The sequence below is a fragment of the Synechococcus sp. JA-2-3B'a(2-13) genome, assembly GCF_000013225.1.
GTDB lineage: Bacteria > Cyanobacteriota > Cyanobacteriia > Thermostichales > Thermostichaceae > Thermostichus.
Genome location: NC_007776.1, coordinates 738,439 through 1,196,399, shown reverse-complemented (window position 1 = coordinate 1,196,399; position 457,961 = coordinate 738,439). Strand labels below are relative to the sequence as shown.

The window sequence follows — 457,961 nt, the reverse complement described above, 5'->3', positions numbered from 1 at the left end:
GCGTGCTGGGGTTGAGCACCGGCATGGAGACCATGGCGTGGGTGGTGTAGCCCAGTTGATGCTTCAGCAGCGTCGGCAAATAGAGATGAGGCAGCAGATGCTTGAACTCAATGGGTTGCCGGGTGCCGAGCCGCTCGTTGTAGCGCAGATAATCTTGCTTGTAGTGCTCGGACGCAAAAACGTGGATGGGGCTGGTGTGGGGCAGCAGGCCCATGAGCAGGTTGTAATGGGCAGGGGCCGTCCAGGAAGCGTAGCTCCAGCGCTTTTCCAGAGGGCCCAACTTCAGCAAGTGCTTGGGGTTGGCCGCCAGCAGGCTGTCGAAGCGGCAACTGTCTAGGACGATGAGCAGATAGTTGTTCTGTCCCCGCGGTTCAGGGCGGGGGTCGGGCTCAGACGCAGGAGCGGCAGACGATTTCCACCAGTTTAGGAATCCCATCCTTCCTCCTCCTCGTCGGCGTAGGGCCGCTGGACAATCCGCCAGTTGGGAGCTGCTGCCGCATCGTCGTCCTCAGGAGCGGGATCGCGAATGCGTTCCGGCGGGATATTGGAATAGGAATAGCGGCCTGCTTGGGGATCCGGCTCGTACTCCGGCAGATCTTGGGGCAAATAGTGGTCGGGGGGAATCAGCTGGGCTTCCAAAAAGCGAACTCGGTCGCTCAACTGAGTTAACTTACGGATGGCCTGTCGCTGGAACACCCGGTCGTGCAATCGCCAGGAGCCTACATACAAAAATCCCAGCCCCATCCCTGCCCCATAAGAGGCCAATAGCACCAACGATAGAGGAAGCGGGGATCCCGATTGCCCACCCACCACAACCCTTGCCGGGGATCCCCAGTTTTGGATGAGGAGAACGAGCAGGCTCAAGATCCACAAGCCCAGGAGTATGAAGCGAAGGTTTCTGATCGCGTTAGCGGGACGAAATTCTTGCATGGCCTCAACCCTACCCTTTATTAGGCTACCATTCTTCCCTTTCTCCACTGGCCTGGCAGCAAAGACGCTGGAAGCTCAAGCGGAGTTGTTCTCAACAGCCATTAGCCCTCTCCCTAAGGCGCGCTTCAGGGAGACCCCGGGGCGGAAAAAGTCGTTTCTAGCCGCCTGTATCTCTCCTCCAGGAGAAGGACTTGGACTGTTGAAGCTCGCTGCAGGAGCAGGTTTGCGGGTATGGGCGGTACAAGATTCGAACTTGTGACCCCTTCCGTGTGAAGGAAGTGCGCTACCACTGTGCTAACCGCCCGCAGATACCACTCTAGCAGCTATCGACTAGAGCAGGATCTCTATATTACCACGTCAGCGATTGAGCCAGAGGATTCGGATCGGCATGGGAGATGGCTAGAGATAGCCGGGATCCGGCCTGAGGGCTACAGTAAGGGTCAGGGAGCTGTGGGGTGCTATGGCCTACTCACCGACCGAAGAGGCAATTGCTCTGCTCATTGATTTGGCAGAACGAGGCGAGATCGATCCCTGGGATGTGCAGGTCATCGAGGTTATCGATCGCTTTCTGGCCCGTATGGCTCCCACCAGCAGCAGCCATGACCTGTCTGAGTCGGGACAAGCCCTGCTCCACGCTGCCATGTTGGTCTATCTTAAGGCGATGGCTTTGGCAGAACCAGAAGCAGAAGAAAGTGAGCCCAGCCCGGTGGAGGTAGAAGTGGATCCCTGGCCAAGCTGGTCTTTGGCGCACTTGGATCGCGTGTTGCAACCCAGGGCAGCACCCCGTCTTCAACGTACCCGGCCCATCACCCTCAAAGAACTCATCGCCCACCTGCAAGAGCTGGAAACCCTGCTGGAACACCAGCCCGAAGCTGCCCCAAAGCCGCTGGCCCAACGGATTTCTCGCCAGCAAGCGCTGTCGGCCATCACTCAGCTAGCCCACCCGGAAAACCTTTTGGAAACCACCGCCGAGCTAGAATCTCTGCTGGCTCAGCTTTGGCAGCAGGGTCTGACCCAGATCAGCTTTGCCGATCTCCAGCAACACTTTTGCCAAAAAAGCTATCAAAACGGCAGCAGCGGGACCATTCACCCCATTCAAGTCTTCTGGTCATTGCTGCTAATGGCTGCCCGCTCTCAGGTGGAGCTGTGCCAAGAGGAGTTCTACGGCCCACTGACCATCCGACCCTGCACAACTGAGGGCCTGGCAAAGTAGATCCCGCCCTTGGGATCCCCTTCATCTGCCAAGGTGAACTCTAGAGAACTTTTCTGGCCGTGGCCGGGCCATCCACCTCTAGGCTTCTGAGCTGGCGTCTGAACCTGAGGATGTCAAGCGCTCTTCTGCGCCGCTCTGGCAAACGGAGAACTCAATCCGTGCCTTCAGCATCGTGCCGGGCACGATCCGCCCGTTTGAGATCTTCCCCACTGGAGCGCACCGGCAGCTCGGCAGGAGCCTCCCGATCCAGGTAGTAATCCTCCACGAGGCGCTCGCTGCTGGGATGATCTTCTCCTTCGGTAGGCAACAGTGGCGGATGCAGCAATTCAGCCGGAGGGCAGTCTTCTGAGGTGAGCAAATCTGACGTGCTGAGCATCCCCTTGGGAATGGTGGAAAGGCGCTGAGCAACAGCTCCAATGCTTTCCAGGCGAATCATCTCCTCCCAGGAGCAGATCTCCTCCTCATCTTCTGTCTCGTAGCGAACTAGGATGGTGTCCCCTTCGATATCGAGGATCTTGGCCCGTTCCAGCCAGCGTCCCTGATCCCGCAGATAGATCCACACATCCTTGCCTTCGCGGCTGAGTTGATAGATCCTACGATGAAGCACGGTCCCCTCCTGAAGTGAAAGATCCGAGTGAGTTGTGGGGGCTACCCAGCTCATCCCTCCATCTTAGCGGCTGGACACCGAGGCTGTATGCCTTTCCCGAGGCCAGACAGAGTCTCTTTAGGTTGGGTCGGTTTCGGCCAGAGAGACCCCTTCCATCGCCAAGGCTGTCTCCGCTTCTTCTGCCTGCACATCCCGCAGAAAGGATTCCAGAGAGGCATGGGCTTCCGCCTCCAGTTCTGCTCCGCCAAGGGTTATGCTCTCTTCCGGCAGCCAGCCCAAAAACGGCAGGGGCAAGAGGGTGGAAAGGTTGGTCAGGATCAGCAGCAGCCCCAGCCGGCTGAAATCGGTCTCCGTTACCCCCAGCCCATGCATCAGCAGGGATCCCAGCTCTTGGGAGAGAAACCCCGCCAAATTAAAGGCCGACATCAGCAGAGCAAAGAGGGTGGCCTCGATCCCAGGGGGGCAGAGGCGGGCGGCCAAGACCAGCACTGGCATAAAGGCAATTTGTCCTGCCACCGTCAGCACCAGGCTGTCCCCCAAGCTAAACCAATGATCGTCGATGCCCCAATCCCGGTTGAGGTGATAGACCAAGATAAGGCTGGTCAGGCCCAACCCTGCCGAGATCACGGTCATCCAGCCGAACAGGGGCCGCAGTGGGATCCGCCGCAGGTACACTTGGAAGATCCCTACCCCCAGCAAACTGGCGATGCTGGTAACCAAGCGCACCTGACCCAAAAATTCCGGCCCAAAGCCGAGATCGTTGGTGACAAAGTAAAAAAGAGCCGCATCGGCGCTGGGAGTGGCCTGCCAAACGAACACAAACAGCACCGGCAGCAAAATGCTGGGTTGCCGCAGCGCCCGCCACACCTGCCCCACCTGTTGTTGCAAGGGATCCCAGCCCTGGGACAACGCCACCGGTTGATCGGCAATAACCCAAGCTGCCAAAGCGATGAACAACGGCAACAAGGCTGTCAGGCCAAACACCACCTGCGGCGGATAATGGGCTAAGAGCGCTCCTCCCAAATAGGCGGTGAGCAGGGATCCCAAGGCCGTTGCTCCCCAAGTTAAAGATTGCAGCGTGCCCGTCCCCGCCCAGTCACTGCCGTGTACCCGCTCCACCACCAGCGAATCTACGATTACATCCCCTACCGCCACCGCCAGGGATCCCAAAACCATCCACAGGGTGGCCAGACCAGCCGTCGGTGCCCACAGGGCCATCCCCAGCCAAGCCCCACACCCCAGAAGCCCTGACAACAAGAGGTAGGGACGACGCCGATAGCCCGCCACCGGTACGGTATCCGACAGCAGGCCGTAGAGGGGCTTGAGGATCCAGGGGCTCATGGCAACGCCCATCAACGCCGCCACCTGAGACGGGCTGAGGCCCAAGCTATCCTTCAGGTAAAAGCTGGTGGCCAGCCGTGCCAGCCCCACCGCCCCCTGCACAAAGTACACCAAGAGGATTCCGAACAATTCCGGCGTCCAGTGGATATCCCGCAGCGGGGTCAGGGTGGATTGGTGCAGCCGTTGCAGCAGAGGATGAATCATGAGCGGTCGCAGTGTAGCGAGATGTTAGTTGGTGCGGTGTTGCCTTGGCAACAGCAAAACCATAAGAATCTTAACAGTCTCTTCACCTTAACCTGTCCAACTGGCTTCCGGCTCCGACCTCCTTGGACGGGTTGCGCTTCCCAGCGCTCTTTCTGCTCAACCCAGCCGAGCTACAAAATCTACAAAATAATGAGGTCGAAATGAGGTCGAAAGGTAAACTACCCGGCTCCGACCGCTAAGCGGTACGGAGCGGGCTTTCAGTAGCCCTGGGCCTGCTCTGCTCTACCAGAGAACAAAACAGGCCCGAACCTCTAGGCTGGTTTACGACAGCCCCCAAAAGCGCAATCACATTCGCACCATTCAAATCCGCATCTCCTTCCCATCCACAGTGCCCACACTTGAACGACTTGCCACTGCGGTAGGACTTGCCCTGCTCAGGATGGATGTGCAAACATCGGTGGCAGGTCTGCGACGTGTAAGCAGGCGGCACAAGAATCAGAGAAACCCCTGCAGCCCTCGCCTTGTATTCCAGAAATTGACGTAGTTGGTAGAACGCCCAACTGTTGGCCCTGCGCCGCTCGGCTTTGCTGCGCGGCTGTTGATTGACTCTTTTCCGGATCCCTGTCAGGTCTTCCAGGGCAATAGCGCTGTTTGTCGCCTTTGCCCTAGAGACAATAGCTTTGGAGATGCGATGATTGACCCACGCCTGAAAGCGCCTCTCCTTGCCAGACAGCCGTTGCAGCAGTTGACGGCATCTGCGCCGCGAACTGCGTGTGCCCTTACTGGCTTTGCGTTGGAGTGCCGCCCTCAGCTTGGAGTAGTGGTCGCGGACTCGGTTCAACTGCTGTCCATTCCAGTTGTCCCCCTCTGACGTATGGGCAATATCCGTCCTCCCCAAGTCCACCCCGATCACCTTGTCGGTATCTTGTTGCTTGGGTGGTTTTTTCTCTACGCAAATCTGGATGTAGTAGGAGCCATCTTTGCGCTTGACCAGGGTGGCAGATTTGGGGTTGGAACCAGCCAGCATCCCACGCTGGTAGTTGCCAATGGCCAGTTCAAAGCGTTCTCTCCCTTCCACCGTGGTCAGCGACACCGTCCAGTCTTTTTGACGGAACGAAAAGATACGGGCGTCGTAGGTAACAAAGCCGCTCTTAAACTCCTTGACGGGACGCTTTTTCTGCTTAGCCACTTTGCGGGAACCCGCTACCCGTCTGCATACCTGTTGAGCCAAGTTACTGGACAAGCCAAACCGGGCTCGAATCTCGTAGTAGCAAAGGGATTGGAGTTTGACTGCGTTGACTACTTTTTCTGGTGTGTTTTGGTTGACCCAGTTCAATGCCTGTACAAAGGCATCCATCGTCGCGTCCAATTTGGCGGCTTGCGACTGGGCTACCTTGAGCTTACAGGATATGGTCAGGACTTGGCTCATAAGTTCATTGTACTTCATCAAAGCGCATTCCTCCCGACACCGACCCTACGGGTACAGTGCGGGGCTCCTGCGATTTCTAGCTGATCCCCGGGTGCTATGCCATCCAGCCAAGGGCGGGGATCCCAAGAAGTCCAGCATGCTTTCGTCCCATGTTGACCGGCCCAACCCCACCTCGGCGGCACCTGAACCCGCAACTGCAGCAGCAGGCAGGGCAGTAGAGACGGGAGACAAAGGCATTCCGAAGCTATGATGAACAGGGATGGCTCTGAGTTTCTGCCTACATCTTTAACTGGGTCTGTTTTCAGGCTGTGCTGACTGCTTCTTCTGCCGGTTCTGCGGTTGATGCCATTGCTCCTTTTGCTCCCCAAGTCTGGAGCTGGCGCGGACATGCCATTCGCTATGTGGTGCAGGGATCCGGATCCCCGCTGGTCTTGGTGCATGGATTTGGGGCTTCCATCGGCCATTGGCGGCACAACATCCCCGTGCTGGCTGCGGCAGGATACCGGGTCTATGCCCTGGATTTGCTGGGGTTTGGCGGCTCGGCCAAGCCTGTTCTCCCCTACACCTTGGATCTGTGGGCGGAGTTGCTGGTGGATTTTTGGCAGCAGCACATTCAGCAGCCTGCTGTATTTATCGGCAATTCCATCGGTGCCTTGCTCAGCTTGATGATGGCTGCCCGGCATCCCCAGTTAACAGCAGGGGCGGTGCTGCTCAACTGCGCCGGGGGATTGAACCATCGCTCCCATGAGCTCAACCCGATGTTTCGCCTTTTCATGGGTGTTTTCACCGCTCTGGCGGCTTCTCCGGTGACGGGGCCATTTTTGTTTGATCGGGTGCGGCAGCGGCAGCGTATCCGCGCAACTCTCAAGCAGGTGTACCGTAACCCCGCCGCCATTACCGATGAGCTGGTGGAGATTCTGTATGCCCCTTCCTGTGATGTGGGCGCTCAGCAGGTGTTTGCCTCGATTCTTACCGCTCCCCCCGGCCCGACTCCCGAAGCCCTATTGCCTCAGGTGCGCTGCCCGCTGTTGGTGCTCTGGGGAGAAGGGGATCCCTGGACGCCCATTCAACGGGGTCGCGGCTTTCAAAACCACGTGAAAGGGATCGACTACCAGTTCTTGCCCATTCCCAATACAGGCCATTGCCCCCACGACGAGCGCCCAGAGGTGGTCAACCCTCTGATTTTGAGCTGGCTGCCCAGAGCCTTTGCGGCAGTCTAGCCTTTTTTAGAGGTTCCTTTGCCGGAGAGGCCCAACCAACCTCGGATTTTGGCCATCCAGACTTGAAGGGGTGAAGGCTGGGGACGGATCGCCACCTGGATCGGCTCGTCCTGAAAGTCCTTGTCCTTGAGGCGAAACCCAAACTCCAGGTCATCTTTCACCTTGCCGAGACGGGGAAACAGCCTGACGGCTGCTTTTTTGAGTTCTTCCTCATTTTGGAAAATGGCCTGGTGAATGGCGCTGGAACGCCCCACTGCTAGGGATCCCACCGGCAGCCAAGGGTTGGGCTGGCCAGGCGCGGGCTGGCGACGGCGGGCAAAGATGTTGAACTCCGGCATCCCCTTGGCTTTCAGCTCGTCGTACCGTTTGGCGGCTTCCTTGCGCTTGGCAGTGTTGGAGCTGGCCGGTTTTTTCTCAGGCTTGGATTTGCGGAAACCCTTAGACTGACTCATACTTGGGCTGACGAGAGGGGGGATTTTTGCAGCTTAGCGCAGATCGGATCCCCTTCTCTGCTGGGGATCCCTTGTCCTCATTGTTCGTAGCCGGCGTGCTATACTTGTTGAGCTTCGGCGGGCGGTTAAAGGGGCCTGTCAGTCGGGATGTAGCGCAGCTTGGTAGCGCACTTCGTTCGGGACGAAGGGGTCGCAGGTTCGAATCCTGTCATCCCGATGGCTTTAAAGTTCACTGAGCTCTCAACTTAATCTTGGGGGTTTAATTTTGGGGGTGTAGGTGACGCAGCCAGGCATTGACGTTGACCCGAATTCGCTGCCCAACCTGTAAGAGGCGGTGCAGGTTTTCGGCAGAAATGTCTCGGCAGTCTTCTTGGGGCCAAGCTGGGCAACGCGGGCCAATTTGACGCTCCAGCGCTGTCAGATAGAGCTCTTGCAGGCGATCCAAGTTGATGGGCAGGCGCAGGTCTGCAGCCAATTGCAGCCATTCTTCCAGGTTGTAGAGCTGTTCGCCGAAGGTCTCCGGCTCAAAAGCGTGGGCAAGGTGCCACATCCCCCGCTGTAGGAGCCGATCCAAAACGCGGGCTGCTTCTTCCCGCCGCAACTGGCACCCCAACTGCTCGGCCTCACGCACAATTGCCCGCAATTCCAGCAGATGATCCCGCTTGCCCTCTTCCATTTCCATTGCCCGCAAACTGCTCAACAGGCGTTGGTTGAGGGTAATCTGGGCAGCAGCCAACAACTCTTCCGGGATCGGCAGGCCATCCGCTCGGAAGGCCATCAAGACTCCGTAATTGTCCAGGTAGGTTTGGCGGTAGAGCTGGCCTAGGCGGTCTAGGGTATCTTGGGTGAGCCAGCGCATCATCTGCTGCCGATCTTCGTCGTTCAGGGTGTTGAGGTCGAAGGTCTCTGGCCCAAACAGCTCTTGCAGAGTCAGGATCATCTGTACCCGGCTGTGGGATCCGGCCAGTAGGCGCACTTTTATCTGCTCATAGAGGCGCCGCCCGGCAAATGGCTTGACCCCACATTGAAAGTCCCAACCGCCGAGATGGAGCATGGCGTAGATCAGGTCGTGCTCTTCGCGGGTGGTGGGAAAGGTGAGTTTCACCCGCCCGATGGCCAGCGTCGATCCCCCTATCCTCAGGCGCTCTTGATCCACCTGATCCAGCACATATCCTTGGGAACGGGGGATCCCGTTAAACAGGGAAAACATGGCGTGCTGAGCCACCAGCCGTTGCGGGCTGATCAAGCTGGGGCGCACCAAGGCGCAATAGACCCCCTTGCCGTCTCTGTAGAGGTCGAGGTTGCTGGGGGCCTTGCTCAGGCGCTGCAAAAACTCCTCTTCTAGGTTGACATCCGCCACTGCTGCTGCCAACTGGATAGCCCGTGCCGCGTAACGCAGGATCTGCACCCCTTCAGGACGGGATAGCTCCTCGAAAAACCAGCCACAACTGGTGAACATCAACTGGCTGTAGCGCTGCATCTCCAACAGGCGCAGCACTTGCACCCGATCTTCGGCGGTGAGGCGGTGGCTTTGGTGCTCCTGCAAAAAGGCATCACAGCGCTCCCGATCCAAAATCACCTCGATGTAACGATCCCGCGCCAGCCAGGGATCCCGCAGGTAGGCTCTGGCTTCTGTCTCGTAGATCTCGGCCAGCTGATCCCGCAGCCAGTTGAGGGCCTCCCGCAGCGGTTGCCGCCAGCGTTGGTGCCACCCTCCCACCGCTCCGCAGCCACAGTCTCGCGACCACCGTCCTACCCCGTGGGCGCAGCTCCAGGCGGTGACCGGTTTCAGTTGCACCTCCCAAGTGGGGGGATGTTGGCTGAGAAAATGGCTGTAGTTGCCCACCTGCCAGCCCCGGCGGGGAAATTCCTCGCAAAAGGCATAGGCCAGCGTGCGTTCTACACCCCGCTTGTGGTGGCCAAAAGTCTCTCCATCGGTGGCACAGTTGATCAGATAGGCTTCCCCCTCTTTGTCCGAGCGCAGAGCGGAACGGATCCGCTCCGCCAGCGAATAAGTACTGTAAACGATATCCCCAAAGCCCAAGTCACGGGAAATGGGGCCATCGAAAAAGAAAATATCCAAGTACCCCTCCCGATCGGGGGTAAAGCAGCGGTAGGGCCGACGGGGATCGATCTGGCCTTGGCTAACTTCGATCCACTCCGTTTGTCCCAAGGGGCGAATGCGCTGCGCTTGGCTGGGGGCCAAAATGACGAAGCGGATCCCACATTCGACCAAGGCCGTGACCGTTGCTGCATCAATGGCGGTTTCGGCCAGCCACATGCCCTGGGGATGGCGCCCAAAGCGGTGTTGAAAATCGGCAATTCCCCAGCGGATCTGGGTGTACTTGTCTCGCTCGTTGGCCAGGGGCAGGATGACGTGGTTGTAGACTTGGGCGATGGCATTGCCATGACCCTCCAGCCGCTCAGCGCTGAGACGGTCGCCGGCCAAAATGCGTTGGTAAACTTCAATGTCATGCTCCTCTAGCCAAGAGAGGAGAGTAGGGCCGAAGTTAAAGCTCAAGAATTCATAGTTGTTGACAATGCGCACCACCCGTCCTTGGTCGTCCAGAACGCGGGCAAAGGCGTTGGGGCGGTAACATTCCGCCCAAATGCGTTCGTTCCAGTCGTGAAAGGGGCTGGCGCTCGGCTGTCGCTGAATGCGGTTGAGGCAGGGATCCTCTCGGGGCGGCTGATAGAAATGGCCGTGCAACACCACGTACGGCCGCGCAGAGGAAAGCTCAGCAGCACCTGCCGGAGAAGGAGCCGCTTGCATCGGCGGGTCGGAGACCAAATCGCTGTGCCCTGACTGTGCCGCTGGCCTATCGGAATTTTTGGAGCCACTCGGCATCATGAGATTACACTCCTTTTAGAGGCCTCCAACTGGGTTACAGGGGAAGGCAATGTTAACTTAAGTTCATATCCATACGTTACAGCGATCCCCGATCTGCAACGGTGAATGTAAAAGATTCAGTTGGAAATTTGACAGGGAACAAACATCGGTCAGTAATCTTTGCGTTTTCCTCACAACAGAAGGGATCCCGGGACTTAGCGGGTGGGGGCCGATCTGCCGGTGGCCATTTCCCACGCCGAACAACCCGTTTGAGGTCAGGCCCCCATTGGAATCCCGGTGGATCCCCAGCTCGAACTCACATTCCGGTCCAGTGCCACCAGGCCCAGCCCAGCCCCACCAGCAGCGCCGTTACCCCGTAGAAGGATCCCACCACCTGCACCTCCGACCAGCCCCCCAGCTCCAGATGGTGGTGCAAGGGCGACATGCGCAACAGCCGTTGGCCTGTGCCGGTTTTGCGTTTGGTGTATTGGAAGTAGCCCACCTGCAGCATCACCGACAGCGCCTCGGCCACCAGCACGCCCCCCATCAGGGCCAAGGCCCAGAGCTGATCCCCCAGCAGCGCCAACCCGGCCAGAGCGCCCCCCAACCCCAGGGATCCGGTATCGCCCATGAACAGCCGCGCCCGGTGGTGGTTGTGAACCAGGAACCCCAAGCAGGCACCGCTCAGTGTGAAAGCCAACACCGATAGCTCTGGATCCCTGTGAAGGAGCCCCAGCCCAATCAGCAGGATGGCCACCACCCCTGCCGCCAAGCCGTCCATACCATCGGTGAGGTTTACGGCATTATTGGTGCCCACCAACACAAACAGGGCCAAGGGCCAGAACAGCCAGCCCAGAGAGAGGGTGCCTATCCCCGGCAAGGTCAGACTGGTCGGGATCCCCTGCCAGGCCAGGTAGACACAAAACCCAAGGGCAACTCCCACCTGGAGCAACAGCTTGTGTTGGGGAGACAACCCCTTGTTGGATTGCTGTCGGATCACCAGCCAATCGTCCAGCCAGCCGACAAAGCTGTAGGCCAGCGTGAGCAGCGCGACGGCCAGCCAATGGGGATCCCAGCCGCTCCAGATCCCGGCCACCAGTAGCCCCACGGGCAAAAAGCTGATCCCGCCCATGGTGGGTGTGCCTGCTTTTTTCTGGTGGGATTGGGGCCCCTCCTGGCGGATCACTTGCCCCGCCTTCCAGCGCCGCAACCCAGGGATGAGCAGGGATCCCAGCAGGGCCGAACCCAACGCGCTCAATCCAAAAGGAACGACCACCTGGGGGCGGATCCCGATCACAAGGGCCGAGAGGGCTAAACCCAGCCCCAGCGAGAGCGCCATCCCGCCCCACTCTGTTTCTTCCACCTCCAGATCGGGAAGGGTATCCGCATCCACCCTTTCTGAACCCCTCACACTCTCAACCTCCAAACCCTCAAAAACTCTATCCTGCCAGAGCTCAGAGGCGAAAGTTAGTTGAGTGGGGATCCCTTCAATAGGGCCACTTCCAGTTGCGCACCTCCGGCAGATCTTCCCCGTGTTTGCAGATGTACTGCTTGTGCTCCACCAGCTTGTCCCGGATAAGCTGCTGGACGTGATCCCGCCGGTACTTGAAGCGATCCACCCGCTCCAAGACGTCGTTGGCCAAGTTAAAGCGATCCACCTGGTTGAGAACGCACATGTCGAAGGGGGTGGTGGTGGTGCCTTCCTCCTTGTAGCCGCGCACGTGCAGGTTGTGGTGGTTGGGACGGCGGTAGGTGAGGCGGTGGATGAGCCAAGGATAGCCGTGGAAGGCAAACACGATGGGCTTGTCGGGGGTGAAGATACTGACAAACTCCTTGTCGCTAATGCCGTGGGGGTGTTCGCTGGGCGGCTGCAGCTTCATTAGGTTCACCACGTTCACCACCCGGATCTTGATCTCCGGCAGGTGCTGCCGCAAAAAGTCCACCGCCGCCAGGGTTTCCATCGTCGGCACATCGCCACAGCAGGCCATCACCACATCCGGCTCTGAACCCTGATCGTTGCTGGCCCATTCCCAGATTCCCAAGCCCTGGGTGCAGTGTTTGATGGCCGCATCCATGTCCAGGTACTGCAGGGCCGGCTGTTTGCCTGCCACGATCACGTTCACGTAGTGGCGACTGCGCAGACAGTGGTCGGCCACCGAGAGCAAAGTATTGGTATCCGGGGGCAGGTAGACGCGGATGATTTCGGCCTTTTTGTTGACCACGTGATCCAAAAAGCCGGGATCCTGGTGGCTGAAGCCGTTGTGATCCTGCCGCCACACATGGGAAGTCAGCAGGTAGTTGAGGGAAGGAATGGGCCGCCGCCAAGGAATGTGCCGGGTGGTTTTCAACCATTTGGCGTGTTGGTTGAACATCGAGTCCACCAGGTGGATGAAGGCTTCGTAACAGGAAAAGAACCCGTGTCGCCCGGTCAACAGGTAGCCTTCTAGCCAGCCCTGACAGACGTGCTCGCTGAGGATCTCCATCACCCGTCCATCTGGGGAGAGGTGCTCGTCGCAATCGTAGATGGGAGCTACCCAGGTGCGGTCGCTGGCCTCAAACACAGCATCCAAGCGGTTGGAAGCGGTTTCATCGGGGCCAAAGAGGCGGAAGTTGTGGGGGTTGAGCTTCATCACATCCCGCAGAAATTGCCCCAGCACTCGGGTGGCTTCGGCTTCGGTGGTGCCGGGGCGGGGGACAGGCACGGCGTAGCGACGGAAATCCGGCATTTTCAGCTCCCGCGTCAGCAGGCCGCCGTTGGCGTGGGGCAAAGCCCCCATGCGTTTTTCCCCTTTGGGGGCCAGCTCTTGCAGCTCCGGCAGCAGACGGCCATTTTCATCGAAGAGTTCTTCCGGCTTGTAGCTGCGCATCCAGTCCTCCAGAGCCTTGAGGTGCTCCGGTTTTTTGGCCAGATCCGCCAGGGGCACTTGGTGGGAGCGCCAGAAATCTTCCACCTTTTTGCCGTCCACCTCTTTGGGGCCGGTCCAGCCTTTGGGGGTGCGCAGGATGATCATCGGCCATTGGGGACGAGTGGGATCCCCTTTGCTGCGGGCATGCTGCTGGATTTCTTGGATCTCGTGGATCACCGTGTCCAAAGTGGCGGCCATCAACTGGTGCATCTCTGCCGGCTCGCAGCCTTCTACGAAGTAGGGCTTGTAGCCGTAGCCCACAAACAGGCTTTGCAGCTCGTCACGGCTGAGGCGGGCCAAAACGGTGGGATTGGCGATCTTGTAGCCGTTCAGGTGCAGAATCGGCAGCACTGCTCCGTCGTGGATGGGGTTGAGGAACTTGTTGGAATGCCAGGAAGCGGCCAAGGGGCCGGTTTCCGCTTCTCCATCCCCCACCACACAGGCCACCAGCAGATCGGGGTTATCAAAGGCAGCCCCAAAGGCGTGGGCCAGGGCATAGCCCAGTTCTCCCCCCTCGTGGATGGAGCCAGGGGTTTCCGGAGCCACGTGGCTGGGCACGCCGCCGGGGAAGGAGAATTGCTTGAAGAGCTTGCGCATGCCTTCGGCGTCTTGGCCGATGTTGGGATACACCTCGCTGTAGGTGCCTTCCAAGTAGGTGTTGGCCACCAGAGCAGGGCCACCGTGGCCGGGGCCGGTGATGTAGAGGATGTTGAGGTTTTCCCGTTTGATGATGCGGTTGAGATGCACGTAGATGAAGTTCAACCCGGGTGTGGTGCCCCAGTGCCCCAGCAGGCGTGGCTTCACATGTTCCAGTTTTAGGGGTTCTCGCAGCAGCGGGTTGTCCATCAAATAGATTTGCCCGACCGACAGATAGTTGGCGGCCCGCCAGTAGGCATCCATTTTGCGAAGCTCGTCGGCGGTGAGCGGTTTTGTCGAGAGCTGTTCTGCCAGAACCATAGCTGTACCCCATAGGTATCTCTACTCCTATGGTGATCCGGGTTTGCCCAATTGCCGGGGGATCTTGGGATTCCTTTGGATTTGGCTCATTGGGTGAGCGGTAGGCACCTGTTACCACCACCAGGGCTTGATCGGGGTGCCGTCGGGAAAGATCAGGCCGGCAATCCGGGATCCGCTGTGCTTTAACCCTTCGATCTGAGCTCCTTCCAGGTTGGCTTGGGTTAGGTTGGCCCCGCTGACATCGGCCCGCCGCAGGTTAGCCCCCTGAAACTGGGCCTGACGCAGCTCGGCGCCGCTGAGATTGGCCCCTTCCAGGTCGGCATTTTGCAAGTTGGCCCCCCGCAAGTCCGCTCGCTGTAGGTTGGCTCCCCCCAAGTCCGCTCCCTCTAGGTTGGATCCGCGCAGATCGGCCCGGTTCAGATCCGCTCCCCTCAGCCGGATCTGACAGAGCACCAGTTCCCGCAGATCGGCTTTGCTCAGGTCTTGGCCGGAGAAATCCTGTCCCTGTCCCCCCCAGTTCTGCAACTGCCAGATGTGGCGCACCCGTTCTTCCAGGTGGGTCTCTTCCGAAAGCCGGGATCCCCGCAGGCTGGTGCCGCTGACCTTGGCCCCTCTGAGGTCGGATCCCCGCAGATCGGCTCCTTCGAGGACGGCGCCGCTTAGCTTGGCCTCTTGCAAATTGGCCTGGCGCAGATCCGCCCGGCGCAGGTGGGCGCCGTTGAAGTTGCAAAGGCGCAGGTTGGCCTTTCTCAAATTGGCTTCGTAGAGGTTAACGCCCCCTAGCCGCGCCTCTTGCAGATCCACTCCCTCCAGGTCGGCGTAGGCAAAGTTCCGCTCCCCACGCCGATAGGCCACGATCACCCCTTGCGCTCCCCCCACCGGGCGAAAGGGGCTGTAGGTGCAACAGGCCTGTTCTGCCTCCGGCTGGCCAAGCTGAGACAACAGCCGCCAAGCTTCCAGCCGCACCGCCCAAGAGCTGTTGCCGGCGAGGGCTGCAATGAGTTCGGCCAGGCCCGCCGACCCGTACTGCAGCAACTGGGATAGCGTGGCTAAGCGCACGGCTTCATCGCTATGGGCGAGTCGTCTCCGCGCCCCCTCGATACCTCCCAACACCAAGGCGTGGGCAGGGGCGCTCCCGGTTGCCATTTGCCCCCCCAACACCAGATCCCAAGGTTGGGGCCGGGATCCCTGGCCAGTTCTGACAGCCGGCTGAGGCTTACCTACCATGGGCAGATCCCGATGAACCTGGCTTATAGCCAACGCCCCACCACCACGCGGATGGTGCCATCCTCCAGCACTTCTTCGGCCTCGATGGTATAGCCCTGCTCACGGGCTGAGCGCAGCAAACTTTTGTGGGCGTAGCGCTGCAAAATCGGCTCCAGGAAGGTCTTGGGATCGATGCCCGCCCCCCACAGATCGGCCACCAGCTCGTAGTGATCCCCGTTGCGACGAAACCCGATGTCGAAGCCATTCTTTTGCCGGATCACCAGATCGGCGCGGGTGCGGTTCCAGAGATAGCCCCGCAGGCTGGCATTCCGCTGCACAGCGTAGCCCAATTCCTTCAGAGTCTCTTCCAGGAGATCGGCGTCTTTGATTTGCACTTGCAGGGTGGTGAAGTGAGACATGGCCCTTCCAATCCTTTGACCGATGGAGACCGGATCCTCACTATAAAGCGCCCTTGGGGTGGTGGAAGAAATGTAAACCATCCTGCGGTGGGTCGAGCGAGCGGAACGCAGCTCCCCCTTTCTCCCGCAGGAGTGCAACACACCTGGGCCTGGAGGGTCGCTGGGCTGGCCTGACCTGCCTTCTTATGTAGGCGCGCGCTGCGGCATTCGCGATAGCGGTACGGAGCACCAAGGCTGAGGCATCCGCGCCTGGCGTGTTCGGTAACACAGAAATCTTGGATCTACATCTAGCGTCTAAAGTCAAGAATTGACGATAGTCTCCACTATGTTTGGAGGCAGCAGCAAAAATCTGTCCCACAGGGATCTGTTCTCGTCTGTCTCCGGCTGGAATTGCCGGCGATGAGGTACCAAACCAGCCCCAAGCCGTTCCAAAAACCCGCCGATGACCCTTGCTGTGCCTTGCCAAGTAAGCTTTTCCGATGGCTCTGCGAACAAAAATACTCATCTCTAGTCCCACAAATTGGATGAAAAAATTGCTTTTTTGTCTCTTGAAGATCTGATTTGGTACCAAAAACTGGTCAAGCAAGTGGAATAATTTTTTCAATCTATCTAGAACTTAAGATTGAGTTTATAAAATAGTTGATCTCTTCCCTCCTACTTAAGGTAGAGTTACTACTCAATAAAAAAGGACTTAAAGCACTGCCGGTAGTGTCTAGTGAAGCAGCCTCAATAAATTTAGTGAGTCAAACACCGAGTTCTGGATCAGATTTTTCGAAGTCAAAGCCTTTACGAAAAGGCTTTTGTGCTGGTATGAATAAGGTGCTGTTTGCAGAAAGGTCAGCTTCGTGTGTAGGAAGAGGGCCCGATGCAGCAGGAGAAGTAGAGATTCTGACAGGACATGAATTTATGGTGTGGGGTTTGATATGTCAGAAAGTCTTGACTTGCAAGATGCGGTGGGGCGTTTCTTAAAGACGATTGGCCGCTACTCGTTGCTCACCGCTGAAGAAGAGCTCCGCCTGGCTCACCAGGTGCAGCGGATGGTGACGCTCTTGGAGCAACGGCAGCCCCATGAGTCTGTGGAAGGTTGGAGCCAGCGGCTGGGGATCCCTTTAGCAGAGCTGCAGCAGATCCTGCGGCAGGGGGAAGCAGCCAAGAAACGAATGGTGGAGTGTAACCTCCGCTTGGTGGTGTCGATTGCCAAGCGCTATCGCAATCGAGGCTTGCCGTTTCTGGATCTGATTCAGGAAGGCACCATCGGCCTCACCCGCGCCGTGGAAAAGTTCGATCCCACCCGTGGCTACAAGTTCTCCACCTATGCCACTTGGTGGATCCGGCAAAGCGTGAACCGGGGCATCCAAAACAAGGGGCGGATGATCCGTCTGCCGGCCCACATGTACGAAAAGGTCTCCCAGGTGAAGCGGCGCTACCGCGAGTTATCTGCCGAAAGGGGATCCCGTCCCCAAGCGGAAGAAGTTTTTGATTCTCTGGATATTGGCGATAACTACCGGGAGCTGATCACCCGCCACATGGCAGAGATGCGGTCTTTGAATGTGGGGGTAGGGGATGAAGACGGCACCGAGCTGCAGCACTTCATCCCAGATGAAGACAACGACCCTGTTGAACACCTAACCCAGCTTGCCCGTCGAGAGGAAGTCCGCGCGCTGGTGGGCCAACTGAGTGAACGAGAACGACAGGTGATCGTGGCTCGCTATGGGCTGGATGGATCGAGGGGCCTAACGCTGCGGGAAATTGGGGAGCACATCGGCCTTTCGCGAGAGCGAGTCCGACAAATTGAGCGGCGGGCCTTGCGGAAATTGCGGCGGCTGCAACAGGAATACTCCACGCCCAAAGCTGCCAAACCCTGGGTTAACGGGAACCTGTAACCGTTTGCGTCAGCGGTGCGCAGCACTGTAGAAAGGTTTTTTCACCACTTCGGCAGGCTGGCGCTGCCCCCGAATTTCAATTTCCAGCCGGGATCCCACCTTGGCCCAAGCCGGAGCGACATAGCCCAAGCCGATGCCGTAGCCCAAACTGGGAGAATGGGTGCCGCTGGTTACCCGTCCGATCGGCTCAGGGGAGTTGGGAGCGTAGATGGCATAGCCGCTGCGGGGGATGGCCGGATGCAGCATGCGAAACCCCACCAGGTGGCGAGGGATCCCTTGCTGCCGTTGGCTTTCGATGGCGGGCTTGCCGATGTAGTCCCCTGGGTTGTTCACCAACCAGCCCAAGCCGGCTTCTAAGGGAGTGGTGCTCTCGTCCATGTCCTGCCCGTAGAGATGGAGCGCGGCCTCCAGACGTAGGGTATCGCGGCAGCCCAGCCCACAGGGTTGCACGCCGGCCTGGATCAGTTGCTCCCAAAGGCGGATGCCGTCTTCGGGGCTGAGCATAACTTCAAAGCCATCTTCTCCGGTGTAGCCGGTGCGGGCCACAAAGATAGTCTCTCCCGAGGTTCCCGCTGCTGTGGCAAACCGACCGTGCTGAAACCGGCGCAAAGCCTTCAGGGATCCCTCTAAAAAGGGCTGGAGAACCTCCTCGGCTGCCGGCCCCTGCACCGCCAACAAGACCCGAGTGTCGGAGTGATCCTGAAGGTTGACTCCGGGGATCCCTTGGAAGTGGTGGTTGAGCCAATCCCAATCCTTCTGCCGGGTAGCTGCATTGACGATCACGCTCCAGTGCTCCAGCTCACCCTCCGGTGGATGCCGGTAGAAGATGACATCATCCAAAATGCCCCCCAGCGGATTGAGCAGGACGGTGTAGCGACCGGATCCCACAGGAACAGCGCTCAGATCGCTGGGAACCAGACGGCTGAGGTGGGATCCCAGCTCCGGCCCCCAGAGGGTGAACTTGCCCATGTGGGAAATGTCGAATGTCCCCACCCTCTCCCGCACTGCCCGATGTTCTGCTATCACTCCCCGATACTGCAGCGGCATTTCCCAGCCGGCAAAAGAGACAAATCGCGCCCCCAAAGCTTGATGAAGGGGGAACAAGGGGGTGCGCTGCAGCGGGGTTGAACTCATCAGGGATCCCTTTGGCGTCCAGCGTAACGACCAGAATAAACTCACCGTCGCGCATTTTGGGGATCCTGTCCATCGACGACGGTGGGAGCTGGTACCCTGGGTCTTCTCCACACCCTGAGCTGCGTTGGCAACCTGTAGGGATCCCTGCGGTTTTACCGAAAAAACGCCGTAAAGCCCTGCCCTTGAGGGCAGGGATGTAAGGCGCAGACCGTTTTATCCCTTCAGGAACGCTGTTCGCGGTAGCGGTGCGTAGCACTTTAAAATAGCAATATGTTGGTCAGAGAAGCCAAGCTGCTCAACGGCACAGCAGAGCAGTACCAAGCTCTGGATGAAGCCATTCGCACTGCGCAGTTTGTGCAAAACAAGTGTCTGCGGTACTGGATGGATAACCGGGGCGCGACCAAAGCGGTTCTGTATTCCCTCTGCAAGGACTTGGCCAAAGAGTTCCCCTTCGCCCGCCAGCTCAATTCTGCCGCCCGTCAAGCTAGTGCCGAAAGAGCTTGGTCTGCCCTCTCCAACTTCTACCGCCGTTGCAAGAACAAAGAGCCAAGGAAAGGCTATCCGCAGTTCAAGAAGAACTGTCGGTCGGTCGAGTACAAGCTGTCCGGCTGGAAGCTGTCTCCTGACGGCATGTCCATCACGTTCACCGACGGCTTCAACGCAGGAACATTTGCCTTGTACTGCAATGGTGAGGCAAGACACCATATCCTAAACTCCAAAATCAATCGGGTGCGGGTGATACGCAGGGCAGATGGGTACTATGCCCAGTTCTGCTTGGATGTGGAGCGCAAGGAGCAGGGAGAATACACAGGCAATGTTATTGGCATTGACTTGGGCTGGAAGGCTTTCTACACCGACCAGAACGGCAACTCTGTAGAGTGTCCAAAGTTTCTCAGACGCAGCGAAAGGAGGTTAAAGCAGCACCAGCGCAGATTAAGTCAGTATCGGGAGGAATACACAACTTCACTTGCCTTGTGATATAATAATAATACTGCGGACACCAGGAACGGTTGTTTAAGGCACTGGTAACGGTCGATTGGGGGTGTCGTAAACCATCCCAGAGGTCCGTGGTTAGTTTACTAACTGCAGGGCTACTAAAAGCCTACTCTGTACCGCGAAGCAGTCAGGGTCGGGTAGTTTACTTGGCGGATCCCCCTACAGTCAACTGGCCCAGCACGTTGATATCAAAGGTGAAATTAATTGTCACCGAGTTGCCCTCATAAGCCTCAGGCAGGGGCAGGAAGGGAGCTGCCCTCTGGATAGCCGTCAGCGCCGCATCGTCTGTTTGTTGGCTGCCGGACGTGCGCCCCAGGCGAATGCTCTGCAGATCGCCAGCTCGACCCACTGTAAAGATCACCACTGTGCGGCGCGAGGTACCGGTCTGCCCAGGGATCCAATTTTGCTCCACTTTCCGCTGCAAAGCGGCCAGCCAGGGGCCCCAATCCACATCGGCCCGCGCTGCCACACTGGGGGGATTGGGAGCGGATTGGGTGGGGTTGGCCAATCCACTGGCTCCACTGCCCTGGATCCCGGCTCCATTGCTGGGAGCAGAAGCACTGACCGGAGGTCCCAACTGGGAAGAATCAGAGGGCCGCTGGGCGGGAAGAACCTCTGTCACCGGTTGCGGAGCGGGCGGAACGGGAGCCAATTGGCTGGGATCCGAAACCCGCTCGCTTGGCTGTATGGGCAAGGGCTCCGCAGTTGGCGGGGGAGTGGGCCTTGGGGAGGGAGCAGCCGCCACAGGCGGTGGAGTTTGGGTCGGAGTAGGTCTGGGGACAGGCGTGGGAGGGGGCGGTGCCGCAGTCGGGGTCGCGGTGGGCTGAGGGGGAGCGGGGGTTGGGGTAGGCGTGGGCTTGGGTGGAGGGGTTGGAGTTGGGGTTGCCAGGGCAACTGCAGCCGGGGCAGGTGGTGGTGGAACAGGGGCAGGCGGTGGCGGTGGTTGGGGTCTTGGCGGCGGCGGCGGAGGGGCCTCCTGGGGAGGGGCGGCCTGAGATTGAGGTGGACTGCCTTGAGACGGAGGGGCTTCTACCCGCTCACCCCCATCGCGGGAATCAACTTCTGAAACCAGATCTGCTTCCTCTGGGGGCTGCAGATCTTCTGGATCCAGAAGGATAAACTCAATGGCTTCTTGTTCTGGCTCGCGAGTGAGCCAAAGCCGCCCCAAGTGGAGCAATCCCAGCAGCACCAGCACGTGCAGCAGCAGCGACAGCGCCACCATCCAAAAAAAGTTGCGAGATTCATCCTCGCGGCGGCGCTGCTCAATCCAGATGCTGGTCATAGCCAAGATTGCCCTTTCCTTTCTTCAACGCTCTCAACACACCGAGTTGTCTGTTGCAGACTGGGCCACGGGGGTAACACCCCAGCTAGTGTTATAGCATCCGAGCAGTTGGCACTCCTGCGCAAAGGCGTATAGTCTATCTCGGGCTCGGGAAGGGATCCCACCTTGCAGCAGCTCTAAGATCGCCTACCTTGAAAAGAGCGGGGATCCCATTAGCCGGGGAAAAGCCCCACAGCTCGGGGTGCTGGCTCTGATGTTGGCTGGTGGGGCACTTTTGGTGGCTTTTTAGGAGCGACGTTATGGAACCCATCCGCTTTCATCTGGCCTTTCCAGTTGCCGATATTGCCTTGGCCAAGGCCTACTACGGCGATGGCTTGGGCTGTGAGATCGGTCGAGAAACCTCTGCTGCCGTTATTTTTAACCTGTACGGCCATCAACTGGTGGCACACCTCACCCACGAAGAGCTGACGCCCCAGCGGGGCATCTACCCTCGTCATTTTGGCCTGATCTTCCCTACCCAAGGGGATTGGCAGGCGCTGGCCGACCGTGCCTTGGCGCGGGCCTTGCCCTTTTATCAAGAGCCGCGCTGGCGCTTTGTTGGCACCCCCTTGGAGCATGGCACCTTCTTTTTGCAGGATCCCTTCTACAACCTGCTGGAGTTTAAGTACTACCGCCACGCTTCCGCCATTTTTGGGGAGCGGGAGTTGGCCTTGGTCGGGGACAGTGCTTCCCACCGCTCGCGCGAACGATCCCCGGCCCGCTCAAGTGGCATGTAGTGCAAACAGGAGGAACCTTTGGCCACTCAACCCCTGCGTTCTGGCCCTGCGCGCGGCCCTATCTGGCAGATGGATTTCAACGCCGTCCCCCTGCGGGATGAGCAGAACCGAAGGGTTTGGGAGCTGTTGGTATGCGATCCCACCGGCCGGTTTCGCCAAGCGCAGTATTGCAGTAACCAAGAGGTGAATAGCACCTGGGTGGCACGACAGTTGCGGAGCTACCTCGAAGCGGCTCCCCAGCCTCCCTCGGCCATTCGTGTGTTTCGAGCCCGCATGAGTTCCATCCTGCAACGGGCCTGCGATGCGGTTGGGATCCCGATGCTGCCCAGTCGTCGCGTTTACACCCTCAAAGCTTGGATGCGAGAACGGGCAGAGCAGGTTTACCCTCAAGAGACTCAGTTTACCTACAGCCCCGAACCTCCTGTGGATCCGGATCCGCCGGATCCCATCCGTCTGCCGGACAAGTTGCAGGGAGAACGCTGGGCCTTCGTGACCTTGCGAGCTGAGGATCTGCGGGAAGCCGACGCCTGGCCGATAGAATTTGGCGAGCTTTTTCCGGTTGCCTGGGACACTTTGACGCCCGACACATTGGCACCAGTGGTGCGGAGCACCCTCATTCCCGGCTTGGTGATTACCTCGCAGCGGGCTTTGCCGATGGCAGCCTGGATGAGCGGTATGGAACCCGCCTACTTGAGTGTGGCAGACGGACGGCTACTGCTCGAGGCGGGCCTCAACGATTGTTATCTGTTTGCACAATTGAGAGATGAAACACTGCGAACAGAGGCAGAAGTCTTTGCCCAGCGCCAGCAGCAGGCCCAGGGGCTCCACTTTCTTGCCATTCAAACCGATCTCAGGGCCCAGTCTTTCGCCGGCTTCTGGCTGATGCAACATCCGCTGTAAGTAGCAGCCGTTACAGCCTGTTTGTAAATTACAGTCATTTCAAACTAGATTGAGACACTCCCCAAACGCTCCGCGCCGCTGCCGCGACCACCCCCAGCTCCTCTCCCAGAGGGAGAGGGGAGTTAGAGACCAATGCGACAGAAATGTTTCATTACCTGTTTAAAAAATGACTACACTACTTGAAATGACTGCGTTTTCGATTCAAACTAGGGCCCTGCATCCGCACCCAAAACCTTGAATGCGCAGGGCCAGAAGGCTTTTCAAGGACTCCGTCCCGCTGGCGCGATCAGTGGCCCAGGCGTCTCACCCTAACCTGAAACGACGCTATTCGCCAAAGAGAGAAGGGATCCTCACTAGGAAAACACAGCCTCCAGCGCCTGCAAGGTCTTTTTCACCTTGGCCTGGGCTGCCTCCACCTCGGGTTGGTCATAGGCTTTGGCGGCAAAGTCTAGTTGTTCTAAGCTGCGGCCCATCTCCTTAGCCAGGCGCAGCACTTCCCGCTTTTGTTTATCTGGCAGGGTAGCCGCCAGGCCGGTCAAGGTCTTACGAGTGAGTCCCATCGGCCCGTGGATGTAGGAGCGGATCTCCAACCAGTCCTCCGCCTCCACCAGGCTTTGCAGCCGCTCTACCTGTTGCTCCAGTTGTTGCAGCTCTCGGGGCAGGCCAGCAGCCGCTTGCACAGAAAGGGATCCCAGCCACAGCCCCAATGTCAGGATGGCAACCAGCAACACACTCCGCCAGCGACAGATCATCACATACCTCCCACATGCCTGCAACAGGCTTGACTTCTTGGCCATGATTGCCATCAGCTTTTTGGCAATCATTTGGTAATCAAATGAATAGTTTACCCGCTGGCTGCACCTCAGCCCCTTGGCTGCCTCTCGAAGAGCACAGCAAATCGGTTAGGCTAGGGATGTAAAAGAATGTAAATGGCACTCTCATGCAACGCATCATCCTCATGACCGGCAAGGGTGGAGTCGGCAAAACCTCGATGGCGGCGGCGACCGGCTGGCGTTGTGCCGAGATTGGCCTGAAAACTTTGGTGCTGAGCACAGATCCGGCCCACTCTTTGGCCGATAGCTTCGATCAGCCCTTGGGCCATGAGCCGGTCGAGGTCAAACCTAACCTTTGGGGAGCGGAGTTGGACGCCCTCAACGAACTGGAGCTGAATTGGGGATCCGTCAAAACCTACATTACCCAGGTGTTGCAGGCGCGAGGGCTAGATGGGGTGCAGGCACAGGAGCTGGCGATTTTGCCAGGGATGGATGAGATCTTTGCCCTAGTGCGGGTGAATCGCCATTACGACGAAGGCAAGTTCGATGTGTTGATCATCGACTCGGCCCCTACAGGCACGGCCCTGCGCCTCTTGAGCCTGCCGGATGTTTCTGGCTGGTACATGCGCAGGTTCTACAAACCCCTGCAGGGGCTGGCGCAAATGCTGCGTCCTATTGCCGAGCCGATTGTGAAGGGGCTGACCGGGATCCCGCTGCCCAATGACCAGGTGCTGGATGCCCCCTATGAGTTCTATCAGAAGATTGAGCGGCTGGAGCGCATCCTCACCGATAACCGCATCACCTCCGTGCGGCTGGTCACCAACCCGGAAAAGATGGTGATCAAAGAATCGCTGCGGGCCCACGCCTACCTCAGCCTCTACGGGGTGGCCACCGATTTGGTGATCGCCAACCGCATTTTGCCGGATGGAGTGGTGGATCCCTACTTTGCCGCCTGGAAGGCAGCCCAACAGAAATATCGCCAGGAAATCCACGAAAACTTTGCCCCCCTGCCGGTCTTCGAGATCCCGCTGTACTCCGAGGAGTTGGTGGGATGGGACGCCCTAGCCCGCCTGAAAAAAGACCTCTGGGGGGATCGCAACCCGGCGGACGTGCTCTATGCCGAGCAAACCCTGAATGTGGTAACCGACAACGGCCAGTACCGGCTGGATCTTTACTTGCCCGGGATCCCGAAAGAGCAGGTGGAATTGACCAAAACCGGGGATGAGCTGAACATCCGCATCGGCAACCACCGCCGCAACTTGGTTCTGCCCCAGACTTTAGCGGCCATGACCCCGGCCCGCGCCAAGATGGAAGAAGACTACCTGCGCATTCATTTTGCTGCTTGAGGCTGTAGCTGCTCTTGGTTGCGTCAGTGTTGAACGGCAACGGGGCAGCGTCAGCGCCAGATGGCACAATGAGGGTGTTCCCTACTTCTAAAGATGGATCGCCGAGGATCCCTTCTCAGAAGAGGATGAGATCATGCTGTTGCTTCGTATCTTCCTGGTGGCTCTGCTCATCGCTTTGACAGGTTGGTTTTCCCCTCCCGCCAGCGCCCTGCTCAACGACGACCGTTACGATGGCAACATCTTTGCCCTCTACGGGGCCAATGGCGGCATGATCCCCCCCCGCGTTTCCTTGAAGCAGGCGAAAGAGCAAGGGATCCCGGCCCTCCTCGTGTATTACATCGATGACAGTAGCGATTGCAAAAAATACGCCGCCACCATTGCCAACCTGCAGGTTCGCTACGGGCTGGGGGTCTATTTCATCCCCTATTCCGTCGATTCCCTCCTGCCCGGCGACGAGCGCGGCCAATACTACACCGGACAAGTGCCTCAAACCCTCCTCTTCGACCCAGAGGGAAATATCGTCTATCAATCCGTCGGCAACCGCCCCATCACCGAGGTGGAAAACGCTATTCGCGCCCTCTTCAAGTTGGATCCCGTTCCCCCAGGGCTGATCAAAGCCAAACCCTTCAACGAGATCCAAACCGGATTTGCCGGATCCCGTTCTCCCCAAGCCTACCCCCCCACAAAAGCCCAGCCGTGACGGCCAATCCCGATCCCTTTGATCCTCTCGAGGCTCTGCAGGAAAAACTCCAGAGTCTCCAGGCTCGTCTTGCCGACCTCAGAGAATTGGAGCGCATAGCCCAGCTTTCCCCTGAACAATGGGCCGAAATCCAAGCTGAAGCCAGTCAACTGGAGCAACGCCTGCAGGCTTATGTGCTAGAGGTGTTTAATCCTGTCCCCGCTACCTTTTGGCAGGTGGTACGCTTCGGCGGCCTTGGCCTGCTGCTGGGCATTGCCCTGCAGCGCTGGGTGCTGAGCTAGCCAGCACACCCCTTAAGATAAAAAAGCTCTTGGATCCCGGAGCCCTTGCCCATGCGCATGCGACGCCCTAGACCATTTAGTCTTGACCGCAAGACTTCGCGCTTTCTGCCTCTGCTGGGCCTGCTTTTGGCGCTGCTGACCCTCCTGCCCCGTTGTCTGCTGGTTGTCCAACCCGGCTACGAAGCCGTCATCTTCAACCGCCTCACGGGAGTGGAAATGACTCCCCGCCGCGAGGGGATCCATCTGCTGATTCCGGTGCTGCAGTTCCCCACCCTTTACGATGTGCGCACCCAAACCTACAACATGACCAGCCGAAGTGAAGAGCGCAGCGTCAAAGCCGACGATACCCTCACCGCTCTCACTGCCGATGGGCAACGGGTGGATCTGGATGTTTCGGTGCGCTATCGCCTGGATCCGGATCGGGTTCCCGAAATCCATCGCAATGTAGGCCCCGATTACCTGAACAAAATTATTCGCCCCGCCTCCCAAGCCGTGGTGCGCAATGTTATCGCCCGCTATTCGGCCATTGGCGTTTATTCTGAGCAACGAGCTGAAATCCAAGAACAAATTGCCGCTGAGCTCTCTCGCCTAATGCAGCCAGAAGGGCTGGTGCTGCAGAGCTTGCTCTTGCGCAATGTGGAATTTTCCAAAGAGTTTCAGTCGGCCATCGAAGCCAAACAAATTGCCGAGCAAGAGAAGCAAAGAGAAGTGTTTCGCGTAGAGCAGGCTCAACTCATCAAACAACGAATGATTGTCAAAGCCAGCGGTGAGGCCCAAGCCATCGCCCTCAAAGGGGAAGCGCTGCGCAGCAACCCGAACGTCATCCAGCTCGAGTATGTCCGCAACTTGCCCGACGACATCCAAGCCATCGTCAGCGAGCAAAACACCATCCTCAATCTGGGGGACTTTCTCAACAAGTAATCGATTCGAGAGTCCCAAGTTAGGATTGGATCCATCCAGTTCAGGTGCATCCACTCCAAGCCCGTTCTCAACAGACCATCAGCCCCAGCCCCTCTCCCAGAGAAGTGTTGCTGCTGTGCCCCTTAATTTCTTGATGGGCCGTAATTCTCGGCCTTTGCATTCATTTTGCATTCATAGAGAACCCAGCACTCTCCGGTACTCCGGGGGCCAAATACCGGGCCCGACACTCAACTGGCAAGCTGACGTAGGAGCCTGGGGAGTTGACTGGGGCATCCACTCTCCGGAGCATCTGTATCAGACTAAACAGAAGGAGGCTGCCAGGATATCTAGGCTTTGTACAATTGCTCACAAAGCCCTGGGTTGATGGGAGCATGACTCTAGTCAATAATAAGCTCAACTATACTGAAAATAATGTATAATATGTTCAGTACGGATTACTACCAGTTGATCTTTCTGTTTACTTTCGAGTCTGCCAACATGGTAGCCAAAGCAAAGCAGAAAATTGGTAGTAAGACGACACGGAAACTGCGCTTTGGGTATTCTACTCAAAGCTTTGCGGGATACCGCCATTCTGGTTGGAAACAAACAGAATGCTATCGCTGCATAGTTGAACAGTGATGTTCAGCAGTGTTCAGCGTAAATGTATCAGAAAACCCTTCCCTTTCCCGGAGCAGCTCAGTGTAAAGCCTGATGCTCTTTTTTCTCTGATGGGATTACCGTAGAGGTGTTGCTACTGGGATCCTGCAGTGACCAGCTTTTCCTGTGCCCAACTCGCCAAACTCGAGATGCCCAAGATGCCCGTGACAGTTGGGATCCCTGTCACACCTTCTGCGGATGAGGCGGATGAGACAGAGATCGGTCATCTTTTGATCGTCGATGATCAGCCCAACAGCCGCCTGCTGCTGGGGGATCTGCTGCAGAGCATTGGCTATCGGGTCAGCGAGGCCGAAAGCGGCAATCAAGCCCTGCAAATGTTGAAAACCTTCCAGCCGGATCTGATCTTGCTGGATGTCATGATGCCGGGGTTAGATGGGTTCGAGGTCTGTCGACGCATCAAAGCGAATGACGAGACACGCTTGATCCCGGTGGTATTGGTTACAGCGGCCAGCGATCACAAAAATCGCGTGCGCGGTATTGAAGCTGGGGCAGATGATTTCTTGAGCAAGCCCTTTGACGAGTCGGAATTGTTGGCGCGGGTGCGTTCCCTCGTTCGCCAAAAGCACCTCAATGAAGACTTGGATCATGCTGCTCAGGTTCTGTTCGCCATTGCCCGCAGTGTGGAAAGCCGGGATCCCACCACCGGGGATCACTGTGAGCGCCTGGCACAAATGGCCAAGAGCTTCGGCGAGTTTTTGCATCTGCCCCGTCCCCTGATCAAGGTGCTGATGTGGGGAGGTTACCTGCACGACATCGGCAAAGTGGGCATACCCGATGCCATTTTGGGTAAAACAGGCAAGCATACGCCGGAAGAGTGGGAGGTGATGAAATCCCATGTCTTGATCGGGGAGCAAATCTGCCGCCCACTACGCACCATGAAAGAGGTGTTGCCCCTCATCCGTCACCACCACGAGCGTTGGGATGGCAGCGGTTATCCCGACGGCCTCAAGGGGGAAGAGATCCCTCTGGTGGCCCGTATCTTCCAGATCATCGACATCTACGACGCCCTCACCTCGGAGCGACCTTACAAGCGAGCGTTCACCGTTCAAGAGGCCATAAGCATCTTGCGGGAAGAAACAGACAGGGGTTGGCGGGATCCCCAGTTGGTGGAGTATTTCTTTGAGTTTCTGCGATCGCGGGCGCTGGATTTGGAGTAGGCTAGATAGGGCTTACTTGTAGTGTACCAGCAGGATAGAGTCTCTTGCCGGGTGCCGATCCGCTGCGTCGTTGTGTAGGGTGTCGCCAGTTGTTTCCTCGCTCACAACTGTGGCGGCTGGTCAGACAATTTGATTCCCACCAAGTGCTTTTGGGCGGGGGTATGGGGCGCTCTGCCTATGTCTGTCGGCGGCTGGAATGTCTGCAAGCAGCCCGGCGCAAGCAACAGATAAACCGAGCCCTCAAGGCACCTGTGCCTGACTCGTTGTTCCAACGGCTGCTGGATTCTCTTGAGCAAGATTCCCAGGGACATCTCCTCCAAAAGCCTGAGCCTTAGAGGTATTCCCAATGTAGGTAAGATATTCAAAGCGCCTCTTCAGGTTCGCTAAGTTGCGAACCACACGGCAGCCCCTCTCAACTGTCAGAATGGGAGTTGGCTGGAAAACTGAGGCCAAGTGGGATGAACTGCAGAGAGGTTATTCTGGAGGCGCTGTTGACATTTGCTCGTTCTTCCTCGGTTGCTTTACTGGATGTCCCCTGTGGATGTTGCCAGAGCAGCTTCAGACCTGGGTTCCCTTCAGGCCGGATCCCCGGAGGATTGCCGAGCTGTTCTCGATGCGCCGGAGGAAGCCCCCGCAAGCCCGAAAGGTTCGGCTCAACCCAATAACTTGGTTCCCATTGAGTTTGGATAGTAAAACTGACGAGAAGTAAAGGAGCAGAGGCTAGCAGACGAATGACCGATAAAGTTCGAATTTATGATATTGCCCGTGAGATGGGGCGTGACAGTCGGGATGTGCTGGAGGTTTGTGAGCAACTGGGGATCCCTTTCAAAACCCACAGCAGCACCATTTCTCCGGAGCAAGCTGAGTTGGTGCGCAGCAAGCTGGGCGCCCCCCACATTGTGAAACCTCCTCGACCCCGGCCCAAACCCCCATCTGAAAGCCTGCCGCCGGAGCCTCCTGCTGAAGCCAAAGTCGGTGAGCGCCCTCAGCAGAAAGTTCCCGGCACCGCCAGCGCGATCGTCGGCATTCGTCGGCCCGCGCCTGCTCAGCAGCCAGCTCCAGTTGGCGAAGCCAAGACTGCTGAAACTCTGCCGGCTGCCAAGCCCTCGCTGTCTCGACCTGAGCGAGTCTCCCCCGAAAAGGGATCTGCTGGTGGTGCTCAGCTCATAGGCCCACCGCGGCGGCAGGTTACCCCTCTTGTCCGCTCGTCTGAGGCCACCCAAAAGCCGGAGACTGTTTCTCAACCGGCAACCCCTCCCACTCCCTCTGAGTCTGCCGCGGCCAAAGCCAGCGGCTCGGAGCCCAGTCCTGTGGCCAAGCGCCCAATCGTACTCTCGCCCCCTCAACGAGCTACCTCCGGGACAAAACCGCCGGCAGAGCGGCCTGAACCGCCGCAAAAAGCTCCCGAGCCCAGTCGCCCCAGCCCCTCAGAAGCACCATCCCCCAGCCACGCCCGCGTTCCTCAGCCTGCGGAAGAAAAAGCTCCTTCTCCTCCACCTGCGCAGCGCCCCCGTCCACAACTGGTGAGCGCACCCGTTCGCCCTGGCACGCGCTCCCCGGCAACCAAAGAAGACAGTGTCAGCAGCGGCAAAGCCGGTGAAGCCCCTCGTCCGCAGCGGCGGATGGAATTGGTGGGGCCCCCTACCCGTCCTGTGGCCAAGCCGGCTCCCCCTGAGCCAGATGCCGCCTCTCCCTTGCCAGAAAGAATCCCTGGGGAACGTCCCAGCCCGGTGTTGGTAGAGGCTCCTGTAAGACCTACCCCACCCAAGGTCAAGCGCAAAACGGAAGAAGAAGAGGACGACGAGCTACAAGCTCTCAGTCGGCGGGCTGCCCGCGTCCAAGCCAAACGCAAACGCAGTCGGAGACGGGGGGAAGGAGATGGAGATGGTTTGGATTTGGATCCCATGACCATCATTTCAGCGGTCAAGCAGGCTGAGCTGAACGCCCTCAAGCCCTTGGCTCGCCCCACCGCCAAGCCTCCTTCCTATCGCCCACCCGCGGCAACGGCTGCTCCCCCTGCCCGCCCCCGCCCTGCTGCCCGTTTGCAGCAGCAACCCACCTCCGCTGAGGCTGGTGCTGCCGATCGCGCTAGCGGGACAGAGCCCTTGCCCGAAGAGAAGGTGTTGCTCTTGGATGGCAGCCTCACCGTTCAGGAATTGGCCCATCGCCTGCGCGTGGCCGAAACTGAGATCATCAAAACCCTCTTTTTCAAGGGGGTGATGGTGACCATCAACCAGGTCTTGGATGAGTCGCTGGCCGAGTCGGTGGCCAAAGAGTTGGGCTACGAGATTCGCCGGCCCAAGGCAGAACCCGAGGCTAAAAAAACCGAAATGCTGGACGTGGAGGACATCGACCATCTGGTCTCGCGTCCGCCGGTGGTAACCATCATGGGCCACGTGGACCACGGCAAAACCACCCTCCTCGATGCCATCCGCGACACCAAAGTGGCGCAGGGAGAGGCTGGCGGGATCACCCAGCGCATCGGTGCCTACCATGTGGATGTGAACTTTGAAGGCCAGAAGCGGCGCATCGTTTTCCTGGATACTCCTGGCCACCAGGCTTTTACCGCCATGCGCGCCCGGGGAGCCCGCGTCACCGACATTGCGGTTTTGGTGGTGGCCGCCGACGATGGGGTACAACCGCAAACTCTGGAAGCGATCAGCCATGCGCGGGCGGCTCAGGTGCCGATCATCGTGGCCATTAACAAGATCGACAAGCCCGGCAGCCAGCCAGAGCGCATCAAGCAGCAGTTGGCGGAGCACGGCCTATTGCCAGAGGAGTGGGGTGGGGATACCCCGATGGTGGAGGTGAGCGCTCTCACCCGCCGTAACCTGGATGCTCTGCTGGAGATGATCCTATTGGTGGCCGATGTGGCGGAGCTGCAGGCCAACCCCAATCGTCCCGCTCGCGGCACGGTGATCGAGGCCCACCTGGACAAAGCTCGCGGGCCAGTGGCCACTTTGTTGGTGCAAAACGGCACCCTGCGGGTGGGGGATACCCTGGTGGCCGGCGCAGTGCTGGGCCGGGTCAAAGCGATGATGGACGACCGCGGCCAGCGGTTGCAGGAAGCTGGGCCGTCTTCGGCGGTACAACTGCTGGGCTTGGATGAAGTCCCGGCAGCCGGGGATGAGTTTCAGGTTTACACCGACGAAAAAGAGGCCCGTCGCATTGCCCAAGAGCGGGCGGAGGTGCTGCGGCAAACCCGTCTACAACAGGCGCTGCTGTCTCGTCGCGTGAGCTTGGGTAGCGTTTCCGCTAAAGCCCAAGAAGGTCAGCTCAAGGAGTTGAACTTGATCATCAAGACGGATGTCCAGGGATCCGCCGAAGCCATCCAGACAGCGTTGCGGGATTTGCCCCAAGAGGAAGTCCAGTTGCGGGTTCTGCTGGCGGCCCCTGGCGAGATCACGGAAACCGATGTGGATTTGGCTGCGGCCAGCGACGCCATCATCCTCGGTTTCAACACCACCCTGGCCCCCGGCGCCCGTCAGGCTGCCGATGACAAGGGTGTGGACGTGCGGGAGTACGACATCATCTACAACCTGCTGGACGATCTGCGGGCAGCGATGGAGGGCTTGCTGGAGCCGGAAGAAGTGGAGGAGCCGCTGGGCCAAGCGGAAGTGCGCCTGGTGATCCCCATCGGGCGCGGTGCGGTTGCCGGCAGCTATGTGCTCTCGGGCAAGGTGCAGCGCAATGCTCTGGTGCGAGTTCGCCGCAGAGGGGAGGTAGTTTACGAGGGACGTCTAGACTCCCTGAAGCGCTTCAAGGACGATGTGCGGGAAGTGGCTGCGGGCTTCGAGTGTGGGATCGGCATCGACAAGTTCCAATCCTGGCAGGAAGGCGACATCATCGAGGTGTACCAGATGGTCACCAAGCGGCGGACGCTGGCCTCTGTCTAGCTTCATCAAGGCACTTCAGGTTGGCCTGCCGGTCAGGCCTGTGTTCTCGGGCAGGGGATCCCAAACAGGGCGGGAAAGTTTGAGCTGATCGTGCGAGCGGGAGGAGTCCTCAGAGGGAGGGAAGGGATGCAACAAAGCCAGAGACTGAGCCAGATGCTGTTTGTAACGCTGCGGGAGGATCCCGTCGAGGCCGAGTTGCCCAGCCACAAATTGCTGCTGCGGGGCTGCTTTATCCGGCGGCTCTCCCCAGGGATCTACACCTATCTGCCGCTCCTCTGGCGGGTGCTGCAAAAGATCTCGGAGATCGTTCGCCAGGAGATGAACGCCATCGGTGGGCAAGAGTGTCTGCTGCCCCAGTTGCAGCCGGCGGAGATCTGGCGGGAATCGGGGCGATGGGATGTGTACACCCAAGCCGAGGGGATCATGTTTGCCCTCAAGGACAGGCAGGGGCGGGAACAGAGCCTCGGCCCCACCCACGAAGAGGTGATCACCCTACTGGCCCGCGACCTGATCCGTTCTTACCGGCAATTGCCCCAAACCCTCTATCAGATCCAGACCAAGTTTCGGGATGAGATTCGGCCCCGCTTTGGCCTAATGCGAGGGCGGGAATTCATCATGAAAGACGCCTATTCCTTCCACGCCAACGAGGAAAGCCTGCGCCAGACCTACCAAGATATGTACCGAGCCTATAGCCGCATCCTCAGGCGCTGTGGGCTGGAGTTTCGAGTGGTGGATGCCGATGCGGGGGCAATCGGGGGTCCATCGGCGGCCTCGCAGGAGTTTATGGTGCTGGCCTCTGCGGGAGAAGATGAGATCCTCTACACGCCCGATGGCTCCTATGCTGCCAATGTGGAGAAGGCCGTCTCCATCCCGCCGCCAGCGGCAGAGTCTCCCTACACCGCCTTCCAGGTTCTGGATACGCCGGGAACCGAAACCATCGAGAAGCTGGCCGCTTTCCTAAAAATCTCCTCTACCCTGATCGTTAAAAACGTCCTCTACCAAGCCCTTTACGACAACGGCCTGCGGGTGGCAGTGCTGCTCAGCATCCGCGGGGATCAAGAAGTCAATGAGGTCAAACTGGCCAACCACCTCAGCCGCCTGGCAGAGCGCTACCAAGCCAGCAAATTGCTCAAGCTCGCCTTGGCCGATGCCGAGATCCAAAACAGTTGGCAGGGGGATCCCATCCCGGTGGGCTACATTGCCCCCGACTTGCCGGATAGCTGTCTGGGCCGGCAAAAAAACCTTGCCCCCCAGATCCTGCGCTTGGCCGACCAGACGGCAGCCCTGCTGCAGAACTTCGTAACCGGCGGCAACCAGGTGGGGCAGCACGTGGTGGGGGCCAACTGGGGCGAGCAATATCCCCTGCCGGAAGTGGTGGATGTGCGCAAGGCACAGGCGGGGGATCGGTGTTTGCTCAACCCCGACCAGATCCTGGAAACGGCCCGTGGCATCGAGATCGGCCATATCTTTCAGCTAGGCCTCAAGTTCTCGCTGCCAATGCGGGCCACCTTTACCGACGAACAGGGATCCGAGCAGCCCCTCTGGATGGGCTGTTATGGCATTGGGGTATCCCGCTTGGCCCAGGCGGCGGTGGAACAGTCCCACGATGCCAACGGGATCATCTGGCCCGTGGCCATTGCCCCCTATCATGTGGTGGTGGTAGTGCCCAACATCTCCGACCCCGAGCAGATGAGCGTGGCGGAAAAACTGGTGCAAGATCTCGCTACTGCCGGCATCGAGACCCTCTGGGATGACCGGGACGAGCGGGCCGGGGTGAAATTCAAAGATGCGGATCTGATCGGGATCCCTTACCGCATCACCACAGGGCGCAGCCTCAAACAGGGCAAGGTGGAACTCACCGAGCGGGCCAGCGGCCAAGCCACGGAAATTCCCATTGAAGAAGTGGTGACTACCCTGAAAGAGCGGATTGAAGCAGCCCTAGCTGTGCCGGACTGAGCGTGGCTTCTCCTGAACCCGATGCTGAACATCTCCATTCTTAAAGAAGACGAATCCTATACTTTTCGCTCTTATTTTGAGATGCCCTACGAGCCAGATGAAATCTTGGCTCAGTTCGGCTATCAACTGGAAATTGGGGAGTGGACATGGCCTGTTGCCCCTGCGCCGCCGCAAACCCCAGTTTTGAAAGATCGGATCCGACAATTGTTACCTTTGGTTAGCCTCACCAGCGAAACAGCGCGGCGGGAATTGCTGGTGGCTCCTGTGCTGACCGAAGTGGCTCTCCATTGTCGAGTTCCTTTGCGGCTGGAGTATCCCCTGATGGTCAACAATTGGTTGAAGGGCAGCCTCGATTATCTGTTGCGAGGGAAGAACATCCTGCTGGTGGTTGAAGCCAAAAAGGACGATCTAACGCGGGCCTTTGTGCAAATGGCTGTAGAAATGATTGCCCTGGCGCAGGTGGAGCAGCAGGCTCAGATCTACGGTGCAGTGACGATGGGGTCTATCTGGCAGTTCGGACAAATTCTTGCCCATCAGCAGGTGATCAAACAAGACTTAACGCTGTATCGGGTACCTGAGGAGCTAGAAACCATTGCCGGCATTCTCACTGCCATGGTCAGCAACCCCAGCCCATCGTGAATTAAAAGCGTGAATTAAAAGTAAGTCATGGATCGAAAAACAGTCTGGTTTGCCCTAAAATTGATGCTGGCTGCTGCCGGGATCAGCACAGCCATCAAGTATGGTGGCCCTTACTTGGCCTTGCCGGAGCAAATGCCAGTGGTGGTCGGGATGATCGTTTTGCCCACCTTGATCATGGCCGGGATCCTGTGGCGCTGGCAAATGCAGTCTCCTCTATCCAAAACTCCCCTACAAGCCGGCAAGGGATCCCTGGGAATTGAAGATGATAGAGCCTTCACCCCCAGCCCTTCTCCCAGGGGAGAGAGGGAAGTCTGAACTGCTGGACATGGAAGGCTGCCCAGATCCCTTGATGGGTGGGGGGAAGTCTATCGGGATGGGCTGGGATCCCTTGAACCCCTACTGCTGGGTAAGGCGCAGGGTTACCGTTGGGCTGGTTTGGTTGCCGGAAGTGGCCGTGAGATTCACCTGATACACCGTGCCAGAGGCCGGAATGGGAGGCCGAACGGTGATGGTGAAACGGCCCTGGGCATCTGCCTGCACCGTTTGGTTGGTCACGGTCTGTTGGGCGCTGATGATGCCCCCCAGAGAGGTCGAAGCCGTTACATTCACCCGCACCGAAGCATTGGGAGCTGTAGTGCCCTGCAGCGTAAACGAAGAACCGGAAACCCGATCCCCATCCTGCAGGTTGGTGATTTGAGGCAAGAGGGGGCTGGGGGCGCTGACTGTAGCGGAAACCTCTTGGGTGGTCAGCCGCTGGATGCCCCCGGTGGCCCCTTCGATCAGGCGGGCCGGTTGTTCGGCGGTCATGAAGCGCACTTGGCCGCCATTTTCCAGGCGGGCGACGACGATCCCTTCCCGGGTGGTATCTTTCGCCTCGATTAGGGCGTTCACTACATAGGTGCCGCTGGAAACTTCCTGAGCCGGCAAGGTTTGCACTTGCCGTCCATCCTGGATGAGGTAAACCGTTACCCGGCTGGAAGGGGTACCTTTGACGGTGACCAACAGGATTTCTCCCGCTGCCAAAGGGCGACTGCCGGCATTGTGATCCACTAAGTCGATGGAAGCGCGGACAGGGCTACCCACGGTGAAGCTCCAAGTCACGCGGCGGGTCACCCCCTGGGTATTGGTGAACTCCAGCAAGACTTCCCGACGCCCCGGCGGCAGAGGTTGGGCAGGGCGATAGGTGAAGAAATCGCGGGTAATCACCGACTGGGAAGTGACGTCTTGGCCATCCAGGAAAACCCTCACCGTTTCCGGACGCACGCTGACTCCATCTTGGCTGCGAAAAGAAGCCGAGATTGGGGAGGTAGGTTCAACATTGGTGGCCGCTTGAGCTGGGCTGGGATCCGTAATTTGCTGAGCCCTTGCAGGCAAGCTCGACAACCCCACAACCGCAGCGCCAATCACCAAGGCCCGGGGAAACCAGGAATACAAGTTATCGCTCATGAGACCATCCAAGAAAAAGATAGACTACAGACAGACTACACAGGCAACAAGCCCAGAGAAAGGCTAAACAGAGTCCGGCAGAACATCGGCCTCGATATCCTGTTCGAATCCTGTCACAGGGGATGGCCCCTGTCGATACGCCTAAACCTCTGATCGGCTCTCCAATAGACTCAATCCCAGCGTCAAAACCGGGCAAAGTCAACTGCCATCTACCGTGTGGGATCCCATGTCCATCCTGGCAAAATCCAGAAGATGACTGTAGGTGAGGATGTAAGGGATCCCTTTGATCAACTAACTTGTGTCGTGACCGCCGATCGCCGATCGATTTATGTCAGTTTATTGATATCAATTCACAAAAATAGCCCCTGTCTCTTGCAGATCGAGGCAATGATCGCCGGAGACATCGTTGACCAGCCGCACCTCTACGGTGATCACATTCAAGGGATCCACGCTCACCTGGTAGCCCACAGGAGCCAACATCGGCGTGTTGATGGCCATGCAATTGGGGATCAACAGGTTGCTCAGGCGCAACGTTTCGCCGGCAGGCAGTTCCGAGACTTTCTGGCGGGGATCGGTAAAGCCGTATTCCAAAGGCAGACCGGTGCGATTGCGGATCACCAGCTCTGCCGGCAGGTCGGGGTTGAAGCGGGCCACTGGGCGATCAAAAACCAATTGATCGACACCCACCGGTAAGCGCGGCAACGGCACTGTCTGAAAGGTAGGCTGAGCGGCAACCCAGAGGGATCCCTGCAACAACCCTCCGCCAACCCAGCCGCCCAGCAGAGTCGCCAACGTCAAAACCATTCTTTTGCTCCGTTCTGCATAGCTCATGGCTTTCGCCTCAGGATGTGCTTCCAGACTGGTGGGAGTTGGATCCCTTGCCTGCTTGTATTGTTCCCAAAAACGGCTGGCCGGGCCAGATGGCTGCTGTTTTTTCCAGGGTATGCCCCAACCAGCTAAGATCCCGTGGGGGGGAAGTTAAGTTAGAGTTGGCAATGCAAAGGGAGGCATGGCCATGCCAGCAGAACCGAAAAAGTCGGAGAAAAACTTCTCGTGGAAGGGCAGTGCCGACGCGGGCCGGGCGCTGACGATTTTGGCTGCCGTGGGAGCCGCGGTGATTTTACTGGCGGGGTTCCTACAGTAGGCAAACAGTAGGCAAAGCTGTTTGTGTCTGCAGCCGGCACAAGCACCTCAGCACGGCGGCGGAAGCCAAAGTTTCTTCTTCAAGGCGATTTCAAGGCGATGGTGGCAGCCTGCTCGACTTCCAACTTGCCTTCAAGGATCATCCCCGCCATGGTTGAAGATGTCCTCAAGGCAAAGGTGTTGTCTGCGGGGCAGGAAGCCGCCCTCGACTGCGTTCTCCGCCATGGCTGCCCTACAGAAAGAAGCAGATCCGGATGCTTTGGAAGTCCTGCTGATTGGTTGATGCGAGGTTCGCTACGCCTGTCCGGGTCACGCCGCTGGGCAGCAGGCTCAACAGGGAAAAAAGCCCAGCAGAGAAGGGATCCCTGCTGAGCCCCTTGAAAGCGCCGAGGAAGGGGTAAAGTGCCCTCAGCCCAGCAGCCGGCGGGCAGTGTTGACCACGTTTTCCACCGTGAAGCCGAACTTCTCCATGCACACCGGGCCGGGGGCAGAGGCGCCAAAGCGATCGATGCCAATGGCCACCCCCTCAAACCCCAGGTACTTGTGCCAGCCGAAGGTGCAGCCTGCCTCGACGGAGACGCGCTTGGTGACGTTGGGGGGCAGAACGGAATCGCGGTAGCTCTGGGGCTGGGCCTCAAACAGCTCCATACAGGGCATAGAGACCACCCGCACGGCCCGGCCTTCCTGCTTCAGTTGGGCTGCAGCTTTCACTGCCAGCTCCAGTTCAGAGCCGGTGGCGATCAAGATCAGCTCTGGGTTGGGGGCATCCACCACCACATAGGCCCCTTTGGCTACGCCTTCAACAGAGGTGCCCTCCACCGGGTTGACCGCCTGCCGGGTGAACACCAGCACAGAAGGGGTGGTCTTGGCTTCTAGGGCCACCTGGTAGGATCCCACCGTTTCGCGGGCATCTGCCGGGCGCAGCACATAGAGATTGGGAATGGCCCGCAGGGAGGCCAAAGTTTCCACCGGCTGGTGGGTGGGGCCATCTTCTCCCAAGGCGACGGAGTCGTGGGTCATGACGTGCAGCACCCGCACTTGCGAGAGGGCCGATAGGCGGATGGCAGGCCGCATGTAGTCTGTGAAGATCAAAAAGGTGGCGTCGTAAGGGATGAGACCTCCATGAAGCGCCATGCCGTTGGCAATGGCTCCCATGCCGTGTTCCCGCACCCCAAAGCGGAAGTTACGCCCCTCGTAAGAGCCGGCCTGAAACTCTGGGATCCCCTTTAGATAAGTCATGTTGGAGTGGGCGAGATCTGCGGATCCCCCCAGCAGTTCCGGCACCGCTTTGGCCAAGGCATTCAGACAAAACTTGGAGAGGTTGCGGGTGGATTCTCTGCCGGTTTCGGCAATGGGGGCCAGCGCTTCTTTCCAGCCCACCGGCAGCTCCCCGGCCATGATGCGCTTGAACTCGGCGGCCTCTTCGGGGTAAGCCTTCTCGTAGGCGGCGAAGCGCTCGTTCCACTCGGCCTCGGCCTTGGCCCCTTTTTCGATGGCCTGGCGGAAGTGGGCCAGCACCTCGTCGGGAATGTAAAACTCCGGCTCCAGCGGCCAGCCCAGGTTTTGTTTGGTGAGCTTCACCTCTTCCGGCCCCAGGGGTGCCCCATGGACGCTCTCGCTGCCGGCCTTGTTGGGGGATCCGTAGCCGATGGTGGTCTCGACAATAATCAAGGACGGCTTGTTGGTGACTTCCTTGGCTCTCTGGATGGCCTCGGCGATCCCCTTCAGGTCGTGGTTGCCGTCGTCTACCTTTTGCACGTGCCAGCCGTAGGCTTCATAGCGTTTGCCCACATCTTCCGTAAAGGCGATTTCCGTTCTGCCGTCGATGGAGATGTGGTTGCTGTCGTAAAGCATGATCAGCTTGCCCAGTTGCAGGTGGCCGGCCAGAGAAGCTGCTTCAGAAGCCACCCCTTCCATGTTGCAGCCATCGCCCAAGATCACGTAAGTGTAGTGATCCACAATGGTGTGGCCGGGCTTGTTGAAGCGGGCGGCCAGATGGGCCTCGGCAATGGCCAACCCTACCGCATTGCCCACCCCTTGCCCCAGCGGGCCGGTGGTCACCTCCACCCCCGGAGTTTCAAAGTTTTCCGGGTGGCCGGGGGTTTTGGAGCCCCACTGGCGGAACTGCTTAATGTCCTCCAGGCTTACATCGAAGCCGGTTAGGTGCAGCAGCGCGTACTGCAGCATGCAGCCATGCCCCGCCGAGAGCACAAAGCGATCCCGATCCACCCACTTGGGGTTGCGGGGGTTGAACTTCATGAACTGCTGCCACAACACATAGGCCATGGGTGCTGCTCCCATCGGCAGGCCAGGGTGGCCGGAGTTGGCCTTCTGAACAGCATCCACCGCCAAAAAGCGAATCGTATTGATGGCAAGTTGTTCCAGAGAGGGAGGAGCAGCAACAACCATGTGGGATCCCTATCGCTCGACATTTGCTTTCCAGTATGCCGTGTTTTGGGTCTTGCTTCCGAGGCGCTAGGGATCAATTGGGCCGGGAAATTGGCTTTGTCCAAATTCCAACGGGGCCAAATGGCAGGCTAAGCTGAGTGATACCGTCGCTGCTGTTTTGTGTTGGAGCACTTCTTTGACCGTTGTTTCTTCTGGTAGCAAACCCTCCTGGCTGCGGGCCAAGGCCCCTCAACGGGTGGGATCCGTCAAACAACTGCTGCGGGACTTGGGCCTGAACACGGTTTGCGAAGAGGCTTCCTGTCCCAACCTGGGGGAGTGTTTTGCCAACGGCACCGCCACCTTTTTGATCATGGGCCCGGCCTGTACCCGCGCCTGCCCCTACTGCGATATCGACTTCACCAAACGCCCTCTGCCCCTGGATGCCACTGAACCCCGGCGGGTGGCAGAAGCAGTGGAACGCTTGGGATTGCGCCATGCGGTGATTACGTCGGTGAATCGGGACGACCTGCCCGATGGGGGAGCCAGCCAGTTTGTGGCCTGCATTGCGGAAATCCGCCGCCGCATGCCCCAGACCACCATCGAGGTCTTGATCCCAGACCTATGTGGTAACTGGCAGGCGCTGCAGCAGATCTTGGCCGCCCGACCGACGGTGCTCAACCACAATACCGAAACGGTGCCCCGCCTCTATCGCCGTGTACGCCCGCAGGGGAATTACGAGCGCTCCCTCAAACTGTTGGAGTTGGCACGGCAATGGGATCCTGGCCTGTACACCAAGTCGGGGGTGATGTTGGGCCTGGGAGAAACTGCCGAGGAGATCTTGCAGGTGATGCGGGATCTGCGCCGGGCAGGGTGTGACATCCTCACGCTCGGCCAATACCTGGCGCCCAGCCCCAAACACCTGCCGGTGGAGCGCTACGTTCCCCCCGAAGAGTTCGACCATTGGCGACGGGTGGGAGAGGAACTGGGCTTTTTGCAGGTGGTGTCTTCGCCCCTAACCCGCAGCTCCTACCATGCCGAGGCTGTGCAAGAGTTGATGCAGCGCTTTCCCAGGAGGAGCTCCTGAGCGCTGGGGCCTCGCCGGCTGCCCGACCTTGTGGGTTGCGCGAGAGAAGAACCCTACTCTGAGATTGGCTCAAGGCCGGGTTTCAGGGCGGCTACAACGTCAGGGATCCCACCTTGTGCTCTATGAGCTGCGCCAGATCCTGCAGGAAAGCCGCTGCATGGGCGCCGTAGATGACACGGTGATCACAGGTGAGGTTCACCTGCATTTGGGAACGGATGGCAATGGCTTTTTCCGGCGTCGCCACCACCGTGGGGCGAGAAGCGCCGATGGCCAAAATGGATCCCTGGTTGGGGGGCAAAATGGCATCGAAGCGATCCACCCCGAACATGCCCAGGTTGGAGAGGGTGAAGGTGCCGCTATTGTACTCTTCCGGCTGCAGTTGCTTGCGCCGCGCCCGCTCCACCAGATCCTTCCAGCGGCGGGAGATCTCGTACAGATCGAGCCGGTTGGCTTGCTTTAGGACAGGGGTGATCAGCCCGCCATCCTCCATGGCCACGGCCACGGCGATGTTGATATCCGATTTGTAATGGATCCCGCCTTCTGTGTAGCTGGCATTCAAAAGGGGATGCTTCTCCAGGGTCATGGCCACGGCTTTGACCAAGAGGGCCGTCAGGGTCACCCCCTTAGGCTTTACCTGTTGGTAGAGGTGATCCAGGCTATCGGTGGTGATGGTGTAGCCCACGTGGAACACCGGCACGCCAAGGCTGGCGTTCATGTTGCGCACCACCGCCGCTTGTAAAGTGCTGAGGGGAACCGTTTCTCCCAAGGGGACAGCTACAGGAGTTGGAGGCGCGGGGGCTGGAGCAGAGGGGGCAGCCACTGCAGGAGCGGAAAGGGCCGCAGCTCGCTCCACGTCTTCGGCTATGATGCGACCGTTGGGGCCGGAGCCGCGCACGGTGCGCAGATCGATCCCCAGGCTTTCCGCCAATTTTTTCGCCCGCGGGGAAGCCACGATCCGCTGGGATCCGGCGCCATCCGATCCATTTGGCAGTGTAGAGGTGGGGGTTGCCGCAGGGGCAGGACTTGTCGGCTGAGCTGCAGAGGCGCGGTCTGCGCTAGGTGGAGCCGCAGGGGTAACGCCAGCAGCGAGGGCTTTGGCTTTTTCCTGAGCTTGGGCCACTTCCGCTTCGCTTTCGGCAATCAGGGCAATGGGGGCGCCCACCGGGGCTGATTCCCCTGCCGGCACCAGGATACTGGCCAGGATGCCGCTGTGGAAGGACTCCACGTCCATGTCCGCTTTGTCGGACTCCACCACCAGGATGTTTTCTCCTTTCTCCACGCGGTCGCCGGGGTTTTTCAGCCAGGTGACGATCTTGCCCGTTTCCATGGTGGAGCTGAGGGCCGGCATGGAGAGTTCGTGGATCATCGATGGGGATGGGAACACAGCAGAAGAGATTGTAACCCAGGAGACGGGATCCCCGCGCACGTCCCTGGGCCGGCTTTGGGCTCACCGGGCGCCAGCCGCTTCTGCTTCGGCCACCACCAGCAGGGTTTTCAACAGGGAATCGGGGTTGAGGCTGATGGAATCGATCCCTGCTTGCACCAGGAAGCGGGCGAAGTCGGGGTAGTCGCTGGGGGCCTGCCCGCAGATGCCGATCTTGCGGCCATGGCTTTTCACCGTCTGGATTACCTGGGCGATCATCCGCCTGACGGCCTCGTGGCGCTCGTCAAAAAGGTGGGCCACCAGGGCTGAGTCGCGATCCAGGCCCAGAGTGAGCTGGGTGAGGTCGTTGGAGCCGATGGAGAAGCCGTCGAAGATCTGGCAGAACTCGTCGGCCAGGATAACATTGCTGGGCAATTCGCACATCACGTACACCTGCAGGCCGTTTTCTCCCCGCACCAGGCCATGGCGGGCCATCTCCTCCAGCACCTTGTGCCCCTCTTCCGGCGTGCGGCAGAAGGGGATCATCAAGATGACGTTGGTCAGGCCCATCTCATCCCGCACCCGTTTCATGGCCCGACACTCCAAGGCAAAGCCCTCACGGTAGCGGGGATCCGTGTAGCGGGAGGCCCCCCGCCAGCCAATCATGGGGTTTTCCTCGTGGGGTTCGTAGCGGGATCCCCCCAACAGGTGGGCATACTCGTTGCTCTTGAAATCCGACAGCCGCACGATCACCGGCTTGGGGTAAAAGGCGGCAGCAATGGTGGCCACCCCCTGGGCCAGCTTGTCCACAAAGTACTCCGGCTTGTCGGCATACTGGGCGGTGAGCTCTGCCAGGCGCGGCTCCTCTTTCACCGCCTGCTCATAGTTGAGCAAAGCCAGCGGGTGGACCTGAATGTGGTTGGCAATGATGAACTCTAGCCGCGCCAGCCCCACGCCATCGCAAGGGATCCCGCTGAGGCCGAAGGCTTTTTCTGGGTTGCCCACATTCATCATCAGCTGGGTGCGGGGACGGGGCAGCTCCTCCAGCGGGATCTCCGTCACCTCATAGGGCAACAGGCCCGGGTAGACCCGCCCTTCTTCCCCTTCAGCGCAGGAGACGGTGATGGGATCGCCGGAACGGAGCACCTGCGTGGCGTTGCCGCAGCCAACAATGGCCGGGATCCCCAGCTCGCGGGCGATGATGGCCGCATGGCAAGTTCTGCCCCCCTGGTTGGTGACGATGGCGCTGGCTTTCTTCATGATGGGCTCCCAGTCGGGATCCGTCTTCTCGGTCACCAGCACCTCGCCGGCCTGAAACTGATCCGAGCGGCGCACATCCAAAATGACGCGGGCTGTGCCCTGGCCAATGGCCTCGCCTACGGCCCGTCCCCGCACCAGAGGCTCGGGCTGCGCCCCAGGCTGGGTGAAGCGATAGGTGGTCAGCTGGTTGGCCCCTTTTTGCGACTGCACTGTTTCGGGGCGGGCCTGGACGATAAACAGCTCGCCGGTGATCCCATCTTTGGCCCACTCGATGTCCATGGGGGTGAAGCGGCCCCGCTGTGCCGAGTAGTGCTCCTCGATCAAGCAGGCCCACTGGGCCAATTTGAGGATTTCCTCATCCCTGAGGGCATATTGCTTGCGCAGGCTTTCGGGGACAGCCACGTTTTTGGTGGAACGGGATCCCCCCTCGTCGTAGACCAGCTTCAGGGCCTTGCTGCCCAGCTTGCGGGAGAGGATGGGGCGCAGTCCCTGCTTGAGGGTGGGTTTGAAGACCACGTACTCATCGGGGTTGACGATCCCTTGCACCACGTTTTCCCCCAGGCCGTAGGCGGCGGTGATCAGCACCGCATCTTTAAAGCCGGTTTCTGGGTCGATGGAGAACATCACCCCCGAGCAAGCCAGATCCGAGCGCACCATCTTCTGCACCCCCACCGAGAGGGCTACTTGAAAATGGTCAAAGCCCTTGATTTGGCGGTAGGAAATGGCCCGGTCGGTAAACAGGCTGGCAAAACAGTGGTGGCAGGCGTTGAGCACCGCCCGCACTCCACGCACGTTCAGGTAGGTCTCCTGCTGGCCGGCAAAGCTGGCATCCGGCAAGTCTTCTGCCGTGGCACTGGAGCGCACCGCCACATCGGTGTCGGGGCCGTAGCGCTCGCACAGCTTTTGGTAGGCTTCGGCGATGGCCTGCTCTAGCTGAGGGGGGAAGGGAGTTTGCAAGATCAAGGTGCGGGCAGCCTTGCCCCGCTCGCGCAAATTTTGGACATTCTCAATGTCTAAGTCTTTGAAAATCTCCTGCAACTTCTCCTCTAGGCCCGCAGAGGCGATGAACTGGCGATACGCATGGGCGGTGGTGGCAAATCCTGTCGGCACCTGGATCCCCTTTGAGGTGAGCTGCTGCAGCATTTCTCCCAAGGAGGCGTTTTTCCCGCCCACCTGGGCAACGTCCCGCAGCCCCACCTCCGTCAGGGGCAAGACCAAAGGCGGCTCTGAGCCAAGCTGGGGTTGAGAGGGTTGCTGAAGCTGGGATCCCCTGGTTGCTCCATCCGACATGCCTTACCTCCTTCTTAGATCCATTGAGCGATCCATTGAGCCAACGCCAATTGCTGGGGTGTGCTGTGTTGTCGGCTTGGGATCGCTCCCGGCTCTCCTATGCCAACACTCGGCCCAACTCATTCTTGGTGGGCCATAGCCTCACTCTAGTCAGGATTTTCTGCCCCTTAAAATTGCCCAGGGATCCCCCCAAGAAGGCTTAGAAGGCGATGAGACAAGGCAGATCCCCCCACCACCTGCCTGCGGAAGTTGCTGCAAATCTTCGACCTTTTTTACTCAGTGCAAAAGTAGCCGGGCTGCCACAATGGTCAAAGAAGGCAATTTGGGCAACAACGGCATGGAGGGCCACAAGGAGGCTGCAGCAGACATTCGCCAGATCAGGGTGACGGAAAAACAGCAGGGCTTGCGGCTGGATCGAGGATTGGCAGAGCAACTGCCGGAGCTGTCGCGGTCGCGCCTGCAGCAGCTTATCCGCCAGGGCCAGGTTTGGCTCAATGGGCAGCCCTGCCGGGATAAGGATCGCCCCCTGCAAGCTGGGGATGAAGTCGAGGTGCGGATCCCGCCAGCCACCCCGACTGCCCTGCAGCCGGAGCCGATCCCCTTGGACATTCTTTACGAAGATGACGATTTGCTTGTGATCAACAAGCCCCGCGGTTTGGTGGTGCACCCCGCCCCCGGCCACGCCAGCGGCACACTGGTTCACGCGCTGCTGGCCCATTGTCCCCGCCTGTCGGGCATCAACGGCGAACAGCGTCCGGGCATTGTGCATCGCCTCGACAAAGACACCACCGGCGCGCTGGTGATCGCCAAACACGATCAAGCCCACCAGCATCTGCAAGCCCAAATTCAAGCCAAAACTGCCCGGCGCCTCTATTTGGGGGTGGTGTTCGGTCGTCCGGCTCAAAGTCAGGGCACCGTCTCTGCCCCCATTGGGAGGCACCCGGTGGATCGGCAAAAGATGGCCGTCCTGACCCCTGGCCAAGGGCGAGTGGCGGTAACCCACTGGCAAGTGTTGGAGCGGCTGGGCAACTACACCCTGATGCAGTTTGAGCTGGAGACGGGGCGCACCCATCAAATTCGGGTTCATGCTGCCCATTTGCGCCTGCCGATTGTCGGGGATCCCCTCTACACCCAGAGCAAAACCAGCCCTGTTAAGCTGGGCGGCCAAGCTCTCCATGCCTGGAAGCTCTCCTTTGTTCAGCCGCGCACAGGCCAGCCGCTGCAGTTTACCGCTCCCCTGCCGGAGGAGTTTGAGCGGCTCTTGCGGCAGTTGCGCAGCCAGGCGGGCTAGGCAGCCTCTGGGGTTTCCCCCTTGCTTTGCCTGGTCATTGCAAACGGCTGTGGAACAGCTGGTTGGTTGATCCCCAGCTCCCCTCGCCCACAAGGGGTGAGGGTCAGCGGCGAAGGGTCTTCATCTTGTTTGAAACGAGTATGCCCAGTTGTCCCCACACCCGTGGGGGTGAACCCGGCCAGAGAAGAGAATTAAGACAATCTCATGTCTACCGGGATCCCTGAATGGGATGGGTAACACTGAAACTAGGTCGCAGAAGCGGCGCGTAGCGCAATCTCAAGGAGCCGAACATGAGCAAGAGCTTGCTGGAGCAATTGCGACAGATGACTGTCGTGGTCGCCGATACGGGGGATATCAACGCCATCGAGAGCTTTAAGCCGCAGGATGCCACCACCAATCCCTCTTTGATCACAGCGGCTGCCCAAATGCCCCAGTACCAGGGCATTGTCGATGAAACCTTGCTCAAGGCCCGCCAAGAACTGGGATCCAAAGCCGACATCAAAACCGTGGTGGCCCACGCCATCGATCAACTGGCCGTGGCCTTTGGCGTGCGCATTTTGTCCATCATTCCTGGCCGGGTCTCGACGGAGGTGGATGCCCGCCTCTCTTACGACACAGAAGCCACAGTTGCCAAAGCCCGCCATTTGATCGAGCTCTACAAGGCGGCAGGAGCGGATCCCAAGCGGGTGCTGATTAAAATTGCCTCGACTTGGGAAGGGATCCGAGCTGCCGAGATCCTGGAAAAAGAAGGGATCCATTGCAACCTCACCCTGTTGTTTGGCTTGCACCAGGCCATCGCCTGCGCCGAAGCGGGGGTGAAGCTGATCTCGCCCTTTGTGGGCCGCATCTTGGATTGGTACAAGAAACACACGGGCCGGGAGAGCTACCCTCCTGCCGAAGATCCGGGGGTGCAGTCGGTGACCCAGATTTACAACTACTTCCGCAAATACGATTTTCCGACGGAAGTGATGGGGGCCAGCTTCCGCAACATCGGGGAGATCATCGAGTTGGCCGGCTGTGATCTCCTGACCATCTCGCCCGCCTTGCTGGCGGAGCTGCAAAACACCGAGGGTTACCTGGAGCGCAAACTGGATCCGGAAAAAGCCAAGAAAATGGACATCCCGCGCCTGGTGATGGATCGAGCTACCTTCGACCAGATGCACCGGGAAAACCGCATGGCCTCAGAAAAGCTGGAAGAAGGGATCCAGGGCTTCTCCAAAGCGCTGGAGGTGCTGGAAAAACTGCTCACCGAGCGGCTGCAGAAGCTGGAGGGTGCCAAGGAAACCATTACCCACGCCGCCCAGGATGTCTTCCGCCTCTACGACCTGGATGGGGATGGCTTCATCACCCGCGAGGAGTGGATGGGGGCAGATCGCGTTTTCGATGCCCTGGATACCAACCAAGATGGCAAAATTACCCCTGAGGAAATGTTGGTCGGCCTAGGGGCGGCGGTCTATCTGAAGAATTAGCCGCTGGCAGCCGGCCTGGGAAAACCTCAAGGTCTATGGGCGAGAACTTTCGCCACATCGGAGACGGGGTGGCCGCCCTGGAGGCACAAGCCCGCCTGTGGATTGCCCAGCGGCTGCAAGGGATCCCTTACGATCCGCCGCCGGGGCCAGCAGCCAGGCAGGTGCTGTATTGGATCGAGACGGATCTGCTGCCGCGCCTGCAGCAAACCCCCCAGGAGCTGGAGAACCTGCTGCATGGGCTAGGGGGCGGCTATGTGCCCAGCGGCCCTTCCGGCGCCCCCACCCGAGGCCGAGTGGACGTGTTGCCCACGGGGCGCAACTTTTACTCGGTGGATATTCGCGCCATCCCCACCCCCACCGCCTGGCAGGTCGGCTCACTGGCCGCCGAGCGGCTGGTGGAGCGCTACGTGCAAGAGCAGGGGGAATATCCCCGTCGCCTGGGCCTATCCGTTTGGGGCACTTCAACTCTAAGAACTGGCGGCGACGATTGGGCCGAGGCCCTGGCGCTCTTGGGGGTCAAACCCCGCTGGGATGGAGGACGGGTGGTGGACATCGAGATCCTGCCTGTAGCGGTTTTGGGCCGCCCCCGTGTGGATGTAACCCTGCGCATTTCTGGCTTCTTTCGCGATGCCTTTCCCAATCTGATTGCCCTGTTTGACCGGGCCGTGCAGGCCGTGGCTGACCTGGAGGAGCCAGAAGCCGACAATCCCCTGCGGGCCCACGTGCTGGCCGATACCCAGTACTGGCAGGAGCAAGGGATCCCAACGCAAGCAGCGGCGGAGCGGGCGCGGCTGCGCATCTTCGGTTCCAAGCCAGGGGCCTACGGGGCCGGCCTACAGGGGCTGATCGAGGCGCAAAACTGGGAAACAGAAGCGGATCTGGCCCGCGCCTACCTCAACTGGAGCAGCTACGCCTACCGGGCCGATGGCGAGGGAGAGCCGGCCCCCGAAGCCCTGCGGCGGCAATTGGCCCACCTGCAAATTGTGCTCCACAACCAAGACAACCGCGAGCACGACCTGCTGGACTCCGATGACTACTACCAGTTTCAAGGGGGGATGGTGGCGGCAGTGCGAACGCTCCAGGGCCGCAACCCGCGGATTTACTTCGGGGATCACGCCCGTCCCCACAACCCTAAGATCCGCACCCTGGCCGAAGAAATTGACCGCGTCTATCGCGCCCGCGTGATCAACCCCAAGTGGATTGCCGGCGTGATGCGCCACGGCTACAAAGGCGCTTTCGAGATGGCCGCCACCCTGGACTACCTCTTTGCCTACGACGTCACCACCCATGCTGTGCCGGATTTCATGTACGCCGGCCTGGCCCGCGCCTACCTATTGGATCCCCAAGTCCAGCAGTTCCTGCGATCCCGCAACCCCTGGGCGCTGCGGGACATGAGCGAGCGGCTGCTGGAAGCCCACCAGCGGGGCTACTGGCAAGAGCAGGCCCTGGAATTGCTGCCTCAGATCGAAGCCCTGATGCTGGAGATGGAAGCCTACCTGGAATCCCGCTCTCCCGTGGCGAGAGAAGGTTAAGTTCTGCTAAGATTTTTTCATCCAAACCAGTTGTGGAGGGATCCCAGGCCATGAGCAAATCTGAGCTGTTGCGAGAGATTCTGGGGCCACTGTTGGAGGACTACCGCTACTGGTTTGAGCGTTCTCGCCGCTTTTTGCAGGAAGAGACCCTGGAATTGATCAGCCCAGAAGAGCAGCAGTCCTTGCTGGAAGAGGTTTTGGCTGCCCAGGCGGAGCTACAGGTAGCCAAAGCGCTTTATCAGGCCTCTGATCAAGAGGTTGGCATCGACCCTGGGCTGATGGCAAAATGGCATCGCCTGCTGATGAAATGTGCCGAATTGGGCCGTCAATTTCGCCAGATTCACCCCTCCCCCGACCTGTAATGCTGCAGATTCTCTACCTCATCGCTTTTGTGGCCATTGCCTTTTTGGCCCTGCGCAACTTGGTTGCCAATGTCATCACGTTGGGCGTGGAAGAGCGCAAGGCCTCTCCTCGTCGTGCCCGCAAGCGGATCCCTCACCCAGAGCTGCTGGATGAAGATGGCAACCTCACCGAGGAGCCTCTACTGGTGATTCGCTCGGCCAGCTTGGAAGAAGCTCGCAGCCGTTTGGAAGATCTCTATTCCGGCTCGCCGGACGAAGATTAGGGGAGTTTCTTGGGCTTTCTCTCTTGGGCGTGGCTGCACTAGCCTGGGAAGGTACTGCGCGCCATTTGCCCGAGCGTCTGGTGGGCTAGTCAACGGAGATGGGATCCGACTTCAACGTGGAATCGGTGCTGGAGGCGGTGCTCGGCAAGCTGAAGGTTTTGGCGGAAACGGGACAAACCTTTGGTCAGCCGATCACTATTGGTGAGACGATTATTGTCCCTTACATGTCCTTGCATTTTGGCTTGGGTGGGGGAGGGGGTAACTTTGGAAAGACTGCTCCTGGCTGTCGCGGCAACGGCGGGGATCCGGCCAGTCTGTTCGGGGGAGCGGGGGGTGGGGTGCGCATCGAGCCAGTTGGCTTTCTGGTGATCCGAGGCGAGCGAGTGGAGCTGCTGACCACCGTCCAGAAGCCCGACCAGTGGAACCAACTCAGCGAGACTCTGGTGCCCCTGTTGCAGCAGTGGCTGCAAAATCGTGCCGGCAACTCCTGAAGGGACTAGCCGCGAATGGAGAGGCGGGATCCCTGGGGAGAGGGCTGTATCTCGATGCGGTGGGGGAAAGCATCCTGCAGGCTGGGGATGTGGGTAATCACCAAGATGCAGGCAAAGTCCGGGGCGATGGCGTTGATGGCAGCCAGCAGTTGGGCGCGTCCGGTGGCATCCTGGGATCCAAACCCCTCGTCGATGATTAAGGTTTGCAGGTCGGATCCCGAGCGCTGGGTGAGCAGGCGGGACAAGGCCAGGCGAATGGCGAAGTTGATGCGGAAGGCTTCTCCACCGGAGTAAGTCTCGTAGGGGCGGGTGCCGTGGGGATCGGCAATGAGAATGTCGAGGGTGTCATAGGGACTCCGTCCCGCTACGGAGGACAGCTTGGCCGGTGAGCAATAGCGTCGCCCGGAGCGCTGGGTAACCAATTGCAGGTGCAGGCGGTGTTGGGTAAGGCGGGCCAGGATCTGGTTGGCCTGGGCTTCCAGCTCGGGCAGGACATTTTCGACGATCAGGGCGGGGATGCCGTTGCGGCCGTAGGCATTGGCCAGCTCTTGGTACACCTGCTGCTGGCGGCGGGCCTGTTGCAGTTGCTGTTCCAGCTCGGCCTGTTCCGCTTGCTGTTGAACCGCCTGTTGTAGCCGTTGTTGGGCGGCCCCTATCTGAGACAGCACCTCATCCAGCCGCCGGCGGTGCTCCCGCAGGGTTTGGCGGATCCCTTCCAGCTGAGCAGGCAAAACCTCGGGATGCTCCGCCAGTTGTTGCTGAAGCCGTTCCAACTCTTGGGTGGCCTGGGCAAAGTGCTGGCGGCTTTCCTGTAGGCGTTGGGATAAGGCTTGGGTGCGGGCTGCCACCTCCGGCAGTTCCTGGCGGGCCACCTGTAGGGCTTGCAGGCGCACCGGCCAGAGTTGCGCTTGGGCCAGTTCGGCTTTCACCTGCTGGTGCAGGGATCCATCGTAGCCCAGGTGGTTTAACGCCTGTTCCACCTGAGCCAACCGCTCCGCCAGGGGAGAATCCGATCCCACTGGCGGGACGGAGTCCTTGGATCCCACCTGTTGCAGGGTTTCCAGTTGTGCCTGTAGGGAGGCGATTTGCTCCCATAGGTGAGAGCGGCGCTCCTGGGCCTTGCGGAGTTCCTGAGAGCGGCCCAGTGCCCAGCGCCAGCGCTCCAGTTCTCCTCGTTGTAAGGCGTGCTCGCGCTCGTCATAGCCCAGTTGTTGCAGGGCCTGCTGGATCTGCTGGAGCTGTTGCCGAGCTTCTTGAGCGTAAGCTTCCCGGTCAAGGATTTCCCTCAACTCTGCCGCTTCTGCTTGCCAGAGCTGGATTTGCCGGCGGCGTTCCTGCTCGGCTTCCCACTGCTGTTGCAATCGCCCTTGCAGATGCAGGCGCTCATCCCAGGTGGCCAGTTCTTGGCTGAGACGGCGGTATTCTGCTTGCAAGAGTTCAATCTCCCGGTCGGCCACCGCCAGTTGTTCGCGGATAACAAACAGTTCGCCGGCAATTTCTTCTTGACGCTCGCGGTGTTTTTTCAGCACCACATCCCGCAGGCGCAGGCTGAGGGGACGGCTACAGAGGGGGCAAGTCCAGTGGCGACGGCGCTGCGGAGCCATAAGGCTGGATCCCTGCGGCTCTGGTGTTGGCGTTGCGGGGGATGACTCGGCAGGTTGACCGGCGGAAGATAGGGCCAGGGATCCCTTCTCTTGTTCGGCTGTCTCCTCGACAAGGGCTGTCTCCTCGACAAGGGCTGTCACCCTCGCCAAAGTGGGGGTGACCTGATCTCGTTCGCTGCGCGGAGCACTTTGAGCGGAAAACACCTCTTGACCTTCCTCCCAGGTGGTCACCAACAGGCGGCAGCGTTCTTCCTCCTGTTGCCACTGTTGCTGGAGAACCCGCTGGCGTTCCTGGAGCTTTTGCACGAACAGCCGCCGTTCTTGGACTTTTTCCAACACCCGCTGCTGGTAGAGACGCCGTCGCTCCAGCTCTGCCAGGGCGGCCTCTCCTTCGGCAATTTTCTGCTCCAGGTGCTGCTGCTGCTGGGCTAGAGTTTCCTGGCTTTGCAGTTGCTGGCTGAGAAGCTGGAGGCGGGCTTGCAGACGTTCCCGCTCGCGGCGGATTTGCTCTTGCCAATGCTGTTGCTGCTGGAGAAGGATGGCGGCTTGCGCTTGGGCTTGGTTCAAGGCCTGGAGACGCTCTTGAGCTTGCTGGTAGTGGCGCAGGCCGATTTCGATGCGCTCCTGTTCTGCCAGCAATTGGGCATCGGCTTGGGCCTGGGCTTGGCAGGTGGCCAACTCCTGTTGCAGCCGTTGCATCTTGCGCAGTTGCTGCTGTTGCTGCTCTGCTTGCTGGGCTTGCAGCTTTTGGCGTTCTTGGAGCAGATGCTGCTGTTGCTCGAAGAGGTGGTGGAGATGGCGATCTTGGGCCATCAGGGCTTGGTAGCGTTCGTAACCCGCCAGGATGTCTTCACTCTGGGCGATCAGCTCTTCCAACTGGAGCAGGTGCTGTCGCTGGGCACGCCACTGTTGCTCGGTGTGCTGTAGGTTGGTGCCGAGCTTTTGCAAGTGTTGGGTAAGGTGTTGGTGGCGCTCCTGCAGGATGCAGCGATGTTCGTAGAGGCGCTCTAGGGCTTGCAATTCCTGCTGTTGCTGGGCTAGGAGCTGCTGCAGATGAGTTTGCCGTTGTTGGAGTCGCTCCAGCTCGGCTTGAATTTGGCCAAGGTGGGCCTGTTGTTGGTCAAGCTGCTGCAGGCGCTCTTGGAGCAGATCGGCTTTGAGCTTGGCGCTGCGTGCCCGTTCCCGACAGCGCTCGGCCAGCAAATCGTACTGCCCCAACTTGAGCATGTCGGCCAAGATCTGCTTGCGCTCGCCGGGACGCTTCAGAGTGAAGGCATCCGCTTGTCCTTGTCGCAGATAGGCGGAGTGAATAAAGGTCTCGTAGTCGAGGCTGAGCTGACTTTGAATGGCCTGTTGGGTGGCGCGCATGCCGCGGCGGGTCAAGCTACGCCAGCGAGGTTGGCCGTCGGTTTCTCCGGTTTGAATTTGCCACTCCAGGGATCCCTCGCCCGATAGATGACGGCTGCGCAGGATGCGGTAGGTTTGTCCTCGCGAGCGGTAGATCACCTCTACCCAGGCTTCGCTGGCCCCCTTGCGGATGAGATCGCTATCGTTGCTGGCCCGGCTTTGCCCCCAGAGGCCCCAGGTGAGGGCGTCGAGCAGGGCGGACTTGCCTGCCCCATTGGGGCCACAGATACAGGCGGTGTGGATCCCGCGCAGATCCAAAACGGCGTGAGCGTAACAGAGAAAATTGTGCAAGGTTAGGCGAACCGGGATCACAGAAAACTCTGAGGGGCTCTGGTTGCTGGAAAAAATGAGGTTGAGCCATTTGATCCAGAGTATCGCGTCAGCGGTGGGGAGCAACAATGAGGAGTGAGAAGTGAGGAGAGAGGAGTGAGGATACTCCCTTCTCACTACTCTCCGTTCTTTTCTCTTTTCTCTCTTGTCTCTCTTGAGAGGGGATCCGATTGCATTAGCCGCTGACACAGTTGGGCAATCTGGGTGAGGCTAGCCTCGTCCAGCCAGCGGTGAAAGGCTTGGGATTCCTGAAGGCGGCCCATCAGCAGCGTGGGGATCTGCTCCGGACTGTCCAGTTCCGCCAGCCACTGCCGGGGAAAGCCGGTTGCCGCAGCCAGCTCGTCGGGATCCCGTCGGCCTGCCTGCCACTGTTGCATCAGCCAGTTGACTCGGGCGGGGATCTGATCCCAGGGGGAGGCAGAAGCGGCCAGGATCAGGGTTCGGGGCTGTACCTGTTGCAGCAGTTGGGCCAAGTCCGCCGGTAGCCAGGGCCAGCGGGCCAGCACCAGCTTTGCCCCTTTTGGTGGTGGAACAAGGTTCTCGGCCTCCTGCCCGTCGTAACAGATGGCCCCTTTCAGCGAATCCGGCAGGGGTTTCTGCCGAAAATCTTGGATCTCTATGGGGGGAGCAGAAAGGGTGGGTGCCTGCCACTCTCCCGAAGGGCGCACTGCCAGCACCTTGCCCTGCCAAGGCTGTTTGCCCCGGTCATCCGCTTCCAACTGGAGGGCGATGTCCAAAGCTTGGCATTTTTGCCAACGCTCCAGCTCTTCTCCGGCCTGCCAAAACCACAGGGTACGGGATCCCGGCGAGCCTTGGAGTTCAAACTTGAGGTGGCGGCCATTGCGGGAGACTCCCAGGTTGGAGCTATTGGGACGGAAGTTCATCAAGGCAACGACGGGGTTGGGGTTGCCGTGCCCAAAGGGCTGCAGAAGCTGCAATTGCCGATACACCTCATCCAGCTCTGCCACCCCATCCCGATCCTGAGAGACCAGTAGCTCCCAGTCGAGGATAATCTCCACCGCCAAGGCGCGAGCCTGCTGATCCGGGCTAACCCGCGCGGCCAGCTCCCGCTGCAACGCCAGTTGCACAGCGGCCAGGCAAGCCAGATCCACTTGGATCCTGGCGGCCATGGGGTGTCCGCCTCCCCGCCGCAAGAGGGGGCGCACGGCCTCGATGGCCTCCACCAGGTTCACCCCTGGCAGGGAACGGCCCGACCCATAGCCCCGTCCCGCCGCTTCGTCTTTGGCGATCAACACCGTTGGGCAGTTATACTGCTCCACCAAGTGCGCCGCCGCGATCCCTAGAACCCCTGGGTTCCAGCCGGCTTCCGCCAGAACAATGGCTCCTTCCCGGGTCAGATCCAAGCTCTCTACCTGTTGGCTGGCCTCTTGGATCACTTGCTGGGTGAGCTGCCGGCGCTCTTCGTCAAGGGCAACAAACCGTTGCACCAGCGCCTGGGCCCGCTCTGGATCGGAGGTGGTCAGCAGCTCCACTGCTAAGCTGGCGTCTTCCAAGCGGCCAATGACGTTCAACTTGGGGGCGATGCGAAAAGCAATATCCTGGGCTGTCGGCACCCCCTGGGATTGGCCGTTGTCAACCCGAGCCAGGAGAGCCTGCAGCCCCGGACGCTGCGTACTGGGCTGCGTACTGGCCAGCACCGGCAGGCCCCGCTGCACCAAGTAGCGGCACTCCCGCTGCAACACCGCCACATCGGCCACAATTCCCACCGCCACCAGATCCAGGTGCTGCTCGACACCAGGGATCCCTAGGGCTTGGTAGAGCGCCTCCGCCAACTTGTAGGCCACTCCCACCCCCGGCAAGAAGCGCAGCGGATGTTCAGCCGGCAATCGCAAGGGGTTGACCACCGCATAGGCAGCGGGCAAGGGATCCGGCAGCATGTGGTGATCCGTCACGATCACGTCCACCCCCTGGGCTTGGGCCATGGCAATTTCGGCAGCATTGCCCACCCCGCAATCCACCGTCAGGATCACTTGGCAGCCCTGGGCCAGCACCTGCTGTAGCCGTTGAGGATTGAGCCCGTGCCCCTCGGTGCTGCGCAGCGGTATGGAGAACTGGACTCGGAAGCCCAAGGGTTGTAACGCCGAGAGGAGGAGACTGGTACTGGTGACACCATCGCAGTCAAAGTCCCCCCAAATGCACAGGGTCTCTTCCCTTTCCCGTGCCTGCAGCAGCCGCGCCACCGCCCGCTCCAGATCCGGCAGGGATGCTGGTGGTGTGGGGGAATAGTGTTCGGGATCCACGAAGGCCTGCGCCTGCTCCCAGGTGTGCAGACCCCGCAGAGCCATCACCTTGGCCGCATACTTGCCATATTCCCGGCTCAGTTGCGGATTGAACTGGGGGGGAGTGGGCAGCAGCTCCCAGCGGTATTCCATGCAAGCTCGACAGGGATAAAGGTTCCTAGGAGCCTATCAAAAACGGCCCAGGGGGGAAATGGATCCCAGAGGAAAGGGCTGGGGATGATGGGCTACCTTGAACCCTACTGGCAGCAGTGAGAAGCCACACAGCAGGCGGAAGGGTGCTCGTGATTGTGGGTGGCACAGGCTTCGCTGCAGTAGAGTTGACCTTCGTAGCGATAGCCTTGGCTGCTCTCGAAGCTGCAGTTGCAGTGTTCACAGGCGCAACGGACAAGGGTGCTGGCAGACATGATTTTCTCTCCTTCTTTCTCGTTTTTTCCTAGGGATCCTCTTGTCGAAGATCCGCGTCTCTACACCCTAGCGGTTGCTCAGCAACGATGCTGAAACAAGAATCAGAATCATTTTTGGCAATTCACCGATTACAGCCTATGAATTAGGATACAAGTATCCAAGAGAAAAGAGAGATATATACCAACCTATTTGTTAGATTTATCCCAAAGAGTTGTGGCAGCTTATCAGGCAGGCAAGACCTCCACTTGCCAGGTAGCGGAACAGTTCATGGTAACCCAAAGAACACTGCACCACTGGGTGCATCAGTATCAACAAACTCAGGATTTATCCCCCAAGAAAGTCGGCACAAAGCGAGTAGGTATTCTGGAACAACACCGGCAAGAAGTTATGACGGTCATTGAAAGGCGCCTGAACTATTATCCGTGGTAGTATCAAGAACTGCTACGAGAGCAACTGGATACTGATGTGAGTGCTGTTACGATAGACAACTTTTTAAAAAAGCGAGGAATGACGCTAAAAAGAATTACCGCAGTGTAAAAATCAGAGAAGAGGAGGTGCAAAGGCAACAATTAGCCTATAGTTAAGAAGTCAAGAATATACCAGTGGAAGATATAGCTATTCTAGACCAGACAAGGGTGTGAGAGGCAATGGAACGGAGGGGTATCTCGGAGTTTACGCAGTCGAAGAGCTTACAGTTACCGTCAGAGATGCAAAGGGAAAAAACATAAGATTATTGAAGCTATTTCCTGGAGAGAGGCAGTAGGCTGTTGTGTTATCAAGGGTGGAATGCGGAAGAGCAATTTTCTGGAGTTTTTGCAAAGTGACTCATGTCCGGAACTGGATGCGCGGAAGGTGGTGATTAGAGTTCGGAAGTGGAGGGTTTGATTCAAGGAACAGGTGCGCGGATCATAGACCTGCCCGTGTATGCACCAGAGTTGAATCCGATTGAGAGGATGTGGTCGGTATTGAAGCCTTTTATCCGGCAGTTTTCCAGAGCCGGGAAGTATGGGATGGAGCAGATAGCAGAGACCTCTTGACTACTCATCAATCCATTCTGCTTCCGAAGTTGGTTTGCTAGGTGTTGCTACTGTGCCCCTTGATTCCTTAACAGGCTGTACTGCTCCATCCCTATGCACGAAGAGGGATGCCGCCGCCCTAATTACTGGGAAGAGACTCCCAGATACTTTGTCCCTCTAATGTCCCTCTAGTAAGAGGTACTGCACCACGAAGCACTCAGTGCCGCCGCAGGCGAACAAGCTGGCGGAGTTCGCAGTTACTGTATCAAGAAGCCGTCATAAAGGGCGGGGCTTGTAACCCAGTTTTCTGGTCAATGTGGCGTTGGCATCTCTTTGTGCTTTATCCTGAGGGGCGATAAGCTAAAGTACAGCAACAACACAGTCCTAAACTGGGAACTTTATTGATGCCTCCGCGCTCCTCTTCCTCCCAGAGTGGCTCTACCCCATTCCCCTTTCTGGAGGGGCGGGGTGCTGCTGCCGACGGGGCTGAGTCGAGCTTACCGCTGGGACAGCGTTTGCTGCGGGCGGGTCTGATCTCCCAATCCCAGTTGGCTCAGGCTCTGCGAGAGCAACAGCAAAACCACCTCAAGTTGGGAGAAGTGTGTCTCGAGCGCGGCTGGCTCACTCTGGCTGATCTCTACCGCTTCCTGCCCAGCCAGTCTCTTTCTCTGGGAGAGATTTTGGTGGCACTGGGCCATTTGGATTTCGAGCAATTGCGGGTTGCTCTGGCTCAACAGCGTCGCTATGGGCGGAAATTGGGGGAAATCCTCACCTGGAAAGGTTGGGTACAGCCCGCCATTTTGGATCGCGCCTTGGATGTCCAGGTGCAACTGCAGCGGATGGCTTCCCCCAATGCGTGGGAGGCGCTGCAGCCTTTTTTGGCCAGGGATCCCAAACCCGAGGTTCAGCTTACCCCCCAAAGAGCGGCAACTCCTGGCCGAGAAGCTCTGGCCCAGGATTTGGCTGTACCCGAAGAGGCCAAGATCCCTTGCGAGGGAACAATTCAGCCATCGAGTCTCGAATCCGCAGTTGGGGGAGATCCCATCCCTGGAACATTGGCTGCGGCGGCCTCGGATCCCTTTGCCGATGAGCCTCAACCGGCCACCTTGGCCGACTACCGCAAGCAAGTGGAAGCCTTGCAGCTACAAATCGAGCTCCAGGAACAGGAATGGGATCGGATCCTGGCCAACATGAACCAGCAGATTGCCGATTTTCAAAACCAGTATCAGCAGCGCATTCAAAAACTGGAAGCCACCATTCGTCTCCAGCAGGCGGAGCTCCAGCACCAGGCTACGCTGCAGCAGGATTTGCGGGTTTGGCGGGAACAACTGCAACGTCTAGAAACGGAGCTGGCCCTTGCCCGCGCTGCCGAGCAGAAGGCGCAGCGGCAGTTGCAAACCCAGCGAGATTGCTATCAGTCGGAACTGGAGCAGTTGCAAGAGCAAATCCAGATTCTGCAGAAACGCCAGTTGGACTCGGTGCCCAGCAGCGTTGTGGCTGACCTACGCGCCCAATTGGAGGCAGCGCTTCATCAAATCCAGCAGCTCCGATCGGAGCGGGATCAGTTGCAGGCCCAACTTGCCCAGCAAGCTGCAGAGTCAGAGGCTGCTCTATCCCGGCATCTGGATTCCTTCTGGCCAGAGCAGGTTGCCGCCTTGGAGCAACAGATTGCGGAGCTGAGGGCCGCTTTGCAGATGTGGCAAGAGCGCTACGCTCAGTTACAGCAAGAGCACGAGGCCCAAATGGCGCGGCTTTCCGGCTATGTTCCCCCAGAGCAGGTGGAAAGCTTACAGGTGCAGCTACAACAACTGCAAGCGGAAATGGCGCGGCTGATGGCAGCCAACCGTGACTACGAAGCGCACATTGCCCAACTGGAGGAGCAACTACAGCAGAGCCAAGCCCTGATCCTTCAGCTCAGGACAGAACAGGCCGAAGCCGACCAGCGCATTGTCCAACTGGAGGGATCCCTGCAAGCCCGCCAAGAAGCCTTGGAGCAAGCTCAACAACAACTGAAAACCACGGGATCCCGCCTCAGCGCCCTTCAACAGCAGCAGGCCAACTTGACGGTGGAACTGCGAGACGCGCGAGAGCTGCTAGCGGCCTATCGGCAGAGCCTGGAGACTTTACAGGAGAATCTCAAGATTGAGCAGAAAAGTGCTCCGCACCGCTAACGCGATCGCAACCGTCTGCTGCAGGTGAGTTACGAACAGCAAAAGCTGATCGCCGAGGCAGCGCAGGCTCAGTTGAGAGCAGCCAACTTCTCTGGTTCAACCGCCAAAGATGAGCCAGCACGCTTGCGTGAGCGAAACGCAGTCCTTACGGGGAGACCGGAGGAACCCGAGACCGACGCCGACACTCCTGAGGATACGCCGACGGATCCCTTGTTGGCAGAACTCACCCCATGGGCCAGGCATCTGTTCCAAAACTTGCAGGCAGCGGGCTTGCTGGATCGGCCCCAGATCCAAGACATCCTCAGCCGCTGGCAACAGTCGGGGGGCAAGCTGACCGCGGTCATTGGCGAGTGTACCGGCCTGAAGGCAACCACGGTCGCGGTAGCGGTGCGGTTCCCGGTAGGGTGCCGGAGGCATAGCACTTTCAAGTTCTTTGCGGATGGGGGGTATTCTGCCCGTTTGTCGGGGTGCCGCACGGTGGGAGAGCATGACTCTAGTCAATAATAAGCTCAACTATACTGAAAATAATGTATAATATGTTCAGTACGGATTACTACCAGTTGATCTTTCTGTTTACTTTCGAGTCTGCCAACATGGTAGCCAAAGCAAAGCAGAAAATTGGTAGTAAGACGACACGGAAACTGCGCTTTGGGTATTCTACTCAAAGCTTTGCGGGATACCGCCATTCTGTTTGGACTCCGTCCCGCTAACGCGAATGGAAACAAACAGAATGCTATCGCTGCATAGTTGAACAGTGATGTTCAGCAGTGTTCAGCGTAAATGTATCAGTTCCTCAAGGCTGCCGACTTGTTGGCTGCTGAAGTGCTGGAGTCCTTGCCGCCGATGGATGAATCTTCGCCCCACTGGGGGGATCCCTTGGTGGAGCGGGGGTTATTGCGACCGGAGACGCTGCAGTATTTTCGCAAACATTTCCTGCCAGCTTCTGCCAGCGGATGCTGAGATATGCCAGAACTCCGTCCGAGCGCCGAGACCGTCAAGCGGATGAAGGTCTTGCCTCCACAGCACATTGTCGGGCAGGAGATGGCGGCACGACTGCTTGTGGCGGCCCTGGAGAAGGAGCGGGTGACTTCCAGCTACTGCTTCTTGGGCCCCCAAGGGGTGGGGCGGAAGCTGATGGCCCGTTGGTTTGCCCAGGCCCTCTTGTGCGAATCCAGCTCCGGGATCCCTTGCGGCAAGTGCTCCCACTGCCGTTGGCTGCTGGCGGGCAACCATCCCGATCTCCACTGGGTCAGCCCCACCTACCTGCACCAAGGCCGCCTAATTGCGGCAGACTCCCCGGAGGCGCAAACCTTGCAACGGCGCTCGCCGCCCCAAATTCGCCTGGAGCAGGTGCAGGGGGTATCCCGCTTCTGTGCCCGCAAGCCGATTCGAGCCCAGCGAAAGGGCTCCGCCCCGCTAAAGGACTCCGTCCCGCTTACGCGAACGGGAGCGGTGGTGGTGCTGGAGGGAGCCGAAACCTTGGCGGAAAGCGCTGCCAATGCTTTGTTGAAAACCCTGGAGGAGCCAGGCCCAGCCCATATTATACTCATCGCCCCCCAGGCGGCCTCGCTGTTGCCGACGCTGTTGTCCCGCTGCCAGATGGTGCCTTTTCGCCGCCTCAGCCCAGAAGAGGTCGACCGGGTGCTGAGTGGGTTGGGTTGCCCAGATCTGGCAGGGATCCCTCGATCCGAGCTGATTGCCTTGGCCCAGGGCAGCCCCGGCTTGGCCTTGCTGGCCCACCAGCACCTGCAGCAGATCCCGCCGTCGCTCCTTGAGGAACTCAAACGTTGGCCCTGGCACTCTTCTCTCCAGCAGGCATTGGAATTGGGCAGAGCGGTGGCCAGTTTGGAGCTGCCGGCACAACTGTGGCTGATCGATTATTTGCAGCAGCATTTTTGGGCGCAGGGATCCCGTCAGCCGTTTGCGCCAGGGGTGCAGAGCGCCATCCGGCAGTTGGAACGCATTCGCCAACACCTGTTGCAACTGGTGCAGCCCCGTCTCTGTTGGGAGGTCAACCTTGCCAGCATTAGCCCGGGTGGGTGATGTGGTAGCTGCCGTCGGCTTGTACCCAGGCGATCTCCGGGATCCGACATTGGCGGGCATAGGCTTCGATCTCTTCAGGGGCCCGATCCAGCAATTCCAGCTCCACCGCCTCCGTTCGCGTCAGCGGTGCGGTGCACTCTTCTCGCCAGCGGGCGGCCAAGGCCAGCGCCGCCGGGATCCCTGCCGGCACCAGGGGCACCACCAACCGTTTGCAGCCCATCTCCTCGGTTTGGGGATCGGGGGGCAAGAGCCGCAGCAGCGTATCCGGCAGAAGGGTAAAGCCAATCCCCGGCTGTTCGACCTGCTGAGGGCTGTAGAGGGCGTACAGCCGGTCGTAGCGTCCCCCCAGAGCAATGATCTCCCCGCTCGCCACCGCCTGAAAAACGATGCCGGTGTAGTAGGCCAGGGTTTGCAACAAGCTCAGATCCAGCACCACCCGCACCCCATGTTCCTCCAGCACCTGGCAGAGCTGCCGCAGATCCCGCAGCCGCTCAGGCGGGACAGGCAACTGAGCCAGGTCAGAAAGAACTGAGCCGGGCTGGCCCCGCAGCCCCAGAATCTGCAAGCCAATCTGGCGGGCGGCTTCCGGCAGAGGGGCCGATTCCAGGTAAACGTAGTCGAGCTGGGCAATGGCACGGCGTACTGCCGCTTGAGCCGTGGGGGCAACGGCGCTGAGCAAACTCTCGGTGAGGCTGACATCTCCCAGCAACAGCGTCCAAGAGAACTCACAAGAGGAGATGCCGACCGAGCGAATGCAATCGGCCAGCAGCAGCAGAATCTCGGCATCTGCCAGCCATCCCCCTGCCCCGATCAGCTCCACTCCGGACTGAAAAAACTCCTGGCTACTGTAGGATCCCTCCTCCCGCCGGCTGTTGCGAAAAACGCTGCCGTGGTAGTAGAGCCGCAACGGCAAAGGCCCACCGGCTAGACGGGTGGCTGCCGCCCGCACAATGGAAGCAGTGAACTCGGGGCGCAGCCCCAGCATCGTCCCTTCGCCATCCCGCAGTTGCAGCACCGACTCAGCGCGGATGGATCCCCCCGCCAGCAGCGTTTCCAGCCGCTCTAGGGTGGGAGTGATGATGCGCTGGTAGCCATGGCGCCGGAAAACCCGGGTCAGCTGAGCCTCCAGCTTCTCCCGCCGTTGTACTTCCCGCGGCAGGAGATCCCGGGCACCGCTGGGGGGGCGCAGACTGCTGGAGACGGTGGAACTGGCCTCAGGGCGGGGATCCCAAAAGTGCTCCGCACCGCTACCGCGAGAGTGCTCCGCACCGCTACCGCGACCGTACACAGGGCTGCTCCAGCAGAGGATCCTGCTGCATCATACCGGATGTTGGAGGTCAGCTGGGATCCCGGGGAAACTCAGGCCACTCCCAGATGGGATCCGTGGAGCGCACTCGGTGCATTCCTGCTTCCGCAAAGCGGGCGAAAGCGGCCTCCGCCTGTTCGCTGAAATCCACAACGCCGGGGATCACCACCGCCGAGGTGCAGTCCTCCAGAAGGTAGACTTTCTTGGCCAAGCTGGGATCCGTGGCCTGGATCTCTTGCAGCAGGTCGCTCACCGTCCAGGCCACGCAGTGGCTTTTGGCTTGGCCAGCCACGATCAGGGCGTCAAACTGCAGCAGGTGGTGGATGAGGAGCTCATTTTTCTCGTCGATGGGATCCCCTTCCGGCCCAGTCAAAACCTCCGGGCTAAGCACGGAATAATTTTCCGTCAAGGGATTGGCTCCCTTGAGCTGCAGGCTGGGCTGGCTGCAGCGGGCCATGCCGTGAAAGAAAATCGCCTCCTCCACCGCTGGCACCAGGGCATGGCCAATCCCCCCCAGCATGGAGTGGTAGGGCCAGACGATGAGGGGATATTTTCCCCCCTGCTCCAACTGCTCGGCGTAGTGCAGAGCGTAGACCTGCAACCGCGTCAGATCCCCCTGGGTGAGGTTGGCAGCCATGGCGGGGTTAACCCGCCAGCGTCCGCAGCGGATATCGGCTGCCGAAATGGCCGTGGCCGGCTCAGGATGGGCTCCCTGCGCGTCCACCCAAAAGACGGGGTGGAAGATCTGCATGGCCGTGTGGGTGTCGAGAGTGGCAATGATCTGGGTGAGGCAAGCCAAATTGCGGTAGATGAACTGACAAAGCCGTCGATTGTCTTCCACCGCTCCCAATCCGCCGGAACCGGCCACAAACAACTCAAAGCCGGGAATGCAAAAGGTGTTCTGCACATCAATGAGCAGCAAGCCCACCCGCACCCGATCCGCCTCTGCCGGCGGGATCCCTTGCTCCTTGGCCCAGAGCTCGGCTTCTGCTGCCCGCTGTTGGTAGGGCACGCGCCAAATCTCTCCCACCCGCTCCGGATCAAAGTGGGGGGGAAGGCCCGCTGGAGCCTTAACAGTTAGCTCCTGTAGAGTGGTATTCATGGCGTTCTTCCGGTGGGGGCTGGATTGACCAGGCTTGCACCCGCTCGATAGAGTTGGACGGGTAACACTTATGGTTGGTTTCACTATAAGTTGGGGGCAAGATTTTGTCCAGATGGCCGCCTGTATTTCTGGCTGAGTTTGGGTTTGGTGTCTTGTCGAGGCCGATTTTTAGGGTTTTTTGGGGTTGTGATGCTTCTGGTGGATCCCTACAAGCAGCCTTACTTATGGTAAGTTTCACTATAACCTTCGCAACAGCCCTCTGCTCGATCCCGCCGTTCCCCACTGGCTTCTGCCCCGAGGTTTTTCATGTTGAGCCCTGATTTCTCGTCGTTGCGGCCCCAAGACTATGGCCTGCTAACCGACCTGTACCAGTTCACCATGGCCGCCTGCTACGTGGGGGAAGGGCTAGAGTCTCAGCCCGCTGCCTTTGAGCTGTTTGTGCGGCGGCTGCCCACCGACTATGGCTACCTAATCGCCATGGGGCTCACCCAGGCAGTGGACTATCTGCAGCAACTGAGCTTCGCCCCCGAGGCTTTGCGAGCGCTGCGGGAAACGGGCATTTTCGCCGATGCGCCGGAGCGCTTTTGGGAGCTGCTGGCCCGCTGCCGGTTTGAGGGGGATGTGTGGGCGGTGCCGGAAGGAACCGCCATTTTCGCCAACCAGCCCCTGTTGCGGGTGGAAGCCCCCCTCTGGCAAGCCCAACTGGTGGAAACTTACTTGCTGTCCACCTTTAACTACCAGACCCTGATCGCCACCAAGGCGGCCCGTATGCGAGATGCAGCAGGGGATGAGGCCATTTTGTTGGAGTTCGGCACCCGGCGAGCTTTTGGTCCCCAGGCGGGGCTGTGGGCAGCCCGGGCGGCTCTGGCGGCAGGGTTCAATGCCACCTCCAACGTCTTGGCAGCCCTGAAATTGGGGCGCAAGCCGGCAGGAACCATGGCCCATTCCCTAGTGATGGCCATTGCTGCTCTCTCGGGAGACGAAACCCGCGCCTTTCAATCCTTTCGGCGCTACTTTCCCCAAGCTGCGCTTCTAATCGATACCTACGATCCCATCCAAGGGGCGCGCACAGCAGCCCAGCTCTTTGCGGCCAGAAGCCCAGATCAACTGGGATCCCAGGGGGAAATCGGCGGGGTGCGCATCGACTCGGGAGATTTGGAAGATCTCTCTCGCCGGGTGAAACAAATTTTGCCTCAAGGCGCCCCGGTGTTCGTCAGTGGGGATTTGGACGAATACGAGATCGAGCGCCTGCATCGCTCCCAAGCCCCCATCAGCGGTTATGGGGTGGGCACCCGCCTGGTAACTGGAGAAGGCGTAAACGGGGTGTACAAATTGGTGGAAATCAATGGGATCCCAGTGGCCAAAGCTTCCTTTGCCAAAGCCACCCTTCCCGGTCGCAAGCAGATCTTTCGCGGCCCTGAAGGAGACTTGTTGGGCCATGCTGACGAGCCCCCGCCTCCTGGCTACGAACCGCTCTTGCGCAAAGTTATGGAAAAAGGGCTGCTGCTGGATCCCTTGCCGGATCTGGAAGCCATTGCCCGCACCAGCCGCGCCTCTGTGCTGTGCCTGCCCCAGGGAGTGCGACAACTGCGCCAGCCGGATCCCTGGCCCACAGCCCTGACTGCCGCTTTGCAACGGTTGAAAGACCACACCCTTGGCCAGGAATGTGCCTCGGCGGGCCCTGCCTGAGGAGAAGGAGTCCCGCTGCACTATAATGTTCTAGCTTCAAGGTCTCCGCTTTGAGGTTTGAGTTTTGCCATTGGACTTGAGCCTCAGGCCATTTTGATTTTTGGTGTTTTCCTAGTCTTTGCCCCCAGCTCTATGACCCAACGTGCCCTAATTACCGGCATCACCGGACAGGATGGCTCCTATCTGGCCGAGCTGTTGTTGAAGAAAAACTACGAAGTTCACGGCATCATCCGCCGCGCCAGCACCTTCAACACCGACCGCATCGACCACATCTACGTGGATGCCCATGACCCCCAGGCTAGGCTATTCCTTCACTACGGGGATCTCACGGATGGCACCACCCTGCGCAGGATCCTGGAACAGGTGCAGCCGACGGAAGTGTACAACCTGGGGGCCCAATCCCACGTGCGGGTGAGCTTTGATGCGCCGGAATACACTGTTGATGCAGTGGCCATGGGTACCCTGCGTCTCCTAGAGGCCATCCGCGACTACCAGCAGCGCACCGGGATCCGGGTGAAGTTTTACCAGGCAGGCTCCTCGGAGATGTTCGGCCTGGTGCAGGAGATCCCGCAAAAGGAAACCACCCCCTTCTACCCGCGCAGCCCCTATGCCTGTGCCAAGGTGTACGGCTACTGGCAGACGGTCAACTACCGCGAAGCCTACAACCTCTTCGCCTGCAACGGTATCTTGTTCAACCACGAAAGCCCACGGCGAGGGGAAACCTTTGTAACCCGCAAGATCACCCGCGCCGTCAGCCGCATTGTGGCCGGCAAACAGGACAAGCTCTACCTGGGCAACCTGGATGCCAAGCGGGACTGGGGCTACGCCAAAGACTACGTCGAGGGGATGTGGATGATGCTCCAACAACCCCAGCCGGATGACTATGTGCTGGCTACCGGGGAAACCCACACTGTGCGCGAGTTTGTGGAACGGGCCTTCGCGCTGGTGGGCCTGCCGATTACCTGGAAAGGCTCCGGCCAAGCCGAACAGGGGCTGTACAAAGACCAAGTGTTGATCGAGATCGATCCCCGCTACTACCGCCCAACCGAGGTGGATCTGCTGTTGGGGGATGCTTCAAAAGCCAAGCGAGTCCTAGGATGGGAGCCCAAGGTGAGCTTCCCGCAGTTGGTGGAGCTGATGGTGCTGGCCGACTTGGAAGCCATCGGCCTGGATCCGGATCCCATCTTGGGGGAACGGCGCACCCTCAACGGCCTGCTCAGCGAAGATCGCGCTTTCATCCGCACCCAGCTGGGGGTTCACTACGACTGACAGGGTGAATACAACGGTGGAGACGGGATCCCAAAAGACAGCCTTGACCCCTTGTCCAAAGCAGGAACTAAACGCTTAATATAGTAGATCGCCGATTCTTTTGGTGCCTCGTCCTCTTGCTCCCCAGCTGACCATCTCTTGCTGACTTTGTTTGCTGATTTTGGAGAAATGCCCGCATGTCCCGCTACACAGGTCCCCGCCTAAAAATCATTCGTCGCTTCGGGGGACTTGATCTGCCCGGCTTGACGCGCAAGCGCCCCAAAAATACCAACCCGCCCGGTATGCATGGCGCCGAGCGCAAGAAAAAATCCGAATATGCCATTCGCTTAGAAGAAAAGCAGAAGGTGCGCTTCAACTACGGGCTGAGCGAGCGGCAGATGATCCGCTACATGCGCAAGGCACGGCGCTCCAAGGGATCCACCGGTTTGGCCTTGCTGCAAATGCTGGAAATGCGGTTGGATTGCATCGTGTTTCGTCTGGGCATGGCTCCAACCATTCCGGCAGCTCGGCAGCTCGTGAGCCACGGCCACATAGAGGTTAACGGCCAAAAGGTAACCATTCCCAGCTATGGCTGCAAAGTGGGGGATGTGATTACAGTAAAAAACAAGGAATCTTCCCGCAAGCTGGTGGCCGCCTACGCGGAGTATCCGGGGTTGTTTTTGCCGGACTACCTGGAGTTTGACAAAGAAAAGCTGCGCGGACGCATCAAGGAATTGCCCCCCCGCGAGCAAATTTGCGCCCCGGTCAACGAGCTTTTGGTGGTTGAGTTCTATTCCCGCAAGCTCTAGGTTGTGTTGATCTTTCATTTGAGCCAAAAGAGAGCACTGACGAGATAGAGAAAACTCAAGAAGTTCCTGGCCAATTTGTCAAAACGAGAAAATAGATGCCGGTACTGCTTTAACTTATGAAAAAAGCATTCGATTAAATGCCTCTCTTGATACAGATGCTTGTCATAATGCCGCTGCGTCTTTCTATTCCTTTTAGGCGGAATAACCGCTTGAGCTTCCCCTATCTTCTCAATCAACTTATCCGCATCATATCCTTTATCCCCAATTACTTTGGTATCCTTTCTCTGCCAGCCCTCTATCAATTCTTCCCCTTGAGTAATATCGCTCTTTTCTCCGCCAGTTATTCTCAATTCCAGCGGATTTCCCAACCCATCTACACTCACATGAATCTTGGTGCTGTATCCGCCTCGGCTTCTCCCCAAAGCTTGCTCCCCTTTTTTCCGGCAGCACAGGAGTGCGCTCGAACCATGGTTGAATCAATAATGAGATGCTCTAAATCAGGGTCGTCAATAAAATACTTGAACATCCGTTCCCACACTCCAAAACGACTCCACCGGTGGAATCTTTGATAGATGGTGTACCATTTGCCATATCCTTCTGGGAGGTAGCGCCAAGGAGCACCGGAACGGGCTATCCAAAGAACTGCTTCAATAAACTGTTTGCAGTTTGCTTCTTTCCCAATGTTAACTCTCTCTTCTGTCTGTAAAAAAGCCAATATCTTCTGCCATTTGTTTTCATCTAAAAAAACCAACTTCATCCTCTTTCCTCTATAAATTATTCCCTCTATCCTAACATAAGATCAACACGACCTAGGGATCCCCTTTTGTGGCCATTGCAAATTGCAGGGGAATTTTGGGCAGTTTGACGTTCTCCTCACCCTTGAGGCCGGGGGATTTTTCACGGTTTGTTTTTTGTAGCGTTTCCCCTGCTCATCGCTCCTGTTGGCGATGCGTAGCGTTAGCTAGACCGCCGGGAAGCCCTGCCCTCTGTTAGTGACTAGTGGCTAGTCACTATCCACTCACCACTATCCAGGGTGAAGGTCGGGATGAGAGGCGGGGACACTTTGGTTTTCAATGGACTGGCCTAAAACCGAGACGGTAACCCCACCGCATGAAGCAATAAGGTAGGATTCATTCCAGTAGATTACCCTTGCCTCAATGAGAACTGCTTACCAGTACCGTTTGCGACCTACGCCCAGCCAGATTGCTTTGATGAGCGAGTGGCTAGACTTGTTACGCAAGCAGTACAACTACCGCTTGGCAGAGCGCTTTGCGTGGTGGGAACACAATCGCTGTGATAGCAATGCTTGTCCCCTAGTCTGTCATTTGCCCCAGCTGAAAGACAAGCCCGATTTCTACTCCCAGAAACGGGACTTGGTGAAGACGAAAGCCCTGTTTCCGGAGTACAGAGCCATCCATTCGCAAGTCCTGCAAAACTGCATAGAGCGAGTGCACAAAGCATTCGACCGCTGGCTGAAGGGGGACGGTAACGGCAAGCGGGCATGGAAACCCAGATTCAAGGGAGTTGGGCGGTATCGCTCCTTCAGTTTCCCCCCAATGCAACAGGACTGCATTTGCGGGCAGTTTATCCATCTGCCCAAAATCGGTGCTGTTCGGATAATTCAGCACCGTCCTTTGCCTGAGGGCTTTGTGATTAAGGCGGCTACCATCAGCCGCAAGGCAGACGGGTGGTATGTGACCTTGAGCCTGCAAGATTCGTCCGTCCCTGAGTTTACTCCTGAGTCTGCAACGCTGGAAAACACTACAGGGATCGACGTGGGACTGGACTCCTTTTTGGTGACCGACGCGGGGGAGTCTGTTCCAGTTCCCCAGTACTATCGCAAGGCAGAGCTCAGGCTCAAGAGGTTGCAGCGAGCCTTGTCTCGCGAGAAGAAGGGGTCAAACCGCCTATGGCTAGTGACTAGTGGATAGTGACCAGTAGATAGTGAATAGTGACTATCCACTAACCACTATCCACTAACCACTATCTCAGCGCAAAGATTTTCATGACAAAACAGCGAACTGGCTGGTAAGCAAAGGCAAGCATATTGGGTACGAAGCCCTGAATATCAAAGGTGTTGCTAGAACCCGACTAGCAAAATCTACCTATGATGCTGGGTGGGGACAATTTCTGCAAATGCTGGCAGTCAAGGCTGAAAGAGCTGGGCTGAGGGCGATTGCAGTGAATCCCAACGGCAGCAGTCAAAACTGCTCTCGGTGCGGTCAAAGAGTACCGAAAGCGATTCAAGACAGGTGGCATTCTTGTTCCCATTGTGGGCTAGAACTAGGACGCGACCACCATGCGGCCATCAACATCAAGTACAGGGCGGTGGGGCATCCCGTTCTTTTCGCGTCAGCGGGACGGAGTCCTTGAAGCCCGCACTCTCTCGCTTTGGCGGCGCGGAGCGCTTTGCGTCAGCATGAGTGTGGGAGTATGTCACGCTGAAGAAATCTACAGGGATCCAGTTGGGGACATGTCGAATCCTGCTGCTGTCCAGGACTTGTCTGCCAGCCTGAAGATCGGCCAGGTGGCATTGGCAGCTGGCTTGTCCGTGCGCACGGTGCGTTACTACGAGTCGATTGGCCTGCTGAAGCCAACGGTGGAACGGGCGGAGTCCAGCTATCGATTGTTCGACCCTTCGGTTTTGGTTCGCCTGGCTTTTATCCGCCGCTGCCAGAGCCTGGGCCTGAGCTTAGAAGAAATCCGCCAAATCCTGGATGTCCACGACCGAGGGGAGCAGCCTTGTCCAGAAATTCGCCAGCATCTGCAAGGCAAGCTGCAGGAGATTGAACAGCGAATTGCCGATCTGCAAGCGCTGAAAAGCCAAATTCAAGGTCTCCTCTCCGATTGGCAAATCACCCCTGCGGCTGCTGATGAAAAAGAGGTGATCTGCCCGATTTTGCAAAAACCAGAGGCCAGGGGCGGCAAGGGCAACAGCCGTTACTCCACCGTTACCGACTTGGCCAAGTTGCGCGGCTGATCCACATCGGCTCCGCGGCGCAAAGCCATGGCGTAGGCGAACAACTGCAGGGGGATCACGTTCAGAACCGCCGACAACAGGGGTGTCGTGCTGGGCACCTCGATGATGTGGTCGGCTTTCTCCCGCACCTGGGTGTCTTCGGGGTTGATGAGGGCGATCACCCGTCCCCCCCGCGCCCGCACCTGTTCGATGTTGGAGAGCATTTTTTCGTAGACGGGATCCCGGGTGGCAATGCACACCACCGGCACCCGCTCGTCGATGAGGGCAATAGGGCCATGCTTCATCTCGCCTGCCGGGTAGCCTTCGGCGTGGATGTAGCTCACCTCTTTCATCTTCAAGGCTCCTTCCAAGGCAATCGGGGCGTTAACCCAGCGGCCCAGGTAGAGCATGTTGGCAACATGATGGTACTGCTCCGCCAGTTGGTCGTAGAGGGCGGCGTCCTTCAGCATCAGGCTGATCTTGCCCGGCAGCTCAATCAAGGCTTGCAGGTGGGCTTGGATCTGGGCCGGGCTGAGGATCCCTTTGGCTTGGGCCAGTTGCAGGGCCAGCAAATACCCCGCCACCAACATGCCAGTAAACACTTTGGTGGAAGCCACGGCAATCTCCGGCCCGGCATGGATGTAGAGGACTCCGGCATCCGCCAGACGGCTGGCCTGGGATCCGATGGCGTTGACAATCGCCAGAGTCGGGATCCCTTGGGTGCGGGCCTCGCTCATGGCTGCCAGCGTATCGACGGTTTCTCCCGACTGGGTTAAGGCCAGCAACAGGTGGTTGGGGCGCAACACCGGCTGGCGGTAGCGAAACTCAGAGGCGTAATCCACCTCTACAGGGGTACGGGCCAAGCTCTCGATGAAGTACTTGAGCACCCAGCAGGCGTGCCAGGCAGTACCACAGGCTACGGCGTGGATGTGCTCAATGTGGGCCAGTTGCGCTTCAGAAAGCGTTAGCCCCTCCAGTGTCACCCGGCCCTGTTCCAGATCCACCCGCCCCCGTAGCGTATCGGTGGTGGTGCGGGGCTGCTCAAAGATCTCCTTTTGCATGAAGTGCTTGTAGCCTCCCTTGGCGGCTGAGACGGGATCCCAGGCCACGGTGATGCTGGATTTGCGCAGCTCCTCGCCGGTAATGCGCAGGTAGCGCACTTGAGACTCCGTGAGAACCGCCATTTCCCCATCTTCTAAGAACACCACCTTGCGGGTATGGCGGACAATGGCAGGCAGATCGGAGGCCACGAAGTTTTCTCCTTCTCCCTCTCCCACCACCACGGCTCCGGCATTGCCCAAACGGGCTGCGATCAGCCGATCCGGCGCCTCCCGATCCAGAGCCACCACGGCGTTTCCCCCCCGCAGTTGCCCCATGACCTGGCCAAAGGCCGCCTCAAAGGAGCCCAGCTCTTCTGTATAGAGGCCGAGCAGTTGGGCGATCACTTCCGTATCGGTTTGGGAGCGAAATGGGATCCCCCGCTCCAGGAGACGCTCCTTTAGCTCCAGGTAGTTTTCCACAATGCCGTTTTGGATCACCACAATGCGCCCGCGCTCGTCGCAGTGGGGGTGAGCATTTTCTTCGGTCACGCCGCCGTGGGTGGCCCAGCGGGTATGTCCGATCCCTACCTTGGCCGTGGGCATGTTGGCCGTCAGCTTCACCAGCAGGTTGTGCAGCTTGCCGGTGGCGCGAACAATCCTCAATCCCTCTTCGGGATCCACCGTGGCGATGCCGGCAGAATCATAGCCCCGATACTCCAAGGTGCGCAGGCCCTCCAACAGGATGGGGGCAGCCCACTGAAAACCCACGTAGCCGACAATGCCACACATTCCTCACACCTCAACCTCAGTCGCGCCAGCGTTGCGTAGCAATACAGGCAACACCTTATCCGCAAAGCCTACCCCAGGTTGGGGATCCCTTCAACGGCTTTGGCCGCCGTTGTTACCTCAGCGGGTCATCTCAGGGATCCCAGACTCCCGCTAGAGAGAGGGGAAAGGCAGCCAACTTATGGGGAAGTCTGCGGCTGCCATCCTTGGGATCCAGAGACAATCCCCTGGGCAAAAGAGACGGGCGCAAAACGAAAGTGATACCCTTCGGCCACCGCGGGCTGGATCCCATCTTCCCCAGGGACGCTGGAGACCAAGTTGCTCAGCCCTAATACCAACTCTCGAATGCCGCGGCGAAACTGGGGATCCCCGGTCAGCTCGTCGATGTCGGCGGTAATTTTTTGCATATTCTGAAAGGTGATGCGGGCGGAATCGAGGGTTTGGCGCAGAGTAGCTAAAGTGCCCGGATCGTTGAGGCTGGCGGCAATCTGCTGCAGATCTTCGGTAGCTTGGGCCACGTTCTCCGCAGCCGCTCGCACCTCGGCCAGGATCTGGCGCACATCGGCCTGGAGTTGTGGATCGGTAACCAGCGGGCGCACCGCGCTCGACATGGCCTGTAGATCGGCGCTCACCTGCTGAATGTTCTCCAGGGCGGCGTTAAGGGAAGTGCGGTTTTGATCCACCAGGGCGGTGAATTGATCGGCAGCCGCTTGCAAACTGCGGGCAGTTCCCCTCACAGCTCCAGCCGCGTCTTGGATGGCTGTGGCAGCGGTCGTGAATTGCAACAAGTCCAGATCTTCGGTGCGCAGGGCAGCTACTCGCTCTTCCACGGTTTCTGAGAGATCGGCCACGCTATTGGCAACGCGGGTGAGCCCTTCTAGGGTGGCGTTAAGGGTATCGAAGAGCTCATCGTCGTTGATCCGTGTGAGCAACTGATCCAGCCGGATCAATAACTGGCCAAAATCCACTCCAGGTTTGCCCTCCACCACATCCCCATCGCAGATGATTTGACTGCTGTCGCAATCCGCTGCCAGAGGGGATCCCGTTGCCGCCTGACCCCTCCCCTGGGGCAGGATGTCCATCACCGTTTCCCCCACCAACCCCGTCTGTTTGGTAAGAAACAGGGAATCGCGGGGGATGACTAGGGGCTGATCAATGGTCACCTGTACTTCTACTTGGCTGGGTTGAGGCACAATCCGCTCCACTCGACCTATGGTTACCCCCCGCAGCCGCACGCTGGATCCCTCTGTCAGGCCGACCACGTTGGTATAGGTGACGGTAAATTGAAAGCCGCGACTGCCAAAGCGCAGGTTGTAGATCCACAAAAACAGGCCGGCAAAGCCCAGCGCCCCCGCCAGGATCAATAGGCCCACTGCCCCTTCTCGCACTGCTCGCGAACGCATCACACCTGCCCCGCCACTTGAATTGGCCCTTCTACGCTACCGCTGAAAAACTGCCGCACAAAGGGGTTATCGCACGTTTCAATCTGCTGCACGGATCCCTCCCACTGCACCCGCCCCTGAGCCAACAGGACAATGCGGTCGGTGGCGCGGTAAATGGTGCTGTGCTGGTGGGTCACCACAATGTAGCTCTCACAGGCTTTTTTCACCTGCTGCAGCTCCCGGATGAGATCTTCAATTACCGTGGAGGCAATGGGATCCAAGCCCGCTGTGGGCTCGTCGTACAGCAGCAATTGGGGCTCATCCTGGGGCAGAGAAGGATCCTCCATAATGGCGCGGGCGAAGCTGGCCCGTTTGCGCATCCCCCCCGAGAGTTCTTCTGGCAGGTTGTGCTCTTTGCCCGCCAGTCCCACCGCCTCCAGCTTGGCGGCCACCAATTCCCGAATGCGGGAGTGGGGCAACTGCGAGTGCTCGTAGAGCAAAAACCCCACGTTTTCTTCCACCGTCAGGGAGTCGAAGAGGGCGGCCTGCTGAAACACCATCCCTACCCGCAAAGGGGGAGTTGCATGATGGGCTTGAATCTCCGGGAGTGGGATCCCGCACCAGAGCACTTCTCCAGCGTCTGGCTCCGTTAGGCCGGCGATGATGCGCAGCAGCGTCGATTTCCCGGTGCCCGAAGGCCCCACCAGGCCCAGGGCCTCACCCCGGTACACCTTCAGATCCACGTGGTCAAGCACCACCGTCGAGCCGAAGCGCTTGGAAACTTGGCGCAGCTCCACCAAGGGGGCAGTGCTCTGCACTGCTGGCATGCTCAGAACCTCCGCCCTCGCCAAAGGCTGGAGCCTATTTTCCGCGGCCTGCTGCTCCTTTGGGCTGTCTATGCTGCTTCTGAAGCACTTGACCAATGATTTCAAGCAAAACTGGGGGCTCAGGATGCTTCCCTCCTTGAGTCGGCTTCACTGCTAGTTTAGGAGTCGGCAGGGGCCAAGGCAATGAAGCAGCCCACAGCCCTATCAAGGCAGATCAGGGATCCCTGGCGATAGGCCCAAGCCGTACCTCTCCTCTCCATTCTCTCTGCTCTGGGGCTCAGGGGCGAGGTCTTCCTCAAGGGCAGTCACCCAACCGGAGGGGACGATCTCCATCTCGTCTGTAACCCCTGCTCTTTTCTCTTCCCTCTTCTCTCCGTCAGCCAGCTCCGGCTGTTCATCCTGCTCCGAATTGAGTTTCACGCGCCGCGAGAAACCCCAGACAAATAGGGGGATCACAGCCACCACCATCCCCCACTCCGGGAGCTCGATTTGGGGGAAAAACACCTCCAACAACATGGTGCTCCCCACCAAGGCGATGATGGCAAAAGCGGCGTCTTCCAGGTGAGAGAACTCGTCCAACCAACGCAAAAACAGAGAAGCCATGTAGCGCATCAGGGTAATGCCGAGAATGCCGCCGAGGATGATTACCCAAGCCTTGCGGGAGACGCCCACCGAAGCGGCGATGCTGTCGAAAGAAAAAACCAGATCCGTCAGTTCCACCATCACCAGGGTCTGCCAAAAATTGGCGTGGCGGGTGATGTCCTGTTCTTGGCCTTCTTCCTCGCCCCGAAAGTGCTGCCAGGCTAGCCAGAGCAGATAACAGGCCCCCAAGAATTGGGCGGGCGGATACTCCACCAACCAAACTGCCGCGAAGACAATGGCAATGCGAAAGCTGTAAGCGCCGATGATGCCCCAGCGCAAGGCCCGATTTTGTTGCTGAGGGGTGGGCAGATGCTTCACCAGAGCTGCTAGGGCAACGGCGTTGTCCGCAGAGAGGGCGGCCTCCAAAAACACCAAAGCCACTACCAAGAAAATATCTGTCCAGGTGAAGGACTGAGTCATCCCTTGCGCCAGGATCAAGGTCGCTCCCATCGCATCTGTTGCATTTTTGACAAGTGTTGCATCAATTAGCATATTCGCGCGTTTTGTCCGCCCCAGTCAGTCCAACACAGCAGTTAACCAGCGTAGGAACCCTCCCCATCTTCGGATAAAGGTACCCCAGAAAAAGGCATGAACCCAGTTAGGTGACCAGAGGCAACACCCTCAAACTCCCGAAGGATGGGAAAGAGAAAGCCCAAGCCTAAACTATGGCCTGAGTATAGCCTGTTTGGCTCAGGATCTATTTACAATTCTTAACCTTCCGAAATCTGTCGATTCCCTGTTGGATCTCCAGTGGGGCCGCATGAACTCAATCGAGCTGCCAGCCGTTGTCCGCAACGCAGGATCTGGCCTGCCAGAATCGCCGCCCCAAAACCGTTATCAATGTTCAGCACTCCCACCCCCGCTGCGCAAGAGTTGAGCATCGTGAGCAGGGCAGCCAAGCCCTGGAAGCTGGCCCCGTAGCCAATGCTGGTGGGCACAGCGATCACCGGACAATCCGCCAGACCCGCCACCACACTGGCCAAGGCCCCCTCCATGCCCGCCACCACGATCAGCACGTCCGCTTGCAGGGCCGCCCAGTTGTGCAGCAGCCGATGGATCCCGGCCACCCCCACATCCCAGAGGCGCTTCACCTGAAATCCGGAAAGCTCCAGCGTGAGGGCGGCTTCTTCTGCCACCGGTAAGTCGGCAGTGCCAGCGGAGATCACGCTGACCTGTCCAGGATGGCTGACCACCTGCCGGGGCGGGATCCAACACAAGCGGGCCAACTCGGAATACTGGGCCTGGGGCAAGCGGCTGCGGATCTCGGCATACACCTGGGCTTCGATGCGGGTGGCCAAGGCCAGGGATCCCCGCTGGTGGAGTTGCTCCAGGATCTGGGCAATCTGATCTGGGGTCTTGCCCGGCCCCCACACGGCTTCGGGAAAGCCCGTGCGCAAGGGACGGTGGTGATCCACATGGGCGAAATCTCCCACCGGCTCGAAGGGCAGAAAGCGATAGGCCTGCAGAGCTTGCTCTGGGGTGAGCTTCCCTTGGGCCACCGCCCGAAACAGATCCTGCAGCGCTGTCGTAGAGGGGGGGGTCATGGAGGATGAGTTAATCTGCAACACTCGGCTTGGATCTTGCCTGGATCTACTGGGCCAAAGACCCGCGCGGGAAAAACAACACCGGATGCCAACTTTGCCGCAAAATCTCGCCGGTTAGGCTGCGAACCGACCACTCCCAAAAGCTGCCCACATGGGGGGAGGCAGTGGCGATGGCCGTCATGTCTTCATCGGCAGCAGTAGCCAGGATCTCTTTGAGAGGGGATCCCACCCGCACCAGGGTGCGCAGCTGTACGGGCTTCACCTGCTCGCTCAGGGGTTCAAGCACCTGGGCCAGGTCAGCCTCGGCTTTGCGTTGGAGCACCTCCACCGGAGTTCCTTGGTTGCGGCGGGCGCTGGGATCCACCACGTAGAGCAGGGTAAGCGTCTGGCACTGGGAAGTACCGGGCAGCAGGTGGCCGAGATGGTTCAGCAACTGCTGACGCGGCTGCTCAAAGTCAAAGGGCACCAAGAGGCAGCGAAACAGGTGGCGACTGCGCAGGCGCAGTTCCTCCAGGGTAAAGGTAGCCAGCAGCTGGGGGCGCATCACCAGTAGGGGGATTTTCAGCTTCGGCAACAGCGTCATGGTGGTGCTGCCGAACAATTTTTCGGCGAGCAGGTTGTGGGTACCCATGCCTGTAATCAGCAGATCGGAGCCATAGGTTTGGATGCCTTTTAGGATTAGATCGGCTGGCCTGCCCACCTGCACCAGAGCCTCGACTTCCAACCCTGCTGGGATCGGGTTCAGCAGCTTCTGCAACTGGGTCTGCTCTGCCTGGACTTCGGGGGTAATGTCGTCGGGAATGCCGATGTCGTCCTCTTGCCAATCTACGCTGCGGACGAAGGTGACGCGCTCGATGCCATTGCTGTGCAGATCTTCTAGACACTTGCCAAAACGCTGCAGGCCATCTCGGCGGTCGGTGGCAATTAACACGTTTTTAAACATATCGTTTTGAGCATTAGGAGAGAGGGTAGCCGGCTCAAGAGCAACGCTTTGGCCCGCAGCGATCCTAAGCTAACACCTTGCGGGGTTGTTCCCAAGGCAGCAGCTCCGGATCTCTCTTCGGCATCGGTTGCTCAGCGGTTGGGATCTGCCAGGTTGCGAAACTGGGTGTACTGGCTTTCGAACAGCAGGCGCACAGTGCCGGTGGGGCCGTTGCGATGTTTGGCGATAATGACTTCGGCAATGCCGCGATCGCTGGTGTTGGGATCGTAGTACTCCGGGCGATAGATCATCATCACCAGATCGGCATCCTGCTCGATGCTGTTGTGAACTAGCAGCCCGTTGGCCACAAAGTTGTGGTGGCGGGGCATCTCGATGTCGTAAACCGGCTGAGGCTCCCCCGGCTCGCTGATGAGCACCACCGGATCCCAGATCAGCCCCTCCTGCACTACCACCGCCACCTCTTCCTCCAATTGCAGCTCGTCGAGGGTTTTCCAGCCGTCTGGGGTCAAGAAGGGATGGTTGCCGGTGGCGCGAATGGAAAAGTTGAGGCGGGTCTTCAGAACACAGGTGGGCTGCCGACCACTGCAAAACACTTTCACAGGCTGTTGGGGCACCAAGCGCCCGCGCCCGTTCAAGCTGAGCAGGCGGGGCAGTTCCGCCGCAGCCGGCAGGGCCGCCAGTTGATCCAGCCGCCAGATCTTGCCGCGATCCGCATCCATCACCTGCGTATCCCCGGCCAGACAGCCCGATTCCCGCAGGTCTGCCAGTTGCGGGCGCTTATCGGAGCGAGACTCAACAGCTCGACTGAGCTGAGAAAGCACCAGCACCGGCACCATCAGCTCTTTGGCCATGGCCTTGAGGCCACGGGTAATGCGCGACAGCTCCTGCACCCGGTTGTCAGCAGCGGATCCCTGCATCAGTTGTAGGTAGTCGATCAACACCATCCCCAACGTTCCCCCCTGTTCCGCCTGCAAACGCCGCGCTTTGGAGCGAATTTCTGTAACGGTACAGTCGGGGGTATCGTCGATGAACAGGGGCAATTGCGATAAAAAACCAATGGCTTGTCCCAGGCGCTGCCACTCGTGTTCGCTGATGCGCCCAGAACGCAGACGGCTGCTGTCGATGCGGGCTTCGCTGGCCAAAAGCCGCTGCACCAGTTGCTCTCGTGACATTTCCAAGCTAAAGATGGCGACCGGCTGCTTGGCATAGGCAGCCACATTTTGGGCAATGTTGAGGGCAAGACTGGTTTTCCCCATCGAGGGACGACCGGCCAGAATCAGCAAATCGGATCGCTGCAAGCCCTGGGTCAGGTTATCCAGGTCGATGAATTTGGTCGGGATCCCCGGAAGCTGTGCCCCGCTTTGGAACTTCTCTTCCAAGTCCGAGAAGATATTGACCAAAACCTCAGAAGCCGGGATGAGGCTACGCTGCACTCGCTCTTGGGTGAGGCCAAACACCTGCTGCTCGGCTTGATCCATCACCTGAGACAGGGGCTGACTGGTGTCGTAGGCCAAACGAGCCAAGGTATTGCTCACCTGGATCAACTGGCGGCGCATGTATTTATCCATCACCAGGCGAGCATACTGGTCGATGTTGACGCTGCTGACGGTTTGCTCCAGCAGACGACGGATCGCCCCTGTTCCTCCCACCCGCTCCAGAAGATGATGATCCGCCAACCAGGCAGACACAGTCATCAGGTCAGTGGGTTGGCCTTGGCTGTGCAGTTGGAGAGCAGCCCGGTAAATCTCTTGGTGGGCAGAGATATAGAACATCTCTGGACGCAGAAACTCCGCGACCCGCACCAACGCATCCGGATCGAGGAGAATGCCCCCCAGGATTTCCTCCTCGGCTTCAATGTTTTGAGGAGGAAGCCGATCCCCACCCGTTAAGTCGTAATCGCTGATCACCACAAGCCAGGATAGGAAAATCAACCCAGCCCTAGGGCAACCGGCCTCTCAGCCAGTCAGCTCCAATCGTCAGGCGGGTCAAGCTCTAGGCTGAGCATACCCGCTTGTTGCCTAAGGCAAAAACCCTACTCACCCCGGGATCCCTCACGGGAACTCAGGGATCCTCGAAGGTGAGTCCTCATTCGGGAGTAACCTGAATGCGCAGCGTAGCGGTAACTTCGGGGTGTAACTTTACCTGCACGGGATAAACCCCGGTTTTTTTGATTTCCTCGTTGAGGAGAATGTTGCGGCGGTCGATATCTAGACCGCTGGTAGCCAGCACCACCTCGGCAATATCGCTGGTGGTCACCTGCCCAAATAGGAGGTCGTGTTCTCCCACTTTCTTACGGATGACAAAGCGACCGATGGTCTCCAGAGCAGTCTTGTAGTTTTCCGCCTGTTGTCTTTCTGCCAGTTTACGAGCTGCCTCCTGCTCCAGACGCACCTGCTGCTCTTTCAATATGCCAGGGGTAACCCGCACCGCCATCTGCCGTGGGAAGAGGTAGTTGCGAGCATATCCGGGCTTGACGTTGACAATCTCTCCGGGCTTGCCCAGCCCTGGGATCGCCTGGCGCAGCACAACCTGCATGTTACGTTTCGACATTGGGAAGACACTTCTTTTCTCGACAGCCCTCCATTCTAGAGGCTCAGTAGAGCCATTGTCAGCTTATGGTCATTTCGATTCAAACCAGGACACTGCACCCCCACCTAGAACGTTGGTCGCGCCGTCGCGTCAGCGTTACGGAGCAATAATGTACGGGGGAAGAAGGCTTTTCTCAATAGCCCAGGCGTCTCACCCTAGCCTGAAACGACTATAAACTCCAAAGCAAGCTGCCCCCTACGCCTCAGCCCTTTGGCATGAGGGATCCCTTCTCGGAGCTCATTGCCGATGAAGCTCTCTTGCCGCTCGCAACCCCGGTAGGAAGACAAGAAGCCACCTTGTTTCTAAACCAAAAATGCGGAAGGTTATTTGTTTCAGGAAATACTTAGCAGAGGGTATAGAGTGGCTGACACCAAAGGGGATCCCTTGAGGGGTTTGCAACATTTGGCGGATATCCCCAAGGATAACCTGGGCTTAACCTCGATTTAACCAAAAACAACTGACCTTTACGTTATAGTAGCTGGACGAATTGGTGAAGTCTTCGATGGAGCGTTCCGTGGGAAACCTTGCGTGCTCGGAGGGAGCCTTGGGGCGCTGCGATCGGTTGAAGGCTTGTTGAGGATCGCAGGGTTAGCTTGAGGGTTGCCTCCAAGCTTCCAGGCGGTAGTGGCATACCCAGCCCGACGAGTTTTGATTGGGTTGGGTAAGGTTCTCGAGTGAAGTAGCCTTTTTTAGATCTGGGCTAGGATTTTATCTTCATCTGGGAGAGGAGATCTGTATGGTGACGTTGCACCCCTTGGAGCGTCGTTCTTTCCTGAAGTTTCTATCTGCCACTGTTGCCGGCTTTGCGGCCAGTCAGACGAATTGGCAGCGGGTGTTTGCTCGGCAGACCATCACCATCAATGGCGCTGGGGCGACCTTCCCGGCCCCCATCTATCAAACTTGGGCCCAAGAGTTTGGCAAGAAAAACCCTAACATCCAGGTCAACTATCAGTCTGTAGGAAGCGGTGCGGGTCGTCGGCAGTTTGTAGCCCGCACGGTCGATTTCGGTGCCAGTGACAGCGTGCCCCGTCCTGAAGAGATCAACCAAATTGAGAATGAGGCTAACCCTCCCAAAGGGATGGTTTCTGTACCCATGGTGGGCGGAGCGTTAGTTGCAGCGTACAACATTCCTGGGGTGGGCCCCGAAATCCGCCTTTCCCGCCTGGCACTGGCGAATATCTTCCTGGGCAAGATCAAGAACTGGAACGATCCCCTGCTGGCTGGCCTTAACCCACAGGTGACTTTCCCGAATTTGCCGATTACCGTCGTGCATCGCTCTGATGGAAGTGGTACCACCGATATCTTCACCACTCACCTCAACGCTATTAGCCCAGAGTGGAAGCAAAAGGTGGGTCGCGGCTCTTCGGTAAACTGGCCAACCGGCGTAGGGGCGCGTGGGAACGAAGGGGTTTCCGAGCAGATCAAGCAAATTCCTGGCTCGATTGGCTACGTGGAATTCGGCTTTGCCAAGCTCAACAACCTGAACATTGCCCGTCTGGAAAACCGGGCAGGCAAGTTTGTAACTCCCAACGTCGAGACGGAGAAAGCGGCGCTGGCCAGAATTCAGCTCGACGAGCGTTTGCTGGGGGTCGATCCGGATCCTAGTGGGGAAGACTCTTACCCTATTGCAGGCTACACCTGGATCCTTGCCTACAAGGTTTACCCCAAAGCCGAGACTTCCAAGGCCGTTAGAGAGTTTCTCCGCTACGGCCTCACTGAGGGGCAGGCTTTCGCTGAGCAGTTGGGATATGTCCCTCTGCCGGAAGAAACGCGGCAAAAAGCTCTGGCTGCGCTGGAAGGCATTACCCCGTAAAAACTCTTACCAACCACTTCTGGCTTCAGGCGGATGAATACCTTTTTTTCTGACAGCAGTTCTATGTTTCGGCCTCGGCCGGTTTTCCAGCGCCGGCGCGACCAGGTTTTTATCTGGGCTACGCGGATTGCCGTGTTTTTCTCGGCCTTCCTGCTGCTCTGGATTGCTCTGGAGATCGGCATTCAGTCTTTACCTGCTATAGACAGGTTTGGACTAAGCTTTTTCTGGAACACCACCTGGGATCCGGTCGAGGATATCTATGGGGCCTGGCCACAGATCTACGGCACGCTAGTGACTTCTCTCATCGCTCTGATTGTGGGGGTTCCTTTTAGCTTTGGCATCTCTATTTTTCTGAGCGAGGATTTTCTTCCGAAGTCCTTGCGTCTGGCTCTGATCATTGTGGTTGAGCTGTTGGCGGCTATTCCCAGTGTGGTGTTCGGCATTTGGGGATTGTTTGTCTTCATCCCCTTCTTCCGCCCCGTTCAGATGTTCCTGTACGAGAACTTCAATTGGCTTCCCATTTTCGGCACACCACCGATTGGGCCGGGGATGCTGACGGCAGGGGTTGTCTTGGGGATCATGATCATCCCCATCATCACGGCCATCGCCAGAGAGGTTTTGGTGGCTGTTCCTCCTGAGCTGCGCGCGGCTGCCTATGCGATGGGGGCTACGCGATGGGAAGCCATTTTTGGAGTGGTACTACCGGCTGCGATTGGGGGTATGTTGGGGGCTGTGGTGCTGGGTTTGGGACGCGCCCTGGGCGAGACCATGGCGGTGGCAATGCTGATTGGCAATGCGCGGGGGATTAGAGTCTCGCTTTTGGCCCCTGCCAGCAACATCCCTGCATTGCTGGCCAGCGAGTTTGCAGAAGCAGCCGACGAGCAGATCTCGGCTCTGATGTATGCGGCTTTGATCTTGCTGGTCATTACGCTGGTGGTCAACATCATCGCTGAGCTATTGGTTCGGCGCGTCAAGTTTGCTTTGACAGCTTCTCGGGAGTAGAGGAACATGGCGACACAAGTGGCAGCACAGGCCAATTTGTTCAAACGCAAAGTCAGATCCAAGCGCGTCGTGCTGGACTGGGTGATGACAGGCCTGATCTTTGCTTCCAGCATTTTTGCGATTGTTGTGCTCGCTTCCATCCTTTACTATGTTTTCGTCAATGGCATTGAGCGCTTCAATTGGCAGACCTTAACCCAGCTTCCTCCTCCTCCTGGCGATCAGGTAGGCGGCTTTGGCAACGCTGTGCTGGGAACGATCATTGTGGTATCGATTGCCATTACAATCACTTTCCCTATTGGTCTATTTGCTGCGATCTATCTCTCGGAGTTCGGCCAGAACAGTTCTACAGCATCATCTCTGCGTTTCATTATCAAAGTGCTGACGGGGGTTCCTTCCATCATCGCTGGCGTGTTCGCCTATGGGGTGCTGGTGCTTTCCACCAAGACCTTTTCTGCCCTTTCTGGCGGAGTAGCTCTATCGGTATTGACTTTGCCGATCATCATCCTCTCCTGCGAGGAGGCTCTGCGCTTGGTGCCGGCGGACACTCGGGCTGCCGCCTACGCCTTGGGAGCTTCGCGGGTGCAGACTGTGTTTCGGGTCGTTTTGCCAGCTGCTTTGCCGGTCGTTCTGACGGGAGTGACCTTGGCCATTGCCCGAGCAGCTGGGGAGACTGCACCTCTAATTTTTACTGCTCTGTTCAGCTTTCTATGGCCTGATGGTCTGCTGAAGCCAGTAGCCTCGTTGGCGGTGCTGATCTACAACTTTGCCATTGTTCCCTTCGAGAACCAGCAGAAAATTGCTTGGGGAGGAGCCTTGGCTTTGGTGATTCTGGTTTTGATCACCACGATCAGTTTCCGGCTGCTGCTGAGTCGTCGTCAGGAAACCATTACTATCTGATCTGGTTCTTCTGAGATTTTTGCCTCACTATTCTTCGATTTTGAGTTTGGGTTCTGAAGCAACGTCTACCTCTGGTATTCCTATGCGCCCTCCATTTCCCGGCACTCCTGATTCCTCTAAGAAGTCTGCCAACTTAACTGTTAAGCTGGAAACGCAAGCAGTCAGTGTTTACTACGGCTCTCATTTGGCGGTGAAGCAGGTTTCTCTGAAGATTCCCAAGAATCACATCACTGCTTTTATTGGCCCTTCCGGCTGCGGCAAGAGTACTTTGCTGCGCTGCTTTAACCGCATGAACGATCTGATCCCGGGGGCGAGAGTAGAGGGATCCGTAATTTTTCACGGGAAAAACATCTACGATCCCGATGTAGATCCTGCTGAAGTGCGGCGGCGAGTTGGCCTGGTGTTCCAAAAGCCCAACCCCTTCCCGAAGTCCATCTACGACAACATTGCCTTTGGGCCACGGGTCAACGGCTACCAAGGAGACTTGGATGAGCTGGTAGAGCGCGCATTGCGTCAGGCCGTCCTCTGGGACGAGGTGAAAGACAAGTTGAAGACGAGCGGCCTCTCCCTTTCGGGGGGACAGCAGCAGCGCCTCTGCATTGCCCGCACCTTGGCCATCCAACCAGAGGTGATCCTGATGGACGAGCCCTGTGCCTCGTTGGATCCAATCTCCACGTTGCGCATTGAGGAGTTGCTCAAGGAACTGGGCCGTCGCTACACGATCATTATCGTTACCCACAACATGCAGCAGGCAGCGCGGGTCTCCGACTTTACCGCCTTCTTCAACACTGAAGTCGACGAAGAGGGGTTTCGCTACGGACGGCTAGTGGAGTTTAACCGCACTGAGAAAATCTTTAACTCTCCCGCCCATCGGGAAACGGAAGAGTACGTGAGCGGACGGTTCGGCTAATCTGCTGTTGGCGATCCCTCAATTCTGGTCAGTTGGGATCCCGCTCGCCTATTCTAATGGGCGGGAAGATCTATGCAAGGTGAGGCACCGGCGAGATGGCCAAGCGGGTGCGTCTGGATAGCTGGTTGGTGGAGCGCGGATATTTTTCCTCACGCCAGCAAGCGCAACGCTCCATTTTGGCAGGAGAAGTCTTTCTAAATGGGGTGCGGGCGGAAAAGCCTGGAACCTGGGTGAGCGGGGATCCAGCGGTGCAAGTCCAGTCTGGGCCTGCTTTTGTCTCACGGGGGGGAGAAAAGCTACAGGGGGCGCTGCAAACTTTTCCTGTTCAGGTGCAGGGTCGTATTTGTTTGGATGCGGGCATTTCCACAGGAGGTTTTACAGACTGCTTGTTGAAACGGGGAGCCCAGCGGGTCTACGGAGTGGATGTGGGCTATGGGCAACTGGCCTGGTCTTTGCGAACGGATGCGCGGGTGATCCTAAAGGAGCGGGCCAACTTGCGCCATCTGCAGCCGGAGGATCTGTACGGAAGCGAGGCACCTCCCCAGAGCTGGCCGGATTTGGCGGTGGTAGACCTGTCTTTTATTTCCCTGACTAAGGTGCTAGCTCCGCTGTGGAACCTATTGCGTTTCCCACGGGAGGCGCTGTTGCTGGTGAAGCCCCAGTTTGAGGCGGGCCGAGACCAGGTGGGTAAAAAGGGGGTGGTACGGGATCCGGTTGTCCATGCCCGCGTGCTGGAGACGGTGATGCGCTCGGCCGTGGCCCAGGGTTGGCAGGTGCAAGGCTACACGTGGTCGCCCATCACTGGCCCTGCCGGCAATATCGAGTACTGGCTCTGGCTGGCCGAAGGAGAAGGGATCCCTCTCCCCAGCGGCAGTGCGCTACAACAGATGAGCGAGCAGGCGAGAGCGACTTTACATGCATAGATCGTCGATTTTGTCAATAAGCTAATGTGCTGGGTTGGGGGAGATGAGCCAAAAAATTGAAGAATTGTTTCAGGAAGGGATTCGGCGCTATGAATCCGGGGAAGCAGCCAAGACGTTAATTCCCTCTTTTGAGTCGATCTGTAAGGGATCCCCAAAGGCGGCGGCGGCTTGGACGTGCTTGTCCTGGCTCTACCTTCTGGAGGGGCAGGCGGAAAAAGCTCTGAAGGCCGCCCAGACTGCTGTGAAGTTGGATCCGGTGGATGCCCAGCCCCGTGTGAATCTGACCCTAGCCATGCTGGAGCTGAAAAAAACCGGGGTACGCCAGCAGGTGGAGGCCATTAAGCAAATCTTGGCACGGGATCCCGAGCAGATTGAGGGTGTCAAATCCAACCTGCAAGAGGGAGGGAACCGCCGTCCTGCTTGGCCCCACTTGAGCAAGATTTACAACTGGCTCTTTGAAGAAGATTAAGTGACCCTATTCCTGGTTTTGCAACAAGACTTTAGGAAAATCTAGAGCTTTTTATTTTAATCTACAACTCTTAGCGATGTTCTCATGGAGTTGGTGCTAAACTTCTTGTACCCAATAGCAATATGGGATCCATTTATCGATAGAGGTTAGCTCTCGTCGCTTCTCTTCCCCGGCCTCAGTTGATTGATGAGATTGAACTCCGGGCTGGCGCGAGATGCTTAGCTCGGCGGTGGCTGCACTTCATTATATTGCAGTGGTGTTGCACTGCCGCCGCTTCCACAGCCACTGAATCGAGTCCCGTTTTCCAACCTCACTTTTTTGACCCCTTTGACTGCAGATGGGAGGAACTTTAAGATGAACTGTCAGACCGTTTGGGTTAAGAGCGATACCCGAAACCACCAAGGCTATTTCATTCCCCAGTGTGAGTATACTTTGGTCGAGGCCGACCAAAACGGCTGGGCGCTGATCTGTGCGGACAATGCCCGCTGCTATTATGTGGATCCCGAACAACTCTGGTTTGAGGCGGGATGAGAACTGTTGCTGCCTATTCAGGGCTGCTTGACTTCGAGGGAGTTCTGTAGAAACGCGGGCTCCCCATCATACATCCTCCCCATGCCGTTGGGCAGGGGTTTTTTCATGGGATGAGGATTGGCCCGTCATGCCTGTACACAGAACGGGCTTTAGGCTGGTACCTTGGGGCTTCTTCGACCGCAACCCGACAATCAATCTAGCGGAGCCGGCCTAATACTCGACTGGAATCTGGTTCAAGTTCAACTTTCAATACAACTTTTTTCAATACAACTTTCAATACAGAGGGTCTGGTCTGTCCCAGGCCCTTTTTGACTGCCACTTAGGGAGATTCCCAGGGTTAACCCCGCTCTCGCATGGCTTCGGCCAGCAGCCGGGCCACTTCTGGTCGAGAAAACTCCGGCGGGGGCACTTCACCGCGGCGCAGCATTTCCCGCACCTTGGTACCTGAGAGGTGAATGCGCTGGTGAGGCTGGCTGGGGCTGGTCTTGGCCGTGGCCATGGTGCCGGTGACGGTGCAATAGAAAGCATGTTCAAACTTCAAGGGAATGATGCCCAGCTCCCCCGGCTGGAACTCATCGAAAATGTGTTGGGCATCGTAGGTACCGTAGTAGTTCCCCACCCCGGCGTGATCCCGCCCCACAATGAAATGGGTACAGCCATAGTTTTTGCGAATGAGAGCATGGAAAATAGCCTCGCGGGGGCCGGCGTAGCGCATCGACGCAGGATTGATGGCCAAGATCACCCGCTCCTTGGGGTAGTACTTTTCGATCAACACCTCGTAGCAGCGCATACGCACATCGGCGGGAATGTCGTCGCTTTTGGTAGCCCCCACCAGCGGGTGCAAAAATAGCCCGTCCACAATCTCCAAGGCACATTTTTGGATGTATTCATGGGCGCGGTGGATGGGGTTGCGGGTTTGGAAGCCTACAATGGTTCTCCAGCCTCTTTCCCGAAACAGTTGCCGCGATTGGGCCGGGTCAATCTGGTAGGCCGGAAAAAGAGGGTGGGGATCCCGCTGCAGGAGGGTGACGGGGCCGGCCAAATAGACGGATCCCTGCTCGTAGAGCACCTTTACCCCTGGATGTTGCTCATCGGTGGTGCGATAAACTTGCCGGGCTTCGTATGTTTTATCGTAGGTGAACTTCTCGGTCAGCTCCAGTAAGCCCAGGATCTTGCCCTCGGCACTGGCCAAGGCGATCATTTGCCCCTCTTTCAGACCCGCTGCCACTTCTGAGGAGACCGGCAGGGTGACCGGCAGCGACCAAGCCAAGCCATTGGCCAGGTGCATTGTTTCCAGAACGGCCTGGTAATCTTCCCGCCCCATAAACCCCGTTAGCGGGCTGAAGCCCCCAATGGCGATCATCTCCAGATCCGATTGGGCCCGCTCGTCGAGATAGAGGATGGGGCAATGTTCGGCTTTGGAACGCAGCTCCTGCGCCTGCTCAGGCGGGGCAATGCAGTTGATCAGGGTGCCCCCGTGGGGCGGAATGGTATCACCAGCAGGGAGAGTCGATTGAGATTGGCTCATGAGAAGGGCAGCGAGAACGACGGTTGTCCAAATCCAATATCCAGCTATCGAATCCCGGATCTCCAGGAAGCAGGGAAAAAAGCACAGGTCGGGCTGAAAACAGGAGGGAGCAGAACAGGTGGAGACCCCATCCAAATCACGCCCTCAGGGATCCCTTCCATCCCGGTCAATCCAACAAATAGGGGGGCATGCTTTCATCGGTGGCCGATACGTTGTCGAAGATGGGCCGATTCATAATCTTCTTTTGCGCGTGCAGAGGTGAGGATTGGGGTTTGGGCTGAATGGGGGCTTGTCCTCTGGGGTTCTGTAACTCCTGGATGGTTTTGGCCCGCTCGTCCGCAACCGCTTGCAACTGCGCCAGCGCCTTTTGCAATTCGTCCCGATGGGCAGTAACCTGCTGCAATTGAGCTTGCAGGGCAGAGACTTTGTTTTGGTAGTCTTGCAAGAGTTGTTGAGCTTCGGCCAGTTGGCTTTTGAGGGCTTCCATTTCCGGCGATTCTGGGGTTGGTTCTGGGGGAGACTGAGAAGACATCGTTGTCGGCTCCTCGCCTGTGGGAGTAGACTCTGCGGAGGTGGGCTCTGAACTGGTTTTAGCACCGGCCTTGCGCCGAATTCCGCCGGAGCGGCGGGAAATTTCCCCCGACGAAGGAAAGAGGCTGCGGTCAGATCCAGTCACAAGAGCACCTCGCGTTCAACAAACTGCAGCAGCCGCTGACACACCGCCGACCCAGGCCGATAGTCCATCACCGTCAAGCCGTAGTCAAAGGCGATGCGCAAATCGCTGCTATCTGGAATGGTAACGGGTGAAAGCACATCCGCAAAAATCTGTTGCGCTTGCACGTACAATTGCCCGGTGTGGGATCCCGACCAAATGCCCCCCGGCAGATAGCGGTCGTCCAGCATCGTCAAAACGGCGCGGGCGTGGCTGAGCTGGCCTTTCAGGGCCTCAATGTAGCGCAAGGTCACTTCCGTGCAGGAGAAATCGGCGCGGTTGAGCCGCGTCGGGATCAGTACCCGCTGGGCCACCCGCAGGGCATTGGCGGTGAGGGCATTCAGTTCTCCCGGCGTATCGAGAAAGATGAAGTCGTAGTCCGGCAGCAAGGGATCCAGTTGGCGCTGCAATAGATTCTGCCCCATCTCTCCAGCAGCAGCCAGTTGGGCCGCCACTTCCGCCATGGTGCTGTGGGAGGGCGCCACATCCACTCCCTTGTCCGTGCAGTAGATCACCTCTTCCAGAGGACGTTGGTGTTGCGGGTGTAAGCTGGCCCAAACCGTTTCCGGTGCCGGCAAGGATCCGGCCCCTTCCAGGTAAAGGTTGCTGGCGGTGGCCTGGGACGTGAGATCGATGAGCAAAACTCGGTATCCCCGTTGGGCCGTCAACTGAGCCGCGTGGACGCAGAGGGTGGACTTGCCAGTGCCCCCTTTGTTGTTGGTAAAGGCCAGGATACGCGCCATCAGCTCTCCCTGCATTCTGTCTTGCCAACTTGTTCCCCTTCCCGAGCAGCTTGGCCAGATTGAACAGGACAGTCGTTGAGGTGGCCCCGCAGCAGTCTATGCTATTGGGTGTAGCCTGGTGGAGGACAACCATGCGCGATGTACTGGCGATCATCTTGGGAGGTGGGCGTGGCACCCGACTTTATCCCCTGACCAAGCGCCGCGCCAAACCCGCTGTGCCCCTGGCCGGCAAATACCGCCTCATCGACATCCCGGTCAGCAACTGCATCAACTCCGACATCGAAAAAATCTACGTCCTCACCCAGTTCAACTCTGCCTCTCTGAACCGCCACATCGTCAACACCTACCGCTTGTCCCCCTTCACAGGCGGCTTTGTGGACGTTTTGGCGGCCCAACAAACCCCTGACAATCCCGATTGGTTCCAAGGCACCGCCGATGCTGTCCGCCAATACCTCTGGCTGATGGACTCCTGGAAGCCGCGGGACTTCCTCATCCTATCTGGGGATCACCTCTACCGCATGGACTACCGCCCCTTCATCCACCATCACCGGCAGGTGGGAGCCGATGTGACGCTGGCGGTGCTCCCCTGTGAAGAAAAAGTGGCCTCGGGTTTTGGCTTGCTCAAGCTTGGCGAGAACGGTCGCATTGTGGATTTCAAGGAAAAGCCAACAGGAGATCTGCTGAAAGCCTGCCAGGTGGACACCCAAGCCCTCGGCCTCAGCCCGGAAGAAGCCAAAGCCAAGCCCTACATCGCCTCCATGGGCATCTATGTATTCAAGCGAGAAGCTCTGATCGAGATGCTCAAAGTCAAGGAGCACACCGACTTTGGCAAAGAGGTGCTGCCGGCAGCCATCGGCAAGTACCATCTGCAAGCCTACCTCTTCAAGGGTTACTGGGAAGACATCGGCACCATCGAGGCTTTTTACCGGGCCAACCTGGCACTGGTGCAGCAGCCCAACCCGCCCTTCAGCTTCTTCGACAGCGAAATGCCCATCTACACCCGCCCGCGCTTTTTGCCCCCCAACAAAATCCTCGACTCCCAGATTGTCAACTCCATGATCGCCGATGGTTGCATCATCAAAAACGCCCAAATTCGCAACTCCATCATCGGCATTCGCAGCCGCTTGGAGGCCAACACCATCATCGAAAACACCCTGGTAATGGGAGCCGATTACTACGAGTCGGCAGAAGAGCGACAGGCCAGGCTGGAGGAAGGGATCCCACCGGTGGGCATCGGGGCCAACTCTCACATTGTCAACGCCATCGTGGATAAGAATGCCCGCATTGGGCGCAATGTCCGCATCCTCAACAAGGATCACGTCACCGAAGCGCAGCGGGAAGAGGAAGGGATCTGGATCAGCAACGGCATCGTCACCATCATCAAAGACTCGGTGATCCCGGACAACACCATCATTTGAGGGGGAAACAGGCCGGCCCTGGCCGAGAAGGGGGCAGGATGGGGCTGACAGGCCCTTGCGCAGAAACGGCGAGGCTTTTTCTGTTAAGATGGATACCAAGAGCTTCAAAACAAAAAACTGTGAGATCGCTGGAGTGTGTTTAGTAGAACTTCGCCCATTGCCGCTTTGGAAGTTTACGATCCGCAATTGATCTGCCGCTATTACCGCTGGCGCCTGCCCCAAGTGATCGGTCGGGCGCTGGCCATTCTCTGGCCTTTCTTGTGGTTTGTCCTCTGTTTGCGCTGGGATCAACTGTGGGGACACACTGATCGCAATGTGGGACGGCGCTCGGTGCAGTTGCGAAAGCTGCTCACCGACCTGGGGCCAACGTTCATCAAGGTGGGTCAGGCCCTCTCCACCCGCCCCGATCTGGTGCGCAAAGACTACCTAGAAGAACTCACCCAACTGCAAGATCAACTGCCGCCATTTCCTTCCGAGCAAGCATTTGCCCGCATCGAATCCGAGTTGGGCCGTCCGATTGCCGAGATCTTTGCCCAGATCTCTCCAGAGCCGGTGGCTGCTGCCAGCCTGGGGCAGGTCTACAAAGCGCAGTTGCACAGCGGCGAATGGGTGGCGGTGAAGGTGCAGCGACCCCATCTGCGAGAGCAGTTGAGCCTGGATCTGTACCTGATTCGCTGGGCCTCGACATGGCTGGGCCCCTGGCTGCCCTTAAACCTGGGCAGTACTTTGACGGCGGTGGTGGATGAGTTTGGCCGCAAGCTTTTTGAAGAGATCGACTACCTGCACGAAGGGCGAAACTGCGAGCGCTTCGCCGAATACTTCCGCGACGATCCGGATGTGTACGTGCCGCGCATCTTTTGGGCTTACAGCACCCGCCGGGTTCTGACCCTGGAGTGGATCGACGGCATCAAGCTGACGGATGTGGAGCGCATTCGAGCAGCCAACCTGGAAGTGAAACAATTGGTGCGCATCGGGGTGGTTGCTGCCCTCAAGCAATTGCTGGAATACGGCTTTTTCCACGCGGATCCCCATCCAGGTAACTTGTTTGCCCTCACCGATGGCCGTATGGCCTACATCGATTTCGGCATGATGGATCAGCTTACCGAGGAAATGAAGGAGTACTTGGTGGATGCTCTGGTTCACCTGGTGGATCGCGACTACAACGCCCTGATCGATGACTTTATTCATCTGGGCTTTTTGCAGCCGGATGTCGGCCGCCAAGAGCTGATCCCCGCCTTGGAAAAGGTGCTGGCAGACGTGCTGACCCAAGAGGTGGTCAACTTTAACTTCAAAACGGCCACAGATCAGTTCTCCGACTTGATGTACCGCTACCCCTTTCAGGTGCCCTCCCACTTTGCTCTGGTGATCCGATCTTTGGTGACCCAAGAGGGAGTAGCCCTCAGCCTCTATCCCCAGTTCCGCATCGTCGGTGTGGCCTATCCCTATGTGGCCAAGCGCCTGCTGACGGATGAATCGCCGCGTATTCGCCAACGGCTGCTGCAAGTGTTGATCAAGGATGGTAAGTTCCGCTGGAACCGCCTGGAGAACCTGATTCAAATTGCCCGCAGCGATGGGGGATTGGATTGGTTACCCACTGCCCAAACGGGTTTGCGCTACCTGATGTCGGAAGAGGCCCGCGATCTGCGTCGCCAGTTGGTGCTTTCCCTCACAGAAGATGATCGCCTTCACTTTGAGGAGCTGCAGCGTTTGTGGCAGTTGCTCAGCCCTGAACTTTCCCCAGCTTACCTCTGGCAGGCAACGCTGAGATCCCTACCCTCGACCGGCGATCTGCAACACACGCTTGTCGAGTTGAGGGAGCAGGTGCAAGCCCATCTGGAACATCTCAGCCGCTGGCGGCTACCTCAACCTTGGTCGGATTTGCTGGCAGGAGTGGGACAGGAAAGGTAGAACGGAAGAAGATGACTCAAGTTTATTGTTATTGAGCTGGACAAAAGCGTGGCAGATCAGAAAGGTGACTTCATTGCGGGTGTAGTGACTGGCGCCCTGTTGGGAGGGATCATCGGCGGGGTCATTGGGTTTGTGCTTGCCCCTCGACTCAGAAAGGGATCCGCCGAAGGCCAACGCCGGGATCCAGATCGCCTCAACGGCACCTCGGTAGCCCCTGAACGACCGCGCCTCAGTGCTTCGGGTGAGTCGGCCATGTCCAGCGACTGGAGGAAGTGGGAAAATGAGGCAGAACGCATTGCTCAAGCCCGCCGCACTCTAGAGGCCAAGATTGCCGAGTTAAACGAGGCGATCCAGGCCATGCGCACGCAATTGCTCGTCAAGGAAACCTCTTCCAGGGCTGTTGAGGAAAAGCCTTGAGCAGGGGATCCCTGTCCATGCCAAACTAGAGGCGGCAGCGGCTTTCCTCTCTAGGTTCTGCCATCCTCTCTCGGCTGAGTTGCGATCCTGGGCCAGGTCTGCCTCTGGCGAAGGTGCTTCAGCTTAATGGATGTTGAGTTGATCGAGTTGTTTCCCTACTTTTCCCAACCATGATGCTCAGTCACTTGTTGTCTCCTCTCGCTTGGGTGGACGGCCTCTCCCTGGGGTTGGTCTACGGCACTGCCGCGTCTTTGCTGTTCCGCTCCCTTTACCAGTTCATTGTCATTTACAATGCTCTGCTGATCGTGCGGATTTTGCTGAGCTGGTTCCCGCAACTGAACTGGTCTAACCCCATCCTGTCGGTGCTCAGCCAACTCACCGATCCCTATCTCAACCTGTTCCGCGGCATCATTCCCCCCATTGGTGGCTTGGACTTTTCCCCCTGGTTGGCCTTCATTTTGCTCAGCTTTGCCATGCAGGTGGTGGGCCAGTTTGCCTAGCTGCTGTAGCACTGGATTCCTCCTGAGGGGCTCGGATCCCCTTAAGATTGGGAGTCACTTTTTCGTTGCCCGCCATGCAGATCCCCGGCGTTGCCCACTACTGGCTGCTGAATGCTCAGGTTCCCCTGTCGGTACTGAAGGAGGCGGTGCCAGGAGCTGTCCCCAACCGCGATAACCTGGTGTTGCTGGATCTGGAAATCGAAGGGGGGCAGATCCGCCAAATCCAGGCGGCAACAGGGATCCCGCCCCAGGGGATCCCCAGCGTGGATCTAAGGCGGGGCCAAGTGTGGCCGTGTTTTGTGGACATCCATACCCACCTGGACAAGGGGCATGTGTGGCCGCGCACCCCCAATCCCGATGGTACCTTTGCCGGGGCGAGGCAGGCCGGCCAGGAAGATTGGGTGAAGATGAAGCAAGCCTATGACGGGGATCCGGAGCAGTTTCGGGAGGATCTCTACCGTCGCTTCAGCTTTGGTTTGCGCTGCAGCTATGCCCATGGATCCCAGGCGGTGCGCACCCATCTGGTCTGTGAGAACCCTCAGGTTATGGGGGCCAGCTGGGAGGTGTTTGTCCAGTTGCGCCGAGAGTGGGCGGGCAAGCTGGAACTCCAGGCGGTCACGCTTTTGAGCTTGGATGCCTTTCTCACCCCTGCAGCAGAAAAGCTGGCGGACAAGGTGGCGGAAGTGGGCGGGATCCTGGGTGGGGTGGCGGCGATGGGGCCGGAACTGGATCGGCAATTGGATCGGGTGTTTGCCCTGGCCAAGGAGCGGGGCTTGGCTCTGGACTTTCATACGGATGAGACGGACGATCCGGGATCCCTCACGTTGAGACACGTGGCAGCGGCGGCCTTGCGCAACGATTTTCCCCATCAGGTGGTGTGTGGCCATTGCTGTAGCCTGGCCGTGCAACCGCCGGAGGTGGCCCACAAGACTATGGCCTTGGTCAGAGAGGCGGGAATTGCCGTGGTCAGCCTGCCCATGTGTAATCTCTATTTGCAAGCCCGTAACCCCGGCCATACCCCCCGTTGGCGGGGAGTGACCCTGCTCCACGAGCTGAAAGCCTTGGGCGTGCCGGTGATGATAGCCAGCGATAACTGTCGGGATCCCTTTTATGGCTTTGGGGATCACGACGGCCTGGAGGTGTTCCGGGAGGCCACCCGCATTTTGCACCTGGATACCCCCTATGGGGATTGGCCCCAGGCGATTACCACCACCCCTGCCCGCATCATGGGCTTGACCGAGCGAGGGCAAATTGGGGTGGGCTTGCCGGCAGATCTGGTGCTGTTCAAGGGACGTGGCTTTGACGAGCTGCTCTCGCGACCCCAACATGACCGGGTGGTGTTGCGTCAGGGGCAGGCCATCGACACCACTTTGCCGGACTACAGCGAGCTGGACGACCTAATGGAGAGGGTGGGAGCAGCGGTTAGTTCTGGCTCCAAGCAGTAGAGCAGGGTTACTTGAATTGCAGCGAAGCAGCTTGGGGATCCCTGGCGTTTCTCCCCAGAGTGGGAAAAATGAAATTTGGAGTCATGGGGTGGGTCGGTTATCCCCAGATTAGGGTGAGATCCATAACAAAGCCAGGAAGAACGGGATCCCCAGACAAACTCACAGGCTGCTCCAAAACTTGTACCGGCTGACCGGGGCGATAGACGTGGACTTGGCGACTTTCCGGGTCAATTAACCAGCCCAGTTGGGATCCGTTGTCTAGGAACTCCTGCAACTTGGCCTCAAGGGTGGCCAGCTCATCGGTAGGGGACTTCAGTTCCAGCACAAAGTCAGGGCAGAGGGGAGCAAAACGACGGCGCTGCTCTGGGGTGAGCTGCTGCCAGCGCTCTTTGGCAACCCAGGCGGCATCGGGAGAGCGAATGGCCCCATTGGGCAGGGCAAAACCTGCAGAAGAGTCGAAGACAAGACCTAAGTTCTTGCGTCGATTCCACTGCCAAAGTTGGCCCAGTAGGTCGGCATTGCGGAATCCACTTTCGCTGCCTGCAGGGGCCATGGCGATCAGTTCTCCTTGGGCGGTGCGTTCCAGGCGCAGCTCAGGATTCTGCCGACAAAGCTGCTCGAAAACTTCATCGGTTAAATTCACAGCCGGCTGCAGGTTGAGGGCAATCATGAGCTCATCCTGGTGGGCAGTTTTAGAGCGTGGGGAGCACTATTCCCAGATTAAGGTGAGATCCACCACAAAGCCAGGGAGAACGGGATCCCCAGACAAGCTGGTAGGTCGCTCCAAAACTTGCACCGGCTGACCTGTGCGATAGACATAGACCTTCCCGCTTTCCGGGTCGATTAACCAGCCCAGTTGGGATCCGTTGTCCAGGTACTCCTGCAGCTTGGCCTGAAGGATGGCCAGCTCGTCAGTAGGAGACTTCAGTTCCAGCACAAAGTCAGGGCACAGAGGAGCAAACCGACGGCGCTGCTCTGGGGTGAGCTGCTGCCAGCGCTCTTTGGGCATCCAAGCGGCATCGGGAGAGCGAATGGCCCCATTGGGCAAGGCAAAACCGGCGGAAGAGTCAAAGGCCACACCAAGCTGAGTTTGCCGGTTCCACTGCCAGAGCTGGGCGCTAAGGCTCAAGTTTTGACGACTGCTTTCGCTGCCTGCAGGAGCCATGGCGATCAGTTCTCCTTGGGCGGTGCGTTCCAGGCGCAGCTCAGGATTCCGCCGGCAGAGCTGCTCGAAAACTTCATCGGTTAAATTCACAGCCGGCTGCAGGTTGAGGGCGATCATCATCCTTCCTGTGCAAAACTCTCAGGGTATGGGGCCTGTGGCTCGTATTGATCCCCTAGGATGGAGCGTATTTTTTGGCGAGGGGCGCGAAGGGCTGGACTTCTACCCAACTCTCGGCTTTGGGCCAAGACTTCTGGTACCCACTGTGACATACTCCCGCACTCATGCTGACGCAAAGCGCTCCGCGCCGCTAAAGCGAGAGAGTGCAGGCTTCAAGGGCTCCGTCCCGCTGGCGCGAATGGGAGGGCAACCCGACAGAGGAAGTGCCGTAGCAGAACCAGGAACCGGAATCCTCGCCCTTTATGACGGGGAGTATGTCAAAGGGGTCAAGTGCCATCAGGTGAAAGTCCTCCTATTGGGGATCCCTGTGGGCAGCCAGAATGGCCTGAGCAGCCAGGTGGCCGGAGAGAGTGGCCCCTTCCATGCTGTCGATGTAGTCTTGGGCGGTGTAGCTGCCGGCAAAAAAGAAGTTGGGCACGGGAGTCTTTTGCTGCGGGCGATAGGGATCCATGCCCGGCGCTTCTCGATAGAGGGAGTGGGCCAGTTTCACCACGCTGTACCAGGTCATGTTCAGCTGCCGGGATGAGGGAAACAGCTCGTGGACTTGGTGCAACACGTGCTGGGCAATTTGCTCGTTGGGCATGGAAATGAAGGGATCCCCCGGCGTGAGCACGCATTGTAGCAGGGATCCCTGGCCCGGCTTGTAGTAGTCGGCGGGGCTGGTGAGGGCCAGATCGGCAAAGCAGGAAAAATCGGCATCGGCGGTGTAGAGGAGATTGTCGATACCCAGAGCCTCTGGGTGTTGGCTGGCTCGTTTGGCCTGGCCTTGGGGGTTCAGCTCCGTCACCCAGCCATCGAAGCGCAACTGCACCGTGGCCACAGGTACGGATTCCAGCTTGTAGAGGTTGTCGAACTGAGGCCACTGCCGCCATACTTCCGGGATCAGCCGTTTGGCCCCTTCCACTGCCGTTGCACACACATACACATCTGCCTCCACCCGCTCTCCATTGGCCAAGAGCAAGCCGGTCACCGCGTAGGGAGGAGAGTCGTTCACTTCAATGCGGCTGACCCCTCTGCGGGTGTGGATCTGGCCCCCACGGGCTTGGATGTAGCGGACGATAGGCTGAGTGAGATAGGTGTCCGGGGATCCCTTGAGGAAATTGAGCTTGGAGGCCTCTGTTTTGCTGGCAAACATCTGAAAGATCGTCAGCATGCAGCGGGCAGAAATCTGCTCCGTGTCAATAAAGCCCAAGGCATAGGCAATCGGGTTCCACATCCGCTTCAGGCTACCTTCGGATCCCCCATGCCGCCGAAACCAATCGGCAAAGCTCATCCGATCCAAGGCGCGAATTTGCCGCATTGCCCCTTCATAGTCCAGCAAGCCGCGAATCAAAGGGCTGGTGCCCAGCGCTAAGGCGTTGCGCAGCTTGTCCGCCCAAGAGAGCTGCTCGGTGGTGAAAAAAGCTTTGAGGCCGTTGAAAGGCGCCCCCAGGGGAAAGCGAAAATCCAGACTGGCCGTTTGCCCACCTCGGTTGACAAAGGTGTGGGTGTGTTGCTTGGGCAGCAGGTTCTCGTAGGCCCCCACCTTTTTCATCAGGGCAAACAAATTGCTGTAGTTGCAGAAAAAAACGTGCAGCCCCATCTCGATGTGGTTGCCATCGGCATCCTGCCAGGATCCCACCTTGCCGCCGACAAAAGGCCGCGCCTCGTAGAGCTGCACCTCGTGTCCTGCTTCAACCAAATCGACTGCCGTCACCAACCCGGCCAATCCGGCCCCAATAATGGCTACCCGCATAGCAATACCCTCAAACAGGCGCTGCCCGGGATCCCGCCCAGACTTTGCGCAACTGCAAAGAAAGATGAACTTCTCTCATTCTGGAACAAAATGCGCCAGGGATCCCTGACTTGACAAACCACCGCAAAACTTGCCATCATAAATTTCCCGACGCGGATGTAGCTCAGTGGTAGAGCTTCTCGTTGCCAACGAGACGGTCGCGCGTTCGAATCGCGTCATCCGCTTGCTTAGGCTTGTGAACCCATTCAAGAGGGGAATGAGATCCCTGCAAGGGAGAGGGCCGTGACGGTAGTCCCAAGGAGCTCCCCCTTTCCTCTCTCCCCAAAGGAGTCAGCCCTCACTCCCAGCTCTTCTCCCTCTGGAAGACGGGAGAGTAGGGGTCTCGGTTTGATTGGGCTGATTTGGGAATGGTTTGATTTGGGGAGCGTAGAAGGTCTCCAGGCTGTCACGGTCGCCCACAAAGCGCCAGTGCCAGGGTTCGTAATTCACCCCCTGAGGGTTGTTTCTGGGGAAAGACAGCTCAAAGCCAAAGCGGGCCGCGTTGCTCTGCAGCCACTGGAAGGCCGGGGTGGTCTCAAAGGCTTCTTGAGTATCCCACTGCGGAAACCCGGCATCCCCAAGGTCGATGGCATAGCCAGTGTGGTGCTCGCTGTAGCCAGGGGGAGCACTGACAGCAGCTCGTTCCTCGGGTCGCAAGGCTCGGGATTGAGCCAATTGAAAAAACAAGAATTCCTGCTCCGCCATGGAGCGAAACCCGGAAATGGGGACAAGGCGGATCCCGGCAGCTCGAGCTGCTTCGCTCATGCGTAGGTAACTTTCAGCAGCCCCCTGGCGTAGGCGCACCTCGCGACCGCGGTAGTGGCCCACCACCCGCAAGCTGTCTGCAGGGGCTTCGGAATAGGCATAGTGCCCCAACAGAGAAGGTCGCCCATTCTGCACAGTTGGCTGCGGCAGAGAGGGCTGACCGGTTTCTTCCAGAACTTGGGGATCCGCCGCCTGCTGGGATCCCGGTAACTTCTCTATCCCCCAACCCGCCAGGAGCACTAGCCCAACCAGCACCAGGCCCAAGACTAGACGGGACCTCAGGGCAGGCACCGAACTTTGCGCTTTTTTCGCCGGAGTGGACTGGCGACGGGCGACCGGAATGTCGTCGTTCATGCGCAAAGGCCGGGATCTAGCGAGGAGTACTGAAAAGAGGCAGCGTTTCTACAAACCCAAATCCGCCAAAATATCGCGGGCATGGGTTTCGGTATTGATGTTCTGGTAGACTTTGGCAATTTTGCCCTCGCCATCAATGACGTAGGTCACCCGCTTGGCATAGCCGCCCCCATCCACATCGTAGGCGCGGGTAATCACCCCACTGCTATCCACCAGTAGGGGGAAAGGCAAGTTGTACTTTTCGGTGAACTTTTGGTGAGAAGCTTGGTCGTCCATGCTCACCCCCAGCACCACCACGTCCTTGCTTTGGTAGTCGGCGTAGGCGTCGCGGAATCCACAGGCTTCTTTGGTACAGCCGGGGGTGTCGTCTTTGGGGTAAAAATAGAGGACAACGGTTTTGCCGGCAAAATCAGCCAGCGAAACCTGGTTGCCTTGGGTGTCAGTGGTGTTGAACCCAGGAGCAGGGGTGCCAACAGCGAGAACCATAGGTGCGTGACCCAAAAAGTGTGATGAATAGGGCTGCCCTCAGCATTTTCTTCAGCCCTGCTTGTCTCTGTCAAGGCATTACCGCTCCAGCTTGGCATTGCAACTCAGCCACCAGCTCTTGAAGCTCCGCCGATAGATTGCCGGGCAGCCGTCGCCTCAGAATCTCTGCCAACGATCGATAATACCACAGGGATCCCTCTTTTCCGGCGGAAAACCGCTGCCAGAGTTCATCCCCCAGTTGGCGAAAATCCCGCAAGATGCAGCGGGCGTTGTGCAGCTTGTCAGAGGCGGCCACCAACAAAACCGAGGCATTTGCCGTTTCCAGGTGCTTCAGGTAGGCGGTTTTGCGCTCTTTCCAGTTTTCTTTGGGCTCGCCTCGGGAGCCATCGCTTTCGGTATCCGTACATCCCAGGATGATCTGCAGCACCCGTTCTCCAAAGTGCTCCCGGATCTGTTGCTCAATCTGGGCCCGGGGCTCGCCTGTGTTGTGGGGGCCGTCCTCTAGGCTGTCGTGGAGCAGAGCGGCAATCGCTTCATCTTCATCCGCCCCATGCTCCAGGGCGATGGCTGCTACGGCCAACAGATGGCTGAGGTAAGGGATCCCGGTTCCCTTGCGGGTCTGAGAAGCATGCCAGCGATGGGCATAGTGCATTGCCTGCACAAACCGCTGTGTGAGTTGCGTTGACATCTGGACTCTCCAATTGGGGTTAAGTTGACCAAGAAAACTGGGTTGCAAGCCCTGCCCTAAGGCCTACAGCCCGCTGACGCGGCAAGGGCGGCTTCGTGCTACGCTGTTGGTTGAACTCCGCCAACTTGAGTATGGCGCAGTGTTAGCAAGAGCAATGTCAGCAGGAAAAGTATCTGGGAGTTCATCCCAGTAGTCGGGGTTATGGCATCCCCCACCACTCGCAAGGGTGGTGTAGCCCAAGAAGTAGGAATTATCCTGTGGCCTGGGAAAGAATCCTTGCCTTTTAGGGCAGGGAGAATGCCAATTTTTGGACAAGGTTGATCCAAGCGAGGTTCAGGCGCTGAGATGGCAAGGTTCAGCCGGTGGCCGGAGTCTGTTTTGCAGGCAGCGGCACCAGCGTTCCTGTTCCCTGCCAAGCGCACAAATCCACGAACTGGTCGGCTATCCGAATTAACGCCGGGTTCGTGTTCGGCCTGTAGGCGGCTACCTCCAGCCGGCAGCCTTGGCGGCGGATATGCTTGAGGGCCGGCACAAAATCTCCATCCCCACTCAGCAGCAGCACCGTCTCGTAGTGGGAGTGCAGCGCCATCAAGTCCACGATCAGCTCCCCATCCAGATTGGCTTTGCGGCTGCCGTCGGCGTGGATCACCACCGGCTTGGTGACCACCCGATAGCCCTGTTTTCTCAACTCCCGCAGGAAACGACGCTGAGCTAGGTTGTGGCGATCTACCCCGCTGTAGACATGCACTTCCATCTCGGATCTGCCCTGGGCCAGCCAGCTGAGCAGACTGGGATAGTCGAGATGGGATCCCCACTGCTGGGCGCTGGCGTGGAGATTGGCCGCGTCGATGAACACCCCCAGGGCTTTGCGGGGAAAAGCAGGGTTCGGCTGGGATGCCACCAGCTGCTGCAGGTGTTGGAGTTGCGCCTGCACCAACTCCAGTTGCTCCAAAGTCACTTGGGGCTGGGATACCGGCAGAGCATTCAACCGCAGCTCCACGGCTTTTAACCGCTGCTGGATTTGCTGGATGGCCTGGGTGATGGGGGCCAGCTGTTGCCGCACGGACAGATGAGACGTGGGCCGAGCTTCGAGGGCGTCGATCCGCCCTTGTAATGTTTCCAGTTGGGCCGCCGTCTGCTGCTGCTGTACCCAGATGGGCTCCAAAACCTTTACTTTCTGCTCGAGCTCTTGAATGGCTTCAGCCGGGGAAGCCAAGGTCTGCTGCAGAAGGGACGGTTCAGCAGTGAGCCGAGCGTCCAGCACCTCGAAACGCGCTTGCAGGGTCTCCAGTTGGGTTGCTGTCTGTTGCTGCTGTGTCCAGGTCTGTTCCAGAACTTGGCCAAGCTGTTCTTCGCGGCGGCGGATGGCAGGGTAGGCTGCTGCCAAAGGTAAGAGCCCCCAGATCACTTGGCGGGTCACCAGGGCCGTCACCCCCAGGGCCAGGGATCCCGTCCACAGCCAGGTTAAGGGGAAGGCAGAAGCCCTATTCATACTCATACTCATAGTCAGCTCTCCTCAGTTTGGGTTATCGATCTGCTCGGTTGCCAGGATTTCACCTCACTCACATGGGCCACCTCAGGGATCCCTCTCGAAGATCGAGATGCCCAGAACTCCCAGAGGCATCGAAGAGGAGCCATTCAGCAACTGCAGTATGCCTTCTATTGGAAGGAGGATCTTCCAATTGTTGGACAAACCCATTCCCCTTGTTGATCAGATGGCTCGGTTATCGAAAGCGGGCCCAAACTGGTTCCTCTCAACCGACAGGCCCCGTCCCAGCATGGGCTACAGAGGGCGCGAACCTTGGACGGGGGAAGGTCAGTTGGGGATCTCGAGGGTTACCAAAAAGCGCCGTAAAGCCCTGCCTTTCAAGGCAGGGATGTAAGGCGCTATCTTCTTATCCAAAGGCTTCCGTGATAAACTAGAGCTATGCGTGTCCTGGAAGCCAAGCTCCTATACGGCACACCTGAGCAGTACCGAGCTTTGGATGAAGCCATTCGTACTGCCCAGTTTGTGCGCAACAAGTGCCTGCGCCACTGGATGGATAACCGGGGCATAGGCAAAAAGGAGCTGTACACCCTCTGCAAGCATCTGGCCCAGGAGTTCGAGTTTGCCCAAAAGCTCAACTCCCAAGCCAGGCAAGCCAGTGCAGAACGAGCCTGGGCAGCCATCTCCACCTTCTACCGTCGGTGCCGTGCCGGTGAGAAGAAGAGCTACCCGCAGTTTAAGAAGAACTGCCGCTCTGTGGAGTACAAGCAATCCGGCTGGAAGCTGTCGGCAGATGGCATGGCCATCACTTTCACCGACGGCAACCAAGCCGGCACTTTTGCCCTGTACTGCAACAGCGAGGCCAGACAGCTCATTCTCCACTCCAAAATCAACCGGGTGCGAGTAGTCCGCAGAGCGGATGGGTACTACGCCCAGTTCTGCCTGGACATGGAGCGCCAGGAGCAGGGCGAGTATGCGGGGAAGATGATTGGTATTGACCTGGGGCTGCAGCACTTCTACACCGACCAGGACGGCAACACGGTGGACTGCCCCAAGTATCTGCGCAAAGCAGAGAGGCGGTTGAGGCTGCACCAAAGAAGACTGAGTCGTAAGTTGAGGAGGGGATCCAAGGAACAGTCGAGGAACTACCTTAAACAGAAACAGAGACTTGGCAAGGTACACCTCAAAGTTCAACGCCAGCGTAGAGACTGGGCTATGAAGTTGGCCCGGTGCGTGGTGGCGTCTCACGACGTCGTGGCGTACGAGGACTTGTCGGTGAAGAACCTGATGAGGAACCACCACCTGGCCAAGTCGATTCAGGATGCGGCCTGGTCTTTGTTCACCCGGTGGCTGGACTACTACGGGAAGGTGTACGGCAAGGTAGTGATTGCTGTGCCGCCGGAGTACACCACCCAGGAGTGTTCGGGGTGTGGTCACCTGGTGAAGAAGACGCTCTCTACTCGTACCCATCAGTGCCCTAAGTGTGGGTTGGTGCTGTGTCGAGACCAGAATGCGGCACTCAACATCCTGCGGCGGGCATTGAAGATGTTGGGCATGGAATGGAACGGTACCCAAGGGCATTGGGGAACCGCCTCGAAAGAGGGAACGCCTGGGGAGACAAGCACCTCTGCCATGGAGGGGCAGCCTAACATGGTAAGTGCTGTCGTGGAACCAGGAACCAGAATCCTCGCTCTTTAGGGTGGGGAGTATGTCAAATTGGCCAACTGCACATCGTCATGATCCACCCAGGCTCCGCCGTGCCGGACGACCGTATCACCTCCCACCGGCACCGAGATGTGCAGGGATCCGCCAAAGAGGGGAATACCAACAAGCACTTGGGGGCCGCGGGTGACCATGCTGGGCTCAATCAGGGTTTTACCGGTGCGCAAGGTAACAGTGTTCAGGCCCAGGCGCAGAGGTTGCAGAGGCAGGGGAATCTGTAGGTTATCTCCCCCCAGGTGAATCTGTTCGATTTCCACCCCGTTCAAGATGACTTGCATGGGAGACATGTTGGCGCTGGGGATCCGGGATTGGCCGGCCCGATAGGCGGCGGCAGTATCCAACCCAATCAGGGATCCAATCCGCAAAACCGGTGGGCGCGAAGGCAGGCGTTGCAAAGTGAAAGAGCGGGTCATCTCCACCCCTTGGGCAGGGCCCAAAAATTGCCCGGCGGCAGCCGATTCCGGTGAGTACTGGTTATCCCCCAGGCGGATGACATTCGCCTCCAGTACCAAAGTCGTGTTGGGATCCCAGCGCTCCAACTGCAGTTGCCAAGGCCGATCCCCGCTGGCTTGACCGCTGCCTGTACTTTGGGAATAGGGCAAATAATTCTCCAGCCGCGCCACCAAAATTTCCTCTGCCGGCAGTGGCCCTGGCAGGCGAAACCGACCCTGGGCATCGGTGCGCACCGAAATACCCGCCCCTGGAATGGCCACCTCCGCCCCGGCCAAAGGCTGCCCTGTCAGCCGATCCACCACCTGTCCCGAATAGGCGGAATCCAACTGCACCTGTCCTGTGGGCACATCCGTTGCTGCCTGAATGCGCTGCTGCAACACTTGCCAGTCGGCTTCTGTGATCCGTCCATCCTGGTCGACATCGGCAGCTCGGATCTGGTCGTCGGTCAATCCCCGTTCTCCCCGCAAGTAGGCCCCCAACAGGTTGAGATCCTGCACCGTCAAACGGCCATCCCCGTCCAAATCGCCCGCTTGAAAGGGCTGCGCTTGGGCAAAAGACACGCCTATCCAACCCAGGCCAAGGGATCCCAGTAGCAAAAGAGAATGAGCCAAACAGGAGACCCTAAACATGGCAACTCTCCTGGGAGTTGTTCATGTTCTAACGTAATTCACCTCCTCGCAGCAGGGTTGACCGAGCCGGTGTAGAGTACTCTTGAGCGCAATTTTGCCGGTTCGCCTTTGGCTGCAGGAGCCGAAAACTTAATGGTAGGATAACCGTGGTGGCTTGCCTGTTCTATGGCTCGATACTCTTGCGTTACCCAGCTTGTGGGCTCAGCCGAGCAGCTCAGCGAGTCGATCCGCGCTGTTTTGGAGCGCTGCCAACTCAATATCCTCCACAACAGCCTTGATTATTGGGTGGCCGGCGAGCCTCCCGGAAAAAATCCCCACACCAAACTGGTGACGGTGGAAGTGTTTGTGGATCGCACCCGTCAGGCTGCCGACGGCTCTGTACAGGTGACCTGCATTGCCAAAAACGAAGAGCTGCCCCTCAGAAGCGTTAACCACTGCCAACAAACCTTTGACCGACTGAAGGCAGAGCTAGCCCAGTTGCAAAGTCAACTTCAGCTTGCTGCCCAACAAAAAGATGCCTTACGATAGCTAGGCTGAGTTTGCTTTGATCCCATGGCGCGTCGCTGCCAACTAACCAACAAGAAACGCAACAACGCTTTTGCCATCTCCCACTCCCACCGGCGCACCAAGCGCCTGCAGGAAGTCAATTTGCAGTGGAAGCGCATCTGGTGGGAAGAGGGTAAGCGGTTTGTTCGTCTGCGCCTTTCCACCAAAGCCTTGAAGACTCTCAAGGCCAAGGGTATAGGAGCCATGGCCCGGGAAGCCGGGATCGACCTCAACCAGTTTTGAGTTTTCTCTTTAGCCCGGTTGTCCTTGACGGCTCCAACCTCACAGCAAGCCAAAAAGCTTACGCGACTTGGGTTGCAATCCCGCCAGCAAGGTGTTGAGGGTATCCCGTTGGGTAAGCTCGTTGGTGCCGCTGGCCCGCTCGATTAAGAGCTTGCGCGTCTCATCGGAGAGCTTGGCATCGGTAAAATCGGCTCCACTGAAGAGCGTATCTTCAATCTGAGCGTCCCGTAGGTTGGCCCCCACCAAAATGGCTTGTTCTAGGTTGGCAAACTGAAGCTGGCAACTCACCAAGGCAGCCTGGGAGAGGTTGCAGCGAGATAGGTTGGCCTGGCGGAAGTCGGCGGCAAAAAAGTTCCCCTCCGCCAGATTAGCAGCCACCAAGCTGGCTTCGCGAAAGATGGAATGGCTGAAACGGCCCCCCTGAAAGCTGCTTTTGTCCAGTTTGGCGGCGGTAAAGTTGCTGTAGTCCCCCAGAGCCTGGCTAAAGCTGGATCCCCGTAGATCTGAGGCGGTAAAATTGGCCCGCTCTAGCTCAGCGCGGCGAAAGTTGCACAGACGTAGGTCGGCTTGCTGCAGGCTGATCGAGCGCAGGTTAGCCCGCGTCAAATTGGATTTGGGCATCTGAATGCGGTCGAACAAGCCCCGCGAGAGGTAGGCATTCTCCAGGTTGGCACCCACCAGGGAGCGCCCCTCACGCAAGGCTTCCAGCAAGTCCCGCGTGGTTTCAATGCGAACCGGCTCTGAGGGTTGAGAAGGGGGAGCACTCACGGATGGAGCATTCCTCACAGTTAGGCCAGAAACCCGGCCAACCCAGCCGTAAACTGGGGGCCAACAGGGATCCCACCTATCAAGCTAACGTTTGCGCCGCCTGCCGAGGTTAAGAGGATGTTAAAAAGACAACCCTGCATCGAGCTTTCCAGAGGGGGCCTTCTCTTGTGGAAACAGCCTACCGGGGGAGAGCCATCGGCTCCGATTTGTTGCATACTCGGGGCAGCCTTTCGTCAGTGAACCACACCTCCCATGCAGGTAGCTTTTATTGTCGATCCATTGCCTCAGTTGCAGGTGGGCCATGACACCAGCATTGCCCTGATGGAAGCTCTGCAGAAACGGGGACACCGCATTTTCTGCCTGGGCCTGGCGGATCTCTACTGGGATCAAGGGGAAACTTGGGGATCCCTTGAGGAAATCCGGTTGGATCTGCAAGCGGATCCCTGGTATGAGGTCAAAGACCGGCAACTGCTGCCCCTGAGCCAAATGCAGGCGGTGTGGATGCGCAAGGATCCGCCGGTAGATGCGGCCTATCTCTATGCCACTTACCTTTTGGATCGTCTCTCTCCCAGCCGCACACTGGTGCTCAATCATCCTGCCGGGATCCGCTCGGCCAACGAAAAGCTCTATGCCCTGCAATTTCAAGAGTGGATCCCGCGCACCCGCGTCAGCAGCAACAAGCGTCTGCTGCGTCAGTTCGTCGAACAGGAAGGACAGGCGGTGCTCAAGCCCTTGGGTGGCAAAGGTGGGGAAGGGATCCTGAGGGTCAATGCCGGGGATCCAAACCTCAACTCGTTGATTGAAATGAGCACCCAATTTGGTCGGCTGCCTGTGATGGTGCAGGAGTATTTGCCACAGGCGGCCGCAGGAGATAAACGCATTTTGTTGCTGGAAGGAGAACCTTTGGGCGCCGTCAATCGGATCCCTGGAGAGGGCGATTTTCGGGGCAATGTTGCTGCCGGCGGTCGAGTGGAAAAAACCAAGATTACCGAAAAAGAACGGGCTCTCTGCGGGGCTTTGGCACCGGTGCTCAGGCAGGAGAAGCTGTATTTTGTCGGGATTGATGTTATCGGGGAACGACTAACCGAAGTGAACGTGACCAGCCCAACAATGCTGCGAGAACTCTGTCAGTTGGAAGGAGTTGACCTGGCAGATCAAGTGGCTCAGTGGCTGGAAAAGAAGGTGCCCGTCAAGGGCTGAATGACTACCCACCAGGATGTTTCTGGGATCCGGCGCGTCTGTTGCCTGACGGGGTTCCCGTCTATTTAGGGAGTCTATAGAGATCAAATTATAGCTTGGAATGACCATAGTAGGTTGAGTTCAACTTTTTCCGGTCGGCAGATAGAAAATAAAAAGCCCCACAAGGGGGCTCTGCCGCGACCAGTCAGCGACTTATAAAACTCTAGAGCAATGTAAAGAAAAGCTCCATGAATAGGCCGTATTGAACATCGCATTGAGCACAGTTTTTAGAATCTCAGAAAAAAGGCCAAATCCTCGGAGCTGTTATCTTTTTTTTAGATTTTCCGACCCGAGGCTAATCCCAGGCCCCTTCTGCTTTGCCGGAGCGGTCTTTAGAGTTGCTGCTCTTGCCCAGTGGGTTACGAGTCAGCCGGTGGCCTTTCCCGTCCCACCCAGCGCCAGATGGTGGGCAGCAGCACTGCCGCCAGTCCGCACTTCACCAAGTCTCCTGGGATAAAAGGGAAGACCCCTTTGTTGAGGACGGCCAAGATCGAGGTGGGCTCAACATTCTGGTTCAGCCACACCCCCAGCCAAGTGGCTCCCAGCAAAAAAATCAGAGCTGAGCAGGATAACATCGCCAGCGCCATCTTCCAGGGGTTGCGATCCACGCCCCAGCGCTCCACCAACCAGCCCATCAGCCCCGCAGCTAGGGGAAAAGCCAATAGGTAGCCCCCCGTCGCCCCCGCCAAGTGGCCAAGCCCGGATCCGCCACCGCTGAAGAAGGGCAATCCCAGGATCCCTTCCAGCAGGTACACCAGCAACGTGAGAAAGCCCAGCCGTGCCCCAAAGCCTGCCCCCACCAGCATCACCCCAAAGGTTTGCCCGGTAATCGGTACCGGCGTGAAGGGCAGAGGGATCCGCACCTGAGCCAGGGCAGCTACGAACAAACTTCCCCCCAGAACCAGCAGGAGATCCCGAGTTCGGGAAGGGCGAGGCAGAACAGTTTGCGCCAAGGGTGTGTGAACAAAGGTAGCAGTCATGAGAGGTTTGCACTCCTGTTTACCCGAAGACTGAGCTTAAGGCCCCGTCCCATCGCTGCGCGGAAGCAAGCCAGTAGGGCGGGGAGTATGTCAGGGTTTCAGAATACAAGAATTCGGTTACCGAAAAACTGGGTTTGAAGCCCCGCCCTTTAAAGCGGCTTTGTGCTACGCTGCCTGCAGTGCCAGGGTAGTCAGCCGCTCTCGCCCACAGCAGCACAGGGCGCATTGTTCGCGTAAACGGGCTGTAGGCCCTAAACCCGACAGCCTGACGGTTGGATCCGACCTCAGTGGGTTTTGTGGTTGTTGTTTACAACGGCACCTAAAGGCACTCGGGAACCACCCTGTGTGCTGGCGAGTACGTAGCGCTGGGGAGCTGCGTGGCAGCAACGTTGAGGTCGAGGATGATCCCACGCTGCTCATTTTGCACCCTGTGCATCGGAAAGAGCTATAAAGCCAAGCAGGGGCTAGATGGATTCTTGCGGCACTTCTGAGCCTTTTTCAGGTTGAGCAACACTGGGCCGGTTCTGGCGAGTTGCTTGTACAATCGCCACCGTAAGCAAATGGGAGAGCAGACCCACAGGCCCAGCAAACAAGCACAAAATCAGGGAATGGGTTGTCCATACTCGCTTATCCCACCCTTCCAAGAAGATCCAGCGGCCCACAAACAAATCCATGACGATGTAGTGGACCCATCCCGTCGCCATAACAGAGGGTTGACTGAATAGGCCAGTTAAGCTGGTCAGAGACAGTTGAGGGTTGGAAAATTCCTTGAGAACATCGGCATTAAACCCGGTGACCAAAAGATACAAATAAACCGCCGCCAAAAGAGCGATGGGCAAAAGCGATTCCATCACTTTGCGGGTTACCTTCCAACCCGGCAGCAGAATCATCAAGGCCCAAAAGGGCAGAGCAAACCAGTTAGCCCCGTTAAAGATCATCTCCAGCATGCTTGGCAGCCCCCAACGCTACCTGTCTATTATCGGCCCAATGCCCCCTGGGGATCCCTGCAGTGGTGGGTAGGAATGGATAGGAGCTATTCCTGACTTGCCCTGAAGTTTTTTCTGGAGCCAGAGGGATCCCGGTCGCTATTCCGGTTGGCGGAGCCTAGCAGTCGCAATGGAGCTGACCGCACGGCCACTGTCGGTGGTGGCAGCAATGCAGGAAATCCGGGATCCAGTGTCGGTCATGGCCCAGAAGCTGCTGATGCTTTTGGCCGTAGAGGTGGGTTGAGCTGGGCCGATGGGGGATTCTACTGCCTGGGAGTCTGGGGATTTTTCCTGAGCAGGGATCCACACCACAGGTTCCTCACCCCGTTGGGCTACTGCAACTTTTGGGGCGGGATGTTCTGGGGTGGGCTCAGGGGCTTCTTCTCTGCGGGTAGCCTTCGCAGCAGCGGCCTTCTGAAGAGAGGGCTGCTGAACCGGCCTCTTGCCAAGGGGCGGTCGTGGGGCCTTGCGTGGCGCGGCAGCGGGGGGTGCAGGGGGGGCTTGGCCGGCGATCTTTCCCCATAAGGCTTTGAGGAGTTGCCACATGGCTGGGTTGGCTACTGAGGGAGAGAGCAGTGAGGAATGGTGTTATCCTGCCATGCTCTGGCCTGAGAATCCATACCCTCTGCCAGTCTTGATAGAGCAAAGTCATAACGAGTATGATTAAGTAGCTTGCTTAGGGAGAAAGTTCAACATGGCGCAGATTCGCGAGATTCCCCTTGCCCAAATTCGCCGCCCTTTGCCGCGGCAAACGGATCCGGATAAGGTGCAGGCGCTGATGGCTTCCATTGAAGCAGTCGGCCTACAGGAGCCCATTGAGGTTTTGGAAGTGGAAGGGGAGTATTATGGGTTCTCCGGCTGCCATCGCTACGAGGCATTTGTCCGCTTGGGCAAGGAGCGGATCCCCTGCCGGGTGCGAAAAGCGCCACGTGCTGTTTTGAGGCTACACCTGGCCTGAAAGGGATCCCTTCTGGCCCGGCTCCTCTTCGGCGGTGTAGCCCCGTTCGTAGGCAAAACGCACCAGTTGCGAGCGATTTTCCAAAGAAAGCTTGCTGAGGATGTTGGTCAGGTGAGTTTGCACGGTGCGCGGGCTGATGAACAGCTTCTCGCCGATTTGCTTGTTGGTGAAGCCGCGAATGACTTCCCGAAAGACCCGCTCTTCGGCAGGGGTCAGGGGCAATTCGGGTGGGGTGGGGCGGGGGTCCGCTTCGGGTTTTGGCTGGGACTGCTGTTGGATTAGCCGCAAAATTTCCGATTGGGTGCGGCGGGAGCGTTCAATCTGGGCCTCGATTTTGGCCACCAGTTCCAGGGGTTCAAAGGGCTTGATGATGTAGTCATCCGCCCCCCGCTCATAGCCCTGAACTCGGTCATCGATCTCTCCCCGCGAAGAGAGAAAAATGAAGGGGACGAGCTCGCCGCCGCGCTGTTGGCGCAGTTGTCGGCAAAACTCAAAGCCGTCCATTTCCGGCATCACCACATCTGAAACCACCACATCCGGCTGCTCTTGGGCAAACAGACGCAATCCTTCCACACCCGAAGCGCCTGTACAAACCCGATAGCCATGCTGAGTCAGGTGGCGGCTCAGCACCTTCAGGGAGAGGGGATCGTCATCTACGACCAGTACACGCTTCATGAGGACTCGAGGAGGCTGTTAGGGAAAAGGGTAAAGCGCTATTCACCTGTTATCTGTCGCTATTTTAGGGAGACGGACAGGATTCGTCATTTGGCTGGGGTGCCTTGACCCATAATAGTGGTTTCAAGGGTGGCCTGGTTGAAAGGTAAACTACCCGGCTCCGACCGCTAAGCGGTACGGAGCGGGCTTTCAGTAGCCCTGAGCCTGTTCTGCTCTACCAGAGAACAAAACAAGCCCGGACCTCTAGGCTGGTTTACGGCAGCCCCCAAGAGCGCAATCACATTCGCACCATTCAAATCCGCATCCCCTTCCCATCCACAGTGCCCACACTTGAACGACTTGCCACTGCGGTAGGATTGCGCAGGGTCGGGATGGATGTGCAAACACTTGTGGCAGGTCTGCGACGTGTAGGCGGGCGGCACAAGAATCAGAGAAACCCCTGCAACCCTCGCCTTGTATTCCAGAAATTGACGTAGTTGGTAGAACGCCCAACTGTTGGTCCTACGCCGCTCGGCTTTGCTGCGTGGCTGTTGATTGACCCTTTCCCGGATCCCTGTCAGGTCTTCCAGAGCAATAGCGCTGTTGGTAGCTTTTGCCCTAGAGACAATAGCTTTGGAGATGCGATGATTGACCCACGTTTTTGCTACGCAACGCTGACGCGACTGAAAGCGTCTCTCCTTGCCAGACAGCCGTTGCAACAGTTCTCTGCATCTGCGCCGCGAACTGCGTGTGCCCTTACTGGCTTTGCGTTGGAGTGCCGCCCTCAACCGGGAGTAGTGGTCGCGGACTCTGTTCAACTGCTGTCCATTCCAGTTGTCCCCGTCTGACGTATGGGCAATATCTGTCCTTCCCAAGTCCACCCCGATCACCTTGTCGGTATCTTGTTGCTTGGGTGGTTTTTTCTCTACGCAAATCTGGATGTAGTAGGAGCCATCCTTCTGCTGGACTAGGGTGGCCGATTTGGGGTTAGAGCCAGCCAGCATTCCCCTCTGGTAGTTACCAATGGCTAGCTCAAAGCGTTCTCTCCCTTCAACCGTGGTCAGCGACACCGTCCAGTCTTTCTCGCGGAATGAAAAGATACGTGCGTCGTAGGTAACGAACCTACGCTTGAACTCTTTAACCGGACGGTTGCGCTGTCTCGCCACTTTGCGGGAACCCGCTACCCGTCTGCACACCTGTTGGTCGCGTAAGCGGGACGTAGTCCTTGCCAAGTTACTGGACAAGCCGAACCGGGCTCGAATCTCGTAGTAGCAAAGGGATTGCAGTTTGACCGCGTTGACGATCTTCTCCGGCGTGTTCTGGTTGACCCAGTTCAAGGCTTGGCCAAAAGCCTCCATCGTCGCGTCCAATTTGGCGGCTTGCGACTGGGACGCCTTGAGCTTACAGGAGACGGTCAGGACTTGGCTCATAAGTTCATTGTACTTCATTAAAGCGCATTCCTCCCGGCACTGACCCTACGGGTACAGTGCGGGGCTCCTGCGATTTCTAGCTGAACCTGGCCCTCTAAGCTCCCATTCCCGAGTACTGTTGCAAGCCTTTGCGCCACAACCAGCGGTTAGCCAGCCAGAGCAGGCCCGTCCAGGCCAGGCCCAGGCCAAAACCGCGCAGAATGTCCACCGGGATCCCTGCCCAGAGGCTGGCGGGAAAATGCACCAGGTAGGGGAAGGGTGTCCAGGCCAAGACCTGGCGCACGGGTGGTGGGAACACCTCCAGAGGAGCGATCACCCCCGAGAAAAACAAGTACACCAAAAAATGGAACTGCTCCAAGGCCGTCACCCGTTCCACCCAAAAGGCCAGCAGCGCCAGGGTGTACTGCATGAGAAAGCGCAGGGCAAAAGCCAGGAGAATGGCCAGGGATCCCAGCCCCGCCTGGGCCCAAGAGGGGATCCAAAAGGCACGGGGGTAGAGGACGAAGAAAAGGGCGATTAAAACCAGGGTAAAGGGGAGACGGGCCAAGCGCTCCATCAGGTGGCTGGCCACATGGTGCCAAGCGGGATCCAGAGGCTGCAACAGGCGAGGAGATAATTTGCCTTCGACCACCTCTCGCTCAAAGTCCCAGATGACCCAGACGATGGTGAACTGGCGCACCAGGAACACCGCCAGAAAGTAGCGGATGAACTCCAGAGCAGACAGCGAGAAGTCTCCTGAGCGGGCTGCCTCGCTCCACACCCCCATCATGATCAGGGGCAGGGATCCGGCCAACACCCACAGGATCAGCTCGGCCCGGTACTCCAGCATGTAGGCGTAGTAGGCGGAGAAGAGGGCACCCAACTTGCGAAAGAAGGCGTTCATGGAGATTCCGGTTGCGCAAGCGCTGCGGAGCAATACGAGACTGGCGGACGCAAAGTGGGCAACAAGCTGGCCAGGCTGACCACCGCTCCCACCACAACAATTGAAGGCGGTGCTACGGGCGAGGGCTGCCCAGCCAGAGTCTGCAGGCGGAGCAGATGAATCTCTTGCTCAGGGGTGGTGCCCCAGCGGATCAGGGCAACCGGGGTGTCGGGAGCTTTCCCTCCGGCCAACAATTCAGCGGCAATGTGGCTGAGGTTGTGCATGCCCATGTAGATCACCAGGGTTTCCACCGCCCCGGCCAAAGCCCGCCAATTGACCTGAGGGCGGTATTTCCCTGCCGCCTCATGTCCGGTAACAAAAGCAACTGAGGAGCTGAGGTCGCGATGGGTGAGAGGGATCCCGGCATAGGCGCTGGCGGCAATGCCCGCCGTAATTCCCGGCACCACCTCCACTGGGATCCCGGCCTGCACCAGAGCCAACATCTCCTCGCCGCCTCGCCCAAAGATGAAGGGATCCCCCCCTTTGAGCCGCACCACCACGGCTGCCGTCCGAGCTTTCTCCATCAGCAAGGCTGTGATCTGCTCCTGGGGCAAGGTGTGAGCGCCGCAGTGTTTGCCAGCATAGATCCGTTCTGCCGTCGGCGGGATCAGCTCCAGGATGGAGGATCCCACCAGAGCATCGTAGATGACCACATCCGCGTGGGCGAGTAGCGCCTTTCCCTTCACCGTCAGCAGCCCTGGATCCCCAGGCCCTGCCCCCACCAAATACACTTTGCCCATCTCAAGTCCTGGTCGCGTCATTGCTGTTGGAAATATCCATTTTGAGGGAACGGGAAAGATTCGGCTATTCCAGCGCCGGGCTAAAAGCCTGGAGTGTCTCCACAATGGCCTGCATCAGTTGAGGATCCCGCCAGAGGGGCGGCTCCACCTGGATTTGGAGCAGAGGCCATTCCCGCTGTAATCGCTGAGCCTGTTCTTGTAGGGCGCGCAGCAGACCGCCTGGAAAGAGAAAAAACGGCAGCACCCGTAGACGGCACTGGCTAAGGCGCAAGCAATGGATCACGACCGCTTCTAAGGTGGGGGACTGGGCAGCAAAAGCCACATGCAAGGGGATCTCGGGCAAGCGCCGTTGCACAGTTTGGATCCCGGCTTGGAGCTGGGCGGCAAACCCCGGCAGACGGCTGCCATGGCCAAGCACAATCCAGGCATCTGCCCGTTCGCCGGATTGCCTGAGCGTTGCAGAGCAAGAGGGCTGTGGAGCCAGAATGCGAGCCACCAACAGATCCAGGAGGGCCGGGTGCTGGCCAATGGGGGGTGTTAACCGGATGGGCAGGCGCGGCCAGCGAGCTTGAACCTGCTTCACCGCAGCCGGTAAATCCTCTTCCACATGGGATCCCTCGCCCATAAACAGCGACAGCAGCACCACTTGATCGGGAGATCGGCCTGCGCCCAGCCAAGCTGCCAGCCGTCCTTGAATCTGTTCGGCCAGGGTGAGAGGCTGACCTTCCAACTGGGCCAGCTCCACCGGCTGGGGAGCCAGCTGCTGCTGCACCCGGGCCAACAAATCTGCCAAAGCCTGCTGATAATCGGGATCCCGGCTGCCGTGACAGACCAAAAACACCAGGGGATTGGAGGACATGGCAGAGGTCAGGGATCCGAGCGGAAGGGTTCCATTTTGCTACTTTAGGGGATCCCGCCAACTTCTCGCGTAGGATCTGCGCGTATGATTTGAAGAGTACACATCCTCTTTCCCAGCTTCGTCAGCCCTTTCCCAGGTTTTCATGTCATTTGAGAATCGTTCCACCGCCCCTGAACTCTTAATCCATGTCTTGCGGGAGGGGTTGACCGAATCTATCCATCATTGCCAAGCTGTCGTGGCCGATAGCCGCGGGCGTTCTCTGGCCATGGCCGGCAACAGCACCACCCCTGTTTTTGCCCGTTCTGCCCTCAAACCTTTCCAAGCACTGGCCATGCTCTCCACCGGCATCCGCGAGCGCTACCGCCTCAGCGAGAAAGATATTGCCATCATGTGCGGATCCCATCAGGGCACCACGGCTCATGCGCGGCAGGTGTTCAGCATACTGTGGCGGGCCGATCTGTCTCCCGATTTGCTGGTCTGCCCCACCCCACCCGGCAAGCCCAGCCCCCTGTGCCACAACTGCTCCGGCAAACATGCTGGCATGCTCGTGGCCAGCCGCGCCCAAAACTGGACCTTGTCGGACTATGCCCAGCGGCAGCATCCGGTGCAAGCGCTGGTGCGGGCCAAGTTGGCGGATTTGCTGCAAATGCCCTCGGAGGAGTTTTTGTTTGCGCGGGATGACTGTGGGGTGCCCACCTACCAATTGCAACTGAACCACCTGGCTTCTCTATTCGCCCAACTGACCGCCGGCGAGCGGCCCGACTTGGAATCGGTAGCACGGGCCATGACCCATCACCCGGAGATGGTGGCTGGACAGGGGTGTTTCGACACGGAATTGATGCGGGCCACTCAAGGGGATCTGGTGAGCAAATCGGGTGCTGAAGGGATCCAGTGCATTGGCCGGGTGGGGGAAGGCATGGGCCTGGCCATCAAGGTCCAGGATGGAGCCGCCCGGGCCAAGTATGCCCTGGCTTTGCACCTGCTGCAGCGTATGGGCTGGATTCAGCCTGCTGCTGCTGAAATGCTAGGGGAGCGCTTCCTCTCCATTGGCCCTTACACCCGCCTTGAGGTGGAAGGGGAACTGCGTATGCCTTGAAGAGCCGGAGGTGGGAAGGCCTTGCACCCAAACTCTTGGTGATGCTAGATTTCTCGAAGAAAAGGCCCAAAAACTAATGATTGAAGCCCTCTTCAAGACTCTTGACGACGAGCTAGGCAAGCTATTTGCCCTGACTAAGAAAGCAAAGGAGACCGCAGGGAAAGCCCAAGTCGCTTGTAAAGGAGGGCAAGTTCCAGCCCTGAGCCGCCAGCTACAAGGCTGTAGCTCTGTCCTCAGCGAGGCTCTTTCCCAGGTGGAGACGGTAAGACAAGCCCTTGAACAAACCCAGCAGGTTTTGGAGAGAACTTCTCTTGAAGAACTTGCTAGCGAGGTAGGAGAACGAGTCGGCCAGCCTTGGCTGCCTACGGAAAGCCCCCATGTCTTTGTAGCTTTCCCCGCCTTAGTGCGCTTTTCCAGGGAGGGAGTGCGCATAGATCGCAAGCTTCTACGCTCTCAACGGCCCAGTGCCATTGCAGAGAAGATTCTCCGAGCAAGAATGACCAAAGGGAAAGAAACTAATCCAGAGGTAGTTCTTGAACGCATCTGGAAAGCGGCAAAAATTGCAGCGGGTTACTTGAGAAAGTCAAGCGCAGAGCTGCCTCGTTCTCTTCAAGTACCTGCTCGCGATGTCTTCGAGGTGCTCCACCTCAACAACCCAGACTACACCGAAGTGGAGTTTACGCGGCATCTTTACCTCTTGGATCGAAATGGCACCAACCATGTGGAGGGCTACCGCTTGATCTTCTCCGCGTCTACAGGCACGCGCTCGGGTCGCTACTACCGCATTCGAGACGAAGCTGGGGTGGAGCACGCCTACTATCTTTTGGAGTTTGAGAAGCTATGAGCGAAGAGGGCCAGGGTCGGCTAGAGCCTGATTTGTGGCTGCGCTGTCTGGAAGAAGACTACTTGCGTTCTTTTATCCCTGAAGGTGGTGCCACTGTCAAGCTGGCCGTTGTTCCGAAAGATTCCTACTCTTGGGTGCGGAAAGCGCTGCTGGAAAAGCTTAACCAGTATTCCTTTCATATTTTTGATTTGACAGAGGAGTGCTTAAAGCTGCATTCAGTCGAACAGCTTTGGTTTGCCCTTGCTCAGAGAGTAGATTGGGAGACTTTTGCCAAAGATCTGCGCTTCAACATTCTCCAAAAAATTGGATACCCTCCCAGGCTAGATCTGCAGGACTGCACTTTAGAGCAGTTGGCCGAATTCTATCAGATTGAAGCCCGTGAGATCAAACTAGAGTTTCAGCGGGAAATTAAGAGAGGTATTTTTCTGGATTACTCACTAGCCCTTGACTTTCGCAAAGCCATAGTCCGACTTGTCTACGAACCCCTTCAAAGCCCAGGCACTCTGGAAGGTCTATGCTCTGCAATTCAAGAGTGGCTTAAAGGTACGCTGAGCTCTATCAGCCGGGTGCGTGAAGCGGCTATTTTTCGAAAGATTGACAGGACAAATGCTCGAGGGATTCTACTTTCTTTCTTAAGACTATTTACACGACGATCCGGCTTAGTAGCAGTCCTTGTCAGCTTGCTTCACTACTACGAGCGGACCCCCAGTGGACGCCCTAACTTTACCAGTCGACAAATCCTTGAGCTCTACGAGACTTTGCGTGAGTTTATCGATGCGGAGAGTGAACTAGAAAAAACTGTGTTAATTTTCTTAGCTCCTCCAGAGTTTATTGAATCTGAGCGTCTGTCTTATCATAGATATCGAGCTTTGCAAACTCGAATTGAGAATGAGGTTTCTTCTCTTCAAAAGCCTAATCCATGCACAGCTATGGTGCAGCTTCTATGAATGTAGCGATTGCAGCTAGGCGGGCCATTGAAGCCCTACGAAATGGCGTTCCTAACCGGTTCGCAGTTGCAGAACTTGGCTCTTGGCAGTCTCAGATTGAGGAGGGTTTTCAAGAGCTGTGCAAGGGTGCTAGTTCAGGCCCTGCAGGAATGCTGATAAAGGGGGATTTTGGGACAGGCAAGTCCCATCTTCTACTAACCCTGCAGGAGCGAGCAAGGAAGAATAATTTTGCCACCTCCCTAGTTGTCGTCTCCAAAGAGTTGCCCCTCGGTAACCCCAATCGCCTGATTCCCCGCCTCCTTGCCCAGGTCGAGCTCCCTGACATGGTTGAGCGTGGGATCCAAGGCATGGCAGCCCGGCTACAGGACTCCTCGCCTTCTTTCTCGCCTTCTTTCCAGAAGTTCCAGCTTTGGGTTAACCAGTGGCAGTTTGGGTCAGGCTGGTGGCCGGCCACCTTGGCTCTGTACCAAAGGTTAGGAGGCGATGACGAGAAGCTAGACGCCATTGTCCGCTTTTGGGCTGGTGAGCCCACTCTGAAGTCCTCAGAGGTAAGGCGAAGCCTACGGGATCACGGCTTGGCAGGTGCTTATCCCATTGGCAAGCTACCCCCTGCAGAAAGCCTACACTGGCAGCGCCTGGCCTTCTGTGCCCAGCTATGTCGGGCCATAGGGTTTGGGGGCTTGGTGGTTTTGGTGGATGAGATTGAGCTTATTGCCCAGTACAGTCTTCTTCAGCGGGTCAAGTCGTACCGCGTTCTTGGGCACTTGTTTGGTACAACAACCCTGCCTGAAGAAATAAAGAAAGCTCCGCTGGTTTTCGTAGGAGCAGTAACCCGCGATTTCGAGAGGGTCATTCTACAAGAAAAAGGAGATTGGGAGAAAGCACCTAAGATAGCTCTCCAGAAGCATATGTCTGAGGAAGTTGTAAAGGCCGGCATGGAGGCTATTAGCCAAGCTACCCCTCTCTGTTCCTGCTTAGAAGCCCGCGAGGACATTCAATCCATGTGGCATAGGGTAGCGGATCTCTACCAGAAAGCTTATCCCGATTGGGTACGCCCATCGCTGCCACAGCTTCCTGAGCTCTACAGCACAACCACTGTGCGGTCAATTATTCGCCGCTGGATTACGGAGTGGGATGTGCGTCGGTATTACAGCCCCGATACAGAAATTGTGATTGTAGAAGATGAGGCGATCAAGTCTACCCCAACTGAGGAGCTTCCAGAGTTGGAAGAGGACGAAGAATAAGCCCAGTCAATCCCTAACTAGCTTTGAGAGGCCTCAGCGCTGGAAAGGGTTTTGGAAAGGATTCGGGCTGGAGCTTTGCCCCTTGTTGCGGTACTTGGGGTTGATGGTCAGGGTGCCAGCTCCCAGGCCTCGCTGCGCCAAAAACTCCAGGTTGCGGCGGCGCATGGTGGTGTCGTAGTCATTTTTAACGCGATCTTCCAGCATGGCCACCTGCTGCAGCGCGCTCAGCAAGATAGCAGCAGCTTGCTCGGAGGTGTAGCCATTCTGGGAGGCATAGCGCACGGCAAACTCGTCGGCTGCCACCTGGGCCTTCTGGCCCTTCTCCGCTTTGCGCAACAGAAACACCGCTGACGCGGCCAAGCCTGCTGCTAAGCCAACGCCGAGGTTATCTCCCATCTGCAGCTCTACCAAAATGCCCATGCTGCCGGCCCCGATCAAGGCGGGATACAGCAACAACGCCGACCAGTTATCCCCCAAAGCCAGCTCTGTGGCCATCACCGCTTCTCGCAAGAAGTAGATCTTCTGCTGGTCAGGGCTCAGCTTCTGCCAACGGCTGAGGTCAATGGCGAAGCGAGAGTATTTCTGCCAGGGAAAGCGCCACAACGGCTGCACAACCCGAGACTGGTCGGGGGTGCCGATCTCGATCTGCACTTCAGGGCGGATCTCCACCGGGAGAAACTGGATCAGGCGGTCAAAGTCGGAAATGGTATACATGCTGGCACAGTGCGGCTAAGGGAGCGGCTGGAGAGGATTACCCATAGTAAAAGATTCTAGCCTTCCTTGCAGGCCAGCTCCAAGCAAGCTTTTTGCAATAGGGCTGGCGGCAGAGGGACAAGCCTGAGCCTAGATGGAAAGGGGGTATGCCGCGTAACATACTCCCGACCCTGTAGCTAGCTTCCCGCAGGGTTGCTACGCATACAGCGCGGGGCTTCTCGGCGGTTTAGCTAAACCTGAGGTGAGCAATCTATTTGGCGGATTGCCCAAGGGACTGAATTTATCATCCCAGTCAAACCCTTGAGGACCAAGACAGCCGTTATCTTAGTTTGAAGAGGGATCCCTGCTGGGGTGTTTGAGATTGGTCAAATCGTTGAGGCGGCGCAGGATCCCCCATCCCTGTAGGGCCTCCAGCAGGGCTTCCCGCACAACCGCTACCGTCTCTTGGTCGAGGGCCAACCGCAGATAATCCACCGCCAGCCGGGTTTGCTCGGGATCCAGGTGGGACATTAAGCTCTGCAAGCGGCGAACGCCCGCCAGCCGTCGGAAGGGATCGGGAGAAGCAATGTCGCTGAGGTCGCGCTCCAATTGAGACCGTTGCCGCTCTTGTCGGCCCCTGAGCCACTCCCCAAACAGCAGCGACAACAAGGCTAGAGTGGCCAATCCCTGTAGAATGGCACCGGTGGCCAGCCAGCGTTGGGTGGATTCTGCCCAGATGGAGATGAGGGTGTAGGTGCCCAAGGTGGCGGCTGCTCCCGAACCAATTGCCAGCAAAAGCCAGCGATCCGCCTGCCGAAACCAAGCTTGCCACTCCTGCCAGCGGCGGTTGAACTCAGGGCTGCGCACCCCCTGTAGCCCCAACATCACCAAGGTGCCCACCCCCAGAGAGAGCGCCAGCCGCCCATTCCAGAAGGCCAGCCCTGCCAACGCCAAGGCCGACAGAGCCAAAACCCGCCACTGCGGCCCCGATAGGATCCACAGAGCAACTTGGGATCCCGTCTCCACTGCCCCACGCCCCACCCGCTGCAGATATTCTGGCCAGGATCCCTGGCCGGAAGAAGGGCGACCCGATTGATGCTTCACCGATGGCAACTCCCAAAACTCGGCCCTATCTGGCCCTTTGCAAGCGGCAAGATAGATCAACGCTCCTTAAATTATGCTCTTATGCTTTATAGAGTCGAGGTAGGCTTTCCACCCTTGGGTTTGCAACTGGTCGTTTTTCTCCTGCACCGCCTGTTTTAGGCTTTCCCGATAGGCGATCACCCGCCGGAGCAGATCGGGATCCCCACTGGCTAGGATCTGCACCGCCAACAGACCCGCGTTGTAGCCGTTGCCAATGGCCACCGTGGCCACCGGGATCCCTTTGGGCATTTGCACAATCGAGTATAAGGAGTCGATCCCCTGCAGGGATGGGCTGAGCACCGGCACCCCGATCACCGGCAGAGGGGTGAGGGACGCCACCATCCCCGGCAAATGGGCTGCTCCCCCTGCCCCGGCAATGATGACGCGGATCCCTTGGGTATGGGCGCGGCGGGCAAACTCTACCATCGCCTCGGGAGTGCGATGGGCGCTGAGGATCTGCAATTGGTAAGGGATCCCAAACTCCTCACACACCTGGGCGGCAGGTGCAAGGGTGGGCAAATCGGAATCGCTACCCATTACGATGGCAACGAGGGGGGAGAGTTCCATATCGCTAAGCGACGCTAACGCGAAAGGCTGCTGGCCCGGCGTAGCCGATCCATCATCGCATAGCCCAACCCCGTCGAGATGGGTGGGGGCTCTGCCAGCAGGAGCGTAGCATCTCCCTCATCCAGTCGGCGCAGGCTGGCAAAGAGGGCGCGGGCGGCTGCCTTGGGATCCGAACCCAAACACTCCAAACTGAAAGTGATCCCCGGCCAATGGCGGGAGAGGGTGTTCAGCAGAGCCTGCGGATCCGTGGCAAAGCTGAGGATGCCCAGGTGGGAATGACCGGTTGTCAGGTGCTGCACCTGTTGCCAATCGCCGGGCTGAAGCTGGGCAAAAGGGGTGGGCAAAAGCCGGAGGGGCTTACTGGGGGCATAGTGGCTGCTCAGTCGTCCCGGCGCTTCTGGCGGGCCCGTTGTGCCATCCTTGGGGGCCTGTTCTGGGGGCAACCGGATGGGCAACCCCAGGTGGGCCTCCAGGGCTTCCAGTGGGATCCCTCCTGGGCGCAGCAGCGTTGGGATCCCCTCGGGGCTGAGCTTTAGCACGGTGGACTCCAGGCCCACAGCACACTCTCCCCCATCCAAGATGTAAGGGATCCGCCCTCCCAACTCTGCATAGACGGCCTGGGCTGAGGTGGGGCTGATGCGGCCAAAGCGATTGGCACTGGGGGCAGCCAGAGGGGTTTGCACCGCCTGCAACAAAGCTTGAGCCACCGGGTGAGCAGGCACCCGCAGGGCAACAGTAGGCAACCCGCTGCTTACCAGATCCGGCACGGTGGGGCACTTGGGCAGCACCAAGGTTAGGGGCCCCGGCCAGAAGGTGTCGATCAGGGATCCCAGCAGAGCGCGAGCGGCGGGAGTAAAAGCCGACACGTCCACCAGCCACCCCTGCAATTGCTCTAGGGTCACCCCAGCCGGCAGATGCAGGATCAGGGGATCGAAGCGGGGGCGCTCCTTGGCGGCAAAAATGTTTGCCACTGCCTGCTCATCCAAGCCATTGCCCGCCAGGCCGTAAACCGTCTCCGTGGGGATGGCCACCAACTGGCCCCGCAGCAAGGCTGCCGCCGCTACGGCAATGTGCTCAGGAGTGGGTGAGAGAATTTCCGTCTGCATCCATGACTCGGATTTGGAGTAAGGGCTAGGGATCCCGTTCTTCAATCCATTTTTGCGCCTGGTAGAGGGCGATGTTGATTTGATCCCCAAACAGCAGCGCCAAGGAAGTGAGCCAAACCCAGAGCAGCAGAACAATAACCGCCCCCACCGCCCCGTAGACTTGGTTGAACTGCCCAAAGTGCTCCACGTAAATCCGCAACCCCCACGACACCCCAACCCACAGTAGGCTGGCCACGATGGCCCCCGGCCAAATCGGGATTTGGGGTCGGCGCAAGCTGGGGCCAAATCGATACAGCACCCAGCAGGAGAAGACGACCAACCCCAAGGAAATTGGCCAAGTGAGGATCCCCCACAAGTTCAACCCCAGCTCTCGCAGGGGATCCAACTGAGTCGGCCCGCCAACTTCCTGCGCTAAGAATCCCGCTTTCCTGTACAAGAAGCGCAAAAAGCTGGCACTGAACAAAAAGATCAAGCTGGCCAGTCCGGTCAACCCCAAGGTGGCGAGCATCCAAACCAGCGAGATCAGCTTGCGTCTCCAGAAGGGACGGCGCCTATCTTGAGGGATCTCATGGCTGAGATCCAAAGCTGTCATCACCGCCCCCATGGCTCCAGAAGCAGCCCACAGGGTGCCCAAGAAGCCGAGCGACAACAACCCCCGATTCTGCCCGAAGCGGAGCTCGCGCACATACCGATCCAAAAGCGTCAGGGCCTCTTGGGGAGCAATTTGGCTCAACTGCTCCATCAAGCGCTCGAAGGCTTGCTCAGAGGAGCCGACAAACAGCCCAACCCCGGTCAGGAGCGTGAGGATGAAGGGGAACAGCGCCAACATCGAGCTATAGGCCATTTCAGAGGCCAGGCCAAACAGCCGGTAGCGCATCGCGTTTTCCCAGGCCAACCGCAGGGTTAGCCAGACCAACTCTCGCCGGGAAGTCCGTCCTGACGACGCGAACGGGATCCCCAGCGCCCGCAGCTGCTCAACCAGTTGCTCCAACAGCCTCATGGTTCAGCACTTCAGCCCACTGCGGTAGGTACTGGGAAAAATCCTGTTTTTTGACAAACCGAAAAGGCCCGGATAGGGATCCCCAGATCACTTGATCGGTCTCCGGATCCCGACCTTGATCCAAGCTGTGAAAGTAGTCGGCTCCGATCTCAAACTCGCTGTACAAATAGGTGGTTCTGCCTTTGCGTTCAACAATACAGCCTTTGCCGGGCAGGCTGCGGCCCCGATAGCAGGATCCCGTCCATTCCACCTGGGTGACACAGCCGGGCAAGAGTTCCAACTCCGCTGCTGTCAGACCGGCCAATTTCCCCTTCGCGTAAGCGTTGCTTAGCAACAACTCCCGACCGGCGCACCTGTAGGAGTCAGGAGCTGTCAGAGCATAGTTTTGAATCCGGATCCCATCTGGAGTATCGAAGAGGTGGATCACCCGCTGTCGGTAAGGCTGCTCAGGATAAATGTCGTACAGTTGCTCCACGTAAAACCCCACCCCCTGCAACACCGACCAAGGCAAGGGGCATTGGTACACATGAATGTTGGCAAACCAGACGGGCTCTGCAATCGCCTGTTGTAGGTTGTTGAAGTGCCCTGCCATCCAGGTGGCCAGTTGAGCCAGTTGTGGGGAAACAGACATAGGTTCAGATGGATTCAATGGATTGAAATCGAGAAGATTCAGATCGAGCGCTCCTGATCCTGCAGACTTTGTCCAACTGTCAGGGACTCCGTCCCGATGGCGCACTCCATAACACACTCTACAAAACTACACCAGGGAATAGCTTGGTAGCCCTGTACTTGAGTGCGGGGTGGAAAAGCCCTTGGGCAACTTGATTTAAGGGAATTTAAGGGATTTAAGAGAGCATTGTTGCTTACCGTCACCCGCCCTGTCTCTGGCGGAGTTGTTGCCATGGGCAGGGGAACCGCAACCCTGTGGCGACGAGGCCGTTCGCGCCACTCGGACGGAGTTCTTGAAGGGGATTGGGTTGCAGGGACAGGCTAGAGTAGAGGAGCCGGACTCCTGTGCCTCTTGAGATCTCGTCTAAGATGGTATTGATGTCGGCCCTACCCATTCCGCTGCTGGGGCAATCCTTGTCTGCTCTGAAAGACTGGGCGGTTGCCCAAGGACAGCCGGCCTATCGCGGGCAACAACTGCATGCTTGGATCTACCAAAAAGGGATCCGCTCCCTGGAACAGGTGACGGTGTTTCCTAGGGCTTGGCGAGAGGCGGTGCAAAGCTACCCAGTGGGACGCTCGCGCATTGTGCAGCGGACAGAGGCCCGCGATGGTACTGTGAAGTTTCTGCTGGGGTTGGCGGATGGGCAGTTGATCGAAACGGTAGGGATCCCAACGGCCAAGCGTCTGACGGTCTGCGTCTCTTCTCAGGTGGGCTGCCCGATGGCCTGCGATTTCTGTGCCACCGGCAAGATGGGCTACCGGCGCAACCTAGAGCTGCACGAGATTCTGGATCAGGTGTTGACGGTGCAGGAAGATTTTGGCCGTCGCGTCAGCCATGTGGTCTTTATGGGCATGGGGGAACCCCTGCTCAACCGCGATACGGTAGTACAAGCCATCCGCAGCCTGAATCAAGATATCGGCATCGGCCAACGGCATATCACCCTCTCGACGGTGGGGGTACCCCGGCAAATTGCCTGGCTGGCGCAGCAGGATCTGCAAGTTACCCTGGCCGTCAGCTTGCATGCCCCCAATCAAGACCTGCGGCAACGGTTGATCCCTTCGGCATCCCACTACCCTCTGGACACTCTGATCCAGGATTGCCGCGACTACATGCTGCGCACCGGGCGGCGAGTCAGTTTTGAATATACCCTGCTATCGGGGGTCAACGACCTGCCCATTCATGCCCGCCAACTGGCGCAATTGCTGCAGCAGGCCAGCCGGTCAGGGGTACAACTGCACGTGAACCTGATCCCTTACAACCCCATCTCTGAAGCTGACTATCAACGCCCCCACCCGACACGGGTCAGAGAGTTCGTCCGCCAGCTCGAACAGCACCAAGTGCGGGCCACTGTGCGCCAAACCCGTGGCTTGGATGGCAATGCCGCATGTGGTCAACTGCGGGGATCCTTCCTGCGTTCTTTGCCAGGGGATCTGTAATCGCCGCGCAACGCTTGCGCGAGTACATCAGCTCAGTCCGCAGGCGCGTCGTAACCAGGCGGCATCCTGTTCTGGCAAGGTGGCGTAGTGCATGACGTAAACCTGCCGGTGATACTCGTCCAGCCAGGCTCGCTGCGCCTCGTTCAACAGTTCCCAATCGATTAAGCGCCCATCAAAAGGGATCCAAGTTAGGGAGCGAAAGCCCATCCAGCCCTCCGGCTCGGGAATCGCAATCACCTCGTAGAGGTTCTCCAGGCGGATCCCACCCCATCCCGGCTGGTAGTAGCCCGGCTCGATGCTGTTGATCATGCCCACTTTGAGAGGGGTGCTGGCGCGGCGGTGGATCCCGTTGGGCCCCTCGTGGACGTTCAAAAAGGCGCCGACACCGTGGCCGGTGCCATGGCCATAGTCCAGCCCGGCCTGCCAAAGGGTGGAGCGGGCGATCCCATCCAACGAGACTCCATAGGTGTCGGGGGGGAAGATCTGGCGGGCGCATTGAATGTGGGCCTTGAGCACCTCGGTATAGCGCCGCTTGCACAAGGGATCCGCGGGTTGCGGGCCAATCCAAACGGTGCGGGTATCGTCGGTGGTGCCCCCCAAGTAGTGGGATCCGGAGTCCAACAAAAACAGTTCGCCCGGCTGCAGCAGCTTTTGGGGATCCGGAGTGCTGTAGTGGATGATGGAGCTGTTGGCGCCGGCGCCGGCAATGGTGTTAAAGCTCAGGCCCACCCACTCCCCTTCCTCCCGGTAGTGGGCCTCCATGATGGCGGCCACGTCGGCTTCGCTGATGGGGATCCCCTGTTGGATTTGCCGGTCGATCCAGGCCAGGGTACGGATCTTGGCCCGGCTGGCTTTGCGGTTGGCGCGGCGCATTTGCTCCAGCTCGGTGGGGTTTTTCACGGCCTTGAGGGCTTCTACTGGGTGCTCCAGCTCGCGGCAGCTCGCATCCTGCAGCAGCTCCTGGGTGCCCTGGGTGGTCTGCTTGGGATCCAAGCCCACCGGCGCGTAGCTCTTGGCCCATTGGGGCAGTTGTTGGCTGTAGGTCTCGTAGGGCCAGAGTTCCACCCCGGCTTCTGCCAGAAATTGCCGAGATGGGGGACTGAGCCGCTCCAGATCTGTGAATAGAGCCGCTCTATCTAGGCTGACCAAAGCATAGGCCCAAAACACTGGGTTGTAGGGGATGTCGGATCCCCGCAGGTTAAACAGCCAGGCCACCTGATCCAATTTGGTCAGGGGCAACAGTCCCACCCGCTTGCGGCGCATCTCCTGCCGGACTTGGGCCAGCTTTTCTGCAGGGGTGGCCCCGCTTAGGTGGGTGGGTACCGAGTCAATGGGCCGGTCAAAGGGAGCGACAGGAGCGGATCCCTGAGCCAGCTTATCCACCAAGTTTTCCATGACCGGGATCAAAAGCACCCCTCCCGCTTGGGCATGGGCCTGCAACTGGCGATAGGTGGCCACCGCCACCGTAAAGGGATCCACCCCCAGGCGAAAGCCGGATCCCAGCTCCTCCACAATCTCCATCAGGCTGGGCTGATTCGGCAGACCTCCTTTGATCACTGTCAATAGATTGGGATCCACCTCCCGCTCCGCCTGTTCGTGATAGCGGGGATCTACCCACAGCCAAGCCCTGTCCCGGGTGATCAAGGCATCCCCCACCGAGCCGGTAAAGCCTGTGATCCACTGACGCCGCTTGCGATGTTCCGGCAAATACTCATTGAGATGCTCATCAGCAGAGGGAACCCAAAAGCCATCCAGATCTTGTTCTCGCAGAAGCTGGCGCAACTGCTGCAAACGGGCAGCAACATCCAGGCGGGGCAGGGTTTGGAGCATGGCAGAGGGGTAAAGCTAAACGGCCAGGCTATCGCCATTCTAAACAAGGTTGGGCCGCCCCCACTTCCCGCCTTCAGTGGTCGGCCATTTCAGATAGCAGCCAGATAGCAGCCAATACCTCCCTCTTCCTATGGGTGAGGGAAGAAATCCGCCAGCTCTAGCGCTCCTCAGGAAAACCCGCTTCCCGCCAAGCCCGCATGCCCCCATCCATCGAGATCACCCGACGATAGCCCATTTTCTGTAGATTATCGGCTGCCAACGCCGAACGAAACCCGCCGCCGCAGTACAGGACGATCTCCGCTTCTTTGTCGGGGATCACCCTCTCGATGTCCCGCTCAATGATCCCTTTGCTCAAGTGGATGGCTCCGGCAGCGTGGCCGGCTTGCCACTCCGACTCTTCCCGCACATCCACAAAATAGAAGGGATCCCCTTGCAGTTGTTTTTGCCTGACCTGCTCGACTGTCAGTTCTTGGATGCGGCTTTTGGCCTCGTTGACCAGGGCCAAGAAAGCTGGAGAGTGCTGGGGAGCCATGGAGAACAGGCGCTATGAGCCAAAGCTTATTCCAATCGATCTTATCTGGTCTGGACTTTGGGATCCCAACTGCCCTAAGGCTAGACTGGGATCCAGATTTGCCGGCTGGAGGCCCATGGCTTGAAATCCCGATCTAACTTTCCGCAACTGCTTTGGCCCCTTGCTCTGGCCGTGAGCTGGAGCATCCCCCTTGGATTGACAGCCGGTCACGTCAGCCGGACGGAGTCCTCGGCTTGGGCCCAAGCTGCCCCGATGCCCCTAGAAAGTGGGATCCAGCGGCAAGTTTCCAGCCCACCGCCAGCCGCCCTGGTGGAGTGGCTAAGCCAGCAGGTGGCCGCCGCCAACCGGCGGGATTTGCCAGGGGTGATGGCCGGCTACAGCCCCGACTTCCGCCACCGAGATGGGCTGGACCGGGAAGAGGTGGAAGGTGCCATCCGCAAGCTGTGGAGCTCTCATCCTGAACTCACCTATTCGGCCCAGATCCTCTCCTGGCGGCAGGTGGGCCCTGAGATTGTTGCCGATATTCTCAGCCAAGTAGAGGGATCCCAATCCTCGGTGCGGGGGGACTTTCAGGTAGAAGCCTCTGCCCTGGTGCGCAATCGCTATCGCCCGGATCCAGCCAATCCCGGACAACTGCTGTTGATTGACCAAGAAGTGCTGCGGGAGGCCAGCACCCTCACCTCTGGATCTGCCCCTCCCACCGTCACCTTGAACCTGCCGGAGGTGGTCAAACCGGGATCCACCTATTCGCTGCAGGCGATTGTGGCAGAGCCTCTCACCCACTCTTTGCTGTTGGGCGCCGTTGCCGAACAACCCGTTGCCGGGGCGGGCTACCCAGAGGTGACTTCGTTTGCTCTCGAACCCCTACAGGCCGGAGGGATCTTCCTACAGGCAGATGCTCCGCAAGAACCCCGTTCTGAGTGGATTTCTGTGATGTTGGTTAACCAAACCGGCATCACGCTGGAGAGTCGGCGTCTTATCGTCAGCGATCGCTTGGCTCTGGAGGGATCCCTGGCCATCCCCACCGTCCCTTAGGAAATCTTCAGGATGATGAGGAATGGCTCTGGGGTAATCTGGACAGGCAGTTGAGCTTGTTAAGATGGGAAACTATGCGCCCCTCAGCTTGTTTGCTTTCTGGTGCTGGCCCTATTTTTGAGCGGTTGCGATAGCGGCGACTCCCTTGGTGCTCCGGTGGTGGATCGCCCCACTCCTGCCAGCAATTGACCGAACAATCCCGAGGGGTCTCGAAAGGTTGGGTCGAGGTGTCTTGAAAGGACCCAACCTCAAGAAACACTGGCATCTTCAGCTAGAAATCGCAGGAGCCCCGCACTGTACCCGTAGGGTCAGTGCCGGGAGGAATGCGCTTTGATGAAGTACAATGAACTTATGAGCCAAGTCCTGACCATATCCTGTAAGCTCAAGGTGTCCCCGTCGCAAGCCGCCAAATTGGACGCGACGATGGATGCCTTTGTACAGGCATTGAACTGGGTCAACCAAAACACACCAGAAAAAGTAGTCAACGCAGTCAAACTCCAATCCCTTTGCTACTACGAGATTCGAGCCCGGTTTGGCTTGTCCAGTAACTTGGCTCAACAGGTGTGCAGACGGGTAGCGGGTTCCCGCAAAGTGGCTAAGCAGAAAAAGCGTCCCGTCAAGGAGTTTAAGAGCGGCTTTGTTACCTACGACGCTCGCATCTTTTCGTTCCGTCAAAAAGACTGGACGGTGTCGCTGACCACGGTGGAAGGGAGAGAACGCTTTGAACTGGTCATTGGCAACTACCAGCGTGGGATGCTGGCTGGTTCCAACCCAAAAGCTGCCACCCTGGTCAAGCGCAAAGATGGCTCCTACTACATCCAGATTTGCGTAGAGAAAAAGCCACCCAAGCAACAAGATACCGACAAGGTGATCGGGGTGGATTTGGGCAGGACGGATATTGCTCATACATCGGAAGGAGATCACTGGAATGGACAGCAGTTGAGCAGAGTCCGAGAGCGCTACTCCCGGTTGAGGGCGGTACTCCAACGCAAAGCCAGTAAGGGCACACGCAGTTCGCGGCGCAGATGCAGAGAACTGTTGCAACGGCTGTCTGGCAAGGAGAGGCGCTTTCAGGCGTGGGTCAATCATCGCATCTCCAAAGCTATTGTCTCTAGGGCAAAGACCACAAACAGCGCTATTGCCCTGGAAGACCTGACAGGGATCCGGGAAAGGGTCAATCAACAGCCACGCAACAAAGCCGAGCGGCGCAGGGCCAACAGTTGGGCGTTCTACCAGCTTAGGATGTTTGTGGCCTACAAGGCTGCCATCGCCGGAGTGTCTGTAGTACTGGTCCCGCCTGCTTACACGTCGCAGACCTGTCACAAGTGTTTACACATCCATCCCGATCCTGCGCAATCCTACCGCAGTGGAAAGAAGTTTAAGTGTGGGCACTGTGGATGGGAAGGGGATGCGGATTTGAATGGTGCGAATGTGATTGCGCTCTTGGGGGCTGCCGTAAACCAGCCTAGAGGTTCGGGCCTGTTTTGTTCTCTGGTAGAGCAGAGCAGGCTCAGGGCTACTGAAAGCCCGCTCCGTACCGCTTAGCGGTCGGAGCCGGGTAGTTTACACGCCCGTCCATTCCAAGCCCCGCTACAGCTATCTGCAAAACTATCCGCTCTCTCCCACCCCCAAGGCAACAACAGGCGGTCAGGGAAAGAGCGGTCTAGCGGGCCTTCAACTGGAACCTGACTGCCGGGAGGAACTCCAAGCGAGCCAGAACGCGAAGACTCTTCAGCAGACTGAAGGATCTAAGTTCAGACCGTTAGAGAACAGCCCCGGCGCACAGCCGGCTGAACCCAACTTGACGACCCTTACAACTACTACTATCTGGCATCCGCAGGAACCTCCCTTACTCAACGACACCCTGAGACTAGCACAAATCTTTACCGAGGTGGCTGGCCGGATCCCCTATCTCCCAAGCGATGAAGAGGCAAGGTGAGGGATGGACTGCTGAGGATAAGGCAACAGCGTAGGATAGAAGGACGCCCTCTAGTTGGCTCGAGTTGCCGTGGACTACAAAAGTACCCTCAACCTGCCCCAAACTCAGTTTCCCATGCGGGCAGAGGCCGCCAAGAGAGAACCCGCCATTCAAGCCTTTTGGCAGGAAGAGCAAATCTACCAGCGCCTTGCCGACCACAATCCTGGGGATCCCTTTGTCCTGCACGATGGACCGCCCTACGCCAATGGCGATATCCACATGGGCACCACCCTCAACAAGATCCTCAAGGATATCGTCAACAAGTACCACATCCTGCAGGGGCGCAAGGTGCGCTACGTGCCCGGCTGGGATTGCCACGGCCTGCCCATCGAACTGAAAGTGTTGCAAAGCCTCACTCCGCAGGAGCGGGAAAACCTCACCCCTCTGCAGCTGCGACAAAAAGCCAAGGAGTACGCCCTGCACTACGTTGATGTGCAGCGGGCCAGTTTTCAGCGCCTGGGGGTATGGGGATCCTGGGATCGGCCCTACCTGACGCTGTCGCCGGAGTACGAAGCCGCACAGATTGAGGTGTTTGGACAAATGGCCCTCAAGGGCTACATCTACCGCGGCCTCAAACCCGTCCACTGGAGCCCCAGCTCCCAGACGGCTCTGGCGGAAGCGGAGCTGGAGTACCCCGACAACCACATCTCCCCCAGCATCTACGTGGCCTTTCCGCTACAGAGCCTGAGTCCGGCGGCGCAGCCGGTTTTGGAGCCTTTCATGCCGGGCCTGCGGGCAGCCATCTGGACCACCACCCCTTGGACGATCCCGGCCAACCTGGCTCTCTGCTTTAACCCCAAGCTCACCTATGCAGTGGTGGAGTCTCCCCGCTTCGGCCTGCTGTTGATCGCCGCCGATCTGCGGGAGCGGCTGGAGAAGGTTCTGGAGACGCCTCTGGAGATCAAGGCCACCCTGCCGGGATCCGCCCTGGAATACAGTCAAGGACGGCACCCCCTCTTTGACCGCGCCAGCCTCTGCGTGCTGGGGGACTATGTCACCACCGAGTCCGGCACCGGCATTGTGCACACAGCTCCGGGGCATGGGGAAGATGACTTCAAAACCGGCCAAAAGTATGGTCTGCCCATTCTCAGCCCTGTGGACGATCAGGGGAGATTTACCGCCGAGGCCGGATCCCAGTTCGTCGGGTTGGATGTGCTCTCCAAGAAGCCGGAGACCAGCGGCAATGCTGCTGTCATCCAGGCTCTGCAGGCTGCGGGGGCTTTGCTCAAGGAAGAGCCCTACAACCACAAATATCCCTACGACTGGCGCACGAAAGAGCCAACGATTTTCCGGGCCACCGAGCAGTGGTTTGCGTCTGTAGCTGGCTTCCGGGAGCTGGCCCTGCAGGCCATTAAAACCGTGAAATGGATCCCGGCCATCGGGGAGAACCGCATCACTGCTATGGTGTCGGAGCGCTCGGATTGGTGTATTTCCCGCCAGCGGGCTTGGGGCGTGCCCATCCCCGTCTTTTACGACGAAGAAACCGGCGAGCCCTTGCTCACCGCCGAGACCCTCGACCACATCAAGGCCATCTTCGCCCAAGAGGGATCCGACGCCTGGTGGAAGCGCCCGGTGGAGGAGTTGCTGCCGGAGAAGTACCGCCACAATGGCCGCACCTACCGCAAAGGGATGGACACTATGGATGTCTGGTTTGACTCCGGCTCTTCCTGGGCGGCAGTGGCCAAGGCGCAGGGGTTGGGCTACCCGGTGGATCTGTATTTGGAAGGCTCCGACCAACACCGAGGCTGGTTCCAATCCAGTTTGCTCACCTCCGTGGCCGTCAACGGCCATGCCCCCTACAAGGCGGTGCTCACCCATGGGTTTGTGCTGGACGAGAAGGGCCAGAAAATGAGCAAGTCCCTGGGCAATGTCATCGATCCGCTGGTGTTAATCAACGGCGGCAAAGATCCCCAGACGGATCCCGCCTACGGGGCGGATGTGCTGCGCCTGTGGGTCTCCAGTGTGGACTACTCCGGGGATGTGCCGCTGGGTAAGACCATTCTTGGGCAAATGGCGGATGTATATCGCAAAATCCGCAACACAGCTCGCTTTTTGCTGAGCAACCTCTACGACTTCAATCCAACTCAGGATGCCGTTCCTTTTGCAGCCTTGACGGAGCTAGACCGCTACATTTTGCACCGCCTGCACGAGGTGGGATCCGAGATCGGCGAATCTTTTGCCAGCTATCAGTTCTACCGATTTTTCCAGGCGATTCAGAACTTTTGTGTGGTGGATCTCTCCAACTTTTACCTGGATATTGCCAAGGATCGCCTCTACATCAGCCATGCCCAAAGTCTGCGGCGGCGACAATGTCAAACGGTGCTCTCCCTGTTGCTGGAGAACTTGGCCAAGGCCATCGCCCCCGTTCTCTCCCACCTGGCCGAAGAGATTTGGAGCCATCTGCCCTATCCCAAGCCCACCCGTTCGGTGTTTGAGGGGGGGTGGATGAAGCTGCCGGAGCACTGGCGGGATCCCCAGTTGGCGGCCATTTGGGAGCAGCTGCGAGAGGTGCGCCAAGAGGTGAACAAGGCTCTGGAGCAAGCCCGTACCGGTCGCGTTAGCGGGACGGAGTCCTTTAAGCCCATCGGCGCTTCCACCGAGGCCAAGGTAATCCTGAAGGTAGCGGATCCCAGCCTATACGCTCTTTTGCAGGAGCGGGCTGCCGAGTTGCGCTACTTGTTCATCACCTCACAGGTGGAACTGGAGAAAACCTCAGGTCAAGGCTTGGAGGTCTCTGTTTTTCCGGCTGACGGCCAAAAGTGCGTGCGCTGCTGGAACTATTCCACCCGTGTGGGGGAATTTGCCGAACATCCAGAGCTGTGTGAGCGTTGTGTAGCCGCTCTGGCCGGGGAGTTTTGAATTCGGGACCCCGTCCCGCTGGCGGGAAGGGATCCCCCTCTTTGAATTGGCTCTTTCTCCGGACAGGTCTTGTCGGCCTTCTTCGGGATCAAGGGGCAGAGCTGCGGGATGGGATCCCCTCGACATGGGTGTGCAGCACTTTGCCGCACAGGGTTTTCTCCAGCCAGGGAGTCGCTGGCGATCGGGAGTGGAGGGTGGCCGCAGAAACCGTCCAGGGGTGGGTGGGATCAAACAGCACCCAGTCGCTGTGGGGGGTGAGGGTGGGCGGATCTAGGTTTAGGCAGCGGGCCGGGTACAGGCTGAGGGCAGACCACAGTTGCAGCGCCGTCAGGGATCCCGTTTCTACCAAATGGTGCCACAGCAGCGGCAGAGCCAGCTCCAGGCCCATCGCCCCCGGCGGAGCATCGGCAAAGGGCAGGGTTTTCTCTTCGTAGGTGTAGGGGTGGTGATCCGTAGCGATCCCCAAGTTGCCGGAACGGATCCCGGCGATCAGAGCCTCCCGGTCGCCGGCGCTGGGAAGAGGGGGCAGGAGACGAAGGTGGGGATCGTAGCGATGCTCAAGGACGGCCTCTTCGGACAAGATCAGGTGCATCCAAGTGGTGCTGGCGGTAACCGGCAGTCCTTCGGCTTGGGCCTGTTGGATCAGCTCCAGGCTGCGGGCTTGGCTCAGGCGCATGATGTGCACGGGCGGGGGGGAAGGAACGCTCCTGATCACCTCCAAGAGGCGGGCCAGAGCGGCAGTTTCAGCACTGGCAGGGATCCCTTTCAGCCCCAGGCGCAGCGCCCAGATCCCTTCGTAAAGGCTGCCTTGCCCGGCCAAGGTGGGATCCCAGGCCCAGAGCAGCAGGGGTTTATTCTCCAGCCGCAAATACTCCAGAGCCCGCCGCGCCAAAGCCAAGGAGCGCAGTGGCTGAACCTCTGCAAAGCCAACTGCTCCCGCTTGCGCCAGTTCTCCCCAGGGGGTTGGAGTTTCTCCTTGGCCACCCACGCTCAGGGCAGCCCAGGGCAGCCAGCGGGGATCCCCCAATTGGCGGGGGTAGCGGTTCAAGTGCTCCGGGCGATCCAGCACCGGAAAAAAGCCGCTTCCGGGAAGGGGGGTGGGCAGAAGCCCCACCTGGGTAAAGCCTCCCGCCAAAGCCGCTGCAGCCAAAGAGGTCAGGGTTTCCCGACTGTGGGCCAGATCGCTGCCAACCATCTCGCCGCTGTGGGCATACAGATCCAGCAAACCCGGCCCCACTACCCAGCCTGAGCCATCGATGGTGGGGATGTCGGCAGGGATCCCTGCCGGCTCGGTGGCCCGCAGACGACCCTCCTGCAACCACACATCGGTTACTTCATCCCGCTGACGCCAAGGATCCAACAGGCGCACTCCCTGGAGATGCACATTTTGTCCTGTTAGTCGTCCTGTTAGCTCGCGGAGAGGGGATGAGCCCATCTTTACAAAGCTCCAGCGGTGGTGCAGTCCAAGATCTGGCCCGACAGATGGGTGGTGAGGTTCAACACCTTCAAAACCGGGGCACCCTCCTTGCCTTCTGGATAGTCGATCACCGTAATGGCACCATTCCCCTGCTTGAAGATCCAAAAAGCCTGTGGGGAAAGGTTGAATAACTGACAGAGGATTGCTTTGTTGATGGCATCGTGGGCAACAACAACCGCCGTGCCCTGAGGAAACTGGGCTGCAGTGATGGCCAAAAGCTCCTGCCAGGCCAAGCGAGTGCGCTCCCACACCTGGTGAAGGTTTTCCCCATTGGGCATTTGCACACTGGCGGGATCCCGTTGCCAGCGCTCCAGCTCGCCGGGGTATTCGGCTTCGACTTCGCTTTGCAGCTTGCCCTCCCAGTCGCCGTGGCAGATCTCTTGCAAGTCGGGCATTGGGCGCAAAATGAGGTTGCTGTGGTTGCTGCAGATGGCATCGGCTGTGGCCCAAGGGCGCTTCAGGGGGCTGGAGAAGGCCAGTTGCAGAGGTTGAGTGGCCAAAAATTCTGCCACCTTGGCTGCCTGTTCCTCCCCGGTGGCATTGAGGGGGATATCCCGCTGCCCTTGAAAACGGCGCTCTCGGTTCCATTGGGTTTCCCCATGCCGCACCAGCAAGATGCGCATCCCCTGCTTGCGCTTGGGCAGGGCTTGGCCGAGGTGAGCGGTGATGTTCAGAGATTCCAGTTGTGGCGGCCCCTGCAGGCCCTCGGGAAAATTGAGAACGCTGATGGCGCAGTTATCCTGCCCAAGGCGGTGATAGTGGTGTGGCCCCAGGCCGATGGCGGTGCTGACCAGGGCGCGATTGATGCCGCTGTGGCCCACGATGAGGATATTGAGGGGCTGCCTTGGGGAGGGATCCGCTCCATGGTTCCAGGGGCCCGAAGCCGATTGCAGATGGAAAGCCAGCATTTCCCAAAACCCCTGCGCCTGCTGCCAGAGATCCCGCACCGGAAAGCGGCCCTCCAGCTCCAGGTTGTCGGGATGGTGCCGCCACAGATGGTAATCCTCGGGGTATTTCTCCTTCACCTCAGCAAAGGTCAGCCCTTCCCAGGCCGTCAGGTCGATCTCCCGCAGTTGATCGGTAACGTGCAGAGGGATCCCTTCTCGGTCTTTCAAAATGACGCGAGCGGTATCGAGGGCGCGAGACAGGGGGCTGCAATAGGCGCAATCCAACGGGATCCCGGCCAGGGCCTCGGCTACACGCTGCGCCTGCACTTCTCCAGTGGGGGTGAGCCGGGAGAGATCGGAGCGGCCTTGAATGCGATTTTCCAGGTTGAAGGTGCTCTCACCATGGCGCACGATCAAGATGCGCAGGGCAGGCTGGTCGCGGTAGCGGGACGGAGTCCTTGCCATCGCTTGCATGGACTTACTCATCGCAGTAGCGGGACGGAGTCCTTAGAACACCTTCTAGAGTACCGCCACTGGGCGGCGCTCGCCTTCGTCAATTCACCGGTTGGGCTGCCGACTGAGGCGTATTTGGGCTGGTCGCCGCTTGTGATGGGGGCATCTTTGGAGAATGGCCGCGCTGCGTTTCCGCTGGCAGAGGTTTTGGTTGAATGGACGTTGGCGAAGGGGGCCGGCTTGGTGCTCCTTGCCCTTGTTGTGGTGCTGTTGGCGCAGTTTTTCCCTCCACTGCTCCCTCAGGAGAGCCCCCTGCCACCGATAGAATCCGAGAAGACAAAGTGTAGGATCCCTGAAGGCGGATCCCTCTTGCCTGGACAAGCGCTGCCATGGTTTCTCCACAATTGGCTTGGGATCCCAGATCCCTGACCGAAAGCCCCAACCCGGCTACAGCCGAGATCGACCGTCTCAGCACCTGGGAACTGGTGAAACGGATCAACGCCGAGGATCGGCAGGTGCCGGAAGCGGTGGCTGCTCAGGCGGAGCCGATTGCCCAAGCCATCGATGCCATTGCCCAGCGGATGCGTCACGGCGGGCGGCTGATCTATATCGGGGCAGGAACCTCAGGTCGGCTGGGGGTACTGGATGCGGCTGAGTGCCCACCCACTTTTGGCACTTCCCCCGCACAGGTGGTGGCTTTGATCGCCGGGGGGGAAAAAGCCCTGACCCAGGCGGTAGAGGGTGCAGAGGACGACGCAGAAGCGGCTGCCCGCGCGCTGGAGGGTCTTCACCTCCAAGCTCAAGATAGTGTTGTGGGAATTGCCGCCAGCGGTCGTACCCCCTATGTGCTGGGTGGGATCCAAGCCGCCAGAAGTATTGGGGCGCTCACGATTGGCCTGGCCTGCAATCACCCTTCTCCTCTAACCGAGCAGGTGGATATTGCTATTGCCCCTTTGGTGGGGCCGGAGGTAATCCTCGGATCCACCCGCATGAAAGCCGGCACAGCCCAAAAGTTGGTGTTGAACACGATCTCCACCGGGGTGATGATCCGCTTGGGCAAGACTTATGGCAACCTAATGGTGGATCTCCAGGCCAGCAATGCCAAGCTCAAGCAGCGGGCGGAGCGAATGGTGGCCCTAGCCTGCGATCTGGATCCCGCCGCGGCTGCCCAATTGCTGCAGGCTTGTGATGGAGAGGTGAAAACCGCGATCCTTGTGGCCTTGATGGGGTGCTCTGCTCAGGAAGCTCGTCAGCACTTGCAACAGGCCCAGGGCAACATTCGCCAGGTGCTTGATTCCGTTCTGGCGCAGCGGCGGTGACAATAGTTGAATGGCTTGTCCATGAGCGTTTGCGGCTACCTCTACACGCCTTCCCATGCCCCTTTGCCGGAACAGGAGTTGGCCTGGCTCAAGTTGCGAGGGGCCGATCCCATCCTGCACGATTGGGGATCCCGAACTCATTTGGAGGAGCTGTTCCGACGCATCACAGCCGGCTGGGTGCAGGAAGTGCTGCTCTTGCGCCTGGCGGATCTGGGGGATCGGGCGGATGAAATCCACGAGCGGCTGCTGCAAATCCAACACTCCGGGATCCGCCTCAGCTTGGTCACCGAATCCGGCCTGCAAACCCCCACCAAGGCTGCCGATTGGATCCCCCTGCTGGCCGAGATCCCCCATCAGTTGCAAAGCCGCCGCCTCTGCTGCAGCCAAGCCCAAAACCGCCTGGCGGGCAAACCCCCCCCTGGCCCTGCCCCCTTTGGCTACCGCCGCGAAGGGGAACGCTACGTGCTGGATCGCCGGCAGGCCAGCATCGTTCAGGATTTTTTCCAGCACTTTCTCCTCTACGGATCCCTGCGGCAGGCGGTGCGCTTCTTGGAGGAAAAACACCACAAGCGGATTTCTGTGGCCACCGGACGCAACTGGCTGCTCAACCCGGTGTACCGCGGGGATCTGGCCTATGCCGACGGCACCACCCTGCGGGACACTCACCCGGCCCTTCTCAGCCGCACGGAAGCCGCCCAGATCGATCGCTGGCTCAAACGCAACCAAGGGATCCCTCGCCGCAGCGCCAGTGCTCCCCGCGCTTTGGCCGGCCTGGTTCATTGCTGCGCTTGTGGCAGCCTTCTGCGCATTGTGCAAACCACCCCTCGCAAGGCGAAAAAGAACGGATCCCTCTACCTCTATCTGCGCTGCCAAACCTGTCGCTACAGCCTCCCCTACACCGAAGTCCTGCAGGAGGTGATCCGGCAGGTGTGCGAACAACTGCCCCAACGCGCCCAGACGCTGGATCGACAAGCCCTCACTCAAGCCCGCCAAGAGCTCCAAGCCCAAATCCAGGCCAACGCCGAGCGGCTGCGGCAATTGGAAGAGCTGCAGCAATCTGGACTGATGGACGAGGCCTCCCTGGCCCAGCGTCGCTACCAGTTGCGAGCAGAGACGGCCCGCTTGGCCCAAAAGCTGGAGCAACTCCCCCCCGCCAACCTCACCCAGACCATCCAAACCCTCTCCATCCCCCCCTTCTGGCAAGACCTCAGCGAGACCGAACGGCGTGCCTACCTGCGGGAATTCCTGCGCCGTATCGAGGTGGATTCTGCAGGAGCGGTGCGAGTTACGTTTGCCTTTGATCCCTGAGAGCGAAGGGTTCCCCCCACCTTCCCCCCAGAATTGAGACCATTCTTGATTCTTTCTCAGCCCAGACCTGCCTCAGCGCCAAGCCAAGAGGACGGGATCAGCGCCATGGCATAGCTAAATCCTTCCCGATTTGGGTGAATTGTCATCTAGAATTGTTTTCTTTTGATCACTGATGAAAGTATATCTAAAACTAAAATCGGGAAAAACATCAAAAATCGACTTGAGAAGCCCTGGGAACTTTCTTAGGAGCATTTGCAAGATCTGGGAACTTCTAGCTTTTTGAGGGATCCACCTTTATCCTTCGCAACAGTTCTCAGGGGGCGGATCGGCTGCCGATAATGTCCCTTGTCTGCCCCATGGAGGAACGCGCTGTGAAGTTGGCAGTTTACGGAAAAGGTGGGATCGGCAAATCCACCACCAGTTGCAACATCTCGGTGGCCTTGGCCAGGCGGGGCAAAAAGGTCTTGCAGATTGGCTGTGATCCCAAGCACGACAGCACCTTCACCCTGACCGGCTTTCTCATCCCCACCATCATCGACACTCTGGAAGCCAAGGGCTATCACCACGAAGACATCTACCCAGAAGATGTGATCTACCGCGGCTACGGCGGCGTGGACTGTGTGGAAGCGGGTGGGCCCCCGGCAGGGGCCGGCTGTGGCGGCTATGTGGTGGGGGAAACCGTCAAACTCCTGAAGGAGCTGAACGCCTTCGATGAGTACGATGTCATCCTCTTCGATGTGCTGGGGGATGTGGTGTGCGGCGGTTTTGCGGCTCCCCTCAACTACGCCGACTACTGCCTGATCGTAACCGACAACGGCTTTGATGCCCTGTTTGCCGCCAATCGGATTGCTGCCTCGGTGCGAGAAAAGGCCAAAACCCGCAAGCTGCGGTTGGCCGGGCTGATCGGCAATCGCACCAGTAAGCGGGATCTGATTGACAAATACGTCTCGGCAGTTCCCATGCCCGTTATCGAGGTGCTTCCCCTCATCGAAGATATTCGCGTCTCGCGGGTCAAGGGCAAAACCCTCTTCGAGATGGCGGAAACCGATCCCAGCCTGGAGCCCGTCTGCCAGTACTACCTGAACATCGCCGATGAGCTGCTGGCCCGCCCGGAAGGGATCGTGCCCCAACCTGCCGAGGATCGGGAGCTGTTTGCTTTGCTCTCCGACTTTTACAACACCCCGGCCCGTCAACTGGCCCTGGTGTGACGGATCCCCTGCCAGCGGGGGCAGTGTGTCCAAAAATGAAGCCACTGTTTCGGAAGACTGTCGCAAACCTTATCAATTTGTTGTCCGATCCGCTTTCCCCCCCAAGATGGATCCTGTAGGGATCCCGCTTTGGGAAGGAAATGGCACAGGAGTTGGATATGCAAGGACAAGAGCAACCCACCGTCGTGATTACCGGAGCTTCCTCGGGTGTTGGCCTATACTCAGCTTTGGCCTTGGCCAAGCGCGGCTGGCACGTGGTGATGGCCTGTCGGGATCTGGACAAAGCCTACCGGGTGGCCCAACAAGTGGGGATCCCCCAGGGCAGCTATACCCTGATGCAGATCGATCTGGCCAGCTTGGCCAGCGTGCGGCGGTTTGTCGAGCAGTTCCGCAACTGGGGCCGTTCCTTGGACGCCTTGGTCTGCAATGCCGCCATCTACATGCCCCTGCTCAAGCAGCCCCTGCGCAGCCCGGAAGGATATGAGCTGACCATGGCCACCAACCATCTGGGGCATTTCTTGCTCTGCCATTTGATGTTGGAGGATCTGAAACGCTCCACCTATCCGGATCGGCGGCTGGTGATCTTGGGCACGGTTACCCACAATCCCAAAGAGCTGGGGGGTAAGATCCCACCCCAACCCCACCTGGGGGATCTGCGGGGATTTGCCCAGGGCTTTAAGGATCCCATCAGCATGGCCGATGGCGGCAAATTTGAACCGGTGAAAGCCTACAAAGACAGCAAAGTCTGCAATATCCTCACCATGCGCGAGCTGCACCGCCTCTTCCACGAAAGCACTGGCATCACCTTCCTCTCCCTCTATCCGGGGTGTGTAGCCACCACGGCTCTGTTCCGCCATCACTATCCCCTGTTTCAGAAACTTTTCCCCTGGTTCCAAAAAAACATCACGGGCGGATTTGTTTCTCAGGAATTGGCCGGAGAGCGGGTGGCCCAAGTGGTGGCCGATCCCGAGTTTCGTCGGTCGGGATTCTACTGGAGCTGGGGTAACCGGCAACGCAAGAATGCCAAGCCCTTTAACCAAGAAGTCTCTGACGAGGCGGCGGACGATGCCAAGGCCAAATTGCTTTGGGATCTCAGCGAAAAATTGGTGGGTGTGCCCCAGTTGGCGGCCCTTTAGCCCGAAATGTTCCCCTCTTTATATGTTGTTAGGAGACGAGCATGAATGCTGCTTTGGATAGTGCCAACGCCCTTAACTTCCAGTGCGAAACCGGTAATTACCATACCTTTTGCCCGATTAGCTGTGTAGCCTGGCTTTATCAAAAAATTGAAGACAGCTTCTTTTTGGTCATCGGCACCAAGACCTGTGGCTACTTTCTGCAAAATGCCATGGGGGTGATGATCTTTGCCGAGCCCCGCTATGCCATGGCCGAGCTGGAAGAGGGGGATATTAGCGCCAAGCTCAACGACTATGAGGAGCTGAAGCGGCTGTGCCTGCAAATTCAGCGGGATCGCAATCCCAGCGTGATTGTCTGGATCGGGACCTGCACCACCGAGATCATCAAAATGGACCTGGAGGGCCTAGCCCAGAAGCTGGAGGGGGAGATTGGGATCCCGATTGTGGTGGCCCGGGCCAATGGCCTCGACTACGCTTTTACCCAAGGGGAAGACACGGTTTTGGCCTCGATGGCTCAACGCTGCCCAGAGCAGGTGCGGGCAGAGGAGCAGGAAACCCGCGGGGGTCTCCAGGCCCTTTTCTACGGGCTCCGCTCCGGAAAAAAGAAAGAGGAGGAAGGCTTCCACAAGCATCCTCCCTTGGTGATCTTCGGCTCGGTGCCCGATCCGGTGGTTACCCAACTCACCCTGGAGCTGAAGAAACACGGGATCCGCGTCTCCGGCTGGTTGCCGGCCAAACGCTATGGAGAGCTGCCGGCCATCGAGCCGGGCACCTACGTGGTGGGGGTGAATCCTTTCCTCAGCCGCACAGCCACCACGCTGGTACGCCGTAAAAAGGCTAAGCTCATCACCGCTCCTTTTCCCATCGGGCCGGATGGCACCCGCGCCTGGATAGAAGCCATTGCCCGCGAATTGGGGATCCCAACTCAAGGCTTGGCAGAGCGGGAAGCGGAAGTGTGGAACCATCCCCAGGTTCGGGATTATCGGGAGCTGCTGCGGGGCAAGAGCGTTTTCTTCATGGGCGATAACCTGCTGGAGATCTCGCTGGCCCGTTTCCTGGTGCGCTGTGGCATGACGGTGCAGGAAATTGGGATCCCTTACATGGACAAACGCTACCAAGCGGCTGAGCTGGCCCTCTTGGAGCGCACCTGCGAAGAGATGGGAGTGCCCAAGCCCACCATCGTAGAAAAGCCGGATAACTACAACCAAATCCAGCGCATCAAGGCCCTGCAGCCGGATCTGGTGATCACAGGTATGGCCCACGCCAACCCCCTAGAGGCACGGGGGATAACCACCAAGTGGTCGGTGGAGTTCACCTTCGCCCAGATCCACGGCTTCGGCAACACCCAGGCTCTGCTGGAGCTGGTGACCCGACCGCTGCGGCGCAATGCTGCCCTCAAAGGCTTGGGTTGGGAGCGGCTGGTGCGAGAAGAAGCCCCTATCTAACCTTCCGGCTCCTCATTGTCAAACAGTAGACCGTCTAGGTGATCTGGCAGTTGCTGCCGGTCGATCCAGACCATGCCCGCCAGAATAGCTTCGGCCTCGTTTTGAAAGTAGCCGTAGGCTTTGGCGCCAATCTCCGGCTCGCAAGAGCCATCTTGCTGGAGCAGTCGGCAGCGAAAGATAAACCCCTTCTCTGTAGCTTGGGTAGTGATGCTCCAGTTGCGGTGGATGTGCTCGGCCATGGCAGGGATCCCGCCTCGAAAGAGGGTGAATTGCAGACTCAGAGGGTGCTCAACACCTCTCGCGCGGCGGCTAGAGTTTTCTCCACATCGGCCTCTGTGTGGGCCAGGGAGGTGAAGCCGGCCTCAAATTGCGAGGGCGCCAGATAGACTCCCCGCTCCAACATGCCGCGATGGAAGCGGGCAAATTTCTGCAGATCGGAAGTCTTGGCCTCTTCGTAGTTGCGCACTGGGCCGGCAGTAAAAAAGAAGCCAAACATGCCGGGCAGATAGCCCCCGCACATCTCATGCCCCGTTTCCCGCGCGATCTGCAATAGCCCCGTCGCCAACTTCTCGGTAATCCGCTCCAGGTACTCGTAGGTGCCCGGACGACGCAAAATATCCAGTGTCTGGATCCCTGCTGTCATGGCCAGGGGGTTGCCGGAAAGAGTCCCTGCCTGATACATCGGCCCCGCTGGAGCCACCATTTCCATAATTTCTCGCCGACCGCCGTAGGCCCCCACCGGCAGGCCGCCGCCGATGACCTTGCCCAGGGTCGTTAAATCGGGGATGACCCCAAACTTGGCCTGTACACCGCCATAGCTGATGCGAAAGCCGGTCATCACCTCGTCAAATACCAGCAGGGCCCCGTACTTTTGGGTGAGATCTCGCAAGCCTTCCAAGAAGCCCGGCTGGGGGGGAATAAAGCCGGCATTGCCCACCACCGGCTCTAGGATGACTCCGGCAATGGAGTCGGGGTGCTGTTCAAACAGGGCCTTGACTGCCTCCAGGTCGTTGTAGGGAGCCGTCAGCGTAGCGCTGGTAGCTGCCTTGGGCACCCCCGGCGAGTCTGGCAAGCCCAGCGTGGCCACCCCCGAACCGGCCTTCACCAAAAACATGTCCGCATGGCCGTGGTAGCAGCCCTCAAACTTGATCACCTTTTCCCGACCGGTATAGGCCCGCATCAAGCGCAGCACCGCCATGCAAGCTTCGGTGCCGGAATTGACAAAGCGCACCATCTCCACACTGGGCACCGCCTCAATGACCCGCTCCGCCAGCTCATTTTCCAGAACGCAAGGGGCGCCGAAGCTGGTGCCTTTCTCCAAAGCTCGGCGCAGAGCCTCAATGACCTCGGGGTGAGCGTGGCCAACAATCGCCGGCCCCCAACTGCCGATGTAGTCGATGTATTGGTTGCCGTCCACATCCCAGGCGTAGGCCCCTGAGACACGGTCGAACACGACGGGATCCCCGCCCACCGACTTGAAGGCCCGTACCGGAGAACTAACCCCCCCCGGCATGAGGCTTTGTGCCCGGGCAAAAACCTGCTTGGAGCGGGTGGTGTTAAACGAGGTGGAGTGGAGAGTGCTGGTCATAGAGCATAAGGAGCTTTCAACGCATTACCAAGGCTAGCAAGCAAGGGAGCTTTCTGGTGAGCCCTTTTACCGACCATGAAACTACAAACCCATCCCTGCCAGTGTGTCGATCACCTGCTCCAGGATCAGGGTAAGGTTGGGATGGGAGGTCTCGAACAGGCCCAGCGCCTCTCCAATGCGATCTCTATGCCCTTGGCTCTGTTTGCTCTCGGTTCGGGATCCCAGCTCGGCCAGCACCGCTTCCACTTCCTGGCGAATGGTGGCAATGTGCTGCCGCTGCTTTTCGTCCAGGCCAGGGGTTTTTTGCAGCTCAACATCCAGATCGCGCAGCAGTTGTCGCAGTTTCGATTCGGCCATTCTGTAAAGAGACCTTAACGACTTGAGAACCGATTGAGTTTTGACCACCCTGCCTCAATCATACGGTCTGATGGGTTGAAGCAGGGATCTCTTTGTCCAAGGTCTGAGGGCGGGTGAGGCGACGAAGGTGAACTTTGACCGCCGGGGATCCCAGCATTGGAGCAACTCCCATAGGATGGGCAGTAGCCTTGCTGTCTACCCCCATGTCTGAGCTGGCATTGACCCTAGTATGGGTAGCGGTTGCTGTTGCCCTTTTCATGGGAATTTTTGTCTGGGAACAAAGACGCAGCCAAGAATTGCTGCAGCGGTGGGCGGCAAAGCAGGGCTACTCCCTGTTGAGCCAGGAGGCACGGTACTGGCGGCTGGGGCCTTTTTCCGGGAGCACTTCCAAGTATCAACGGGTATTCCGTGTGCGGATACGGGATCCGTGGGGGCAAGAACGCACCGGCTGGGTGAGGTTAGGGAACTGGTGGCTGGGGCTTTTGTCGGATCAGGCTGAGGAGCGGTGGGAGTAGGCTGGGGTTGAACCATGGAAAGGGAAAGCAATGAACGGGATCAGGGGTTGGAAAGGGCTGAAGGGGGTAGCGTGGCTGGGCCTGGTACTGGCGGTGGCCCTGTTGGGTTGGAACGCAATCGCTGGAGGCGGAGCGATGGCCAGTCCCGCTGAGGGATCCCGAATGTTGACGGTTACAGGACAGGGATCGGTCTCCGTAGAGAACTCCATTGCCCTCATTCGCTTGGGGGTGGTGATCCAGGGGGAGACGGCGCAATCGGTACAACAACAGGTGGCAGAACGCTCAGAGCGGCTGGTCAATCGCCTCAAGGAGCTGCAAGTAGGCGCTCTGCAAACCACCGGCATTTCCCTCTACCCGCAATACGACTACCGGGATGGCCAGCCTCGCCTAACGGGTGTGCAGGGGCAAAACAGTCTGCAATTCGAGGTGCCCGTGGCCAGAGCCGGGCAAGTGCTGGACGAAGCTGTGGCCGCCGGAGCCACCCAGGTGGAATCGGTCAGTTTCCGGGCCGATGAAGCCACCCTGTTGGAAGCGCGCAGCCGCGCCCTAACCCAAGCCGTGAAAGATGCCCAACGTCAAGCCCAGGATGTGCTGGGGGCCTTGAACCTGAGCATCCGTTCCGTCGAGCGCATCCAGATTCAGAGCGATGGCTACATGATCCCGCCGCCGATCCCCTTTGCCCGCGCCGACTATGCCCGTCTAGAAACAGCATCCACACCGGTGGAGGGGGGACAGCAAACCGTGCGCGCCCAAGTCACCCTCGAGATCCGTTACTGAGCCTCTGCTCTGTTGCCTCGAATAATTCACAAATGTTCACCACATAGATTTCAGCTCTCCCGCCAAAGGGCTTCTGGTCAGAGCAAGCCTTGGGCAGCAACAGACAGCGGCTCTGGACGAGCGAAGTCTCAGTGATTCAAGAGTGATTCAATCCATCTAACCAACTCGGCAAAGTGGAAGCGGCTGCTGTTCGCTACCGCATCAGAATAACGATGGAGATACCACATTCATTAGAATAGCGATGGAAAGTTGCGGGTAGTTTGCTTTCCCGCGCCACCCTGCCTCGGTTTATCTATGGATCCCAGACCGGAGAGCGCTAGTGCAGCTCCTGCGCCTGAGAAGGCGAAACTCGTCTCTGGCAGAAGTCAAGACGGCAGTCTGCAAGCCCGTGTACTGATTGTGGATGATAGCTACATGGTGGCAGAGATGCTGTCCAACTTTTTGGGCAAGCAGGGCTGCAGTATTTCTTATGCTTTGGATGGCCTCTCCGCGCTGGAGCAAATTCGCCGCCAACCCCCAGACCTCATCATTGCCGACTGGGTCATGCCCTCTCTGAACGGCCTAGACCTGTGCCGCCAACTGCGGCAATTGCCGGAATATGCCTGGGTGTACTACATCATCATGACTGCCCGCGAGGGCAACGATAGCATGGAGCGGGCTTTGGAGGCAGGTGCCGATGAGTTTCTTTCCAAACCCTTTCAGGCTGCAGAGCTGCTGACGCGGGTGCGGGCAGGGCTGCGCATTGTAGAAAGTCGCCGCCAGCAATATCTGCTCAAAACTGGGCAAAAATCTCCTCCCTCTCCCCCCAAGTCGATTGGTTTGGAGGTGGGTAACCGTCAGGATTTGGTGGCTCGTTTGCCGCTGCGGGTGGCCCAGGCCCGTGCCCAATCGGAACCCCTCAGCTTGTTTGTGCTGCGCTTGGCCAACCTCGGTTCTCTGGCACAAGGGCTGGATGCTGACGGTCGGGCTGATCTGCTCAAACTGTTTAGGGAGCGTTTGGCCAATAACCTGCGCGATGGAGACGACCTGTTTTGCTACGACGAGGGGCAGTTTATCATTCTGCTCTCCGGGAGCACCTTGGCTGCTGCGCAAATTGCTGCCGAACGCTGCTGCCAGCGAATGATTCAGGATCCCTTTGTGGTGAATGGACGGGCGCTGCCGGTACAGCTCCAGTTTGGAGCGGCCAGCCTCATGGACAGCGATGACCCCAAGGGGGTGGCTCTGTTGCGTCGGGCTGCCCAGGCTATGCGAGATAGCAGGAATGTGCACAGCTCGGTGGTGACTGCTCCCCATCCCATCCCAGTTTCCGACCGCGTCAGCGGAACGGAGTCCTCAGAGCTGCTGAAACGCCTGCAGCGTCTGGAAAAAGAAAACGCCGAACTGCGCCGAGAGCTGGAGACTCGCCTCAAGCAGATTGAGGATCTCCGCCAACACCATCAAGAGCTCAGCCAAAAAATGCAGGCTTCTGCACCGGAACTGTCCACAGCGGGATCCCTGGCCCATAGACCCTTCCGCTTGCGGCGGCGAAAACTCCGGCAGCTTTGTCTGAAGCGTCAACTGAGCCGTAGAAGACCGCGCCTGGCCTTGGGGCGGCTGAGCAGGTAGCGATGGGCTGAGCGAACGGGAGAGACGGAAGGGAGGTGCAAAAGGCTATGATGGGCATTCTTCAGGGTCAAGTGGCCGGATCTGGGATCTGGAGACCAGCAGGAAGATGGTTCCTGAACAACATTGAGCTAGTCTTGACGGCGGTAGGAATAGGGGTGATTCTGCTAAGTGGTTTTGTGGCCAGCCGCAGCGCTTTTTCGCTAGAAACGGCAACGGCGGTCAGCGCCACTTTGGTGGGGGTTATCCACGGGATCCTCTTTTGGCTGTTGCGACGGCGGCAGAGACAGGTGAGGCGGGAGGCAATCGGGCAAATTCGGGAAATGCTGGAAGATTTGGGCAAAAACCGCCTGCAAACCATCAAGATGAGCTTATACATGGTGCAGATCCATCAACCGGAGCAGGAAGAGCGAACCCGAAAAAGCTTTGACCGCGTTTACCAGATCCTGGCGGAGATGAGCACCTTGATCGACCACATTTCGGAAGAATCGTTGGCCGACTGGCGCCATCGCTACCGGCAGACTCTGCAGCGGGTTGAGTCGGAGTCTCAGTAGTTTTTAAATCGTCTTTAAATCTTGAGTGGCTTAAGGGATCCCTTGAGGAGTTGGCTGAGCCGGTGGACGGTCGGATTTCGGGAAGCACCCAATTGCTCGGTCTAATCGGGGATCCGGTGGCCCACAGCTTATCCCCAGCCATGCACAATGCTGCTTTGGCAGCTATGGGGGAAAACTATTGCTATGTGCCGTTTCCGGTGGCTCCAAAACACTTGGCGGCGGCGGTGGCAGGGCTGGCGGCCATTGGGGTGCGGGGGTTTAATGTGACGATTCCTCACAAACAGGCCATTCTCCCTTTGCTCGATCAGATTGAATCGCGGGCAGCAGCGGTGGGGGCGGTGAATACGGTTTACCCCTTGCCAGAGGGCGGGTGGGCGGGCACCAATACCGATATCGATGGCTTTGTGCAGCCTTTGCTGGGTCTGGAAAAAGGGATCCCTACTCTCATTCTGGGATCCGGGGGGGCAGCGCGGGCGGCCATCCAAGGCTGTTTGGAGTTGGGGCTGGGGCCGGTGCGGGTGGCGGGGCGATCCCCCAACTCATTGCTGGCCTTGCAACAGACCTGGCCTCAGGTGGAGACGGTGAACTGGGCGGAGTTGAATTGCTACCTGTCTCAGACGCGGCTTTTGGTCAACACCACCCCCGTGGGCATGCACAAGCCGGGATCCCCCGCCGGTCAAGGGCTTTCCCCCCTGAGCCGAGAGCAACTGGGCCTGCTGTCTCCGGGTGCCATCGTGTACGACCTGATCTATGTGCCGGATCCCACTCCTCTGCTGCGGATGGCCGCCGAGTTGGGACATACCCCCATCAGTGGACTAGAGATGCTGGTTCACCAGGGGGCCAAGGCTCTATCGCTTTGGCTGGGAGGCAAGCCTGTACCGGTGGAGGTGATGCGGCAGGCAGCTCAACACCAGTTGGCCCAGGTTTAGGGTCACTCCAGGCCAGTTGGAAGCCCTCTCTCAAGATGTAATGAGATAACAACAACTACCGGGCTAGCAATCCAAGGTTGTTTCCCGCTCCCAGGGCGTGATCTGACGGTTGTATTCCTGCCACTGTTGGCGTTTGAGCTTGAGGTAGGCATTCACAAAGGGATCCCCAAGCCTGCTGCGGAACAGGGTGTTTTGGTCTAAATGGTTGAGGGCTTCGACCAGAGAGCCGGGCAACGTTGGGGCATTGGGGAGGGGATCGGTGTAGGCGTTGTTGTCACAGCGGGGGCCAGGATCCCGTTGGTGTTGGATCCCGTCCAGGCCGGCGGCAATGAGACCGGCAGCCAAAAGGTAGGGATTGGCGGCAGCATCGGCCAAACGCAATTCAAACCGCCCGGCATCCGGGATCCGAATGGCGTGGGTGCGATTATTGCCGCTGTAGCTGATTGTGTTGGGAGACCAGGTGGCCCCAGAGAGCGTGACGGGGGCATTGAGGCGGCGATAAGAATTGACCGTCGGGTTGGTGAGGGCACACAAAGCAGGCGCATGGTGCAGCACCCCGCCGATGAAGTGATAGGCCAGTTGAGAAAGCCCCAATTCCCCTTGGGGATCGGCGAATAGGTTTTGCTCCCCCTGCCAAAGAGAAATATGGGTGTGGCAGCCGTTGCCCGTCAGATGGGCAAAGGGTTTGGGCATGAAGGTAGCTCGATAGCCATGCTTTTCGGCAATGCTTTTCACCATGTATTTGAAAAAGGCGTGGCGATCAGCCGTAACTAGGGCATCGTCAAACCGCCAGTTCATTTCAAATTGGCCGTTGGCATCTTCGTGATCGTTTTGATAGGGATCCCAGCCCAGCTTCTGCATGCCATCGCAGATGTCCCGGATCACCGAAAAACGCCGCATCAAACTTTGCTGGTCATAGCAGGGCTTGGCCTGCTGGTCGCGCTCATCGGAAATGGCCCACTCTTCGGGCGACAGAAGCATGAACTCGCATTCGATCCCCGTCTTGACTTGAAAGCCCATAGCTTCTGCTTGGGACAACACCTTCTTCAATACCCAGCGGGGGGTTTGTGGCAAGGGATCCCCGTTGACCTGGACTAGATCGGCAGGCATCCAGGCCACTTCCGGCTGCCAGGGCAGTTGAAACAAGCGCTCGCGCTCCGGCTGGGCAAACACATCGGGGTCTGCAGGCGTCAAGTCCAACCAGGCAGCAAACCCGGCAAATCCAGCCTGACCCTCTGCCATGAAGTCGATAGCTGAGGCAGGCACCAGCTTGGCCCGTTGGATCCCAAACAGGTCGGTAAAAGAGAGCAGAAAGTAGCCGATCCCTTGGGCGCGGGCAATTTCAGAAAGCGGCTGTGTCATGTACCCAAGCTAGGTCTTGGCCTCAGGTAGAGATGTGTCTTTCCGCACAAAAATAGATCTTTATCAAAAGAAGCGGCCAGGAAGACAAACACCGCCATTTGTATTCGCCCAGGGTTGCGCAGCAATGGGAAAATTCTCCCCTGGCCAACAATTACCCGTTGATGTTCCTTCCCGCTTTTGAGTCAGCCCAGATGGTTGCCAAGGCGGGGTGGAAGTTGAATGCCAAGAGGGCCAGCAAGCCATCGTTTCGAGCAGTACCTCTGGGCATGAAGGCCGGGGCGTCTGCGCCGTGGCTCCCTCAGTGAAAGTGAATTAGGATGGGAAAGCGTGGTTTTGCCGTGTCGGCCCGCTTGTTCTTCTCTTGGGTAGATCTGGAGCAGCGCAGATGGCAGTTTACGAGGGCAATTTTGTTCAGACGGAGGATCTGCGTCTAGCCATTGTCATCGGTCGGTTTAACGACCTGATCACCGGCAAATTGTTAGAAGGGTGCCAGGACGCGCTGAAGCGGCATGGTGTGGATGTCGGCCCGGAGAGCAAGCAAGTGGACTACTACTGGGTGCCCGGCAGTTTTGAGGTGCCTTTGCTGGCTCACCAACTGGCCCAATCTCGCCGTTATGATGCCATCATCTGTCTGGGGGCAGTGATTCGCGGGCAAACTCCCCACTTCGACTATGTGGCGGCGGAGGTCTCCAAAGGCATTGCGGCGGCAGGATTTCGTACCGGAGTGCCGGTTATTTTCGGGATCCTCACCGCCGATACCCTGCAGCAGGCTCTGGAGCGGGCCGGGGTCAAGAGCAACAAAGGTTGGGAATACGCCATGAGTGCCCTGGAGATGGCTACTCTGATGCGCCAAGTTGCCCCCGTGCTCCAAGGCAGCTACGGCCACAGCGGCAACGGGGCCGGATCCCGTCCGTCTCTGCCCGGTGGAGCGGAAGCCCTGCAGTCTACCCTGGACAGCGCTGCCTATTGAGGGCGGGTGAGGCGAGTCAGCACTTCGTTGGAACGCTGCACAAAGGCCCGCACGGCTGCCGGGTCAAAGCTTTTCTGGGTAATCAAAGCCAAATCGTAGATGTGATTGCAGATGAGGTGAACCAAGTCGGGATCCCGACCCTGATCGGCAAGAGACTGCAGGTTTTGGATAAGGGGATGGGCCGTGTTCAGAACCAGCGTGTGCTCTTCCAGAAACTCCAGCGGCTTCTGCTGGATGACGGCGTTGAGCTCCTGTAGGCGCCGCAGCGTCTCCGGCAGCAAGATCATGGCCGGAACCGACTCTGATTTAAGAGCTTCTGCTTGGATCTGCAACTTGTCTTTGCCCAGGGCTTGTCGGAAGAGATCGACCAACTTTTGGCTGCGGGTTTTTTGCGTGACCGGGTCAACAATTTCGGCGGCTTTGTCTTTATCCACCAGCGTTTCATCCAGCTCAGAGTCCACCCGCTTAAATTGGATCCCTTCTTCTTTGTATTCCCGCTCCAAAAAGCTGCTGAAGTGGCTGTCGATCCAGCTATCCAGCATGATCACTTCCAGTCCTTGAGAGCGGTGGAGATCGATGTAGGCACTCTGGGCAGCCTCATCGGTGGCGTAGTAAACTCGCTTGTTTTGCTTGTCGCGGGTGCGCTCCAGGTACGCTTTCAGGGTCACATATTCGGGTTTGTCAGCAGGGGATCCGGCCACTCGGAAAATGAGAATATCCTTAATCTGGGCAAAGAACTTGTCGTTGTTCATCGCCCCAAACTTCATAAAGAGGCTGATGTCGGGCCAGACCTTGACGTATTTTTCGTAATCTTCCCTGTACAGTTCATTGAGACGATCCGCCACCTTTTTGGCAACGTGATCCCCAATGCGTCTTACGGTGCGGTCATTTTGTAAGAAGCTGCGGGAGACGTTGAGAGGAATATCCGGGCTGTCGATGGCCCCCCGCAGAGGCAGGAGAAACTTGGGGATGACTTCCTCACAGTTATCTTGGACAAAGACTTGATTGCAGAACAGCTTGACTTGACCCTTGGTGGGATCAATATCGGGGCGCAATTTGGGGAAATAGAGGATCCCTTGCACGATGAAGGGATAGTCGGTGTTGATGTGCACCCAGAAATGGGGATCCTCTTGGAAGGGATAGAGGTAGCGATAAAACTCTAGGTAATCCTCATCTTTGAGTTCGGAAGGTGAGGTTCTCCACAGGGGCTTTTGCTTGTTGATCACTTCCCCGTTTAACTTGATGGGAACGGGGATGAAATCGCAGTATTTACGAACCAATTCCCGAATGCGGCTTGGCTCCAGGTATTCTTCGTTTTCGGGGGTGATGTAAAGGGTAACGGTGGTGCCGATGCTGGAGCGCTCAGAATCGGAGAGGGTAAAAGTAGTGGTGCCGTCACAAGCCCACTTCACCGGCGTGCTGCCGGGCCGATAGGAGAGGGTGTCGATCTCCACCCGCTGCGACACCATAAAAGAGGAGTAGAATCCTAGACCAAAGTGGCCAATGATTGCTTGCTCTGCGTCTTTGCCCTTGTACTTTTGAATGAACTCTTCAGCGCTGGAAAAAGCCACCTGGTTGATGTATTTTTTCACTTCCTCGGCAGTCATGCCAATGCCGTTATCGGCCACCGCTAAGGTCTTGGCCTCCTTGTTGAGGGCAATCGTAATCTCCGGCTCTGGGAGATCTGCCACTTCGCCGGCAAGGCTGGCCATCTTCAGCTTGGTGATGGCATCAGCAGCATTGGAGATCAGCTCCCGCAAGAAGATCTCTCGATCCGAGTAGAGAGACTGCTTGATGATGGGAAAGATGTTCTCGGTGTGGATGGTGATGGATCCCTGTTCCAGCACGGTCATAGGTGGCTCAGCACTCAAACAAGCTCAGTGCTAATCTACAGAGACCGAAAAGTCCCCGACAAGCAGGCTCTTTTTCGGAAATCCGCACTCGCAACCGAACCGGCTCTCTAGAGCTGAGCTGCTCCGGGCGGAGCTTGGGTTTGGCCGTTGGCGTCAGCGGCGCGGAGTGCTTCATCCAAAGCCAACTGTTGAGCCCAATCTTGGCCGACTCGAATGGTGACATCGGAGTTGAGAACGCCAGTAGATTCTACCCGCACTTCTCCCAGGCCAATGGCGGCGCGGATCTGTTTAGCCCCCTCCCGATCCCCGCTCTGGGCGAGGATCTCCGTTTGCTGCAGCACCTGAGTGCTGTCTTCCACGGCAAAAGCATGGGCGTATCCTTGCCTCACCAATTCTTGCACCATACGGCGGGCCATCCCCGGCTCTCCGGTTGCGTTTTGCACGGCTATGCGCAGGCGGTGTGGAGGAATGCGGGCTACCTCTGCCTCCAGGCCAAAGTGGGAGACGGCCACCCGTCGGATCCCGGCTGGATCCGGCAGCCAGTAGCTGGTGGAGAATTCTCCCGGCTGACTGAAGCGGCCCGGCAGCAGCACCAGGTCGATGCGATCGCCCCCAGAGGTGAGGACAAACTTGGCCAAGCTCAGAACCTCTTCCCAGGTGAGGTTGGTATCGAGGTTGGTGCGGATAACCTGCAAAATCTTTGGGATCCGCGGCCAGACAGCAGGGGAGAGCAGTTCCCGGCTCAGGGCCCGCAGCAATTCCTGTTGCCGTTGCACCCGACCGATATCCCCCAATCCCAGGTGATCGCGGCGAAAGCGGGCAAAGTGGTGGGCTTGTTCTCCATTGAGGCGTTGCCAGCCGGGCTCCAGGTGGATGAACAACTGCTGGGTGTGATCTGCGTACTGCATCGGTTCCGGCACGTAGATTTCCACGCCGCCCACCGCATCGATCAGCTTTTCCAGAGCGTCGGTATTGAGGCGAATGTAGCGGTCAATCGGGATCCCACCCATCAAGTGGCTGACCACCTGGGCCGTCAGCGCCGGGCCCCCTGCCAAGTTGGCAGCATTGATCTTGGCCACACCAAAGCCAGGCAAGCGCACACGAGTATCGCGGGGGATGGACAAAACGGTAATCCGCCGCGCCTGGGGATCAAAGCGGGCCAAGAGAATGGTGTCGCTGCGGGTGTGGAAGCGATCTCGCTCTGTGGGCAAGGGCAGGGTGGGATCCGGGTTGTCCGTGCCGAGAATGAGGATATGCAACGAGCGATCCAGAGCCGCAGCCCGTAAGGCATCGGGACGGAAGGCTTCTTGTTCTGCAGGAGTGAGGGAAGTTGGGATCACCTGACGGGGCAACATCACGGCCAAGAGGGCACCGGCAGAACCCGCCAACACAGCCGTGAACCCCAACAACAGCCAGAGGATCCCCTGACGAATGGCCTGCTGACGAGCTGCGCGGACACGGTCAGGACGGGGGGGATAGTGGAAGGAGGGCATCAGGTCAGACCAGGCCTCGCGAGCGCGTACAGGAAAGGGTGTACTGTCTGGGTGGTGTTGCCAACTCCACCAATTCAAGGCCATGTTACCCTATCCTCAGTTTTCAGAGTTGTCTGGATCCAACTTCAGCGAGGTAGCAGTCGCCACAGGGGGATCCCTGCAGCCGTTGTCGGGAAAGTCAGAGGTGCATCTTTGGCTGCAGACAGTCCCCCCGTTGGAGAAGTTGCTCCCCCAGCTCGGCCTTCTTTCCCCTGAAGAATGTCGGCGGGCAGAGCGTTTACAACTGCCGGCAGATCGGCGCCGCTTTCTGGCCGGTCGTCTTGGGTTGCGGAGCTTGCTTAGCCGCTACAGCGGCATTCCGCCCCAGGGGATCCCCCTCGACCACAGTTCTACCGGCAAACCCTACTGGCGGGATCCACCCCTGCCGCTGCAGTTTAACCTCAGCCACTCCCACGAGCGCGTCCTGATCGGCCTGAGATGGCAATACCGCATTGGAGTGGATCTGGAATGGGTTCGACCTGTGCTCCGCTGGCAGCGCATCGCCCAACGCTATTTTTCGGCTGCTGAGCAGGGCCGTTTGGCCAGCTGTCCAGCTCCAGAGCGAGATGCCCTTTTCTTTCAAATGTGGACACAAAAGGAGGCGCTCCTGAAGGGAACAGGCAGGGGTCTGGCCGGCTCCAGAGCTTTGGACGGGGACTCTTGCTGGGTAACCCTACCCCTTCGGGTTGCCGGTGGCTACGCCGCTGCGGTAGCCCTTGAAATAAGGAAAGACGGAGAGGAAGCCCCAGCCGTGCGGCTCTACGAGGATGTGGATGGCTAGACAGGGCAGAAGGGAATCAAAACCTCTCCGCCTAGAGATGCTATCTTGAGTTTCCAGGCTACTCGCAGAGGAGTGAGAAGGGAGGAGTGAGAAGTGAGAAGGAGGAATCTCTTCTCTTTGCTCTTTTCTCTCTCCTCGTTGCTCTTTTCTCTTTGCTCTTTCCTCTCTCCTCGTTGTTGCAATGTTAAACAGGTTCTGTCATTTCCTGGTGCTGGGAATCTGGCTATCGGCCCTCATGATTGGGATCCCGCATCCGGTATGGGCGCGGGATCTCTCCAGACAAACGCCGCAGGAGAAGGTTATTGAGTTGGGTACTGCCGACAATCAGTTGGTGTTTGTGCCCAAGGAACTGTCTTTTCGCAACGGCAGCCTCTACCGTCTCCGCCTGAGCAACCCCAGCCAACTGAAGCACTATTTCAGCGCCAAGGATTTTGCCGATGCCGTCTGGACCCGCAAGCTGGACGTGGCCGGCGTGGAAATTAAGGGCCAGATCCGAGAACTGGAGCTGAAGCCAGGCGCTTCGGTGGAGTGGCAATTTATTCCCCTGAAATCTGGAGTCTACGCTTTGGTTTGCACCATTCCCGGCCATGCAGAAGCAGGTATGGTGGGGCAGATTACCATCGGCGATTGAGATCCTCTTCCTGGGCTACCCGGCCAAAAGGGGATAGAAAAGAGAAAGACGCTGCCAGGCCAATCCATGAAAAACCCGCTCACGCCCAAAGCCCTTCGCGCCACCGACGCGAACGCGGAACACTGGACTCGGCGACGCCAGGCAGCTTCCCCTCGAAAGAGCAGGCCCCCCCTTTCGGAGCGGATTGCCGGCTATGCCCTCGCGCTTCTCTCCCTCACTGCCGTCCACGGGATCCGCTACTACAACGAACCACAACTGACCGTCGGCAGCCGTTCTCCGCAGACGTTTCTTGCCCCTGCTGCGGCGGAGATTGAAGATGTGGAGGCTACCCAGGCCCGACAAGCTGAGGCGCGGCGGCGGGTGGTTCAGGCCCTCAAAATCAACAGCACCGCCAACGACAGCATGCGGCAAAATCTGGAGGCTCTCCTGGCTGAGGTGGAGGCCATCCGCCAAGAGGCAGGGCCTCTGCCCTATGTTTCTGTCCAGTTGCTGTCTCTGCCAACGCAGATCTACCTGCGCCAGCTTTCCCCGGAGGAGTGGGAACCCTTCCAGGCTCGCGCCCGACAAGAGGCCATCCGCGGAGCCACCCCATCTCCTTTGGAAGAGCCTTCTTCGGGGCGACCGGAGCAGCTTCCTCCGGAGCAGCGGGCCAAGCAAGAGCTTGTCGAGGTTTGGCAGCGGGTCTGGTTGGATGGATCGGCCACCCAGATGGCGGCGACGGATCCCTATACTCAGCTAATTGCCCAGGTGGAAGCGGCGCAACGGCGCTATCAAGCGGCTTTGCCGGCTCTGGAGCAGCTCACCCCCCCTGTTCCGGCCACAGTTCTCAACTTGGCAGATGCGGATTGGCAGCATTTGCAAACCTTGAGCCGGCGGGTCTTGGAGCGTCTGCAGAAGATAGGGATCGTGGATGGCCTGCCCCGCGAAGTTCGCGCCGAAGGGATCCAAGCCCAACTGGACGATTTGATGTTTCCGGGCAATGCTGCCCAACGACAGGAGTTGCAAGGGCTGGTCTATCAGTGGCTGCAGCAGGTGCTCATTCCCAATGTGGAGGTGGATCCCCAGCGCACCGAGCAGCGCATCCGCGCCGAGCTGGAAAAAGTCGAGCCGGTTCTGATCTCGGTTGCCGAGAACCAGGTGATCGTGCGAGCAGATCAGGTCATCACTCCCGAAATTTTTCTCATCTTGGACCACTTTGGGCTTACCCAGCGCGGGATCAACATCTGGGGCTTGGTGGGAGTGGCCGGAGTGATGGGCATGGGCCTGGCTGTCTTTGTGCCTCTGCAGCAACGCTTGCGGCCAGGGTTGCGCCGCCGGGATCGGGTGTTGATCCTCATGGTTTCCCTGACCGCTCCCCTTTTGGCGGCCTTGTTCAAGCTGGAGTTCAGCTCCCTGCCGGCAGTGGGGCTGTTGCTGGGCAGTTTTTACGGGGCAGGGCTGGGCTTGGTGGTGGTGGTAGGCCAGGCGCTGTTTTTGCCCTTGGTCTCCCCTGTCAACCTGCTCACCCTTGTACCCTTGCTCTCCAGCAGCGTGGTGGCCTCTGCCCTGGCCGGGCGTTCCCGTTCCCGCGAAGAGCTGGCCTTGTTGGGAGGAGGAGCGGCAGCGGTGCAGATGCTGGCCTACGGGGCGGTTAGCTTGGCCACCACCGGTGGCATCGACCTGTTGGCCATGGCTTTGGCAGGGGGAACCAGCTTGGGATGGAGCATTGTTGCCCTGGGAGCCAGCCCCTACCTGGAGCGCCTATTTGACTTAGCCACCCCCATTCGTCTGATCGAGTTGAGCAATCCCAATCGCACGCTGCTGCGGCGGCTGGCTGCAGAGGCCCCCGGCACCTTCCAGCACACTCTGCTTGTGGCCACTTTGGCAGAACGGGCTGCCCAGAAGCTGAACCTCAACGTGGAGCTGGTGCGCACCGGCACTCTTTACCACGACATCGGCAAGATGCTGCAGGCCCGCTACTTCATCGAGAACCAGATGGGCAGCCTCAACCCCCACACCCAACTGGACGATCCCTATCGCAGTGCTCAGATTATCAAGGCCCACGTCAGCGATGGCTTGCGCCTGGCCAAGCAATATAATCTGCCTACCGCCGTCCAGGCGTTTATCCCTGAGCACCAGGGGACGATCCTGATTGCCTACTTCTACCATCAAGCCCAGATGAAAGCCGGGGGTCAGCCCGTACCCGAAGAGCCGTTCCGCTACGATGGCCCGATCCCCCAGAGCAAGGAGACGGGGGTGGTGATGATGGCCGATGCCTGTGAAGCCGCCCTGCGCAGCATGACTCTGAGCGATGGCTTCGGCCCCGATGTGGTCGAGCGGGCAAAAGCTGTTGTCCGCAAAATTGCCCAGGCCCGTTGGCAAGATGGCCAGTTGGTTGATAGTGGGCTGACGCTGGAGGATTTGGAGGTGGTGGCAGACGCTTTCGTGGAGGTCTGGCGGGAATCCAACCACGAGCGCATCCCCTACCCCAGTTTCACCCCTGCCCCCTCGCTGCCTGAGACTCCTTCTGCTCAGGCCCAGATCCCGGTGTTGATGAGCCCCTCTACGGGATCCCCTTAGCCAAGTAACCTCTTCCCGAAGAAGCTGGGTAGGTAGAGAAAGGTCTAGCCCTGCGGCTCATCGATCAGTACGATAGGGGATCGTTCTGTGGACCCAGTATGAACCAAGGCAGTCCTAGGATTTGCAGCCCTAGGCGGAGGATTTTTGTTTTATTGTTTTTGGATGGCCTGCTGAATGCTTCATGAAGCTCCTACTTCCTCTGCCGATCCCAAAGCTTCTGCAGCTCCTTTTCAGATTCCACCTCTGTCTCAGTCCAGCCCTGTCCAACTGTCGCTGGTCATTCCCACCTACAACGAAGCCTCCAGTATCTGCAGCCTGATCCGGCAGTTGTGTGCCCACCTAGACACGATTCTGCCTGGAAGCTATGAGTTGATTGTGGTGGATGACAATAGCCCCGATTACACTGCCAAAGTGGCCCAAGGATTGCAAAAAGAATTCCCTCAACTGCAAGTCATTTGTCGCCACCACGAACGAGGCCTGGCCACTGCCGTGCTGCGGGGATGGCAAGCTGCCCGCGGCGAGGTGTTGGGGGTTATGGATGGGGATTTGCAGCATCCGCCGGAGATTGTCCTCAAATTGTGGCCGCTCATCCAGAAAGGGGCAGATTTGGTGGTGGGCAGCCGCTATGCACCATCGGGAGGGGTGAGCCACTGGAGCCTGGGCCGGCGCATTGTCTCCCGCGGGGCCCAATGGATTGGGCTGGTTCTGCTGCCGGGAGTTTTCAGCCGTGTTTCCGATCCGTTGAGCGGACTGTTCCTGGTCAGACGCCAAGCCATTGCCGGGATCCCGCTCAACCCCAAGGGTTACAAGCTGCTGATCGAGGTGCTGGCGCGGGGCCGGGTGAAAACCATTGCTGAAGTCGGCTACATCTTTCAGGAGCGCCAAAACGGGGAGAGCAAAATCCAACTGCAAACTTGTCTCCAATATCTCCACCACCTGATGGTGCTGCGCTTTTCGCTAGGGCAGGTGGGATCCTTTTTGCGCTTCAGCACAGTTGGCCTATCCGGCACCTTGGTGGACATGGCTTTGCTCTATGTTTTGCACGATCCCACCAACTTGGGATGGGATCTCATAACCAGTAAGCTGGTTGCTTCGGAGGTGGCCATTCTCAATAACTTCCTCTGGAACGACCTGTGGACTTTTCGCCATGTGACCCGCTTGCAGCCGGGGCCCTGGAATCGCCTGAAGCGGTTGGCGAAGTTTAACGTTATCTGCTTAATTGGCTTGGTTCTCAACACTTCACTGGTGACCTTGCTGAGCGAGCGCTTGGGCATTCATTATTTGTTGGCCAACTTAATTGCCATCGGTATTGTTGTATTCTGGAACTTCTACCTCAACTCCAAGCTGAGCTGGAGGAGTGCAGAGGTTAAGTCGGACTCTGTGGGTGGCCAGTCTTGAGTATGGCTTTTTCCAGGAAGAGCCAATAGGAAAGTACGGGCATTTCGCTCATTTCCTCACGGTCTGGGCCCCCTTTGGCATCCACCTTCGCCCCTTGTTCCTATGGCTGCGCTAAGTAGAGTTAGGGCGGATCCCCTCTAGGGCGATGATCTCCTGGATCACCGAGCGAACAACGGGAGCAGCCGTCGTCGAGCCGAAGGCATCTTCCCCCTGGGGCTCGTCGATCACCGCCAAGATCACGTAATTGGGGCGAATGGCCGGGAAGTAGCCCACAAAACTGGTGATGCGCTTGCCGGGCAAATAGCCCCCCCGTGGCCCGGCTTTCTGGGCAGTGCCGGTTTTGCCAGCGATCTCATACCCCTCGATCTTGGCCGATTGCCCCGTGCCAAAGTCCACCACATCCCGCATTTGGATACGCACTGCCAGCGTGGCTTGCTCGGATAGTACCCGCACCGGCTGCGGCTGCGGGGATCCCCAAACCAGAGTATCCGTATCCTTTTCCACCAAGCCTCGCACCACATGGGGCTGTACTTTCAGTCCGCCATTGGCAATGATGCAGTGCATGGCAGCCAACTGTAGAGGGGTAAGGGCCAGCCCCTGGCCGAAAGCGACAGTGGCCCGCTCCACCGGCACCGTAACAAACTGTCGCAGCGGTTTCAAACGGCTGGCCGGCTCAAAGGGCAAATCCACGCCACTGCGCTCGTTGAACCCCAGCCGCACCAAGGCATTGTAGTACTGGCGGGGATCCAGCTTGCGCATTAGATGTACCATGCCCACATTGCTGGATTGCCGCAGGATATCCGTGACGCTCATCCAGCCATGGGCCCCTCGCTGGTGGTAGTCGTAATTTTGAATGGGCCACTGACCGATGAGAATCCGACCCTCGTCATAGACCCGTTCATCTGCTGTAAAGGCTCCAGCATCCAACCCAATGGCAATGTTGATGGGCTTGAAGGTGGATCCCGGCTCATACAAATCCGTTACGGCCCAGTTGCGAAAAAGACCGGGGTCATACTCAAAGTAGCGGTTGGGGTCATAGGTGGGCTCGCTCACCAGCGCCAGGATTTCCCCTGTCTGGGGCTGGAGGACAATCACCGTGCCCCGCAGGGCTCGAAACCGCTCCAGTTGCACTTTCAGGGCAGCGCGGGCAGCTCTTTGCAGGCGCATATCTAGGGTAAGTTGCAGCACCGTCTCGCGGGATTGCAGCAGCCCTTCCGGCACCTCGGCAGCCAACAGTCGTCCGTAGCCATCGCGAGGAATAGTAACAGGTTGAACGGTACGCTCCAGCAGCTCTTGTCGGGAATATTCGACTCCTGCTTGGCCCTGATGATCCAGATCTACATAGCCTACCACCTCGGCGGCCATCTCTTTTTGGGGGTAAATGCGTTGCCGCTCGCTCACCAGCTCCAGGCCATCCAGATGCAGAGCCTGAATTTGATCTGCCACCTCCTGGGATACCCAGCGCTCCACCCGCACTGCCTGATTGGCCGATAGCCGCTGCGCCAGTTGCTCTACTGGACGCCGCAACAGGGGAGCAAGAGCGGTGGCAATTTCCTCTGGAGTGCGTTTGCCAAAGAGGCGGGGATGGGCCCAGAGAGTATAGACGGGGCGATCTACGGCCAGCAATTCTGCCTGCTGCTTGGCAATGGAGTGACGATCCACAATTGAGCGACGAGGAATGAAAGGTCTTAGCTGGGCTCGCTGCTGGGCTTCGGCTCGCTGCTGCAATAGGGGTGCCTGTTGATGTTGCAAATAAACCAGACGTGCTCCTGTTACAAATAGGGCGATGATCAAAGCCAGTCCGGTCATGCCGGCGCGAAAGTCAAGCTGGCGGGCCGTCGGGATCCGCTCCCCCAAGAGCCATCCCAGCGCTGTTCCCCACTGCCTAGAGCTTCGCGGTGAAGGGATCCAAGAACCTCTGCGTCGGCGCCGTTGAGCAAGTTGCCGGCCATTTTGCCTTGTCTCCAGAGATTTCGGCACAGGCCGCCCTACCCTAGCCCTAGGTCTGCCTTCCATTGCAATCCTCACATGAGCACCACCGCTAGTTTGGCGCTCATCCCACTGTTATGCCACCCCACAGCTTCTGGGAAAGACCTTGGGATCCCGAAAAGCAGCCAGGACATTTTAGAGGTATTGGAGATAACATAATACCTCAGAACATGAATTAGGTGCGGGCAAATCCTCAGACTTTTCGCACTTGGATCCGCAGTTTTAAATCACATTCAAAAGAAACTGGGAGGACATGAAAAACCCAACTCACTTGCGTACATTCAATTCAACAGCTCAAACCTTTAACTTGCTTGATTTAAAACCTCTTCCCGGCGCCTCGTGCAGTCAGCCACTCAATTTCCGCTCCTGGTTGGAGAGAGGGGAAGTTGAATACAGCACAGCGAAAACCGGAGGACTTACTGCTTTTCATAATTTTTTAAACGCTTCGTATTCTCGGAAACAGACGACCGGCAGACTAGCAAGCCATAATCTAAACAAATCCAGCTTTCTCGGAGTTAAGTCTATGAAATGCGTGGAGGAGAGCCACAACAAGCGCGTGTACCAAGAGCCTCCCAAGTATTTATCTTTTGGGCTACTTCTTGCCTTCATTCCTCTATATGCCTCGACTTTACTTTGGTTGCACCAAGGCGATCGCCACTTCACCTGCTTTCGAGTTGCCCAGTCTGCGGTTAACTGCGAAGTGTTTTTCCAGCCGTTGCTGCCTTTGCCAAGTACGACTGAACTCTACAAGGACGTGAGAGGGGCTGGAACCAAAACCGAAATCGAGACAGATGAAGATGGAGACAGAACAACCTACTACTATGTCACGCTGAAAACTCCTGCAGGAGAAAGGGAAGCCTGGTCGGCTTCCAGTGAGAGTGAGGCTCAGGAACTGGCAAGGCGCATTCAGTCTTTTGTGAACGGCACAGAGAGTCAGCTCTTGGTAGATAGCGATAAGTTCGACTTAGGAGATTTAGTGATTGTGATCTTGTTTTCCCTCATCTCATTGCCATTTCTTTTGATAGGGGTTTCTATGCTGATATCGGCTTTGTGGCGCCGCCGCGTGACTTTGGACAGCTCCCTGTACCAAATCCAGGAGGAGTACCTCACTCCTTTTGGATCGCGAGGGCAGAAAACTTATTCCTTCCGAGATGTGCAGCAGGTCACGGTTCAGGCCAGGACAGATTCTGATGGCGATACTAGCTTTTCGGTAGAGGTGACATTGCAATCACAGAAGCCTTTGCTATCCATCTCCAGTGGCGGTGAATCAGAGGCGCGGGCAGAGGCCGAGAAGCTGGGTCAATTTTTGGGGTGTCCGGTCATTTTTTTGCGGGAAACAAAGTCATAGTGCTAGAGGGACGTAGCCCCGAGAGGTATTCAAGGTAAGTTAGATCTGTCCATCTGCCCATAGGGATCCCCTCCATTGCCTAGAGCGGTTTGGCTAATCCTGGGGTTGGGCTTGTTCATGCGGGGCCTGGTGGCTGCCCTTTTGCCGCCTGGCTTTGACGAAGCCTACTACTACCTCTACACCCGCCATCTGGATTGGAGCTATTTTGACCATCCGCCGCTGGTGGCCTGGACAACAGGCTTGGGGCCTGCCTTGACCGGCCAGGTGTCGGCTTTTTCTATTCGACTGGGATCCCTGCTGCTCTATTCTGGCTCTTCCCTACTCCTTTACTACACCGGAGCACGCCTTTTCTCTGATCGGGCAGGACTGATCAGCTTGGCGGCCATCAGCATCGCACCCATCCTTTGGATTGGGTTTGGGGTGCTGACCCTGCCGGATAGTCCGCTGGTCTTTTTTACGGCAGCAACCCTATGGGTGGCCAGCCAGGAGTTTTTCCCGGTGCCTTTGGGGCAGGGGAAATTGGGAGTCTATGGGGCGGCTCGCTATCGGCCAGGGCCTAGGCTAGCGCTCATAGGTCTCTTGGTGGGGCTGGCCTGTCTGGGGAAATACCACGGCTTGGCTTTGGGGTTCGGCCTGGTACTCTTTTGTCTGCTCAGCCCAGTTCATCGCTGTGCCTTGAGGTCGGGCTGGACGGTGCTGGCGGTGCTGGGTTTTGTGCTGGCCTTCAGCCCGGTGCTGATCTGGAACGCCCAGCAGGATTGGGTCTCCTTTCGCTTTCAGGGGGGGCGGGCGGTGCCGGAGGCAGGGTATCAACTGCAAGCGCTGGGGCTGACGATCCTTTCTGAAATCTTTTACCTGTTCCCCAGCTTGGGGATCCCTTTGGGGTGGGCGAGTTTGGCAGGGACGGGTCGGGTGGCCCTGCAGATTCTCCGCGGGATGCGGCTGACGGATGAAGAGCTCAAGCACCTTTTGATCCTGGCCTGTGGATTACCGCTGGTGTTGGCCTTTACCTTGATGGGAGGCTACCGGCCCATCTTGCCCACCTGGCCCATGCCGGGGTTTTGGGTGCTGACGCTGCTGCTGGGATCCTTCTGGGAACGGTGGCCGGGAGCGAAGCGAACCTTAGTGGGGACGGCGGTGATGGTCAGCTTGGTGGTGGGGGTGGGGCTGGCCCATGTGCGCTATGGCCTGCTGCAGGCTCCTGGCGGGCTGGGCCTGTGGCCCGTGGAGCAGGATCCCTCTACTCAGCTCATTGAAATTGAGCAGTTGCGGCAGCGGTTTCGGACGGATCCCCACCTGGCTCAAGCCCTTGAGGAGGCAGAGTTCGTTTTTACCAATGTCTATTTTTTGGGCGGTCAGATCGCCATGGCCCTGGCTCCGCTGACGGACAAGCCTCTGACCTGCCTGGATGCGGATTTGCGGGGCTTTGCCTTTTGGTCGCAGCCGCAGGACTGGCTGGGGCAGGATGGGCTGCTCATCACTTCCAAGCTGTTCCAGCCGAGGGCAGGGATCCCAGCCACCTATGGCGACTACTTTGCCCAAATCGAGCCTGTGGCCGAGGTTCCCCTGGTGCGGGCAGGGGCGGTGGCGCAAACCTTTCAGGTGTACCTGGCTCGACAGATGCGCAAGCCCTATCCCCGCCCTTATTCCCGCCTGCAATAACAGCAGAGGACATCCTGGGCAAAGCTAGAGGGGGCGATGTCTGTCGAACCAGCGCATCAGCATTGCAGCCAAGCGTTCGGGGTTGTGGCGCACCAAGCCGGTCTCTGGATCCTCCTGCATGACGTTAGCCAAAACGGCGCGGCAGCCCAGGTAAGCCAGTTTGTCGGGATCCAGCACCACAAACTCAGAACCGCTGCGGCGGTAATGCTCCAAAGCGCGCGGGGAGGGTGGCTCCCGCTGCACCAGCACGCCGTCAAATAGGCGCACTCCTGCCACCCGATCCAGAGCCATGACGTGATCCCCAACAGTATAGCCGTCGGTTTCCCCCGGCTCGGTCATGATGTTGCAGACGTAGATGTGGGGGGCCATATTTTTGGCCAGAGCTTCCACAATTTCCGGTACCAACAGGTTAGGGATGATGCTGGTGTAGAGGCTACCCGGCCCCAGCACCACAAACTCTGCCGCCTCAATAGCCTCGATGACTTCCGGTAGGGCGGGAGGGTTGGGGGGGTCACAGCCGATTCGGCAAATGCGTCCTCCGGCTTTGGCAATGTTGGACTCTCCCACCACGCGGCGGCCATCGCTCAGCTCCGCCCAAAGGGTGACATCCGCCAGGGTGGCCGGCAGCACCCGCCCCTGAATGGCCAAGACTTGCGAGGTGGCAGTGATGGCCCGAATCAAGTCGCCGCCGGTTACCGCGGTGAGGGCAGTGATGAACAAATTGCCGAAGCTGTGGCCGCTCAACCCTTCCCCCGACTGGAAGCGATATTGAAACAGCTCGGTGAGCAGCTTTTCCTCGTTGGCCAGAGCAGTGAGGCAGTTGCGGATATCGCCGGGGGGCAAAACGCCGATCTCCCGCCGCAGACGCCCTGAGGATCCCCCGTCATCGGCCACCGTGACAATGGCTGTGATGTTGGAGCTGTAGCGCTTCAGACCCCGCAGCAGGTTGGAGAGGCCGGTGCCGCCCCCCAGTACCACAATGCGGGGACCACGGCTGAGACGCCGCCGCGACAACAGCTTATCCACCAGCGCTTCATCTCCCTCGGGGATCAGCACATCCTCGATGGAGCGCATGGCGCTGCGAAACCCCAGCACCACCATCACCAGCCCGATCCCAGTCACCAGGGGGCCACTGATGTTGTTCGGGATCCAAGTGGTGATCAGGCGCAGGGTGATGTCGATCAGCCGCTTCAGGCGAAAGATGGGGGTCAACTCCGTCCAGATGGCAATGCCCAGCACCATCAGCAGCACGCCCCCAACCGCCAGGCTCAGCCAGCGTTTAACGGCTAAACCGGGAAAGAGCCATTTCCAGCCACTTCCCGGCCAAGCAGCCTTGCGGCGGCGAATGCCCCAAGCGGCGGACTTGTTGCTGGGCACAGGCTTAGGCATGGGAAGGTGCAGGAACGCCGGCCAAAGGGATCCTAACCTGTTGCTGGGCAACGCCGGCTTCGCCGGGCACCGGGCCAAAGCGGGCTTCCAGCTCCCGCTGAGAGTCGAGCAGATGGCGATGCTGAACCTGAACATTCAGGTCGGGAAGAACGTGGTTGCCGGCAGGGACAGTCCAAGGCTGCAAATCCTGGGCCAGGCGCTCCACCAGGGCCACCGAGCGGTGCTGACCGCCGGTACAGCCGATAGCCAAAGTCAGGTGGGGGCGACGCTCTGCGCGGTAGTGGGGCCAAAACGCTTTGATCAGGGACAAGATGTGCTGGTAGGTGGATTGTGTGATGGGATCCGCAAACAAGAACTCCTGCAGCAGGGGATCCTGCCCAGTGAGGCGACGCAGATGGGGCTGAAAGAAGGGGTTGGGCAAAAAACGCACATCGAACAGCAAGTTGGCATCGGGGGGAACGCCGTATTTGAAACCGAAGCTGACCAGCCTTAGGTTGAGGGGCTGGGGGATCCCTTGCACCAAAGCTTGCAATTGCTGCCGCAGTTGCTGGGCATTGAGGTCGGAGGTATCCAACCAGTGGGTGCAGCGTTCCCGCACCGGGGCCAGAGCCAGCCGCTCTTGCTCAATGGCCTCCCACAAACCCGCAGCTTCCCCGTAGGGATGGGGACGGCGGTGGGCGCTGAGACGGTTGAGCAACACTGGGGAGCGGGCCTCCAAGAATAGGAAAGGGATCCCTTGCGATTGCACCCAAGCAGCCAGGGTGGGAACTTGATCCCGGTACTCCTGGGCGTGGAGATTCAAGCTGATGGCCAAAGCAGCGTGATGGGTCCGCATCGCCTCAACCAAGGGGATCACCTGGGCAGGCGGGATCCCTTCTAGGCTGGTGTACCCCAGTTGTTCCAACTGCTGGATGGCCAAAGTTTTCCCGGCTCCCGTCAGGCCGGCAATGACCAGAACGGGGGGCGCGACTGACATGGGTTTATCCTGCATGGAGCTTATTCTAGGGCGAGAGGCGGCCAAAACAAGTGCTGCAAGGGAGGGATCCCTGCCGGCTCAGCCATACAGGGCGCCCAGAAACCATCCTCTCAGGTTGGCGAGGCTTTGGTAGCTTTTTTATCCATTTTCTCATCCGGTGCCGCCGGTCTCAGGAGGGGAGCGCTGGGGCAGAGATCCGCCAAAAAACATTGCTGGCACAGAGGCCTGCGGGCAGTGCAGATGGCCCGCCCGTGGTCGATCAGACGGATAGACCAGTTCTCCCAGTCCGCTTGCGGCAACAACTGCATCAGATCCTTTTCGATGCGCACGGGATCCTCGTGCTCAGTGAGGCCGAGGCGGCGGCTGAGGCGCTTAACATGGGTATCGACGGTAACCCCGGCATTGATGCCAAAAGCATGAGCCAACACCACATTGGCCGTCTTGCGAGCTACGCCGGGTAGGGTGAGCAGCTCCGGCATGGTGCGGGGCACTTGGCCACCGAAATGGCTTAAGATCCTGCGGCAGGCTTCCTGAATGTGCTTGGCCTTGTTGCGATAGAAGCCGGTGGAATGGATGAGAGCCTCGATCTCCTCTCGCGGCGCTGTCGCCAGGGCCTGGGCATCCGGGAAGCGACGAAACAGCTCTGGCGTTACCTGATTCACCCGCTCATCCGTACACTGAGCCGAGAGGATGGTTGCCACCAAAAGTTGCAGCGGCGTCCGGTAGTGGAGGGCACAGGTGGAGTTGGGGTAGTGGCGCTTCAGCCGGAGCAGGATCTCCAAAGCTCGCTGGCGCAAGGCCCGTTTGCTGGCCATCTTCCCCTAGCCCGACCCGGTGACAATGGCGAGGGTGTCTTTGAAGATCAGCACCACCCCCAATCCCAGCAACAACACCAAGCCCGTCTGCATCACCCGCTCCTCCAGATGCTTGGGCAGCCGTTTGCCGCGAATCGCCTCCAGGATCAAAAAGGCAATGTGTCCCCCGTCCAAGGCGGGCAGGGGCAACAGGTTGAGAAAGGCCAGGTTAATGCTAATCAAAGCGGTGAAATTAAACAGGCTGGCGGCGTCATCGCGGGCCAGATCCGCCCCAATCTTGACGATCCCCACCGGGCCGGAGACCTGAGCAGCCGTGCTTTGGAAATTCTGCAGCAACTGCCGCAAGCCGTTCAGATTGAGCATCACCACCCGCTGGTAGGCATTTCCCGCCTCCGTGAGGATCTCAGCCACACTCTGAGGGGGACGCAAGGTCACCTCCTGGTGGGGGGCCAAGGTCACTCCAATGGCCACCGTCTCTCCCCGCACCTCTGGGATCACCGTCAATTGCAGGGGATCCCCTTCCCCACGCTGCACCTCCAGGGGAATGGGCCGGTTCTCGCTGCTGCGGATCAGCACCTGAAAATCGTTCAGAGCTGCCAAGGCCGCCGTCTCGTCGGCAATCCCCCTGTAATCGCGATCTGCTGCCTGCAACACCACATCCCCTGCCTTCAGGCCGGCCCGCTCCGCCGGGCTATCGGGCATCACCTGAGGGATGAGAATGCCGGGATGGAGGCGCGTTACCGAGGGGATCCCCACCCAGGCAAACATCAACACCAGCACCAGATAGGCGAAGATCAGGTTGGCCATCACCCCTGCACTCATCACCACCAGGCGATCCAACACGGGGCGGTTTTTCAGCAGATCCGGGTCGTCGGGCGGGTAGGGAGAATGTTCATCCTCGTCAGGAAAGCCCACGTAGCCCCCCAGCGGCAGGGCGCGAATGGCGTACTCTGTCTCCTTGCCCTGGTATCGCCACAACACCGGGCCAAACCCCAGCGAGAAGCGGTTGACGTGGATCCCTTGGAGTTTGGCTGCCGCAAAGTGCCCTGCCTCATGCACCAGGATCAGCAGGGCGAGAATGGCGATGGAGAGGAGAACAGACATGCGCTAGCTCTGAAGAAGGCACAGAAGAAAGAAGTGGGGAGCAGAGAGCCACCCGAGGCTATTTGTCAAGGCACATAATCCAACACATGATAAAGAACCCTAAAGGAATCTCACAAAAACCTACAGGGCCCCTCAGAATACCTGCTCCACCTCCAAAATATCGGGAATGCTCTCCCGCAACTTGCGCTCAATGCCCATCTTTAGAGTCATGGTCGAGCTGGGGCAGGCTCCACAGGCCCCCTGCAAGCGCAGCTTGACCACCGGGCCATCGATTTCCACCAATTCCACATTGCCCCCATCGGCCATCAAGTAAGGACGCAGCTCGTTCAGGACTTTCTCGACGTTCTCGGTATTGAGTTCCAGTGCTTGTGCCATGGTTGCTTTTAGCCTCGTTGAGATTTGGATTGTAGCGGTTTCTGATACATTCACGCTGAACTCTCCTGAACATGGTTCAGGAAAGAAGCGATCGCATCCTGCCTATCTCTGTTCGCGTCAGCGGGACGGAGTCCAAGCAGGAAGGCGGTATCCCGCAAAGCCCTGAGGAATACCCCCCGAGCGCTTTCCCCCTTCACTTCCCGGCAACCGTTGCGGTGGACTCAAGGATCAGGGGGAAACTTGGTCTACTATATCCCTCTCAATGACTTTTGCCAAACCGCCTAAAGCTCAGTAAATTCAGCAAAGTTCAGGGTTTTGGGGGTTAGAGGCATGCTCCACAGATCCCTCAAGCTGGCAAGGGATCGCTATGATTTCAGCATAGTCTGAATCCTTCTGGGGGAGGGCTGGCTTGGTTGTCCGGATCCCTCCAACACCAGACGACTAGAATGAGTAGGAAGCAGATTTGCCTATTCCCAGCAGCATCACCCACTCAGCAGGGCCGTCTTTATTTCTTATGCTAGACGCTTTACTGATCGCGATCTTCATGTTGGCCGGGGCTGGTCTCGGGTTTTACGGCCTGGATTTGCTCCCTCCTGCCGCCATTCAGGGGGCCAATGTGGAAGGAGCCCGTGTCGTCACCAGCGGCTTTGGCGTGCTGGCAGGACTGGCTTTGGGATCCCTGGTGCGCTGGAGCTACCGTCGCTTCGAGGCCAATGTGCGCTCCTTGCCGCCGGACGTGTTGATCAGCCGCTCGGTGGGGTTGGTGATCGGCTTGGTGATTGCCAATCTGGCCATGGCTCCTGTCTACTTGCTGCCCCTGCCCCCCCAACTCAATAGGTTCCTCGAGCCGCTGGCTTCGGTCTTTTTCAGCTTGGCCTTTGCCTATCTGGGGGTCAGCCTGGCCGATACCCACGGCCCCTCGCTGCTGCGGCTGTTTAACCCCAACTATGCTTTGCAGGCAGCCCTCTGGGCGGAGGGCAATGTGGTGGCTGCCACGGCCAAGGTTTTGGACACCAGCTCCATCATCGATGGCCGAGTGGCTCAGTTAATCGAGACAGGTTTTTTGGAAGGAACCCTGGTGGTTCCTCGCTTTGTGCTGACGGAATTGCAGACCATTGCCGACAAAGCCGATGCCCAAAAACGAGAGCGGGGCCGCAAAGGCTTGGATACCCTGCAGTCTTTGCGAGAGGCCTACCCCGATCGTTTCGTTATTCACGAAGCCAACTATCCAGATCTGACCACTGTCGATGAAAAGCTGGTGCGCCTCACCCAAACCGTGGGGGGAACGCTGCTTACCACCGATTACAACCTGAAGAAGGTGGCGGCTCTGCAGGGGGTCAAGGTGCTGAATGTGAATGAGTTGGCCGAGGCGCTGCGGCCCATCTATGTTGCCGGCGACAGCTTTGATATCAAGATCACCCGCGAAGGAAAAGAGCCAGGTCAAGGGGTGGGCTACTTGGAAGACGGCACCATGGTGGTGGTGGAAGAAGGGCAGCGCTCTGTGGGCAAAACCCGCTCTGTAGTTGTGACCAGCTCCATTCAAACCTCAGCAGGCCGCATGATCTTCGCCCGCCTCAACAAGGACTCTGCCCCACTAACCCGCCCGGCCTCTGATCCGGCCAGCCCGGCTTCCTCTGGAAAAACCTGAGTTTTGGCCTGTGTTCCCCTAACGCAATGGTGGTCTCCTCCCCCATGGGTGTGCTCCGACCCACTCCGATGTTCTACACGCAGGATCGCCAGAGGCGCTTCTGGAGTTTTTACTGGGAAGATGCCGAGAAGTACGGCATCCACCCTCAGCACATCGTGAGCGGACAGCAAGTTTGGGAGGTGACCAACGCCGGGGAGTATGAGGCTAAGCTCAACCAGGTCTTTGCAAGCGGGGATCCCCTCTCCTACGAATGTCAGGTGCTCTCGCCCCGCTACAAGTTGCATCTGCATCTTTCTCTCAACCCTGTACGGGACATGGAAGGGGAGGTGGTGGCGGTTGCGGCAGTGGGCAAGTTGCTGGGGGCCACGCCTTTTGCGCTGGCCGGAGGAGCCAGCAGCCCCAACAGCCAGCCCCATCCTGTCCTGGCCGACCCGGTACAGGGGATCACGACGCAGTTGGTGCGCAACATCCGGCATTCCCTGGATATCCGGCAACTGTGCCAGCAGACCGTGGAGCAGTTGGGGCAACTGTTTGAGGTAGATCGCTGCCTGATGGCCCTCTACGAGGTGGGGCAAGACTCCCTCACGGTCAATGCCGAGTACCGCCGCCATCCTGGGGATCCCTCCCTGCTCCACCAGACCCTGAAGCTGGCAGATTACCCCCATTTGTTGCAGGCCCTCAGACAGGAAGAACCGGTGGAGGCGGGGCGACATCTGGCCATTGCCATGTCTTACCAGGGCTACGCCAACAGCCTGCTCTGGCTGGAAATGCTGGATCCGAATAGGGTTCCTGTTTGGCAGCCAAGCCACATTCAGGTACTCCAGAGCATTGCCACCTACCTGGGCGCGGCCATTGCCCACGCCATTTTGCTGGATCAAAGTCGCCAACTGGCAACCCGCTTGCAGTTAGCCAACCAAACTCTGCGTCAGAAAAATAAGGAGCTGGAGCAGGCCCGTGCCCAAGCGGAATCGGCCAACCAACTGAAAAGCCAATTCCTGGCCAACACCTCCCACGAGCTGCGCACCCCTCTCAACGGGATCATCGGCTTTATCAAGCTGGTGCTGGACGGGATGGCCGAAAACCGCGAAGAGGAGCTGGACTTTTTGCAAGAGGCCTATCGCTCTGCCCTGCACCTGCTGGCCCTAATCAACGATGTGCTGGATATCGCCAAGATCGAGGCGGGCAAAATGCAGTTGGAGTTCCAGCCCTGCGACCTGCGAGCTTTGTTTAAGGATGTGGAGGCCAAGACTAGCCTGCAGGCCAGCCAAAAGGGCCTACAACTGAGCTTCCACCTGCCCAACACCTCGGATCAGATTTTGCTCTTGGGCGATTACCAACGCCTGTTGCAGGTGATGCTCAATTTGGTGGGGAATGCCATCAAGTTTACCCCCAAAGGCTCAGTAACCGTGCGGGCGGATATCCTGCCCGGCAACCCAGGTTTGGCCCGCATCCGCGTCATCGACACCGGGATCGGGGTATCGCTGGAAAAGCAGCAGAAGCTGTTTCAGGCCTTCACACAGGTGGATGGTTCCACCACCCGCCAATATGGGGGGACGGGCTTGGGCCTGGCCATCAGCCAACGCCTGGTGGAGGCGATGGGAGGGGAAATCAATTTCTACAGCCTGGGCGAAGGGCTGGGATCCACCGTCACCTTTACGGTGCCCCTCTACCGCAAGCCGCTCCTGAGCGGGGATCCGAACCCAGAGGCGCTCCCTGCTCAACCCGCCCGAGATAGACCTGAGGATGCGGATCCCACCTTGATTTCTGTTCCCAACTCAGTCCAGCGATGACCCACCCGGCCATTTCTCCTTCAACCGCTCTGGGTACCGCTCGGTTGCCCTATCCTCGTAAACGGTTTGGTCAGCATTGGCTCAAGGATCCCGCTGTTCACGAGGCGATTTTGCGGGCTGCCCAGTTGAATGATCTGGAGAGAGGGGCGGATCCCACTTGGGTGCTGGAGATCGGCCCCGGCACCGGCCAACTGACGCGGCGATTGCTGGCCCAGGGTGTCCAGGTGGTGGCGGTGGAGATCGACCGGGATCTGTGCCGACTGCTGCGAAAGCGCTTCGCCGACCAGCCCCGCTTCCACCTGGTGGAAGGGGATTTTCTTCGCCTGCCGTTGCCCCCTCAGCCTCGCCTGCTGGTGGCCAACATTCCCTACAACCTCACCGGATCCATCCTGGAAAAGGTACTGGGATCCCCGGCCCAGCCGGTTCGGCAGTTCGAGCGCATTGTCCTTCTGGTGCAAAAAGAGCTGGCCGAGCGCTTGCAGGCCGGCCCCGGCAGCAAAGCCTATGGTGCCCTCAGCCTGCGGACGCAGTATTTGGCCGATTGCGAGCTGATCTGCAGGGTGCCCCCCACCGCTTTCAAGCCCGCCCCCAAGGTGGAATCTGCTGTGATTCGCCTCACCCCCCGCCCCGCCCCCACCCCCGTCCGGGATCCCTGCTGGTTTAACCACCTCCTTCGACAGGGGTTCTCCACCCGTCGCAAGAAGCTCGTCAATGCCCTGGGAAGCTTGGTGGAGCGAGAGGTGGTCGCAGCAGCTTTGGCTCAGCTCCGCCTCAACCCCGATGCCCGCGCCGAAGAGCTGGATCTGCCCCACTGGCTGGCCTTGAGCGACCTGCTGCTGGAGAAAGCGCCCAAAAGGGCTGTTGTTCCTCAAGAGGAGCAGGAACCAGGGTAGGGTAAGAGAGGGAAGCTCAGTTGGGCGAACCCAAACATCCTCTGGGGTTTTTGAAGTCCCTTCCCGATCTTGTTCTGGATCCCTTTCGTCAATGCAGGTGCATCCATGCAGGGCAACCAAGGCAAGCAAATCCTCTTGACCGGCGGCACAGGCGGGCTGGGTTTGGGGGTGGTTCCCGTGGTGCTGGCCAGCGGAGCAGAGCTGACCTTGACCTATCGCCAAGAGAAAGATCTTGCCATTTTGCGGGAGCGCCTGCCGGCCAATGCTCTGGATCGGGTTCGCTTTGTGCAAGTGGATTTAACAGATGAGGCGGCGGTTGCCCGCGTCATTGCCGACCTACCCCGCGTGGATGGGCTGATCCACCTGGTGGGGGGCTTTGCCATGGGCCCCACCCACGAGTACAGCTTGGCGGACTGGTATCGCGACTTCGACCTCAACCTCACCACCACTTTTCTGACCTGCAAGCACAGCCTGCGCAGAATGTGGCAACAGGGCTATGGGCGGATTGTAACGGTGGGATCCCGCGGAGCGGTGGAGCCGGGCCCGCAATTGGCTGCCTACTGCGCTTCCAAAGCGGGGGTGGTGGCCCTGACCCGTACCATTGCCGCCGAAACCAAAGGCACAGACATCACAGCCAACGTCATCCTGCCCAGCCTCATCGACACGCCGGCCAACCGAGCTGCCATGGGATCCGAGCAAGCCGAGCTGTGGGTAAAGCCAGAGTCCATCGGGCAGGTGATCGCCTTTTTGGTCTCAGAAGCAGCGCGGGATCTGCGAGGGGCGGTGATCCCGGTGTATGGCAACGTCTAGGCAACTGGTTGACCAAGCCATGAGCCGCCATTCATGATACAGAATATGCACTTATCCCTATCCAGTTCTTTTCCATGCTGAAGCGATTATTCTTGGGTGGTTTGCGCCGGCAAATCGGTCGCATTGAGGTGGCAGGGGCCATTGATGGCAAAACTCGCGAGCGGGTTCTCAAGGCCCTGAAAGAGGTGGAAGAAAACCAGATCCCTGCCGTGGTGCTGCGCATCGACAGTCCAGGCGGGACGGTGGCCGACTCCCAAGAAATCTACAATGCCCTCTTGCGTTTGCGAGAGAAAAAGGGCACCCGTATTGTCGCCAGCTTTGGCAACATTGCTGCCTCTGGGGGGGTTTATATTGCCATGGGAGCCGAAAAAATTGTTGCCAACCCAGGAACAATCACCGGTAGCATTGGCGTGATCATTCGAGGCAACAATATCGAACGCCTCCTGGATAAGGTGGGGATTTCATTTAAGGTGATTAAGTCTGGCCCCTACAAAGATATTCTCTCGTTTGATCGCGAGCTGACCCCAGAAGAGCGAAACATCCTGCAAGAGTTGATCGACATCACCTACGGCCAGTTTGTGCAGACGGTTGCTGCTGCCCGCAAGTTGAGTTTGAATGTGGTCAAAACTTTTGCCGATGGCCGCATTTTCAGCGGAGAGCAGGCCCTTCACTTGGGTGTGGTGGATCGCTTGGGCACAGAGGAAGATGCCCGCCTTTGGGCGGCAGAGCTGGCGGGTTTGCCGACGGATGCGAAGTTCTACGACCTGCTCCCGCGGCGCAGAGGTTGGTCTCGGTTTTTGCCGGCAGCAGAAGCCTTGGCCCGTCTGCAGTTTGAAGTGAGCACCTCGGGCTTGCCCCTGTGGCTTTACACAGGTTCTTGAGGCAGTTCGCGAACAGCTATTCCGGGAAGTTTAGCGTTCTGTACCGCACAGCCCCCACCCCCGGCCCCTCTTCCAGAGGGAGAGGGAGTTTAACTAAAGTAGCCCAACTCCAATTGCCGGGCCAGATCCAGCAGCCGGTGGGCCAGGGTTGGCTTGGTTGCCAATGGGATCCGCTCTGGACTTCCCTGCTGGGGGATCCAATAGCCTTGGTTGTGGCTGCTGCCAAAGCCGCTATCCGGTTGGTCGATGGGGTTGGCCACAATAGCATCCAGGCCCTTCTGGCGGAGCTTCTCTCTGGCCGGCGGCAAGGGATCCCCACTTTGGGCGGCAAAGCCGATGAGGCGTTGGCCAGGGCGTTTGTGGCGGGCCAGAGCTGCCAGCAGGTCAGGGATCGGCTCCAACGGCAACATCTGGGGTAGATCGGCTTTGGGCAGCTTCCCCGCGTAAACCTGAGAGGGGCGCACATCCCCCACAGCAGCAGCCATCCACAAGAGATCCGCCTGGGGAAATTCCGCCTGCAAAGCCGCCTCCAGTTGGGCTGCCGTTTCCACTCGAATGGCCCGAATGCCAAAGGGTTCCGGCTCAAAAGGGATCCCCAACGGCCCATGAACCAGCGTCACCGTCGCTCCTCGGCAGGCCGCCGCCACCGCCAATGCCACGCCCATCCGACCACTGGCCGGGTTGCCGATAAAACGCACCGCGTCGATGGGCTCCCGTGTCCCCCCCGCCGTCACCAACACCCGCTTGCCCTGCCAATCTTTTTTCCCCCCTGTCCAGAGCAAAGCCCGCACATACTCCTGCAGCGCCTCCGGCTCCAACATGCGCCCTTCCCCCACCGCATCACAGGCCAGGCGGCCACTGGCCGTCGGCAAGGCCCAAAAACGGGGATCCTGGTGTAGCCGCTGCCAATTCTCGGCCACCTTCTCCGCCTTCCACATCTGCGTATTCATAGCCGGTGCCACCGCCACCGGACACCGGGAAGCCAAAACCACATTGGTGAGCAAATTATCCGCCAGCCCATGAGCCAACTTGCCCAAGGTGTTGGCCGACAAGGGTGCAATGAGGAGAGCCTCCGCCCATTCCCCCAACTCGATGTGCAGCGGTCGTCCTCGTGTTGCCTGCCAAAAGGCGGCATCCGTAAAAGCCGGCTGGCGGGACAAGGTGGCAAAAGTCAAAGGAGAAATAAAATGTTCCGCAGCTTTTGTCAAAACCACCTTGAGCTCTGCTCCCTGCTGCACCAGAGCAGACACCAAAGCTGCCGTTTTGTAAGCAGCAATCCCCCCGCTCACCCCAATGAGGAGACGCCGCCCCGACCAAAAGGGATCCATATCGAGTGACACGCAAACAGCCTTGTTTCCAGTTTCCCTGCTTTTGCTCAATTCCGGCGGCAAAGCGGGGATCCCTCGCCCAAAGATACTTTGACTTGGACGGATGACCCTGTCGAGAATAGGGCCTGAGAGCCTATCATTCCCCATTTCAGCCAAAGTCTCCCCCATAGGTTCTGGCCTTCAGAGGGAATTCCCCACTGCTGTTTTGCGCAACCAGCCCTCAGATCCCATTGCAGTCGCGCACTCATTCCCTCTAATTAAGAAGAGTTGGATCAAACTCTATTGCAATCGCTGTTTGTTTCTGGCTACACTAACAGTTGTCCCTAAAACCATCTCGATATGGCTACAACCAGTAAACCAAAACCACTCACTGGCCAAGAGCTCCTCGACAAGGTAACTTCAATGGGAAATGCGGATCGCAAGGAAAAAGCTCGCGCCTGTGGTTATGTCACCTACACCAAGAATGGTCAGGAGCGAGTGAATCTGATGCAGTTTAACAACGCCCTGTTGAAGGCCGTTGGCGTGGATCTCGGCGCTAGTGACGAAAATGGATCCCGTGGCCGCGCTCCTACCTTCCGGGTTTCGGTTCATAAGAATGGCAACCTCCTGATTGGAGCTGCCTACACCAAGAAGATGGGCCTCAAGCCCGGAGATGAGTTCGAGATCAAGCTGGGCCACCACAACATCAAGCTGGAGCGGGTCAACTGATTTGCTGTCTCCCTGGATGCTTTTCCCTGCTGGTGAGTTCATCTCAGCTTGGGTAAAGCCTTTGGTATTCCTTTCGGCCTCTAGGGGCTTGGGAGCAGCGACCTCTTCCCTTCGCTCCGGTGCTCATTGTCTTTCTACTTTTCAGAACAAGGGATCCTCATGATCCGCTGGGGATCCCTGGCAGTTTGTACCTCATCAATGGCTGAAGTGTGGGCAAGTTCGCTATTCTGACAACAGTTGAATTGGGTCTGCGGCAATGAACACTCCGACCGTGCCAAATGTCTTTCGCCATTGGCGGCGGTGGCGAACTTGGGCGGGGCTGTTGTTGTTGGCAGCAGCGTTCTTTGTCATCGAGTCTCATCGGCAAGTTTGGCCTCAGTCGAATGCTTCTCAAAGTCAGGCATTTTTGGAGTGGGTGTCTTCCCAGCCTACCCCCGAACAGCAGGATGTTTTTGTGGATGGAGTCATTCGGCTGCAATTCAATCGGCCACTGGATCCCAATCTACAACGTCTGGCGGTTCAGTTGGATCCGCCGGCAGCGGTTATTTTTGATGTGCAGGGAGACGAGTTGTTGCTTAAGCCTCGGGATCCCTTGCGCTTTAGCACCCGTTACACCCTCACGCTTTCTCCCCAAGAGGGGCTGCCCCTCGAGCAGGCCATTCAGCTGAGTTTTCGCACCGAACCGCAATTTACCTACGAACGGGATGTCAAACCGCTGCTAGAAGCCAGTTGTGTGGGTTGCCATCAGCCGGCAGGACGGCAGCGCACCCAGTTGCTGGACAGTTATGAGGCCACGATGGCCTATGTCAGGCCCGGGGATCCCAATAGCGAGTTGATCAATCCCCGGTGGACGAGCCGCCACGCCTACATCCTCAACGCCATTAACCCCAACCGCCCCCAAGCTCGCGGCGGATCCCCTGAGATTGCTTACATTCAAGCTCGCGGGCTGCCCCTGTCCCGTCTGGGCTTTTGGACGCCGGAGGAAGTGGAGATCGTCCGCACCTGGATTGTGCAGGATGGCGCCCCCCGCACCAGCGCCCGCTTACAGATGGGCAAGTAAACTACCCGACCCTGACTGCTTCGCAGTACAGGGCGGGCTTTCGGTAGCCCTGCAGTTGGCAAGCCAACCACGAACCTCTAGGCTGGTTTACAGCAGCCCCCAAAAGCGCAATCACATTCGCACCATTCAAATCCGCATCCCCTTCCCATCCACAGTGTCCACACTTAAACTTCTTTCCACTGCGGTAGGATTGCGCAGGGTCGGGATGAATGTGCAAACACCGGTGGCAGGTCTGCGACGTGTAGGCAGGCGGCACCAGAATCAAAGCAACCCCCGCACGCAGAGCCTTGTACTCCAAAAATTGACGGAGTTGATAAAACGCCCAGTTGTTGGCCCGTCTACGCTCTGTCTTGCTCCGTGGCTGTTGATTAACCCTTTCCCGGATCCCTGTCAGGTCTTCCAGAGCGATAGCACTGTTGGTAGCTTTTGCCCTGGAGACAATAGCTTTGGAGATGCGATGATTAACCCACGCTTGAAAGCGTCTCTCCTTGCCAGACAGCCGTTGCAGCAGTTGACGGCATCTGCGCCGCGAACTGCGTGTGCCCTTACTGGCTTTGCGTTGGAGTACCGCCCTCAACCGGGAGTAGTGGTCGCGGACTTTGTTCAACTGCTGTCCATTCCAGTTATCTCCTTCCGATGTATGAGCAATATCCGTCCTTCCCAAATCCACGCCCAGCACTCTATCCGTGCCTTGCGGTGGGGATGGCTCCGTTTCCACACAGATTTGAATGGAGTAGAAACCGTCTTTGCGCTTGACCAGAGTGGCAGATTTGGGATTGGAGCCTGCCAACTGTTCTCTCTGGTAACGGCCAATCGCCAGCTCAAAGCGCTCCCGACCCTCCACCGTGGTCAGCGACACCGTCCAGTCTTTTTGACGGAACGAAAAGATACGGGCGTCGTAGGTAACAAAGCCGCTCTTAAACTCCTTGACGGGACGCTTTTTCTGCTTAGCCACTTTGCGGGAACCCGCTACCCGTCTGCACACCTGTTGAGCCAAGTTACTGGACAAGCCAAACCGAGCGCGAATCTGGTAATAGCAAAGGGACTGGAGTTTGACTGCGTTGACTACTTTTTCTGGTGTGTTTTGGTTGACCCAGTTCAACGCCTGCACAAAGGCATCCATTGTCGCATCCAACTTTGCGGCCTGCGACTGGGACACCTTGAGCTTGCAGGAGACGGTCAGGACTTGGGTCATGGTTCTATCATAACTTCCGCATTCCTCCCGACACTGACCCTACGGGTACAGTGCGGGGCTCCTGCGATTTCTAGCTGAATAAGGCATCTGGAACCCAACCCCCACTGCCATGACCCCTCCTCAACCTTTGGCCACCGTGATTCAGGGATCCCTGAGTCGAGGGCTGGAAGCTCGCCTCAATCCCGGTGTCTCGGTAGAAGACTTGCGGGTGGGCAAATTCGTGGTGATCCAGGGGCAGCGCAACCGCTTCTTTGGCCTGCTTACTGACGTTACCCTAGAAACCAGCAACCCCCAAATTCTGGTCAATCCCCCCCGCCCGGAAGAGACCTTGCTGCAGGAGGTGCTGGCCGGTACCGGTACCTATGGCATTATTGCCCTCACCCCGATGCTGATGTTGGTGCCGCGGCAAACGGAAGGGGAAAGGCTGTATCCCCTGGTCAATCCCGAACGGCCAGAAGCGTTGGCAGCTCCCCTCGGCCAAGAACCCCCTTCCGCTGGCGCCATGGAGCTGCTGCCCGTGAAAACAGTGCCCGCCCATTTTTCACAGGTGTATGAGGCACGGGAACTGGACTTTCGCACCGTCTTCGGTTGGGAAGATGACCCGGAGCGGCGCAACTTTGCTATCGGCCAGCCCCTCGACATGGCTGTGCCCATCTGTTTGGACTTGGATCGCTGGGTGGAGCGCAGCAACGGCATTTTCGGCAAATCGGGCACCGGCAAGTCCTTTCTAGCCCGCCTGATCCTGGCCGGTATCATCCGCAAACGGGCGGCGGTGAACCTGATCTTTGACATGCACTCCGAGTACGGCTGGGAGGCGGCCAGCGAAGACAAGCACGCCACTACTGTGAAAGGCTTGCGGCAGCTCTTTCCCGGTCAGGTACAAATCTATACCCTGGATCCCGATTCCACCCGGCGGCGAGGGGTGCGGGATGCGCAGGAGCTCTTCATCGCCTACAACCAGATCGAGGTGGAGGATCTGGCCCTGTTGGCAGAGGAGCTGAACCTATCGGAAGCCAGCCTGGAAAACGCCATTATCCTGCGCAACGAGTTTGGCCGCGACTGGATCGGCCGCCTCTTGAGCCTTTCCAACACCGAGATTCAAGAGTTTTGCGAACAGAAAATGGGCAACAAAGCCTCGATGATGGCCCTGCAGCGCAAGCTCACCCGCCTTGACAACCTCAAGTACATCCGCAGCACCCTGCCCCACAACTACATCGGCCAGATTTTGGATGCCCTCAGCCGCGGCATTCACGTGGTTATCGAGTTTGGATCCCAGTCCAACTTGCTTTCCTACATGTTGGCTGCCAACGTCATCACCCGCCGCATTCACCAGGCCTACGTACATCAGACGGAGCGGTACTTGCAATCCAAAAATCCCCTCGACCGGCCCCGTCAACTATGCATCACCATTGAGGAGGCCCATCGCTTTTTGAATCCGCGGGCGGCCAAGCAGACCATCTTCGGCACCATTGCCCGCGAGATGCGCAAGTACTTTGTCACGCTGCTAGTGGTGGATCAGCGCCCTTCCCGCATCGACAGCGAGGTGATGTCGCAGTTGGGCACTCGCATTACGGCACTCCTCAACGACGACCAAGATATCGAGGCGGTGTTCACAGGGGTGGCGGGTAGCCAGAACCTGAAAACGGTGTTGGCCAAGCTAGATTCCAAACAACAGGCCCTCCTTCTCGGCCACGCCGTGCCTATGCCGGTGGTGGTGCAAACCCGCTCCTACGACCAAAGGTTCTACGCCGAGATCGCCGACCCCGACTGGTCGCAGGCCGAAGATGCGGAGGTGCTCCTGGCCGCTCAGAAGGCCAAGGAGGAGCTGGGACTTTAGGGAGAGCTCCCCCAAAGTCCCGTCATCAAGCACAGCAGCAAGCACCGCAGGGGGGGGAAGGCCATCATCCCTCTCAGGATCCACCGCCGCATAACCACTACGGGCCAGTAGGAGTTGGAGAAAGTGCGGGTGAGCAGATCCGTGAAGAGCAGCACCACCCAGTTTTCCCAGCGGCGACGGCGACCGTAGCGGCGCAGGACTTTGACATCTCCCAGATCCTCATGCCGTCTCCAGGCGTCTAGGAGCACCTGGGCCAGGGCAGCGGCGTCGCGGATGCCGAGGTTGAGCCCTTGGCCAGCCACCGGATGGCAGTGGTGGGCGGCATCTCCCACTAAGGCAAGACGATGCTGATAGTAGCGGCGGCTTTGCCGTAGGCGAGCCGGGAAAACCTGGGGCCGGTTCAGCAAAGTGAGCTGGCCGCTCTGACCGCCGTAGTAGCGCTGCATCTCGGCCAAGAAGTCGGCCTGAGGAAGGGCCAGGGTGGCTTTGGCCTGCTCGTGGGGCATGATCCAGACCACCTGACAGCGGTTGCCGGGCAGGGGCAAGATGGCGAAGGGGCCGGCAGGCCAGAAGCGCTCGTAGGCAATGTTTTGGTGGTCTTGGGAAGGGGCCACCAAGGCGGTGATGCAGGACTGCCAATAGTCCCAGCCGTCGCTAGGGATCCCTGCCCACTGCCGCACCTGGGAGCGCAGGCCGTCGGCGGCGACCACCAGGGAGGCCCGCAGTTGGCGACGCCCCTGGGCCGTTTCCAGCTCTACCTCGGCTGCAGCCTTCCCATAGGTTACGCTCTCCACCTTGGCTTCGTAGTAGCAGCTAATTTTGGGATCGGCAGCCACCTGCTCCTGGAGCGCCTGCTGCAGCCAGGCATGCTCGCCACAGTAGAAAACTGCCGCTTCCCCCACATCCTCCGGTCTAAACGTCACCCGCTGGGGAGCGTTGGCGTCGGTTAAAATCACCTGAGCAAAGGGCGTAATGTGGGGAGCCAGCGCCTCCCACACCCCGACGGCCCGGAAGATGCGGATTGACAGCGGCGAAAGGGCATAGGCCAGGGGGCGCTGTTTGACTGCCTCAGCCGACTGGGCCTCAATGAGGGCCAACCGCAGGCCGGATCCCCGCAGGGCACAAGCTAGGGTTAAGCCCGCGATGCCTCCGCCGACGATAATCACGTCGTAGAGGGCTGCCAAAGTATCCGGAGTGGGAGCAAGAGTTGTCATCTCTCTTATTCTCCTATTGGCTGCTGTGGGCAACCACTTCTGTGCGGGTGGAGTCTGCCGACGTGGCGGCTCGCACGGCCCGGAACATGCCAAAGCGGCAGAGGCCAGTGCCGAAGGCCAGGCGCATGAGCAAGAAAGTGGGCACCTCCCGTAGCGACTTAATCAGGCCCACCAAGCCAAACTTCAGCAACCCTTCGGGACGGACAATGCCCTGCCAGATGGAATCCAGCCAAGAGGGAAGGGTCTCCTGAGTCCAGTCGGCGGTTTCCACTCGTCCTGCCACCAGGCCAGTAGCCTCCAACTGCTCGGCAAAGCCTTCGATGCTGGAGAAGGAAGGGTGTGACCATTGATCCAACAGTTGCCGCATCACCAGCCGCTCCCAAAAGTTCAGGGGCTTTTGCCGGTCGTCCCGCTGGTTCCAGTCCGCCACCACCAGGATTCCCCCTGGCTTCAACACCCGCAGCATCTCTTGGGCATAGCGGGCCTTGTCCGGCATGTGAGGCCCTGCCTCAATGGACCACACCACATCGAAGCTGGCATCGGGGAAGGGCAGGTCGAGGGCATCTGCCACCTGAAACTGGACAGGCAGATCAGGGGGGGTGAGCTCCTGGGCCCGCTTCACCTGCTGAGGACTGATGGTGATACCGGTTACAACAAAGCCGTAGTCGCGGGCCAAGATGCGGCAGCTCCCACCAATGCCGCAGCCCACATCCAACACGGTTGTCCCTGCAGGCAGTCGATCCAACCCACCCCAGCGCACCATCTCGTGGACAAAGTCGTGCTTGGCCTGCAGAAAATTTTTTCGTTGGGGAGGAGAGCCGTAGTGGCCTAGGTGAATGTGTTCGCCCCAGTAAAACTCTAGGATCCCATCCCGAGTCCACTCGTCGTAAGACTTGGCCACAGAGGCGGGAGACTCGTATTTGCGAGCAGTCAACAGATAGGCTGCCAAGCCCACGGCCAGCAGCACAGCTATGCCCAAAGCCCAAAAGATTGGATTCATCGGATCAACCATGAAGTTTCTATGATATGAAGTCCCTCTGCGTGGTGGCGATCATTGTCAGTTGGATGGCGGAGCCACAGGCAGAGTGCTTTCCGGTGTGGGGTCTGCCAATCCAGCCCAGCAAAGGCGCAATCCCATCTTGCCCCATCTGCTGGCTCAAGATGGAGTCTGGGGCAAAGGGCAGCTGGGCGAGATTTTCCAGCACGATTCCAGCATCCGTTGGGGTCGCTGCCATCACCTGCTGGATGGGGTGTTCCAGGGGTGGCAACCTCAACAGCAGCGGCTGCTCCTTCACAAAAGGTTGGCGGCGTAGCGAGCAGCTCCCCTCAGCCCCACCTGCGCATTCACCACCACCTGCACCGACAGTTGCTCTAGAAGAGGACGCATCCGCCCCTTATCCAAAAACGAGGACAAAAACTCCCCTTGATGCAGTAGGCGCAAGAGCTTGGGCGCGATCCCCCCAGCGATGAACAGGCCCCCGCGCGGCAATAGGTGTAGGGCAAAGTTCCCGACTGCAGCCCCGTACAGGCTGATGAAAAGCCGCAGACACTCCACCGCCAGGGGATCCCGTGCTTCCATGGCAGCATTGGCAATTTGGGCTGCCGGGTCAATATGCTTAGCTCCCTTTTCCCAAGCCTCAATTTGGGCCAGCAGCTGTTCTTCTCCTGAGCCCCACTGGCTATCCCGCAAAAATTGATAAATGGCAACGATCCCCTGCCCCGAGACCACCCGCTCGGTGGAGACACGTCCGTGCCGTTTTTGCAAATACCTCAAGAGCTCCCACTCCAGAGGGGTGCGCGGGGAAAAGTCCACGTGACCGCCCTCGCTGGCATGAACTTGGTAACCCCCTTCTCCCCAGGTAAGGTAAGCCTGCCCCAAACCCGTGCCTGCTCCCATCACGCCAATCGGAGCCCGCGGTTGACGCTCACCCACTTGCAAGGTGTCCAGATCCTGGTCGCCGAGGGCAAGCACGCCATACCCTACGGCGCTGAAGTCGTTGATCAAGGCTACGCGCGGGATCCCCAGCTCTGCGGCCAATTGGCTCGACTGCAGATCCCAGGGCAAGTTGGTCACTTTGGCAGTCTGTCCCTCAGACCCTGAGCCCCTTGTTTCCATGACGGGGCCGGCCACTGCAAAACAGGCGGCAGCAGGCTGTGGATCTCGCCCCAGCTCCCGCCGAGCCTGGGCCAGAAACTCTCCCACCATTGGGGCGAGGTTGGCGTAATCTTGGCTGGCATAGCGGCAGTGGTAAAGGCTGTGCTCGGGATCCTCGGCATTGACAAGGCTGAGGCTGGTTTTGGTGCCCCCGATGTCTCCTGCCAACAACAAGTCCATACAGTTTCCTCCGGCCAGCACCTCCTTCCCACCCTGACATCTCTGGAGAGAGAATGCCAGGCCCCCAAGGCTTCCCCGCTCCTGCTGGGGAGAAGAGGGAAGGGCAAAGAAGGTGCTATGTTAACTGATGTAAAGGTTTTTAATATTGCATTTTGTCTTCTACACCTTTTTTACCCCCTCTCCAAGATGAGCCTCTGCTGTCCTCTGAGCATTTGGCCGGGCTGGATCCCCACCCTCTCTCGGTTCAAAGGCGTTTCCGATCCCACCATGCCATTGGGGGAGTGGCAGCTCTGCTCGTGAGTCTGCCCGTTTTTGTGCAAGCGCCCCTGGTGCGGTATGCCCCTTGGGTCAGCTTGGTGATGTCTTTGGGCTGGCTGGGCCTTAGCTTGCATCTCTACTCCCAGCCCCGTACCCGCCTGTGGGGAGATTTGCTGTACGGCTTTACCCTGACTTGGCTGGCAGGATCCCTGTATTGGGGATGGCTGCGCTTTGAGCCTCTTTGGCACATGCCCATGGAAGCCTTGGGGATCCCGATTGTCTGGTGGGGGATACGGCGACGGTTTGCCCGCATCGGTACCTGGTTTTATCTCGGCTCCCTGTGGGGTACGGCGGTTACAGATCTCTACATTCACTCGGTGGGGCTGCTGCCTGAGTGGCGGCAGGCGATGCAGTTTGACCGGTTGGAGCAGGCGGTTGTCCCTTTTAGGGCGGCCCTCGACAAAATGGCTACCCCCTGGGGCCTGGGTTGGGGCATCGGCTTGGGCCTTCTGTTGCTGGGTGTTGGATTGTGGAGAGTCCAGGGATCCCGCCGCTTGCACCATTGGGCATTTGCGGGAGCAGTGCTGAATACCCTGTTGGTGGATGGGCTATTTGGCTGGGGGGCAGCTCTGCTGCGGTGAGCTGGGACATCCCCATAACTCTGCTTCAGGTGGGAGTAGAAGTATTGGTAGGGCTGGGAGCTCCATCGGACTCCGTCCTGCCAACGTCGGCGGCAGCAGGTGCAGTTGCCGGCAGTGTAGGTTCTGGCCCAGCAGGAGGCAACTCCGGTGCCGGTGCGGGCTGAGGCAGAAAGTCGATGACCTCCCAAGTCTTGGAATCCGGTGAGCTGTAGGCCAGCAGCCACCGTTCGGGCACGGTTTTGACGCGGTCGGGCGAGCGTTGTGTAGCAACAGTTTGTGCCTTTTGGTGGGCCAGGGTGATCTGGAAGGGATCCCCTTTGCGGCGATAGGGGCGGCGGGATCCCGGCGGATGCACGATTAGGGTGTAGGTGCCGCTGAGGTGATGGCCTTCCAGGGTTTCTCCTGAGACTAACAGCAAAGGTTCACGGCGATCCTGGCGGATTTTCACATCCTGCAATTCCAGATGTGCCGACAACCGGTCGCTGCCCACTAAGGATCCCACCGGCCCGGACAAATGAGCGATCTGATAGGCGAGGGCCTGCTGCACAATCGGCTTTGGCGGTCTAGGGCCGCAGCCGGCCAGCAGCCCCACCAGCACAATAGCCACAAGGCTAATCGTGCCCCGCAGAACCGATCCCCTACAACTCCACCCCAGTTTTGGCATCGCTTCCCCTGAGGCCATCAGACGGTAACTAAGGTGGGGTGTTGCTTCAGGTATTCCGTATTCACGCCGGACTCGCGGGTGAGAGCCACAAGGCCGGTACGGGCGATCTCGCGGATGCCAAAGCTGGTCAACATCTTGATGATGGCCACCATTTTGCCGGGATCCCCGGTTACCTCGAGAGTCAAAGACTCCTCTGCCACATCCACAATCCGGGCACGAAACATTTGGGCCACATCCATGATGGCGGAGCGGGTATCGGGGCTGGCGTTAACTTTGACCAGCATCAGCTCCCGTTCCACACAGGGAACATGGGTGATGTCGGTTACTTTCAGCACGTCAATGAGCTTGTAGAGCTGCTTCGTCATCTGCTCCACATCGTGTTCATCGCCCTGCACCACCATAGTGATACGAGAGATCCCCGGTCGTTCGGTGGGGCCAACGGTGAGGCTGTCGATGTTAAAGCCGCGACGGGCAAACATCCCCGCAATGCGGGTTAAAACGCCAGGCTGATCCTGCACGAGGGCGCTGAGGGTGTGTTTCACGGCAACCAGAGGATAGAGAAAAAGCTGAGAAGAGGTTGGGGAAGCACCTGGGAATAACAATACCCTGAGGAAATTTTACGCCAACTTTGCCGGAATGTTTTTCGCATTGCTCCGGTCGGAGCACAGCTGCAGAGCCGGCGCCCTAGAGAAAGACAGCGCAGCCGTTAACTCTCCAAAGACCCGCGCGTAACCCCCAATTGGCTGTGTAGCTTCAGCTCCTGCCACAGTTGGGATCCGCTGAGTTGACCTTGTAGGAGTTGCTGATAGCGATGCAGCGTTTGTTGAATCTCGGCGGGGGATTCATGCAAAAATTCGATGCGCAGATAGCGCAGGCCCAAGGCCAATAATTTCGGCACATACTCTGCCCCCGTTTGGGCCTTGCCGTTGTAGAGGGTATTCCGACAGCCGGCATCGGCCTTCAAAATGTGCTCGACATTGGCCCTGTCCCTCAGCTTCACCTCGTGTTTTTCACATGGGCGACCACAATTGGTGTAATCCGTTCCGCTGGATAAAAAGGCGCAAAAGACGCAGTGCTCCATGTGGAACAGGGGCATATGTTGATGAAGGGTAACCTCATACCTATGGGCGGGGCCGGCTTGCAGCAGGGATCCCAGTTGCTCGTGGTTGAGGTCATAGGAAGCCGTCAGGCGCTCCAGGTTGTAACGGGTTTTGAGATAGTGGGCCGTGATGGGATTGGCCACATTCAAGGAAAAATCCCCAATGCAGCGCTGCCCGGCAAAAAAACGGAGATGGTCGTAATTTCTCACCAAGTAGCCATCGGCTCCGCCGACCAACACTTGCTTTAGGATCCAGGTTTCTCCTGGCTTGGTGATGCGGGGCGGAGCGACCCACAGTTCCACCTCGGGATGGGCGGCTTTGGTTGTGCGGATCACCTCCCGATAGCGGCGGGGATCCTCAAACTCCAGATAGATCTGCCTAATACCGCTGGCTATCGCCGCCGGCAGTTGCGCCGGATCCCGCACCAACACCACCAACTGCGGGGATCCCCTTTCGGGCTCCTCCTGAGAAGGCACCAGATCTTGCCAGCGAGCTTCGGGATTGAGTTGCCAGCGCGGGGGCTGAGCTCGCAGAGCTTGTAGGCGTTCCACCGCTTGTCGGCGCATCTGGTTGAGCAGGCTCACCGGCAGCATTACCTCCCCCTGCAAGGCATTGTGCAGGGATCCCAACTTGAAGGGAGTGGAGCCCAAACGGCCCAGTTGCTGTCGCAGTTTTTCGGTGGTGAGGGGTTGGCGGTGGGCAGCTTCCAGGGGCAGCGGCGAATCCACCTGCACTGTATGGCCTTGCTCATCCCGCAGGATCAGCGTCAGCGGGGATCCCACTTGGCCGTGAACCTCCATGTGGACAGGCCGCTGAAAGCGGGGGTGATCCCCGGCGTAGCTTTGGCGCAGGCGCTTTTCCAGTTCCGGGTCGCTGGTCTTCCAGAGGCGATCCCCCACCCGCAGACGTTTGAGATCAATGACCCCCTCTCCGAAGCTGAGCCAGGCCAGCCCCTGCTTCTCTTGCACCCGGTAAACCCGTCCCCCCTGCTCCGGTAACTCCGGCTGCCCCTGGTCAAACACCACGCCATCCCCGGCTTTGAGGGGTGCCTCCAGCCGGATCCCCACCTGATCCTGTTGGATCCCCACCACCTGCCCCAGGTAAACCCCCCGTTTCTTGCCAAACCGCGCGTGCACCAGCTCCTGGTTGTTGATGCCCCGCAGCCAGCCTGTGTAGAGCCCGCGAGAAAAGCTCATCTCCAGCTCGTAGCGTTCCTGTTGCGAGGGCTGCCACGGCTGTCCCACCCCCAGCGCATCCAAGGCCTGCCGATACACCCGCGTTACATTGGCTACATATTCTGGGGATTTCAGCCGGCCCTCAATTTTCAGACAGCGGATCCCCAGCTTCACCAGCTCCGGTAGCACCTCCAGCCCGGCCAAATCTTGAGGGCTGAGCAGATACCGCTTCTCCCCCAAGTCGCGGCGGATCCCGTCTACCACCAGCTCATAGGGCATGCGGCAGGCTTGGGCACATTCCCCCCGATTGGCCGAACGCCCCCCCAGCGCCTCGCTGGTCAGACATTGCCCCGAGTAGGCCACGCACAACGCCCCATGCACAAAGACCTCCAGAGATAGGGAGGATCCCTTCTCTTGCAGATAGGCCTGGATCTGGGCGATTTCCTGGAGGGAACATTCCCGCGCCAGCACCACCACCTCACAGCCCAGCTCAGCGGCAAACTCCGCTCCCACTCCACTGGTGATGGTCATTTGCGTGGAAGCATGGATGGGGAAATCGGGGGAAAGATGCCGGATCAGGCGGGCGATGCCAATATCCTGCACAATCACCGCATCCACCCCCGCCGCAATCATCGAGCGGATGTATCCCTCGGCTTCCGTCAGCTCCCTTGGAAAAACCAGAGTATTCAAAGTAACATAGCCCCGTACCCCCCGCCGGTGCAGCCAGGCCATCAGTTCCGGCAAATCCGCTTCCGTAAAGTTGCGGGCGCGCATCCGGGCGTTGAAGCGCTCCAGCCCAAAGTAAATGGCATCGGCTCCGTTTTCCACTGCCGCCTTGGCACACTCCCAATCCCCCGCCGGGGCCAGCAGCAGGGGCAACTTGGTGGTCAGAGGCGGCGCCTCAAAGTGATCCGTTTCCGCGAAATCTATCCCAGCAGCTTTCATCGGAAGACAGCCCCACAAAGAGAACAAGGGATCCTTTCCCATTCAAAATCAAAAAACCTGAGAGCAGGATCCCCTTGTCTCAGGTCAAGCTGCCTCTGCCGGCGACCTCTTAACAAAAAACTCGTTCCGTCCGCAAAGGGTCTAGCTAAGAAGCCACCAGCACATTCAGGATCCCGGTGAGGACGGCGCTGAACAAAGCCAACGTTAGGTAGCGGCCAACAGCCGGGTTGTCACCCAGCAGCCGATCGGAAGCGCTGATGGTGAAAAACAAAGACCAGGCCTGAGTAGCGTTGATGGTCTCAAATTGGTTGAATTCAGCGGTGAAGATCTTAGCCATGACTCAATGCTCCCTACAGCTGTGGGTTAACACCCCTACCTTAACAAAAGTTAACAGCAGCTGCCACGTTTGCGCGGCTACATCAGGACACCGCCGAACAAGGCTGGAATAGGCAGCGTTTTATGGGAGAGCTGGGTACACAACCCTCGGAGGGATCTGCATCTAGCGTGGATCAGTTGTATGCGACTCCGTATATAGTATTGGGTGATGCGGGATCCCCACCCAAAACAGGGGCTTTGCCCCTCGACAGAGGTCGAGCAGATGTTCTAACCTTGGCTTCTAGGGTGGCCCAAGAGCGCTCTTCAAGATAGGTGTGCCGGGGTGTTGTCAGCGATGGCCAACCGGGATCCTAAGGCTGAGAGTGTGCCGCATCGCTAGCCTAAGCCCTGTTGAGCGGGTTTAATCTAGGCAGCTTTTGATTTGCCCCAGGCTGTTGGTTAGTACTTAGGAAGCTGACCCCATAGCAACCAGAACAAGGCGCGATGCCGGGAGTTGAGATGAGAATGACGCGTTGTAATGTAGTATCGCCTGTGCGCTCCCTCTGCCGCTGTGCAGCTCAGGTGGGCGGCGTAGCCGGGATCCTGATCGGAACAGCTTGGGGGGGTTTGGCTGTGACTCCTGTTTGGGCTCAGGAGAATGCCCTACTGGCTCAGGCAGCCGCAGGCCCCATGAGCCGGCAAGAGGTGGCGGAGCGGCTAAATCTGGTGCCTGTTTTTGCCATTGTGTCTCAGAACGGCACCCCCGTTGTCGCCAATGTGGAGCGAGATGGCCGCACCATCCAAGTGGTTTCCTTCTGGCTGGATCAGGCCCAGGCCCAGCAAGTGTTGGAGCAGGTGAAAGCCAGCAACCCCGAGATAGCCAGTCAAGCCCGGGTGGTGCCTCTCTCGCTGGGGTATGCCTACGAAAAATCGGAAGAGGAGCGCGCCAAGAATAGTGACCTGTATTTTGAGGTGGTGCCTCGGGCTTCTGATGTGGAAGCAGCCAAGCAGGTGCTGAAGGAAACCGGTCAAGATGTGCCTGCAGAAGCGATTGGTGTGCCTCTGTTCTATGGCCGCTCCGGAGAGGGGCTGCTGACCATCGAGCAGGATGGCCATGAGGTGGTGCCCTTCTTCTTCGACCGCAACGATTTGCGGAGGGCTTTGGATCGAGCGGCAGCGCAGAACCCGGATGTAGTTGGAAAGACCCAGATTGAAGTGACCTCGCTGGCCATTGTGGTGGAGCGCATGTTGGCTCCCGACGCACAGGCCGATGTGCAGAAGATCGCTTTTATCCCCTCTCGCTCGGCGCTGGAGTATATCCAATCCCTGGCCCGGCCTGCCAATCCTTCTGCAAGTCCCCAGCCTCAGCGTTAACCTAAGCCCCTGATGGGATCCCCGTCTGCTCTGGTGAAGCGGTTAACAGAGTGGCGTGCCCAAGCCCTGAGGGCGGCAAAAGCGGCTGGGATCCCTGCCGAGGAAGTGGACATTTTGCTCAAAGAACGGCTGGGGTGGGGGCCGTTGGAGCGGCTGATGGGTCGCGCTCCGGCTGGGGAGGGGGATCCCCTGGAGGAGGTGCAGGCCCTTTGGCGGCAAAGGGTGGAAGAGCGCATCCCCCTACAGTACCTGTTGGGCAAAGTTGAGTGGGCGGGCTTGAGCTTGCGGGTGACGCCGGCGGTGCTGATCCCGCGCCCGGAGACCGAGCTGCTGGTGGAGCAGGCTTCCCTTTGGCTACAGGCCAATCCTCTGCCGCCGGGATCCTGTTTTGCCGACCTGGGTACAGGCAGCGGAGCGATTGCCATTGCGTTGGCCCATCAGCACCCCCAGTTGCGGCTTCTGGCCGTGGATTCTAGCCCAGAGGCATTGGCTGTTGCGGCAGACAATGTGGTAGCCCACCATCTGCAGGAGCGGGTGAACTTGCTGCTGGGATCCTGGTTTGTACCTTTGGATCCCTGGCGAGGACGGCTGCGCGGCCTGGTTTCCAACCCTCCCTACATTCCCTCTGCCGACCTGGCCTCGCTCATGCCAGAGGTGCGACTGCACGAGCCGCGACAGGCTCTGGATGGCGGAGAAGATGGCCTAGCCCACTTGCGACTGTTGATTCAAGCAGCACCGGATTACCTGGCCCCGAACTCCTTTTGGGCGGTGGAAGTGATGCGAGGCCAAGCCCCTTGGGTGGCGGAGCAGTTGCAAGCTAGAAGCTGCTATCGGCAGATCCAAGTTCACCGAGATCTGGCCGGGGTTGAACGGGTGGTCAGCGCCCACTTCGTCGGATAGAAAAGGGTAGGATCCCATAAGATGGGGTATCGCCGGAGCCGGAACTGTCCAAAACTTAAAGCTCCGAGCCCAGAGATCTGAGCACGGATGGGATCCCCTGTCCTTCGCCAGGAGCACTTCTTGAGGGAGCCTTCGCCTACAGCCAAACCCGACCCACCCTTACAGCAGGCTGCCTCTGCCGACAAGCAAGAGGCTGTGGATTGGCAATTTGCTTTTGAACGCTCTGAGGTGATGCGGGCCTTTCAACAAGAGTTGCTCGTCAGCATCGGCCATGAGCTGCGCAATCCCCTCAGCAGCCAGATGGGATCCCTGCAGTTGGTGCTGTCAGATCTGTGTGATTCCCCCGAAGAGGAGCGGGAATACCTTCAAAGTGCCAAAGAGGCGGTAGAGCGCCTGATCAAGCTGCTTGAGGAATACACCCGCCTGGCTCGCCATGACCTGCCCATCCAACCTCTGCGACCGGAACCGACCCGACTACGCCCCCTCCTGCAGGATGTGTACAGCCTAACTCGCCTACAGGCCCAGGATCAGGGCATTCGCTACGAATGGCCGGTTCTACAACCAGCCCCAGCCTCTGAGGTGCCCCTTCTCCCCGACAGCCTCACCGTTTGGGCGGATCCCCACGGCTTGGTGCAGGCGCTGCTGGGAGTGTGTCGCTGGGGCATCCGCACCCTACGCTACGGTTCGATGGCTTTGCACCCCTATCCCACCGCAGAAGAAGAGGGGCGACTGTGCCTGGGGTGGAACCTTGAGGGGCGATGCCATGTGCCCATTCAAACAGAGGGCTGTGCTGTCTGGCGGGTAAGCGAGCGGCTCCTGAGAGAAATGGGAGGCCAGCTGGAACTCTGCGAAAGCGGCCCCTACCGAGTTGGCATCAAGGTGACCCTGCGCCTCGCCCATTGAACCCCAGGCCAGAGGGACTTGGGCCTATCGGCTTCTCAAAGCTGGCCAGTTGGCATCTGCCCTCTTGATCAAGCCGGGGATGTCGCGCTCCCAGTTACGCTGTACCCGCTGGTTGGCGTTCAGGTATAGCTTGTCATCAACAATTTTCCAGGCAAAGGGATCCACCGGGTAAAGGTAGTTGTGGGCCACGGCCCAGGCACAAAACCCGCCGTACTGGGGGGCAAAGCGCTCTGGGTTGTTGCGAAACCGCTCTCGATTGTCGGCGCTGGCAAACCTCCAGGTTACCCCTCCCCACTCCCATTCATACGCTGGGGATCCCTTGACCGGCTTGCCGTCGATGAAATAGGCCACCGGGTCATAGCCCCGCAGGGCCAGGCCATCCGTTGCAAAAAAGGGGCCCGGGGATCCCTCCTCGACAGCCCCAACAACCTGTCCTTGGGCTGGGAGAGACAGGAGCCAAGCTGGGTGAGAAGCAACAGCCCCAACCATCAGCAGCAGCGGGATCAAAGCCCAACGATTTTTGACCATCACAACCTCCCAAGTCCTCAATCGAAAATCGAAATGAGCAAGAAAGCCTTACTCTTCCCCTTCAGGTTCCAAAAGACATCTGACAAAAGACATCTGAGGAGATGCTGGCTTCCGGGGACTGGGAACAGTTTGGCCACAGCGAGGAGATTTGCCTGTGATTTGGATCGGGGAGATCCAATCTAAAAAAAGCTCAACCTTCTCGGCGCAGGGCCAATTCGGCCCGATCCAGTTGCATTAGCACCCGCTCCACCTTTTCGGGGTTGAGAGGCCGGTTGGAAGTGCGGTACTGGGAGGCCAGCGTGTTAAACACCGTGCGCAAAGTGGTAAAAGACTGCAGCTTATCGTAGCGATGGCCGTGGTAGCGCCCAGAAAACTCCTGGATGGCTTGCATGGCTTCCGCTCGCGCCTCTTCCGGGTTCATCAGGGGATCCCCTTCTGAAAGGACGGTGCGTAGGGTTTGGATCAGGGTCATGCTGTCTTCGTAATACTTGCCGGTGAGACGGGCAGCCTGAGCAACTGAGCTCGCTGAGCCCAGCAAAAGGGCTACAGATAGGAGCAGGCTGACAAGACGCAGAAAAAAAGTTTTGAGCATGGGGAACCTAATGTAACTTACTTTTAAGCATAAGCCACAGCAACACCAGAAGAGGAGTCACCCAAAAGATGCTGTTCACCCCCTTCAGCGACTTTCTGCAGAAGCTGGGCCAGTACGGATCCCATTGGACAGTGCTGGCCCTAATCTTGGGATTTGCCTGTGCTCACAGCGGACTGGCCTACTTGCGACCCTGGGGGGAAAGCCGGCTGGGATCCCGTCTGTACCGCATCTTCTTTGCTCTGGTGAGCCTCAGTTTGGCACCGCTGTTGCTCATCTATTTTTTCAACCACCGCTACGACGGGGTGATTCTCTGGGATCTCCAAGCCGTCCCGGGCATTCGCACCACCGTTGCTCTTTTGTCTGCCCTCTCTTTTTTCTTTTTGTATCCGGCCACCTTCAACTTGCTGGAGATCGCCGCCATTCGCAAGCCGGAGATCCACCTGTTTGAAACCGGGATCATCCGTATCACCCGTCATCCCCAAATGGTGGGCCAGGTGATCTGGTGTGTAGCCCATACCCTTTGGATTGGCTCCAGCTTTATGGTGGTGACCTCGCTTGGGCTCATTGCCTACCACCTGTTTGCGGTTTGGCACGGGGATCACCGCCTGGAGCGGAAATACGGGCAGGCCTTCCGCGATCTCAAGGCGCGCACCTCCGTGATCCCCGGCTTGGCCATTCTGCAGAAGCGACAGCAACTGCGCCCCCAAGAGTTTTTTCGCTGGGCCTATCTGGGGGTATTCAGCTTTGTATTGATTCTTTATGCTTTCCATCCCCAAATGGTTTCTGCAGCCAGCCGAGTTGCCTGGTAGCATGATCCCAAAGAACTTCTTTAGTTTGGGAGTGATGGCCTTGCAAGTTGCTTTAGATGCTTTTAATCAAGAACTTTTGACAAGTGACGGGTTGGTTTTGGTGGATTTCGGCGCCCCTTGGTGTGGCCTGTGTCGCTTCATTCAGCCGATTACCGACCGTCTCGTAGCCGAGTGGGGAGGAGCGGTCAAAGTACTGCGGGTGAATGTAGACGACAATTTTTGGCTGCCGCGCCGCTATCGGGTGCGCTCTTTGCCAACCCTAATTTTGTTTGAGAAAGGTCAAGAAGTGCAAAGGCTGGAGCACTTCGCCAGCCGCGATGAGGTGCTTCGCCGCTGCGAGCAGTTGTTTCTTGACCACCTGCGCTACCTGGGTTCGGGAGCCTGCTCATCCTCGTTTGAGCCCCAAGCCCCGCCGCCCGGCGTGTAGAGGGTGATCACGTCGCCGGCTTTTAGGGAGCGGCTGATTTTGCCGGGTAGGGGATCCCCGTTGAGGAGGTTGATCCCCACCTGGCCTGGCCCACCCCCCTGTTCTCCTTGGGGGGCATAATGGCGCCGCTCGGTGAGCAGGGAGAGGGTGCAATCCTGCAAAGTCTGGATGGAGCGGATTAGCCCCCAGCCGCCCCGCTGTTGGCCATGGCCGCCGGAATCCTGGCGTAGCTCGTAGCGCAGTACCCGCAGGGGATACTCCAGCTCCAGAGCCTCGATGGGGGTGTTGAGGGTATTGCTCATGCCCACATGCACTCCGTCCAAACCCGGTCGTTGCCGGCTGGCCCCCTGACCACCTCCCAGGGTTTCGTAGTAGGTGAAGTGGCGGTTGCCCAGCACACAGTTGTTCATGGTGCCCTGCCCCTGAGCGATGCTCCGCAATCCGGCCACGGGAGCCAGAGCTTTGAACACCACATCGGCAATGCGCTGCGAGGTTTCCACATTGCCCGCCACCACTGCTGCCGGAAACTGGGCATTCACCAAGCAGCCGGGCGGCGCCACGATCTCGATGGGATCCTCCAAGCCGACATTGCTGGGGGCCGTGGGATCCAACAGACAGCGCAGGGCAAACAACACCGCCGAGCGGGTGACGGCCAGGGGCGCGTTCAGGTTTCCCGCCATGGCCGGAGCAGTGCCGGTGAAGTCCACCCGCAGCTTCTCGCCCTCTACTTCCACCTGCACCCGAATCTCAAGGGGCGCGGGCGGATCCCCGTAGCCCTCCAACCAATCCTCAGCCGTGTAGATCCCATCGGGCAGAGCCTGAATTTGCGCCCGCATCCGCCGGCGGCTGTACTCGATGACCCCTGCGATCAACTGCCAAGCTTCCTCTTCTCCAAAGCGGGCCAGCAACTCCCGAAACCGGCTCATCCCCACTGCGCTGGCCCCCACCTGGGCCTGCAGATCCCCCCGCCGCTGCTCGGCATTGCGCACATTGGCCAGGATTAGGCGCAGCAGATCCTCCTGCCAGTACAACTCTCCTTCTAGAGAGAGCCCAGCCAGCCGTACCGGCGGGATCACCAGCCCCTCTTGCCAAAGTTCTGTGGAGTCGGCGGGCATGGAGCCAGGGCGCATCCCTCCAATATCAGCGTGATGAGCACGGTTCACAGCATAGGCGCAAATCCGGTCGGGATCCCTCCAGCCGGGAATGGCCGCGACCACCGTAACGTCCGGCAGATGGGATCCCCCCTGGTAGGGATCGTTGAGGAGAAACACATCTCCGGGGCAGGGGTCGGCTGCCACCACCGCCCGCACCGCCTCCGAGAGGGCTCCCAGATGTACCGGGATGTGGGCTGCCTGGGCAATACAGGCCCCTTGCGCGTCAAACAGAGCTGTGGAGCAATCCCGCCGTTCCTTGATGTTGGCCGAGTATGAACCGCGGATGAGGCGCGCCCCCATCTCTTCGGCAATCCCCGCCAGAGCGTTGGCCATGACCTGCAACCGGATGGGGTTGGAGACAGGACGGTTGCTATCCATACCTCTCCAATCAAAGCCTGCGCCGCAGCCAAACGGCCACCCTGCGGATCCCTTGCCAGAACTGCAAACGACGTTGCCAGCGGGCAAGGGTATGGCGATTCTCGCGCAGACGATCCCGCAGACGCAGCAACTCAGCGGGAGTGGGAGCCAAGGCCTGTTGAGCTGCTTCTCGCCAATCGGCCATGGCCTGCTCTGTGACCCCAAGAGCCGAGCGCAGCTTCAAAATGACAGGAATGAGAGCAACCAGGGCCAAAAACAGCAAGCCGTTGAGGCCGCAAACTGCCCAGACAGCCCATCCCGAACTCCAATTGGCATTCACAGAGAGCTCCGGGTAGGGATCCCGACAAGGCTCACTGCTGCTGCAGCATCAAGGGGCGCAACACCCGGCCATCCCCCACCACAACCACCGTTGACAGCACCTGCTCACCACGGCGGAAGGTAATCGGCACCGATTGGCCTACCGGGGTATTTTGGATGATCTGCTGCACATGTTGCACGGAGGTGACCCGCTGCCCATCCACTCCAATCAAAATATCGCCCTGGGCCAGACCGGCTCGTTGAGCAGGACCATCCTGGAGCAAGCCGACCACCTGCACCCCCTGAACTCGAAGTGCGGGGCCGAACAGACGACGGCTGATGGCGCTCTGGGCTTGCTCGCCGTTCACCGTTTCAATGGCAACTCCAATGAAGCCGTTGCCGACAGCATAGGAGGCAGGCGACCACTGAACCCCGAAGCTGTTGGCGTCGCTGCTGACCTGAACCGTGGAGCCGTGGTGGTTGTAAGCTTCACCCCCAACCGAGTCGCAGGGGTAGGCCACAACTGCATCTGCCAGCAAGAAGGAGATGGGCAGGGCTAGGGCAAGCTTGAACAGATGGGTTGGTTTCTGCATGGTTCGACCCTGGAAACGGTGAAGTAGAAATGAGCTTGAATCCGCGAAGCACTTGGGTGGATGCACCAGCCAGGTGTGGGCAGCTTGCACCGCCCCTCCCTCAGTGATAAACCCAAAATCGCCAACTGTCGATAGGCTTGGCCGTGCTTCTGGGCTGGATCCCAAGGTTTTGCCGGCCTTCCTGTAGCAATTCTTCAAGGTCTTGGGATCCCTGGCAGCACTGGGTTGGCTCGGCGGGGCTCACAAACCGGCAAAGCGATCGGTGGCTTCCAGGAGGGCGGTGCGGATTCCGGGTTCAGTGATGGAATGTCCGGCATCGGGGATCATCCGAAACTCTGCTTCTGGCCAAGCCTGATGCAGTTCCCAGGCAGAAATGGGAGGGCACACCACGTCGTAACGTCCCTGGACGATCACCGCCGGCAGATGGCGCAGCCGCCCCACCCCCCTGAGGAGCTGATCCTCCGGATCCAAAAAACCGCCGTGGACAAAGTAATGGCACTCAATGCGGGCAAAGGCCTCGGCAAACTCTCCTCGACCAAAGCGCTCGATGAGCTCTGGGCTGGGGATCAACTTGCTGGTGCTGGCCTCCCAGACGGACCAGGCGCGAGCTGCCCTCAGCCGTACCTGGGGATCTGGGTCGTTTAGGCGGCGGTGGTAGGCTGCCAGCAGGTCATCCCGCTCTTCGGGAGGGATCGGCTCCAGGTAATGTTCCCAAGCATCGGGGAAAAAGTAGCTGGCCCCCGACTGGTAAAACCAGCGGAGCTCAAAAGGGCGCAAGAGAAAAATGCCCCGCAAGACAAACCCTAGGCAGGATTGGGGGTGGGTTTGCCCATAGGCCAGGGCAAGGGCACTGCCCCAGCTGCCCCCGAACACAAACCAGCGATCAATGCCCAGATGCTGGCGCAACTTCTCGATATCCGCCACCAGATCCCAGGTGGTGTTCTCCCGCAGCTCGGCATAGGGGCGACTTTTCCCGCAGCCCCGCTGATCGAACAGCACCACCCGCCAGCGGCTGGGATCGAAATACTGCCGGTAGATGGGATCGATCCCGCCTCCAGGCCCCCCGTGCAAAAACACCACCGGCTTGCCTGCCGGGTTGCCGCACTGCTCGTAGTACAGGGTGTGGAGGGAGGAAACCGCCAGAAAGCCTTGATCGTAGGGCTCGATGGGGGGATAGAGATCGCGCGACATAACTTGAAGCTCTGCTGGTCATCACTCTCAGGGTCTGCGCAGGGCAATGGTGGCCTTGGGCGGGATCCCTTCCTGAAAGGTCTCGCCATCCGCGGCCAGGATGACAAATTGCAGCTCCTGACCCGGCTGGGCGCCCAAATTGCTCCAGGGGATGGCCACCTCCAAACAGGCATCCACCACCGCCTTCACTTGATGGCCGATGGCGTGCCAGGTGTGGTACTCCCCTGCCTGCAAGAGCTGGGCTTGCACCTCTGCCGGATGCTGGCCGGTGCCGGGAGGCGGCAGCGACAACCGCAGCAGGTGGCGGTAGTGGTAGTTGAGAGGAGCTTCTGCCGGCAACCCCTGCAGGGGAATGGGGCTGTTGACGGTGACACGGTTGGGGTAGAACCACAGCACCAGCAATTGCCTGGGCCGCTGCACCACCGAGTTAAAATCCAGCCGCAGGTAGAGGTTGAAGTGATCGAACCCGTACCAGAGGCGACGAACAATGCTGTTGCGGTGCATGGTGCCTCGGGCCGCTCCAATCTCCACCCGCCCCGCTTGGCTCCACTCCCGTTCTGCCGGACGACCGTTGATGGCCGGGTGGATAAACCCCTGCGGCAGGCGATCCCCTAGGCCGTCATGATCCTCCAGGGGAAATTGCAGCACGGTCGGCACCGCCTCTCCCAAAGCAGTGTAGAGCGCCTGCAGGTGCTCCCGAAACAACTGGTCGAAAACGGCATCATGGGCGGAGGAGTGGCCTGCCCCAAACCACCAGAACCAATCGGATCCCTCGGCGGCCCAGAGGGCTTCCCAGGCTTGGGGATTGGCGCGGGGATGATCCTGAATCACCTGGCGGGCCTGAGCCAAGAGCTCCCAAGCGCGGTTTTTGACGGGATCCCCAATCCAGGTGGTGAAATCTGCCTCGATCCAGGAGCCGCTGTGAAGTTGCTCTGCCGGCAAAAACTCGGTGGGCGGAAACTGATCCAGAAACTCCGAAACGGTCACCAGCCGCAGGGAGGAGTGCTGGCTGAGGCGGGTGTAAAGGTTTTCCAAGAAGGGCCGGCCATCTTGGGGGTAGTACTCCCAGCAGTTTTCCCCATCCAGAGCGATGGTCACCAGCCAGGGCTGCTCCTGGGGCAGGCGGTTGCGGATGCTCTCCAGATGGCCGATGAGATCTTTGGCGGCAGCATCGGCGGGCATGGCGCTGTAGCTGAAGCCGATCAAATCCGAAAGGCGGTGATCCCGAAAGACGATGGCCAGATCCCCCCGCTCGGTTTCCAGGCGGTAGGGGCGGTAGAGCTTCTCCGGCTCCAGAATGTGGCCCTGCCCATCGCGGTGAAACGGTTGACCCAGGCTCCACCCCAAAACCCCTTCGTCGGAGATGATCCACTCAAAGCCCTGTTTTTGCACAATCGGCACAATGGCAGGGCTTACGGATTGCTCGGAAGGCCACAGGCCCCGCGGCTCGCGGCCAAAGCGCTCCCGATAGATCTGCTTAGCCCGCTCCAGTTGGCTGTGGACATCCTGCTCCCAGTGAAAGGGGTAGCGAGGCAAAGGCAACCCTGGCCGAGCCACCCGTGCCGAGCGCTCGCTCACCAACAGGGGCAAGATGGGGTGGGTATAGGGGCTGGTGGTCAGCTCCAGTTGGCCGTTGCTCTGCAGTTTGGCGTGCTGGGGCAAGATGGCGCCGAGGATCTGTTGTTGCTTGGCGTAGATCCGCTGCCGATCCGCCAGGGTAAAACCGGATCCCATTTTGATCCAGCCCTCAATCTCAGGATCCTCCTGAAAGAGAGGATCAAACCAAGACAGGTTGTGCCAGGCCAGCAGATCCCCGAAGTCCTGCGGAGTCCAGTACTGCAGACACCAGTTCACCCCCTGAGATTCCCGTTGGTTGTAGAGCTGCCGGTAACGGGGGTAGGGCTCGATCATGGTGGGGTAGTGGCTGTCGAAAAAACGCTCGACCACAAAGCGCAGTTGATCGGGGCCGAGCTTTTCGACAGGGGATAGGGTCAGTTCCAGGTAAGGATCAAAAGCCGAGCCGGCCACATACTCTTCGATCTGTAGAATCAGGGAGGGCACCAGGTTAATCGTTTGGTGCAAGCGGGGATAGCGCTCCAGCAGCAAGACCAAGTCCAGGTAATCTTTGATCCCGTGTAGGCGCACCCAAGGCATGCGATATTTACCCGCCACCGGACTTTTGTAGAGGGGTTGGTGTTGGTGCCAAACCAGGGCGACGTGCAGCGGGTAGGTCATGGGCGGTACCGGATCCAACCATCACCCGGATACTAGCCCATCTGTCTGGCTCGCGATCGTAAGAAACTCTTGAATGTCTGAGCGCTGCCGGTGGGGAAAAGCTTGCCATTCGCAAGATTCCTCAGGAGAATGGCGGCAAAAGGAAGAGCTGAGCCATGACTGCCGCTACCCACCTTCTGGAACAGTCGATCGTTGTCTTTTCCCAAAACTATTTGCCCATCAGCCGGGTCAATATCAAGCGGGCAATCGTGCTGCTGCTAACAGGCAAAGCCGAACCGCTCTCGATGATGAATGTGCCGGTGTGGAAGGTGCGCTCCCCCAGCCAGGTCATTGAAGTGCCCGAACATATTCGCCTGACCATCAAGGGCAAAGAGCGCGCTTGGCGCGTGCCCCCTGTGAATCGGCGGGAGGTTTTGCGGCGGGATCACCACACCTGCCAGTATTGTGGCACCACCCACAATTTGACCTTGGATCATGTCGTGCCCCTCTCCAAAGGGGGATCCCACAGTTGGGACAATGTGGTGACGGCTTGCGAACGCTGCAATCAACGCAAGGGCAACCGCACCCCTGAAGAAGCCAACATGCCCCTGCGCAGCAAACCCCGTGCCCCTCTCCACCCGACGGTGGCTTTTGCGGAGCAGTTCTGGCGCGAACACCAAAGTCGGCAAGAGTGACATCCTCCCGGCGCTCATCCTATGGACAGAGCGCGGGCCACCCTTCCCGTCAGCAGGACGGAGTCCTTACCTCGCGGTCGGGCATTCCTGCCCCACGCCACTTGTCTGGGTCTACAACCCCCGACAGAACAACTGGACAGGCGGTTCCCCTTCCCCAGCCTCCCCCCTAGGCACTGCCAGCTCGCAAAACAACCTCTAATCCACCCAGCACAGTTCCCAAGGCTGAGGCTGAGTCCTGATGCACCCGGTACCGGCATTCAGGGCACTGAGGCCCCCCGACAGCCCAGCTGTTGCTAACCATCCCCCAGCACTTGCAACCGATTTGGCCGCTTCCTTTGGGGTCAACCTTGGCAAAGTCCACCCCACCTTTCCAGCAAACCCACTCCAGAAGGCAGAGAATCTATCCCCAGGCAGCCTCGACGCAATCCTTGGGCAACATCCCCCTTGCCCAGCCCTTGGCCTTGAGGTCTTCCACAAAGATCTTCCACAAAGAAAAGATAGAGAGGGTCTGCCCTCGGTCTCAACGCCAATGGGCCCTCTGGAAATGAAACTCTTGGCAACCATTGGCAATGCCCTGCTGCATCCTGGCAACCTGCAGTGGTGCTCTCTTCCAGTGGCAAGACCCCTGCTGTTTTCTCGCCCCCCTGGGTTGCAGCCTTCTCAGCTGGCCTTGCAGGGCTTTGAAGCCCTTGGGCCGTTCCCAAAAGCGCCCTCTGAAGTCGTCAGGAATTGCTCCAAAACCAGGTCAATCCCCGTCGTCCGCCCGTGAGCTGGTTTGTTGGGAGGCATCTGGATAAGCCCAGTACTTGTAGGTTACCGCCAGCATAAGTAGACTTTACTACAGATTTCGCTCAGGGGTATGGCGGGGATCCATGTATCCCAGTGCTCACCCTGCGGCTAGAGCATGGGACCTATTGCCCCCGCACCCCCGTTAGTTAAAATTGTTGGTACTAGAACTGTAAGGCACAGCTTCTTCTAGCTTTGTCCAGGTTTGCGACTGAGCTACAGGTGCTCTGTTGTGGGCAAAGGGAACTTGCGCCTCGGCTGCAGCAAGCAAGATGGGGGTTGGCTTCCTGCTCAGCAGGTTTTGGGAAAGGTTGAAGGTTGTAAGTTGGCTCAGAAGAGGACTGGGTGTTTTGGGGCAGATGAAAAGTAGCTTAGTGCAGCTCGATTATCGAGTTTATAAGTTGGCGCGGCTGTTGAGCGAATATATTGGACTCCGTCCCGCTGACGCGATTGGAGTTGGGGAAATGGGTTGCCCTGTCTGCTGGCCCGCTGGGTGAAGAGCCTTCTGGCAACGAACATCAAGCCTGGCTGCACAAATTTTCAGTTTACTTGTCAGAGCAGGCTCCTTGCCCTGGCCTCAAGGATCGGGATCCCGTAGGCTAGGTAGGCCCTCCCCTGCTGCACTCAACATCCTGCTGCACTCAACATGTGGATCCCTTCTTGGTGGCCGAAGCTCAGTTTTCAGGTTTGGCTGATCTTTATCGGTCGGCTGCTTTCCCAAACTGGAACCGGCTTTACCTTGTTTTATGCCAGTCTCTTTTTTGTGAATCAGGTGGGGCTGACCGCCACCCAAGTGGGCCTGGGGCTAGGCATTATGGCTTTTGCCGGGGTGTTTGGCCGCATCCTGGGCGGCTCGATGGCCGATGGAGCTTGGGGGCGCCGTTCCACTTTGATCCTCTCTCTGGCTATTTCCACCTTGGGGTCGTTTGGGTTTGCGCTCTCCTATGACTTCTGGAGTTTTGCCCTGGCCAATATGGCTGCAGGCTTGGGGCAGGGGTTGTACTGGCCGCCTGCGGAAGCGATTGTAGCAGATCTAACCACTCGTGAGCAGCGCAACGAAGCCTACGCTCTCAACCGTCTGGGGGATAACCTGGGCCTCAGCCTTGGGGTGGCTATGGCCAGCACGCTGGTGGCTCTGACGGGGGCCTATCGGCTCTTGTTTGTAATCGACGGTGTCACTTTTCTAATCTTTCTGGCAGTACTTTGGTTTTTTATCCGGGAAACTCGGGCGACTTGTCCGGCAGCAGAGCCTGTGTTGGCAGGTTGGAAAACCGCCCTTAGAGATCGCTCCCTTTTGGTGTTTGGCCTGTCGAATATCCTGTTCACCACCTATGTGGCCCAGCTCAGCAGCAGCATGCCCCTTTACTTCCGCAATGGGGTAGGGATCCCAGAGGTGCAAATCGGCATTTTGTTTGCCTTGCATGGGGCCTTGATCGCTCTGCTGCAGATGCCGGTGGCCCGTTGGTTGAATCGCCGGACGCGCATCCAAGGGTTGCAGGGATCCGCCCTGATGTGGGGGGTGGGATTTCTTTTGGTTTGGCTTAGCGGTCTGGCGGCGGAATTGGGGGCTCCGGCCCCGGCGGTGGCAGTCTTGGCGCTGGCGGTGCTCTCTTTGGCGTTGGTGAGCTACAACCCCTCTGCCTCTGCTTTGGTGGCGGATTTGGCGCCGGATCACTTGCGGGGGGTGTATCTGTCGGTCAACTCCCTCTGCTGGGCGGCGGGGTTTGCTCTTGGCCCAATGATTGGGGGGATGGCCTTGGACTTGCCGCAACCGTGGGCAAGCGGGTTGTGGATCTTTTGGGTGATCACCGTCAGTTGGGTTTGGGGGATCCTCCGCTTTCTGAACCGCATTCTGCCCTGCAAGGTGAATAGGGCCGCAGTGCCTCCGGTGATGGAGCCCGCTCCCCTCGGTGACGCAGAACGCTAGAGCCCAGGAAAGAAGCAGATTTTGGGATCCCAGTCTTGGCCAACAGCTGGTTAGAGTATGGATGTCGAACAGGAAGGCTAGTTCTGCTCTTGTACCCTGCAATTTGGTCTCAACGGTGGAGGATCTGAATCATGAGCTTGATTGGCAACATCATCTGGCTAATCTTCGGGGGTTTGCTGACAGGTTTGGGCTACATCTTAGAGGACTGAGCCTTTGCCTGACAATCATCGGCATTCCCTTTGGCTGGCAGAGCATCAAACTGGGGTTTGCAGTGCTTGCCCCCTTCGGAAAGGAAGTGGTGGAGTATCCCGATGCCAACAGCCCGCTGCTGCTGATCTTTAACGTCATCTGGCTGTTGCTGTTTGGCTGGCCGTTGGTGCTTAACCATCTCTTCTGGGCTGTGATTCTGGCAATCACCATTGTTGGGATCCCCTTTGCCAAACAACACATGAAGTTAATTATTTTGTCGTTGTTGCCCTTTGGCCGAGATCTGCGCTGAGAAAGTGGGTGAACCTAGATTGTGGGTTTATTGAGGGGTACGGCCAAACTGGTTATTAGGCATTTCTCACTTGGGATGCAGGAGAGTTTTCTGTCGGGTTGTCAGGATTTGGGGTTGCCAATTGCCAAGGCTGCTCTCGGAGTTGCTCTATTGAACCATCGTCAAACTATTGGTAATGACTTGCCTCGTGTAATTTCCCCAAGTTTGAGCAGCTATGCTGCTGCTTCCTCGTGTTGGGCTAGAGTCATCATTGCCCAGCCAAATGCCGGTCACCAGGGGAGGGTTGGGCGTGTAGCCGATAAAGAGCAGATCCTTGTTGGCGGTGGTGGTGCCGGTTTTACCGGCTTCTCCAATGCCGAGCCGGGCAGCAGTGCCGGTGCCGGAGCTGATCACCCCTTGCAGTACGGTTGTCATCTGTTGGGCGACGGTTTCTGGCAGGACAAGTCGCTGAGAGCGGGGATCCTCCCGACCAGGGTAAATCTCACGGCAGGTGCGAAAGTCGTTGGGGTTGGCGCAATCGCTGCTATCCAAGATGCGGCGGATGGTGTGGGGCCTTGACCAAAGGCCACGATTGGCAAAAGGAGTGAAGGCCGCTGTCAACTCCAGCAAGTTCACCTCCATGGTGCCGATCACCATAGAAGGATAGGGTTGCAACGGCGATTGGATGCCCATTTGCCGGGCCGTCGCCACCACTTGCTCTAGACCGACTTGTTGGGCCAACCGCAGGGCAATCACGTTTTCGGAGAGGATCAGGCCGCGGGCCAAATCCATAGGGGCCGATCCCGAGCGACAGCCCCGAAAGGTGAGGTTGCCCCAGGTGAGGGGCTCGCAAGACAACACTTGGGAGAGAGGGATCCCCTGGGTGAGGGCAGCCGCATAGGTGAACACTTTGAAGGTGGAGCCCGGCTGCCTTTGAGCTTGGGTAGCCCGGTTGAAGGGGCTGGCGTTGTAGTCGATCCCGCCCACCAAAGCCAGCACTTCGCCGTTGCGGCTGTCGAGACTGACCAAAGCGCCTTGGCTGAAGCCCAAGCGGGATCCCGACTCGCGCACCGTTTGGGCCAGGACTTGCTCTGCCAAACGCTGGTAGGGCAGATGCACCGTGGTTTCGATGATGAAGTTGCCCTCTGCCGAGAGGTCTTGGCCCAAAAGCTGCCGCAGCTCCTGGAAGACAGCGCTGTAAAAGTAGGGAGCAACTGTCATGGTTTGGGAGCGCAAATTGGGGTTGAGGGTGAGGCGACTGCGCCGGGCCCGCCGAATCTCCTCTTCGGGGAAGACTTTCAGCTCGCTCAGGCGATCCAACACCCGATCCCGGCCTCGAACGGCGGCATCATAGTTGGCGACGGGGTTAAAGGCGTTGGGCGCGGGCAAAATGGCCGCCAAGGTCGCAGCTTCGGAAAGGCTGAGCTGGCGGCTTGGGATCCCGAAATAGAACTGGGCAGCAGTTTCAAAGCCGTAGATGCCGTTGCCCAGGTAAACATTGTTGAGGTAGAGAGCGAGGATTTCGTCTTTGCTGTAGCGCTGTTCCAGCTTCAGGGCAGCGACGGCCTCCCGCAGCTTGCGCCCGAAGGTGTTGCCGGAGCCGGTGTAGTCCCGCAGCACGGTGCGGGCCAGTTGTTGGCTGATGGAGCTGCCCCCCTGCTGCACTTCCCCCGAGCGCAGGTTCACCCAAAAGGCGCGGGCAATGCCCAGCAGATCCACCCCAAAGTGGGAGTAAAAGCGGTGATCTTCGGCGGCGACCACCACCTTGGGCAAAATCGGCCCAAAAGCTTCTAGGTTGGGCAGCTCCCGGTAGGTGTCCCCCTGATGGCGGCGCAGCTCCGTCTGCTGATCCCCGGCCAGGACGATCAGGGGGTTGCGATCCGCGGAGAGGGGTGGCTCCACTGAGAACTTGCTCCACTCATGGCCGATCCAAATCCTCGCCCCCAGCCCCAAGACCACTATCAGGATGAGGCAGCCGCGCACCCCATACACCTGTGGTGGGGGTGGATCCAGCACTTGAATCCAGATGCTCTCCGGATCCCAAGGCGGGCCAAGGCTCAGTTGCTGGCCATGCCGCAAGATCACCCGGCGCACCCGCTCGACACCACCGAAGGGTTTGAGGCGGAAAACGCCGTTGGTCGAGTCTTGATCTTCTAGCTGGTAGCGACCGGCATTCCACCCCAGCCAGTAGAGAATAGGGGGCAACGGGATCCGCCAACCCAGACCGGGCAGGCGCCAATCCGGGCGGGGACGGATGTGGGCGTGGAGATGGCTCACCGCGGGGGCAGGGATGCGAATGGTGGCCACCGTCTGGCTGCGACCGAGAATGTCGGATCCCTTCAGGGCAACCACCTGGGGGGGCTCTCCTGGGCAGGTAATCCGCAGGCGCACCGGGCGCTTGGGGGGAGGAGGTTCGGGGGGTTTGAGGAGAGCTGTAGGCCCGACAGGGAAAGGCCTCGCCAGAGTTTTGAAGAGGCGAGCGACGGTGCTCAACAGCGGCTTTTTGTCTTCAGAAGCAGACATGGCTCAGTCCCCCCGCAATTCGCGCGCACGGCGCAGCAGCTCCTGCATGGTCTGGCCGGGCCGAGGGCCGCCCGCTGCCGAATGGGGGTTAGGAGCTTTACGAGGCTGGGCAACAGGGGCAGTCGGGGGCAGGGTGGGAGGGGAGACAGGAGAAGGGGGTGGAGCACCGCTGGGCAGCGTGGGATCCCAGAGGGCCATGTAAAGATGGCCTTGGGCGTTGCGTTCGATCCTGCCGGCCCAGGGGCCAACGCGGAATTGCACTCGCCCGGAACGTCCCTCGCGCACAGCCTGCAGTTCTCGCTGCAGTTGAGCAGGCAAGGGGGCTTGCAGCATATCCTCCAAGAGTCCTTCCACTTGCGGGGTGGGTACGCCATCGGTGACGGTGGCTTCGGTTTGCCGCAGGGCCAGGCTGGATTCGTCGTAGGTGAGGCCCAAGTCCACCCCGCCAAAGCGGTACAGGTCGTACACGGTATTGGGCCAAGCGCCCTGCCCCTGCTGGCTGGGGGATCCCAGGCTGGCTCGTACCGTCTCGCGGGAAGTCTCCAAGGGAAAGGCGCGAAACACCGGCCCGCTCCGGGTGTAGGGTTCCAGCTCCGGCGCGGGATCCCGCCGTCCGTTCTGCTCTGAAGCCAAAACAAGGGGCTCAGGGACAAGCTCCCCAGGCATAGGATGGACATTCTCTGGGGCAATGGGATCTTCCACTGCCGGACGAGATCCTGGCCCGGAAACACGGGGGGCCGAGGGGCGCTGCAGCAACTGTCCCCATTGCCAACTCACCAAAACCCAGCCCAGCAGCCCGCCCATCAGAAAGGGAATCAGGCGCACCCAAAGCAGGGATCCCCCGTTCTCGACCTCCGTGGCCGCCGTCAAGGGCCTGAGCCGCAGAGTACCGGCTGTAACCAAGGACGGCGCAGCGGCAGGGAGACCTCCAGAAAGTGGGCCAGAGGCAGCCTCTTCCGACGAGGCGACTGGGACCTGAGGGGCAATAGATCCCTGTGCTCTGGCTTGAATGTGCTCCAGCTCCGCCAACACATTGGCCACCGACTGCGGGCGGGCGGCAGGATCTTTGGCCAGGCAACCGAGGATCAAGTCAGACAAACCGGCGGGCAGCGGAAACTTCAGTCCCCAGTCTTCTAGAGGGATGGGCCGGTGCTTGTGGTGGGCCTGGTACCAGCCCGGGAAAGATTCGGTGGTGGGCTTGAGGGGCATCTGGCCAGACACCATCTGGTACAGCATGATCCCGAAGCTGTAGATGTCGGAACGGACGTCCAGCGGCAACCCTTCCAGCTGTTCCGGGGAAGAATAGGCCAGCGTTCCCAGGTAGGCATGGGTAAAGCTCAAAGATTCATGGCTGTTGAGCAGCTTGGCAATGCCGAAATCCACCAGCTTCGCCAGTTCCCCAAAACTGTCATCGGCCACCACGATCACATTGGCCGGCTTCAAATCGCGGTGGATCACCTGTACCCTTTGCCCTTCCATGAGGATCCCCTCGTGGGCCGCCTTTAACCCCAGGCCAATTTGGCGGGCCAGCCGGAAAAAGCGCTCCAAAGGCAAAGCCCCCGCGGCCAGAATATCCTTGAGGGTCTTGCCGTTCAGGTATTCCATCACATAGAAAGGCACCTCATCGGGGGTAAGGCCATAGTCATTGACTTTGACAATGTGCAGGCTTTTTTGGCCCAAAGCCGCGCAGGCTTTCGCTTCCCGTTCAAAGCGCAGGCGGGTGCGCCGATCCATTGCCGGCTGGGAAAGCAGCTTGACAGCCACTTCCACCCCACCAAAGAGCAAATCTTGAGCCAAATAGACTCGCCCCATGCCCCCCTGTCCCAGCAGATGTACGAGTCGATAACGCTGAGCCAAGAGGCGACCCAAAAAGGGATCCGACGCAGTAAACATAGGGAATCGCGGCGGTACGGAGAACAGGTTTGCAAGAGTCTCGAAGGGATCCGGCAGGAGCGGGCTACCTCTACCATAAGCACTGGAGCCGTCATAGGCCATGCTCGCCGCCGTCAATCCAGTTGCCCTTGATGTCTTTGCCAATTGTTTACCACCCCGACTACAGTGCCCCCCTGCCGCCGGGCCATCGCTTTCCCATGCCGAAATTTCGCCTCTTGCAAGAGCTGCTGCTGCGGGAAGGGGTGATCCGCCCCCAGCAAGTGCACCACCCTGAGCTGCCCCCTCTCGCCTGGATTGAGTCGGTACATACCCCTGAGTACGTCAGAGCCTACTGTGAGGGATCCCTGGAGGCCAAGCTGCAGCGGCGCATCGGCCTGCCCTGGAGCCCGGAGCTGGTGCAGCGCACCTGTCGAGCGGTGGGGGGTACCGTCTTGACCGCCCAATTGGCCCTGCGCCACGGCCTGGCCTGCAACACCGCCGGCGGCACCCACCATGCCTTCCCCGCCTACGGCTCCGGCTTTTGTATCTTCAACGACCTGGCCATTGCCGCCCAAGTCCTGCTGCAGCAAGGGCTGGTGCAAAGGCTCTTGATCGTGGATCTGGATGTCCATCAAGGAGATGGCACTGCTTGGATCTTTCGCTCCGAGCCGCGGGTGTTCACCTTTTCCATGCACTGCGAGGCCAACTTCCCCGCCACCAAACAACAGAGCGACCTGGACGTGCCCCTGCCAGTAGGCATGGAAGATGAAGCCTATCTCCAGACTTTGGCCGACCACTTGCCCGATCTGTTGGCTCAGGTGCGCCCTGACCTGGTGCTCTACGATGCCGGTGTGGATCCCCACGAGGAAGATCTCCTGGGCAAGCTGGCCCTTAGCGACCAGGGCCTGTTTCGGCGAGACATGCAGGTGCTGAACACTTGTCTAAAGCAGGGCTATCCTGTCGCCTGCGTCATCGGCGGCGGCTACGGCAAAGACCTCAACCGCCTCGTGTATCGCCACTCCCTGCTGCACCGAGCGGCCAGCGAAGTGTACCGCCAATACCGTCTTTAGCCGGGCGCAAACTAGGCGTATTCGGCAATCACTACTGTGATGTTGTCTCGCCCGCCCCGCTCTTTGGCCGCCTCGATGAGCTTTAGGGGAAGTTGCTCCAAATCTTCCACCTGCAGGCAATACTCGATGATCACTTCGTCGTCCAGCTCCTCAGTTAGGCCGTCGCTACACAACAACAGGCGATCCCCTGGGTAAACTGTAATCGGCTGCACAGAAGGTGGACCCGCATCGGGTCGGCCCAGGCAGCGCTCGAGAATATGTCGCCAAGGGTGAATCCGGGCCTGCTCATAGGTCAGCTCCCCCAGTCGAATGGAGCGAGCCACTAAGGTGTGATCCTCGGTCATTTGCTGCATTTCGGATCCCCGTAGGCGATAGAGGCGAGAATCGCCAATGTGAGCACTCCAGCAGTTGCCCTTGGGATCCACCATGGCCACCACCACCGTAGTGCCCATGTCTGCCCGCTCTGGATTTTCCCGCTGATCCTTGAGGATGGCACTGTTGGCTGCTTCTACGGCTTCGCTGAGCAACCGGGGTGCCGGCACGTTTTTCCAGCCTCGATCCAGATATTCTCGGATGGTCTCGACAGCCAACAGGCTGGCTGTAGCCCCGGCAGCATGTCCTCCCATACCATCGGCAACAATAAAATAGCGCCCCTCTGGATCGCAGTAGTAGGCATCCTGATTGCTGCTGCGGATCTTGCCGGGATCCGTAGCGCAGGCATATCGTCGCATCACATCAATCGCTCTGACCGATTCAACCTTAAGAGTACTCTGATTAAAGCAAGAGCAGCGAGGGCAGCCAAAACCAAAGTGATAACCGTTAAGGTAGCATGTCCGGCCAAAAAGAGCTGAGTTGCGCTCAAAAAAAAGGCCGCAAACAACACTGCATAACTAACTCCCAGCCCGGTGTTGTTCAGCTTGCGCAGCAAGCGCTCCGTCTCGCTGGATCGCACCCGCAGGCGTAGCTCCCCTTGTTCTATCTTGCTCAAGGTCGACTCGATCCGGCGCGGCAAGCTGAGGCTGCTGCTGGTGAACTCAGCCGCTTGACGGCCAACCTGGGCCAAGAGGGTCTCAGTCTTGCTTCCGTTTAAACTCATCAGCTCTTCCGCAAAGGGTTTGGCCACCTCCATAAAGTCGAACTCCGGATCCAGCCCCTTCCCCAGCCCCTCCAGCGTGGTCAGGGCCCGCATCACAAAAGTAAAGGTAGCCGGAAAACGAAACGGCTGATCGTAGGCCAGCTCGTAAAGGTCTTCGCTAATGGCCGCCACCGAGATTTCTCCCGAGTTGCTGGAAAAGGGTTTGTCCATAAAGTGATCCAGCATGTACTGCACCGAGCGGCGCACCGGAGCCAGATCGGCGGTGGGCACCAGCACCCCCAGTTCCACCAGCGAGGCCACCACCTGATCGGCATTTTTGGAGACCACACCTGCCAGCGTGCCCATCAGCTTTTCTTTCACATCGGAGCGCAGGCGGCCCATCATGCCGAAGTCGTAGAAGATCAACGTGCCATCGGGCTTCACGGCAATGTTGCCGGGGTGGGGATCGGCGTGAAAAAAACCATCCTTGAGCAGTTGCCGCAGATAAGCCTCTGCCCCCAGACGAGCCAAAACCTTGCGATCCAACCCTGCCGCACTCAAGGCTTCGTAATCGCTGATTTTGATCCCCGGCAGGTATTCCAATGTCAACAGGCGAGGAGAGGTGTAACGCCAATACACTTTGGGAACAGCAATTTGCGGCATATCCCGAAAGTTGCGACGGAAGGTATCGGCATTGCGGCCCTCATTGAGGTAATCCACCTCTTCCCAGAGGGTGCGCCGACACTCTTCGTAGATGCCGATCCAGTCGCGGCCCGGCCCGCCCCAAGAGGTGCGATACTGAAAGAACTCGGCAATCCCACGGCAGATCTCCAAATCGATGGTGAACAGCCGGGTCAGCCCCGGACGCTGCACCTTCACCACCACCTCTTCCCCGGTTTTCAGCTTGGCGCGATGCACCTGCCCCAAGCTGGCAGCGGCCAAAGGGGTGGGATCAAAGTAGCTGTAGATTTGGGTTATCGGCCTGCCCAGCTCCTGCTGCACAATTGCCGCCACCTGTTCGTAGCTGAAAGCAGGCACCCGATCCTGCAGCTTGGAGAGCTCCTCGACATATTCCGAGGGGAAGAGATCGGCGCGGGTGGAGAAAAACTGCCCCACTTTAATAAAAGTAGGGCCTAAGTTAAGCAGCGTTTCGCGGATCCAAATGGCTCTGGCCCGGCGGCGCTGGGCCTTTCGCTCGGGCGTGGGTTGTCCCCCATAGCTCCAAGCCTGCTGATCCAGCCAAAGGTAAAACAGCCAGGTGAGCACAAATCGCCAAATGTCCAGCATGCGGCCCTGGCGAGTATAGTTCTCCCGGGCCCAGCGGTAGGCGGTATAGGGCTTGACGGGTTGTGATCCCAAAGAAGTCCGGGATCCCAAAAGGCTCGCGTTCAAGCGTTTCGACTCCGGTACTTCTGCAACTCGGAGCGCAGCTGCGCCACTTCCGCCCGCAAGTCGTCCAGAGTTGCCTGCAAATCTTCTGTCTGGAAAGGAGGCGGCACCCTTTCCTGGGCGGCCATGGATGCTTCTGCCTCAGCCCGGGTCATGACATCCTGGGCAAAGGTTTGCCAGCCCTCCTGCAGCTCAGCCCACACCTTGCCCACTTCCCCGGCAATATCGGTGAGGGCGCTTTCCAAACGCTCGCGCAGAACGTCTGCCACAGCCTTGCCGACAAAAAAAGCCTGCACAACCGGATTCTTCATGCGACCCAAGTGTTAAGAAGCATCACCCAGATTATAACGAATCCTGCTCAAACACAGCGGCGAGCCGACCCACCCGAACAGCCTCGGATCGATCGGCCCGGCAGAGCCCGCAAAGGGTTGTCCCCGGAAGCTTGCCCAGTCCTAGCGGCGGCTGGTGGTCATGTCCGGGATCTTCAGATCGAAGACGCTGATGTTTTGCCGTGCAGCCGGCTTGGGATTGAGCATGCGGGCCATGTTGAGGAAGTTTTCTGGATCCCCGGGTTTGGGAGGACGGGTGAGACGATAGGTGCGCACCACTTCCCGCGTCGAGCGCTTCACGCCGGAGACATCGCGCCAACGAGCTCCATAGCGGGGGGTTACCAGGTTGGCGGGCTTTTCCGACAGGCGACGGCGTTGGTAAGGCACCACATCGTCCCCAAAGGCGGCATTGTACTCTTCGCTATCCACCACAGCGTCGATGAAGCCATCTAGCCCCTTGGTGGCAACGATGATGGAGTACTTGATGCGCTCCTGTTGGCTGTAGGTGGGCCGACCCAAAAAGCGCTGGAAGGTGACCTCGATGAAGCGGTAGTTGTCGTTGGGAACCATGACCAGATCCCGGTACACCTCCGACTTGCCCAGGCCGCGCACAAACTCTTTGACCGAGATCGCCCCGTTGCGCAATTGGGACTCCAGAGCTTTTTGCCGATAACTCTCCAGCATCAGATGCTCGCTGAAGATCTGGCGATAGGCGGCGCGAATGATGTTGTCAATTCCTGTCGGGTCGTCAGGACGGTAGACCGGCGGGGTTTCGTCGCTGGGCACAAAGTAGCGAGGCACCCGTTCATTTTGGGTGGTGGGGCGATCGGCAAGCAACGGAAGGGACATAGATGGTGCTCCTAAAAAAACGAGAAAAACTTAAGAAAAACACAGTGGGGCAGGGAAGCTAAGGCTCAGCAGCCAATTCCTGCCAGCTCATCTGGGCGCGGAGAGGGATCAGAGGATCCGCATCTTCCAAGGCCATCTGGAGCGCAGCCTCGACTGAGGGTCGCAGAGATTGTTCACCCTGGCGAGCCAAGTCCGTCAGGGATCCAACGGCGGCGTAGCGGACTCCCCAATCGGCATCGGCAAGACATTGCCGCAACAGTTGCAAGGCTCGCTCTTGATCGGGCAAGGGCCGCTTGGCCGCCACCCGTCCCAGCCCGCGGGTCGCCGCCCGCCGTACACTGGGGGCAAAGTCCGCCACAATGGCTTCTGCCAAAAAGGGGTAGGCATCCCCATGGCCAATGCGAGCCAAAGCCCGCACCGAATAGGCCCGCGCCCCGTAATCGAAACCGTCAATATGGCTCAGCAAGGGCTGCACCGCGGCTTCCCCAAAGCGCAGCACTTCCTCCAGGGCGGCTTCCCCCACTGCAGGGCGATTGAACCCAAAGGCGCGAATTAAGATGGGGATCCCTTCCACTTGGCCCAAAGCGCCCAGCGCCCTCACCACCCGCAACAATTCCTCAGGCGACGTGGCCTGCTCCAATTCTGCTGCCAGTTGAGCCACAGCAATGGGAAACGCTTGAGCAGCCGAGGCGGAGGACATAGGCAACGAATAGTCAAAGGTACACTTGAAACCGCTGATCAAAGGCACTGAGCGCCCCAGGATCCTAGAAGAGCTTCTCCAGTTGCGGCAGGATCACCGCCGTCACCTGAGCCAGCGGCACCCACCCCAACTGAAGCGCCACATCGAACAGCCGCTTCAGAGCATTGATGCGCAGGTTGAGAGCCACGTCGGCTGTGGCCAGCAGCGGCGCCCCCGCTACCCATCCCGATTCGGCCAGGTCGAACAAAGCGGCCTGTCGTAGGCTGGAGTTGGAGTGGGCCAGTAGCGCCACCAGGATTTGGGTCAGCTCCTCGGCTTGCGTAAAGCGATAGAGCACCCAAGCCGCTGCCGAACGCACCCGCTCAGAGGGATGGTTCAAAAAGGGCCGGATCGCTGCCTCAGCCTCGGTGGCCTGAAGCTGACCCAAGGCCTCGATAAGGGCTTCCCAGGGCTGCTCCTGCTCGCGGGACTGCAACAGTGCCAGCAAGGGATCCACCGCTCGCTTGTCCCCCAATTGAGCCAAGGCATAGGCAGCCTCTTCCCGCACATGAAAGTCGGTACAAGTGAGCGCCTCGATCAAACCGGGCACGGCCCGCGCATCCCCGATTTGCCCCAGGGCCTTAGCGGCATTGCGGCGCAGAGGATAGCCCCCCAAGGCAGTGCGATCCCGCTCATCCTGCAACGCCAAAAGCAGCGGCTCTACCCCCCTTGGATCCCGAACTGTGCCCAGGTACCAGGCAGCATAGTACCGATCTTGCAAGTCATCCCCCTGCAGCCGGGCTATCGCCTGCTCCCAAGTGAGCTGCTGCGGCAGCACCGCCGTGTTGGATGCCATACGAACCGTTGCAGAGCTGTTCATGACACCTGGGCAACCTTGCCGGTAACTTCAGTCGGCCGTCGGGCCTCCCTCACTCAGCAGCGCCGTTGCCCTGAGCGGGAGAGGCATTGGCTCCCGACAAGGCAGTGACCTGCACGATTTTGCCACCCATCCGCAGAATGCGCTGCATCTCGGCAGACAACCGACTGTAGGGAACGGTGGTGCTCAGGGTGCTGCGGCGAACTTTGGCAGAGGTGGCCAGAGCATCGGGCGGGTTGAGCAGACCGGTGTACTCAACTCGGTAAACCCGGCTGCCGGCTTCTGTCAGGGCTTCAGGGCTGGTGGTGCTTTGACCAAACATCGCTTTCCCCAGGTATCTATGAGACTTCGTTTGGAAGACAGGCAAACTGACCAGCGAACAAGCCGTACCGGCTATTCTCGCGAACCAGCACGCTGCCGTTGGGCAATGCCTACAATCCAAAGGCTAACTACCCCAGACTGGAGAGCAGGCGACCAACCCAACCGGCTTAAGAGAAGCCAAGGCGCCAAACCAACCTGGAAACAGGTGGAATAGACCTCTTTGGAGCCGTCGCCTGCTCTGGAGAGACACACAATTGGAAGACAAAGAAAGAGATCGTCCACTCCCAACAAGCAGGGATCTCTGCCCTGGGATCCCCTAGCTGAGGGCGTTGATGGCGTAATCGAAGTAGATGGCAGCTTCGTTGGCCGCTTGACCGCTCAGCATGCCCAGAGCGCGGCTCTTCATGTACTGCAGAGCCACGATGTACCAGCTGGGAGAGAGGTTAAAGGAGCGGTTCACTTCCCGCAGTCCGGCCACCAGGTATTCATCGAGGGGGCCGGTGCCACCTGCAACCAGAGAATAGGTAATGAAGCGGAGGTAGTAGCCGATGTCGCGGGCACACTTGGCCTGAAACACATCGCCGTGGCCCATTTCACCCGGCTGAGTCAGGTAAGGGAACCTCTTGAACACTTCCTGCACCGCTTCCCGCACCAGAGTTTGCTGGTTGTTGGTTAGGACACGGGCCGCTTCCAGAGAAGCAGCAGCACGCTGGTAACGACCATTCACGGCCTGCAGTTCGCTGGCATTCAGAAAACGCCCTTGATTGTCAGCGGCAGCAATCGCTTCAGTGATGACAGTTTTCACCTTGCAACTCCTAAATTCATCGATTGTGTTGTTAATGGACGTTCTGTAGGAAAGGCGGACTGGATTTCCACCTGCCTATCAGAAATGAGGGATCTAACGGATCTCAATTCTGAAAGGAACGACCAAGCTGGCTTCGACCCAAAGCTCAAACGATGGCGGCAGCAGCCTTATCGAAGTAGCTGGCCACTTCGCTTTGCAGCGCAGAGCAGTCCCCAGGGGTGATGCCTTTCGGATCCATGATCTTGGCCAGGGCTTCTTTCTTCATGGCAGCAATGCCGTTGGCCACAGAAGTGGTGGGCACCCCCAGAGCAATGTAGGTTTCCCGCAGGCCGTTCAGGCAGCGATCTTCCAGCACAGAGCTATCCCCGGCCAAGGTGGCATAGGTGATGTAGCGCAGGATGATCTCCATGTCCCGTAGGCAGGCAGCCATGCGGCGGTTGGTGTAGGCATTGCCGCCGGGAGCGATCAGATCTGGCTCTTGAGCAAACAAAGAGCGAGCTGCATTGGTTACGATTTGGGCGGCATTGCTGGTCATGCGGTTGACAGCATCTAGGCGCTTGTTGCCCTCTGCCACCAAAGCCGCCAAACGGTCAAAGTCTTGGTCACTTAAAAAGGCACCGCGTGCATCTGCCTGAGCGATCACCCGGGTAAAAGCATCTTGCATGATGGATCTCCTTCTGGTCTTTCCAAAAAGTGGTGAGCGACTGGCTGAACCTCCCAAAAGCCGAATCCCAAGCTTTTTTGCGGGATCCTCTTTGACCCCCAAAAATCAAGGATTCCGTGGCAGCAGACCCCCCACCGAACCCCTAAATTTTTAGATAGGTCAAGAACCTCTGCGACTTTCAGACAGCCGAGCATCCAGCCTAATTTTATATCGCGGGATGGATGAGTGTTTTGTGAAGATTTGCAAACCTACCAACCCCAAAATGTCTGCCTAGGCTGGGATCCCTGGACTGTGGGGCGCAGCAGGGGGGAAATGGGTCTACAGGCTGGCTTACGGAATGTAAACATTTGTTTTGAGATGGAAGCAACCTGAGTTGGCGCCCTCCTGAACAGAACTGACGTTCTCCCCACGGCTAAAGCCGGGGGATTTTTCCGCCGCTCCACGCTCCTCGCGCTTCGGTCAGCGCTCTGGAGTGGTCACCTCTTGCAGAGCCGCTTTGAGGGCTCGACAAAAGTGGGCTATTTGCTGCAGTCCTTCTTCAGGCGTGGGGGCTTTGGCCAGCCGTTGCACAAATGCGCTGCCCACAATCGCTGCATCTGCTCCCCAGAGAGCGATCTGGCGGGCCTGGTCGGGAGTGGAGATGCCGAAGCCCACCCCAATCGGCAGGGGGGTTTGTTGGCGCAGTTGCTGCAGCAAAGCCGGGATCCGCTTTTCCAGGGTGGCCCGTTCGCCGGTAACGCCGGTGGTGCTGACCAAGTAGACAAAGCCACTGGACTGCTGGGCAATGCGGCGCATGCGCTCCGGGGGGCTGGTGGGGGCCACCAGCAGGATGAGGTCGATCTCTTCGGCCTGGGCTGCTTGTCGCAGGGATCCCGCCTCTTCCAGAGGCAGATCGGGGACGACCAAGCCGGCACAGCCGGCCTGCCGCAGTTGATGCAGAAAGTTGGGGATGCCGAGCTGGTGGATGGGGTTGTAGTAGGTGAACAGGATCAGGGGGGCCTGCAGCGAGAGACAGCGCAAGCCTTGTAGAATGGCGCCCAAAGTGACTCCCCGACTGAGGGCGCGGGTGGCTGCTGCTTGGATCACCGGCCCATCGGCCAAGGGATCCGAGTAGGGTACCCCCAGCTCGATAAGATCGGCGCCGCTCTGATCCAGAACCTGCAAAGCCTCAAAGGTGGTTTCCAAGTTGGGATCCCCGGCGGTGAGGTAGGGGATGAGGGCTGCTTCACCGCGGCTGCGCAGCGCCTGGAAACAGGCTGTGATCCGGCTGGGCATGGGATCCATTCGATTCTGAGGAGATTGAGAGCATCCCCCACTGTAGCGTCTGCCGGGATCCCTAGGGGAGAGGCACAAAATCGTAGCCGGTACCGGAGCGGTTGCCGGGCTCAACCCGCACCAGCACATGGGGAGCATTGCGGTCGCCGGAGGGCAAGAAGCGCACTTCTCCGGAAGCGCCGTCCTGGAGGAGGAAGTTGGGATCCTGCAAACGGGCCAGCACAGCGTTGCGGCTGGTGGCTCCTTGGCTGAAAGCTTGCAAGAAAACCCGGGTGGCATCATAAGCCAGAGCGGTGCGCCAGCTCACCTGCCCTCCCCAGAGCTGGGCTGCCTTCTGGGCAAACTCGCGGTTGCGCGGCACCTGGGGATGCCAGGGTACCGCCACCACCAAGCCTTCTACCGCTGCTCCCCCGTCTTGCAATGTGGTGAGGCTGAAGAGCACATCGCCGCCCAGAAGAGCAAGGGGCTTACCAGCTACAGCGTTCTCGCGGGCTACGGCCAGCGCTTTTTCGGCTACGGAAGCCGTGGGAGCTAAAAAAGCTACCTGGGCTCCTTGGCCGACGGCCCTTTGCAGGCTGGCCTGGGGGTTGAAGTCCGACGCCGATAAGTCGAACTCCGCCAGCACGATGCCCCCTTCGCTGGTCAGGGTGGAGGCAAAGGCGTCCCGCAGGCTGGTACTGTAAGCGCTGTTGGGGTTGTAGAAGATGGCCACCCTTTGCAGCCGCAACGTGCTGAGAGCATAACGGGCCAGTTGCGTGCCGGCCACTTGATCCGAGGGCACGGTGCGAAAAATGGCATCCCCCAGCATGCTGATGCGGGTGCTGGTGGAGGTGGAGGAGATCATGGCCAAGCCGGCAGGCTGATAAACCTCGGCTGCAGCCAGGGTGGCGTCGCTGGTGTTATGGCCAATCACCCCCAAGATCTCGGGCTGGCTCACCAGAGCCTTGGCCACCGCCGTTGCTCGCTCAGGGTTGTCGCCATCGTCGGCAATCACTACCCGCAGCAGCCGTCCTCCGATTCCCCCCTGTTGGAAAAGCTCCTCCTGAGCTTGCGCCACCCCGCGCAGGGTCTCTTTGGCGCGGTTGGGGTTGCTGGAGATGGGCACCACCACCGCCAGGCTCAAGGGACTGCCCTGCTGCTGGGCACGGGCATTGTTCAAGAAAATGCGAGCTTCCGGGTCGTTGCGGTTGCTTTGCAGCCCCATCTCCAACACCGGGATGGCTGCGCTGAGGTTACCTTGGCGCAACAGCTCTGCAGCGGCAACGGCAGCGGGACTGCTATCGGCAAACAAGGTGCGCTCGGCGCTGGTCAGGAGCAGATCTTGTGCTCCACCCCCCAACCCTGGCAGCGATACTGGCGGTAGAGAAATGCTTTCCGGCCAGCGAACATAGCCCGCCTGCCAAGCGCGATGACCGCCCCAGAGTAGCAATAGCCCCAAGGCAATGTAGACAATGGGTGGTGGAGACTTGGCAACCATATATCACACTATAGAGAGAGAAAACGCTAGCTTTTGGCCAGCAAAGACACTGCTTGTATCCTCAGGAATCCTCAAAAGTCATCTTTCCAAGGATCTCTAAGGATCTCCGACTATGCATCAGCATGAGTGCGGGAGTATGTCACGGATCGGGACGGTAGGAAGGGCTGTTGCGGTATTGGCGCTCTAGCTGCTCCACAATGGAAATGGGAACGGATGAGGTCTCGGAGGGCTCTTCTGGCGAGGTGCCGATCTGCGTCTCGGTCTCCGCGTTGAACTGCCGAGATGTTGCCCAAACCACCGCTGCAATCAGCAAAAGGACGATAGCGGCAGCGTCAAGAAATGCCACGATGGCCATCGGGTCAATGGTTTAGCTTTCCCCTTCCATGATAAAGGCTGTCGAGAATTACCCACTTCAGGATCCCTTAGAGCAAGCCCTATGGGACTGGCACCGAGGAGAGGCCAAGGGATCCCTGCTCTTGCATGCCTACGGCCTGGAGGGGATCCCGTTGGCGGAAGAGCCCCAGGTGGTCTCCCCAGAGGTGTTCTTCACCCAGGAGCTGCCGGAGGTGGAGGCCATGGCTTTGGATCTATGCCGCGGTCGGGTGCTGGACATCGGCGCCGGCACGGGCCGCCACAGCCTGCTGCTGCAGGAGGAAGGATTGGCCGTGGCTGCCTTGGATCGCTCCCCGGTGGCGTTGCAGATCATGGCAGAGCGGGGGGTGCGCTGCCGCATTGCCGCCGATCTTTTCCACTGGGCGGGGCCAGGAGAGCCCTTCGATACCCTACTCCTGCTGATGAACGGCGTCGGCTTGGCGGGATCCCTGTCGGGCTTGGAGCGTTTTTTGCGCCTGGCTCGCCACTGGGTTCAGCCCACTGGCCAGTTGCTCCTGGATTCCACCGATTTGAGCGATGCCAGCGACCTCGCAGATCTGCGGAATCTGCCGGCAGAAGAGGGAGGGCGTTTAGAAAACTTGGAAGATCCCTCTGGCAAGCTGGCCGCTCCTGCCCACCTCGAAGCAGGTGGCTCAGAAGATTGGCAGGAAGGGAGCGAGGCAAAAGCCAAGGTAGTGAACTTTGTAGCCGAGTACAACGGCCAGCGGGGGGATCCCTTTCCCTGGCTATTTGTAGATCCGGAAACCCTGCTGCAGTGTGCCCACGCCAACGGCTGGCAGGGGCAGATTGTCTATCAAGAGCCGGAGGGGGCTTTTCTGGCACGCCTCACCCCCTTCTGAAGGACTCGCTAGTGGGAAAGGATCTGGGATAAAAACAGGCGGGAGCGCTCTTCTTTCGGATTGCTGAAAAACTCTTGGGGGGTGTTTTCCTCCACGATCTTGCCGCGGTCGAAGAAGATAATCCGATCCGCCACCTCGCGGGCAAAGCCCATCTCGTGGGTTACACACACCATGGTCATCCCCGAGCGGGCCAACTCCCGCATCACGTCCAGCACCTCCTTGATCATCTCTGGATCCAAGGCCGAGGTGGGCTCATCGAAGAGCATCACCGCCGGATTCATGGCCAAGGCGCGGGCAATCGCCACCCGCTGCTGCTGCCCCCCCGAAAGTTGCCCCGGGTATTTTTCTGCTTGCTCGGCGATCCCCACGCGGCTTAGCAGTTCCATAGCCCGCTCTATCGCCTCACTTTTTTTCATCTTTTTCACGTGGATTGGGCCAAGGGTTACATTTTGCAAAACCGTGAGATGGGGAAACAGGTTGAACTGTTGAAAAACCATGCCCACCTCGCGGCGAATGGCATCGATGTTGCGCAGGTCGCTGGTTAGCTCAATGCCATCTACCACAATGCGCCCTCTCTGGTGTTCTTCTAAGCGGTTCAACGTGCGAATAAACGTTGACTTGCCCGAACCTGAAGGCCCACAGACCACCACCACCTCTCCGCGGCGGATGCGGGTGGTAATGCCCTTGAGGACGTGGAAATCGCCGTACCATTTGTGAACATCTTCGCATTGGATAATGTCAGCGCTGGCTGCACTTTGCGGAGAGAGTGAAGACCTTATGTGCGGGGATCCTTGCATGGGTGGGTGACTCCCTAAGTTTCACCAAAGCAGGCATGGGTACCATGGCAGAACTGGCCGAGCCACAACCGTAGCCTCTGCAACATTTCCATACGCCCTGACATGTAAGGCTTTGAGAAAATCGTAGGCGCCTATGGCAAACCATTCTATGGGGTGTGGGGTGTGGCAGGAGTGTAACCCAATGGCACGGTATCTCGGTTGAAGTGCCGTGTATGAACGACTGTTGACGACGAAGATCTTGAGGACTGACATGGGGTAATTTTATGAACTGGATAAAGCATTTGAACGGATTGGCTCCCTTGGCCGGGGCACTGGCGTTGTCTATGGGCCTGCAGTCCCTTCCCGCTTGGGCGCAGCTGGGGCCGCTCACCGACCGCATCAAGGCTCGGGGCGAGTTGATCTGTGGGGTAAACAACCAACTGCCCGGATTCGGCAACCTGGATGACCAAGGCAAGTATGTGGGTTTTGATATCGACATCTGCCGGGCAGTAGCTGCCGCTCTCTTTGGAGATCCGGACAAGGTTCGATACGTCTACCTGACGGCGGCCAATCGCCAGTCTGCGATTCAGTCGGGCGAGGTCGATATGATTAGCCGCAACACCACCTGGACCCTCACTCGGGATCGCGAGTGGGCGGTGACCTTCGGCCCCACCACCTACTACGACGGCCAAGGATTTATGGTGCGGAAGTCGCTGGGGGTGGAAAAGCTGGAAGACCTGAACGGGGCCACCATCTGTGTGATTGCCGGCACCACCACCGAGCTGAACTTGGCGGATACCTTCCGCGCCCGTGGCATTGCCTTTACGCCAGTAACTTTCGACGGCGATGATTCCTCTTTCAACGCCTACGAAGAGGGCCGTTGCGATGCCATCACCAGCGACCAAAGCGCCCTCATCTCCCGCCGGGCCAGCTTGGCTTCTCCCGACGACCACGTGATCTTGCCGGAGGTGATCTCCAAAGAGCCCTTGGGGCCGCTGGTTCCCCACGGAGATGAGAGTTTCTCCGACATTATGAACTGGACGGTCTACGCCCTCTTCTATGCAGAAGAAAAGGGGATCACCAGCGCCAATGTGGACGAGTTCCTCAAGTCCGAGGATCCCGACATTCGCCGCTTCTTGGGCCAGGAAGGCAACCTGGGAGAGCTGCTGGGCCTGAAGCCGGATTGGGTGGTCAATGTCATCAAGGCGGTGGGCAACTACGGCGAGATCTTCAACCGCCACCTGACCCCCTTGGGCGTGCCGCGGGGCTTGAACCAGCCCTACACCAAAGGTGGGATCCAGTACGCGCCGCCTTTCCGCTGATCGGCTGATTCGGAATCCGGGCCTAGGGATCCCGGTTGGTCAGTACCGGCCAGGGATCCCCTATTCTCTGCTGTGCTCTGAATTTTTGCTTGCCCCGCATGACTTCTCTGTCCGACCAGTCCCACCTTCGCCCCCCCTGGTGGCGGAATGAGCGCATCCTAAAAGTTCTGCTGCAGGTGGCCTTTGTCGTGGCCGTGCTGCTGGTGTTCGGGATCCTCGCCCAAAATCTCCTCGCCAGCATGCGTCGCCTGGGCATCAGCTTGGGATTCCGCTTTTTGGGCAACTCTGCCAACTTTGGGATCACCGAGGGGCTGATCCCCTACGACCCTTCCGAGAGCTACCTGAAGGCTCTGGCGGTGGGAGCGGTGAACACCCTCTGGCTGTCGGCAGTCAGCATTGTGTTGGCGACGGCGATGGGCTTTGTCCTGGGGATGGCTCGCCTCTCCAGCAACTGGCTGGCCCGCCAATTGGCTACCGTCATCACCGAGATCTTTCGCAATGTCCCGGTGCTGCTGATCGTGATCTTCTGGTACCAGGGGGTGATCCTCACTCTGCCGGGGGTGCGCAACAGTCTCTCCATCGGCGGGCTTGTCTTTATCAACCAGCGGGGAGTGAAGCTGCCCGGGTTGGATCCCAGCGGCTGGCTGGTTCCCGCGCTGGCCATTGTAATCGCGGCTGGGTGGGGGATCCGCAAGCTGCTCCTGGCCCGTCGCCCCGAGCTGGGATCCCGGCAGCGGAACCTGTGGGTGGCTGCGGGGGTGGCGCTGCTGGCGGTGGCCTGCTGGGTGCTCTTCCCAGAGCCGCCGGTGCGGCTGGATGTCCCGGTACTGGAGCGCTTTAACTTCCGGGGCGGGATCCAACTTTCGGCGGAGTTTACCGCCATGATGCTGGGCTTGGTGACCTACACCGGCTGCTACATTGCCGAAGTGGTGCGGGGATCCTTTTTGGCGGTGCCGCGGGGGCAGTGGGAGGCGGCCCGGGCCGTCGGCCTGTCGGAGCTGCAAACCTTTCGCTTGGTGATTGTGCCCCAGGCCCTGCGGATCATGATCCCCTCGTTGAACACTCAGTATCTCACCCTGATCAAAAACTCCAGCTTGGCCATTGCCGTTGGCTTTTCCGATCTGTTCAACATCAGCAGCACCATCATCAATCAGTCGGGACGCTCGGTGGAGATGTTCGCCATCCTCATGGCCACCTATCTGACCTTCAACCTGGTGGTTTCCTACGGCATGAACTGGCTCAATGCCCGCGTCAAATTGGTGGAGCGCTAACCCATGCCCAGCAGTCTCTCCTCTCCGCTTATAGAAGAAGAAAAGGTACTCCCCCCCACGGAGAAACAAAGTCCGCTGGCTTGGGTGCGTCGCAACCTGTTTGACTCCTGGTTGAGCACCTTGCTCACCTTGGTCTCCGCCTTGGTATTGGCTTGGGCAATTTCCCTGTTCTGGAACTGGGCGTTCACCCAAGCCCGCTGGGAAGTGATCCCGGCCAACCTCAAAATCTTTGCCAGCGGCACCTACCCCAGCAGCCAACTGTGGCGGGTGTGGGCGGTGCTGGGGATTGTACTGGCCACCCTAGGGGTAGCGGGGGGGACTTGGGGCGGTGTGCTGCTGCACTACCTCATTCTCTTGGGAGCTGCTATGGGCTTAGCCGCGTTCCTGCCTTTGGGAACCCAGTCGCAGGGGTGGCTGGCGGTTTGCTCTGGAGCGACTTTTGCCGCTATTGCCCTCAGTCGCGGACGGGAATCCTGGCGGCTGGCTTCCATCTGGGTTTGGGCCCTGATCTTGCCCCTCTGTCTGGAGCTGCTGCTGGGCAACCTGGGCCCCAATTGGCCGGCAGTGCGAACCGAGCAACTGTCTGGACTGCTGCTTACCTTGATCTTGGCGGCAGCCGCCATGATCATCGGCTTTCCCATCGGGGTGTTGCTGGCATTGGGCCGAGCCAATCGGGCGTTGCCGGTGATCCGGATCTTCTGCACGCTGGTGATCGAGCTGGTGCGGGGGGTGCCCCTGACCACCATTCTGTTTGCCGCCTGGCTGTTGGTGCCCTTCTTTCTGGGGGGGATCAGCGTCAACCTGATCATCAGGGCGGAGGTGGCCTTCATCTTGTTTACAGCCGTGTACGTGGCCGAGGACGTGCGGGGCGGCCTGCAGTCAATCCCGCTGGGCCAGCTAGAAGCGGCACGGGCACTCGGCTTGAACCCCTTTCAAGTGACGGCTCTGGTGATTTTGCCCCAGGCACTGCGGGCAGCCGTTCCGGCGCTGGTGAACGAGTTCCTCACCCTCTTCAAAGACACGTCGCTGGTGTTCATTGTCGGCCTCATCGACCTGCTGCAGGCGGGGCGCGTGGTGTTCACCAACCCCAACTGGCTAGGCACCCAGCGGGAAGTGCTGTTTTTTATCGGCCTAATCTACTTCATCTGCTGTTTTGCCATGGCCTATGCCGCCCAGCAGGTGGAAAAGGCGCTGGGCTTGGGCAAGCGCTAAAAACTGCAACCGCTCCCCTTCCCAGTTTCATCTGCTCAGGCCCCGGGATCCCCTTAACGGGCTTGGGCCACCGCCCAATGGCGAGGAGTGTTGGGCAAGTGCTTTTCCCTGGAGAGGGGGCAGCGCTAAGATAGCGGGGAACGTTTCGTTACACCTTGGCCCATGACCCTTGCCTCTGAGACCGAGTCCCCGGAGCAAGCCGCGGCGGCCCCTGAGCCTGGTCGGGTGCGGGATCCGGAGTTTCCCTACGAGGTCGAAATGACCTTGATGGAGCACTTGGAAGAGCTGCGCAGCCGCCTGTTGGCCAGCGTGATCGCGGTGGCGATCTGCATCATCGCCTGCTTTGCCGTGGTGAATCGCATTGTCGCCCTGCTGGAGGTGCCCGCTCGGGGGGTTACCTTTTTGCAACTGGCGCCGGGGGAGTATTTTTTCGTTTCTGTGAAGGTGGCGGCCTACTCGGGGTTATTGCTGGCCACGCCCTTTTTGCTCTACCAAATTGCCCGCTTCGTCTTGCCGGGTCTGAGCGTGAAGGAGCGCAAGCTGCTGGGGCCGGTGGTGCTGGGATCCAGCCTTCTCTTTGTGGCCGGCTTGGTCTTTGCCTACTATCTCCTCATTCCGGCGGCGCTCAACTTTTTCATTCGCTACGGCGAAGGGGTGGTGGATCAGGCTTGGTCCATCGACCGCTACTTTGAGTTTGTGCTGCTGCTGCTGTTCAGCACCGGCCTGGCCTTTCAGGTGCCGATTTTGCAGGCGCTGCTGGGGGCGCTGGGTCTGGTGACTGCCGAGCAGATGTTCAAGGGCTGGCGCTACGTGGTTCTGGGCGCGGTGGTGGCGGGGGCCATTCTCACCCCCTCGACGGATCCCCTTACCCAGAGCCTTTTGGCCGGGGCTGTGACGTTTCTATATTTGTTTGGCATTCTGCTGGTGAAGCTCCTTGGCAAATGAGCCGAAGCTGCATGCGCTGATCTTGGCGGCTGGGTTTTCCACGCGGATGGGAGAGCCGAAAGCCTTTCTGCCCTGGAAAGACGGGCAAACCCTGCTCTCTTACCAGATTTTTCAGTGGCGACAGGCGGGGTTTCAACCCTGGGTGGTGCTGGGATCCCAGCATTTGGCGGCAGCCCAACCCCACTTGGCAGGGGCAGAGGTGCTGGTCAATTCGGCTCCTGAGCTGGGCAAGACCCACTCCATTCGGGTAGGGGTGGAAGGGATCCCTGCCGATTTTCAGGTGCTGGCCATTTCGGCGGTGGATCAGCCCCGTCCGGCGTGGATCTACCACAGCTTGCTGGAGTACCATCTGCGCCATCGCGCTTGGGTTACTGTGCCGGTGCATCGAGGACGACGGGGGCACCCTACCCTGATCGACAGGCGCTTGCGGGAAAAGCTGTTGGATCTCCGAGAAGAAACCCTGGGCCTGCGCCGGTTGTTGCAGGATCTGGGCAGGCGGGTACAGGAGGTGGAGCTCTACACTCCTGAGATCTTCCTGGACTGCAATACCCCTGCCGATATGGAGGCCGCTGCTGCCGGTTGCGACAGCGTTGCCCAGGAGTGAGGGGATCCCCTTCAGCACTTGTCCTGCGACCGGTCGCCTCAGCGGTACCGAGCACTTCGGCGTTGCCCAGCAAGATGTTCTTCCCATTGCTCGTATGAGAAAGGGCCTTTATCCTGCCAGCACCTACGATCCTGCCTGCCCGGTCGGCAGCTACTGGGACAGCACGATAGCAGATCCCGGCTGGCGGCATCCGGCACCTTTGCAGGAGCAGGTGAGCGCTGAGGTGGTCATTGTGGGGGGAGGATTGACGGGGCTATCGACGGCTCTGCACCTGGCCCGCGACCACGGCATCCATGCTTGTCTGCTGGAGGCGGGATCCCTGGGTTGGGGGGCCTCGGGACGCAACGGTGGCTTTTGCGGGGTGGGGGCGAGCCACCTTACCCACACCCAGATGGTGCGGCGGGTGGGCCTGGCAGAGACAGAGCGCTACTACCGGGATCAATGGCAGGCAGTGGAAACCGTTCAGGAGCTGGCGGCCAGCGAGGGCTTCTCCCTAGAGGCTCAGGGACAGGGCTGCTATGCAGTGGCCCATCGTCCACAGGCATGGTCGGAGTTAGAGGCCGAGTACCAGATCTGTACTCAGGTGGCGGGCTACCCGGCCCAGCTCCTCAACCCCAAAGAGCTGCGGGAACGCGGCTTCAACAGCCAAGAGAACCACGGCGCTTTGCACATCGGGGTGGGGTTTGGCCTCAACCCCCTCAAGCTCACCCAAGGACTGGCCCAAGTGGCCCACCGGTGGGGGGCAAAACTGTACAGCGGCAGTCCGGTCACGGCCTGGGAAAAGGTGGGATCCCAACACATCTGTCACACGCCGGGAGGAACGGTGCGCGCTCGGCACTTGGTCATTGCCACCAATGGCTACACCCCAGAGGCCCTGTATCCCCAACTGGCGGGATCCCTGTTGCCGGCACTGTCCAACATCCTGGTCACCCGACCTCTAACGCCTCAGGAGCAGAAAGCGCAGGGGTGGTGGGATCCGACGCCGCTCTACGACATGCGGCGGCTGCTGTTCTATTACCGTCTGCTGCCGGATGGGCGCCTGCTGTTTGGGGGACGGGGTGGCACCCGCGATACCCCGACGGAGCGACAGCAGTTGCGCACTTGGATGACCCGACAGCTCTATCGTCTTTTCCCTGCTTGGGAAGGGGTGGAGATCGAGTACGCCTGGAATGGACTGGTCTGCCTTTCTCGGCAGTTTCACCCCCATATTGGCCCTTCGCCGGCGGATCCCAGCCTGTGGTACGGCTTGGCCTATCACGGCAGCGGTGTGGCCACAGCAGTGTGGGCGGGCAAAATGCTGGCCCAGGAGATTGCCGGGATCCCTTCTCAGATGAGCGCTCTGTTTCGCCAGCCGCCCCGCGCTTTCCCTTTGCCCTGGCTACGGCTTCACTATCTGCGGCTGGGGTATCTCTGGTGGCAGTTGACGGATGGATAGCCTCTCCAAGTGTGCGGGGGATCCCTCTGTTCGGCGGAGAAGTCCTGCCCTAGTCTGGTCGTAGTTGGGTGGAAACCATCGCTTGTTGTTGCTCCCGAGGTATCCAGTGCTGCTCACGTCTTGCCATCGGCCCAGTCCAGATCCGTCTCCTCTCCAAACCCAATCGGCAACCTGTCGCCGCCAACGGCTCTCGCAAGCGGGGCAGCGGCTGGGGTTTGCATTGCTGCTCAGCCTACCCACCATGTTTTGGCCTTGGCCCGGATTTGCCCAAATTGCCGGATCCCTTCTCAGCCCTTTGGTGGCGGCTTGGATCCGTTCGGAGGTGCAGAGGGTCGATAACCTGCAAGTGCAAATTGTCGGCTCTGACGCCCAGATTTTGAATGGGCAGATCCCTCAGGCCCAGGTGTCGGGAGACAACCTCAGCTATCAAGGCTTTCAGGTCAGCCATCTGCGGCTGCGGGGCCAGGATATTCGCCTCAATGTGGGCGAAGCCATCCAGGGACGGAGCCCGCTGCGGCTATTGGCCCCTGTGCCGGTGCAGGTGAGTTTACGCCTCACCGAGGAAGACCTGAACCGCACCCTTCAGGCTCCCCTCATCCAAGCCCAACTGGCCCAGGCCCAGGTGCAGTTGCCCGTTGGGGGCCAAGTGGTGCCCTTTCTCATCCGCCAGCCTCAGGTCACGCTGGAACAGGGTCGGCTGCGCATCCAGGCCAACCTGACCACTCCCGAAGGGGTGGAAGCGCCGGTGACGGTGCTGACCGGCCTAGAAGCCCAAGGTCCCAACCGGTTGCGGCTGGTCAATCCCCTCTGGGTGAGCGAAGGCCAAGAGATCCCCATCCCCGGCCTGGCCGATTTCCCCATTCAGTTGGATCCGGGCGTGCGCATCGACCGCCTGGAGGTGCAGCCCGGCCAAATCCTCTACGAAGGGATCCTGACCATTTACCCAGAAGTCGCAACCGTGCCGCAGGGATAGTTCGCCTGGGCAGGACGGAGACCTTTCCCGTTCAGCAACGGGTGTGATCGGGATCAATCTCAAAGGGTGTGCCTCTGGGCGAGGATCCCTCTAGCAACCGGAGGGAAAGGGATCTTGCTGGCCGTTTGCGTTGGTGCCCCGTCGGGAACCGCACCGTCCACAAGACGAGAGCGGCATCGACTCCCTTCGGTAGCCGGGCAGGAGTGGTGTATTGAGGTGAGATCATGATCCAGCCATCCAACTGCAAACTCGACCCCTGGGTCGCGGTAGCGGTGCGGAGCACTTGCGGCTGGGCGCTGCTGCTGATTTTGTCGGTTGGTTTTTTGGGGGGATGTGCTGACGACCCGGTTTCTACAGTCCCTCTGGATGGCGCTGCTGTCGGCACGCGGACGGCCACTCCCGAAGGCCGATCCTTTTCCGATATTCAGCCTGGTCGGGAGCCCCGTCTGAAACACCTTTGGGCCAGTTTTGTCATCACTGCTGAGCAACTGCAATCCGCCCGCGAGGCTCCCGTTTCGCTCCATCCGCAGGCCATTTTTCCCTGCACCGACTGCGAAAGCCTACCGGGATCCCCGCCCCCCACTGCTTCCCCCGCTCCAGGCACCTACCGATCTGACCAGATCACCTTCTCCTTCCGGGTTGAGCCCAATGAGACGTCCACCCGCCTCAGGGGTAGCTTTCACCTGGATACCACCACGCCTCTGATCCACCCCGGCGCAGGGGTGCGCTTGGTAATCCAACGGGCTTTCTGGGGGGAAGACCCGCTGGAACCGCTGCCACCTCCCCAGGACTTTCACCCTCAGCAGATCATCCGAGGCCAGTTCCAGGAGCGCAGTTGGATCCTCCCTTTCTCCCTGCCGCATCCCCCTGCCGGTGAGGTCTTGCCGCCGCTGCGGCTGGAGGTTGTTCTCACCTCGCCGATCCCACCCGATTCCGCCCCCTTTCTGCGGGGTAGGCCGCTGCCGCCACCTCCGGGTCGGCTGTATCACGGGGTCGCTTGGCCGGGCATTCCCACTTGGGATCAACTCCTCGCCTATCGCCAGGCCATTGGTCAGCCCCCCGCCTGGGCAGCCGTGGATCACCTCTGGGATCCCCGCCAGGACTTTCCGCAGCAGTTGGCCAGTCGCCTGCGGGAAAGCGGCTCAGTCCCCTACCTGCGCCTGCGGCTAGATCCGGCCCAACTTTCTGCCTTGGCCAATGGGGATCACGATGAGACCTTGCGCTCTTGGGCCCGCGGGATCCAGCGCTTTGCCACCCCCATCATCCTGGCCGTCGTTGTTGGCGACGGGGATCCCGAACGCGCTCGCGGTAGCGGTGGGGAGCCCTTTGGTGGGACGGAGTCCTCGCTGCAACAACGGGCTTACCAACACCTGATGCAAACCCTGCGCTCTGTTCGCGTTAGCGGGACGGAGTCCCCGGCCAATTTGCTCTGGGTGGTGGAGCTGGACGGAGAAGATGCCAAGGCCGTGTCCACCTGGGCTCGGTTCCCTGAGATGGACTGGCTGAGCCTACAGGTAACGGGGGATCCCGCCGCTTTTGAACCGCTGTACCGCCGCCTTGAGGCCCTCAACCCGAAAGTGCCTGTGGTGATCCGCGGGCCGGCTCCGGGCTCAGCAACCTCTCAACCGCTGCTGGAAGGTCTGGAGGCGCAGCGCTGGCCTCAGGTGATCGGCTGGAGCTGGACTTTAAGCCCGGACGGGATCCCTCCTGCAGCCGCACAAGATTGGCGGCAGCATCTGCAACAGGGGGATCCCCAGATATGGCTGGGGGAAATGCGGGTGCAGCCCCCGCCCAGCCCCCTTCCCTCGCCCAAGCCTTGAGAAAGGACGACCTGTCTGGAAAAACCTCCCGGAAAAGTCGATAATAAGCCAGCCGTTTTACCTTTCCTTCAGGAATTGTGGCCCTGATCCCCTCATCACCTCCCCTGTCCCGCTTCGCCCAGGCCATCCAGCGGGGGGAATTTCTGCTCACCGCCGAGATCACCCCCCCCAAGGGATCCGACACCAGCACCCTGCTGTCTCTGGCCCAGCAGCTCAAGGGGCGGGTGCATGCCATCAACATTACGGACTCCAACCGAGCCATGGCCCGCATGAGCCCGTTGGCGGCCTCGGTGCTGTTGCATCAGGCAGGCGTTGAACCGATCCTGCAGTTGGCCTGTCGAGATCGCAACCGCCTGGCCCTCCAGGGGGATCTGTTGGGGGCCTCAGCTCTCGGCCTGCGCAATGTGTTGGCCCTCACCGGGGATCCCATCCACATCGGCGATTGCCCCGATGCCCGCCCCGTATTCGATCTGGAGTCGGTGCGCTTGCTGCAGCTTATCCAGCGGCTGAACAACGGCCTCGATTGCAATGGCAAACCTCTCCCGGATGGGGGCACGCATCTGTTGGCAGGGGCAGCGGTAGAACCCCAATCGGGCAGCTTTTCCGGCCTGGAGCGGCGCTTCCACCGCAAGCTGGAAAACGGGGCCCAATTTTTCCAAAGCCAGATGGTCACCGACTTCGAGCAGCTGGAGCGCTTCATGGATAAGTTGGGCCGTCCCGCCGGCAAGCCCATCCTGGCTGGCATCTTTTTGCTCAAGTCGGCCAAAAATGCCGAGTTTATCAACCGCAACCTGCCAGGAGTGAAGATCCCAGACGAGATTATCCAGCGGCTGGCCAACGCCGCCCACCCCCTCGAAGAAGGGATCCGCATTGCCGCCGAACAGGTGCGGCAGGCCCGCCAGATCTGCCATGGGGTGCATCTGATGGCCGTCAAAGCCGAGCACCTCATCCCCCGCATTCTGGATGAGGCCGGGATCCCTCCCCTGACCGGCTAGCTCAACACTTGCTCCAGCCCGTAGACCAAACCTTTGAGCTGCAGCACCTTGCGGATCCCCAGGATCACTCCCGGCATAAAAGCTATCCGATCCGTGGTGTCGTGTCTCAAGGTGAGGGTTTGCCCCATCCCACCAAAAATGACCTCCTGATGGGCGATCAACCCCGGCAGACGAACGCTGTGAATGGGAATGTTGGGGCCAGAGAGCCCTCCCCGCGCACCGGGGATCAGCTCTTTTTCTTCCACTGAGGACTCCGTCCCGCTGTCGCGAACGGGCGGGTTAAAGGTTTTGCCCAATTGTCCCAGCCGTTGGGCCGTCTGTAGAGCCGTGCCGCTGGGGGCATCCGCTTTGCGGTTGTGGTGCAGCTCGATGATCTCGACATGGTCAAAATACTGGGCCGCCTGCAGCGCCATCTGCTGCAGCAAAATCATGCCGATGGCAAAATTGGGCGCGATTAAACAGCCCACACCCGACTTGTCCGCCAGATCCCGCAGCCGCTCCACCTGCTCCGGCGTCAGGCCCGTCGTCCCCACCACCGGACGCACGCCAAAGGCAATGGCCGAGCGAACATGTTCAAATGCCGACCAAGGATGGGTAAAATCCACCATCACGCCGCGGTTGCTCCGCTGCGACAACCTCAGCAACTGCCCCGACAAGTCATCGGTAATCTCCACCCCCAGGGATCCCAGGCCCAGCACCTCGCCAATGTCCAAGCCCAATTGCGAGCGGGCCACCGCCCCCACCAACCTCATGTCGGGCGTCTCGGCAACGGCTCGCACCACCTCTCGCCCCATTTTGCCCAGGGCCCCCACCACCAAAACCGGGATGGGGGATTGGGCCGCTCCTGGAGTTGCCAACCCCTGAGAGGGGTCTGCACCACTATCGCGATCGACCGGATCAACCGATGTTGTCACCCGCTGCTACCCTCATCCAAGCTCTACGAAATGACTGCGAAAGCGGGGGATCCCTGCAGATCCATCACAGCTTCACCTCGATATCTACCCCTGCCGGCAGATCCAGCTTCATGAGAGCATCGATGGTTTTGGAAGAGGGGGAATAGATGTCGATAATGCGCCGGTGGGTGCGGGTTTCAAAATGTTCCCGCGAGTCCTTGTCGATGTGGGGGGAGCGCAGCACACAGTAGATGCGGCGCCGAGTAGGCAAAGGAATCGGGCCAACCGGCACGGCGTCGGTACGACGAGCCGTATCCACGATTTTGTCGCAGGAAGTATCCAGCAGCCGATGATCGTAAGCCTTCAGGCGGATGCGAATTTTCTGTTGAGTCAAGGTAGGCATGGCCGGAGAGCAATCCAGAAAAAGGGGGACTCAAAAAAGCTGGCAGGGAAAGTGCTCCGCGCCACTATCGCAACTGAGTTGGTCTGGGGCCGTCGGCACTCAATCCCTGCCAGGAAAAAGCCGCTTACTTCAGGATCTTGGAGACAACACCCGCTCCGACAGTACGGCCACCCTCGCGGATAGCAAAGCGCATCCCCTGCTCAATGGCGATGGGCTGGATCAGCTCCACCGTCATCTTAACGCGGTCACCAGGCATCACCATCTCTGGCTGGGATCCGTCATCAGCCGTGAAGGAAGAGATGGTGCCGGTTACATCGGTGGTGCGCACATAGAACTGAGGACGATAGCCGGCAAAGAAGGGCGTGTGGCGACCTCCCTCCTCTTTCTTGAGGACATACACCTCAGACTCGAAGTTGGTGTGGGGAGTAATGGTCTTGGGCTTGGCCAGCACCATGCCGCGCTCCACTTCGTTCTTCTGAATGCCGCGCAACAGCACACCAACGTTGTCGCCGGCGATCCCCTCATCGAGGGTTTTTTGGAACATTTCCAGGCCAGTAACAGTGGTGGAGCGAGTTTCCCGCAGGCCCACCAATTCCACCGTTTCGCCCACTTTGATGCGGCCCCGCTCGATCCGGCCCGTGGCCACCGTGCCCCGACCAGTAATCGAGAAGACATCCTCCACAGCCATCAGGAAGGGCTTGTCCACATCCCGCTCCGGCGTGGGAATGTAGGAGTCCACCGCATCCATCAGCTCATAAATTTTGTCCACCCAAGGATCTTCGCCCCGCTGGGTTTTGGGGTTGGCGGTCATTCTTTCTAGGGCTTTCAGCGCCGATCCTCTGATGATGGGAACGTCGTCGCCGGGGAAGTCGTATTTGGAGAGAAGCTCCCGCACTTCCAGCTCCACCAACTCCAGCAGCTCTGGATCGTCCACCATGTCTGCCTTGTTCAGAAAGACCACCAAGCTGGGCACCCCTACCTGACGGGCCAACAGGATGTGCTCCCGTGTTTGGGGCATGGGACCATCAGCTGCAGACACCACCAAGATGGCCCCATCCATCTGAGCCGCGCCTGTGATCATGTTCTTCACGTAGTCGGCGTGGCCGGGACAATCCACGTGGGCGTAGTGACGGTTGGCAGTCTGATACTCGACGTGGGCGGTGTTGATGGTAATGCCGCGAGCTTTTTCCTCTGGCGCTGCGTCGATCTCATCGTACCTTTTGGCTGTGGCCTGACCCAAAGCAGCCAAGGTGGTGGTGATGGCAGCCGTCAGGGTGGTCTTGCCGTGGTCAACATGGCCGATGGTGCCAACGTTGACATGGGGTTTGGTGCGTTCAAACTTAGCGCGTGCCATGGATCATCACTTCCTTTTTGGTTTCAGTCAGCTACTCATTTCCTTTGTTTTTGGCAATGATGGCTTCGGCGATACTGCGAGGAACTTCCTCGTAGTGGCTGAACTCCATCGTGAAGGTGCCTCGACCCTGGGTCTTGGAGCGAATGTCGGTGGCATAGCCAAACATCTCCGCCAAGGGAACTTTGGCATTGACTTTGGTAATGCCGCCTTCTGTATTCATCCCCTCCATCTGGCCGCGGCGGGCGTTGATGTCCCCGATGACATCCCCCACAAAGGCTTCAGGGACTTCCACCTCGACCTTCATCATCGGCTCCAGCAGGGTAGGGCTTGCCCTGCGAGCGGCCTCCTTCAGAGCCATCGAACCGGCGATCTTGAAGGCCATTTCGCTGGAGTCCACCTCGTGGTAGGAGCCATCCACCAGGGTGGCGCGGATGTCGATCAAGGGATAGCCCGCCAGCACACCGGATTCGCAGGCTTCTCGGATCCCTTGCTCAGCCGGCCCAATGTATTCCTTGGGCACGACGCCACCCACAATTTTGGAAACAAACTCAAACCCTGTACCCGGCTCCGCCGGCTCTAGGTCGATCACCACATGGCCGTACTGGCCACGGCCACCGCTCTGGCGAACAAACTTGCCTTCCACGCGGCTGACCGGCTTGCGAATGGTTTCGCGGTAGGCCACCTGTGGGTTGCCAACATTGGCTTCTACGTTGAACTCCCGCAGCATCCGATCCACCAAGATCTCCAGGTGCAGCTCGCCCATCCCAGAGATGATGGTTTGATTGGTCTCGGGATCCACAGACACGCGGAAGGTGGGATCCTCCTTGGCCAGGGCCTGCAGGGCCTTGGAGAGCTTATCGATATCGGCTTTGGTTTTGGGTTCTACCGCTACTGAGATCACCGGCTCTGGGATAAACAGAGACTCCAGGATCACCGGCGCATTTTCGTCGCAGAGGGTGTCTCCGGTGGTGGTGTCCTTGAGGCCCACCACAGCTCCCAGATCTCCTGCCCGCAGCTCATCCACGTCCAAGCGTTCATCGGCCTTCAGCACCACCAACCGCGAAATTCGCTCCTTCTTGTTCTTGGTGGAGTTGAGCACATAAGTACCTTTGGTCAACACCCCCGAGTAGACGCGAATAAAGGTGAGATCCCCGTACTTATCACTCATCAACTTGAAGGCCAGGGCGGAGAAGGGCTCATCGTCGCTGGCACGGCGGGACACTTCTGAGCCATCTGGCAGCACCCCCTTGATGGCCGGAATATCCACAGGCGAGGGCAGGTAATCCACCACCGCATCCAGCAGCATCTGGACTCCCTTGTTCTTGAAGGCAGAGCCACACAGCATGGGCACAATTTGGCCGCTGATCGTGCCTTTGCGCAGACCCGCCATCAAGTCGGCTTCGCTCAGATCTTCTTCGGCGAAGTACTTTTCCATCAGAGCTTCGTCCGTCTCGGCCACTGCTTCCACCAGCTTGGCCCGATACTCTGCCACGAGATCTTTCATCTCCTCAGGGATGGGGGCTGGACGAATGTCTTTGCCGATCTCATCCATATAAATGCGGGCTTGCATCCGCACCAAGTCAACAATGCCGCAAAACCCGTCTTCGGCACCGATGGGCAGTTGGATGGGCACAGCATTGGCCTTGAGGCGCTCCCGGATCTGGTTGTAAACCTTGAGGAAATTGGCCCCCATGCGATCCATTTTGTTGACGAAGGCAATGCGGGGCACATTGTAACGATTGGCTTGCCGCCAGACGGTCTCAGACTGAGGCTGCACGCCGCCCACCGAGTCAAAGACGGCGATCACCCCATCCAGCACCCGCATGGAGCGCTCAACTTCAATGGTGAAATCGACGTGCCCAGGAGTATCGATGATGTTGATGGTGTACTCCGGTGCGCCGGAGAGGGGCTGGGAAGGATTTGCGGGATCCCGCTTAGTCCAACGGGTGGTGATGGCCGCAGCGGTGATGGTGATGCCCCGCTCCCGCTCCTGGGCCATCCAATCGGTGACCGCAGTTCCGTCGTGAACTTCGCCAATTTTGTGCACCAGACCGGAGTAGAAGAGAATCCGCTCTGTGGTCGTGGTCTTGCCAGCATCGATGTGAGCCGCGATGCCGATGTTTCGGACTCGTTCTAGGGGAACTGTGCGTGCCACGTCAACCTCCCAATCCTCGTCGCCCTGCGACTTGGGCAAACTAAAAAATCCTTTACAATTCTAATCTTTTTTGCCGATTTTTCTCCACCTCGCTGGAACTCGGGCTGGGCAGAACAGGGATCCCAAAAGTCTCCACTGCTCCGCAGGCTAATTCAGTAGCGGTAGTGGGCAAAGGCTTTGTTGGCCTCGGCCATGCGATGCACCTCTTCCCGCCGTCGAATGGCGCTGCCGGTTTCGTTGGCTGCATCGATCAGCTCATTGGCCAACTTGGCGGCCATGGTGCGACCTGGACGAGTGCGCGAAAAGGTCACCAACCAGCGCAGCGCTAGGGAAGTGCCCCGCTCTCCTCTCACCTCCACAGGCACCTGATAAGTGGCTCCGCCCACCCGGCGGGCTTTCACCTCCACCAGTGGGGTGGCGTTGCGAACAGCATTTTCCAGCAAGGGCAGTGGGTCTTGGCCGGTGCGCTCCCGCACAATGTCCAGAGCTTCATAGAGGATCCTGGCAGCCAGGGATGCCTTACCCCTCATCATCAACTTGCGGATCAGCATGGTAACCAGACGGCTCCCATACTTGGGATCCGGGGGCACATCACGACGAGGGGCACGGTTGCGGCGAGACATAGGAGCTGGGTTGCTTGTTCAGATGGGGATGGCAGAAAGAAAGATGACGAGTGGGATATGGAGGGTTGAGGGTGAGGGCAAAGCTATTTTTTCTTGCCAGCGGCGGCTGGAGCTTGGCCCGGCTTGGGCCGTTTCGCCCCGTATTTGGAGCGGCCTTGTTTGCGGTCTTTGACCCCTGCAGCGTCGAGGGTACCCCGGATAATGTGGTAACGCACGCCGGGCAAATCCTTAACCCGCCCACCGCGAATCATGACCACAGAGTGCTCCTGCAGGTTGTGGCCGATGCCGGGAATGTAAGCGGTGACCTCAAAGCCGGAAGTGAGGCGAACGCGAGCCACTTTTCTCAGGGCCGAGTTGGGCTTTTTGGGCGTTGTCGTGTACACTCGGGTGCAAACCCCCCGCCGCTGTGGACAAGCCTTCAGGGCAGGAGACTTGGTCTTGCGAGCGGCAACGCTGCGCTCCTCACGGATCAGTTGCTGAATGGTGGGCATGGGCTGGCAGAGAAGGTCACGACTTAAATTTTAAATTATCCGGTTGAATTATCCGGCGATATTGAATCCTAGCAAGGCGGGATCCCAGCGTCAACTTGGGGATGGACTGCTGGGCTGTTAGCCTGGCCGAGTCTGAATTTCGGCCTCGTTCCCCCCTTGCCTCAGCTTTTTAGGAGACTCTGCACACCAGAAAGGATCCCTAGCAGACGATGGGCTGGTTAGATTGGTGGATTGTGCCTCCATGTCCGCTTTGCCGGCGCCCTGCCAAGGCCGTGTTCTGTCAAGACTGTCAAAGGCGGTTGCAGGCGGAGCGCCTTGCCACTTGGCCAGTCACCACCTCGCCTTGGCCACTTTACGCCTGGGGGATCCACCGGGGGGCGCTGCGCAGGGCCATCTATTGCCTGAAGTACGAAGGACAACGGCGCATTGGCTCGGTTTTGGGAGAATGGCTGGGATCCCGTTGGGTCGAAAGCCAGTCCACCTCTTTAGGCTCCCCTGGGGCCTACACGGTGGTGCCCATCCCTCTGCATGCAGAGCGGCTGCGGCAGCGGGGCTACAACCAAGCCGCCTTGATCAGCCAAGCCTTTTGCCAGCGGACAGGTCTGAGACATTGGCCTGAGGCTCTGGTGCGGGTGCGGGCCACAGCGGCTCAATATGAGCTCAACCCGCTGCAACGACAGCACAACTTGGCCGGGGCCTTTGCCCTGAAACAAGTTCCGGCCACACCGGTGTTGCTGGTGGATGACATCTACACCACCGGCTCTACTGTGCAAGCCGCCCAGCAGGTATTGGCCGCTGCCGGGATCCGTGTAGCCGGGGTAATCGTTGCCGCTCAAACCCCAAAAGCCGCCTCTCCAGACTGGCCCGGCCCTCCAGACCCTATCCCGCCTCCAGCAAATTAAAGGCCGTAACAAACATAAAGTCACAAAACTCGCGCACCAAGTTCGGATCCCGCCAGCCCTTGCGGGTTTCCTCCCGCAGCACTTCCAGGGCCTGTTCGGCGGTCAAGGCCGGTTTGTAGGGGCGAGGAGAGGTCAGAGCGTCGAAAATGTCGATCACCTGAAAGACGCGGGCCAACAGGGGAATCTCTTCGCCTGCCAGCCCATCCGGGTAGCCGCTGCCATCCCAACGCTCGTGGTGGTGGCGGATGATCGGCAGCACATCCTGCATGGTGCGCAAGCCCCGACAAATGTCTTCGCCAATCAAGACGTGGGATTTCATGATCTCCCATTCTTCCGGGGTATGCTTGCCCTGCTTGCACAAAATCGCATCCGGGATCCCGACTTTGCCGATGTCGTGCAGGTAGCCGCCCCAGCGCAGGGCCTTGATCTGTTGACGAGACAGCCCCAAGTAACGGCCAAACTGTTCCCCCATGGCCACCAAGCGTTCGCAATGGTCACCCGTGATGGGATCCCGGCTCTCCACAGCGCGGGCAATGGCAAACAACACCCCGGCAGCGTGATCCAGGTCTTCGTTCAAGCGCTTTTGGTGGATGGATGAGCGTACCCGCGCCAGCAGCTCCACGTGATCGAAGGGCTTGGTCAAAATGTCGTCGGCCCCCACCTGCATCCCCATCAGGCGATTGGAGCGGTCGGTCAGGGCAGTGATCAGCACAACGGGGATCAGGCGGGTCAGCTCATTGGCCTTCAGTTGCCGGCAGACATCGAACCCGCTCATGTTCGGCATCAGCACATCCAACAGCACCAAGTCTGGCCGAAGCCGCTCCACAGCCTCCAAAGCCTCTTCGCCGTTGGTGGCCTCGCTCACGCGGAAGTGGGCCGACCGCAACAGCTCACCGATGTAGAGGCGGCTGCTGGCCTGATCGTCCACCACCAAAACATGATCCGCCTCCGCCAGCTTCGGGTTTAGGCGGGGAAAGGGGGTGTGGATCAGGTGGGAGTTCATGGTGGTAAAACCTAGCCTTGCATCGAGTGCGAGCTTTCCCCCTCAGCCGGATTCGGCGCAACTCTACGAGGGATCCCAGCCCAGACCCCTGGCGGTAGGATGTCAACGAACTCGAATGACATCCCTTCGCCTTCAGATCTGGACACACTTTATACTCAGACTTTTAAGTCTGTACTCCGCAACTTCGCTGAACCTACTGCCCTCTTTGCAGGGCTGCCTGATGGGGATCCACATTGAGAAACACGGTGGCATCTCCCTCGACGCGGATGATGCGCAAACGGGGCAGCGAGCCCGTCGGGTTTTGGATGCGCTCTTGCAGCTTCTCGTAGAACAGCAGATCCGCCAGTTGCGCGTTCTGCGCTGCCGCTTGTCCTTTCAGCTCAATGGCCCGCTGGTTGGCCGCCGCCAAGATCAGCAGCCGCTCGGTCTCTTTTTCCTGAATTTGCGCCCGCACTGCCGCCGTTTGTGCTGTAATCGAGGCCACCTGTTTGCGTTCAATCGAGTCTCTTAAGGCTTGTGGGAAATTGGGGTTGCCCAGAAACAGGCCCTCCACCTGCACCAGAGGCAGGGTTTGGCCATCGCGGTTGACAGTAGGCATCTCTTGGCGAATCAAGTCCAGCGCTCGTTGTTCGATGGCAGCCCGCTGGCTTTTCCGGTAAAAGTCTTCCGAATTGAAAGAGGCGGAGATATCCCGGATTTTGGAGCGCACCACCGGCACCACCACCGTGGAAAGATAGTTCTCGCCGATGCTGGCGTGCAGCTCGTCCAAAGTGGCGAGGTTGGGCTTGAGGGCAATGGCCACATCGATGGCAAAGGCTTGTCCATCGGCGGTGTTCACGGTGATGGCGTTGCTGATGGCATTGGCCGAGGCAGGGTCGTTGGTAAACTCCCAAACGCGGGTGAGCACGGTGTAGGTGATCGGCGTCTCGATCCCTGGAATCCGGAAGATGACCCCCGGCAATTCTACCCGCCCCTTTTGCAGCCCGGAAAAGGTATTGAAAACTACAGTGGCATGTCCGGGCAAAGTGACGTACAGGCAAGAGCGGAGCACTCCCAGGGCCGCCAAGACGGCGATCCCTCCTACGGTTAACCAACCCACTCTGCTTTGGGGTGTTTCTCCTGTTGGATACATGGCGGCTGCTCCCGTTTTAGGGTCGGTGAGAAGAGCTGAGGAAATTGGGGACAGGCTAAAAGGATTGATTTCCTGTTGAGTTATTTGGTGATCAAAGTTTCCAGGCGGGATCCCAGTACTGTGGCTTTCACCACCTCTAGGTACTGCGGATTTTGGGTGAGGGCCTGTGCTTTGGCTCTCAATTGACCGGCTTCTGCCTCCGCTTGAGAAATGATGGTGCGGGCATCTTGGCGGGCCTGCTCGATCTCAAATTGCTTTTGCGCCAGTTGATTTTCGGCAATGGTTTTTGCCTCAATGGCCGCTACGAAATCAGGATCGAAATCCACATCCCGCAGCAGAAAATCCAAAACCTCGATGCCGTATTCCTTCAGCAGAAGAGCCACCCGTTCCCGAATTTGTCCTTGCAGCAGCGGGCGCTCCGTGGAATACAGAGCCTGGGCAGAAAAGCCGCTGGTCTCATTCAGAATGACCGACCGGACGATGGGGGCGATGCGATCCAGGTAATTTTCCCCCAGTTGCGTATAGACCTTGGGGGCGTCCACAATGCGAAACTGCAGCGTCGCCTCAGCCGCAATCTGCTGCCCATCCTGAGAAAGGGCCACCAGCCGCGGCGCGTAGGCAGTCGGGTCTTTGTCCTTCCAGGTGAGGGCCTGCGTTTTTACATCGAAGGTAACCGTGCGCGAGACAAAAGGCGGCACCCAATGGAGACCAGGCTGCAAAGCCATCGGGCTCACCCCCCCTCCCCAGGTGAACACCACCATATTTTCTCCGTTGCCCACCAATCGCAGCGGCCTGCCCATTGCCACCAGGATCAATACGGCTCCGGCAAGGGTGGCCTTGGGCAACCAGCGACCAACTCGCCTCTCCCAACCTTCTGCTCGCATCTCCCCATCTCCTGCGCATGCAGCCATTCTCGCGGCTGTGGGGAAATGAGGCTGAGAAATCGCCGCTATCTTTTAAGTTTTCTCCAGGGATCCCGCGAGAGATCCCGCGCTTGCTCGCCCACTGTTCTCAACGATGTCGAGAACTCTACAAAGTTCACAAAAGATCACTTCATACTTTGCAAAGACCCGTGACGGACAGGCGAAAAGGGAAGAAGATTAAGACATAATAAAGATTTGGGTTGCCGTTCATGCTGTCCATTCCCGATTACGAGCGGCGGGACATCCAAGTGCCACTCTCGTGCATCCCCGTTGCCGCCCGGGCCTTGATCCGGCAGGGGGTATCCGTCTGCTGGCGGGAAGAAAGCCTGTCTGCCTTGATTCGTCTGGGATCCAAAGGAGCCGCCGACCGAGCCGCCATTCTGCTGGTGGAAATGAGCCTCATGGGCCAACCTGAGGAGCTAAAAAGCTGGCTGGAGATGTGCTGGCAACTGCCCGCTTGTCCCAGGGAACCGCTGCAGGTGTAGGGGTACCCTCTGTGGACGAATGCGGGATCGGCTTCTGTAGCTATTCCTCTGTAGCTACTCTGAACATGTCTAAGACATCCCCCGCCGCCTTGCCCTGCTAGCCTCTCTCCCACTTTGTTTGGGAAGCTGCAAGCTTTTTTGCTCGAATTCTACCGAGTTTGTACCCCAGACTACAGCGCTGCTCAATCCAATTGTGACCTCAAGGTTTGCACTCCCCGCCGCGACCAGCTTACCGCTCCAGACCGATCGGCTACGTAGAGGGGTCGTTGTTTCTGCCGGAACCAGGTGACCACCGTCTCGCCGACAGAGCCAGAGCTAATGCCCGCCTGCACCTGAAAGCGCTCCAGGAGATCCAAAATCAGGGATCCCCCGTCCCACCACAGCCAGTCGATCTGGGCCGGCATCAGCGGGGATCCGGTTAGCTCGACTTGCACATGGGTGCCGGCAGAGCCCAGCAGCAGCCAATGGGATCCCTCAGCCTCCAGTGTCAACACCAGGGGATTGGTGTAGACAGCTTGCAGCCGCAGCCGCTCCGAGAAAGGCATCCGATCGCCTGGCTGCAGCACCTGATAGGGGATCTGGGCAGCTTGCACGGCACTAAGGGAACGCAGGTAACTTTCGGAAGCCGCATTAGCCCCTCCCCCATCCCAGAATTGCCCAATCGCGTTGGCGGGACGTACTCCTTTGGAGAAAGCCGACAGCAGGATCTCCCAGCCGCCATTGGCAGAGCCGGCGGAGGTCATGGCCACCGCCCCGTCCAGACGGTGCAAGCCCTGCTGCCGCAAAAAGGGCAACACCGTGCGTTCTGCCAAACGGGGATCCCCGCTGTTGAGCAAGAGGTGGCGCCCTTCCGCTTGAATGGCCAGGATGGGAATTCGTCCACTGGCCAAGGCGGTAATTTGGACCGGCGGCCCCGGCCACATCCTTGGACCCAGGAGGATGGCGGCCATGATCAGGGCTGTGCCCTGCCAGCGGAAGGCCTGTCGCCACCGCGGCCAAAAGGTTAGGGCCACCAGCGCCCCGTAGAGGAGCAAGCACTGGAGCAGGGAGACCCGGCCGGTGTAGTAGGAACTCAGAGGCCAGCTGGCCATCCAGTTCACCCAGTTGATTAAAGGCGTGATCAAAAACGTCAAGGGCCGGGCCAGCAGGGATCCCAGCCCCGGCCAGAGCAAAGCCCCAAACGCCACCCCGAACCCCGCCACCAGCAGCGGCACTAGCAGAATCAGCAGCAGCGGGTTGGCCAGCAGCGAGTAGGTGGGGATGCGGCCAAAGATGGCCACTTGCAGCGGCAAGGTCCAGATCTGGGCTGCCAGCGGAACGGCCAAGGCGGTGGCCACAGCCGGAGGCAAAAAGTCCAGCCGGGAAACAATTGGGGCTGTTCCGACCAGCAGGCCCAGGGTGGCGGCAAAGCTGAGCTGAAACCCCAGGTCTGTAATCCACAGCGGCTCGTAGATTAAGAGCAAAACTGCCGCCACCAGTAGCGTCCCCAGGGGATTGAGCTTCACCTTTCCTTCCAGGCGCGGCTCCGTCAGCACCAGCATGGCCGCCGCCCCCATCAGTGCCGCTCGCAACACCGAAGGGCTGAACCCCGTGAGGGCGGTATAAAGCCCCAGCACCGCCAGGATGCTCCCCTGCTGCAGGCGCACCGCCAACCGCCGTGTTAGGACAAACACCACCCCCACCAACAGCGACACATGGAACCCAGAGGCGGCCAGCGCATGGGCCATGCCGATTTCCCGGAAGGCATCCTGCAAGTCGAAATCCAATTGGGCGGCCCGGGATCCCAGCACCAAGGAAGCCAACAGATTCCCCTGCCGCTCCCCCAATCCAGCAACGAACGCCTCTCGCACCCGCCGCCGCAACACCCAGCCCCCCCAACCTCTTCCCCCCGGCTGCAGGATCACCTCACGGGCGCTGAAGCCGGCAAAAGCCCCCTGGCGCTGCAGGTAGGCTTGAAAATCAAAGCTGCCCGGGTTCAAGGCCGGACTGGGCAGGTACAGGGATCCCGTCAGGCGCACCCGTTGGTTGGGGTGGAGATCCTTGTCCTGGAGGGCCTCAGGGCCGGTGGTGACGTAGAGCTTGCCGCTGACCTGGCGGGCCGTGGAGTCGGCGTTGAGCACCTGCTCTGCTCTCAGCCAAAATTGCCGCCGTTCGCTGCGGGTGGGACGAGGTTCCGAGAGGACGGTGCCCACCAAGTTCATCTGCTGCTGGGGGGCCAACAGGCTGATATCCGTCGGCCCGGGAAAAGGCTGCCGCCAACCCAGGTAATTCCAAGCCAGACACCCCACCAGACCCATCGCCAGCCAAGTGCGGGCCAGACGCGGTTGCCGCCGGCACAGCAGGGATCCCGCCAGCCCCAATCCCAGAGGGATCCCCCAGCCCCACCCGGCAGCTTGGGGCCAAGCCCGCACCAGCAGGCCTAAGATCCAGCCCAACCCCAGCAGATAGGTTCTTTCCATGTGCCGCAGACCCGTCTGCCCCCCACTGTACCGATGTGGTCAAGCGGGATCCATTGCGTTGTCTTAACCTTGCTCGCCTGCCGAAAGAATTGTATTAAAGGATACTCTTTCTCGACCTTGGCAAAGGGAGTGTAGATTAGGGCTGGTCGCGCCAGCGGGATGTAGTCCTTGGCAGTTTCCTGCGCCGGCATCCTGAAAACGACCCTAAAACGACCCTAAGTTATCTGTCCCCTTCCCCGCTGTTTCCCCTAGACCCTATGCGCATCCGATCCATCCGCGTTCTCAGTGGCCCCAACTACTGGAGCATCCGTCGTCATAAGCTGATTCAAATGCGGCTTGATCTGGAAGACTTGCAGGAGCGACCCACCAACACCATCCCGGGTTTCAAAGAAAGGTTGGAGGCCCTGTTGCCGGGACTGTGGGAACACCAGTGCTCCCGCGGCTGCTATGGGGGATTCTTGCAACGGGTGGAAGAGGGCACCCTCATGGGCCATGTGGTGGAGCATGTGGCCTTGGAACTGCAGACTCTGGCCGGCATGAAAGTGGATTTTGGCCGCACCCGCGAAACCTCCACCCCCGGCACCTACAACGTCGTGTTCGAGTATCAAGAGGCAGAGGCCGGGCGCTTTGCGGCCAAAGCTGCAGTCTACCTCTGTCAGGCTTTGGTGGATGGAGAAGACTACCGCCGCGACCTAGAACTGGACATTCAAGAGTTGCGAGAGATCCGAGAGAACGTCCGCTTCGGCCCCAGCACCCAAGCTTTGCTGGACGAGGCCGCCCTGCGCGGGATCCCCTATCTGCGCCTCAACAAGGGATCCCTGGTGCAACTGGGGTACGGCGTCTACCAAAAGCGCATCGAAGCCACCACCACTGAAAAAACCAGCATCATTGCCGCCGACCTGGCCGCCGACAAGCGGGCCACCAAAGAACTGCTGCAGGACATGGGGATCCCGGTGCCCAAGGGCTATACGGTGCGTCGCCGCAGCGAGTTGGCAGCCACCATCGAGGATGTCGGGGGCTTTCCGGTGGTGATCAAGCCCCTTAACGCCAACCACGGCAAGGGCATCACCGTCAACATCACCAGCCTGGAAGCCGCCGAGATCGCCTACGATGCCGCCAGCCAATACTCCGATGTGGTGTTGGTGGAAAAGCACCTGGTGGGGGATGACTACCGACTGCTGGTGATCAACAACAAGCTGGTGGCTGTGGCCAAGCGGATCCCAGCCTATGTGGTGGGAGATGGCCGCTCCACCATTCAAGAGCTGATCGACGAAGTCAACAGGGATCCGCGGCGGGGGTTTGGCCACGAAAACGTGCTGACCCAAATCAGCGTTGATGACATGACCCTGCGTATCCTCGAAAGCAAAGGCTACACCCTGGATACGGTGCTGCCCAAAGGAGAACATTGCACCCTCAAATCCACCGCCAACCTGAGCACCGGAGGCATCGCCGTCGATTGCACCGATATCATCCATCCCTACAACGCCTTCATTGCCGAACGGGCAGCTCAGATCATCGGCCTGGATGTGGCGGGCATCGACCTCATCTGCCCGGACATTGCCCAGCCCGTCAACGAAACCGGGGGCGGCATTGTCGAGGTGAACGCTTCTCCGGGTTTGCGCATGCACCTGGCCCCCAGCGAAGGGATCCCGCGCAATGTGGCTGAGCCCATCATCGACATGCTCTTTCCCCCCGGCAGCCACACCCGCATCCCCATCCTGGCCGTCACCGGCACCAACGGCAAAACCACCACCACCCGCCTGATCGCCCACATCCTCAAAGGCATCGGCAAGCGGGTCGGCTTTACCACCACCGACGGCGTTTACATCCAAAACCATCAAATTGCCAAGGGAGACATGACCGGCCCCCACAGCGCCCGCCTGGTGCTCAGGGATCCCACCGTAGAAGTGGCGGTGCTGGAAACGGCGCGAGGCGGCATTTTGCGAGAGGGGCTGGGGTTTCCGGAATGCGATATTGGCGTGGTGCTCAACGTAACCTCAGATCACCTAGGGTTGGGGGATATCGAAACCCTAGAAGACATGGCCCGCGTCAAATCCGTCTTGGTGGAAGCGGTACACGAGCGGGGCTACGCTGTCTTGAATGCCGATGATGGTCTGGTGGCCGCCATGGCCGCCAATGTCAAGGCGACAGTGGCCTATTTCAGCATGAACCCGGAAAATCCCCTCATTCAAAAGCACATTGCTTCCGGGGGCATAGCAGCTGTCTATGAAGAGGGCCACATCTCAATTTTGAAACGGGGCTGGAAACTGCGCATAGAAGATGTAACCAAAATTCCCCTCACCCTCTCTGGCAAGGCCAGCTTCATGATCCAAAATGTGCTGGCCGCTACTTTGGCAGCCTTCCTGCACGGGGTTTCCATCGACGACATCCGCATGGCGCTGGGCACCTTCACCAGTTCTGTGGCCCAAACCCCTGGTCGCCTCAACTTGTTCGATGTGGGGGGCTACCAAGTGCTGGTTGACTATGCCCACAACCCAGCAGGTTACGAAGCCATTCAAAGTACCCTGGAGCGCTGGGATTGCCAACGAAAAATTGGGGTTATCGGCGGGCCTGGGGATCGGCGCAACAGCGACCTACGAGAGCTGGGAGTCTTGGCAGCGCGCATGTTCGACCGAGCCATTGTCAAAGAAGATGATGACCGGCGAGGACGGGAACCAGGCGAGGTGGCCGCCCTAATCCGGCAGGGTTGGGAACAGGAAAAGGCAGGGGATCGTCTGCAGGAAATCTTGGATGAGGCAACTGCTATCGAAACCGCTCTGGAGAAAGCCGAACCCGGAGACCTGGTGGTGATCTTTCCGGCGGATGTACAGCGCACCATCCAGATCATCACCCGCTTTCAAGACAAGCTCAACCCCAAACCCAGTTACCGTGGCTCCTCCTACAGCATCGGCCCAGATTTGATCTCCCCCAGCCCTGACGTCAAACTGTCTTAGGCTGGCTGCCGACAACTCCAGAGTGCTCTATGGCCTCCATTCCTGGACAGACATCGAGAATTGAGTGGGCGGAGGTGACCCATAAGTCCTCGGCGGCGATATCCTAAGTTTAGGCTGGCGGGGGCAGGGCAGTTTGTCTCTTCTCTTAGAAAGAAGCAGGTGTTCGGCTTGAGGGATCCCCGGCTTTCAAGGGGCCCTAAGCATCTCCAAAAAAAGCCTGAGGACGTCAGGGATCCAGACGTCAGGGATCCAAAAGGGCTTGAGGATCCTATCCCGCTAACGAGCAAGGACTCCGTCTCGCTGACATAATGGGAAGGTCGTTAGGGTAGTCGTGAACTTGGCAAGGTAGGAAAACAGCTCATGGACAGCGCTCTGCTTCAAGCGGCTCGCCAGATTTATCAATTTCATCTGCAGTATCGACCGGAAGTGCTGGAGCAACCTCCGCGGGGGGTAGTTATTCACCGCCGTACCCTGCGAGGGGATCTGATCTTTTCCGAGTTCCCCATCCTGCTGCCCCAGGAAACTTTTATTCCGCTGCAGCAATTGGAGCCGCTGCGGTGAGGCACAAGGAGCTACGCTGACAGAGCAGATCCTTCCTTTTTCTGCCTTTAGGGACTCCGTCCTGCCGACGCGATGGGAATGGCTGCCATGCTCGAGATTCTCCCCTACTGCACAACGCTCACATGATGTGGCTGAGCATGATGTGGCTGAGCAGCGCCGACGCCAACAGAATCTGGGAGCTGCGCCTGTTGGCCTGGGTGCTGGTACTGGTGCTGGGGGCCTGTGTGGGCAGCTTCTTGAACGTGGTGGTCTATCGCCTGCCGCAGGGTCTTTCTCTGCTCCATCCCGGATCCCATTGTCCAAGCTGCAAGACGCCGCTGGGCCCCACGGAGAACATTCCCATCCTAGGCTGGTTGTTGCTGCGCGGTCGCTGCCGCCATTGTGGAGCGCAGATTAGCTGGCGCTACCCTGCCGTTGAGGCGTTGACAATGGGCCTGTTTGCCCTCAGCATCGGCGCTTTGGGGTTTTCTGCCCAAGGGATCCTCACCTGCATCTTGTTGAGCTGGCTGTTGGCCCTGGCGCTCATCGATCTGGATACCTTTTTGCTGCCGGAGGAGCTGACCCGTTCAGGCCTGGTGGTGGGGCTTTTGGCCCGCCTGGCTCTGCCGTGGCTCCAGGGATCCGGATCCCTGGCCGCTACAGGCCTGTCACTGGTGGAAGGGATTGCAGGAGCTGTGCTGGGCCTCTGGCTGCTGGAGGGCATTGGCCTCTTGGCCCGTTGGGTCTTGGGGCGGGAGGCTATGGGCGGGGGAGATGGCAAGCTGTTGGCCCTGATCGGCATGTGGTTGGGCTGGCAGGGGGTGGTGGTGGCCCTTCTTTTTGGTTCCGGGTTTGGCCTGCTGGCTGGCTTGCTGGCCATGACCAAGGGGCGGGCCCGCTTGGGAAAACCCATTCCCTTTGGCCCCTACCTGGCCTTGGGTGGAGGGGTAGCCGCTCTAGCCGGATCCCAACTGGTGGAGGGCTACCTGCGCTGGCTTGACCTGGTGGGGTAGAGCTACCCTGCCCCCCTCCCCAGGAGAGAGAGGGGTAGAGATGCCCGTTCGGGCCAACTTAGGACAGGGAGAACTCTCTACTCCACCCCCTCGATCCGGTCTTCCACTTCCTGGTACAGCTCCTGCAGACGCTCGATATTGGCCTGGGAAGTCTGCCAGTAGCCACGCCCATGCACCTCCAGCAGGGATCCGACAATGCGCCGGAAGGAGTGGGGATTGAGGTTCATCAAGCGCTGCCGCATGGCCTCATCCTTGATGAAGGTCTCGTTGGTTTCTTCGTAGATCCAGTTGTCCACCGCGCCTGCCGTAGCTGACCAGCCGGAGGTGTTGACCAGCCGCTTGGCGATCTCCCGTACCCCTTCGTAGCCGTGCTTGAGCATCCCCTCATACCACTTGGGGTTGAGGAGCTTGGTGCGGGCGTCCAGACGGATGGTTTCGCTCAGGGTGCGGATCTGGGCGTTGGGCGTGGTGGTATCTGCCATGTAGGCCGAGGGGGCCTTGCCGTCGGGGCGCAGGCTTTGCACCAGCTTGGTGGGATCCGCGTCGAAGTAGTGGCTGACATCGGTCAGGCTGATCTCCGAGGAGTCCAGGTTCTGGAAGGTCACATCCACCGTCTTCAAGCTGGCTTCAAAAAGCTGTCGCATCTGCTGGTTGGGCAGGTTGGAGCCGAAGGCAAAGGACTTGCGGGATAGGTACATCTCCCGCAGCTCGCTTTCATCTTCCCAAGAGCTGTTTTCCACCGCCAGGTTGATGTTGGCGGAGTAGGATCCGGAAGCGTTGGAAAAGACCCGCGTTGCCGCCTGCTCCAACGTCAGCCCCAGTTCTTCTGCCTGCTGCAAGGCGTGCTTGCGCACAAAGTTCAGCTCCGGTGGCTCCACCGCTGCGGCCGCCAGCTTCACCGCCCGGTCGATCAGGTCCATCTGGTTAACAAACAGATCCCGGAACACCCCCGAGCAGTTCACCACCACATCAATGCGGGGCCGGCCCAGTTCCTCTAAGGGGATTAACTCCACCTTGTTCACCCGCCCCAGGGCATCGGGTTTGGGTCGCACCCCCAGCAAACACAGCACCTGCGCCAGCGACTCCCCGTAGGTCTTGATGTTGTCGGTGCCCCAGAGCACCACCGAGATGGTCTCCGGGTACTTGCCGCCGTTACTGCTCATCTCGCGAGCCAGCAGCCGTTCCACCACGATCTCCGCAGACTTAATCGCGGCTGCCGTGGGGATGGACTGGGGATCCAAAGCGTGGATGTTGCGCCCTGTCGGCAACACATTGGGGTTGCGGATGGGATCCCCTCCTGGCCCCGGCAAAATGTACTCCCCTTCCAAGGCCCGCAGCAGGGATCCCAGCTCATAATCTGCCGTAATTTGCTTGAGGCACTCCTCCAGAAATTCAAACAAGGGCTTCAAAAGATCCGGATCCACCTGGGGGTAGCCCGCTTCTTTTAGGACTGCCAACCAGGGGGCTTGCCGGCCCATGTTGAAAAAGTTGAGCTTGGCCACCCTAGAGACCCGCCCCTGGGCGTCGGTCTGCTCCTGCACCAGCGCCGCCACCGCCTTCTGGCAGGCCTTGTTGATGCGATCCAGCAGCTCCGTATCCGCCAGGTGTCCCCGATCCCGGTTGCGGTAGATCTCGTCGATATCCCGGCCCAGGCTTTGGGCAAGAATGCGGGGCAGGCCGAGGATCCCTTCTTCGGGGCGGTCAATGCTGGCAATGCTCACCAGGGTGGCAATCGCCTCCTCTGCCGTGGGGGGCGCTCCAATGACGTGCAGACCACAGGGCAACAGCCGCGACTCGATCTCCATGAGCTTGGCGTAGATCTTGCCCACCACCGTGTCCCGCTCTTCCAAGCTCAACTGGGCAGCATCCCCCGCAGGAAGATCCACATCCTTGTCCAGGTTCACCAGCCGCGCCTTGTCGCAGATGGCGTTGACGATGGCGATGCCCCGCGCCCCCTCCCGCAGGGTTTGGTAGGAGCCGATCATCTCCCGCAGCTCTTGCAGCCCCTTGTAGAGGCCGGCGTTTTCTGCCGGCGGCGTCAGGTAGCTGATGGTACAGGCGTAGCCCCGCCGCTTGGCAATAGTGGCCTCACTGGGGTTGTTGGCGGCGTAGTAGTACAGGTTGGGCAGGGATCCAATTAGATTATCCGGATAGCACTCGCCCGACATGCCGATCTGCTTGCCCGGCATAAACTCCAGGGATCCATGGGTGCCAAAGTGCAACACCGCATCCGCCCCCCACACTTTCTCCAGGTAGGTGTAGTAGGCGGCAAAGCCGTGGTGAGGGCTGGCTGACCTGGAAAAAAGCAGCCGCATGGGATCCCCTTCATAGCCGAAGGTGGGCTGCACCCCGATGAACACATTGCCAAAGTGCTTGCCGTAGATCAACAGATTTTGCCCATCGGTATTCAGGTGCCCCGGCGCTGGCCCCCAGTATTGCTCGATGGCTTTCACGTAGGGTGTCAGCGCCTCGTACTCCCGCACCGACAGTTTGGCGGCCACATTCAGCTCCGGGCTGGCGTACTGGGCCTGGGGATCGTGGAGGATGGACTCCATCAGCTCCTGCGGGGTTTTGGGCAGCTCTGGCCCCAGGTCGTAGCCGTTGTGGGCCAGGGCCTGCATCACCCGGTGAATAGAGGCAAATACATCCAGGTAGGCTGCTGTCCCCACATTGCCTTTGTCCGGTGGGAAGCTGAAGACGGTGATGGCGATCTTCTTCTCCAGCTTGGGCTTGCGCCGCAAATTGGCCCATTTAATGGCCCGCGCCGCGATCAGCTCGATCCGATCCTGCATTGCGTGAGCTTTGCCGGTGGCCGCATCCCGCCCTGAGAGGATGATGGGATCGATGGCCCCGTCCAGCTCGGGAATGGCAATCTGCAGAGCCACCTGCACCGGGTGCAGCCCCAGGTCGCTGGCAGCCCATTCCTCCGTCGATTGAAACACCAAGGGCAGCGCCACCATGTAGGGGCGATTCAGCCGTTGCAGCGCTTCCACCGCCTTGGGGTGATCCTGCCGCGCCGGCCCTCCCACCAGGGCAAACCCGGTTAGCGACACGACCACATCCACAATGGGCGCTGTCTTCTGCGCGTTCCAGAAAAACTCGTTCACTGGCTTGGAGAAATCTAGACCCCCGGCAAACACCGGCACCACCCGCGCCCCGCGCGACTCCAGCTCTTGCACCATGGCCACGTAGTGGGCATCATCCCCCGTCACCAGGTGGGTGCGCTGCAACACCAACCCCACGCAGGGAGCCAAGGGATCCTTCACCTCCTCTGGCAGATCCTCGCGGGCGTTGTACCAATCCCAATACTCCGCCAGGCTGGCAAACATCTGCGGCGCCAGCGGGTGCCAAATGCCCATTTCCAGATAGGTGACCGGCTCGGCAAACTTGACCTGATCCCGCATCCCCGGCAGGTAGCGATCCGCCAGCATCAGCAAAAAGTTCTCCAGGTTCTCGCGGGATCCGCCCAGCCAGTACTGGAAGCTAAGCATGAAGTTGCGGGCATCCTGGGCCTTGTCAAAGGGCAGGTACTTCAGCACCTTGGGCAGCGTCTGCAACAGCTTCAGCATCCCCTCCTGGAAGTTGGATCCCTGCTGGCGCTTGCGCATGAACTGGGCAATGGCGCTCTTGGACTGTCCCAGCTGCGCCATAGAAAAGGATCCCATCTTGTTCAGGCGCATCACCTCCGGCATGGAAGGGAAGACCACCACCGCATCCAGCCGCTCCCGCAGGGGCTGCACCGCCTGCACCACCTTCTGGGCAATGTCCTCAATAAAGATCAGGGAGCCAATAAAAACATTGGCCGTCTCCAGATCCCGCCGGAAAGCCTCATACCCCGAGGGATCCCGCAGCTCCTCCACCAAGTAGCCAGACAGCTCCACCGCCAGCTTGGGGTTGCGGGCGTTGATGCGCTGCACCGCTGCTGTCAGAGCACTCTGATACTGCGGCTCCAACACCACGTACACCACCTTCATCAGTCGGCGCCCCCCTAGCTCGTCAGGGGCCACGTGGCGGGTGATGGGCTTAACCAGAGTAAACATGCGGTCGCTCTCCGTTGTGCAATGCAGAAATTGGGTAAACCGGGGAAAGGATTCTGTCCTGCTAACGCGAAAGGACTCCGTCCCGCTGACGCGATAGGCAGGATCCCCTATTGTCTGTTTCCCGTTCTACCAGAGAAACGGATCCCTGCCGGGGGTATGACGGCAAGGTCGTAATAATTCGCAATGATCGCTGAGATACTGTAAAGGGGAAGAGGATCCCTTCCCCAGAGAGCGTCCCCTTCTAAGGATCCAATGGACTTCTCACCCCGCGCCCGCCTTTATTCAGCACATGGGTGTAAATCATGGTGGTTTTGACATCTTTGTGGCCCAACAATTCTTGGACGGTGCGGATGTCGTAGCCGTTTTGCAGGAGATGAGTGGCAAAACTATGGCGGAAGGTGTGGCAAGTAAACTACCCGGCTCCGTACCGCTTTAGCGATACAGAGTAGGCTTTTAGTAGCCCTGGGCCTGCTCTGCTCTACCAGAGAACAAAACAGGCCCGAACCTCTAGGCTGGTTTACGGCAGCCCCAATCGACCGTTACCAGTGCCTTAAATAACCGTTTCTGGTGTCCGCACTATTATCATAACATAGAGCAAATAAAGTTGCACATTCCTCCCGACACTGACTTTATGAGTACAGTGTGCGGATCCTGCGATTTCTAGCTGACTTGCTCCAGGAGCTTTCTGAGTCTAGGTATGGGTGTGTTAATGCTCATTCAGCCAGATAAAAACCCTTTGGAGGTAATTATCGCTCAAAATGTTGACTATACAGACAAATTAGGGCAGCATTACACTAGGCGATGGAAAAGTCTGCTTCTTAGGTGATTATCAGTCATCTAGCTGCAGAAACACATGTTATGTTGCCAGCGCCAGAGTTGTGCCTAGTCAGGTTTGTTGATGAAGGGGCGCTGGGGTCGGTGGGTAGCCGAGGCGATCGGTACACAAATCCACACAACATAACAAGTCGCTGCACCTGACCCAGTGCTATACTCTGAACCTTGTCCTCTCAATTAGCACGAGTGAAGCAAACTGATGGATCTCATTGTATGAAAGCTCAACCATTTAAGCTCGCACAGTTTTTTCTAATACTGTTATCGCTGCTCCTATTTGTGGGTTGTGGCAGTGGATCTCGGACTGCTTCGACTATTAACTCGGATCCATCACTGTCCATCATTAGGGTAGAACGGTCACAGCCAGGTGATCCCGTCGATTGCAGTACCTGTTGTCGTCGATGTGTGACGGGTAAAGCCTGTGGCAATAGCTGCATCAACGTCAGCTTGAAGTGCCATCAACCGCCGGGATGTGCCTGCAATAAGGTAGAAGATAGCTGTTATCTGCCTAAAGGTAGAAGATAGCTGTTATCTGCCTGCCCCGGATCCCTGTGCCCCATCCGTAGAGCGATCCCTATCCTCAGCGGATCCAGCTTTCTACACCGCCAGTTGTCCGTCTGCCGACTGTGTTGCTAATAACAATTTGGGTGACATTGCTGATAGCTTCATTAGCAGATGCCGAAAAGCATCAATCAGACAAGAATTTCCAGGAGAGCTTTTGAACGAAACACTTGGCAACATAAAGGCGGGAAATGCCGCAAACTACAAGAAAGCGTGGAAGCTGTTAAATGATCGCGGATTTTTGAAATAGTTGGAGAATCAGAATGGATCGTCAAGACATAAACGTTTATATCGCTGTGTTAGTTTATGAATCTTCATCATCATCGCCAGACTATAAAACTCTTTTCGAAGGGAGTTTTATGCTAATAAAGGCTAGTTCTCTAGAAGAAGCAAATCAGAAAGCCCAGGAATATGCAAACGCTCATACATATACATTTAATAATGAAGTAGGTGACTCAATAACGTGGAAGTTAAAGCATATTGTTGATGTGAATCAAGTTTTGTATGATGTCGATCTTGATGGAGCAGAAATTTACGCTCGACATTTTCGTAATTATCAAGCATATAAAGAGTTTGAACCACTTTTGTCAGGTGAAGAACTATAGTTTGGCTTTCCTATGCTCAATTCTAATGGTCTCAATTCAATTCAATGTACTCAATACAATAAGCAAAAAAAATGGATCCCTCAACCAAGCTCAGAAATCTCGATATAGCCCGAGCCTCATCCCAGATCATTGTCATTATGTTGCCAGCCTTGGTAGAAAGTCAGTGATTGGGTAGGGATCCCTGGGGGCTGGTCACTGAGGATCCTGATACCTTTAGGGAGGGAGAGTCACTCAACATAACAAGTCACTGCACCCGACCTTGGGATAGGTTATTGGCTGGGATCCCGGATTTGGGGTGGCGGGTGAGTTAAGGCGTTAGATGGCTGATCGATGCGGTTCATAATGAGAAGTCTGCCGATGAAGAGATGTATAGCTCTCAGGGTTATGGCCTCGGCGCTGCTCGTCTTGCCACTGACATCTGTACCGACTCACGCTCAGGGAGGGCGCGCTGATATTGAGATCGATTTCGGCGCGTGTACTCCTGAGCGGCGGTTGGTCTTCTTCGCCTTCGGCTCTACGACCATCGAAGTGGCGGGTAAGGCGGGGGGGAGATGCGTAATGAGGTACGGGACCGAAATCGAGAATCCGATTTGGGATGGGTTCCTTGATAAGACATGCAGGGTGCCACTGCAAGCAGGGAGGCTAAGGTTCACGGTGAGGGATGACGGGGTTGATTTCTCCCCCCTCAAGTCACACTGTGTTCCCACCCCACGTGTAAAGAAGAAGAATTGAGCGATGTCCTGCGGCGCAAAGGATTTGAAAGGTATATAACCGAGGAAGAACGGATGGAGTTCTTGAGCACTTTTGTTAGAGATGGCGTCTTGGTGGAGATTGTAGAGCGCGTGGCGACGTGTCGTGATCCCAAAGACGACAAGTTTCTTGAACTGGCTGTTAATGGCAAGGCAAGATGTGCGTGCCGTTAGATGTACCCAGAGACAAGATGATGAGCAAGCTCAAATGCCCTCATTGCGGGAACCCAGGGATCCCTGTCCTCTGCAAGGTGTGCCTCGGCTCAACTGTGCCTGCGACCTGCAAAGCGTTATGAATCTTTGTTTGAGTCGTAATTGAGAGGAAATAGGTGAGCTATAATTCCTAATGGACTTTTCTTAGAGGAAATAGGTGAGCTATAATTCCTAATGGACTTTTCTTTTCATTGCAGGTTGGGTAATGCAAAAACAGGAAGTCCTTACATTACTGGCAAATCACCAGAACACTCTGAAGGACTTTGGCGTAAAGTCTCTAATGCTCTTTGGTTCAGTAGCAAGGGATGAAGCGCAAACAGACAGTGATATCGATCTGCTAGTAGAGTTTGACCGTCCAGTTGGATTGTTCACTTTTGCACGCTTGAAACGATATCTAGAGGAAATTTTAGAGAGTCCGGTTGATCTAGGTACGCCTGACTCCCTCAAGCCCTATCTGCAAGAATCCGTTCTCCGGGAGGTGGTTCGTGCCTTCTAGAGATTGGCAGAACAGAGTAAGATCGGAAATAGAGGCAATTAAGTTAGATGAGGATCCCTCTGGGCCAGGATATATGGTTGTTTCAGACTGCAGGAAAGCAACTTGGGGATCCCAGGTTCCCCTAGTCTGCTTTGGGAGACAGATAAGGGGTATGTTTGTGTTGGCCGGTTAGAGATCGAAGGCAGGGCAAATGTCCCAGACTTATTCGGAATGACTATCGCAAACGGAGCTATTGTACTGGCTACCGTCTCATCGCCATTTGAATTAACTTTAAATAAACACACAAGCTCTCAAGCACGGGGGGGCAACGGTGGGCATTGGATCCCGGGAACCAGGGATTCCAGCAAGCCGCTACAGGCATCCCAGAGCAGCTCGATCACGTAATGGAATCCAGCCTCACCCCCGTAGTAGGGATCCGGAACTTCTTCGTCAGAATGAGAGCGGCAATAGCTGCACATCAGGCGCACTTTCTCGGCATATTTTCCCTGGGGATCCAAGCTGAGAATGTCGCGGTAATTTTGTCGATCCATAGCCAGGATCAGGTCAAACTCGCGCAGGTCGGCAGGTCGAATCTGGCGGGCCTTGCCTTGTAGCTCTAGGCCATAGCATCGGGCTGCTTGTTGCATGCGCCTATCTGGGGGGCTGCCGATGTGATAGGCTGCCGTACCTGCTGAGTCGCAGATAATTGCTTCCTTATGGCCGCTGCTGCGCAAAAGGTGATTGGTGATGCCCTCAGCAGTGGGAGAGCGACAGATGTTACCCAGACAGACAAACAGAAGCTTTTGGCTCATGGCAACCTCCCCATCGGATCCCATGTGTGGGCCCACCACAGGATGTATCCGCCTGCAACAGCGGGACGGATTCCCTTTCTATTTTCCACCAAGAGCCGCTGCAATGTTTTGCCGGCGGCTATCGTAACATTGCAGATTTAATTGAACCGACAAGGGATCCCCAGGCACTGCTGCAATAGCTTCAGGTACTCTTGTCCATCCATGAGAAAAGCACCAAAACGGGCCAGGTGCGGGTTCATCAACTGAGCGTCGAATAGGCGAAAGCCCCGCTCCCGTAAGTGCTCCACCAACTTCACCAAGGCCACCTTCGAGCCGTTGGGGATGCGGTAGAACATCGACTCGCCGATAAACGCCGCTCCAAGGGCAATACCCAGGATCCCGCCTGCCAAGGTCTCTCCCTGCCAGGTTTCAAAGCTGTGGGCAAAGCCAGACCGGTGCAGAGCTGCGTAAATCTGCTTCAGCTCGGGGCTAATCCAGGTTTGGGGACGAGCGGCACAGCCCTCTACCACCTGCTCAAAAGCGCAGTTCAGCCGCACCTGAAAGCGACCGCTGCGCACCAAGGGCCGCAACGAACGGGGGCAGTGAAATCGCTCATCGAGGGGGATCACCGCGTGCCGGCCGGTGCCGTACCAGGCCAGGGATCCCGTCTCTTCGTCGGCCATCAGAAAGTAGCCTTGGGCATAGCCTGACAAAATGGTGGCCAGATCCACCTGCATTGCCTCAGTTGCGCTCCTCAAGATTGCCATTCTGCAGAGAGGCTGGCAAAATCCCCCCCATTGGCCCTGGGGTGACAATCCACACAGCCGCTCACCCGCACAGGAGTGGGAAACTCCACTTGCAGATGCAGGGCACGGAAATAGCGAGAATCTGCCAAGCGATAGGGCACCTGTTCCCCCTGTCGCAGGGGCCGGGAGTTGGGCCGCAAATAGCCCCAGGCCAGTTGTAAAGCCACGCCGCTCAGGGGCTGGATCTGCTGGCCATAGTGGTTGGGATCCTGCAGCAGCCGTCGCCAGGTTTCAGTGGGCAACACTTGGGCGGGCAACGCCACATGGCAACTGCCACAACTGCGCACATATTGAGCTTGCTCCAGTTGGGCTTGAGTCAGGCCCTGCTGCGCTTGTGCTCCCAGGTTCTGCGCTGATCCCGCCAGCAGGGATCCCATAAACCCGGCCAGGATGACTACCATGCTGCAAATCCAAAACCGCCGGCGTCGTCCTTGCAAAGGAGCCATGCTCTCACACCCACTGCCCATGCTTTCCCACTCTAGACCCACTCTAGATCAGGTGGCCGCTCGCCACAGTGGGACGGAGTCCATAAGATCCGGCCTCAACTGCTGGGATCGACTTGATCGACTTGGCCTATTTTTGGAGGAGCTTGAGAGATCGCGGATCTCCTGCTGCATTTTCCGCATTTCTTGAGGCATCTCCCGCAGCTCCTCTTGGGCTTGATCCGTGCAGCGCTCGATGGCGCGGGTGCGCCTGTCAAAGCCGGCGACGGTCAAGTTTTTGGATCCCTCTCTGGATCAACCTGGCCAGAACCAGAGGGGAGGCTGTCTGGGTTTAAAATAGCGGGGCTGCAGACTTTCCCACCAAGCGCTCATGAACTCGCCCAGCTTACTCTGGCCGGATCCCGACGGGATCCCAGTGCCCTCTCAACCGGGGATCCTTGGCATTTTGGCTTCCGGCAATGGCAGCAATTTCGAAGCTATTGCCCAAGCCATTGAGGCTGGGGAACTGCAGGCCCAGATTGCTGTGGTCATCACCAACAACCCCAAAGCCTACGTGCGGCAGCGGGCCCAAAAGCGAGGGATCCCTTGCGTCTTGCTCGACCACCGAGACTACCCCTGTCGCGAAGACCTGGATGCAGCTATCCTCCAAGTGCTCTGGCAGCATCACGTGGAATGGGTGATCATGGCCGGGTGGATGCGCCTGGTTACCCAGGTGTTGTTGTCCGCCTACCCGGATCGCGTCCTGAACCTGCATCCTAGCCTGCTGCCCAGCTTCAAGGGCCTGCGGGCTGTTGAACAAGCCCTGAAGTGCGGTGTGAAAATCGCCGGCTGCACCGTTCATCGGGTCACCCTGGAAATGGACAGTGGCCCCATCGTGGCCCAAGCAGCCGTGCCGGTTCTGCCCGAAGATACCGTGGAATCCCTTTACCGGCGCATCCAGGCCCAGGAGCACCGCCTCTACCCGCTGGCCATCCGCCTCTGCCTGGCAGAGGGATCCCTGCTACCCAAGTCTTCGGGGAAGCTGCACAATTGAGGTTAAGTCCAACGCTGGCGCATCCCATGGCCGAGATCCCGCCTCTCCTCGTCTTCGATAGCCCGGTGATCCTGGCCGGTCGTCTGGCTCTATGGCAAGAGTGGGCTCGATTTGGGGTGTGTGTGCTGCCGCAGGCAGTGATGGCCGAGCTAGAACGCCTGAGCCGGCAGGCTATTGATCCCCAAGAAGAATCGACAGCCCGCGAGTTTTTGCGCCACTGGCCCAGCCTGGGGTTTGCCGTCTCAGAAGCCCGTGCCCTGGTGGGTGGCGCCGGTGCCGGCGATCAGTCCATGAGGGTACGTTTGGAAGAAGCGATTGCCGAATGCGCCTATGCCCTGGCCCAGCAGCAGCCGGGAACGCTGGTGGTTTTGGTCAGCAACGACCGGCCTTTGGTGGGGCGAATTCAGGGTCTGGGTCTCAACAACCTCTGTGCCATCTCTCTGGCAGAGCTGAACCGGTGGATGCGTCAGCAGCAGCGCCCTCAGGCTGTGGTTATGGCTTTGAATCGGTTACCAGGGCCACCCATTCCTGCCGCCCAGTTGACGTCCTCTACCCTCGCTCCACCTGCCCGTCCCTTGAGTTCCTCTCCAGCTTCCGGGAACCCCCCCGCCCAGGCGCGGCAGCGGTCTGGAGCTGCTCAGGTGGGGCCGATCACAGCCCGCCTCTGGCCCTTTTTGAAAAGCCTACAGAATGCCCTTGCGTTGTTGCTGGCCCTGGTTTTCCTCTCGGCAACCGGGTTGCTGGCCTGGCGCCTGCTCGATCCAGAAGGAAGTGAAGGGATCTGGCGGCGGCTACCTCTCTCTCGGATCCCTTGGATTCGGGATCTGTAGTCCTCAAAGCTACTGCTCAGCAATCGTAACGTTAAAGCCCTTATTTTTCAGGGTTTCCGCATGATAGCGGGCATACTCCAGTTGCTCAAATGCTGCCAACTGCACAAACTTCTGGCCATTCACATCTTTGACAAAGGCCCCATCAGAAACTTCTCGAGCACGTGCCAAGCTCTCATCTCCCGAGTAGGTAGTGAGCACCAAGAAGGTTCCCTCGCCGCGGTTCGGCCCCAGGGAGTCTATGTTGTTTTCGCTTAGGGGCACCACGTTCTGGGATCCCGCAGAAGTAGGCGATGAAGGTTGGGACGGGCGCTCCAGGCTGGCTGCCAACTGCTCCACCGTTTGCAAGCTGGGGGGAGAGGGTTCCTTGGAAGCCAAGGCCAAGTCGGTCTGCAGGCTGTCCAGCAGGTTAGGAACGCCTTGAAGAGGATCCACCTGCAAGTCCTTCCAGTCCGGGGTGGCCGCCAAGCCCAGCGCCAGCCGATCCGGATCCAAGCCACCGAAATAGAACTCCTCTCCCACCTGCCCTTCCACCGGTTCCAGTGGGATCAGGGGCAACTGGGCCAGATCCACCTGGGCAGGGATCCCTTCTTCCGCCCTGCTGGCAGCACTTTGGGGCAGGGACAGTTCTTCCGGCCAGATCAGCCAGCGCACCCCAAAGCCAATCCCCGCGCAGGAAAGCACCCACAGCAGCAAGACCCAGAGGGGCGAAAAGGCCCCGGAGGGCCGCGGCATCTCTTCCTCTTCCAAGTCTTCCACCACCTCTTGAATGAGCACAGGTGAAGGGCGCTGTACAGAGCTGGTATTCCCAAGCTGACCTGCTCGTGGGGGCGGGACAGAGTCCATGCGCTGCAAACGCTGCCAGAGGCGGAATCGCTCCAGTTCTTTCAGCACATCCAAATGCAGATGGCTCAGCGCCTCCTGAAGAGCAAGTTGAGGAACTGGATGTGAATGGGACTGCTGTGCCGGAGACAGGGGTTGGGTAGGGTCTGGGGGAAGCGGAGAAGGACTCATAGACAGCCCACACTCAACTTGATGTAAAGTCGGAGAGCAAACAATGCCGATCCACTGTTACAGCCGGAAACAGCCTAACAGGAGAACCCACCTTGGGAACAAGGATTGCCAGCGCCCCATACCTTGCCATAAACCACCATGCCACAGGGCTATGGCAGTCTTCTAGGGCTTTGCCTCCAGATAGAGGGCACGCACATCTGTCGGTAGGTTCTGAAGCAAGATCTGGCGGGCAGAGGCAACGATGGCATCCACGTCTTCTGGGGCGAGGTAATATCCGTCAGCCTTGAGTTGGTCGGCAATGCGAACCGGTGGCCAGCCAAAGCGATCCCGCAGCAGCAGAATGAAGCGCAGATCCCCCGGCAGGGTATCCAAACCAGCAGTCAAATAACAGGCCAGTGCCGGTGAAAGAGAGGACTTCGCCCCGCCTCTGGTGGAGTCGAGACTGCAAGAAGCTTGAGGGCGGGTGGGGATCCCATCCAAGGATTGGATCAGCTCACGGGTTTGCTCCGCCAGCCAGGGTCGCAGCACAGGATCCCCTTCGCCAGCCGCTTCTTCCACAAGGCTGTGGACATCTAGGCGCTGTAGGCGCAGGTAAAGCCGCAACCAAACCTGCTCTCGATAGGCAGCCCACTGCTCGGGCGGCAGATGCTCGGCAAGGATCCCGTCCACCCACTGGCAGTAGCGGCAAAACAGGCTGATGAAGTAGCGGGCCACCTCCGGCTGCCGTTGAAAGGCCCGCAGCAACTCCAGATCGCTGTAATGGGCCACCCCCCGCACGATAGGGGCGTTGCATTCCGGCCAAAAGGCGGTAGCTTCGGGCATGAGAATTTCTCCCGCAGAAAAATCCCTAGCTATTCTCCAGGATCTCCCGGCAGGCGGATAACAACTGCTCCTGCTCCGGCAGGGTGCGCAGGCCAATGCGCAGGTAGCGATCTCCCAGCTCGGGAAAACTCAGGCAATCCCGCACCAGAATCCGGTGCCGCTGCAGCAGCGCCCGCTGAATTTGCGTGGCAGAGCCAGGGCAGCGCACCAACACAAAATTGGCTTGACCAGGCCAGGGATCCCAGCCGGGCAGTGCTTGCAAACCCCTGAACAAATGCTCTCGGGCCACGGGTAGCCAGGCCAAGGTGCGCCGGCGGAAGTCCTCATCGGCCAAAGCTGCCGCCACTGCCACTCCCGCCAATCCGTTGACGCTCCAGGGATCCCGCCACTGCCGCCAGCGCTGCCAGTGATCCGGGTGCCCCACCGCAAAGCCAATGCGCAAGCCGGGCAGGGTGAAAAACTTGGTGAGGGAACGGATGACGATGGTGTTGGGATGAGCCGCCAGGTGGGGGATCAAGGTTTGGCTGCGGGGCATTGCCGACGGGCTGGAGTTTAAGCTCAGGGTGGGCTCCCCCGGCAAAAAGTCCATAAAAGCCTCGTCCACCACCACCCGGTCGAACTGGGGCAGGAGAGGCAGGATATCTTGCTGCGGGATCAGCCAGCCCGTCGGGTTATGAGGGTTGTTCAGCCAGAGCACCCGGTTTCCCTTGCCTGCCACCGGAAGGGGTTCCTGCAGAAGGGTAAAACCGGCGGATCCCTGGCCGGGGAAAAAAGGCAGCGGCTTGATGGTCGCCCCTGCTGCCCGCAGAGCCCGCGCATAATCCCCAAAAGCAGGCTGGGGCAGCCATACCTCCCGCCCTTGCGCATCCCGGGCTGCCCAGGTGAGCAACTCCGCTGCCCCATTGCCCACAAAGATCCACTCGGGATCGACAGCCCAATGGTTGGCTAAACAGATGCGCAAGTCCCGATAGTCGGGATCCGGGTAGCGGCTGATTACAACCGGGTCTGCTGCAGACAGCGCCTGAGTCAGAGCTTGCAAGACCGATTCCGGTGGGCCCAGCGGATTCAAGCTGGCCGAAAAATCCAGAATCTCCTGGGGAGAGCAGCCAGCGATTGCTGCTCCCCAAGCCCAATTGCCACCGTGTCGAGGCCGCTCCACGCCTTACCCAGCAGCCGAGTCCCAACCCGGCGAAATTAAGATTTCCCCCCTGCTACTGCTTCGCGGAATGACTTGCCCGCCGCAAAAGTGGGGACGATTCTCTCTGGGATCACCATCTTTTGGTTGGTTTTCGGGTTGCGACCTTCCCGCTCTTTGCGCTTGCGAGCCTCAAAGGAGCCGAAGCCCACCAGGATCACCTTCCCCTTGGGTTCACCGTTTTCATCGCGGGATGCGACCTCTTCGACAATGATCTCCAGTGCTGCCGAAATGACAGCCTCCGCTTCTTTTTTGGTTACATTGGCGCGATGAGCGACGGCATCAACAAGTTCTGCCTTGTTCATCCTGATCTCCTTTTGAGTTAGGCAATAAAGTTAGAGCGTTCCCTGGATCGCGGATTCGCTCAGGCGTTGCAGAGCGGCCACGGCCCAGAGTGTTCTCAGTGTGTGGGAGCGGGGCTTGCCCTGCAATGCGCCAAGGCGCCACTGGCGCGAATGGCAGGATTGTGGCAGTTGAGCTCCAAATCACTGACATATTCTACAGCTAAGTTAGGGCAGAAGCCTGCTGGGCAAGGGGTTTTAGGGGATCTTAACGCAATTTTCTGGGAGACAAGAGACTGCATATACCCAGTTGGCTCGGATCCGACAGAAAGCTAGGGCTCACGACTCGGGTCGGAAGTAGGCCCGCATCACCTCTCGAAAGATGGGAGCGGCCCGTGATCCACCCCCACCGCCGCTGTTTTCCAGAAAGACCACGACCACCAATTCGGGCCGGTCGTAGGGAGCATAGCCAACATACCAAGCGTGGGATCGCCGCGGCGGATCCTCTGCGGTGCCGGTTTTACCAGCCGTTGGGGGAAATCCTGGCCCCAGGTTGGCGTTGCCGCCAGTGCCGTAAACCACGACATCTCGCAGCCCCTGCTGCAGGATCTCCAGGGTGGCAGGGGAAAGACCTACCTTTTGGCGCAGCGGCACAGGGCTTTCCGGGATCACCTGGTGCGAGAGCAAGGGGCGCACCCGCCAGCCCCCATTGGCCACTGCCGCCGTTACCACCGCCATTTGCAGCGGCGTAGCGGTAATAAATCCCTGGCCGATGGACATGTTGACCGTGTCGCCCACATACCAGGGCTCGCGCCAGTGGCGCTGCTTCCACTCAGCATCCGGCACCAGACCCGCGGCTTCCCCTTTGAGGCCAATCCCGGTCAGTTGTCCCAACCCAAAGCGGCGCGACCATTCTTGCAAAGGGGCAGCCTTGGTGCCGAGGGCGATTTGGTAGAAAAAGGTGTCGCTGCTGTAGGCCATCGCCTGCCGGTAGTTCAGCCGCCCGAAGCCGGCCCGGTTCCAGTCCCAAAAGCGCCATCCTCCCACCTGGATGTAGGGGCCGGTCTGCAGCACCGTATTCGGGGGAAAGGCTCCCGACTCAATCCCGGCAGCGGTGGTGATGATTTTGTAGGTGCTGGCGGGGGGATAGGGCCGCAGGCCGCGGTTGAGGAAGGGAAAATCCTGCTGCTGCAGGCTCTCCCACTGGGCTTGGGTGATGCGGCTGGAAAAGAGGTTGGGATCAAAGGTGGGATAGCTGGCCATGGCCAGGATCGAGCCATCGCTGGGATCCATGGCGATCACCGCTCCTTTTTGCTGGCCGAGGGCCCGCTCTGCCGCCTGCTGCAGCCGCACATCCAAAGTGAGCTGCAGGGTGTTGCCCGGTTGGGGCGCTTGTTCCCCCAGCACCCGCAGCACCTCTCCCATGGCGTCCACCTCCACCTGTCGCCCGCCCCATTGGCCGCGCAGATGGTTCTCGAACAATTCCTCCACTCCCATCAGGCCAACGATATCCCCCAGGCGATAGCTAGGGTCGGCCCGCAGTTGCTCTAGGGGGATCTCGCCGGTGTAGCCCAGCAGGTGAGCAGCCAAGTCGCCATGGGGATAAAACCGCGCCGTCTCCGCCTCCACCATCACCCCCGGCAGCTCGCGGCTCATCTCCTCCAGTTGAATGACCACCTGGGGGCTGGCGTTGCGCAGGATGCGCACGGGAAACGGGGAACGATATCCGGCCTGTTCCAGTTTCTGGGCGATCTCCTCGGGGGCCATGTTCAAGTATTCTGCCAACTTGGGGATCATCTCCTGCCAGCGCTGCCGCGACTGCACCAGAGGCCAGAGGAAGACCGAGTGGGACAATCGGCTGCTCGCCAGCAATACGCCGTTGCGATCCACAATGCGTCCGCGTTCTGGCGGCTGGGGCAACAGGCGAATGCGGTTGGTATCGGCCAGCTGGCGGTAATACTGGGTGCGCGCTAGCTGCAGGTAGGCCAGACGGGATCCCAGCCCTCCAAACAGCAGCAGACTGGTCAGCGAGAGCAAGACAACGGCCCGATAGCCCTGCCCCACCGTTTTGGCCGATGCGGATCCCAGCCAGCGAGGGCTACCGCCGTCCGGCAGGGGTGGGGGAAGTACCCGGCGGGGGGCAGGCGGTCTGGAATGGGGGGAGAACAGGGCTTGCGGATCCCGTCCTGCCAAGGTGTGGGGGCTTCGCGCGGCGTTGCTGACGGGGTAGAGTTTGGCCATGAAATTGCCAGAAGAATTGCAACCGATACACCCAAAATCGAGAGGAGATGCCCGCTCTCGGGCAGGCAGTCTCAGCATCCATCCAGTATCCCTGGCTGCGGCAAGCCTCGTCCAGGAGTGGCAGCGTGGATAGAGCAGAACAACAACGGCTGCGCCAGGCTGCCTGGCTGATGGTGGGCAATGGCCTGCGCCTGGGGTTGTCCGGGGCCTATTTCATCCTGTTGGCCCGTCTGTTGGGGCCGGAAGCCTTCGGGGTTTTCTCTGCCATCTTGGCCTGCAGCAACCTGGCCGCCCCGTTTGGCTATTTGGGCCAATCGGAACTGCTGATCCAGCGCCTCAGCCGGCAGGGATCCCCGACTTGCACCCAGGGGATTGGCCCCAGCTTATGGTTGGCGGGATTGGGCTGTGGGGGGATGGCGCTGGTGTTGTGGCCCCTCTTGAGCGTTTGGCTGGCCGGGACGCCAGCAGCGGTGGTGGGGGTATTGCTTTTGAGCGATCTGCTGTTCATCGCGGTGCCAGAGGTGTACAGGGGGATCCTGATCGGGAGAGAGCAGGCTGCTGGGGTAGCCCTCATCGACACGGGCATGGCGCTGGGGCGATTGGGGGCAGTGTTGTTGGCGGTGGCCTTGGGCTGGGGATCCCTGGTGCAATGGGCTGTTCTGTACGGCCTGATGGTGTTGGTCGTGCTGCTGCTGATCGCGAGGGGGATGGGACGGTGGAGCGAGCCTTCTCTCCCCTTGGCCCTGAGCTGGAGAGATCTGCGGGAACGGCTGACAGCGGGCTGGGACTTTGCGGTGGGGCTGGCCGCGGTGAAAACCTTCACCGATTTGGATAAGCTGCTCTTGCCCCGTTTGGCCTCAGCAGCAGCGGGGGGTCTTTACAGCGCTGCCTATCGGGTGATCAACTTCTCGCAAACGCCGATGATTGCTCTGCTCACCAGCCATTTTGCCGAGCTGTGCCGCCAAGGCCAAAAAGGACTCCCACAAGGCTGGCGCTACGCCTGTCACCTTTCCCCTTGGGTGGTGGGCTACGGCAGTTTGGCTGCTCTGGGGCTGGCCCTGGGATCCTACGGGATCCCCTGGGTGCTGGGATCGGCTTACCGGGAAACGGCCCTCATCCTGCGCTGGCTCAGCCCGGTCATTTTGCTGGAAGGGATCCACCTTTTGCTATCTCACCTGCTCACTGGAGCAGGGTTGCAAAAGCCCCGCAGCCGTCTGCAACTGATGGCTCTGGGGCTGAATGGGCTTTTGAATGCGGTTTGGATCCCAAGGTGGGGTTGGCAGGGGGCGGCCCTAGCGACCTTGCTGTCGGAGATGGCCTTGGTGCTGGCTTTGCTGCTGTTGATTCGGGGGCAGCTGCGCTCTCTGCAGAGAGCTGGGCCTAGGGCGCCTTAACGATTTTGTAGGTGGCTTTGGCATCGGGGCCAAAGGTGATCACATCCCCCGACTTGAGCTGGTGGGTGGTCAATTTCTGGCCGTTGATCAACAAGCCATTGGTGCTGGGGCGACCTTCCAGATCCCCATCCAAAATGCGGTAGCAATATTCTCCCTCTCGCTCGGCGGGAATCCGCAGCAGCATGGCGTGGTAGCGGGAGGCATACTGAGAGTTGAGACAGATGTCGTTCGCCAAGTCCCGACCGATGAAGTATTTGGCGGATCCCAGCACCTGGGTACGGCGGCCATCTCGGTCTTCCACGATCAAGATGTGCTGGTGGGTACCGGAAGGAGAAGGCACAGATTCAACCATACTTCCGCTGTCAATACCAGTGTTTAACCGTACCTCAAACTATACCGAAGTTTAGCCTTCTTCCTGCTATCGCTGGGTCTGCAGAATCGCTCATCCAGCGCCCCAGAACTCTCGACCGATCCAATGGGCTAGCGAGGAACATTCTGGAGCAATGAGCCGACCCATCCGGGGAAGAGGGTGTAAGCTCCTACCGCCCATTGGGCCATGCCCACCACCACCTCTGACTTGGACTGGCGAGCGGCATCCCAAATGGCTTCGGCAACTTCTTCCGGCTGGCTGACCCAAAAACTCTCCAGCGCCTGTTGCATTTGCTCGCGGGCTTTGCCACCTGAGGTTTGGGAGTGGCCATCGGGAGAGGACTCTGGCCCCACCTCATCCAGAAAAATGGCTCGCTTGAGGAAATTGCTGCTGACGATGCCCGGATGGACGCCAATTACCTGGATCCCTTGGGGTTGCAGTTCCAGACGCAGCGCTTCTGTCAGCCCACTGACCGCGTACTTGCTGGCACAATAGGCGCTCATCTGGGGCAGGGGCATTTTGCCGCCAATGGATCCCACGTTGATGATCTGGCCTTTTTTGCGCTTCAACATGTCGGGGAGCACGGCTCGGATGGTGTGGAGGTAGCCCCAAAAGTTGACCGCCATCAAAGCCTGCCAGTGCTCCGGGGTGGTTTGCAAAAAAGGGCCACTCATGCAGATGCCGGCGTTGTTGATCAGGCAATCGATGCGGCCATAGCGTTCTAGGGTTCTCTCCACCAGGTTTTGCACCTGTTCTGGCTGCGTGACATCGGTGGGAACGGCCAAGACCTCGGCGTTGAGGCTTTGCTCTAGGTCGATGGCCGTTTGCTTCAGGGTTTCGGCAGTGCGGGCAGCCAGCGCCAATCGGTAACCCCCACGGGCAAAGGTAAAGGCAGTAGCTCTGCCGATGCCTTCAGAAGCGCCTGTAATTAAAACAACATCGGCCATCCTGCTTCTCCGTAAATCTGGACTGGGATCCCTCTACCTGTTGTAGCTTCTCCGAGAGTTAGGGATCCCTGCTTGGCTGAGGGCTTAAGATACTGAACGATAGCGAAGATAAGGTTTATGGCCTCTACCTACTCATTTGACATCGTCAGTGATTTCGATCGGCAGGAACTGGTGAACGCTGTGGATCAAGCCCGGCGGGAGATCAAACAGCGCTACGACCTCAAGGATACTCAGACGGAAATTGAGCTGGAGGAGGGATCCCTGACCATCACCACCGCCAACGACATGGCCCTCAACTCCATTCGGGATCTGCTTCTTACCAAAGCGGCCAAGCGGGGTCTATCCCTGAAGATCTTCGACTTCCAACCCCCAGAGAGCGCCGGCGGCAACCGAGTGCGCCAGGTGGTTCACCTGAAAAAGGGCATTGATGCCACGCTGGCCAAACAGATTGCCAAGCAAATCCGCGACAACTTTAAGAAGGTGCAGCCCGCCATTCAAGGGGATCTGGTGCGCGTTTCCGGCAAGGATAAAGACGAGCTACAGGCGGTCATTCAAATGCTTAGGCAGCAGGACTACCCGGTGGCGCTGCAATTTGTCAACTATCGATAGGGATCCTCTGGGCTTCCGTATCTTTCCCCTCAACCCCTCTTGCAAGATTAGAGATCTCAGGATCTGTGAAATGTTGGGTTTAATGGCTGCTGGAAATGGTGATGGCCTACGCTCCTCAAAGCTTGAGTTTTCGGCCAATTGGGATAGGGGGCTCTGGTGAGAAATCTTGTGAAAGTAACCGTCGGAATCAAGCCAGCAAGTCTCTGAGAATCTCATTGGAAAATAGCCAGCCATCGGGCGGAATCAGCCGTAGCCGGCCTGCCTCACAACTGGCCCATCCCTTCTCAAAATAGGGATCCAGCCTCTCCAAAGCTTGCTCGACCTTTGGGTGGCCAAAACGCTCCTGTAAATGGCACAAATCCAGACCTTCCTGTAAACGCAACCCCAACATCAAAGTATCCATCCAAACTTCCTCTGGGGATGCTTCAGGAGGGAGAGGGTGGACTCCGACTTTCACCTGCTCGAAGTAGTGGTAAAGGGTTTTGGGCTGCTGAATGCGCCGTCCCCCCTCGTAGCCGACGGATCCCATGCCAAAGCCAAAGTAAGGGCGATTTTCCCAGTACACTCGGTTGTGGCGACAGGCGTAGCCGGGGCGGGCAAAATTGGAGATTTCGTAGTGGATGTAGCCCGCTTCGGTGAGCAGCTCCCGCGCCATTAGGTACATGGCAACTGTGGTTTCCTCGCTGGGCAAAGGTGCTGCTCCCGGTCGGTACATCCGACCAAAGCGGGTTCCCGGTTCAATCGTCAGATCATAGACGGAGACATGGGTGGGGTTAATCTCAAGAACAGCTCGTAGAGACTGCTGCCAGTGTTCCAAAGTCTGGTAGGGCAGCTCAAAGATCAAATCCAGGTTGAAATTCTCAAAGCCCGCCGCCTGCAAGTCGGCCACGGCTTCGTAAACTTCCTCCACTCCATGCAGGCGACCACAAGCGGCCAGCAGCTCTGGCTGAAATGCCTGTACCCCTAGGCTGATGCGGTTGACCCCCAGCTCCCGGTAGCCCGCCAACTGCTCCCGCGTCAGGGTGCCGGGGTTGGCCTCCAGAGAAATCTCGCAGTCGGGATGAAACGGGATCCTCTCCCTCAATTGAGTCAAGATCCGCCCCAGTTGCTCCACCGTCAGCAGAGAAGGGGTGCCACCCCCGAAAAAAATGCTGGTCAACGGTCTGGGATCCCCGGCCAGATGGCGGTAGCGGTAGGCGCCGCCGATCTCCCGGCAGAGCATCTGCACGTAGGTTTCCATCAACTTGCGGGTGCCCAGGCCGGTGGCAAAATCACAGTAGTGGCAGCGTTGCCGACAAAAAGGGATGTGCAGGTAAGCCGCCTCAGGCCAATCAACCTGGTCGCGACAGGGTTGCGGAGCAGTACCGGTCGGAGTGGGATCGTGCGAAGCAATTGCCACAGCCATGAGTCAGCTCAAACGGGTTAGAACCACTATACTGATAGACTCCGAAACTCCTCACGAGGAGGGATCCCATGGGAGCTGTGCGCCTGGCGGTAATCGACTATGAGGCGGGAAATCTGCATTCGGCTTGCAAAGGGCTGGAGCGGGCCGGAGCTGAGGTGCAGCTAGTAACAGAGCCAACTGGACTAGCGGCTTTTGACGGCATTGTCCTGCCCGGCGATGGGGCCTTTGACCCAGCCATGCAGCAGCTGCGGGCGCGGGGCTTTGGGAAAGCGATCCGGGAAGCTGTGGAGCGGCAACAGCCTTTTTTAGGCATTTGCCTTGGGCTGCAAGTTTTGTTCGAAAGCAGCGAAGAGGGAACAGAGCCAGGGCTGAGCATTGTGCCTGGACGGGTGCAGCGCTTTCGGCCAGAGGCGGGCCTGCGCATCCCTCACATGGGCTGGAATCAACTGCAACTCACCCAAGCCCACTCTCCCCTCTGGGCAGGGATCCCCGATCAAACCTGGGCCTATTTTGTCCATTCCTATCACGGTGTGCCCAGCGATCCAGCCTGGGTGGCTGCCACGACCCAACACGGCAGCCAAACCTGTGTAGCCGCCATTGCCCGCGGCGCTTTGTTTGCTACCCAGTTTCACCCAGAAAAGTCCGGCCCCTACGGCTTGAAGATGCTGCGCAACTTTGTCGAGTTTGTTGCCCGTTGTTCCCCCTTATCTGCTCCCAGAGCCTAGTGCCCCATGAACTACTGGCTGATGAAATCTGAGCCCAGCATCTATAGCATCTGGGATTTGCAGCGGGAGGGCCAAACCCTTTGGGATGGCGTGCGCAACTACCAAGCCCGCAACTATCTGAAGGCAATGCAGCCTGGGGATCGCGCCTTTTTCTACCATTCCAATGCCGAGCCACCCGGAATTGCCGGTTTGATGGAGATCCTGGAAACCCACGTGGTGGATCCCAGCCAGTTTGATCCGACCAGCCCCTACTACGATCCCAAGTCCACTCCAGCAGATCCCCGGTGGTACACGGTGCGGGTGCAATTTTTGGCTGCTTTTGAAAGAGTGATCCCTTTGGCCAAATTGCGGGCCACCTTCACCCCGGAGGAGCTGGAGGTGGTGCGGCGGGGCACACGCCTGTCGGTGATACCTGTGGCTGCAGAGGTTGCGGAGCGCTTGCTCTCACTGGCAAACCTCTCCTCTTGATCTGGGGTAAGCTTCCCGACGGTCTCGCCCGACCATTTCCTCTCCGAGGCAGCTAGCCTCTACAGCGCCGACTCTGTTTTGCTGCCAATTTGACCTAAAACAAACATAAAGGGATTCAAAAAATAGGAAACTGGGCATTCAACGCCTGCCTAGGCTTGAGGAAGGAACCCAGGGCGAGGTTACTGTGGCGCTGCACAACAACTATGCCCGCTGGAACCAAGCAATTGTTCAATGGGCAACGCTGGGAGTTCCTCACGGTACGCCAGTTTACCTCAGCGTAGATGAAGAAGTTTTAGCAAGTCTAGGCTTAGGCCCAGTTGAGGACTTTTGCCAAGCCGTGCGCGCCCAGGTGGTAGATGGCCAGCGAGTCCAGCTATCAACTCTGCAAAACCAAAGCTTGCCCGAACCAGCAGGAGTTGCCTTCTTGGCGCTGATGGTGCTCGCCGCCAACGACATGGTGAGGGATGAGGAGCTGGATGAGAGGGACTTCTTTACCCATTTTTGTCAACGATTGGGGGTAGGCGGCGACACTCGTCCCACTGGGATGAAAGCTGGAGATGAAGAAGGCCTATGGCAGGAGTGGAACCAATGGCTAGAGGTAAAGGGATGGATTGCCACCGCCGAGCCAGGGGAAGGCCCGCGCCGGTATTTGAATTACCCCATTTCCCAAACCCTGCTGCGGAAAGCGGACATCCAAAAGCTCTGTTGCCTGTTTTACGAGAAAAACTGGACTACCGCCCGCAGCGAAACTAAGTTACTGGTGGACTTGGCGAGCGAAAAAAACCTGAACCGCCATCTGGAAGAGCTGCTGGACGATCGCCAGCGACACGAGGTACTGGGCGCCGAAATCCTAGCCGTCCATCAGGAGTGGTTAGACGCACAATGCCCGAAACCTGAACAATTTAGCCGACGTCCCCCCACGTGCCTGATTGCAGGGCTGTATCGCACCGAAGATCGGTGGGGGAATCCAGAGTACTACCCTTACCCCAAAGTTCCGCGTCGTTGGCCAGTTGCCGAGGTGACCGTAGAAAACCTAGGTAGCTTGCGTTGTGAGCGCTCTGGTTGGTTTTTCCCTGTTGGCGCACCGCTTTCTGCTGCCGATCTAACAACGGGGAAGTCATGGCCGATTCGAGATCATGCCCACTTGCGGGAACTCCAGCTGCCAGCTCGAGACTTTTGGGTCTTGGTGCCCGATCCTGAGAACCCCGAGTCTAGTGCGCTGGCTAGTTGGGGAGCACCTAAATTGGGCAGTCATTTCACAGTGCTGTTTCGGGAAGCACTCTGGTTGGACTTGCAGCAGCTACGAGAAGAAAAGCTGCTGCAGTGGGAGGGCGATCGCCAGCTTGCCTTTGAAGTAACCTCTGGCTGGTGGGAAATCCAAGAATGTCAGGTGCTGGCGCCGGTATGGGACGGTTTGTTTTTACAACATCCTGAGCTGAAAGAGGCCTTACAACCACGCGATCGTCTGCACATTGCCTTGGGTGGAGGGCTACGGGTACCGCAAGGACAAGGTTGGCTCGAGGGTCACTTGCCAAAGGTGACTGTGTACGGGTTTCAGCCTACGGTAGCCGTGACTCTAACTGAAGTGCGTACCGGGAGCATATATCTTCCAGAAGACCATCGCTCTACCAACCAGCCTTGGGATTTGCCCGCAGACTTACCTCCCGGTACTTACCAAATCCAAGTACGGGGCGGAACTGCCCACCAGGAACGCTTTTTGAAGATCCTGAGTTGGGGTGATTTGTCATTAGCTTCCCTAGAGTAGAGGCATAACTCTATGTCGAAAAAATCTTCTCGGTCAGAGCAAACTTACTGGGGCTTTCGCACCCATACCTCCAGATACAAACCCCAAAAGTTGCTGAATTACTTACAAAAGCGGGTTACTCAAGAAAACTTGGCCGATGTTGTGTCTCATGTTCGTATTGAGAAGGGCATTAAGGAAAGAAGTAGGGGAGAGTATTACTTCTACTTGGGTATTAAGACAAATGCGCGCTCTGATTGGTCATCCACACAAAACACCCTTGAGCAACTGATTAAAACAGTGAGAGGTATCAGTATAGTTAGGATTCGAAGAGAAGGATTTTGCTGGGAAGATATTCGACACATGGTGGGTATCGCCTATGAGTTGGAACGGGATACCCAACCCATTGAGTATTTCCAAGTCAAGCGGCCACCTAAAGTCAACCCACTTGGTTTGGAAACACCTATAGCAGAGGCGGCAGGAAGCGATCGCTCCCAGCCGTGCGAACAGCTGCTTTGGTGGTTATCGGCAGCCGGTTCTGGTTCTTGGGAAACCTTTCAAGCCGTATGCAGTCACCTAGATCTAGTCCAACCGCGTCGGTTGTGGCGTCGGCTGCAGTTGTTAGGGCATCTTCTGGCAGCTCAGGATGGTCAACACTGGCAAATGCAGCCACCTTCCCTGCAGCCAGTGAGCAAAAATTGCTACGTGCTGTACGGTCAGCGAAACGCCAGCCTGCAAGAGTCTTTGCAGCAGTTTGGTCGCCTTGTGAAGATCCCTCAACCTCGAAGGGATGCTCCACCCTGTTGGCAGCTTGAGCTGCAAGCTGATGCTGCCAATGCAATTGCCGAGTTACGGACCAAATACCCTGCCCTAGCCATTCGTCCGGTCGAGGCCCCTCCTCCTTGGGCTGATTGGGTAGCTACGCTAAAGGTCGTCGATTGGGTGCCACTTCACCGCTATCGACTAAAGCGCTACGATGGGAGCAGCTTCGTAGATGTGCCAGACGCCGAGGAAACGGGTTTCTACGAGCTGTACGAGGAGGGATCCCAACAGCAGCATGCCCTATTCTACGACCGCCAGCACAACGCTTGGTACAGCGCCGAATGGTACAGTTTACGTTTTTTGGCTTTGACTCATCTTGCTCCCAAAAACCTATCAGTTAGTTACGACCCCAATGCCCAAGAACTATCGATCCCTATCAGCCAGCGCTGGCCGCTAGCCTACGAACGCTACTTGGTCATGCAATCGGGTTGTCTGCCTCGCTACAATCGCACAACAGAAGAACTGATTTATCAGAACATTGCACCAACTGTGTGGCAAGTCATTGGTGAACAGCTGCCGTTTTTTGATCTGGAGAAATAGTTACAGTTTTTGCCAAAGGCAAAGGAAAAACCATGTACGACCTCGTCGGTATCTATCAGCGGTTAGATCGAATCTACCAGCTTTACATTAGAAGTGCTTTTCCCTTACGTTACCCTGCTCTTAGCGCCGAGCGGGATCGCCACTTGCAGTACAGACCTGAGAATGCTCTGCTTAGTACTCCTCCCCTATTGGAGCCTACACCACTCTACCCTTCTTCTGGCAAAACCCTTGAGGAAGCAGCGAAAGCTTTACCCGCTGGTTATGAAGATTTGGTACATCTAGGCCAGTCTTTATTTCCAAACTTTCCGCTGTATGAGCACCAATGGCAAAGTTTGAAGGCAGCCATCGTTAACCAGAAGGATATTGTAGTAACAACGGGAACTGGTTCTGGCAAAACCGAGTGTTTCTTGTTGCCAATCCTAGCCCACCTTGCCCGGGAATCCCGTACCTGGGATCCCATGTCCCCTCAGAGTGGCGATACGTTCTGGTGGCAGCAGGAAGACAATCCAAAGTGGGTACCACAGCGCCAAGGGCAACAACGACCGGCGGCGATACGGGCCTTGATTCTCTATCCTTTGAATGCTCTGGTGGAGGATCAATTGCGACGGTTGCGCAAGGTGTTGGACAGTCCGGAAACCCATGCCTGGCTCGATCGCGAGCGCGGCGGCAATCGCATCACCTTCGGTCGCTATACGGGACAGACACCCCTCCCCGGTCGTCAGACCCCTGAAAAGGTCAAAGAATTGGCCAAGCTATTGAGAGATCTTCAGGAGCAGCAGGGAAGAGTTGCTGTTCGGAACAAGAATTCGGATAAAGATTCGGATTTAGTATTTTATTTCCCTCGCTTAGATGGGGGAGAAATGCGCTCACGCTGGGACATGCAAGAACATCCCCCAGATATCCTGATTACCAACTATTCCATGCTCAACATTATGCTGATGCGGCAAATTGAGGCTGGGATGTTCGAGCAAACGAAAGCGTGGTTGCAAGCGGATCGAGGTAATAAATTCTTGCTGATTGTGGATGAGTTGCACACCTATCGCGGGACACCAGGGTCAGAAGTAGCTTATTTGCTGCGCTTGCTGCTGTACCGCTTGGGGCTAACAGTCAACTCAGAACAGCTACAAATTTTGGCGACCAGCGCCAGCTTGGAAGAGGGCGAGGCGGGCCGCCGGTTTCTCCGGGAGTTTTTTGGGCGCGATAACTTTGCGGTGATCGCTGGAGAACAAGTTGCTCCGGATCCCGAAGCCCCAGCGCGAGTGCGTCAGTATCAAGTTGCTTTTGCTCAATTTGCCAGAGATGTGCAGGCGGATCCCCTCCAGCCCCTGCGACCTCTCCCTATCCCCGAAGAAGCTCTGACCAAGCTGGTGCAAGAGCTGGGGGGCGATCCCAGCTCAAAACCACTGGAGCAGGCTTTGGGGGAGTGCCTCGAAGAACTCAAGGTTGGCGATGCCTTGCGGGAGGCCTGTCGGCAAGCTAGTGGCAGCGTGCGCGCCACCCCCATCCAAAAAGTTGACCAGCAACTGTTCCCGGGGGCGGCCGTGCCCCAAGGCGGTCTGGTCTCCGAGGCCTTGCGAGGATTGTTGATGGCGACGGCGGTAGCTCAGCGAGAAGACGGGCGATCGCCCCAGCCCGTGCGCGGTCACCTTTTCTTTCACAACCTGCAAGGTCTCTGGGCGTGCAGCAACCCTCACTGCAGCGTTGCGCAACGCTCTCCGGAGAACAACCAGCCGCCTTCACCCATTGGCGCTTTGCACAGCCAACACCGTCTCAGTTGCGACTGCGGGGCGCGTGTCCTGGACTTGATCGTCTGCGAAGTTTGCGGGGAGGTATTCCTGGGGGGCTATGCATACCAATCCGGCGAGTCCCTTATCCTCACTCCCGATCAACCTGACTTGGAAGGCATTCCTGATTTGGTGAACCTTACGCAGAGGTCTGGGAACTATCGCGTTTTTTGGCCCCTGCCCCACGACCCGGAACCTTGGGCGACCCAGCCGCAATATTTGGAGTGGACTGCTGGCAAGACGAAGCGGGGGTGGGTTGAAGCCAAGCTCAACCCCGCTACTGGTGAACTCCGACAAGATAAAAGCCCCCCTAGAGAAGGCGAGGTTCCCGGCTGGGTGTACCAAGTGAAAGAGGGGGATGGGAATCAGCCCGCCTTGCCGAGCCGCTGCCCTCGCTGCGATACCGATCGCGCTCTCCGTGAGGCCTATCCCACTCCTTTGCGCGTGCACCGCACTGGATTCCAAAAAGCCTGTCAGGTGATTGCCGGAGCTTTGTTGCGGGAAATGCCAACACCGCAATCCCGCAAGCTGGTGGTTTTTTCCGATAGCCGCCAGGACGCAGCCAAGTTAGCCGCCGGTATGGAAATGGATCACTATCGCGATATGGTGCGCTTGCTGCTAGTGCGATCAGCAGAGGAGTATAGGCAAGACCTGCGGGCCTTTCTGCGCTGTGAGTTGCCCAGTCCAGAGGAACGACAGCAACGGTTGCGAGAATATCCCCGGTTGCTACAAGACGTTGAGGGGATGGCGGAGGATTGGGCAGCACGGGATCGCTTTCTTAATCGGCAAGGTGACATTGCTACAGAAGCTCTGCTTTGGACTCAAAACCGGCGACCTGCCAACGAGCAAGTTCGTGAACTGTGGCTCGAGATGCTCAAGTCTTACGGCGAGAAAGTTCCTCTCCTTGCCTTGCGGCGCACCCTGGCAGACCTGCTCTTACATTTGGGACTGTGCCCTGGCGGGATGTCCTTTAGCGCCCTTTACTATTCCGTCAATAAGGATCGGCATCCCTGGACTGAGCTCTACAACTGGCAAAGTCAACCAGTAACACGAATTGCTGCCCGAACACCAGAGCAAAACAGACACCTCGATGAACTCGATGCCTATTTAGCTGATGAAATGATGTTTACGCTGTTTGCCCATGCGGTCAGAAACATCGAGTCTTTTGGACAGGGCTATGTTACAGCTCAAGTTCCTCCGGAACTGCAAGACGTTGCCAGCGCGGTTATCCGCCAATTGGGAATTCGCAAGCGGCATCGATACTCCAAATTCTGCAGACCGGGTACTAGGCGGGAATTACCCCAGTACGTGGAGCGATACTTGAGAAAATTAGAGGAACAGGGCAAGCCAGACTTAAAATCCCAGATCGAGCGGGAGTTGAACAAAATCGGTACCCGTAGCGAGAACGGATTGGTTTTGGATCCAGATCGCCTCTACCTTGTGCCCGTCTCTCGCGAAGGTCTTCAAGGCTACCGCTGTCCTCAATGCGGGGCCTTTTACTTGCACACTGCGGGGGGATGGTGCCCAGAGTGCAGTGGCGGTCGCAACACCAGCAAACGCTCTGACCCGCAGGCCATCCGACTGCAGCCGAGCAGCTTGCCGCGCGACTTGGACTACTACGCCTACCTCTCCGACCCTGAAAACGAACCGTTTCGGATGAATGCTGCCGAATTGACAGGGCAAACCGACAAGGAGGATCGCCTCAAACGGCAGCGCTGGTTCCAGGAAGTGTTCCTAGAGGGAGAAATACCGCTGGCTCAGGGCATTGATTTGTTAAGCGTGACTACCACTATGGAGGCTGGCGTAGACATCGGCGGCCTGCTGGCAGTGATGATGGCAAACATGCCGCCCCGACGGTTCAACTACCAGCAGCGGGTGGGACGGGCTGGTCGGCGCGGTGCCGGGGTCTCCTTGGCAGTTACGTTTTGCCGGGGTCGCAGCCATGACGATTTTTACTTTCAGCGCCCTGAGGCCATTACCGGCGATCCGCCACCCCCGCCCTACATTGACCTGCGCAGCCTCACCATTGCTCGGCGCGTCGTCGCCAAAGAAGTTTTGCGACAAGCTTTTCAGGAAGTCTCGCAACACGATCAATCCGCTGCAGTCCATCTTGAAGACGTGACCAGCGTCCACGGCGAATTTGGTCTAGCCGAAAAGTGGCAGGAGGTGGAGCCGTTGGTTCGCCAATGGATTGCTAGCCACGACCAAGAAATCCAAACCGTGATCACCCAACTCTGCCAGCAAACTCATCTCTCGGCTGACGATCGACAAGCCTTGCATCACTACATCTGCAACGATTTGGTCAATAAGATTAGCGAGATTGCCACTTCCAATGCCTACAGCCAATCCCAACTCAGCGAACGCCTGGCCAATGCTGGCATCTTGCCCATGTTTGGCTTTCCCACGCGGGTGCGCCTGCTCTATACCCGCTGGTCGGCTAGCCAAGGCACCATCGATCGCGACTTGGATACAGCAATCGCACAATTTGCCCCCGGCTCAGAAATCGTTAAAGATCGGGCGGTGCACACCGCCTGTGGACTGGTGGAGTTGGTGCCTCACAAAGGGGACGTGCGATCGCGGCCTGGCCTGGTGCCGGCTCTTGACCAACCTAACCGCTGGCTAGGTCTGTGCTGCAACTGTCAAGCCATGATAGAGGACTACCAGCCACAGCAGCCGCTTTGCTCTCCTCCCCCAGCTACCCACAAGCCGGCAAAGCAAGCCTGTCCGGTATGCCAGCAAACCACCCTCCGCTGCATTGATGCGCGGGAACCCAGGGGCTTTTTCACCAACTTGCAGCCGCGGGATTTTGATGGTCAATTTGAGTGGCAACCCCGCGTCAGTCGGCCAACCTTGGGCGCGGACGGACTTAAGGCGGAAGCGACGACCGCAACGACCGGCAACGCTCACCTGCGGGGAGGCAGCGATGACGTTTTAATCGTCAATGATCGCGGCGGCGAGGGGGGGTTCCTGTTACAAGCGGATAAGAAGTGGCCAGGAGCTTATGTTTGTCCTGAAGTTCAGGGGAAACGTTTCGAAGGAATAGGCCCTACCTATCGGATTGCCCTACTGTCTAAGCGACGCACTGACGTGCTGCTGGTCAGCCTTCAAACTTGGCCGCCTGGCGTGTTTGCTGACTCAACAACTGTGGAAGGGCGAGCAGCTTTGTATTCCTTCGCCTTCTGGTTGCGAGCGGCTGCCTGCACCTTTTTGGATGTCGATCCTGACGAGTTGCAAGCCAGCTTTCAGACAAAGGAAGAGGCTGGCCGAGTGGTGGGTCAGGCTTTTCTGTTCGACAAGCTGGAGAATGGCGCGGGGTATTGCCTCTACCTCGCTCAGCCGGAGGTCTTCTCGAAGCTGCTGGAACAAGAGGACTTGTCTCAACCCAACAGTTTGGCCTTCCGTTGGCTGCAGCACCAGCAGACCTGCGACACGTCCTGCAACAACTGCTTGCGCGATTACTCCAACCTAGCCTACCACGGGCTCTTGGATTGGCGACTAGCCTTGGATATGGCGCGCCTTCTGCGAGATGCTAGGGCACCGGTCGATTTGCAGAGCCCTTGGGGGGAAGAGCAGGAAAATCCCTGGCGGCGCTTGGTGGAGCAGGTACTGCCGCCACTGCTGGAAAACCTAGGCTTCCAGCAAGTGTCTCAGGATTTTCTCCTGCCGGTGTGGACGGGAAACCGGGGGCGGGAAGTGCGGATTGTGCGCCATCCTATTTGGACTGATGAGCATCCCATCTGGCAACAAACTGTTGAGCAAGTCCGTCAGGCCTATCCCCAGGCCCACATTCAGGCAATCAATCCTTTTTTGACGTTGCGACGACCAGGGGATGTCTTGGCAAAGTCAACAAAAACTACCCGCTCTAAGCGTCCTGGTGCTGCCTGACTTTATTTCGCTCAGTTTCTTTAGCCTGCGGTGGAAGAGGGCAGCGCGACTCAGTAGTCCAACACTGCCGACGCTCTCTCTACGGGCTAAACACGTTGGCAGAGGCGATTTCTTTCTATTCCAGGGCCTAATAGCCTTTCTATTCTCTGACTCTGAACTGCGCCAATCCCTACAGAGCTCCCTCCAATCCAGAGCCAAAAGCCGAGAGCCCCCACTGCTGCAAGCTATCGAAGGCAGCATAAGCCGTTAGATCTGGCTGCAGGGGCGTAATCGACACATAGCCCTCAGCAACCGCCCGCACGTCCGAACAGGGATCCACCTCCTCTTCCACCACCTCTCCAGCTAGCCAGTAGTAGGCCTTGCCGCGCGGATCCACCCGTTTCTCATAGAGATCTGTGTACTTGCGCCAGGCCAGGCGGGCCAAGACCATGCCGCGTATTTCAGCCAGCGCTAGGGGGGGCACGTTGATGTTCAACAGCATCGGCTCCCCCAGGGGTTTCAGGCTCAGTTTCTCCAGTAGCTTCAGCACCACCTGGGCCGCTGGTTGAAAATCCTGATGGGTAAAACTGGCCAAGCTTACTGCCAGGCTAGGGATCCCTTCCAATAGCCCTTCCATTGCCGCCGAGACGGTGCCGGAGTAGAGCACATCCGTGCCCAGATTGGCTCCCTGATTGATGCCGGAAATCACCCAATCGGGAGGACGATCCAATAGCCCGTCCAGACCTAACTTGACACAGTCGGAAGGGGTGCCCGAACAGGCCCAGGCCTGCACTTCTGGAGGAAATCCCTCCCGCACCGGATCCACCCGCAGCGGCTTGTGCAACGTCAGGGCGTGGCCGGTGGCCGAGCGCTCCCGATCCGGACAGACCACCGTTACCTGGTGCCCCCCCAGCTGGGCCAGCGCTGCCGCCAAACACCGCACCCCTGCCGCCTGGATGCCATCGTCGTTGCTGATGAGAATATTCATCCCAGCCACCCCACACCCGCCCTTAGACATACACCAGTCTGACCCAATGATCTGCGCTGATCCCCCAGGTAGCCGAGTTCAGCGGCAGAATCTGAAAATTTACGGCTTCTTGGGGTTATTATTGGACGTAGCCTTTTGAACAATATCAGTAGGAACACAATGTCACCCCATGAGGTCAAGTGCCATTATGAAGCTAAGGTAAAGTAAACCCTGCGGTTTCCTTCCTCTTTGTATTTGCCTTCTTGTGTGTATCTTGCTGTTTCTCCATCCCCATCTTCCTAAGACTCCGTCCCGTTGACGTGTAGGTGCTCCGCACCGCCGGCGCGAACGCGGAAGCGTTGCATAGCCTACAGCCGGGTAAAGCTGGAAAGTCTGTAAAACCCATCAGGTCGCTCGAGCGACAGGAAGTTGATCTCATGTCACTTGTTTCCATCACATCGGCAACAGAGGCTCAGGAATGGCGTGAGCTTTGCCAGTGGGCCGAGGAGCACTACCGCTGTCGCACCTTTCCCAAAGACGTGCGCATTCCCACTCGTCCGGGATTGGTGTACATCACCCAAGAGGGAGTGGTGCGCCTGGTCAGCCAAACTCCAGAGCGGCGGGAGGTCTTTGTTGGGTTCATCACGGCTGGATTTCCTTTTGAGCTGAGCAACCCAGAGCGCTTTGAGTTGAAAGCCTGCACCCACGCCGATCGCACCACGGTGATGTGGTTTTACTGGCAGGATCTAGAGCAGTGGCCCTATCTGCACCAGAAGATTCAGGAAAACTTCCGCCAGCAACTGCAACGGAAGCTGCTGTGGTTGGGAAATCTGGGCCAACGGCGCGCCATCGATCGCCTCAAGGGCTTCTTGAGCCTGTTGATCGAAGAGTATGGACAGCCCTGTGAACAAGGGATGTATCTCCCCTGGCCCCTTACCCATGCCCAGATTGGGGATGCCATTGGGGCCACCCGCGTGACGGTGACTCGTCTTCTGGGATCCCTGCGTTCGAAAGGGTTTGTGCAGGTGCTGGATCAAAACTTAATTTGCATTCCCAACGGGGTAAAGCTCCAGCCCACTCCGAAGAAGGCGGCCAGCGCCTAACCCTGCTGTCTAGATGTTATCCAGAGTGTTATGCCTACAGCAGTCGGGAACTGCACTGCTGACGCGATGGGCCTGCAGCTCCACTACCGTACTTGGGGAAAAGGGATCCCCTCCCTCCCAATCTTGATGCTCCACGGCCATCCGGGCAATGCCGACTGCATGGCGGTATTTGCAGAGGCAGTGGCGGGGATCCACCCCTGTGTGGCGCCAGATCTGCGTGGCTACGGGCATTCCCAGGTGACGGATCCCTTTGAGATGGAGGAGCACCTGGAGGATTTGGAATTACTGCTCAATCGCCTGGGCTGGCAGGAGTGTCTGGTGCTGGGCTGGTCCTTGGGCGGGATCCTGGCCCTGGAGTTGGCTTTGCGTCTGCCGCAGCGGGTAAAGGGTTTGGTCTTGGTGGCCAGTGCCGCCTACCCCCGCAGCAACCATCCCCCCACCGATTTTTGGGATCAGATCAACACCGGCGTTGCCTCGCTGCTCAACTGGCTTTGGCCCGGCTGGGAATGGAACATCGAGACCTTTGGCCGTCGCTCCCTTTACCGCTACCTGATGCAGCAACAGACCCCAACGGCCTATCGGTATTTGGCGCACATGGCCTTGCCCGCCTATCTGCACACCTCCCCCCAGGCTCGCCAAGCTCTGCGCGCCGCTTTGCAACGGGGCTACAACCGCGAGGGAGATCTGCACCGAATTCGCATCCCGGTACTGCTTATGGCCGGCGAGCGGGATCGCCACATCACCGCCAACAGCAGCCTGGCCACAGCCCGCGCCCTGCCCCACTGCACCTGCATTGTCTATCCCAACGTGGCTCATCTCTTTCCCTGGGAGATCCCCGACCGGGTGGGACAGGATCTGCGCCGCTGGCTCAGCGCTCAAGACTGGGCAAGTGAGATCCCGGTGGTTGGCTCTTCCGCTTCCTCTGCAGACAAGGCGGCAGAAGCCTGACCCTGGGCCAACTTCCGCAGCCGGGCAAAGGCCTCTTCCTCTAGATGGATCTGCTGCTGCTGTTGTTCTTCTGGGGTGCGCAGGCGCTTTCCCAACGGCTGTTGCAGCGTGCCCAAGAGCAACGGCTCGGAAACTCCCGGCTCGGGATGGATGACGGTGCGGGCCCGCAAGGTGAACACCGGCGAACCGGTGGAGAAGCGTCCTGGGGATCCCAAATCGCTGGCCGCCTGCTTCAGGGTGAGGATCAGTTGCTCCGGGGTGATATCCGGGCTGACAGCAATAACCGCTCGATCCGCCCCTTGGTCATAGACGGTGGTGTAGGGGGCAGCACCGGGAATGCGGGAGCGAAAGATCGGCCCCAAGCTGAGGGCAAAACATCCCGCTGTTAAAACCAGCGCAAACGCCGTGTAGCCCACCAGCGCAAACTTCAAGGGCCAATTGCGAATCCAGGCCAGCAGGGTGAGCACAGCCAGCAAGCCTGCTAGACCTAGCCCAATTTGGGTGGCAGAGGCAAAGAAAGATTCCAAAGTTGCATCCATGATTCCCCAGTTTAGCGGCTAGAGCTTCATCTCTAGGATGCAGGATGAGCCCGATTCTGGCTGCCCTATCTAAGGACTCCGTCCCGCTGGCACCCTGCTCCAGAAGGACTTGGCTGGTTCTATCACCAAACCCCTGTGAGAAGAGGCAAGACGGATCAACCTACCAAACCCAGAAAGCGGCGAGCCCTACAGATTTGAGGAGCATGGGCAAGGTCGGATTCGAACCGACACGGTTTCCCGCCGCATTTTGAGTGCGGTGCGTCTACCAGTTTCGCCACTCGCCCGACTTGGAATCATTATCCTACTGAACTGGCGAAACCTCGTCAACCAATCCCCCGAACTCTATCGGCGGCGGTCTTTCTCCAGTTGCTGGGCCTTTTGCCGAAGCTGGCGGGTTTGCTCCATCACCTCCTCCAGATCCTCGTGGGATAGCCGCTCGACGTAGTTAATTTTGATCTCTTCCAGCAAGTCTTGCAGGAGAGAGCGAATTTCCTCCAGAGCGTGCTCCTGGGTGAGTTCTCGTGCCAAGACCTCACCAAACCGCTGCATCAGTTGCGCTGCCAGCTTGGAGCCGACGGGATCCTCGAAACTGCCCGTCAGGGTTTTGTAGGTGGTGGTGGTCAGCTCGTTGGCCAGGTGCTCCGTCAGTTGGCCAGGCAGGGATCCCAGGCCGGGAAGCTGTTCTAGAGTTTGCATGGCAGGCAACTGCTTGAGCAGGCCATCCAGGTTGTAGCGGAGCAGTTGTTGCAATTCCGGTTGCACCTGGGGCAAAACGCGGTAGAGGACAATGCGAAAAACCAGGTTGGCAATCGCCTCCAGCTCGTTGGTGTTGTTGATATCAATGTAGTCGCGCTGGGTACGCGCTGCCGGCAGTAGGGGCAGGGATCCCCGCTGAATGGATACCTGGATTTGGTTGATCACCCGCACGACAATGACTTCCGTCAGATCCTCGGCGAAGTTGGTAACAAAGCCCTGGCTCACCTGGGCGCGTACCCGCTCCAGATCCAGCAACTGTGCTTGTCCCAGCCGGATGGTGACGGGGATCACCCGCAGCCAGCGCCAAAAGGGCAGCAGCAACAGCACATCGTACCAACGCCAGAGCATGGCATCCAGCCAATTGACGCCGGTGTAGCGGCGGCTGATGGCCACCGTGCGCAGCAAAAATTCCAGCCCAAACAGAAGCACGAAGGGAAAATCCAGCACCGGGAAAAAGTCAACAGGGTTACCGCTCTCACCAATGGGGCGGAAATAGTTGGTCTCAAAGAGGGGGCGCAGCCGGATCTGGAAAAATTCAATTCCATCTGCGGGATCGGCGCTGGCCAAGTACTCAGCAGTCCAAAAGCGGGCAAAGGCGGCTCTGGCAGAGTCGGCTTCTGGGATGTGCTCCCGCATCAAATTGAGGATACGCACAAACTGGCCAGTTTTGTTGGCGCCCTGAAAGGGATTGGTCTCAATCATCTCGTCGCTGAGCTCCCGCAAGCGGGCCAGGATCGGTGCTGCCGCTTCCGACTCCACGCCAAACCGCAGGGTAACCTGGCGCAGCTCATCCACCAAGGCCAAGTAGCGCTGGGTTTCGGGGTTGGGCTCGATACCTTTGATGGGATCGTATAGGTCGGTCACCGGGGAACGGCTGGTTTCTTCGGAGAGAATCGGCAGCGGAATGGGAGGACCAAAGGCGCCAAAAATTTGCACCCGACCCTGGAGCCAAAAATCTCGCCCAGGCACATAGCTCATGTCGAAGAGCACCAAGCACAGGTTGCTCAGGGCCAGCAGGGCCATCCCCTTCTCGTAGAGGAGCAGCCAGCGACTTCGCCCCCTGAGGACAGAGCGTCTGAGAATCCGTTGAGCAGCGTTCAAAGGACTCCGTCCCGGCCTTGGGTCAACCAGTTGGCTTGAGTCAGCCTTAGTCTACCACCCCTGGGGTGAGCCACCCTTGGCTTGAGCAAGCTGTAGTGCAACCTGGCCAAAATGCCGCCAAATGGCCTCTGCCTGTGGCCCCACCTGGCGCAGAATCCAACCCTTACAGATGGGATCCGGAGACTTGACCAGCCAGTATGGGGACTCCGTTCCGCTGATGTGAACGGTCAGCCAAGTGGGTTCCGGCCAATCCCCCAGCAAGTACAGGGATCCCCAACAGAGATGGGATCCCAGCACTGACGCGGCGGAGACCTGCCGATGGGGAAAGTGCAGGTCTATGTGTTCCTGCAGCCAGAGTTTTCTCCCCTCGGGGGAGGATGGGATCCCAGCAGTGACCCAAACTTGCAAGCAGTTGGCAAGATGTTCAAACTGCCAGCGCTCGTCCATGGCCAGCCGTCCGGCAGTCCAGATCTCGGCATAGGCCAGGCGGGCTGTGGGATCCAGTTCGATCTGCACCTGCTGGCGAAAGTCTGCCCCTGCCCCCGGAATGGTCGGGTGAGGGATCCAGATCAACTGGCTGGTGGGGGCCAGCTTGACCTTGACCTGTTGCCGAATCAAGCCGGGATGTAGCCGCATTGCCCCTTGGGTGCGAATTTCCAGCGCCGAGCCTGGCCCCAGCCCGATCTCGATCCGGTGGCGATCCCCACCCAGCAGGCCGCCGTTGGGGTTGCGCAGGTAGTACACAGGTGGCTCCCCAGGGGATCCCAGCCATTGCAGGGGAGCCTGAGAATACTCCCAAATACGGGTATGTTCGCCTCGGCGGGTTGCCTTCAAGATGGCCTTACCGAAGTTCACAGGCGGCTCACCGAGGGGGGGTCGGCCTTGATGGGCCGAAACAGCACCTCCCGCTCCAGCCAACTGAGAACCTGCTCCAGCCCCTCACCCGTGCGCAGGTTGGTAAAGACAAAGGGCCTATCTCCCCGCATGCGACGGGCATCCCGTTCCATCACCCCCAAGTCTGCTCCCACATAGGGAGCCAGATCGATCTTGTTGATCACCAGCAGGTCGGAGCGGGTGATCCCCGGCCCGCCTTTGCGCGGGATCTTGTCCCCTTCGGCCACGTCGATGACGTAAATGCAGGCGTCCACCAGCTCCGGGCTGAAGGTAGCTGCCAAGTTGTCCCCCCCCGATTCCACCAAGATGAGATCCAGGGGGCAAAAGCGGCGCTCCAGCTCCTGAATGGCGTCTAGGTTGAGGGAGGCATCTTCCCGAATGGCGGTGTGGGGGCAGCCGCCGGTCTCTACGCCAATGATCCGCTCTGCCTCCAGGGCCTTGGCCCGCACCAAAAACTCGGCATCCTCGCGGGTATAGATATCGTTGGTCACCACCGCCAAAGACAGGTGGTCCCGCAGCGCCAAGCAGAGCTTTTCCACCAAAGCGGTTTTTCCGGATCCCACCGGGCCGCCAATGCCAACCCGTACCGGCTGGGAAGTTTGCGCAACTTTGCCCGACATCGGATACCTGCTCCTCTTTTTGGGCATTCTAGAACCAGATGCTTGCAAGGGATCCGAGTATGGTTCGGCTTTTGGTGGCAACTGCTGTGGTGCTGGTGGGATTTTTGCTGGTTAACCGCCTCTATCGCAACCCGCTGAGTTCGGAGCCGAGACCAGAGCAAGCCAGCCCAGAAGCTGCCCAGCAAGGGATCCCTCAAGGTGGGCCGCTGCAGATTTACCAATCTCGGGAACAGATCCAGCAAACCCTCAACCAAGGGGCTACCGCCACCCAGCAGCAGGTGGAAGCCGTTGAGCAATCCTTGGGCAATCCTTGACCCTTGACAAGTAAGAAGGGAGGCAGGTGCCTGGTTTCAGGCGGAGAAGGGATCCCTCCCCCAGACCGTGAAGCGCCCCTCAGGCTTGGGCGGATCCCCCAGACGCGCTAAAGTCGAGAATGCTGCAATTTTACAGACTGTCCATGCGGATCCCTCCTGTTACCCCAGAGAAAGCCGATAAGCAACTGCAAAAGGTTTACGAAAGCCTGGAAAAAACCTACGGCACCGCCCTCAACCCCCTGCAGGTGATGGCCCACAAGCCCCAAATGATGCGAGCCGTGATGAACCTCTACGGGGCGCTGCACACCCAAAACCCCAACTTGCCTGAAGAGCTGAAGGAGCTGGTCAGCATCCGCATTGCCCAAATCAACGGCTGCCGCCACTACTGCCTTCCCTACCACACCCTGCAGGCGCAAAAGTACGGCGCCTCCCCTGCCAAAATTGCGGCGGTGGCCCAGGCCCGCACCAGCACCCTCTACACCGAGGCGGAAAAGCTGGCCATCGAGTACGCTGAGCGGATGACCGTGCCCAGCATGGTGGTGACCGATAGCTTCTTTGCCCAGCTAAAAGCCATTTGGTCAGATGAAGATCTGGTGGAGCTATCGGCTTGGATTGGCTTTATGAACTTCTGGACTAAGGTGATTGCCGCCCTAGATGTGCCTTTGGATCCCATCTTTGCCGAGCAGCTTCACGTCTCATGAACAACCGGCAAACTCCCCTCTCTCAGGGGGGTAAGGGATCCCGACCCAAACCCTCCACTAGGCCCAGTCGTCTCGCGTGCTAAAGCTGCGGTCGTACACCTGGCCGCGGGCATGGATCTGGCGAGTCCGGGCGAACAGCTCTTCTTCGCTCAGGCCCCACTGTTCCAGGATTTGATCCAAATCCCGCTGCAGATCCCAGGCGCCGGGGAAGCCGTGGTAACGGATGCGCAAACGGGCGACTTCCGCCAGCACCCACTCGGAGAGGGGCCTCTCCTGAGCCTGCACCATCAGCTCATCGAGCGCAGCTCGGTCGGTGGCATATTGCGGATGTTGCTGCTCTCGTCGGGATGAGCCATTCGAGGGTGAACGGGATACAGCCATCGGCCTCCCTCCTTTTTTCTCACTCTAGCTGAGTTCCCCTGGAGACTTTCAATATCGAGGATTGGGATCCCTGATGGCATGGGATCCCGAGAAGGCAGAAGAAAACCGCTATACTGCAAATGTTGCAGACCATGAACATTCTTCAGTTGCGGAGGCGGCGGCTATGCCCATGCCCATGATCGAGACCCGTACCGACCGGATGTTGCTCAACTTTGGGCCGCACCATCCCTCTATGCATGGGGTTTTGCGTTTGCTGGTCACCCTAGATGGCGAAAACATCGTCGATTGCGAACCGGTGATCGGCTACTTGCACCGCGGCATGGAGAAAATCGCCGAAAACCGCACGGTGGTGCAATACCTGCCCTACGTCTCCCGTTGGGACTACGGGGCCGGCATGTTTAACGAGGCCATTACCGTCAATGCCGTTGAGAAACTGGCCGGGATCAGCGTGCCCAGACGGGCAAGCTACCTACGGGTGATCATGTTGGAGCTGACCCGCATCACCAACCACCTGCTTTGGTTTGGTCCCTTCTTGGCGGATTTGGGCGCCCAAACCCCCTTCCTCTACGCCATGCGGGAGCGGGAGTGGATCCTAGACTTGTTTGAAGCCGTCACCGGCATGCGCTTGATCAACAACAACTATTTCCGGGTGGGCGGCGTGGCGGTGGACTTGCCCTACGGCTGGACGGAAAAATGCCTAGACTTTTGCGAGTATTTCTTGCCCAAAGTGGATGAATACGAGCGGCTGGTTACCGACAACCCGATTTTCCGCCGGCGGCTGGAAGGGGTGGGAGCCATCTCCAAGCAAGACGCCATCAACTGGGGTCTGTCGGGTCCCATGTTGCGGGCCTGCGGCGTCAACTGGGATCTGCGCAAAGTGGATCACTACGAGTGCTACGACGACTTCGACTGGGAGGTGGCCGTTTACCCCGAAGGGGATTGCCTGGCCCGCTATCGGGTGCGCATGAAAGAGATGCGGGAGTCCTGCAAGATCGTGCAGCAAGCGGTGAAGGCTCTGCCGGGCGGCCCCTTTGAAAACCTAGAAGCCAAGCGCATGCTGGAGGGGCCGAAGTCGGAGTGGAACAAAGGGGACTACCAGTTCATCAGCAAAAAGCCTTCCGCCAATTTCAAGATCCCCAAAGGGGAAGCCTACGTGCGGGTGGAGAGCGCCAAAGGAGAGCTGGGCATTTACATCGTGGGAGACGACAACGTCTGCCCGTGGCGCTGGAAGATCCGCCCCCCCGGCTTTGTCAATTTGCAGGTACTGCCTCAGTTGATTCGCGGCATGAAGGTAGCCGACATGATCGCCATCCTCGGCAGCATTGACATCATCATGGGCGAGGTGGATCGCTAAGATACTTACGGAAAGCGAGGACAAAGGCAATGGCCTGGGCGATCTTGGTTCTGCCGCTGTTGATTGTGTCTGTCATTGCTGCGGTTATCGGCCCCAAGCAATGGGCTAAGTACCAAGAGGAAAGGCGCCGCCGCGCGGAAGAGCTATCTGATGCTCGCCTTCAGGCCATCATCCAGCAGGAGCTACGCCGCCGCAACCGTCCCCCCCAATCGGATCCCAACGGCAAGACCTAGCTACAGGGATCCCAAACCCTACCCAACCCGCCATCTCTAGGGAGCTACTCACCCCCATGACAAACGCTGGTATCGACCTACAACTTGGCTTCGAGACTGCCCTACAGAACCTAGGCTTGGGAGCAGGTGCAGCCCATGCCCTCTGGATGCCCCTGCCCATGTTGCTGCTGATCATCGCCGCCACCTTGGGGGTGATGGTCATGACTTGGCTGGAGCGAAAAATCTCGGCAGCAGCCCAACAGCGGATTGGCCCCAACATGGCCGGCCCTCAGGGGGTGCTGATCCCGATTGCCGATGGCATCAAGCTGCTGACCAAAGAAGATGTTCTGCCCATCTTGGCCGACCCAGTCTTGTTTACGCTGGGGCCGATATTGGTTTTCCTGCCCGTCTTTTTGTGCTACCTGGTGGTTCCCTTTGGCCAGAACCTATTGATCTCTAACATTGCCATTGGCGTGTTCTTCCTGATCGCCATCTCCAGCGTGCAACCCATCGGTTTGTTAATGTCGGGCTACGGTTCCAATAACAAGTACTCCTTGCTGGGTGGGCTACGAGCGGCAGCTCAATCGATCAGCTACGAACTGCCGCTGGCCCTGTCGGTGTTGGCCGTGGTGTTGATGAGCAACGGTCTGGACACGGTGGGGATCGTCGAACAGCAGAGTGGCCTGGGCATCTTGAGCTGGAACGTCTGGCGGCAGCCCATTGGCTTTGTGATTTTCTTGATCTCGGCTCTGGCGGAAACGGAGCGGATCCCGTTCGACTTGCCGGAAGCAGAAGAAGAGCTGGTAGCCGGTTACCAAACGGAGTACTCCGGCATGAAGTTTGCCCTCTTTTATCTGGGATCCTACGCCAACTTGCTGCTGGCTTCTCTGATTGCGGCAGTGCTGTACTTGGGGGGTTGGTCGTTTGTGGTGCCGGTGGAAACGATTGCTGCACTTGCCGGGATTCCTTTGGATAACCCTTTCTTGCAGATCGGCGCGGCGGCCTTAGGCATTGTCATGACGATGGTCAAAGCTTTTATCTTCATCTTCTTGGCCATCCTGCTGCGCTGGACCTTGCCGCGGGTGCGCATTGACCAACTGCTGGACTTGGGGTGGAAGTTTTTGCTGCCCGTATCCTTTGTTAACTTGCTGCTGACGGCAGCCCTAAAGCTCGCCTTCCCCACCTTTTTTGGGGGTTGAATGAGAAGTAAAGAGGCCAGAGAGGGAGAACATAGGTCATGACGTTTCTCAAGCGTGTCAAAGAATATGTGGGCGATGCCTTCCGAGCCGCCAAGTACATCGGCCAAGGGATGGGGGTTGTCTTCGACCACATGGGCCGGCGCCCGGTAACCGTGCAATACCCCTTCGAAAAGCTGATCCCCTCTGAGCGCTTTCGGGGACGCATCCACTTCGAGTTTGATAAGTGTATTGCCTGCGAGATCTGCGTTCGGGTTTGCCCCATTGATCTGCCAGTGGTGGATTGGGCCTACAACCCAGAGCTGAAGAAAAAGGAGCTCTACAGCTACAGCATTGATTTTGGGGTGTGCATTTTCTGTGCCAATTGTGTGGAGTTTTGCCCCACCAATTGTCTCTCGGTAACCGAGGATTATGAGTTGGCTACTTACGACCGCCATGACCTCAACTACCACCAAGTGGCGATGGGCCGTCTGCCCTCTAAAGTTACCGAAGACCCGATGGTGACCCCCTTGCGAGAATTTGCCTATCTGCCCAAAGGGGTAATCGATCCCCACGACTTACCTGCTGGATCCCAGCGGGCTGGCAAACGACCGGAGGAGATTCTGGCGGAAATGAGAGCGGCCAAAGCTGCTAAGGAAGCCGAAGCGAAAGCAGCCAAGGCTGCTGCGGAATAGCGTGACATACTCCCGCACTCATGCTGACGCAAAGCGCTCCGCGCCGCTGTCCGCCACCCCTAGCCCCTTTCCCAGGGGATGTGACTGTTTGAACTTGTGGGACTGCCTTCCAGCATCGCCCCCTGCCGCAAGGTGATGGCCAGAAAAAGCGTCGAGGCCGCGAAGTTGGAGCTGTCCTTAGTGGGAAGGAGATGCCTGGGGCGCAGAAATAAGGTCTTCTGAACCCTGCGATCTGCAATCAAAGATCTGAGTATGAGTATAGGTGTGGTGTCCTAGTCTGAACCAAAATGGCCATACGTGGGCAGGGCAGATGGCTGCCAGCCTTGGCTAACTTCAGGGGAAGGAAAACGTAAACCTACCCGCCAAGCCAGGGGATGTGGCCAAGCCGCTAAAAGTCTGCGCGACGTTTCCGCTCTTGCGAACCGTTACGGTAAAGGGAATGGGAGCAGTTGATTGGGAGCAGCGCCGGAACAATCTCACCTCGATGAAGTATGGCCCTGAGGGCGGGGTGGAAGCCCAAAAGACATTCTCCACAGCATTTTGGGTTACGGCAACACAGTCGGCATTGGCATCCACATCCAGCCGTCCTCCAGAAGGGACAATTCGGTTGTTAAAAAACACGGTCTGCTTCGTGGGATCCGTAACATACAGGTTAAGGTCATCGATGGTGTTCCAACTCAAGGTAACTTGAATGGGGCCGGTGCCCAATACTGGAGGTGTGGGGGTGGGAGAGGGTGTCGGTGCAGGAGTTGGCGTGGGCGTTTCCGTCGGCGTCGGTGCAGGAGCTGGGATGGGCGCAGGTTCCCCAGTGACCCTCTGAGCAAAGTTTCCTTGGAAAGTATTGCCAGCCAGGTAGGCTGCGACTACCGCATCTGGGGTGCCGGGGGCCGCCTGAATTGCCACTCCTACGCCCTCGCCCCGAGCTAGGAACGTATTCCCGGAAATGGTGCGGGCCTGGGTTCCCTGCAAAATACGAATGCCGACACTGCCGGCTATCCTGCCCACGCCGATCCGGTTGGATTGAATGGATGGAATTGAGCCTGCCCCATCCAGCTGAATCCCGGTAGTGCCACTCGTACCTGCTTGCCGCGCCTGCAGTACCAAGCCGGCTCCAGCCGTGGGTGGATCCCCTTCGATTTGGTTGTTGCGGAAGATCCCGCCGGAGTTGTCACCATAGCGAACGGCCAAAGCCCCCAAAGCCTGCAGGAGAATTGTGTTGTTTTCAAGGATGGGACTGCTGCCCGGCACAGTGCCTATGCCCACCCCACCCGTTTTACTGACAATCGGCGAGACACGGCTGACCCGGCCATTCCCAGAGATCTGCACACAGGGATCCAAAAATTGCTGGCACAAAATCTCGGCCAATTGGTTCAAGGCTCCCTCTAGAACCGCAGCATTGCCGTTGACCAAGATGTTGGAGCGAGGGTCGTTGAGGGTGACCTTGCGCGGCTGAAAAGTGCCGTTGTTCACCTGCACCCGTCCACCCCCCAGCACCACATCTACCCCCTGCAGGCTGGTTTGGCTGGCTACAATCACGTCAAAGAGCCCGGTCAGGATCTCATAGGCGGTGGAGCTGGTGATGCGAATGCGACCGCCGTTGGTGCCATCGCCGCCATCCAGGGCCAGGTTGCTTTGCAAAGTTTCCCTGCCCGTCCCCAAAATCTCGATCAGCACCTCCAGGCCGGCTGTGGCAGTCTGAAGTCGCTGCGCCTCTGCAACTGCGTCTGCCAGTTTGGTAAAGGGGCCACTGGCCGGATCCACTCTCAGGATGATGGGCCCGCCACCTGGCGGAGGAAGAGGTGGAGAACTGCCGCCGCCACCCCCACAGCCGAGGGCAACCCCCGCCAACAGAGGCAGCAAGGCTGAACAGATCCCCCAACCAGATTTGGATACTTGGCCAAGCATAGGTGGAAAGCCCCTTACAAGCGCTTAGCGGTTAAGGTTGTTACAGCAACAAACAAGAGCAACAAACAACTGCCACGGGGTCAAGGTACAGATGGCCAAGCTGGGATCCAATGCCCTCAGCAAAAGCATCCTCTGATGGATCCTCTGTTTAGTCAAGGCTTCGCCAGGGATCCGCAATCAATCGGCAACAAAAATCTCAAAAATCTAGCGCTCTTCAGGTACTTCGAGGGTTCCGGCGATAATGTTCTGCTTCACCGCTTCCACAGCAGCCACCAAATCCGCTGAGAGCAAGGCTTGGTTGTATTCATCCAGGGCATAGCCCACACCCTCGTTCTCCAGGCCAAAGGTTTGAATGCCGCCGACAAAGTTGCCTTAAAGTTGCCTTCCACCACGCTGCGAATCACTTCATAGGTGGCCATATCCACCCGCTTCAGCATCGAGGTGAGACCGTGGTTGAGGGTGGCAGGGTTGTTATCGGTATCCCCCAGGTAGTTTTGGTTAGCATCCACACCGATAAAGAACAGCGGACGGGTATCTCCGCTGCAGATGCTGGCATAATCGGCGGGTTTGGGCACTTCCGCAAAGGGATCTCGAATGAAACTCACCCCGGCGGGCAGCCCTGTAGGATGCTGTTGGGCCAGAGCAGCCCAAAGAGCAGCGAGGTAACATCATCTCCCGCCGTATCCGTGTCGATCAAAAAGCGTTGCACAGCCATACCCAGGCTAAGCCCAAATCAGGGTGTCATCTTAACCCTTGCAGGCAGTCTCAGGGCAGCCATTGAGCCGGTGTATCTTGAGAGGGGATCCGTGTAGGCTTGAGTCGATTGATGTCCTCTTCCATCCGCTCCATTACACCACAACAGATGGCCCAATACCTACAGGATCCCGAGGCCGGCCCTCTGCAATTGATCGATGTGCGGGAACCGGCAGAGCTGGAGCTGGTGAATTTAAATGCCCTGGGCTTTCGCAACTACCCCTTGAGCCGGTACGAGGAATGGAGGGAACGGATCCTCACAGAGCTGGATCCAGATCAGCCAACTTTTGTGCTCTGCCATCATGGCCTCCGCTCTGCTCAGATGAGCCGGTGGCTACAGGCCAACGGGTTCACTCAGGTTCATAACATCAGCGGCGGCATTCACGCTTGGGCTTGTGAGGTGGATCCCTCCCTGCCCACCTATTGAGGTCACGGGCAAACCAGCACCATGTTCCCCATTCTTCATCTGCAGGGGGATCCCCAACAACGAGGCCAACAGTATGGATCCCAGGCGGCTCCCCTCATTCGCCACAGCATTGCTAGTTACGCCCGCCAATTTGCCCACCGCTGTGGTCTCACCTGGCAGCAGGCCCAGGCCCAAGCAGAGGGATCCCTGCCCTGGCTAGAGCGCCACGTGCCCCACCTGCTGGAAGAAATCCAAGGAATTGCCGCGGGGAGTGGCTTTCGTTTCGCCGAGATTCTGGCCCTCAATTTGCGCACCGAGATTTTATCCAGATCGGTTGTCGGTGGATCCCATCTCGACTGCGCCGCTGCTCTGGAACACAATCTCCAAAACGGGGTGCCCCAGCACCCAGCGGATCCTGCTCATGAATTCAAGGGGATTGATCTCATCGATCCAGCCCAAGCCAACCCGGATGGGGGAGAATGCACCACCCTGGCGGCCTTGCCCCAGGTTACCTCCACCCACCACACCTACTTGGCCCAAACCTGGGATTGGATCGGGGAGCAGCGCAGGGCCTGTGTGCTGTTGTGCGTTCGCTCCGATAACCACCCTGCCTACCTCACCCTGACCGAAGCTGGGATCCTGGCCAAAATCGGCCTCAACCGAGCAGGGTTGGCCGTGGCCCTCAACCTCTTGCGCTCTACCCTAGATGGGCAAACCGAGGGAATGCCGGTGCATCTGCTGTTGCGCTTATTGTTGGAGTGCGAGGAGTGGCAGCAGGCTGTAGAGAGGGTGGGATCCTACCCCTACACCGCCTCCTCTTGTGTCAGCGTTGCCGGTATTACAGGACAGGCGACAGGCCTACAGCCCGCTAAGGCGACCAGCTTTGAAATCAGTCCACGAGGAATTGGCCTGCATCTCCCTCAAGGAGGGATCCTCGCCCACACCAATCATTTCCTGGATCCGGCCTTGCGAGAAGATGGCTGCCCCCCCCACACAGGATCCTCCACAAGGCTAGAACGGGCCTATCATTTGCTTCGCCAGAGCGCTCAAACCGGAACCCTAGAGGCGGTCACTCTTCAAAAAATCCTACAGGACCGGACGAATGCCCCCCACTGCATCTGCCGCTATCCGGATCCCCATCTGCCCGTCTGGGATCGCACCGAAAGCGTAGCGGCTGTGGTGATGGATCTGAACCAACAAATCCTGCATGTGGCCCCCAACATTCCCGATCACGTGGAGTTTGTACCGATTTCCGGGATTTTCTAGGTTTGGAAGATGCAGTAGGATCGAGCTGAAGAGAGAGGAGGGGCAGGCGATCGCGTCCTTGCTGTCGCCACCAGACAGCGGGATGAGGAAAGTCCGGGCTTTCAGAAGAACACACCGCTGGGGAAAGCCCAGTGCGGGTAACCGCGAGGATAGTGCCACAGAAACATACCGCCGATGGCTGGGATCCCAGCACAGGTAAGGGTGCAAAGGTGGGGTAAGAGCCCACCAGCAACGTCGTGAGGCGTTGGCTCGGTAAACCCCGGTGGAAAGCAAGGCCGCAGCCGCAGGATCATGGCTGTTCTTCGCCCCTGTTGGCTGCATCGAGATCACGGTACCCAAAGTGGGGAAGGGTGCTCTCGATGGTGGTGAGCCGCTAGAGGGTGATGGTAACATCACTCCCAGATGGATGATCGCCAGTGCAACTCTGCACTACAGAACCCGGCTTACAACCTCCTCTCTTTTCTATCTGGTCTCTGTTGGGTCACGCCTGCCATCCACAGCTCCACGCAGGCTTGCAGGAGGGGGGGGATCCTGGCGGTTTCGGCGCCTTTCTCTGATTTTTTAGATTTTTCATCCGATAGCTGCCCCTCAACAGAGGGCTCCGCCCCGTCGGCGTGAACGGTGGGCAACTCGGCGGTTACTGCCAGCATGGCTGCTCCCAAAATCATTACATGCAAAACCCCAACGGCTGCATAAAGGCGATCTGGCTCGACAGATTGCAACTCAGAGTTGGGAAATCGCCGCAAATACTCTGTCAGCTGTTCTTGGGCCTGAGAAAAACCCATCCGCAAGGCGCGACGATGTTCCTCAGAATAAAGACCAGCCTCCCCGACCAGGGAGCGCACCAGTTCAGGATTATCGGCCAAAGCCCGAAAACAGGTGTGGACATAGCGCAGGAGAATGGCTTGCAACCCAGAACCTTGAGAGGGGGCGGGATCCGCCTTCAGAGGCAGATCGGCAATGCCGGAAAAAACCCCCAACTCGCCAAATACGGCCAGGAGTAACCCTTGCTTGGTGCCGAAGTGCCGAAACAGGGTGACCTCATTCACTCCGGCCAAATCTGCAATTTGACGGGTGGTGGTCTGGGTGATGCCCTGACGAACGAACAGCTCCCGAGCCGCATTCAGCAGCCTTTGCCGAGAAGAAGGACGTGCCATAGTGAGGAGAAAACCTGAAGAATTGCGGCGGGCTGCAAGTGACGCTTGCATTTACGGTGGAATACCGCTAGGCTTAATGTCAAGCGAGAGGATGTCGGCGGCGTTGCCTCTGCTCCTCTTCTTCCTGTGTAGCCAAGTTCATCACAGCGGAGCACATAGCAAGTCACCGCTGGCTATGGCGGTGTCTTCAGGGGTTTGACTCCGTTTCCACGTTGGGCCGCTGTTATCCGGCGGCCTTAACTTGGGCTTTGTGTTTTGGCTCTTTCCTAGTCAGTCTAGTCTACTTCTTCTTCTGAGGTTTTGTGGGTTCATGACCACTTCTTTTTCTCGCCAATCGCTGAATCATCCCGCTCCGCTCATTCAGCCCGAGCCCCAAGAGTCCTTTCGGTTTGCTTGGGAACATGTGCTCTTCTTTGCCATCTTTCACGTGGTGGCTTTGGTGGGAGGCATTTTCTTCTTCTCCTGGCCCGCTCTGGGAGTAGCCCTATTTCTCCACTGGTGTTTCGGCAGCTTAGGCATCTGCTTGGGGTACCACCGCCTGCTCAGCCATCGTAGTTTCCAGGTGCCCAAGTGGCTGGAATATGTCTTCACGACTCTCGGTGCCCTGGCCGTTCAAGGGGGGCCGATCTTTTGGGTGGGCGGCCATCGTCAGCACCACGCCTTCACCGAAGACGAGGAGAAGGATCCCTATTCTGCTCGTAAGGGCTTTTGGTGGAGCCACATACTCTGGCTGATCTACCACCGCGAAGAATTTTTCAACCCTGAGAAGTATTCTGCCTTTGCGCCGGACTTGGCTCGGGATCCCTTCTACCGCTGGCTGGATAGGTACGCCCTGCTTCTGCAGCTGCCATTGGCCGCGATACTCTACCTGCTGGGAGGCTGGTCATTCGTCGTGTACGGTATCTTTGTGCGGACAGTGCTGCTACTGCATTGCACCTGGTTAATCAACTCGGCCAGCCACTTCTGGGGTTACCGGACTTTCGAGAGCAATGACAATGCTCGTAACCTTTGGTGGGCGGCCATTCTAACCTATGGTGAAGGCTGGCACAACAACCATCATGCCGACCCGAAGTGCGTTAAGGCCGGTTTGCGTTGGTGGGAGATCGACATGACCTACTGGGCCATTTGGCTGTTGGCGAGATTGGGCCTGGCTCGTAAGCTGCACCTGCCTGCCCAAGGCCAAGCTGCTCGCTGAACTGGTTTTTCCCAGACCTTGCAGAGGAATCATCCGGGGATCCCTATCCCTAGGGATCCCTTTTGGGTTGCAGAGAGAGCTAGTCTTCTAAGGGGCTGTACTGCCACGCTCCATAGTGGTCAAGAATACGCTTAATTTGTTCTATGTCGGCATCGGGTTCTTGATGAATATGCAATGCCTCTATTTGGCTGTCTTGGTAGCGAAAGGTGGAGTTTTTTTTCCACTCCAGCTCCGTTTCTACCCCTGAAACACAAGCCAAATGGGCAGCCAATTCCCGATAAACCATCAGGGGCATAGAATCGTAGCGAACAGCGTAGCGTTTCAGCTTGGGGACGCTCACGTATGACAACCCAATCAACGTAGCTCAAAACAACTCAAGTATAGTCACTTCAAGCTAGATTAAGACGCTTCCTAACTACTCCGCGGTGTCGCCCAAATGCTCCGCATCACTTCCGCGAGCCCCCCAATCCCTCTCCCTAAGAGAGAGAAGAGCTAGGAAGCACTGCAACGGAACAGTTTCATTCCTCATTGAAATGACTATAACTTCTGGGCAATACAGTCACCAAAACCCCCCCGCTCAACACTCTTTGCTGGACACTTGACCGGCAAAATGGGATGGGACTAAGCAATTTTGTCATCGACCAAAGTGCAGCAGTTTACCTGATCCAGGCAAATCTTTCCCCATTGCAAGGCCCAGCGTACTAAGGCCACCCGATTTGCCGTTCGGGTCTTGCTCAAAATGTTGCTGATGTGATTGTCAACGGTGCGTTTGCTGATCTCTAAGCGTTCCGCAATGTCCTGATTGGTCAGTCCTGCCGCAATCAACTCGATGACTTGCAGTTCCCGTTCGGACAACAAGTCCGCGGAATGATAGTCAGTACCCATTCCGAATGCCTGCTTAAGATGAACTGTAAAGATTACCTACCCCAATTCTAGGGGATCACCCCTGAGATGGACAGCCCTGAAGAAAGGAAATCTTAGGCGATTCTCGTCCAGATTCTGGCTGCGGGCCACTGACGCGAGCGTCTTCGGGCGGGTTTCACAAGGGATCCAGGTGCTTCCGGGGCAGTTCCACCTGAACCCACAGCCCACCGGTTTGCGGGTGATTGCGCAGTTGGATGGTGCCCCCGTGAACTTCGACAATTTGTCGCACAATTGCCAGCCCTAGGCCGGTTCCGCCTTTGCTGCGGGCCCGCGCAGTGTCGGTGCGGTAAAAGGGCTGAAAGACCAACTCAAATTGATCTTCTGGCAGGCCGGGGCCGTGGTCGTACACCTCTAACTGCACCTGGGATCCCTGCTCCGAAAGCACCACATGGATAGGAGAGTCGGGCTTGCCATACTTGACGGCGTTGTCCAAGAGATTGAGGATGAGGCGGTATAGGCGTTGCTCATCTCCCCAGAGGTAAATCTGGGACAATCCGCTCAGGTGCAGTTCCTGGTGTCGAGGCTTGGCCAACGGCTCTACACTTTGCCAGGCTTCCTGCACCAGACTTGCCAGATCCACCCAGCGCCACTGAGAGCGGGATGCGGCTCCCAAATTGAGGGCGCTGAGTTCGAGCAAGTCTTGAACCAAATGGCTCAGGCGCAGAGTTTCATTTAGCAATCGTTCCACCCAGACTGCTTGAGCGGCATCGACCCGGCTTTGTAAAGTTTCGGCCAGCAAGCGAATGGAGGTGAGGGGGGTTTTCAGCTCGTGAGCCACATCCGAAGCCCAGCGATCCCGCTGTTGGGCCAGCATTTTTGCTTCCAGCCGGTCTTCTAAAAAAATGGCCACGTGCGCTTGCGGCAGGAGCAACCCCCAAGCCCGCAGCGGAATCGGTTTGCCATCCCCACCGGAAGGGTAGAAAATCCATTCGCGACTTTGGACAGGAGCAGCGGTCTCCTGTCGGCGGGTAGCCTCGATGAGCTGATCCAACTCATAGGAGCGCACCCATTCCAGCAAGAGCTTGATGCCCGGCTGCCATTGGCTGATGCGCAGCAGGCGCTGGGCGGTAGGATTGCACTCCAGCACCACGTTGTTTTCGTCTACCCGCAGATATCCCCAAGGGAGCCGCTGACTCAGGTATTGCCAGTTTTGCAGTTGCTGTTTTTGGTTGGCCCAATCCAGATCTTGTTGGCGAAGATAACGGCTGAGCAAGCTGAGCATCTGTTCCAGGGAGTGGAGGGGCATGGCCAGATGCACCAGGGATCCCAACCGTTGCAATTCGCGGCTGAAACGACGCCGACTTTGCCACAGCAGGAGCAACGTGCAAAGCAAACCGATTCCCAACCCGATCAGGATCCCGGCTTCCAGTCCCATGTTCCCACCACCTTTGCTGCCATTGTCGCTCAGGGAAGCAAGAGTGGAGGCGAAAGCCCGGTTGCCGGCCTCTTATCGACGATGTACGAGGGTGGTACTGGCTTGGTCGGTGGGCACAAGCAAGATCTCGCTGATGTTCACGTGGGGGGGACGGGTTGCCGCAAACACCACCACTTCAGCCACATCCATCGCCGTCAAGGGGGTGAGGCCCTGATACACTGCTGCCGCACGGGCGCGATCCCCACGGAAGCGCACTTGGCTGAACTCGGTTTCCACCAGGCCCGGCTGAATCTCGGTGACGCGAATGGGGGTGCCCAGTAAATCCAGCTTCAGCCCCTCGGAGATGGCCCGCACGGCGGCCTTGGAAGCGCAATACACAGCGCCACCTGGGTAGGTCTGCCGACCGGCAATGGAGCCGATGTTCACCACATGGCCTCGACCTCGCTCCACCATGCCGGGCAAAACGGCGCGGGTAACATAGAGCAGACCCTTGAGGTTGGTATCGATCATCTCTTCCCAGTCTTGCAAGGCCCCCATGTGGAGCTTGTCCAAGCCACGACTTAAACCTGCATTGTTGACCAAGATGTCGATGTTGGCCCACGGCGAGGGCAAAGATTGAAGCGCCTGCTGCACGGCTGCCCCATCCCGCACATCCAAAGCCAGCAGGTAGGAAGGAGTGCCGTAAGCCTGCTGCAATTCCCCAGCCAGTTCCTGCAGCCGATCCTGACGGCGGGCCACCAGAATCAGGCGGGCTCCAGAACGGGCAAAAAGGGTGGCACAAGCGGCCCCAATGCCGCTACTGGCTCCGGTGATGAGCACGATGGAGTTTTCAAGCATCATTTGCTAATTCAAATGCTGTGATTTCAGTTGGGTTGAGTCGGAGAAAAATGGACAGCTACCTTCAGCTTCCTCGTCAGTTCGAGGCTACAGCCATTCTAGAGTTCGAGCCACTTCCCCAGGGGGGAGCCTGGGATCCAGCAAACGAATCGTTTCTCTGCCGTTCGGTAGCGACCCTACCGCTCCCTGCAAGAGCCTAAAGAGAGCGCTCCAGCAGCTTGACGCAAGCATACAGAGTATCCAAATGGGGAGTGGGCACCCCCACCAAACGCCCCAACTCGGTGATGGCTCCCACAATGGCCTCGATCTCCGTCCGTCGCCCCAGCTCAACATCCTGCAGCATCGAGGTGCGATGGGATCCCACGCGGGCTGCATCTTCTAGCCGCTCTTCCAAAGAGACCGGCAGCCGGATCCCCAGAGCTTGGGCTACAGCCTCAACTTCCCGCATCACCGACCGAACCAAAGCACGGGTGGGTGGGTACTGAGCGATCTCATCTTGAGCAGCCCGGGTGAGGGCGCTGATGGGATTGAAGGCGGCATTGCCCCACAGTTTCTGCCAGATCTCGGCCCGAATCTGCGAGGTGAGAGTGGTGGAAAGCTGCGCCTGTTCAAAGATGGCGGCCAAGGACTGCAGCCGTCCTGACAGGGATCCATCCGGCTCCCCCAGAATGTAGCGCCCACCCCCTGTGTGCAAGACCACTCCCGGCTCTGCCAACTGCACGGCAATGTACACCACACAGCCAATCACCCGCTCTATCGGCAAATGAGCAGCGATAACCCCTTCTGGATCCACGGAAGTCAGGGAATGCCCCTCAAACTCGCCGCCATGCCGGTAGAAGTACCACCAGGGGATACCATTCTGGGCAATCACAATGGGGGTGTCGGGGCCACACAGGGATCCCAGTCGAGGGGCAAGCTGCGGCAAGCTGTGGGCCTTGACCGTCACTATCAGCCAGTCCTGTGGGCCCAGGGCAGCCGGATCGTCGGTGGCTGTCAACCGCTCTACCCAGGTTTGGGAGGGATCCCCCTGCCGGATGAGCTTCAGACCTTGGGTGCGGATGGCCTGCAGGTGAGCTCCACGGGCCACGACACTGACGGGAAAGCCAGACCGAGCCAGGCATATGGCCAAGTGACTTCCCACCGCCCCAGCGCCAACGATACAAATCTTCATGAGTTTATCATCTTTCCGCCACCCACCTCATATCCAGGTGGCCAATTGACATGGAATTGACATGGAGCTGTAACAAGGCCCGATACCGGGCCCGGGAGAAATCCTCGACAGCTTTACTCTGCCCCCCCTTGGGTCACCCTCAGGATCCCATATCCAAGTGCCACGCCCACCAGGGTCAGCACAATGCAGAGTCCAGCAGTGGTGAAGATCTCGCCAGCCATAGATTCAGCTTCCTCGCAAATGGGATACATCGCCTTCTCAGGATATCGGATCCCAAGCCCTGGCCTTCACTCCAAGGGTGTAGCGGCCCAAACCCAACTCCTCGAAAAACAGTCGTTCTCCCAGACTTGATGAGATCCGGCTATCCACCTCTATAATGAAAGCAATTTACAAGTCTTTACCGGCATAGGCTAAATTGTAATGCCTACAGCCGTAAAACTTGTCCGGTGGCTCTCGAATGCTCTGTTGGGCCTCGTGAGCCCTGGAAACGGTTCTCGATAGGGTCTTGGAGCGCTGGGAATTCTAACCCACTGGAAAGTTCCCAGGCAGTTCTCGCCAAAGAGCCGTTCAAGGAAACTGAGGCAAAAGACCCAGGAGTTGAGTCCTTATACCTAGGCTCCGCTCCTGCTTCGAAGAAGCAAACTTTGTAGTTTCATTAACGTCCTCATTCATTTAGATGTCTTTAAGGAGTAGTTCAGATGACCATAGCGGTAGGGCGCGTGCGTCAGGAGCGAGGATGGTTCGACATCGTCGATGACTGGCTCAAGCGCGACAGATTCGTGTTTATCGGCTGGTCCGGGCTGCTGCTGTTCCCCTGCGCTTACCTAGCCCTGGGCGGCTGGCTCACCGGCACCACCTTTGTAACTTCCTGGTACACCCACGGATTGGCCAGCTCCTACCTGGAAGGGTGCAACTTTTTGACCGTAGCCGTCTCCACCCCCGCCGACAGCATGGGGCACAGCCTGCTGCTGCTGTGGGGCCCCGAAGCCCAGGGGGACTTCACCCGCTGGTGCCAGATTGGGGGGCTGTGGACCTTTGTGGCCCTGCACGGAGCGCTGGGGCTGATTGGCTTTATGCTGCGGCAATTTGAGATTGCCCGGCTGGTGGGGGTGCGGCCCTACAACGCCATTGCGTTTAGCGCGCCGATAGCGGTGTTTGTGAGCGTGTTTTTGATTTACCCGCTGGGGCAGAGCAGCTGGTTTTTTGCGCCCAGCTTTGGGGTGGCGGGGATTTTCCGCTTTTTGCTGTTTTTCCAGGGGTTTCACAACTGGACGCTGAACCCGTTCCACATGATGGGGGTGGCTGGCGTTTTGGGTGGAGCGCTGTTGTGTGCCATCCACGGGGCGACGGTGGAGAACACCCTGTTTCAGGATGGGGAGGCGGCCAGCACCTTTCGGGCTTTTGAGCCGACGCAGTCGGAGGAGACCTACTCGATGGTGACGGCCAACCGGTACTGGAGCCAGATTTTTGGGATAGCGTTTTCCAACAAGCGGTGGCTGCACTTTTTCATGTTGTTTGTGCCGGTGACGGGTTTGTGGATGTCGAGCATTGGGGTAGTGGGGTTGGCGCTGAACCTGCGGGCGTATGACTTTATCAGTCAGGAGGTGCGGGCAGCGGAAGACCCGGAGTTTGAGACGTTTTACACGAAGAACATTTTGCTGAACGAGGGGATTCGGGCGTGGATGGCGCCGCAGGACCAGCCCCATGAGCGCTTTGAGTTCCCTGAAGAAGTCCTCCCCCGCGGCAATGCGCTCTAAACCCACTGAGCTCGCTCGACTTTAGCTGCGGTAGATCCCTAGAGATCTGCTCTGTGAGGATGAGCGCTTGCCCAAGGGATCCCCTGCCGCGGATCCCAGTGGACAGGGAGCCCAACGGCAGGCGCTCGCGTTAACTAAACTTTTTTTGGTGTCTCTTGTTCCTGACTATCATTGGAGGTTGGTCTCTGTGACCTCGACAACATTTGGTTCTGCAGTGGTGCAAGATCGCACCCAAGGCGGATTTGCCTGGTGGGCTGGGAATGCCCGCTTGATTAATCTCTCCGGTCGGCTTTTGGGCGCCCATGTGGCTCACGCTGGCCTGATCGTCTTCTGGGCGGGGGCGATGCTGCTGTTTGAGGTGGCTCACTTCACGCCGGATCGGCCTATGTATGAGCAGGGCCTGATCCTGATGCCCCACGTGGCCACTCTGGGCTGGGGGGTTGGCCCGGGGGGCGAGGTGATTGACACCTACCCCTACTTTGTCATCGGGGTGCTGCACCTGATCTCCAGCGCCGTGCTGGGGTTGGGGGGCATTTATCACGCCATTCGCGGCCCAGAAACTCTGGAGCAGTCTTTCCCCTTCTTCGGCTACGACTGGAAAGACAAGAACAAGATGACCACCATCCTGGGGATCCACCTGATCCTGTTGGGGTTGGGGGCTTTCCTATTGGTGGCCAAGGCCATGTGGTTTGGCGGTGTCTATGACACCTGGGCTCCAGGGGGTGGCGATGTGCGGGTAATTACCAACCCCACCTTGAACCCCGCTGTGATCTTCGGCTACTTGTTCAAATCTCCCTTTGGTGGGGAAGGCTGGATCATCAGCGTCGACAACATGGAGGATGTAATCGGTGGCCACATTTACATCGGCATTATCTGCATTGCCGGTGGGATCTGGCACATCCTCACCAAGCCCTTCGGTTGGGCCCGCCGCGCCTTCATCTGGTCTGGGGAGGCCTATCTCTCCTACAGCTTGGCGGCGGTTTCCCTGATGAGCTTCATTGCCACCTGCTACATCTGGTTCAACAACACCGTCTACCCCAGCGAGTTCTACGGCCCCACTGGCCCAGAAGCCTCGCAAGCGCAAGCCCTCACCTTCATCGTGCGCGACCAGCGCTTGGGGGCCAACATTGGCCAAGCCCAAGGTCCCACCGGTCTGGGTAAATACCTGATGCGCTCCCCTACGGGCGAGATCATCTTCGGCGGCGAGACGATGCGCTTCTGGGATGTGCGGGCTCCCTGGAAAGAGCCGCTGCTGGGCCCCAATGGGTTGGATCTGGATAAGCTGAAAAACGACATTCAGCCCTGGCAAGCCCGCCGTGCAGTGGAGTACATGACCCATGCGCCGCTGGGATCCCTGAACTCGGTGGGTGGTGTGGCTACCGAGATCAACACGGTGAACTTCACCAGCCCGCGCACCTGGTTGGCCGCTCACAACTTCATCTTCGGCTTCCTGTTCTTTGTCGGCCACCTGTGGCATGCCGGTCGCGCTCGCGCTGCCGCTGCTGGCTTTGAGAAAGGGATAAGCCGCGAGAACGAGCCGGTTTACCGGATGAAGCCGATCCGCTAACTTTGGGTTAGCACAACGGTCTCAATGGTTTGGCTTGGCCCCCATACCGGGGGCCTTTTTTGGGCATCCCCCCCTCAAGGATTGGCAGAAAGAAAGTTTGGGGTGGAAACTGAAGAGCGCTGAGTCATCAGAGCAGATGCACAAGATCCCTGTTACCGTCATCACCGGATTTCTGGGATCCGGCAAGACCACGGTGATCCGTCACCTTTTGCTCAACAACCAGGGCCGCCGCATTGCCGTGTTGGTTAACGAGTTTGGCGAAGTGGGCATCGACGGCGAGTTGCTGCGGGACTGCCAACGGTGTGAGGGGGAGGGATCCATCCCCATTTTGGAGCTGGCCAACGGCTGTCTCTGCTGCACGGTGCAGGAGGAGTTCTTGCCCACCATGGAAGCTTTGTTGCAACGGCGGGCAGAGCTGGACTGCATCCTGATCGAGACTTCAGGATTGGCCTTGCCCAAGCCCCTGGTGCAGGCTTTCCGCTGGCCCACCATTCGTACAGGCGCCACGGTGGATGCGGTGATTACGGTGGTGGATGGTCAGGCTCTGGCCTCCGGGCAACTGGTGGGGGATCCGGCGGCCCTGGAGGCGCAGCGGCAGGCTGACGAAAGTTTGGACCATGAGACTCCGCTTGAGGAATTGTTTGAGGATCAGTTGAGCTGTGCCGATTTGGTGGTGCTCACCAAGGTGGATCAGATTACCCAAGAGGAGCAAGCTCGGGTGGAAAGCTGGCTGCGGCACCACTTGCGCCCTGAGGTTCAAATCCTCCCTTGTGAGCGGGGGCAGGTTCCCCCAGAAGTGCTCTTGGGCTTTAATGCGGCGGTGGAAGACCAGCTCGAGCGCCGCCCCAGCCACCACGATCACGGGGAGGAGCATGAGCACGAAGCTTTTGAGTCTTTCTACCTCAGCTTGGAGGGAGGTTATGAGCCGGGATCCCTGGTGGCTCAGCTACGCCAGTTGGCCCAAGAGGAATGTCTTTACCGGATAAAAGGGTTTGTGGCCGTCCCCTACAAGCCGATGCGCCTGGTGCTGCAGGGGGTGGGATCCCGATTTGAAACCTACTACGACCGCCCCTGGCGACCCCAGGAGCCGCGCTTGACCCGACTGGTGCTGATTGGGCAAAACCTCAACCGCGAGCGCATTGCCGCCCAGCTCCAGGCCTTGGCCATCAGAGAAACGGTGTCCCCCACCGGCTGATCCCTGTCGGAGGCGAGTGGGATCCCTTGGGTCCTCGGCTCTCATCCCCCCGTCCCAGAGGGAAAGGAAGCAGCGTCCAGTTCTACTGTTACTCAAAGGTGGTCTAGAGGTAGGTATCCAAAAGAGAGGCCAAAGTGGGAAACCGGCAGCGCAAACCCAGGGTTTCTGGGGAAATGGCCGGGTAAACAAAATGGCGCTGGCGCAGACAATATTCATCCCACTCGGAAAGCCGCACCCGAAACAAGAAGGCCAAGCCGCGAACCAAAGCCAAAGGCAGGGGCACGCGGAAATAAATCCGCTTTTTGAAATAGGCACACACCTGTTCCACGCACTCATCCAAAGACAAGGGGGAGTTGCCCAACACCCAATCTCCTGCGCCTGGGGGATGAGCCACCCAGTGGGCGACCATCTCGGCCACATCGGCAGCGTGGATAAAGTGGAAGCTGGCATCCACCCGCAAAAAGCGGATCAGATCCAGCCAGCGGAGAACGTCCTTGAGGCCGGCAGTGATGTGGGAGTAGGGGTGGTGGGGGCTGCCGCCAAAGAGCAGGGTGGGATAAAGGGTGAGCAGGCGCTCCGGCCAGAAGCCGCTTTCCTGCCGCCGCAGCAGCATCTCGTACTTGCTGCGGATGTAGTCGGTGCCGGCCCGTCCGGCAATGGCCAAAGGCTCCAGGTCCTGGTTCAAAAGGCTGGCCGTGGAAAAGTAGATCACCTGCTGACAGCGCTCCGGATCCAACAACTGAAAGAGCTCCAGGGTGTGGGTAACATTCACGGCCCAAGCCAGGGCGGGATCCCCCCAAGCTGCCGCCATGTGGATCAGCCCGTCCATCTGCCGTAGCAGGGCAGCCTGTTCCCGGATGCGCAGGAGATCGCCGGGTACTAGGGTGATAGGGGCGGGCAGCCGTTCCAGGGGCAGCCGTAGGCGGCTGGTCTCGCGGATGAGAACGTACAGGTGGTAGGCGGGCCGCTCCGGAAACTCGGGATCCCTTTGCTGGGCCAGGCGCTCCAACACATAGTGCCCCAGGCAGCCGCTAGCGCCGGTAAGAAACAGGTTTCGCAAGAGGTCTTCCCAACGGGACTCGATGAAAAAAGCTTCTGACTAGTGTACCGCTTCAGCTTCTGTCTGCCGGACTGCCTGAACCCTCAATTCCCCTGCAAGAGAGCCGCTCGGCTTGGCAAACCCCACACTGGAAATTTGCCCGCAAGGATGTCAGCATAGTTCGACAAGAATCCAACTCAAAGAGCATATCCGAATATCCATCTGCATCTGTGGCTGTAACCTCTTCTCCGCCTTCCCGTTCCCGCGCTTTTGGCCTTTGGCCGCCGCTGGCCTTGGTTTTGCAGCGGCTGACCCAAGCGGTGCCGGTGCTGCTGTTGATCACGGTGCTCAGCTTTTTGCTCTTGCAGCTGGCCCCCGGAGATTTTTTGGATCCCTTGCGGGCGGATCCCAGTGTCAGCCAGGAGTTTATTGCCCAAGAGGAAGCGCGGCTGGGGTTGGATAAGCCCTTGGTTTGGCAGTATTTGACCTGGCTGGGCAACCTGCTGCAAGGGGATTTCGGGGTGAGCTACACCTATCGCGTGCCGGTAGCACAGCTCATCCTCTCCCGCGCCGGCGCTACCTTGCTGTTGGCGGTGTCCTCTGTGGTGCTGACTTGGCTGGTCGCCATTCCCCTAGGGATCCTGGGGGCGCTGCGGCAGAACACCCCCCTGGATCGGGCGTTGCAGTTGCTCAGCTACCTGGGCCAGGCCATGCCCAGCTTCGTGCTGGCCATTTTGCTGCTAATTGTGGCCCAAAACGTGAGCTGGCTGCCGGTAGGGGGGATGACCAGTGTTTATTTTGCCGAGCTTAGTTTGGGGGAAAAGTTGCTGGATCTGGGCCGCCACCTGCTCCTGCCCACGCTGGCCCTGAGCATCACCAGCTTTGCCGGGCTGCAGCGGATTACGCGCGGCAATTTCTTGGATGTGCTGCGGCAGGAATACATCCAGGCGGCGCGGGCCCGTGGGATCCCAGAGTGGCGGGTGATCTGGTTGCACGCGCTGCGCAACGCCGTCAACCCCTTGATCACGATCTTGGGCTTTGAGTTTGCCAATCTGCTCAGCGGCTCTTTTATTGCCGAGTTTTTCTTCAATTGGCCGGGGCTGGGCAAGCTGCTCTTGGAGGCTGTTCAAAGTTTCGACATCAATGTGGTGATGGCGGGGCTTCTGCTGGGGGCCGTGATGCTCATTCTGGGCAATTTGTTGGCCGATTTGCTCCTGATGTGGGTGGATCCCCGGATCCGACCCGACTCACTGCTGTAGTTAACCATTGCTGCTACGGATCCCTCAAACAGGCGGCTCAATTGTGGAGACAATATCCCGAATCACCGCCTCAGCCTCTTGCCGTCGGTTGCCGGCCATCTCTCCCGACCCGGCCAGAGAAACCCGATGGGTCAGTACCGGCACGAACAGTGCTTGCAGATCTTCTGGTAGACAAAAGCTGCGCCCTTTCACCAGCGCCTGAGCCCGTGCTGCCCGCGCCAAGGCCAGGGCTCCACGGGTGGATACCCCCGCCCGCAGCAGCTTGGACACGCGGGTGGCCTGCACCACCTGCAGAAGATAGTCCGCCAGGGATCCATCCAAATACACCTGATCCACCGCCGACTGAATCTCTCGCAACTCCATCAGGGAGAGAACCGGCTGCAGAGCATCCACCGGCTCGGCCTGTTGCCGTTGCAAGAGTAAAGCTCGCTCTACCTCAGGGCTGGGGTAGCCAATCGACAGCCGTACCAAAAACCGATCCAACTGGCTTTCTGGGAGGGGATAGGTGCCGTGGTACTCCAAAGGATTTTGGGTGGCCAACACCATAAATGGGCTGGGCAGCGGGTAGGTGCGATCGTCCAGCGAAACCTGCTTTTCCGCCATTGCCTCGAGCAGAGCACTCTGGGTGCGGGGCGAGGTGCGGTTGATTTCATCCGCCAAGACCACGTGGGCAAAAATGGGGCCGGGACGAAATTCAAAATCCCCTTTTTCTTTGTTGAAAAGGGTGAGGCCAAGGATATCTGTCGGCAATAGGTCGCTGGTAAATTGAATCCGCTGAAACTTGGCCCCCAAACTCTGGGCAATAGCCCGCGCCAAAGTGGTCTTGCCTACACCGGGCACATCTTCAAGCAAAACATGACCTTCCGCAACCAAGGCCGTGACCACCGCCTGCACCACCTGCGATTTGCCCTGAAACACGGATTCGATATTGGCAATCAGCTTGCCAATCTGTTGGTGCAAGGTTTGTAATCGCTCCGCTGGGATCCGTGCTGAACCAGACCGGGTGCTGACACTCGCCATAAACCATTCCCAAAGGGGCCTATTCCACCTTACAGGCTGGATCCCATTGCCAGCTCAGGGCGGGATCCCGCTAAACCCCACTAAAAAACCGGAGTATCATAGACCTAAGCCCTCCACAAGGATGGATATCTTGGAACTGTCTTGCAAAAGTGAATATGCTCTCCTGGCCCTTCTGGAATTGGCCCAGCACTACAGCGATGGCCAGGTGCTGCAGATCAAAGAAATTGCGGCCCATCAGTCCATACCCGACCGCTACTTGGAGCAATTGCTGGCCACCTTGCGCAGACAGGGGTTGGTGCGCAGCCAACGGGGATCCAAGGGAGGCTACTTCCTGGCCCGAGCACCCTGGCAGATCTCGCTGCTGGATGTTATCCAGGCCATCGAGGGGGAAGATCTCAGCCGCTCCCGCGACTTGCCCTCGGGCGATCTCACCCCAGAGCGGGAAGTGCTCCTGAAGGCCTGGCAAGATGCCCAAGCTGCGGCGGTAGCCATTCTCCAGAAGACCACCCTACAAGACCTCTGCGACCGGCAGGCACAACAGCAACAAGCTCGGCTCATGTACTACATCTAGGCCAGAGGCTGGAGCTGGGATCCCTGGCAAGTTTTGGGTTATCCTGAAACCCACTGCTTTTTGAATTGAGCCCTTCCATGACCGTTCGCTCTTCTCGCTCTCAGGCTGCCGATACGTTTTCCGCGGAAGATTTTGCCCAGGCTTTAGACAAGCAAAACCTCAGCTTTCAACCGGGGCAGGTGGTGCAAGGCCGCATCTTCCAACATCAGAACGATGGCGCTCTGGTGGATATTGGCGGCAAATCCCCGGCCTTTTTGCCCCTCAAGGAAGCAGGGATCCGCCCAGGGGAAGATTTGAGTGCGCTCTTTCCTTTAAAGACAGAAGCCGAGTTTCTCATCCTGCGGGAAGATGCAGAAGGACAAATTGTGCTCTCGGCGCGGCGGCTGAGGCTGAAGCGGCTTTGGGAAGAGCTGGCCCAGAAGCAAGCCAACGGCCAGACGGTAACCGTTCCAGTGATCGCCACCAACAAAGGGGGGGTGGTGGTGGATGTGCAGGGGCTGCGCGGCTTCATTCCCCGCTCCCACCTCAGCCAACGGGAAGGTCTGGAGGAGTTGGTGGGGCAATCCTTGACAGCAAGCTTTATCGAGGTGAACCCAGAAGCCAACAAGCTGGTGCTCTCCCAAAGGGCGGCTGTAAAGTCCGAGAACCTGAGCCGCTACACCAGTGGCCAAGTGGTGGAAGGCAAAGTCAGCGGACTAAAACCCTTCGGTGTGTTTGTGGACTTGGAAGAAGGGGTAACCGGGCTGTTGCACATCAAGCAGGTCAGCCAAAGTTTTGTAGCCTCGCTACCGGATTTGTTCAAACCAGGCCAACGCATCAAAGCTGTTGTCATCGATGTAGATGAGGCCAAGGGACGGATGGCCCTCTCCCTGCGGGTGCTGGAAAAGCATCCGGGCGAGGTGCTGGAGCAGCTGGACAGGGTTATGGAGGAGGCCGAAGAGCGGGCCGGTAAACTCAAGGGGAGAATAACATCCGACGGCCAAGTCATCTGATCCCATCTCTGCCTCGAGTTCGGATGCAAAACCTGCAGAGGGAAAGCAAGACGCCTTACGGCAATCAGAGGAAAATCACTTCCAAGGGATCCCATACGGGATCCTTTTTTTCATCCCGTGCTCAACGCCTTACGGCAATCAGAGGAAAATCACCCCTCCGTAAACCTCAAAGTGGAAGGTGGATCCTGGCTGTGCTCAACGCCTTACGGCAATCAGAGGAAAATCACGGTACTCTAGTACTACCCTTACTCCTACAGGGGCCTGTGCTCAACGCCCAGGGGCTTACCTCTGACAATACCACTGGTCTTAGCCCTCTTCAGTCAGGAGGTGATTTTCGGAAGAGTTCCCAGAAGAGGGCTGGATCCCCTACCCCCGCATAGGCAACCTCGAAGGGTAGAGCTTATGATGGCTTGACCCATCTCCTCTTTATCAGCTCTCTCGCTGCCTATGAACCTGTCATCCATTGCCAAGCCACAGCAGCTTTCTCTTTTGCTGATTGCACTTCAGCTAACTCTGGGAGCGCCGGCGACAGCTCATCCGGTCACCAGTTCTGCAACGGACTCGACGGCGGCGGCCATTCAGCGAGTAACGGAAATTCATGGCGGAGCTGGGCCTTGGGCCGTGGTCGGCTATCGCATGGGGATGCGCGCTCTGCAGGAGCTGGGCTTGATGAGTCCAACTCCCCACACTTCTAGGAACCGTTTTCTGGTGGAGGTCATTCACGAGTCGCCGGCAGAGATCCCGTTCGTGTGCATTGTGGATGGCTTGCATGCTGCAACAGGGGCCAGTTTGGGCAAGTTGAACTTGAAGCTGGTGGAGGTCGAATCTCTTGAAAAAATGCGCAGCGTGGTCATCCACCGAGAGACCGGCAAGCGGGTGGAGTTTCAAGTTTTGCCCGAGTTTATTGACAAATACCAGAACTTGCCCTCGGAACAACTGGCGGCTGCAGGGCAGGAAGTTCTTCAACTGGCCGATGAGAAGCTTTTCCGTCTCGCCATTAGCCCATAGCAGGGAATATCGCTTCGGGATCCCTTCGGCATTCCTGAGCCAATCAGCTCCAGACCCGAGCGGGTGGCCACCTCTGCCGGATGCTCTCTTTCTGGAACTAACTCTGATTATCGTGGGCTCGCTAGGTACCCCCTAAGGGATCCGGGCTTGAGCGAATACATCTTGAGGGATCACCTTTAGACCCGGCAGGAAATCATCTTGAATGGCTTGGGATCCCGTAAAGGTGCGCGGCGGGGCATCGGGATAGAAGACGGTGATGCTCTTGGCTTGGGGATCCACAACCCAAACGCGGGGGATCCCAGCTTCTAGATAATCGGTTGCCTTCTGGGCTATGGCTCCAAAACTCTGGCCAGGAGAAAGGATCTCGATCACCAACTCGGGAATGGCAAAACAAGCTTCATCGGTCATGGCCTCAACCGGCAACCGCTCGTTAGAGATGTAAGTAACATCAGGAACTGGGATCCAGGGCTCTGCCTTTCGTGTTAAAACAACTGCCCACTCAGTATGTGCTGACCCAGGCTTAGGACACTCAGGGCTAGAGCACCAGTCCTCCAAAATTTGCCACAACACCGGTTGGAGACGAGCATGGAAGCGTTTTGGCGACATGGGTTCGTTTTTGGAGAGGGCCCGCCCATCGACTAGCTCATAGACAATATCCCCCTCCGGCAAGGCCAGAAACTGTTCGGGAGTTAGCTTTTGACCTGAAATGGACAACTCTGGAGTCGATAGCATCACAGGATCCCCGTTGTTTAGGATGGCCGAATCTCTGTCTAGGCTAGCTCTGACATCCCCCACCTTCACCGTTTTGAAACAGTTGTCGAGCAGGGATCCAAATCCAGCGGCAAGATGGCTCCACTCAATTTTGGGGGTAGAGATCCCCATCTTTCTGGCACCGGCTGAGCAGAGGATGCCACTTTTCGGGAGAGGATAGGGCAACATTCAACCCAGAACCCTCTCCAGGCAACTTGAGAAGGGGGGGCTTCCAAGCTGCAGTAGCTTGAAGATGCCCGTGCTTCAATGCTTGAAAGCCGTCATCGAGAGGATCCCTATGGCTAATACCCTTTTGACCACTCTAGGCACCAGCCCCTACAGCGAGACGGTGTATGTTTTTGGGGAGCGGAAAGCCGATAGAACCCGTTATGTTGCCAAAGCCCTCTGTCAGCTCTTTGACATCGAGAGGGTGATTGTGCTGCTAACCCAAGAAGCACATGACACCCATTGGAAGCATCTACAGGACTGCCTACCCCCCCACGTGGAGAAAATTGCCAAGGCCATTCCTGAAGGGAAAACCGAGGCAGAGACCTGGGAGATCTTCGATGTGCTGGTCGATAGCATCGAGCCCCATACGCGGCTGGTTTTCGATATCACCCACGCCTTTCGCTCCATCCCCGTGCTGGTGCTCTTGGGAGCTGCCCTTTTGCGCAAGGCCAAAAATGTAGAGATTCAGGGTCTCTACTATGGTCTGTACCGCTCTGGCCAAGCGGAAACCCCCATTATCGATCTCACCCCCGCCCTTCGTCTTTTGGATTGGCTGACGGCTACCGACAAATTCATCAGCACCGGCTCGGCGCTGGAGTTGGGTCAACTTTTGGATACGGTTCAACGGGACTTTTACCGCCGACAAAAGTCTGGCAAAGGGGATCCCAGACCTACTCGGCTGCAAAGCTTTGGCCGAGCCATCCGCAATGTTTCCCGCTCTCTTGAACTGGTAAGACCTGTCAATCTCCTAAAAGAGGACTTGCCCAATTTGCAAAAGCACTCCACCGCGGATCTGGAGCAAGAGGTGGGTCAATTTGCCAAGCCTTTTGGCCTGCTGCTGCGAAGCATTCAGGATAGCTACAGCCAACTGGCTCTACCCGCGGACAGGGCTTCGGATCCCAAAGCCCAAGTTCAAAAGCAATTTCAACTGCTGCGCTGGTATGTAGAAAAGCGCCTCATCACCCAAGCTCTTCTACTGGCCCGGGAGTGGGTGGTCTCCGCCCTTTGCCTCTGTGAGGGGATCCAAAACTACCTCGAACGAGAAGAGCGGCAGGGAATTGAACACCAGTTGGCATCCCTCATTCCACGAGAAGACCAGCCCCTTGGAGATCCCCCTGCGACTGGCGAATCGGGCCGATCCCTCATCCCACGGGAAGACCAGCCCCAGGCGCTTCCTCCTATTACCGCCCATGTGCCCGACGCCAAGCAGCTTGCCGATCTCTGGTCTCGCCTCAGCCAGTACCGCAACGATGTTGCCCATGTGCAGATGAATCCAGACCCTTTGAACAGCGAAGCTCTAGAAAGCTTTGTTTTGCAAGACCTGCTGCCTGGCCTGGAAGAGCTGTTTCCCAAATTGACCTGGGCAGAAGGGAAGTTGGAAGGGGATCTTTCCACTTCTCCGTAGGCTAAAGACATCGGTTCGCCCTCAGGTTCTGGGTTTTTGGTCAAACAACGGCTATTGAGAAATACTGAAGAAAACTGAGGGCTGGCCGGGATCAGATCGATTTTGTTTTGTAGCTTCTGTAGCCACGACATCGGGTGGCTACCGGGGTTTTGTTCCTTGTTCGAGGAGTTCCTAACTGTTCTGTTTCTCCAGCGAAAACACCATGTCTTACTACTGGCAAGCTAAGCTCTGGGGTCTGTTACATGATCCCGCCCTCAAAGCCCTACACGACAGGACTGGCCGCTCCAAGGAAGGGCTGTGGACCAGACTGGCGGCGATGCAGGGATGGTCTTCTCCCAAAGCCGAGGGATCCTCTCCCATAGGCGATGCTGATCTCATCGCCTCGGCCAGCGACCGCGCGGCCATTGGCCATTTGCCTGTAGCCATCGACTACCAGGTTGAGGATCGCGGCCAGGGGTTAGGCTCTGGACTGGAGATGAGCCATCTGCTCTCGGGGCGCAAGCACTTTTGGCAATTGGCCAATGAGCAACACCAAGCCCTCAAGAATGCCCACTCCCGTGCAGACTACCTGATGGAACGGGAGGAGAACGCCATCCCTGATTGGGTTCGGCAGGAGACGGATCCCCAAAAAGTGTTTTGGTGGTTTTGGCGGTGCTTTCCCCAAGCTATTTGTCAGGAGTTTGGGGATGAGAGCTTGCTGCTGTTGCCGGCAGAAACCCGGCTGCCAGACGGATCCCTGTGGAGCCACGCCAGCGTCACCGCAGCCTTGGCCGGATGTTTGGCCGGCTACGACGAGCCCAAGTTCGCGCGTCCCTTCTTGGTGAGCTTTACCTTCAACCCCATCCAGGAGCTGATCAAAGCCAGCCGCAAAATGCGGGACTTCTGGGCTGGCTCCTGGCTGCTGCACTACCTTTCTGCTCGCATAAGTTGGCGGCTTGCCGAGAAATACGGCCCCGACTGTCTGCTCTACCCCAGCCTCTATGGCCAGCCATTAATCGACTACTGGCTGCGGGAGAAGTACCCCGAATTTGAAGAATGGATCCCTCAGCCTTCGCCTAACGCCCTGCTCACCGCCGGCTTTCCCAATGTGCTCCTGCTGCTGCTGCCAGAAGAGCGGGTGGAGGCGGCCATGCAGTTTGCCCAGCAGACCCTCAAGGAAGAATGGAAGCAGTTGGCCCAGAGGGTGCTGGATCACCTGCAGGCGGATCGCCGCTGGCTGAGGCAGTTGCACCCAGAGGATCCCACCTGGCAGGGATGGCTGGAGCACCAGTGGCAGCACTACTGGGCAGCCGTGCCCCTGGGATCCCCGGCTCATGCCCTCAAGGATACCGGCATCCTTAGGCCCCCTCAGGTTTCCATTGATGCGGATCCCTGGGTCAGTGCCCAAAACCGCACCCATCACCTAGAGGCCAAGCAAAAGCTCTTCGGGGATGAGGAGCTGGAGTTCTTGCGAGTTAGCTTCTGGGATCCCCAAAGACAACAGCGCCGCCAATACAAGGCCGGACTCAACGTGGGATCTTGGTGGGCAGCCGCAGTGGAGCAAAGTCGGCGGCTACAAGCCGCTTGTAAGCAGGCCCGCGATTGGCAGCTCCCCGTTGCGTTTGGGCCGCGCAGCACCGTTTCGGGCTTGGGGCCGGTGGTGCATCCCTCACCGCGGCAGGGGTGGATAACAGAAGGGGAGAGTCGGCGGCTTTGGCAACGGCAGGCCGGGCTCTTCGATGGCCGGGAACAGCTCAATGCCACCGAAACCCTCAAGCGGGGCTTGTACAAAGTGCTGCCGGAGCTCTTCCGCGAGCTGGATGAAGACCAGATTGCCGCTTCCTACCCGGATCTCACGGCTGGCGTAGCCGGCTACCTCAAAACCCAAGGGCGACGGGAACGAGAGCACTTCGAGCAGGCCTGTCAGGCAGTGGAGGCCCGCTACCCGGAGGTCAGAGGGGTGCTGCGGGAAATGCGGGGCAAATGGGGGATCCCGTGGGCCGACCGGCAGAACCTGCGCTACCATCCCCGTCTGCTCAATGCCGGTTGGCTGGTGGAAGACCTGGAGCTGGACGAGGAAACGCAAAGAAGCTACCGGCAGGACATCGAGACGCTTCTAGGCCGCTACTACCCCAGCGTTAACCCCGCCAGTTGGTACGTGCTGGCTGCCGGGGATGGGGACGACATGGGCAAATGGCTCAGGGGCGAGAAGATGAAATCCTACTACGACTATCTGCCTCAACCCCTACAGCGGCTGGCCAACGGGCAAACGGAAGCCATTGGCGAGGTCTTTGGCAAGGACAAGGAGGAGCTGGAGCAAGTCAAAGACGCTTTTCAGAAGTTTGTCAAAAACAGCCGCAAGCGCATGGGGCCTGCCACCCACAGCGCCCTAAGCCGCGCCCTGCTGGATTTTTCCGGCCAGTTGGTGCCCTACCTAACAGAGCAACGCTACGCAGGCAAGCTCATCTACGCCGGCGGGGACGACGTTTTGGCCTACACCAACCTCTGGGAGTGGGATGGCTGGCTGTGGGATATTCGCCAGTGTTTCCGGGGGGGAGAGGATGACTGGCGGGAGTTTGAGAACCTGGGGGACTACTGGCAGTGGAAAAAAGGGCGGCCTCCCGAAGGTTTGAGCCGGCGCCCCCTCTTTACCCTGGGATCCGCAGCCACCATCAGCTTCGGCGTGGTGATTGCCCATCACTCGGTGCCTCTGGCCATTGCCCTGGAAAACCTTTGGCAGGCGGAAGAAGAAGCCAAGGGCCACCTCTATGCCCATGGCTGCCCCAAAGACAGCGTGCAGGTGCGGGTGCTGTTTGCCAATGGCAACCAACTGGTGAGCACCAGCAAGTTCGACACGTTCGACAAGTGGAAGGATCTCCTTGATTTTGACTGGAAGCTCATGGGCCAGCAGCAGGATCAAAGCTCCTTGTTTGAGCAGGCAGCCCAACTGTGGGAGCAACATCCTGCCCCCAGCCCAGAGGCGGTGCCAGCCTGGGCCACGCTCTTTTGCAGCCGCCGGGATCTCTTCAAACAGGAATCGGAGCAGAAAGAGCACTTCCAGAACAAGCTTGTGGAGTTTATCCAGCATTTTTGGCAGCACAGCCTGCCCGCCCAGCCCCAGGAGTGGGATCTGGAGATCAAAAACTGGTTCAAGCTGGCGGCTTTTGTGCTGCGCAACCGCACCGTGAAATTGGGGAGGAACGGCCGATGAGTTGGTTTACCCTATCACCCTTGGATGTGTGGATGTTTCGAGATGCTAAGCCCTTTGCCCCGGGAGAGCGGGCCTGGGCCAATAGCAGCTTTCCCCCTAGCGGCCATACCTTGGCCGGGGCTGTTCAAGCCTACCTGGGCCAACCCTTGACGCTGCGGCTGCGGGGCCCCTTTCTCTGCCACGACGAAAGGCTCTATTTCCCCGCCCCTCTGCATCTGGAAGACGGATTCCCCCTTGTTCCCGTTCCTTGGTTGGACGAGAGGGATCCCTACTTCCATTGCCACTGGGATCCCACCCGGCCAGCCCCCTTGGTTTCCTTGAGGCCGGTAGAGGAGGAACCCGAACGCAGCCAGAGCAGCAAGAAGAAAAAAACAGGAGGCTACCTGCCCTTCGAGGTGGTGCAAAAGGCGCTGGAAGGCAAAGGCTGGGATCTCAGCCAGGCCGTCAAGCCGCCGTTGAAGTATGAAGTACGGCCCCACAACACCCTGCAGGTGAGCAAGCGGCAAGTGCGAGAAGCCGATGGCTACTTTGTGGAGACCTGCATCCGCCTTCAGCCGGGCTGGAGTTTGGCCCTTTCCATCGAGGGCTGGGATCCCGATCGCGAAGCCTGGGATCCCCTACCCCTTACTCAGGAAGCAGTGCTGCGGCTGGGGGGAGAAGGCCACTGCGCTTTGCTGGCCCCCTGTCCGAAGCTGCAGGAGCAGTGGCAGCAGTTGCAGGCCCTTTCTCAGGCCGCCTTTTGCCAAGCCGGACGCGCTTTGGCCTACTTAGCGACCCCAGGCGTGTTCATCAAGAAGGTGGAGGGACGCTCCCTATGCCGTGCCTGGCCCTGGGAATGGAGATTGGCCACTCCCCACCCCGCCCATCCCCTCACCGGCCCCTTGGTGAGCGTGGCCACCGGCAAGCCCGTTGCCATCAGTGGACGCCTGCGGGTGGATCGCCCCCCAGAGCAGCGGCAGATGAGCCTGCCCGCCCCCCAAGTTTTTGCCGCGCCCCCTGGCAGTATCTACTACCTGGAGCAGCCGGCCCCCCTCAACCAAGAAGAGCCCGAGCTAGAAGATGGCCGGCTCAACGTGTTCCACCGCTGGCGGCTGTTGGGCTATAGCGAGCTCCTATGGCTGCCTTGGGCCAACTGAGTTTTGCTTTCAGTCCTTGAATACTTACTCGCAAAAGGAGCCCATCCATGACTTTTCAGATTGCCTACCTCCATCTATTGACTCCCCTGCACACTGGCGGCACCACCCAAGAAGGCAACCTCTTGGGCATTGCCCGCGAATCCCACACCCATTTGCCCTACATCCCTTCCAGCACCATTCGGGGCAGGTTGCGGGCCAGCGTGGCCGATAAAGACAAAAAATTTGAGCTCTTTGGCAACGAAATTGGGGAAGGGGATCAGCTTACCCAAGGATCCATTTGGATTGGAGATGGCTCTTTGCTGTGGATCCCGGTGCCCTCCCTCAGCCACGGGGTGGTGTGGATAAGCTGCCCGCTTCTGCTCAAGCGCTGGCTGCGGCTAACAGGCCAGAATCTGTCAGTGCCGGATCCCTACAGTACGAGCTTGAAGGCCGACCGACCCATTTACCTCAAAGATGCCATTCTCAAAGAGGGTCTTCGACAATGGTCGGAATGGAAGAGCTACACCAAAGACCCCAACATCAGTCGCGTGATTGTTTTACCCGATCAGCATTGTGCCACCCTCATTCAAATGAGCCTGTGGCGGCAGGTGAAAGTCAAGCTTAGCGAGCACAAGGTTGTGGAAGGAGGCTTCCGCTACGAAGAGGCTATTCCTCCCGATAGCTTGATGTACTTTACCTGGGGGGTTACAGCCCAAGCAAATGGCAGTTCTCGACAGACAGCAGAAGAGTTTCAAAAGCTGCTGCAATCCAACCAGATTATGCAGATTGGCGGCCAGGAAAGCTTGGGCCGAGGCTTTGTGGAGCTGTCTTTGAACTAGATCTCAACCTAGGAGGGAGGTTTTATGAATAGCTTTGACCCGCGTACATTGGCCAAGCCCGTTTACGAATCCCTGTGCCAGCTCAGAGCGCAAACCAAGGATCCAGAAAGGCTAAAAGAGCAAAAAAACCAGGCTGTGGAGCTCTACACCTATCTTTCTACTTGGGGCCTGCTGCGCCTCAAGGCCGAAGAAGATGCCCTTAGCCAAGAGGGTAAAAAAGAGGTGGTCAAGGAGTTTTTCGATTGCCTAGAAAAGATCTCCGGTCAAAACGAAATTGCCAAATCCAACGGCCTGGATCGTCTCATGGGGTTAGGAGTTGAAGAGTACCTGGGCTTAACAGGGCTGGGACTTGCTTTGGCGCAAGAATTCAGCTTCTGGGCTACAGCCATTTACCATGACGTTAGCGGGGGGGACTAATGAGTGTAGCTGTTCCAATCCAGTCTATTTCCCTGTATGAAGGAAGCCAAGTGGTTATCCATTCGCTGACTTGGCAAGACTTTGAGAGCATTCTGGAAGAGCTGGGCGAAGATCGCCACACTCGCGTTGCCTATTACAACGGCACTTTAGAGATTATGTCTCCCTTATCCAAACACGAGCGCCCTCATCGCATTGCCGGCTACATTGTCTCAGCCATTCTCGATTCTCAAGGGAGAGACTGGGAAGACTTTGGCTCAACAAGCCTTAAAAAGTCTGGTAGTGCTGGGGTGGAGCCTTACACCTGCTTCTATGTCCATCACCTAGAGCAGGTGCGAGGGTGTGAGGGAAGGATCGATGTCGATCTGTTGCCTCCGCCTGATCTGGCCATTGAGTCCGACGTTACTTCCCGGACCTTTATCGATGCCTATAAAGCTATTGGCGTGCCGGAAGTTTGGCTCTTGGGTGAGCGAAGTTTGCGGATATTTATTCTGCAGGGAGAAGACTACGTAGAATCGAGCTGCAGCCGACTTTTCCCAGACTTCGACATCCCCAGGCTTGTGCCTCAACTCATTCGACGCGCCTTAGAAATTGGCACCAGCGCTATGTTGCGCGAATTTCGGGAAACGCTTCGCAATTCCTAATACTGCTTTCCATCTTTAGGAGAAGATCAAATGCCTAGCAATCGTCCTGCCAACTCCCAACCTTCTCCCTGGCTAGGGCATCCCTTGGATCCCAACCCCAGCCCAGATCCCACAGCGAGCTTTATTGAATATCTGCGTTGGATGAGGGCTCCAGCAACTCCTTTCAAAGACGGAGCCAAAGTCGATCTGGTGCACCAGGCAGAAGCAAAGGCAAACTACGGAGCGCGTCTTCAAGTTCTGAATGCTCGCATCAAACGCATTGCCGGAGAAAAAAACACTTTTCAGGTCACCTGTCCCTGGCGAATTCGGGTGGGTGGAGCCAAAGGCCCGGAGAGCATGCTGCTCCCCGCTTTCGATCCCTTAGGGATCCCTTACCTTCCCAGCTCCACCTTGCGGGGGGTAGCCCGCGCCCAGGCTATTCGAGAGTTGATGCAGAAGCACAATCTGTCTTGGGAGGAGGCAGATAAAGCAGTGGCACCCTGGCTTGGGCATCTAGAAGCTGAGGACAAAGATAGTGCTGGCAAGGTGATCTTTTTGGATGCCTACCCTGTGCCGACCAGGACTCAAAGACAAGGGGATCCCGATAACTCCAGGTCGGGAGGCTTGGCTGTTGATATTGCCAATAACGTTTGGAGTTGGGATGGCAATAGCTTGAAATATAGCCCAAATCCCAATGTCTTTTTTTCTCTCAAACAGGCCACGTTTTTGATCGGGATCCGCAAAGGCCCAGGCTGCACCGACGAGATGTTAGCCCAAGTGAAAGAATGGCTCATCCGCGGGCTGGAGCAAGGAGTGGGATCCCAAGTCAATACCGGCTACGGTCGGCTGATTCAAACTGGCAAAACTCTATCTCAATACAAGGGAGAATTCTTGCGGCTGCCTTTTGAGCTGGAGGGTCAGTTGATCCACGGGCGGCAAGTGGTCAACTGGAGACCTGATAAGAACCGGTATGACAACAAATCAATTGCCGAAGTCCGACCGGTAGCCTTTAAGAACATGCTGCGCTACTGGTTTCGAACCTTTGCCCTGGGTGTTTTGCCCGTGAAGCAGGTGCAGGAATGGGAGGGGCAACTTTTTGGGGCCATCACTCCCCAGCAAAAACATGGCTGGATCCACGTGGATCTTTTGAAGGGGCGAGTAACTCAACCAGAGCCGGAACCCAACCAAGCGGGAAAGGGGAAGCGTGCCGGACGGCAAGAAGGGATCCTCATTCTCAGCCTTTCTGAGGAGTGCCACAACCATGCTTCAAAGGAGAACCAGAAAGCGGTGCAAAAGCTCTTTCGGAATCTGACCTGGATGCTGTTTCACCTGGGAGGTATTGGCCAGGGGGCAAGAAGGCCCTGCTACTCTCGCCAAGACCGCGGTAGAGCTCCTTGGTGGCGGGGATCCACCCTCATTCCCAACTCCGAAGATTCATTTTGGAATCTGCCAGAGTCGGTAGAGGAATTCCAGAAACTCTTTCAGAAGCGGCTGCGGGGCTTTTTTGAGGCGCTCCAGGTTTTGACTGGGCAGGCCATTGATCCCAGCAATCCCAGGAGCTTTGGTCAGGTCGGCAAAGAAAAGTTGCCTGAAGCTGTGGATGCCCATTGCAGGATTGTAGTCTGCAGCGGCCCAGAAGAGTTTAATAAGCCCTATGCTTTGGCTGTTTTGCACAAGGTAGGCAAGATAGCGCCAGGAAAATACGACAAGTTTCTCTGCGGCGACACAGGCACGCCGTCCCCTGTTTGGATTGCAGATTTGGATGACTATCAGGTGGTTACCGTTTTTAGGGCAACGGTGAATCCTAGGAAAAGTTATCTTGAACAGCTCAGGAAAAATGCTGATGATTTTGGAATAATCTGGCCCTTGAAGTAGAGATCTTGGAGAATCTCTGGAGGAATAAAATGTCCAAAAAGAGGATCAATGCCAAAGTTCTTAGAAACCTTGTTACAGCTGTGGTCAACGGCTCGATCACGCTGGCCATCCTGCTAATTGCTCCTTTGGGATTGGCAGCCGTGATTACCAATACCGTTCTTGTCGCGATTGCCAGCTTCTTTTCGGGCAGTCTGGCAGAGATCGTGATGGGTTTCTTGTCAAGTCCTGAAATTGATGTGGAGATTTTACCGGAGCGTGGCCGCTCTAAACCCGGCAATGCCATAGATCAGAGGCGAGGCGCTGAAGATCTGCGTCGTCATGACGAATAATGCGAACTTTATATGTCTCTCAGCAGGGGTGTAGGCTAAGCCTTAAGCAAGAGTTCGTAATGGTCTATTTGGGCGAGTCGCTCTTGCAGGAGGTGCCTCTACCCTTGCTGGAGCAAATTTTAATCTTTGGCCGATCCCAGGTCACCACAGACGTAGTGAGAGCGTGCCTGAGGCGGAATATTCCTATTGCCTATCTCTCCCGGCTAGGCTATTGCTATGGTCGCCTTGTTCCTATAGAGAGGGGGTACCGCCGCTTAGCTCATTTGCAACAAGCGCTCCCTGAAGAATGGCGATTGCAAACGGCAGTCCAGATGGTGCGAGCCAAGCTGCTCAATAGCCGGGTGCTGCTGATGAGGCAGCTCAGGCAACGCCCCACTGAAACAGGGGATCTGACCCTGCGCAGTCTGGAACATTTGGCTGCTCAAGCTCTTGAGGCCAAGTCTCTAGATCAATTGCGGGGCATTGAAGGAGCGGCTGCGGCTCTGTATTTCCCGGAATTGGGAAATTGCCTTCAGCAAAGGGGCTTTGTTTTGCTTAACCGCACTCGACAGCCGCCCACTAACCCGGTTAATGCCATGCTCAGCTTTGGCTACATGGTGCTCTGGAACCATCTATTAACCCTGATTGAGCTGCAAGATTTGGATCCCTATCAGGGTTGCTTGCACGCTAGCAGTGAACGCCATGCTGCTCTGGTTTCGGACTTACTGGAAGAATTTCGGGCGCCTATTGTAGATTCAATAGTCCTCTGGCTGATCAACAAGGGCATTTTGAACATCGAAGAAGACTTTGAGTATCGCGATGGTGGCTGTTTTCTAAGTGATAGTGGCAGGAAAAAGTACCTTACAGCTTTCATCCAAAGAATGGAGGGATCCATCCAAACCCCCGATGGGGATCAACCCCGCTGGGATTTGCTGACGCAGCAGGTTAAGAAATTTAAGCATTCTGTCTATAATCCTCAAGACCTGTATCAGCCTTACCGGATTCGCTGATGTTTCTTTATGTCGTTACCTACGACACCCCTTGTGATAAGCGCCGCAAGAAAATTGCCGACCTGCTAGAAGGCTACGGCAAGCGCGTGCAATACAGCGTGTTCGAGTGTGTCCTCGACAAAGACAAGTTCGAGGAGCTCAAGCTACGGCTCCGGAAAAGGGTCAAGCCCGATGAAGACAGCGTCCGCTTCTATCCCCTCACCAGCCACGCCCTTGACCAAGTGGAAATCTGGGGTGGGCCCCCCTTAACTGCACCCCCCCACTCGATCGTTGTCTAGCTCAAGCAACTCTCCACCCACTTCAGTACTTGATGTTCTCAAAAGCACACAAAAACGGTATCAACGCTTTTGCGAGCGCCTCGCCAAAACCCGCAAAGGCCGATTCTTTCGTTGACCCGCTCGATGCCTTGCGCCACAAGGCTTTCAGGCCTCTCACCCCCCTCTCCCAAGCTCTTCTTTGCCCTCTTCGACCGACCCCCTCGCAAATGGGTCTTGCATTCCTTGCCCTGCTTGGGTTTAATAGGGGTAGAGTTCCCCCTTCGGGGGGATCCCTAGAAATTGGAAACAGTCTAACTCCCACCAACCTCCCAACCAACCTCCCCCGTTCCCCCTTTGGGGGGATCCCTAGAAATTGGAAACTGCCGTGCGGTGACGAGGAGCCGGATCATGTAGTGTAGACGATTAAGTTCCCCCTTCGGGGGGATCCCTAGAAATTGGAAACGAGATCGGATGAACCGGCCAGCTTCTATCCAGCTGACCGTTCCCCCTTCGGGGGGATCCCTAGAAATTGGAAACTTTCTAGGTGACGGAAAATTGTGACCTGGTACACCGAGTTCCCCCTTCGGGGGGATCCCTAGAAATTGGAAACACGGTTGAGTCTCCGGGAGCGCGGGTACCCAGGTTGGTAGGTTCCCCCTTCGGGGGGATCCCTAGAAATTGGAAACGTCCACTTCTGAGAGTTCCTCGGCACCTTTCGCTTGGGTTCCCCCTTCGGGGGGATCCCTAGAAATTGGAAACTTGATTGGCAAACCGTTCCAGGTTTGCCAGTACCATGTTCCCCCTTCGGGGGGATCCCTAGAAATTGGAAACAGCGGCAGCAGCCGTGGAAAAGGCCTGTAACGCTGGGTGTTCCCCCTTCGGGGGGATCCCTAGAAATTGGAAACTGTTCTTTATTCCCCGATAAGGGAGGAGTTGATATGGAACGTTCCCCCTTCGGGGGGATCCCTAGAAATTGGAAACTTTCCTATCTTAGGAAGAAATCATGCCTATATCGTTCCCCCTTCGGGGGGATCCCTAGAAATTGGAAACGCTGCCCATTAAGGTCGGCAAGCCCTGCCGCCAATATGTGTTCCCCCTTCGGGGGGATCCCTAGAAATTGGAAACTTGACACCCTGCTAGCCTGCGTTGCCATTCCAACTCCGTTCCCCCTTCGGGGGGATCCCTAGAAATTGGAAACTTGACACCCTGCTAGCCTGCGTTGCCATTCCAACTCCGTTCCCCCTTCGGGGGGATCCCTAGAAATTGGAAACATGTTGCTCGTATCCTCGCTCTCGTGAGCTGGATCGAAGCTGTTCCCCCTTCGGGGGGATCCCTAGAAATTGGAAACCCTATAGCCACAAAAAATCCCCCGCCAATAAGGCGGGGTTTTTCCTTCGGGGGGATCTATAGAATTGGAAACTTAGGGATCCCCGGTTGGAAAGAAATTGGAAACAGAGAAAAGATTAGAGTAAAGCCGGTGCTGCTCGGCAGAGGCCAGGCAGCGCTGTTGGTGCTCAGGCCACTCCTGGAGGGCTAGTTTTTGTTGTTCCTGGAGAAGGGTTTGTAGGTCTGAGTCTGCAGGCAGCTCGCCTTGCAAAACCTGCAAATCGTTAAAGCGGCCCAGTTGATCCTGCAAGCACTTCAGGGTTGCTATCCAATCTTGCATGGTTTCCCCGTAAAAGGGCGCAAAAAACTCCACCTGATAGCGCAGCCGTTTGGTGGCCTTGCGCAGCTCGTGCAGTTGCTCAGCTTGGGCTTCCGTTGCGGGGAAAGCAGGGATCCGCCAGCCTGGCTGCAGCAGCCACTGGGCCAGCAGAGGAGTCAGCAAGTGGGGCAAGCTTTCCGGCAAAGGCAGCTCCGCCTGGGGCTTATAGCGGGGGTGAGCCAGCCACTGCTCGCAGGCAGCTTGAAACGCCAGGAAGTCAGCATCTTCAAGAATGCGGCGGGAGCGTTTCTCGGCTTGGGTTCGACGTTGCTGCAGATCTTGTTTTAGCTTCTCCAGTTCTGCCTGCTGGGCTGCCGGGATCCCTTCCCAACAAGGTTCCTGCAGGATTTCCAGCAGCACGTCCAGATCCCGCTGCTTGCCCAAAGCACTGGCCAGCTTTTGCAGGCGTTTGGGCTTGAGAGGCTTGGGCAGCCGGACGGATCCCTGAAATACCTGCACCCAGGTGCCAATACGGCGCAGGGTCACCCGGATTTGGTGCAGAGACTCTGCCGCTTCTGGATGCTGGGTCAGAACTCGCTTTACGTGTTTCTGCAGCCGCTGCCATTGCTGGCTCAACAGCTGGTGGGCCCAGGCGGCCACGGTTGGCAAGGGCGCAGATGAGGGCAAGGTCAAGTGCAAGGACTCCGTCCCGCTGACGCGATCGGTTTTCAGCTCAGCAGCAACAGCGTCCACAGCCAGTCTCCTCTACCCAAAACGAGAACCAAGAGGGCAGCAGGCTCTTTTCACATAGGTCATTCAGCCTAGCTTGAGGTTACCCCCGCCTCTTCCTTTTTAACCTAATCTTAACCTTGGTAAACCGAGCAGGCTGTGGCCAGGGAAACTGTCGCGAGCTTTGGCCTGTCGCGCCATTCCCGTCAGCGGAACAGAGCATGACTCTAGTCAATAATAAGCTCAACTATACTGAAAATAATGTATAATATGTTCAGTACGGATTACTACCAGTTGATCTTTCTGTTTACTTTCGAGTCTGCCAACATGGTAGCCAAAGCAAAGCAGAAAATTGGTAGTAAGACGACACAGAAACTGCGCCTTGGGTATTCTACTCAAAGCTTTGCGGGATACCGCCATTCTGTTTGGAAACAAACAGAATGCTATCGCTGCATAGTTGAACAGTGATGTTCAGCAATGTTCAGCGTAAATGTATCAGTCTAGGGCTCCCGGCCTGCTGTCGCAAGTGGTAGGCGGGGTTCGACCACTGACCAGAGGCGGGCAGCCACCTCTGCGGGGGATCCCTGGGCTGAAATGCGGACAATCCGCTGTGGTTCGGCGGCAGCCAGAGCCTGGAACCCTTGGTAGACGCGGCGGTGGAACTCCAGGCGTTCTTGTTCAAGCCTGTCGCGAGCCTTTGCCCGCGCCAGTCCCACCTCTGGTGGAAGATCCAGCCACAGGGTGAGGTGCGGCTGCAACCCGCCGGTGGCTAAGTGGTTGAGCTGGCGGATCTTCTCCAAGTCCAGCCCCCGACCGTAGCCCTGGTAGGCCAGGGTGGAATCGGTAAAGCGGTCACAAACCACCACCTGCCCTGCCGCCAGAGCCGGCGCGATGACTTTGCTCACGTGTTCAGCCCGATCCGCCGCGTACAGGAGCAACTCCGCCAGAGGACTAAAGGGATCCCCGTGCAGCAACAGCTCCCGCAGCGTTTTGCCCAGCGCCGTGCCCCCCGGCTCGCGGGTACACAGGCAAGCGTAGCCTTCTTGGCGCAGCCGCTCAACCAAGAGGGCCTGTTGGGTGGTTTTGCCCACCCCTTCCCCGCCTTCTAGGGTGATGAACACACCGTCGTCCTCTGCAGGAGGGTTAGCGCAGGTTGAGTTGGGGCTGCAAATTAAAGGAGTGCCCCGGCACCATCACGTAGACGTCGGGGATGTTGGTGGGCTCCAGGCTTTGCAGGGCTAACCCTTCGATGTTGGAGCGCAGGGCGTTGTTGATGGTGGCTTCCAGTTGGGACAAAACCTGCGCCTCGTTGCCCTGAGTAGCCAAGCCAGGAAACTGGCTGTACACGGCGCGCGCCAAGCTGCTGGCCAAGGGGAGCTGGATCAGGGTGAGGTTGGATCCCCCCAGCTGGGGGCCCAAGGTGTTGGCCCGGCCGCGGATGCCCAAAGCTTGGAGGGCATTGGCCGTTTGGCTGACGGGGATGGTGCAAGTATCCATCTTGTAAACGGGCACTGAGGCCATGGTCAGAGCAGAAACGCTGGTCAGTTGCACCACAGTAAAGGAGGCAGTGCCGTTATAGGCAAAGCAAAAATCGCGAAAGGCTGCGGGCACATTGGCAGCGCGGATGGGGCGCTCATCGTCAAAGCCGCCCGACTCGGCGAAGATGTTGCGGATAGCGAATCCCCCGAAGAAGGCCAGCAGGGCCACCACCAGCAGGATCGTCAGATCGGAGGAGGAGACCCCCCCGCTGGAGCTGCCGCCTCGCCCACCACCGCCATATCCCCCACCGCCAACATAGCTGGAGGTGTAGCCATAAGGAGCGGAACGGCTGTAGTCACTGCGGTAGCCGGATTCCCCAAGGACTCCGTCCCGCTTACGCGAGCGGCCAGCAAAGGACTCCGTCCCGCTACCGCGAAAGGCAGAGGAACGGGCGGATCCGTCGTAGCTGCGGTTGCTGGAGACAGAACGGCGGGGAACTAGCGCTTGCCCAGGGCGCTCACCAGCTCCTCCTGCAGCGGCTTTCTGCCCCCCCTTTTCGCTGTCAACACGAGACCCCTCGTCTCGGCCAGTCTGGGGGGAGCGGTTGGAAGGGCGAGAAGTGGCCCCTTGCGCGGACTCCCTGTAGCTATCCCGCCCATTCTCCAAGGACTCCGTCCCGCTACCGCGAACGTCCAGCCAATCTTCTGCGCCTGCAAAGGTTGAGCCCTCTTCCGGCAAAGGGGGTGGAGAACGACGACCTTGCCGCTCCCTTCCTTCACCAGAGTTTGCAACCGAGGAGATCGCGGCTTCCTCACCGGCAGAATCCGGGGAATGGCGGCTGGGATCGGGGGCAGCAGTCCGTTCCGCTGCTGCAATGGGATCTTGATCCTCAAACTCAGAAAAACCCATAGTTCTTCGAGCGCTCCCCTCAGCTGCCAAGGCAAGACGGCTTTCAATTTCACTCCCCCGAAGGGAAGGGACTATTGTATGCTAGCAGCTCCCCAGCCAGGACATCGGATGCTATTCCTGGGATCCAAGCCAGCCCATACGCTTCTCCAGGAGAGGCAACTGCGCTTTCAAGGCGCGCAAGGCTCGGCCTCGGTGGCCGATGGCCTCTTTTTGAGCTGGGCTCATCTCGGCAAAGGTTAGCCCCACTTCGGGCACCCAAAACAGGGGGTCATAGCCAAACCCCCCCTCTCCCCGCGGCTGGGTCAAGATCTCTCCCGAGCATACCCCTTCCACCAGGGCATGCACTACACCTTGGGGATCCACCAGGGCGATGGCGCAGTGAAAGGTGGCTCGGCGATTTGGGATCCCTTCCATTTCCCTGAGCAACCGCTCGATGCGGGCAGCATCGTTGGGGGCATAGCGAGCCGAGCGGATCCCAGGGACGCCGCCAAGGGCTTCTACCGCTAGGCCGGAATCGTCGGCAATGGCCCACTCCCCCAGAGACTTGGCCACGGCTCTGGCTTTGAGAAGGGCATTTTCGGCAAAGGTGGTGCCGGTTTCTTCCACCTCAATTTCTGAGGGCATGCGGCGCAGCTCCCAAGCAGGGGCATGGGCCTGGAAAAAGGCATTGAACTCGCGCCATTTGCCGGGGCTACTGCTGGCCAAGATCAAAGGACGGGTCATGGAAGGTTCCTACGAGTGGAAATCTGAGGAGGCGGAAGGCTGTCCAAGGGCTTCCTGCCTAATGGATCTCGAGAACCATGTTGTGCAGGGCTGTGTTAATCACCAGGGTGGATCCCCATCGCTCTACCTTGCCCCCATCCCAGTGCATGTGTCCGCAGATGTAGTAGCGGGGCTGCACCTGTTCCAAAAGGGGGCGCAAGGTGGGTGTGCGACGGTGATACCACTTCCCGCCTTCATCCAAAAAGCCTCGCGGCGGAGCGTGGGTGAGCAGCAGGTCAATGGGCCGGGGGGGCTGACTGTAGAGGGTGAGCAGCTCCTGCAAATGGGCGGAGGTGAGAGACCAGCTCCAACCACAGGGGGGAGTCCAGGGCACAGCCAAAACCTGTAACCCCAGCCACTCAAAGCAGCAGGACTGGGTGATGGCCCGCCCCCAACAGCCAACCAGCGAATTCAAAACCGAAGCTGCTGGATCGTGGTTGCCAGGTAAAAAGAGCCAGGGTTTGCCCAGGCTCTCCACTGCCGCCAAAAAGGATTGCAGATGAACCACCTCTGCTTGGGCTGCCGGATGAAAGCCCTGGGTGGCCTTGCGGGAAGGTTTGCCGGCCTTGGAACAGAAATCCCCACAGTTGATGTAAGCATCCACCTCCGGCAGATGGGCAAGGGCCTGCCGGATCAGCCGAGGGCTGCCGTGGTAGTCGGAGCCGAGCAGCAGTTTAATCCCCATGGGCCTCTGCAGCAGAAGAATCCAGGTGGGATCGCTGAAGCAGGGCGGCAACCTGCTGCCAGGAGCTGCTGTACCAAGCTTGCTGGGCTTCCAGTTCTTCGCCGAGGGATCCCGTGGGGCCAAAATCCGGGCAGGCATACCCCAGGGAGCGTAATCCTGCCACCAACACTGCCGGAGACAGCCACCACTGCTGGGCCAAGCGCAGCAGATCCACCTGGCTGTGGGTTTGCAGGTATTGGCGGAGCTGGCGTTGCAAGCTGGCAGCGGAGGGCAGGGGCACCGCTTGCTGATGGACGGCAATCAACAGCTCGCTGCTGGGGGTGCAACAGAGCAGCCACTTGAGGTGATCCAGAGAAGGGGGCCAGCTCCACAACCAGAGTTGATCATAGCGGTGGCCGGCTTGGGGACGGTCGTAGTGGAGAGTCAGGTACCGCCGTTCGCGATAGCGGGCCGTAGGCCTTGAAGACAAGACCAGCGAGGGGCGGCGGAAGCCGTAGAACAGGATGGTTCCCTGCGCCTGAGGCCAGAGGACAGAAAATCGGTCTACAGCTTGCCAACGCAAAGGCTGGGTGGGCTGGGGGGTGGGGCGCCAGATCAACAGAGGTGAGGGCTCTGTCCCCCTCTGGGAGCCAGTCGAGGGCTTGGAGTTGGGCATGGGAGGAGTGGCATCCAGAGAGGCGGGGGAGATGGGAGACTTGCTCCCATCAGGGGTGCGGGGCGCTGTTTTCTCGAGAGGGGGGTTGCCGGCAGTGGCAGCCTCTTGGGCAGGTTGGATCCCGACAATTTCCAGCTCCAGTTGGGTTTCTCCCTGCCATGTTTTGGCCTTGAGCGTGTAGGCTACATCAACTCGCTCCGGCAGCGGATGGGTTTCCGCTCCCCGCCAACGGATAGCCCAGAGGGGGCGCTGTGGCCTCGGGTTTGTGCTCCCCACTGCTGACCCGTTCGCCAAAGTGTTGCCCAAAGCGTTGCCCAGCGATAACCCATCAGTGTCGTAACTGGAGGTTTTGACAGCTGAGTCGCTCCTGCCCGGACAAGAGGACTCCGTCCGAGTAGCACGTAACCCATGGGAGCGTTGCGTAGGGAGAGCAGGATCCCGGAGCAGCAGCTTCAGGTGGCCGGGAACTGGGCCAAATCGCTGCTGTTGCAGAACCTGCAGGTTGCGGCTGTAGAAGACCGGCTCAGGATTGCCGATGCCACAGGGCTGCAGATGCTGCAGCTCTCGATAGAGGTCAAGGGTGAGATCTGACAGCGACACTTCGGCATCGATTTGCACCAGCGGCTGGATCTGCTCCGGCTGCAACTGCTGTTGGGCAAACTGCCGCAACCGTTCTTCAAAAAAAGGCCAGTCTTCTGCTCTCAGGCTAAATCCCCCGGCAGCGGGGTGGCCGCCGTGCTTGGTGAACAGATCCTTGCAAAACTCCAACGCTTGAAACACGTCAAACTCGGGGATCCCCTGCCGCGCCGAGCCACTGATCTCCCCTTGCCGCGACTGGCTGCCGATGAACACCGGACAGCCAAAACGCTCTGCCAACCGCGAGGCCACAATGCCGATCACCCCTTTATGCCATCTCCGCTGAGGGGATCCCAAAATCGTCAATACCCGTTCCTGCTGCAAATCCCGGCCTTGCTGGGCAATTTGCTCTAGGGCTTCTGCCTCGATGCGCCCGCACATCTGCTGCCGCACCTGGTTGAGCCGCTCGCAGCGGCGGGCCAGTTTCTCTGCTTGCAGGGGATCGTCGGTGGTCAGCAACTGGATCCCCATTCTCGCCCGGCCAATTCGCCCAACGGCATTGATGCGCGGCCCCAGGCCAAACCCAATCCACTCAGGCCGCAGCCCCTCCAGGGATCCCTGCATGCCCATCACCTGCAGAAGGGCGCGGATCCCTGCCACCTGGGAGGTGGGCAAGAGGTGCAGCCCCTGCCGCACCCAAAGGCGGTTAACCCCCGTCAGCGGCGCCAGATCGGCAATGGTGCCCACAGTAAACAGTTCCAGGGCCACCCGCTGCAGATGGCCATCACCACGGCGCTCGGCCAGCGCCTGGGCCAGGAGGTAGGCAACTCCCACCCCGGCCATCCCCCGATAGGGAGAAGAAACGGGGAGCTGCTTGGGATTGAGGATGGCATCGGCAGGGGGCAACTGGGGCGGCAAGTCGTGGTGATCCGTCACGATCACTGTCAAGCCTAGAGCTTTGGCCAGTTGGATGGGCTCGTGGGCGGAGATGCCGTTGTCCACGGTGAGAATGAGGCGCACCCCCTCTCGGTGCAGCTCTTGCACCATGCGGCTGTTGAGGCCATAGCCCTCCGTCATGCGGCTGGGGATGCGGTAATGCACTGGAGCGTCCTGCAAAGCCCGCAGCAGCAGGGCCGTGCTGGTCATGCCGTCGGCATCGTAGTCGCCGCAAATGGCAATGGGCTCTTGTCGGCGAATCGCCCCGTCCAGCAAGTCCACCGCCAGGGGCAAATCGGCAAAATCCCGGCTGGGTGGGGGCAGGTGGGCGGGATCCGGCTGCAGGTACTGCTGCACGGCAGCAGGGCTGGAGAGCCCGCGATTGAGTAAGATCTGAGCCAATATGGGCGAGATCCCCACTGCCTCGGCCAAGCTCTGGGCAGCCAACTTGTCCACCGGATGAAACAGCCAGCGTTGAGCAGGGATCCCGGCCATAGGGAAGGGTGGGGCTTGGATGGGGATAGAGGGTAGGCAGTGCTACAGTTGGCCTATAGGGTATCCTTTTGACGTTAGCTCAAAACGCTCCTCTGAATCTTTCCTGCCGCCGATGTATTCTCTGCTGCTTACCTATGGTCTTAACCCGCTGACAGGCTTAAAGCTGTTGGTCAAGTCCTCTGAGCAGACCTCTCTGTGGACACTGGCCCAGCAGCTTTGGGGCCGCCCCGGATCTCGGCGACGCAGGCCGCGCCTACAAATCTCGTTAGGCCGCTTGGTGCCAGAGCAAACCGAGCACTTGTCCAAGTTGGAAGTGCTGCTGCGTCTGCGGTTTTTCATTGCCCTCGAAGCGGAAACTCAAGAGAGTGCTGCCCACCACTGTCGCGAACGGTTCTTGCTTCCTTCCGGCCAGGGATCTGCCATTCAGCTTGCCCGCTACACCGAGGGCTCGCAGCAGTACAAGACGGAGATCATCCGCTTTGCCCTGGGGGGATCCCGCACCCTTGTTGCAAGAACTCCATCCCGCTGCCGTGAACGGCGCCGCCGTCGCCCCTGAAGCAAACTCCCCAACAAGCCATAGCGATAGAGTCTTGCCGGCCTGTCTATACTGGAGATGCACTAGATCTGTGTTTCTCCCGTGAACCCAACTGGGCTGCATCTTTGCGGTGGCAGTGCGGAGCATTCTATCGGTGGTGGGCGGCATCTGCAAGCCCATCCCTGGCACAGCCTTGCCCAAACTTCGGCTTACGCTAGCTTTGAGTTGTCCTTCCCGCAAGGGGTGAACTGCGAGCTCTGGCACTGTGGGGGATCCCCGCAGGCCCAGGCAAAGACTCCATCCCGGATGCAGAGGTTTGAGTTGCCGCCAATCCCGCCAGAGGAGATGGATCCCATGTGCAACACCCGTCAGGACTACGGCTGGCTGAAATGCTCCGTACCCCTGTTGCCAGCGCAACCGGCCCTCTTTGCCGGATCCCTGGCGGCCTTTGCCCTTGTGCTCCACGCCGTTAATGGGAACGTCCTGCCGGCTGCTTTGGCCCTGACCCGTTACCAAGTGCATGTACTGGCGGATGGGGCGGCGGAGTTGGCCCAGGTGCGCACCCAGGTGCCGGATGCCTATTTTGTGCAAGGGGATGGGCAGGTTTTCATTTTGGCGGGGACATTCATCAACCGTAGCCATGCTCAACGCCGTCAGGCCGACTTGGAACGGCTGGGGTTATCGGTGCGGGTGGTGAGCCGCCAAGAGACGGATCCCCCTCTGCCCCCTGCTTTTCCTGCCCAAGCAGCACCCAGCCGCCCTGCTGCCAGCTCAAAAGCCTCTGTGCCGCCGACGCCAACGGCTCCCCCCTTGGATCCCCAGCGTCCCTTTGCCACCCACGTGCCCAACCCCACCGGTGATCCCCGTTTGGAAGAACGGGTGCGCCGCTTCTTTCCAGGAGCCACTGTGGTGCAGTACCGCGGCCAGGTTGCTTTGCAAACGGGAACCTTCTCCCGCCTGTCGTTGGCCCAGGATCAAGCCCGCTGGCTAACCGCTCAGGGGTTACCGGCAGTGGCGGTGTCGCTGGTAGGAGAAAATGCTGGCCAGGATCCCATCTCCAACCCAGCACAAGGAGAGCGCTATTGGGTGTTGGTGGCCGATCCCACCGGGGAGAAATGGCCTGCGCTAAAACAACTCCTAGAGGGATCCCTGCCCTTGATCTACGATGACCTGCGGGTGGTGCGCACAGGTGGGTTTGCCGACCCTGCTGCTGCCGCCGAGCAGGTGCGTTACTTGGCCGGCCAAGGCTATGAAGCGGGGATCTTCCCCGCCGATCTGCGCCGCTCTCAGCCTCTTTTGCAAGCGGATCCCGTCTCCTCCTCGCCTGCCCAGGCTGTTCCTCTTGGGGAAGAAGGTGGCAGCGGATTTTGGGTGGTGGTGCCGGCTGGGGAAGAGGCCCTACCCAAGCTGCAACAGTTTGCCCCTGATGCCTTCCTGCGGGGCTCAGTGATTCAGGTGGGCACCTACCGGCAACGGGCCAACGCCGAACAGGCGCGGCGCTCTCTGGCCGAAGCAGGGTTCGATGCCCGCATCCTGCCCGTGGAGTAGCCAAGAGCCACTTCCGCCATAAACGCTCTCCTCCTTCCCCTCCAGAACAATCCCACCTTCGACCAGGGCTTGCCACAGCGGGGACAACAGGGGTACCAACGCAACAGTTGCCAAAACTCGGCAGCAGCCACCCGCCCTGTCAGGTCGTAGCTGCTCCGTTTTTCCCCAGCAGGGGCAGCTTGCTGCTTCTGGCGTTGTCGGCTGGCGCAGGTGGGACAGGGATCCAGTCGAAACAGGAGCCCATCCCCGCACTCCGGACAGCAGTAGGGGCTCGACATCTGGACTTGAGACTCTGTTTGCGTCAGCGGTGCGGAGCACTTTCCCGGCTAGAGGGCTTGCTTAGCCTGCTGCAGCGTCTGCTCAAACACCTCCAGCGGCTGCGCACCGGAGAAGGCAATGCCGTTCAAGATGAAATGGGGAGTGCCACCAATGCCCAGTTGAGAGGCCAAGTCAATATCTCGCTGAATGGCGCGTTCTGCCGCCCGACTGCGCCGATCCCGATTGAATTTTTCTATATTCAGGCCCAGCTTCTCAGCAGTGGCCACATAAAACCCATCCCCAAGCTGAGATTGGTTGGCAAACAGCTCGTCGTGAAACTCCCAGAACTTACCTTGACGTTGGGCGGCCCAAGCAGCCCGGGCAGCCGACATCGCTTCTGGGTGGATGCTGGTCAGGGGCAGGTGCTTGTACACCAAGGTCACCTCATCCCCGTGGTCGGCCATGAACTGCTTGAGGGTGCTGTGGGCGCGGGCGCAGAAGGGGCATTGAAAATCGGAGAACTCCACCAACACCAACCGCAGAGCGTCGGATCCCAGTCGAGGGGAATCTCCGATGACGGCGCGTGGGTTCTCCCGCAGTTGACGGCCAAATTCTTCTGCCAGCCGCTGCTGTTGCTGCTGCTGCTCTTGGTACTGTCGCTGCTGGTATTCCTGCACGGCTTCCAGAATCACCTGGGGGTTCTTCCGAATGATCTGCAGCACTTGCTCTTCCAAATCCGCCGGGGCAGCCGCCGCCGAGGGTAGGAAAACCGAAGCTCCACTTCCCACTCCCAGCAGAACCGTCAGCCCGAACAAAAGCCCAGCTCGAGCCCAAGCGCGAAAAATCCTCACCAGCCTATGCATCCCAACCCCCCTCTCAAACATGCCTAGAGCCGTCGCAACTCACCCAGCCTACTGTCAGATCCCAACAGTGTCTATCACTCGTTCGGGGGGGTTAGGAATTGGTGACCTGCAGAAGCTGCTCCTTGATCCGCTGCAACTGGCTGGCCCAGCGGGGATCCGGCTCAGAGGCTGCCTCACTTTCGGCGACGACGGTGGAGCGCCCACCCTTATTGCCGCGCTGGCGTTGCTTTTTGCTGGGGGCAGGGTTTTCTGCCGACTCTTTAGAGCCCTTGGCCTCAGAATCTCTGGACGCTCTGGAATCTTTGGAACCTCTGGACTCTTTGGATGAAGGCTCAGAGGTCGCTGTTTTGGATTCGCCTTCTTCCCCTCGGTCGCGCGGCTGGGCGAGCTCAATGCGCAAGTTGACATCCCCAAAGCTGTGGCCGTTGAACTTTTCGATGTACTGCTGCGCCTGCTCTTCGGTGTTCACCGTTACAAAGCCGAAGCCGCGGCATTTGCCTGTCTTCCGATCCCGGATCACCTTGGTGGAAATGACCTCACCGGCAGAGCGAAAGAGCTTCTCCAGTGCCTGACGATCCACCTCTTCCGGCAGATTTCCAACATACAGACGCACAGGCATGATCCAGCGAAGCTCCTAATCGAAATAACAAAAGGCCAAAATGCAAAGCGCTACATCTAGGGCGCTCAAGCCCATAACATCAAACCCGGAACCCGGTAGTCCATTGTCACACCATAGCGCGCCGCAAAGCGCAACCCTTGGCAATCACGAAGCTATTTTTTAATTTACCTCAACCTGGAGCCGCGAAGACGAGGAGAACGGTTTTTGTGAACGACTGCTTTGTACAGCCGGTTTGTACAGCCGGCTTTTGCAGCTAAGCTAAGCCGGTGTTGTTCAGGCGATCCCGATGTTGAAAAGGTCGGGCCTGGGGGCCTGTGTAGTCGGCTACAAGATGTCCTTGCCCTCGCAGTTGGTAGCGGTAGGTCACCAAGCCTTCTAAGCCCACCGGGCCGCGCGGCGGCAGTTTTTGGGTGCTGATGCCCACTTCTGCCCCAAAGCCGTAGCGAAACCCGTCGGCAAAGCGGGTGGAAGCATTGTGAAAGACCCCTGCCGCATCCACTTCATCCAAAAATCGCCGGGCAGCAGCGGCATCCTCGGTTACAATCGCCTCGGTATGGCGGGATCCGTACTGCTGGATGTGGGCAATGGCCTCGTCAAGGGAGCCCACCACTTTAATAGAGAGGATCAAATCGGCATACTCGGTGCTCCAGTCGTCCTCGGTGGCCGGGATCAGATCCGGCACCAGCTCGCGGCAGAGGGGATCCCCCCGCAATTCCACCCCCTTTTCCCGCAGGGCCTTGACCGCCAGAGGCAAAAAGTGGGGGGCTATGGCCTTGTGGACCAACAGGGTCTCGATGGCATTGCAGGCGGCGGGGTACTGGGTTTTGCTGTCCACCGTCAGCTTGATCGCCATGTCCACATCCGCTGCCCGATCCACGTACAGGTGACACAGGCCATCGGCATGGCCCAATACCGGGATGCGGGTATTCTCCAGGATGTAGCGGACAAAGCTGCTGGAGCCGCGGGGGATGATCAGGTCTACCAGCCCTTCCAGTTGCAGTAGGGCCTTGACCTCGGCGCGGCTGGTGAGCAACTGCAGGGATCCCTGGGGGAACTCCGGGATCTGTTGCAGGCCCGCCTGGATGGCCGCCATCAAGGCTTGACAGGAGAGCAAAGCTTCGGATCCCCCCTTGAGCAAGACGCTATTGCCGGTTTTCACCGCCAGGGCAGCAATTTGCACCAAAGCATCGGGCCGCGACTCGAAGATCACCCCCAGCACCCCCAAAGGGTAGGTGCGCCGTTCCAAAATTAGCCCCTCGTCCAGTTCCCGGATCAGCAAAGCTCGGCCCACCGGATCCCCCAGCCGGATCACCTGCCGCACTCCGGCCACCATATCTGCCAGTTTGTGGGCATCCAGCTTCAGGCGGGCATAGGCAGATGCCGACAACTCCCCGGCTTTCACCATCTCTGCTGCCCGCTCCAAATCCGCCCGGTTGGCGGCCAAGATAGGCTCTTGGTGCTCCAACAAGGCAGTGGCCATGGCCTCCAGAGCGGCATTCTTAATAGCCGTGGGCAAGGTGGCCGTGTGTTGGGCAGCAGCGCGGGCCAACTGCACTTGGGACAGCAGCGGGCGCTCTGAGGCAGATGCAAGCGAGCTGGGGCAATCGGTGGCAAGGGACATAGAGTCAGAAAGGGGGCAAAGTGCCCATTTGGAAGAAAAGGGTTGCGATGATAGGTTGTAACAAAGTTGTGTTGAACTGTGATCCTAGAAGCACCCCCGGCAGGGATCCCTATGCTAGGTTGGGCACAGTCGGTTGGGGTTATCTGTAGCCTACCAAAATCCGGATCCCACTTGCTGCAGCAGGGGAGCCTTTCCTTGCTCTCGATGCTTCTAAGCTGAAGTTTGGATAGGGGAAGACCCTTGCTCGAAACCCAGTTCCCTGACAATTAGAGATCCACCTCTGGAGATCCACCTCGTCAACCTTGACTTTTAGCGCCTTCCAGGAGAGCCAATGAGAAAGCGTGGGTTTGTGGTCAGTGCAACGGCTGCAGTGATGACAGCGGTATCGCTGGTCGGCGTGCAGCTATCCATGCCGGGCTGGGCAGGGTTTCGCCGGGATCCCAAAGAGGTGGTGGACGAGGTTTGGCAAATTGTTAACCGGGAATATGTGGATCCGTCTTTTAATTCCCTGGATTGGGAAGCGGTGCGGCGGGATCTGCTCAGCCGAGAGTATGCCACCCGAGAAGATGCCTACGCGGCCATCCGGGAAGCCCTGAAGAAACTCAACGATCCCTACACCCGATTTCTGGATCCGGATCAGTTTGCCAGCATGCAAATCGATACATCCGGCGAGCTGACCGGGGTGGGGATCACGCTGGGCATGGATCAGGAGACAAACGAGCTGGTGGTGATCTCCCCCATTGAAGGGTCTCCTGCCGACCGGGCTGGGATCAAATCCAAAGACGTGATCGTGCGCATCGACGACAAGTCCACCGAAGGCATGGACACCAACGCTGCAGTCAACCTCATTCGGGGCGAGCCGGGTACGCGGGTGCGGCTGACCATTCGCCGCGAGGGGGAAGGGCTAAAGGTGTTCGATTTGGTGCGGGAAAGAATTGAGCTGGCCACCGTGCGCTACGAGGTTCACGAGGAAAACGGCCTGCCCATTGGCTATATCCGGATTACCCAGTTTTCCGGCAACGCCGCCGAGAAGATGCGCCAAGCCATTCGCGAGCTGGAAAAACAAGGGGTAGCCGCCTACGTTCTGGATTTGCGCGCCAACCCAGGGGGCCTGCTCTACTCCAGCGCCGAGATTGCCCGCATGTGGATTAACCGGGGCAGCATTGTCTCGACGGTGAACCGCCAAGGGGAGCAGGATCGCCTGACGGCCAACAACACGGCCCTCACCGATAAACCTTTGGCCGTTTTGGTGGATGGTGGCTCGGCCAGCGCCAGCGAGATTCTGTCGGGGGCTCTGCAGGATAACCGTCGCGCCGTGATTGTCGGCACGCAAACTTTCGGCAAGGGCCTGGTGCAGTCGGTGCATCCCCTGTCCGATGGATCTGGGCTGGCGGTAACCATTGCCCGTTATCGCACTCCCAACGGTAACGACATCGACCACAAGGGCATTACCCCCGACATTTTGGTGGAATTGTCCGAGGAAGATCTGAAGCGGCTCAGCCAGAACCGAGAATTGGTGGCCACCCCAGCCGACCCACAGTATGCTGCTGCCATCCAGGCTCTGCAGGCTCAGATCTCTGCCCGTCGGCAACAGGCCCAGGAGGTCATTCGTTCCTCTTCACGTTAGCCGGTGTTGGGGGCGGTTTTGATGGGTCTCAGATCTGGCACTCCTGAGACTGGGGTTAAGCCGAGGCCCAAGCTATTTAAGACTATTAAGACTCTTCTCATTCGAGTTATTCGAGGAGTGTTGACCAGCGCCGGGCTGGGGATGCTTTTATTGTTTCTGTAGGTGGCGCGTAGCACAATGGCGGGGTCGAAGATCGCGGGATCCATAAACTTGGCCGGACGGGATCTGCTCAAGCTCAGCGACCTAACCCCGGCGGAGCTGTCGGCCCTGCTAGCCCAGGCGGCTGAGTTAAAGCGGGATCCCTATCGGGTGGAGCTGCGGGGTCGGGTGTTGGGGCTGTTGTTTCAGAAGGCTTCTACCCGCACCCGCGCCAGTTTTACGGCAGCCATGGCCCAATGCGGGGGCAGCACCCTCGATCTGGTGCCGACAGTGATGCAGGTGAGCCGCGGCGAGCCCCTGCAGGATACGGCCCGCGTCCTCTCCCGCTACCTGGATGTGATCGCCATTCGCACCTACGACCAGAAGGAGCTGGAAACCTTTGCCGAGTATGCCGATGTTCCGGTGATCAACGCCCTCACCGATCAGTTTCACCCCTGTCAGGTGTTAGCCGATCTGCTCACCATTCAGGAGAACTTTGGCCAACTGGCGGGCCTGACCCTGGCCTATTGCGGCGATGGCAATAACGTTGCCCACTCCCTGCTGCTGGGCTGTGCCATGAGCGGGATCCACATCCGCGTCGCCACCCCCCCCGGTTACGAGCCGGATGCGGCAGTGGTGGAGCAAGCCCGCACTCTGGCCCAGGGATCCCAGGTGTTGGTGCTGCAGGATCCCCAGGAAGCCGTCTCTGGATCCCAGGTGGTCTATACCGACGTGTGGGCCAGCATGGGTCAAGAAGCTGAGGCCGAGGCCCGCAAGGCCACCTTTCTGCCCTACCAGGTCAATGCCGAGCTGCTGCAACGGGCGGATCCGCAAGCCATTGTGCTGCACTGCCTGCCGGCCCACCGGGAAGAGGAAATCACCACTGAAGTACTGGAGGGATCCCAGTCCCGCGTGTGGGATCAGGCGGAAAATCGCCTACATGTGCAAAAGGCACTCCTGATTCAGGTGCTGGGCGCAGGATGACCCCTCACCCCCAGGCTAGAGAGCGGGTTAGCAAATGAGCTTACCGGAAAACTGGGTCTATGGTCATTTCGATTTAAACCAGGACACTGCACCCACACCCCAAACGTTGGTCGCGTCGGCGTTGCAGAGCAATAGCGTTGCGGAGCGATAATGCAGAGGGCCAGAAGGTTTTTCAAGGACTCCGTCCCGCTGGCGCGACCAGTAGCCTAGGCGTCTCACCCTAACCTGAAATGACTATATTTGACAAAACTGGCCCAAATCCTAAGCTGGCTACCGATTACTGCTGGGGCGGCGGGCGGCAATTGCCAGGCTGACATTGGGCACCCGCTGCAGAGTATCCATCACCTCCACCACCTTGCCGTGGGAGAGGGCCAAATCAGCGTTGATCACCACCAAGCGGCGCCCTTCAGCCGGCTTCTCGGCCAGGATGCGTTCCACTGCTGGGATCAGAGCAGAGATATCGGCAATCTTCTCCTGATTGACAGCAATCTGTCCTTCCGCCGTCAGGCTCACCGTTACATCCGGCTGCAGACGAACTTCGGCTGTGGTCGCGTCCGGCAGGTTCACATCCAGAGCCTCGGAGCGGGTGAGCACCAGGCTGGCGATCACGAAAAACACCAAGATCGAGAAGATGACATCGATCAGGGGCACGATGTTGATCTCGCCAGCTCGGAAGTTCTCTTCGGGGATGCGCATAGGTTAGGAGGGCTCAAGCGAGGAGTAGGGGGGAAGGGTGGAGCTGCCACTGGGGCTAGATTGGGTGTAGGAATACTGGGAAAGCTGTTGGGCCTGCATCTCTTGCCGCTGCCGATGCAGCAGCTCCAGCATGCCGCCGTACTCTTGGATCTTAGAGAGTTGCCGCAGGTACAAAGAGCGGAAGACGTTGGAAATCAACAGGGTGGGAATAGCCACAATCAGTCCAAAGGCCGTCGAGTACAAGGCTTCGGCGATCCCCCGACCTACCCCCTGGGTATCGGTGCCGCCGATATCCCCCAGTTGAATGGAGCTGAGGATCTGGATGATGCCGGTGACGGTGCCCAACAAGCCCAAGAAGGGGGCAACGGTGATTACGGTGTCGAAGACAGTGTTGAAGCGCTTCAGCAGAGGCACTTCTGCCGCCAGGGCCGTTTCCAGAGCCAGCTTAAAATCTTCCGGGCTGGCCTCGTTCAGCTCCAACCCGGCCAAAAAGATGCGGGCAATCGGCAGATCGGCATTTTGCTCCAGCAAATACTGGGCAGCGCGTGGGTTGCGGCGGTACTGGCTCAGGGCTTGCTGCACCACCTCCTCCTGCCGATGGGTGATCTTCCACCAAAACAGCACCCGCTCAATGCAACAGGCCACTGAGAAGACCGAGAACGTCAACAGGGGGATGGAGTAGTACCAACCCTGGATCATGAGCTGCAAGACTCTATCCATCGATCCTGATTCCCCCCTCCAAGCGGCAATTTACGCTCATCTTGTCATAGCACTTTCTCGGCAGGGCTGGGATCCCTTCTTGCGCGGCGAAGATTGCACCTTTTGGCAATTTTGCCCCCATGCCGGATCTCATCTCGTCAATTGTCAATCCAGAGGGCATACTGGTTGCAACATTTTTTGGATCCCGAGGGCGTGAATTATGAAATTCAGACGCTGGTTGGGTCTTTGCTGCGCCGGCTTGATGGCCTTGCTGTTGACGGCTTGCGGCAAGGGATCCGCCCCCTACGACAGCATCGTGGTCAATTTTGTAAACACGGCCACCCCCAGTCAGATTGCTGCTATCGCTAAAGAGTATCATTTGACGCTCCGCCCCAGCAGCGACAGCGCTTTTGCCCGCCAGGAAGCGATCTATCTGTTTGACGTGGATGCCAACCACCTGGGATCCACGCGGCGGCTGGTTAAGCGGCTCACCGACGAAGCTTTGATCGAGTATGCTCACCCCAACTATCAATTCCAGGCGGCTTTCGTGCCCAACGACCGCCTCTATCCCCAGCAATGGAACCTCAGGGCCATCCGCATGCCGGAAGCCTGGGACATCTCCCAAGGGGAAGGGGTGACGGTAGCCGTGGTGGACACAGGAGTAACCCGAGTTCCCGACCTGGCCCAAACCCAATTTGTTAAGGGCTATGACTTTGTGGACGACGATGAGGAGCCGGAAGACCTCAACGGCCACGGCACCCATGTGGCGGGAACCATCGCCCAATCCACCAACAATGTCTTGGGTGTAGCCGGCATTGCCTTCAAGGCCAAGATCATGCCGGTACGGGTGTTGGATGCCAATGGCTTTGGATCCCTGTCGGATGTGGTGGAAGGGATCCGCTATGCTGCCGACCACGGGGCTACGATCATCAACCTCAGCCTGGGTAGCCGCGCTTCTGCCCAACTGATGGAAGAGGCGGTGGCCTATGCCCACAGTAAGGGGGTGACGGTGATCGCAGCCGCTGGCAACGAAAACTCCAACCAGGTGAGCTACCCGGCCCGCTACCCGCATGTGATCGCTGTCTCGGCCACGGGGCCCAACGGGGAGAAAGCCCCCTACTCCAACTATGGGGTGGGGGTGGACATCTCTGCTCCCGGCGGAGCCAAAACGCCTGATCACCCCGAGTACGGCATTCTGCAGCAAACCATCAATCGTCGTAACCCCAACGAGCCGGTCTTTGCCTACTTCCAAGGCACCAGCATGGCCACTCCCCACGTAGCCGGTGTGGCAGCCCTGATCCAGGCTCAGGGCATCAAAGACCCGGACAAGGTGGAAGAAGTGCTGAAAATGTCGGCTACCCCGGTGCCCGGCGACAAACAGAACTTCTACGGGGCTGGTCGTTTGGATGCAGCCAAGGCGCTGGCCAGGGCCACAGGGCAACAGGAGGAAAACCCCTTGGTGCTCTGGTTGAAGGACTTCCTGCAGTACCTGAACAACAATGGCTACCTCAACCCACGCTTCTGGTTCGATGGTGGCCCGATTGCTCTGGTGCCGAAGCTGCTGATGGTGGTGGGCGGCTACATTATCCTGGTGCTGATCCGCTGGTGGCTGGCTCCCAAGCGGCTGCTGCAGACGGTGCCTTTGCTGGCTGGGATGCTTTTGGGCAGTGCCGGTCTTTTCCCCTTGCAGGGGTTGGCGATTGTCGGTGGCCCCCGTTGGCCCTTCCAATTGGCGGGTAGCTCCCTGCCGGAGTTGGGCACCGCCTTTGCCCAGACCAATGCCTTGAACCCCCTATTTGCCAGCGTGTTGATCCCAGGCCTGTTGATGTTGCTGCTCCTGGGCCATCGGCGCTGGCGCTGGGCGGTGATTGGCTTGTGCATCGGCATGGCCTCGCATCTGCTCTTGTCCGGATCCCTGTTTTATGAGGGGGTGCTATGGCTTGGATCCTCTGCTTGGTTGGGTCGCTCCTTCTTGCTCTTCAATGGCTTGCTCTGCCTGGGCCTGGCCTACTTGGGAGCGCAAGCGGCTACGGAATCTCAATCCACGGCAACCGGGCTGGCGCTGAGGCAGTGATGCAAGAGTACAGCGGTACCATCCAGTTCCTGGATATCGAAGGGGGAGTGTGGGTGCTGACGCTGCCTTCCGGCGAGCACTATGCCCTTTTCCGTGCCCCCAAAGAGCTCTTGCAAGAGGGACTAGAGGTCACCATCCAGGGACAGATCAGAGAAGACATGGTGACGGTGGCTCAGGTAGGGCCGGTTTTGGAAGTCAGGAGCTTCCGGCGGCAGCCCTAGCTTGGCTTGCGGCTCCGGCCAAATAAAATCGGGGATCCCCAAGCGGGGATCCCTGCTTTTCGATGTCAGAATGCTTTTACAGTCGCTTCAAACAAGATTGAGACACCTCGCTGCCGACCCTCACCCCTAGCTTCTCTTTAGTTAGGAGAGAAGGAAAGTTAGGAAGCAATGCAACGAAAATGTTTCATTTCCGTTTAAAAAGAATCTCGTTTCCACGGCTGAGCATTCACGAAGCTCAAAAAACGTAGGTAGGCAGCTGTATCCCGTGACCGCTTAATACTTACATAGTCATAAGTCTGTAGCCTGAACAACTGGGAAACCATCATCGCTGTTTTAGAGGGGAAACCTACTGGCGAAAGCGGGACGGGATCCTTTGCGGCAAGGGCTGTTGTGGAACCAGTAACAAGAATCCTCACCCTACCGCTACGGGGAAGCAAGCCAGTAGAGCGGGGAACATGTCAAAGCAGGTTGCTCAGGCGGCTGTGAAAGACCGAGTAGATCTCTGCGTAAGACTTCACCCACTCTGGATCCGGTTGAACATAGCGTTCTACCTGTACCAATCGATCGGCAGCCTGTTGGACAGAGCAGCACCAATAGGCAGAAGCGGCCAAGATGGCTGCCCCCACAGCCGGCTCCGGGTGTTTCACCACAGCCAAGGGACGAGCAAGGATGCTGGCGCGTAGGCGCAACCAGAGAGGGCTTTTGCTGCCTCCACCGGTGGTGAAAATCGGGCTCTGCTCTGGCACTGGGATCCCTTGAGCGGCCAACGTTTCCAGCCCCAGCCGCTCCACCATCGCTACCCCCTCCAACAAAGCAGCGTAAAAACGGGGGGATCCCTCTTCTGCCTCCGGCAAGAACCCGGCAAACTGGGGATCGACAATGGGAAAACGCTCTCCCGGCTGACAAAGGGGATAGCTGACCAGCCCGGTGGGCAGATAAGCCTGAGCTTGCTGATCCAGCATTTGCAGGTTGCCGTCGGGGAAGTAATGAGGCAAAACTCCGCCTCCACAAAAAGAGGCGGCCCCCGGCCACCAAACCATTCGTTCGCGACAGCGGTGTGGAGCACAGTCCGGGTGCAAATGGGAATAGATGCTTGGGGTTTGTATGGGATCCGGACTGTTGGCCTTAAAAATAAGGGTTGTGCCCAAGCTGGTGGAAACCTGCCCCAAGCGAATAGCCCCTGCCGCCAGTTGCCCGGCACAGCCATCGGTGATCCCTGCCGCGATCAGCACTTCCGGCCCCAACCCCCAGTCTGCTCGCACCGTTCCTAAAACCGTTCCCGGCGGTACCACCTCGGGGAAATGCTTGGGGTTTAGGCCCTGCCGCGCCAACCACTCCTGAGGCCAGGTGTAGGCCTCCAGGTCGAAACCGCTCTTGAGGGCATGGGTGTGATCGGTCACCTGCCTGCGCCCCCCCAGTTGGCTCAGCAAAAAGTCCGCCGGATGGGCCAAGTAGCTGTCTCGATACTGATCAGGATAGGCTTCCGCCCACCACAGCCAACGGCTGAGACCCCAACTGGCAGGGATCCCCAATTGCTTGGCCTGAGCCTGGCCCCGTGGGTCAGAATACAGCCACGCCTGTTCCAACGGCATGCCTCGACCATCCACCGGCAGAATGGTGCCGGAAGTGCTGCAAGCACTCAGAGCGGCAATGGAATACTGCTCCCCCAGTTGCGCGGTCAGTTGTCCCAAAAGGGCTTTCAGGGTTCGCAACCAGCGGCCCGGATTGGTCTCTGGGGGATCCCACTGGCGCTCGCTTTTGGCCACCACCTCCCCCTGCTCTGAGAGGGCCACCACCCGCATCCCAGAAGTGCCCAGATCGATCCCAAGAAACACAGGGGGCATAGGAATACTCACCTGAGAATGCTTTGTTTATATACGGGGTGGCCAAGTGGCCTCAAAAAGGGGCCCAAACTGGCTCAAAAGATGGGATCAAAATCTCAAAACTCCTGGCTGCTCCGAGCCAGTGCTTCTTGGATATCCAGATCCAGCCCTCTCACCGATTCCAGCACCGAGCGGGTGATCAGCTTGCCCTCCTGCACCAAAACCGCGCCGGTTACAGGGTGCAAAAGTGGCTGCTCCGCTCGCCGACCGATCAACGCCTCGATATCCTGAAAAGCATGGATGTACATCCCGGCAGGCAATTCCACCACCACCCCTTCCCCCAGCACCCGCGCTTGGCAGGCCAAGCGAGAGTTAGGCTTGCAGGTGGTGATCACCTCCAGGGTGCGCTGCTCCCGCTTGCTCATCGGGGATAAAGACTCCATCCCCTCCTTAACGTACACATGACAGGTGGCGCAGAGGCCGCGCCCACCGCACTCTTTCAACACATTCAGCTCTTCTTGCAGCAGCACCGAGAGCAAATTGCTGTTGGTGGCGATTTCAGACACTTGGGCAATGGGATCCAACCGCACACGCTTGACCATAGTCCGCACTTTTTGGGCTACTGGATGCTAAAAAAGCTAGCATCTTTCACCAATGCAGATTGCCGGAACAGGGCAGTTCTACCTAAGCATGCAGGAAAATCCCCCATGCGCCATTCAGGTCTCGGTGCATACGAATGCCCTCTGAGCCTTCTCGGCACTCCAACTATAGGTCTTGCTGGTGTAGGCTTCAGAAACTTGACCAAAAGGCGCGGCAAGCCCCGTCCTTCAGGGCGGGGAAGGATAGCGCCGACCGTAGCCGACGCCCTTTAAAAACGCAGTGTCGGCCATGTGAATATCGTTGTCATCACGCATAGGCCAAGAATACGATTGAGCGGTGCAACGACTTCAAGCCTTCAAGTACGAATTGCTGCCCAACAGCCAGCAGGAACGGCAGATGCGCCGCTTTGCTGGCTCCTGCCGGTTCCTCTACAACAAAGCACTGGCGTTGCAGAAGGAGCGTCACGAGCAAGGCCAGAAAAAGCTAGGCTATGCGGGCTTGTGCCAGCTGCTCACCGCGTGGCGCCACAGCGCAGATACAGCGTGGCTGGCGGATGCGCCGGTGCATCCGCTGCAACAGGCACTCAAGGATTTGGAGCGAGCCTACAGCCACTTCTTCGCCCAGCGCGCCGGCTTCCCGAAGTTCAAGAAAAAAGGCCGGTCGGACAGTTTCCGTTATCCCGCGCCCAAGCAAATCCAGCTGGACCAGGCCAACAGCCGCATCTTTCTGCCCAAACTTGGCTGGCTGCGCTACCGCAACAGCCGCGACGTGGTGGGCAAGGTCAAGAGCGTCACCGTATCCAAGCACGCTGGCAAGTGGTTCGTGTCGATCCAGACCGAGCGGGAGGTTGATCGGCCTATTCCGCAGGGGGGCGCAGTGGGCATGGACATGGGCATTGCCCGCTTGGCTACCCTCTCGGACGGCACGTTCTACGCGCCCCTCAACAGCTTCAAGCGGCACGAGGCGCGCTTGCGCAAGGCCCAGCAAGCGCTCTCCCGCAAAGTCAAGTTCAGCAACAACTGGAAGAAGGCAAAAGCCCGCCTCCAGCGTATTCATTCTCAGATGGCCAACGCCCGCCGCGACTTCCTGCACAAGGTCTCGACCGCGATTAGCAAAAGCCAGGCAATCGTGTGCATCGAGGACTTGCGGGTGCGGAATATGTCCAAGTTGGCGGCAGGGACGGCAGATGCTCCTGGGAAGAACGTCCGCGCCAAGTCAGCGTTAAACAAAGCCATTCTCGACCAGGGGTGGTATGAGTTCCGCTGCATGCTGGAGTACAAGCTGGCCTGGAAAGGTGGCAGGCTCATTGTCGTGCCGCCGCAGAACCCGAGCCGCACCTGTCCATGTTGCGGCCATGTTTCATCAGACAACCGCCAGACCCAAGCCTGGTTCGAGTGCGTGGCGTGCGGCTATGAGAATAACGCCGATCGCGGCAGCGGGCCGGAGGCCTTTCGCGGCAGCGGGCCGGAGGCCTTTCGCGGCAGCGGGCCGGAGGCCTTTCGCGGCAGCGGGCCGGAGGCCTTTCTGGTCGGTGCCATCAACATCCTTGCTCGCGGGATATAGCTGTTGCGAGACGAAGGGCAGGACACGACCGACGCTGCGGTCGGGATGCGGGTGGATCAACCACCCGTGTCAGCCCGGATGGCCTGTGGATCGAACCGCACGGGCGGTCGGAAGCAGGAACCCGCCGAGACGACTGCGCAAGGAGCCATCCATGCGCAGCGTGGTAGGAATCTCCAGCCTTCAGGCCGGGGAGGATGTCAAGGTATTCTGTAGAGTACGCCAAGGCTGGCTCTTGCTACGGCCCCTAGATGTTGCCTTGTGTAACAGCAAGGGCATAATCTTTTGTCCTGCCTAGAGGTCTGCTGTACAACGAAGAGCGAGATACAGCTTTTCTCGACGTTGTGGGAGGTCTGTGGAGTTATCTGTGGAGTTAATAGAATCCCGGCCCCCTACACGTCTGTACTGGCTTCGGGAGGCGTCGTCGGAAAAAGCTGTGAACCCCATTGCTAGCAACAGCCGGTTAGTTCCACTTTTGGGAATCGTCATGGAAAGTCGTGGTTACAAAAAGTCCTCACAGAAGAGCTTTGAGTTGATGCGGCATTTCGCAGAAACCTACGCCAAACGCTCCGAGACCTTTTTCTGCTCGGATCCATCAATTACGACGGCGGTGATCGAAGGCTTGGCTCTGCACAAAGAGCAATTGGGCGCCCCGCTGTGTCCCTGTCGTTTTTATGAAGACAAAGAGGCAGAAGCAAAAGCAGGCTATTGGAATTGCCCCTGTGTACCCATGCGGGAGCGAAAGGAATGTCACTGTATGCTGTTCTTAACGCCGGATAACCCCTTTGCCGGCAAGAGCCAAACCCTAGAGGAGGTGCCCCTGGAATACCAAACTACCAAATGACAGCGCCCGGCAGGGACAAAGGCAGGCTTTGGAAGGGTGACAGGGCTCGGTATAATCGGAAAGCTGTTGGGCAACGGTTATTTGCACGAGGAGGAAACGCTTTTATGACTCCCTCACTTGCTAACTTCCTCTGGAGCTTGGTGGCTGGTGCAGTTGTGCTGGGGGCTCTCTTTGGCGCCATCATCTTTGTCAGCCAAAGGGATAAAGTGCGTCGTCGCTGAGATCCCCGCTCGTTGGCACTTGCCCGCCAATGCTTCCCTTTTCCCTGTACTGCTATCGCTGGGTGGGGAGAGACTGGGGTGGCAAGATGTGGCTGCGGTACGCAATCGCTGGAGGGCTTCGCCCCTGTTGTCGGGGATCCAGCTGGGTTGGGTGACCAACAGATTGAGATCTAAGGTGCTTGAAGCCGTTATTGCAAACGATCACACCTTATGATCGAAGACTATCCAGCGATACCCCAGGGATCCCTTGCCAGCGTTGACCCACCCCTTGTATTACTGGCGGCAAAAAAACCGCTACTACCACGAGGATCTGGAGCGGCTGCATCGCTTTTTTGTCCCTGCCGGTTTGCGCATCTTGGAGATTGGTTCCGGCACGGGATCCCTGCTCAATGCCTTGCAGCCCAGCTTCGGGGTGGGGATCGACCGGGATGCGGACATTGTTGCCCAAGCTCAGGCAGAGTTTCCCCATCTCCATTTCCGGGTGCAAGATGCCCACACGCTGGACAAAGGGGATCCCGTCTTGGCGGAGCCTTTTGATGTGATCTTGCTCGTCAATACCCTGGGCTACCTGGCCGACATCCAGCAGGTTCTCCAGCAGTTGCGCCGCTTCTGTACCCCACGCACCCGCCTGATCCTCTCCCACCACAACCCGCTCTGGGAGCCGATTCTGGGCTTGGCAACCGCTCTGAAGCAACGGATGCCTCTGCCGGCAGCCAACTGGTTATCGGCAGCCGATGTGGCCAACCTGCTGCACTTGGCAGGATACGAGGTCATTCAGCAGGGCAAGCGGCTGTTGTTGCCGCGGCGGATCCCGTTCCTTTCGACTGTGATCAACCGGGTGATTGCCCCATTGCCCGGGATCAACGCCCTCTGCCTGACAGAGTACACGATCGCTCGCCTGCAGCCCGACCCTGCCTGGGATCCCCCCCCTGAGCAGCAGCCTTCCTGCACCGTGGTGATTCCGGCTCGGAATGAAGCGGGCAACATCCGCCGCTGCGTGGAACATTTGCCCGAGATGGGATCCCGCACCGAGATCATTTTTGTGGAGGGGCATTCCAGCGACGGGACTTGGGCCGAGATCCAGCGGGTACAGGCGGAATACCAAGGGATCCGCAATATCCGGGCTCTACGGCAGGAGGGCAAGGGCAAGGGGGATGCGGTGCGCAAGGGGCTAGCCGCCGCTACAGGGGATGTGTTGATCATCCTCGATGCCGATTTGACGGTACAGGCAGAGGACATGCCCAAGTTTTTCCGGGCTGTGGCTTCCGGGCGATGTGATTTTGCCAATGGTTGTCGCCTTATCTATCCCCTGAAACCAGAGGCAATGCCTCGGCTAAACCAATGGGCCAATCGTTTTTTTGCCGCTCTCCTCTCCTACATTCTCGGCATCCGCATCAAAGATTCCCTCTGTGGCACCAAGGCCCTGTGGCGGGAGGATTACCAGCAGATTGCCAAGCTGTGCCAAGAGTGGGGGGATTTCGACCCGTTTGGAGATTTTGACCTGTTGCTGGGATCCGCCAAGCGCACCCTGAAGATCCTGGATATCCCCGTGCGCTATTTCCCCAGAACCTATGGTCGCTCCAACATTCACCATGTGCGAGAGGGGCTGCGGCTGCTGCAGATCTGTGGCTTTGCCCTCAAGCGCTTTAAGGGATACTGAAGTTTGCTCTGACCCAAAGGTGCCGGTCTGTACTTCTGTCGAGGCAGGGCCAGTCTCTGCAAGTACTTCTCCACCGTTGGGATTCCCGCCTAGGCACCCAGGACTCGTTACAATAATTAGTCAATCGGATCACTGTAATGTGTGGATCGGCCCCCATGGGGAGTGCCACGGGAACGAGCAATGGGAGAATCCGTATTGAGCAGGCTGGGCCAATGGATCTCGAATACCCCCCTGCGCTCCCTCGACCAAGCTTATGAGGCTGCCCTGCGCATTAAAGCCATTGAGGATCAATACTTCCAGGGAGGGTCCATTGGCAGCAATGGGCAACACGGCCAGAATGTCAGCCGCTACTTTCAGATTCAACTGCGCCGGCAGCTGCGCCAGATCGATCTGCGTTTGGCAGAGTTCAGAGCCAGCAGCGCCTTTTCTCGCCTGCCGGATCCCGAGCAAAATGGCAGCGGCCCTACTTCTGCCCAAGATAAAGCTCAACAACTCCATGCCGCTGAGGCCAATGTTTCTGAAAGCAGCAGCGAAAACTCCGAGAATGGTCGCCAAAGACGAGATCTTTCCATCTTGGAGAAACTGCAGTTTATCGATCAGGTGACTTCTCGATACAAACGCCCGACCAGAAAATCCCAGCCCATCTCTGCTTCAATTTCCACTTCACCTGAGCCTCTCGAACGGCCAGAACAACCTACCTCAACCCAACCCAGTTCTTCTAATGTCTCTGTCAAGGCAGGCTCCGGCAATGGCGCTGCCCCGGTCGCTTCCAAAGCTGCGATTCTGCCCCGTTCTATTCTGCGCACAGCCAGCCAAATCCGCCGTGAGCTGAGTTCCCAGGCCGAAGAGGAACTGATCCAAGAGTATCGCGAGGCTCGCACTCGCACACTGGTATCGATTCGTTTTCTGTTGTTGTTGGCCATTTTGCCTCTGCTCACCCAGATCCTCTCGAAAAACTTTCTGTTTGGGCCATTGGTAGATCACTTGCAACAACGGGAGCCTGCCATTGTGGCTCTGAGCCACGAATTTCAAGAAAAAGCCCTGACAGAGTTCGAGTTTTTCAAGGAAAGAATGGAATTTGAGCGAGCTTTGCACCATCAATCTCCAGAGTGGGATCTGGAATCAGCAGATCAACTGTCCATGAAGGCAGAGGAACTGCTGAAAAAATATAGCCGTAGGAACTCGGAAGGCTTGAAGAATATCCTTGCTGATTTGCTTTCGCTGCTGGTGTTTGGCTGGCTTATCTTTGTTGGGCGTGAGGAAATCGAAGTCCTCAAGTCTTTTTTGGATCGTCTGATCTACGGTCTCAGCGATAGTGCCAAGGCTTTCATTATTATTCTCTTTACCGATGTGTTTGTCGGTTATCACTCTCCCCACGGTTGGGAGGTGCTGCTGGGTAATTTGGCTGCCCATTTGGGGGTACCGGAGAACCGCGATTTTATCTACGGCTTTATTGCTACTTTTCCGGTTTTCCTAGATACGCTTTTTAAGTATTGGATCTTTCGCTATTTAAACCGTGTATCGCCGTCTTCGGTGGCCACCTATCGGGCTATGAACGATTAAGGGTTCGCAGTTGCATTTCAAACTGGGTTGAGACGCTTCCCAAGCGCTCCTTGCCGCTGCCGTAACCATCCACAACCTCTCTCAGAGGAAGAAAGAAGTTGGGGATCGACCTGACGAATCGTTTGATTGCCATTTGAAGCAACCGTAATTCGAGTTTCCTGAGTTAGCTGGGCGGGCGCAAGGATTGTCGATGGCAGAACCCACAGACAAACCAACGCTCCAATTCGGCGGCAGGGGTAGGACAGCGGCAGGCGGGGCAAGGGAACAGGTTCTCCTGGGTTTGTTGTTGCTTCACCACTCTGGCCCAGCGCTCGAAAGCCACTTTCGGGTCGGAGGTGGGCTGTTTTGGATTGGGGCTGCGACAGGATCCAGGGCGTTGTCCATCTTGGTCTGCTAGGCGGGGAGCGCCATAAAACTTGCTGCTCAGCTCCGCATCAGGGTGGGGGGTGGCTTGGCTGGATCCCTCGTGCCAGGCACCAGGGCTGAAGCGGATATCGCTGAGGGGAGGTTGGATGCGGCTGTTGAGTTTCTTGAGAATGAGCTGACGTTGCAAGGTTAAATTTTGCGCCCAGGCCGGGGTAGAGGTGGCCACTTGCAGCACCTGTCGGCGCACGCTGAGGGGATAGGTTTGGGCGGCTACGGCCTCTCCGACGAGTTCGGGCCAGAGCTGCCGCAGGGTTTGCATTTGCTTCAGTTCAGCCCAACGGGGATGGCTGCCAAAGCTTCCCAGTACCTCATCTAACCGCTGCAACATGGTGTCGATAGGGTGTCAATGGCAGGCAATAGCTTAGGAAACACCATTTTGGTCTTCCGGCGATTGAGCCGCTTCTTTGAGGGCAGAGTGAATGGAGTCGGTATCGGGCAAAGAAGGGGATCCGCCATTTTGACTGAGGGGGGCAAATCCCTCTAGGCTGCGGATATGAATATCTTGTTGCGGGAAGGGGATGCGGATCCCACGTCGCCGAAACTCAGCCTCGATTAGGAAGTTTAGCTCGCTGATCAAGACAAACTGATCTTGAGGACGGTTGATCCACACCAGCAGCTCAAAGTTAAGTGCAGAAGGGCCAAAGGACTTGAGCCAGACTTGGGGGGCAGGGCTGCTCAACACCCGAGCATTTTCTCTGGCGGCGCTGAGCAGAGCTTCGGTAACCAAGGCGGTATCGGAGCCGTAGGCCACGCCGACCGGAATGTGGATGCGACAGCGGGGATCCCGGTAGCTCCAGTTCACCACCTTTGATTCGGTAAAGCGGGAGTTGGGCACGATCACAAAGATGCGATCCAGGGTGCGCAAGACGGTAGCCCGTGGGCCAATGCGCTCCACTGTGCCGAGCAGGTTGTCCACTTCCACCAGATCCCCGATTTGGATGGGGCGCTCCAGCAAAATGGCAATGTAGCTGATGTAGTTGTTGGAGAGGTTTTGCAAACCAAAGCCGATCCCCAAACCCACCGCCCCGGCAATAACCGCCAAGGAGCCCAGATTAAGGCCGCTGAAGGGCAAGACCAGAAGGATGCCGAACAGGGTCAGGATGTACTTGAAGATGGCCGCCGAAGACTCTTGGGTGCCCAGATCCAGCCCTAGGCGTGCCAGAAAGCGTTGCTTGAAGCCAACACTGACGTAGTGGGCGCCGGTGAAAACCAAGATGGAGAGGACGAGGAAGACCAGCAAGCTGGCAATCGAAACGCTGGAGTTGGGCAGAGGCTGGGTGAGAACGCCCAGAGCCGTGGCGACCACACGACCCAGGCCCAGGTAAAAGGAGCGCTGAAAAGGTCGCAGGGCAGGTATGAAGCTGATGCCGCGATCCAGCGAGATGCCGGCGATGAGGATTGCCCCCACGCCCCGCAGCAGCATCCCACCCACATCAATCCAGGTGCCCCAGGCCTCTCCGGCCTTAAGCTCCAACCAGCGTTGCAAGCGGGTTAGGCTGCGGTCGAACAGCCGCCAGAGAAAGAACCCCACCACCAGGGTGGCGATCCCTGCCAAAAGGGTCAGAACCAGCACGCGCGGATCCTGGGCCCGCTGCAGAGCCAGCAGATCTTCGCGGTAATCGGCAATCGCTTGCTCCAACCGCCGCGCCCAACTGTTAGCCACCAGACGAACGTCATTCAGGTTCACCTGACCCGGTGCCACCCTGCGCTCCGCGGCAGCATCGGCATAGGTGACGGTAAACAAATACCGTTGGGTGGCCTCAAAGCGGCCTCTTTCCCCCAGGCGTAAGATGTATTGCCCATTGGCATCCTGGGCTACCCGTACCTCTGGCTGTGGCAACTGCCCTTCTTCGAGAAAGCGCTCGATGATCGCCCGAACGTTGTCGGCCCGCACATCGCTGGGGTAGTCTGCCGTCTGCAGGCGGAACACCGGTATGTTCCCGACCAACACCTCTGTGCCCTCTTGGCCGGTCAAAGGGATCCCGACTGGGCTGGGAGCCGGAGCAGGGGATCCCTCAGGAGTTGGCGCTTCAGCCGGTGTGGGTCGGGGATCGGCCAGGAAAAAGTTGGGATCCCGAAATTCAAGGGCTTGAGCCAATGAAGGGGCAGAGGCAACGGCAGGGGTAAGCCAGAGACCTATCCCCACCGCCAGCCCAATCAAGAGAACTGCTCGCCGAAATGGGACAGAGTCCTGCATGGCCGGTTTGATACGAACGCCCATCGATAATTGGGGATCCCTGAGGGCTGCCCTGTAAGCTCATGGTGGCACAAGCCGACCTCAATTTTGGCCGATCTGAGCAAGGATTTTAGATGCCCTGAGGGTGGCCTAGAAGGCGTTGACGTAGCTTTTTGATTCTATCTCGTAGCTGGGCGGCTTCCTCAAATTCTAGGTTTTTGGCGGCCTCTTTCATCTTGAGTTCCAGTTGGCCGATCAGCTCCGGAATCTCGGAGAGAGGGATCTCTTGCGCAGCTTGAAAGGCTTTTTCCAGATCTGGGTCGTTAAGTTTGCGGGAGATGGCCAAAAAAGACAAGATGGCATTGCTGTTTTTCTTGACGATGGGCTTGGGCGTGATGTTGTGTTGGCGGTTGTATTGCAATTGAATTTCGCGGCGACGCTGGGTTTCGGCAATGGCCCGGGCCATGCTGCTGGTCATGGTGTCGGCGTACATCACCACCATACCGCGGACATTTCGTGCTGCCCTCCCAATCATCTGAATCAGGGAGCGCTCTGCTCGCAAAAACCCTTCTTTGTCGGCATCCAAAATGGCCACCAAAGAAACTTCTGGCAAGTCCAACCCTTCCCGGAGCAAGTTAACTCCTACCAACACGTCAAAGGCCCCTTCTCGAAAGTCTTGTAGGATTTCAATTCGCTCAATCGAGGTGATCTCGGAATGCAAATAGCGAACTCGGATCCCTCGCTCCTGGAGATATTCCGTGAGGTCCTCTGCCATCCGTTTGGTGAGGGTGGTCACGATCACCCGTTCGGCAGGCCCCAGCTGAGAGCGCTCCAATCGCAAATAAATTTCTCCCAGCAAATCGTCCACTTGCCCAGCCGTAGGGCGCACATGCACCTCGGGATCCACCACCCCAGTGGGCCGAATCACCTGTTCGATAACCCGACCGCTGCCCTGCACATAAAACTTCAAGGTCTTGCCATCTTCCACCCGGGTTTCAAATTGGGCCTCGCTCTGCTCCAGTTCCCAGTTGCCGGGAGTAGCCGAAACAAAGATACACTGATGAACCTTGGCCCAAAATTCTTCGGCTTTGAGGGGGCGATTGTCGAGGGCGCTGGGCAGGCGAAAACCGTGATCCACCAGCACCTGCTTGCGGGCACGGTCGCCATTATACATGCCGCGAATTTGGGGCACAGTGACGTGGGACTCATCCACCACCAACAGCCAATCGTCGGCCTTGAAATAATCCACCAAGCAGGCGGGGGGCTCTCCTGCTTTGCGTCCCGTTAAATGTCTAGAGTAGTTTTCGATCCCATTGCAATAGCCCACCTCCCGCAGCATTTCTAGGTCGTAGCGGGTGCGCTGCTCTAGGCGTTGGGCTTCCAGGAGCTTGCCTTCTTTGCGAAAGAGGGCCAGTTGCTCTTCCAGTTCTTGCTCGATATTGAGGATCGCCCGCTCCAATTGTGCTTCCGGCGTTACAAAGTGCCGAGCAGGATAAACTCTGAGGGCGCTGAGGCTGTTCAAAATCTCACCTGTAACCGGATCAATTAAGCGAATGGCCTCGATCTCATCGCCAAAAAATTCGATGCGAATGACCCGATCCTCATAGGCCGGCACAATTTCCAGCACATCCCCTTTGAGGCGAAATCGCCCCCGCACCAGCTCCAGGTCATTGCGCTCGTACTGGATGCTGGCCAGATCCCGCAGGACATCCCGTTGGTTAATCTCCTGGCCGACTTTGAAGGGGATGGAAGCCTTCAGGTACTCCTCTGGCATGCCCAGACCATAGATGCAGCTCACCGAGGCCACCACAATCACATCTCGCCGTTCAAACAAAGAGCGGGTAGCCGAGTGCCGCAACATATCGATTTCATCGTTGATGGAAGAAGATTTGGCAATGTATGTATCGGTGCTGGGAACATAGGCTTCCGGTTGATAGTAGTCGTAATAGCTGATGAAGTATTCAACGGCATTGTGAGGAAAAAGCTCCCGCAGCTCATTGCACAGTTGTGCTGCCAAAGTCTTATTGTGGGCCATCACTAAGGTGGGCCTGCCTACCTGCTGAATGGTATGGGCGATGGTAAACGTTTTGCCGGTTCCGGTTGCTCCCAGCAAGGTTTGAAAACGATGGCCTTCTGAAATCGACTTCACCAAGCCGGCAATTGCCTTAGGTTGATCTCCGGTGGGTTGATAGGGAGAAACCAGTTGAAACTCTGACATGGGTTTGACTTTCGGATGGGCCTAGATAGCTGCCGGGCTGGTCAAGGCAGGGCTGATCTGCACGTTGGTTTGGAATGGTAGTGCGGATCACAAAGGCTTGTGGGGTGCCTCTAAACTTGGCCGCCTGCTCAGCGGTGGGCTCCAGCTGGCACACCAGGGTTAGCCTCTGTTCCATGGTAAGGTTTTATCATGCAGGACTGAGGGCAGCGCTTCTTCACTAGGCCTGTTCATGCCAGCAGTGCAGAGCAGTAGGGCCTGGGTGTCCGAGCCATGTCTCCCTCGGTGCAGAGATTGAGATATGGGACGACGGCAACTCTTGCGCGGGATCCTAATCGGGTTGGGTCTTCTGGCCGCCATGGTGGTGTGGGTTGTCGTATGGCTGCTCACCCGCAGTCCGGTGGCTTTGTTGCTGGCCCACCCGGAACTGCCGCCAATTGTGGGTTTGGCCCCTCGCTCCGCACAAGCGCTGCTGGTGTTGGCTGTTCCCCTGGACGAGGTGCAAGCGTTTTGGCAAGCGGCAACTCCTGCCCCCCAGCGACGCGCTGCCCGTCAGCAGTGGCAAAAGTTTTTCTCCCCTGAAGGCCCAGGCTGGCTGGGATCCTTGCTGGCCGGGGGATCCCTTGATTTTGAGCGGGAGGTGCGGCCCTGGCTGGGGAGGAGTACCCTCTTGGCCAGTTTGCCGGAGTGGGGCACTTTGGTTGCCCTGGAAACGCGGGATGCGGCGCTCTCTCAGTTTGAGCTGAACCTGTTGTGGGAACGGCAGAGCTTGGCCGGGAGGCCGGTGCAGGTGGACACTTACAAGGGCATTCAGGTGGTGTCTAGCCCGATTCCGGGCCTGCAGGGTTTCTCGGCAGCCGTTTTCGGCGAGCAATACGTGTTGCTGGCGGAGCAGCCTGCTGCCATTCGGGCTGCAATCGATGCTTGGCAGTTGCCGCAGTTGTCTCTGGTGGCTCAGCCCTTGTTTCGGCGGGTGATCCAGCCGCTGCGGGAGGCACATGTGGGTTGGGCCTTCTGGCAGAATCCAGAGGCGGTTTCTCCAGACGGGCTGACGTTGCAGGCGGTAGGGCTGGGGTTGGGGGTGAACTTCCAGGGCTTGGTGGCCGAAAGTGCTGCCCTCTGGCATGCGCCCGCTGGCTTCTCCTTGCCGGCGGCAGAAGCCTTTCGCCCGCAGATCCTTCAACATCTGCCGGATGAGACCTTGGCGCTGATTTCCGGAGAGAATCTGGCCTCAGTTTGGCAGAGCCTGGGGCAGATCCAGCCCCTAAATCCCCTGGGATTGCGGGTGGATCCCGGCCAGTGGCTGCAGCGCTTGCAATCTCAGGTGGCGCTGGACTGGCAGCGTCTGTTGCCGGAACGGGGAGAGTTTGCCTTTGCCCTTTTGCCCGGCGACGGGGATCCAGCCTGGCTGTGGGTCGGTAAGCTGCCGGATGAGTCGGTCGCGACAGCGGGACGGAGTCCTTATTTCGACTTGGATGAGCGGGCACGCGCCCAAGGCTGGCAGGTAATCTCTCTGGCAACGAAGCGCGGCACCGCCACTGCCTGGGCCCAACCGACCACTCCTGCGGGGGAGACGGAGTCCTTGCCGTCAGAACCCCCGCCGGTGGCGACAGCGGGACGGAGTCCTTACCGCTCTATCCATCGACCGGAGATCCCTGTGTTGGCAGGCGAGCCGCTGGAAGTCAGTGGGAAAGGAGGATCCGCGTCATTGCAGGCGGCAGAGGCTCTCCCCCAGTCGCGTCAGCGGCGCGGAGCGCTAACGCTGCCAGGGATCCCGCTGCCGGCACAGGTGTATCATGCCGATCGCAAAGGCTATTCCTACCTGGCCTCTTCTTTGGGGGCTCTGGAGACGGCCCTCGCGGATCCCCCCTTGAGTGCAAATCGCGCCTGGCGCAAGTTGGTGGCTTCCCTGCCCCACCGCAATTTGGGCTATGGCTATGGATCCCTGGGGTTGCTCTTGGAAAGCGAGCTGCCCGACCCGGTCGCGTCAGCGGCGCGGAGCGCTAAGGGATCCCGCTGGTCATCCACGCGCTTTGCCTTCGCCACCACAGCCCTAGCGGTTTCTGAAGCTCCCTACCCCGATCGGGGCTGCCAGATTACCCAAATGGGCAAGCTGTTTTGGGAGTGGTATTGAGGGTCAGACTATCCAGGGATCCCGGCAGTTGGCGTGGATGTATTTGGCCAGGTAGACCTGGTTGCCTGTTTCATTCCACTCCACAAAGTCGAAGATTTGGGTGAGCAGCAGCATTCCTCGGCCCGACTCTTCGGTTTCCAAGATGTTATGTTGGCATCGGTGGAGCTTCTCTTGGGGACAAAAGCCGGGCCCTTGATCTCGCACCAGCCATTGGTAAAAGGGCTCCGAGCTGGCGTACTCGATGATCACCTTCTTGTTGGGGTCGAGGCCGTTGCCGTGGCGGACGGCATTGATGATTGCTTCCTGTAGGCCCAAACGTATTTCCGCTCTCCAGGCAGGAGGGACTTTTGAGATCAAGAGATCGAGGACAGGCTGCGTGTAGAGGGTGGAGGGAAAGCTGATAACGCTCCAGGAGCAGTGGGCGGGTTTGAGGGAAAGGGCAATCACGGAGGCAGTCTTCCCTGGGGCACGGCACTCTGACCCCATTCTAGCAATCCCATCGGGGTCAACCCCAGCAGAGGTGCGGCAGGAGCTCGGCAAGGGGACTTTTGCCGTACCATCTTGAGTGGTAAGTCTCTTCGCGGTTTTATGGCGATCAAGGTTGGAAATAAGGTCAAAGTTCGCTCTGTCCAGGATCGCGGACAAGAAAACCTCAGCGCTCTGGTGGGCAAAGAGGCTGTGGTGCTGGCACGGCGTGTGGTCGATGGCAGCGGTGTCGGCTACATTCTGGAGTTTCCCGATCGCTCTCGACATTGGTTTTTCGAGAGTGAACTGGAGGTGCTCTAAGCCCCTGTCTGTGTTCTGTTGTCTAGAGGGTCGGTTGGTGGCTTCTCCTCCTCATTTGACTCGCCGTTTGCTGGCCCGCCAGATGGCCGCGCAGGTGGATGGCCTGACCGTGGAAATGGCTGCTGCTGCTCTGGAGGCTATGCTGGACAGCATTAGCCAATGCCTGGCCCAGGGGGGATCCGTGCGGCTGGCTCGCTTTGGCACGTTCTCGCTGCGCCATCGTCCCGCCCGGCAAACCTATCATCCGCGCACCAAGGCCCCTGTTCACATCCCGGCTGCCGATGTGCCTCATTTTGTTCCCAGCCCTGAGCTGGGGCGTCCAGCTGGGGTTCGGGTGTCCAAGTCTGAGTCCGCGGGATCCGTGTAGGGTAGCTGCAGAATGACTGTACTGCTGTGGTTTCGCACCGACTTGCGCCTGCTGGATCACCAGCCGCTGACGCGGGCCTGCCAACAGGGATCCCCTTTGATCCCCTTGTATTGCTTGGATCCCCGCCAGTTCGGCGAGACTTCCCTTGGGCTCCGCCCCAGAACCAGCCCTTTCCGCGGTCAGTTTTTGCTGGAGAGTTTGGCAGATCTGCGGCAGCAGTTGCGGTCGCGCGGCTCGGATTTGGTGATCCGCCAGGGACAGCCAGAACAGGTGATCCCCACCTTGGCACAGGAGTGGGGGGTCGAGGCGGTCTATGCCCATGAAGAGGTGGGCACCGAGGAGAAGGAGGTGGCGGCTGCTGTTGAGCGGGCTTTGCGGTCTCTGGGGATCCGGCTGCAGGTCGATTGGGGCCATACCCTCTATCACCCTGAGGATCTCCCCTTTTGTCTCTCGCAACTGCCGGAGCTGTTCACCCGCTTTCGAAAGCAAGTCGAGGGAAGCACCCCCATCCGGGATCCCTTGCCCATTCCCTCGATCCCCCCCCTGCCATCGGGTTTGGATCCCGGCCCTCTGCCCACCCTGGCCTCGCTGGGGCTATCTTCACCTGCTAGGGATCCACGGGCCCGCTTCACCTACACCGGCGGCAGCACTGCTGCCCATGCCCGCCTGCAAACCTACTTTTGGGATCTGGATCGGCTGCGCATCTACAAAGAAACCCGCAACGGCATGTTGGATCCCGACGATAGCTCCCGGCTTTCTGCTTGGTTGGCCCTGGGCTGCATCTCCCCTCGCACCGTCTATGCCGAGGTCAAGCGTTACGAGCAGGAGCGGGTGCGCAATGAGTCCACCTACTGGCTGGTGTTTGAGCTGCTGTGGCGGGATTATTTTCGCTTTATCTTGGCCAAGCACGGCGCCAAACTGTTCCGTCCTTCTGGGATCCAAGGGATCCCCATCCCTTGGCAGCAGGATTGGCCGCGCTTTCAGGCTTGGTGTCGGGGTGAGACGGGCTACCCCTTGGTGGATGCCAACATGCGGGAGCTGGCGGCTACCGGATTTATGTCCAACCGGGGACGGCAGAATGTGGCCAGCTTTTTGACCAAGAACCTGGGCATCGACTGGCGCATGGGCGCTGAGTGGTTTGAGTCGTTGCTCATCGACTACGACGTGGCCAGCAACTACGGCAATTGGAACTACACCGCCGGCGTAGGGAATGATGCCCGTGGCTTCCGCTACTTCCACATCCCCAAACAATCTCGCGAGTACGATCCCAAAGGAGACTATCTGCGCCACTGGTTGCCGGAATTGGCCGGGATCCCGGGGGATAAAATCCACGAGCCCTATCGCCTCACTGCTGCCGAGCAGAAGCAATTTGGAGTCCGATTGGGGGTGGACTACCCTCGCCCACTGGTGGATTTGGAGAAGTCTCTCGCGGCCAACCGACGGGTTTACGAAGCTGCCCTGGCCTGCCGATAGGCATTGCCTTGTCTGGGGCTTCTTCCCGAGAGGGGGCTGAGGGGATTTTCTGAGGCGCAGTTCCGGACCAAGAGTGCTATTCTAGTTAAGCACTATCCTGGCTCAGTAGCTCAGCGGTAGAGCAGGGGACTCATAAGCCCTTGGTCGCGTGTTCAAATCACGCCTGAGCCATCCACGTCAAACTTTCTTTTTTCAGAGGCTTCCCGGCCTGGCGGATACCCTAACTGGCTTGCAGCAGAGGGTTGGCGTAAAGTTATGGGTGGAACCTACTTCGGTTTGGGATCCCTGTCTTCACATCGGTTCTACAAATGGCCGTTCCCGATTATCAGAGCTTGATGTTGCCACTTCTCCAGTTTGCAGCACGTAAAGAAACCGAAATATCAACCAGCGAAGCTGTTGAAGTTCTGGCAAAGGAACTGGGCCTCACAGAGGACGATCTCAGGGAGATGCTGCCGAGCGGTGTACAGCCAACCTTTGTCAATCGCGTCGGCTGGGCTGCAACTTATATGAAAAAGGCAGGGCTGCTGGAAACAACGCGCAGAGGATTCTACCAAATTACTGACCGCGGAAGAGATCTTCTTGAAAAACAGCCCAAAACCATCAATGTAGAGTTACTCAGGCAATATCCTGAATTCCGAGAATTTGAGGGGCCCAAAGACACAAGAAGCAGCAACAAGGCAAGCAAACAAAAAGCTTTATCAGAGACTTCGGCAGCGACACCATTAGAACAGTTAGAAGCTGCATATGAAAGTCTCCGTGACAAACTGGCTGATGAACTGCTTGCCAAGCTAAAGAAAGTATCGCCCGCCTTCTTCGAAAAGGTTGTTGTGGAGCTGCTGGTTAAAATGGGCTACGGAGGCTCACGGGCAGATGCAGGCAAAGCAATTGGCAAGAGTGGCGATGGTGGAATTGATGGGATCATCAAAGAGGACAAACTCGGTCTTGATGTTGTGTATATTCAGGCAAAGCGTTGGGATAGCAATCCGGTAGGTCGTCCTGATGTCATGCAGTTTGTGGGTGCTTTACAGGCTCAAAGAGCAAACAAGGGTATTTTTATCACTACCTCCAGGTTTACTGAAGACGCTAGCAGCTACGTTTCGCAGATCGGCAGTAAGATTGTTTTGATTGACGGCGAACAACTAACAAATCTAATGATTGAGCACGACGTTGGCGTATCTACAGTTTCATTGTATCCGGTAAAGAAGATTGATAGTGATTATTTTGAAGAGAGCATCTAACATCGGAGTGAGAAAATTGAGCTGCTAGGGCCAGCAGAGTTAACACAAGGAGCAAAGCTAGCAAAGTTCATGTAGTGCCATCGCCTTCTTAAGTATGGGCATAAGTATCGAGGTCTAGCGTCACTGGGAATTCTCCTGTTCGGGGTAAAAGTCGGGATCCATCACCTGATCCAATGTGTAGGGGCACTGGGCAGGCAGATCGTCCAGAGATAGAGGCGTTTCTTTAGCCACCAGCAGTATGCCCTTTTGATAAGCTTTTTCTATTGCTTCAACCAGATAAGATTTAAGGCTGGGATTATCCGCAATTAACTCCTGGATTTCTTGCCGCTGTTCGATGATTGTGGCTGTCCAACTTTTGCTTCGTTGTTGAGGCTGAAACTGCCACTTTAGCAGATGGCCCACCAGGATCCCTAGCCGATTCACCAATTCGCGGCGTTCTTGCCTGCCCAAAGCCTCAATCTCCTCCACCAAGTTGGGAATATCCAATCGATCCCATTGCCCCGATCTCAGCAGCGCGGCTTGTTCTTGTGTCCAGGCATAAAAGTCGCAGTTGTAAAGCGCCATAATCCATTCCTAGCAGGACACTGGCCAAAGATAAGTCAATCCTACCGGTTCCAGCCGTTGAGCTTCGACCTCATAAGTTTATCGAGTCCTCAAACTCTGTAGCTACAAAGCCTCGGATCTGTGGCAGCGTTGGATCCCAATGGGGCCTGACCCTGAACAATATGAGGTTTCAACAGGTCTGGAGCGCTTGATCACGGCCCAGGATCCAGGCAATAAGGGGGGGATCCCTGTGGTCAAGATAATACCGGACGGTTTGGGTCAGGTCGATCTCCAAGATGCTGGTGATCGTCCTGTGCATGAGCTCCAGATGGATCCGGTCGTCCTAGGTAAGCAGAGCATACCTGCCATGGAGGCTGTTGTTGAGAGCGGCCAAGGCTGTTTGGGTGGCAGTAGCCATTCAAAGGGAGGCTTGAGGCAGGCATCCCACAGCAAGCGGAGTCGGGCCTCGGTGATGTGGAGAGGAGAATATGTTTTTGAAGGGATCCCTTTCAGCTCTCTCCCTCTGTTGTTTTCCGCGAGCGAGTTGAGGTCGCTTTCTTCGCGCCAGCGGATGCCGCAGATCTCTTGGATGATTTCTTCAGAGTAGGGGGCAACGCTGTAGGAGTTACGAAAAATACTTCCGATAGGGCATCCAGTTTTTTGCCTCGCGTAATTTTGCACCCAAGCTTGGTTATGGGGGTTAAGTCCTGCCACCAACTTCTATCCGCCTCTGCAATCCGGGCAGCTGCAATGGTTACATCGACTCCCTTGAGGGGACTGCTGGGTCGCTCGGCTAGGTATCTTAGCGCAGCCAAGATAGTCTCTCTCGATGTATTGGTCAAATTTACCTTCGGAACAATTTCTTTGGCGAGAATCTGGGCCTGCTTAACCTGCTCTGGATCAGGATCGACAACGATACACCATAGCCTCTCCAGCCCCGCCTCTCGAGCAACTGCATAGACAAAATGGTTACCAATGGCTTTGTACTGATAGTCGCCAGCCTCGACCACCAGCAGAGGAACCCAGTTGTGTCCTCCTGTCGCCCTTAGCTGATCTGCGGCTGCGGCAACAAGGAAGGAGGGAGCAGAAAACCCATCGGCGGGCGTAATGCTCTCAAGGGGTAAGTTAACCAACCTACCTAGATCTGAAAACTCACTCATCGATAAAGTACTCACGGGCAAGACTCTGGTAGTATTCTAAAACTCTCCTGTCCCTAAAGACGGCAGGAGTTCGATCAAAGCTTGCAGAGGATATCACTGCATAGTCAGGTATCCTAAAAATGCTTTTGTTTTCATTACCTTTCTTAAAATGCGGCCAGAAATATGGACGTAGATCTACACTTTTCTCCTGGTCGATAAGCTTACCTATCTCTTCGTTAGCTAGTTGAATAGTGTATTCACTTCCCGAAGAAACGCCGTTGAAAAAGATAGGCAAAGTCCTGGGGCCGCCATCCTGTCGTGACTTAGCAGTTTCTGGAACAAAGCTGGTGATTACTCTAGCAGCATTATTCAGGGAAGACAGATCGTCGGGGCGGGTAGGTATCAAAATAACATCGGCAGCAAAAACACCACTTTGGCTGAAGTAAAGCCATTGAGTTGGGCAGTCGATTAGGATGTAATCATACTCATTGCGAAGAGGGGCAATCAGATCTCGAAGGCGTCGGGTTCCCTTTTGGATATATGCTAGCGACTGGCTGTCGGTCAACGTCTCCAGCTCAGGGTCTCTTGGGATAATGTCGAAGATGGGAAGGGTAGTCTGCTTGCCTTTGAGTCTATATTTGAGTCTATATGTTTGGACAATGGCATGGATGTCTATTTTGGGATCCTTTAAACATTGCGTCAGTGTAATTTTTCCAGGAGTGGCTCCCAAACTTCTTGTCAGATCACCCTGAGAATCAAAGTCAACAACTAAGACCTTTTTTCCCTTGGTTTTTAGTGCTGCTGCAAGGTTAATGACCGTCGTTGTTTTGCCTACGCCCCCTTTATTGTTATACACGCATACAGTCAGAGCGCGTTCATAGTTTTCTATCTTGTCTCGCAAGTTACGCACTATGCTCTCAATGTTATCTGGATTAATGGAGAAGTTTGCTGTAGCAGGGTGGACGACTTTTCCATGCTTCCTCCAGATCTGGATGTTGTTTGCATTGGTGATAATTCCCCATTTTGCAGATTTGCAGTTCTCGCCGAGCAGGTAGCTTTCTATTTGACAAACTGCATCCCTATAGTAAGATCCTTCTTTGAGGTTGACTACTCTGGATTTTGCCTCCAAAAGCAAGTAGGGGTTCCTTTGGGAGTTAAAGAAAGTATCTTCAGGATCTTCGTTCTTTCTTGCGGCGAGGTCGACCTGGCCACAACCTGTCTCGAATTCATATCTAATTTCCAAGTCGTCAAAGCCAAGCGCCTGCAGGAGAGGAGAAGCAAAGTGTTGGACAACAACTCGCTCTACCCTCTCGGTGGGAGATATCCTCTCAAGCTTCTCTCGGAGAGAGCTAGCCGCAGTCATAGGAAAAAATAGGAAAAAATAAGGTGGACAATGCTAACCAAGCTAAAAGCTCGCCCTCAGCATAGCAGTTGCTTGGCTCGTTCTGCTAGTGCTTGGGCTGTCAGGCCGTTGTAGTCCATCAATTCGGCGGGGGTGGCGGTGGTTTCGCCGCGTTTCCAAGCGAAGAAATCCCGCGGGCCGGCATAGCGCAACATCAAGGGTTCGAGCATCAGGCTAGATCCGCCTGTTACGCCGATGAGGGCCTCGCCGGCAAACCAAGCGGCAAATTCTTGGTCGGACATGAATTCCCCATCTGGCTGAGCACAGGTGGACCAAGCCACGTCGCCGGGGCGATACAGACGGCGGGGGTTAATTACCGAGACGATCTTGCAGCCGATCCCTTGGGCTTGGAGCTGCTCAGCCGCCTCGAACACGGGCAGGAGAATCATATCCCCCACCACGGCAAAGACGACGGTGCGGGATCCAGGAAGTTCCTGAAGGACGGTGCAGCCTTGCTCTACTGCTTGGCGAGCTTGTTCTAGGGTGGTGCGGATGGGTAGGGGAGTTTTGCTGGCGATGATAGGGATCCCTTTGTTGCAGGTGGATAGGGCCCATTCGTAGGCAGCTTGGGCACAGTTGGCATCCGGCGGGAAGAGGGGAAAGATGTTGCCGTTGCGCATCATAGCTGCCAGGTAGGCTTCAATTTCCGGGCGTTGGTGGGTCCAGCCGTTGCGCCCCTGTTCCAAAGCGCCGGCAGTGAAGAGGGCAATGGCCGAGGGGGTGGGCCGGCGCAGCTCCGCCATGGCTTGGGTTACCGTCTGCCAGATGGGTAGGCCGTTGACGGCAAAGGACTCGTAGGAGCACCACAGGGAGCGTCCGCCGAAGAGGGCTAGGCCCGCCGTTAGCCCCGCGCAGGCATCTTCGCTCAGGGGTTCGTAGACCTGGCCTTGGGGCTGTTGGTTGTAGAGGGGATCCACCGTGGGGTGAATCACCTTGAGACCTTGGTTCACATTGGCAATGCCGGAAGCTTCGTTGCCGTCGGCATTGGCCACCAAAAAGTCGGGATCTTTCTGCCCCACCTGCACCACGAGGGATCCGATGGCCGTGGTGGAAACCTGCTTGTCCCCTAGGGGAAACTCCGTCAGGTTCAGGGATCCCAAAGGCGGCAAAGGCCGAACGAACTCTGTAACCGCCACCTTGGCGGCTGGCCCCCCGGCTGCCCGTTGGCAGTTTTGTCGCACCAGGGCCCAAGCTGCCGGATGTAAGGCCCGCGCCCGCAGAGCCGCCACAATGTCCGGGTGATCCAGAGTGTGGTGGCCGTAGAGGTTGTGGGACTTGGATCCCTTGGCATGTACCCCAGCCCCCTTCAGTTGTTTGAGGATGAAAACGGTCAGTTGTCCGCTCAGGGCTGATTGGATGGCTCGCTCCATTTCGATCAGCACCCTTTGGGCAAAGGCAAGGCGGGCTTCTAGGGAAAACTGAGTGCTATCGACATAGGGGCCGGGCTGCTGGGCATCGTCGAAGTCCTTGGCATCCACCAACACCACTTCCTCAAAGCCGTTGCCCCGCCAATACTCGGCCATCTGGGCGTTGCTGGCGGTGGAGATCATGCTGTGGTGCTCTTGGCTGTAGCCGTTCCAGACCAGCACCGGCAGGAAGTTGGTGCGCTGCGGGAAAGCCGTGTGGAAGTGAATCATGGAGCTCATCACATAGGGCTCCCCCAGGCCGCCATCCCCAATCGTGACCGGGAAGAGGCGATCTGGATAGAGCAGGGCTCCTGCCATGGCAAAGTGTTGTCCTTGCCCCAGCGGCCCAGCCGGTGCCAGCAGCCCGGGAATGTAGCCGGATAGGTGACCCAACAGCCCTTCCCGCTCTCGAAAACGGGCCCGTAGGTCGGAGACGGTGTGGATGCCCATCTCGGCCAGGGATCCATCCAAAAACATGGCCGCGTAAAAGCCCGGCGCGTGGTGCCCGACTTCGGTGGGGATGTTCTTCTGGCCCAGGTACACCAGAGCGGCATAGGCTTCTGCTTGGCTGGCAAATCCCCCTGGGTGGCCTGAGGCTTTGCTGGCGGTCATTTGCAGGGTGAGGTAGCGCAAGGCATCGGCATAGAGCAAGGTTTGGTAGGCGGCCATACGACTGCCGGGATCCCTCAGTTTCCCGGTGCCGGCATCCACTGCAGGGGCCTGGCCCAGGCGGTCAAATTCCGGCCAGGGATCCCCGAAGTACTGGATCCCTTCGCAAAAGGCGGGGACTTGGGCAGTTGCCTCCTGAGCCAGTGTCATCGGTTCAGCCTCACGCTTGTTGGGTTATTCACACTCACTGTAAACCCGATAACGCTTTTTGGATGTTCTGAGCAGAACTCGTCCAGCCGACGATGCCCCCTTGCGCCCGGATCATCTCCAGGGTGGCTTGCTTGAACTCTGGGAAGTAGCTGGCGGTGCAATCTTCCACCAGCAGGCACTCATAGCCGCGGTCATTGGCCTCGCGCATTGTGGTTTGCACGCAGACTTCTGTGGTTACCCCGGTGAACAGCAGGTGGGTGATGCCGCGCTTTTGCAAGATTGCTTGCAGCTCGGTGGCGTAGAAAGCCCCCTTGCCGGGTTTGGGAATGACGATCTCTCCCGCAAGCGGAGCAAGCTCAGGGATGATGGTGTTGCCCGGCTCTCCCCGAATCAAAATCCGCCCCATAGGGCCTTCGTCCCCAATGGTCAGGGATCCCTTGCCGCGTTTGCGCTTGCTGGGCGGGCAATCGGAGAGATCTGGCTGGTGACCCTCCAGGGTATGAATGACGGTTAAGCCCTTTTGACGAAAAAAGTCCAGCAGCCCCTTCAGGGTGGGCACAATGGATCCCAGTTGGGTGACATCGTTGCCCAGCATCTCCCCAAAGCCGCCTGGTTCCAGGAAATCTCGCTGCATATCGATGATCACCAGGGCCAACTGAGACAGGCTGGGAACTTCATACTCGTAGGGCAAGGCCGGGATCCGAAACATAGAGACCCCCAGTTGGGATCAATGCTGGGGCGGGGATCCTGCCTCGGCCAGGCCAATTTCCCTCAACCGCTGGGCCAAGTATTCTCCGCCAGTCAGGGAAGGGAACCGAGGGATCCCGCCGGTGCGGGCCACACAAGTCGGCAAGGGCGTGAGATCCACCTCTGGCCGCGGATGCACAAAGAAGGGAATGGAAAAGCGGCATTCTTGAGGGTTGTCGGGGTTGGTCACCCGATGGGTGGTGCTGCGCAACAGGCCATTGGTGAGGTTTTGCAGCATATCCCCAGCATCGACAATGATCTGACCAGGGAGGGCCGAAATGGGCAGCCAAGATCCATCTCGTTGCAGAAGCTCTAGACCTGGTGCGGTGGCTTCACACAAGAGCGTAATCAAGTTGATGTCTTCATGGGCTGCAGCTCGTAAACTCTGGGGAGGGGCTTCAGCAGGGATCGGCGGATAATGAATCACCCGCAAGAGATTGGCTCCTCCTTCCACCGCTTTGGGCAAGTATTCGGCAAGCTCCCCCAGATACAGAGAGACCGCCTGCAACAGGCCCTGGGCACAGGTTTCCAGTTGGGCGAACAGCTCTACCATCACCCTGCGAAATTGGGGCACCTCCCGAGGCCAGATGTTGGCAGGAAGGTGGGGATCCCCTTCGCGCCCGATGTGCCAAAACTCTTTCATGTCAGGATAGGGATGATCTTTAGCGTGTTCTTTGCCAAAGGGGGTGTACCCTCGTTGCCCCAGCAGCGCCGGATCCTCATAGGCTCTCTTGGTTGGCTCTGGCAAAAGAAAAACGGCTTCTGCGGCTTCATAGGCTTCCCGGATCAATTCCGGCGATAGGCCATGGTTAACCAAGGCAAAAAAGCCAATCTGTTGCAGGGCTTCCCCCACCTGGCGGACAAACTGCTCCCGCTCACCTGCCGTTCCTTTCTGAAAGGCGGCAAAATCGACAACCGGCAGAGTCTGGCGTTGGGGAGTGGTTGCCATGGCAGAAGTCGTCTCTGGTGGAAAGTCAACACTTTCTCAGGCAGCGGGCTTGGTACCCTATGCTATCCTTCCTAAGAAGCCAAGGGGAGAGTTCTGAATCGAAGACGGTCTGTTCGGGGTTCATCTACAATATCTATCTACAATATCTAGAGTCTAAAGCTGCTCAGCTACTTGCCTTCCCACAAGATGCAGGTAGAATCCTGCCGGACAGCCTCTGTCCCTTTTGTCTGGAGATTGCACCTTGTAGTGGCCTGTGCCCTTTTTGGAAGGCTGTGATAAAGTCGATAGAAGCAAAGCTATGGATTGATTTTGCCTTGAGAGCAGTCTGAGCCCTGGGTAGGCGGAATGGAGCGAGTTGTTCTGTTGTTGCACTGGGTTAACTGGATAAAGCAGGGCAGGCTACTTCTCTCTTTTTTAGCTGATTAAAGTTTTTGTAAAGTTACGGATACCTGTTGCTTGTCAACCATAACCGCGCCTAGAATTGCCGAGGACTGATGTTTTCGGAGATAGTTTGCAGACACTGTTGATGTTGCTTTCCTTTTGCCTACTCTCAATCTGTTGACCTTTCGAGACCGACTGCTCTATGACAGACACTCATCCCTGTGCCCCCTGTATTGTGAATACGGGAACTTTGGTGAACAAGCGGGATATTTACCGACTCCTATCCGATTTGGCCCGTGTTCGCTACTTCGATATCGTCGATGGCTCAGTGCGGAAGCAAGGGGAAGGCTGCGTGGTGGATGTTTTTCAGGATCCCACTGCTGCCACACTGGTGGTAAACCGTAGCCTCTACTTAAATGTGAACAGCTTTGACTATGCCTGTCTGCGGGATCCCGCTTCCGAAGAAGAGATGGCCAACCTGGGCAAGGAGCAGCCGGGCGTGGTTATCGACTTGGTTCAGGACGGACGTATTCTGCGCTTGGTTCCCCTGGTGGAGCCGCGTTCGGATCCCGAGGAGCTCTTGGGGGATAACCAGGCGTTGCGGGCAGCGGTGGATGTTTTGGCTGCGGGCTGGGGCATAGAAGAGGAAAACTCTTCCGACTCCTCAGATTGAGAGATCCTGACCTGAAAATATAGACCTCCAAACCCATCTCTTCCTGGCCTTGAAGTTGACCGGTGCGGTGTGACGCAAATCATGCTCGGGAGGATGGTTGCAGCCGGTATGATCCAACTGGGCCGTGAGGCTCTTTGCGTTTGGGGGTGGTGTGAAGGTTTTTTCGGGGCAGCGACAGCTTCTGGGGAAAGTATGGGGTCTGCGTCTGCTTGGATCCCTGGTGGCTGTGCTTCTGGTACTGGTGCTCAAGGCCTGCGGGGGAAGTGGTGGCTCCTCTTCTGTGAGTGTCATTCCCACTCCCATTCCAACCGTCATTCCCACTTCTACTCCAACTGTCGTTCTCACCCCTACTCCGACTGTCATTCCTGCCCCTTTGCCCTCGCCAACGACTGCCCCTGTTTCCCAGTTCACCATTGACGTTCGCTTTCCCGACAACAGTCTCACTCCTACCCAGCAGTCGATCATCCGCAATGCCGCTCTGCGCTGGCAACAGATCATCGTTGGTGACCAGCCGGATCTGCCCCCCACCACCATTCGGGCCGACGAATGCGATCGAGGGTTTCCCAGCACGCCACTCAATTTCCCCATCGACGATCTGTTGGTGGAGGTGCGGGCCAGAAATCTCGGCGACGAGCGAATTTTGGGGGGAGCTGCTCCCTGTTTTGTACGGGCCTCTAATGGTCTGCCTTTTTACTCCGTAGTTCTGTTCAACAGTCAAAATCTATCTGCCCTGGAAGAACGAGGGGATCTGCCCATTACCGCCCTGCACGAGTTGGGCCATGCCTTGGGCTTCTTGCCCATCGTCTGGGATCCCAAGGGGCTAACGGTGGGCTTGGTGGGACGGGATCAGCCTACGCCCCCTGGCTACGATCCCCGCTTTATCGGCCCTAGGGCAGTCAGCGCCTTCACTAGGCTGGGAGGAAACGCGCCCTCTGTGCCCTTGGAGAACCAGTTTGGGGAGGGATCCCGAGATTCCCATTGGCGGGAGAGCGTCTTGGGCCGCGAGCTGATGACCAGCCGCATCGACCGGGGGGTAGCCAACCCCTTAAGCATTCTCACCGTCGAAGCAATGGCAGATATCGGCTATGACGTGAACCCGGCAGCGGCGGATGGCTTTGCTTTGGGGCGCAGTAGAGGGATCCCTCAGCCTTTGGAACTGCAGGAGCTGGAGTTGATCCTGCCCCTACAGCAATTTGACGCCGAGGGCAGGCGGGTGGGGGATCCCTGAGAAAAAGAGCATATTTACTCATGGCCAAGATGCTGCTTCTTAACAATAATGAAGGTCAAGTTGTACAACTTCACAACTTCGACAATCTCTCACCTCATTTCTTTGCAATGAGCCATGGGTATCCTCAAGAAGCTTTTCGGCGGCCTGTTCTCCTTTTTCGGCATTCTCTTCGGCGGCTTGGTGGATTTTGTTACCGGGCCTTTTCGTTCTGCACCAGCTTCTCCCAGCTCTGCTCCTGCGGCTACAGCAACTGCTCCTGCCAACAAGCCCAAGGTGGTGGTGGAGAAGCCTTTTGTGCCCAATGAGATCTCGGCTCCGCGTCCTAACCGTCGCCCTGGCCCGGCTTTGGATGTGTTCCGGGCTATGGTTCAGGAGATCCCTTCGGCGCGGGCTTAGTCTGCCCATCTTCGGGAGCAGCTCGTAAGATGGAGGTGAAACGCTGGAGACTGCTCTCTATGTCCGATCTCTCTTTCTCAGAACAAGAACGGCTGAAACAGCTTGAGCGTGAACTGGAGCAGGCGGCTGCAGCCTCTCGGGAGTCGGGAACATCCGTTGCGTCTCGGGGGAAAAGTGCCGTTCGAGCTTGGATTGAGACTTGGGGGCGTCCACTGGTGACGGTCTTCGCCATTCTGGGCTGTATTCTTCTGGTTGGGCTGTTCTTCCGGGTTTTCGGCACTGTTCTCAGGTGGGCGGTGGTGGCGGGGTTGGGCTACCTGCTCTACGCCTGGGTGGTGGCACCGCGGCTGGGCCTTCCCACCGGAGCTAAGTCGAAGCCAGAGGACGGCGGTAGCGGTGCGGAGCACCATCTCGACAGCTTTTGATGCCTAGGGATCCCTGGCGAGCCTATGCTTACCTGGCGGCGGCCATCTTGGGCTGGGCTACGGCTGCCAGCGCTTTTAAGTTTGGGTTGCGGTACCTGTCGCCGACGGTTCTGCTGATTTTTTCGGCCTTTAGCTCTTGCCTGATCCTGGGGATCGTTTTGGTGGTTACAGGGCGGGCAGGGTTCCTCGGCAAGCAGAGGGGATCCCAAATCCGCCTGTCGGCCCTTCAGGGGCTGCTCAACCCCTTCGGCTACTATGGGGTGTTGTTCCAGGCTTATGACCGTCTGTCGGCTCAGGCGGCGATGGCTCTGAATTACACTTGGCCGCTGGTGCTGGCTCTTCTGGCGGTGCCGCTGCTGGGAGAGCGCTTCCGTTGGCGGCTGGTGTTGGCCTTGGGGGTGAGCCTGCTGGGGGTGGTGCTGGTGGCTACGGGGGGATCCTGGGGCACCTTGCAGGTGGAGGATCCCTGGGGGGTGCTGCTGGCGGTGGGCAGCTCTGGACTCTGGGCGCTCTATTGGCTACTCAATGTGCGGGATGGGCGAGATGCGGTGCTGAAGCTGTTTATGGGGTTTCTCTTCGGCAGCCTCTATGGCCTGCTACTGCTGCCGTTTCAGGAGGTCTCTTGGACAGTTGCGGGGCTGGGTTGGGCAGCTTACATTGGTCTGGCGGAGATGGGCTTAACTTTTGTGTTTTGGCTGCGGGCTTTGGAGTTGGCGGGCCACCGGGGATCCCTGGCCAACTGGGTGTATGTGACGCCCTTTTTGTCGTTGGGGTTGATTGCGGTGCTGTTGGGCGAGACGATTGCGCTGGGATCTGTGGTGGGCCTGGGCTTGATCTTGGCGAGTAACTTGTGGGGATCCCATAGGGAAAAGCCCCCCGCGGATCCTGTTCTGTCCTGAGGCGGTTGCGTTCGCGCCAGCGGGACGGAGTCCTATCGCGTTAGCGGGACGGAGTCCTATCGCGTTAGCGGTGCAGAGCACAATGAATCCCGTTCCTCTCTATGTGGCGGCAACAGCGCACGGGTTTGGGCACGTTACCCGTCTGGCGGCAGTGGTGAATGCTTTGCTGCGGCAGGATCCCCATGTTCTGCCCATCTTTGTTACGCCGGCTCCCCGCTGGCTCCTGGAGCGTTACGTGGAGGGGAAGTTTCTCCATCGGCCGCGGGCGTTGGATGTGGGGGTGGTGCAGCCGGATGGGCTGCAAGCGGATCTGCCGGCTACGTTGGCTGCCCTCAAGGCGTTTAAAGCCAGCGCTGCGGAGCTTGTTCGAGAAGAAGCGGATTTCATTCGAGCCCAGGGGGTGCCTTTGGTGTTGGCGGATGTGCCGCCCATTGCTGCGGCGATTGCCCAGGCTGCTGGGATCCCTTGCTGGATGGCCAGTAATTTTGGCTGGGATTTCATCTACCAAGAATACGGCCCGGAGTTTCAACCGTTTGTGGCCTGGATCCAGGAGCTCTATGGGCAATGTGACCTTCTGTTTCGCCTGCCCTTTAGCGAGAGCATGGTCGCGTCAGCGGTGCGGAGCACTAGCGCTTTTCCGCGTCAGCAGGAGGTGGGGCTGACGGGATCGGATCCCCGCTACCCACCAGAAGAGGTCGCCGCCCAGTTGGGGTTACACCCGGATCAACCCAGGGCTTTGTTCACCTTTGGCGGGCTGGGGGTGCAGGGGTTTCCTTACGAGCGGCTCCAAGATTTTCCCGACTGGCAGTTTCTCACCTTTGATCCGGAAGCTCCCCCCTTGCCCAACTTGCGGGTTTTGGATGGGCGGGTGTGGCGACCGGTGGATGTGATGCCCCTCTGCCGCTGGGTGGTGTCCAAGCCGGGCTATGGCACTTTGGCAGAGGCCCTGCGCAGCCGCACACCTATGGCCTGTGTTACCCGCTCTGGGTTTGCCGAGTCGCCGTTGCTGGTTGAGGGTCTGCAGCGCTACGGCTGGCATCGCATTCTCTCGCCAGAGGAGTTTTTTCAAGGATCCTGGGACTTTTTGCGGGATCCCGCCCACCCACCCCAGAGGCCGGATGGATTGGATCTGCAGGGGAATGAAACCCTGGCTGCTGCCTTAGAGGCATTCCTGCGGGGAAGGGATGCCGGGTAGCATAAAGGGCAGCTTCCTGCAGCGGATCCCATGGCCAGCAGCTCGACAGAATCTCTGCGGCAACTGTACGAAGAACTGCCCTACCCCAATGTTTCCATTGAGGCCTCGGGCCGCAACGCCATTGACGGGTTGTACCGCCTAAGTTTGACCACCGCCCAATACGCCCGCACCCGCGCCATTGTGCCCAGCGAAGGCGCTCTCATTTTGAATGCTGGCTGCGGCTCTGGCTGGGAAACGTTGATCCTGGCGGAGGCCAATCCAGGGGCGCGGCTGGTGGTGTGCGACCTGTCAGCAGAGTCGGTACGGGTGACGGAGCGACGCTTGCGCTACCACGGTTTTGGAGAGGTGGAGTTGTATGTTCTCGACCTGTTGGATATCGAACAGTTGGGGTTGGAATTTGACTTCATCAGCCTCAACGATGTGCTCTATCTGCTGGACGATCCGGTGGCGGGGCTAAAAGCCCTCAAGCGGGTTCTCAAACCTGACGGGATCCTGCGGGCCAACCTACATCACGCCTACCAGCGGGAGGTCATCTTCCGCATGCAAGAGGCGTTTCGGCTGCTGGGGCTATTTGATCTGCCCACCCCTGAAGCCTGTCAGCGGGTGCGGGAATTCATGGCCAGTTTGGCCTCGGACGAAATGCGGGCAGCCCTGCGCTGGAACCCTGAGATCTACAAAGACGACACCAACATCCGGGCCAACTACCTCTTGCCAGGAGACAAGGGCTTCCTGATCCCCGACCTGATGCGCATGCTCGCAGACGCCGATCTGGGCCTTGTCTGCTTGGTGGACTATGCCGACTGGGATCCGGCGCTTTTGTTCAAGGAGAGGGCCATGCCCCCCTGGTTGCAAGCTGAGCTGGACAAACTCTCGCCTGCCGACCAGAATCACTTTTATGAGCTGATCTACCCCAACCATCGCCTCATTGACTTTTGGGCGGAACACCCCGGCTCTTCCTTGGTCTTGCCCTGGAGCGACGCCGATTGGCTGGGGGGCAGAGTGCAGCTCAACCCCATCCTGGCCGACAACGTCGAATTTCGCCAAAGCTTCGCCAAAGCCTACGAGAAGAAGCTGGAGTTTGCCATGAATTGGCCGGGATCCAGCTATGGGCGCCTGACCATCTCAGCCCCTCAGATGGCTTGGTTGGGATCCCTGTTGCAGGGGCCAACGCCGGTGAAGGCCATGATTGAGCAGGCAGCTCAGGTCAACACGTTAGAGCCGGAAGCGGCCCAGGAGGAGGTGCTCACCTACCTGGCAGGGCTGGAGTCGTTTTTGTTTGTGATGTTGGATCCTGCACCCGTTCCAGGAGAAGGAGTTTTTCCAATCGCTTGAGATCCCCGAGCCTTTCTCCCAAGGGTAGAGGGAAGCCAATGGGCCGGTTCACGGCAACTTGGAACGACTATTGAGGGATTGAGGCTCTGCCGGGCTGCAAGAACGGTCTTGGGCAGATGTCAGATGGGAAGAGATCCCTCTCTAGCGATCCACCAGGCGCAGCTCGAAGGTGAGGATGTTGGCGGCCAAAATCTCCAAAGCCCCGCCCTCGATAAGGTCGCGAGTGAGGGCAGCTCCGGAGCCACTTTGTTGGATCAATTCGCGGCTGCGGCGCACCGTCTCTTGTCGCTGGGGATCATCCACAACCACCTGCCGCTGATTGGACAGGCTGAGGCGATAGAAATTGGGCAAATCTCCCCGGGTGGCATCAATGGCCAGATTGGTCTCTTCGGGGGCCACACGGAAGGGGGCGCGAGCGGTGAGCAGAGCCACCTGAATATCTTGATCCCGCCCATCGAGACCCTGCAGCTCGGAGATATCGATCTGGAAATTGAGGGTATCGCGGTCACGGGTAAGGCGATTAACCCGTACCTGGTTAAAGCCAACGGCAAACTCTCGTTCCGGCTCTCCAAACCGCTGGATGGTGGCTTGCAAGACCGACTCTTCGTTGAGGGGGGTAACCCGAATGAGGTAATCCCAGTCCCGCACAAAGGTGTACTCGTTGAGCCCCACACGGACGTTGGGATCCACCAAGTTGGCGGTAGGGCCAGGGCTGCCGGCCCGGCTGAGAGCTACCATGTACCAGTAGTTGGGGCTGATGGGCAAACCCAGGGTCATGCGTACTTCCAGCACTGGCCGCGCCCAAGCGGCAACAGCCGTGAGAGCCGTTATGGCCATGGCTCCCAAGCAACTCCACAGCCAGCGCTGAGGAGGAAAATTAAGCTGCGGCGGGCAAGAGCAAGTGATGGCTGGGGTTCTCATTCAAGCCTCTTCAACTCTCCGGCAGGTGGCGGCAGCCTGAACTCCTTTCCTGCTCACTCTGGAACAGTCTAGCCAGGAATGGCGTGCCCTCAACAGGGGATCCCAAGGGTCGGCGGCGGAGCGCCAGCAGAAGTTTTCGTTAAGCAGTGATGATTCGGTGTGGAGGATGGCTATGCGCATTGCTCAGATTGCCCCTTTGCATGAGAGTGTGCCCCCCAAGCTCTACGGCGGCACCGAGCGAGTTGTGTCTTGGCTCACCGAAGAGCTGGTGCGGCGGGGGCATGAGGTGACGTTGTTTGCCAGCGGCGACTCCCAAACCCAAGCTCGCCTCATCCCCTTTCGGGAGCGGGCTTTGCGTTTGGATCCCACGGCCATCGACACAGTGGCTCCTCATATTTTGATGGTGGAGAAAGCCTTTCAGATGGCCGACGAGTTTGACATTATCCACGGCCACATCGACTACTATCCCTATGCCCTGGCCCGTCGCCACCCGCAGGTTTCTTTTTTGGCCACCCTACACGGGCGACTGGACATTCCGGAGCTGCAGCCCCTCTACACCGAGTTTCAGGACATTCCGGTGGTCTCCATCTCCAACGCCCAGCGGCTGCCGCTGCCCCAGGCCCGCTGGGTGGGGACGGTCTACCACGGCTTGCCCCTGGATCTCCACCGTTTCTATCCAGAAAAGGGGGACTACCTGGCCTTTTTGGGCCGGGTCTCCCCGGAAAAAGGGCTGGACACGGCTATTGAAATTGCGGCGCGGGCAGGGATGCCGCTGAAGGCTGCTATCAAGATCGATGCGGTGGATCGCCAGTACTACGAGTTAGAAATTAAGCCTTTGGCCAGTCGCCACCCCAATGTGGAGATCATAGGGGAAATCACCGACCAAGAGAAAAGCGAGTTTTTGGGCAAGGCCTATGCGGTGCTGTTTCCCATCCGCTGGCCGGAGCCCTTTGGGCTGGTGATGATTGAAGCGATGGCCTGTGGCACGCCGGTAATTGCCACCCGTTTTGGCTCAGTACCCGAGGTAATGGCCGACAGGCGCTCCGGCTTTATTGTCGACTCGGTGGAGGAAGCAGTGGAGGCTGTGGAGAAGGTGGGATCCCTGAGCCGAGCCGGGGTGCGGCAGGTGTTTGAGGAGCGGTTCAGCGTGGAAAGAATGGTGTCGGACTACGAGGCTCTCTACCGCCAACTGGTGAACGAGCGGCAGGAGATGTCGCGAAGAAGGCAGCTTAATAAGGCTTAGATGGGCCAAGTAGCAGCTAGGGCTGCTGGGCTGCATCGGGGGGCCCCTGCTTCTTCGCCTTCTTTGAGTGGACCGATAGCAGTAAGCTGTTCGCGTAGGAGACCGGCTGGATAGGGATCGAGAAGACCGAGATGGCAGAAGACATCATCCAAATTCAAGATCAGTACTACATCCGGGCCAGCGCCTCTTGGGTGGAGGCACGCTCTCATGTTCTCAAGCATGACAACTGCTTTGCCATCTTTGACCGGCGAGGGAACATGCGCCCCCTCGGCATCCGGGATCATGGCCTCTTCCGGGACGACACCCGCTTTTTGTCCCGCTGGGTGTTGGACTTGCAGGGAAAGCAGTTCCTGCTGCTCAGCTCAGAGGTGCGGGAAGACAAAGATATTTTGGCGGTGGATCTGACCAACCCGGAGTTCACCACCTCAGAGGGGCAGTTTATCGGTCAAGATACCCTGCATGTTCTACGGACTACTTTTCTGTGGAACAACGTAGCCTACGAGCGCATTCGCATTCACAACTACGGCTCGGAGCCGTTTCGCGTGCCGATTACCCTGCGCTTTGAGGCGGACTTTGCCGATATTTTTGAGATCCGGGGCATCCGACGGGCCCAGCGGGGTCAAGTGCTGCCGGCCCAGGTGAACCCTGAGGGAGTGGTTCTCCGCTACCGCGGCTTGGATGGAGTGGAGCGGCAAACCCAGTTGCAATTTTTGCCGGCGCCGGAGCTAGTGTCGGAGAAGCTGGCGCAGTGGTGGGTGCCTTTGGCCCCGCAGGAGGAACGGGATTTGGAGCTGAGGGTGATCTGCAGCTACGGCGGGGAGGAGATCGCCCCTTTGACCTACCAGGAGGCTCTGCAGGCGGAGCGGGAGCAAAGGGCTTCCTTGCGGGCGCAAGCCCACCGGATCGACACCGGCAATGCTCAGTTTAACGATTGGCTCAACGCCTCACGGGATGATCTGCTGATGATGCTCACCCGCACTCCCTACGGGCTTTATCCCTATGCGGGGGTGCCTTGGTTTACCACGGTCTTCGGGCGCGATGCCCTGATCACCGCCCTGGCCACTCTCTGGTGGTTTCCAGACTTGGCGCGGGGGGTGCTGCTGTATCTGGCGGCCCACCAGGCCCAGGAGGTGGATCCCAGCCGCGATGCCGAGCCTGGCAAGATCCTGCATGAGCAGCGCTCCAGCGAGATGGCCAAGACGCGCGAGATCCCCTTTGGCAATTATTTCGGCAGCATTGACTCCACCCCTTTGTTTGTGGTGCTAGCAGGGCGCTACGTGCGCCGCAGCGGCGATCTAGAGCTGTTGCGGCAGCTCTGGCCAAACATCGAAGCAGCCCTGCACTGGATGGACACTTACGGGGATGCGGACGGGGACGGCTTTTTGGAGTATGCCGGCAAGGCGCGGCGGGGCCTGCGCAACCAGGGCTGGAAAGATTCTGAAGATGCCATCTTCTACCCGGACGGATCCCTGGCAGAACCCCCCTTGGCCCTGTGCGAGGTGCAGGGCTATGCCTACGAAGCTAAGCAGTTGGCAGCAGAGATGGCCGAGCTGCTGGGGCGGCAAGAGCAAGCAGCCCAGTTGCGACAACAAGCGGAAAAGCTGCAGCAGCAGTTTTGGGATCACTTCTGGTGCGAAGAGTTGGGGGGCTATGCCCTGGCTTTGGATGGCCAGAAGCAACCCTGCCGGGTGCGCAGCTCCAACATGGGCCACTGTCTGTTTTCGGGGATTGCCCATCCCGAGCATGCTGCCTGCATTGCCCGGCAACTGCTGGAGCCAGCTTTCTTCAGCGGCTGGGGGATCCGCACAGTGCCGGAGGGAGAGGGGCGCTACAACCCCATGTCCTACCACAATGGCTCCATCTGGCCCCACGACAATGCCTTGATTGCCGCAGGCTTATCTCGCTATGGCTTCAAGGGCGAAGCGGTGCGGGTCTTGACAGCGCTGTTCGATGCCAGCCAGTTTCTGGAGCTGAAGCGGCTGCCTGAGCTGTTTTGTGGCTTTCGGCGGCGACAGCGGGAGGGCCCCACCCTTTATCCGGTGGCCTGTCTGCCCCAGTCTTGGGCGGCGGCCAGTGTGTTTTTGCTGCTGCAGGCTTGTCTGGGGCTGGAGATCGACGGGCTGGCTCAACGGGTACATTTAACCAAGCCCACTCTGCCCCTGTGGCTGCCCCATGTCATTCTTGAGAATGTGCAGGTGGGCCAGGGATCCCTGGACATCGGCCTCTATTTACAAGCGGGGGGAGTGGGGATCAACATTCTCAGGAGTGCGGGGGACGTGGAGTTGACGGTGAAATAGTTGCAAAATTCAAGACATCCGCAACCCAACCTACAACTAAGTTTCACCTGCCAAATGTGGCGATAGGGACACAACTCAACAGTTCAGACAGCCTCTCCCTATCCCACATCATCAGATGCATCATCAGACACGTCATCAGAAGTTCTACTCTTGAATGTAGAGCTGATCCAAATTCCACAAGGGCCCCAGAATAGGTCGGGGATCCACCCCTTGAATGCGGTTGCGCAGGGCCGAGAGAACCAGGGGGTTAAAAGTGCCGATTTGGGGCAGTTGTTCCTGAATGATGATTTGAAACCGGTCGTAGAGGGCTTTGCGCTTCTCAAACTCCAGTTCCCGCACCCCTTCAATAAAGATGCGGTCGATCTCCCGTTCCCAATCGCTGACCTCAACCCCTTCTGCCGGGTTGCCGGGCAAATCTCCCAGATTGAAGAGGTGCAAACGGCCATCGCTGCGCCAGATGTTGGAGCCGTTGTTGGGCTCGGTGCCGCCGCCACCAAAGCCCAGCAGCAGGGTTTCCCAGTCGCGGCTATCGGTGCGCTGCACCAGGGTGTTGAAGGCGATGGGGGTAAAATCAACGGTGATGCCGATCCGCTCCAGATCAGCTTTGATCAACGCGCCGGTGGCCTCCCGCTGATTGTTGCCGGCGTTGGTGAGCAAGGTGAAACGGACACGGTTGCCCTCGGAATCCCGCAGGTGGCCCTCAGCATCATAGGTGTATCCGGCATCGAGGAGCAGTTGCCGCGCTTTTTCAGGGTTGTAGTCGTAGGTGGGCAAGCCCTCTTCGGGGCTGAGGTAGAAAGGGCTGGCGGGGGAGAAGACCGAGTGCTGGATCTCGCCCAACCCTTGCAGGACGCTATCGACGTAAAACTGCCGGTTCATGGCGTGGGCCACCGCCCGGCGGAAGTTCAAATCGTTAAACCAGCGGCTTTTGACGGGATCCACAAAAGGCCGCCCGGTCTGGGGGTTACGGGCGCGGCTGAGGTTGAAGGCAAAGAAATAGTTGTTCAATGTCTGGCCGAGATTGTAGATGGTGAACTGATCCCGTTCTTCTTCCCGCTTCAAGAGCTGAAAATCTCTCCCCCGCACCGAAAACACGTCGGTCTCGCCGGAGCGAAACTGCAGCAGCGCGGTGTCCTCTGAGTCCACAATGCGCAGGATTACCCGTTCAATGCGCGGGATCCCTTCCCCTTTCCAGTAATAGGGGTTGGGCCGGTACACCAGCCGCTGGCCGGGGGTGTATTCCTGCAAGATATAGGGGCCGGCCCCCACCAACTCCTGCACCGGCGTGTCGATACCCCAGGTTTGCAAGAAAAGGGGGTTGCCCTGGCTGTCCACCTGCTCGACGGTGGGCTCGAGGATGTGCTTGGGCAAAATGGGGGATCCCGCCTGCAGCAGAAAGGGAGCGAAGGGCTCCGGTAAAATAAACTCAATCCGCCGCTCGTCCAGGGCCCGCACCTGAGGCAGTGCTCCAGCTTCTCCAATTCGCTGCACATCCCGCGCAGAAGTCGGGATCCGCTCGTTGAAGATGATGCGGTTAAAGGTAAAGTCCACATCTGCTGCTGTCAGAGGCTCTCCATCCGACCAGCGCAGCCCTTCCCGCAAGGTAAAGACATAGCGCAAGCCGTCCTCAGACACTTCCCAGCCTTCCGCCAGCTCCGGCTTGGGCAGGAGGGTATCTTCATCGAGGGTGACCAGGCCCGCCTCTAGGTAGGCGATGGCGTCGCGGCTGGAGCTCTCGGTGGCCAGATAGGTGTTGAAGGTTTTGGGATCCGAGGTAACGGTGGCAATGAGATGGGGCGGGCGGGCGGGAGCAGCACAGGCGCCAAGCCAGAGGAGGAGGATCCCTAGGAATAGGGGAACAAAAAGGCTTCTCTTGAGCTGCTCTGTTGAGGTGGTGTTTTGGCCTGCCATTTCCTTGGCTGAGTATCCGAGCAAGTTTGAAAGGGCCCGCCAGCGCCCCTCACCCCCAGCCCCTCTCCCAATCGAGGCAGCAGGGGGTTGCACGGCAATTGGGGCAAACTTTTGAAGCGGTTGCTTGCCAGTTTGGCAGCTTGGGCAGCGCGATGACCAGGTGCTTCCCAGAAAGCGGCGGCTCAGCGTTCCAGCAACAGGACGACGGCAAAGGCGGCCATGGCTTCTCCCTGGCCGACGGGGCCCAGTTTTTCGTTGGTGGTGGCCTTCACGCCTACTTGTTTGGGCGATAGTTGCATGGCCTCGGCCAGGCGGGCCTGTATGGCGGGGATGTGGGGCTTGAGCTTAGGCTGCTCCGCTACCACGACGCTATCGACATTGGCAATGCGCCAGCCCTCTTGGCCTACCAGTTGCACCACCTGCTGCAAGAGGAGAATGCTGTCTGCCCCCTTCCAGCGCTCGTCTTCGGGGGGAAAGTAGTAGCCGATGTCCCGCAGGGCGGCGGCCCCCAGGAGAGCGTCCATGATGGCGTGGGTGAGCACGTCGGCGTCGCTGTGGCCCAACAGCCCTTTTTCGTAAGGGATCCGGATCCCACCTAGGATCAGGGGGCGCCCCTCGACGAGGCGGTGGATGTCATAGCCCTGGCCAATGCGCACTGTTCCGGCTCCCTTGGGAAAACCATCGAGACCTCTGCCACTTCCTCCCAAGAGCTTGGCTCACGGGGAGAGGACAAGCGGCTTTTGAGAACGACCTCTCTCTATTCTGCCGACTCGAGAGGGGAGTAGCAGATGGGACAAGAAGAGCCACTGTAGCAGTCAAAGCAGATGAGGTGGGATTTCCCGTAGGGATTGGCGCAGCGCTTGGCCCACTGATAATCGCTGTAGCTAAGATCTTTTCCGCAAACGTCACATCTGGCCATCTCGCTTTCTTCTCCTCAAGCTTCCGAATTAAAACACCACACTAGAGAGATGATCCTAATCGATCCCTGAGCCCCAGCTTGAGAGAAACTATCCCCCAGCCCTGTCCAGAAGGGGATCCTGCCGCCCACAGGGGATCCCGTCTTCGAGAGGCGTCCAGCCCGGCTGCCAAAGATCCCGGTTCTTCAGGGTGGCCGCGTTGACCCAGAGGCGCACCTGGGGATCGCAGACGGCTCTGAGCTCGGCAAACACCACTCCCCCTTCCCCCTGTTGGCGGGCAGTGACCTGAAAATGTCGCCAACCCATGACGGGCTGAGCGGAAGTCCACTTGGAGCCAAGCAGATGGGGAAAGCGCTGTTTTTGGCGGGGCTTGCTGCGGGCCATGGGTTGAGAACTTGTTGCCACCCTTGCCTGTGGGCGAGCAGGTCTGCTGTCGGCTTCTGAGAACGGGATGAAGTTGGATCGGGAAGATCGATATGATGGCTAGGGGTGCTATGGCATCCCAACCTACCCACTTAGCCTATCCAACAATGGTGCAAAACGGGCAAAAGCTCGGGTTCTTTTGGCGTCAGGTGTTCCTGAAAGGGATCCTCCTGCTGCTCATCCTGGGCGGTCTGGTTTTGGGAACGGGACTGCCTCTGGTCGCGGCAAGTAGTCCTACTCTCTCCGGAAAGCTGACGGGGCCAGAGTGGCGACAAGCAGACCCGGAGGCCAAGCAGGACTTTTGTCGCAAAGCCTTTCAAGCGTTTCGCGCCTCTCCTTCCCAAAGCTATATCATCAGCTCCAATGTGCAGGCTTTGACCCCAGAAGGTTTGTGTCGGCGCTTGGATCAGTTTTATCAGTATGCCGTCAACGACGAGATCCCCATCAACCAGGCGGCCAATATTGCCCCATTGCTGTTTTCAGACTTACCCCTGGAGCAGCCTTGATCCCTGTGGAGCGCTTGGTCTGCTGGGGACAAAGGCGGCGGGCGAGGATCTGGGCCCAGCTCTCAACAGTTTGGCCGGATCTAGACAGGCGTAGCCAGAGGTTCCGGGGGTGCAGGGAAAGGGAGCTGCTGCAGTTGGGGTTGGTGGGGGCGGATCCCCATTGCTTGGCGCATCAAAGCAGGCTTGAGCAGCGGCAAAACCTCCAGTCCCCACAGGCCCAGGCGACGCAAGACCAGCAACGGCCAGCTTCGGTTGGAAAAGAGGCGATTGGCAGCATCGGTTGCAAAAAGAACCAGCGCGTTTTCTGGGCGGCGACAGCGCTCGTAGGCTTTTAACAAAGCCGGATCGCCGGGATCCCGGCCCGCCATTTTGGCTTCGATCAACAGGGCAGCCAAGGCCGCCACATCCCGCATGCCCAGATTCGCTCCCTGCCCCCCCAGCGGATGGGTGGTGTGAGCAGCATCCCCCACCAAAGCTAGCCGGGATCCGATGTAGGTTTGGGCATGGGCCCGCTGTGGCTCATAACAGGCTCTGGGAGAGGCCGCCAGCAAGGCTCCCAACTGGGATCCAAAGCAGGGCCGGATGGCCTGCAAAAACTCAGCCTCAGACAAGCCCATCAGCCGATCTCGATCCCCTTGGCGCACTGTCCAGACGACGCAACTGCGATGGGGATCGGAGGTGGGCAAAATGGCGAAGGGACCGCTGACCTGAAAGCGCTCGTAGGCCACCTGCCGGTGAGGATGCTCATGGGTGAGGGTGGAAACGATGCACACCTGTCCATAGCCCCAGCGGGATAACGGGATCCCAGCCTGTTCCCGCAGCCGCGAACGGGCCCCATCTGCAACCACTAGCAGAGCAGCTCGCAGAGTTTGCCGGGATCCCTCCTGGGCCAGCTCTACCCGAATGTGATCTGCTGCAGGGGAGAAACTTTGCACCTGGGCGGGGCTGAAAAGGGTTACCGAAGGGCACTCGCGAATGCGCTGCAACAGGGCCTTTTGGGTGATTTGATTTTCCACGACGTAGCCCAGCGCCGGCGCTTGGAGCATCTCACGGCGCAGCTGAGCCACCCAGGGGCTTTCCCCATCAGAGACCTGAATGCGGTGAATGGGAGAAACTCCCCAGGCCTCCATAAGGGGCCATACCCCAATCCGCTGCAGAATGCGGGCTGTCCCCAGAGCCAAAGCGCTGGCTCGGCCATCGGGCCCCACCCCCTGCGAGAGATCCCGCCCCTCGATCAGCCCGACGCGGATCCCGGCCTGGCCCAAAGCGGCTGCTAAGGTGGATCCCACCATCCCAGCTCCGGCAATCACCACCTCGAAGTCCAGTCGCCTTGGCTTGGCTGCTGTCGGAGCAATGGCTAGGGGAGCAGCGGAAGTGGGCAAAAGGCTCATGGGCACTCACGGCAAGTGGGCTTAACTTCCATTCTAGGGTTCCTGCACCCGGCAGGCCGCTAAGGACAAGCGGCAAGTGGGGTCAAAGCGCCACAAAGGATCCCTTTTGATCTCAGCCCCTTTGTTTGCTGCTGCAGGGTGGAATCCCTGTGGGTAGCTGATACATTTACGCTGAACACTGCTGAACATCACTGTTCAACTATGCAGCGATAGCATTCTGTTTGTTTCCAACCAGAATGGCGGTATCCCGCAAAGCTTTGAGTAGAATACCCAAAGCGCAGTTTCCGTGTCGTCTTACTACCAATTTTCTGCTTTGCTTTGGCTACCATGTTGGCAGACTCGAAAGTAAACAGAAAGATCAACTGGTAGTAATCCGTACTGAACATATTATACATTATTTTCAGTATAGTTGAGCTTATTATTGACTAGAGTCATGCTCTCTGCTGATTGTTGCCCAGGGGGAGCGGGCTGGAACGGTGCGCACCAGAGTGACGTTGTTGGACGAAGGGGTTGGTGCTGGGACTCCATAGACGGCAGGGGGTCAGGGAAAAGCAGCTCTGAGCCATAGCCGATAATAGGACTGTCCTCTTGCCATCTCACTTTTATGCCCAGCTCCATCATTTCCCCGGAAAACCTGCTGGATCTTTGTGAACAGGGTGTACACAAGGCATTGGCTGCTGGAGCCGACCAGGCAGAAGTGTTTGCCAACTCAGGCCGGGAAACGGAAGTCACTTTTGAGAAAAATGACCTCAACCTGGCCCGCAGCAGCAGCGAGACCCTGTTCGGCATCCGGGTTTTCTGCGACGGCAGGCTGGGCTTTGCCACCTCCAACCGCCCGGAAGAGCTGGCCGAGACGGCGGCTGAGGCTGTAGCCATGGCCAAGGCTTCGCCGGCGGATCCCCTCAACGGGCTGCCGGAGCCCCAACCTTTGCCCCAGGTGCCCTTTGCCCTCGACCCAGGCCTGCTGGAACTGGATGCCGCCGAGCTGACCCAGTTGGGATCCCAATTGCTGGAGTGGGTGCGATCCAAAGACCCTCGCATCACCATCGACAGCGGCTCCCTCAGCGTTGAGGAAGAGACCCTGGCTATCGCCTCTTCCACCGGCATCCGCGCCAACTACCACAGTGTCGAGGCGGGGGGATCCCTGTTTGGCATGGCCATCGACGGGGACGAGGTGGGCAGCTTTGCCTACGACGGCGACAGTGTGCAGAAGCGGGCCGATCTGGTGCCGGCGCTGGAGCGGGCTTTTGATCGCTTTGTCCAAAAATGTGTGGGGGCGCTGGGGGCTGGCGAGGGGGAGAGCTTCCGCGGCCCCATTGTCCTGCCGCCAGATGTGGTGGAGGAGTTTCTAGGGGATCTCCTCTTTGTCTTGGGGGCGGATGCGGTGCGCAAAGGCAAAAGCCCTCTGGCGCAAAAAATGGGATCCCGGATCGCCAGCCCGTTGCTCACCGTGGTTTCTGAAGGCCTGGGCCTGCCCGGCTACCCCATTGAGCCCTTCGACCGCGAAGGGATCCCTCGCCAAATCACCCCCTTGGTTCACGAAGGGATCCTCTGCAACTTCATGTACAACAGCTACGAAGCTCGCGCTGCCGGGATCCCGTCCAACGGCCATGCCACAGGGGGGGCGGGCAGCCTGCCGGGGGTGGGGCCAGCTTGTTTGAGAGTGGCGCCGGGGACAACCCCCCTGTCCGAGCTCTACGCGATGGATCGAGGAGTTATCGTCACCCGCCTCTCCGGCAGCAGCAACCCCATTACCGGTGACTTTTCTGGGGTGGTGAAAGGGGGCTTCTTGGTCAAAGGCGGCGAGAAACGCCCCATCCTGGAGACCACCATTGCCGGCAATCTCTACGATTGTTTGCGCAATATCTCCGCCATTTCCCAGGAAGTAACGGTTTTCAACGGCACGGCTGCCTTTCCCGCCCTGCGCATTGAAGATGTATCCATCACTGCGGGCTAAGTAAAGCTAGGGGTGTCGAGATCCCGGCAACAGCGATTAACCTCATTCCCAAAAGCTGCGGAGTTGTTCCCATGGGCCAGGAGATCACCTGCCTCCGTTTTGGTACTGCAGACTTTGCTCAGTTTGCAGCTCGGCTCCAGCAAGAGACGAAGTTGCTCGAGCGCTGGTTGGCCAGTGCGCCGGGGCTGGATCCGGCTTGTCAGCCCTTTGCCCAGGGATCCCCGGTGGGCGGGTTTGAGCTGGAGGCATGGCTGGTGACCCCTCAGGGGGATCCGGCCCCGATCAACTCAGCCTACCTGGAAGCGGTGAACGATCCGCTGGTGGTGCCGGAACTGGCCCAGTTCAACGTGGAGATCAACAGCCGGCCCCAAGTTTTGACCGGCTTGGCTCTGCGGCAGTTTCAGCAAGAGCTGGGCCAAACGTGGGATCGCTGCTGCCAGGTGGCCGAACACTTGCAGGTGGGGCTGATGATGATCGGGATTTTGCCCACGGTGCAGCAAAAGCAACTGACCTTGGAGATGATCTCCCCCCGCAAGCGTTACCTGGCCCTCAATGAGCAAATCCTGAACTTGCACCGGCGCGAGCAATCCCAAGCGATCCCTTCCCTGGGGCTAGATATCGAAGGACCGGCTGGGCGGTTGCGGGTTACCCACCCGGACATCATGCTGGAGGCGGCGACCACCTCCTTTCAAATCCATCTGCAGGTGGCCCCCCACCAGGCAGCCCGCTACTTCAACGCTTCCCTGCTCGTGTCAGCCCCTTTGGTGGCGCTGGCGGCCAATTCCCCCTACCTGTTCGGGCACGATCTGTGGGCAGAAACCCGCATCCCTTTGTTTGAGCAAGCTTTGGATGGGCCACCCCCGCCCTCCCCCACCCACTGCCCCCGCGTCACCTTCGGGCAAGGCTATGTACAGGGATCCCTAATGGAGCTGTTCTGGGAAAACCTGCATCGCTACCCGGTGGTATTGCCACAAAGGTTAGCCACTTCCCCATCAGAGCTGGCCCATCTGCGCCTCCACAACGGCACCATCTGGCGCTGGAACCGACCCCTGATCGGCTTGGATCCGGTTCCCCACTTGCGCATCGAACAGCGGGTGGCGGCGGCAGGCCCAACCCTACCCGATATGATCGCCAATGCGGCCTTCTACTTTGGTCTGGTGCAAGCCTTGGGATCCCAGCCCGTCCCCCCCGAGCAGGAGCTGAGCTTTGCCCAGTGCCGCGCCAATTTCTACACGGCGGCCCGCTGGGGTCTGGAGGCCCCCATCACTTGGCTCAAGGGTTGGCAGGGATCCCTGCGCCAATTGCTGCTGGAAGAGCTGATCCCCCAAGCAGAGGCGGGTTTGGTTCAACTGGATCTGGCCCCCTCCGATATTCAGGAGTACCTGGGCATTCTCCGCGCCCGGGTGGAGTCGGGGCAGAATGGGGCCACCTGGCAGCGCCGCTATGTCGCCCGGCATGGTAAAGATATGCAACAATTAACCTGTGCCTACTGGGAACGGCAGCGGCAAGGCCAACCGGTACACACCTGGGATCTCAGCTAGGGCTCTCTCCACAGCCGGTTGTACCAGCGGTGGGCCACCGCGGCGGCAGGACGGATCCCTGGCCCGCATCTCGAGTGGGCAAACTCTCTCTCAGATGGCCTTGTTGCGACCCGAGCTACCGCAGCGAAACGGTTCATTCGCGACCAAGGACTTCGTTGGACTTCTGCTCCCTCCTACCCCAGGGAGAGAGGCCAGAAGCCAGAAGTTTGAGTCGAGCCTCTTAGCCCAAACAGTATGCTCACCGTTCTCGATCATCTACCGGATCAACTGCTGGATCTAGAGGCCCATCAGCTTTACGACCGATTGGGTGGGCCAACCCTCATCCATCTGCCGGGACGACGGGATCCCGCCCTGTTTGTGTCCGTCCTGCTGCACGGCAACGAAACCACCGGCTGGCAGGCGGTGCGACAGCTTCTCCGCCGCTACGCCCAGCGGGAATTGCCCCGTTCTCTTTCCCTTTTCATTGGCAACGTGCAGGCTGCCCGCCACCGGCAACGGCGGCTGGATGGCCAACCGGACTACAACCGCATTTGGGGCCCCGGCTCCACCCCCGAGCACGCTATGGCCCAGGCCGTCCTGCAGCAAATGCAGCAGCGGGGCGTTTTTGCCAGCGTCGATATCCACAACAACACGGGCACCAACCCCCACTACGCCTGTGTCAATCACCTGGATGCCCCTACCCTGCACCTGGCCACCTTGTTTGGGCGCACCGTCCTCTATTTCACCAGGCCAGAAGGGGTACAGAGCATGGCCTTCGGGCGCTTCTGCCCGGCGGTGACCCTGGAATGCGGCAAGCCGGATCAACCCCACGGCACCCAGCATGCCTACGAATTTCTGGAAGCCTGCCTGCACCTGTCGGCGATCCCGCAGCGCCCTGTCTTCCGCCAAGATATCGACCTGTTCCACAGCGTCGCCATTGTCAAAATCCCGGATCAGGTGAGCTTCAGCTTTGGGGAAGAGGATGGCAACCAAGAGGGATCCCCCTCCCACATCCGCTTCCCGCCGGATTTGGATCTCCTCAATTTTCGGGAGCTTCCCCCCCACACCCCCATTGGCTGGACGAACAACGGCTTCCACCTGGAGGTGCAAGACGAGCAGGGCCAAAATGTGGCGGATCGCTTTTTCTATGCCTGCAACGGAGAAATTCGCACCAGCGTGCCCATCATGCCGGGCATGCTCACCCTCAACAGCCGCATCATCCGCCAAGACTGCCTCTGCTACCTGATGGAGCGCTACCCCCTGGTGGGCTGAGCCGGGCTGCCAATTTCCCCGAGGGGATCCCCAAACCAGAACAGGTGGTGCTCCCCACCCCTGCAATAACAGACTCCCCGCTGGCCGCTGTACCCGTCCGCCGAGGGATGGTGGGTACGCTAACGTGGGACAGAGCGACCCCTGCAAGCCCTATCCTGAAAACTGCCAACGGCACGCTGAGCCCACGGGATCCCTATGTTGCGCCTGCTGCGGATCGAGAACTTTGCCCTGATCGAGCAATTGGAGATCCCTTTTCGAGCGGGGCTGAACGTGCTCACCGGAGAAACCGGGGCCGGCAAATCCATCATCCTCGATGCGCTGGATGCAGCTCTAGGAGGTACAGCTCGGGCTCTGCGAACTGGCAGCGAACGAGGTCTGGTGGAAGCGATCTTCAGTCCTAATCCTGAACTGCAAGCCTGGCTAGAACAAGAGCACATCGACCCCCTAGAGGAGGGCCTGGTTTGTAGTCGCGAGCTGGTGTTGCGCAACGGCAAGCTCACCAGCCGCCTGCGGGTGAATGGGGTGCTGGTGAACAAAGCCCAGATGCTCAACCTGCGGGCCAAATTGGTAGAGATCACTGCCCAGGGGCAAACCGTTCAAATCCAATCTCCCCAAACCCAGCGCCGTTGGCTGGACGACTTTGGCGGCGAAGAGTTGTTGCGAACACGGGCGGAGGTGGCTGCCCTTTACCAAACCTGGAACCAACTGAAAACAGAGGTGGAATCCCGCCGGCAAAACCAACAACTGCGCCTGCAACGGCTAGACCTACTGGAGTTTCAAGCGCAAGAGCTGGCCGCCCTGCGCCTGGAGGATCCCGACGAAATGGCCAAGCTGGAGCGGGAACGAGAGCGCCTGGCTCACCGGGTGGAACTGCAACAGCAAAGCTACGCAGCTCACCAACTGCTCTACCAAAACGATAGTGGCTCACCGGCCATCGCCGACCTGTTGGGCCAGGTAGAGCGGCTGCTCCAGACCATGACCCAGCGGGATCCCGACCTAGCCCCTCTGGCGGAAATGGTCAGCAGCGCTCTCATTCAGGTGGAGGAGGTGGGGCGGGAGCTGGTTCGCTACGGCGAGACGCTGGAGGCGGATCCCGGTCGGTTGAACAAAATTGAACGGCGCTTGGCGCAACTCAGACAAGCCTGCCGCAAATACGGCCCGACCTTGGCCGAGGTGATGGCCCATGCGGAGCGGGTGCAGACGGAGTTGGCCCAACTGCGAGGAGACAACACCGACCTAGAGGAATTGCAGGTGCGGCTGGACAAAGCTGCCCAAGACCTGGAGCGCCATTGCCAGGTGCTCTCTCAACTGCGGCAACAAGCGGCCTGTCAACTGGAAAAGGCCCTCATAGAAGAGCTCAGGCCGCTGGGGATGAGCGCAGTGCAATTCCAGGTGCAGATCCAACCCGGCCCCCCGACGGCAGAGGGGGTGGATCAGGTGAGTTTTTGGATTAGCCCCAACCCGGGTGAGCCTCTTCAGCCCTTGGCCAGCATCGCCTCCGGCGGCGAGATGAGCCGTTTTCTGCTGGCCTTGAAAGCCGTATTCAGCCGCATTGATCCGGTGGCCACCATGGTTTTCGACGAGATCGATACCGGCGTGTCCGGCAAAGTGGCGCAAGCCATCGCCACCAAGCTGCACAGCATTGCCCGAGATCACCAGATCCTCTGCGTCACCCACCAACCCCTGATCGCTGCCCTGGCGGATCACCACCTGCGGGTTCACAAGGTGGTGCACCAAAAGCGAACTTCTGTGCGGGTGGAGCTTTTGGGAGAACGGGAACGCCGCGAAGAACTGGCCCAACTCACTGCCGGTCACTCTGCCCAAGAAGCGATGACGTTTGTGGAGGCTCTTCTCAACCAAGCAGCTCAACTGCGCAAGCAGCAACTGGCCAGTCCCGCTTGACTCTCCTCTCCTTTTGTTTTGAGTGAGGGGAGGGGGGTGAGGGCCTCACCCGCCCAAGAACAGCTCCAGCACCTCAGGATTGTTCAACAAGTTGGGGCCAGTATCCTCAAAGCGGTTTTCTCCCGTGGACAAGACATAGCCCCAGTCCGCCATCTTCAGGGCCTGCTTGGCATTTTGCTCCACCATGAGGATGCTGATGCCAAGACGGTTGATCTCTTGCAGGAGGGCGAAGGTCTGTTCTATGTACAGCGGTGACAGGCCGGCGGTCGGCTCATCCAGCAACAACAACTGCGGCTCCACCATCAACGCTCGCCCTATGGCCAGCATCTGCCGTTGTCCACCCGATAGGGATCCCGCCGCTTGGCGTCGTTTCTCTTTCAGGGGTGGAAACAGCTCATAAACCCGCTCCAGTTGGGCGGCAGGGTTGTCGCGTCGGATGAAGGCCCCCATCTCCAGGTTCTCTTGCACGGTGAGGGAAGGAAAGACATTGTTGGTCTGGGGCACAAAGCCGATTCCCCGCTGCACCAGTTGCTCGGCAGGCAAGTGGGTGATGTCGGATCCCTGAAACAGCACTCGGCCTGAGCGGATGGTGGCCAAGCCAAATAAGGATTTCAGCACCGTCGATTTGCCGGCTCCATTGGGGCCGATGATCACCACAATTTGCCCGGGGTTCACCTTCAGGTGGATCCCTTTGAGGATGTCCACCCCCCGGTAGCCGCTGTAGAGATCCTGGATGTCCAGCAAAGGGGTCATGAGAGGGATCCCTCCGAAGGCAGAGGGGAGGGTTGGGGTGGGTTTAGGGAGTCGGCCAGTGCCACAGATCCCAAATAGGCCTCCCGCACGGCTGGGTTTTGTTTGATCTCCTCCATGGATCCCTGGGTGAGAACCTTGCCGGCAGCCATGACCACCACATGGTCGCAGAGACGGGTCACCAGATCCAGGTCATGCTCGATGATGCAAAAGGTGCAGCCGCGCTCGCGGTTGAGATACTCGATAAAGCGCATCAAATCCGCCAGCAGGGTGCGGTTGACGCCAGCCCCCGGCTCATCCAGCAGGATCACCCGTGCATCGGTCATCAAGGTACGTCCCAGTTCCAGGAGTTTTTTTTGCCCGCCGGAAAGGGTGACGGCCAGTTGATCCCGCAGATGGATCAGGTTCAGCCGTTCCAGAACCTCTTCCGCCCGAGCTTGCAGGTTGCGTTCTTGTCGTTGCACCTGCCGCCAACCGAACCAAGTGGCGAATAGGTTTTCCCCTATCTGGTTGGGGGGAACCACCATTAAGTTCTCCAAGACGGTCATGCGGCCAAACTCCCGCGGGATCTGAAAGGTGCGCACCAGCCCTCGACGGAACAGATGATGGGGGGGCAAGCCGGTGATGTCTTCCCCATCCAGCCAGATGCGCCCGCTGCTGGGCCGAATAAACCCGGCAATGATGTTAAAGAGCGTGGTCTTCCCTGCCCCATTCGGGCCGATCAAGCCCGTAATCCGACCGGTTTCGATGCGGAAGGAACAGTGATCCACCGCGCTAATGCCGCCAAACCGCTTGGAGATGTCGTCGATAACAATCACGCCGCTGCCTTGGGAAAACCCCGCCGACCGATGAGTTCAGTATTTCTCAAAATATAATGAGCCCAATGGCCGAGTTTGCCCATTATCCTTCCCGGATTCCTACAGGGGCAACTGCCTTTGGAGGCCGCAGCCAGCCCTACAGCAGCCAAGGAACGGGCGAGATCCTGAGTCTGGCCCGCCTGTTTTCCGGAGCCATCTTTTCTTGAGGAAGTGGGGAACGCTTTGAGGTGAGTCAACGTCTGACTGCTACGGTTCAACACTTGCTTGACTTTTGGGATCTGAGTTCTACTTTCCCTTCCCTCACAGGAGGTTGTTGGTTATGTCTCCCATGAACAAACTCACCCGACGGGCCTTTGCGGCGGCGGCTGCCCTGACGGCTGCTGCTCTTGCCACCACTCTGCTGCCCAGCACGGCTCAGCAGGCAACTCAAGGGCCGGTCAAAATCGGGGCTTTAATGTCTCTCACCGGGGATCTGCAGGCCTTCGGGGAAAACTGCCTCAAGGGGATCAAGCTGGCGATTGACCAAATCAACGCGGCTGGCGGCATTTTGGGATCCCCTGCCCAAGTGGTCGAAGCGGATGACCAGACGTCGGCTCAGCCAGCTATCGACGCAGCTCAACGGTTGGTCACCGTGGAGAAGGTGGCCGGCATCATCGGCGCCTTGGGCAGTGGCATCACCATTCCGGTGGCCACGACGGTTTCTGTTCCCAATCGGATCCCGCAAATTTCCCCCGCTTCCACCGCCCCCACCATCACCACCCTGGAGGACAACGATTTTCTGTTTCGCACAGTTCCTTCCGACGCCTACCAAGGGGTGGCCTTGGCCCAGATCACCCGTGAAGAGAAGCTGGAGCGCCTGGCGATTATTTACATTAACAACGACTACGGCCAGGGCCTGGCCGACAGCTTTAAGACGGCTTTTGAAAAGCGGGGCGGCACCATCACCAAGTCGGTTCCCTACGAGCCCGGCAAGGCTTCCTACCGCAGTGAGCTGACCCAACTGAAGGAAGGGGATCCCCAGGCGTTGGTGCTGATTGGCTACCCCGAAAACGGTGTGGTCATTTTGCGGCAAGCTTTGGAAGAAGGACTGTTTGACCGCTTTGTCTTCACCGATGGCATGCGCTCTCCCGACGTGGCAGCCCAGGTGGGAGCCGAAAAGCTAGAGGGATCCATCGGCGTTTCGCCTCAGGCCCTCACCGATAGCAAGGCTTACCAAATCTTTGCCGAAGCCTACAAAGCCGCCTACGGGGAGCTGCCCCCCACCCCCTACATCGACACCGCCTACGATGCCGCTTTTGTCCTGGCTCTGGCCATTCAGAAAGCCGGCAGCACCGATGGCACTGCTGTTCGGGATGCTTTGCGGGAAGTGGCCAATCCCCCCGGCACCGAGATCCTGCCCGGAGAGTGGGCCAAGGCGGTGGAGCTGATCGGCAAAGGGGAAGACATCTTCTACACCGGCGCCTCTGGATCCATCAACTTCGATGAGAATGGGGAAGTTGCCGGAACCTTTGCCCACTGGACTTTCCAAGGGGGGAAGGTGGTGGATCTGAAGGTGTTTGAGCCGGAGAGCTAATTTTCCCCTACGGCTCCTGAGCGGGGGCCGGTTTCTCCTTCCGAGCATGCCTCTAACCCCCAAAACCCTGAACTTTGCTGAATTTACTGAGCTTTAGGCGGTTTGGCAAAAGTCATTGAGAGGGATATAGTAGACCAAGTTTCCCCCTGATCCTTGAGTCCACCGCAACGGTTGCCGGGAAGTGAAGGGGGAAAGCGCTCGGGGGGTATTCCTCAGGGCTTTGCGGGATACCGCCTTCCTGCTCAGAGATAGGCAGGATGCGATCGCTTCTTTCCTGAACCATGTTCAGGAGAGTTCAGCGTGAATGTATCAGCTCCATCAAGACAATCCAGACGAGCAAGACGGGCCTGCACAGAGTACCCTCTGCAGGCCTTTTTGTGGGTTTGGGCCGCGCGGCTGTACATCCCCAGCAGGGATCCCTCCCCATCACGTAGCTTTTTTTGCGGCAACTCAGCGGAGGGCAAAGCAGGCTAAAGTGTCGGCATCCTGGCGTCTTGTGGAGAATCCTCGATGTTGTCCACCCAACTCCTCCTCCCCGGAGTGGCAGCTCTGCTCGGCTTCGGGTTTGCTCCAGCCGTCCTGGCTCAGACTTCCCACACCCAGCAGATGGCGATCCTGAACGGCAACGCCACCACCCTGCAAAGCAACGTCCTGCAAAACACCGTCCTGATCCTGCCCAACGTTCCCCCACAACAGTACGCCGACAGTTGGGGCTGGAGGAGCAGCCGCTCTTTGCCTCCCACTCCTGCTCCCATCACCGTCGTCATCCTCAACTCCCAAGTCAACCTAGCTGCCGAGGAAGTCGAGCCGAGGTCTTGCGGCCAGCGCTGTAGGGGATCCCTGCGCCTGCCTTGAGCGGGGGAGGCTGCTTTTTGCACTCCAGACTGCCCAAGTCCGCAATCCGGTTCGCGGCCACGCTCGGATCTGGGTGGATGGGGATTGATATAATCCAGGGCAATTGTCCGCTGCTGGGCGGCAGAGGGTTTTAACGCAAGCTTGGCCCGGCTCTGCAATCTTGCTTTTTGGTGTGCGAGGGATCCCCATGAATCGTTCCAGGCAACTTCGCCCTTGGCTAACTTCAGCGCTCACCCGCGGGATGGTGCTCTGCACCGCTTTTGCGTTTGCTGAAGCGTCCCGTAGCGCTCTGCTGATGGGATCCCCGGCTTGGGCGCAATCGGTTCCTCAGCCCGGCACCCTCGACCTGCGCACCGGTGGCGACACCCCCGCCCAGCCCTCCCCCACCCCACCCCCCACTGCCGGCGAGCCAGAAGTGTTGGTAGCGGAGGTAGTGGTTGAGGGCACTGAAGATCCGGAGCTGATCAACCGGGTTTACAGCGTCATCCGCACCCGCGCCGGCGAGGTTTCCACCCGATCCCAGTTGCGGGAAGACATCAATGCCGTGTTTGCCACCGGATTGTTTGCCGATGTGCGGGCAGTGCCTTCCGATACGCCTTTGGGAGTGCGGGTCACCTTTGAGGTCAAGCCCAACCCAATCCTGAAAGCCGTGCGCACGGAAGGGGCGAAAGTTCTGGATCCGGAAGTGCTGCGGGCCGCCTTTGCCGACCAGGAAGGGCGGGTGCTCAACTTCGGCGAGCTGCAACTGGCTGTGGCCGAGATTGAACAGTGGTACGCCGATAAGGGTTACGTGCTGGCCAAAGTGACGGATGTGCGCTCCTCTGAAGACGGCACCATCACCCTGGAGATCGCCGAAGGGGTGATCGAGGATATTCGCGTTCAGGGCAACACCAAAACCCGTGACTTCATCATCACCCGCGAGTTGAAGTCCAAGCCGGGGGATGTGTTTAACCGCAACCAAATCCAGGAAGACCTGCAGGCGGTTTTTAATCTCAACCTGTTTCAAGATGTGAATGTGGGGCTCAACCCCGGCCAGGATCCCGACAAGGTGGTGGTGGTGGTGAACGTGGAAGAACGTCGCACCGGTACCTTGGGCGGCACCATCGGCGTTAGCTCCGCCACAGGGGTCTTCGCCGGCCTCAACGTCTCCGAACAAAACTTGGGCGGCAACAACCAGAGTGCCAGCTTCAACGTGCAGGTGGGCACCAACGAAACCCTCTTCGACTTAAACTTCACCGACCCGCGGATTGCCACGCTGGACATTCCCACCTCCTACAACGTCAACATCTCCAACCAGCAGAGCTCCAGCTTTGTCTTTAATGAGGGATTCACCCTGCCCAATGGGGATCCCGTGCGCATCAACCGTCTTGGCGGCGGGGTGACTTTCTCTCGCCCGATTGGGGGCAATTGGCGGGCCAGCTTGGGCACCCGCATCCAATTTGTAGAAGCTCGCAACAGCAACGGGGAGCAGCAGCGCTTCGATGTGCTGGGCAACCCGATTACCTTCAGCGAGAGCGGCCAAGACAGCTACACCACCTTGCGGTTTGGCCTCGTCAACGACGCCCGCGACAACCCCAACAGCCCCAGCCAGGGCTCGGTCTTTCGCATCTCCACAGAACAGTCGGTACGTCTGTTTCAAAATGGCTTGAATGCCAACCGCCTCGAGGCCGGCTACAGCCAGTTCATTCCCGTCAACCTGTTTGAAACCCGCAGCGAGCGACCGCAGGTATTGGCCTTTGATGTGCGAGCAGGCACGACCATCGGCGACTTGGCTCCCTACGATGCTTTTGCCATTGGTGGCGGCAACTCGGTGCGGGGCTTTTTCGAGGGGGGTATCGGTTCCGGTCGCAGCTTTGCCACCGCAACCGCCGAATTGCGCTTTCCCATTTTCGACCCGGTGGGGGCAGTGGTCTTTGCGGACTACGGCACTGATCTGGGCAGTGGAGCTGCCGTGGCCGGCAATCCCGCAGCGGTGCGCAACAAGCCGGGCAGTGGTTTGGGGCTGGGGGTCGGCATTCGCATCCAATCTCCCTTGGGGCCGCTTCGCATCGACTACGCGGTTGGGCAAGGTGGCGCTGGCCAAGGCCAACTGCACTTCGGCATTGGCGAGAAGTTCTAACTTGGCCGTGGATTTCCCTGCCGGCTTGCTATGGTGGGAGCAGGTGCTCGTAATGGAAGCAACCCATGAAACAGCGACTCGGCCTACCTTTCCCCAAGGGATCCCTGGTGTTCTTGCTGTGTTTGAGCCTGGCCCTAGCAGGGTGTGGGCCACTGGCGCGTCTGGGCATCGGCACAACCCCCATCGCCCAGATCGAACAAAATCCCTCCCGCTACACCAATGTGTATATCCGCGGTCGCGTGGTGAACCAGATAGGAGTGTTCGGCCAGGGCGTGTATGAGATCCAAGACAACAGCGGCTCCCTCTGGGTCATCACCGACAAGGGCCTACCGGCCATGAACAGCACTGTAACCGTGCGCGGCAAGGCCCAAGAGGGGATTGTGGTGGGGGGACGCAGCTTCGGGGTCTCGTTGGTGGAAGCCGAGCGCTTCTAGCCTGCCCCCAAAGCCAGCATCGAAACACGGCCTGCCAAGGTTTTGGCAATTTGCCGAAGCGCCTGGGCCGAGGCTGACTCAGGCTGGCTGATGACGATGGGCTGGCCCGCATCCCCCCCTTGGCGCAGGGCAATCTCCAACGGGATCCGCCCCAGCAGCGGGACACCAAGCTCGCGGGCCGTGGTCTCTCCCCCTTCTGAGCCGAAAATATCGTACTGGCGATCCGGCAGGTCGGGCGGGATGAAGTAGCTCATGTTTTCCACAATACCCAGGATGGGCACCCCCAACTGCCGAAACATGTTCAAGCCCTTGCGACTGTCCAGCAGGGCCACCGATTGTGGCGTGGTGACGATCACAGCTCCTGCCAGCGGCACTGCCTGCACTAGGGTCAATTGGGCATCGCCGGTGCCGGGGGGCATATCTACAATCAAGTAGTCCAACTCTCCCCACTGCACCTGATAGAGAAATTGCCGGATCACCCCGTTTAACATTGGCCCCCGCCAGATCACCGGCTGATCCCGTCCCACCAAGAGGCCCATCGACACCATCTTGACGCCGTAATTTTCCAAGGGGAAGATGTCTTCGCCGCCATCTTCCCGTTTTTGCACAACCAGAGACCGATCCTGCAGGCCCAGCATCAGCGGCACATTGGGACCGTAAATATCGGCATCCAGCAGCCCCACCCGCGCTCCACTTTGGGCCAGCGCCACGGCCACATTTACCGACACCGAAGTTTTGCCCACTCCCCCCTTGCCGCTGGAAATGGCGATGATGTTGCGCACACCGGGGATGGACTGGCGATTCGGCAGGGAAGGGGAACGGGGGGTTTCTGCCGTTACCGTAACATCAATGGCTTCGATGGGGGCCAGCTGGCGGATGGCAGCTTTGCACTCCTCGACAATGAATTCTCGCAAAGGGCAGGCCGGCGTGGTCAGCACCAGGGTAAAGGCCACTCGCCCAGGCTCGACGCGAATATCCCGGATCATGTTCAGTTCCACCAGGCTGCGGCGCAGCTCCGGATCTTGAACAGGGCGCAACGCTTCAAGGATGGCAGCAGCATCAAGGGTGGAGGTGGTCATGGAATCGGAAGGCTCAGCGGGTCAGTCCATATTTCACTCTAATCGGTTTTTCTCGGGTTCTTGCCGGCAGGGAAGGACAGCTCCAAAACGGGCTGCCACGCTAGTCCTGGGCAAGCAGGCTGGCCGAGGCTGATTCTGGTTGGAAGACAACGCTGTTGGCCGACGGGGGAGGGCAATTGTGCAAGCGCTGAGTGGGAGTTGGCTTGTGGTTGGGGCTAACGTTCTGGGCTCAGTTGATCCCTCTGCTGGAAAAGAGGGGATCCCGCCGCCTCTCAATCGGGGACGAGCGCCGGGCCATGCCAACTCTCTTTTCTGACTCGGCCTGGGATCCCTTCTGCCGTTACTTTTCTCGGTCACCCTACCTGCCTTGTGCGGTGAGTCCTCTGGGCCCCTGCCGCTGCCCCCACCACGCTGCGCGTCCAAAAGATGCTGCCTGGGCGTTCTGTCCACAACAAGAATAAACTGTGGTCTGTTCTCGTGCCGGTATCTCAGGAAATTCAAGGAATTGGTTGTGAAGCCAGGCAAAAGTATGGAAATCCGTCCTGCCACCGCCTTAGATGTGCCCGTTTTGTTTGACCTCATCTGCGCCTTGGCCGAGTACGAGAAGCTGAGCCACCTGGTAACGGGATCCGCTGATCTGTTGCGCCACTATTTGTTTGGCCCAGAGGCTTTGGCCTCGGCGTTGTTGGCAGAAGTGGAGGGGCAAGCGGTGGGATTTGCCCTCTACTTCCGCAATTTTTCCACGTTCCTGACCCGACCAGGGATTTACCTTGAGGATCTGTTCGTGTTGCCGGAGTTTCGCGGCAGAGGCATTGGCAAAGCGCTCTTGGCGCGGGTGGCTCAGGAGGCGGTGGCCAAAGGATATGGGCGGCTGGAGTGGATGGTTTTGGATTGGAATCAGCCGGCGATAGAGTTCTATCGACGCATGGGTGCCCAGCAACATCCCGAATGGATTCTCAACCGCGTGGTGGGTGCTGATTTGGAGGCTCTGGCTCGGCTGGCCAAGGATCCCTGTCGATCTTGAGCAAGCTCCCCTCTGTTACAGACCCTAGCATTCGTGACATCCTCCCGGCGCTCGTCCTACGGACAGAGCGCGGGCTTCCCTTGGCGTCAGCGGGATGGAGTCTTTACCTCGCGGTTGGGTATTCCTACCCCACGCCACTTGTCTAGGTCTACGACCCCCGACAGAACAACTGGACAGGTGGTTTCCCTTCCCCAGCATTCCTGGGTACTAGGCTTTGTTGACGCTGGGGGGAACAGCGGCACTTCTGGGGGGTAGGCGGCGTCGGCTAGGCTGTGGACTGTACGAGGGATTTGCCGTTGAATTCACGGCTGGCTTTCAAGTTCTGTTGCGATTCAACTAGAGACCTGCGATGGCAAAATCCGTCTCCCCTGACTCATTGCCGGCAGCTCCCTGGCACGCTCTGCCCGAAGAGGATGTTGCCCGCCAAATCGTTGCAGTGGATCTGCCTCTGGCGGCGCTTCTGGAACGGGGTCTGTCTCAAGCTGAGGTGATCCAGCGGCAGAAGCAATATGGCCCCAACGAGCTAAAGGCCAAGGCGGCTACCCCGGCCTGGGTGAAGTTTCTGCAGCAGTTCAACCAATCCTTGCTCTACATCTTGATGGTTGCCGGGGCGGTCAAGGCGTTTTTGGGATCCTGGCGCAATGCCATCGTGATCTGGGCGGTGGTGGTGATCAACGCTCTCATCGGCTACATCCAAGAGTCCAAAGCGGAGGAAGCGATCGCCGCCCTGGCCCAGTCGGTGGTGACGGAGGTTACTGTCATCCGGGAGGGGCAAAAACTGCGGGTGCCCTCGCGGGAGCTGGTGCCGGGGGATGTGGTGCTCTTGAGCTCGGGAGATAAGGTGCCCGCCGACCTGCGCTTGCTGAGCGTGCGCAACTTGCAGGTGGATGAATCGGCCCTGACCGGAGAGTCGGTGCCGGTGGAAAAACGGCTGGGATCCCTGGCGGAAGACACACCCCTAGCCGACCGCCAGAACATGGCCTATGCCGGCAGCTTTGTTACCTTCGGCCAAGGAGCAGGGGTGGTGGTGGCCATTGGCAACCAGACTCAAACAGGCCGTATCTCGGAGTTGGTCGAAAAGGGGGGATCCCTGCAAACTCCCCTAACACGCAAGTTCGAGGAATTCAGCCTCATGCTGCTCAGGATCATCCTCAGCTTGGCCGGGCTCACCTTTTTGGTGGGATTGGCTCAGGGACAGGGGGCGGCCAGTGTCTTTGAGGCGGCAGTGGCGCTGGCGGTGAGTGCTATCCCCGAAGGCTTGCCGACGGTAGTCACTGTAACCTTGGCGATTGGGGTTTCCCGCATGGCAAAACGCCACGCCATTATCCGCAAGCTGCCGGCGGTGGAGACCCTGGGCAGCGCTACGGTAATTTGCTCTGACAAAACCGGCACCCTCACGGAAAACCAGATGACGGTGCAGGCCATCTACGCCGGATCCCAGCTCTACCGAGTCACAGGCAGTGGCTACAGTCCTCAGGGACAAATCCTGGCCCAGGAGGGGGATGCTCCGGTGGAAGTGGATCGGCTGCCGGTGTTACAGGCTTGTCTCTTGGCCGGTTGCCTCTGCAACGACACCCGTCTGCAACCCAAAGACAACGGCCAGTGGGAGGTGGTAGGGGATCCCACCGAAGCTGCCCTCATTGTGGCGGGCCAAAAGGCGGGTTTGGATATGGACGATCTGCAGCGCCGCCGCCCTCGCCTGGACAGCATTCCCTTTGAATCTGAATTTCAGTACATGGCCACCTTGCACCGCCTGGGGCCAGAAGAGCACTGCATCTATGTCAAGGGATCGGTGGAAGCCCTGCTGCCCCGCTGCCGCAGCCAGATGGGATCCCAGGGGGAGATCCAGCCTCTGGAAGAGGAGCGGATTCGCCAGCAGGTGGAGGCCTTGGCACGGCAGGGGCTGCGAGTTCTGGCCTTTGCCCAAAAAACCGTCCCCAGCAGCCAAACTCGGGTGGATCACCCAGATCTGCAGGAGGGTTTAATCTTCCTCGGTTTGCAGGGAATGATTGACCCGCCGCGGCCAGAGGCCATTGCCGCCGTGCGTTCCTGTCAAACGGCTGGGATGCAGGTGAAGATGATCACCGGCGACCACGTGCTCACGGCTCAAGCCATTGCCGAGCAGATGGGCCTGGGGGGTGGAAAACCTGTGCAAGCCTACAGCGGTCGAGATCTGGAGCAGCTCAGCCCGGAGGAATTTGTGGAAGCTGCCAATCGGGGATCCGTCTTCGCGCGGGTGGTGCCAGAGCAAAAACTGCGCCTGGTGGAAGCTCTGCAAGCGCGGGGGCAGATCGTGGCCATGACCGGCGATGGCGTCAACGACGCTCCGGCCCTAAAGCAAGCAGATGTGGGGATTGCCATGGGGCGAGGCGGCACCGAAGTGGCCAAAGCTGCTGCCGACATGATCCTGACCGATGACAACTTCGCCTCCATTGAGGCAGCCGTTGAGGAGGGGCGCACGGTTTACAACAACCTGCTCAAAGCCATTGCCTTCATCCTGCCGGTGAACGGGGGGGAATCGATGACGATTCTCCTCAGCGTGCTGCTCAACCGCGAGCTCCCCATTCTGGCCATTCAAGTGCTGTGGCTAAACATGATCAACTCCATCACCATGACGGTGCCTCTTGCCTTTGAGCCGAGCACAGGCCGAGAGATGACCCGCCCGCCGCGGGATCCGAACGCCAACTTGCTCTCTCCTAGGCTGTTGCAGCGCATCCTGCTGGTGTCTGTGTTCAACTGGATCTTGATCTTCGGGGTTTTTGAATACATCGAACAAACCACCGGCAGCATTGACCTGGCCCGCACCATGGCCATCCAAGCGTTGGTGATCGGGCGCATCTTCTACTTGCTCAGCCTCAGCCAGGCCATTCCTACCCTGTTGGGCCGTGGACGTGCCAGCCAATTGGAGCGCCATGAGCGCCTCATGGATACAGCAGCCATTGCCATCGGCATTGGGGCGGCCATCCTGCTGCAGATCCTCTTCAGCCAGTGGAGCCTGTTCAACATTATCTTCGACACAGCACCCCTGTCTTGGGAGCAATGGGGCTTTTGTTTGCTGGTGAGCTTGCCACTCATCGTTGTCTCAGCGGCAGCCAATCGAGTGGATCCTGAATGAATAACTTGCTTTGGGCAACTCGCGCTCACTGCGCTCCCATCTGAAGAAGTGCCGAAGAGGGGATCCCTCAGCTATTACTCAGATGTAGCCGGCCTCTGCCAAGAGATAAAAATGCCTGCTGGCCTAGGTCTGATGGCATCCAGCTTCACACCGCTCTGGCTGTCTTTTCGACCGATTTGCGCAAGGCAATCACCATCTCAGCGGCGGTTTTTTGGAAAGTCGAGCCTGTTTTCTGGCTGTGATCAGAGTTTGGGGCAGCCGACGAGTGGGGATGAGGCTGTAGAAAGCGGTGAGTCGGATCTACACCGCGGTACTACCCCCAAGGCGATCTTTTGTCAGCTCCATCCACAAAAGCCCCAGCACTCTTCAGGGCTTGAGTTCTTTTTGCCCCCATCACCTTTTGGCAAGGGCAGGAACACCTCTTGAGGGAGACGAGGTTTTTCCTTCGGAGCTGCTGGCTCAAGGAACAAGAGAAAAACCTGTCTTCAAAAAAGTCTCAGACTTTCGGTTGCAGGAGTACATCACAAGGGTATGATCTTAAGAGAAGGATGTAGGACATTAAAAAATGTCAGATATACCACCACAACCTTTAACCGGGAAGGCTCTGCTGCAGAAGGTCGAAGCTTTGGGGCATCTTCCGCGCCGAGAAACGGCAAAGCGATGTGGCTATGTAACCATGACCAAGACCAACAAGCCTCGCGTCAACTTGAATGAGTTCTATGACGCGGTGCTGGCGGCAAAAGGTCTGAGTCTCAGCCCAAGTTCCAGCCGAGACAAGCGCGGTCGTGAGCCAACCTTTCGGGTCAGCGTTCACAAAAATGGGCAGTTGATCATTGGGTCGGCCTACACCGAAAAAATGAATCTCAAACCCGGGGATGAGTTCGAGATTCAGCTGGGTTACAAGCACATTCACCTCAAGCAAGTGCTAAACGGCCAGGTGGTGGAGGAGTCAACCCCAAGTAAAGAAGCTTCCCCCAAAGCGACTCGCGGTCGCCGGAAAAAAACTGCTGGGGCTTGAGCCGCTGCCGGGCCGGGAGTGAGGAGAAGGGATCCAGTTGACGAACTGTCACTGTGTGGCTTTCTTCCCGCTTTGCCCTCTTTAAGATGGGATCCAAAGCCTAGGTTCACCCTCTTTCTGACCCTAGATAAGGATCCCTATGCAACAGAAGGTTCAGCCACCCCTCAAGTTTTTGCCACCGCGATTGACGCCTTGGGTCGTTCGTTTTGCTCAAGCAGGCTTGCCCTTTTGGTTGCGATGGACCAAAGGGATCCCTCGCGTTGAAGTGGAGGGGGGAGAGCGTTTGGCTCAGCTTTATCAGCAGTTTGAGGCGGGCAAGATTCGCCTGTTGGTGGCGTTTCGACACCCGACCCTCGATGATCCCCCCTGCTTGATGTACTTGTTTGCCCATCTTCTGCCGCAGGTGGCCCAACGCCAGGGGATCGGCTTTCGGGGCCGACCCCACGTTTTGTTTGTCTACGACCGCGGCCTACCTCTGTGGCTGGGATCCGTTGCCCGTTGGGGCTTGCCGCGCTTGGGCGGGATCCCGATTTTGCGAGGCCGTCTGGATCGGGCAGGGCTAAAGAGTTCTCGTGAGCAGTTTGTATCGGGCCGATATCCGCTGGCGGTAGCTCCAGAAGGAACGATCAACGGTATGAGCAGTCTTCTCAACCCGTTGGAGCCGGGGGTAGCCCAGATGAGCTTTTGGGCGGTGGAGGATCTGCACAAGGCGGGACGGCCAGAGCAGGTGCTGATCTTGCCGGTAGGCCTTCGCTATTCCTACCTGCGGGATCCCAGTGCCGCTCTGAATAGATTGCTCAGCCGCATGGAGGCCGATTGCAAGCTGCCACCCCCGCGCTCAACCCATGCCAGTCAGGCCTTTTTGCTGGCCCGTATTCTTCGCTTGGGAGAACACCTGCTGCAAGTCGTGCAGACCTTCTATGAGCGCTTTTATGCCCCTGCCCTTCCTGCTGCAGATAGAGCCCAAGTTAAAGAGGGGGATCTGTTGGCGCGTCTTCAAAGCTTATCGGATCTGGTCCTGCGCGTGGCCGAGCAGCATTTTGGTCTGGAGCCCCAGGGAGACTTAATCGAGCGGCGGCACCGCATCGAACAGGCGGGCTGGGCCTGGATCTACCGCGAAGATATTGCCGATATTGCTGCTCTCTCGGCTTTGGAAAGGGGGCTGGCCAATCGAGTGGCTGCTGAGGCCAGTTTTCACCTCTGGCACATGCGCTTGGCGGAAACCTTAATGGTGTTTGCGGTGCGCCCTGTACCTGAGCAGCCCAGTTTGAGTCTGGATGAGTTGGCGGAAACCGCCCTGCGCCTCTGGAGTCTGCTGGCTTGGATCAAAGGAGAAAATCCCGTCGGAACTGCTCCCCCCCGCTTGGGACCCCGCCTGGCCCGTTTCAGCATTGGGGATCCCCTCTCGGTTTCCGAACGCTGGCCCGCCTACCAGGCCAACCGCCGACAAGCCGTACAAGCCCTCACCCAAGATTTGCAAGCGGAAATGGAGCGGCTTATCCAAGGGATCCCGTGCTCTCCTGTGGCTCTTCCTGCTGCCTAACATGCCTGGTCGGCTCAGGGGCAAAAAGTGTAACAATTCCTGAGACATCTTGTGAGATATTTCGTGAAAGTAAGACGAACTTTTGCATTATCTGACAAGCAGGTGAAGGAAAGGGGAAGTTTCTGGCTCTTGGGGTAGAAAGGGGGCAGAAAGGAAGTGAGGCTCGTTGACTTGGTCTATGTCTGATGAGCTGCTCCGCGCCATTCGCAGACGCGACCTGGAGGCCGCCACTTCAGCCGTGCAGCATTTGCGTTCTCGCCATTTAAGTGAAGCTGTGATCACCTCGATGGTGATGGTGGCCGTGGAGCGGTTGGCATGGGATGAAGGCGACCGGGCCGCCGCCAGTTGGTTACTGCGTCGCTGCTCCAGACGACGGCGCTGAAGGGATCCTCCCTGGCCCAGAGGTCATTGCAATACTTCCCCTTTCCCTGGATCCGAGGGGCTTCCCGTGTCAACCTGCCCACAAAGCCCTATCCGCAGAGGGATTAGCTTTCTTCCTTGCCCTTGTTCGGATCGTCGGGATGCTGTCGGTCTTCATCAAGGAACATAAGCCTCTGGCGAACAGCCAATCGGTACTCGGAGGTGCGCCGAGAGAGAGAAGTCCACGCTCCTGCGCTGCCCAATTTAGACTTCTGATATAGCAAGGACGCGCTGGGAGCGAAGCCAACGGTTTGGGCATCCCCAATGGCAGCCAGATCGGCGCTTAAGAAGACAAACTGCCAGCTCTCCTTCTCGGTTTTTTCCTTGATCATCTTCTCAATTTGCTCTTTGCGGAACTCGCGACTGGCATTCTCTTGCCCATCGGTTACCACAACCATCACAACCTTGGCCGGGCGATCTGCCTCGCTGAGTTCGCTGAGGCTCTTTTCTAGGTCGATGATGCCGCGCCCCATGGCATCCAGCAAGGGAGTAGAAGCTCGCGGCACGTAGGTCTCGCGGGTCAGCTCAGGGACCTCGGCAATTGGCTTGAAGCGGTGAATGACTTCATAGGGATCCTGGGAGTCGAACTGAACCAAGGTAAGGGTGGCACTTCCCGGTTCTGCTCCTGTAGAAAATCTAACTCTGGGGTGCAGTGATCTGTTTGTGAAGGTTTGCTTGCAATCTGTTACAAAGGGTATGAATGCTTATGAACGCTTTTTGAGTTCGCCTTGGTAGCTGGGAGCGCCAGAGCATTGTCTCGAATATTCAGCTCGACTACGGGTTAGCATTTTCTCTTAATTTTTAAGTGCTTCATATCCTAAGTACTAACAATGGTTCGTAAACTAACACACTAAAAGAAAGGTTTGCCCTTAATCCCTTTGCATTTCTGAGCTAAGCTTCTAGGCATTGGCCCCGTAAAGATTTTGGAAAAACTAGGGAGTGGCTATGTCTTTTCGCGCAGATTTACAGCGTTTTGCCTTCGCTGTGCTAACAGCGCTGCTTGTCCAGGCGGGGCCGGCTCGGGCCGATCTGCCCGGAACGGCGGATCCTCCGGGGCTCAAGCGCTTTGCAGGATCCAGCATTGTGTTTCAATCGCAGGCCGACTACGACCGCTTTAAGTTAGCCCTTGAAAAAATCGTCTTCAGTGGCGCGATGGGAGCTGTGCAGCCGTACCGGTCTCAAACTGTCGAAGGGCGTCGCATCACGACCTATTACCGACTGCCGGAGCGGGTTGCCCCTCTTGAGGCGCTGCTCAACTACGAAACCGAACTGAAAGAGTCCGGCTTTGAGATCCTCTTCTCCGGCTTGGGGGAGGAGATTGAGACCCTTGGCTACAACAACCAGATTGCTCACGAGATCCTCAATATGAAGGGCACCTACAGCACGCCGGAAGAACGGGCCCAGTGGCCGTTTCAGAACGCCAGAGAAAACACTGCTGCCTATTTAGCCGCACGTGGCAAGTCCCCCGAAGGCGATGAGCGATTCGTGAGCGCCTACTTTGTGGTCAATACCGATGACTGGGAGATCACCCGCGGCAGTGGGCAGATCCCGACCGGGATTACTCTGGGGCGAGTGGATGTCGTCGATGTCAAGCCCCGCCAGCAACGCCTGGAGCTGGTTGAAAGCATCACAAGCGGCGAGATCAATCAAGCCATCAGCCGCGATGGCCGGATCGCCCTCTACGGCATTCTCTTTGCCTATGACTCGGATCAGATTGAAGCGGCTGCCGAGCCCACCCTTGCCGAGATCGCCAAGCTGATGCGCGAGCGCACCGACCTCAGCATCCTCGTGGTCGGTCATACCGATGCAACCGGTAGCTTCGACTACAACCTAGGTCTCTCGCGGCGCCGGGCCGAGGCGGTTGTCAACCGGTTGGTTCAGCTGGGTATCGAGCAACGTCGACTCTATCCGGTTGGTGTGGGGTTCTCTGCTCCTGTGGCCAGCAACACCACTGAGGAAGGCCGGGCGAAGAATCGCCGCGTGGAGTTGGTGGATCTGGCGGGTGGCAGAATCCCCTAGGGGAGAGTTTCTGAGTTTTGGCTCAGGGCAAGCATCGCCGAAACTCTGGACACTGCGGCTGCGGCGAACTAGTTTAGAGGCAACTCTTTACTTCTAAGCTATTTCAAGGGGTGGGATCCATGCTTAGGCCCAGTCTTCTGTTCTCCGGCTCGGCTTTGTTGGGTTTGCTGTCCTTGCCGTTTTTGATCGGCGAATGTGGCTGGTTGGCCTCGTCTCGGAAAGGGCGGAGTGCGGCCACTGAGGTTTCTCTGCAAGCTTGGGAGCACTCTCTGCCGTCATCCCAGACCTTGTTTGAAGATGAACCAGGTTCTGAATCTTGGCTCAGGCGGCAAGCCCAACTGCAAGAACGGGTACAACAGCTTGAGCAGCGATCTCTCGCTCACCAGCAGCAGGTCTATCAATGGCTTGCGCAACAGGCAGATCCCCAGCCCGCGGGGGTTGTTGGCCGTTCCAACCCAAGCCTTGCCGTGCCGGCACGGCCTCGGCGTCAGGATTCCACTCTCTCTCAATCCTCTGCTCCGGCGGATCTTCCCAATGAGCTGGCGCTGCTAACCCAGTCCATCCAACAGGAGCCGGGAAATGCGCAGCTTTATCTGCAACGGGCGCAATACTTCTGGCGTCAGTCTCAGGAGGATCCTGCTGCTTTACCGCAGCCGGAGCATGCTTCTGCCATTGCTTACCTGATGCGCTCCGCTCTGCGGGATCTGGATATTGCTATTGCTTTGGATCCCTATCTGGCTGAAGCCTATTTGCTCAAGGCCAAAATCCAACACGAGCGTTTGCAAGAACCTGAGCAGGCTCTGGCAACCTTGTCTCCTCTGGATCGGATTGCCTATCACAACCCGCAACTGCACTTGATCCGCTCTCGCATCTGGGCCGAACAAGGCCATCTGGAATCGGCGTTTGATGTGTCGCATCTGGCGATTGAGCTGGCCAAGCAAAATCAAAGTGCTGCCGATCTTTTCGAGGCCTATGTCCATCGCGGCCTGATGTGGGCCAGCATCTGCGACTTCAATTTGGCCGTTCAGGATTTCAGCCGGGCTATCGAGGTGCAGCCCCAGCGGGCTGAAGGTTACTACCACCGCGGTATGGCGCGCGCTTACCAGGGAGAGGATAGGGCTGGTGCCGCTTCCGATTTGGGTAGCGCTTTGATGTTGTGGCGGGCTTCCGGCACGGGATCCCCGGGGCTGCTGGAATATGTAGAAGCGGTGCGGAGGGAACTGTTGCGGTAGCTCAGCTCTGGCGGGGTTTTTGCTGAAGATCTGAAGCGCTGGGTTTGGGGTCTTTGCCCAGGAGCATTTGGCAAGTTCGTCCAAGCCAGGCCAGGATGGTAGAGCCATCTGTTACCTAGGGGGGGCTTGAACGCCCCCTGAAGAGAACCCAGCCAAGTGATGAGCCGAAGACAACTGACCATCTCCGTATCCTCTGTAGCCCTGGTGGTGGCCACAGGGATGCTGTTGTTGCTGCTGTGGCAACTGCGCAGCTTGGTGCTGACGGTGATGATCGCGGTGGTGGTGGCGGCAGCGCTGGCTCCCCTGGTGGATCTGGCCGAGCGATTACGCATCCCCCGCTGGCTGGGGGTTGTGCTGGTGTATTTGAGCTTAATTGCCGGGATTGCCGGCTTGGCTCTGCTTATTGGCCCGACGGTGGCGACTCAGACCCAGCGGTTGCTGACGAGGCTGCCTTTCTATCTGGAGCAGTTGCAACTGTTGGTGGACACCTGGATTGCTGATCTGGCGGGGGTGGATCCGGCGGCGCTGGACTACTTAAACCAGTTGCTCGATCCTCAGTCGTTGATGAGCTGGGCAGTTCGCTCGGGACAACGGGTGCTGGTGCAGTCTTTCGACTTCACCCGCGGTTTGCTGGGCGGTCTGCTAACCACGGTGCTGACCCTCTTCATTTCCGGCTACATGCTGGTGAGCGGCTCTGACTTGGTGCGGGGCTTGGTGGAGTTGTTTCCTTATCCCTGGAATGACCGGCTGGCTCAGCAGGTACACCCGATGGCTCAGCGCATGGGGGGCTACATCCAGGGGCGGGTGCTGGTCTCTGCCATTTTGGGTGTGATGATCACCGTCTCGCTTCGCTTTCTGGGCCTGTCGGAGTTTGCTCTGGCGCTGGGGGTGATCGCTGGGTTTACCAACCTTATCCCCTTCATTGGGCCGGTACTGGGATCCCTGCCCGCCTTGGTGGTGGCAATCGTTCAGGGGGGCTGGACTTTTTTGTGGGTGCTGATCCTATACGTTGCCGTTCAAAACCTGGAAACCTATGTGTTGGATCCTCTGTTGGTGGGATCCTCGGTGCGGGTGAAGCCCTTGTATCAGTTGCTGGCGGTGCTGGGGGGCACCCAGTTGTTGGGTATTGTTGGGGCGGTGATCGCCCCCCCGTGGGTGGCCGGTATGGCGGTGCTGTTGGAGAACCTTTATCTGAAGCCCAAGCAGGAGGCAGAGGTTCGATCCAGGCTGTATGCTCGGGCCACCGAGGCTGCCGGTTCTTTGGCTTTGCCGGGGATGGATTCTGCCGACGCGAGCAACCCAGAGCCATCTTTTTCCTCTGGTCCGAATGGCTCTTCAAATGAGCCGGAAGAGTTGCCACAGGAAGAAAGTCTCTCGCCTGCGGATCCCGTAGCCGGAAGAAGTCCTTATTAGCAAGCTTCTCATCTATTCGCCTCTGTTGCTCTCGGAGAAGGGCTGCTGTGGTTTTGGGTAGGGTGCACATCTCAGCGGTGACGGGCATCGAGGATAAACAGAGCACTGCCTACGACGAACAGGAGGCTGGCTCCTATCCCCAGCAGGGTTTGGACAACCTTGAGATTGAGAAGGGTTGGAGCTGCGGGATCCCACAGAGAGGGGTCGCTACCCAAGGTCATCACCTCGCTCGCCGCAAACAGGCTGCTCCCCAGCAAAAACAACCAACTGGCCAACTCGTAGCGGTGGTTGCCTCTCATGTCTTCTCCGACTGCAAGTGTTCGTAGGCTTGAGCAGCGGCGGCCATTTCCGCAGCCTTTTTCGAGCGACCTTCACCGCGGCCCCAGCACCGCCCTTGCCCCCAAACTTCCATGGTGAAATGAGGGGGATGCTCCTGGGCGGCCACCAGGCGGTATTCGGGCAGGCTACCCCAAAGGCGTTGGGTCAGTTCTTGCAAGGCTGCTTTGGGGTTGCGCCGAGTGGGGTCTTGGAACCATTGCTCCACTCGTCGGTGTAAGTAGGGATCCAGCCAGGGATGCAGCCTGGGCAGCGTGTAAATACCCCAACTGAGATAAAAAGCCCCAAGCAGAGCCTCGAAAGCATCCGCCAGCCGCCGACCCCGTCCGGCCAAGTCGTTTTGAGAGCTGGATCCCACCTCGAGGTAGCGATCCAAGCCGTGCAGATCCGCCAGTTCTGCCAGGTAAGCATCGCTGGTCAGGTCGGAGCGAATCGCGGTCAGCTCTCCCACCGACAGATGGGGATAGGACTGAAACAAGAATTCCGTAACCAAAATTCGCAGGACAGAATCCCCCAACAACTCCAGCCGATCGTTGTTCCGTCGGCCATCCAGAGAAGGGTGAATCAGAGCCTGATCCAGCAGATCCCAACGCAGTTGTTCCAGCAAAGCCGGATCCCTGAATCCAAGGCGGGCCAGCAAATGCTCCAAGGCACGGCGACGGGGCGGGATCAACTCAACCATACACTCAGGTGCTGACGTTGCCTTAGCGGTCAGAACTGCACAGCTTGCAACCATTTTGACCTGAGCCATCTCACCCAGGCCGGGATCCCCGCTCAGGCGGTAAGCCAGCTATGCTACAGGAGTAGTATAGGCTTTTCGAGGGAGGATCCCTGCATGCCCATTCGCGCCAATTCCCCCATTCCCACGACCCAGATGGAAGTGACCAGCATTCGGCTGGAACGTGAGCTGAAGCAGCGACTGAAGGCGTTGGCCGGAAATCAGGGTTACCAGGCCCTCATACGGGAAATTCTTTGGAGTTATGTCCTGCGTCACTCTCAAGGGGCTGCCACCCTCAGTCCTGAGGATATTCGGGCCAGCTTCCCGGCCACGGCCCACCAAGCCCAATGCTGTGCTCTCACCGGACGGGCCATTCAACCGCAGGAGCCAATGTTGCTGGGGTGGACCACCGATGGAAAGTTCGTCGCCCTTAGCTCCTCCTGCTTTTAATCTTTGTTTTGGGGTCTCTCTCCAGTTTGCGAAGGGATCCAACCGGCACGAGTGCCCATCCGTTTAGATGCCACGAAGTTCTCGATATTTTCTGGCCCGTTCCTCGGCTGGATCGGGGGCTTGAGCTTTGGCAACTGCCTCCTCCAGTTGGGCCATCACCGTCTCTGCCGGTTCAGCGGAGCGGACGACGTAAAACATTAGGTTAATGGCTTCGTTGGCCGTCAGTTTGAGGGTTTCTTTTCCCTTGGGCACCAGCGCGATCTTGCCATCTGTGGTTGTGATGGCTGTATGGGATCCCTTAGCCAGAATCTCCCCAGCTTTTTCCAGAGTGACAAGCATATCCGTAGCTCACGGCAGCAGGACACCTACTATCCTATCGAATGTCTTGGGGCAACTGCTCCAGAGGGGCCCAAGCCATTTGGCAGATTAGGTGTGTTCAAAGGTGTTCCCATGCTCCGCCAGCCAAGCATGCAAGTGGGGAAACAACTTTTGATTGGCCCCTGGGAAGGGAAATTCCGACAGCTCCGCCGGGCTGACCCAGCGCACCTCACTACATTGCAGGGCTTGGGCTTCTCCGCCCAGGTAGCGGCAGATAAAAGCAATAAGAGTAACGGTGAAATGGGTATAGACATGTTCGACGGTGGCTAGCGGCGCGACCACCTCGATATCGATGCCGATTTCTTCTTTTACCTCCCGTACTACACACTCGGCAGCCGTTTCTCCCGGCTCGATTTTGCCTCCGGGAAACTCCCACAGCCCGCTGAGCATTGAGCTTTCCAGTCGTCGATCGATAAGGATTTCTTTCCCCCGCAGAACAATGGCAACCGCGATTTGCTTGTGAGGACGGGAGGCACGGGGTGCAGACATAGGCAATTGTTGGTGTTGACCTCGATTGTAGGCGCTGCAATCCGCTTGCCAAGGGCACCGGCCACAGTGAGGCTTTTTGGGACGACAGACGGTAGCCCCCAAATCCATCAGGGCTTGGTTAAAAGCCCGCGGCTGCACAGGATCCAACAATTGCTGGGAAAGCTGCCACAACAGGGGCAGACACTGGGACGGAGGCTGCTGCAAAGCCACCAAGCGAGCCAGCACCCGCTTGACGTTGCCATCCAAAATGGGCAAAGGCTGATCGAAGGCAGCGCTGAGAATGCCGCCAGCCGTGGTGCGCCCGATCCCCGGCAGAGCCAACACCTGCTCCAAATCCCTGGGGAACTCGCCGTTCCGTTCCCGCATCAAAATTTGGGCAGCTTTGTGCAAGTTCAGGGCCCGCCGGTAGTAGCCTAGGCCCTCCCACAGTTTCAGCACCTGCTGCTGGGGGGCTGCCGCCAATGCTGGGATCCCGGGCAGGGTTTGCATCCAGCGCTGAAAGTAGGGGATAACTGTTGCCACCTGGGTTTGCTGTAACATCACTTCCGAAACCCAAATGGCGTAAGGATCCCGGGTGCGGCGCCAGGGCAGATCCCGCCCGTGTTCACGGTACCAACGCTGAAGAGACTGCCGCAAGCGTTGCAAGAAAGCCTCGTCCCACTCCCCTCCTTTGCTCGGAAGGCTGGCAATGTAGGAAAAACTGACCTCGGCTTCTGATATGGGCTGAGACTCAAGCTGCGTAAGCAAAGTGCAAAGCCCACCAGATCAGGGCCGAAACCACACCGGCCACAATCCCTGCCGAGATCAAAACGACAATTGGGCTATCTGCCCCCTTGAACTTCATAATGCCGCGATTGTAGTCAGCCATCCTTGCCTCCTACCAGCTCTGGCGTTGGGGTTGTCAGGGATGTTGATCGGGATCCAGATCTGCCAGCTCTATTCACAGGGAAAGCTGTGGCGAAGATGTCCCAGTAGAGGTGCTCCGCACCGCCGGCGCAAACATGCCTGGGGAGAAGCACCGTCCTCGGTCATGCATGATACAACCTTAGCATGGAACAGACTTTGACCCTGGTGATTTGGACTGTTTGGAATAACCAGAAGCTAGGCAACCCGCAGGACTAACCGGTCTGCTTCCCACTGTCGAAATAGGTTGAGAAGGTGGTCGGCTCTCTCTTCATGGGCAGCCAGGATCTCAGCGCCAGAACGGGCTTGATTGGCCAGGGGCAGCAGCAGCTCCACCACCTGGTAGCGGGTAGAGGCCATCATCTTGCCCGGGATGCGGGCGACGGGCCAGAAAATATCCATCTTCTGGGTCAGGATCTGGGCCGGATCCAGCTTGCCCAACAGATCTGAAAAGGGGATTTTTTGATCCCAGTAGCGCACGCTGCCATAGCGGACGAACAAGGGGTTGAGTTGCCAGCGGGAGCTCTTAAAAAATTCGACTGTAAAGGGATCCCAGTGGTCCACCTTTTTCCCTTGATGGCAACACCAGAAGAGATTTTGCGTGTGATACAGAGGCTCCAGATACTCCATGACCCGCAGTTGGTCGATGCGAGCAAGGGCCTCGTAGCGGCGATGGAACTCCGGGTGGGTGGCGGCAATCAACGGCCTGGCATTCCAATAGTCCAAGTAGGGGGCTACATCGATAAACTCCAGCCCGGCTTGGGCAAGCAAGTCGGGAATCTCGCCGATGTCGAAAGGAATATCATTGGCATGGAAGAAATTATCGACAATGTTTTCATCTTGTCCATAGTATTCTTGGTGAGCCTTGGCGTGCTTGGCCAAAAGGGAATTGGGGCTGGCTCCCTTCAGCAGTTGCCGCACAAATTCGATCTTTTCTGGGGTTGCAGGTGGGGTGATGCCCAACAACTCCAAGGCTCGCCGAATGCGGTACAGATGCCAACGGCCTGAACGGTTGTAGAGCATCAGCGCCATCACCCCATCGGGAGCCAACCGCGATGCCAGATTGCTCAAAGCCTTCACCGGATCTGCAGTGTGGTGAATCACGCCGTAGGAGCTGATCATGTCGAAGCTGCCTTCGGGCCAAGTAGAGGGATCCAGCAGATCCCCGTACTGCACGGAGCAGTTGCGTAGGCCGTGGTGCTTAATTCGCTTTTGGGCAATCTCTAGGGCCGGGCGGCTGATGTCGATCCCGACCACCGAACCATAGCCGGGGTTGCTGGCGGCAATGCCATGCACTTCCCAGCCGGTGCCACACCCGGCCACCAAAAACCTGGATCCTGTGGGCTCTTGCAGCCTACGGGTGCGGGCGTACTGCGCCAAGGTATAGCTGCCCAGACTGGAGAAGCCCTCAAAGGGCCGGTCGTAAGGAATAGGAGGGTAGGGGAACGTCTCGTACTGGGCCTGCACCGCCCGGGTAATCTCGGCTTCGCTCACCAAAAGCACTTCCTCCCACGCGTTCCCCCCCATCCTACGGTTTTCTTGAGGTTTTGAGCGGGGAGATCTTCCCAACCGTTGCTAAGCCCCTGCCAGAGCGTGAGTTGCCCGCTTGTAGGCTTCCTCCAGCGTCTCTGCCAAGGTGGGGTGAACGTGCACCAAGCCGGCCAGTTCTCGCACCGTGGCCCGGCGAGCAATGGCCTGAGCCGCCTCGTGGATCAAATCCGCCGCATGGGGCCCGAAGATATGGGATCCCAGCAGTAGGCCGGTGCTCTTGTCAAAGACCAGCTTGACCATGCCCTCTGTCTCTCCCGAAGCAATGGCCTTGGAGTTGCCGCCAAAGTAGGTTCGCACTGTGCCCACGCTGTAGCCTTCTTCCTTGGCCTGAGGCTCGGTCAGCCCTACAAAACCCATTTCCGGGTGAGTGAACACCGCTGCCGGGATGCTGAGGTAGTCCATGTAGGCGGTACGGCCACAGATGTTTTCCACGGCCACTCTCCCCTGGGCTGCCGCCGCGTGAGCCAACATCATTTTGCCGGTCACATCCCCAATAGCCCAGAGGTGAGGCAAATCGGTGGCCATGCGGCTATCGACAGGAATAAACCCCCGTTTGCCGGTGTCGATGCCCAACTCGGCCAAGCCCAGCCCCTCTGAGACCGGGATCCGACCGGCAGCCACCAGGCAGCCATCTACTTGCAGCGTCTCCCCGTTGGACAGGTGAATGGTCACCGGCTGGCCGGGGATCACCTGCCGAGCCAGCACGCCCACAAAGGTTTGAATGGAGCGGGGCTTGATCAGCACTCGCTGGGCCAGGCGGGCAATGTCTGGGTCGAAAGCCGGCATCAGGGTCTCTAGGGCTTCGATGAGGATTACCTGGGATCCCAGGGCGGTGTAGATGTCGGCAAACTCCTGGCCGATGTAGCCGCTGCCGATAATGGCCAGCCGCTCCGGGATCCACTCCAGCCGCACCGCCTCGTCGCTGGTAAACACCGTCCGCCCATCCACCTCGATGCCGGGGGGCACAAAGGGGCGGGAGCCCGTCGCGAGAATGACATCCTGTGCCGTGTAGGTGTGGGATCCCTTCTCTTCCTGGACTTCCACCTGCTGGGGTGCCACCAACTTGCCTCGCCCTCTCAGGATTGTTACCCCCAGCTTCTCCAGCGAGCGAGTCATGTCGGCGCGGATCTTCTCCACCACTTGGGCAGCATGATTGGCAATAGCCTCTCGGTTCACCTGAAGGGATCCCACTTGGATGCCCAGCCCAGAGCTATGTTGCAGTTCCCGCAGGCGTCCTGAGGCGGCCAGCAGAGCCTTGGAGGGGATGCAGCCGCGGTTGATGCAGGTGCCGCCCATTTCTGCACCTTCGACGATGGCGGTTTTCAGGCCGGATTCGACAGCATGCAAAGCAGCGCCGTGACCGCCGACGCCGGCACCGATGATGATCAAGTCAAAATCGAAGCTCATGGCGAGATTGGATAACCGGTGCTTCATTCTCTCATCTTGTCGGCCTTCCCAGAAACCAGGCTGAGAGCACCCAAACCATGGGGTAGCATAGGGTCGCTTGTAGCTGGGGGGGAGCGGGGGTACGCATGGAACTGCAAGCTTTGATTTTCGATGTGGACGGCACGCTGGCGGACACGGAGCGGGATGGCCATCGCGTGGCCTTCAACGCCGCCTTTGCCGAGGCAGGGCTGGACTGGCACTGGTCGGTGGAGCTCTACGGCCAACTCCTGGCCATTACGGGGGGTAAAGAGCGCATTCGCCATTTCGTTGCAACCTGCCAGCCGCCGCTACCCCCTGGTGAAGATTTAAATGCCCTCATTGCCCGGCTGCACCAGGCCAAAACCCGCCACTACACTGCCCTATTGGCCCAAGGGGGGATCCCACTCCGCCCAGGGGTGAAGCGCCTCCTGCAGGAGGCCAGAGCTGCTGGGATCCGCTTGGCCATTGCCACCACCACCACGCCGGAAAATGTAACAGCCCTTTTGGAGCACACACTGCCGGAGAGCCTAAGCTGGTTTGAAGTGATCGCTGCCGGAGATGTGGTCCCCGCCAAAAAGCCTGCTCCCGATATTTACCACTATGTTCTGGAGCGAATGGGGCTGCCCCCCCAGGCCTGCCTGGCCTTTGAAGACTCGGAGAATGGGCTGCGCTCGGCCCAACAAGCGGGGGTCCCCACTGTGGTGACGGTAAACGACTATACCCGGGATCAGGATTTTTCCGGGGCAGCTTTGGTGTTGGATCACCTAGGGGATCCTGAGAATCCCTTTCGGGTGTTGGCGGGAACGGTGGGATCCCACCGCTACTTCACCCTGGAGTTGGCCCGACAGATCCATGCTCAAGTTGCCCGGTCTGGAGTGGGAAGCTCATGATGGCGTCAGATCTCCAAGACCTGCGGCAGCGCCTAGAGGCTCATCTGCAGCAAGTGGCCCAGCCCCGGGATCCCGACTGGTCGCCCTTGGGCCATCAGCAGGTGGAGCGCTACATCCAAGAGCAGCTTTCTAAGTGGGGATCCCTAGAGTCCTTCCCCTTTGAGGCCGGTGGCCGCCTGCACCGCAACTGGATCTTGAAATTGCCGGGATCCCGTTCTGGTCGCCCGCCCATTCTCATTGGGGCCCACTTCGACGCCGCTCCGGCAACCCCTGGAGCAGACGACAACGCCAGCGGCATAGCGGTGTTGCTGGAATTGGCCCGCCATTTTGCTGCCGAGCCGGCTTCTTCTCCGCTGTGGCTGGTGGCTTTTGACCTGGAGGAGCGGGGGATGGTGGGCAGTGGGGCTTACGCCCAGTTTCTTCAACGTCAGAGGCAATCCCTACGGCTGATGCTGTCTTTGGAAATGCTGGGCTACCGGGATCCCACCCCCGGATCCCAGGACTATCCCGCCGGCCTTGAGAAGCTCTACCCCAACCGGGGAGATTACATCGGTCTCATCGGCAACTGGCCCACCTGGGGGGATCTGCTCAAGCTGCAGCATGATTTTCAGAAAGCGGGGATCCCTTGTTGCTGGCTGCTGGCCGGGCAGCGGGGCCTAATCCTGCCTGCCACTCGCCTGAGCGATCACTCCCCCTTTTGGGATGCGGGTTACCCTGCCGTTATGGTTACCGACACCGCCTTCTTGCGCAACCCCCACTACCACAAGCTGAGCGATACCTTGGAAACCCTAGATCCAGATTTCCTGACGGGGGTCTGCCAGGGCTTGATGGCCGGGATCCGCTTGCTGTAGCTCTTCCAAACACCACAGTCGTTCCGGCAGCAAGTAGCGTGCGTTGAATCCCAACTCCCCTCTCCTGGAAGGAGGCCAGGGGTAAGGATGGAATTGGCATCCTCAGTACAGGGATTTCTCCAGGGGGTTCGCGATTCTGCGACCGAGTCCTTTGCTGAAGAGGGGAGACAATAGACGAGAGTAGTAAGACGAGAGTAGTAGCAGGGAAAAGGTTAAAAAACCTGCCTTGGCACTGTAAAACTCAGCAGGAGATTGCGTATGAGCGCTTTTGCCCAAGCTCCCAAAAAGTGTGCTTCCGCCGCTTTCAAAGAAGAGGGCAAGCTGCAAGAGTGTATCCAGCGGCTTTTGAACCGTGGCATTCCCAACGATCGCATCTCCATTATTGGCCGCAACTTTCAAACCGAAGCCAAAATTACCGGGTTTATCACCCGCAAAGAGGTGGTTCTGGACGGTCTGACCAATGGGGCCATCTATGGATCCCTGTTCGGATCCCTGCTGGGGCTGCTCACTGGCGTGGGGGTGCTGTTCATTCCCTTTTTGGGGGCAGTGGTGGCCGCTGGGCCTCTGGGAGCCGCTTTGTTGGGGGCAACGGGCGGCGCTTTGTACGGAGCACTGGGAGCGGGCCTGGGATCCGCCCTGATTGCCTTGGGTATGCCGCAGGAGAAAGCCGCCATCTACCAAACCCGGGTACAGGCGGGCGAGTTCTTGTTGGTGGTGCAAGTACCGGAAGAGAAGTCGGGCGAAATTTACTGGCTGCTGCAGAGTGCTGGCGGAGAGGAAGTTTCCATTGCCGACTTGAACTTGCCCGGTGAGCCAGAGGGAGACTTAACCCCAGAGAGCATCTCGCCGGAAATCCGCGCTGACCTCTCGGAAGAAGCGCAGCAAACCTTTGTGGAAGCCTACAACCAAGCCAAACAAGAGAGCAATAACTCTACCCATGCACTCCTCAAAGCTTGGGAAAAGGTCAAGCAAATTTTCACACGAGATGAGAAAGGGATCTTCTCCAAACGCAAGCCCTAGCCCAAAAAGTTTCCGAAGTAGCGAGAGCACAGTAAAGCGCCATCTCGCCGCTCTGCCTGTACGTGTTCTGGGTCTGCTCCAATTTTTTTTTAGCTGCAACCTTATATCCTGAGAATAGCCCGAAAAACTCTAACCTAACCTTGCAGGGGTGAGCCTATGGCTGCGAGTGACTTCAAGGATTATTACAAGATCCTGGGCGTCAGCAGAGATGCCTCTGCCGAGGAAATCAAGCGCGTCTATCGCAAGCTGGCCCGCCAGTATCACCCCGACGTGAACCCCGGCAACAAGGCAGCAGAGGAACGCTTTAAGGAGATCAACGAAGCCTACGAGGTGCTCTCTGATCCGGAAAAGCGGCGGCGCTACGACCAGTTTGGGCAGTACTGGCAGCGGGTGGGTACTGGTTCTGCTGCTGGAATGCCGGGCATGGAGGGCTTCGCCCAATACGCCAGCTTCGAGGAGTTTATCAACGAGCTGCTGGGCCGTATGGGATCCCGCCGCAGCGGGTTCCAGGGCTTCGCCGGCGGCTTTGGGCCGTTTGTTTCGGTGGATTTGCCGGGGCAGGATGTGGAGGGCACTCTGGGTCTCAGCTGGGCAGAAGCTTTCCACGGCACCCAGAAACGGCTGAACCTAGATGGAGAAACGCTAACCATCCGCATTCCCCCCGGCGCTAAGCCGGGCAGTCGCATCCGCGTCAAGGGCAAAGGCCAGGTCAGCCCCTTTGGCGGGCCAAGAGGGGATCTCTACCTCACTTTGGAGCTGCCCCCCCATCCCTTCTTCCGCTTTGACGGAGACAACCTGCTCTGCGAGCTGCCCATTACTCCTGACGAGGCGGCTTTGGGAGGGACGGCGGAAGTTCCCACCCCTACGGGTCGCGTGCAACTGAGGATCCCTGCCGGGGTAGACAGCGGCCAAACCCTGCGGCTGCGCGGCCAAGGCTGGCGGGATCCCCAAGGCCAGCGGAGCGACCTGCTGGTGCGGCTGAAGGTGGTGGCACCCAAATCCCTTTCCCAGACCGAACGGGATCTCTACGAAAAGCTGCGGCAAAGCCGTAGCTGGGATCCCCGCGCCCACTTGCAGGAGGTGAGTCTATGAGTTTGGCCATTGTGCGGGTAGAAGAACGGCTCTATACCTTCGAGCAGGCCACGGAACTGCTGGGGATCCCTCCCCACCTGCTGGAATGGCTGCTGGCCCAAGGCTTAGTGGAGGCCGAGAGCAGCTACCTGACCCCCCAACAGCTCAGGCGGTTGTTGCAAATGAGCCGCCTACACCGAGACTTGGGGCTTAACTGGACGGGGGCAGCGATGGTCTTGGACATGGCTCAGGAAATTGCCCGGCTCAGGGGGCAACTGCGCCACTACCGCGGATTTTGAGGCTGCCCAGCTAACCCATCAAGGAGATAAACTTCGATGAACTCTATGGAACAGATCATCCGACGTAGCCAAGTGGTGGGCCTGCTGGCCCTCGATGGCAGCACTGCTACCGCATTGGGTACCGTAGAAGAAATCTGGGTTGACCCAACAGGGCGGGTATGCTACTTCACCAGCCAGCAGGGGTACACCCCCCTGGAGCAGATTTCTCTCATCGGGCCAGACGCGCTGCTGACCTACTCTACCGTTTTTGCTACCCCCCTAACCCCCATCAGCTCTCTTTACCGTCGCACAGTGCGCATTGGGAATCGAGAGGTCGGCTGGATTGAGGATTTTCTCTTTGACTGGGAGACTGGAGCGATTGCCGCTTATATTCTGGGTGGCAGCATTGCCGAGCCTTGGGGGGGGCGGGCTGTTCTCCTGCCTGAGGACGTGGAAGCCATTGATGTGGACGCGGTGGTGGTTAAGGAGGATGCTCCGCAACGGCTGAAATCGGAAGCGGAAGGCTTAAAGAACTTTTGGAGCGAAAAATCTCGGCAGGTGAAACAGCTTATCCAGCGCATGGGGGATCGCCTCAAGGCGTTGGTTGGCCCACAGGATCCGCCGGAGGTGGTGCGCGTTAAGGTGAAGCAGGTGCGGGACGAGCTGGCCAAAGGGGGCAAGTTCGATCTCTCCCTACTGGACGAGGCGGCAGAGTTTCTGCAACACAAGTGGGAAACCTGGCAACATCGCCTCAGCCGCGCCGCTCAGCGCATGCAGGCTGCCCTTCAGGCTGCTTGGGAGAAGCTGACCGAATAGCAAAGAATGACTCTGCAACCTCTGGCCTGCGGTCGCCTCAGATGCTGCACATTTGCTTCCCAACTGCTTCCCAACTCCCCTCTTCCTCTGGGAAAGGGGCTGGGGGGCAACAGCATGAGGTGCTTGGGGAGTCCGTCCCACTGCTCGACCGGAACTGTTGCAAGCCAGTCCTCGACCAAACCCAGCTGACGGACGGCGGCTTTTTCGGCTACGATCTAAGATCGCTGTCAATGCTCGGATCAGGTTTCAAGACCCCCGCAGGGCACCTGTACGGCAGAGGAGAAGGATGACTTACGCAATTGTGGAGACCGGCGGCAAGCAGCTTTGGGTGGAGCCGGGGCGTTTTTACGAGGTCGATCGCCTGGCGGAAGTGGAGGAGAACAGCCCCTTCGATTTGTCTCGTGTGCTGTTGATCAACCACGAGGGACAAATCACGTTGGGGCATCCCTACGTTTCAGAGGCGGTTGTCAGGGCACGGGTTTTACAGCATCGGCGCGGCGATAAAATCATCGTCTACAAGATGAGGCCAAAGAAAAAGACCCGCAAAAAGAGGGGTCATCGGCAACCGCTGACCCGTTTGCTGATCGAGTCTATTGAACTCAATGGGGTGCCCCTAGCCACGGCACCATCCCGTACGGAAGCGGCTCCAGAGTCTAACCCAGAGGCAGCCCCTTCGGCAGCGGCGACAGGGATCCCTGCGGATGAGGAATAAACTCTGAACTCAGGTGTCCTGAATCCCGATTTTTTTATCTCGTTTCTGTTGATCACGCAGTTGCATAGGAGGCGTTATGGCTCATAAGAAGGGAACGGGCAGCACTCGCAACGGTCGAGATTCCAATGCCAAGCGGCTGGGGGTGAAGCGCTATGGGGGCGAGCTGGTGCATCCCGGCCACATTCTGGTCAGGCAGCGGGGCACCAAGTTTCACCCAGGGGTGAACGTGCGCATCGGCGGCGACGACACCTTGTATTCTGTGGTCACCGGCATTGTGACTTTTGAGCGCTATGGCAAGTGGCGGCAAAAGGTGAGTGTCTACCCAGCTGAGGTGGCTGCCCAGTAGGGAAAGGCCCAGCTTTGAAACTGCCTGGGAGAGTTTCTTCCCCAAGAGAAGATTCTCGCTTCTGTCGACCAAGCTGCTTGCCGGGCTGAAAACTGTCTGCTCCGGAGCAGACAAGGTTTTGCTGTTGCTGATTCCTGAACTTTTTTCGTTCTTGAGGATTGGGGCCAGCCGGAAGAGAAGAGGAGCTAGGGATCCCTGACCACTTAGGGGCGAAAATGGCAAAAGCACGGAAGACAGAAAGCTGATGCGGGTGTATTTGTTTCGCTGGGCAGGGTTGCTTCACCTCATTGCCGGGGTGATGTACCTCTACTGGCGACTGACAGCCGGGTTGATGGATTTGGGATCCCTTTTGTTTTGGGGGGCAGAGCTGTTTGTTTGGCTGGCGGCGGTGGGCTTTACCCTCAGCCGCTATCCCCAAGTGCCGAGAGAGACGATCCCATCCCCAGAGGTCCTGCGGCGGTCGTTTTTCCAATTGCCGCGGGTGGATGTACTGGTGCTGCGCCAGTGGGATTCTCTGGAGGCAACCCGGCAGACGGTGCTCTCGGCTCTGCACCTCGACTACCCGTGGGAGCGGTTGTTTGTCCACATTGTGGATCGGGTAGAAGATGAGGAGATGGCCAAGGCGGCCCGGGCCATTCCCTGCGAATACTGGGCCTGCCCTAGCCCCACAGCCGACCCCCTGGCTTACGCGATGGGATCCCCTCATATCCAAGGGGAGTATCTCCTCCTAGTACAGCCGGGCCATTTTCTCGAGCGGGACTTCCTGTGGCAGACCTTGCCCCACTTTTACGACTCGCCGGAGCGGGCTCCAATTGTCAACCGAACTGGCTTTGTGCAGGCAATGCTGCGCACCCTAGGCCAGCCCAGAGCCGTTCACCCACTGCAGCAGCTCTTGGCGGTGGGATCCGAAGGGTATCAGGCGGCACCCCTGTTGGGTTCTGGCTGTCTCATCCGGCGGGCAGCCTTGGAAGGGATCCCGCAGATCGACATTCGCCGCCCTGTGCAGTTGGGGTGTCAGATGCACTGCCGCGGCTGGCAGTCTCAATTGGTTCGCCAAACCCAGGTTACGGGTGTTTTGTTGCCCTTGCGCAACCGCCGCGTTGCTTTGCTGGCTTTGTTTTCGGCCTTGAGGGAAAACCCCTTTTGGGGCAAGCCGACCACGCAGCAGCAGCGCTTTCAATACCTGTGGCTGGCCCTCTGGGCTGCCGGTGGGATGGCGGAGCTGGTCTACTTGGCGGTGCCGATGGTCTTTCTCTGCACAGGGTGGATGCCGGTGCCGGCCTTTGACCGGGTCTTCTTCGCGTGGTTTTTGCCTTATGCTCTCCTGGGGCGCATCAGTTGGCTCTTGGCCTTTCCCCCGCATTTGTGGGGGGCAGCTTGGCAGTCGGAACGGCAGACGGGCAGCCAGTTTTTTCAGTCCATCCAGGCGCTGGTGCAAAGTCTGCAGGGAGTGCCCCCCTATCCCGAACAGCCTTCCCAGCTCTCCTTGGGGCCTCAGGCTCTGGCTATTGTGCTGACTTTTCTGGCTATGGGGGTGGGATCCCTGCGTTCTGCCGGCAGTTGGGATCCCTCTTGGCCTGAGCTGCTGTTTGGCTTGGTCTGGGCCTTCTACAACCTGATGATCCTGACGGTGCGCCCCGACGATCACGATTTTGCCGGCTTTGCTTTTCCCAGCAGCAGCGCCGCTGCGGCGACAGAAGAGAGCGCCGACCCATAGGCTGCCAAGCCAAGACAAGTTCATCGCAAAACCAAATCCCCACATCCATTCAGCTGCTGCATGGATGAAATGGCAGGCTGCCGCGGCAGATGGTGGGCAAACGCTATGCTGTGAGAAGTGTAGGATAAGTGGATCGGCACAGGTTGTCTCCAACTCTCCGGGGAGGTGTACCGGTGGAGAGGGGGGATCCCTGGCCAAGTCGCCCCTCCTGTTTGCAGGATTGAACGCGGTCTTCTAGGTTCAGAACGACACACCTGTGGAGTCAGAGAGACCCCCCCTTCGACTGCTCCCCCTGGGTACGGATCCCCGTCAACAGGGCTGTGCCTATTGGCTGGAGATTGGATCCCACCGTTTGCTTCTCGATTGCGGGTTGCCCGCTCCTGCCCTCTTTAAGGCTCTGCCAGGGATCCCGGATGCGGTAATCTGCAGCCATGCTCACTTTGACCATGTGCAAGGGCTACCTGCTTTTCATCGTCGTTACCCTCAGGTACCTCTCTACGCCACGCCGGTGACTGCTCATTTGGCCGCTGGTCTGTGGGAGTGTGGCGTTTGGCCAGGCTACGACCGGGACATTCGCTTTCCCCCCTTTCGGGCGCTGCCTTTGGGCCGGGCGCGAGAGATTTTGCCCCATCTGATGCTCACTTTCTTTGCGGCTGGGCATCTGCCGGGAGCGGCGGCAACCCTGCTGCAAAATACCCAAACCACTCCGGCCCAAGCCTGCGTGTACACGGGCGACTGTTCCCTGGCCTCAACTCGCTTTGCCCCCGGCTTGGATCTCATTGCTTTGCGCCACTGGCAGCCGGACGTGTTGCTCATCGAGGCTTCGCTGGGATCCACCCGCCATCCACCCCGTCGTCACCTGGAAAATCGCCTGGTGGAGCGGTTGCTCAGCGCCTTGGAAGCGGGGCAAACGGTGCTGTTTCCCCTGCCAGTGTTGGGGTTGGGGCAGGAGCTGATCTTTCTCCTCAAAGCCCACCACCGCTTTACCCAAGCCCCCCAAGAGCTCAAGATATGGGTGGCGCCGGGGCTGGCGGCAGGCTGCAATCTCTACGAGCGCTTGCTCACCTACCTGCCGGAGCCGGTGCGCAATTTCGCCACCTACCAGCCCTTGTTCTGGGAAGACCGCCTGCAGCCGCGGGTTCAGCCCCTTACCGAAGCGGATCCTCTGCCCCAAGGCTTGCTGCTGTGCGACGCCGATGCCGGGCCTGAGGCTTGGGATCCCATCTGGTCGAGATTGCTGGCCCAACCGCAGCGCTCCTGTCTGCTGGTGCGGCTGCCAGAGGTGGAACTGGCTACCCCGTTTGAGCGTTGGCCGGCGCCGCTGCGCTCCCGCATTGCCGTTGAATGGATAACCTGGCACAGCCACAACGATGTCGGGCATCTCACCCAGATCATCCACACCTTTCGCCCCCAGCATTTGGTCTTGGTTCACGCCGACCCCAAGCAGGCTCAGGATCTGGCGGATCTGCCGGAGCTGTGCAATCGCTACCATGTCCACTGCCCTCAGCCTGGGCATTGGCTGGAGTTGCCCGATGGGCACCTACAAACCCCAGTTAGGCTCGCGGAGCTGAAGGCCGGTTCCCCCGCCGAGATCAGGGATCCCCCTTTGCGCTATGAGGGGGAGGTGGAAGAAGTTTGGCAGGAGCAGGGGTCGCCGCGGACTTTGGCGGGGGTACAGGTGCGTCTGCCGCCCCAGATCACCCAGGATCCCCGTTGGCTGGCCTGGGCCGATACCGGCCTGGTGGAAGCCCGCTGGCAGGGATCCGAACTGGTGCTGCGCGGCCTTTCTCCACGGGAGCTGATCCGCCCGGCAGAGGCTGCTCCCTCTCCAGCAGGGATCGTGCCGCGTCCAAAACAGCCTTCTGTATCCAGTCATCACGGTGGCAAAAAGTGCCAAAATTGTCGCTTTGCCCGCCAGATCTTGACTTCCCAAGCCCAAGCCTTTCGCTGCGATCAGGAACGCTCTCCCCTCTACCGCCTCAGGGTGGATCCCCAGGGGAGCTGCCCCTACCATCAGCCGCAGGAGATCCGCTCTTCCGGTTAGCCGTCAAGCCAGGGAAGCCCAAAGGCTAGAATGGGGCAAGTCGCGGTGCCAACCATGCTTGAGCAAGATTCCTGGGCAAATCATCGCCGTGGGCCGGTCGGATCCCTGGAGCGCCCAGCCGAGGCCTTGGCTGCGGCCAGCCCGCCCGTAGTGCAGATGGTTGGGGTGAACAAAGTCTATCCACTGCCGGAGGGCAGTTTTCAGGCCCTCTACGATATCGACTTGGCGATCCAGCCGGGAGAGTATTGCGCCATTATGGGGCCCTCTGGATCCGGCAAATCCACCCTGATGAACCTCATCGGCTGCTTGGATCGGCCCAGCTCAGGGCGCTACTGGCTGGATGGGGTGGAAGTTTCCACCCTGACCGATCGCGATTTGGCCCACATTCGCAACCAAAAAATCGGCTTTGTCTTCCAGCAGTTCCATCTCCTGCCCGTCCTGACAGCGCTGGAGAACGTCATGCTGCCCTTGGCCTATGCTGGGATCCCGGAGCCGGAGCAACGCCGGCGGGCCAAGCAAGCCCTAGAACAAGTGGGCTTGGGGAGCAAACTGCAGCAACGTCCGGCCCAACTCTCCGGCGGCCAGCAGCAGCGGGTGGCGATTGCTCGTGCCATTGTCAACCGACCCCAACTGTTGCTGGCTGATGAGCCGACTGGGGCTCTGGATAGCCATACCGGCCAGGAAGTGCTGAACCTTTTTGCGGAGCTCCACCGGCAGGGCATCACCCTGGTCGTGGTCACCCATGACCTTGAAGTAGCCCAGGCCGCCCAGCGCATTATCCGGGTTGGGGATGGCCGTTTGCTGGATTGAGAGGGATCCGCCTGGGGGCAGTTGGGTTCAGGAGAGTTCCCAGTTGCGGTGAACTGGCGTGCCGGATGGATCCCTGGCCTCACTTTGGGTGAAGGTCGAAGGGAATGTCTTAAACGGGCATGGGATAACCCTATCTAGGATGGCCCAGCTTGGGCTACTCTAAACGCAACTGAGGGCTTGGGAAGAGGATCCGTCCATGAAACTGATCGAAGATATCATCCGGTTTTTGGAAACCCGCCTGGAAGAATTTCTCAGGGCCCACCCTGAGATCGAGCTGCAAGCCCTCGATGAGCAGTTGCGCCAGCAGGAATCCGATACCCTGCGGTTGTTGCAGGAAAGCCGCGCCCAAGAGGAAGCTCTCCAAAAAAGCATTCTCAACTTGGCTGAGGAGATCAAAACCTGGCACTTTCGCATTGAGAAGGCGCAGCGGGCCAATCGCCCCGATCTAGCCGAAGGAGCGCGACGCCGGGAAGCTGAGCTGTTGGAGAGGGGCAGCCAGCTATGGAGTCAAATGAAGGCCCAAAAGGAGAAAATCCAACAAATGGAAGCGCTGCTGCCGCAAATTCGCCAGCGCCGCCAAGAAGTGAAGGCTAAGCTGCAGGAGGTAAGAGCCGCGCAAGCCAAAGGCATCGACAACCCGGACCGGAATTTCAGCCCTTGGGGAAAACCTTTCGAGGCTTGGGATGAATTGGAAGAGCAATTTCGTCAGCTAGAGGTGGAAAACGAATTGAATGACACGAAGAGGAAGGTGCGGGAACAGCAGCGGCGGTAACAGCCTGACCCAAAATCTTGTTAGTTTGCTAATGTTGAATCCAGTCGCAACAGCCAAAATCGAGCTGGGCGGAACTTGTGATTTAAGCCCTTGGTCTCAAGAGCCATAGCCACATCATTTCCAGAACTTTCTCTGGCACCGACCGGGAAGAAAAGTCTCTCCTCTCCCCCAAGAGTGATACGCTATTGGGCATGAATGAGTTGTATCTGAATCACCCCACATTTGGTCTGCTCTACAGCCTGTGTCAGGTCGACGAAAATCAGGCTCTCTTCACCACTCTCTACGCCCAAAGGCTCTTTTTTCGGGTTTACTTCAGGCCGCCGGATAACAGCGGGGATCCTGCTGCCATGGAGGAGTTGGTCTTCGATCCGATTAGCCGTAATGAGGCTCGCCAGCTCATCGAAGAGCAAATGCGCCTGCTGCGCCGTGCTGCCCGCCAAGATGAGCTAGAACAATTGCAGTTGATCTACAAGCAAACCTTTTCCTGAAAGAGGGTTTTCTGAAGGTCTTGCAGGGCTCAGGACGAGGGTTTTGTTCCTCAGATAAGATAGCCACCTAAAACTGAGACAGAAAGCGCAGGTCGCTGGTATAAAACAGGCGGATATCCTGAATGCCGTGGAGGAGCATGGCCATCCGCTCAATGCCGATCCCTGCCGCAAATCCGGTGTAGCGCTCCGGGTCGTAGCCCACCGCTTGAAATACATTGGGATCCACCATGCCGCAGCCGAAGATTTCCAGCCATTTCGAGCCAAAGCGCACGTCCATCTCAGCAGAAGGCTCGGTAAAGGGAAAATAGCTGGGCCGAAAGCGGGTTTCTCGCTTGCCCAATAGGCGGGTGATGAACGTGTTGAGGGTGCCCTTCAGGTCGGAAAAGGTGAGGTTCTCGCCCACCGCCAAAATTTCCATCTGGTGAAACACAGCGGAGTGGGTGGCATCCACGGTATCGCGGCGCATCACCCGACCGGCATGCACAATGCGCAGCGGCGGCTGGTGTTGCTCCATGTAGCGCACCTGCACCGAGGAGGTTTGGGTACGCATCAGGTAGCCATTGGCCAGGTAGAGGGTATCCTGCATATCCCGCGCCGGATGGTCGGCAGGGGTGTTGAGGGCCTCGAAGTTGTAGTACTCCGTCTCGAGCTCAGGCCCATGCACCACGGTGTAGCCCATTCCCACAAAGATATCGAGCATGCGGTCGATGGTGGCCTGCAGCGGATGGATCCGCCCCAGAGGCCGACGGGGCCCGGGCATAGTGACATCCAGGCGCTCTGCTTCTAGGCGGGCCAGCAGTTGAGCTTCACCAAGGGCCTGTTTGCGCTGCTCCAGACTGGATTGGAGGGCCTCTTTAAAGGTGTTGGCCAAAGCGCCAATGGCAGGCCGTTCTTCTGGGGGCAGCTTCCCCATTCCCCCCAAGATTTTGGAGAGCTTACCTTTCTTGCCCAGGTAGTCGATGCGGATCTGTTCCAGAGCCTCCAGACCGTCAGCTTGTTCCACTTGGGCGAGGGCCTCGCTTTGCAGGGTGAGAAGCTGTTGGCGAAGCGTGTCTTTTTCGTCTTGCATGGGGCCGATTCCAAGGGCAGAAGGGATCCCTGGGGTTGTAAGGAATCCCTACAAAGGTATCACAGGAGGGAGCTCGGTCGCGCCTTTGCATCCGATGGGGTTGGTCGGCAGCAGGGGGAACCCTTTTGGGGAACTAGCTCTGAGGCGCCGAATCTGGCAACAGACACCCCAGAGCGTCACACCCTGCCGGTCCCTCTGCTGCCAAGGTAAAGTTGCGGCCGTAGCGGGCCAGGGCCGCGAAGAAGTTATCTGTCCGCCGTCTCTTTTTGACCTCGGCCACCAGTCGTTCGTAGGTGGGCTTGTCGATTTTCTCAAAAGGCAGGCGGGGGAAGGGGGCATCGAAGCGGGCCAGCAGCGCTGCGCTGATGTAGCCCTCGTCGTCGCGGATGGCTTCGTAGATACGGGATCCCAGAGCTTCCACCTCGTCCTCCCGCAGCTCGATGGTGGCGGAGGTGTTGTGGGTGGTGTAGTACTTCTGAACCTGCATATAGAAGTCAAACTGGGCCAGGGCCGAGAATTGCTCGATCTCGATCTGGCCAGCACCGGGCAGGTTGGCCCATTCTACTTCCACAGGCAGTTCCACCAGCCATTCGGTACAGCGGGGATCAAAGGGGTCGTTGAGCAAGTTCCCGTTTTCATCTTTGTCCGCCTGAGCAGGTACCACCGAGTAGCCATAGTCCAGACAGGCCAGCGCCACCGGGTCATTTTTGGCAAAGGTGATGCGGCGGATGTAGCGTTGGGCTTTGGGCGGGTGCCAGCCGGGAGAGGCGTTGGTGAGCAGCGACTTGGTGCCGGCGGGCTGAACCGTGGTGCAGCGGTTGGGGCGGCGCAGGCTGTGGCGGTCGCAGTAGTCCCAGACCACGCGGTGGACGATCTCCTTCCAGCGGCTGAGGTATTCCCGCTCCTGCTGCTTGAATTCCTTCCCGATGGGGGTATCGGGTCTCCCTTCCTGCCACCAGCGCAGCCATTCAACCCCAAAGGCTTTGACGCAAAAGTCGAACAGGCCTGTGAACGAGACGCCGACGATGGGATCCCATTCCCGCGAGCGCTGAAAGCGGGGTTCCACAAAGCGGTGGTGGAGTAGGGCTGCCACCGTGAGGGCTCCCGCCGTGAAGGCTTCCTCTTGCTCTTGCCGGTTGTGGGGATCCAAACGGTTGAGGTGGATCTCGGCCAAGTTGCAATGGAATGTGTGGCCAATAATCTCGCCACAGTTGTGGACAACAAACCCATTGGCATCAAAGCACGCTGGGCCGGGGACAGTACAGTCATACACCGGCTCTACCCCGTCTGCCTCAAGGGCAGCAACCGTCACAGCAAACCGCTCTCGGTTGAGCTGGCGCTTGTAGCCATTCAGCAGTGCCTCTAGCTTTTGGGCTTTGTGCGGTTCCCGAAAGCCGACCCATTCCTGGAACAGATGCAAGTTGTCGTTGGCAATAACCAATTCGTGCTGGGCTTTGCAAGCGTATGGTGCAGGTTGGCGAGCACTGTTCGGCAGCAGGCGATATCCAGCAGGACGGCGATTCTCATACAAAACTGCAATGATGCCCAGCCGCGCCAGCATGCGCTGAACCGCTTTGAGGGTACCCAGATGGCTTTGAGAGAGCCGCACGCTAACCCCTTTCTCCTGATTACCTTGCACGCTGCCATCCGCATCAAAGAGCCCGCACAAGAAGCCTCGATGAAACTGGAAGCTGGTGGCTTCGAGCGCCTCTGTCATCTGCTTTTGTCCGGGCCTCATGCCGAACTGGGCCGCCAGTTTTGCCAACCCCCTGGAGCCGATAACCCGCAACCCAAGCTGCGCATAGTGATATGCCTCTGGCTGGCGGGGCTCGTAACCCACTGCCGTTTGCAAAAGCTGAATCGCATACTGGCTCATTTCGGCTTGGGTATCTTGCCAATAGCGTAATAAAGCCGTGTCGTTCCACGGGGTTGCCGTAAGGCCACCGTCACCCAGCAAATTCCCCAAAAGCCAGCCTTCTTCCCAGGTACCCGCCCCATCCCACGAGGTGAGATCGCGATGGTTGTGCAGCAGGATGCGGTCGCCCGGTTGTAGGCTTTCTGCCGGTACCCACTCGGTGTATTGTGCCTTTTGGGTTTGAGCGGTGACTTTGAGAACCCGATGGTTGCCTGTCAGCCGCAGAGAGAACCCTTCCTTGGTCAAAAGCTTCAGCACAGGCTTGGTACCGGAGTAGAAGAACCCCTCCGGTGTGGTACTGAATAGTTCTCCATTGACATAGGTGCTGTGCTGCTTCCCAATCAGGTCTCTCACCTGGCGCGGCCCATCGCCCGTGTGCACCCAGGTATCGGCTGTCACGCAGGGATTCAGCCCATAGCGCCACAGGCGATCCTGAAGCTCCTCTTCCCCTAGGGAGGGATCCCGTCCCTTTAGCCATTCTCGGGCCGTTCCTGCCTCATAGGCTTTGAGAAAGTCGGGTTTTAGGTCGGGTGGGATAAGGTCGCAATTGGCCCGTGCTACGGCTTCCCCGGCCCACTGGATGGCGCCCTCACCGGAGTAAAACTGCTTCCGCACGGCCTCAACACATTCTTCCCGCGTCGGCTTGCGGTGAAACACCCGCGTGTGGTTGGCCATGCGCAGGGCATCTCGCTCGGGATCAATTCTCCAGTTGCCGTTTTCGTCCTGCTGCCAGAGGTTGTCTTTGGCGGTGGATCCCAGCTGGTCGTCGGCAGCAAACTGACGAATGCCAGCGCTACGACGAATGTTTCCCGCCACCACCACCACCGCCGCCTCGTCGATGAGCAGGCAGCATTCCACGGAGTTCAACTGCCGCCCTACTGCCCTGTTGAGGATGGCGGCACAGCGCTCGTACAAGCCGGGCAGCTTAATGGGGTTGGCCACGCCCCCAAACCCTTTCAGCCGCTCCCCAGCCGGGCGGACATCGCTCAAGTCCACTGTCACTTCCACTTGGCCCCCAAAGCTGGGATCCGACGCCAGCTCCAGCAGCGCTTGGTAGGACTCCACCCAGCCGCGGCGGCTGTCCCCCACCTGGATGTGCACCTGGGATCCCTGCCGGTGGATGCGGGTGTGTTCCTGCCGCTCTTCGGGAGGGGTGGCGCCGATGGATCCCTTCACGTGAACCCGCAGGCGGTTGACAATGGGGGGCAACTGGCGGATGAACTGGGGTTCCAGCACCGCTCCCGTGCCGCAGCCCATCATGGCCAGATCCATCATCAGGCCAAAGGCCCGCCAGTCCACCACCGCCAAACTGGTGCAGTTGTAGGCACCGGAGAAGTTTTCCGGCTTCTGGATCCAGTCGGTGCCCATCACCCACAAGGCTCGACCGGAGATCAACGCCTTCAACTGCCGCTGCAGACGTTCTACCAACTGCCGCTCCTGAGGGGTGAAGCGCCCCAACCGGGCAATATCGGCCAAGGTGCGATCGCAAACCTCACTCCAAGTCTCGCGGCTGCCATCTGGGCGGCGACGGCTGTAGGTGCGGTAGAACACCGGGCTGGCCGCCGGGGCTGTGGCCGGAAACTCGCCCAGAGGCAGGGATCCCGTCGTTTCAGCGGGATCAAGTCCCTGCACTTCTTCGCTCTGTTCGCCTGAGTGGGACGAAGTCCACACCATAGCCACACCCCTCCTGCAAAGCTCCCCTGCTAAAGCTCGGTCGTTCCAACTTTTGAGTGCTGGTTGGCCCCGCCGACCCAATGCCCAACCACGTTATCACAATCTTCGGGGGTCTGGTGTTGTAGGTAGTGTTGTGCTCTGAGAAGATCTTTAAGAGCCTCTAGGGATAGGGCAGGCCCGCTGTCTGCCGGGGGAGCCGCAAGGGAACGGAAGGCCCGGCAGAAGGGCTACAGTGGAGGAGAGGGATCCCAAGTTAAGGGGCTGCTTGTCGTCTTCAACAGCACCTTCCTGGGCCTTCTCCCCAGTGAGAGCTGTGTAAGGAGTTGTATCGTCATGACCAGTCGCCTGCGCATCGGTAGCTTGTGGGGGATCCCCTTTTTCATCGACTACACCTGGTTCCCGGCGGCCCTCCTGCTGGTGCTCTCCTACGGGGTGTTGACGGCGATGGGGTTGTTTCTTTCTCTGCTGGCCCATGAGTTGGCCCACAGCTTGGTGGCCCGCGCCTATGGAGTACGGGTTAACTCCATCACCCTGTTTATTTTTGGGGGTATGGCGGCGATTGAGCGGGAAGTTCCCCGCCCCCTTGGGGCTTTTTGCGTGGCGGTGGCAGGCCCTCTCCTCAGCTTGGGTCTGTTTGTTTTCTTCAGCGTGGCCCGGGCTTGGGCTGTGCCGGAGTCGATGCTGGCCTCAACCCTTGCCAGCTTGGCTGCCATCAACCTGACGATTGCCCTGTTTAACCTGCTGCCGGGCTTGCCTCTGGATGGGGGGCAAATGCTCAAGGCGGCCATCTGGGGTTGGACAGGGGATCGGCAAAAGGGTATGCTGTGGGCGGCCCGAGCCGGCCAGGGGGTGGGCTGGGGTTTGGTGGGGCTAGGTCTGCTGGTGGTATTTTGGGGGAGCCTCAACGGCCTCTGGGTGGGGTTGATCGGCCTGTTTATTTTGAACACCGCCCGCCGCTACAGCCAGTACGCGCAACTGCAGCAGGTGCTGGCCCGCCTGAAAGCTGCAGATGTGATGACCCGCCAGTTTCGGGTTTTGGACGCGAACATGAGCCTGCGGGAGTTTGTGGATCGCTATCTGGTGCCTTCTTCTCTCAGGCCGGAAGCTCCAACTCAGCCAGCGGAGGTTTATTTTGCCGAGGAAGATGGCCGTTATCGCGGGTTGGTCAGGCCAGAACTGCTCAACGACATCGAGCGCAGCCAGTGGGATCGCCTCACCCTCAAGGCTATTCTCAAGCCGATGGAGCAACTGCAGGGGGTACGAGAAGAGACCCCCATTCCCCAGGTGATTCAGATGATGCGCCAGGCGGAACCCCGCCGCATTTTGGTTTTCACGCCCACCGGCGCCATTGCTGGCTTGATCGACCGGGGGGATGTGGTGGCCATGGCTGCCCGGCAGTTGGGGGTCGTGCTGCCCCAAGAGGTGGTGCAGCGGGTGCGCGATAGCGAAGAATGGCCCCCTGGATTTCAGGTGGAGGACAATCTGGCCGGAGAGGGATCCCCCAGTCTGGCTTGGCAGGGATCCCCGGATTTCCATCAAGAGCCTTAGTTGGGGAGATGGGTGGACAGGGGGCGGCCCAAGGCGCCTAGGTTCTTCCTCTTCCACAAAAGGTTCCCCAAAAGGGGCGGAGCGTTTTGCCTCCGCAAGCCGGGGAGAGAAGACCAAGAAAAGTAGTCTCAGATACTATTTCCGGGAGACCCTCTCCATCTACAATTAAGACTGTTCTCCATCAATTAAGAATTTTGAACCGCTTTCCTCGTCTCTTGCCCGCCTACACCCACCGACTGAGCAACGGGCTAGGCGTTATCGTTCATCCCATCCCAATTGCCGATTCTGTAACCGTTGACGTCTGGGTACGGACAGGTGGACGCCATGAGCCGCCGGAGTGGCTGGGCCTATCCCATTTTTTGGAACACATGGTGTTTAAGGGCAGCGAGCGGCTGGCCCCTGGTGAGCTGGATTGGGCCGTGGAAGGACGGGGCGGAGTTACCAATGCTGCCACCGGCCAAGACTACACCCATTACTACATTACGGTGGCTGCTGCTGACCTAGCGGATACCTTGCCCTACTTGGCAGAGGTGGTTTTGCGGGCCGGGATCCCGGATCCAGAGTTTGAGCGGGAGCGGCAGGTGGTTCTGGAGGAAATTCGCCGCGCCGCCGACAACCCTGATTACACGGCCTATCAGCTTTTGATGCAGACTGCCTATGGGGAGCATCCCTATGGACGACCGGTGTTGGGCACACCGGAAAGCTTGATGCAACTGACCCCTGAGGTGATGCGCGCTTACCACCGCGCTTGGTATCGGCCTGAATCCATGACGGTGGTGGTGACGGGTGGCATCGATCCCGAGCGGGCGTTGGCCTTGGTGGAGGAGCAGTTTGGCAGCTCTGCCGCCGGGCCAGCACCGGCCAGCCCCCCCATCCCGCCCCAGCCTCGTCCCCAAGGGATCCTGCGCCGGGAGAGCGACCATGCCCGCTTGGAGCAAGCCCGTCTGAAATTGGCCTGGCCTACCGTTGGCATTGACGATTGGCAGCAAGCCTGTGGCCTGGAGATGTTGGCTTCTCTGCTGGGAGATGGCCGTACTTCGCGGCTGGTGCATCTGCTGCGGGAACAGCGGGGCTGGGTGAGGGCCATTGGCTGTTCTTCGCTGGTGTTGAAGGAGGGGGGACTGTTTTGTATCGGCGCTCAGCTGGAGCCGAAGGATGTGGCGCGGGTGGAGGCGACGATCCTGCACGAGATTGAAAAGCTGCAGCAGGATGGCATCGGCCAAGCGGAGTTGGATCGCACCCGGCGTATGCTCACCCATGAGTTCCTGTTCTCCGCCGAGTCCCCCAGCCAATTGGCGGGCATCTATGGCTACTACGAGACGTTGGGCGGGGTGCAACGCATTCAAGAGTACCTGGAGCTGGTGCAATCTTTTACCCCGGCTCAGATCCGGGAATTGGCCCAGCAGTACTTGTCTTTGGAGGCCTATGTGGTCACCGTTCTCAAGCCGACTGCCCTGGGTACAGCGGCGGCTTCGGAGCTGCAACTGGCTTGCCGTTAAGCGCCGCCTTGGCGCTCCGGACTCTTGATTTTCGGATTTTGGACGGGATCCCTTGCCTGCATGAACTCTGCTCTGCTTGCCACCCAACGTGGCCGTTTACAGCGCGTCCTTTTGGCCAATGGCATCACGCTGTTGCTGGGCCAGAACCCAACGGTGGAGATCTTGGCTGCCCACTGTTTTTTCCGCGGTGGTAGCCGGGCAGAGCGGCCGCAACAGGCGGGGGTGAGCCACTTGATGGCGGCTGTCCTCACCAAAGGCACGCATCGGCGCAACTCCCAGGCCATTGCTGCTGCGGTGGAATCGCTGGGAGCCTCGCTATCGGTGGACAGTTCTGCCGACTATTTCGAGGTGAGCCTGCGCTGTGTGGCTGCCGATTTCCCGGAGTTGCTGGATTTGCTTGCGGAGACGCTGCGGGATCCCAGTTTTCCTGAAGAGGAGGTGGCGCGAGAGCAGGGGTTGATGCTGCAGGCCATCCGCGCCCAACAGGAACGGCCCTTCAGCTTGGCTTTCGAGCAGGTGCAACAAGCCCTCTATGGGGATCATCCCTACGCTCTGCCGGGGTTGGGACGGCTGGAAACGGTGGGATCCCTGACCCGCGAGGATTTGGTAGCCTATCACGCGGCCTACTGTCGTCCCAATGGAATGGTGATGGTGGTGATCGGCCCAGAGCCGCCGGAGCAGATGGCTGCCCAGGTGGAAGCGGCTTTGGGAGACTGGGTTGTTCCCGGCCCCTCTCCAGAGGATCGGGATGTTCCCCTGCCCCCTCTGAGGGATCCCCAACTGCTGAGGTTGCCCCAGCCCACTCAGCAGACAACAATCTTGATTGGGTTTCGCGGATCCCCTGCTGCTTCTGCGGATTATCCGGCCCTGAAACTGTTGGCCACCTACTTGGGCAGCGGTCTATCCAGCCGTCTGTTTGTGGAACTGCGGGAGCGCTGTGGCCTGGCCTATGAGGTCTCGGCTTTTTTTGCCACCCGCCGGGATCCCGCCCCTTTTGGGGTTTACATGGGCACTGCAGCAGAGAACACCCAGGTGGCTCTGGAACGCCTACAAGCAGAAATCCACCGTCTGCAGGCCAATCCGCTCGACCTGGCAGAGGTGGAAATGGCGCAGCGCAAACTTCTGGGCCAGTATGCCCTCAGCAAACAAACCAATGCCCAGGTGGCTCAACTGGCGGGCTGGTACGAGATTTTGGGCTTGGGCATGGAGTTTGACCGGCAGTATTTGCAGGGGGTCAGGCAGCTCACCCCAGAGCAGCTCCACCAAGCCGCAAAGACCTACCTGACCCCCCCGGCCATTGCTCTGGTGGGGCCGGAAGCCGCCTTGGCAGAGGTTGAGCTGGTGTTTTAAGCTGAGCAAACCATGAGGAAAACTAAGATCTGGCAAACATGGCCATTTCGATTCAAACGGGGACATTGCGCCCACACCTCAATAAAACACCTAAATAAAAAATGTTGAAAATGTTGAATGCGCAGTGCCGGAAAGCTTTTTTTAGGAGCCCATGTGTCTCACCCTGGCCTGAAGTAACCATAACTCTGGATTGAGGTCACGATTGTGGGTCAATCTCGAGATGTCCAAGAAAACGATGGGGATCGTTTCTGAATAGCAGCCCTCTGAGAAAACTGGCGTTTTTCCTTTCTTTATCTTGCTTGAGCTTTTTGTGGCTGGTAGGCACAGCAGATCATCTGCAGGGGATACCCAAAAAGAGGGATCCGTGCCGCTTGGGCGGCTGGAAAAGCGGTTTTCCTTTGCGTTTTGCTCCTACTGGCGTCCCTTTCGGCGGCCCCTGCGTACCCACCACGGACTGTGGTCCGTGCGCGAAGGGATCCTGATCCGACTTACAGATCGGGAGACAGGCTGTCAGGGATATGGGGAAATTGCTCCCATCCCTTGGTTTGGCAGCGAAACCCTGGAGCAGGCTCTGGCGTTTTGTCGGCAGCTGCCCCCTCTTTTGTCGGAGGCGTATATTTTGGGGATCCCAGAAGCACTGCCGGCCTGCCGGTTTGGGTTGGAAGGCGCTTGGCTGGCCTGTCGGGATCCCGATTGGTTGAACAAGGATCTCTCTCTACTCTCTTTCTGTGAACTTTTGGGGGAGACCCTGCCGCCGGAATCTTACAAGGACTCCTACAAGGACTCCGTCCCACTCACGCGGTCGGTGTACAAGCTCAAGGTGGGGAGGGATCCCATGCAGCAGGAGTTGGAGAAGCTGGAGCAATGGCTGGAGCGCTTGCCGCCGGGATCCCGTCTGCGTTTGGATGCCAATGGGGGATTATCGCTTGCGGAGGCCCACCGGTGGCTGATGGTTTGTGATCGGCTTAACCAGGACTCGCCGGGCAAGATCGAGTTTTTGGAGCAGCCTCTGCCGCCGGATCAGCACTCCCATCTGGTGGAGCTCAGCCGCCAGTACCAGACCCCCATTGCTTTGGATGAATCGGTGGCCTGTTTGGAACAGTTGCAAGCCGTCCATCGCTCAGGATGGACAGGGATCCTGGTGGTGAAGCCATCTTTGGTGGGCTCCTGCATCGCGCTGCGGGAGTATCTCAGCCGACATCCCGGCCTGGATCTGGTTTTTTCTTCTGCGCTGGAGACTGCCATCGGCGCTTGGCATGGACTGGCCTGGGCGGGATCCCTGCAAGCCAAAACCGCCTCTCCCCGGGCCGTGGGATGGGGGGTAGGGGAGTTTTTCCAGGAAGGGGATCCCCTGACCTTGACCCAGCTCTCAGCCCAGGAGCGGGCTGCCCTCATGCAGGCGGTGTGGGAGCGCTACAGCCGGCCCTAGACTGCGGCGGCCTGTTGTTTGGCGTATTCCTGCCGCAGATAGGCCTGGATAAAATGCATCAGCTCCTCCGGCTCGCCGTTCATAAAGGCCTCGACATTGTAGGTTTCGGCGTTGGTGCGGTGATCCTTGATCAACTTGTAAGGATCGAAGGTGTAGGTGCGAATACGCCCCCCAAAGCCCTGAGTCACCATCTCGCCGCGAATCTCGGCCAGCTTTTGTCTGCGTTTTTCTTCTTCCATCTCGATCAGCTTGGCCTTCAAGATCTGGATGGCCCGCTCTTTGTTTTGCAGTTGGGAGCGCTCCTCGGTGCAGCGCACGGCAATGCCGGTGGGCTTGTGGATCACCCGCACCGCTGTTTCCACTTTGTTCACGTTTTGGCCACCTGCTCCACCCGAGCGGGAGGTCTCGAACTCCAGATCTTCCATCTTCAGCTCATACTCGCTTTCCTCTTCCAGGATCGGCATCACCTCTACGCCGGCGAAGCTGGTTTGCCGTTTGCCGTTGGCGTTGAAGGGGCTGATGCGCTCCATCCGGTGGTTACCCTTCTCGGCAGAGAGATAACCATAGGCGTAGGGGCCTTCGATCAGCAGGGTGGCGGACTTGATGCCGGCTTCGGCACCTTCGGAGTATTCCGAGAGGCTGACCTTGTAGCCCTGGTTTTCGGCCCAGCGGGTGTACATTTTCAGGAGCATTTCCGCCCAGTCCTGGGCGTCGGTTCCCCCTGCGCCGGCGGTGATGGCGAGGATGGCACCGTTTTTGTCGTAGGGGCCGGAGAGCAGTTGCTGTAGCTCCCACTGGCCCAACTCCCGCTCCACCGCTGCCAGGGATCCCGCTGTCTCGGCTAAGAGTTCCGGATCGGGCTCTTCTTGGAGCAGCTCAAGGGCGCTGGCGGCATCTTCCAGGCGATCCTTCCAGCGGTGCACCTGATCCCAGGAGGCCTTGAGGCTGTTGAGCTTTTGCAGGTGGCGGCGGGCTGCCTCTACATCATTCCAAAACTGCGGCTGCGAGGCTTCTTGCTCTAGGATGGCAATCTGTTGCTCCAAGTGGGGCAGGTCAAAGATAGTCCTGAGCGTTGCTCAGGCGCAAGGTGAGCGATTCTAGGGTGCGTCTTAGATCGGCAAGTTCCATAGAGAGCAGCAAGCTGTTTGCGCGTCGGATCCCATCCTAACCTGTGGGCCGGCAACTCAATCAAGGGATATAGCCCTTCTGCGGGCTTGCCGGAACACTGTTGCCGTGCAGCGCCGGTGAACCGGGTTCCTAGGAGTCCTTTCGGGGTAGAGCGTTTGGCTGTTGATCCCGCGCAGGCGGCTGGCGAAAGGGCTACGGGATCGACGGGTCGGCTTTGGTCGATTGCGTCAGCGGGACAGAACCCTTTGGCTTCTGCCGGAAGATCCCTGTTGAGGTGGCTCAAGCCTGTAGCAGAATGGAAAATCTGGTTTCGGAGGCTGCGATGCTAAAGGTCTTTTCCTTGCTTTCCGGGCTGGTTTTGGCGGGAGGAGTGGCTGCTTTGGCCATCACCAATCCCACCTTAGAAGAGTACAGAACCCATGCAGGGCAACAACTGGCCGCCTACGCTACGCGAGAATACTGCGCTCAGATCCCGTCTTTCTTGGTCACTTTGATTGAGGAATGTCATGCCCTTGTCCGAGAGCTCCAGCCCGAACTAGAAGCTCTGTTCATGCGCCAAACCCGCCGGCAGAATTTTATCCTTTTCAGCCTCTACACCACCGATTTGTCGTTGCTCAACTTTGGCCCGCTGGGGATTTCCTTGCCCACCTACCACTTTGAAACCCTTGCCGTGGCTGGGCAATTTTATACTTATGAGATTCGAGAGGGGAAAGCTGCCCCCTAGCCACCATGGCAACCTCAGGCTCTCAGGATCCAGAAGAATCTCAAAAGGGAGGCTAGATTTGGGCTCGTTCCAACAGGGTTTGCAGCTCCTCTAGGGCCAACTGAGCCGACTGGGCCTGCTGGTAAAGGGATTGCACCACCTCAGCACTGCTTTGGGCCGATTGCAGGGTGGATTGGCTCTGGCGCTGGATACGCTCTGCTAGGCCGCGAATGCGGTTGCTGGCCTCGGTGGTTCGTCCCGCCAATTTGCGGATCTCCTGGGCAATGGCTCCAAAGCCACCGGCACCACCGCTGCGGTTGGCCTCTACAGCCGCGTTAAAGGAGAGCAGGCGAATGTATCCTGCCACCTCCACGATCAAATCCACGATGGTGTTGATCTCCTTGAGTTCGCGGGATAGCTCCTGGTTGTTGTCGGCAATTTCCTGGAAGAGGGTGCGCACCGCTTCTACCCCAGCAAAGGTGGCGGCAAAGGTGGATTTGCCCTTCTCCGAGAGGATCGAGCTAATCTCGATGATGCGGGCATTGAGGCGAGCCAGCTCCTCAGAGCGCTGTTGGGCCCGCCGGCGTTCCATATCTAAGGCCAGGTTTTGGTTGAGGATCTCGGCTTTTTGCCGCTCCAGATCCCGGGCATACTGGAGGCTGCGGTTTTTTTCCTGCTCCAGCTCTGCCAAGATCCTTATCATCTCTTCCTGCTGCTCCTGTAGCTTGCGCTGGGTGGCCAGATGCACCTGGGCCTGGGCCACCAACAACACCGGCACATCGAGAAGGCGGTAGTCCTGGGATCCCAGTTGAACCACCACGGGGTCATAGATGGTCTCTTCGGGCCGTTGGAAAGCTCGGTCGGCTGCTTGGATGACATCGCAGTCGCCGGGGAGCAAGAGAAAATCCCGGCTATGGAACTCTACCATGGAGCTGATGGGCCGCTTCAAAAACACATCCAGGCCGTAGGGCTTGCTGAGCATCCACTCCAGAATGGCGCGGCGGGTCAACATTCCCCGCACCTGTGACCGCTCGTCCAGCACGATGACTCCTGAAAGGCTGCTGTCATCTTCTAGGCGGCGCACCACGTTCTCACAAGGGGTGGACTCGCTCACCTGAAACTCCACCAAGGCCAAATCGCGCAGCTTGGTGTTGATCGATAGGGTAGGAGTGGGTGGATTTGTCAGGGTAGCCATCACAGGGATCCTCGGCACACGTTGGGTACAGATGGGTTGGATGCTAATGTGTAGAGCAACACAAAAAGTCGGCTCTAGATCGGCCTTTGATGGGGTGATTCCTGCAGAAAATCGACCACCTTCAGTTTGCCCTGGGATCCCATCTCCTGCCCATAGGATTTTGCAGAATTGTGCGGGAAGGATGGCCTGGGATCCCTTCTTTGCGGTTTGCTGGGACGGATCCCTTTGGAGCTGAATGTTCTGGGTTGGTATCTTGGATCCCTGATTGATCTGGAGCTGGATTTAGCGGGTTTCTTGATAGCGGTGGTAGATTTCCAGAATTTCGCTGCGTCCTCGGTTAAAGGCGGCCACCACTTGCGGATCGAAATGGCTGCCTCTGTTGTCCTCTACAAACTGAAAGACCTCATTCAAAGCCCAGGCTTCTTTGTAGGGGCGACGGCTGGCCAAGGCATCGAATACATCGGCTAAGGCCACAATCCGCCCTTCTAGAGGGATCCCTTCTCCTTTGAGGCCGCGCGGATACCCACTGCCGTCGAACTTCTCGTGGTGGGTCAGAGCGATGATGGCGCTCTTTTTCATCAGCTCGGAGTCGGACTTGCTGAGGATCTCATAACCAATCTCAGGGTGGCGGTTCATGATCTGCCGCTCTTCTGGGGTCAGACGCCCCGGCTTTTGCAAGATGGCATCCGGGATCCCGATTTTGCCCACATCGTGCATGGGACTGGCGTAGAAGATCAGCTCTTGCTCATGGCTGGAGAGGCCCAACTGTTTGGCGATGATGCGGGAGTAGTTGCTCATCCGCTTCAGGTGAAAAGAGGTATCTTGATCTCGGTATTCTGCGGCCACAGACAGACAGAAGATGGTCTCGAAGTGGGCAGATTTGAGTTCTTCCCGCAATTGGACGTTTTGATAGGCAACCGCCGCCTGGGAGGCTAGGGCTTCTGCCACGCTAACTTCCAGCTCAGAAAAAGGTTGGCTCCACTCGGCCACTTGGTCAGGAGCTAGGGGGGTGGGGTGATCCGGCTTTAGGCGGTTCAACAGTTGTAGGGCGCCGAGGATCTTTCCTGAGGGATCCCGCATGGGCACAGTGAGCAAGGAGCGGGTGCGATAGCCGGTTTGCCGATCCACCTGTGGGTTAAAAGCATAGGGCTGATCGGCGGGCAGGTGGTAGACATCTGGCAGATTCAGGCTCTCCCCGGTGAGCACCACATAGCCCACAATGCTGGAAGGGCTGAGGGGCAGGCGCAGATCCCGCAGCTCCTCATGGCGGTTGACCACGAAAAACCGCAATTCTTCTCCCTCTCGGACAAAGAGGCTGGCCCCATCACAGTGGGTCAGTTCTCGGGCTTGAGCAACGATCAACTCCAGCAGCCGCCCCAGATCTGTTTCTGAGGAGAGGGCGATCCCCACTTGAATCAGACGCTGGCTGAGGCGCAGGGCATCCGAGGCCTCGAATTCGGTTGTGCTGGGGTGAAGACCGAAGGGGGTGGGCAGGCTCATAGCAGGGTTGGTCAGAAGCGTTCACATTAAGCGTTCACAATAAACAATGGCGGAGTCATTCGCCCCCAAGAGTTCTCCTGCCGCCGGCTGGGTATCCGAACCTCCGGGGCGATCAGCAGCCCGAAAACACGCCAACACCACTCAAAGCAGCGATGCCTTACTTTAGCTCGAGGAGGCGAGAAACGTTGTGACCCAGGTCAAGCCCAAGGAGGTAGATGAGATTTCCCTGCAGCTTGTTGTGGGCTTGGGCAATCCCGGCCCTCAATACGCCAATACTCGCCACAATTGCGGCTTTATGGTGGTGGATCGGCTGGCGCAGCGCTGGGGGATCCCGTTGGTTTTGGAGAAGCGATTCCAAGGTAGCTACGGAGAAGGGTTTGCCCTGGGAGGAAAGCGACGCTTGCTCAAGCCGGAAACCTACATGAACCGTTCCGGCCAATCGGTGCGGGCGGTGCTGGATTGGTACAAGTTAGATCTCGCCTCTGTGCTGGTGGTGTACGACGATATGGATCTGCCGCTGGGTCGTCTGCGCCTGCGGGGATCCGGTTCTGCCGGTGGGCACAACGGCATGAAGTCCATCATTCAGCACTTGGGGAGCGAGGCGTTTCCACGGCTGCGTTTGGGGGTGGGCAAACCCAAGGGCAGCCAAGATGTAGTCGGGCATGTGTTGGGTGGATTCGCCCCTGCAGAACAAGAGGTGCTGGAGCGGGTGTTGGATGTGGCGGTAGAGGCCGTGGAGTGCTGCTGGCAAGAGGGACTGAGGACAGCCATGAACCGCTTTAATCCTCTGGATCTGTCTGGGCCATCGTCCGATTTGGATGGATCCAACCCTGCACCGGGCCATGGCGAGGCTTCCTCCTGAGGAGCAGCTCGTCGTCCACCTGGGTTGTTGGCTCTGAGGGATTTTCCAGGAGCGGGGTGATAAGGGCTTCGTCCTGCTCATGGGAACGTCTGTGGAGACAATACTCCAGATAAGTATCAAATTATCTGGAGTATAAGAGTGCCTACCTGGGCGTTGCCAACAGTTCCCAAGGGAGGTTAGCTTCTGTAACAGTCTTCCAGCAGAAGGGCGAAAGGAATGGGAACGGCAGCGTTCCCACCAGGGCCGGCCCGAGACAAAAAGCTGTTCATCATTTGAGGGTGAGATCTTGCTGTTGAACAACCTAGATTCAGTGTTGCTTGCTGTTGAAGCCGCTGCCCCCCTTGAACCGGAAGGGGCTGCCAATCTTTTACCCCTGATCTTGGCGGCGGTGCTGATGGCTCTGGTGGTCATCTATCTGGCCAGCCGTATTGCCGGAGAAATCGCCGTTCGCCTCGGCTTTCCGCCGGTGCTGGGAGAATTGCTGGGGGGCGTTACGGTGGGAACCTCCGCTCTGGGGTTGCTTGTCTTCCCAGAAGGACAAGTTTCCGGCCAAGAGCTGCACACCTTGGCTCAATCCTCAGCACTGATGCAATTTCTGCAAGCCACTGCCGGACTCGACGAGGGATCCCTGGTACAGGTGTTCTCCTCCCAAAGCCAGATCATCGACATCCTCTCCGAGATCGGGGTGATCGTCCTTTTGTTTGAAATCGGCCTCGAGTCGGATCTGGCCGAGCTGTTGCGGGTCGGCCCTCAAGCCGCAGCCGTAGCCGTCATCGGGGTCGCTGTGCCTTTCCTGGCCGGAACCCTGGGCTTGCTCTACCTGTTTCATGTGCCCGTTATCCCCGCCATATTTGCCGGCGCTGCCCTCACAGCAACCAGCATCGGCATCACCGCCCGCGTCTTGGCCGAGCTGCAAAAACTCACCTCCCCAGAGGGGCAAGTGATCATTGGTGCCGCCGTCTTGGATGACGTGTTGGGCATCATCATCTTGGCCGTGGTGGCGGGCTTGGCCAAAAACGGAGAAGTCAACCTTTCCGATATCGGCATCATCATCCTCAGTGCCATCGTCTTCTTGGTCGGCTCCATTGTTTTGGGGCGCCTTCTCAGCCCCTACTTTGTTGCCCTTCTCAACAGCCTGAAGACCCGAGGTAACCCCCTTCTGCCCGCCCTTGTGCTGGCCTTTCTGCTGGCTTATGTAGGGCAAATCATTCATCTAGAAGCGATTTTGGGCGCTTTTGCCGCTGGCCTGATCTTGGCCGAAACCGAGAAACGGCAAGAGCTGGAAGAACAGATCAAGCCCATTTCCGACCTACTGGTGCCCATCTTCTTCGTCTGCGTCGGGGCCAAAACCAACCTTGCCGTACTCAACCCCACCCTCCCCGTCAACCGAGAGGGGCTGATCATTGCCGTCTTCTTGATCGGAGTTGCCATTGTGGGCAAGCTAGCAGCGGGCTTGGGGGCCTTTGGCAAGCCGGGCATCAACCGCTACGCCATCGGGGTGGGCATGATTCCCCGGGGTGAGGTGGGCCTGGTGTTTGCCGGTGTGGGGGCCGCCAGTGGGGTTCTCTCCGATGCCCTCGATGTCAGCATCATCGTCATGGTGATTGCCACCACCTTTGTCGCTCCCCTCTGGCTGCGGGGAGTGTTGATTGGGGAAGCCAACTCCCCCTCCCTCCTGGACTTGCAGGCAGAAGCGTCAGAGCAAGACCGCAAAGACAGCACCGACGAGACCGCGTCATCGCTCCCAGACTCAGAACGGGTGGGCATCCCCGAGGGTTAAGTTATCTCAGCTTCCCCCTCAAACGCCCCCAGAGGGTCTGGAACAGCAGCCGCAGCGGATTGCGGCGTTGAGGCTTCACGTCAATTCTCTCCGTCGTCTCCTCTTGGGGCAAAATTGCCTGCATCGAGGGCGGATCAAACCGCTGCATGGTTGTGGAGCGTCGATCCACCACCTCCGCCTTCACGCTGCGAAAGCTTACAGACTGGAGATACCGCTGAAAATCTTCGTCTGACAACTGGCGAATGCAGTACTGCATCCGCACCTGATTCCCCAACAGGATCTGATCCCCATCCTTGAGATCCCAGCTCAAACATCTCTGCCCATTCACCGAGACGCCGTTGGTGCTGCGCTTGCCCTCGATATTGCCGTCCAGCAGCCGGTAGGTATATTGGCCATCTTTGTGGGGTAGCCGCAGCAGCAGCGCGTGTTGCCGGGAAACCGCCGCCGAATCGATGACAATCGCATTGCTGGGATCCCTGCCGATGGAATAGGTGGCAGCACTGAGGGCCACAGCCCGCCGTCCCTGCTCATCATCGATCACCAACACATGCCAGAGTTGGGAGGGGGAAGACTGTGCGCCGGTAGCCATGGTCTGGGGCCTTGAGGGGGAGCTGGGTTGACCGTCGAAGTTGCAGTGCAGGCCCCTTTCGTGTTAGCGGGCTGGAAGCCACACCTCAGCCATTGCCCAACCCTCGGCGAACCGCTGTGGGAAGAAGCTCAACGAGGGGGAGACTCGGCAAGAGAGGGGCTTTCCCCCATAATAGTAAGGCAGAGCTTCTGCAAAAAAAGAGGATAGCTGAAACGTGAACACGACTCCAACCCCAACCCTCCTCGAAGCCCTTCCCCCGATCTACCCCGGCGTTGCCGTGCGGGTCATCAACCCCAACGACACCTACTACTGCTTTGAGGGCCAGGTACAGCGGGTTACCGACAACCATGCCGCTGTCCTCTTTGAAGGCGGCAACTGGGACAAATTAGTCACCTTCCGCCTCACAGAATTGGAAGTGGTGGACAAATCCCGCCCCTAGCCCTGCTCTCCCCTGTCCCTTTTGGCATCTCCCCATGCGCAGCCATTGGCAGGAACCTTTCCTCTGGATCCATGCCGCCGGCATCCTCCTCTTCCCCTTGTGGGTGGGGCTGACCCTGATCGGGCTGGCCACAGGGGATCCCCTCCTGCCGGTGGGGGCGGAGCAGGCTTGGGTGGCCGTGGTGGGCATTGGGCCGGTCTTTGCTATGCAGTGGCGCAAACCGTTTGACATCTTTAGCGTGTGGGTGGCTTCTGTCCCCCCAGAAGAACTCACCCTCGAGCAGCGCCGCATCTTGGCCGCCTTCCTCAGCCCCGAACATAAGATTTTGACGCTGTTGGCGGCAATCCTGATGCTGGAAGTCGGTGAGCGCCTCTACGACTTTGCCCCCCTCTTTGCCCCGCTCACCCCTGGCAACGGCACCCGTCTGGCAGGCCTAGCCATAGCTGCCTTTGGGTTTTGGGGATCCAACCTATTCTTGCAGATCCCCATTGCAACGATACGGGTACTCCTCCTCAGCGAGCCGGAGCTGGCCCAAATGGATCCCGTCCCCGTCGAGGAGATTGAAAGCCGCTTCTCCGTCATCGGCAATCGCCGCAGCCCACTCCTGCAACGGCTGTTGCGCCGCATCTCCGGCCAAGATTCAGAAGGCACCTCGAAAGACCAAAAAGACAAGGTTAAAAACAGAGCGACAGAAAACCCCCAGCCGGAATCCGAGAAGCGGGATCCCTCTGGGGAAGTTGCCATGCCGGCCCCTGAAACTCCCCCCGATCCCACCTAAGGCAAGCTTCCGCAAAAGCTGTAGCTCAATGTTAGATTGGAAGCAATCCAAGTAGATTGGAAGCAATCCAAGCCCTGTGAAATCCAACCATCGGCATTCCCCTGATCTTCGAGGCTACCGCACCGGCAATGGCGAGCAACTTTTCTTTCCGCTTCAAGCAATTTACCCAACGCCTCAGAGAAACCACCCAACTTCCCCAGTTTTTCACCGATCAAGCCACCAGTGAAACCCAAAACCTCGCTCGGGAGTTGGCTTTGGTTGGGGAATACGCCACTCAGCTTAGCCAAGTGGTGATGGAGGTGGACTTTCTCAACCAGCTCTACACCCGTCTTTTGAACGAGCGGGAAGTGTTGCAGCAGGAAAAAGATCACTTGGAAGCCCGGGTCTTTGAGTTGCAGCAGGAACGCAACGAGACAGAGCCCCAGGTGATGTATTTGCGAGAGCAGTTAAGCCAGGCTAGCTTTCAACTGGAACAAACCCAAAACCGCGAACGCAGCCTCAGCGAGCGAGAACGACAGTTGTCGGAAATCGTAGCCCAACTGGAGCGCCGGCGGGCTGTACTCAATCAAGCTATCGAAAACCTCACCAATCAAGAGGCCGATTACACCGTTCGCACCAAAGAACTGGAGGCGGTCGTCCAGGAAAACGAAAAGAAAGCCAAGCAGTACCTGGAAGCTGCCAACCACTACCGCGCCTACCTGGAAGAGCTCAATGCGCAAGTGCAAGAAACGCAAGCCAAGCTGAGAAGCCTTGGTGTCGAGCCCAAGCCCGCCGACCTGCCTCGACTTGAGGATCTGGAAAAACCCACCCCCATCCCAACACCGCCTCCTGCTTACACGCCGCCCCTTCCCCAACAGCCCCCCCCATCCCAGCAGAGTGGCTATTGGTCAGATAGTCCCTTCGACGACGACCCCTGGGGATAGACCGTCCTGCCAGGATCTATAAGCCAGCTTTGCGACAAAGCTCAGTCCTCTCTGCCCTAACCGGCCTTGGGAGGGCCTGGGTGGTCACATACCCTGGAAGAAACCTGTTGCAAGGGATCCGCAAGAAGATCCCCAGAATCAGTACGAGGATCCCGATCCTCGACATTCAATCCTTTCCTGCCTGGCCAAACCTATGGAACCGACCCTGCCGGATTTACAAGCCCTTAGCCAATGGGATCGACAGTTCTGCCAGTTTGCTGAGCAGCAACAGCTCCTCAAGCCCAAACAACTGGCTCTGGCCCTGAAGATCCAACGGCAGCAGCACGGCCCTCTAGCCTTGATCCTCTGGCAGTTGGGCTTTGTGGGCCTGCAACACCTGGCTCAGTTCTGGGAAAAAATGCCCAGCGAAGCCGAGTCCGAACTGCTCGAGGACAGGGCCTGCGGTGGATGAAAGGTGCCCCCTTCCCCCACTCGCTTTTCCGCCAGAAGAGAAGAAGCAAGCAGATCCCTCTTGCTACCCAACGCTGTCGCCACCAGGCAGCAGATCCTTGGGATCCTCCGGTGGGGGCAGATGCGCCAGATCCACAGGCGAAGGGGATCCCCCCAAAATTCGCACCTGGATCCCCTTGATCACGACATAGAGCACCGGCACCACCAGCAAACTGAGCATTGTCGAGACGAACATGCCGCCGATCACCGCCGTGCCCAGAGACTGACGGCTGGCGGCCCCGGCCCCGCTGGCCACTGCCAGCGGGAAAATGCCAAGTATGGTGCTCAAGGCCGTCATGAGAATCGCGCGGAAGCGGGTCTCTGCCGCCTGCACTGCAGCCTTAACCAGGGGGATCCCTTGGGCAACCAACTGGTTGGCAAACTCCACAATCAAGATGGAGTTTTTGCTGGCCAGCCCGATCAACATCACCAACCCGACTTGGCAGAAGACGTCGTTGGTCAAGCCCCGCAGCAGTTGCGCCAAAAGAGCCCCAAGAACCGCCAGCGGCACCGCCAACAAAATGATCAAGGGATCCACATAGCTCTCAAATTGCGCCGCCAGCACCAGGAAGACGAACACCGAGCCCAAAGCAAAGATCAGCGGCGCCTGTCCTCCCGACTCGATTTCTTCCAGCGACAGGCCCGACCACTCGAAGCCAAACCCCTGCGGCAACAACTGGGCGGCTAGAGTTTCCATAGCCCGAATCGCTTGCCCTGAGCTAAAGCCCGGCAGGGCGCTGCCCTGAATTTCCACCGAGCGGAAGAGGTTGAAGTGGTTGATGATGGCCGGGCTGGTGGTCTCCTCCACCTGAACCAGGGTGCTCAACGGCAAGAGCTGCCCCTGCCCACCCCGCACGTAGAACTGGCCGATGCTTTCCGGGTTACCTCGGAATGCTTGATCCGCCTGCACATAGACCCGGTAGTTGCGGTTGAACAGGTCGAAATCATTGACGTAGGTGCCCCCCAGCAGCGTCTGCAGCGTGCCGAAGACATCCAACAGAGGGATCCCCAACAACTGGGCCATCTCCCGATCCACCT

407 protein-coding genes, 5 tRNA genes, 1 other RNA gene, 11 pseudogenes and 1 CRISPR repeat array (2 of these 425 only partly in view) are annotated in these 457,961 nt (G+C 58.6%); of the genes and pseudogenes, 229 read left to right on the top strand and 195 right to left on the bottom strand.

What is annotated here, in order from left to right:
- The 3 genes from CYB_RS05490 to CYB_RS05480 all read right to left on the bottom strand — a co-directional run.
- A protein-coding gene (locus CYB_RS05490) for a sulfatase-like hydrolase/transferase (protein ID WP_011432786.1) crosses the window boundary here: on the bottom strand, positions 1-436 show its beginning. The gene continues 461 nt to the left of window position 1, outside the view; the window shows 436 of its 897 coding nt (coding positions 1-436); the start codon lies at positions 434-436; its stop codon lies beyond the left edge, outside the window.
- Entirely contained in the window at positions 424-864 is a 441-nt protein-coding gene (locus tag CYB_RS05485; protein ID WP_238376922.1) for a hypothetical protein, read from the bottom strand. Before CYB_RS05485 ends, CYB_RS05490 begins: the two co-directional genes overlap by 13 nt.
- 298 nt (positions 865-1,162) lie before the next feature.
- Positions 1,163-1,234: transfer RNA gene (locus CYB_RS05480), tRNA-Val, on the bottom strand.
- A 156-nt stretch (positions 1,235-1,390) separates the two neighbouring features.
- Between CYB_RS05480 and CYB_RS05475 the strand changes: the two genes are divergently transcribed.
- Positions 1,391-2,143, top strand: coding sequence for a segregation/condensation protein A (locus tag CYB_RS05475; RefSeq protein ID WP_011432783.1), 753 nt, complete (start codon positions 1,391-1,393; stop codon positions 2,141-2,143).
- A 316-nt stretch (positions 2,144-2,459) separates the two neighbouring features.
- Here CYB_RS05475 and CYB_RS15365 read toward each other — a convergent pair.
- The 3 genes and pseudogenes from CYB_RS15365 to CYB_RS05460 form a co-directional block, all read right to left on the bottom strand.
- A pseudogene (locus tag CYB_RS15365) lies at positions 2,460-2,750 on the bottom strand (DUF6679 family protein); the annotation flags it as partial.
- 117 nt (positions 2,751-2,867) lie between these two features.
- The gene (locus tag CYB_RS05465; protein ID WP_011432781.1) at positions 2,868-4,295 is read right to left on the bottom strand and encodes a folate/biopterin family MFS transporter; all 1,428 of its coding nucleotides are present in this window, start codon (positions 4,293-4,295) and stop codon (positions 2,868-2,870) included.
- A 235-nt stretch (positions 4,296-4,530) separates the two neighbouring features.
- Positions 4,531-5,724, bottom strand: a complete 1,194-nt coding sequence (locus CYB_RS05460; RefSeq protein ID WP_011432780.1) for an RNA-guided endonuclease InsQ/TnpB family protein — start codon at positions 5,722-5,724, stop codon at positions 4,531-4,533.
- A 308-nt stretch (positions 5,725-6,032) separates the two neighbouring features.
- On the opposite strand from CYB_RS05460, the gene CYB_RS05455 reads away from it, so the two are divergent.
- Positions 6,033-6,944 (top strand): alpha/beta fold hydrolase, encoded by a 912-nt coding sequence (locus CYB_RS05455; protein WP_011432779.1) that lies wholly within the window; start codon positions 6,033-6,035, stop codon positions 6,942-6,944.
- On the opposite strand, the gene CYB_RS05450 is transcribed toward CYB_RS05455, so the two are convergent.
- Positions 6,941-7,396 carry an HHL1-like protein gene (locus CYB_RS05450; protein WP_011432778.1) on the bottom strand — a complete coding sequence of 152 codons (456 nt, stop codon included), beginning with the start codon at positions 7,394-7,396 and terminating at the stop codon, positions 6,941-6,943. The two genes, CYB_RS05455 and CYB_RS05450, sit on opposite strands and share 4 nt — an antisense overlap.
- Positions 7,397-7,539: 143 nt before the next feature.
- On the opposite strand from CYB_RS05450, the gene CYB_RS05445 reads away from it, so the two are divergent.
- Positions 7,540-7,613: transfer RNA gene (locus CYB_RS05445), tRNA-Pro, on the top strand.
- A gap of 42 nt (positions 7,614-7,655) precedes the next feature.
- Here CYB_RS05445 and CYB_RS05440 read toward each other — a convergent pair.
- The 5 genes from CYB_RS05440 to CYB_RS05420 all read right to left on the bottom strand — a co-directional run bounded on the left by CYB_RS05440 (position 7,656) and on the right by CYB_RS05420 (position 15,714).
- Positions 7,656-10,247, bottom strand: a complete 2,592-nt coding sequence (locus CYB_RS05440) for a DUF3536 domain-containing protein (RefSeq protein ID WP_011432777.1) — start codon at positions 10,245-10,247, stop codon at positions 7,656-7,658.
- A 295-nt stretch (positions 10,248-10,542) separates the two neighbouring features.
- On the bottom strand, positions 10,543-11,565 hold the full coding sequence (gene mraY, locus CYB_RS05435) for a phospho-N-acetylmuramoyl-pentapeptide-transferase (protein WP_011432776.1): 1,023 nt from the start codon (positions 11,563-11,565) through the stop codon (positions 10,543-10,545).
- 148 nt (positions 11,566-11,713) lie between these two features.
- Positions 11,714-14,089: a phosphoketolase family protein gene (locus CYB_RS05430; protein WP_011432775.1), complete on the bottom strand. Its 2,376-nt coding sequence runs from the start codon at positions 14,087-14,089 to the stop codon at positions 11,714-11,716.
- Between the two features lie 111 nt (positions 14,090-14,200).
- Positions 14,201-15,316, bottom strand: a complete 1,116-nt coding sequence (locus CYB_RS05425; RefSeq protein ID WP_041436382.1) for a pentapeptide repeat-containing protein — start codon at positions 15,314-15,316, stop codon at positions 14,201-14,203.
- Positions 15,317-15,339: 23 nt separating this feature from the next.
- Entirely contained in the window at positions 15,340-15,714 is a 375-nt protein-coding gene (locus tag CYB_RS05420) for a DUF1257 domain-containing protein (RefSeq protein WP_011432773.1), read from the bottom strand.
- Positions 15,715-16,637: 923 nt separating this feature from the next.
- Here CYB_RS05420 and CYB_RS05415 point away from each other — a divergent pair.
- Positions 16,638-17,597 (top strand): sigma-70 family RNA polymerase sigma factor, encoded by a 960-nt coding sequence (locus tag CYB_RS05415; protein WP_011432772.1) that lies wholly within the window; start codon positions 16,638-16,640, stop codon positions 17,595-17,597.
- Positions 17,598-17,606: 9 nt separating this feature from the next.
- Here the strand turns inward: CYB_RS05415 and gcvT are convergent, their stop codons facing one another.
- Positions 17,607-18,731: a glycine cleavage system aminomethyltransferase GcvT gene (gene gcvT, locus CYB_RS05410; protein WP_011432771.1), complete on the bottom strand. Its 1,125-nt coding sequence runs from the start codon at positions 18,729-18,731 to the stop codon at positions 17,607-17,609.
- Positions 18,732-19,001: 270 nt separating this feature from the next.
- Here gcvT and CYB_RS05405 point away from each other — a divergent pair, with 270 nt between their 5' ends.
- On the top strand, positions 19,002-19,709 hold the full coding sequence (locus CYB_RS05405) for an RNA-guided endonuclease InsQ/TnpB family protein (protein ID WP_011432770.1): 708 nt from the start codon (positions 19,002-19,004) through the stop codon (positions 19,707-19,709).
- 160 nt (positions 19,710-19,869) lie between these two features.
- On the opposite strand, the gene CYB_RS05400 is transcribed toward CYB_RS05405, so the two are convergent.
- The gene (locus tag CYB_RS05400; RefSeq protein ID WP_011432769.1) at positions 19,870-21,009 is read right to left on the bottom strand and encodes an energy transducer TonB; all 1,140 of its coding nucleotides are present in this window, start codon (positions 21,007-21,009) and stop codon (positions 19,870-19,872) included.
- Between the two features lie 299 nt (positions 21,010-21,308).
- Between CYB_RS05400 and CYB_RS05395 the strand changes: the two genes are divergently transcribed.
- A complete protein-coding gene (locus tag CYB_RS05395; RefSeq protein WP_011432768.1) occupies positions 21,309-21,785 on the top strand; it encodes a VOC family protein in 477 nt (158 codons plus the stop codon).
- Between the two features lie 18 nt (positions 21,786-21,803).
- Complete coding sequence (locus CYB_RS05390) at positions 21,804-22,685, top strand: Tab2/Atab2 family RNA-binding protein (protein ID WP_011432767.1); 882 nt, start codon at positions 21,804-21,806, stop codon at positions 22,683-22,685.
- Between the two features lie 353 nt (positions 22,686-23,038).
- Here the strand turns inward: CYB_RS05390 and psbQ are convergent, their stop codons facing one another.
- Positions 23,039-23,437 carry a photosystem II protein PsbQ gene (gene psbQ, locus CYB_RS05385; RefSeq protein WP_011432766.1) on the bottom strand — a complete coding sequence of 133 codons (399 nt, stop codon included), beginning with the start codon at positions 23,435-23,437 and terminating at the stop codon, positions 23,039-23,041.
- Between the two features lie 188 nt (positions 23,438-23,625).
- Here psbQ and CYB_RS05380 point away from each other — a divergent pair, with 188 nt between their 5' ends.
- The 11 genes and pseudogenes from CYB_RS05380 (at position 23,626) to CYB_RS05330 (ending at position 35,326) form a co-directional block, all read left to right on the top strand.
- Positions 23,626-24,804 (top strand): TRC40/GET3/ArsA family transport-energizing ATPase, encoded by a 1,179-nt coding sequence (locus tag CYB_RS05380; protein WP_011432765.1) that lies wholly within the window; start codon positions 23,626-23,628, stop codon positions 24,802-24,804.
- Between the two features lie 133 nt (positions 24,805-24,937).
- Positions 24,938-25,504, top strand: a complete 567-nt coding sequence (locus CYB_RS05375) for a thylakoid membrane photosystem I accumulation factor (protein WP_011432764.1) — start codon at positions 24,938-24,940, stop codon at positions 25,502-25,504.
- The gene (locus tag CYB_RS05370) at positions 25,501-25,785 is read left to right on the top strand and encodes a hypothetical protein (protein WP_041436379.1); all 285 of its coding nucleotides are present in this window, start codon (positions 25,501-25,503) and stop codon (positions 25,783-25,785) included. Before CYB_RS05375 ends, CYB_RS05370 begins: the two co-directional genes overlap by 4 nt.
- 51 nt (positions 25,786-25,836) lie before the next feature.
- Positions 25,837-26,706: a prohibitin family protein gene (locus CYB_RS05365; protein WP_148202707.1), complete on the top strand. Its 870-nt coding sequence runs from the start codon at positions 25,837-25,839 to the stop codon at positions 26,704-26,706.
- Between the two features lie 423 nt (positions 26,707-27,129).
- Positions 27,130-27,313 (top strand): annotated as a pseudogene (locus CYB_RS15645) (hypothetical protein); the annotation flags it as partial.
- 187 nt (positions 27,314-27,500) lie between these two features.
- On the top strand, positions 27,501-28,520 hold the full coding sequence (locus CYB_RS05360; RefSeq protein WP_011432760.1) for an HD-GYP domain-containing protein: 1,020 nt from the start codon (positions 27,501-27,503) through the stop codon (positions 28,518-28,520).
- Positions 28,521-28,564: 44 nt separating this feature from the next.
- Positions 28,565-28,855 (top strand): YlxR family protein, encoded by a 291-nt coding sequence (locus CYB_RS05355; protein ID WP_011432759.1) that lies wholly within the window; start codon positions 28,565-28,567, stop codon positions 28,853-28,855.
- A gap of 396 nt (positions 28,856-29,251) precedes the next feature.
- On the top strand, positions 29,252-32,416 hold the full coding sequence (gene infB / locus CYB_RS05345; protein ID WP_011432757.1) for a translation initiation factor IF-2: 3,165 nt from the start codon (positions 29,252-29,254) through the stop codon (positions 32,414-32,416).
- Between the two features lie 126 nt (positions 32,417-32,542).
- On the top strand, positions 32,543-34,372 hold the full coding sequence (locus CYB_RS05340; protein WP_011432756.1) for a proline--tRNA ligase: 1,830 nt from the start codon (positions 32,543-32,545) through the stop codon (positions 34,370-34,372).
- A gap of 21 nt (positions 34,373-34,393) precedes the next feature.
- A complete protein-coding gene (locus CYB_RS05335; RefSeq protein ID WP_011432755.1) occupies positions 34,394-35,011 on the top strand; it encodes a hypothetical protein in 618 nt (205 codons plus the stop codon).
- Between the two features lie 27 nt (positions 35,012-35,038).
- The gene (locus tag CYB_RS05330) at positions 35,039-35,326 is read left to right on the top strand and encodes a hypothetical protein (protein WP_011432754.1); all 288 of its coding nucleotides are present in this window, start codon (positions 35,039-35,041) and stop codon (positions 35,324-35,326) included.
- 81 nt (positions 35,327-35,407) lie between these two features.
- Here CYB_RS05330 and CYB_RS05325 read toward each other — a convergent pair whose 3' ends face one another.
- Both CYB_RS05325 and CYB_RS05320 read right to left on the bottom strand, forming a co-directional pair.
- Positions 35,408-36,457 (bottom strand): hypothetical protein, encoded by a 1,050-nt coding sequence (locus CYB_RS05325; RefSeq protein ID WP_238376920.1) that lies wholly within the window; start codon positions 36,455-36,457, stop codon positions 35,408-35,410.
- A gap of 345 nt (positions 36,458-36,802) precedes the next feature.
- Entirely contained in the window at positions 36,803-37,288 is a 486-nt protein-coding gene (locus CYB_RS05320; RefSeq protein ID WP_148202706.1) for a hypothetical protein, read from the bottom strand.
- A gap of 184 nt (positions 37,289-37,472) precedes the next feature.
- Here CYB_RS05320 and CYB_RS15520 point away from each other — a divergent pair, with 184 nt between their 5' ends.
- Positions 37,473-37,601, top strand: coding sequence for a hypothetical protein (locus tag CYB_RS15520; RefSeq protein ID WP_011432750.1), 129 nt, complete (start codon positions 37,473-37,475; stop codon positions 37,599-37,601).
- A gap of 407 nt (positions 37,602-38,008) precedes the next feature.
- Here CYB_RS15520 and tkt read toward each other — a convergent pair whose 3' ends face one another.
- Entirely contained in the window at positions 38,009-40,009 is a 2,001-nt protein-coding gene (gene tkt, locus CYB_RS05315) for a transketolase (protein WP_011432749.1), read from the bottom strand.
- 175 nt (positions 40,010-40,184) lie between these two features.
- Between tkt and lipA the strand changes: the two genes are divergently transcribed.
- Positions 40,185-41,072, top strand: a complete 888-nt coding sequence (gene lipA, locus CYB_RS05310) for a lipoyl synthase (protein ID WP_011432747.1) — start codon at positions 40,185-40,187, stop codon at positions 41,070-41,072.
- Between the two features lie 91 nt (positions 41,073-41,163).
- On the opposite strand, the gene CYB_RS05305 is transcribed toward lipA, so the two are convergent.
- On the bottom strand, positions 41,164-42,438 hold the full coding sequence (locus CYB_RS05305; RefSeq protein ID WP_011432746.1) for a dihydrolipoamide acetyltransferase family protein: 1,275 nt from the start codon (positions 42,436-42,438) through the stop codon (positions 41,164-41,166).
- A gap of 81 nt (positions 42,439-42,519) precedes the next feature.
- The gene (gene ppsA, locus CYB_RS05300; protein WP_011432745.1) at positions 42,520-44,985 is read right to left on the bottom strand and encodes a phosphoenolpyruvate synthase; all 2,466 of its coding nucleotides are present in this window, start codon (positions 44,983-44,985) and stop codon (positions 42,520-42,522) included.
- 337 nt (positions 44,986-45,322) lie between these two features.
- Between ppsA and CYB_RS05295 the strand changes: the two genes are divergently transcribed.
- The 6 genes and pseudogenes from CYB_RS05295 to CYB_RS05270 all read left to right on the top strand — a co-directional run bounded on the left by CYB_RS05295 (position 45,323) and on the right by CYB_RS05270 (position 50,393).
- Complete coding sequence (locus tag CYB_RS05295; protein WP_011432743.1) at positions 45,323-46,276, top strand: RluA family pseudouridine synthase; 954 nt, start codon at positions 45,323-45,325, stop codon at positions 46,274-46,276.
- Positions 46,277-46,566: 290 nt separating this feature from the next.
- Positions 46,567-47,745: a transaldolase gene (locus CYB_RS05290; protein ID WP_011432742.1), complete on the top strand. Its 1,179-nt coding sequence runs from the start codon at positions 46,567-46,569 to the stop codon at positions 47,743-47,745.
- Positions 47,746-47,795: 50 nt separating this feature from the next.
- Positions 47,796-49,277: pseudogene (locus CYB_RS05285) on the top strand (cobaltochelatase subunit CobN); the annotation flags it as partial.
- Positions 49,278-49,327: 50 nt separating this feature from the next.
- Positions 49,328-49,639, top strand: coding sequence for a DUF2605 domain-containing protein (locus tag CYB_RS05280; RefSeq protein ID WP_041436371.1), 312 nt, complete (start codon positions 49,328-49,330; stop codon positions 49,637-49,639).
- Positions 49,639-49,902, top strand: coding sequence for a DUF2973 domain-containing protein (locus tag CYB_RS05275; RefSeq protein ID WP_011432739.1), 264 nt, complete (start codon positions 49,639-49,641; stop codon positions 49,900-49,902). Before CYB_RS05280 ends, CYB_RS05275 begins: the two co-directional genes overlap by 1 nt.
- Positions 49,903-50,000: 98 nt before the next feature.
- Complete coding sequence (locus tag CYB_RS05270; protein ID WP_011432738.1) at positions 50,001-50,393, top strand: GerW family sporulation protein; 393 nt, start codon at positions 50,001-50,003, stop codon at positions 50,391-50,393.
- Positions 50,394-50,398: 5 nt separating this feature from the next.
- On the opposite strand, the gene CYB_RS05265 is transcribed toward CYB_RS05270, so the two are convergent.
- The 3 genes from CYB_RS05265 to CYB_RS14320 form a co-directional block, all read right to left on the bottom strand.
- Positions 50,399-53,716 (bottom strand): AAA family ATPase, encoded by a 3,318-nt coding sequence (locus CYB_RS05265; RefSeq protein ID WP_011432737.1) that lies wholly within the window; start codon positions 53,714-53,716, stop codon positions 50,399-50,401.
- A 134-nt stretch (positions 53,717-53,850) separates the two neighbouring features.
- Positions 53,851-56,127: a single-stranded-DNA-specific exonuclease RecJ gene (gene recJ, locus CYB_RS05260; protein WP_011432736.1), complete on the bottom strand. Its 2,277-nt coding sequence runs from the start codon at positions 56,125-56,127 to the stop codon at positions 53,851-53,853.
- A gap of 104 nt (positions 56,128-56,231) precedes the next feature.
- Positions 56,232-56,399, bottom strand: a complete 168-nt coding sequence (locus tag CYB_RS14320) for a hypothetical protein (protein ID WP_083757636.1) — start codon at positions 56,397-56,399, stop codon at positions 56,232-56,234.
- Positions 56,400-56,577: 178 nt separating this feature from the next.
- Between CYB_RS14320 and CYB_RS14510 the strand changes: the two are divergent.
- From CYB_RS14510 to CYB_RS05235, 5 genes and pseudogenes are all read left to right on the top strand, one after another.
- Positions 56,578-57,500, top strand: a pseudogene (locus CYB_RS14510) (IS630 family transposase).
- Positions 57,501-57,820: 320 nt separating this feature from the next.
- Positions 57,821-59,587, top strand: coding sequence for a hypothetical protein (locus tag CYB_RS05250; protein WP_011432734.1), 1,767 nt, complete (start codon positions 57,821-57,823; stop codon positions 59,585-59,587).
- Positions 59,588-59,611: 24 nt separating this feature from the next.
- Complete coding sequence (locus tag CYB_RS05245) at positions 59,612-60,091, top strand: hypothetical protein (RefSeq protein WP_011432733.1); 480 nt, start codon at positions 59,612-59,614, stop codon at positions 60,089-60,091.
- Between the two features lie 276 nt (positions 60,092-60,367).
- Positions 60,368-60,547 (top strand): hypothetical protein, encoded by a 180-nt coding sequence (locus CYB_RS05240; RefSeq protein ID WP_011432732.1) that lies wholly within the window; start codon positions 60,368-60,370, stop codon positions 60,545-60,547.
- A 3-nt stretch (positions 60,548-60,550) separates the two neighbouring features.
- The gene (locus tag CYB_RS05235; RefSeq protein WP_148202705.1) at positions 60,551-61,630 is read left to right on the top strand and encodes a DNA polymerase III subunit delta'; all 1,080 of its coding nucleotides are present in this window, start codon (positions 60,551-60,553) and stop codon (positions 61,628-61,630) included.
- Here the strand turns inward: CYB_RS05235 and CYB_RS05230 are convergent.
- Both CYB_RS05230 and CYB_RS05225 read right to left on the bottom strand, forming a co-directional pair.
- On the bottom strand, positions 61,614-62,918 hold the full coding sequence (locus CYB_RS05230) for an ATP phosphoribosyltransferase regulatory subunit (protein WP_011432729.1): 1,305 nt from the start codon (positions 62,916-62,918) through the stop codon (positions 61,614-61,616). The genes CYB_RS05235 and CYB_RS05230 overlap by 17 nt on opposite strands.
- A 49-nt stretch (positions 62,919-62,967) precedes the next feature.
- Entirely contained in the window at positions 62,968-64,038 is a 1,071-nt protein-coding gene (locus CYB_RS05225) for an isochorismatase (protein ID WP_041436368.1), read from the bottom strand.
- 306 nt (positions 64,039-64,344) lie between these two features.
- Here CYB_RS05225 and CYB_RS05220 point away from each other — a divergent pair, with 306 nt between their 5' ends.
- From CYB_RS05220 to rpsD, 3 genes are all read left to right on the top strand, one after another.
- Positions 64,345-65,727, top strand: a complete 1,383-nt coding sequence (locus tag CYB_RS05220; protein ID WP_011432726.1) for a nicotinate phosphoribosyltransferase — start codon at positions 64,345-64,347, stop codon at positions 65,725-65,727.
- A 132-nt stretch (positions 65,728-65,859) separates the two neighbouring features.
- Positions 65,860-66,996 (top strand): GDP-mannose 4,6-dehydratase, encoded by a 1,137-nt coding sequence (gmd, locus tag CYB_RS05215; protein WP_011432725.1) that lies wholly within the window; start codon positions 65,860-65,862, stop codon positions 66,994-66,996.
- A 176-nt stretch (positions 66,997-67,172) separates the two neighbouring features.
- Complete coding sequence (gene rpsD, locus CYB_RS05210; protein ID WP_011432724.1) at positions 67,173-67,784, top strand: 30S ribosomal protein S4; 612 nt, start codon at positions 67,173-67,175, stop codon at positions 67,782-67,784.
- A 14-nt stretch (positions 67,785-67,798) separates the two neighbouring features.
- Here rpsD and CYB_RS14505 read toward each other — a convergent pair.
- Positions 67,799-68,541, bottom strand: a protein-coding gene (locus CYB_RS14505; protein WP_148202704.1) for an IS5-like element ISSoc13 family transposase whose coding sequence is annotated in 2 segments (ribosomal slippage) — positions 67,799-68,223 and positions 68,223-68,541 — 744 coding nt in all. Because the reading frame shifts where the segments join, the coding sequence is not laid out codon by codon here.
- A 400-nt stretch (positions 68,542-68,941) separates the two neighbouring features.
- Between CYB_RS14505 and CYB_RS15515 the strand changes: the two genes are divergently transcribed.
- From CYB_RS15515 to CYB_RS05190, 3 genes are all read left to right on the top strand, one after another.
- A complete protein-coding gene (locus CYB_RS15515; RefSeq protein ID WP_011432722.1) occupies positions 68,942-69,715 on the top strand; it encodes an RNA-guided endonuclease InsQ/TnpB family protein in 774 nt (257 codons plus the stop codon).
- A 94-nt stretch (positions 69,716-69,809) separates the two neighbouring features.
- Entirely contained in the window at positions 69,810-70,157 is a 348-nt protein-coding gene (locus CYB_RS15510) for an RNA-guided endonuclease InsQ/TnpB family protein (protein WP_148202816.1), read from the top strand.
- 100 nt (positions 70,158-70,257) lie between these two features.
- Positions 70,258-70,764 (top strand): heavy metal-responsive transcriptional regulator, encoded by a 507-nt coding sequence (locus tag CYB_RS05190; RefSeq protein ID WP_049749565.1) that lies wholly within the window; start codon positions 70,258-70,260, stop codon positions 70,762-70,764.
- Here CYB_RS05190 and glmS read toward each other — a convergent pair.
- The 8 genes from glmS to rplI form a co-directional block, all read right to left on the bottom strand.
- Complete coding sequence (gene glmS, locus CYB_RS05185) at positions 70,725-72,572, bottom strand: glutamine--fructose-6-phosphate transaminase (isomerizing) (protein WP_011432719.1); 1,848 nt, start codon at positions 72,570-72,572, stop codon at positions 70,725-70,727. The two genes, CYB_RS05190 and glmS, sit on opposite strands and share 40 nt — an antisense overlap.
- 176 nt (positions 72,573-72,748) lie before the next feature.
- Positions 72,749-73,972: an MlaD family protein gene (locus CYB_RS05180; RefSeq protein ID WP_011432718.1), complete on the bottom strand. Its 1,224-nt coding sequence runs from the start codon at positions 73,970-73,972 to the stop codon at positions 72,749-72,751.
- Positions 73,972-74,778, bottom strand: coding sequence for an ABC transporter ATP-binding protein (locus CYB_RS05175; RefSeq protein ID WP_011432717.1), 807 nt, complete (start codon positions 74,776-74,778; stop codon positions 73,972-73,974). The genes CYB_RS05180 and CYB_RS05175 overlap by 1 nt, the downstream gene beginning before the upstream one ends.
- A gap of 204 nt (positions 74,779-74,982) precedes the next feature.
- The gene (locus tag CYB_RS05170) at positions 74,983-75,870 is read right to left on the bottom strand and encodes a TerC family protein (RefSeq protein WP_011432715.1); all 888 of its coding nucleotides are present in this window, start codon (positions 75,868-75,870) and stop codon (positions 74,983-74,985) included.
- A 260-nt stretch (positions 75,871-76,130) separates the two neighbouring features.
- Positions 76,131-76,964 (bottom strand): nickel pincer cofactor biosynthesis protein LarB, encoded by an 834-nt coding sequence (gene larB, locus CYB_RS05165; RefSeq protein WP_011432714.1) that lies wholly within the window; start codon positions 76,962-76,964, stop codon positions 76,131-76,133.
- A 46-nt stretch (positions 76,965-77,010) separates the two neighbouring features.
- Positions 77,011-77,907, bottom strand: coding sequence for a universal stress protein (locus CYB_RS05160; protein ID WP_011432713.1), 897 nt, complete (start codon positions 77,905-77,907; stop codon positions 77,011-77,013).
- A gap of 131 nt (positions 77,908-78,038) precedes the next feature.
- Positions 78,039-79,814, bottom strand: coding sequence for a replicative DNA helicase (gene dnaB, locus CYB_RS05155; RefSeq protein WP_011432712.1), 1,776 nt, complete (start codon positions 79,812-79,814; stop codon positions 78,039-78,041).
- A 178-nt stretch (positions 79,815-79,992) separates the two neighbouring features.
- The gene (gene rplI, locus CYB_RS05150) at positions 79,993-80,457 is read right to left on the bottom strand and encodes a 50S ribosomal protein L9 (RefSeq protein WP_041436365.1); all 465 of its coding nucleotides are present in this window, start codon (positions 80,455-80,457) and stop codon (positions 79,993-79,995) included.
- A 775-nt stretch (positions 80,458-81,232) separates the two neighbouring features.
- On the opposite strand from rplI, the gene pstS reads away from it, so the two are divergent.
- From pstS to CYB_RS15640, 8 genes and pseudogenes are all read left to right on the top strand, one after another.
- Complete coding sequence (pstS, locus tag CYB_RS05145; protein WP_011432708.1) at positions 81,233-82,309, top strand: phosphate ABC transporter substrate-binding protein PstS; 1,077 nt, start codon at positions 81,233-81,235, stop codon at positions 82,307-82,309.
- A gap of 33 nt (positions 82,310-82,342) precedes the next feature.
- Positions 82,343-83,311 (top strand): phosphate ABC transporter permease subunit PstC, encoded by a 969-nt coding sequence (pstC, locus tag CYB_RS05140; protein WP_011432707.1) that lies wholly within the window; start codon positions 82,343-82,345, stop codon positions 83,309-83,311.
- A gap of 6 nt (positions 83,312-83,317) precedes the next feature.
- Positions 83,318-84,208, top strand: coding sequence for a phosphate ABC transporter permease PstA (gene pstA / locus CYB_RS05135; RefSeq protein ID WP_011432706.1), 891 nt, complete (start codon positions 83,318-83,320; stop codon positions 84,206-84,208).
- An 82-nt stretch (positions 84,209-84,290) separates the two neighbouring features.
- Positions 84,291-85,118: a phosphate ABC transporter ATP-binding protein PstB gene (gene pstB / locus CYB_RS05130; protein WP_011432705.1), complete on the top strand. Its 828-nt coding sequence runs from the start codon at positions 84,291-84,293 to the stop codon at positions 85,116-85,118.
- 95 nt (positions 85,119-85,213) lie between these two features.
- Complete coding sequence (locus tag CYB_RS05125) at positions 85,214-86,041, top strand: TlyA family RNA methyltransferase (protein ID WP_011432704.1); 828 nt, start codon at positions 85,214-85,216, stop codon at positions 86,039-86,041.
- A 43-nt stretch (positions 86,042-86,084) separates the two neighbouring features.
- Entirely contained in the window at positions 86,085-86,510 is a 426-nt protein-coding gene (locus tag CYB_RS05120) for a hypothetical protein (protein WP_011432703.1), read from the top strand.
- Between the two features lie 354 nt (positions 86,511-86,864).
- Complete coding sequence (locus CYB_RS14500) at positions 86,865-87,041, top strand: hypothetical protein (RefSeq protein ID WP_187147266.1); 177 nt, start codon at positions 86,865-86,867, stop codon at positions 87,039-87,041.
- A gap of 121 nt (positions 87,042-87,162) precedes the next feature.
- Positions 87,163-87,255, top strand: a pseudogene (locus tag CYB_RS15640) (hypothetical protein); the annotation flags it as partial.
- A gap of 123 nt (positions 87,256-87,378) precedes the next feature.
- Here the strand turns inward: CYB_RS15640 and sat are convergent.
- The 3 genes from sat to CYB_RS05105 form a co-directional block, all read right to left on the bottom strand.
- Positions 87,379-88,569: a sulfate adenylyltransferase gene (gene sat, locus CYB_RS05115; protein ID WP_011432701.1), complete on the bottom strand. Its 1,191-nt coding sequence runs from the start codon at positions 88,567-88,569 to the stop codon at positions 87,379-87,381.
- A 166-nt stretch (positions 88,570-88,735) separates the two neighbouring features.
- On the bottom strand, positions 88,736-89,101 hold the full coding sequence (locus tag CYB_RS05110; protein ID WP_011432700.1) for a hypothetical protein: 366 nt from the start codon (positions 89,099-89,101) through the stop codon (positions 88,736-88,738).
- Between the two features lie 140 nt (positions 89,102-89,241).
- Positions 89,242-90,024: a ParA family protein gene (locus CYB_RS05105; RefSeq protein ID WP_011432699.1), complete on the bottom strand. Its 783-nt coding sequence runs from the start codon at positions 90,022-90,024 to the stop codon at positions 89,242-89,244.
- A 131-nt stretch (positions 90,025-90,155) separates the two neighbouring features.
- Here CYB_RS05105 and CYB_RS05100 point away from each other — a divergent pair, with 131 nt between their 5' ends.
- The 5 genes from CYB_RS05100 (at position 90,156) to CYB_RS05080 (ending at position 95,712) form a co-directional block, all read left to right on the top strand.
- Complete coding sequence (locus tag CYB_RS05100; protein ID WP_011432698.1) at positions 90,156-91,442, top strand: glucose-1-phosphate adenylyltransferase; 1,287 nt, start codon at positions 90,156-90,158, stop codon at positions 91,440-91,442.
- 135 nt (positions 91,443-91,577) lie between these two features.
- Positions 91,578-93,350 (top strand): ABC1 kinase family protein, encoded by a 1,773-nt coding sequence (locus CYB_RS05095; protein WP_011432697.1) that lies wholly within the window; start codon positions 91,578-91,580, stop codon positions 93,348-93,350.
- Positions 93,351-93,398: 48 nt separating this feature from the next.
- Positions 93,399-93,767 carry a hypothetical protein gene (locus CYB_RS05090; protein WP_011432696.1) on the top strand — a complete coding sequence of 123 codons (369 nt, stop codon included), beginning with the start codon at positions 93,399-93,401 and terminating at the stop codon, positions 93,765-93,767.
- A gap of 170 nt (positions 93,768-93,937) precedes the next feature.
- Positions 93,938-94,267, top strand: a complete 330-nt coding sequence (locus CYB_RS05085; protein WP_011432695.1) for a YggT family protein — start codon at positions 93,938-93,940, stop codon at positions 94,265-94,267.
- Positions 94,268-94,341: 74 nt separating this feature from the next.
- Positions 94,342-95,712, top strand: a complete 1,371-nt coding sequence (locus CYB_RS05080) for a cytosine deaminase (protein WP_011432694.1) — start codon at positions 94,342-94,344, stop codon at positions 95,710-95,712.
- 97 nt (positions 95,713-95,809) lie between these two features.
- Here the strand turns inward: CYB_RS05080 and CYB_RS05075 are convergent, their stop codons facing one another.
- From CYB_RS05075 to zds, 3 genes are all read right to left on the bottom strand, one after another.
- A complete protein-coding gene (locus tag CYB_RS05075; protein ID WP_011432693.1) occupies positions 95,810-96,382 on the bottom strand; it encodes a Uma2 family endonuclease in 573 nt (190 codons plus the stop codon).
- Between the two features lie 39 nt (positions 96,383-96,421).
- Positions 96,422-96,994: a Uma2 family endonuclease gene (locus tag CYB_RS05070; RefSeq protein WP_011432692.1), complete on the bottom strand. Its 573-nt coding sequence runs from the start codon at positions 96,992-96,994 to the stop codon at positions 96,422-96,424.
- 352 nt (positions 96,995-97,346) lie between these two features.
- Entirely contained in the window at positions 97,347-98,789 is a 1,443-nt protein-coding gene (zds, locus tag CYB_RS05065) for a 9,9'-di-cis-zeta-carotene desaturase (protein ID WP_011432691.1), read from the bottom strand.
- Positions 98,790-98,941: 152 nt separating this feature from the next.
- On the opposite strand from zds, the gene CYB_RS05060 reads away from it, so the two are divergent.
- A tRNA-Gly gene (locus CYB_RS05060) sits at positions 98,942-99,013 on the top strand.
- A 106-nt stretch (positions 99,014-99,119) separates the two neighbouring features.
- Here the strand turns inward: CYB_RS05060 and CYB_RS05055 are convergent.
- The 4 genes from CYB_RS05055 to CYB_RS14045 all read right to left on the bottom strand — a co-directional run bounded on the left by CYB_RS05055 (position 99,120) and on the right by CYB_RS14045 (position 102,619).
- Entirely contained in the window at positions 99,120-99,947 is an 828-nt protein-coding gene (locus CYB_RS05055; protein WP_011432690.1) for a M15 family metallopeptidase, read from the bottom strand.
- 48 nt (positions 99,948-99,995) lie between these two features.
- The gene (locus tag CYB_RS05050) at positions 99,996-100,433 is read right to left on the bottom strand and encodes a peroxiredoxin (protein WP_011432689.1); all 438 of its coding nucleotides are present in this window, start codon (positions 100,431-100,433) and stop codon (positions 99,996-99,998) included.
- Positions 100,434-100,503: 70 nt separating this feature from the next.
- Positions 100,504-101,121: an HD domain-containing protein gene (locus CYB_RS05045; RefSeq protein WP_011432688.1), complete on the bottom strand. Its 618-nt coding sequence runs from the start codon at positions 101,119-101,121 to the stop codon at positions 100,504-100,506.
- A gap of 355 nt (positions 101,122-101,476) precedes the next feature.
- Entirely contained in the window at positions 101,477-102,619 is a 1,143-nt protein-coding gene (locus CYB_RS14045) for an NYN domain-containing protein (protein ID WP_187147265.1), read from the bottom strand.
- Positions 102,620-103,048: 429 nt separating this feature from the next.
- Here CYB_RS14045 and CYB_RS05030 point away from each other — a divergent pair, with 429 nt between their 5' ends.
- On the top strand, positions 103,049-104,305 hold the full coding sequence (locus CYB_RS05030) for an RNA-guided endonuclease InsQ/TnpB family protein (RefSeq protein WP_011432686.1): 1,257 nt from the start codon (positions 103,049-103,051) through the stop codon (positions 104,303-104,305).
- Here CYB_RS05030 and CYB_RS05025 read toward each other — a convergent pair.
- Positions 104,302-105,411 (bottom strand): dockerin type I domain-containing protein, encoded by a 1,110-nt coding sequence (locus CYB_RS05025; RefSeq protein ID WP_011432685.1) that lies wholly within the window; start codon positions 105,409-105,411, stop codon positions 104,302-104,304. The two genes, CYB_RS05030 and CYB_RS05025, sit on opposite strands and share 4 nt — an antisense overlap.
- A gap of 165 nt (positions 105,412-105,576) precedes the next feature.
- On the opposite strand from CYB_RS05025, the gene CYB_RS05020 reads away from it, so the two are divergent.
- Both CYB_RS05020 and rpmB read left to right on the top strand, forming a co-directional pair.
- Entirely contained in the window at positions 105,577-105,939 is a 363-nt protein-coding gene (locus tag CYB_RS05020) for a hypothetical protein (RefSeq protein ID WP_011432684.1), read from the top strand.
- Positions 105,940-105,963: 24 nt separating this feature from the next.
- The gene (gene rpmB / locus CYB_RS05015) at positions 105,964-106,200 is read left to right on the top strand and encodes a 50S ribosomal protein L28 (protein WP_011431026.1); all 237 of its coding nucleotides are present in this window, start codon (positions 105,964-105,966) and stop codon (positions 106,198-106,200) included.
- Between the two features lie 39 nt (positions 106,201-106,239).
- Here the strand turns inward: rpmB and CYB_RS05010 are convergent, their stop codons facing one another.
- Entirely contained in the window at positions 106,240-106,968 is a 729-nt protein-coding gene (locus CYB_RS05010) for a pentapeptide repeat-containing protein (protein WP_238376916.1), read from the bottom strand.
- A 252-nt stretch (positions 106,969-107,220) separates the two neighbouring features.
- Here CYB_RS05010 and gshB point away from each other — a divergent pair, with 252 nt between their 5' ends.
- Entirely contained in the window at positions 107,221-108,168 is a 948-nt protein-coding gene (gene gshB / locus CYB_RS05000) for a glutathione synthase (RefSeq protein ID WP_011432682.1), read from the top strand.
- 398 nt (positions 108,169-108,566) lie between these two features.
- Here the strand turns inward: gshB and CYB_RS04995 are convergent, their stop codons facing one another.
- The 3 genes from CYB_RS04995 to CYB_RS14740 all read right to left on the bottom strand — a co-directional run bounded on the left by CYB_RS04995 (position 108,567) and on the right by CYB_RS14740 (position 110,719).
- The gene (locus CYB_RS04995; protein ID WP_011432681.1) at positions 108,567-109,187 is read right to left on the bottom strand and encodes a biotin transporter BioY; all 621 of its coding nucleotides are present in this window, start codon (positions 109,185-109,187) and stop codon (positions 108,567-108,569) included.
- Positions 109,188-109,651: 464 nt separating this feature from the next.
- Positions 109,652-110,134 carry an ABA4-like family protein gene (locus CYB_RS04990; RefSeq protein ID WP_011432680.1) on the bottom strand — a complete coding sequence of 161 codons (483 nt, stop codon included), beginning with the start codon at positions 110,132-110,134 and terminating at the stop codon, positions 109,652-109,654.
- A gap of 138 nt (positions 110,135-110,272) precedes the next feature.
- Complete coding sequence (locus CYB_RS14740) at positions 110,273-110,719, bottom strand: hypothetical protein (RefSeq protein ID WP_011432678.1); 447 nt, start codon at positions 110,717-110,719, stop codon at positions 110,273-110,275.
- Positions 110,720-110,867: 148 nt separating this feature from the next.
- Between CYB_RS14740 and CYB_RS04980 the strand changes: the two genes are divergently transcribed.
- Positions 110,868-111,131, top strand: a complete 264-nt coding sequence (locus CYB_RS04980) for a sulfiredoxin (protein WP_011432677.1) — start codon at positions 110,868-110,870, stop codon at positions 111,129-111,131.
- Here the strand turns inward: CYB_RS04980 and CYB_RS04975 are convergent.
- The 5 genes from CYB_RS04975 to CYB_RS04955 all read right to left on the bottom strand — a co-directional run bounded on the left by CYB_RS04975 (position 111,117) and on the right by CYB_RS04955 (position 115,736).
- Positions 111,117-111,806, bottom strand: coding sequence for a response regulator transcription factor (locus CYB_RS04975; RefSeq protein ID WP_011432676.1), 690 nt, complete (start codon positions 111,804-111,806; stop codon positions 111,117-111,119). The two genes, CYB_RS04980 and CYB_RS04975, sit on opposite strands and share 15 nt — an antisense overlap.
- 167 nt (positions 111,807-111,973) lie before the next feature.
- Positions 111,974-113,215, bottom strand: coding sequence for an RNA-guided endonuclease InsQ/TnpB family protein (locus CYB_RS04970; protein ID WP_011432675.1), 1,242 nt, complete (start codon positions 113,213-113,215; stop codon positions 111,974-111,976).
- A gap of 94 nt (positions 113,216-113,309) precedes the next feature.
- Complete coding sequence (locus CYB_RS04965; RefSeq protein ID WP_011432674.1) at positions 113,310-114,098, bottom strand: ABC transporter permease; 789 nt, start codon at positions 114,096-114,098, stop codon at positions 113,310-113,312.
- Positions 114,095-114,877 carry a uroporphyrinogen-III C-methyltransferase gene (cobA, locus tag CYB_RS04960; RefSeq protein WP_011432673.1) on the bottom strand — a complete coding sequence of 261 codons (783 nt, stop codon included), beginning with the start codon at positions 114,875-114,877 and terminating at the stop codon, positions 114,095-114,097. The genes CYB_RS04965 and cobA overlap by 4 nt, the downstream gene beginning before the upstream one ends.
- Before the next feature lie 64 nt (positions 114,878-114,941).
- On the bottom strand, positions 114,942-115,736 hold the full coding sequence (locus CYB_RS04955) for a sirohydrochlorin chelatase (RefSeq protein WP_011432672.1): 795 nt from the start codon (positions 115,734-115,736) through the stop codon (positions 114,942-114,944).
- Positions 115,737-115,878: 142 nt separating this feature from the next.
- On the opposite strand from CYB_RS04955, the gene CYB_RS04950 reads away from it, so the two are divergent.
- The 5 genes and pseudogenes from CYB_RS04950 (at position 115,879) to CYB_RS04935 (ending at position 119,867) form a co-directional block, all read left to right on the top strand.
- Complete coding sequence (locus CYB_RS04950) at positions 115,879-116,832, top strand: asparaginase (RefSeq protein ID WP_011432671.1); 954 nt, start codon at positions 115,879-115,881, stop codon at positions 116,830-116,832.
- Between the two features lie 574 nt (positions 116,833-117,406).
- Positions 117,407-117,676 (top strand): hypothetical protein, encoded by a 270-nt coding sequence (locus CYB_RS15350; RefSeq protein ID WP_238376915.1) that lies wholly within the window; start codon positions 117,407-117,409, stop codon positions 117,674-117,676.
- Positions 117,673-118,623 (top strand): hypothetical protein, encoded by a 951-nt coding sequence (locus tag CYB_RS04940; protein ID WP_011432669.1) that lies wholly within the window; start codon positions 117,673-117,675, stop codon positions 118,621-118,623. Before CYB_RS15350 ends, CYB_RS04940 begins: the two co-directional genes overlap by 4 nt.
- A pseudogene (locus tag CYB_RS15635) lies at positions 118,596-118,883 on the top strand (BREX system ATP-binding domain-containing protein); the annotation flags it as partial. The gene CYB_RS04940 and the pseudogene CYB_RS15635, both read left to right, overlap by 28 nt.
- Before the next feature lie 63 nt (positions 118,884-118,946).
- Positions 118,947-119,867, top strand: coding sequence for an ATP-binding protein (locus CYB_RS04935; protein ID WP_238376913.1), 921 nt, complete (start codon positions 118,947-118,949; stop codon positions 119,865-119,867).
- 33 nt (positions 119,868-119,900) lie between these two features.
- Here CYB_RS04935 and CYB_RS04930 read toward each other — a convergent pair whose 3' ends face one another.
- The 6 genes from CYB_RS04930 to CYB_RS04905 all read right to left on the bottom strand — a co-directional run bounded on the left by CYB_RS04930 (position 119,901) and on the right by CYB_RS04905 (position 125,007).
- The gene (locus CYB_RS04930) at positions 119,901-120,581 is read right to left on the bottom strand and encodes a DUF3318 domain-containing protein (RefSeq protein WP_011432666.1); all 681 of its coding nucleotides are present in this window, start codon (positions 120,579-120,581) and stop codon (positions 119,901-119,903) included.
- A 324-nt stretch (positions 120,582-120,905) separates the two neighbouring features.
- Positions 120,906-121,664, bottom strand: a complete 759-nt coding sequence (locus CYB_RS04925) for a hypothetical protein (RefSeq protein ID WP_011432665.1) — start codon at positions 121,662-121,664, stop codon at positions 120,906-120,908.
- A 66-nt stretch (positions 121,665-121,730) separates the two neighbouring features.
- Positions 121,731-122,270, bottom strand: coding sequence for a 5-(carboxyamino)imidazole ribonucleotide mutase (gene purE / locus CYB_RS04920; RefSeq protein WP_011432664.1), 540 nt, complete (start codon positions 122,268-122,270; stop codon positions 121,731-121,733).
- A 14-nt stretch (positions 122,271-122,284) separates the two neighbouring features.
- A complete protein-coding gene (locus CYB_RS04915) occupies positions 122,285-123,376 on the bottom strand; it encodes an L-threonylcarbamoyladenylate synthase (RefSeq protein ID WP_011432663.1) in 1,092 nt (363 codons plus the stop codon).
- Positions 123,377-123,401: 25 nt separating this feature from the next.
- Positions 123,402-124,376 (bottom strand): YihY/virulence factor BrkB family protein, encoded by a 975-nt coding sequence (locus CYB_RS04910; RefSeq protein ID WP_011432662.1) that lies wholly within the window; start codon positions 124,374-124,376, stop codon positions 123,402-123,404.
- Positions 124,351-125,007 (bottom strand): chromophore lyase CpcT/CpeT, encoded by a 657-nt coding sequence (locus tag CYB_RS04905; protein WP_011432661.1) that lies wholly within the window; start codon positions 125,005-125,007, stop codon positions 124,351-124,353. The genes CYB_RS04910 and CYB_RS04905 overlap by 26 nt, the downstream gene beginning before the upstream one ends.
- A 416-nt stretch (positions 125,008-125,423) precedes the next feature.
- Between CYB_RS04905 and rlmN the strand changes: the two genes are divergently transcribed.
- The gene (gene rlmN, locus CYB_RS04900) at positions 125,424-126,482 is read left to right on the top strand and encodes a 23S rRNA (adenine(2503)-C(2))-methyltransferase RlmN (protein ID WP_011432660.1); all 1,059 of its coding nucleotides are present in this window, start codon (positions 125,424-125,426) and stop codon (positions 126,480-126,482) included.
- A gap of 27 nt (positions 126,483-126,509) precedes the next feature.
- On the opposite strand, the gene CYB_RS04895 is transcribed toward rlmN, so the two are convergent.
- Both CYB_RS04895 and CYB_RS04890 read right to left on the bottom strand, forming a co-directional pair.
- Positions 126,510-128,312: an aminopeptidase P family protein gene (locus tag CYB_RS04895; protein WP_011432659.1), complete on the bottom strand. Its 1,803-nt coding sequence runs from the start codon at positions 128,310-128,312 to the stop codon at positions 126,510-126,512.
- A 157-nt stretch (positions 128,313-128,469) separates the two neighbouring features.
- The gene (locus CYB_RS04890; protein ID WP_011432658.1) at positions 128,470-128,844 is read right to left on the bottom strand and encodes a rhodanese-like domain-containing protein; all 375 of its coding nucleotides are present in this window, start codon (positions 128,842-128,844) and stop codon (positions 128,470-128,472) included.
- 120 nt (positions 128,845-128,964) lie between these two features.
- Here CYB_RS04890 and CYB_RS04885 point away from each other — a divergent pair, with 120 nt between their 5' ends.
- The 3 genes from CYB_RS04885 (at position 128,965) to ileS (ending at position 134,716) form a co-directional block, all read left to right on the top strand.
- A complete protein-coding gene (locus CYB_RS04885; RefSeq protein WP_011432657.1) occupies positions 128,965-129,879 on the top strand; it encodes a hypothetical protein in 915 nt (304 codons plus the stop codon).
- Positions 129,880-130,230: 351 nt separating this feature from the next.
- Positions 130,231-131,424: an RNA-guided endonuclease InsQ/TnpB family protein gene (locus tag CYB_RS04880; RefSeq protein ID WP_011432656.1), complete on the top strand. Its 1,194-nt coding sequence runs from the start codon at positions 130,231-130,233 to the stop codon at positions 131,422-131,424.
- 448 nt (positions 131,425-131,872) lie between these two features.
- Positions 131,873-134,716 carry an isoleucine--tRNA ligase gene (gene ileS, locus CYB_RS04875; RefSeq protein WP_202943712.1) on the top strand — a complete coding sequence of 948 codons (2,844 nt, stop codon included), beginning with the start codon at positions 131,873-131,875 and terminating at the stop codon, positions 134,714-134,716.
- 88 nt (positions 134,717-134,804) lie between these two features.
- Here ileS and CYB_RS04870 read toward each other — a convergent pair whose 3' ends face one another.
- A complete protein-coding gene (locus tag CYB_RS04870) occupies positions 134,805-136,151 on the bottom strand; it encodes a dihydroorotase (protein WP_011432654.1) in 1,347 nt (448 codons plus the stop codon).
- Positions 136,152-136,153: 2 nt separating this feature from the next.
- Positions 136,154-137,566 (bottom strand): histidine phosphatase family protein, encoded by a 1,413-nt coding sequence (locus CYB_RS04865; protein ID WP_238376912.1) that lies wholly within the window; start codon positions 137,564-137,566, stop codon positions 136,154-136,156.
- Between the two features lie 356 nt (positions 137,567-137,922).
- On the opposite strand from CYB_RS04865, the gene murQ reads away from it, so the two are divergent.
- The 5 genes from murQ to CYB_RS04840 all read left to right on the top strand — a co-directional run bounded on the left by murQ (position 137,923) and on the right by CYB_RS04840 (position 143,946).
- Positions 137,923-138,852, top strand: coding sequence for an N-acetylmuramic acid 6-phosphate etherase (gene murQ / locus CYB_RS04860; RefSeq protein WP_041436350.1), 930 nt, complete (start codon positions 137,923-137,925; stop codon positions 138,850-138,852).
- 21 nt (positions 138,853-138,873) lie between these two features.
- Positions 138,874-140,160, top strand: a complete 1,287-nt coding sequence (locus tag CYB_RS04855; protein ID WP_011432650.1) for a recombinase family protein — start codon at positions 138,874-138,876, stop codon at positions 140,158-140,160.
- Positions 140,161-140,531: 371 nt separating this feature from the next.
- Positions 140,532-141,368, top strand: a complete 837-nt coding sequence (gene bchL / locus CYB_RS04850; RefSeq protein ID WP_041437180.1) for a ferredoxin:protochlorophyllide reductase (ATP-dependent) iron-sulfur ATP-binding protein — start codon at positions 140,532-140,534, stop codon at positions 141,366-141,368.
- A gap of 158 nt (positions 141,369-141,526) precedes the next feature.
- Positions 141,527-142,504, top strand: a complete 978-nt coding sequence (locus CYB_RS04845; protein ID WP_011432648.1) for a protochlorophyllide reductase — start codon at positions 141,527-141,529, stop codon at positions 142,502-142,504.
- Between the two features lie 41 nt (positions 142,505-142,545).
- The gene (locus CYB_RS04840; RefSeq protein ID WP_011432647.1) at positions 142,546-143,946 is read left to right on the top strand and encodes a ferredoxin:protochlorophyllide reductase (ATP-dependent) subunit N; all 1,401 of its coding nucleotides are present in this window, start codon (positions 142,546-142,548) and stop codon (positions 143,944-143,946) included.
- Here the strand turns inward: CYB_RS04840 and CYB_RS04835 are convergent.
- From CYB_RS04835 to CYB_RS04825, 3 genes are all read right to left on the bottom strand, one after another.
- Positions 143,943-144,185: a hypothetical protein gene (locus CYB_RS04835; protein WP_011432646.1), complete on the bottom strand. Its 243-nt coding sequence runs from the start codon at positions 144,183-144,185 to the stop codon at positions 143,943-143,945. The genes CYB_RS04840 and CYB_RS04835 overlap by 4 nt on opposite strands.
- 38 nt (positions 144,186-144,223) lie before the next feature.
- A complete protein-coding gene (hemL, locus tag CYB_RS04830) occupies positions 144,224-145,534 on the bottom strand; it encodes a glutamate-1-semialdehyde 2,1-aminomutase (protein ID WP_011432645.1) in 1,311 nt (436 codons plus the stop codon).
- Positions 145,535-145,615: 81 nt separating this feature from the next.
- On the bottom strand, positions 145,616-145,891 hold the full coding sequence (locus CYB_RS04825) for a DUF4404 family protein (protein ID WP_011432644.1): 276 nt from the start codon (positions 145,889-145,891) through the stop codon (positions 145,616-145,618).
- A 203-nt stretch (positions 145,892-146,094) separates the two neighbouring features.
- On the opposite strand from CYB_RS04825, the gene CYB_RS04820 reads away from it, so the two are divergent.
- The 5 genes from CYB_RS04820 (at position 146,095) to CYB_RS04800 (ending at position 150,268) form a co-directional block, all read left to right on the top strand.
- A complete protein-coding gene (locus CYB_RS04820; RefSeq protein WP_041436348.1) occupies positions 146,095-146,406 on the top strand; it encodes a hypothetical protein in 312 nt (103 codons plus the stop codon).
- Between the two features lie 30 nt (positions 146,407-146,436).
- A complete protein-coding gene (locus tag CYB_RS04815; protein ID WP_011432642.1) occupies positions 146,437-147,183 on the top strand; it encodes an SIMPL domain-containing protein in 747 nt (248 codons plus the stop codon).
- Between the two features lie 294 nt (positions 147,184-147,477).
- Positions 147,478-148,788 (top strand): response regulator, encoded by a 1,311-nt coding sequence (locus tag CYB_RS04810; RefSeq protein WP_148202701.1) that lies wholly within the window; start codon positions 147,478-147,480, stop codon positions 148,786-148,788.
- Between the two features lie 155 nt (positions 148,789-148,943).
- Positions 148,944-149,339: a hypothetical protein gene (locus CYB_RS04805; protein ID WP_238376908.1), complete on the top strand. Its 396-nt coding sequence runs from the start codon at positions 148,944-148,946 to the stop codon at positions 149,337-149,339.
- 62 nt (positions 149,340-149,401) lie between these two features.
- The gene (locus CYB_RS04800; protein WP_011432639.1) at positions 149,402-150,268 is read left to right on the top strand and encodes a shikimate dehydrogenase; all 867 of its coding nucleotides are present in this window, start codon (positions 149,402-149,404) and stop codon (positions 150,266-150,268) included.
- Positions 150,269-150,331: 63 nt separating this feature from the next.
- On the opposite strand, the gene glnT is transcribed toward CYB_RS04800, so the two are convergent.
- Positions 150,332-151,630: a type III glutamate--ammonia ligase gene (gene glnT, locus CYB_RS04795; protein WP_011432638.1), complete on the bottom strand. Its 1,299-nt coding sequence runs from the start codon at positions 151,628-151,630 to the stop codon at positions 150,332-150,334.
- Between the two features lie 385 nt (positions 151,631-152,015).
- Here glnT and ribH point away from each other — a divergent pair, with 385 nt between their 5' ends.
- On the top strand, positions 152,016-152,600 hold the full coding sequence (ribH, locus tag CYB_RS04790) for a 6,7-dimethyl-8-ribityllumazine synthase (RefSeq protein WP_011432636.1): 585 nt from the start codon (positions 152,016-152,018) through the stop codon (positions 152,598-152,600).
- On the opposite strand, the gene htpG is transcribed toward ribH, so the two are convergent.
- A complete protein-coding gene (gene htpG, locus CYB_RS04785; RefSeq protein ID WP_011432635.1) occupies positions 152,594-154,453 on the bottom strand; it encodes a molecular chaperone HtpG in 1,860 nt (619 codons plus the stop codon). The two genes, ribH and htpG, sit on opposite strands and share 7 nt — an antisense overlap.
- A gap of 107 nt (positions 154,454-154,560) precedes the next feature.
- Positions 154,561-156,030 carry an LCP family protein gene (locus CYB_RS04780; protein WP_011432634.1) on the bottom strand — a complete coding sequence of 490 codons (1,470 nt, stop codon included), beginning with the start codon at positions 156,028-156,030 and terminating at the stop codon, positions 154,561-154,563.
- On the opposite strand from CYB_RS04780, the gene CYB_RS04775 reads away from it, so the two are divergent.
- From CYB_RS04775 to CYB_RS04755, 4 genes are all read left to right on the top strand, one after another.
- Complete coding sequence (locus tag CYB_RS04775) at positions 156,029-156,766, top strand: 4'-phosphopantetheinyl transferase family protein (protein WP_071818151.1); 738 nt, start codon at positions 156,029-156,031, stop codon at positions 156,764-156,766. The two genes, CYB_RS04780 and CYB_RS04775, sit on opposite strands and share 2 nt — an antisense overlap.
- A gap of 208 nt (positions 156,767-156,974) precedes the next feature.
- Positions 156,975-157,397, top strand: a complete 423-nt coding sequence (locus tag CYB_RS04765; protein ID WP_238376907.1) for a plastocyanin/azurin family copper-binding protein — start codon at positions 156,975-156,977, stop codon at positions 157,395-157,397.
- 66 nt (positions 157,398-157,463) lie between these two features.
- Positions 157,464-159,956: an HD family phosphohydrolase gene (locus CYB_RS04760; protein ID WP_011432631.1), complete on the top strand. Its 2,493-nt coding sequence runs from the start codon at positions 157,464-157,466 to the stop codon at positions 159,954-159,956.
- Between the two features lie 174 nt (positions 159,957-160,130).
- The gene (locus CYB_RS04755) at positions 160,131-161,354 is read left to right on the top strand and encodes a glycosyltransferase (RefSeq protein ID WP_011432630.1); all 1,224 of its coding nucleotides are present in this window, start codon (positions 160,131-160,133) and stop codon (positions 161,352-161,354) included.
- 111 nt (positions 161,355-161,465) lie between these two features.
- Here the strand turns inward: CYB_RS04755 and CYB_RS04750 are convergent, their stop codons facing one another.
- The gene (locus CYB_RS04750; RefSeq protein ID WP_238376906.1) at positions 161,466-163,334 is read right to left on the bottom strand and encodes a peptidoglycan D,D-transpeptidase FtsI family protein; all 1,869 of its coding nucleotides are present in this window, start codon (positions 163,332-163,334) and stop codon (positions 161,466-161,468) included.
- 262 nt (positions 163,335-163,596) lie between these two features.
- Here CYB_RS04750 and CYB_RS04745 point away from each other — a divergent pair, with 262 nt between their 5' ends.
- Positions 163,597-164,691 carry a hypothetical protein gene (locus CYB_RS04745; RefSeq protein ID WP_011432628.1) on the top strand — a complete coding sequence of 365 codons (1,095 nt, stop codon included), beginning with the start codon at positions 163,597-163,599 and terminating at the stop codon, positions 164,689-164,691.
- 75 nt (positions 164,692-164,766) lie between these two features.
- A complete protein-coding gene (locus CYB_RS04740) occupies positions 164,767-166,353 on the top strand; it encodes an ArnT family glycosyltransferase (RefSeq protein WP_011432627.1) in 1,587 nt (528 codons plus the stop codon).
- Positions 166,354-166,377: 24 nt separating this feature from the next.
- On the opposite strand, the gene yvcK is transcribed toward CYB_RS04740, so the two are convergent.
- From yvcK to CYB_RS04715, 5 genes are all read right to left on the bottom strand, one after another.
- Positions 166,378-167,742: a gluconeogenesis factor YvcK family protein gene (yvcK, locus tag CYB_RS04735; RefSeq protein ID WP_011432626.1), complete on the bottom strand. Its 1,365-nt coding sequence runs from the start codon at positions 167,740-167,742 to the stop codon at positions 166,378-166,380.
- Positions 167,735-168,718 carry an RNase adapter RapZ gene (gene rapZ / locus CYB_RS04730; protein WP_011432625.1) on the bottom strand — a complete coding sequence of 328 codons (984 nt, stop codon included), beginning with the start codon at positions 168,716-168,718 and terminating at the stop codon, positions 167,735-167,737. Before rapZ ends, yvcK begins: the two co-directional genes overlap by 8 nt.
- Before the next feature lie 110 nt (positions 168,719-168,828).
- Positions 168,829-169,533: an endonuclease III gene (nth, locus tag CYB_RS04725; RefSeq protein ID WP_011432624.1), complete on the bottom strand. Its 705-nt coding sequence runs from the start codon at positions 169,531-169,533 to the stop codon at positions 168,829-168,831.
- A gap of 6 nt (positions 169,534-169,539) precedes the next feature.
- Entirely contained in the window at positions 169,540-170,637 is a 1,098-nt protein-coding gene (gene rseP, locus CYB_RS04720) for an RIP metalloprotease RseP (RefSeq protein WP_011432623.1), read from the bottom strand.
- 132 nt (positions 170,638-170,769) lie between these two features.
- Positions 170,770-171,012, bottom strand: coding sequence for a NifU family protein (locus CYB_RS04715; RefSeq protein ID WP_011432622.1), 243 nt, complete (start codon positions 171,010-171,012; stop codon positions 170,770-170,772).
- A 514-nt stretch (positions 171,013-171,526) separates the two neighbouring features.
- On the opposite strand from CYB_RS04715, the gene CYB_RS04710 reads away from it, so the two are divergent.
- The 5 genes from CYB_RS04710 to sppA all read left to right on the top strand — a co-directional run bounded on the left by CYB_RS04710 (position 171,527) and on the right by sppA (position 177,034).
- Positions 171,527-172,660 (top strand): PIN/TRAM domain-containing protein, encoded by a 1,134-nt coding sequence (locus CYB_RS04710; protein ID WP_011432621.1) that lies wholly within the window; start codon positions 171,527-171,529, stop codon positions 172,658-172,660.
- 44 nt (positions 172,661-172,704) lie between these two features.
- Entirely contained in the window at positions 172,705-174,450 is a 1,746-nt protein-coding gene (locus CYB_RS04705) for a sensor histidine kinase (protein WP_041437176.1), read from the top strand.
- Positions 174,447-175,343: a 16S rRNA (adenine(1518)-N(6)/adenine(1519)-N(6))-dimethyltransferase RsmA gene (gene rsmA, locus CYB_RS04700; protein ID WP_369791764.1), complete on the top strand. Its 897-nt coding sequence runs from the start codon at positions 174,447-174,449 to the stop codon at positions 175,341-175,343. The genes CYB_RS04705 and rsmA overlap by 4 nt, the downstream gene beginning before the upstream one ends.
- A gap of 105 nt (positions 175,344-175,448) precedes the next feature.
- Positions 175,449-176,153 carry a 3-oxoacyl-ACP reductase FabG gene (fabG, locus tag CYB_RS04695; RefSeq protein ID WP_011432618.1) on the top strand — a complete coding sequence of 235 codons (705 nt, stop codon included), beginning with the start codon at positions 175,449-175,451 and terminating at the stop codon, positions 176,151-176,153.
- A gap of 74 nt (positions 176,154-176,227) precedes the next feature.
- Positions 176,228-177,034 carry a signal peptide peptidase SppA gene (gene sppA / locus CYB_RS04690; protein WP_011432617.1) on the top strand — a complete coding sequence of 269 codons (807 nt, stop codon included), beginning with the start codon at positions 176,228-176,230 and terminating at the stop codon, positions 177,032-177,034.
- An 89-nt stretch (positions 177,035-177,123) separates the two neighbouring features.
- Here sppA and coaBC read toward each other — a convergent pair whose 3' ends face one another.
- A complete protein-coding gene (gene coaBC, locus CYB_RS04685) occupies positions 177,124-178,362 on the bottom strand; it encodes a bifunctional phosphopantothenoylcysteine decarboxylase/phosphopantothenate--cysteine ligase CoaBC (protein WP_011432616.1) in 1,239 nt (412 codons plus the stop codon).
- 339 nt (positions 178,363-178,701) lie between these two features.
- Here coaBC and CYB_RS04680 point away from each other — a divergent pair, with 339 nt between their 5' ends.
- The gene (locus CYB_RS04680) at positions 178,702-179,070 is read left to right on the top strand and encodes an AbrB family transcriptional regulator (protein WP_011432615.1); all 369 of its coding nucleotides are present in this window, start codon (positions 178,702-178,704) and stop codon (positions 179,068-179,070) included.
- A 256-nt stretch (positions 179,071-179,326) separates the two neighbouring features.
- A complete protein-coding gene (locus CYB_RS04675) occupies positions 179,327-180,130 on the top strand; it encodes an Ig-like domain-containing protein (protein WP_071818150.1) in 804 nt (267 codons plus the stop codon).
- Position 180,131: 1 nt separating this feature from the next.
- Here the strand turns inward: CYB_RS04675 and CYB_RS04670 are convergent, their stop codons facing one another.
- Positions 180,132-181,325, bottom strand: coding sequence for an RNA-guided endonuclease InsQ/TnpB family protein (locus CYB_RS04670; RefSeq protein WP_011432612.1), 1,194 nt, complete (start codon positions 181,323-181,325; stop codon positions 180,132-180,134).
- A gap of 109 nt (positions 181,326-181,434) precedes the next feature.
- Here CYB_RS04670 and CYB_RS04665 point away from each other — a divergent pair, with 109 nt between their 5' ends.
- The gene (locus CYB_RS04665) at positions 181,435-183,162 is read left to right on the top strand and encodes a helicase HerA domain-containing protein (RefSeq protein ID WP_011432611.1); all 1,728 of its coding nucleotides are present in this window, start codon (positions 181,435-181,437) and stop codon (positions 183,160-183,162) included.
- On the opposite strand, the gene CYB_RS04660 is transcribed toward CYB_RS04665, so the two are convergent.
- Together CYB_RS04660 and CYB_RS04655 are read right to left on the bottom strand one after the other, a co-directional pair.
- The gene (locus CYB_RS04660) at positions 183,159-184,376 is read right to left on the bottom strand and encodes an FAD-dependent hydroxylase (RefSeq protein WP_011432610.1); all 1,218 of its coding nucleotides are present in this window, start codon (positions 184,374-184,376) and stop codon (positions 183,159-183,161) included. The genes CYB_RS04665 and CYB_RS04660 overlap by 4 nt on opposite strands.
- 13 nt (positions 184,377-184,389) lie before the next feature.
- Entirely contained in the window at positions 184,390-185,376 is a 987-nt protein-coding gene (locus CYB_RS04655) for a methyltransferase domain-containing protein (RefSeq protein ID WP_041436329.1), read from the bottom strand.
- A 97-nt stretch (positions 185,377-185,473) separates the two neighbouring features.
- Between CYB_RS04655 and CYB_RS14735 the strand changes: the two genes are divergently transcribed.
- Positions 185,474-185,689 (top strand): hypothetical protein, encoded by a 216-nt coding sequence (locus tag CYB_RS14735; protein WP_148202700.1) that lies wholly within the window; start codon positions 185,474-185,476, stop codon positions 185,687-185,689.
- Here the strand turns inward: CYB_RS14735 and CYB_RS04645 are convergent.
- Positions 185,668-186,711, bottom strand: coding sequence for a glucokinase (locus CYB_RS04645; protein WP_011432607.1), 1,044 nt, complete (start codon positions 186,709-186,711; stop codon positions 185,668-185,670). The two genes, CYB_RS14735 and CYB_RS04645, sit on opposite strands and share 22 nt — an antisense overlap.
- Before the next feature lie 152 nt (positions 186,712-186,863).
- Here CYB_RS04645 and CYB_RS04640 point away from each other — a divergent pair, with 152 nt between their 5' ends.
- Positions 186,864-187,610, top strand: a complete 747-nt coding sequence (locus tag CYB_RS04640) for a DUF3120 domain-containing protein (RefSeq protein ID WP_148202699.1) — start codon at positions 186,864-186,866, stop codon at positions 187,608-187,610.
- 25 nt (positions 187,611-187,635) lie between these two features.
- Here CYB_RS04640 and CYB_RS04635 read toward each other — a convergent pair whose 3' ends face one another.
- From CYB_RS04635 to CYB_RS04620, 4 genes are all read right to left on the bottom strand, one after another.
- Positions 187,636-188,217 (bottom strand): hypothetical protein, encoded by a 582-nt coding sequence (locus tag CYB_RS04635; RefSeq protein WP_187147264.1) that lies wholly within the window; start codon positions 188,215-188,217, stop codon positions 187,636-187,638.
- Between the two features lie 74 nt (positions 188,218-188,291).
- Positions 188,292-188,816, bottom strand: a complete 525-nt coding sequence (gene ilvN / locus CYB_RS04630; protein WP_011432604.1) for an acetolactate synthase small subunit — start codon at positions 188,814-188,816, stop codon at positions 188,292-188,294.
- A 164-nt stretch (positions 188,817-188,980) separates the two neighbouring features.
- Positions 188,981-191,494: a U32 family peptidase gene (locus CYB_RS04625; RefSeq protein WP_011432603.1), complete on the bottom strand. Its 2,514-nt coding sequence runs from the start codon at positions 191,492-191,494 to the stop codon at positions 188,981-188,983.
- Between the two features lie 145 nt (positions 191,495-191,639).
- Positions 191,640-191,831, bottom strand: a complete 192-nt coding sequence (locus CYB_RS04620; RefSeq protein ID WP_011432601.1) for a hypothetical protein — start codon at positions 191,829-191,831, stop codon at positions 191,640-191,642.
- Positions 191,832-192,328: 497 nt separating this feature from the next.
- On the opposite strand from CYB_RS04620, the gene CYB_RS04615 reads away from it, so the two are divergent.
- From CYB_RS04615 to CYB_RS04605, 3 genes are all read left to right on the top strand, one after another.
- Positions 192,329-193,183, top strand: a complete 855-nt coding sequence (locus CYB_RS04615; protein WP_011432600.1) for a Tic22 family protein — start codon at positions 192,329-192,331, stop codon at positions 193,181-193,183.
- A 12-nt stretch (positions 193,184-193,195) separates the two neighbouring features.
- Positions 193,196-194,083 (top strand): peptide chain release factor N(5)-glutamine methyltransferase, encoded by an 888-nt coding sequence (gene prmC / locus CYB_RS04610; RefSeq protein ID WP_041436326.1) that lies wholly within the window; start codon positions 193,196-193,198, stop codon positions 194,081-194,083.
- Positions 194,084-194,170: 87 nt separating this feature from the next.
- Positions 194,171-194,986, top strand: coding sequence for a sensor histidine kinase (locus tag CYB_RS04605; protein ID WP_148202698.1), 816 nt, complete (start codon positions 194,171-194,173; stop codon positions 194,984-194,986).
- A gap of 24 nt (positions 194,987-195,010) precedes the next feature.
- Here the strand turns inward: CYB_RS04605 and CYB_RS04600 are convergent, their stop codons facing one another.
- Both CYB_RS04600 and psb27 read right to left on the bottom strand, forming a co-directional pair.
- Positions 195,011-195,475, bottom strand: a complete 465-nt coding sequence (locus tag CYB_RS04600) for a YHS domain-containing (seleno)protein (RefSeq protein WP_011432597.1) — start codon at positions 195,473-195,475, stop codon at positions 195,011-195,013.
- Between the two features lie 229 nt (positions 195,476-195,704).
- Entirely contained in the window at positions 195,705-196,106 is a 402-nt protein-coding gene (gene psb27, locus CYB_RS04595; RefSeq protein ID WP_011432596.1) for a photosystem II protein Psb27, read from the bottom strand.
- A 68-nt stretch (positions 196,107-196,174) separates the two neighbouring features.
- Here psb27 and CYB_RS04590 point away from each other — a divergent pair, with 68 nt between their 5' ends.
- Both CYB_RS04590 and CYB_RS14305 read left to right on the top strand, forming a co-directional pair.
- Positions 196,175-196,915, top strand: a complete 741-nt coding sequence (locus tag CYB_RS04590) for an NnrU family protein (protein ID WP_011432595.1) — start codon at positions 196,175-196,177, stop codon at positions 196,913-196,915.
- A 34-nt stretch (positions 196,916-196,949) separates the two neighbouring features.
- Positions 196,950-197,342 carry a thioredoxin family protein gene (locus tag CYB_RS14305; RefSeq protein ID WP_041437173.1) on the top strand — a complete coding sequence of 131 codons (393 nt, stop codon included), beginning with the start codon at positions 196,950-196,952 and terminating at the stop codon, positions 197,340-197,342.
- On the opposite strand, the gene CYB_RS04580 is transcribed toward CYB_RS14305, so the two are convergent.
- From CYB_RS04580 to CYB_RS04560, 5 genes are all read right to left on the bottom strand, one after another.
- A complete protein-coding gene (locus CYB_RS04580; protein ID WP_011432593.1) occupies positions 197,279-198,874 on the bottom strand; it encodes a hydantoinase B/oxoprolinase family protein in 1,596 nt (531 codons plus the stop codon). The two genes, CYB_RS14305 and CYB_RS04580, sit on opposite strands and share 64 nt — an antisense overlap.
- Positions 198,875-198,884: 10 nt before the next feature.
- Positions 198,885-199,193: a hypothetical protein gene (locus CYB_RS04575; protein WP_011432592.1), complete on the bottom strand. Its 309-nt coding sequence runs from the start codon at positions 199,191-199,193 to the stop codon at positions 198,885-198,887.
- A 31-nt stretch (positions 199,194-199,224) separates the two neighbouring features.
- Positions 199,225-199,764: a PDZ domain-containing protein gene (locus tag CYB_RS04570; protein ID WP_238376905.1), complete on the bottom strand. Its 540-nt coding sequence runs from the start codon at positions 199,762-199,764 to the stop codon at positions 199,225-199,227.
- A gap of 240 nt (positions 199,765-200,004) precedes the next feature.
- Positions 200,005-200,955, bottom strand: coding sequence for a prolyl aminopeptidase (gene pip / locus CYB_RS04565; protein ID WP_011432589.1), 951 nt, complete (start codon positions 200,953-200,955; stop codon positions 200,005-200,007).
- 27 nt (positions 200,956-200,982) lie between these two features.
- Positions 200,983-203,190 (bottom strand): glycoside hydrolase, encoded by a 2,208-nt coding sequence (locus CYB_RS04560; protein ID WP_011432588.1) that lies wholly within the window; start codon positions 203,188-203,190, stop codon positions 200,983-200,985.
- A 155-nt stretch (positions 203,191-203,345) separates the two neighbouring features.
- On the opposite strand from CYB_RS04560, the gene CYB_RS04555 reads away from it, so the two are divergent.
- The 4 genes and pseudogenes from CYB_RS04555 (at position 203,346) to CYB_RS15345 (ending at position 207,076) form a co-directional block, all read left to right on the top strand.
- On the top strand, positions 203,346-203,864 hold the full coding sequence (locus CYB_RS04555; protein WP_011432587.1) for an HNH endonuclease: 519 nt from the start codon (positions 203,346-203,348) through the stop codon (positions 203,862-203,864).
- Between the two features lie 1,432 nt (positions 203,865-205,296).
- Positions 205,297-206,577, top strand: coding sequence for an MDR family MFS transporter (locus CYB_RS04540; protein ID WP_011432585.1), 1,281 nt, complete (start codon positions 205,297-205,299; stop codon positions 206,575-206,577).
- 61 nt (positions 206,578-206,638) lie between these two features.
- Positions 206,639-206,824 (top strand): annotated as a pseudogene (locus tag CYB_RS15630) (hypothetical protein); the annotation flags it as partial.
- Between the two features lie 24 nt (positions 206,825-206,848).
- On the top strand, positions 206,849-207,076 hold the full coding sequence (locus tag CYB_RS15345; protein ID WP_238376904.1) for a YccF domain-containing protein: 228 nt from the start codon (positions 206,849-206,851) through the stop codon (positions 207,074-207,076).
- Positions 207,077-207,223: 147 nt separating this feature from the next.
- On the opposite strand, the gene CYB_RS04530 is transcribed toward CYB_RS15345, so the two are convergent.
- Together CYB_RS04530 and CYB_RS04525 are read right to left on the bottom strand one after the other, a co-directional pair.
- Positions 207,224-209,578, bottom strand: coding sequence for a transglycosylase domain-containing protein (locus CYB_RS04530; protein ID WP_011432584.1), 2,355 nt, complete (start codon positions 209,576-209,578; stop codon positions 207,224-207,226).
- A 3-nt stretch (positions 209,579-209,581) separates the two neighbouring features.
- Positions 209,582-211,471, bottom strand: a complete 1,890-nt coding sequence (locus tag CYB_RS04525) for a serine/threonine-protein kinase (protein WP_011432583.1) — start codon at positions 211,469-211,471, stop codon at positions 209,582-209,584.
- 131 nt (positions 211,472-211,602) lie between these two features.
- On the opposite strand from CYB_RS04525, the gene CYB_RS04520 reads away from it, so the two are divergent.
- Positions 211,603-212,520, top strand: coding sequence for a histone deacetylase family protein (locus tag CYB_RS04520; protein ID WP_011432582.1), 918 nt, complete (start codon positions 211,603-211,605; stop codon positions 212,518-212,520).
- A gap of 11 nt (positions 212,521-212,531) precedes the next feature.
- On the opposite strand, the gene CYB_RS04515 is transcribed toward CYB_RS04520, so the two are convergent.
- From CYB_RS04515 to CYB_RS04460, 12 genes are all read right to left on the bottom strand, one after another.
- The gene (locus CYB_RS04515; RefSeq protein ID WP_011432581.1) at positions 212,532-213,251 is read right to left on the bottom strand and encodes a PP2C family protein-serine/threonine phosphatase; all 720 of its coding nucleotides are present in this window, start codon (positions 213,249-213,251) and stop codon (positions 212,532-212,534) included.
- Positions 213,251-214,954 (bottom strand): ABC1 kinase family protein, encoded by a 1,704-nt coding sequence (locus CYB_RS04510; RefSeq protein WP_011432580.1) that lies wholly within the window; start codon positions 214,952-214,954, stop codon positions 213,251-213,253. The genes CYB_RS04515 and CYB_RS04510 overlap by 1 nt, the downstream gene beginning before the upstream one ends.
- A 29-nt stretch (positions 214,955-214,983) precedes the next feature.
- Positions 214,984-215,295 carry a DUF6825 family protein gene (locus tag CYB_RS04505; protein WP_011432579.1) on the bottom strand — a complete coding sequence of 104 codons (312 nt, stop codon included), beginning with the start codon at positions 215,293-215,295 and terminating at the stop codon, positions 214,984-214,986.
- Positions 215,296-215,436: 141 nt separating this feature from the next.
- On the bottom strand, positions 215,437-216,162 hold the full coding sequence (locus CYB_RS04500) for a phycobilisome rod-core linker polypeptide (protein ID WP_011432578.1): 726 nt from the start codon (positions 216,160-216,162) through the stop codon (positions 215,437-215,439).
- A 58-nt stretch (positions 216,163-216,220) separates the two neighbouring features.
- Complete coding sequence (locus CYB_RS04495) at positions 216,221-216,862, bottom strand: HEAT repeat domain-containing protein (protein ID WP_071818190.1); 642 nt, start codon at positions 216,860-216,862, stop codon at positions 216,221-216,223.
- A gap of 64 nt (positions 216,863-216,926) precedes the next feature.
- Positions 216,927-217,697, bottom strand: a complete 771-nt coding sequence (locus CYB_RS04490; protein ID WP_041436319.1) for a HEAT repeat domain-containing protein — start codon at positions 217,695-217,697, stop codon at positions 216,927-216,929.
- Positions 217,698-217,770: 73 nt separating this feature from the next.
- Complete coding sequence (locus tag CYB_RS04485) at positions 217,771-218,040, bottom strand: phycobilisome linker polypeptide (RefSeq protein WP_011432575.1); 270 nt, start codon at positions 218,038-218,040, stop codon at positions 217,771-217,773.
- Positions 218,041-218,355: 315 nt separating this feature from the next.
- Entirely contained in the window at positions 218,356-218,844 is a 489-nt protein-coding gene (locus CYB_RS04480) for a phycocyanin subunit alpha (RefSeq protein WP_011432574.1), read from the bottom strand.
- 145 nt (positions 218,845-218,989) lie between these two features.
- Complete coding sequence (locus CYB_RS04475) at positions 218,990-219,511, bottom strand: phycocyanin subunit beta (protein ID WP_304411987.1); 522 nt, start codon at positions 219,509-219,511, stop codon at positions 218,990-218,992.
- Between the two features lie 456 nt (positions 219,512-219,967).
- Positions 219,968-220,783: a tryptophan synthase subunit alpha gene (gene trpA, locus CYB_RS04470; protein WP_011432571.1), complete on the bottom strand. Its 816-nt coding sequence runs from the start codon at positions 220,781-220,783 to the stop codon at positions 219,968-219,970.
- Between the two features lie 61 nt (positions 220,784-220,844).
- Positions 220,845-222,260: an ABC transporter substrate-binding protein gene (locus tag CYB_RS04465; protein WP_011432570.1), complete on the bottom strand. Its 1,416-nt coding sequence runs from the start codon at positions 222,258-222,260 to the stop codon at positions 220,845-220,847.
- Between the two features lie 139 nt (positions 222,261-222,399).
- Positions 222,400-222,615, bottom strand: coding sequence for a hypothetical protein (locus CYB_RS04460; RefSeq protein WP_011432569.1), 216 nt, complete (start codon positions 222,613-222,615; stop codon positions 222,400-222,402).
- Positions 222,616-222,643: 28 nt separating this feature from the next.
- Here CYB_RS04460 and CYB_RS04455 point away from each other — a divergent pair, with 28 nt between their 5' ends.
- A complete protein-coding gene (locus CYB_RS04455; protein ID WP_011432568.1) occupies positions 222,644-223,492 on the top strand; it encodes a class I SAM-dependent methyltransferase in 849 nt (282 codons plus the stop codon).
- Between the two features lie 8 nt (positions 223,493-223,500).
- Here the strand turns inward: CYB_RS04455 and CYB_RS04450 are convergent, their stop codons facing one another.
- A complete protein-coding gene (locus CYB_RS04450) occupies positions 223,501-224,289 on the bottom strand; it encodes an amino acid ABC transporter ATP-binding protein (protein ID WP_011432567.1) in 789 nt (262 codons plus the stop codon).
- A 281-nt stretch (positions 224,290-224,570) separates the two neighbouring features.
- Here CYB_RS04450 and CYB_RS04445 point away from each other — a divergent pair, with 281 nt between their 5' ends.
- The 9 genes from CYB_RS04445 to CYB_RS04405 all read left to right on the top strand — a co-directional run bounded on the left by CYB_RS04445 (position 224,571) and on the right by CYB_RS04405 (position 234,845).
- Positions 224,571-225,590, top strand: coding sequence for an amino acid ABC transporter substrate-binding protein (locus CYB_RS04445; protein WP_228375475.1), 1,020 nt, complete (start codon positions 224,571-224,573; stop codon positions 225,588-225,590).
- Positions 225,591-225,688: 98 nt separating this feature from the next.
- Entirely contained in the window at positions 225,689-226,861 is a 1,173-nt protein-coding gene (locus CYB_RS04440) for an amino acid ABC transporter permease (protein WP_011432566.1), read from the top strand.
- 3 nt (positions 226,862-226,864) lie between these two features.
- Entirely contained in the window at positions 226,865-228,073 is a 1,209-nt protein-coding gene (locus CYB_RS04435) for an amino acid ABC transporter permease (RefSeq protein ID WP_011432565.1), read from the top strand.
- 258 nt (positions 228,074-228,331) lie between these two features.
- Positions 228,332-229,018 carry a twin-arginine translocase subunit TatC gene (gene tatC / locus CYB_RS04430; protein WP_238376970.1) on the top strand — a complete coding sequence of 229 codons (687 nt, stop codon included), beginning with the start codon at positions 228,332-228,334 and terminating at the stop codon, positions 229,016-229,018.
- On the top strand, positions 229,008-229,622 hold the full coding sequence (locus tag CYB_RS04425; protein WP_011432563.1) for a nucleotidyltransferase family protein: 615 nt from the start codon (positions 229,008-229,010) through the stop codon (positions 229,620-229,622). The genes tatC and CYB_RS04425 overlap by 11 nt, the downstream gene beginning before the upstream one ends.
- Positions 229,609-231,057, top strand: coding sequence for an NAD(P)/FAD-dependent oxidoreductase (locus tag CYB_RS04420; RefSeq protein ID WP_238376903.1), 1,449 nt, complete (start codon positions 229,609-229,611; stop codon positions 231,055-231,057). Before CYB_RS04425 ends, CYB_RS04420 begins: the two co-directional genes overlap by 14 nt.
- A gap of 106 nt (positions 231,058-231,163) precedes the next feature.
- Positions 231,164-232,030 (top strand): LmeA family phospholipid-binding protein, encoded by an 867-nt coding sequence (locus CYB_RS04415; protein WP_238376901.1) that lies wholly within the window; start codon positions 231,164-231,166, stop codon positions 232,028-232,030.
- A 224-nt stretch (positions 232,031-232,254) separates the two neighbouring features.
- Complete coding sequence (locus tag CYB_RS04410; RefSeq protein WP_011432560.1) at positions 232,255-233,850, top strand: hypothetical protein; 1,596 nt, start codon at positions 232,255-232,257, stop codon at positions 233,848-233,850.
- Positions 233,851-233,927: 77 nt separating this feature from the next.
- The gene (locus CYB_RS04405) at positions 233,928-234,845 is read left to right on the top strand and encodes a methylenetetrahydrofolate reductase (protein WP_011432559.1); all 918 of its coding nucleotides are present in this window, start codon (positions 233,928-233,930) and stop codon (positions 234,843-234,845) included.
- Here CYB_RS04405 and dapB read toward each other — a convergent pair.
- The 6 genes from dapB to rpsL all read right to left on the bottom strand — a co-directional run bounded on the left by dapB (position 234,842) and on the right by rpsL (position 240,764).
- Positions 234,842-235,702 (bottom strand): 4-hydroxy-tetrahydrodipicolinate reductase, encoded by an 861-nt coding sequence (gene dapB / locus CYB_RS04400; RefSeq protein ID WP_011432558.1) that lies wholly within the window; start codon positions 235,700-235,702, stop codon positions 234,842-234,844. The two genes, CYB_RS04405 and dapB, sit on opposite strands and share 4 nt — an antisense overlap.
- Positions 235,703-235,823: 121 nt before the next feature.
- Positions 235,824-236,141 (bottom strand): 30S ribosomal protein S10, encoded by a 318-nt coding sequence (rpsJ, locus tag CYB_RS04395; RefSeq protein ID WP_011432557.1) that lies wholly within the window; start codon positions 236,139-236,141, stop codon positions 235,824-235,826.
- 124 nt (positions 236,142-236,265) lie between these two features.
- A complete protein-coding gene (gene tuf / locus CYB_RS04390; protein ID WP_011432556.1) occupies positions 236,266-237,495 on the bottom strand; it encodes an elongation factor Tu in 1,230 nt (409 codons plus the stop codon).
- A 31-nt stretch (positions 237,496-237,526) separates the two neighbouring features.
- Positions 237,527-239,650 (bottom strand): elongation factor G, encoded by a 2,124-nt coding sequence (gene fusA, locus CYB_RS04385; RefSeq protein ID WP_011432555.1) that lies wholly within the window; start codon positions 239,648-239,650, stop codon positions 237,527-237,529.
- A 152-nt stretch (positions 239,651-239,802) separates the two neighbouring features.
- Positions 239,803-240,273 (bottom strand): 30S ribosomal protein S7, encoded by a 471-nt coding sequence (rpsG, locus tag CYB_RS04380; protein ID WP_011432554.1) that lies wholly within the window; start codon positions 240,271-240,273, stop codon positions 239,803-239,805.
- An 83-nt stretch (positions 240,274-240,356) separates the two neighbouring features.
- Positions 240,357-240,764: a 30S ribosomal protein S12 gene (gene rpsL / locus CYB_RS04375; protein WP_011432553.1), complete on the bottom strand. Its 408-nt coding sequence runs from the start codon at positions 240,762-240,764 to the stop codon at positions 240,357-240,359.
- A gap of 209 nt (positions 240,765-240,973) precedes the next feature.
- Between rpsL and CYB_RS04370 the strand changes: the two genes are divergently transcribed.
- The gene (locus CYB_RS04370; RefSeq protein ID WP_011432552.1) at positions 240,974-241,666 is read left to right on the top strand and encodes a ComF family protein; all 693 of its coding nucleotides are present in this window, start codon (positions 240,974-240,976) and stop codon (positions 241,664-241,666) included.
- Here the strand turns inward: CYB_RS04370 and CYB_RS04365 are convergent.
- The 3 genes from CYB_RS04365 to CYB_RS04355 form a co-directional block, all read right to left on the bottom strand.
- A complete protein-coding gene (locus tag CYB_RS04365) occupies positions 241,644-242,669 on the bottom strand; it encodes an HD-GYP domain-containing protein (RefSeq protein ID WP_011432551.1) in 1,026 nt (341 codons plus the stop codon). The two genes, CYB_RS04370 and CYB_RS04365, sit on opposite strands and share 23 nt — an antisense overlap.
- 193 nt (positions 242,670-242,862) lie before the next feature.
- Positions 242,863-243,801, bottom strand: coding sequence for a prohibitin family protein (locus tag CYB_RS04360; protein WP_011432550.1), 939 nt, complete (start codon positions 243,799-243,801; stop codon positions 242,863-242,865).
- Between the two features lie 80 nt (positions 243,802-243,881).
- A complete protein-coding gene (locus CYB_RS04355; RefSeq protein ID WP_011432549.1) occupies positions 243,882-244,685 on the bottom strand; it encodes a prohibitin family protein in 804 nt (267 codons plus the stop codon).
- Positions 244,686-244,933: 248 nt separating this feature from the next.
- On the opposite strand from CYB_RS04355, the gene CYB_RS04350 reads away from it, so the two are divergent.
- The gene (locus CYB_RS04350) at positions 244,934-245,209 is read left to right on the top strand and encodes a hypothetical protein (protein WP_238376900.1); all 276 of its coding nucleotides are present in this window, start codon (positions 244,934-244,936) and stop codon (positions 245,207-245,209) included.
- 182 nt (positions 245,210-245,391) lie between these two features.
- Here CYB_RS04350 and CYB_RS04345 read toward each other — a convergent pair whose 3' ends face one another.
- Positions 245,392-247,668, bottom strand: a complete 2,277-nt coding sequence (locus tag CYB_RS04345; protein ID WP_011432547.1) for a ComEC/Rec2 family competence protein — start codon at positions 247,666-247,668, stop codon at positions 245,392-245,394.
- A 257-nt stretch (positions 247,669-247,925) separates the two neighbouring features.
- Between CYB_RS04345 and cphA the strand changes: the two genes are divergently transcribed.
- From cphA to CYB_RS04330, 3 genes are all read left to right on the top strand, one after another.
- Positions 247,926-250,622 (top strand): cyanophycin synthetase, encoded by a 2,697-nt coding sequence (cphA, locus tag CYB_RS04340; RefSeq protein WP_011432546.1) that lies wholly within the window; start codon positions 247,926-247,928, stop codon positions 250,620-250,622.
- Between the two features lie 360 nt (positions 250,623-250,982).
- The gene (locus tag CYB_RS04335) at positions 250,983-251,183 is read left to right on the top strand and encodes a hypothetical protein (protein WP_011432545.1); all 201 of its coding nucleotides are present in this window, start codon (positions 250,983-250,985) and stop codon (positions 251,181-251,183) included.
- Between the two features lie 122 nt (positions 251,184-251,305).
- Positions 251,306-252,175 carry a prepilin peptidase gene (locus CYB_RS04330; RefSeq protein WP_238376899.1) on the top strand — a complete coding sequence of 290 codons (870 nt, stop codon included), beginning with the start codon at positions 251,306-251,308 and terminating at the stop codon, positions 252,173-252,175.
- A 77-nt stretch (positions 252,176-252,252) separates the two neighbouring features.
- Here CYB_RS04330 and CYB_RS04325 read toward each other — a convergent pair whose 3' ends face one another.
- Together CYB_RS04325 and CYB_RS14300 are read right to left on the bottom strand one after the other, a co-directional pair.
- A complete protein-coding gene (locus CYB_RS04325) occupies positions 252,253-256,215 on the bottom strand; it encodes a magnesium chelatase subunit H (protein ID WP_011432543.1) in 3,963 nt (1,320 codons plus the stop codon).
- A gap of 241 nt (positions 256,216-256,456) precedes the next feature.
- Positions 256,457-256,624, bottom strand: a pseudogene (locus CYB_RS14300) (tyrosine-type recombinase/integrase); the annotation flags it as partial.
- Positions 256,625-257,870: 1,246 nt separating this feature from the next.
- Here CYB_RS14300 and CYB_RS14295 point away from each other — a divergent pair.
- The 3 genes from CYB_RS14295 to CYB_RS04310 all read left to right on the top strand — a co-directional run bounded on the left by CYB_RS14295 (position 257,871) and on the right by CYB_RS04310 (position 259,670).
- Positions 257,871-258,212, top strand: a complete 342-nt coding sequence (locus tag CYB_RS14295) for a DUF4288 domain-containing protein (RefSeq protein ID WP_071818147.1) — start codon at positions 257,871-257,873, stop codon at positions 258,210-258,212.
- A 728-nt stretch (positions 258,213-258,940) separates the two neighbouring features.
- Complete coding sequence (locus CYB_RS15625) at positions 258,941-259,135, top strand: PIN domain-containing protein (protein WP_202943711.1); 195 nt, start codon at positions 258,941-258,943, stop codon at positions 259,133-259,135.
- 244 nt (positions 259,136-259,379) lie between these two features.
- Positions 259,380-259,670 carry a nucleotidyltransferase family protein gene (locus tag CYB_RS04310; RefSeq protein ID WP_011432542.1) on the top strand — a complete coding sequence of 97 codons (291 nt, stop codon included), beginning with the start codon at positions 259,380-259,382 and terminating at the stop codon, positions 259,668-259,670.
- Between the two features lie 290 nt (positions 259,671-259,960).
- On the opposite strand, the gene CYB_RS04305 is transcribed toward CYB_RS04310, so the two are convergent.
- From CYB_RS04305 to CYB_RS04295, 3 genes are all read right to left on the bottom strand, one after another.
- Positions 259,961-260,461: a low molecular weight protein-tyrosine-phosphatase gene (locus CYB_RS04305; protein WP_011432541.1), complete on the bottom strand. Its 501-nt coding sequence runs from the start codon at positions 260,459-260,461 to the stop codon at positions 259,961-259,963.
- A 137-nt stretch (positions 260,462-260,598) separates the two neighbouring features.
- Entirely contained in the window at positions 260,599-261,177 is a 579-nt protein-coding gene (aat, locus tag CYB_RS04300; protein ID WP_011432540.1) for a leucyl/phenylalanyl-tRNA--protein transferase, read from the bottom strand.
- Between the two features lie 17 nt (positions 261,178-261,194).
- Positions 261,195-261,692: a hypothetical protein gene (locus CYB_RS04295; RefSeq protein ID WP_011432539.1), complete on the bottom strand. Its 498-nt coding sequence runs from the start codon at positions 261,690-261,692 to the stop codon at positions 261,195-261,197.
- A gap of 367 nt (positions 261,693-262,059) precedes the next feature.
- Between CYB_RS04295 and purN the strand changes: the two genes are divergently transcribed.
- Together purN and CYB_RS04280 are read left to right on the top strand one after the other, a co-directional pair.
- Positions 262,060-262,722: a phosphoribosylglycinamide formyltransferase gene (gene purN, locus CYB_RS04285; protein WP_011432536.1), complete on the top strand. Its 663-nt coding sequence runs from the start codon at positions 262,060-262,062 to the stop codon at positions 262,720-262,722.
- Positions 262,723-262,748: 26 nt separating this feature from the next.
- On the top strand, positions 262,749-263,552 hold the full coding sequence (locus CYB_RS04280; protein WP_011432535.1) for a PIN domain-containing protein: 804 nt from the start codon (positions 262,749-262,751) through the stop codon (positions 263,550-263,552).
- 9 nt (positions 263,553-263,561) lie between these two features.
- Here the strand turns inward: CYB_RS04280 and CYB_RS04275 are convergent, their stop codons facing one another.
- The 5 genes from CYB_RS04275 to mrdA all read right to left on the bottom strand — a co-directional run bounded on the left by CYB_RS04275 (position 263,562) and on the right by mrdA (position 269,180).
- The gene (locus CYB_RS04275; RefSeq protein ID WP_011432534.1) at positions 263,562-264,443 is read right to left on the bottom strand and encodes a hypothetical protein; all 882 of its coding nucleotides are present in this window, start codon (positions 264,441-264,443) and stop codon (positions 263,562-263,564) included.
- A 282-nt stretch (positions 264,444-264,725) separates the two neighbouring features.
- A complete protein-coding gene (locus tag CYB_RS04270; protein WP_011432533.1) occupies positions 264,726-265,385 on the bottom strand; it encodes a hypothetical protein in 660 nt (219 codons plus the stop codon).
- 25 nt (positions 265,386-265,410) lie between these two features.
- Entirely contained in the window at positions 265,411-266,544 is a 1,134-nt protein-coding gene (gene cobD, locus CYB_RS04265) for a threonine-phosphate decarboxylase CobD (RefSeq protein WP_011432532.1), read from the bottom strand.
- A gap of 35 nt (positions 266,545-266,579) precedes the next feature.
- Complete coding sequence (locus tag CYB_RS04260) at positions 266,580-266,885, bottom strand: HU family DNA-binding protein (RefSeq protein WP_011432531.1); 306 nt, start codon at positions 266,883-266,885, stop codon at positions 266,580-266,582.
- A 315-nt stretch (positions 266,886-267,200) separates the two neighbouring features.
- Positions 267,201-269,180: a penicillin-binding protein 2 gene (mrdA, locus tag CYB_RS04255; RefSeq protein WP_083757634.1), complete on the bottom strand. Its 1,980-nt coding sequence runs from the start codon at positions 269,178-269,180 to the stop codon at positions 267,201-267,203.
- Between the two features lie 47 nt (positions 269,181-269,227).
- On the opposite strand from mrdA, the gene CYB_RS04250 reads away from it, so the two are divergent.
- Entirely contained in the window at positions 269,228-270,496 is a 1,269-nt protein-coding gene (locus tag CYB_RS04250; RefSeq protein WP_238376898.1) for a lipopolysaccharide biosynthesis protein, read from the top strand.
- Here the strand turns inward: CYB_RS04250 and CYB_RS04245 are convergent.
- Together CYB_RS04245 and CYB_RS04240 are read right to left on the bottom strand one after the other, a co-directional pair.
- Positions 270,483-270,848 (bottom strand): FHA domain-containing protein, encoded by a 366-nt coding sequence (locus CYB_RS04245; protein ID WP_011432528.1) that lies wholly within the window; start codon positions 270,846-270,848, stop codon positions 270,483-270,485. The two genes, CYB_RS04250 and CYB_RS04245, sit on opposite strands and share 14 nt — an antisense overlap.
- A 128-nt stretch (positions 270,849-270,976) precedes the next feature.
- Positions 270,977-271,813 carry an SDR family oxidoreductase gene (locus CYB_RS04240; RefSeq protein WP_011432527.1) on the bottom strand — a complete coding sequence of 279 codons (837 nt, stop codon included), beginning with the start codon at positions 271,811-271,813 and terminating at the stop codon, positions 270,977-270,979.
- A 117-nt stretch (positions 271,814-271,930) separates the two neighbouring features.
- Between CYB_RS04240 and CYB_RS04235 the strand changes: the two genes are divergently transcribed.
- Positions 271,931-272,422 (top strand): YajQ family cyclic di-GMP-binding protein, encoded by a 492-nt coding sequence (locus CYB_RS04235; RefSeq protein ID WP_011432526.1) that lies wholly within the window; start codon positions 271,931-271,933, stop codon positions 272,420-272,422.
- Positions 272,423-272,609: 187 nt separating this feature from the next.
- On the opposite strand, the gene hemW is transcribed toward CYB_RS04235, so the two are convergent.
- Positions 272,610-273,827, bottom strand: a complete 1,218-nt coding sequence (gene hemW, locus CYB_RS04230; protein ID WP_011432525.1) for a radical SAM family heme chaperone HemW — start codon at positions 273,825-273,827, stop codon at positions 272,610-272,612.
- 68 nt (positions 273,828-273,895) lie between these two features.
- Between hemW and hisH the strand changes: the two genes are divergently transcribed.
- The 5 genes from hisH to CYB_RS04205 all read left to right on the top strand — a co-directional run bounded on the left by hisH (position 273,896) and on the right by CYB_RS04205 (position 283,792).
- Positions 273,896-274,552 carry an imidazole glycerol phosphate synthase subunit HisH gene (gene hisH, locus CYB_RS04225; RefSeq protein ID WP_011432524.1) on the top strand — a complete coding sequence of 219 codons (657 nt, stop codon included), beginning with the start codon at positions 273,896-273,898 and terminating at the stop codon, positions 274,550-274,552.
- Positions 274,553-274,558: 6 nt separating this feature from the next.
- The gene (locus CYB_RS04220) at positions 274,559-275,020 is read left to right on the top strand and encodes an EVE domain-containing protein (protein WP_011432523.1); all 462 of its coding nucleotides are present in this window, start codon (positions 274,559-274,561) and stop codon (positions 275,018-275,020) included.
- Between the two features lie 184 nt (positions 275,021-275,204).
- Positions 275,205-276,785 carry a hypothetical protein gene (locus tag CYB_RS04215; RefSeq protein ID WP_011432522.1) on the top strand — a complete coding sequence of 527 codons (1,581 nt, stop codon included), beginning with the start codon at positions 275,205-275,207 and terminating at the stop codon, positions 276,783-276,785.
- A gap of 12 nt (positions 276,786-276,797) precedes the next feature.
- Positions 276,798-278,123 (top strand): hypothetical protein, encoded by a 1,326-nt coding sequence (locus tag CYB_RS04210; protein ID WP_011432521.1) that lies wholly within the window; start codon positions 276,798-276,800, stop codon positions 278,121-278,123.
- A 32-nt stretch (positions 278,124-278,155) separates the two neighbouring features.
- The gene (locus CYB_RS04205; RefSeq protein ID WP_011432520.1) at positions 278,156-283,792 is read left to right on the top strand and encodes a DEAD/DEAH box helicase; all 5,637 of its coding nucleotides are present in this window, start codon (positions 278,156-278,158) and stop codon (positions 283,790-283,792) included.
- Between the two features lie 169 nt (positions 283,793-283,961).
- Here CYB_RS04205 and surE read toward each other — a convergent pair whose 3' ends face one another.
- Positions 283,962-284,759, bottom strand: coding sequence for a 5'/3'-nucleotidase SurE (surE, locus tag CYB_RS04200; RefSeq protein ID WP_011432519.1), 798 nt, complete (start codon positions 284,757-284,759; stop codon positions 283,962-283,964).
- A 416-nt stretch (positions 284,760-285,175) separates the two neighbouring features.
- On the opposite strand from surE, the gene CYB_RS04195 reads away from it, so the two are divergent.
- A complete protein-coding gene (locus CYB_RS04195) occupies positions 285,176-285,841 on the top strand; it encodes a Crp/Fnr family transcriptional regulator (protein WP_011432518.1) in 666 nt (221 codons plus the stop codon).
- A 30-nt stretch (positions 285,842-285,871) separates the two neighbouring features.
- Positions 285,872-286,789: an alpha/beta fold hydrolase gene (locus CYB_RS04190; RefSeq protein ID WP_011432517.1), complete on the top strand. Its 918-nt coding sequence runs from the start codon at positions 285,872-285,874 to the stop codon at positions 286,787-286,789.
- Here the strand turns inward: CYB_RS04190 and CYB_RS04185 are convergent.
- The 5 genes from CYB_RS04185 to ureG form a co-directional block, all read right to left on the bottom strand.
- Positions 286,717-287,328 carry a Ycf51 family protein gene (locus CYB_RS04185; protein WP_011432516.1) on the bottom strand — a complete coding sequence of 204 codons (612 nt, stop codon included), beginning with the start codon at positions 287,326-287,328 and terminating at the stop codon, positions 286,717-286,719. The genes CYB_RS04190 and CYB_RS04185 overlap by 73 nt on opposite strands.
- 204 nt (positions 287,329-287,532) lie before the next feature.
- Positions 287,533-287,612 (bottom strand) — tRNA-Leu (locus CYB_RS04180).
- Between the two features lie 58 nt (positions 287,613-287,670).
- Positions 287,671-289,185 (bottom strand): hypothetical protein, encoded by a 1,515-nt coding sequence (locus tag CYB_RS04175; RefSeq protein WP_011432515.1) that lies wholly within the window; start codon positions 289,183-289,185, stop codon positions 287,671-287,673.
- Positions 289,186-289,236: 51 nt separating this feature from the next.
- Positions 289,237-290,040, bottom strand: coding sequence for an urease accessory protein UreD (locus CYB_RS04170; protein ID WP_041436300.1), 804 nt, complete (start codon positions 290,038-290,040; stop codon positions 289,237-289,239).
- Entirely contained in the window at positions 290,037-290,699 is a 663-nt protein-coding gene (ureG, locus tag CYB_RS04165; RefSeq protein ID WP_011432513.1) for an urease accessory protein UreG, read from the bottom strand. The genes CYB_RS04170 and ureG overlap by 4 nt, the downstream gene beginning before the upstream one ends.
- Positions 290,700-290,758: 59 nt before the next feature.
- Here ureG and CYB_RS04160 point away from each other — a divergent pair, with 59 nt between their 5' ends.
- Together CYB_RS04160 and CYB_RS04155 are read left to right on the top strand one after the other, a co-directional pair.
- Positions 290,759-291,013 carry a hypothetical protein gene (locus CYB_RS04160; RefSeq protein ID WP_041436298.1) on the top strand — a complete coding sequence of 85 codons (255 nt, stop codon included), beginning with the start codon at positions 290,759-290,761 and terminating at the stop codon, positions 291,011-291,013.
- A 143-nt stretch (positions 291,014-291,156) separates the two neighbouring features.
- A complete protein-coding gene (locus CYB_RS04155) occupies positions 291,157-291,714 on the top strand; it encodes a carboxymuconolactone decarboxylase family protein (protein ID WP_011432510.1) in 558 nt (185 codons plus the stop codon).
- A 57-nt stretch (positions 291,715-291,771) separates the two neighbouring features.
- Here CYB_RS04155 and CYB_RS04150 read toward each other — a convergent pair whose 3' ends face one another.
- A complete protein-coding gene (locus CYB_RS04150; RefSeq protein ID WP_011432509.1) occupies positions 291,772-292,095 on the bottom strand; it encodes a DUF3288 family protein in 324 nt (107 codons plus the stop codon).
- 169 nt (positions 292,096-292,264) lie between these two features.
- On the opposite strand from CYB_RS04150, the gene CYB_RS04145 reads away from it, so the two are divergent.
- The 4 genes from CYB_RS04145 to ndhI are packed head-to-tail and all read left to right on the top strand — an operon-like array spanning position 292,265 to position 295,531.
- Positions 292,265-293,449, top strand: a complete 1,185-nt coding sequence (locus tag CYB_RS04145; RefSeq protein ID WP_041437160.1) for an NAD(P)H-quinone oxidoreductase subunit H — start codon at positions 292,265-292,267, stop codon at positions 293,447-293,449.
- Between the two features lie 29 nt (positions 293,450-293,478).
- Positions 293,479-293,682 carry a hypothetical protein gene (locus CYB_RS04140; RefSeq protein WP_011432507.1) on the top strand — a complete coding sequence of 68 codons (204 nt, stop codon included), beginning with the start codon at positions 293,479-293,481 and terminating at the stop codon, positions 293,680-293,682.
- Between the two features lie 56 nt (positions 293,683-293,738).
- Positions 293,739-294,860 carry an NADH-quinone oxidoreductase subunit NuoH gene (gene nuoH, locus CYB_RS04135; RefSeq protein ID WP_041436294.1) on the top strand — a complete coding sequence of 374 codons (1,122 nt, stop codon included), beginning with the start codon at positions 293,739-293,741 and terminating at the stop codon, positions 294,858-294,860.
- A gap of 38 nt (positions 294,861-294,898) precedes the next feature.
- Positions 294,899-295,531 carry an NAD(P)H-quinone oxidoreductase subunit I gene (ndhI, locus tag CYB_RS04130; RefSeq protein ID WP_011432505.1) on the top strand — a complete coding sequence of 211 codons (633 nt, stop codon included), beginning with the start codon at positions 294,899-294,901 and terminating at the stop codon, positions 295,529-295,531.
- Positions 295,532-295,864: 333 nt separating this feature from the next.
- Here the strand turns inward: ndhI and CYB_RS14490 are convergent, their stop codons facing one another.
- Both CYB_RS14490 and CYB_RS04120 read right to left on the bottom strand, forming a co-directional pair.
- On the bottom strand, positions 295,865-297,391 hold the full coding sequence (locus CYB_RS14490; protein ID WP_148202696.1) for a right-handed parallel beta-helix repeat-containing protein: 1,527 nt from the start codon (positions 297,389-297,391) through the stop codon (positions 295,865-295,867).
- A 296-nt stretch (positions 297,392-297,687) separates the two neighbouring features.
- On the bottom strand, positions 297,688-298,041 hold the full coding sequence (locus tag CYB_RS04120; protein WP_049749562.1) for a hypothetical protein: 354 nt from the start codon (positions 298,039-298,041) through the stop codon (positions 297,688-297,690).
- A 221-nt stretch (positions 298,042-298,262) separates the two neighbouring features.
- Here CYB_RS04120 and CYB_RS04115 point away from each other — a divergent pair, with 221 nt between their 5' ends.
- The 4 genes from CYB_RS04115 to CYB_RS15340 all read left to right on the top strand — a co-directional run bounded on the left by CYB_RS04115 (position 298,263) and on the right by CYB_RS15340 (position 300,865).
- Positions 298,263-298,616, top strand: a complete 354-nt coding sequence (locus CYB_RS04115; RefSeq protein ID WP_011432501.1) for a rhodanese-like domain-containing protein — start codon at positions 298,263-298,265, stop codon at positions 298,614-298,616.
- A 21-nt stretch (positions 298,617-298,637) separates the two neighbouring features.
- Positions 298,638-299,861 (top strand): acyl-CoA--6-aminopenicillanic acid acyltransferase, encoded by a 1,224-nt coding sequence (locus CYB_RS04110; RefSeq protein ID WP_011432500.1) that lies wholly within the window; start codon positions 298,638-298,640, stop codon positions 299,859-299,861.
- Positions 299,862-299,893: 32 nt separating this feature from the next.
- Positions 299,894-300,323: RNase P RNA component class A (gene rnpB, locus CYB_RS14185), an RNA gene on the top strand.
- 209 nt (positions 300,324-300,532) lie between these two features.
- Entirely contained in the window at positions 300,533-300,865 is a 333-nt protein-coding gene (locus tag CYB_RS15340; RefSeq protein ID WP_238376897.1) for a hypothetical protein, read from the top strand.
- A gap of 45 nt (positions 300,866-300,910) precedes the next feature.
- Here the strand turns inward: CYB_RS15340 and CYB_RS15335 are convergent.
- Positions 300,911-301,018: pseudogene (locus CYB_RS15335) on the bottom strand (TetR family transcriptional regulator); the annotation flags it as partial.
- Between the two features lie 310 nt (positions 301,019-301,328).
- On the opposite strand from CYB_RS15335, the gene CYB_RS04100 reads away from it, so the two are divergent.
- Complete coding sequence (locus CYB_RS04100) at positions 301,329-302,213, top strand: acyl-CoA desaturase (RefSeq protein WP_011432498.1); 885 nt, start codon at positions 301,329-301,331, stop codon at positions 302,211-302,213.
- A 79-nt stretch (positions 302,214-302,292) separates the two neighbouring features.
- On the opposite strand, the gene CYB_RS04095 is transcribed toward CYB_RS04100, so the two are convergent.
- The 6 genes from CYB_RS04095 to CYB_RS04070 form a co-directional block, all read right to left on the bottom strand.
- Positions 302,293-302,553: a hypothetical protein gene (locus tag CYB_RS04095; RefSeq protein ID WP_238376896.1), complete on the bottom strand. Its 261-nt coding sequence runs from the start codon at positions 302,551-302,553 to the stop codon at positions 302,293-302,295.
- Between the two features lie 281 nt (positions 302,554-302,834).
- Positions 302,835-303,098, bottom strand: coding sequence for a helix-turn-helix domain-containing protein (locus CYB_RS04090; RefSeq protein ID WP_011432496.1), 264 nt, complete (start codon positions 303,096-303,098; stop codon positions 302,835-302,837).
- A 154-nt stretch (positions 303,099-303,252) separates the two neighbouring features.
- Entirely contained in the window at positions 303,253-304,512 is a 1,260-nt protein-coding gene (locus CYB_RS04085; protein WP_011432495.1) for a sensor histidine kinase, read from the bottom strand.
- A 72-nt stretch (positions 304,513-304,584) separates the two neighbouring features.
- Positions 304,585-305,352 (bottom strand): SDR family oxidoreductase, encoded by a 768-nt coding sequence (locus tag CYB_RS04080; protein WP_011432494.1) that lies wholly within the window; start codon positions 305,350-305,352, stop codon positions 304,585-304,587.
- Positions 305,353-305,545: 193 nt separating this feature from the next.
- On the bottom strand, positions 305,546-306,520 hold the full coding sequence (locus CYB_RS04075; protein WP_011432493.1) for a ketopantoate reductase family protein: 975 nt from the start codon (positions 306,518-306,520) through the stop codon (positions 305,546-305,548).
- A 113-nt stretch (positions 306,521-306,633) separates the two neighbouring features.
- Positions 306,634-306,741 (bottom strand): cytochrome b6-f complex subunit PetM, encoded by a 108-nt coding sequence (locus CYB_RS04070; protein WP_011432492.1) that lies wholly within the window; start codon positions 306,739-306,741, stop codon positions 306,634-306,636.
- 477 nt (positions 306,742-307,218) lie between these two features.
- On the opposite strand from CYB_RS04070, the gene psbD reads away from it, so the two are divergent.
- The 3 genes from psbD (at position 307,219) to cobW (ending at position 311,039) form a co-directional block, all read left to right on the top strand.
- Entirely contained in the window at positions 307,219-308,277 is a 1,059-nt protein-coding gene (gene psbD / locus CYB_RS04065; protein WP_011432491.1) for a photosystem II D2 protein (photosystem q(a) protein), read from the top strand.
- Between the two features lie 187 nt (positions 308,278-308,464).
- A complete protein-coding gene (gene psbC / locus CYB_RS04060; protein ID WP_369791763.1) occupies positions 308,465-309,844 on the top strand; it encodes a photosystem II reaction center protein CP43 in 1,380 nt (459 codons plus the stop codon).
- A gap of 136 nt (positions 309,845-309,980) precedes the next feature.
- Positions 309,981-311,039 carry a cobalamin biosynthesis protein CobW gene (gene cobW, locus CYB_RS04055; RefSeq protein ID WP_011432489.1) on the top strand — a complete coding sequence of 353 codons (1,059 nt, stop codon included), beginning with the start codon at positions 309,981-309,983 and terminating at the stop codon, positions 311,037-311,039.
- 103 nt (positions 311,040-311,142) lie between these two features.
- Here the strand turns inward: cobW and CYB_RS04050 are convergent, their stop codons facing one another.
- Entirely contained in the window at positions 311,143-312,099 is a 957-nt protein-coding gene (locus tag CYB_RS04050) for an NAD-dependent epimerase/dehydratase family protein (protein WP_011432488.1), read from the bottom strand.
- 209 nt (positions 312,100-312,308) lie between these two features.
- Between CYB_RS04050 and CYB_RS04045 the strand changes: the two genes are divergently transcribed.
- Positions 312,309-313,337, top strand: coding sequence for an ABC transporter permease (locus CYB_RS04045; RefSeq protein WP_011432487.1), 1,029 nt, complete (start codon positions 312,309-312,311; stop codon positions 313,335-313,337).
- Between the two features lie 24 nt (positions 313,338-313,361).
- Here CYB_RS04045 and CYB_RS04040 read toward each other — a convergent pair whose 3' ends face one another.
- Positions 313,362-314,357: an AAA family ATPase gene (locus CYB_RS04040; protein WP_011432486.1), complete on the bottom strand. Its 996-nt coding sequence runs from the start codon at positions 314,355-314,357 to the stop codon at positions 313,362-313,364.
- A 130-nt stretch (positions 314,358-314,487) separates the two neighbouring features.
- On the opposite strand from CYB_RS04040, the gene CYB_RS04035 reads away from it, so the two are divergent.
- The 3 genes from CYB_RS04035 to CYB_RS04025 all read left to right on the top strand — a co-directional run bounded on the left by CYB_RS04035 (position 314,488) and on the right by CYB_RS04025 (position 316,928).
- Complete coding sequence (locus tag CYB_RS04035; protein WP_011432485.1) at positions 314,488-314,928, top strand: RrF2 family transcriptional regulator; 441 nt, start codon at positions 314,488-314,490, stop codon at positions 314,926-314,928.
- 77 nt (positions 314,929-315,005) lie between these two features.
- Positions 315,006-315,920, top strand: a complete 915-nt coding sequence (locus CYB_RS04030; protein WP_011432484.1) for a S1 RNA-binding domain-containing protein — start codon at positions 315,006-315,008, stop codon at positions 315,918-315,920.
- A gap of 489 nt (positions 315,921-316,409) precedes the next feature.
- Positions 316,410-316,928, top strand: coding sequence for a formylmethanofuran dehydrogenase subunit E family protein (locus tag CYB_RS04025; protein ID WP_011432483.1), 519 nt, complete (start codon positions 316,410-316,412; stop codon positions 316,926-316,928).
- Positions 316,929-317,060: 132 nt separating this feature from the next.
- Here the strand turns inward: CYB_RS04025 and CYB_RS04020 are convergent, their stop codons facing one another.
- Entirely contained in the window at positions 317,061-317,660 is a 600-nt protein-coding gene (locus tag CYB_RS04020; RefSeq protein ID WP_148202808.1) for a Uma2 family endonuclease, read from the bottom strand.
- A gap of 316 nt (positions 317,661-317,976) precedes the next feature.
- On the opposite strand from CYB_RS04020, the gene csx2 reads away from it, so the two are divergent.
- The 10 genes from csx2 (at position 317,977) to cas2 (ending at position 328,963) form a co-directional block, all read left to right on the top strand.
- Positions 317,977-319,311: a TIGR02221 family CRISPR-associated protein gene (csx2, locus tag CYB_RS04015; protein WP_041436290.1), complete on the top strand. Its 1,335-nt coding sequence runs from the start codon at positions 317,977-317,979 to the stop codon at positions 319,309-319,311.
- Positions 319,312-319,513: 202 nt separating this feature from the next.
- Positions 319,514-322,501, top strand: a complete 2,988-nt coding sequence (cas10, locus tag CYB_RS04010; RefSeq protein WP_011432479.1) for a type III-B CRISPR-associated protein Cas10/Cmr2 — start codon at positions 319,514-319,516, stop codon at positions 322,499-322,501.
- Entirely contained in the window at positions 322,498-323,637 is a 1,140-nt protein-coding gene (locus tag CYB_RS04005) for a type III-B CRISPR module-associated protein Cmr3 (RefSeq protein ID WP_011432478.1), read from the top strand. The genes cas10 and CYB_RS04005 overlap by 4 nt, the downstream gene beginning before the upstream one ends.
- A 47-nt stretch (positions 323,638-323,684) precedes the next feature.
- Entirely contained in the window at positions 323,685-324,455 is a 771-nt protein-coding gene (cmr4, locus tag CYB_RS04000) for a type III-B CRISPR module RAMP protein Cmr4 (protein ID WP_011432477.1), read from the top strand.
- 24 nt (positions 324,456-324,479) lie between these two features.
- Positions 324,480-324,872: a hypothetical protein gene (locus CYB_RS03995; RefSeq protein ID WP_011432476.1), complete on the top strand. Its 393-nt coding sequence runs from the start codon at positions 324,480-324,482 to the stop codon at positions 324,870-324,872.
- Positions 324,872-325,513: a Uma2 family endonuclease gene (locus CYB_RS03990; RefSeq protein WP_011432475.1), complete on the top strand. Its 642-nt coding sequence runs from the start codon at positions 324,872-324,874 to the stop codon at positions 325,511-325,513. Before CYB_RS03995 ends, CYB_RS03990 begins: the two co-directional genes overlap by 1 nt.
- 30 nt (positions 325,514-325,543) lie before the next feature.
- Positions 325,544-327,367 carry an RAMP superfamily CRISPR-associated protein gene (locus tag CYB_RS03985; RefSeq protein ID WP_011432474.1) on the top strand — a complete coding sequence of 608 codons (1,824 nt, stop codon included), beginning with the start codon at positions 325,544-325,546 and terminating at the stop codon, positions 327,365-327,367.
- A gap of 29 nt (positions 327,368-327,396) precedes the next feature.
- A complete protein-coding gene (gene csx18, locus CYB_RS03980; protein ID WP_011432473.1) occupies positions 327,397-327,696 on the top strand; it encodes a CRISPR-associated protein Csx18 in 300 nt (99 codons plus the stop codon).
- Positions 327,696-328,685 (top strand): CRISPR-associated endonuclease Cas1, encoded by a 990-nt coding sequence (cas1, locus tag CYB_RS03975; protein ID WP_011432472.1) that lies wholly within the window; start codon positions 327,696-327,698, stop codon positions 328,683-328,685. The genes csx18 and cas1 overlap by 1 nt, the downstream gene beginning before the upstream one ends.
- Positions 328,685-328,963: a CRISPR-associated endonuclease Cas2 gene (gene cas2 / locus CYB_RS03970; RefSeq protein ID WP_011431332.1), complete on the top strand. Its 279-nt coding sequence runs from the start codon at positions 328,685-328,687 to the stop codon at positions 328,961-328,963. The genes cas1 and cas2 overlap by 1 nt, the downstream gene beginning before the upstream one ends.
- A 251-nt stretch (positions 328,964-329,214) precedes the next feature.
- A CRISPR array of direct repeats spans positions 329,215-330,363; the repeat unit is 36 nt; unit sequence GTTCCCCCTTCGGGGGGATCCCTAGAAATTGGAAAC.
- Positions 330,364-330,536: 173 nt separating this feature from the next.
- On the opposite strand, the pseudogene CYB_RS03965 reads toward cas2, so the two are convergent.
- Positions 330,537-331,247 (bottom strand): annotated as a pseudogene (locus CYB_RS03965) (CHAD domain-containing protein); the annotation flags it as partial.
- Between the two features lie 342 nt (positions 331,248-331,589).
- On the opposite strand from CYB_RS03965, the pseudogene CYB_RS15620 reads away from it, so the two are divergent.
- A pseudogene (locus CYB_RS15620) lies at positions 331,590-331,773 on the top strand (hypothetical protein); the annotation flags it as partial.
- A 43-nt stretch (positions 331,774-331,816) separates the two neighbouring features.
- Here CYB_RS15620 and tmk read toward each other — a convergent pair.
- The 5 genes from tmk to recJ (CYB_RS15330) all read right to left on the bottom strand — a co-directional run bounded on the left by tmk (position 331,817) and on the right by recJ (CYB_RS15330) (position 337,813).
- Positions 331,817-332,437, bottom strand: coding sequence for a dTMP kinase (tmk, locus tag CYB_RS03960; protein ID WP_011432470.1), 621 nt, complete (start codon positions 332,435-332,437; stop codon positions 331,817-331,819).
- Positions 332,438-332,459: 22 nt separating this feature from the next.
- Positions 332,460-333,704, bottom strand: coding sequence for a hypothetical protein (locus CYB_RS03955; RefSeq protein ID WP_011432469.1), 1,245 nt, complete (start codon positions 333,702-333,704; stop codon positions 332,460-332,462).
- Positions 333,705-333,815: 111 nt separating this feature from the next.
- Positions 333,816-334,427: an RdgB/HAM1 family non-canonical purine NTP pyrophosphatase gene (gene rdgB / locus CYB_RS03950; protein WP_011432468.1), complete on the bottom strand. Its 612-nt coding sequence runs from the start codon at positions 334,425-334,427 to the stop codon at positions 333,816-333,818.
- A gap of 58 nt (positions 334,428-334,485) precedes the next feature.
- Entirely contained in the window at positions 334,486-335,151 is a 666-nt protein-coding gene (locus tag CYB_RS03945; protein WP_011432467.1) for a metallophosphoesterase family protein, read from the bottom strand.
- On the bottom strand, positions 335,141-337,813 hold the full coding sequence (gene recJ, locus CYB_RS15330; RefSeq protein WP_011432466.1) for a single-stranded-DNA-specific exonuclease RecJ: 2,673 nt from the start codon (positions 337,811-337,813) through the stop codon (positions 335,141-335,143). Before recJ (CYB_RS15330) ends, CYB_RS03945 begins: the two co-directional genes overlap by 11 nt.
- Before the next feature lie 112 nt (positions 337,814-337,925).
- On the opposite strand from recJ (CYB_RS15330), the gene CYB_RS03935 reads away from it, so the two are divergent.
- The gene (locus CYB_RS03935) at positions 337,926-338,369 is read left to right on the top strand and encodes a hypothetical protein (protein ID WP_041436287.1); all 444 of its coding nucleotides are present in this window, start codon (positions 337,926-337,928) and stop codon (positions 338,367-338,369) included.
- An 81-nt stretch (positions 338,370-338,450) separates the two neighbouring features.
- Complete coding sequence (locus tag CYB_RS03930; protein ID WP_187147263.1) at positions 338,451-339,896, top strand: SPOR domain-containing protein; 1,446 nt, start codon at positions 338,451-338,453, stop codon at positions 339,894-339,896.
- A 326-nt stretch (positions 339,897-340,222) separates the two neighbouring features.
- Here CYB_RS03930 and CYB_RS03925 read toward each other — a convergent pair whose 3' ends face one another.
- From CYB_RS03925 to CYB_RS03915, 3 genes are all read right to left on the bottom strand, one after another.
- Positions 340,223-341,017, bottom strand: a complete 795-nt coding sequence (locus CYB_RS03925) for a DsbA family protein (RefSeq protein WP_011432463.1) — start codon at positions 341,015-341,017, stop codon at positions 340,223-340,225.
- A 91-nt stretch (positions 341,018-341,108) separates the two neighbouring features.
- Positions 341,109-341,636 (bottom strand): RNA recognition motif domain-containing protein, encoded by a 528-nt coding sequence (locus CYB_RS03920; RefSeq protein ID WP_011432462.1) that lies wholly within the window; start codon positions 341,634-341,636, stop codon positions 341,109-341,111.
- 253 nt (positions 341,637-341,889) lie between these two features.
- Positions 341,890-343,257: a glutamate-5-semialdehyde dehydrogenase gene (locus CYB_RS03915; protein WP_011432461.1), complete on the bottom strand. Its 1,368-nt coding sequence runs from the start codon at positions 343,255-343,257 to the stop codon at positions 341,890-341,892.
- Positions 343,258-343,588: 331 nt separating this feature from the next.
- Here CYB_RS03915 and ctpC point away from each other — a divergent pair, with 331 nt between their 5' ends.
- Both ctpC and argF read left to right on the top strand, forming a co-directional pair.
- Complete coding sequence (ctpC, locus tag CYB_RS03910; RefSeq protein ID WP_011432460.1) at positions 343,589-344,884, top strand: carboxyl-terminal processing protease CtpC; 1,296 nt, start codon at positions 343,589-343,591, stop codon at positions 344,882-344,884.
- Positions 344,885-345,088: 204 nt separating this feature from the next.
- Positions 345,089-346,006, top strand: a complete 918-nt coding sequence (argF, locus tag CYB_RS03905; protein WP_202943718.1) for an ornithine carbamoyltransferase — start codon at positions 345,089-345,091, stop codon at positions 346,004-346,006.
- Positions 346,007-346,276: 270 nt separating this feature from the next.
- On the opposite strand, the gene CYB_RS03900 is transcribed toward argF, so the two are convergent.
- Positions 346,277-346,702 (bottom strand): ExbD/TolR family protein, encoded by a 426-nt coding sequence (locus tag CYB_RS03900; RefSeq protein ID WP_011432458.1) that lies wholly within the window; start codon positions 346,700-346,702, stop codon positions 346,277-346,279.
- 3 nt (positions 346,703-346,705) lie between these two features.
- Positions 346,706-347,398: a MotA/TolQ/ExbB proton channel family protein gene (locus CYB_RS03895; protein WP_369791770.1), complete on the bottom strand. Its 693-nt coding sequence runs from the start codon at positions 347,396-347,398 to the stop codon at positions 346,706-346,708.
- A gap of 223 nt (positions 347,399-347,621) precedes the next feature.
- On the opposite strand from CYB_RS03895, the gene CYB_RS03890 reads away from it, so the two are divergent.
- On the top strand, positions 347,622-349,475 hold the full coding sequence (locus CYB_RS03890) for a S8 family serine peptidase (protein ID WP_011432456.1): 1,854 nt from the start codon (positions 347,622-347,624) through the stop codon (positions 349,473-349,475).
- Positions 349,475-349,696, top strand: a complete 222-nt coding sequence (locus CYB_RS03885) for a hypothetical protein (RefSeq protein WP_041436283.1) — start codon at positions 349,475-349,477, stop codon at positions 349,694-349,696. Before CYB_RS03890 ends, CYB_RS03885 begins: the two co-directional genes overlap by 1 nt.
- Positions 349,697-350,154: 458 nt before the next feature.
- Here the strand turns inward: CYB_RS03885 and CYB_RS03880 are convergent, their stop codons facing one another.
- Both CYB_RS03880 and CYB_RS03875 read right to left on the bottom strand, forming a co-directional pair.
- Positions 350,155-351,540 carry an FGGY-family carbohydrate kinase gene (locus tag CYB_RS03880; RefSeq protein ID WP_011432454.1) on the bottom strand — a complete coding sequence of 462 codons (1,386 nt, stop codon included), beginning with the start codon at positions 351,538-351,540 and terminating at the stop codon, positions 350,155-350,157.
- A gap of 95 nt (positions 351,541-351,635) precedes the next feature.
- Entirely contained in the window at positions 351,636-352,121 is a 486-nt protein-coding gene (locus CYB_RS03875; RefSeq protein ID WP_011432453.1) for a 2Fe-2S iron-sulfur cluster-binding protein, read from the bottom strand.
- Positions 352,122-352,455: 334 nt separating this feature from the next.
- Between CYB_RS03875 and CYB_RS03870 the strand changes: the two genes are divergently transcribed.
- The 5 genes from CYB_RS03870 (at position 352,456) to pxcA (ending at position 357,967) form a co-directional block, all read left to right on the top strand.
- On the top strand, positions 352,456-353,682 hold the full coding sequence (locus CYB_RS03870; protein ID WP_011432452.1) for an RNA-guided endonuclease InsQ/TnpB family protein: 1,227 nt from the start codon (positions 352,456-352,458) through the stop codon (positions 353,680-353,682).
- 484 nt (positions 353,683-354,166) lie between these two features.
- A complete protein-coding gene (locus CYB_RS03865) occupies positions 354,167-354,523 on the top strand; it encodes a ferredoxin-thioredoxin reductase catalytic domain-containing protein (protein WP_011432451.1) in 357 nt (118 codons plus the stop codon).
- A gap of 104 nt (positions 354,524-354,627) precedes the next feature.
- Positions 354,628-354,744, top strand: a complete 117-nt coding sequence (locus CYB_RS14275; RefSeq protein WP_011432450.1) for a photosystem II reaction center X protein — start codon at positions 354,628-354,630, stop codon at positions 354,742-354,744.
- A gap of 256 nt (positions 354,745-355,000) precedes the next feature.
- Complete coding sequence (locus CYB_RS03860; RefSeq protein ID WP_011432449.1) at positions 355,001-356,404, top strand: glycosyltransferase; 1,404 nt, start codon at positions 355,001-355,003, stop codon at positions 356,402-356,404.
- A 180-nt stretch (positions 356,405-356,584) separates the two neighbouring features.
- A complete protein-coding gene (gene pxcA, locus CYB_RS03855; RefSeq protein ID WP_011432448.1) occupies positions 356,585-357,967 on the top strand; it encodes a proton extrusion protein PcxA in 1,383 nt (460 codons plus the stop codon).
- 163 nt (positions 357,968-358,130) lie between these two features.
- Here pxcA and CYB_RS03850 read toward each other — a convergent pair whose 3' ends face one another.
- The 3 genes from CYB_RS03850 to uvrB all read right to left on the bottom strand — a co-directional run bounded on the left by CYB_RS03850 (position 358,131) and on the right by uvrB (position 362,787).
- Complete coding sequence (locus CYB_RS03850) at positions 358,131-358,721, bottom strand: DUF721 domain-containing protein (protein WP_011432447.1); 591 nt, start codon at positions 358,719-358,721, stop codon at positions 358,131-358,133.
- A gap of 33 nt (positions 358,722-358,754) precedes the next feature.
- Entirely contained in the window at positions 358,755-360,614 is a 1,860-nt protein-coding gene (locus CYB_RS14035; RefSeq protein WP_011432446.1) for a mechanosensitive ion channel family protein, read from the bottom strand.
- Positions 360,615-360,699: 85 nt separating this feature from the next.
- The gene (gene uvrB, locus CYB_RS03840; RefSeq protein WP_011432445.1) at positions 360,700-362,787 is read right to left on the bottom strand and encodes an excinuclease ABC subunit UvrB; all 2,088 of its coding nucleotides are present in this window, start codon (positions 362,785-362,787) and stop codon (positions 360,700-360,702) included.
- Between the two features lie 298 nt (positions 362,788-363,085).
- Here uvrB and CYB_RS03835 point away from each other — a divergent pair, with 298 nt between their 5' ends.
- The gene (locus CYB_RS03835) at positions 363,086-364,918 is read left to right on the top strand and encodes a DUF3352 domain-containing protein (RefSeq protein WP_011432444.1); all 1,833 of its coding nucleotides are present in this window, start codon (positions 363,086-363,088) and stop codon (positions 364,916-364,918) included.
- A 3-nt stretch (positions 364,919-364,921) separates the two neighbouring features.
- Here the strand turns inward: CYB_RS03835 and CYB_RS03830 are convergent, their stop codons facing one another.
- Positions 364,922-365,365 carry an ATP-binding protein gene (locus CYB_RS03830; RefSeq protein WP_011432443.1) on the bottom strand — a complete coding sequence of 148 codons (444 nt, stop codon included), beginning with the start codon at positions 365,363-365,365 and terminating at the stop codon, positions 364,922-364,924.
- A gap of 141 nt (positions 365,366-365,506) precedes the next feature.
- Here CYB_RS03830 and CYB_RS14715 point away from each other — a divergent pair, with 141 nt between their 5' ends.
- The 5 genes from CYB_RS14715 (at position 365,507) to CYB_RS03805 (ending at position 368,782) form a co-directional block, all read left to right on the top strand.
- Positions 365,507-365,704: a cytochrome b6f subunit PetP gene (locus tag CYB_RS14715; RefSeq protein ID WP_041436278.1), complete on the top strand. Its 198-nt coding sequence runs from the start codon at positions 365,507-365,509 to the stop codon at positions 365,702-365,704.
- A 37-nt stretch (positions 365,705-365,741) separates the two neighbouring features.
- Positions 365,742-366,071, top strand: coding sequence for an HU family DNA-binding protein (locus tag CYB_RS14710; RefSeq protein ID WP_238376891.1), 330 nt, complete (start codon positions 365,742-365,744; stop codon positions 366,069-366,071).
- Between the two features lie 12 nt (positions 366,072-366,083).
- Positions 366,084-367,544 (top strand): DASH family cryptochrome, encoded by a 1,461-nt coding sequence (locus CYB_RS03815; protein ID WP_011432441.1) that lies wholly within the window; start codon positions 366,084-366,086, stop codon positions 367,542-367,544.
- A gap of 99 nt (positions 367,545-367,643) precedes the next feature.
- Positions 367,644-367,715, top strand: a tRNA-Met gene (locus CYB_RS03810).
- A gap of 137 nt (positions 367,716-367,852) precedes the next feature.
- Positions 367,853-368,782: a restriction endonuclease gene (locus CYB_RS03805; protein ID WP_011432440.1), complete on the top strand. Its 930-nt coding sequence runs from the start codon at positions 367,853-367,855 to the stop codon at positions 368,780-368,782.
- 120 nt (positions 368,783-368,902) lie between these two features.
- On the opposite strand, the gene CYB_RS03800 is transcribed toward CYB_RS03805, so the two are convergent.
- The 6 genes from CYB_RS03800 to CYB_RS03775 form a co-directional block, all read right to left on the bottom strand.
- Positions 368,903-369,346: a DUF29 domain-containing protein gene (locus CYB_RS03800; protein WP_011432439.1), complete on the bottom strand. Its 444-nt coding sequence runs from the start codon at positions 369,344-369,346 to the stop codon at positions 368,903-368,905.
- A gap of 488 nt (positions 369,347-369,834) precedes the next feature.
- Positions 369,835-370,485, bottom strand: coding sequence for a hypothetical protein (locus tag CYB_RS03795; protein ID WP_041436276.1), 651 nt, complete (start codon positions 370,483-370,485; stop codon positions 369,835-369,837).
- A complete protein-coding gene (locus CYB_RS03790; protein WP_011432438.1) occupies positions 370,478-371,827 on the bottom strand; it encodes an AAA family ATPase in 1,350 nt (449 codons plus the stop codon). Before CYB_RS03790 ends, CYB_RS03795 begins: the two co-directional genes overlap by 8 nt.
- A gap of 56 nt (positions 371,828-371,883) precedes the next feature.
- Complete coding sequence (locus CYB_RS03785) at positions 371,884-374,091, bottom strand: transketolase (RefSeq protein WP_011432437.1); 2,208 nt, start codon at positions 374,089-374,091, stop codon at positions 371,884-371,886.
- A 34-nt stretch (positions 374,092-374,125) separates the two neighbouring features.
- On the bottom strand, positions 374,126-374,800 hold the full coding sequence (locus CYB_RS03780) for a cysteine hydrolase family protein (protein ID WP_011432436.1): 675 nt from the start codon (positions 374,798-374,800) through the stop codon (positions 374,126-374,128).
- A gap of 18 nt (positions 374,801-374,818) precedes the next feature.
- Positions 374,819-375,787, bottom strand: a complete 969-nt coding sequence (locus CYB_RS03775) for an isopenicillin N synthase family dioxygenase (protein ID WP_011432435.1) — start codon at positions 375,785-375,787, stop codon at positions 374,819-374,821.
- Positions 375,788-376,370: 583 nt separating this feature from the next.
- On the opposite strand from CYB_RS03775, the gene CYB_RS03770 reads away from it, so the two are divergent.
- From CYB_RS03770 to CYB_RS03740, 7 genes are all read left to right on the top strand, one after another.
- Positions 376,371-376,841, top strand: a complete 471-nt coding sequence (locus tag CYB_RS03770; RefSeq protein ID WP_011432434.1) for a hypothetical protein — start codon at positions 376,371-376,373, stop codon at positions 376,839-376,841.
- Between the two features lie 220 nt (positions 376,842-377,061).
- On the top strand, positions 377,062-378,069 hold the full coding sequence (locus CYB_RS03765) for a leishmanolysin-related zinc metalloendopeptidase (RefSeq protein ID WP_238376887.1): 1,008 nt from the start codon (positions 377,062-377,064) through the stop codon (positions 378,067-378,069).
- A 114-nt stretch (positions 378,070-378,183) separates the two neighbouring features.
- The gene (locus tag CYB_RS03760; RefSeq protein WP_011432432.1) at positions 378,184-378,465 is read left to right on the top strand and encodes a hypothetical protein; all 282 of its coding nucleotides are present in this window, start codon (positions 378,184-378,186) and stop codon (positions 378,463-378,465) included.
- A 59-nt stretch (positions 378,466-378,524) separates the two neighbouring features.
- Positions 378,525-378,890, top strand: a complete 366-nt coding sequence (locus tag CYB_RS03755) for a hypothetical protein (protein WP_011432431.1) — start codon at positions 378,525-378,527, stop codon at positions 378,888-378,890.
- Positions 378,890-379,789: a DMT family transporter gene (locus CYB_RS03750; RefSeq protein WP_011432430.1), complete on the top strand. Its 900-nt coding sequence runs from the start codon at positions 378,890-378,892 to the stop codon at positions 379,787-379,789. The genes CYB_RS03755 and CYB_RS03750 overlap by 1 nt, the downstream gene beginning before the upstream one ends.
- Before the next feature lie 82 nt (positions 379,790-379,871).
- Positions 379,872-380,984 (top strand): hypothetical protein, encoded by a 1,113-nt coding sequence (locus CYB_RS03745; protein WP_011432429.1) that lies wholly within the window; start codon positions 379,872-379,874, stop codon positions 380,982-380,984.
- A gap of 30 nt (positions 380,985-381,014) precedes the next feature.
- Complete coding sequence (locus CYB_RS03740) at positions 381,015-382,316, top strand: class I SAM-dependent methyltransferase (protein ID WP_011432428.1); 1,302 nt, start codon at positions 381,015-381,017, stop codon at positions 382,314-382,316.
- 141 nt (positions 382,317-382,457) lie between these two features.
- Here CYB_RS03740 and CYB_RS03735 read toward each other — a convergent pair whose 3' ends face one another.
- Entirely contained in the window at positions 382,458-383,153 is a 696-nt protein-coding gene (locus tag CYB_RS03735) for a hypothetical protein (protein WP_041436270.1), read from the bottom strand.
- 256 nt (positions 383,154-383,409) lie between these two features.
- On the opposite strand from CYB_RS03735, the gene CYB_RS03730 reads away from it, so the two are divergent.
- Together CYB_RS03730 and CYB_RS03725 are read left to right on the top strand one after the other, a co-directional pair.
- The gene (locus CYB_RS03730; protein ID WP_011432426.1) at positions 383,410-384,480 is read left to right on the top strand and encodes a glycosyltransferase family 4 protein; all 1,071 of its coding nucleotides are present in this window, start codon (positions 383,410-383,412) and stop codon (positions 384,478-384,480) included.
- Between the two features lie 131 nt (positions 384,481-384,611).
- The gene (locus tag CYB_RS03725) at positions 384,612-386,777 is read left to right on the top strand and encodes an amylo-alpha-1,6-glucosidase (RefSeq protein WP_011432425.1); all 2,166 of its coding nucleotides are present in this window, start codon (positions 384,612-384,614) and stop codon (positions 386,775-386,777) included.
- A gap of 144 nt (positions 386,778-386,921) precedes the next feature.
- On the opposite strand, the gene CYB_RS03720 is transcribed toward CYB_RS03725, so the two are convergent.
- The 3 genes from CYB_RS03720 to CYB_RS03710 form a co-directional block, all read right to left on the bottom strand.
- Positions 386,922-388,688, bottom strand: a complete 1,767-nt coding sequence (locus CYB_RS03720; protein ID WP_011432424.1) for an ABC transporter substrate-binding protein — start codon at positions 388,686-388,688, stop codon at positions 386,922-386,924.
- A 182-nt stretch (positions 388,689-388,870) separates the two neighbouring features.
- Positions 388,871-389,344 carry a 2-C-methyl-D-erythritol 2,4-cyclodiphosphate synthase gene (gene ispF / locus CYB_RS03715; protein ID WP_011429179.1) on the bottom strand — a complete coding sequence of 158 codons (474 nt, stop codon included), beginning with the start codon at positions 389,342-389,344 and terminating at the stop codon, positions 388,871-388,873.
- Between the two features lie 351 nt (positions 389,345-389,695).
- Entirely contained in the window at positions 389,696-389,989 is a 294-nt protein-coding gene (locus tag CYB_RS03710) for a TIGR02450 family Trp-rich protein (RefSeq protein ID WP_011432423.1), read from the bottom strand.
- Between the two features lie 110 nt (positions 389,990-390,099).
- On the opposite strand from CYB_RS03710, the gene CYB_RS03705 reads away from it, so the two are divergent.
- Complete coding sequence (locus CYB_RS03705; protein ID WP_148202694.1) at positions 390,100-390,534, top strand: hypothetical protein; 435 nt, start codon at positions 390,100-390,102, stop codon at positions 390,532-390,534.
- Between the two features lie 80 nt (positions 390,535-390,614).
- Here CYB_RS03705 and CYB_RS03700 read toward each other — a convergent pair whose 3' ends face one another.
- Positions 390,615-391,925 (bottom strand): UbiH/UbiF/VisC/COQ6 family ubiquinone biosynthesis hydroxylase, encoded by a 1,311-nt coding sequence (locus tag CYB_RS03700; protein ID WP_041436266.1) that lies wholly within the window; start codon positions 391,923-391,925, stop codon positions 390,615-390,617.
- A 604-nt stretch (positions 391,926-392,529) separates the two neighbouring features.
- Here CYB_RS03700 and CYB_RS03695 point away from each other — a divergent pair.
- The 4 genes from CYB_RS03695 (at position 392,530) to recN (ending at position 398,576) form a co-directional block, all read left to right on the top strand.
- On the top strand, positions 392,530-393,882 hold the full coding sequence (locus CYB_RS03695; protein ID WP_011432420.1) for a TldD/PmbA family protein: 1,353 nt from the start codon (positions 392,530-392,532) through the stop codon (positions 393,880-393,882).
- A 152-nt stretch (positions 393,883-394,034) separates the two neighbouring features.
- Positions 394,035-395,423 (top strand): glutamate-cysteine ligase family protein, encoded by a 1,389-nt coding sequence (locus CYB_RS03690; RefSeq protein WP_238376886.1) that lies wholly within the window; start codon positions 394,035-394,037, stop codon positions 395,421-395,423.
- A 234-nt stretch (positions 395,424-395,657) separates the two neighbouring features.
- The gene (locus CYB_RS03685; protein ID WP_011432418.1) at positions 395,658-396,674 is read left to right on the top strand and encodes a M14 family metallopeptidase; all 1,017 of its coding nucleotides are present in this window, start codon (positions 395,658-395,660) and stop codon (positions 396,672-396,674) included.
- 195 nt (positions 396,675-396,869) lie between these two features.
- Complete coding sequence (gene recN / locus CYB_RS03680) at positions 396,870-398,576, top strand: DNA repair protein RecN (RefSeq protein ID WP_011432417.1); 1,707 nt, start codon at positions 396,870-396,872, stop codon at positions 398,574-398,576.
- Positions 398,577-398,621: 45 nt separating this feature from the next.
- Here the strand turns inward: recN and CYB_RS03675 are convergent, their stop codons facing one another.
- Both CYB_RS03675 and CYB_RS03670 read right to left on the bottom strand, forming a co-directional pair.
- Positions 398,622-399,329 (bottom strand): ABC transporter ATP-binding protein, encoded by a 708-nt coding sequence (locus CYB_RS03675; protein WP_011432416.1) that lies wholly within the window; start codon positions 399,327-399,329, stop codon positions 398,622-398,624.
- Positions 399,326-400,144 (bottom strand): ABC transporter ATP-binding protein, encoded by an 819-nt coding sequence (locus tag CYB_RS03670; RefSeq protein ID WP_011432415.1) that lies wholly within the window; start codon positions 400,142-400,144, stop codon positions 399,326-399,328. Before CYB_RS03670 ends, CYB_RS03675 begins: the two co-directional genes overlap by 4 nt.
- A gap of 319 nt (positions 400,145-400,463) precedes the next feature.
- Between CYB_RS03670 and CYB_RS03665 the strand changes: the two genes are divergently transcribed.
- The 4 genes from CYB_RS03665 (at position 400,464) to CYB_RS03650 (ending at position 405,125) form a co-directional block, all read left to right on the top strand.
- Positions 400,464-401,717, top strand: coding sequence for an ABC transporter substrate-binding protein (locus tag CYB_RS03665; RefSeq protein WP_011432413.1), 1,254 nt, complete (start codon positions 400,464-400,466; stop codon positions 401,715-401,717).
- A 510-nt stretch (positions 401,718-402,227) separates the two neighbouring features.
- Positions 402,228-402,572 carry a hypothetical protein gene (locus CYB_RS03660; RefSeq protein WP_011432412.1) on the top strand — a complete coding sequence of 115 codons (345 nt, stop codon included), beginning with the start codon at positions 402,228-402,230 and terminating at the stop codon, positions 402,570-402,572.
- 187 nt (positions 402,573-402,759) lie between these two features.
- Positions 402,760-404,691, top strand: coding sequence for a BamA/TamA family outer membrane protein (locus CYB_RS03655; RefSeq protein WP_148202693.1), 1,932 nt, complete (start codon positions 402,760-402,762; stop codon positions 404,689-404,691).
- A gap of 65 nt (positions 404,692-404,756) precedes the next feature.
- Entirely contained in the window at positions 404,757-405,125 is a 369-nt protein-coding gene (locus CYB_RS03650; RefSeq protein ID WP_011432410.1) for a hypothetical protein, read from the top strand.
- Here CYB_RS03650 and CYB_RS03645 read toward each other — a convergent pair.
- Entirely contained in the window at positions 405,122-406,204 is a 1,083-nt protein-coding gene (locus tag CYB_RS03645) for an Mrp/NBP35 family ATP-binding protein (RefSeq protein ID WP_011432409.1), read from the bottom strand. The genes CYB_RS03650 and CYB_RS03645 overlap by 4 nt on opposite strands.
- 296 nt (positions 406,205-406,500) lie before the next feature.
- Between CYB_RS03645 and CYB_RS15325 the strand changes: the two genes are divergently transcribed.
- The 6 genes from CYB_RS15325 to CYB_RS03615 all read left to right on the top strand — a co-directional run bounded on the left by CYB_RS15325 (position 406,501) and on the right by CYB_RS03615 (position 413,286).
- Complete coding sequence (locus CYB_RS15325; protein ID WP_238376969.1) at positions 406,501-406,665, top strand: DUF6464 family protein; 165 nt, start codon at positions 406,501-406,503, stop codon at positions 406,663-406,665.
- Between the two features lie 68 nt (positions 406,666-406,733).
- Positions 406,734-407,228: a GNAT family N-acetyltransferase gene (locus CYB_RS03635; RefSeq protein ID WP_041436262.1), complete on the top strand. Its 495-nt coding sequence runs from the start codon at positions 406,734-406,736 to the stop codon at positions 407,226-407,228.
- 349 nt (positions 407,229-407,577) lie between these two features.
- Complete coding sequence (locus CYB_RS03630; protein ID WP_011432406.1) at positions 407,578-410,343, top strand: cation-transporting P-type ATPase; 2,766 nt, start codon at positions 407,578-407,580, stop codon at positions 410,341-410,343.
- A 565-nt stretch (positions 410,344-410,908) separates the two neighbouring features.
- Positions 410,909-411,361, top strand: coding sequence for an AbrB family transcriptional regulator (locus CYB_RS03625; RefSeq protein WP_011432404.1), 453 nt, complete (start codon positions 410,909-410,911; stop codon positions 411,359-411,361).
- 139 nt (positions 411,362-411,500) lie between these two features.
- Entirely contained in the window at positions 411,501-412,904 is a 1,404-nt protein-coding gene (locus CYB_RS03620) for a 1-acyl-sn-glycerol-3-phosphate acyltransferase (protein WP_011432403.1), read from the top strand.
- Positions 412,905-413,082: 178 nt separating this feature from the next.
- Entirely contained in the window at positions 413,083-413,286 is a 204-nt protein-coding gene (locus CYB_RS03615; protein ID WP_041436260.1) for a hypothetical protein, read from the top strand.
- Positions 413,287-413,389: 103 nt separating this feature from the next.
- Here CYB_RS03615 and CYB_RS03610 read toward each other — a convergent pair whose 3' ends face one another.
- The gene (locus tag CYB_RS03610) at positions 413,390-413,920 is read right to left on the bottom strand and encodes a hypothetical protein (protein WP_011432401.1); all 531 of its coding nucleotides are present in this window, start codon (positions 413,918-413,920) and stop codon (positions 413,390-413,392) included.
- A gap of 349 nt (positions 413,921-414,269) precedes the next feature.
- Here CYB_RS03610 and CYB_RS03605 point away from each other — a divergent pair, with 349 nt between their 5' ends.
- From CYB_RS03605 to CYB_RS03595, 3 genes are all read left to right on the top strand, one after another.
- The gene (locus CYB_RS03605) at positions 414,270-415,343 is read left to right on the top strand and encodes an OmpA family protein (protein WP_011432400.1); all 1,074 of its coding nucleotides are present in this window, start codon (positions 414,270-414,272) and stop codon (positions 415,341-415,343) included.
- Between the two features lie 119 nt (positions 415,344-415,462).
- Positions 415,463-416,575 (top strand): hypothetical protein, encoded by a 1,113-nt coding sequence (locus tag CYB_RS03600; protein WP_011432399.1) that lies wholly within the window; start codon positions 415,463-415,465, stop codon positions 416,573-416,575.
- Positions 416,576-416,734: 159 nt separating this feature from the next.
- Positions 416,735-417,988 (top strand): AI-2E family transporter, encoded by a 1,254-nt coding sequence (locus CYB_RS03595; RefSeq protein ID WP_011432398.1) that lies wholly within the window; start codon positions 416,735-416,737, stop codon positions 417,986-417,988.
- 71 nt (positions 417,989-418,059) lie between these two features.
- Here CYB_RS03595 and CYB_RS03590 read toward each other — a convergent pair whose 3' ends face one another.
- Complete coding sequence (locus tag CYB_RS03590; protein ID WP_011432397.1) at positions 418,060-418,287, bottom strand: hypothetical protein; 228 nt, start codon at positions 418,285-418,287, stop codon at positions 418,060-418,062.
- Positions 418,284-419,006, bottom strand: coding sequence for a ribonuclease III (gene rnc, locus CYB_RS03585; protein ID WP_011432396.1), 723 nt, complete (start codon positions 419,004-419,006; stop codon positions 418,284-418,286). The genes CYB_RS03590 and rnc overlap by 4 nt, the downstream gene beginning before the upstream one ends.
- A gap of 153 nt (positions 419,007-419,159) precedes the next feature.
- Here rnc and CYB_RS03580 point away from each other — a divergent pair, with 153 nt between their 5' ends.
- Positions 419,160-419,492 carry a hypothetical protein gene (locus tag CYB_RS03580; RefSeq protein ID WP_011432395.1) on the top strand — a complete coding sequence of 111 codons (333 nt, stop codon included), beginning with the start codon at positions 419,160-419,162 and terminating at the stop codon, positions 419,490-419,492.
- Positions 419,493-419,555: 63 nt separating this feature from the next.
- Here CYB_RS03580 and CYB_RS03575 read toward each other — a convergent pair whose 3' ends face one another.
- The 5 genes from CYB_RS03575 to lpdA all read right to left on the bottom strand — a co-directional run bounded on the left by CYB_RS03575 (position 419,556) and on the right by lpdA (position 424,220).
- Positions 419,556-419,831, bottom strand: coding sequence for a hypothetical protein (locus tag CYB_RS03575; protein WP_011432394.1), 276 nt, complete (start codon positions 419,829-419,831; stop codon positions 419,556-419,558).
- An 87-nt stretch (positions 419,832-419,918) separates the two neighbouring features.
- Complete coding sequence (gene mutY, locus CYB_RS03570; RefSeq protein WP_041437147.1) at positions 419,919-421,004, bottom strand: A/G-specific adenine glycosylase; 1,086 nt, start codon at positions 421,002-421,004, stop codon at positions 419,919-419,921.
- 85 nt (positions 421,005-421,089) lie between these two features.
- On the bottom strand, positions 421,090-421,227 hold the full coding sequence (locus tag CYB_RS15125) for a hypothetical protein (RefSeq protein ID WP_011432392.1): 138 nt from the start codon (positions 421,225-421,227) through the stop codon (positions 421,090-421,092).
- A 233-nt stretch (positions 421,228-421,460) separates the two neighbouring features.
- Positions 421,461-422,756, bottom strand: coding sequence for a class I SAM-dependent methyltransferase (locus CYB_RS03560; protein ID WP_238376885.1), 1,296 nt, complete (start codon positions 422,754-422,756; stop codon positions 421,461-421,463).
- Between the two features lie 81 nt (positions 422,757-422,837).
- Positions 422,838-424,220: a dihydrolipoyl dehydrogenase gene (lpdA, locus tag CYB_RS03555; protein WP_011432390.1), complete on the bottom strand. Its 1,383-nt coding sequence runs from the start codon at positions 424,218-424,220 to the stop codon at positions 422,838-422,840.
- Positions 424,221-424,345: 125 nt separating this feature from the next.
- On the opposite strand from lpdA, the gene CYB_RS03550 reads away from it, so the two are divergent.
- The 13 genes from CYB_RS03550 to CYB_RS03490 all read left to right on the top strand — a co-directional run bounded on the left by CYB_RS03550 (position 424,346) and on the right by CYB_RS03490 (position 436,053).
- Positions 424,346-425,128 (top strand): HAD family hydrolase, encoded by a 783-nt coding sequence (locus CYB_RS03550; protein WP_011432389.1) that lies wholly within the window; start codon positions 424,346-424,348, stop codon positions 425,126-425,128.
- A complete protein-coding gene (locus CYB_RS03545; protein WP_011432388.1) occupies positions 425,125-425,979 on the top strand; it encodes a M28 family peptidase in 855 nt (284 codons plus the stop codon). Before CYB_RS03550 ends, CYB_RS03545 begins: the two co-directional genes overlap by 4 nt.
- Before the next feature lie 258 nt (positions 425,980-426,237).
- Positions 426,238-426,999, top strand: a complete 762-nt coding sequence (locus CYB_RS03540; RefSeq protein WP_011432387.1) for a ChaB family protein — start codon at positions 426,238-426,240, stop codon at positions 426,997-426,999.
- Between the two features lie 156 nt (positions 427,000-427,155).
- A complete protein-coding gene (locus tag CYB_RS03535; protein WP_011432386.1) occupies positions 427,156-428,091 on the top strand; it encodes a DnaJ C-terminal domain-containing protein in 936 nt (311 codons plus the stop codon).
- Positions 428,088-428,369 (top strand): chaperone modulator CbpM, encoded by a 282-nt coding sequence (locus CYB_RS03530; protein WP_011432385.1) that lies wholly within the window; start codon positions 428,088-428,090, stop codon positions 428,367-428,369. The genes CYB_RS03535 and CYB_RS03530 overlap by 4 nt, the downstream gene beginning before the upstream one ends.
- 36 nt (positions 428,370-428,405) lie before the next feature.
- Entirely contained in the window at positions 428,406-429,164 is a 759-nt protein-coding gene (locus tag CYB_RS03525; RefSeq protein WP_011432384.1) for a photosystem reaction center subunit H, read from the top strand.
- 286 nt (positions 429,165-429,450) lie between these two features.
- Positions 429,451-429,876 carry a 50S ribosomal protein L21 gene (gene rplU, locus CYB_RS03520; protein WP_011432383.1) on the top strand — a complete coding sequence of 142 codons (426 nt, stop codon included), beginning with the start codon at positions 429,451-429,453 and terminating at the stop codon, positions 429,874-429,876.
- 76 nt (positions 429,877-429,952) lie between these two features.
- Positions 429,953-430,222, top strand: coding sequence for a 50S ribosomal protein L27 (gene rpmA / locus CYB_RS03515; protein WP_011432382.1), 270 nt, complete (start codon positions 429,953-429,955; stop codon positions 430,220-430,222).
- A 244-nt stretch (positions 430,223-430,466) separates the two neighbouring features.
- Complete coding sequence (locus tag CYB_RS03510; RefSeq protein ID WP_011432381.1) at positions 430,467-431,939, top strand: cellulose synthase; 1,473 nt, start codon at positions 430,467-430,469, stop codon at positions 431,937-431,939.
- 256 nt (positions 431,940-432,195) lie between these two features.
- Entirely contained in the window at positions 432,196-433,983 is a 1,788-nt protein-coding gene (locus CYB_RS03505) for an MBL fold metallo-hydrolase (RefSeq protein ID WP_011432380.1), read from the top strand.
- A gap of 54 nt (positions 433,984-434,037) precedes the next feature.
- Positions 434,038-434,793: an ABC transporter ATP-binding protein gene (locus tag CYB_RS03500; protein ID WP_011432379.1), complete on the top strand. Its 756-nt coding sequence runs from the start codon at positions 434,038-434,040 to the stop codon at positions 434,791-434,793.
- Between the two features lie 196 nt (positions 434,794-434,989).
- Positions 434,990-435,565, top strand: a complete 576-nt coding sequence (locus CYB_RS03495) for a TIGR04376 family protein (protein WP_011432378.1) — start codon at positions 434,990-434,992, stop codon at positions 435,563-435,565.
- 191 nt (positions 435,566-435,756) lie between these two features.
- The gene (locus CYB_RS03490) at positions 435,757-436,053 is read left to right on the top strand and encodes a PipX family protein (RefSeq protein ID WP_011432377.1); all 297 of its coding nucleotides are present in this window, start codon (positions 435,757-435,759) and stop codon (positions 436,051-436,053) included.
- A gap of 67 nt (positions 436,054-436,120) precedes the next feature.
- On the opposite strand, the gene pheS is transcribed toward CYB_RS03490, so the two are convergent.
- Both pheS and nrdJ read right to left on the bottom strand, forming a co-directional pair.
- Positions 436,121-437,122, bottom strand: coding sequence for a phenylalanine--tRNA ligase subunit alpha (gene pheS, locus CYB_RS03485; protein ID WP_011432376.1), 1,002 nt, complete (start codon positions 437,120-437,122; stop codon positions 436,121-436,123).
- 133 nt (positions 437,123-437,255) lie between these two features.
- Positions 437,256-440,711, bottom strand: coding sequence for a ribonucleoside-triphosphate reductase, adenosylcobalamin-dependent (gene nrdJ, locus CYB_RS03480; protein WP_083757632.1), 3,456 nt, complete (start codon positions 440,709-440,711; stop codon positions 437,256-437,258).
- A 333-nt stretch (positions 440,712-441,044) separates the two neighbouring features.
- On the opposite strand from nrdJ, the gene CYB_RS03475 reads away from it, so the two are divergent.
- The 4 genes from CYB_RS03475 (at position 441,045) to CYB_RS03460 (ending at position 446,537) form a co-directional block, all read left to right on the top strand.
- Positions 441,045-442,259 carry a site-2 protease family protein gene (locus CYB_RS03475; protein ID WP_011432374.1) on the top strand — a complete coding sequence of 405 codons (1,215 nt, stop codon included), beginning with the start codon at positions 441,045-441,047 and terminating at the stop codon, positions 442,257-442,259.
- Between the two features lie 194 nt (positions 442,260-442,453).
- Positions 442,454-443,758 carry a M16 family metallopeptidase gene (locus CYB_RS03470; RefSeq protein ID WP_011432373.1) on the top strand — a complete coding sequence of 435 codons (1,305 nt, stop codon included), beginning with the start codon at positions 442,454-442,456 and terminating at the stop codon, positions 443,756-443,758.
- A 60-nt stretch (positions 443,759-443,818) separates the two neighbouring features.
- Positions 443,819-445,108 carry a M16 family metallopeptidase gene (locus tag CYB_RS03465; protein WP_011432372.1) on the top strand — a complete coding sequence of 430 codons (1,290 nt, stop codon included), beginning with the start codon at positions 443,819-443,821 and terminating at the stop codon, positions 445,106-445,108.
- A 364-nt stretch (positions 445,109-445,472) separates the two neighbouring features.
- Entirely contained in the window at positions 445,473-446,537 is a 1,065-nt protein-coding gene (locus CYB_RS03460; RefSeq protein WP_011432371.1) for an o-succinylbenzoate synthase, read from the top strand.
- On the opposite strand, the gene prfB is transcribed toward CYB_RS03460, so the two are convergent.
- Positions 446,534-447,665 (bottom strand): peptide chain release factor 2 gene (gene prfB, locus CYB_RS03455; protein WP_148202692.1). Its coding sequence is split into 2 segments (ribosomal slippage): positions 446,534-447,592 and positions 447,594-447,665, totalling 1,131 coding nucleotides; the frame shifts between segments, so codons are not numbered across the junction. The two genes, CYB_RS03460 and prfB, sit on opposite strands and share 4 nt — an antisense overlap.
- A gap of 322 nt (positions 447,666-447,987) precedes the next feature.
- On the opposite strand from prfB, the gene CYB_RS03450 reads away from it, so the two are divergent.
- The gene (locus CYB_RS03450; RefSeq protein ID WP_071818187.1) at positions 447,988-448,389 is read left to right on the top strand and encodes a DUF4359 domain-containing protein; all 402 of its coding nucleotides are present in this window, start codon (positions 447,988-447,990) and stop codon (positions 448,387-448,389) included.
- Between the two features lie 52 nt (positions 448,390-448,441).
- On the opposite strand, the gene CYB_RS03445 is transcribed toward CYB_RS03450, so the two are convergent.
- Together CYB_RS03445 and CYB_RS03440 are read right to left on the bottom strand one after the other, a co-directional pair.
- Positions 448,442-449,563: a methyl-accepting chemotaxis protein gene (locus tag CYB_RS03445; protein ID WP_011432369.1), complete on the bottom strand. Its 1,122-nt coding sequence runs from the start codon at positions 449,561-449,563 to the stop codon at positions 448,442-448,444.
- Positions 449,564-449,845: 282 nt separating this feature from the next.
- On the bottom strand, positions 449,846-451,063 hold the full coding sequence (locus tag CYB_RS03440) for an HD domain-containing phosphohydrolase (RefSeq protein ID WP_011432368.1): 1,218 nt from the start codon (positions 451,061-451,063) through the stop codon (positions 449,846-449,848).
- A 187-nt stretch (positions 451,064-451,250) separates the two neighbouring features.
- Here CYB_RS03440 and pth point away from each other — a divergent pair, with 187 nt between their 5' ends.
- Entirely contained in the window at positions 451,251-451,925 is a 675-nt protein-coding gene (gene pth, locus CYB_RS03435; protein WP_011432367.1) for an aminoacyl-tRNA hydrolase, read from the top strand.
- Positions 451,926-452,238: 313 nt separating this feature from the next.
- Complete coding sequence (locus CYB_RS03430; RefSeq protein WP_238376968.1) at positions 452,239-453,705, top strand: cation:proton antiporter; 1,467 nt, start codon at positions 452,239-452,241, stop codon at positions 453,703-453,705.
- Between the two features lies 1 nt (position 453,706).
- On the opposite strand, the gene CYB_RS03425 is transcribed toward CYB_RS03430, so the two are convergent.
- The gene (locus tag CYB_RS03425; RefSeq protein WP_011432365.1) at positions 453,707-454,294 is read right to left on the bottom strand and encodes an FHA domain-containing protein; all 588 of its coding nucleotides are present in this window, start codon (positions 454,292-454,294) and stop codon (positions 453,707-453,709) included.
- Positions 454,295-454,508: 214 nt separating this feature from the next.
- On the opposite strand from CYB_RS03425, the gene CYB_RS03420 reads away from it, so the two are divergent.
- The 4 genes from CYB_RS03420 to CYB_RS03405 all read left to right on the top strand — a co-directional run bounded on the left by CYB_RS03420 (position 454,509) and on the right by CYB_RS03405 (position 456,885).
- Positions 454,509-454,733, top strand: coding sequence for an NAD(P)H dehydrogenase subunit NdhS (locus CYB_RS03420; protein ID WP_011432364.1), 225 nt, complete (start codon positions 454,509-454,511; stop codon positions 454,731-454,733).
- Positions 454,734-454,767: 34 nt separating this feature from the next.
- Positions 454,768-455,511, top strand: a complete 744-nt coding sequence (locus CYB_RS03415) for a low-complexity tail membrane protein (protein WP_011432363.1) — start codon at positions 454,768-454,770, stop codon at positions 455,509-455,511.
- 128 nt (positions 455,512-455,639) lie between these two features.
- Positions 455,640-456,434 carry a hypothetical protein gene (locus tag CYB_RS03410; protein WP_011432362.1) on the top strand — a complete coding sequence of 265 codons (795 nt, stop codon included), beginning with the start codon at positions 455,640-455,642 and terminating at the stop codon, positions 456,432-456,434.
- 193 nt (positions 456,435-456,627) lie between these two features.
- Entirely contained in the window at positions 456,628-456,885 is a 258-nt protein-coding gene (locus CYB_RS03405; RefSeq protein WP_011432361.1) for a DUF2949 domain-containing protein, read from the top strand.
- Positions 456,886-456,948: 63 nt separating this feature from the next.
- On the opposite strand, the gene CYB_RS03400 is transcribed toward CYB_RS03405, so the two are convergent.
- Positions 456,949-457,961, bottom strand: the final stretch of a protein-coding gene (locus tag CYB_RS03400) for an efflux RND transporter permease subunit (protein ID WP_011432360.1). The gene runs 2,197 nt beyond the window's last position; 1,013 of the gene's 3,210 nt are visible here — the last part of the coding sequence; its start codon lies off the right edge, out of view; it ends in the stop codon at positions 456,949-456,951.

Coding starts and splice junctions, on each gene's coding strand:
- CYB_RS05475 (WP_011432783.1), top strand. CDS start 1,391: ATGGCCTACTCACCGACCGAAGAGGCAATTGCTCTGCTCATTGATTTG.
- CYB_RS05465 (WP_011432781.1), bottom strand. CDS start 4,295: ATGATTCATCCTCTGCTGCAACGGCTGCACCAATCCACCCTGACCCCG.
- CYB_RS05460 (WP_011432780.1), bottom strand. CDS start 5,724: ATGAGCCAAGTCCTGACCATATCCTGTAAGCTCAAGGTAGCCCAGTCG.
- CYB_RS05450 (WP_011432778.1), bottom strand. CDS start 7,396: ATGAGTCAGTCTAAGGGTTTCCGCAAATCCAAGCCTGAGAAAAAACCG.
- CYB_RS05440 (WP_011432777.1), bottom strand. CDS start 10,247: ATGATGCCGAGTGGCTCCAAAAATTCCGATAGGCCAGCGGCACAGTCA.
- mraY (WP_011432776.1), bottom strand. CDS start 11,565: ATGGCGCTCTCGCTGGGGCTGGGTTTAGCCCTCTCGGCCCTTGTGATC.
- CYB_RS05430 (WP_011432775.1), bottom strand. CDS start 14,089: ATGGTTCTGGCAGAACAGCTCTCGACAAAACCGCTCACCGCCGACGAG.
- CYB_RS05425 (WP_041436382.1), bottom strand. CDS start 15,316: ATGGTAGGTAAGCCTCAGCCGGCTGTCAGAACTGGCCAGGGATCCCGG.
- CYB_RS05420 (WP_011432773.1), bottom strand. CDS start 15,714: ATGTCTCACTTCACCACCCTGCAAGTGCAAATCAAAGACGCCGATCTC.
- CYB_RS05415 (WP_011432772.1), top strand. CDS start 16,638: ATGTCAGAAAGTCTTGACTTGCAAGATGCGGTGGGGCGTTTCTTAAAG.
- gcvT (WP_011432771.1), bottom strand. CDS start 18,731: ATGAGTTCAACCCCGCTGCAGCGCACCCCCTTGTTCCCCCTTCATCAA.
- CYB_RS05405 (WP_011432770.1), top strand. CDS start 19,002: ATGTTGGTCAGAGAAGCCAAGCTGCTCAACGGCACAGCAGAGCAGTAC.
- CYB_RS05400 (WP_011432769.1), bottom strand. CDS start 21,009: ATGACCAGCATCTGGATTGAGCAGCGCCGCCGCGAGGATGAATCTCGC.
- CYB_RS05395 (WP_011432768.1), top strand. CDS start 21,309: ATGGAACCCATCCGCTTTCATCTGGCCTTTCCAGTTGCCGATATTGCC.
- psbQ (WP_011432766.1), bottom strand. CDS start 23,437: ATGATCTGTCGCTGGCGGAGTGTGTTGCTGGTTGCCATCCTGACATTG.
- CYB_RS05380 (WP_011432765.1), top strand. CDS start 23,626: ATGCAACGCATCATCCTCATGACCGGCAAGGGTGGAGTCGGCAAAACC.
- CYB_RS05375 (WP_011432764.1), top strand. CDS start 24,938: ATGCTGTTGCTTCGTATCTTCCTGGTGGCTCTGCTCATCGCTTTGACA.
- CYB_RS05365 (WP_148202707.1), top strand. CDS start 25,837: ATGCGCATGCGACGCCCTAGACCATTTAGTCTTGACCGCAAGACTTCG.
- CYB_RS05360 (WP_011432760.1), top strand. CDS start 27,501: ATGCCCGTGACAGTTGGGATCCCTGTCACACCTTCTGCGGATGAGGCG.
- infB (WP_011432757.1), top strand. CDS start 29,252: ATGACCGATAAAGTTCGAATTTATGATATTGCCCGTGAGATGGGGCGT.
- CYB_RS05340 (WP_011432756.1), top strand. CDS start 32,543: ATGCAACAAAGCCAGAGACTGAGCCAGATGCTGTTTGTAACGCTGCGG.
- CYB_RS05335 (WP_011432755.1), top strand. CDS start 34,394: ATGCTGAACATCTCCATTCTTAAAGAAGACGAATCCTATACTTTTCGC.
- CYB_RS05330 (WP_011432754.1), top strand. CDS start 35,039: ATGGATCGAAAAACAGTCTGGTTTGCCCTAAAATTGATGCTGGCTGCT.
- CYB_RS05325 (WP_238376920.1), bottom strand. CDS start 36,457: ATGAGCGATAACTTGTATTCCTGGTTTCCCCGGGCCTTGGTGATTGGC.
- CYB_RS05320 (WP_148202706.1), bottom strand. CDS start 37,288: ATGAGCTATGCAGAACGGAGCAAAAGAATGGTTTTGACGTTGGCGACT.
- CYB_RS15520 (WP_011432750.1), top strand. CDS start 37,473: ATGCCAGCAGAACCGAAAAAGTCGGAGAAAAACTTCTCGTGGAAGGGC.
- tkt (WP_011432749.1), bottom strand. CDS start 40,009: ATGGTTGTTGCTGCTCCTCCCTCTCTGGAACAACTTGCCATCAATACG.
- CYB_RS05305 (WP_011432746.1), bottom strand. CDS start 42,438: ATGATCCACGAACTCTCCATGCCGGCCCTCAGCTCCACCATGGAAACG.
- ppsA (WP_011432745.1), bottom strand. CDS start 44,985: ATGTCGGATGGAGCAACCAGGGGATCCCAGCTTCAGCAACCCTCTCAA.
- CYB_RS05295 (WP_011432743.1), top strand. CDS start 45,323: ATGGAGGGCCACAAGGAGGCTGCAGCAGACATTCGCCAGATCAGGGTG.
- CYB_RS05290 (WP_011432742.1), top strand. CDS start 46,567: ATGAGCAAGAGCTTGCTGGAGCAATTGCGACAGATGACTGTCGTGGTC.
- CYB_RS05280 (WP_041436371.1), top strand. CDS start 49,328: ATGAGCAAATCTGAGCTGTTGCGAGAGATTCTGGGGCCACTGTTGGAG.
- CYB_RS05275 (WP_011432739.1), top strand. CDS start 49,639: ATGCTGCAGATTCTCTACCTCATCGCTTTTGTGGCCATTGCCTTTTTG.
- CYB_RS05270 (WP_011432738.1), top strand. CDS start 50,001: ATGGGATCCGACTTCAACGTGGAATCGGTGCTGGAGGCGGTGCTCGGC.
- recJ (WP_011432736.1), bottom strand. CDS start 56,127: ATGGAATACCGCTGGGAGCTGCTGCCCACTCCCCCCCAGTTCAATCCG.
- CYB_RS14320 (WP_083757636.1), bottom strand. CDS start 56,399: ATGTCTGCCAGCACCCTTGTCCGTTGCGCCTGTGAACACTGCAACTGC.
- CYB_RS05250 (WP_011432734.1), top strand. CDS start 57,821: ATGCCTCCGCGCTCCTCTTCCTCCCAGAGTGGCTCTACCCCATTCCCC.
- CYB_RS05240 (WP_011432732.1), top strand. CDS start 60,368: ATGTATCAGTTCCTCAAGGCTGCCGACTTGTTGGCTGCTGAAGTGCTG.
- CYB_RS05235 (WP_148202705.1), top strand. CDS start 60,551: ATGCCAGAACTCCGTCCGAGCGCCGAGACCGTCAAGCGGATGAAGGTC.
- CYB_RS05225 (WP_041436368.1), bottom strand. CDS start 64,038: ATGAATACCACTCTACAGGAGCTAACTGTTAAGGCTCCAGCGGGCCTT.
- CYB_RS05220 (WP_011432726.1), top strand. CDS start 64,345: ATGTTGAGCCCTGATTTCTCGTCGTTGCGGCCCCAAGACTATGGCCTG.
- gmd (WP_011432725.1), top strand. CDS start 65,860: ATGACCCAACGTGCCCTAATTACCGGCATCACCGGACAGGATGGCTCC.
- rpsD (WP_011432724.1), top strand. CDS start 67,173: ATGTCCCGCTACACAGGTCCCCGCCTAAAAATCATTCGTCGCTTCGGG.
- CYB_RS15515 (WP_011432722.1), top strand. CDS start 68,942: ATGAGAACTGCTTACCAGTACCGTTTGCGACCTACGCCCAGCCAGATT.
- CYB_RS05190 (WP_049749565.1), top strand. CDS start 70,258: ATGTCGAATCCTGCTGCTGTCCAGGACTTGTCTGCCAGCCTGAAGATC.
- glmS (WP_011432719.1), bottom strand. CDS start 72,572: ATGTGTGGCATTGTCGGCTACGTGGGTTTTCAGTGGGCTGCCCCCATC.
- CYB_RS05180 (WP_011432718.1), bottom strand. CDS start 73,972: ATGCGTTCGCGAGCAGTGCGAGAAGGGGCAGTGGGCCTATTGATCCTG.
- CYB_RS05175 (WP_011432717.1), bottom strand. CDS start 74,778: ATGCCAGCAGTGCAGAGCACTGCCCCCTTGGTGGAGCTGCGCCAAGTT.
- CYB_RS05170 (WP_011432715.1), bottom strand. CDS start 75,870: ATGGGAGCGACCTTGATCCTGGCGCAAGGGATGACTCAGTCCTTCACC.
- larB (WP_011432714.1), bottom strand. CDS start 76,964: ATGACCCCCCCCTCTACGACAGCGCTGCAGGATCTGTTTCGGGCGGTG.
- CYB_RS05160 (WP_011432713.1), bottom strand. CDS start 77,907: ATGTTTAAAAACGTGTTAATTGCCACCGACCGCCGAGATGGCCTGCAG.
- rplI (WP_041436365.1), bottom strand. CDS start 80,457: ATGTCGAAACGTAACATGCAGGTTGTGCTGCGCCAGGCGATCCCAGGG.
- pstS (WP_011432708.1), top strand. CDS start 81,233: ATGGTGACGTTGCACCCCTTGGAGCGTCGTTCTTTCCTGAAGTTTCTA.
- pstC (WP_011432707.1), top strand. CDS start 82,343: ATGAATACCTTTTTTTCTGACAGCAGTTCTATGTTTCGGCCTCGGCCG.
- pstA (WP_011432706.1), top strand. CDS start 83,318: ATGGCGACACAAGTGGCAGCACAGGCCAATTTGTTCAAACGCAAAGTC.
- pstB (WP_011432705.1), top strand. CDS start 84,291: ATGCGCCCTCCATTTCCCGGCACTCCTGATTCCTCTAAGAAGTCTGCC.
- CYB_RS05125 (WP_011432704.1), top strand. CDS start 85,214: ATGGCCAAGCGGGTGCGTCTGGATAGCTGGTTGGTGGAGCGCGGATAT.
- CYB_RS05120 (WP_011432703.1), top strand. CDS start 86,085: ATGAGCCAAAAAATTGAAGAATTGTTTCAGGAAGGGATTCGGCGCTAT.
- CYB_RS14500 (WP_187147266.1), top strand. CDS start 86,865: ATGAACTGTCAGACCGTTTGGGTTAAGAGCGATACCCGAAACCACCAA.
- sat (WP_011432701.1), bottom strand. CDS start 88,569: ATGAGCCAATCTCAATCGACTCTCCCTGCTGGTGATACCATTCCGCCC.
- CYB_RS05110 (WP_011432700.1), bottom strand. CDS start 89,101: ATGTCTTCTCAGTCTCCCCCAGAACCAACCCCAGAATCGCCGGAAATG.
- CYB_RS05105 (WP_011432699.1), bottom strand. CDS start 90,024: ATGGCGCGTATCCTGGCCTTTACCAACAACAAAGGGGGCACTGGCAAG.
- CYB_RS05100 (WP_011432698.1), top strand. CDS start 90,156: ATGCGCGATGTACTGGCGATCATCTTGGGAGGTGGGCGTGGCACCCGA.
- CYB_RS05085 (WP_011432695.1), top strand. CDS start 93,938: ATGATGCTCAGTCACTTGTTGTCTCCTCTCGCTTGGGTGGACGGCCTC.
- CYB_RS05080 (WP_011432694.1), top strand. CDS start 94,342: ATGCAGATCCCCGGCGTTGCCCACTACTGGCTGCTGAATGCTCAGGTT.
- CYB_RS05075 (WP_011432693.1), bottom strand. CDS start 96,382: ATGATTGCCCTCAACCTGCAGCCGGCTGTGAATTTAACCGATGAAGTT.
- CYB_RS05070 (WP_011432692.1), bottom strand. CDS start 96,994: ATGATCGCCCTCAACCTGCAGCCGGCTGTGAATTTAACCGATGAAGTT.
- zds (WP_011432691.1), bottom strand. CDS start 98,789: ATGCGGGTAGCCATTATTGGGGCCGGATTGGCCGGGTTGGTGACGGCA.
- CYB_RS05055 (WP_011432690.1), bottom strand. CDS start 99,947: ATGAACGACGACATTCCGGTCGCCCGTCGCCAGTCCACTCCGGCGAAA.
- CYB_RS05050 (WP_011432689.1), bottom strand. CDS start 100,433: ATGGTTCTCGCTGTTGGCACCCCTGCTCCTGGGTTCAACACCACTGAC.
- CYB_RS05045 (WP_011432688.1), bottom strand. CDS start 101,121: ATGTCAACGCAACTCACACAGCGGTTTGTGCAGGCAATGCACTATGCC.
- CYB_RS14045 (WP_187147265.1), bottom strand. CDS start 102,619: ATGAGTATGAATAGGGCTTCTGCCTTCCCCTTAACCTGGCTGTGGACG.
- CYB_RS05030 (WP_011432686.1), top strand. CDS start 103,049: ATGCGTGTCCTGGAAGCCAAGCTCCTATACGGCACACCTGAGCAGTAC.
- CYB_RS05025 (WP_011432685.1), bottom strand. CDS start 105,411: ATGTTTAGGGTCTCCTGTTTGGCTCATTCTCTTTTGCTACTGGGATCC.
- CYB_RS05020 (WP_011432684.1), top strand. CDS start 105,577: ATGGCTCGATACTCTTGCGTTACCCAGCTTGTGGGCTCAGCCGAGCAG.
- rpmB (WP_011431026.1), top strand. CDS start 105,964: ATGGCGCGTCGCTGCCAACTAACCAACAAGAAACGCAACAACGCTTTT.
- gshB (WP_011432682.1), top strand. CDS start 107,221: ATGCAGGTAGCTTTTATTGTCGATCCATTGCCTCAGTTGCAGGTGGGC.
- CYB_RS04995 (WP_011432681.1), bottom strand. CDS start 109,187: ATGACTGCTACCTTTGTTCACACACCCTTGGCGCAAACTGTTCTGCCT.
- CYB_RS04990 (WP_011432680.1), bottom strand. CDS start 110,134: ATGCTGGAGATGATCTTTAACGGGGCTAACTGGTTTGCTCTGCCCTTT.
- CYB_RS14740 (WP_011432678.1), bottom strand. CDS start 110,719: ATGTGGCAACTCCTCAAAGCCTTATGGGGAAAGATCGCCGGCCAAGCC.
- CYB_RS04980 (WP_011432677.1), top strand. CDS start 110,868: ATGGCGCAGATTCGCGAGATTCCCCTTGCCCAAATTCGCCGCCCTTTG.
- CYB_RS04975 (WP_011432676.1), bottom strand. CDS start 111,806: ATGAAGCGTGTACTGGTCGTAGATGACGATCCCCTCTCCCTGAAGGTG.
- CYB_RS04970 (WP_011432675.1), bottom strand. CDS start 113,215: ATGAGCCAAGTCCTGACCGTCTCCTGTAAGCTCAAGGCGTCCCAGTCG.
- CYB_RS04965 (WP_011432674.1), bottom strand. CDS start 114,098: ATGAACGCCTTCTTTCGCAAGTTGGGTGCCCTCTTCTCCGCCTACTAC.
- cobA (WP_011432673.1), bottom strand. CDS start 114,877: ATGGGCAAAGTGTATTTGGTGGGGGCAGGGCCTGGGGATCCAGGGCTG.
- CYB_RS04955 (WP_011432672.1), bottom strand. CDS start 115,736: ATGTCCTCCAATCCCCTGGTGTTTTTGGTCTGTCACGGCAGCCGGGAT.
- CYB_RS04950 (WP_011432671.1), top strand. CDS start 115,879: ATGTCATTTGAGAATCGTTCCACCGCCCCTGAACTCTTAATCCATGTC.
- CYB_RS04940 (WP_011432669.1), top strand. CDS start 117,673: ATGAGCGAAGAGGGCCAGGGTCGGCTAGAGCCTGATTTGTGGCTGCGC.
- CYB_RS04935 (WP_238376913.1), top strand. CDS start 118,947: ATGGTTGAGCGTGGGATCCAAGGCATGGCAGCCCGGCTACAGGACTCC.
- CYB_RS04930 (WP_011432666.1), bottom strand. CDS start 120,581: ATGTATACCATTTCCGACTTTGACCGCCTGATCCAGTTTCTCCCGGTG.
- purE (WP_011432664.1), bottom strand. CDS start 122,270: ATGGAACTCTCCCCCCTCGTTGCCATCGTAATGGGTAGCGATTCCGAT.
- CYB_RS04915 (WP_011432663.1), bottom strand. CDS start 123,376: ATGCAGACGGAAATTCTCTCACCCACTCCTGAGCACATTGCCGTAGCG.
- CYB_RS04910 (WP_011432662.1), bottom strand. CDS start 124,376: ATGAGGCTGTTGGAGCAACTGGTTGAGCAGCTGCGGGCGCTGGGGATC.
- CYB_RS04905 (WP_011432661.1), bottom strand. CDS start 125,007: ATGTCTGTTTCCCCACAACTGGCTCAACTGGCCACCTGGATGGCAGGG.
- rlmN (WP_011432660.1), top strand. CDS start 125,424: ATGTCGGCCCTACCCATTCCGCTGCTGGGGCAATCCTTGTCTGCTCTG.
- CYB_RS04895 (WP_011432659.1), bottom strand. CDS start 128,312: ATGCTCCAAACCCTGCCCCGCCTGGATGTTGCTGCCCGTTTGCAGCAG.
- CYB_RS04890 (WP_011432658.1), bottom strand. CDS start 128,844: ATGGCTCCCCAGCACTCTCCAGCTTTCTTGGCCCTGGTCAACGAGGCC.
- CYB_RS04880 (WP_011432656.1), top strand. CDS start 130,231: ATGAGCCAAGTCCTGACCATATCCTGTAAGCTCAAGGTGTCCCCGTCG.
- CYB_RS04870 (WP_011432654.1), bottom strand. CDS start 136,151: ATGGGCTCATCCCCTCTCCGCGAGCTAACAGGACGACTAACAGGACAA.
- CYB_RS04865 (WP_238376912.1), bottom strand. CDS start 137,566: ATGAGTAAGTCCATGCAAGCGATGGCAAGGACTCCGTCCCGCTACCGC.
- murQ (WP_041436350.1), top strand. CDS start 137,923: ATGGTTTCTCCACAATTGGCTTGGGATCCCAGATCCCTGACCGAAAGC.
- CYB_RS04855 (WP_011432650.1), top strand. CDS start 138,874: ATGAGCGTTTGCGGCTACCTCTACACGCCTTCCCATGCCCCTTTGCCG.
- CYB_RS04845 (WP_011432648.1), top strand. CDS start 141,527: ATGCAAGGACAAGAGCAACCCACCGTCGTGATTACCGGAGCTTCCTCG.
- CYB_RS04840 (WP_011432647.1), top strand. CDS start 142,546: ATGAATGCTGCTTTGGATAGTGCCAACGCCCTTAACTTCCAGTGCGAA.
- CYB_RS04835 (WP_011432646.1), bottom strand. CDS start 144,185: ATGGCCGAGCACATCCACCGCAACTGGAGCATCACTACCCAAGCTACA.
- hemL (WP_011432645.1), bottom strand. CDS start 145,534: ATGACCAGCACTCTCCACTCCACCTCGTTTAACACCACCCGCTCCAAG.
- CYB_RS04825 (WP_011432644.1), bottom strand. CDS start 145,891: ATGGCCGAATCGAAACTGCGACAACTGCTGCGCGATCTGGATGTTGAG.
- CYB_RS04820 (WP_041436348.1), top strand. CDS start 146,095: ATGTCTGAGCTGGCATTGACCCTAGTATGGGTAGCGGTTGCTGTTGCC.
- CYB_RS04815 (WP_011432642.1), top strand. CDS start 146,437: ATGAACGGGATCAGGGGTTGGAAAGGGCTGAAGGGGGTAGCGTGGCTG.
- CYB_RS04810 (WP_148202701.1), top strand. CDS start 147,478: ATGGATCCCAGACCGGAGAGCGCTAGTGCAGCTCCTGCGCCTGAGAAG.
- glnT (WP_011432638.1), bottom strand. CDS start 151,630: ATGACACAGCCGCTTTCTGAAATTGCCCGCGCCCAAGGGATCGGCTAC.
- ribH (WP_011432636.1), top strand. CDS start 152,016: ATGGCAGTTTACGAGGGCAATTTTGTTCAGACGGAGGATCTGCGTCTA.
- htpG (WP_011432635.1), bottom strand. CDS start 154,453: ATGACCGTGCTGGAACAGGGATCCATCACCATCCACACCGAGAACATC.
- CYB_RS04775 (WP_071818151.1), top strand. CDS start 156,029: ATGTTACCCTATCCTCAGTTTTCAGAGTTGTCTGGATCCAACTTCAGC.
- CYB_RS04780 (WP_011432634.1), bottom strand. CDS start 156,030: ATGGCCTTGAATTGGTGGAGTTGGCAACACCACCCAGACAGTACACCC.
- CYB_RS04760 (WP_011432631.1), top strand. CDS start 157,464: ATGAAAAACCCGCTCACGCCCAAAGCCCTTCGCGCCACCGACGCGAAC.
- CYB_RS04755 (WP_011432630.1), top strand. CDS start 160,131: ATGCTTCATGAAGCTCCTACTTCCTCTGCCGATCCCAAAGCTTCTGCA.
- CYB_RS04745 (WP_011432628.1), top strand. CDS start 163,597: ATGAAAAACCCAACTCACTTGCGTACATTCAATTCAACAGCTCAAACC.
- yvcK (WP_011432626.1), bottom strand. CDS start 167,742: ATGCCTAAGCCTGTGCCCAGCAACAAGTCCGCCGCTTGGGGCATTCGC.
- rapZ (WP_011432625.1), bottom strand. CDS start 168,718: ATGTCAGTCGCGCCCCCCGTTCTGGTCATTGCCGGCCTGACGGGAGCC.
- nth (WP_011432624.1), bottom strand. CDS start 169,533: ATGGCCAGCAAACGGGCCTTGCGCCAGCGAGCTTTGGAGATCCTGCTC.
- rseP (WP_011432623.1), bottom strand. CDS start 170,637: ATGTCTGTTCTCCTCTCCATCGCCATTCTCGCCCTGCTGATCCTGGTG.
- CYB_RS04715 (WP_011432622.1), bottom strand. CDS start 171,012: ATGGCACAAGCACTGGAACTCAATACCGAGAACGTCGAGAAAGTCCTG.
- CYB_RS04710 (WP_011432621.1), top strand. CDS start 171,527: ATGCTAGACGCTTTACTGATCGCGATCTTCATGTTGGCCGGGGCTGGT.
- CYB_RS04705 (WP_041437176.1), top strand. CDS start 172,705: ATGGGTGTGCTCCGACCCACTCCGATGTTCTACACGCAGGATCGCCAG.
- rsmA (WP_369791764.1), top strand. CDS start 174,447: ATGACCCACCCGGCCATTTCTCCTTCAACCGCTCTGGGTACCGCTCGG.
- fabG (WP_011432618.1), top strand. CDS start 175,449: ATGCAGGGCAACCAAGGCAAGCAAATCCTCTTGACCGGCGGCACAGGC.
- sppA (WP_011432617.1), top strand. CDS start 176,228: ATGCTGAAGCGATTATTCTTGGGTGGTTTGCGCCGGCAAATCGGTCGC.
- coaBC (WP_011432616.1), bottom strand. CDS start 178,362: ATGGATCCCTTTTGGTCGGGGCGGCGTCTCCTCATTGGGGTGAGCGGG.
- CYB_RS04680 (WP_011432615.1), top strand. CDS start 178,702: ATGGCTACAACCAGTAAACCAAAACCACTCACTGGCCAAGAGCTCCTC.
- CYB_RS04675 (WP_071818150.1), top strand. CDS start 179,327: ATGAACACTCCGACCGTGCCAAATGTCTTTCGCCATTGGCGGCGGTGG.
- CYB_RS04670 (WP_011432612.1), bottom strand. CDS start 181,325: ATGACCCAAGTCCTGACCGTCTCCTGCAAGCTCAAGGTGTCCCAGTCG.
- CYB_RS04665 (WP_011432611.1), top strand. CDS start 181,435: ATGACCCCTCCTCAACCTTTGGCCACCGTGATTCAGGGATCCCTGAGT.
- CYB_RS04660 (WP_011432610.1), bottom strand. CDS start 184,376: ATGACAACTCTTGCTCCCACTCCGGATACTTTGGCAGCCCTCTACGAC.
- CYB_RS04655 (WP_041436329.1), bottom strand. CDS start 185,376: ATGAATCCAATCTTTTGGGCTTTGGGCATAGCTGTGCTGCTGGCCGTG.
- CYB_RS04645 (WP_011432607.1), bottom strand. CDS start 186,711: ATGGACTTGTTGTTGGCAGGAGACATCGGGGGCACCAAAACCAGCCTC.
- CYB_RS04625 (WP_011432603.1), bottom strand. CDS start 191,494: ATGAAAGCTGCTGGGATAGATTTCGCGGAAACGGATCACTTTGAGGCG.
- CYB_RS04620 (WP_011432601.1), bottom strand. CDS start 191,831: ATGGCTAAGATCTTCACCGCTGAATTCAACCAATTTGAGACCATCAAC.
- CYB_RS04615 (WP_011432600.1), top strand. CDS start 192,329: ATGAGAATGACGCGTTGTAATGTAGTATCGCCTGTGCGCTCCCTCTGC.
- prmC (WP_041436326.1), top strand. CDS start 193,196: ATGGGATCCCCGTCTGCTCTGGTGAAGCGGTTAACAGAGTGGCGTGCC.
- CYB_RS04605 (WP_148202698.1), top strand. CDS start 194,171: ATGGGATCCCCTGTCCTTCGCCAGGAGCACTTCTTGAGGGAGCCTTCG.
- CYB_RS04600 (WP_011432597.1), bottom strand. CDS start 195,475: ATGGTTGGGGCTGTTGCTTCTCACCCAGCTTGGCTCCTGTCTCTCCCA.
- psb27 (WP_011432596.1), bottom strand. CDS start 196,106: ATGCTCAAAACTTTTTTTCTGCGTCTTGTCAGCCTGCTCCTATCTGTA.
- CYB_RS04590 (WP_011432595.1), top strand. CDS start 196,175: ATGCTGTTCACCCCCTTCAGCGACTTTCTGCAGAAGCTGGGCCAGTAC.
- CYB_RS14305 (WP_041437173.1), top strand. CDS start 196,950: ATGGCCTTGCAAGTTGCTTTAGATGCTTTTAATCAAGAACTTTTGACA.
- CYB_RS04580 (WP_011432593.1), bottom strand. CDS start 198,874: ATGGATAGCAACCGTCCTGTCTCCAACCCCATCCGGTTGCAGGTCATG.
- CYB_RS04570 (WP_238376905.1), bottom strand. CDS start 199,764: ATGCAGAAACCAACCCATCTGTTCAAGCTTGCCCTAGCCCTGCCCATC.
- pip (WP_011432589.1), bottom strand. CDS start 200,955: ATGTCGCGCGATCTCTATCCCCCCATCGAGCCCTACGATCAAGGCTTT.
- CYB_RS04560 (WP_011432588.1), bottom strand. CDS start 203,190: ATGACCTACCCGCTGCACGTCGCCCTGGTTTGGCACCAACACCAACCC.
- CYB_RS04555 (WP_011432587.1), top strand. CDS start 203,346: ATGACTGCCGCTACCCACCTTCTGGAACAGTCGATCGTTGTCTTTTCC.
- CYB_RS04540 (WP_011432585.1), top strand. CDS start 205,297: ATGTGGATCCCTTCTTGGTGGCCGAAGCTCAGTTTTCAGGTTTGGCTG.
- CYB_RS04530 (WP_011432584.1), bottom strand. CDS start 209,578: ATGTCTGCTTCTGAAGACAAAAAGCCGCTGTTGAGCACCGTCGCTCGC.
- CYB_RS04525 (WP_011432583.1), bottom strand. CDS start 211,471: ATGTTTACTGCGTCGGATCCCTTTTTGGGTCGCCTCTTGGCTCAGCGT.
- CYB_RS04520 (WP_011432582.1), top strand. CDS start 211,603: ATGTCTTTGCCAATTGTTTACCACCCCGACTACAGTGCCCCCCTGCCG.
- CYB_RS04515 (WP_011432581.1), bottom strand. CDS start 213,251: ATGCGACGATATGCCTGCGCTACGGATCCCGGCAAGATCCGCAGCAGC.
- CYB_RS04505 (WP_011432579.1), bottom strand. CDS start 215,295: ATGAAGAATCCGGTTGTGCAGGCTTTTTTTGTCGGCAAGGCTGTGGCA.
- CYB_RS04500 (WP_011432578.1), bottom strand. CDS start 216,162: ATGTCCCTTCCGTTGCTTGCCGATCGCCCCACCACCCAAAATGAACGG.
- CYB_RS04495 (WP_071818190.1), bottom strand. CDS start 216,862: ATGTCCTCCGCCTCGGCTGCTCAAGCGTTTCCCATTGCTGTGGCTCAA.
- CYB_RS04490 (WP_041436319.1), bottom strand. CDS start 217,697: ATGGCATCCAACACGGCGGTGCTGCCGCAGCAGCTCACTTGGGAGCAG.
- CYB_RS04485 (WP_011432575.1), bottom strand. CDS start 218,040: ATGTTTGGTCAAAGCACCACCAGCCCTGAAGCCCTGACAGAAGCCGGC.
- trpA (WP_011432571.1), bottom strand. CDS start 220,783: ATGCCCAGCCGGATCACAGCCTGTTTCCAGGCGCTGCGCAGCCGCGGT.
- CYB_RS04465 (WP_011432570.1), bottom strand. CDS start 222,260: ATGGTTGCCAAGTCTCCACCACCCATTGTCTACATTGCCTTGGGGCTA.
- CYB_RS04460 (WP_011432569.1), bottom strand. CDS start 222,615: ATGGCCATCGTGGCATTTCTTGACGCTGCCGCTATCGTCCTTTTGCTG.
- CYB_RS04455 (WP_011432568.1), top strand. CDS start 222,644: ATGATAAAGGCTGTCGAGAATTACCCACTTCAGGATCCCTTAGAGCAA.
- CYB_RS04450 (WP_011432567.1), bottom strand. CDS start 224,289: ATGCAAGGATCCCCGCACATAAGGTCTTCACTCTCTCCGCAAAGTGCA.
- CYB_RS04440 (WP_011432566.1), top strand. CDS start 225,689: ATGACTTCTCTGTCCGACCAGTCCCACCTTCGCCCCCCCTGGTGGCGG.
- CYB_RS04435 (WP_011432565.1), top strand. CDS start 226,865: ATGCCCAGCAGTCTCTCCTCTCCGCTTATAGAAGAAGAAAAGGTACTC.
- tatC (WP_238376970.1), top strand. CDS start 228,332: ATGACCTTGATGGAGCACTTGGAAGAGCTGCGCAGCCGCCTGTTGGCC.
- CYB_RS04410 (WP_011432560.1), top strand. CDS start 232,255: ATGATCCAGCCATCCAACTGCAAACTCGACCCCTGGGTCGCGGTAGCG.
- rpsJ (WP_011432557.1), bottom strand. CDS start 236,141: ATGCCTACCTTGACTCAACAGAAAATTCGCATCCGCCTGAAGGCTTAC.
- tuf (WP_011432556.1), bottom strand. CDS start 237,495: ATGGCACGCGCTAAGTTTGAACGCACCAAACCCCATGTCAACGTTGGC.
- rpsG (WP_011432554.1), bottom strand. CDS start 240,273: ATGTCTCGCCGCAACCGTGCCCCTCGTCGTGATGTGCCCCCGGATCCC.
- rpsL (WP_011432553.1), bottom strand. CDS start 240,764: ATGCCCACCATTCAGCAACTGATCCGTGAGGAGCGCAGCGTTGCCGCT.
- CYB_RS04370 (WP_011432552.1), top strand. CDS start 240,974: ATGGGCTGGTTAGATTGGTGGATTGTGCCTCCATGTCCGCTTTGCCGG.
- CYB_RS04365 (WP_011432551.1), bottom strand. CDS start 242,669: ATGAACTCCCACCTGATCCACACCCCCTTTCCCCGCCTAAACCCGAAG.
- CYB_RS04360 (WP_011432550.1), bottom strand. CDS start 243,801: ATGTATCCAACAGGAGAAACACCCCAAAGCAGAGTGGGTTGGTTAACC.
- CYB_RS04355 (WP_011432549.1), bottom strand. CDS start 244,685: ATGCGAGCAGAAGGTTGGGAGAGGCGAGTTGGTCGCTGGTTGCCCAAG.
- CYB_RS04350 (WP_238376900.1), top strand. CDS start 244,934: ATGCTGTCCATTCCCGATTACGAGCGGCGGGACATCCAAGTGCCACTC.
- CYB_RS04345 (WP_011432547.1), bottom strand. CDS start 247,668: ATGGAAAGAACCTATCTGCTGGGGTTGGGCTGGATCTTAGGCCTGCTG.
- cphA (WP_011432546.1), top strand. CDS start 247,926: ATGCGCATCCGATCCATCCGCGTTCTCAGTGGCCCCAACTACTGGAGC.
- CYB_RS04335 (WP_011432545.1), top strand. CDS start 250,983: ATGGACAGCGCTCTGCTTCAAGCGGCTCGCCAGATTTATCAATTTCAT.
- CYB_RS04330 (WP_238376899.1), top strand. CDS start 251,306: ATGATGTGGCTGAGCATGATGTGGCTGAGCAGCGCCGACGCCAACAGA.
- CYB_RS04325 (WP_011432543.1), bottom strand. CDS start 256,215: ATGTTTACTCTGGTTAAGCCCATCACCCGCCACGTGGCCCCTGACGAG.
- CYB_RS14295 (WP_071818147.1), top strand. CDS start 257,871: ATGGATCGTCAAGACATAAACGTTTATATCGCTGTGTTAGTTTATGAA.
- CYB_RS04310 (WP_011432542.1), top strand. CDS start 259,380: ATGCAAAAACAGGAAGTCCTTACATTACTGGCAAATCACCAGAACACT.
- CYB_RS04305 (WP_011432541.1), bottom strand. CDS start 260,461: ATGAGCCAAAAGCTTCTGTTTGTCTGTCTGGGTAACATCTGTCGCTCT.
- aat (WP_011432540.1), bottom strand. CDS start 261,177: ATGCAGGTGGATCTGGCCACCATTTTGTCAGGCTATGCCCAAGGCTAC.
- CYB_RS04295 (WP_011432539.1), bottom strand. CDS start 261,692: ATGGCTCCTTTGCAAGGACGACGCCGGCGGTTTTGGATTTGCAGCATG.
- purN (WP_011432536.1), top strand. CDS start 262,060: ATGAACTCGCCCAGCTTACTCTGGCCGGATCCCGACGGGATCCCAGTG.
- CYB_RS04280 (WP_011432535.1), top strand. CDS start 262,749: ATGGCCGAGATCCCGCCTCTCCTCGTCTTCGATAGCCCGGTGATCCTG.
- CYB_RS04270 (WP_011432533.1), bottom strand. CDS start 265,385: ATGCCCGAAGCTACCGCCTTTTGGCCGGAATGCAACGCCCCTATCGTG.
- CYB_RS04260 (WP_011432531.1), bottom strand. CDS start 266,885: ATGAACAAGGCAGAACTTGTTGATGCCGTCGCTCATCGCGCCAATGTA.
- mrdA (WP_083757634.1), bottom strand. CDS start 269,180: ATGCTGAGACTGCCTGCCCGAGAGCGGGCATCTCCTCTCGATTTTGGG.
- CYB_RS04245 (WP_011432528.1), bottom strand. CDS start 270,848: ATGGTTGAATCTGTGCCTTCTCCTTCCGGTACCCACCAGCACATCTTG.
- CYB_RS04240 (WP_011432527.1), bottom strand. CDS start 271,813: ATGGCCGATGTTGTTTTAATTACAGGCGCTTCTGAAGGCATCGGCAGA.
- CYB_RS04235 (WP_011432526.1), top strand. CDS start 271,931: ATGGCCTCTACCTACTCATTTGACATCGTCAGTGATTTCGATCGGCAG.
- hemW (WP_011432525.1), bottom strand. CDS start 273,827: ATGGCTGTGGCAATTGCTTCGCACGATCCCACTCCGACCGGTACTGCT.
- hisH (WP_011432524.1), top strand. CDS start 273,896: ATGGGAGCTGTGCGCCTGGCGGTAATCGACTATGAGGCGGGAAATCTG.
- CYB_RS04220 (WP_011432523.1), top strand. CDS start 274,559: ATGAACTACTGGCTGATGAAATCTGAGCCCAGCATCTATAGCATCTGG.
- CYB_RS04210 (WP_011432521.1), top strand. CDS start 276,798: ATGTCGAAAAAATCTTCTCGGTCAGAGCAAACTTACTGGGGCTTTCGC.
- CYB_RS04205 (WP_011432520.1), top strand. CDS start 278,156: ATGTACGACCTCGTCGGTATCTATCAGCGGTTAGATCGAATCTACCAG.
- surE (WP_011432519.1), bottom strand. CDS start 284,759: ATGAATATTCTCATCAGCAACGACGATGGCATCCAGGCGGCAGGGGTG.
- CYB_RS04195 (WP_011432518.1), top strand. CDS start 285,176: ATGTCACTTGTTTCCATCACATCGGCAACAGAGGCTCAGGAATGGCGT.
- CYB_RS04190 (WP_011432517.1), top strand. CDS start 285,872: ATGCCTACAGCAGTCGGGAACTGCACTGCTGACGCGATGGGCCTGCAG.
- CYB_RS04185 (WP_011432516.1), bottom strand. CDS start 287,328: ATGGATGCAACTTTGGAATCTTTCTTTGCCTCTGCCACCCAAATTGGG.
- ureG (WP_011432513.1), bottom strand. CDS start 290,699: ATGTCGGGCAAAGTTGCGCAAACTTCCCAGCCGGTACGGGTTGGCATT.
- CYB_RS04160 (WP_041436298.1), top strand. CDS start 290,759: ATGGTTCGGCTTTTGGTGGCAACTGCTGTGGTGCTGGTGGGATTTTTG.
- CYB_RS04155 (WP_011432510.1), top strand. CDS start 291,157: ATGCGGATCCCTCCTGTTACCCCAGAGAAAGCCGATAAGCAACTGCAA.
- CYB_RS04150 (WP_011432509.1), bottom strand. CDS start 292,095: ATGGCTGTATCCCGTTCACCCTCGAATGGCTCATCCCGACGAGAGCAG.
- CYB_RS04145 (WP_041437160.1), top strand. CDS start 292,265: ATGCCCATGATCGAGACCCGTACCGACCGGATGTTGCTCAACTTTGGG.
- CYB_RS04140 (WP_011432507.1), top strand. CDS start 293,479: ATGGCCTGGGCGATCTTGGTTCTGCCGCTGTTGATTGTGTCTGTCATT.
- nuoH (WP_041436294.1), top strand. CDS start 293,739: ATGACAAACGCTGGTATCGACCTACAACTTGGCTTCGAGACTGCCCTA.
- ndhI (WP_011432505.1), top strand. CDS start 294,899: ATGACGTTTCTCAAGCGTGTCAAAGAATATGTGGGCGATGCCTTCCGA.
- CYB_RS04115 (WP_011432501.1), top strand. CDS start 298,263: ATGTCCTCTTCCATCCGCTCCATTACACCACAACAGATGGCCCAATAC.
- CYB_RS04110 (WP_011432500.1), top strand. CDS start 298,638: ATGTTCCCCATTCTTCATCTGCAGGGGGATCCCCAACAACGAGGCCAA.
- CYB_RS15340 (WP_238376897.1), top strand. CDS start 300,533: ATGCAAAACCCCAACGGCTGCATAAAGGCGATCTGGCTCGACAGATTG.
- CYB_RS04100 (WP_011432498.1), top strand. CDS start 301,329: ATGACCACTTCTTTTTCTCGCCAATCGCTGAATCATCCCGCTCCGCTC.
- CYB_RS04090 (WP_011432496.1), bottom strand. CDS start 303,098: ATGGGTACTGACTATCATTCCGCGGACTTGTTGTCCGAACGGGAACTG.
- CYB_RS04085 (WP_011432495.1), bottom strand. CDS start 304,512: ATGGGACTGGAAGCCGGGATCCTGATCGGGTTGGGAATCGGTTTGCTT.
- CYB_RS04080 (WP_011432494.1), bottom strand. CDS start 305,352: ATGATGCTTGAAAACTCCATCGTGCTCATCACCGGAGCCAGTAGCGGC.
- CYB_RS04075 (WP_011432493.1), bottom strand. CDS start 306,520: ATGAAGATTTGTATCGTTGGCGCTGGGGCGGTGGGAAGTCACTTGGCC.
- CYB_RS04070 (WP_011432492.1), bottom strand. CDS start 306,741: ATGGCTGGCGAGATCTTCACCACTGCTGGACTCTGCATTGTGCTGACC.
- psbD (WP_011432491.1), top strand. CDS start 307,219: ATGACCATAGCGGTAGGGCGCGTGCGTCAGGAGCGAGGATGGTTCGAC.
- cobW (WP_011432489.1), top strand. CDS start 309,981: ATGCACAAGATCCCTGTTACCGTCATCACCGGATTTCTGGGATCCGGC.
- CYB_RS04040 (WP_011432486.1), bottom strand. CDS start 314,357: ATGGCGAGTGTCAGCACCCGGTCTGGTTCAGCACGGATCCCAGCGGAG.
- CYB_RS04030 (WP_011432484.1), top strand. CDS start 315,006: ATGACCGTTCGCTCTTCTCGCTCTCAGGCTGCCGATACGTTTTCCGCG.
- CYB_RS04020 (WP_148202808.1), bottom strand. CDS start 317,660: ATGCTATCGACTCCAGAGTTGTCCATTTCAGGTCAAAAGCTAACTCCC.
- csx2 (WP_041436290.1), top strand. CDS start 317,977: ATGGCTAATACCCTTTTGACCACTCTAGGCACCAGCCCCTACAGCGAG.
- cas10 (WP_011432479.1), top strand. CDS start 319,514: ATGTCTTACTACTGGCAAGCTAAGCTCTGGGGTCTGTTACATGATCCC.
- CYB_RS04005 (WP_011432478.1), top strand. CDS start 322,498: ATGAGTTGGTTTACCCTATCACCCTTGGATGTGTGGATGTTTCGAGAT.
- cmr4 (WP_011432477.1), top strand. CDS start 323,685: ATGACTTTTCAGATTGCCTACCTCCATCTATTGACTCCCCTGCACACT.
- CYB_RS03995 (WP_011432476.1), top strand. CDS start 324,480: ATGAATAGCTTTGACCCGCGTACATTGGCCAAGCCCGTTTACGAATCC.
- CYB_RS03990 (WP_011432475.1), top strand. CDS start 324,872: ATGAGTGTAGCTGTTCCAATCCAGTCTATTTCCCTGTATGAAGGAAGC.
- CYB_RS03985 (WP_011432474.1), top strand. CDS start 325,544: ATGCCTAGCAATCGTCCTGCCAACTCCCAACCTTCTCCCTGGCTAGGG.
- csx18 (WP_011432473.1), top strand. CDS start 327,397: ATGTCCAAAAAGAGGATCAATGCCAAAGTTCTTAGAAACCTTGTTACA.
- cas1 (WP_011432472.1), top strand. CDS start 327,696: ATGCGAACTTTATATGTCTCTCAGCAGGGGTGTAGGCTAAGCCTTAAG.
- cas2 (WP_011431332.1), top strand. CDS start 328,685: ATGTTTCTTTATGTCGTTACCTACGACACCCCTTGTGATAAGCGCCGC.
- CYB_RS03955 (WP_011432469.1), bottom strand. CDS start 333,704: ATGGGTTTTTCTGAGTTTGAGGATCAAGATCCCATTGCAGCAGCGGAA.
- rdgB (WP_011432468.1), bottom strand. CDS start 334,427: ATGACCCGTCCTTTGATCTTGGCCAGCAGTAGCCCCGGCAAATGGCGC.
- CYB_RS03945 (WP_011432467.1), bottom strand. CDS start 335,151: ATGGGGATTAAACTGCTGCTCGGCTCCGACTACCACGGCAGCCCTCGG.
- recJ (WP_011432466.1), bottom strand. CDS start 337,813: ATGGCCGGGATCCCTGCTCAACGCTGGCTGTTTCATCCGGTGGACAAG.
- CYB_RS03935 (WP_041436287.1), top strand. CDS start 337,926: ATGTATTCTCTGCTGCTTACCTATGGTCTTAACCCGCTGACAGGCTTA.
- CYB_RS03925 (WP_011432463.1), bottom strand. CDS start 341,017: ATGCATAGGCTGGTGAGGATTTTTCGCGCTTGGGCTCGAGCTGGGCTT.
- CYB_RS03920 (WP_011432462.1), bottom strand. CDS start 341,636: ATGCCTGTGCGTCTGTATGTTGGAAATCTGCCGGAAGAGGTGGATCGT.
- CYB_RS03915 (WP_011432461.1), bottom strand. CDS start 343,257: ATGTCCCTTGCCACCGATTGCCCCAGCTCGCTTGCATCTGCCTCAGAG.
- ctpC (WP_011432460.1), top strand. CDS start 343,589: ATGAGAAAGCGTGGGTTTGTGGTCAGTGCAACGGCTGCAGTGATGACA.
- CYB_RS03900 (WP_011432458.1), bottom strand. CDS start 346,702: ATGCGCATCCCCGAAGAGAACTTCCGAGCTGGCGAGATCAACATCGTG.
- CYB_RS03890 (WP_011432456.1), top strand. CDS start 347,622: ATGAAATTCAGACGCTGGTTGGGTCTTTGCTGCGCCGGCTTGATGGCC.
- CYB_RS03885 (WP_041436283.1), top strand. CDS start 349,475: ATGCAAGAGTACAGCGGTACCATCCAGTTCCTGGATATCGAAGGGGGA.
- CYB_RS03880 (WP_011432454.1), bottom strand. CDS start 351,540: ATGCCCCCTGTGTTTCTTGGGATCGATCTGGGCACTTCTGGGATGCGG.
- CYB_RS03875 (WP_011432453.1), bottom strand. CDS start 352,121: ATGGTCAAGCGTGTGCGGTTGGATCCCATTGCCCAAGTGTCTGAAATC.
- CYB_RS03865 (WP_011432451.1), top strand. CDS start 354,167: ATGGAAAGTCGTGGTTACAAAAAGTCCTCACAGAAGAGCTTTGAGTTG.
- CYB_RS14275 (WP_011432450.1), top strand. CDS start 354,628: ATGACTCCCTCACTTGCTAACTTCCTCTGGAGCTTGGTGGCTGGTGCA.
- pxcA (WP_011432448.1), top strand. CDS start 356,585: ATGGGAGAATCCGTATTGAGCAGGCTGGGCCAATGGATCTCGAATACC.
- CYB_RS03850 (WP_011432447.1), bottom strand. CDS start 358,721: ATGTTGCAGCGGTTAGATGAGGTACTGGGAAGCTTTGGCAGCCATCCC.
- CYB_RS14035 (WP_011432446.1), bottom strand. CDS start 360,614: ATGGGCGTTCGTATCAAACCGGCCATGCAGGACTCTGTCCCATTTCGG.
- uvrB (WP_011432445.1), bottom strand. CDS start 362,787: ATGTCAGAGTTTCAACTGGTTTCTCCCTATCAACCCACCGGAGATCAA.
- CYB_RS03835 (WP_011432444.1), top strand. CDS start 363,086: ATGGGACGACGGCAACTCTTGCGCGGGATCCTAATCGGGTTGGGTCTT.
- CYB_RS14715 (WP_041436278.1), top strand. CDS start 365,507: ATGGCGATCAAGGTTGGAAATAAGGTCAAAGTTCGCTCTGTCCAGGAT.
- CYB_RS03815 (WP_011432441.1), top strand. CDS start 366,084: ATGACTGTACTGCTGTGGTTTCGCACCGACTTGCGCCTGCTGGATCAC.
- CYB_RS03805 (WP_011432440.1), top strand. CDS start 367,853: ATGGCCGTTCCCGATTATCAGAGCTTGATGTTGCCACTTCTCCAGTTT.
- CYB_RS03800 (WP_011432439.1), bottom strand. CDS start 369,346: ATGGCGCTTTACAACTGCGACTTTTATGCCTGGACACAAGAACAAGCC.
- CYB_RS03795 (WP_041436276.1), bottom strand. CDS start 370,485: ATGAGTGAGTTTTCAGATCTAGGTAGGTTGGTTAACTTACCCCTTGAG.
- CYB_RS03790 (WP_011432438.1), bottom strand. CDS start 371,827: ATGACTGCGGCTAGCTCTCTCCGAGAGAAGCTTGAGAGGATATCTCCC.
- CYB_RS03785 (WP_011432437.1), bottom strand. CDS start 374,091: ATGACACTGGCTCAGGAGGCAACTGCCCAAGTCCCCGCCTTTTGCGAA.
- CYB_RS03780 (WP_011432436.1), bottom strand. CDS start 374,800: ATGTTTCGGATCCCGGCCTTGCCCTACGAGTATGAAGTTCCCAGCCTG.
- CYB_RS03775 (WP_011432435.1), bottom strand. CDS start 375,787: ATGGCAACCACTCCCCAACGCCAGACTCTGCCGGTTGTCGATTTTGCC.
- CYB_RS03770 (WP_011432434.1), top strand. CDS start 376,371: ATGACAGACACTCATCCCTGTGCCCCCTGTATTGTGAATACGGGAACT.
- CYB_RS03760 (WP_011432432.1), top strand. CDS start 378,184: ATGGGTATCCTCAAGAAGCTTTTCGGCGGCCTGTTCTCCTTTTTCGGC.
- CYB_RS03755 (WP_011432431.1), top strand. CDS start 378,525: ATGTCCGATCTCTCTTTCTCAGAACAAGAACGGCTGAAACAGCTTGAG.
- CYB_RS03750 (WP_011432430.1), top strand. CDS start 378,890: ATGCCTAGGGATCCCTGGCGAGCCTATGCTTACCTGGCGGCGGCCATC.
- CYB_RS03745 (WP_011432429.1), top strand. CDS start 379,872: ATGAATCCCGTTCCTCTCTATGTGGCGGCAACAGCGCACGGGTTTGGG.
- CYB_RS03740 (WP_011432428.1), top strand. CDS start 381,015: ATGGCCAGCAGCTCGACAGAATCTCTGCGGCAACTGTACGAAGAACTG.
- CYB_RS03735 (WP_041436270.1), bottom strand. CDS start 383,153: ATGGCCATAACGGCTCTCACGGCTGTTGCCGCTTGGGCGCGGCCAGTG.
- CYB_RS03730 (WP_011432426.1), top strand. CDS start 383,410: ATGCGCATTGCTCAGATTGCCCCTTTGCATGAGAGTGTGCCCCCCAAG.
- CYB_RS03725 (WP_011432425.1), top strand. CDS start 384,612: ATGGCAGAAGACATCATCCAAATTCAAGATCAGTACTACATCCGGGCC.
- CYB_RS03720 (WP_011432424.1), bottom strand. CDS start 388,688: ATGGCAGGCCAAAACACCACCTCAACAGAGCAGCTCAAGAGAAGCCTT.
- CYB_RS03710 (WP_011432423.1), bottom strand. CDS start 389,989: ATGGCCCGCAGCAAGCCCCGCCAAAAACAGCGCTTTCCCCATCTGCTT.
- CYB_RS03705 (WP_148202694.1), top strand. CDS start 390,100: ATGGCATCCCAACCTACCCACTTAGCCTATCCAACAATGGTGCAAAAC.
- CYB_RS03700 (WP_041436266.1), bottom strand. CDS start 391,925: ATGAGCCTTTTGCCCACTTCCGCTGCTCCCCTAGCCATTGCTCCGACA.
- CYB_RS03695 (WP_011432420.1), top strand. CDS start 392,530: ATGCCCAGCTCCATCATTTCCCCGGAAAACCTGCTGGATCTTTGTGAA.
- CYB_RS03685 (WP_011432418.1), top strand. CDS start 395,658: ATGCTCACCGTTCTCGATCATCTACCGGATCAACTGCTGGATCTAGAG.
- recN (WP_011432417.1), top strand. CDS start 396,870: ATGTTGCGCCTGCTGCGGATCGAGAACTTTGCCCTGATCGAGCAATTG.
- CYB_RS03675 (WP_011432416.1), bottom strand. CDS start 399,329: ATGACCCCTTTGCTGGACATCCAGGATCTCTACAGCGGCTACCGGGGG.
- CYB_RS03665 (WP_011432413.1), top strand. CDS start 400,464: ATGTCTCCCATGAACAAACTCACCCGACGGGCCTTTGCGGCGGCGGCT.
- CYB_RS03660 (WP_011432412.1), top strand. CDS start 402,228: ATGTTGTCCACCCAACTCCTCCTCCCCGGAGTGGCAGCTCTGCTCGGC.
- CYB_RS03655 (WP_148202693.1), top strand. CDS start 402,760: ATGAATCGTTCCAGGCAACTTCGCCCTTGGCTAACTTCAGCGCTCACC.
- CYB_RS03650 (WP_011432410.1), top strand. CDS start 404,757: ATGAAACAGCGACTCGGCCTACCTTTCCCCAAGGGATCCCTGGTGTTC.
- CYB_RS03645 (WP_011432409.1), bottom strand. CDS start 406,204: ATGACCACCTCCACCCTTGATGCTGCTGCCATCCTTGAAGCGTTGCGC.
- CYB_RS15325 (WP_238376969.1), top strand. CDS start 406,501: ATGCCAACTCTCTTTTCTGACTCGGCCTGGGATCCCTTCTGCCGTTAC.
- CYB_RS03635 (WP_041436262.1), top strand. CDS start 406,734: ATGGAAATCCGTCCTGCCACCGCCTTAGATGTGCCCGTTTTGTTTGAC.
- CYB_RS03630 (WP_011432406.1), top strand. CDS start 407,578: ATGGCAAAATCCGTCTCCCCTGACTCATTGCCGGCAGCTCCCTGGCAC.
- CYB_RS03625 (WP_011432404.1), top strand. CDS start 410,909: ATGTCAGATATACCACCACAACCTTTAACCGGGAAGGCTCTGCTGCAG.
- CYB_RS03620 (WP_011432403.1), top strand. CDS start 411,501: ATGCAACAGAAGGTTCAGCCACCCCTCAAGTTTTTGCCACCGCGATTG.
- CYB_RS03615 (WP_041436260.1), top strand. CDS start 413,083: ATGTCTGATGAGCTGCTCCGCGCCATTCGCAGACGCGACCTGGAGGCC.
- CYB_RS03605 (WP_011432400.1), top strand. CDS start 414,270: ATGTCTTTTCGCGCAGATTTACAGCGTTTTGCCTTCGCTGTGCTAACA.
- CYB_RS03600 (WP_011432399.1), top strand. CDS start 415,463: ATGCTTAGGCCCAGTCTTCTGTTCTCCGGCTCGGCTTTGTTGGGTTTG.
- CYB_RS03595 (WP_011432398.1), top strand. CDS start 416,735: ATGAGCCGAAGACAACTGACCATCTCCGTATCCTCTGTAGCCCTGGTG.
- CYB_RS03590 (WP_011432397.1), bottom strand. CDS start 418,287: ATGAGAGGCAACCACCGCTACGAGTTGGCCAGTTGGTTGTTTTTGCTG.
- rnc (WP_011432396.1), bottom strand. CDS start 419,006: ATGGTTGAGTTGATCCCGCCCCGTCGCCGTGCCTTGGAGCATTTGCTG.
- CYB_RS03580 (WP_011432395.1), top strand. CDS start 419,160: ATGCCCATTCGCGCCAATTCCCCCATTCCCACGACCCAGATGGAAGTG.
- CYB_RS03575 (WP_011432394.1), bottom strand. CDS start 419,831: ATGCTTGTCACTCTGGAAAAAGCTGGGGAGATTCTGGCTAAGGGATCC.
- CYB_RS15125 (WP_011432392.1), bottom strand. CDS start 421,227: ATGGCTGACTACAATCGCGGCATTATGAAGTTCAAGGGGGCAGATAGC.
- lpdA (WP_011432390.1), bottom strand. CDS start 424,220: ATGAGCTTCGATTTTGACTTGATCATCATCGGTGCCGGCGTCGGCGGT.
- CYB_RS03550 (WP_011432389.1), top strand. CDS start 424,346: ATGGAACTGCAAGCTTTGATTTTCGATGTGGACGGCACGCTGGCGGAC.
- CYB_RS03545 (WP_011432388.1), top strand. CDS start 425,125: ATGATGGCGTCAGATCTCCAAGACCTGCGGCAGCGCCTAGAGGCTCAT.
- CYB_RS03540 (WP_011432387.1), top strand. CDS start 426,238: ATGAGCGCTTTTGCCCAAGCTCCCAAAAAGTGTGCTTCCGCCGCTTTC.
- CYB_RS03535 (WP_011432386.1), top strand. CDS start 427,156: ATGGCTGCGAGTGACTTCAAGGATTATTACAAGATCCTGGGCGTCAGC.
- CYB_RS03530 (WP_011432385.1), top strand. CDS start 428,088: ATGAGTTTGGCCATTGTGCGGGTAGAAGAACGGCTCTATACCTTCGAG.
- CYB_RS03525 (WP_011432384.1), top strand. CDS start 428,406: ATGAACTCTATGGAACAGATCATCCGACGTAGCCAAGTGGTGGGCCTG.
- rplU (WP_011432383.1), top strand. CDS start 429,451: ATGACTTACGCAATTGTGGAGACCGGCGGCAAGCAGCTTTGGGTGGAG.
- rpmA (WP_011432382.1), top strand. CDS start 429,953: ATGGCTCATAAGAAGGGAACGGGCAGCACTCGCAACGGTCGAGATTCC.
- CYB_RS03510 (WP_011432381.1), top strand. CDS start 430,467: ATGCGGGTGTATTTGTTTCGCTGGGCAGGGTTGCTTCACCTCATTGCC.
- CYB_RS03500 (WP_011432379.1), top strand. CDS start 434,038: ATGCTTGAGCAAGATTCCTGGGCAAATCATCGCCGTGGGCCGGTCGGA.
- CYB_RS03495 (WP_011432378.1), top strand. CDS start 434,990: ATGAAACTGATCGAAGATATCATCCGGTTTTTGGAAACCCGCCTGGAA.
- CYB_RS03490 (WP_011432377.1), top strand. CDS start 435,757: ATGAATGAGTTGTATCTGAATCACCCCACATTTGGTCTGCTCTACAGC.
- pheS (WP_011432376.1), bottom strand. CDS start 437,122: ATGCAAGACGAAAAAGACACGCTTCGCCAACAGCTTCTCACCCTGCAA.
- nrdJ (WP_083757632.1), bottom strand. CDS start 440,711: ATGGTGTGGACTTCGTCCCACTCAGGCGAACAGAGCGAAGAAGTGCAG.
- CYB_RS03475 (WP_011432374.1), top strand. CDS start 441,045: ATGACCAGTCGCCTGCGCATCGGTAGCTTGTGGGGGATCCCCTTTTTC.
- CYB_RS03465 (WP_011432372.1), top strand. CDS start 443,819: ATGAACTCTGCTCTGCTTGCCACCCAACGTGGCCGTTTACAGCGCGTC.
- CYB_RS03450 (WP_071818187.1), top strand. CDS start 447,988: ATGCTAAAGGTCTTTTCCTTGCTTTCCGGGCTGGTTTTGGCGGGAGGA.
- CYB_RS03445 (WP_011432369.1), bottom strand. CDS start 449,563: ATGGCTACCCTGACAAATCCACCCACTCCTACCCTATCGATCAACACC.
- CYB_RS03440 (WP_011432368.1), bottom strand. CDS start 451,063: ATGAGCCTGCCCACCCCCTTCGGTCTTCACCCCAGCACAACCGAATTC.
- CYB_RS03425 (WP_011432365.1), bottom strand. CDS start 454,294: ATGGCTACCGGCGCACAGTCTTCCCCCTCCCAACTCTGGCATGTGTTG.
- CYB_RS03415 (WP_011432363.1), top strand. CDS start 454,768: ATGCGCAGCCATTGGCAGGAACCTTTCCTCTGGATCCATGCCGCCGGC.
- CYB_RS03410 (WP_011432362.1), top strand. CDS start 455,640: ATGGCGAGCAACTTTTCTTTCCGCTTCAAGCAATTTACCCAACGCCTC.
- CYB_RS03405 (WP_011432361.1), top strand. CDS start 456,628: ATGGAACCGACCCTGCCGGATTTACAAGCCCTTAGCCAATGGGATCGA.